This window comes from Streptomyces thermoviolaceus, from assembly GCF_045209695.1.
Classification (GTDB): Bacteria; Actinomycetota; Actinomycetes; order Streptomycetales; family Streptomycetaceae; genus Streptomyces; species Streptomyces thermoviolaceus.
Genome location: NZ_CP109280.1, coordinates 3,585,142 through 4,046,514 on the forward strand (window position 1 = coordinate 3,585,142; position 461,373 = coordinate 4,046,514).

Annotated in this window: 378 protein-coding genes, 8 tRNA genes, 3 rRNA genes, 1 other RNA gene, 4 pseudogenes and 2 riboswitches (2 of these 396 cut by a window edge); of the genes and pseudogenes, 233 read left to right on the forward strand and 161 right to left on the reverse strand. The window is 72.0% G+C overall.

All coding sequences use genetic code 11. The annotated features are described in order from the left end of the window. Together OG899_RS15765 and OG899_RS15770 are read left to right on the forward strand one after the other, a co-directional pair. Positions 1-509 carry the 3' portion of a DMT family transporter gene (locus OG899_RS15765; protein ID WP_189427778.1) on the forward strand. Its footprint begins 337 nt before the window's first position, so 509 of the gene's 846 nt are visible here — the last part of the coding sequence; the start codon falls outside the window, past its left edge; it ends in the stop codon at positions 507-509. 89 nt (positions 510-598) lie between these two features. Beyond that, the gene (locus OG899_RS15770; protein ID WP_125497910.1) at positions 599-874 is read left to right on the forward strand and encodes a DUF1876 domain-containing protein; all 276 of its coding nucleotides are present in this window, start codon (positions 599-601) and stop codon (positions 872-874) included. 73 nt (positions 875-947) lie between these two features. Here OG899_RS15770 and OG899_RS15775 read toward each other — a convergent pair whose 3' ends face one another. From OG899_RS15775 to OG899_RS15790, 4 genes are all read right to left on the reverse strand, one after another. Beyond that, positions 948-2,120: a serine hydrolase gene (locus OG899_RS15775; protein WP_125497911.1), complete on the reverse strand. Its 1,173-nt coding sequence runs from the start codon at positions 2,118-2,120 to the stop codon at positions 948-950. 95 nt (positions 2,121-2,215) lie between these two features. After that, the gene (locus tag OG899_RS15780) at positions 2,216-3,001 is read right to left on the reverse strand and encodes an energy-coupling factor ABC transporter ATP-binding protein (protein ID WP_125497912.1); all 786 of its coding nucleotides are present in this window, start codon (positions 2,999-3,001) and stop codon (positions 2,216-2,218) included. Beyond that, positions 2,989-3,750 (reverse strand): cobalt ECF transporter T component CbiQ, encoded by a 762-nt coding sequence (cbiQ, locus tag OG899_RS15785; RefSeq protein ID WP_125497913.1) that lies wholly within the window; start codon positions 3,748-3,750, stop codon positions 2,989-2,991. The genes OG899_RS15780 and cbiQ overlap by 13 nt, the downstream gene beginning before the upstream one ends. Then, the gene (locus tag OG899_RS15790) at positions 3,750-4,808 is read right to left on the reverse strand and encodes an energy-coupling factor ABC transporter permease (protein ID WP_125497914.1); all 1,059 of its coding nucleotides are present in this window, start codon (positions 4,806-4,808) and stop codon (positions 3,750-3,752) included. Before OG899_RS15790 ends, cbiQ begins: the two co-directional genes overlap by 1 nt. 220 nt (positions 4,809-5,028) lie before the next feature. On the opposite strand from OG899_RS15790, the gene OG899_RS15795 reads away from it, so the two are divergent. After that, positions 5,029-5,388: an SsgA family sporulation/cell division regulator gene (locus OG899_RS15795; protein WP_125497915.1), complete on the forward strand. Its 360-nt coding sequence runs from the start codon at positions 5,029-5,031 to the stop codon at positions 5,386-5,388. Positions 5,389-5,423: 35 nt separating this feature from the next. On the opposite strand, the gene OG899_RS15800 is transcribed toward OG899_RS15795, so the two are convergent. Beyond that, on the reverse strand, positions 5,424-7,082 hold the full coding sequence (locus OG899_RS15800) for a penicillin-binding transpeptidase domain-containing protein (RefSeq protein ID WP_125497916.1): 1,659 nt from the start codon (positions 7,080-7,082) through the stop codon (positions 5,424-5,426). A 183-nt stretch (positions 7,083-7,265) separates the two neighbouring features. After that, complete coding sequence (locus OG899_RS15805) at positions 7,266-8,888, reverse strand: penicillin-binding transpeptidase domain-containing protein (protein ID WP_189427777.1); 1,623 nt, start codon at positions 8,886-8,888, stop codon at positions 7,266-7,268. 223 nt (positions 8,889-9,111) lie between these two features. Between OG899_RS15805 and OG899_RS15810 the strand changes: the two are divergent. Continuing rightward, positions 9,112-9,395 (forward strand): annotated as a pseudogene (locus tag OG899_RS15810) (IS5/IS1182 family transposase); the annotation flags it as partial. A gap of 1 nt (position 9,396) precedes the next feature. Here OG899_RS15810 and OG899_RS15815 read toward each other — a convergent pair. Beyond that, complete coding sequence (locus OG899_RS15815) at positions 9,397-9,765, reverse strand: MerR family transcriptional regulator (RefSeq protein WP_189427776.1); 369 nt, start codon at positions 9,763-9,765, stop codon at positions 9,397-9,399. Between the two features lie 145 nt (positions 9,766-9,910). On the opposite strand from OG899_RS15815, the gene OG899_RS15820 reads away from it, so the two are divergent. Then, on the forward strand, positions 9,911-10,246 hold the full coding sequence (locus OG899_RS15820; protein WP_125497919.1) for an EthD domain-containing protein: 336 nt from the start codon (positions 9,911-9,913) through the stop codon (positions 10,244-10,246). A 353-nt stretch (positions 10,247-10,599) separates the two neighbouring features. Here OG899_RS15820 and OG899_RS15825 read toward each other — a convergent pair whose 3' ends face one another. Continuing rightward, entirely contained in the window at positions 10,600-12,354 is a 1,755-nt protein-coding gene (locus OG899_RS15825; protein ID WP_189427775.1) for a dolichyl-phosphate-mannose--protein mannosyltransferase, read from the reverse strand. 116 nt (positions 12,355-12,470) lie between these two features. Between OG899_RS15825 and rsmI the strand changes: the two genes are divergently transcribed. From rsmI to OG899_RS15870, 9 genes are all read left to right on the forward strand, one after another. After that, complete coding sequence (gene rsmI, locus OG899_RS15830) at positions 12,471-13,316, forward strand: 16S rRNA (cytidine(1402)-2'-O)-methyltransferase (protein ID WP_189427774.1); 846 nt, start codon at positions 12,471-12,473, stop codon at positions 13,314-13,316. A 349-nt stretch (positions 13,317-13,665) separates the two neighbouring features. Next, positions 13,666-14,115, forward strand: coding sequence for a hypothetical protein (locus OG899_RS15835; protein WP_125497922.1), 450 nt, complete (start codon positions 13,666-13,668; stop codon positions 14,113-14,115). A gap of 71 nt (positions 14,116-14,186) precedes the next feature. Then, the gene (locus OG899_RS15840) at positions 14,187-15,074 is read left to right on the forward strand and encodes a TatD family hydrolase (RefSeq protein ID WP_189427773.1); all 888 of its coding nucleotides are present in this window, start codon (positions 14,187-14,189) and stop codon (positions 15,072-15,074) included. A gap of 202 nt (positions 15,075-15,276) precedes the next feature. Beyond that, positions 15,277-16,167, forward strand: coding sequence for a 16S rRNA (adenine(1518)-N(6)/adenine(1519)-N(6))-dimethyltransferase RsmA (rsmA, locus tag OG899_RS15845; RefSeq protein WP_125497924.1), 891 nt, complete (start codon positions 15,277-15,279; stop codon positions 16,165-16,167). Continuing rightward, on the forward strand, positions 16,164-17,057 hold the full coding sequence (locus OG899_RS15850) for a 4-(cytidine 5'-diphospho)-2-C-methyl-D-erythritol kinase (protein WP_125497925.1): 894 nt from the start codon (positions 16,164-16,166) through the stop codon (positions 17,055-17,057). Before rsmA ends, OG899_RS15850 begins: the two co-directional genes overlap by 4 nt. 452 nt (positions 17,058-17,509) lie before the next feature. Further along, the gene (locus OG899_RS15855; protein WP_125497926.1) at positions 17,510-19,336 is read left to right on the forward strand and encodes an ABC-F family ATP-binding cassette domain-containing protein; all 1,827 of its coding nucleotides are present in this window, start codon (positions 17,510-17,512) and stop codon (positions 19,334-19,336) included. A 245-nt stretch (positions 19,337-19,581) separates the two neighbouring features. After that, the gene (locus OG899_RS15860) at positions 19,582-21,555 is read left to right on the forward strand and encodes a PQQ-binding-like beta-propeller repeat protein (protein ID WP_125497927.1); all 1,974 of its coding nucleotides are present in this window, start codon (positions 19,582-19,584) and stop codon (positions 21,553-21,555) included. A 161-nt stretch (positions 21,556-21,716) separates the two neighbouring features. Beyond that, positions 21,717-23,579: a PQQ-binding-like beta-propeller repeat protein gene (locus OG899_RS15865; protein ID WP_189427772.1), complete on the forward strand. Its 1,863-nt coding sequence runs from the start codon at positions 21,717-21,719 to the stop codon at positions 23,577-23,579. 382 nt (positions 23,580-23,961) lie between these two features. After that, positions 23,962-24,639 carry a response regulator transcription factor gene (locus tag OG899_RS15870; RefSeq protein ID WP_125500509.1) on the forward strand — a complete coding sequence of 226 codons (678 nt, stop codon included), beginning with the start codon at positions 23,962-23,964 and terminating at the stop codon, positions 24,637-24,639. 97 nt (positions 24,640-24,736) lie between these two features. Here the strand turns inward: OG899_RS15870 and OG899_RS15875 are convergent, their stop codons facing one another. Together OG899_RS15875 and OG899_RS15880 are read right to left on the reverse strand one after the other, a co-directional pair. Beyond that, the gene (locus OG899_RS15875) at positions 24,737-25,057 is read right to left on the reverse strand and encodes a hypothetical protein (RefSeq protein ID WP_125500510.1); all 321 of its coding nucleotides are present in this window, start codon (positions 25,055-25,057) and stop codon (positions 24,737-24,739) included. Positions 25,058-25,078: 21 nt separating this feature from the next. After that, positions 25,079-26,770 carry a sodium:solute symporter family protein gene (locus OG899_RS15880; protein WP_125500511.1) on the reverse strand — a complete coding sequence of 564 codons (1,692 nt, stop codon included), beginning with the start codon at positions 26,768-26,770 and terminating at the stop codon, positions 25,079-25,081. Between the two features lie 253 nt (positions 26,771-27,023). On the opposite strand from OG899_RS15880, the gene galT reads away from it, so the two are divergent. The 4 genes from galT to OG899_RS15900 all read left to right on the forward strand — a co-directional run bounded on the left by galT (position 27,024) and on the right by OG899_RS15900 (position 31,033). After that, positions 27,024-28,106, forward strand: a complete 1,083-nt coding sequence (gene galT, locus OG899_RS15885; protein ID WP_125500512.1) for a galactose-1-phosphate uridylyltransferase — start codon at positions 27,024-27,026, stop codon at positions 28,104-28,106. Next, positions 28,103-29,071 (forward strand): UDP-glucose 4-epimerase GalE, encoded by a 969-nt coding sequence (gene galE, locus OG899_RS15890; protein WP_189427771.1) that lies wholly within the window; start codon positions 28,103-28,105, stop codon positions 29,069-29,071. The genes galT and galE overlap by 4 nt, the downstream gene beginning before the upstream one ends. Beyond that, positions 29,072-30,235: a galactokinase gene (gene galK / locus OG899_RS15895; protein WP_189427770.1), complete on the forward strand. Its 1,164-nt coding sequence runs from the start codon at positions 29,072-29,074 to the stop codon at positions 30,233-30,235. A gap of 117 nt (positions 30,236-30,352) precedes the next feature. Then, positions 30,353-31,033: an adenosylcobinamide amidohydrolase gene (locus OG899_RS15900; protein WP_189427769.1), complete on the forward strand. Its 681-nt coding sequence runs from the start codon at positions 30,353-30,355 to the stop codon at positions 31,031-31,033. Between the two features lie 24 nt (positions 31,034-31,057). Here the strand turns inward: OG899_RS15900 and OG899_RS15905 are convergent, their stop codons facing one another. Next, positions 31,058-31,951 carry an ALF repeat-containing protein gene (locus OG899_RS15905; protein WP_406311065.1) on the reverse strand — a complete coding sequence of 298 codons (894 nt, stop codon included), beginning with the start codon at positions 31,949-31,951 and terminating at the stop codon, positions 31,058-31,060. A gap of 232 nt (positions 31,952-32,183) precedes the next feature. Then, complete coding sequence (locus OG899_RS15910; RefSeq protein ID WP_125500516.1) at positions 32,184-32,627, reverse strand: N-acetyltransferase; 444 nt, start codon at positions 32,625-32,627, stop codon at positions 32,184-32,186. 285 nt (positions 32,628-32,912) lie between these two features. Here OG899_RS15910 and OG899_RS15915 point away from each other — a divergent pair, with 285 nt between their 5' ends. Continuing rightward, complete coding sequence (locus tag OG899_RS15915; RefSeq protein ID WP_125500517.1) at positions 32,913-33,704, forward strand: response regulator transcription factor; 792 nt, start codon at positions 32,913-32,915, stop codon at positions 33,702-33,704. Here OG899_RS15915 and tamR read toward each other — a convergent pair. Beyond that, on the reverse strand, positions 33,663-34,160 hold the full coding sequence (gene tamR / locus OG899_RS15920; protein WP_125500521.1) for a MarR family transcriptional regulator TamR: 498 nt from the start codon (positions 34,158-34,160) through the stop codon (positions 33,663-33,665). The genes OG899_RS15915 and tamR overlap by 42 nt on opposite strands. Before the next feature lie 106 nt (positions 34,161-34,266). Here tamR and OG899_RS15925 point away from each other — a divergent pair, with 106 nt between their 5' ends. Beyond that, positions 34,267-35,100: a trans-aconitate 2-methyltransferase gene (locus OG899_RS15925; protein WP_125500518.1), complete on the forward strand. Its 834-nt coding sequence runs from the start codon at positions 34,267-34,269 to the stop codon at positions 35,098-35,100. A 56-nt stretch (positions 35,101-35,156) separates the two neighbouring features. Here the strand turns inward: OG899_RS15925 and OG899_RS15930 are convergent, their stop codons facing one another. Continuing rightward, entirely contained in the window at positions 35,157-35,822 is a 666-nt protein-coding gene (locus tag OG899_RS15930; RefSeq protein ID WP_125500519.1) for a TetR/AcrR family transcriptional regulator, read from the reverse strand. Between the two features lie 7 nt (positions 35,823-35,829). Beyond that, positions 35,830-36,837, reverse strand: a complete 1,008-nt coding sequence (locus OG899_RS15935; protein WP_125500520.1) for an acyl-CoA desaturase — start codon at positions 36,835-36,837, stop codon at positions 35,830-35,832. A gap of 346 nt (positions 36,838-37,183) precedes the next feature. On the opposite strand from OG899_RS15935, the gene ppc reads away from it, so the two are divergent. Continuing rightward, entirely contained in the window at positions 37,184-39,913 is a 2,730-nt protein-coding gene (gene ppc, locus OG899_RS15940; RefSeq protein WP_406311066.1) for a phosphoenolpyruvate carboxylase, read from the forward strand. Positions 39,914-40,138: 225 nt separating this feature from the next. Here ppc and OG899_RS15945 read toward each other — a convergent pair whose 3' ends face one another. From OG899_RS15945 to OG899_RS15975, 7 genes are all read right to left on the reverse strand, one after another. Beyond that, entirely contained in the window at positions 40,139-40,582 is a 444-nt protein-coding gene (locus OG899_RS15945) for a hypothetical protein (RefSeq protein WP_125500689.1), read from the reverse strand. Positions 40,583-40,833: 251 nt separating this feature from the next. Next, entirely contained in the window at positions 40,834-41,445 is a 612-nt protein-coding gene (gene pth / locus OG899_RS15950) for an aminoacyl-tRNA hydrolase (RefSeq protein WP_125500685.1), read from the reverse strand. A gap of 81 nt (positions 41,446-41,526) precedes the next feature. Further along, entirely contained in the window at positions 41,527-42,114 is a 588-nt protein-coding gene (locus OG899_RS15955; protein WP_125500686.1) for a 50S ribosomal protein L25/general stress protein Ctc, read from the reverse strand. Positions 42,115-42,349: 235 nt separating this feature from the next. Beyond that, positions 42,350-43,324 carry a ribose-phosphate diphosphokinase gene (locus OG899_RS15960; RefSeq protein WP_125500687.1) on the reverse strand — a complete coding sequence of 325 codons (975 nt, stop codon included), beginning with the start codon at positions 43,322-43,324 and terminating at the stop codon, positions 42,350-42,352. Between the two features lie 150 nt (positions 43,325-43,474). Next, the gene (glmU, locus tag OG899_RS15965; protein ID WP_125500688.1) at positions 43,475-44,923 is read right to left on the reverse strand and encodes a bifunctional UDP-N-acetylglucosamine diphosphorylase/glucosamine-1-phosphate N-acetyltransferase GlmU; all 1,449 of its coding nucleotides are present in this window, start codon (positions 44,921-44,923) and stop codon (positions 43,475-43,477) included. A 122-nt stretch (positions 44,924-45,045) separates the two neighbouring features. Then, a tRNA-Gln gene (locus OG899_RS15970) sits at positions 45,046-45,119 on the reverse strand. Between the two features lie 14 nt (positions 45,120-45,133). Beyond that, complete coding sequence (locus OG899_RS15975) at positions 45,134-45,592, reverse strand: hypothetical protein (protein ID WP_185868003.1); 459 nt, start codon at positions 45,590-45,592, stop codon at positions 45,134-45,136. A gap of 340 nt (positions 45,593-45,932) precedes the next feature. Between OG899_RS15975 and OG899_RS15980 the strand changes: the two genes are divergently transcribed. Continuing rightward, entirely contained in the window at positions 45,933-47,318 is a 1,386-nt protein-coding gene (locus OG899_RS15980; protein WP_189428357.1) for a sensor histidine kinase, read from the forward strand. Between the two features lie 221 nt (positions 47,319-47,539). Here the strand turns inward: OG899_RS15980 and OG899_RS15985 are convergent, their stop codons facing one another. Then, positions 47,540-48,070: an SUKH-3 domain-containing protein gene (locus OG899_RS15985; protein ID WP_168132053.1), complete on the reverse strand. Its 531-nt coding sequence runs from the start codon at positions 48,068-48,070 to the stop codon at positions 47,540-47,542. 78 nt (positions 48,071-48,148) lie between these two features. Next, positions 48,149-48,673 (reverse strand): YwqJ-related putative deaminase, encoded by a 525-nt coding sequence (locus OG899_RS15990; RefSeq protein ID WP_189428359.1) that lies wholly within the window; start codon positions 48,671-48,673, stop codon positions 48,149-48,151. Positions 48,674-48,989: 316 nt separating this feature from the next. Between OG899_RS15990 and OG899_RS15995 the strand changes: the two genes are divergently transcribed. From OG899_RS15995 to OG899_RS16005, 3 genes are all read left to right on the forward strand, one after another. Next, complete coding sequence (locus OG899_RS15995) at positions 48,990-50,003, forward strand: SMI1/KNR4 family protein (RefSeq protein WP_125496853.1); 1,014 nt, start codon at positions 48,990-48,992, stop codon at positions 50,001-50,003. A gap of 7 nt (positions 50,004-50,010) precedes the next feature. Then, positions 50,011-52,839 carry an SUKH-4 family immunity protein gene (locus OG899_RS16000; RefSeq protein WP_189428361.1) on the forward strand — a complete coding sequence of 943 codons (2,829 nt, stop codon included), beginning with the start codon at positions 50,011-50,013 and terminating at the stop codon, positions 52,837-52,839. A 277-nt stretch (positions 52,840-53,116) separates the two neighbouring features. After that, a complete protein-coding gene (locus OG899_RS16005; protein WP_229814336.1) occupies positions 53,117-54,061 on the forward strand; it encodes a cellulose-binding protein in 945 nt (314 codons plus the stop codon). A gap of 96 nt (positions 54,062-54,157) precedes the next feature. Here the strand turns inward: OG899_RS16005 and OG899_RS16010 are convergent, their stop codons facing one another. Then, positions 54,158-55,651 (reverse strand): MFS transporter, encoded by a 1,494-nt coding sequence (locus OG899_RS16010; RefSeq protein WP_229814338.1) that lies wholly within the window; start codon positions 55,649-55,651, stop codon positions 54,158-54,160. 559 nt (positions 55,652-56,210) lie between these two features. Here OG899_RS16010 and OG899_RS16015 point away from each other — a divergent pair. The 5 genes from OG899_RS16015 to OG899_RS16035 all read left to right on the forward strand — a co-directional run bounded on the left by OG899_RS16015 (position 56,211) and on the right by OG899_RS16035 (position 65,365). Then, positions 56,211-56,999, forward strand: a complete 789-nt coding sequence (locus OG899_RS16015; protein ID WP_125496856.1) for an ABC transporter ATP-binding protein — start codon at positions 56,211-56,213, stop codon at positions 56,997-56,999. Beyond that, entirely contained in the window at positions 56,996-59,575 is a 2,580-nt protein-coding gene (locus OG899_RS16020; protein ID WP_125496857.1) for an ABC transporter permease, read from the forward strand. The genes OG899_RS16015 and OG899_RS16020 overlap by 4 nt, the downstream gene beginning before the upstream one ends. A gap of 338 nt (positions 59,576-59,913) precedes the next feature. Continuing rightward, positions 59,914-63,486, forward strand: a complete 3,573-nt coding sequence (mfd, locus tag OG899_RS16025) for a transcription-repair coupling factor (protein WP_168132049.1) — start codon at positions 59,914-59,916, stop codon at positions 63,484-63,486. A 161-nt stretch (positions 63,487-63,647) separates the two neighbouring features. After that, positions 63,648-64,463 carry an HNH endonuclease family protein gene (locus OG899_RS16030; RefSeq protein WP_229814340.1) on the forward strand — a complete coding sequence of 272 codons (816 nt, stop codon included), beginning with the start codon at positions 63,648-63,650 and terminating at the stop codon, positions 64,461-64,463. A 551-nt stretch (positions 64,464-65,014) separates the two neighbouring features. After that, on the forward strand, positions 65,015-65,365 hold the full coding sequence (locus OG899_RS16035) for a hypothetical protein (RefSeq protein WP_189428363.1): 351 nt from the start codon (positions 65,015-65,017) through the stop codon (positions 65,363-65,365). 213 nt (positions 65,366-65,578) lie between these two features. On the opposite strand, the gene OG899_RS16040 is transcribed toward OG899_RS16035, so the two are convergent. Continuing rightward, positions 65,579-65,776 (reverse strand): DUF397 domain-containing protein, encoded by a 198-nt coding sequence (locus OG899_RS16040; RefSeq protein WP_189428364.1) that lies wholly within the window; start codon positions 65,774-65,776, stop codon positions 65,579-65,581. A 6-nt stretch (positions 65,777-65,782) separates the two neighbouring features. Continuing rightward, on the reverse strand, positions 65,783-66,619 hold the full coding sequence (locus OG899_RS16045) for a helix-turn-helix transcriptional regulator (protein WP_189428365.1): 837 nt from the start codon (positions 66,617-66,619) through the stop codon (positions 65,783-65,785). Between the two features lie 231 nt (positions 66,620-66,850). Between OG899_RS16045 and OG899_RS16050 the strand changes: the two genes are divergently transcribed. The 12 genes from OG899_RS16050 (at position 66,851) to OG899_RS16105 (ending at position 80,365) form a co-directional block, all read left to right on the forward strand. Continuing rightward, entirely contained in the window at positions 66,851-67,273 is a 423-nt protein-coding gene (locus tag OG899_RS16050; RefSeq protein WP_125496862.1) for an ATP-binding protein, read from the forward strand. A gap of 229 nt (positions 67,274-67,502) precedes the next feature. Then, positions 67,503-68,144 carry a SurA N-terminal domain-containing protein gene (locus OG899_RS16055; protein WP_125496863.1) on the forward strand — a complete coding sequence of 214 codons (642 nt, stop codon included), beginning with the start codon at positions 67,503-67,505 and terminating at the stop codon, positions 68,142-68,144. A 135-nt stretch (positions 68,145-68,279) separates the two neighbouring features. Then, entirely contained in the window at positions 68,280-69,281 is a 1,002-nt protein-coding gene (locus OG899_RS16060) for a nucleoside triphosphate pyrophosphohydrolase (protein ID WP_125496864.1), read from the forward strand. A gap of 305 nt (positions 69,282-69,586) precedes the next feature. Continuing rightward, on the forward strand, positions 69,587-70,867 hold the full coding sequence (locus OG899_RS16065) for a cytochrome P450 (RefSeq protein ID WP_125496865.1): 1,281 nt from the start codon (positions 69,587-69,589) through the stop codon (positions 70,865-70,867). A 179-nt stretch (positions 70,868-71,046) separates the two neighbouring features. Continuing rightward, positions 71,047-72,162 (forward strand): transglycosylase family protein, encoded by a 1,116-nt coding sequence (locus tag OG899_RS16070; protein ID WP_125496866.1) that lies wholly within the window; start codon positions 71,047-71,049, stop codon positions 72,160-72,162. Positions 72,163-72,338: 176 nt separating this feature from the next. Next, positions 72,339-72,503, forward strand: a riboswitch (cyclic di-AMP (ydaO/yuaA leader). A 4-nt stretch (positions 72,504-72,507) separates the two neighbouring features. Continuing rightward, a complete protein-coding gene (locus OG899_RS16075; RefSeq protein ID WP_168132045.1) occupies positions 72,508-73,215 on the forward strand; it encodes a transglycosylase family protein in 708 nt (235 codons plus the stop codon). A 344-nt stretch (positions 73,216-73,559) separates the two neighbouring features. After that, positions 73,560-74,840, forward strand: a complete 1,281-nt coding sequence (gene eno / locus OG899_RS16080) for a phosphopyruvate hydratase (protein ID WP_125496868.1) — start codon at positions 73,560-73,562, stop codon at positions 74,838-74,840. A gap of 184 nt (positions 74,841-75,024) precedes the next feature. Then, on the forward strand, positions 75,025-75,501 hold the full coding sequence (locus OG899_RS16085; protein WP_125496869.1) for a septum formation initiator family protein: 477 nt from the start codon (positions 75,025-75,027) through the stop codon (positions 75,499-75,501). Between the two features lie 26 nt (positions 75,502-75,527). Continuing rightward, on the forward strand, positions 75,528-76,076 hold the full coding sequence (locus tag OG899_RS16090; RefSeq protein WP_189428366.1) for a DUF501 domain-containing protein: 549 nt from the start codon (positions 75,528-75,530) through the stop codon (positions 76,074-76,076). After that, positions 76,073-77,014: a Ppx/GppA phosphatase family protein gene (locus OG899_RS16095; RefSeq protein WP_125496871.1), complete on the forward strand. Its 942-nt coding sequence runs from the start codon at positions 76,073-76,075 to the stop codon at positions 77,012-77,014. Before OG899_RS16090 ends, OG899_RS16095 begins: the two co-directional genes overlap by 4 nt. 438 nt (positions 77,015-77,452) lie before the next feature. Then, the gene (locus OG899_RS16100) at positions 77,453-78,841 is read left to right on the forward strand and encodes an NAD(P)/FAD-dependent oxidoreductase (RefSeq protein WP_125496872.1); all 1,389 of its coding nucleotides are present in this window, start codon (positions 77,453-77,455) and stop codon (positions 78,839-78,841) included. A gap of 213 nt (positions 78,842-79,054) precedes the next feature. Then, positions 79,055-80,365 carry a cyclopropane-fatty-acyl-phospholipid synthase family protein gene (locus tag OG899_RS16105; protein ID WP_168132043.1) on the forward strand — a complete coding sequence of 437 codons (1,311 nt, stop codon included), beginning with the start codon at positions 79,055-79,057 and terminating at the stop codon, positions 80,363-80,365. 78 nt (positions 80,366-80,443) lie between these two features. On the opposite strand, the gene OG899_RS16110 is transcribed toward OG899_RS16105, so the two are convergent. Both OG899_RS16110 and OG899_RS16115 read right to left on the reverse strand, forming a co-directional pair. Beyond that, positions 80,444-82,972: an ABC transporter permease gene (locus OG899_RS16110; protein WP_189428367.1), complete on the reverse strand. Its 2,529-nt coding sequence runs from the start codon at positions 82,970-82,972 to the stop codon at positions 80,444-80,446. A gap of 60 nt (positions 82,973-83,032) precedes the next feature. Further along, positions 83,033-83,833: an ABC transporter ATP-binding protein gene (locus tag OG899_RS16115; protein WP_125496875.1), complete on the reverse strand. Its 801-nt coding sequence runs from the start codon at positions 83,831-83,833 to the stop codon at positions 83,033-83,035. 479 nt (positions 83,834-84,312) lie between these two features. Between OG899_RS16115 and OG899_RS16120 the strand changes: the two genes are divergently transcribed. After that, positions 84,313-84,395, forward strand: a tRNA-Leu gene (locus OG899_RS16120). A 295-nt stretch (positions 84,396-84,690) separates the two neighbouring features. Here the strand turns inward: OG899_RS16120 and OG899_RS16125 are convergent. The 4 genes from OG899_RS16125 to OG899_RS16140 form a co-directional block, all read right to left on the reverse strand. Next, entirely contained in the window at positions 84,691-85,647 is a 957-nt protein-coding gene (locus tag OG899_RS16125) for an aromatase/cyclase (RefSeq protein ID WP_229814553.1), read from the reverse strand. Between the two features lie 96 nt (positions 85,648-85,743). Continuing rightward, positions 85,744-85,998, reverse strand: coding sequence for an acyl carrier protein (locus OG899_RS16130; protein ID WP_168132041.1), 255 nt, complete (start codon positions 85,996-85,998; stop codon positions 85,744-85,746). 17 nt (positions 85,999-86,015) lie between these two features. Next, complete coding sequence (locus tag OG899_RS16135) at positions 86,016-87,263, reverse strand: ketosynthase chain-length factor (protein WP_168132040.1); 1,248 nt, start codon at positions 87,261-87,263, stop codon at positions 86,016-86,018. Beyond that, a complete protein-coding gene (locus OG899_RS16140) occupies positions 87,260-88,525 on the reverse strand; it encodes a beta-ketoacyl synthase (protein WP_168132039.1) in 1,266 nt (421 codons plus the stop codon). Before OG899_RS16140 ends, OG899_RS16135 begins: the two co-directional genes overlap by 4 nt. Before the next feature lie 214 nt (positions 88,526-88,739). On the opposite strand from OG899_RS16140, the gene fabG reads away from it, so the two are divergent. From fabG to OG899_RS16175, 7 genes are all read left to right on the forward strand, one after another. Then, complete coding sequence (fabG, locus tag OG899_RS16145; protein WP_168132038.1) at positions 88,740-89,531, forward strand: 3-oxoacyl-ACP reductase FabG; 792 nt, start codon at positions 88,740-88,742, stop codon at positions 89,529-89,531. Continuing rightward, positions 89,531-90,271 (forward strand): SDR family NAD(P)-dependent oxidoreductase, encoded by a 741-nt coding sequence (locus OG899_RS16150; RefSeq protein ID WP_168132037.1) that lies wholly within the window; start codon positions 89,531-89,533, stop codon positions 90,269-90,271. The genes fabG and OG899_RS16150 overlap by 1 nt, the downstream gene beginning before the upstream one ends. A 24-nt stretch (positions 90,272-90,295) precedes the next feature. Beyond that, complete coding sequence (locus OG899_RS16155; protein WP_168132036.1) at positions 90,296-91,312, forward strand: LLM class flavin-dependent oxidoreductase; 1,017 nt, start codon at positions 90,296-90,298, stop codon at positions 91,310-91,312. A gap of 145 nt (positions 91,313-91,457) precedes the next feature. Beyond that, on the forward strand, positions 91,458-92,267 hold the full coding sequence (locus tag OG899_RS16160) for a DUF6081 family protein (RefSeq protein WP_168132035.1): 810 nt from the start codon (positions 91,458-91,460) through the stop codon (positions 92,265-92,267). Next, positions 92,261-93,589, forward strand: coding sequence for an NDP-hexose 2,3-dehydratase family protein (locus OG899_RS16165; protein WP_229814552.1), 1,329 nt, complete (start codon positions 92,261-92,263; stop codon positions 93,587-93,589). The genes OG899_RS16160 and OG899_RS16165 overlap by 7 nt, the downstream gene beginning before the upstream one ends. Continuing rightward, on the forward strand, positions 93,586-94,611 hold the full coding sequence (locus OG899_RS16170) for a Gfo/Idh/MocA family protein (RefSeq protein ID WP_168132034.1): 1,026 nt from the start codon (positions 93,586-93,588) through the stop codon (positions 94,609-94,611). The genes OG899_RS16165 and OG899_RS16170 overlap by 4 nt, the downstream gene beginning before the upstream one ends. Positions 94,612-94,736: 125 nt before the next feature. Next, entirely contained in the window at positions 94,737-95,846 is a 1,110-nt protein-coding gene (locus OG899_RS16175; RefSeq protein ID WP_168132033.1) for a hydrolase, read from the forward strand. 31 nt (positions 95,847-95,877) lie between these two features. Here OG899_RS16175 and OG899_RS16180 read toward each other — a convergent pair whose 3' ends face one another. The 3 genes from OG899_RS16180 to OG899_RS16190 form a co-directional block, all read right to left on the reverse strand. Beyond that, positions 95,878-96,501, reverse strand: coding sequence for a DsbA family oxidoreductase (locus tag OG899_RS16180; protein ID WP_168132032.1), 624 nt, complete (start codon positions 96,499-96,501; stop codon positions 95,878-95,880). Positions 96,502-96,616: 115 nt separating this feature from the next. Further along, complete coding sequence (rfbB, locus tag OG899_RS16185) at positions 96,617-97,585, reverse strand: dTDP-glucose 4,6-dehydratase (RefSeq protein ID WP_168132031.1); 969 nt, start codon at positions 97,583-97,585, stop codon at positions 96,617-96,619. Beyond that, entirely contained in the window at positions 97,585-98,646 is a 1,062-nt protein-coding gene (locus OG899_RS16190) for a glucose-1-phosphate thymidylyltransferase (protein WP_168132030.1), read from the reverse strand. Before OG899_RS16190 ends, rfbB begins: the two co-directional genes overlap by 1 nt. A gap of 163 nt (positions 98,647-98,809) precedes the next feature. Here OG899_RS16190 and OG899_RS16195 point away from each other — a divergent pair, with 163 nt between their 5' ends. Further along, entirely contained in the window at positions 98,810-99,958 is a 1,149-nt protein-coding gene (locus OG899_RS16195) for a glycosyltransferase (protein WP_168132029.1), read from the forward strand. Positions 99,959-100,036: 78 nt separating this feature from the next. Here the strand turns inward: OG899_RS16195 and OG899_RS16200 are convergent, their stop codons facing one another. Beyond that, a complete protein-coding gene (locus OG899_RS16200; protein WP_168132028.1) occupies positions 100,037-101,656 on the reverse strand; it encodes an MDR family MFS transporter in 1,620 nt (539 codons plus the stop codon). 201 nt (positions 101,657-101,857) lie between these two features. On the opposite strand from OG899_RS16200, the gene OG899_RS16205 reads away from it, so the two are divergent. Further along, on the forward strand, positions 101,858-102,376 hold the full coding sequence (locus OG899_RS16205; protein WP_168132027.1) for a flavin reductase family protein: 519 nt from the start codon (positions 101,858-101,860) through the stop codon (positions 102,374-102,376). Between the two features lie 13 nt (positions 102,377-102,389). Here the strand turns inward: OG899_RS16205 and OG899_RS16210 are convergent, their stop codons facing one another. The 4 genes from OG899_RS16210 to OG899_RS16225 form a co-directional block, all read right to left on the reverse strand. After that, positions 102,390-103,328: an MBL fold metallo-hydrolase gene (locus OG899_RS16210; protein WP_229814551.1), complete on the reverse strand. Its 939-nt coding sequence runs from the start codon at positions 103,326-103,328 to the stop codon at positions 102,390-102,392. Continuing rightward, positions 103,325-103,756: a nuclear transport factor 2 family protein gene (locus OG899_RS16215; RefSeq protein ID WP_168132026.1), complete on the reverse strand. Its 432-nt coding sequence runs from the start codon at positions 103,754-103,756 to the stop codon at positions 103,325-103,327. Before OG899_RS16215 ends, OG899_RS16210 begins: the two co-directional genes overlap by 4 nt. A gap of 298 nt (positions 103,757-104,054) precedes the next feature. Next, complete coding sequence (locus OG899_RS16220; RefSeq protein WP_168132025.1) at positions 104,055-104,876, reverse strand: AfsR/SARP family transcriptional regulator; 822 nt, start codon at positions 104,874-104,876, stop codon at positions 104,055-104,057. A gap of 198 nt (positions 104,877-105,074) precedes the next feature. Beyond that, positions 105,075-105,695: a hypothetical protein gene (locus tag OG899_RS16225; RefSeq protein ID WP_168132024.1), complete on the reverse strand. Its 621-nt coding sequence runs from the start codon at positions 105,693-105,695 to the stop codon at positions 105,075-105,077. A gap of 378 nt (positions 105,696-106,073) precedes the next feature. Between OG899_RS16225 and OG899_RS16230 the strand changes: the two genes are divergently transcribed. Further along, entirely contained in the window at positions 106,074-107,249 is a 1,176-nt protein-coding gene (locus OG899_RS16230) for a 4-hydroxybenzoate 3-monooxygenase (protein WP_125496876.1), read from the forward strand. 136 nt (positions 107,250-107,385) lie between these two features. Further along, positions 107,386-108,312: a Bax inhibitor-1/YccA family protein gene (locus OG899_RS16235; RefSeq protein ID WP_125496877.1), complete on the forward strand. Its 927-nt coding sequence runs from the start codon at positions 107,386-107,388 to the stop codon at positions 108,310-108,312. A gap of 124 nt (positions 108,313-108,436) precedes the next feature. Here the strand turns inward: OG899_RS16235 and OG899_RS16240 are convergent, their stop codons facing one another. Continuing rightward, positions 108,437-108,664 carry a DUF4287 domain-containing protein gene (locus OG899_RS16240; protein WP_125496878.1) on the reverse strand — a complete coding sequence of 76 codons (228 nt, stop codon included), beginning with the start codon at positions 108,662-108,664 and terminating at the stop codon, positions 108,437-108,439. Positions 108,665-108,765: 101 nt separating this feature from the next. On the opposite strand from OG899_RS16240, the gene OG899_RS16245 reads away from it, so the two are divergent. Continuing rightward, entirely contained in the window at positions 108,766-109,077 is a 312-nt protein-coding gene (locus tag OG899_RS16245) for a hypothetical protein (protein WP_185867802.1), read from the forward strand. Positions 109,078-109,242: 165 nt separating this feature from the next. On the opposite strand, the gene OG899_RS16250 is transcribed toward OG899_RS16245, so the two are convergent. The 3 genes from OG899_RS16250 to OG899_RS16260 all read right to left on the reverse strand — a co-directional run bounded on the left by OG899_RS16250 (position 109,243) and on the right by OG899_RS16260 (position 112,898). Beyond that, positions 109,243-110,070: a hypothetical protein gene (locus OG899_RS16250; protein WP_125496879.1), complete on the reverse strand. Its 828-nt coding sequence runs from the start codon at positions 110,068-110,070 to the stop codon at positions 109,243-109,245. A 310-nt stretch (positions 110,071-110,380) separates the two neighbouring features. Continuing rightward, the gene (locus OG899_RS16255) at positions 110,381-111,601 is read right to left on the reverse strand and encodes an acetyl-CoA C-acetyltransferase (protein WP_125496880.1); all 1,221 of its coding nucleotides are present in this window, start codon (positions 111,599-111,601) and stop codon (positions 110,381-110,383) included. 271 nt (positions 111,602-111,872) lie between these two features. Continuing rightward, positions 111,873-112,898, reverse strand: a complete 1,026-nt coding sequence (locus OG899_RS16260; protein WP_168132022.1) for an SGNH/GDSL hydrolase family protein — start codon at positions 112,896-112,898, stop codon at positions 111,873-111,875. Positions 112,899-113,055: 157 nt separating this feature from the next. Between OG899_RS16260 and OG899_RS16265 the strand changes: the two genes are divergently transcribed. After that, on the forward strand, positions 113,056-114,447 hold the full coding sequence (locus OG899_RS16265) for a cystathionine beta-synthase (RefSeq protein ID WP_168132021.1): 1,392 nt from the start codon (positions 113,056-113,058) through the stop codon (positions 114,445-114,447). Positions 114,448-114,937: 490 nt separating this feature from the next. Here the strand turns inward: OG899_RS16265 and OG899_RS16270 are convergent, their stop codons facing one another. After that, positions 114,938-115,378 carry a hypothetical protein gene (locus OG899_RS16270; RefSeq protein WP_125496883.1) on the reverse strand — a complete coding sequence of 147 codons (441 nt, stop codon included), beginning with the start codon at positions 115,376-115,378 and terminating at the stop codon, positions 114,938-114,940. 193 nt (positions 115,379-115,571) lie between these two features. Here OG899_RS16270 and OG899_RS16275 point away from each other — a divergent pair, with 193 nt between their 5' ends. Next, positions 115,572-116,414: a MurR/RpiR family transcriptional regulator gene (locus tag OG899_RS16275; protein ID WP_125496884.1), complete on the forward strand. Its 843-nt coding sequence runs from the start codon at positions 115,572-115,574 to the stop codon at positions 116,412-116,414. A 133-nt stretch (positions 116,415-116,547) separates the two neighbouring features. Next, complete coding sequence (locus OG899_RS16280; protein WP_125496885.1) at positions 116,548-117,150, forward strand: hypothetical protein; 603 nt, start codon at positions 116,548-116,550, stop codon at positions 117,148-117,150. A gap of 170 nt (positions 117,151-117,320) precedes the next feature. On the opposite strand, the gene OG899_RS16285 is transcribed toward OG899_RS16280, so the two are convergent. Further along, a complete protein-coding gene (locus OG899_RS16285) occupies positions 117,321-118,703 on the reverse strand; it encodes a diaminopimelate decarboxylase (RefSeq protein WP_189343501.1) in 1,383 nt (460 codons plus the stop codon). Positions 118,704-118,884: 181 nt separating this feature from the next. Between OG899_RS16285 and hutU the strand changes: the two genes are divergently transcribed. The 4 genes from hutU to hutI are packed head-to-tail and all read left to right on the forward strand — an operon-like array spanning position 118,885 to position 124,338. After that, positions 118,885-120,549, forward strand: a complete 1,665-nt coding sequence (hutU, locus tag OG899_RS16290) for a urocanate hydratase (protein WP_125496887.1) — start codon at positions 118,885-118,887, stop codon at positions 120,547-120,549. After that, positions 120,546-121,763 carry an allantoate amidohydrolase gene (locus OG899_RS16295; protein WP_125496888.1) on the forward strand — a complete coding sequence of 406 codons (1,218 nt, stop codon included), beginning with the start codon at positions 120,546-120,548 and terminating at the stop codon, positions 121,761-121,763. Before hutU ends, OG899_RS16295 begins: the two co-directional genes overlap by 4 nt. Then, positions 121,754-123,136: a formimidoylglutamate deiminase gene (locus OG899_RS16300; RefSeq protein ID WP_189343503.1), complete on the forward strand. Its 1,383-nt coding sequence runs from the start codon at positions 121,754-121,756 to the stop codon at positions 123,134-123,136. Before OG899_RS16295 ends, OG899_RS16300 begins: the two co-directional genes overlap by 10 nt. A 26-nt stretch (positions 123,137-123,162) precedes the next feature. Next, positions 123,163-124,338, forward strand: coding sequence for an imidazolonepropionase (gene hutI / locus OG899_RS16305; RefSeq protein ID WP_189428368.1), 1,176 nt, complete (start codon positions 123,163-123,165; stop codon positions 124,336-124,338). Between the two features lie 171 nt (positions 124,339-124,509). On the opposite strand, the gene OG899_RS16310 is transcribed toward hutI, so the two are convergent. After that, on the reverse strand, positions 124,510-125,448 hold the full coding sequence (locus tag OG899_RS16310) for an RNA polymerase sigma factor SigF (protein WP_189428369.1): 939 nt from the start codon (positions 125,446-125,448) through the stop codon (positions 124,510-124,512). Positions 125,449-125,686: 238 nt separating this feature from the next. Here OG899_RS16310 and OG899_RS16315 point away from each other — a divergent pair. Then, positions 125,687-126,052: pseudogene (locus OG899_RS16315) on the forward strand (STAS domain-containing protein); the annotation flags it as partial. 410 nt (positions 126,053-126,462) lie between these two features. After that, positions 126,463-127,008, forward strand: a complete 546-nt coding sequence (locus OG899_RS16320; protein ID WP_125496892.1) for an ATP-binding protein — start codon at positions 126,463-126,465, stop codon at positions 127,006-127,008. A 233-nt stretch (positions 127,009-127,241) separates the two neighbouring features. On the opposite strand, the gene OG899_RS16325 is transcribed toward OG899_RS16320, so the two are convergent. Beyond that, complete coding sequence (locus tag OG899_RS16325; protein WP_168132015.1) at positions 127,242-128,738, reverse strand: oligopeptide:H+ symporter; 1,497 nt, start codon at positions 128,736-128,738, stop codon at positions 127,242-127,244. A 562-nt stretch (positions 128,739-129,300) separates the two neighbouring features. Between OG899_RS16325 and OG899_RS16330 the strand changes: the two genes are divergently transcribed. Together OG899_RS16330 and OG899_RS16335 are read left to right on the forward strand one after the other, a co-directional pair. Then, positions 129,301-129,978 carry a response regulator transcription factor gene (locus OG899_RS16330; protein WP_125496894.1) on the forward strand — a complete coding sequence of 226 codons (678 nt, stop codon included), beginning with the start codon at positions 129,301-129,303 and terminating at the stop codon, positions 129,976-129,978. Between the two features lie 104 nt (positions 129,979-130,082). Beyond that, complete coding sequence (locus OG899_RS16335; protein ID WP_406311067.1) at positions 130,083-131,357, forward strand: ATP-binding protein; 1,275 nt, start codon at positions 130,083-130,085, stop codon at positions 131,355-131,357. Positions 131,358-131,373: 16 nt separating this feature from the next. Here the strand turns inward: OG899_RS16335 and OG899_RS16340 are convergent, their stop codons facing one another. After that, positions 131,374-131,979 carry a GtrA family protein gene (locus OG899_RS16340; RefSeq protein WP_229814555.1) on the reverse strand — a complete coding sequence of 202 codons (606 nt, stop codon included), beginning with the start codon at positions 131,977-131,979 and terminating at the stop codon, positions 131,374-131,376. A 285-nt stretch (positions 131,980-132,264) separates the two neighbouring features. On the opposite strand from OG899_RS16340, the gene OG899_RS16345 reads away from it, so the two are divergent. From OG899_RS16345 to OG899_RS16355, 3 genes are read left to right on the forward strand one after another with little or no spacing between them, the layout of a single operon-like run. Continuing rightward, entirely contained in the window at positions 132,265-133,404 is a 1,140-nt protein-coding gene (locus OG899_RS16345; RefSeq protein ID WP_125496896.1) for a 5-(carboxyamino)imidazole ribonucleotide synthase, read from the forward strand. Beyond that, the gene (purE, locus tag OG899_RS16350) at positions 133,401-133,928 is read left to right on the forward strand and encodes a 5-(carboxyamino)imidazole ribonucleotide mutase (RefSeq protein WP_125496897.1); all 528 of its coding nucleotides are present in this window, start codon (positions 133,401-133,403) and stop codon (positions 133,926-133,928) included. The genes OG899_RS16345 and purE overlap by 4 nt, the downstream gene beginning before the upstream one ends. Positions 133,929-133,932: 4 nt before the next feature. Then, a complete protein-coding gene (locus tag OG899_RS16355) occupies positions 133,933-135,114 on the forward strand; it encodes a dipeptidase (RefSeq protein WP_125496898.1) in 1,182 nt (393 codons plus the stop codon). Between the two features lie 137 nt (positions 135,115-135,251). Here OG899_RS16355 and OG899_RS16360 read toward each other — a convergent pair whose 3' ends face one another. Next, on the reverse strand, positions 135,252-136,595 hold the full coding sequence (locus OG899_RS16360) for a UDP-glucose/GDP-mannose dehydrogenase family protein (protein ID WP_125496899.1): 1,344 nt from the start codon (positions 136,593-136,595) through the stop codon (positions 135,252-135,254). A 180-nt stretch (positions 136,596-136,775) separates the two neighbouring features. Here OG899_RS16360 and OG899_RS16365 point away from each other — a divergent pair, with 180 nt between their 5' ends. After that, complete coding sequence (locus tag OG899_RS16365; RefSeq protein WP_125496900.1) at positions 136,776-137,933, forward strand: acyl-CoA dehydrogenase; 1,158 nt, start codon at positions 136,776-136,778, stop codon at positions 137,931-137,933. A 199-nt stretch (positions 137,934-138,132) separates the two neighbouring features. Here OG899_RS16365 and OG899_RS16370 read toward each other — a convergent pair whose 3' ends face one another. Together OG899_RS16370 and OG899_RS16375 are read right to left on the reverse strand one after the other, a co-directional pair. After that, positions 138,133-139,308, reverse strand: coding sequence for a site-specific integrase (locus tag OG899_RS16370; protein ID WP_125496901.1), 1,176 nt, complete (start codon positions 139,306-139,308; stop codon positions 138,133-138,135). Positions 139,309-139,329: 21 nt separating this feature from the next. Beyond that, complete coding sequence (locus OG899_RS16375) at positions 139,330-139,881, reverse strand: hypothetical protein (protein ID WP_125496902.1); 552 nt, start codon at positions 139,879-139,881, stop codon at positions 139,330-139,332. Between the two features lie 130 nt (positions 139,882-140,011). On the opposite strand from OG899_RS16375, the gene OG899_RS16380 reads away from it, so the two are divergent. From OG899_RS16380 to OG899_RS16410, 7 genes are all read left to right on the forward strand, one after another. Then, entirely contained in the window at positions 140,012-140,176 is a 165-nt protein-coding gene (locus tag OG899_RS16380) for a helix-turn-helix domain-containing protein (RefSeq protein WP_229814550.1), read from the forward strand. Between the two features lie 66 nt (positions 140,177-140,242). Beyond that, positions 140,243-140,884, forward strand: a complete 642-nt coding sequence (locus OG899_RS16385) for a hypothetical protein (protein WP_168132013.1) — start codon at positions 140,243-140,245, stop codon at positions 140,882-140,884. A gap of 306 nt (positions 140,885-141,190) precedes the next feature. Further along, positions 141,191-141,535 carry a hypothetical protein gene (locus OG899_RS16390; RefSeq protein WP_168132012.1) on the forward strand — a complete coding sequence of 115 codons (345 nt, stop codon included), beginning with the start codon at positions 141,191-141,193 and terminating at the stop codon, positions 141,533-141,535. 15 nt (positions 141,536-141,550) lie between these two features. Then, positions 141,551-142,459, forward strand: coding sequence for a hypothetical protein (locus OG899_RS16395; RefSeq protein WP_168132011.1), 909 nt, complete (start codon positions 141,551-141,553; stop codon positions 142,457-142,459). 122 nt (positions 142,460-142,581) lie between these two features. Then, on the forward strand, positions 142,582-142,914 hold the full coding sequence (locus OG899_RS16400) for a hypothetical protein (protein ID WP_168132010.1): 333 nt from the start codon (positions 142,582-142,584) through the stop codon (positions 142,912-142,914). A 442-nt stretch (positions 142,915-143,356) separates the two neighbouring features. Further along, on the forward strand, positions 143,357-144,079 hold the full coding sequence (locus tag OG899_RS16405; RefSeq protein ID WP_168132009.1) for a histone-like nucleoid-structuring protein Lsr2: 723 nt from the start codon (positions 143,357-143,359) through the stop codon (positions 144,077-144,079). Between the two features lie 136 nt (positions 144,080-144,215). After that, a complete protein-coding gene (locus tag OG899_RS16410; protein ID WP_406311068.1) occupies positions 144,216-145,574 on the forward strand; it encodes a DUF3987 domain-containing protein in 1,359 nt (452 codons plus the stop codon). A 51-nt stretch (positions 145,575-145,625) separates the two neighbouring features. Here the strand turns inward: OG899_RS16410 and OG899_RS16415 are convergent, their stop codons facing one another. From OG899_RS16415 to OG899_RS16440, 6 genes are all read right to left on the reverse strand, one after another. After that, positions 145,626-146,093: a hypothetical protein gene (locus OG899_RS16415; protein ID WP_125496903.1), complete on the reverse strand. Its 468-nt coding sequence runs from the start codon at positions 146,091-146,093 to the stop codon at positions 145,626-145,628. A gap of 84 nt (positions 146,094-146,177) precedes the next feature. Beyond that, on the reverse strand, positions 146,178-146,402 hold the full coding sequence (locus OG899_RS16420; protein ID WP_019983843.1) for a DUF397 domain-containing protein: 225 nt from the start codon (positions 146,400-146,402) through the stop codon (positions 146,178-146,180). Between the two features lie 530 nt (positions 146,403-146,932). Beyond that, entirely contained in the window at positions 146,933-147,763 is an 831-nt protein-coding gene (locus OG899_RS16425; RefSeq protein WP_125496906.1) for a helix-turn-helix transcriptional regulator, read from the reverse strand. After that, a complete protein-coding gene (locus OG899_RS16430) occupies positions 147,760-148,284 on the reverse strand; it encodes a DUF6879 family protein (protein ID WP_125496907.1) in 525 nt (174 codons plus the stop codon). The genes OG899_RS16425 and OG899_RS16430 overlap by 4 nt, the downstream gene beginning before the upstream one ends. Then, positions 148,268-148,459, reverse strand: coding sequence for a hypothetical protein (locus OG899_RS16435; RefSeq protein WP_019983840.1), 192 nt, complete (start codon positions 148,457-148,459; stop codon positions 148,268-148,270). Before OG899_RS16435 ends, OG899_RS16430 begins: the two co-directional genes overlap by 17 nt. Positions 148,460-149,224: 765 nt before the next feature. Continuing rightward, positions 149,225-149,530 carry a hypothetical protein gene (locus OG899_RS16440; protein ID WP_168132006.1) on the reverse strand — a complete coding sequence of 102 codons (306 nt, stop codon included), beginning with the start codon at positions 149,528-149,530 and terminating at the stop codon, positions 149,225-149,227. Positions 149,531-150,270: 740 nt separating this feature from the next. On the opposite strand from OG899_RS16440, the gene OG899_RS16445 reads away from it, so the two are divergent. Beyond that, on the forward strand, positions 150,271-150,639 hold the full coding sequence (locus OG899_RS16445; protein ID WP_125496909.1) for a four-helix bundle copper-binding protein: 369 nt from the start codon (positions 150,271-150,273) through the stop codon (positions 150,637-150,639). A gap of 113 nt (positions 150,640-150,752) precedes the next feature. Here the strand turns inward: OG899_RS16445 and OG899_RS16450 are convergent, their stop codons facing one another. Then, positions 150,753-152,078 carry an LCP family protein gene (locus OG899_RS16450; protein WP_125496910.1) on the reverse strand — a complete coding sequence of 442 codons (1,326 nt, stop codon included), beginning with the start codon at positions 152,076-152,078 and terminating at the stop codon, positions 150,753-150,755. Positions 152,079-152,197: 119 nt separating this feature from the next. On the opposite strand from OG899_RS16450, the gene OG899_RS16455 reads away from it, so the two are divergent. After that, on the forward strand, positions 152,198-152,755 hold the full coding sequence (locus tag OG899_RS16455) for an acyl-CoA thioesterase (protein WP_229814344.1): 558 nt from the start codon (positions 152,198-152,200) through the stop codon (positions 152,753-152,755). A 73-nt stretch (positions 152,756-152,828) separates the two neighbouring features. On the opposite strand, the gene OG899_RS16460 is transcribed toward OG899_RS16455, so the two are convergent. Then, entirely contained in the window at positions 152,829-154,328 is a 1,500-nt protein-coding gene (locus OG899_RS16460; RefSeq protein ID WP_406311069.1) for an LCP family protein, read from the reverse strand. A gap of 125 nt (positions 154,329-154,453) precedes the next feature. Here OG899_RS16460 and OG899_RS16465 point away from each other — a divergent pair, with 125 nt between their 5' ends. Further along, the gene (locus OG899_RS16465) at positions 154,454-155,485 is read left to right on the forward strand and encodes a glycosyltransferase family 2 protein (protein ID WP_125496913.1); all 1,032 of its coding nucleotides are present in this window, start codon (positions 154,454-154,456) and stop codon (positions 155,483-155,485) included. A gap of 237 nt (positions 155,486-155,722) precedes the next feature. Here OG899_RS16465 and OG899_RS16470 read toward each other — a convergent pair whose 3' ends face one another. From OG899_RS16470 to OG899_RS16480, 3 genes are all read right to left on the reverse strand, one after another. Beyond that, complete coding sequence (locus OG899_RS16470) at positions 155,723-157,399, reverse strand: LCP family protein (RefSeq protein ID WP_406311070.1); 1,677 nt, start codon at positions 157,397-157,399, stop codon at positions 155,723-155,725. 139 nt (positions 157,400-157,538) lie between these two features. Beyond that, the gene (locus tag OG899_RS16475; protein ID WP_125496915.1) at positions 157,539-159,329 is read right to left on the reverse strand and encodes an LCP family protein; all 1,791 of its coding nucleotides are present in this window, start codon (positions 159,327-159,329) and stop codon (positions 157,539-157,541) included. A 556-nt stretch (positions 159,330-159,885) separates the two neighbouring features. Further along, entirely contained in the window at positions 159,886-160,641 is a 756-nt protein-coding gene (locus tag OG899_RS16480) for a TIGR03089 family protein (RefSeq protein ID WP_125496916.1), read from the reverse strand. Positions 160,642-160,792: 151 nt separating this feature from the next. Here OG899_RS16480 and OG899_RS16485 point away from each other — a divergent pair, with 151 nt between their 5' ends. Both OG899_RS16485 and OG899_RS16490 read left to right on the forward strand, forming a co-directional pair. After that, positions 160,793-162,211, forward strand: a complete 1,419-nt coding sequence (locus tag OG899_RS16485; RefSeq protein WP_125496938.1) for a peptidoglycan recognition protein — start codon at positions 160,793-160,795, stop codon at positions 162,209-162,211. Positions 162,212-162,345: 134 nt separating this feature from the next. After that, a complete protein-coding gene (locus OG899_RS16490; RefSeq protein ID WP_125496917.1) occupies positions 162,346-163,428 on the forward strand; it encodes an NDP-sugar synthase in 1,083 nt (360 codons plus the stop codon). 29 nt (positions 163,429-163,457) lie between these two features. Here OG899_RS16490 and OG899_RS16495 read toward each other — a convergent pair whose 3' ends face one another. The 4 genes from OG899_RS16495 to OG899_RS16510 all read right to left on the reverse strand — a co-directional run bounded on the left by OG899_RS16495 (position 163,458) and on the right by OG899_RS16510 (position 167,476). Beyond that, on the reverse strand, positions 163,458-164,459 hold the full coding sequence (locus OG899_RS16495) for a DNA-3-methyladenine glycosylase (RefSeq protein WP_125496918.1): 1,002 nt from the start codon (positions 164,457-164,459) through the stop codon (positions 163,458-163,460). A gap of 126 nt (positions 164,460-164,585) precedes the next feature. Beyond that, on the reverse strand, positions 164,586-165,938 hold the full coding sequence (locus tag OG899_RS16500) for a coenzyme F420-0:L-glutamate ligase (protein WP_125496919.1): 1,353 nt from the start codon (positions 165,936-165,938) through the stop codon (positions 164,586-164,588). Then, positions 165,935-166,894 carry a 2-phospho-L-lactate transferase gene (cofD, locus tag OG899_RS16505; protein ID WP_125496920.1) on the reverse strand — a complete coding sequence of 320 codons (960 nt, stop codon included), beginning with the start codon at positions 166,892-166,894 and terminating at the stop codon, positions 165,935-165,937. The genes OG899_RS16500 and cofD overlap by 4 nt, the downstream gene beginning before the upstream one ends. A gap of 57 nt (positions 166,895-166,951) precedes the next feature. Next, positions 166,952-167,476 (reverse strand): cysteine dioxygenase family protein, encoded by a 525-nt coding sequence (locus OG899_RS16510; protein WP_125496921.1) that lies wholly within the window; start codon positions 167,474-167,476, stop codon positions 166,952-166,954. Positions 167,477-168,160: 684 nt separating this feature from the next. On the opposite strand from OG899_RS16510, the gene OG899_RS16515 reads away from it, so the two are divergent. The 3 genes from OG899_RS16515 to OG899_RS16525 all read left to right on the forward strand — a co-directional run bounded on the left by OG899_RS16515 (position 168,161) and on the right by OG899_RS16525 (position 174,134). Further along, a complete protein-coding gene (locus OG899_RS16515) occupies positions 168,161-168,424 on the forward strand; it encodes a WhiB family transcriptional regulator (protein ID WP_108951581.1) in 264 nt (87 codons plus the stop codon). A gap of 251 nt (positions 168,425-168,675) precedes the next feature. Then, the gene (locus OG899_RS16520) at positions 168,676-172,581 is read left to right on the forward strand and encodes a glycosyltransferase family 2 protein (protein ID WP_168132445.1); all 3,906 of its coding nucleotides are present in this window, start codon (positions 168,676-168,678) and stop codon (positions 172,579-172,581) included. Further along, positions 172,578-174,134 carry a DUF5719 family protein gene (locus OG899_RS16525; protein WP_168132444.1) on the forward strand — a complete coding sequence of 519 codons (1,557 nt, stop codon included), beginning with the start codon at positions 172,578-172,580 and terminating at the stop codon, positions 174,132-174,134. The genes OG899_RS16520 and OG899_RS16525 overlap by 4 nt, the downstream gene beginning before the upstream one ends. Positions 174,135-174,251: 117 nt before the next feature. On the opposite strand, the gene OG899_RS16530 is transcribed toward OG899_RS16525, so the two are convergent. After that, positions 174,252-174,701, reverse strand: a complete 450-nt coding sequence (locus OG899_RS16530) for a metallopeptidase family protein (RefSeq protein WP_125496939.1) — start codon at positions 174,699-174,701, stop codon at positions 174,252-174,254. Between the two features lie 251 nt (positions 174,702-174,952). Between OG899_RS16530 and OG899_RS16535 the strand changes: the two genes are divergently transcribed. From OG899_RS16535 to OG899_RS16570, 8 genes are all read left to right on the forward strand, one after another. After that, the gene (locus OG899_RS16535) at positions 174,953-175,378 is read left to right on the forward strand and encodes a DUF3499 domain-containing protein (RefSeq protein ID WP_125496924.1); all 426 of its coding nucleotides are present in this window, start codon (positions 174,953-174,955) and stop codon (positions 175,376-175,378) included. Positions 175,379-175,589: 211 nt separating this feature from the next. Beyond that, the gene (locus tag OG899_RS16540; protein WP_168132443.1) at positions 175,590-176,957 is read left to right on the forward strand and encodes a phosphomannomutase/phosphoglucomutase; all 1,368 of its coding nucleotides are present in this window, start codon (positions 175,590-175,592) and stop codon (positions 176,955-176,957) included. 88 nt (positions 176,958-177,045) lie between these two features. Continuing rightward, the gene (locus OG899_RS16545) at positions 177,046-177,216 is read left to right on the forward strand and encodes a Trm112 family protein (RefSeq protein WP_125496926.1); all 171 of its coding nucleotides are present in this window, start codon (positions 177,046-177,048) and stop codon (positions 177,214-177,216) included. A 158-nt stretch (positions 177,217-177,374) separates the two neighbouring features. Then, entirely contained in the window at positions 177,375-178,502 is a 1,128-nt protein-coding gene (locus OG899_RS16550) for an SIS domain-containing protein (protein ID WP_251506731.1), read from the forward strand. Positions 178,503-178,590: 88 nt separating this feature from the next. After that, positions 178,591-179,742 (forward strand): mannose-6-phosphate isomerase, class I, encoded by a 1,152-nt coding sequence (gene manA, locus OG899_RS16555; RefSeq protein ID WP_125496928.1) that lies wholly within the window; start codon positions 178,591-178,593, stop codon positions 179,740-179,742. A gap of 219 nt (positions 179,743-179,961) precedes the next feature. Continuing rightward, positions 179,962-180,945 (forward strand): cation diffusion facilitator family transporter, encoded by a 984-nt coding sequence (locus OG899_RS16560; protein ID WP_125496929.1) that lies wholly within the window; start codon positions 179,962-179,964, stop codon positions 180,943-180,945. Positions 180,946-181,239: 294 nt separating this feature from the next. Beyond that, positions 181,240-182,697 carry an adenosylhomocysteinase gene (gene ahcY / locus OG899_RS16565; protein ID WP_125496930.1) on the forward strand — a complete coding sequence of 486 codons (1,458 nt, stop codon included), beginning with the start codon at positions 181,240-181,242 and terminating at the stop codon, positions 182,695-182,697. A 173-nt stretch (positions 182,698-182,870) separates the two neighbouring features. Then, positions 182,871-183,488: a hypothetical protein gene (locus tag OG899_RS16570; protein WP_125496931.1), complete on the forward strand. Its 618-nt coding sequence runs from the start codon at positions 182,871-182,873 to the stop codon at positions 183,486-183,488. A gap of 147 nt (positions 183,489-183,635) precedes the next feature. Here OG899_RS16570 and OG899_RS16575 read toward each other — a convergent pair whose 3' ends face one another. Then, positions 183,636-184,757: an RDD family protein gene (locus tag OG899_RS16575; protein ID WP_168132439.1), complete on the reverse strand. Its 1,122-nt coding sequence runs from the start codon at positions 184,755-184,757 to the stop codon at positions 183,636-183,638. A 168-nt stretch (positions 184,758-184,925) separates the two neighbouring features. On the opposite strand from OG899_RS16575, the gene OG899_RS16580 reads away from it, so the two are divergent. The 4 genes from OG899_RS16580 to rrf all read left to right on the forward strand — a co-directional run bounded on the left by OG899_RS16580 (position 184,926) and on the right by rrf (position 191,653). Continuing rightward, a complete protein-coding gene (locus tag OG899_RS16580) occupies positions 184,926-185,933 on the forward strand; it encodes a stage II sporulation protein M (protein ID WP_406311071.1) in 1,008 nt (335 codons plus the stop codon). 566 nt (positions 185,934-186,499) lie between these two features. Next, positions 186,500-188,027 (forward strand): 16S ribosomal RNA (locus tag OG899_RS16585). Positions 188,028-188,337: 310 nt separating this feature from the next. Then, a 23S ribosomal RNA gene (locus tag OG899_RS16590) occupies positions 188,338-191,461 on the forward strand. Positions 191,462-191,536: 75 nt separating this feature from the next. Next, positions 191,537-191,653: ribosomal RNA gene (gene rrf / locus OG899_RS16595) — 5S ribosomal RNA — on the forward strand. The 16S, 23S and 5S rRNA genes sit together here, the layout of an rRNA operon. 150 nt (positions 191,654-191,803) lie before the next feature. Here rrf and OG899_RS16600 read toward each other — a convergent pair. Genes OG899_RS16600 through OG899_RS16620 form a run of 5 tightly spaced genes read right to left on the reverse strand, consistent with a single transcriptional unit; the run spans position 191,804 to position 197,390 of the window. Continuing rightward, positions 191,804-193,114 carry a DUF58 domain-containing protein gene (locus OG899_RS16600; RefSeq protein WP_125499204.1) on the reverse strand — a complete coding sequence of 437 codons (1,311 nt, stop codon included), beginning with the start codon at positions 193,112-193,114 and terminating at the stop codon, positions 191,804-191,806. Continuing rightward, on the reverse strand, positions 193,114-194,103 hold the full coding sequence (locus OG899_RS16605; RefSeq protein WP_125499205.1) for a MoxR family ATPase: 990 nt from the start codon (positions 194,101-194,103) through the stop codon (positions 193,114-193,116). The genes OG899_RS16600 and OG899_RS16605 overlap by 1 nt, the downstream gene beginning before the upstream one ends. Further along, entirely contained in the window at positions 194,103-195,305 is a 1,203-nt protein-coding gene (locus OG899_RS16610) for a DUF4350 domain-containing protein (protein WP_189427994.1), read from the reverse strand. The genes OG899_RS16605 and OG899_RS16610 overlap by 1 nt, the downstream gene beginning before the upstream one ends. Beyond that, positions 195,302-196,048: a DUF4129 domain-containing protein gene (locus OG899_RS16615; RefSeq protein WP_406311072.1), complete on the reverse strand. Its 747-nt coding sequence runs from the start codon at positions 196,046-196,048 to the stop codon at positions 195,302-195,304. The genes OG899_RS16610 and OG899_RS16615 overlap by 4 nt, the downstream gene beginning before the upstream one ends. A 4-nt stretch (positions 196,049-196,052) precedes the next feature. Continuing rightward, a complete protein-coding gene (locus tag OG899_RS16620) occupies positions 196,053-197,390 on the reverse strand; it encodes a glycerophosphoryl diester phosphodiesterase membrane domain-containing protein (RefSeq protein WP_125499208.1) in 1,338 nt (445 codons plus the stop codon). A 146-nt stretch (positions 197,391-197,536) separates the two neighbouring features. Here OG899_RS16620 and mtnA point away from each other — a divergent pair, with 146 nt between their 5' ends. The 7 genes from mtnA to OG899_RS16655 all read left to right on the forward strand — a co-directional run bounded on the left by mtnA (position 197,537) and on the right by OG899_RS16655 (position 206,579). Then, the gene (mtnA, locus tag OG899_RS16625; RefSeq protein WP_125499209.1) at positions 197,537-198,688 is read left to right on the forward strand and encodes an S-methyl-5-thioribose-1-phosphate isomerase; all 1,152 of its coding nucleotides are present in this window, start codon (positions 197,537-197,539) and stop codon (positions 198,686-198,688) included. A 131-nt stretch (positions 198,689-198,819) separates the two neighbouring features. After that, positions 198,820-199,509 (forward strand): two-component system response regulator MtrA, encoded by a 690-nt coding sequence (gene mtrA, locus OG899_RS16630; protein WP_189343499.1) that lies wholly within the window; start codon positions 198,820-198,822, stop codon positions 199,507-199,509. A 1-nt stretch (position 199,510) separates the two neighbouring features. Further along, on the forward strand, positions 199,511-201,685 hold the full coding sequence (mtrB, locus tag OG899_RS16635; RefSeq protein ID WP_168131963.1) for an MtrAB system histidine kinase MtrB: 2,175 nt from the start codon (positions 199,511-199,513) through the stop codon (positions 201,683-201,685). After that, positions 201,675-203,513 carry an LpqB family beta-propeller domain-containing protein gene (locus tag OG899_RS16640; protein WP_125499212.1) on the forward strand — a complete coding sequence of 613 codons (1,839 nt, stop codon included), beginning with the start codon at positions 201,675-201,677 and terminating at the stop codon, positions 203,511-203,513. Before mtrB ends, OG899_RS16640 begins: the two co-directional genes overlap by 11 nt. 221 nt (positions 203,514-203,734) lie before the next feature. After that, complete coding sequence (locus OG899_RS16645; RefSeq protein WP_125499213.1) at positions 203,735-204,634, forward strand: ComF family protein; 900 nt, start codon at positions 203,735-203,737, stop codon at positions 204,632-204,634. A 289-nt stretch (positions 204,635-204,923) separates the two neighbouring features. After that, positions 204,924-205,616 (forward strand): ribosome hibernation-promoting factor, HPF/YfiA family, encoded by a 693-nt coding sequence (hpf, locus tag OG899_RS16650; RefSeq protein ID WP_406311073.1) that lies wholly within the window; start codon positions 204,924-204,926, stop codon positions 205,614-205,616. A gap of 216 nt (positions 205,617-205,832) precedes the next feature. Further along, complete coding sequence (locus OG899_RS16655) at positions 205,833-206,579, forward strand: response regulator transcription factor (protein ID WP_125499216.1); 747 nt, start codon at positions 205,833-205,835, stop codon at positions 206,577-206,579. Between the two features lie 92 nt (positions 206,580-206,671). On the opposite strand, the gene OG899_RS16660 is transcribed toward OG899_RS16655, so the two are convergent. Together OG899_RS16660 and OG899_RS16665 are read right to left on the reverse strand one after the other, a co-directional pair. Then, positions 206,672-207,874 carry a winged helix-turn-helix domain-containing protein gene (locus OG899_RS16660; protein ID WP_125499217.1) on the reverse strand — a complete coding sequence of 401 codons (1,203 nt, stop codon included), beginning with the start codon at positions 207,872-207,874 and terminating at the stop codon, positions 206,672-206,674. 180 nt (positions 207,875-208,054) lie between these two features. Next, positions 208,055-208,636 carry a GNAT family N-acetyltransferase gene (locus OG899_RS16665; RefSeq protein WP_125499218.1) on the reverse strand — a complete coding sequence of 194 codons (582 nt, stop codon included), beginning with the start codon at positions 208,634-208,636 and terminating at the stop codon, positions 208,055-208,057. A gap of 313 nt (positions 208,637-208,949) precedes the next feature. Between OG899_RS16665 and secA the strand changes: the two genes are divergently transcribed. Further along, positions 208,950-211,766, forward strand: coding sequence for a preprotein translocase subunit SecA (gene secA, locus OG899_RS16670; RefSeq protein WP_125499219.1), 2,817 nt, complete (start codon positions 208,950-208,952; stop codon positions 211,764-211,766). A 91-nt stretch (positions 211,767-211,857) separates the two neighbouring features. Here the strand turns inward: secA and OG899_RS16675 are convergent, their stop codons facing one another. After that, positions 211,858-212,202, reverse strand: a complete 345-nt coding sequence (locus OG899_RS16675) for an Rv3235 family protein (protein WP_308293341.1) — start codon at positions 212,200-212,202, stop codon at positions 211,858-211,860. A gap of 685 nt (positions 212,203-212,887) precedes the next feature. Between OG899_RS16675 and OG899_RS16680 the strand changes: the two genes are divergently transcribed. From OG899_RS16680 to OG899_RS16700, 5 genes are all read left to right on the forward strand, one after another. Then, positions 212,888-213,409: a DUF6912 family protein gene (locus OG899_RS16680; RefSeq protein ID WP_125499221.1), complete on the forward strand. Its 522-nt coding sequence runs from the start codon at positions 212,888-212,890 to the stop codon at positions 213,407-213,409. An 88-nt stretch (positions 213,410-213,497) separates the two neighbouring features. Then, the gene (locus OG899_RS16685; RefSeq protein ID WP_125499222.1) at positions 213,498-214,166 is read left to right on the forward strand and encodes an HAD family hydrolase; all 669 of its coding nucleotides are present in this window, start codon (positions 213,498-213,500) and stop codon (positions 214,164-214,166) included. A gap of 519 nt (positions 214,167-214,685) precedes the next feature. Continuing rightward, complete coding sequence (locus OG899_RS16690) at positions 214,686-219,617, forward strand: NAD-glutamate dehydrogenase (protein ID WP_189427989.1); 4,932 nt, start codon at positions 214,686-214,688, stop codon at positions 219,615-219,617. Between the two features lie 137 nt (positions 219,618-219,754). After that, positions 219,755-219,937: a hypothetical protein gene (locus OG899_RS16695; RefSeq protein WP_125499224.1), complete on the forward strand. Its 183-nt coding sequence runs from the start codon at positions 219,755-219,757 to the stop codon at positions 219,935-219,937. Next, complete coding sequence (locus tag OG899_RS16700; RefSeq protein WP_125499225.1) at positions 219,918-221,435, forward strand: hypothetical protein; 1,518 nt, start codon at positions 219,918-219,920, stop codon at positions 221,433-221,435. Before OG899_RS16695 ends, OG899_RS16700 begins: the two co-directional genes overlap by 20 nt. A 42-nt stretch (positions 221,436-221,477) precedes the next feature. Here OG899_RS16700 and OG899_RS16705 read toward each other — a convergent pair whose 3' ends face one another. Both OG899_RS16705 and OG899_RS16710 read right to left on the reverse strand, forming a co-directional pair. After that, positions 221,478-222,269, reverse strand: a complete 792-nt coding sequence (locus OG899_RS16705) for an ABC transporter ATP-binding protein (protein WP_125499226.1) — start codon at positions 222,267-222,269, stop codon at positions 221,478-221,480. After that, positions 222,262-223,179, reverse strand: a complete 918-nt coding sequence (locus OG899_RS16710) for an ABC transporter permease (protein WP_406311074.1) — start codon at positions 223,177-223,179, stop codon at positions 222,262-222,264. Before OG899_RS16710 ends, OG899_RS16705 begins: the two co-directional genes overlap by 8 nt. Positions 223,180-223,342: 163 nt before the next feature. On the opposite strand from OG899_RS16710, the gene OG899_RS16715 reads away from it, so the two are divergent. Beyond that, positions 223,343-223,978, forward strand: a complete 636-nt coding sequence (locus OG899_RS16715) for a TetR/AcrR family transcriptional regulator (RefSeq protein ID WP_229814039.1) — start codon at positions 223,343-223,345, stop codon at positions 223,976-223,978. Between the two features lie 27 nt (positions 223,979-224,005). On the opposite strand, the gene OG899_RS16720 is transcribed toward OG899_RS16715, so the two are convergent. The 3 genes from OG899_RS16720 to OG899_RS16730 form a co-directional block, all read right to left on the reverse strand. Continuing rightward, positions 224,006-225,694 carry a glycosyltransferase family 2 protein gene (locus OG899_RS16720; RefSeq protein ID WP_356846719.1) on the reverse strand — a complete coding sequence of 563 codons (1,689 nt, stop codon included), beginning with the start codon at positions 225,692-225,694 and terminating at the stop codon, positions 224,006-224,008. Between the two features lie 61 nt (positions 225,695-225,755). Next, the gene (locus OG899_RS16725) at positions 225,756-227,042 is read right to left on the reverse strand and encodes a glycosyltransferase 87 family protein (protein WP_168131958.1); all 1,287 of its coding nucleotides are present in this window, start codon (positions 227,040-227,042) and stop codon (positions 225,756-225,758) included. A gap of 127 nt (positions 227,043-227,169) precedes the next feature. After that, positions 227,170-227,661, reverse strand: coding sequence for a MarR family winged helix-turn-helix transcriptional regulator (locus tag OG899_RS16730; protein WP_125499231.1), 492 nt, complete (start codon positions 227,659-227,661; stop codon positions 227,170-227,172). A 106-nt stretch (positions 227,662-227,767) separates the two neighbouring features. Between OG899_RS16730 and OG899_RS16735 the strand changes: the two genes are divergently transcribed. Beyond that, on the forward strand, positions 227,768-228,181 hold the full coding sequence (locus OG899_RS16735; RefSeq protein WP_125499232.1) for an organic hydroperoxide resistance protein: 414 nt from the start codon (positions 227,768-227,770) through the stop codon (positions 228,179-228,181). 379 nt (positions 228,182-228,560) lie between these two features. Here the strand turns inward: OG899_RS16735 and OG899_RS16740 are convergent, their stop codons facing one another. From OG899_RS16740 to OG899_RS16755, 4 genes are all read right to left on the reverse strand, one after another. After that, positions 228,561-229,469, reverse strand: coding sequence for a carbohydrate ABC transporter permease (locus OG899_RS16740; protein ID WP_125499233.1), 909 nt, complete (start codon positions 229,467-229,469; stop codon positions 228,561-228,563). After that, the gene (locus OG899_RS16745; protein ID WP_406311075.1) at positions 229,466-230,818 is read right to left on the reverse strand and encodes a carbohydrate ABC transporter permease; all 1,353 of its coding nucleotides are present in this window, start codon (positions 230,816-230,818) and stop codon (positions 229,466-229,468) included. The genes OG899_RS16740 and OG899_RS16745 overlap by 4 nt, the downstream gene beginning before the upstream one ends. Before the next feature lie 36 nt (positions 230,819-230,854). Then, the gene (locus OG899_RS16750) at positions 230,855-232,246 is read right to left on the reverse strand and encodes an ABC transporter substrate-binding protein (protein ID WP_125499235.1); all 1,392 of its coding nucleotides are present in this window, start codon (positions 232,244-232,246) and stop codon (positions 230,855-230,857) included. A 169-nt stretch (positions 232,247-232,415) separates the two neighbouring features. Further along, entirely contained in the window at positions 232,416-235,973 is a 3,558-nt protein-coding gene (locus OG899_RS16755) for an FHA domain-containing protein (RefSeq protein WP_406311076.1), read from the reverse strand. 496 nt (positions 235,974-236,469) lie between these two features. Here OG899_RS16755 and OG899_RS16760 point away from each other — a divergent pair, with 496 nt between their 5' ends. From OG899_RS16760 to OG899_RS16775, 4 genes are all read left to right on the forward strand, one after another. Continuing rightward, positions 236,470-238,200 (forward strand): serine/threonine-protein kinase, encoded by a 1,731-nt coding sequence (locus tag OG899_RS16760; protein WP_168131956.1) that lies wholly within the window; start codon positions 236,470-236,472, stop codon positions 238,198-238,200. A 192-nt stretch (positions 238,201-238,392) separates the two neighbouring features. Beyond that, positions 238,393-239,628, forward strand: a complete 1,236-nt coding sequence (locus OG899_RS16765; RefSeq protein WP_125498726.1) for a serine/threonine-protein kinase — start codon at positions 238,393-238,395, stop codon at positions 239,626-239,628. Positions 239,629-239,693: 65 nt separating this feature from the next. After that, positions 239,694-240,809: a peptide chain release factor 2 gene (gene prfB / locus OG899_RS16770; RefSeq protein ID WP_125498727.1), complete on the forward strand. Its 1,116-nt coding sequence runs from the start codon at positions 239,694-239,696 to the stop codon at positions 240,807-240,809. 296 nt (positions 240,810-241,105) lie between these two features. Further along, the gene (locus tag OG899_RS16775) at positions 241,106-241,930 is read left to right on the forward strand and encodes a hypothetical protein (RefSeq protein WP_406311077.1); all 825 of its coding nucleotides are present in this window, start codon (positions 241,106-241,108) and stop codon (positions 241,928-241,930) included. A 178-nt stretch (positions 241,931-242,108) separates the two neighbouring features. On the opposite strand, the gene OG899_RS16780 is transcribed toward OG899_RS16775, so the two are convergent. Then, complete coding sequence (locus tag OG899_RS16780) at positions 242,109-242,300, reverse strand: hypothetical protein (RefSeq protein ID WP_125498730.1); 192 nt, start codon at positions 242,298-242,300, stop codon at positions 242,109-242,111. 296 nt (positions 242,301-242,596) lie between these two features. Here OG899_RS16780 and ftsE point away from each other — a divergent pair, with 296 nt between their 5' ends. From ftsE to OG899_RS16865, 17 genes and pseudogenes are all read left to right on the forward strand, one after another. After that, positions 242,597-243,286: a cell division ATP-binding protein FtsE gene (gene ftsE / locus OG899_RS16785; protein WP_125498732.1), complete on the forward strand. Its 690-nt coding sequence runs from the start codon at positions 242,597-242,599 to the stop codon at positions 243,284-243,286. A 37-nt stretch (positions 243,287-243,323) separates the two neighbouring features. Further along, a complete protein-coding gene (ftsX, locus tag OG899_RS16790; protein ID WP_168131955.1) occupies positions 243,324-244,241 on the forward strand; it encodes a permease-like cell division protein FtsX in 918 nt (305 codons plus the stop codon). A 68-nt stretch (positions 244,242-244,309) separates the two neighbouring features. Then, positions 244,310-245,494, forward strand: coding sequence for a S41 family peptidase (locus tag OG899_RS16795; RefSeq protein WP_125498735.1), 1,185 nt, complete (start codon positions 244,310-244,312; stop codon positions 245,492-245,494). Positions 245,495-245,571: 77 nt separating this feature from the next. Next, the gene (gene smpB, locus OG899_RS16800; RefSeq protein WP_125498737.1) at positions 245,572-246,051 is read left to right on the forward strand and encodes an SsrA-binding protein SmpB; all 480 of its coding nucleotides are present in this window, start codon (positions 245,572-245,574) and stop codon (positions 246,049-246,051) included. Positions 246,052-246,247: 196 nt separating this feature from the next. After that, positions 246,248-246,648, forward strand: a transfer-messenger RNA (tmRNA) gene (gene ssrA, locus OG899_RS16805). 343 nt (positions 246,649-246,991) lie between these two features. Then, a complete protein-coding gene (locus tag OG899_RS16810) occupies positions 246,992-248,047 on the forward strand; it encodes a translation initiation factor IF-2 (RefSeq protein WP_229814037.1) in 1,056 nt (351 codons plus the stop codon). Beyond that, positions 248,047-250,268: pseudogene (locus OG899_RS16815) on the forward strand (glycosyltransferase). Before OG899_RS16810 ends, OG899_RS16815 begins: the two are co-directional and overlap by 1 nt. 14 nt (positions 250,269-250,282) lie before the next feature. Then, positions 250,283-251,449: an acyltransferase family protein gene (locus OG899_RS16820; RefSeq protein ID WP_185867888.1), complete on the forward strand. Its 1,167-nt coding sequence runs from the start codon at positions 250,283-250,285 to the stop codon at positions 251,447-251,449. 249 nt (positions 251,450-251,698) lie between these two features. Beyond that, positions 251,699-253,075, forward strand: a complete 1,377-nt coding sequence (locus OG899_RS16825) for a NarK/NasA family nitrate transporter (protein ID WP_125498740.1) — start codon at positions 251,699-251,701, stop codon at positions 253,073-253,075. Positions 253,076-253,166: 91 nt separating this feature from the next. Then, entirely contained in the window at positions 253,167-254,327 is a 1,161-nt protein-coding gene (locus OG899_RS16830) for a uroporphyrinogen-III synthase (protein WP_125498742.1), read from the forward strand. A 165-nt stretch (positions 254,328-254,492) separates the two neighbouring features. Then, positions 254,493-254,675 carry a DUF397 domain-containing protein gene (locus tag OG899_RS16835; protein WP_125498743.1) on the forward strand — a complete coding sequence of 61 codons (183 nt, stop codon included), beginning with the start codon at positions 254,493-254,495 and terminating at the stop codon, positions 254,673-254,675. 123 nt (positions 254,676-254,798) lie between these two features. Further along, the gene (locus tag OG899_RS16840; RefSeq protein ID WP_125498744.1) at positions 254,799-255,410 is read left to right on the forward strand and encodes an ABATE domain-containing protein; all 612 of its coding nucleotides are present in this window, start codon (positions 254,799-254,801) and stop codon (positions 255,408-255,410) included. A 250-nt stretch (positions 255,411-255,660) separates the two neighbouring features. Further along, positions 255,661-256,242 carry a sigma-70 family RNA polymerase sigma factor gene (locus tag OG899_RS16845; protein ID WP_189427986.1) on the forward strand — a complete coding sequence of 194 codons (582 nt, stop codon included), beginning with the start codon at positions 255,661-255,663 and terminating at the stop codon, positions 256,240-256,242. Next, the gene (locus tag OG899_RS16850) at positions 256,239-257,048 is read left to right on the forward strand and encodes a zf-HC2 domain-containing protein (RefSeq protein WP_125498748.1); all 810 of its coding nucleotides are present in this window, start codon (positions 256,239-256,241) and stop codon (positions 257,046-257,048) included. Before OG899_RS16845 ends, OG899_RS16850 begins: the two co-directional genes overlap by 4 nt. Positions 257,049-257,153: 105 nt before the next feature. Then, positions 257,154-259,553 carry a UvrD-helicase domain-containing protein gene (locus OG899_RS16855; RefSeq protein WP_185867887.1) on the forward strand — a complete coding sequence of 800 codons (2,400 nt, stop codon included), beginning with the start codon at positions 257,154-257,156 and terminating at the stop codon, positions 259,551-259,553. Positions 259,554-259,980: 427 nt separating this feature from the next. Continuing rightward, positions 259,981-261,417 carry an NAD-dependent malic enzyme gene (locus tag OG899_RS16860; RefSeq protein WP_125498752.1) on the forward strand — a complete coding sequence of 479 codons (1,437 nt, stop codon included), beginning with the start codon at positions 259,981-259,983 and terminating at the stop codon, positions 261,415-261,417. A gap of 365 nt (positions 261,418-261,782) precedes the next feature. Then, positions 261,783-262,064: an HU family DNA-binding protein gene (locus OG899_RS16865; protein WP_125498755.1), complete on the forward strand. Its 282-nt coding sequence runs from the start codon at positions 261,783-261,785 to the stop codon at positions 262,062-262,064. Positions 262,065-262,292: 228 nt separating this feature from the next. On the opposite strand, the gene murA is transcribed toward OG899_RS16865, so the two are convergent. Beyond that, entirely contained in the window at positions 262,293-263,633 is a 1,341-nt protein-coding gene (gene murA, locus OG899_RS16870; protein WP_125498756.1) for a UDP-N-acetylglucosamine 1-carboxyvinyltransferase, read from the reverse strand. A 305-nt stretch (positions 263,634-263,938) separates the two neighbouring features. On the opposite strand from murA, the gene OG899_RS16875 reads away from it, so the two are divergent. The 8 genes from OG899_RS16875 (at position 263,939) to OG899_RS16910 (ending at position 274,638) form a co-directional block, all read left to right on the forward strand. Next, positions 263,939-264,508 carry a YqgE/AlgH family protein gene (locus OG899_RS16875; RefSeq protein ID WP_168131953.1) on the forward strand — a complete coding sequence of 190 codons (570 nt, stop codon included), beginning with the start codon at positions 263,939-263,941 and terminating at the stop codon, positions 264,506-264,508. Between the two features lie 88 nt (positions 264,509-264,596). Continuing rightward, positions 264,597-264,872, forward strand: coding sequence for a DUF3039 domain-containing protein (locus tag OG899_RS16880; RefSeq protein WP_067388079.1), 276 nt, complete (start codon positions 264,597-264,599; stop codon positions 264,870-264,872). Between the two features lie 266 nt (positions 264,873-265,138). Next, complete coding sequence (locus OG899_RS16885) at positions 265,139-266,833, forward strand: beta-N-acetylhexosaminidase (protein ID WP_125498761.1); 1,695 nt, start codon at positions 265,139-265,141, stop codon at positions 266,831-266,833. A gap of 352 nt (positions 266,834-267,185) precedes the next feature. Beyond that, positions 267,186-268,076 (forward strand): xanthine dehydrogenase family protein subunit M, encoded by an 891-nt coding sequence (locus tag OG899_RS16890; RefSeq protein WP_168131952.1) that lies wholly within the window; start codon positions 267,186-267,188, stop codon positions 268,074-268,076. Next, positions 268,073-270,898, forward strand: a complete 2,826-nt coding sequence (locus tag OG899_RS16895; RefSeq protein WP_229814035.1) for a 2Fe-2S iron-sulfur cluster-binding protein — start codon at positions 268,073-268,075, stop codon at positions 270,896-270,898. The genes OG899_RS16890 and OG899_RS16895 overlap by 4 nt, the downstream gene beginning before the upstream one ends. Beyond that, a complete protein-coding gene (locus OG899_RS16900; RefSeq protein ID WP_125498763.1) occupies positions 270,895-273,207 on the forward strand; it encodes a xanthine dehydrogenase family protein molybdopterin-binding subunit in 2,313 nt (770 codons plus the stop codon). The genes OG899_RS16895 and OG899_RS16900 overlap by 4 nt, the downstream gene beginning before the upstream one ends. Before the next feature lie 134 nt (positions 273,208-273,341). After that, a complete protein-coding gene (locus OG899_RS16905) occupies positions 273,342-273,881 on the forward strand; it encodes an SUKH-4 family immunity protein (protein WP_189427985.1) in 540 nt (179 codons plus the stop codon). Positions 273,882-274,308: 427 nt separating this feature from the next. Continuing rightward, positions 274,309-274,638 carry a hypothetical protein gene (locus OG899_RS16910; protein WP_189427984.1) on the forward strand — a complete coding sequence of 110 codons (330 nt, stop codon included), beginning with the start codon at positions 274,309-274,311 and terminating at the stop codon, positions 274,636-274,638. A gap of 338 nt (positions 274,639-274,976) precedes the next feature. On the opposite strand, the gene OG899_RS16915 is transcribed toward OG899_RS16910, so the two are convergent. Continuing rightward, positions 274,977-275,048, reverse strand: a tRNA-Cys gene (locus OG899_RS16915). A gap of 322 nt (positions 275,049-275,370) precedes the next feature. On the opposite strand from OG899_RS16915, the gene OG899_RS16920 reads away from it, so the two are divergent. The 4 genes from OG899_RS16920 to OG899_RS16935 all read left to right on the forward strand — a co-directional run bounded on the left by OG899_RS16920 (position 275,371) and on the right by OG899_RS16935 (position 280,679). Beyond that, the gene (locus OG899_RS16920) at positions 275,371-276,831 is read left to right on the forward strand and encodes an MFS transporter (RefSeq protein ID WP_189427983.1); all 1,461 of its coding nucleotides are present in this window, start codon (positions 275,371-275,373) and stop codon (positions 276,829-276,831) included. 166 nt (positions 276,832-276,997) lie between these two features. Next, positions 276,998-278,800 (forward strand): DEAD/DEAH box helicase, encoded by a 1,803-nt coding sequence (locus OG899_RS16925; protein WP_125498771.1) that lies wholly within the window; start codon positions 276,998-277,000, stop codon positions 278,798-278,800. Positions 278,801-279,139: 339 nt separating this feature from the next. Continuing rightward, positions 279,140-279,781 carry an IclR family transcriptional regulator gene (locus OG899_RS16930; RefSeq protein WP_125498773.1) on the forward strand — a complete coding sequence of 214 codons (642 nt, stop codon included), beginning with the start codon at positions 279,140-279,142 and terminating at the stop codon, positions 279,779-279,781. Positions 279,782-279,887: 106 nt separating this feature from the next. Further along, a complete protein-coding gene (locus OG899_RS16935; RefSeq protein ID WP_125498775.1) occupies positions 279,888-280,679 on the forward strand; it encodes a S16 family serine protease in 792 nt (263 codons plus the stop codon). 33 nt (positions 280,680-280,712) lie between these two features. Here OG899_RS16935 and OG899_RS16940 read toward each other — a convergent pair whose 3' ends face one another. Next, positions 280,713-281,180, reverse strand: a complete 468-nt coding sequence (locus OG899_RS16940; protein WP_125498777.1) for an Lrp/AsnC family transcriptional regulator — start codon at positions 281,178-281,180, stop codon at positions 280,713-280,715. A 123-nt stretch (positions 281,181-281,303) separates the two neighbouring features. Here OG899_RS16940 and hppD point away from each other — a divergent pair, with 123 nt between their 5' ends. Continuing rightward, complete coding sequence (gene hppD, locus OG899_RS16945; RefSeq protein WP_125498779.1) at positions 281,304-282,449, forward strand: 4-hydroxyphenylpyruvate dioxygenase; 1,146 nt, start codon at positions 281,304-281,306, stop codon at positions 282,447-282,449. Positions 282,450-282,605: 156 nt separating this feature from the next. Next, complete coding sequence (locus OG899_RS16950; protein WP_373296046.1) at positions 282,606-284,012, forward strand: FAD-binding oxidoreductase; 1,407 nt, start codon at positions 282,606-282,608, stop codon at positions 284,010-284,012. A 21-nt stretch (positions 284,013-284,033) separates the two neighbouring features. Here the strand turns inward: OG899_RS16950 and OG899_RS16955 are convergent, their stop codons facing one another. Further along, positions 284,034-284,471 carry an SsgA family sporulation/cell division regulator gene (locus tag OG899_RS16955; protein ID WP_168131948.1) on the reverse strand — a complete coding sequence of 146 codons (438 nt, stop codon included), beginning with the start codon at positions 284,469-284,471 and terminating at the stop codon, positions 284,034-284,036. Positions 284,472-284,792: 321 nt separating this feature from the next. Between OG899_RS16955 and OG899_RS16960 the strand changes: the two genes are divergently transcribed. Continuing rightward, positions 284,793-286,301 carry an RDD family protein gene (locus tag OG899_RS16960; protein WP_168131947.1) on the forward strand — a complete coding sequence of 503 codons (1,509 nt, stop codon included), beginning with the start codon at positions 284,793-284,795 and terminating at the stop codon, positions 286,299-286,301. Positions 286,302-286,388: 87 nt separating this feature from the next. After that, the gene (locus tag OG899_RS16965) at positions 286,389-287,108 is read left to right on the forward strand and encodes an RDD family protein (RefSeq protein ID WP_189427982.1); all 720 of its coding nucleotides are present in this window, start codon (positions 286,389-286,391) and stop codon (positions 287,106-287,108) included. Between the two features lie 168 nt (positions 287,109-287,276). Here OG899_RS16965 and OG899_RS16970 read toward each other — a convergent pair whose 3' ends face one another. Further along, positions 287,277-287,576 (reverse strand): hypothetical protein, encoded by a 300-nt coding sequence (locus OG899_RS16970; protein ID WP_125499732.1) that lies wholly within the window; start codon positions 287,574-287,576, stop codon positions 287,277-287,279. A 411-nt stretch (positions 287,577-287,987) separates the two neighbouring features. Between OG899_RS16970 and OG899_RS16975 the strand changes: the two genes are divergently transcribed. Together OG899_RS16975 and OG899_RS16980 are read left to right on the forward strand one after the other, a co-directional pair. Continuing rightward, entirely contained in the window at positions 287,988-290,351 is a 2,364-nt protein-coding gene (locus OG899_RS16975) for an immune inhibitor A domain-containing protein (protein WP_189427981.1), read from the forward strand. Between the two features lie 120 nt (positions 290,352-290,471). Continuing rightward, on the forward strand, positions 290,472-290,807 hold the full coding sequence (locus OG899_RS16980; RefSeq protein WP_168131945.1) for a hypothetical protein: 336 nt from the start codon (positions 290,472-290,474) through the stop codon (positions 290,805-290,807). 250 nt (positions 290,808-291,057) lie between these two features. Here OG899_RS16980 and OG899_RS16985 read toward each other — a convergent pair whose 3' ends face one another. Both OG899_RS16985 and OG899_RS16990 read right to left on the reverse strand, forming a co-directional pair. Next, positions 291,058-291,651, reverse strand: coding sequence for an isochorismatase family protein (locus tag OG899_RS16985; RefSeq protein ID WP_125499729.1), 594 nt, complete (start codon positions 291,649-291,651; stop codon positions 291,058-291,060). A gap of 82 nt (positions 291,652-291,733) precedes the next feature. Beyond that, positions 291,734-293,080: a nicotinate phosphoribosyltransferase gene (locus OG899_RS16990; protein ID WP_125499728.1), complete on the reverse strand. Its 1,347-nt coding sequence runs from the start codon at positions 293,078-293,080 to the stop codon at positions 291,734-291,736. 174 nt (positions 293,081-293,254) lie between these two features. Between OG899_RS16990 and clpS the strand changes: the two genes are divergently transcribed. The 7 genes from clpS to OG899_RS17025 all read left to right on the forward strand — a co-directional run bounded on the left by clpS (position 293,255) and on the right by OG899_RS17025 (position 298,306). Next, positions 293,255-293,572, forward strand: a complete 318-nt coding sequence (gene clpS / locus OG899_RS16995; protein WP_125499727.1) for an ATP-dependent Clp protease adapter ClpS — start codon at positions 293,255-293,257, stop codon at positions 293,570-293,572. Between the two features lie 85 nt (positions 293,573-293,657). Further along, a complete protein-coding gene (locus OG899_RS17000) occupies positions 293,658-294,266 on the forward strand; it encodes a DUF2017 domain-containing protein (RefSeq protein WP_125499726.1) in 609 nt (202 codons plus the stop codon). Between the two features lie 440 nt (positions 294,267-294,706). Next, the gene (locus tag OG899_RS17005) at positions 294,707-296,128 is read left to right on the forward strand and encodes an amino acid permease (RefSeq protein ID WP_125499725.1); all 1,422 of its coding nucleotides are present in this window, start codon (positions 294,707-294,709) and stop codon (positions 296,126-296,128) included. A 226-nt stretch (positions 296,129-296,354) separates the two neighbouring features. Further along, positions 296,355-296,777: a Mov34/MPN/PAD-1 family protein gene (locus OG899_RS17010; RefSeq protein ID WP_125499724.1), complete on the forward strand. Its 423-nt coding sequence runs from the start codon at positions 296,355-296,357 to the stop codon at positions 296,775-296,777. 79 nt (positions 296,778-296,856) lie between these two features. Next, on the forward strand, positions 296,857-296,952 hold the full coding sequence (locus OG899_RS17015) for a putative leader peptide (protein ID WP_312845651.1): 96 nt from the start codon (positions 296,857-296,859) through the stop codon (positions 296,950-296,952). A 119-nt stretch (positions 296,953-297,071) separates the two neighbouring features. Further along, on the forward strand, positions 297,072-297,350 hold the full coding sequence (locus OG899_RS17020; protein ID WP_125499723.1) for a MoaD/ThiS family protein: 279 nt from the start codon (positions 297,072-297,074) through the stop codon (positions 297,348-297,350). A gap of 5 nt (positions 297,351-297,355) precedes the next feature. Continuing rightward, on the forward strand, positions 297,356-298,306 hold the full coding sequence (locus OG899_RS17025; RefSeq protein WP_125499722.1) for a PLP-dependent cysteine synthase family protein: 951 nt from the start codon (positions 297,356-297,358) through the stop codon (positions 298,304-298,306). A 408-nt stretch (positions 298,307-298,714) separates the two neighbouring features. On the opposite strand, the gene OG899_RS17030 is transcribed toward OG899_RS17025, so the two are convergent. Further along, the gene (locus OG899_RS17030) at positions 298,715-299,164 is read right to left on the reverse strand and encodes a type II toxin-antitoxin system PemK/MazF family toxin (RefSeq protein WP_125499721.1); all 450 of its coding nucleotides are present in this window, start codon (positions 299,162-299,164) and stop codon (positions 298,715-298,717) included. 212 nt (positions 299,165-299,376) lie between these two features. On the opposite strand from OG899_RS17030, the gene OG899_RS17035 reads away from it, so the two are divergent. Beyond that, the gene (locus tag OG899_RS17035) at positions 299,377-300,129 is read left to right on the forward strand and encodes an MBL fold metallo-hydrolase (RefSeq protein ID WP_125499720.1); all 753 of its coding nucleotides are present in this window, start codon (positions 299,377-299,379) and stop codon (positions 300,127-300,129) included. A gap of 519 nt (positions 300,130-300,648) precedes the next feature. Here OG899_RS17035 and OG899_RS17040 read toward each other — a convergent pair. Continuing rightward, entirely contained in the window at positions 300,649-301,917 is a 1,269-nt protein-coding gene (locus OG899_RS17040) for a PTS transporter subunit EIIC (protein ID WP_125499719.1), read from the reverse strand. A 151-nt stretch (positions 301,918-302,068) separates the two neighbouring features. Next, positions 302,069-303,364, reverse strand: coding sequence for a PTS transporter subunit EIIC (locus OG899_RS17045; protein ID WP_168131943.1), 1,296 nt, complete (start codon positions 303,362-303,364; stop codon positions 302,069-302,071). A 165-nt stretch (positions 303,365-303,529) separates the two neighbouring features. Between OG899_RS17045 and OG899_RS17050 the strand changes: the two genes are divergently transcribed. The 3 genes from OG899_RS17050 (at position 303,530) to rdgB (ending at position 305,307) form a co-directional block, all read left to right on the forward strand. Further along, complete coding sequence (locus OG899_RS17050; RefSeq protein WP_125499717.1) at positions 303,530-303,763, forward strand: glucose PTS transporter subunit EIIB; 234 nt, start codon at positions 303,530-303,532, stop codon at positions 303,761-303,763. A 79-nt stretch (positions 303,764-303,842) separates the two neighbouring features. Next, complete coding sequence (rph, locus tag OG899_RS17055; protein WP_125499716.1) at positions 303,843-304,568, forward strand: ribonuclease PH; 726 nt, start codon at positions 303,843-303,845, stop codon at positions 304,566-304,568. A 136-nt stretch (positions 304,569-304,704) separates the two neighbouring features. After that, on the forward strand, positions 304,705-305,307 hold the full coding sequence (gene rdgB, locus OG899_RS17060; protein WP_125499715.1) for an RdgB/HAM1 family non-canonical purine NTP pyrophosphatase: 603 nt from the start codon (positions 304,705-304,707) through the stop codon (positions 305,305-305,307). 123 nt (positions 305,308-305,430) lie between these two features. On the opposite strand, the gene OG899_RS17065 is transcribed toward rdgB, so the two are convergent. Then, positions 305,431-305,513: transfer RNA gene (locus tag OG899_RS17065), tRNA-Leu, on the reverse strand. 99 nt (positions 305,514-305,612) lie between these two features. Continuing rightward, complete coding sequence (gene bcp, locus OG899_RS17070; RefSeq protein ID WP_125499714.1) at positions 305,613-306,080, reverse strand: thioredoxin-dependent thiol peroxidase; 468 nt, start codon at positions 306,078-306,080, stop codon at positions 305,613-305,615. Between the two features lie 130 nt (positions 306,081-306,210). Here bcp and OG899_RS17075 point away from each other — a divergent pair, with 130 nt between their 5' ends. From OG899_RS17075 to OG899_RS17085, 3 genes are all read left to right on the forward strand, one after another. Further along, positions 306,211-306,540 carry a DUF3618 domain-containing protein gene (locus OG899_RS17075; protein WP_125499713.1) on the forward strand — a complete coding sequence of 110 codons (330 nt, stop codon included), beginning with the start codon at positions 306,211-306,213 and terminating at the stop codon, positions 306,538-306,540. 76 nt (positions 306,541-306,616) lie between these two features. Next, positions 306,617-306,973, forward strand: a complete 357-nt coding sequence (locus tag OG899_RS17080; RefSeq protein ID WP_125499712.1) for a co-chaperone GroES — start codon at positions 306,617-306,619, stop codon at positions 306,971-306,973. Between the two features lie 70 nt (positions 306,974-307,043). Continuing rightward, positions 307,044-307,111, forward strand: a riboswitch (guanidine-III (ykkC-III) riboswitch). 70 nt (positions 307,112-307,181) lie between these two features. After that, positions 307,182-307,502, forward strand: a complete 321-nt coding sequence (locus OG899_RS17085) for a multidrug efflux SMR transporter (RefSeq protein ID WP_125499711.1) — start codon at positions 307,182-307,184, stop codon at positions 307,500-307,502. A gap of 43 nt (positions 307,503-307,545) precedes the next feature. Here OG899_RS17085 and OG899_RS17090 read toward each other — a convergent pair whose 3' ends face one another. Beyond that, positions 307,546-309,990: a transglycosylase domain-containing protein gene (locus OG899_RS17090; RefSeq protein WP_406311193.1), complete on the reverse strand. Its 2,445-nt coding sequence runs from the start codon at positions 309,988-309,990 to the stop codon at positions 307,546-307,548. A gap of 1,599 nt (positions 309,991-311,589) precedes the next feature. On the opposite strand from OG899_RS17090, the pseudogene OG899_RS17095 reads away from it, so the two are divergent. The 4 genes and pseudogenes from OG899_RS17095 to OG899_RS17110 all read left to right on the forward strand — a co-directional run. Next, positions 311,590-311,891, forward strand: a pseudogene (locus OG899_RS17095) (ABC transporter permease); the annotation flags it as partial. Positions 311,892-311,937: 46 nt separating this feature from the next. Continuing rightward, positions 311,938-312,735 (forward strand): DUF1707 domain-containing protein, encoded by a 798-nt coding sequence (locus OG899_RS17100; protein ID WP_125499710.1) that lies wholly within the window; start codon positions 311,938-311,940, stop codon positions 312,733-312,735. A gap of 231 nt (positions 312,736-312,966) precedes the next feature. Next, positions 312,967-314,229, forward strand: coding sequence for a DUF445 domain-containing protein (locus OG899_RS17105; RefSeq protein WP_125499736.1), 1,263 nt, complete (start codon positions 312,967-312,969; stop codon positions 314,227-314,229). 76 nt (positions 314,230-314,305) lie between these two features. Beyond that, complete coding sequence (locus OG899_RS17110; protein ID WP_406311078.1) at positions 314,306-315,904, forward strand: MFS transporter; 1,599 nt, start codon at positions 314,306-314,308, stop codon at positions 315,902-315,904. Between the two features lie 49 nt (positions 315,905-315,953). Here OG899_RS17110 and OG899_RS17115 read toward each other — a convergent pair whose 3' ends face one another. Continuing rightward, positions 315,954-316,259: a hypothetical protein gene (locus OG899_RS17115; protein WP_125499735.1), complete on the reverse strand. Its 306-nt coding sequence runs from the start codon at positions 316,257-316,259 to the stop codon at positions 315,954-315,956. Positions 316,260-316,699: 440 nt separating this feature from the next. Between OG899_RS17115 and OG899_RS17120 the strand changes: the two genes are divergently transcribed. Both OG899_RS17120 and OG899_RS17125 read left to right on the forward strand, forming a co-directional pair. Beyond that, positions 316,700-317,119: an Hsp20/alpha crystallin family protein gene (locus OG899_RS17120; protein ID WP_125499017.1), complete on the forward strand. Its 420-nt coding sequence runs from the start codon at positions 316,700-316,702 to the stop codon at positions 317,117-317,119. Between the two features lie 127 nt (positions 317,120-317,246). Then, positions 317,247-317,804: a DUF2267 domain-containing protein gene (locus OG899_RS17125; RefSeq protein ID WP_125499018.1), complete on the forward strand. Its 558-nt coding sequence runs from the start codon at positions 317,247-317,249 to the stop codon at positions 317,802-317,804. A gap of 615 nt (positions 317,805-318,419) precedes the next feature. Here OG899_RS17125 and OG899_RS17130 read toward each other — a convergent pair. From OG899_RS17130 to OG899_RS17140, 3 genes are all read right to left on the reverse strand, one after another. After that, positions 318,420-321,563: a DUF3427 domain-containing protein gene (locus OG899_RS17130; protein ID WP_251505815.1), complete on the reverse strand. Its 3,144-nt coding sequence runs from the start codon at positions 321,561-321,563 to the stop codon at positions 318,420-318,422. Between the two features lie 327 nt (positions 321,564-321,890). After that, positions 321,891-322,415 (reverse strand): GNAT family N-acetyltransferase, encoded by a 525-nt coding sequence (locus OG899_RS17135; RefSeq protein WP_406311079.1) that lies wholly within the window; start codon positions 322,413-322,415, stop codon positions 321,891-321,893. Beyond that, positions 322,396-323,691 (reverse strand): XRE family transcriptional regulator, encoded by a 1,296-nt coding sequence (locus OG899_RS17140; RefSeq protein WP_206345843.1) that lies wholly within the window; start codon positions 323,689-323,691, stop codon positions 322,396-322,398. Before OG899_RS17140 ends, OG899_RS17135 begins: the two co-directional genes overlap by 20 nt. 201 nt (positions 323,692-323,892) lie before the next feature. Between OG899_RS17140 and OG899_RS17145 the strand changes: the two genes are divergently transcribed. Further along, positions 323,893-324,306, forward strand: coding sequence for a recombinase family protein (locus OG899_RS17145; RefSeq protein WP_168132216.1), 414 nt, complete (start codon positions 323,893-323,895; stop codon positions 324,304-324,306). A 354-nt stretch (positions 324,307-324,660) separates the two neighbouring features. Here the strand turns inward: OG899_RS17145 and OG899_RS17150 are convergent, their stop codons facing one another. Further along, on the reverse strand, positions 324,661-325,689 hold the full coding sequence (locus OG899_RS17150; RefSeq protein ID WP_406311080.1) for an SEC-C domain-containing protein: 1,029 nt from the start codon (positions 325,687-325,689) through the stop codon (positions 324,661-324,663). A gap of 207 nt (positions 325,690-325,896) precedes the next feature. On the opposite strand from OG899_RS17150, the gene OG899_RS17155 reads away from it, so the two are divergent. The 3 genes from OG899_RS17155 to OG899_RS17165 all read left to right on the forward strand — a co-directional run bounded on the left by OG899_RS17155 (position 325,897) and on the right by OG899_RS17165 (position 328,157). Next, the gene (locus OG899_RS17155) at positions 325,897-326,217 is read left to right on the forward strand and encodes a DUF6412 domain-containing protein (RefSeq protein ID WP_125499028.1); all 321 of its coding nucleotides are present in this window, start codon (positions 325,897-325,899) and stop codon (positions 326,215-326,217) included. A 189-nt stretch (positions 326,218-326,406) separates the two neighbouring features. Beyond that, a complete protein-coding gene (locus OG899_RS17160; RefSeq protein ID WP_125499029.1) occupies positions 326,407-327,132 on the forward strand; it encodes a YidC/Oxa1 family membrane protein insertase in 726 nt (241 codons plus the stop codon). Positions 327,133-327,299: 167 nt separating this feature from the next. After that, the gene (locus tag OG899_RS17165; RefSeq protein WP_125499030.1) at positions 327,300-328,157 is read left to right on the forward strand and encodes a fumarylacetoacetate hydrolase family protein; all 858 of its coding nucleotides are present in this window, start codon (positions 327,300-327,302) and stop codon (positions 328,155-328,157) included. A gap of 51 nt (positions 328,158-328,208) precedes the next feature. Here OG899_RS17165 and OG899_RS17170 read toward each other — a convergent pair whose 3' ends face one another. The 3 genes from OG899_RS17170 to OG899_RS17180 all read right to left on the reverse strand — a co-directional run bounded on the left by OG899_RS17170 (position 328,209) and on the right by OG899_RS17180 (position 330,976). After that, on the reverse strand, positions 328,209-329,087 hold the full coding sequence (locus OG899_RS17170) for an LLM class F420-dependent oxidoreductase (RefSeq protein ID WP_125499031.1): 879 nt from the start codon (positions 329,085-329,087) through the stop codon (positions 328,209-328,211). Between the two features lie 318 nt (positions 329,088-329,405). Then, complete coding sequence (locus tag OG899_RS17175) at positions 329,406-329,897, reverse strand: heme-degrading domain-containing protein (protein WP_168132213.1); 492 nt, start codon at positions 329,895-329,897, stop codon at positions 329,406-329,408. Next, entirely contained in the window at positions 329,894-330,976 is a 1,083-nt protein-coding gene (locus OG899_RS17180; RefSeq protein ID WP_125499033.1) for a Gfo/Idh/MocA family oxidoreductase, read from the reverse strand. Before OG899_RS17180 ends, OG899_RS17175 begins: the two co-directional genes overlap by 4 nt. 221 nt (positions 330,977-331,197) lie before the next feature. Between OG899_RS17180 and OG899_RS17185 the strand changes: the two genes are divergently transcribed. The 5 genes from OG899_RS17185 to OG899_RS17205 all read left to right on the forward strand — a co-directional run bounded on the left by OG899_RS17185 (position 331,198) and on the right by OG899_RS17205 (position 335,949). Next, positions 331,198-332,388: an ROK family transcriptional regulator gene (locus OG899_RS17185; RefSeq protein ID WP_125499051.1), complete on the forward strand. Its 1,191-nt coding sequence runs from the start codon at positions 331,198-331,200 to the stop codon at positions 332,386-332,388. A 262-nt stretch (positions 332,389-332,650) separates the two neighbouring features. Next, the gene (locus tag OG899_RS17190) at positions 332,651-333,430 is read left to right on the forward strand and encodes an HAD-IIA family hydrolase (RefSeq protein WP_125499034.1); all 780 of its coding nucleotides are present in this window, start codon (positions 332,651-332,653) and stop codon (positions 333,428-333,430) included. A 279-nt stretch (positions 333,431-333,709) separates the two neighbouring features. After that, the gene (locus OG899_RS17195) at positions 333,710-334,045 is read left to right on the forward strand and encodes a hypothetical protein (protein WP_189427978.1); all 336 of its coding nucleotides are present in this window, start codon (positions 333,710-333,712) and stop codon (positions 334,043-334,045) included. Between the two features lie 15 nt (positions 334,046-334,060). Then, positions 334,061-334,822, forward strand: a complete 762-nt coding sequence (locus tag OG899_RS17200; protein WP_125499036.1) for a class F sortase — start codon at positions 334,061-334,063, stop codon at positions 334,820-334,822. Between the two features lie 83 nt (positions 334,823-334,905). Then, positions 334,906-335,949, forward strand: a complete 1,044-nt coding sequence (locus OG899_RS17205; RefSeq protein ID WP_168132211.1) for a glycoside hydrolase family 6 protein — start codon at positions 334,906-334,908, stop codon at positions 335,947-335,949. Positions 335,950-336,026: 77 nt separating this feature from the next. On the opposite strand, the gene OG899_RS17210 is transcribed toward OG899_RS17205, so the two are convergent. The 3 genes from OG899_RS17210 to OG899_RS17220 all read right to left on the reverse strand — a co-directional run bounded on the left by OG899_RS17210 (position 336,027) and on the right by OG899_RS17220 (position 340,492). Continuing rightward, positions 336,027-337,964, reverse strand: coding sequence for a kelch motif-containing protein (locus OG899_RS17210; protein WP_168132210.1), 1,938 nt, complete (start codon positions 337,962-337,964; stop codon positions 336,027-336,029). Further along, complete coding sequence (locus OG899_RS17215; protein ID WP_125499039.1) at positions 337,961-340,021, reverse strand: glycosyltransferase family 2 protein; 2,061 nt, start codon at positions 340,019-340,021, stop codon at positions 337,961-337,963. Before OG899_RS17215 ends, OG899_RS17210 begins: the two co-directional genes overlap by 4 nt. A 397-nt stretch (positions 340,022-340,418) precedes the next feature. Continuing rightward, positions 340,419-340,492 (reverse strand) — tRNA-Lys (locus OG899_RS17220). A 185-nt stretch (positions 340,493-340,677) separates the two neighbouring features. Between OG899_RS17220 and OG899_RS17225 the strand changes: the two genes are divergently transcribed. Further along, entirely contained in the window at positions 340,678-341,283 is a 606-nt protein-coding gene (locus OG899_RS17225) for a lytic polysaccharide monooxygenase (protein ID WP_125499040.1), read from the forward strand. Between the two features lie 265 nt (positions 341,284-341,548). On the opposite strand, the gene OG899_RS17230 is transcribed toward OG899_RS17225, so the two are convergent. The 5 genes from OG899_RS17230 to ehuB form a co-directional block, all read right to left on the reverse strand. Continuing rightward, a tRNA-Lys gene (locus tag OG899_RS17230) sits at positions 341,549-341,622 on the reverse strand. Positions 341,623-341,884: 262 nt separating this feature from the next. Continuing rightward, positions 341,885-342,667, reverse strand: coding sequence for an ectoine/hydroxyectoine ABC transporter ATP-binding protein EhuA (gene ehuA / locus OG899_RS17235; protein ID WP_125499041.1), 783 nt, complete (start codon positions 342,665-342,667; stop codon positions 341,885-341,887). Further along, entirely contained in the window at positions 342,657-343,307 is a 651-nt protein-coding gene (gene ehuD, locus OG899_RS17240) for an ectoine/hydroxyectoine ABC transporter permease subunit EhuD (RefSeq protein WP_125499042.1), read from the reverse strand. The genes ehuA and ehuD overlap by 11 nt, the downstream gene beginning before the upstream one ends. Further along, entirely contained in the window at positions 343,304-344,032 is a 729-nt protein-coding gene (gene ehuC, locus OG899_RS17245; RefSeq protein ID WP_125499043.1) for an ectoine/hydroxyectoine ABC transporter permease subunit EhuC, read from the reverse strand. The genes ehuD and ehuC overlap by 4 nt, the downstream gene beginning before the upstream one ends. After that, positions 344,029-344,952, reverse strand: coding sequence for an ectoine/hydroxyectoine ABC transporter substrate-binding protein EhuB (gene ehuB, locus OG899_RS17250; protein WP_168132208.1), 924 nt, complete (start codon positions 344,950-344,952; stop codon positions 344,029-344,031). The genes ehuC and ehuB overlap by 4 nt, the downstream gene beginning before the upstream one ends. 106 nt (positions 344,953-345,058) lie before the next feature. On the opposite strand from ehuB, the gene OG899_RS17255 reads away from it, so the two are divergent. From OG899_RS17255 to OG899_RS17265, 3 genes are all read left to right on the forward strand, one after another. After that, positions 345,059-345,769, forward strand: coding sequence for a decarboxylase (locus OG899_RS17255; RefSeq protein WP_125499045.1), 711 nt, complete (start codon positions 345,059-345,061; stop codon positions 345,767-345,769). A 263-nt stretch (positions 345,770-346,032) separates the two neighbouring features. Beyond that, positions 346,033-347,184: a glutathione-independent formaldehyde dehydrogenase gene (locus OG899_RS17260; RefSeq protein WP_125499046.1), complete on the forward strand. Its 1,152-nt coding sequence runs from the start codon at positions 346,033-346,035 to the stop codon at positions 347,182-347,184. A gap of 210 nt (positions 347,185-347,394) precedes the next feature. After that, positions 347,395-348,501: an LLM class flavin-dependent oxidoreductase gene (locus OG899_RS17265; protein ID WP_168132207.1), complete on the forward strand. Its 1,107-nt coding sequence runs from the start codon at positions 347,395-347,397 to the stop codon at positions 348,499-348,501. A 4-nt stretch (positions 348,502-348,505) separates the two neighbouring features. Here OG899_RS17265 and OG899_RS17270 read toward each other — a convergent pair whose 3' ends face one another. Further along, positions 348,506-350,554 (reverse strand): EAL domain-containing protein, encoded by a 2,049-nt coding sequence (locus OG899_RS17270; RefSeq protein WP_189427977.1) that lies wholly within the window; start codon positions 350,552-350,554, stop codon positions 348,506-348,508. Between the two features lie 584 nt (positions 350,555-351,138). Between OG899_RS17270 and OG899_RS17275 the strand changes: the two genes are divergently transcribed. Continuing rightward, positions 351,139-352,443, forward strand: coding sequence for a M6 family metalloprotease domain-containing protein (locus OG899_RS17275; RefSeq protein ID WP_125500462.1), 1,305 nt, complete (start codon positions 351,139-351,141; stop codon positions 352,441-352,443). A gap of 56 nt (positions 352,444-352,499) precedes the next feature. Here the strand turns inward: OG899_RS17275 and OG899_RS17280 are convergent. The 7 genes from OG899_RS17280 to OG899_RS17310 form a co-directional block, all read right to left on the reverse strand. Then, positions 352,500-352,573: transfer RNA gene (locus tag OG899_RS17280), tRNA-Lys, on the reverse strand. Next, positions 352,564-353,232, reverse strand: a complete 669-nt coding sequence (locus tag OG899_RS17285) for a bifunctional DNA primase/polymerase (RefSeq protein ID WP_125500463.1) — start codon at positions 353,230-353,232, stop codon at positions 352,564-352,566. Before OG899_RS17285 ends, OG899_RS17280 begins: the two co-directional genes overlap by 10 nt. 297 nt (positions 353,233-353,529) lie before the next feature. Then, a complete protein-coding gene (locus tag OG899_RS17290; RefSeq protein WP_125500464.1) occupies positions 353,530-353,904 on the reverse strand; it encodes a hypothetical protein in 375 nt (124 codons plus the stop codon). Between the two features lie 236 nt (positions 353,905-354,140). Further along, a complete protein-coding gene (locus OG899_RS17295) occupies positions 354,141-355,532 on the reverse strand; it encodes an AAA domain-containing protein (RefSeq protein ID WP_373296043.1) in 1,392 nt (463 codons plus the stop codon). Continuing rightward, a complete protein-coding gene (locus OG899_RS17300; RefSeq protein ID WP_125500465.1) occupies positions 355,529-357,136 on the reverse strand; it encodes a hypothetical protein in 1,608 nt (535 codons plus the stop codon). The genes OG899_RS17295 and OG899_RS17300 overlap by 4 nt, the downstream gene beginning before the upstream one ends. After that, positions 357,127-358,197, reverse strand: coding sequence for a hypothetical protein (locus tag OG899_RS17305; protein WP_229814033.1), 1,071 nt, complete (start codon positions 358,195-358,197; stop codon positions 357,127-357,129). Before OG899_RS17305 ends, OG899_RS17300 begins: the two co-directional genes overlap by 10 nt. A gap of 16 nt (positions 358,198-358,213) precedes the next feature. Next, positions 358,214-359,206 carry a phosphatase PAP2 family protein gene (locus OG899_RS17310; RefSeq protein WP_125500466.1) on the reverse strand — a complete coding sequence of 331 codons (993 nt, stop codon included), beginning with the start codon at positions 359,204-359,206 and terminating at the stop codon, positions 358,214-358,216. A gap of 247 nt (positions 359,207-359,453) precedes the next feature. On the opposite strand from OG899_RS17310, the gene OG899_RS17315 reads away from it, so the two are divergent. Then, the gene (locus OG899_RS17315; protein ID WP_125500467.1) at positions 359,454-360,050 is read left to right on the forward strand and encodes a histidine phosphatase family protein; all 597 of its coding nucleotides are present in this window, start codon (positions 359,454-359,456) and stop codon (positions 360,048-360,050) included. A gap of 60 nt (positions 360,051-360,110) precedes the next feature. On the opposite strand, the gene OG899_RS17320 is transcribed toward OG899_RS17315, so the two are convergent. Then, positions 360,111-361,541 carry a tetratricopeptide repeat protein gene (locus tag OG899_RS17320; protein WP_168132204.1) on the reverse strand — a complete coding sequence of 477 codons (1,431 nt, stop codon included), beginning with the start codon at positions 361,539-361,541 and terminating at the stop codon, positions 360,111-360,113. Positions 361,542-361,833: 292 nt separating this feature from the next. Between OG899_RS17320 and OG899_RS17325 the strand changes: the two genes are divergently transcribed. Continuing rightward, a complete protein-coding gene (locus OG899_RS17325) occupies positions 361,834-362,235 on the forward strand; it encodes a hypothetical protein (RefSeq protein ID WP_373296045.1) in 402 nt (133 codons plus the stop codon). Positions 362,236-362,352: 117 nt separating this feature from the next. Beyond that, entirely contained in the window at positions 362,353-363,228 is an 876-nt protein-coding gene (locus OG899_RS17330; protein WP_125500469.1) for a spermidine synthase, read from the forward strand. 9 nt (positions 363,229-363,237) lie between these two features. Here OG899_RS17330 and OG899_RS17335 read toward each other — a convergent pair whose 3' ends face one another. Continuing rightward, positions 363,238-363,768: a hypothetical protein gene (locus OG899_RS17335; protein WP_168132203.1), complete on the reverse strand. Its 531-nt coding sequence runs from the start codon at positions 363,766-363,768 to the stop codon at positions 363,238-363,240. 165 nt (positions 363,769-363,933) lie between these two features. On the opposite strand from OG899_RS17335, the gene OG899_RS17340 reads away from it, so the two are divergent. From OG899_RS17340 to OG899_RS17350, 3 genes are all read left to right on the forward strand, one after another. Beyond that, entirely contained in the window at positions 363,934-364,635 is a 702-nt protein-coding gene (locus OG899_RS17340; RefSeq protein ID WP_125500471.1) for a response regulator transcription factor, read from the forward strand. After that, positions 364,632-366,002 carry a HAMP domain-containing sensor histidine kinase gene (locus OG899_RS17345; protein ID WP_189427976.1) on the forward strand — a complete coding sequence of 457 codons (1,371 nt, stop codon included), beginning with the start codon at positions 364,632-364,634 and terminating at the stop codon, positions 366,000-366,002. The genes OG899_RS17340 and OG899_RS17345 overlap by 4 nt, the downstream gene beginning before the upstream one ends. Positions 366,003-366,366: 364 nt before the next feature. Beyond that, complete coding sequence (locus OG899_RS17350; RefSeq protein ID WP_168132201.1) at positions 366,367-367,797, forward strand: cellulose binding domain-containing protein; 1,431 nt, start codon at positions 366,367-366,369, stop codon at positions 367,795-367,797. 264 nt (positions 367,798-368,061) lie between these two features. Here the strand turns inward: OG899_RS17350 and OG899_RS17355 are convergent, their stop codons facing one another. Further along, positions 368,062-369,483, reverse strand: coding sequence for a GH1 family beta-glucosidase (locus tag OG899_RS17355; protein WP_125500738.1), 1,422 nt, complete (start codon positions 369,481-369,483; stop codon positions 368,062-368,064). A 162-nt stretch (positions 369,484-369,645) separates the two neighbouring features. Continuing rightward, positions 369,646-370,689 (reverse strand): LacI family DNA-binding transcriptional regulator, encoded by a 1,044-nt coding sequence (locus OG899_RS17360; RefSeq protein ID WP_125500739.1) that lies wholly within the window; start codon positions 370,687-370,689, stop codon positions 369,646-369,648. Between the two features lie 481 nt (positions 370,690-371,170). Between OG899_RS17360 and OG899_RS17365 the strand changes: the two genes are divergently transcribed. The 5 genes from OG899_RS17365 (at position 371,171) to OG899_RS17385 (ending at position 377,977) form a co-directional block, all read left to right on the forward strand. Further along, positions 371,171-372,493, forward strand: a complete 1,323-nt coding sequence (locus tag OG899_RS17365) for an ABC transporter substrate-binding protein (RefSeq protein ID WP_125500740.1) — start codon at positions 371,171-371,173, stop codon at positions 372,491-372,493. A 566-nt stretch (positions 372,494-373,059) separates the two neighbouring features. Beyond that, complete coding sequence (locus OG899_RS17370; protein WP_125500741.1) at positions 373,060-374,049, forward strand: carbohydrate ABC transporter permease; 990 nt, start codon at positions 373,060-373,062, stop codon at positions 374,047-374,049. 14 nt (positions 374,050-374,063) lie between these two features. After that, positions 374,064-374,984, forward strand: coding sequence for a carbohydrate ABC transporter permease (locus OG899_RS17375; protein WP_125500742.1), 921 nt, complete (start codon positions 374,064-374,066; stop codon positions 374,982-374,984). 193 nt (positions 374,985-375,177) lie between these two features. Continuing rightward, the gene (locus OG899_RS17380; protein WP_125498907.1) at positions 375,178-376,635 is read left to right on the forward strand and encodes a GH1 family beta-glucosidase; all 1,458 of its coding nucleotides are present in this window, start codon (positions 375,178-375,180) and stop codon (positions 376,633-376,635) included. 286 nt (positions 376,636-376,921) lie between these two features. After that, complete coding sequence (locus OG899_RS17385) at positions 376,922-377,977, forward strand: LacI family DNA-binding transcriptional regulator (RefSeq protein WP_125498908.1); 1,056 nt, start codon at positions 376,922-376,924, stop codon at positions 377,975-377,977. 41 nt (positions 377,978-378,018) lie between these two features. Here OG899_RS17385 and OG899_RS17390 read toward each other — a convergent pair whose 3' ends face one another. The 4 genes from OG899_RS17390 to OG899_RS17405 form a co-directional block, all read right to left on the reverse strand. Further along, entirely contained in the window at positions 378,019-378,576 is a 558-nt protein-coding gene (locus OG899_RS17390) for a GNAT family N-acetyltransferase (RefSeq protein WP_189427975.1), read from the reverse strand. A gap of 253 nt (positions 378,577-378,829) precedes the next feature. After that, positions 378,830-378,902 (reverse strand) — tRNA-His (locus tag OG899_RS17395). Between the two features lie 112 nt (positions 378,903-379,014). Beyond that, on the reverse strand, positions 379,015-379,623 hold the full coding sequence (orn, locus tag OG899_RS17400) for an oligoribonuclease (RefSeq protein ID WP_125498910.1): 609 nt from the start codon (positions 379,621-379,623) through the stop codon (positions 379,015-379,017). A 109-nt stretch (positions 379,624-379,732) separates the two neighbouring features. Further along, positions 379,733-380,962, reverse strand: coding sequence for a helix-turn-helix domain-containing protein (locus OG899_RS17405; RefSeq protein ID WP_125498911.1), 1,230 nt, complete (start codon positions 380,960-380,962; stop codon positions 379,733-379,735). Between the two features lie 905 nt (positions 380,963-381,867). Between OG899_RS17405 and OG899_RS17410 the strand changes: the two genes are divergently transcribed. Continuing rightward, positions 381,868-382,398, forward strand: a complete 531-nt coding sequence (locus OG899_RS17410) for a universal stress protein (RefSeq protein ID WP_125498912.1) — start codon at positions 381,868-381,870, stop codon at positions 382,396-382,398. A gap of 664 nt (positions 382,399-383,062) precedes the next feature. Here OG899_RS17410 and glmS read toward each other — a convergent pair. After that, positions 383,063-384,880: a glutamine--fructose-6-phosphate transaminase (isomerizing) gene (gene glmS, locus OG899_RS17415; RefSeq protein ID WP_125498913.1), complete on the reverse strand. Its 1,818-nt coding sequence runs from the start codon at positions 384,878-384,880 to the stop codon at positions 383,063-383,065. A gap of 89 nt (positions 384,881-384,969) precedes the next feature. Next, positions 384,970-385,227 (reverse strand): hypothetical protein, encoded by a 258-nt coding sequence (locus OG899_RS17420; protein ID WP_125498914.1) that lies wholly within the window; start codon positions 385,225-385,227, stop codon positions 384,970-384,972. Positions 385,228-385,392: 165 nt separating this feature from the next. Here OG899_RS17420 and OG899_RS17425 point away from each other — a divergent pair, with 165 nt between their 5' ends. Beyond that, positions 385,393-386,958: a metallophosphoesterase family protein gene (locus OG899_RS17425; protein ID WP_185867898.1), complete on the forward strand. Its 1,566-nt coding sequence runs from the start codon at positions 385,393-385,395 to the stop codon at positions 386,956-386,958. Between the two features lie 315 nt (positions 386,959-387,273). Continuing rightward, positions 387,274-388,899: a beta-N-acetylhexosaminidase gene (locus tag OG899_RS17430; RefSeq protein ID WP_125498916.1), complete on the forward strand. Its 1,626-nt coding sequence runs from the start codon at positions 387,274-387,276 to the stop codon at positions 388,897-388,899. A gap of 66 nt (positions 388,900-388,965) precedes the next feature. Here the strand turns inward: OG899_RS17430 and OG899_RS17435 are convergent, their stop codons facing one another. The 11 genes from OG899_RS17435 to OG899_RS17485 form a co-directional block, all read right to left on the reverse strand. After that, entirely contained in the window at positions 388,966-390,735 is a 1,770-nt protein-coding gene (locus OG899_RS17435) for an IucA/IucC family siderophore biosynthesis protein (RefSeq protein ID WP_125498917.1), read from the reverse strand. Then, entirely contained in the window at positions 390,732-391,262 is a 531-nt protein-coding gene (locus OG899_RS17440; protein WP_125498918.1) for a GNAT family N-acetyltransferase, read from the reverse strand. The genes OG899_RS17435 and OG899_RS17440 overlap by 4 nt, the downstream gene beginning before the upstream one ends. Beyond that, the gene (locus OG899_RS17445; protein WP_189427974.1) at positions 391,259-392,542 is read right to left on the reverse strand and encodes a lysine N(6)-hydroxylase/L-ornithine N(5)-oxygenase family protein; all 1,284 of its coding nucleotides are present in this window, start codon (positions 392,540-392,542) and stop codon (positions 391,259-391,261) included. Before OG899_RS17445 ends, OG899_RS17440 begins: the two co-directional genes overlap by 4 nt. Beyond that, positions 392,526-393,968, reverse strand: a complete 1,443-nt coding sequence (locus OG899_RS17450) for an aspartate aminotransferase family protein (protein ID WP_189427973.1) — start codon at positions 393,966-393,968, stop codon at positions 392,526-392,528. Before OG899_RS17450 ends, OG899_RS17445 begins: the two co-directional genes overlap by 17 nt. Before the next feature lie 150 nt (positions 393,969-394,118). Then, positions 394,119-394,985 carry a siderophore-interacting protein gene (locus OG899_RS17455; protein ID WP_168132371.1) on the reverse strand — a complete coding sequence of 289 codons (867 nt, stop codon included), beginning with the start codon at positions 394,983-394,985 and terminating at the stop codon, positions 394,119-394,121. 45 nt (positions 394,986-395,030) lie between these two features. Then, positions 395,031-396,068, reverse strand: a complete 1,038-nt coding sequence (locus OG899_RS17460; RefSeq protein ID WP_189427972.1) for an ABC transporter substrate-binding protein — start codon at positions 396,066-396,068, stop codon at positions 395,031-395,033. 257 nt (positions 396,069-396,325) lie between these two features. Beyond that, on the reverse strand, positions 396,326-397,465 hold the full coding sequence (locus OG899_RS17465; protein ID WP_125498922.1) for a PLP-dependent lyase/thiolase: 1,140 nt from the start codon (positions 397,463-397,465) through the stop codon (positions 396,326-396,328). A gap of 288 nt (positions 397,466-397,753) precedes the next feature. Then, positions 397,754-398,914, reverse strand: a complete 1,161-nt coding sequence (locus OG899_RS17470; RefSeq protein WP_189427971.1) for an acyl-CoA dehydrogenase family protein — start codon at positions 398,912-398,914, stop codon at positions 397,754-397,756. A gap of 6 nt (positions 398,915-398,920) precedes the next feature. Then, on the reverse strand, positions 398,921-399,886 hold the full coding sequence (locus OG899_RS17475; RefSeq protein ID WP_125498924.1) for a hydroxymethylglutaryl-CoA lyase: 966 nt from the start codon (positions 399,884-399,886) through the stop codon (positions 398,921-398,923). After that, the gene (locus OG899_RS17480) at positions 399,883-401,814 is read right to left on the reverse strand and encodes a biotin carboxylase N-terminal domain-containing protein (RefSeq protein WP_125498925.1); all 1,932 of its coding nucleotides are present in this window, start codon (positions 401,812-401,814) and stop codon (positions 399,883-399,885) included. Before OG899_RS17480 ends, OG899_RS17475 begins: the two co-directional genes overlap by 4 nt. A gap of 14 nt (positions 401,815-401,828) precedes the next feature. Next, positions 401,829-403,481: a carboxyl transferase domain-containing protein gene (locus OG899_RS17485; RefSeq protein WP_229814031.1), complete on the reverse strand. Its 1,653-nt coding sequence runs from the start codon at positions 403,479-403,481 to the stop codon at positions 401,829-401,831. Positions 403,482-403,593: 112 nt separating this feature from the next. On the opposite strand from OG899_RS17485, the gene OG899_RS17490 reads away from it, so the two are divergent. The 3 genes from OG899_RS17490 to tesB all read left to right on the forward strand — a co-directional run bounded on the left by OG899_RS17490 (position 403,594) and on the right by tesB (position 406,486). After that, complete coding sequence (locus tag OG899_RS17490; protein WP_125498926.1) at positions 403,594-404,214, forward strand: TetR/AcrR family transcriptional regulator; 621 nt, start codon at positions 403,594-403,596, stop codon at positions 404,212-404,214. Positions 404,215-404,394: 180 nt separating this feature from the next. Then, complete coding sequence (locus OG899_RS17495; RefSeq protein WP_125498927.1) at positions 404,395-405,552, forward strand: acyl-CoA dehydrogenase family protein; 1,158 nt, start codon at positions 404,395-404,397, stop codon at positions 405,550-405,552. Between the two features lie 61 nt (positions 405,553-405,613). Beyond that, positions 405,614-406,486 (forward strand): acyl-CoA thioesterase II, encoded by an 873-nt coding sequence (gene tesB, locus OG899_RS17500; RefSeq protein ID WP_189427970.1) that lies wholly within the window; start codon positions 405,614-405,616, stop codon positions 406,484-406,486. 81 nt (positions 406,487-406,567) lie between these two features. Here the strand turns inward: tesB and OG899_RS17505 are convergent, their stop codons facing one another. After that, on the reverse strand, positions 406,568-407,356 hold the full coding sequence (locus OG899_RS17505; RefSeq protein ID WP_125498929.1) for a phosphatase: 789 nt from the start codon (positions 407,354-407,356) through the stop codon (positions 406,568-406,570). A 176-nt stretch (positions 407,357-407,532) separates the two neighbouring features. After that, positions 407,533-409,017, reverse strand: coding sequence for a PucR family transcriptional regulator (locus tag OG899_RS17510; protein WP_125498930.1), 1,485 nt, complete (start codon positions 409,015-409,017; stop codon positions 407,533-407,535). 263 nt (positions 409,018-409,280) lie between these two features. On the opposite strand from OG899_RS17510, the gene speB reads away from it, so the two are divergent. The 5 genes from speB to OG899_RS17535 all read left to right on the forward strand — a co-directional run bounded on the left by speB (position 409,281) and on the right by OG899_RS17535 (position 417,872). Further along, the gene (gene speB, locus OG899_RS17515) at positions 409,281-410,243 is read left to right on the forward strand and encodes an agmatinase (protein WP_125498931.1); all 963 of its coding nucleotides are present in this window, start codon (positions 409,281-409,283) and stop codon (positions 410,241-410,243) included. 116 nt (positions 410,244-410,359) lie between these two features. Further along, on the forward strand, positions 410,360-411,421 hold the full coding sequence (locus OG899_RS17520; RefSeq protein ID WP_189427969.1) for an esterase-like activity of phytase family protein: 1,062 nt from the start codon (positions 410,360-410,362) through the stop codon (positions 411,419-411,421). Positions 411,422-411,716: 295 nt separating this feature from the next. Beyond that, positions 411,717-415,445, forward strand: coding sequence for an ABC transporter ATP-binding protein (locus OG899_RS17525; RefSeq protein WP_189427968.1), 3,729 nt, complete (start codon positions 411,717-411,719; stop codon positions 415,443-415,445). A 335-nt stretch (positions 415,446-415,780) separates the two neighbouring features. After that, positions 415,781-416,170, forward strand: coding sequence for a hypothetical protein (locus OG899_RS17530; protein ID WP_168132362.1), 390 nt, complete (start codon positions 415,781-415,783; stop codon positions 416,168-416,170). Between the two features lie 247 nt (positions 416,171-416,417). After that, positions 416,418-417,872: a S28 family serine protease gene (locus OG899_RS17535; protein ID WP_168132361.1), complete on the forward strand. Its 1,455-nt coding sequence runs from the start codon at positions 416,418-416,420 to the stop codon at positions 417,870-417,872. 69 nt (positions 417,873-417,941) lie between these two features. Here OG899_RS17535 and OG899_RS17540 read toward each other — a convergent pair whose 3' ends face one another. The 5 genes from OG899_RS17540 to OG899_RS17560 form a co-directional block, all read right to left on the reverse strand. Continuing rightward, positions 417,942-418,553, reverse strand: a complete 612-nt coding sequence (locus OG899_RS17540) for a hypothetical protein (protein WP_189427967.1) — start codon at positions 418,551-418,553, stop codon at positions 417,942-417,944. Between the two features lie 152 nt (positions 418,554-418,705). Beyond that, positions 418,706-420,604, reverse strand: a complete 1,899-nt coding sequence (locus tag OG899_RS17545; protein WP_189427966.1) for a glycoside hydrolase family 3 protein — start codon at positions 420,602-420,604, stop codon at positions 418,706-418,708. 474 nt (positions 420,605-421,078) lie between these two features. Further along, positions 421,079-421,879 (reverse strand): sugar phosphate isomerase/epimerase, encoded by an 801-nt coding sequence (locus OG899_RS17550; RefSeq protein ID WP_189427965.1) that lies wholly within the window; start codon positions 421,877-421,879, stop codon positions 421,079-421,081. 69 nt (positions 421,880-421,948) lie between these two features. Beyond that, complete coding sequence (locus OG899_RS17555; RefSeq protein ID WP_189427964.1) at positions 421,949-422,878, reverse strand: helix-turn-helix domain-containing GNAT family N-acetyltransferase; 930 nt, start codon at positions 422,876-422,878, stop codon at positions 421,949-421,951. A gap of 400 nt (positions 422,879-423,278) precedes the next feature. Continuing rightward, the gene (locus tag OG899_RS17560) at positions 423,279-424,325 is read right to left on the reverse strand and encodes a LacI family DNA-binding transcriptional regulator (RefSeq protein WP_189427963.1); all 1,047 of its coding nucleotides are present in this window, start codon (positions 424,323-424,325) and stop codon (positions 423,279-423,281) included. 251 nt (positions 424,326-424,576) lie between these two features. Here OG899_RS17560 and OG899_RS17565 point away from each other — a divergent pair, with 251 nt between their 5' ends. The 5 genes from OG899_RS17565 to OG899_RS17585 all read left to right on the forward strand — a co-directional run bounded on the left by OG899_RS17565 (position 424,577) and on the right by OG899_RS17585 (position 428,884). Further along, the gene (locus OG899_RS17565) at positions 424,577-425,728 is read left to right on the forward strand and encodes a Gfo/Idh/MocA family protein (protein ID WP_125500532.1); all 1,152 of its coding nucleotides are present in this window, start codon (positions 424,577-424,579) and stop codon (positions 425,726-425,728) included. After that, positions 425,725-426,876, forward strand: a complete 1,152-nt coding sequence (locus tag OG899_RS17570; protein WP_189427962.1) for a dihydrodipicolinate synthase family protein — start codon at positions 425,725-425,727, stop codon at positions 426,874-426,876. The genes OG899_RS17565 and OG899_RS17570 overlap by 4 nt, the downstream gene beginning before the upstream one ends. Further along, positions 426,873-427,709, forward strand: coding sequence for a sugar phosphate isomerase/epimerase (locus OG899_RS17575; RefSeq protein WP_125500534.1), 837 nt, complete (start codon positions 426,873-426,875; stop codon positions 427,707-427,709). Before OG899_RS17570 ends, OG899_RS17575 begins: the two co-directional genes overlap by 4 nt. A gap of 7 nt (positions 427,710-427,716) precedes the next feature. Next, a complete protein-coding gene (locus OG899_RS17580) occupies positions 427,717-428,247 on the forward strand; it encodes a hypothetical protein (protein WP_189427961.1) in 531 nt (176 codons plus the stop codon). A gap of 94 nt (positions 428,248-428,341) precedes the next feature. After that, a complete protein-coding gene (locus OG899_RS17585) occupies positions 428,342-428,884 on the forward strand; it encodes a hypothetical protein (RefSeq protein ID WP_125500535.1) in 543 nt (180 codons plus the stop codon). A 409-nt stretch (positions 428,885-429,293) separates the two neighbouring features. On the opposite strand, the gene rbsD is transcribed toward OG899_RS17585, so the two are convergent. The 5 genes from rbsD to OG899_RS17610 are packed head-to-tail and all read right to left on the reverse strand — an operon-like array spanning position 429,294 to position 435,133. Then, positions 429,294-429,683 (reverse strand): D-ribose pyranase, encoded by a 390-nt coding sequence (gene rbsD / locus OG899_RS17590; RefSeq protein ID WP_125500536.1) that lies wholly within the window; start codon positions 429,681-429,683, stop codon positions 429,294-429,296. Beyond that, positions 429,680-430,582 (reverse strand): ribokinase, encoded by a 903-nt coding sequence (locus tag OG899_RS17595; RefSeq protein WP_125500537.1) that lies wholly within the window; start codon positions 430,580-430,582, stop codon positions 429,680-429,682. The genes rbsD and OG899_RS17595 overlap by 4 nt, the downstream gene beginning before the upstream one ends. Before the next feature lie 48 nt (positions 430,583-430,630). Beyond that, positions 430,631-432,580 (reverse strand): substrate-binding domain-containing protein, encoded by a 1,950-nt coding sequence (locus tag OG899_RS17600; protein ID WP_406311081.1) that lies wholly within the window; start codon positions 432,578-432,580, stop codon positions 430,631-430,633. After that, positions 432,570-434,111: a sugar ABC transporter ATP-binding protein gene (locus tag OG899_RS17605; RefSeq protein ID WP_125500539.1), complete on the reverse strand. Its 1,542-nt coding sequence runs from the start codon at positions 434,109-434,111 to the stop codon at positions 432,570-432,572. The genes OG899_RS17600 and OG899_RS17605 overlap by 11 nt, the downstream gene beginning before the upstream one ends. Further along, positions 434,108-435,133, reverse strand: a complete 1,026-nt coding sequence (locus tag OG899_RS17610) for a LacI family DNA-binding transcriptional regulator (RefSeq protein WP_168132490.1) — start codon at positions 435,131-435,133, stop codon at positions 434,108-434,110. The genes OG899_RS17605 and OG899_RS17610 overlap by 4 nt, the downstream gene beginning before the upstream one ends. 437 nt (positions 435,134-435,570) lie before the next feature. Between OG899_RS17610 and OG899_RS17615 the strand changes: the two genes are divergently transcribed. From OG899_RS17615 to OG899_RS17650, 8 genes are all read left to right on the forward strand, one after another. Continuing rightward, the gene (locus tag OG899_RS17615) at positions 435,571-435,897 is read left to right on the forward strand and encodes a hypothetical protein (RefSeq protein ID WP_125500541.1); all 327 of its coding nucleotides are present in this window, start codon (positions 435,571-435,573) and stop codon (positions 435,895-435,897) included. Positions 435,898-436,145: 248 nt separating this feature from the next. After that, entirely contained in the window at positions 436,146-436,460 is a 315-nt protein-coding gene (locus OG899_RS17620) for a pore-forming ESAT-6 family protein (protein ID WP_125500542.1), read from the forward strand. Positions 436,461-436,519: 59 nt separating this feature from the next. Then, complete coding sequence (locus tag OG899_RS17625) at positions 436,520-437,230, forward strand: hypothetical protein (protein WP_168132499.1); 711 nt, start codon at positions 436,520-436,522, stop codon at positions 437,228-437,230. Then, a complete protein-coding gene (locus tag OG899_RS17630) occupies positions 437,211-437,387 on the forward strand; it encodes a hypothetical protein (protein ID WP_168132498.1) in 177 nt (58 codons plus the stop codon). Before OG899_RS17625 ends, OG899_RS17630 begins: the two co-directional genes overlap by 20 nt. A gap of 112 nt (positions 437,388-437,499) precedes the next feature. Continuing rightward, positions 437,500-437,898, forward strand: coding sequence for a DUF6507 family protein (locus OG899_RS17635; protein WP_125500861.1), 399 nt, complete (start codon positions 437,500-437,502; stop codon positions 437,896-437,898). Further along, on the forward strand, positions 437,895-440,180 hold the full coding sequence (locus OG899_RS17640; RefSeq protein WP_406311082.1) for a hypothetical protein: 2,286 nt from the start codon (positions 437,895-437,897) through the stop codon (positions 440,178-440,180). Before OG899_RS17635 ends, OG899_RS17640 begins: the two co-directional genes overlap by 4 nt. Before the next feature lie 3 nt (positions 440,181-440,183). Then, the gene (locus tag OG899_RS17645; protein ID WP_125498829.1) at positions 440,184-440,414 is read left to right on the forward strand and encodes a hypothetical protein; all 231 of its coding nucleotides are present in this window, start codon (positions 440,184-440,186) and stop codon (positions 440,412-440,414) included. Between the two features lie 552 nt (positions 440,415-440,966). After that, positions 440,967-441,332, forward strand: coding sequence for a toxin-antitoxin system YwqK family antitoxin (locus OG899_RS17650; protein ID WP_125498830.1), 366 nt, complete (start codon positions 440,967-440,969; stop codon positions 441,330-441,332). 206 nt (positions 441,333-441,538) lie between these two features. On the opposite strand, the gene OG899_RS17655 is transcribed toward OG899_RS17650, so the two are convergent. Then, entirely contained in the window at positions 441,539-441,667 is a 129-nt protein-coding gene (locus OG899_RS17655; RefSeq protein WP_260604137.1) for a hypothetical protein, read from the reverse strand. 496 nt (positions 441,668-442,163) lie between these two features. Between OG899_RS17655 and OG899_RS17660 the strand changes: the two genes are divergently transcribed. Together OG899_RS17660 and OG899_RS17665 are read left to right on the forward strand one after the other, a co-directional pair. Next, a complete protein-coding gene (locus OG899_RS17660; RefSeq protein ID WP_229814277.1) occupies positions 442,164-444,479 on the forward strand; it encodes an ATP-dependent RecD-like DNA helicase in 2,316 nt (771 codons plus the stop codon). Positions 444,480-444,803: 324 nt separating this feature from the next. After that, positions 444,804-446,093: a citrate synthase gene (locus OG899_RS17665; protein WP_125498831.1), complete on the forward strand. Its 1,290-nt coding sequence runs from the start codon at positions 444,804-444,806 to the stop codon at positions 446,091-446,093. 705 nt (positions 446,094-446,798) lie between these two features. Here OG899_RS17665 and OG899_RS17670 read toward each other — a convergent pair. Together OG899_RS17670 and OG899_RS17675 are read right to left on the reverse strand one after the other, a co-directional pair. Next, positions 446,799-449,090 (reverse strand): cation-translocating P-type ATPase, encoded by a 2,292-nt coding sequence (locus OG899_RS17670; protein ID WP_189428283.1) that lies wholly within the window; start codon positions 449,088-449,090, stop codon positions 446,799-446,801. Positions 449,091-449,211: 121 nt separating this feature from the next. Beyond that, the gene (locus OG899_RS17675) at positions 449,212-449,430 is read right to left on the reverse strand and encodes a heavy-metal-associated domain-containing protein (protein WP_125498833.1); all 219 of its coding nucleotides are present in this window, start codon (positions 449,428-449,430) and stop codon (positions 449,212-449,214) included. Between the two features lie 283 nt (positions 449,431-449,713). Here OG899_RS17675 and OG899_RS17680 point away from each other — a divergent pair, with 283 nt between their 5' ends. The 11 genes from OG899_RS17680 to OG899_RS17730 form a co-directional block, all read left to right on the forward strand. Next, positions 449,714-450,757 (forward strand): zinc-dependent alcohol dehydrogenase family protein, encoded by a 1,044-nt coding sequence (locus OG899_RS17680; RefSeq protein ID WP_125498834.1) that lies wholly within the window; start codon positions 449,714-449,716, stop codon positions 450,755-450,757. A 911-nt stretch (positions 450,758-451,668) separates the two neighbouring features. Next, positions 451,669-453,171, forward strand: coding sequence for a CoA-acylating methylmalonate-semialdehyde dehydrogenase (gene mmsA, locus OG899_RS17685; protein ID WP_125498835.1), 1,503 nt, complete (start codon positions 451,669-451,671; stop codon positions 453,169-453,171). A 243-nt stretch (positions 453,172-453,414) separates the two neighbouring features. Then, positions 453,415-456,072, forward strand: a complete 2,658-nt coding sequence (locus tag OG899_RS17690; protein WP_189428282.1) for a CocE/NonD family hydrolase — start codon at positions 453,415-453,417, stop codon at positions 456,070-456,072. Continuing rightward, the gene (locus OG899_RS17695; RefSeq protein WP_189428281.1) at positions 456,069-456,941 is read left to right on the forward strand and encodes an ABC transporter permease; all 873 of its coding nucleotides are present in this window, start codon (positions 456,069-456,071) and stop codon (positions 456,939-456,941) included. The genes OG899_RS17690 and OG899_RS17695 overlap by 4 nt, the downstream gene beginning before the upstream one ends. A gap of 431 nt (positions 456,942-457,372) precedes the next feature. Then, positions 457,373-457,654 carry a hypothetical protein gene (locus tag OG899_RS17700; RefSeq protein WP_125498837.1) on the forward strand — a complete coding sequence of 94 codons (282 nt, stop codon included), beginning with the start codon at positions 457,373-457,375 and terminating at the stop codon, positions 457,652-457,654. Positions 457,655-457,838: 184 nt separating this feature from the next. Then, entirely contained in the window at positions 457,839-458,072 is a 234-nt protein-coding gene (locus OG899_RS17705; protein WP_125498838.1) for a chaplin, read from the forward strand. Positions 458,073-458,207: 135 nt separating this feature from the next. Further along, positions 458,208-458,672, forward strand: coding sequence for a chaplin (locus OG899_RS17710; RefSeq protein WP_125498839.1), 465 nt, complete (start codon positions 458,208-458,210; stop codon positions 458,670-458,672). A gap of 309 nt (positions 458,673-458,981) precedes the next feature. After that, positions 458,982-459,221, forward strand: a complete 240-nt coding sequence (locus OG899_RS17715; protein WP_125498840.1) for a chaplin — start codon at positions 458,982-458,984, stop codon at positions 459,219-459,221. A 266-nt stretch (positions 459,222-459,487) separates the two neighbouring features. Beyond that, positions 459,488-460,417 carry a hypothetical protein gene (locus OG899_RS17720; protein ID WP_189428280.1) on the forward strand — a complete coding sequence of 310 codons (930 nt, stop codon included), beginning with the start codon at positions 459,488-459,490 and terminating at the stop codon, positions 460,415-460,417. A gap of 280 nt (positions 460,418-460,697) precedes the next feature. Beyond that, positions 460,698-460,973, forward strand: coding sequence for a hypothetical protein (locus OG899_RS17725; RefSeq protein WP_125498842.1), 276 nt, complete (start codon positions 460,698-460,700; stop codon positions 460,971-460,973). Between the two features lie 173 nt (positions 460,974-461,146). Further along, on the forward strand, positions 461,147-461,373 hold the 5' portion of the coding sequence (locus OG899_RS17730) for a tyrosinase family oxidase copper chaperone (RefSeq protein ID WP_206345808.1). It continues 370 nt past the right edge of the window; 227 of the gene's 597 nt are visible here — the first part of the coding sequence; its start codon is at positions 461,147-461,149; the stop codon falls past the right edge of the window.

Below are 461,373 nucleotides of genomic sequence, written 5' to 3' on the forward strand. Positions count from 1 at the left end.
ACGGCTGGGCGGCCGCCGGTGTGGCCCTGTCCTGCGCCGGGCTGACCGGGGTCGCCCTGTGGGGGCTGCGAGGACGGCGGCCCGACTGGGCGGCGCTCGCGGCCGCACTGGCGACCGGGCTGACCATCGCCGGATACACGGTGGTCGACGGACTCGGGGTGCGCGCCTCCGGCTCCCCGCTCGGCTACACCGCCTGGCTCATGATCGCCGAGGGCATCGCGATCCCCGCCTGGGCGGCGATGCGTTGGCGCGGCCGCACCCTCGCGATGCTCCGGCCGTCCGCCGCCGTCGGACTGCTCGGCGCCGCCCTGTCCGTCACGGCGTACGGGCTGGTGCTGTGGGCGCAGACCCGGGCCGACCTCGCCCCGATCGCGGCGCTGCGCGAGTCGTCCGTCCTGGTCGGCGCGGCGATCGGCGCCGTGGTCTTCAAGGAGCGCTTCGGCGTGCCGCGCATCGCGGCGGCCGGACTGCTGGTCGTGGGCATCGGCCTGATGCTGCACGGCGGTTGAGCCCCGGCCCGCTCCCGCCGACCCGTCCGGTGCTGCGGGCCCAGAGGGAAAGGCGCACCCTGGAAACAGGTGTTCCGGAGGTGAGGGCCATGATGCACACCGCTGTGGGATGGCACGTCGAGATCGAGTTCCAAGAGGACGACCAGCACACCAGAGCCGCCGCCATGGTGCGCCTGCCCGACGGCACCGAGATCCGGGGGCACGGCCGGGCCAGCCGCTACCGCACCGATCCCAACCAGCCGCGGGTCGGCGAGGAGATCGCCGGCGCCCGGGCGCTGAACGAACTCGCCATGCAGCTGCTGGACAAGGCGCACGAGGAGATCGACCAGGCCTCGGGACGCACGTCCCAGCCGATCCACATCTGAGGACACCATCCGCGTGCGGGCCACGGCCGCCGCGGACGTGTCCTCCGGTCGCCGCCGGCCGGGCGGTTCGGCGTCAGGCGAGCGAGGCGCGCACCGCGCGGACCAGGGCCTGGGCCCGCGGGTCCGCCGTCACACCGGAGCGGAAGCCGTTGGTGACATAGCCGAACGCGATGCCCGAGTCCGGGTCGGCGAAGCCGAGGGCGCCGCCCCGGCCGGGGTGGCCGAAGGAGCCCGGGCCCAGCAGCGGCGCGGCTCCGCCGTGCAGCATGTAGCCCAGGCCGAAACGGGTCGAGGCCACCAGCACCCGGTCCGGGCCCGCCGAGACCTCGGCCCTGGCCCGCGCGGCCGTCTCCGGCGTGAACAGGCGCACCCCGCCGTCCACCTCGCCGATGAGGGAGGCGTAGAAGCGGGCCAGGCCGTCGGCGGTGGCGATGCCGTTGGAGGCGGGCAGCACGGCGGCCCGGTAGGCCGGGTCGTTCTCGTCCGGTCCGGGACTGATCGCGCCGAAGGCCCGGCGGGTCAGGGACGCGGGATCGCCGTAGGCCTCGGCCAGGGAGCGCTTGGGCCGGATGCGCAACCCGCCCGGCTGTGCGGCGGGCGCCTCGACGGGGCCGACCCGGCCCGCCCGGTGTGCCTCGCCGGCCGGCAGCCCCACCCACAGATCCGCGCCGACGGGCCCCGCGATCTCCTGCGCGATCCACGCCCCGATGGACCGGCCCGTGACCCGGCGGACCAGTTCGCCGGTCAGCCAGCTGTAGGTCTGCGCGTGGTAGCCGTGGTCCGTGCCCGGCTCCCACACCGGCGCCTGGGCCGCCACGGCCGCGGCGCCCCGCTCCGGGTCGACGGCCTCGGCGGCGGTCAGCGGCCGGTCCAGCACCGGCACCCCCGCCCGGTGCGCCAACAGATGCCACACCCTGGTGTGCTCCTTGCCCGCCGCCTTGTACTCGGGCCAGTACGACCCGACCGGCGCGTCCAGGTCCAGCTCGCCGCGCTGGTGCAGCAGCAACAGCACCGCGGCGGCCACGCCCTTCGTCGCCGAGCGCACGATCTGCGCGGTGCCCTGCTCCCAGGGGGCGGCGTCGTCCGCCGCGTCCACGTCCCGGGTTCCGGCCCACAGGTCGACGACCTTGTGCCCGTCCCGGTAGACCGCGACCGCCGCACCGCGCTCACCGCGGTCGGTGAAGTTGGCCGCGAACGCCTGCCGGACCGGTTCGAAGCCCTCGGCCACCGCACCGTTCACGTCCACGCCCCTGCTCCCGTCACGTCGTTGTCGTTTCGTTGCCTCGACCGCCGCACTGCCTGCGACGGTGAGTGCAACAGCGCCGTGACGCCTGGGATTCCTCAGTGCGGGGTGCCCGTCGTCACCGAGCGGGGGTCGAAGCCGAACGGCAGCTCCAGACGGTGGGCGCGCATCAGCTCCTCGTCGGAGAGCAGCTCGCCGGTCGGGCCGTCCGCCGCGATCACCCCGTCGCTGAGGATCAGCGACCGCGGGCACAACTCCAGCGCGTACGGCAGGTCGTGGGTGACCATCAGCACCGTCACGTCCAGCGAGCGCAGGATGTCGGCGAGTTCACGGCGGGAGGCCGGGTCGAGGTTGGACGACGGCTCGTCCAGCACGAGGATCTCCGGCTCCATCGCGAGCACGGTGGCCACCGCGACCCGGCGCCGCTGCCCGAAGGACAGATGGTGCGGCGGGCGGTCCGCGAAGTCCTGCATGCCGACCCGCTCCAGGGCCGTGCGCACCCGCTGCTCCAGCTCGGGCCCCTTGATCCCGGCCGCGGCCGGCCCGAACGCGACGTCCTCGCGCACGGTCGGCATGAACAACTGGTCGTCCGGGTCCTGGAAGACGATGCCGACCTTCTGCCGGATGGCGGCCATGTGCTGCTTGCCGACCGGCAGCCCGGCCACGGTCACCGTGCCGGTGCCGCCGCCGAGGATGCCGTTGAGGTGCAGCACGAGGGTGGTCTTGCCGGCGCCGTTCGGGCCGAGCAGCGCCACCCGCTCCCCGCGGTGGATGGTGAAGTCGACCCCGAACAGGGCCTGATGCCCGTCGGGGTAGGCGAAGGCGAGGCCGGAGACCTGAAGGGACGGCACGGGCGCAGCAGAAGACACAGTCACAGCATCCATCCCAGCAGACAGACCACGAGCGCGGCACAGGGGAGGGCCAGGGCCCGCGACCACTGCGCCCCGGAGGCGTTCACCTCGTCGATCACCGGCATGGACCCGGCGTAGCCGCGGCTGACCATGGCCAGGTGGACGCGCTCGCCGCGTTCGTAGGAGCGGATGAACAGCGCGCCCGCGGACTTGGCGAGCACACCCCAGTGCCGGACGCCGCGCGCCTCGAACCCGCGGGACTCGCGGGCGATGCGCATGCGCCGCATCTCGTCGGTGATCACATCGCCGTAGCGGATCATGAAGGAGGCGATCTGCACCAGCAGCGGTGGCAGCTTCAGCCGCTGCAGGCCGAGCAGCAGCTCCCGCAGCTCGGTGGTGCTCGCCAGCAGCACGGAGGCGGCGACCCCGAGGGTGCCCTTGGCGAGCACGTTCCAGGCGCCCCACAGGCCGTTCACGCTCAGCGACAGCCCCAGCACCTCGACCCGGTCGCCCTCGGCCACGAACGGCATGAGCACCGCGAAGGCGACGAACGGGATCTCGATCAGCAGCCGTGTGAGCAGGAAACCGGCCGGCACCCGGGCCAGGGCCGCCACCGCGGCCAGCAGCACGGCGTACACGGCGAACGCCCACATCGCCTCCCGCGGGGTGGACACCACCACCACGACGAAGGCGAAGGCCGCGGCGAGCTTGGTGTGCGGCGGCAGCGCGTGCACCGGCGAGTCGCCCTGCCGGTACAGCCGGTGCGCGTGCCCGGCGCCCATCAGGCGGCGCCGCCGGCGGTGGACGCGGAGTCCTCGGCGGCCGAGCGGCGCCTGCGCACCGCCCAGAACACACCGCTGCCCACGACGACGGTGACGCCGACCCCGATCACGCCCGCGAGGCCGCCGGACAGCCGGTCGTCGGAGATGTCCTTCACGCCGTAGTCGGCCAGCGGCGAGTCGGCCGCCGCGTGCTCCTTCTCCGTCTTGTCGATCCCGTGGTCGTGGGCGACCTTCTCCAGGCCGTCGGGGTCGGCGGAGGCGTAGAAGCTGACGACACCGGCGAGGACCAGGGAGGTGACCAGCCCGGTGATCCACAGCGGGCGGTGCGACCGAGCGGCGGCGGGCGCGGGAGCGGGCGCGGCGTCGGGCGCGTCGACCAGTTCACCGTCGACCCGCAGCTTCAGCCGCTGCTGCAGCCCGCGGGCCCCGTACACCAGGTCGGGGCGGACGGCGATCACGGCGCCGACGGTCAGCGCGGTGATCACGGCCTCGCCGATGCCGATGAGCACATGGACGCCGATCATGGCGGTGGCCACCTTGCCGATCGACACATCGGTGGTGCCGCCGACCGCGTAGAGCAGGGTGAAGGCCACCGCGGCGGCCGGCACCGAGAGCAGCGCGGCCACGAACGAGGCGACCGTCACCGAGCGGCGGCGGCGCGGCAGCACCTTCACCAGGCCGCGGAAGACGGCGTAGGACACCACGGTGGTGACGATCGCCATGTCCGTGATGTTGACGCCGAGCGCGGTCAGCCCGCCGTCGGCGAAGAGGAGGCCCTGCATCAGCAGGACCACGGACACGCACAGGACCCCGGTACAGGGGCCCACGAGTATCGCGGCCAGGGCTCCGCCCAGCAGGTGGCCGCTGGTGCCGGCCGCGACGGGGAAGTTCAGCATCTGCACCGCGAAGATGAAGGCGGCGACGAGGCCGGCCAGCGGTGCGGTGCGCTCGTCGAGTTCCCGGCGCGCGCCGCGCAGACTCACGGCGAGGGCGCCGGCGGCGATCACACCGGTGGCTACGGACGTGGGGGCGTCGATGAATCCGTCAGGCACATGCACCGTTCGATGATAGATGCTTGTTGCGAACCATTTGCAAGAGCGGGTCCCTGTCGGCCGAGCCGCCTCAGGATGCTCGAACGTATCCGCAGCAAGAAAAAAGGAATGAAACCGGAAATCCGGGTCATTGCTCAAAGAGAAGGTGCAGAGGAGGGCATCCAGGAGGGGTCCTCGGAAGCTGGCCTTCTGTCCGGGCAGGGCGCGGAGAGCGAGGGACCGTACGATGCCGGCAGTCGAACAGTTCGCACGGGCCCGCGTGGTCACCGACGACGACTCCCAGGGCGAGCGCGACGCCGTCCCCGTCGTCCTGCACTACGAACCGCACCACGACCCCGAGGCGGTGCGGATCGTGCTGCCCGATGCCCGCGTCCGGGTCTTCCCCCGGTCCCTGCTCGAACAGGGCCTGCGCCGCCCCGCCGGCACCGGCGAGGTCCGGGTGTGGCCGTGCGGCCGGGTGCAGACGGTGCTGGAGTTCCACTCCGCCCGCGGCGTCTCGGTGGTGCAGATCGAGACCAAGACGCTCGTCGACTTCCTGCGCCGCACCTACACGGAGGCCATGGCGACCGCCTTCGCCCACGGCTGACAGCCGCCATGGCCCGATGTCCCCGACGGCCCGGTTCAGCCGCCCGCCTTCAGCAGGGCCGCCACGATCGGGCCCGCCGTGTCGCCGCCGTGCCCGCCCGCCTGCACGACCGCGGCCGCCGCGAGATCGTCCCGGTAGGCGGTGAACCAGCCGTTCGGCTTCTCCTGCCCGTCGACCTCCGCCGAGCCGGTCTTCGCACCGACGTCACCGCCGACCCCGGCCATCGCCTTCGCGGCCGTGCCGTACTGCACGGTGTACCGCATCACGTCCTTCAGCTGCGCCCGGGTCTTCGCGGACATGGTCCGCGCGGCCTGCGCCAGCGAGCGGTGATCCACGTCCGGGGAGACCAGGTACGGCTGGCGGAAGGTGCCCGCCTGGACCGTCGCCGCCACCGACGCCATGTTCAGCGGGTTCATCCGCACCCCGCCCTGGCCGATCAGCGAGGCGCCCATCTGCGCGCCGCTCTGCACCGGGACGGAGCCGTCGAACGACGGCACCCCGATGGCCCAGTCGTTCATGCCCAGCCCGTAGACCTCCTGGGCCTCCTTCGTCAGATCGCTGTTCGACAGCTTCGGCGCGAAGTCGATGAACGCGTTGTTGCAGGACGCCCCGAAGCTCTGCCGGAACGTGCCCTTCTTGATCTCGGAGTTGCCGTCGTTGTGGAACGTCCAGCCCGCCAGGTCGTAGGTCTTGGGACACGGGTGCTGGGCGTCCGGGGTGACGAGCCCCTTCTCGAACAGCATCGTCGCCGTGACGATCTTCATCGTGGAGCCGGGCGCCAGGGACCCCAGGAAGGCCGTGTTGAAGCCGTGTCCGCTGTTGGCCACCGCCAGGATCTCGCCGGTCGAGACCCGCAGCACCACGACCGAGGCCCGCTTGCGCCGGTTCACCTGGTCCTCGGCGGCGGCCTGCAGCGCCGGGTCCAGCGTCGTGCGGACCGTGCCCGGAGTGCCCTGGCTCAGCTCCAGCAGCGTCTTGTCCGACAGCTTGGCCTTCTTGGACTCGGCCCCGCGCACCACCCGCAGTTCCACACCGGCCCGGCCGCCGGCCGTCTTGCCGTACTTGTCCCGCAGCCCGTCCAGGACCGTGCCCAGCGACGGGTACTTCGCGACGGTCAGCTCGTCGCCGTTCCGGTCCAGCGCCTTCACCGGCGGGGTGCCGGCTTCCCCGGTGACCAGGGTGTCGCCGTCCCGCAGTTCCGGGTGGACGACCGAGGCGTGCCAGTCCACCACCGGGGCGCCGTCGGAGGCGCGCCGCACCACGGTCAGCGCGCTGTCGTAGCTCAGCGGCTTGCGCAGCCCCTCGTAGGCCACCGTCGCCTTCACCGAGAAGGGCACCTCGGTGCCGCTGGGGGCGCCCTGGGTCAGGGTGACGTCTGTCAGACGGGCGTCCTCGGCGAACCCGGTCAGCAGGGCCGTGGCGGCGGTGGCGTCGCTCGTCGCGGCGGCCGCCTCGGCGGGCCTGCCCTGCTGCCAGGCGGTCAGGAAGCGCGTGGCGGTGCCGCGCACCTCGTCCGCCGTCAGCGGGCCGGTCTTCACCGTCTTGTGCACGCCCGCGGACCGGCCCTCGGCCGCGCCGCCACCGAACAGCGTGTACGCGCCGAACCCCGCACCACCGGCGACCACCGCGATCACCGCGCCGATCACGGCGGGAGCCGTCCTTCGCCGCTCGGGGACGCGCCTTCTCTTGCCCACTGCCTTCCGTCCTTTGCCCGTTCCGGGCCGCTTGCGGCCCGATGCCGTCGCCGTTCGTGCCCCTCGCACCCGGCGACGGCACACCACCCTAAGGAGTCCGCGTCGCAGGTCAGGGCGGCGGCAGCCGCTTAGTAGCCAACCTGCGACAAACACCGTGCGGCACGGTGCGGGACCTTCGCGGGGTCAGCCGGCGGCGCGCAGCACCGCCGCCACGACCGGGCCCGCGGCGTCCCCGCCGTGGCCTCCGCTCTGCACCATGGCGGCGGCCGTCACGTCGTTGCGGTAGCCGGTGAACCAGCTGTTGGACACCGCCTGCCCGTCGACCTCGGCGGAACCGGTCTTGGCACCGATGTCGCCGCTGAGCCCGGACATCGCGGCGGCCGCGGTGCCGGAGGTGGCGGTGCGGTGCATCATCTGCCGCAGCTGGGCGACCGTGCCCGCCGACAGGCCCTGCGCCTGCGCCAGCTCACGGCCGTCGAGGCTCTGCGGCACGAGCACCGGCTGGCGGAACCGGCCCGTGATCGCGGTCGCCGTCACCGACGCCATGTTCAGCGGGCTCATCTGTACCTGGCCCTGCCCGATCAGGTTGGCGGCGGTGTCCGGGCCGCCGGACGCGGGCACCGACCCGTCGAACGACGGAATGCCGGTCTTCCAGTTGTCCCGGCCCAGCCCGAACCGGTCCTCGGCCTCCCGGGTCAGCAAGTCCACTGTCACCTCGTCCGCGTACTTCACGAACGCCGTGTTGCACGACCGCGCGAAACTGTCGGAGAGCGTGGCGTGCTCGTCCGGTGTCATACCGGTCAGATTGCGGAAGGTCTGGCTCTGCCACACCGCCGTCTCGGGACAGGGCGCCGGTCCGTTCGCCGTCGTGATGCCGTTGTCGATCAGCGTCGCGGCACTGATGATCTTCATGGTGGAACCGGGGGCCAGCCGCCCCAGGAACGCCGCGTTGAACGCGTCCTGCCGATGGTTGGCCACGGCCAGCACCTCACCGGTGGACGCCTGCACGGCCACCACCGACGACTCCGCGAACCGCTGCACCGCCGCTTCGGCCGCCGCCTGCGCACGCGCACTGATCGTGGTGCGCAACGTCCCCGGCCTGCCCTCGGTCAGTGTGACCAGCGGCGTGTCGGCGGCACCGGAGCCGGTGTGCCGGACACGCAGCTCCACGGCCGGTGAACCGCCTGCCTTGTCCCCGTACTTGGCCCGCAGCTCGTCCAGGATCGGCCCGAGCGACGGGTAGTCCTCCTTCGTCAGCACCACCCCGTCACGGTCGACCGCCTCGATCGGCGCGGCGTCCGACGGACCGGTGACCAGCGTGTCGCCCTTCTCCAGCCCCGGATACACCACCGACGGCTGCCAGTCGACCAGCGGCCGGTGCGTGCTGACCCCGCGCACCACGCTCAGCTGCGAGCGGTAGGACAGCGGCTTGCCGGTGCCGTCGTAGGACACGGTGGCCTTCACCGAGAACGGCACGGTGGTCCCCGAGGCCTTCCCCGGCGTGATCGCGACCTGCGAGATGTGCGCATCCGTCCCGTAGGCCGACAGCAACGCCTGCGCCTCGACCGGGTAGTTGGTGTAGGACGCCGCGGTCCGCGCGTCGCCCTTCTCCCAGGCCGCGAAGAACTTCCGGGTGGTCTCCTGCACCTCGTCCGCATCGGGCGGCCCGGTCCGCACGGGAGAGGCTCCGCCGGCGACCACGGATCCGTTCAGCGCCGAGACGACGCTGTACGCCCCGTACCCGGCCCCGCCCAGCAGGACGACGACCACCCCGCCGACGACAGCGGCCTTCACACCCTTGCGCACGACAGCGCTCCCTCCCCGTGCCGGCCCCACCGGCCGATGCGCACACGAGGCGAATACGCGTGCGATGACCGTGTGCGGTTGCACTGTAGGTGCAGGGCGGGGACGCAGGTGCGCAAAGTTCGCTGTTGTTCCCGGAAATTGGCCGAAGAGAGATCAATCGGTTCGGGTCGGATCGGCGCGTCGGACGGTGCGCGAGTCCGCCGGCGCCCTCGCGCCGGGTGTCCCGGGCCGCCCGGCCGGCACGCGATGCTCCGTCCTCGACACGCTGCTGCAACTGCTGCGCTTCGGCTGCTCCTGCCGGGCCATCGCTGACACGACCTGCGCGGCCGCCATGATCCGGAGTCGTCGCGACGAGCGGACACCATTCGGCGTCTTCACGCGGTTCAAGCGGATCGCGTTGGACTTTGGCGACCGGATCGTCGGCCTCGTCCTCGGCCGGACAACCGGCGACGGCTCCATCATCGAACTCCCGGAGGCGGCGAGCCGACAGGGCGTTCTCCGGTCGACCCTAGTCATCCGCCGTGTTCGCCAGATAGGCCCGGTTGACGTCGATCAGGCGGTCAAGTGCTTCTCTGGCGGCGATGAGGCCCTCAATGGTGGATGAAAGGCGGGTTCGCTCCCGATTCATCGCGGCCAGGGCCTGCCTGGCTCTGCTCATGTTTGGCTCCGTCATGCAGGGGACCATTTCCGCGATGGTTCTGCTGGACATGCCTGCGGCCAGGAATGTCTGAATCAGTGCCACCCGCTGGACGTGATCGTCGTCGTAGTACCGCTGGCCACTGGGGGATCTCGTGCTGACCAGCAAGCCCTGCTGCTCGTAGTAGCGCAGTGATCGACGGCTTACTCCGGTCCGGGCGGACAGTTCACCGATCCGCATGCCAACCCATCCGTGTGTATCGGGTCACAGCTACTTGCCCCTGACATCGATGTGAGCATTTAGGTTGACTCTACGGCTCGCGACCCGCAGCCAGGAAATCCGGTCGCCGGCGTCTCGCATCGGCGAGCACGAAAGGCAGAAGTCCGTGATCAAATTCGTTTTCATGATCAACCGTCTCGACGGGATGACCACCGAGGAATTCGTTGAGCATCACCGAAACCGCCACGCCCCGTTGTTCACCTCGATTCCGGAGGCGCGGCGGTACGTGAGGAAGTACACCGTCTCCCACCCGGTGCCCGCTGAAGGGTATCCGAGTCCTGCCTACGACGGCATCACTGAGATCTGGTTCGACAGCTGGGCGGATCACGACGCCTTCTTCACGTCCAAGAACTACACGGAGTTGGTGAACCCGGACGAGAGTACGTTCATCGATATGAAGTCGGTGGCGGTGATGGTCACTGAAGAAAAGGTTGTGATCTAGCCTGTCGTTCGGATCGTCCCGGCGTCGCGAGGGCTGGCACGCCCATCTGCCGCGTGTCGTCACGCGCAGACGCTCCGCGTCGACACCGTCCTCCGCCGTGCAGCCGCACGCACCAGAACCCGCGCGGGCCGTCCGGGAGGCACCGCACTTCGCGGCCGGCTGATCCGAGCGACAGGCCTCAGCCCTTCGGGCTGCGCGCTTTCTGTCGCGGGTGATGCGGCGGGTCATCAACGGGAGGGCAGGCACGGGCCGCCCCGGTGATCACAAGCGTCGCAGCTCCGTGATCACCAGGACCTGTGCTCGTCCGGGGCCGGGTACCACTGCCCTGCCTGCCCGCGGGTTGGCCGGCCCCTCTAGACCCAGGTATCCAGCCACATCCGCGCCCGCCAGTCCTCGATCGGGATCGCGGTGCCGGTGTACAGCGGCCAGAAGTAGATGAAGTTCCAGGCGATCAGCAGCACCAGGACGCCGGCGCCGGTGGCGCCTGCCACGCGGCGGGTGTCGGAGGTGCCGGGCGGGCCGAGGAGGGCGCCGATCAGCATGGCCACGGCCAGGCACAGGAACGGCACGAAGACCACGGCGTAGAAGAAGAAGATCGTGCGCTCCTGGTACAGGAACCAGGGCAGATACCCGGCCGCCACACCGCAGGCGATGGCGCCCGCCCGCCAGTCGCGGCGGAAGAACCAGCGCCACAGCACGTACACCAGCGCCGCGCACGCCGCCCACCACAGCATCGGGGTGCCCAGGGCGAGGACCTCGCGGGCGCACTTGTCGCCGGCGTCGACCGGGCAGCCGTCCGTGCCGGGGGAGGGCGACTCGTAGAAGTACGACACCGGGCGGCCGTCGACGATCCAGCTCCACGGGTTGGACATGTAGGTGTGCGGCGAGGACAGGCCGACGTGGAACGTGTACACCTCGTGCTCGTAGTGCCACAGGCTGCGCAGCCAGTCCGGCAGGAAGGTCCACCTCCCGCCCCGGCCCTCGGTGGCCGCCCAGTCGCGGAAGTAGCCGCCGGTGCCGTCGGCGGGGGAGAGGATCCAGCCCAGCCAGGACAGCAGGTACACGGCGAGCGCGACCGGGACCGTGGCCAGGAACGTGATGCCGGTGTCCCGCTTCAACGCGGCCAGGTACGGCCGGTGGGCCCCCGCCACCCGGCGGGCGCCGGCGTCCCACAGCACGGCCATCACACAGAACGCGGCCAGGATGTACAGGCCGTTCCACTTGGTGCCGATCGCCAGGCCCAGCAGCAGCCCGGCCGCCCACCGCCACGGCCGCCACCCCAGACGGGCGGTCTCCGCGACGTACGCGTCCGGCCGGAGTCTGCCGTCCGCGTCCACGGGCAGGGCGGCGGCCAGCCGCGCCCGGGAGCGGTCGCGGTCGATGAGCAGGCAGCCGAAGGCCGCCACGACGAAGAACATCAGCACCCCGTCGAGCAGCGAGGTGCGGCTCATCACGAAGTGCAGTCCGTCCACCGCCATCAGCGCGCCCGCCACACAGCCGAGGAAGGTGGAGCGGAACAGGCGACGGCCGATCCGGCACAGCATCAGCACCGACAGCGTCCCGAGCAGCGCCGTCATGAAACGCCAGCCGAACGGGTCGAACCCGAACATCAGCTCGCCGAGCCCGATCACGTACTTCCCGACCGGCGGATGCACCACGTACGCCGCGTCGTGCGGCACGGGGACGTGCCCGCCGGTGCTCAGGATCAGGTCGTTGGCGTTCTTGTCCCAGTTGACCTCGAAGCCGCGGTGGACGAGCGCCCACGCGTCCTTGGCGTAGTACGTCTCGTCGAATATGACCGCCTTCGGGCTGCCCAGATGCCAGAACCGCAGCACCCCTGCCAGCAGCGTCACCAGCAGCGGCCCGCCCCAGCCCGACCAGCGGGCCAGCCGGTCGCCGAGCCGCCGCGGCAGACAGAGGGCCGCCCACAGCCGTGGTCCCGGCTGCGTGTACGGCGGCACCAGCCGCTCGGCGAGGTCGGCGTCGCGTGCGGGCCCCGCCGCGACGGGCCGGTGGCCGAAGCGGCGCAGCCGCCCCTGCCACGACGACCGCTGCTCGTGGGGGGCCAGGTCCTTCCGGGTGTCCGTGGAGGACGCGGTACTGGTCACCCGCGCCATGGTAGGGAACCGTGCTGTGCGAGTCCCGTGCTCCGCCGCACCGGCCGGATGCGCGTCCGGCACCGGCCGTGCCGTGACGCCCCGGACGGCTTGAGAGGATGAGGGACGTGACTGGAACCCTTGTCTTGGCGGGCACCCCCATCGGCGACGTCCAGGACGCGCCGCCCCGGCTCGCCGTGGAGCTGGCCGAGGCGGACGTGGTGGCCGCGGAGGACACCCGGCGGCTGAAGCGGCTCGCGCAGGCCCTCGGCGTCACCCCGCGCGGGCGCGTGGTGTCGTACTTCGAGGGCAACGAGTCCGCCCGCACCCCGGAGCTGGTCCAGGAGCTGCTGGGCGGGGCACGGGTGCTGCTGGTGACGGACGCGGGCATGCCGTCGGTGTCCGACCCCGGCTACCGGCTGGTCGCCGCGGCCGTGGCCGAGGACGTCCGGGTCACCGCCGTGCCCGGCCCGTCCGCGGTGCTCACCGCGCTGGCACTGTCCGGGCTGCCGGTCGACCGGTTCTGCTTCGAGGGGTTCCTGCCGCGCAAGGCGGGCGAGCGGATCTCCCGGCTGAAGGAGGTCGCCGAGGAGCGGCGCACGCTCGTCTTCTTCGAGTCCCCGCACCGCATCGAGGACACGCTCGCGGCGATGGCGGAGGTGTTCGGCGCCGACCGGCGCGCCGCGGTGTGCCGCGAGCTGACCAAGACGTACGAGGAGGTACGGCGCGGCGGGCTCGGCGAGCTGGCGGCCTGGGCCGCCGAAGGGGTGCGCGGTGAGATCACCGTGGTGGTCGAGGGCGCGCCCGAGAAGGGGCCCGAGGAGATCGACGCGGCCGAGCTGGTGCGGCGGGTCCGTGCCCGCGAGGAGGCCGGCGAGCGCCGCAAGGAGGCCATCGCGGCGGTCGCGGCCGAGGCGGGACTGCCCAAGCGGGAGGTCTTCGACGCGGTGGTGGCGGCCAAGCACGCGGGGTGAGGACCGGCCGGGTCGCCGGTCGTACCGAGCCGGGCAGGGGCGTGCGCCCGGAGCGCGGCGGTGGTGGCTGAACAGGCGGCGGGGCGCTGTGCGGCGCATGCGTCGTGAGGGGTCTCACATCCGCTGCGAGCAGGGGGTATCTCGCCCGGCGAGCGCCCCATGCGCGGGCAAAGCCCCGTTTCGGGACGGCAAAGCGACACCCGCCGTTGGAGGCCCTTGGGTAAGCAAACGCCCACATCACCGCCAACACTCGACAGGTCGCCTGCGTCCGGCCCGGCGCGGTCGTCCACTGGAGGGCGGGGGAGACGCACCGCCACCCCCGTCTCCAGCGGCGATGTGAGGAGCCGGTATGAGCGAGATCACCGGACGGGCCGGACACCGGAAGGCGGCGGACGCCGTCGTCGAGGAGTCGTACTCCTTCGCCTGCATGCACTGCGGGCACGGCTGGGAGCAGACATTCCAGATAGAGCACCACACCGACGCCCACGGCAGCCCCTTCGTGGTGTGGGTGGCCGACGGCCGGGTCGTGCCGTCGCCGCTGAGCCGGCCCGCCTGCCGCAACTGCGACGGACACCTGGTGCGGATCATGCGGCCCGGCCGGGTGGCCCGCGCGCAGAGCCACCTGCACAGTCACCCGCACGAGGACGGTCACCGGCGGCACCGCCCCGCGGTGTCCGCGGCGGCTCCGGCGTCCCGGTCCGCGCCCGGGGAGGAGGCGACGGCCCGCGAGCCCGGGGAGCACCACCACTGGCACCTGGCGGACCTGCTGCATCCGTTCCACCACCGCAAGGCCGGCTGAGCGGCACGGCCGGCCGGACCGACAACCGTGCGGGAGCGGGCGGCGCCGGTGCCTTCCGTAGGATCGGGGGTATGCCTTCGAACGCCGACAAGGCCGACAAGAACGCGGCGCCCCCGCTCCCCGAGCCCCTGCGGACACCGGTCGCCGACTCCCACACCCACCTCGACATGCAGGCGGGCACCGTGGAGGAGCAGCTGGCCAAGGCGGCGTCGGTGGGCGTGACCACGGTCGTGCAGGTGGGGTGCGACCTGGCCGGCTCGCGCTGGGCCGCCGAGACGGCGAAGGCGCACCCGAACGTCCATGCGGCGGTCGCCCTGCACCCCAACGAGGCACCGCGCATCGTCCACGGCGACCCCGACGGATGGTCCCGCCAGGGCGCCCGGGAACCCGGCGGCACGGCGGCCCTGGACGAGGCGCTCGCCGAGATCGACCGGCTCGCCGCCCTGCCCGAGGTCAAGGGCGTGGGCGAGACCGGCCTCGACCACTTCCGCACCGGCCCGGAGGGCATACAGGCCCAGGAACAGTCCTTCCGCGCCCACATCGAGATCGCCAAACGGCACGGCAAGACCCTGGTCATCCACGACCGCGAGGCCCACGCCGACGTCCTGCGCATCCTGAAGGAGGAGGGCGCCCCCGAGCGCACGGTGTTCCACTGCTACTCCGGCGACGCGGAGATGGCCGAGGTGTGCGCCCGCGCCGGCTACTTCATGTCCTTCGCCGGGAACGTCACCTTCAAGAACGCGCAGAACCTGCGGGACGCCCTCGCCGTGGCCCCGCTGGAGCTGGTGCTGGTGGAGACCGACGCGCCGTTCCTGACCCCGGCGCCGTTCCGCGGGCGGCCCAACGCGCCGTATCTGATCCCGGTCACCCTGCGCGCCATGGCCGAGGTGCGGGGCGTCGACGAGGACACCATGGCCGCGGCCCTGGCCGCCAACTCCGCCCGCGCCTTCGACTACTGACGCGGCGGTCCGCTAGGAGCACGGCGGTCCGCTGCTGACGCGGCGGTCCGCTAGGGGCACGGCGGTCCGCTGCCGACGCGGCGGCGCGCTACCGGCACGCCCGGTCGGCCCCGGTCGGCCCCGTCGGCCCGACCGGCCGGAGCGGCTCCGGCCGAGGGCGGTCCCGGGCGGGCGGCGCCGCCCGCCCCCGTACCCTTGTGCCGTGAGCAGCCCCACCCCCGACGCCCTGCTGGGCCCCGCCGACGTCCGTGAGCTGGCGGCAGCCCTCGGCGTACGCCCCACCAAACAGCGCGGCCAGAACTTCGTCATCGACGCGAACACCGTCCGCCGCATCGTCCGCACCGCCGATGTCCGCCCCGACGACGTGGTCGTCGAGGTCGGCCCGGGGCTCGGCTCCCTCACCCTGGCCCTGCTCGAGGTCGCCGGGCACGTCACCGCCGTGGAGATCGACGACGTGCTGGCCGCCGCGCTGCCCGCGACCGTCGCCGCGCGCATGCCCGGCCGCGCCGACCGGTTCGCGCTGGTCCACTCCGACGCCCTGCACGTCACCGAGCTGCCCGGCCCCGCCCCGACCGCGCTGGTCGCCAACCTGCCCTACAACGTCGCCGTGCCCGTGCTGCTGCACATGCTCGACACCTTCCCGAGCATCGAGCGCACCCTCGTCATGGTGCAGTCGGAGGTCGCCGACCGGCTGTCCGCCGCCCCCGGCTCCAAGGTGTACGGGGTGCCGTCGGTCAAGGCCGCCTGGTACGCCCACGTCAAGCGGGCCGGGGCCATCGGCCGCAACGTCTTCTGGCCCGCGCCGAACGTCGACAGCGGCCTGGTGTCGCTGGTGCGGCGCGCCGAGCCGATCCCGACCACGGCCACCAAGGACGAGGTCTTCGCCGTCGTCGACGCCGCCTTCGCGCAGCGCCGCAAGACCCTGCGGGCCGCGCTGGCCGGCTGGGCCGGGTCGGCGGCGGCCGCCGAGGCGGCGCTCGTGGCCGCCGGTGTCTCGCCGCAGGCGCGGGGCGAGTCGCTGACGGTGGAGGAGTTCGCGCGCATCGCGGAGCACACGCCCGTCGCAGAGCACAAGGAGCCCGGAAACCAGTGAGCGTCACCGTCCGTGTCCCGGCCAAGGTCAACGTCCAGCTCGCGGTGGGCGCCGCCCGCCCCGACGGCTTCCACGACCTGGCGAACGTCTTCCTGGCGGTCGGCCTGTACGACGAGGTCACCGTCACCGAGGCCGACGAGCTGCGCGTGACCTGCGAGGGCCCGGACGCCGGCCAGGTCCCGCTCGACCGGACGAACCTCGCCGCCCGCGCGGCCCTGAAGCTCGCCGAGCGGCACGGCCGCAGCCCCGCCGTGCACATCCACATCGCCAAGGACATCCCCGTGGCCGGCGGCATGGCGGGCGGCAGCGCGGACGGCGCGGGTGCCCTGGTGGCCTGCGACGCCCTGTGGGGTACGGGCGCCTCGCGCGAGGAGCTGCTGGAGATCTGCGCCGAGCTGGGCAGCGACGTGCCGTTCAGCCTGGTCGGCGGGGCCGCGCTGGGCACCGGGCGCGGGGAGCGGCTGGAGCCGCTTCAGGTGGGCGGCACCTTCCACTGGGTGTTCGCCCTCGCCGACGGCGGGCTGTCCACCCCGGCGGTGTACGGCGAGTTCGACCGCCTGACGGCCGGAGGGGACGTCCCCGAGCCCCAGGCCTCGCCCGAGCTGCTGGCCGCGCTGGCCAAGGGCGATGTGGACGCGCTGGCGGCGACGGTCTCCAACGATCTGCAGCCCGCGGCCCTGTCCCTGTTCCCGTCGCTGACCGACACCCTGCGGGCCGGGCGCGAGGCCGGTGCGCTGGCCGCGCTGGTCTCCGGGTCGGGACCGACCACGGCGTTCCTGGTCCGGGACGCCGACGCGGCGGACACGGTGGCCCGGGCACTGCGCGCCTCCGGCACCTGCCGCGCGGTGCGCACGGCAGCAGGTCCGGCGGCGGGCGCGACGGTTCTGTGAGGGCACCGGTCGGGTGAGAACACCGGCCCTGCGAGGACGCCGACTCCCGCGAAGGCTCCGCTCGGAGGTCGTCGACCGCTGCCGGGCCACTGTGGATGCCTCGCCGTACGTCCGGTCCGATCCCGTCCACGCAGCGGCGTCGATCACCGGGATGAACGGGTTCGGGGCCGTTGCGCCGGTCGAGCGGCACCGTCGTCTCGCGGGCGACTGTCACACCGCGCGGCGGCGTCCGGCGCGGGCCGTTCCGTTCACCGGCACGTCGATCGCGGCGACACGGAAGTGGCCGCGGGCCGGCGAGCGCCAGGTTCCCGTCGTGAGCCCGACGCCTGCCCGCCACCGCGGCGGCGCACCACGCGCGCGTCACCACGAAGAGTGACCGAACCCTCGCGCGTCGCCCCCGCCGTGCGAGGCCCTACGCTTGAAGGTTGTCCCACCCCCGGCTCAGGAGCGACATGGCCGTCAACCTCGTCAATGTCGAGAACATCAGCAAGGTCTACGGCACCCGAGCCGTGCTCGACGGTGTGTCACTCGGCGTGTCCGAGGGCGACCGGATCGGCGTCGTCGGCCGCAACGGCGACGGCAAGACCACACTGATCCGGACGCTGGCCAGGCTGGAGGAGCCCGACAGCGGGCGGGTCACCCACCTGGGCGGGCTGCGGCTCGGCGTGCTCACCCAGCACGACTCCCTGGACCCCGAGGCCACCGTGCGGCACGAGGTCCTCGGCGACATGGCCGACCACGAGTGGGCGGGCGACGCGAAGATCCGCGACGTCCTCACCGGACTGTTCGGCGGGCTGGACCTGCCCGGCTTCCCGCAGGGCCTGGACACCGTCGTCGGCCCGCTGTCCGGTGGTGAGCGGCGGCGCATCGCGCTGGCCAAGCTGCTCATCGCGGAACAGGACCTGATCGTCCTCGACGAGCCCACCAACCACCTCGACGTCGAGGGCATCGCCTGGCTGGCCCGGCATCTGCGCGAGCGCCGCTCGGCACTGGTGTGCGTCACCCACGACCGGTGGTTCCTGGACCAGGTGTGCACCCGCATGTGGGACGTGCAGCGCGGCACCGTCTACGAGTACGAGGGCGGCTACTCCGACTACGTCTTCGCCCGGGCCGAACGCGAGCGCATCGCCGCCAGCGAGGAGGCCAAGCGGCAGAACCTGATCCGCAAGGAGCTGGCGTGGCTGCGGCGCGGCGCGCCCGCCCGTACCTCCAAGCCGCGGTTCCGCGTCGAGGCGGCCAACGAGCTGATCAAGGACGTGCCGCCGCCCCGGGACCGCAGCGAGCTGATGAAGTTCGCCTCCTCCCGGCTCGGCAAGACCGTCTTCGACCTGGAGAACGTGACCGTCCAGGCCGGCCCCAAGGTGCTGCTCAAGCACGTCACCTGGCAGCTCGGCCCCGGCGACCGGGTCGGTCTGGTCGGCGTCAACGGCGCGGGCAAGACGTCCCTGCTGCGGGCCCTGGAGCGGGCCGCGCGCACCGAGGGCGAGGAGCAGCCCGCGGGCGGCCGGATCGCCGTCGGCAAGACCGTCAAGCTGGCCTACCTGTCCCAGGAGATCGGCGAACTGGACCCGAACTGGCGGGTGCTGGAGGCCGTGCAGCGGGTCCGCGAGCGCGTCGACCTCGGCAAGGGGCGGGAGATGACCGCCGGGCAGCTGTGCGAGACCTTCGGTTTCGGCAAGGAGAAGCAGTGGACGCCGGTGGGCGACCTGTCCGGCGGCGAGCGACGGCGGCTGCAGCTGCTGCGGCTGCTGATGGACGAGCCCAACGTCCTCTTCCTCGACGAGCCCACCAACGACCTCGACATCGAGACCCTCACCCAGCTCGAGGACCTCCTCGACGGCTGGCCCGGCTCGATGATCGTCATCTCCCACGACCGGTTCTTCATCGAGCGCACCACCGACACCGTCTACGCGCTCCTCGGCGACGGCACGCTGCGGATGCTGCCGCGCGGCATCGACGAATACCTGGAGCGCAGGCAGCGCATGGAGCAGCAGGCCGCGGCCGCCGCCCCGGCGCCCGTCGCGCAGAAGGCCGCGCCGCCGACCGCGCACAAGCCGCAGAAGAGCGCCGCCGAGCAGCGTGCCGCGAAGAAGGAACTGCAGAAGATCGAGCGGCAGCTGGACCGGATCGCGGAGAAGGAGTCCGCGCTGCACGCTCGGATCGCCGAGCACGCCACCGACTTCGCGAAGGTCGCCGAACTGGACGCGGAACTGCGCGCCCTGACGGCCGAGCGGGAGGAACTGGAACTGCGGTGGCTGAATCTCGCCGAGGACGCATAGCCCCGAACGGCGCGTGAGGGGCGGGGCGCGCGCCGCGTGAAGGGGGCGTGAAGGACCGTAACGGCGCCATCACGACCCGGTCCGCGCCTGGGCACAGGCATGGTCACAGCCCGTTGGCTGTCGGTCACGGGTGATATGAAGGACCCGTTGCAGAACTGTCCGATTTCGATGAGCAGTACGACTCTGGGTCCTTCGCGAACCTCAGGGCGTGGCGAAAAATCAGTGAACGAGGGGGAAACGCGCTGATGACTCAGCCGCCCGGCCAGCCGCCGCAGGGCCACTCGGGAGCATCGCAGCCTCAGGACCGGCCCCCGCAGCCGGTCACGCCGCCCGCCGGCGGATTCGGCCCCCCGCGGATACAGCCCGCCCACCAGGACGCGTCCGGCACACCGCCGCAGGCACCCGCCCCTCAGGACGCGGGTCGGACCACGCCCGAGCAGGGCGACCGGACCCCGCCCGCGCAGGGTGGGCAGGCCCCGTCGGCGCAGGGTGCCGGGCCGACCCCGCCCGCTCCGCCGGCCGGCCCGCCGCAGCCGGCGCCCGGCTACGGCTACCCGCAGCAGCCGGCCGGCCCGTACGCTCCGCCGCAGCAGCCGGGCCCGTACCAGCAGCAGCCGCAGAACCCGTACGCGCAGCCGGGCTCCCCCGCGCAGCCGGGCCCCTACGCGCAGCCCGGCCCGTACAGCCAACCGGGCCCGTACGGTCAGCCCGGCTCGTACGGCCAGCAGCCCGGCTACGGCTACCCGCAGCCGCAGGTTCCGGGGGGCCCCGGCACCCCGCCGCCCGCCGGCGGCTCCCGCAACCCCTTCAAGGGACGGCCCGCGGCCGTCGTCAGTGCGGCCGCGGCCGGTCTGCTGGTGGTCGGCGGTGCCGTATGGGCCGTGACCGGCAGCGGTGACGACCAGGAGCAGCAGAAGAAGCCGGTCGCCGAGCACAGCTCCGCGAGCGCACCGGTCGACCCCGGGGACGGCCGCGGCGCCGGCGACGAGGAGCCAGAGGACCTCAACGCGGGCCGCAAGCCCGGAGAGTCCCGCGTCCTGTGGTACAAGTCGGCCCCGGACGCCCCCAAGGGCGGCGCCGAGGCCCCCGGCATGTGGGTCACCGACAAGACGGTGGTCAAGCCCGCCTACAAGCAGCTCTTCGCCTACAACGTCGACGACGGCAGGCCGACCTGGGACCCGATCTCCTTCCCGCAGCAGATCTGCGCCGTGACCCCGGTCAAGTCGTCCGACGACAAGGTCGTCGTGGCCTACGAGAGCCGCAACGGCGGCAGCACCCACTGCGACCAGCTCCAGCAGATCGACCTGAACACCGGGAAGAAGGGCTGGAGCACGAAGCTCACCAGGGGTGACGGCGTCTTCGACAGCACGGTCACCATCAGCCTGACCATCAGCGGCACGACGCTCGTGGCGGGCCGCCAGCTGTCCGCTGTCGCCTACGACATCGACACCGGACAGAAGCTGTACGACAAGAAGAAGTACGGCGCCGGCTGCTTCCCCGCCGGGTTCGCGGGCAGCACCCGGCTGATCCAGGTCGCGTCCTGCGGCGCCGGCGGCAGCAACGAACACGACGAGGTACAGGAACTCGACCCGGCCACCGGCAAGGTGAAGTGGACCCGCGTCCTCCCCAAGGGCTGGAGTGTCCGGCGCGCCTTCTCCGTCGACCCGTTGGTGCTGTACTCCACCCACGAGGGCGACGAGCGCGCCAACATCTCCGTCCTGGACACCAAGGGCGGCATCCGCAGCCAGGTCGACGTCAAGGACAGCATCGAGCCCCAGTGCGGCTGGCCGGGCCTGACCCGCAACCTGCAGGGCTGCTCGGGCGTGGCCGCCGACGCGAACGCCCTGTACCTGCCGACCGCGGTGACCATGGGCGCCAACGAGATCGTCGCGGTCGACCTGGACACCGGCAAGGAGAAGTGGCGGGTGAAATCCCCGACCCAGACCTCCATGCAGCCCATCAAGACGGAGAGCGGGAAGCTCATCGCCTACGTCGAGCCGTCGTACGTCCAGGGCGGCCAGGTGGTGTCCATCGAGTCGGCCGGTTCCTCCCACACCCCGGTCAAGCTGCTGCAGAACCCGGAGGGCACCGCGGAGATCGAGAACGGTTTCTTCCGCAAGAACATCGACTGGGTCGGCGGGCGCTTCTTCATCTCCAGCGCCCAGCTGAACGGCAGCGACGAGGCCGAGGAAAAGCTGATGATGGCCTTCGGCAAGTAGCCTGCCGTACCGCTCGTCCCGGCCGGTGTGCCGCCCGGCCCCGAAGGGCGGACCGCGACTCGTGAACGCGATCCGCCGCCGGGGCCGCACCTCCGCCGCGCCCTGCCCCGCCCTTCGCCGTCCCGTTTCGCCTCCAACCGCTTCCCCGAGGTACACGTGTCATGACCCAGCCACCCCCGCCGCCGGAGAACTCCTCCGACGACCGCCCGTCCCAGCCCCCGAAGCCGCCGTCCGCCCCCCAGACCCCGCCCACGCCTCCGCAGGGCACGGGGCCGACTCCGCCTGCCCCGCCGGCCGGTCCGCCGCAGCCGGCGCCCGGTTACGGCTACCCGCAGGCGCCCCAGCCGCCCGCACCGCCCGCCGGTTACGGCTACCCGCAGGCGCCCCAGCCGCCCGCACCGCCCGCACCGCCCGCCGGTTACGGCTACCCGCAGGCCCCCCAGCCCCCGCAGCCGCCCGCCGGCTACGGCTATCCCGGGCAGCCGGCCGCACCGAACCCGTACGCCCAGCAGCCGGGACCGTACGGCGGTTCCCCGTACTCCGGCTACGGCTACCCGGGGCAGCCGGGCGCACCGTCCGCCGCGCCGACGGCACCGCAGGCCGGGGGGTCCGGCGGCGGATCGCGCGAGAAGAAGAAGCAGCTGACGATCATCGTGGCGGCCGTGGCCGCGATCGCGCTGATCGTCGGCGGTGGCGTCTGGTACGCCGCCTCCTCCGGCGGCGGCACCAAGCACAGCGCCACGGACGGCAAGGGCGGCGAGTCCGCGGGCAGCGCCAAGGAGAAGGCGCCCGCCGATCCTTCCTCCAGGATCCTGTTCCAGCATGAGAACCCCACGGTGTCGGACTCGATCAGCACCCCCGGCTCCTGGCTGACCGACACGGTCTACGCCAAGACCGGTGTCGCCGAGGTCGCCGGCTACGACCCCGACAAGGGCACCAAGCTGTGGACGATCAAACTTCCCGGCCCGGTCTGCGAGGCCAGCACGCACATGACGGCCGACGGCCGCACGGCGATCCTCTACCAGCCCGCGATGCCCACCGAGGACCGCCCCACGCACGGTTGCAGCCAGATAGCGGCGCTCGACCTCAAGGCCGGCAAGAAGCTGTGGACGCAGACCGTGAAGTCCGGTGACAGCGTGGAGACCTTCGACAACATCACGGTCGGCGAGGACGCCGTGGCCGTGGGCAGCTCCTCCGGCGGCGCCGCCTTCGGCATCGCCGACGGCAAGGCCCGGTGGCTGCCCAAGCCGGACGGCGACTGCCACGACGGCGGGTACGCCGGCGGCGCCAAGCTGGTCGCGGTGCGCGAGTGCGGCACGTACGACGCGCCCGTCCTGCACATCCAGACCGTCGACCCGAAGACCGGCAAGGTGCTCTCCGACTACACGATGGCGGAGGGCATCGAGGACGCATCGGTGATATCCACCGACCCGCTCGTCGTCGCCGCCGACGCCGGCGGCACCGCGAAGGGCAGCGCCGTCTCCGACTTCTACGCCATCGACAACGCCACCGGGAAGTTGCGCACACACATCTCGGTGCCGGGCGACATCTACGCCGTCGACTGCGACATCTTCCACGCCGAGAACTGCACCAACGCCGTCGTCGGCAACGACCGGCTGTACGTGTCGACCGAGCAGCACGGCGGCAGCGCCGACTCCGACACCAACGAGATCGTCGCCTTCGACCTGGCCACGGGCAAGCAGACCGGTCAGCGCGCGGACGCCGGCGACGACTGGGAGATCTATCCGCTGCGCATGGACGGGCCGAACATCATCGCCTACAAGTCCCCGCCGTGGGACAAGGGCGGACAGATCGTCAGCATCGACGGCGAGACCTTCCAGGAGACCGTCCTGATGCAGAACCCGGCCACCCGCGAGGTGCGCGACATCGAGACGAGCTTCTCCCCGGACACCGCCGAGTTCCGCTACGGACAGGGCCGCCTGTTCATGGGGGACGACTACGTCACCAAGCCGTCCTCCTACGGCAAGGACTACCTGGTGGTGGCCTTCGGCACCGACGGCTGACCCGTCCGGCCACCGCCTCACGGCCCCGTCCCCGTCCCCCGGGGGCGGGGCCGTTGTGGGTACAAGGGCGGGACCGGACCCCCGTACGCGGCGGAGCCGGTGCGTAGGCCCGGGCGGGACCGGGCGCGCACCGGGCGTCGGTCCAACGGCCCGTGATCCGTCCGGGCACCGTCCGCACGCGGCCGCAGGTCGGCCAAAGTCCGCCGATCCGGGGCACTTTGCGCCGGTAGGGGCAGCGCGATGGGCGGCGAGCGTGTAGCTTCCGGAACATGGAGGGCCGGTGTGCCGGGGGGCCACCGGATGTGGGGGTGCCGGCGACTCCTTCGAGGGATCCGGCGGGCATCCCCGGCTGCGTACGCAGGGGGGACTGGGGGGTTGTTCGATGGGAGTGCGGCTCATGGTGGTCGACGACCACCGACTGCACGCCGAGGCGCTGGCCTCGGCACTGAAGCTGCGCGGGCACCGGGTGCTGGCCGCCGCGGCGCCGGCCGCGGGCGCGGCGGACCTGGTGATCAACCGTGCGCCGGAGGTGTGCCTGCTGGGCACGGCGACCCCCGCCGAGCCGGGCACGTTCGAACCCGTGGTCCGGATCAAGCGGGAGCGTCCGCAGATCGCGGTGGTCGTGCTGGGGCCGGTGCCCTCACCGCGCGGTATCGCCGCCGCGTTCGCCGCGGGAGCCTCCGGCTATGTGCGGCACGACGAGCGCATCGAGGGTGTGGAGCGGGCGATCACGAAAGCGCGGGCAGGGGAGGCGGCGGTGGCCCCGCAGTTGCTGCAGGGGGCCTTCGGCGAGCTGCTGAACCCGCCCGACCAGGCCGACGACGAGGGGCAGCGGCTGCTGGGGATGCTGACCCCGCGGGAGGCGGAGGTGCTGGTCAGGATCGCCGAGGGCGAGGACACCCGGCTGATCGCGGCGGGCATGGGCATCGCGCCGAGCACGGCCCGCACCCATGTGCAGCGGGTGCTGATGAAGCTGGGGGTGGGCTCACGTCTGGAGGCGGCGGCTCTGGCGGCCCGCACGGGGCTGCTGGACCGGGTGAGCAGCCGGCGCGGCGGATGAGCCGAGGCCCTGCCGTGGCCCGCGTCCGCCGCGTGGGCGGAGGGTGCGGGGCCGACGGCAGGGCCTCGGCGTGAAGGTGCTGTGACGGAGCGGGATGTTACTCGGACTCCGGCTCCTCCGGCGTGGTCGTGGGGCGCAGTTTCAGCCACACCAGGAAGAACGCGCCCAGGATCAGCATGCCGATCCCGGTCCACAGGTTGATGTTCACTCCCTGCGCCTTGTCGATGGCCTGCTGGGAGTCGGTGAGACCGGTGATGGTGATGATGACGCCGTACACCACGAACAGTCCGCCGATGATCCGGCGCAGGTCGAAGATGCGTGCGGCGGTCGCGGACTTGCTCTCCAGTTCCTCGACCTCGCGCTGGACGTCGTGCTCGGTGCCCGCGGGGCGGTGTGCGGCGTTCTCGGACTCGGACATGGTCTTCCAATCCTCCCGCGATCAGATCGAGAACGGGATGTAGCAGACGGCGGCGAGGACGACGGCGCCCCAGCCGAGCAGCGCGGGCTTGCGGTACCAGGCCTCGTCACCGGGCGCGGGCGGCTCGGCGACCCCCGGCGACCTGGTGCCGTAGACCAGGCCCTGCAGCTCCTGCTCCGGCTTGGGCTCGGTGAACAGCGACACGGCCACCATCACCACCGCGCCGGCGACGAATCCGGCGATCGCGGAGACGAAGTTGGCGCCCTGGTCGGAGGGGATGTCGACGATGCCGTTCTTGTACAGCACGAAGTAGTTGACCATCGCGGCGGCGGTGCCGGCGAGCAGACCCCAGAAGCCGGACTTCATCGAGGCGCGCTTCCAGAACATGCCGATGATGAACACCACGAACATCGGCACGTTGAAGAAGGAGAACAGCGTCTGCAGGTAGCTCATGATGTTCGAGAACGACGACGCCAGGAACGCCGTCCCGATGGAGGCGAGCACGCCGATCGCGGTGATGAGCCGGCCGAAGCGCACGTAGTAGCCGTCCTCGCGGTCCTTGACCACGTACCGGGCCCAGATGTCGGTGGTGAACACCGTGTTGAACGACGACACGTTGGCCGCCATGCCCGCCATGAAGGCGGCGAGCAGACCGGTGACCGCGATGCCCAGGACGCCGTTGGGCAGCAGTTCCTGCATCAGGTAGGGGATGGCGTCGTTGTACTGCAGCCCGGAGGCGGAGGTGCCGATCTTGGGCACCAGGACCGCGGCGGCCAGGCCGGGGATCATCACCAGGAAGACGATGAAGATCTTCGGGAAGGCGGCGATCAGCGGGGTGCGCTGGGCGGCGGAGAGGTTCTTCGCCGACAGGGCGCGCTGCACCTCGGCGAAGTTGGTCGTCCAGTAGCCGAAGGACAGGACGAAGCCGAGGCCGAGGACGATGGTGAGCCAGTTCGCGCCGAGCGGGTTGGCCTCACCGATGCCGGTGCCGCCCCACGCGGTGACGAAGTCGTGGCCGTGGGTGGCGGTCAGCTTGTCGGTCAGGCCGTCCCAGCCGCCGACCTTCTTCAGGCTCAGCACCACGATCGGGATGAGGGCCGCGAGGATCACGAAGAACTGCAGCACCTCGTTGTAGATCGCGGAGGACAGGCCGCCGAGGGTGATGTAGGCCAGCACGAAGAAGCCGGCGACGACGATCGCCACCCACTGCGGCCAGCCCAGCAGGGCCTCGACGACGATCGCGAGGGCGTAGAGGTTGACGCCCGCGATCAGGATGGCGGCAAAAGCGAACAGGATCGAACTGAGCAGGTGCGCGCCCTTGTCGAACCGCAGCAGCAGGAACTCGGGGACGGAGCGGACCTTGCTGCCGTAGTAGAACGGCATCATCACCAGGCCGAGGAACACCATGGCCGGGATGGCGCCGATCCAGTACCAGTGCACGGTGTAGGCGCCGTACTGCGCGCTGTTGGCCGCCATGCCGAGGATCTCGGTGGCGGCCAGGTTGGCGGAGATGAACGCCAGGCCGGTGATCCAGGCGGGCAGCGACCGTCCGGAGAGGAAGAAGTCCAGGCTGGTCTTCACCGAGCGGCGCGCGGCGAAGCCGATGCCCAGGACGACGGCGAAGTAGATGCCGAGGATCGCGTAGTCCAGCCCGTTGGTGGGGAGGCGTAGCTCCGCCGCCAGGTACGCGGGCGCGTATGTGGGGGTGTGCATGAGTACTCGCTTCGTTGCGCGAACTGATCCAGCCGGGAACCTACGCTCTTGTGTTCAGAAAATGAACACTTGTGTTGGTGGTCTTTGTTTGATTGTGATGTAAGCGTGGCGTAAACGAGTGGTGATCTTGTCCAGGCGTGCCGGAGTCGGGTGGCGACGAGGATCCGGCCTTCGGTGATTGGTTGTGGCGTGTTATGTTTGATTGTGTTGGTTGATGGAGCGTGGAGCTAGGCCTCCAGTGGGGAGTCCACCCGTGAAGAAGACCTCGACCCGGCTCGCCGACGGTCGTGAGCTCATCTACTACGACCTGCGGGACGACACCGTGCGGGACGCGGTCGACCGACGGCCGCTGGAGCGGACCGTCACCACCTCCGAGATCCGCCACGACGTCCTGCTCGGCGACGCGGTCGCCGTGGCCTCCCACCGCCAGGGCCGCACCTACCACCCGCCGGCCGACGAATGCCCGCTGTGCCCCACCCGCGGCGACCACCTCACCGAGATACCCGACTCCGCCTACGACGTGGTGGTCTTCGAGAACCGCTTCCCGTCCCTGGCCGGCGACTCCGGCCGCTGCGAGGTCGTCTGCTTCACCTCCGACCACAACGCCTCCTTCGCCGACCTGACCGACGAGCAGGCCCGCCTCGTCCTCGACGCCTGGACCGACCGCACCGGCGAGCTGTCCCAGCTGCCCTCGGTCAAGCAGGTGTTCTGCTTCGAGAACCGCGGTGAGGAGATCGGCGTCACCCTCGGCCACCCGCACGGCCAGATCTACGCCTATCCCTTCGTCACCCCGCGCACCACGCTGATGCTGCGCTCCCTGGCCGCCCACAAGAAGGCCACCGGTGGCGAGAACCTCTTCGACGCCGTGCTGGAGCGGGAACTCGCCGGCGAGCGGGTCGTGCTCACCACCGACCACTGGGTCGCCTTCGTCCCGTACGCCGCGCACTGGCCCTACGAGGTCCACCTCTACCCGCGCCGCCGCGTCCCCGACCTGAGGGCGCTGGACGAGGGGGCCCGCACGGAGTTCCCCCAGGTCTATCTGGAACTCTTGAGGCGCTTCGACCGGATCTTCGACGGTGAGGACGGGCAGAGCACCGGGAGCACCCGCCCCACGCCCTACATCGCGGCCTGGCACCAGGCCCCGTTCGGCGCGCTGGACGGCTTCGACGGCGTGGTCCGCGAGGACTTCGCCCTGCACCTGGAGCTTTTCACCATCCGCCGTACGTCCGGCAAGCTGAAGTTCCTCGCGGGTTCCGAGTCGGGCATGAGCGTGTTCATCAACGACGTGCCGCCGGAGCGCGCGGCCGAGCGACTGCGAGAGGTGGCCAGCCGATGAGCGGCAAGTATCTGGTGACGGGCGGTGCGGGGTATGTCGGGAGCGTGGTGGCCCAGCATCTGCTCGAGGCGGGGCACGAGGTCGTCGTGCTCGACAACCTGTCCACGGGCTTCCGTGAGGGCGTGCCCGCCGGCGCCGCCTTCATCGAGGGCGACATCCGCGACGCCGGCCGGTGGCTGGACGACTCCTTCGACGCCGTCCTGCACTTCGCGGCCTTCTCCCAGGTCGGCGAGTCGGTGGTGAAGCCGGAGAAATACTGGGACAACAACGTCGGCGGCACCATGGCGCTGCTCGCCGCGATGCGCGAGGCGGGCGTGCGCACCCTGGTGTTCTCCTCCACCGCCGCCACCTACGGCGAACCGGCCGGCGTCCCGATCACCGAGACCGACCCGACCGCCCCCACCTCCCCCTACGGCGCCTCCAAGCTGGCCGTCGACCACATGATCACCGGTGAGGCGGCCGCCCACGGTCTCGGCGCGGTCTCGCTGCGCTACTTCAACGTCGCCGGCGCCTACGGCGCCTACGGCGAGCGCCACGACCCCGAGTCCCACCTCATCCCGCTCGTGCTGCAGGTCGCCCTCGGCCGCCGCGAGACCATCTCCGTCTTCGGCGACGACTACCCCACCCCGGACGGCACCTGCGTCCGCGACTACATCCACGTCGCCGACCTCGCCGAGGCCCACCTGCTGGCCCTGCGCGCCGCCCGTCCCGGCGAGCACCTGATCTGCAACCTCGGCAACGGCAACGGCTTCTCCGTCCGCGAGGTGATCGACACGGCCCGCAAGGTCACCGGCCACCCCATCCCCGAGGTCGTGGCCCCGCGCCGCGGCGGCGACCCGGCGGTCCTGGTCGCCTCGGCCGCCGCCGCCCGCGAGAAGCTCGGCTGGAACCCCTCCCGTGCGGACCTGGCGGACATCATCGCGGACGCCTGGGAGTTCGCACAGCACATCGCGAAGGAGCGGTAAGTGGCGGCAGAGCACGCTCAGCAGGTGCGGGAGGGCTTCACCGCGCTGTACGGCACCGAACCGGACGGCGTATGGGCCGCCCCGGGCCGGGTCAACCTCATCGGCGAGCACACCGACTACAACGACGGCTTCGTCATGCCGTTCGCCCTGCCGCACACCGCCGTCGCCGCCGTCGCCCTGCGCCACGACGGGGTGTTGCGGCTGCACTCGGCGGACATGCCGTCCGACCCGGTCGAGCTGCGGATCGCCGACCTCGCACCCGAGACCGCCGACGGCTGGACCGCCTACCCGGCAGGCGTGGTGTGGGCGCTGCGCCAGGCCGGCCACGAGGTGCCCGGCGCCGACGTGCACCTGGCCTCCACCGTGCCCTCCGGGGCCGGCCTGTCCTCCTCGGCCGCGCTGGAGGTCGTCGTCGCCCTCGCCCTGAACGACCTGTGCGGACTGGGCCTGAAGCGCTGGCAGCTGGCCCGCCTGTGCCAGCGTGCCGAGAACATCTACGTCGGCGCCCCCACCGGCATCATGGACCAGACGGCCGCCGCCTGCTGCCAGGCCGGCCACGCCCTGTTCCTCGACACCCGCGACCTGTCCCAGCGTCAGATCCCCTTCGACCTGGCCGCCCAGGGCCTGCGCCTGCTGGTGGTGGACACCCAGGTCAAGCACGCCCACAGCGAGGGCGAGTACGGCAAGCGCCGCGCCGGCTGCGAGAAGGGCGCGGCCCTGCTGGGCGTGGACGCCCTGCGCGACGTGCCCTGCGACGGCCTGGACGCCGCCCTGGACCGGCTGGGCGACGAGGAGGAGGTCCGCCGCCTGGTGAAGCACGTCGTCACCGAGAACCGGCGCGTGGAACGCGTGGTGTCCCTGCTGGAGTCCGGCGAGACCCGCGCCATCGGCCCGCTGCTGACCGAGGGCCACGCCTCGCTCCGCGACGACTTCCGCATCTCCTGCGCGGAACTCGACCTGGTCGTCGACACCGCACTGGCCTCCGGCGCCCTGGGCGCCCGGATGACCGGCGGCGGCTTCGGCGGCTCGGCGATCGTCCTGGCCGAGGCGGACGACGTGCCCGCCCTCACCAAGGCCTTCGAGGACGCCTTCACGCACGCCGGTTTCACGGCCCCGCGCGTCTTCGAGGCCGTGCCCTCCGCGGGCGCACGACGCCTCGTGTGAGGGCCGCTCACCGAGGCCGACCGCTGCCGGGCCGGCCGGGTGGTGCCCCCGCCCGGCCGGCCGCGCGCCGTGATCGCACTACGATCGAGCGGTCCCCCGCGCAAGGAGCCATCACCGGTGACCGCCGTCCTTCCCGCCTCCACCAAGCCCACCGGGCTCGGTGACGTCGAGCTGCTGCCCCGTGTCGAACAGGGCGAGCAGCTGCACGCACTGCTGTGGCGGGCGGGCCCGGGCATGCGGATGATCAGCACCGCCGTGCTCGGCGGCGGCCTCGGCGAACGGCACTGGGTCCTCAACGCCCAGGTGCCCCACGGCTACCGGCGCACCGACCCCGACCGCCACCTCGCCGAGCTGGCCGCCCGAGCCGGCCTGCACGGTCCGGGCGTCGGCCTGATGACCGCGGCCGACGTCTCCGGCTACGGCCACGCGACGGACGGCGGAACCGAGGCCGTGGTCACCGCGGGCATCTCCGTCCGGGGCTGGGCCGCCTCCCCGGCCGAGGGGACGTCCCTGCCCGCCCGGCCCGGCACCATCAACATCGTCGCGGCCCTCCCCGTGCCGCTGACCGACGCCGCCCTGGTCAACGCGGTCACCACCGCCACCGAAGCCAAGGTGCAGGCACTCGTGGAGGCCGGCCTCGACTGCTCCGGCACCCCCACCGACGCCGTGTGCGTGGCCGCCCCCGCCCCCACCGCCGGCACGACCCCCCACGCCTTCGCCGGCCCCCGCTCCGAGTGGGGCGCCCGCCTCGCCCGCGCCGTCCACCGCGCGGTGCACGCCGCCCTGCCCCAGGGCTGAACAGCGGACGGGCGGCAGGCGGGACTACACCTGATACTGCCCGACCTCCAGGAAGTACCGCAGCGCCTCGGGGGAGCCGTCGTCGAGCGCCCGGTTCGCGGCAGCGCGCAGGGCGTCGCTGGTGTCGGGCTTGCCGAGGATCGTGACGATGGCGACGCGGTCGTCCTCCCACTGGGCGTTGCGGTAGCCGGTTTCGAGGAAAGCGCGTGCGTCCTCGGCCGTGCCGTCGAGGGCCTTCGCAGCCGCCTCGCGGACGGCCACGCCGCTGTCGGGCTTGCCGAGGATCGTGACGATGGCGACGCGGTCGTCCTCCCACTGGGCGTTGCGGTAGCCGGTTTCGAGGAAAGCGCGTGCGTCCTCGGCCGTGCCGTCGAGGGCCTTCGCAGCCGCCTCGCGGACGGCCACGCCGCTGTCGGGCTTGCCGAGGATGGTGGCGATGGCGACGCGGTCGTCCTCCCACTGGGCGTTGCGGTAGCCGGTTTCGAGGAAAGCGCGTGCGTCCTCGGCCGTGCCGTCGAGGGCCTTCGCAGCCGCCTCGCGGACGGCCACGCCGCTGTCGGGCTTGCCGAGGATGGTGGCGATGGCGACGCGGTCGTCCTCCCACTGCGCGCCGCGATACCCGTTCTTGAGGAAGGCACGCATGTCGTCGGCCGTGCCCTCCAGGGCCTTGGTGCCCTCGCGGTGGACCGCCTTGCCGCTCTCCGGCCTGTCGAGGATGCGCTCGATCTCGGCGCGCAGCTCCTCCTCCGACATCCGGTCGTAGGGCGACTGGTCGTCCGAGGACTGCGGAGCAGCGGTCGCCGTCGCCGTGGTGACCGCGGGGGCCGCCGTGTCGGCGGCGAAGGACGGAGTCGCCATGAGCAGGGCCGGGGCCAGGGCGCTCGCGGCCAGGACCAGGGCGGTGCGGGTCGGTCTCATGTCGTGGATCCCCCTTCGTCGGGCAGGGACAGGACAGGCCGGACCGCCGGCGGTCGCGCCTGCGGACGCCGTACGACGTCCGCAGACGGCCCCGGTGGTGCGTGTCCTGCCGCGGTGATCACATCGTGCCCGCGCGCCCCTGCCCGGTTCATTGCCCGAACCGGGCAGCGATGACCGGCAGTTCGTTGCCGACCGGCGGTAAGCAGCCCCCCTGTTCGCCGTCCCGTGCCGCCTACGCCAAAGACTTGATCATGGTGTACTCGGTGACGCCCGGCGGATAGTCGGGGATCGCGCACGCCACCGTGTAGCCGTGCCGGCGGTAGAAGTCAGGGGCCTGGAAGTCCCAGGTCTCCAGGCGGACACCGATGCACGAGCGCTCCTCGCGGGCGATGCGCTCGGCGTGCCGGAGCAGCCGCGAACCGAGGCCCGCGCCCCGGTGCGGGGCGTCCACCCAGAGGTAGGTCACGTGCAGCCAGCGTGCCCAGGTGCGGCTCACCAGGCCGCCGGCCAGGGCGCCGGAGTCGTCCGTCGCCCACACGTGCAACGGCTCCTCGTGGCCGTCGGGGGACGTCCGCAGCGCGGCCAGCACCGGGGAGGCGGCGGTGTTCGTGTCGCGGAGGCGGGAACGCAGCAGTTCGCGGCGCTCGGCGTCCACTTGGGCTTCGATACGGAACATGCGGCACACCCTAGGCCGCACCGTGTGGTCACTTCCGGCGAATTGCCTTTTCCTCCCGGCGCCCGGCCGTACTCTGAAGAGCGGTACCGGTGGGGGCCGGTACCGATCAGGGGGCGAGACAGCCGGGTACGGCGCCTCGAGTGGGGGTAGCCATTCCGCATGGCGGCGGCCGTGCGGTCGCGGCGACCACCGGACGCCGTACCCGGGCCCTGGCCGGCCGTGCGTCCGCCCGTCCTGATGGCCGCGGTCCCCTGCTCCGCCGGGAGCTCGGGGAAGGGGGGTTCAGTGCGTCGCATCCGAGTCCTGGTCGTGGACGACCACCGCATCTTCGCCGAGTCGCTCGCCGCCGCCCTGGCCGCCGAGCCGGACGTCGACGTGTCCGCGGCCGGTTCGGGACCGGCGGCGCTGCGCTGCCTGGAGCGGGCGGTCGCCGACAACCGCCGTTTCGACGTGCTGCTCATCGACGCCGACCTCGGGCAGAGCGCCACCGGCCAGCGGGGCACCGCGCCGGTGCAGCCGGTGCCGGACGGCGACGCCGGACGGCTGGTGGACGGCATCTCCCTGGTCGCCGGGGTGCGCGAGACCCACCCGGGGGTGCGGACGGTGGTGCTCGCCGAGAAGGACGACCCGCGCCGGGCCGCGCTCGCCCTGCAGGCCGGTGCCTCGGGCTGGGTGGCCAAGGACAGCTCGCTGTCCCGGCTGCTCACCGTCATCCGCGGGGTGCTGCGCGACGAGACGCATCTGCCGCCGGCCCTGCTCACCGGCGTGCTGCGCGAACTGACCACCGCCCGCAAGCACCGCACCGAGAGCGAGCGTCTGGTGGAGTCGCTGACCCCGCGCGAGCGGGAGGTGCTGCGGTGCATGGTGGCGGGACTGGGGCGCAAGGCCGTCGCCGAGCGCCTGTATCTGTCCCCGCACACCGTCCGCACCCATATGCAGAACGTGCTGGGCAAGCTCGGGGTGCACTCCACGCTCGCCGCGGTGGCCCTGGCCCGCCGGGCCGGCGTGGGCCCGGCCGACCTGAACGGCAGCGGATCAGCCGGGGATGTTGTCGAACGGGGCGGTCAGCCGGCGTAGCAGCCCGGCCAGCTCCGTGCGCTGGGCGGGGGACAGCTCGCTCAGGATCGCCCGCTCCTGCGCCAGCAGCCCCGCCAGCGACCGGTCCGCGCGGTCGCGGCCCTCGTCCGTGAGCCGGACGAGCACCCCACGCCGGTCACTGGGGTCGGGCAGCCGCTCCACCAGGCCCTTCTGCGCCAGCCGGTCGATACGGTTGGTCATCGTGCCCGAGGTGACCAGCGTCTGGGTCAGCAGCTGCCCCGGCGAGAGCTGATACGGCGCGCCCGCCCGCCGGAGCGCGGTCAGCACGTCGAACTCCCACGGCTCCAGGCTGTGCTCGGAGAAGGCCAGACGACGTGCACGGTCCAGGTGCCGGGCCAGTCTGCTGACCCGGCTGAGCACCTCGAGCGGTTCCACGTCGAGGTCCGGGCGCTCCCGGCGCCACGCTGCGACCAGCCGATCGACCTCGTCCTCCATGCCGGTCAGTGTAGTGGTTGTGTCGACATGAAGTCTCTTGATGTCGTCCTTCTTGACGTCGAGATAACTGCGCGGCAGGGTGGACCGCAGACCGCAAGGAGCCGTCATGACCGAGCACAGCCCCGCCTGGGACCCCGCCCAGTACCTGCGTCACGCCGACCACCGCGCCCGCCCCTTCACCGACCTGCTGGCCCGCATCCCCGACCTGCCCGCGCAGAGGCAGGGCCGGCCGCCCCGCATCGCCGACCTCGGCTGCGGCCCCGGCAACGTCACCGCGCTGCTCGCCGCCCGCTGGCCCACCGCCCGCATCACCGGCTACGACACCTCCCGCGAGATGCTCGACCGGGCGGAAGCGGAACACGCCGGCCCCACCCCGGGCGGCGGACGCCTCGACTTCGCCACCGCCGACGCCCGCACCTGGACCCCGGCCGAACCCTGCGACCTGATCGTCAGCAACGCCACCCTGCAATGGGTGCCGGGCCACCTGGACCGTTTCGCGGACTGGGTGGCGGCCCTGCGGCCCGGCGGCACCTTCGCCTTCCAGGTCCCCGGCAACTTCACCGCACCCAGCCACAGCCTCATGCGCGAGCTGGCCGACTCCCCGCGCTACCGGCACCGCCTGGCCGGCGTGCTGCGCCACGCCGACGCCGTGCACACCCCCGGGACGTATCTGCAGCACCTGACCTCGCTGGGCTGCACCGCGGACGTGTGGGAGACCACCTACCTGCATCTGCTGCCCGGCGAGGACCCGGTCCTGGACTGGGTGAAGGGCACCGGGCTGCGGCCCGTGCTGACCGCGCTGGCCGACGAGCCGGAGCTGCGGGAGGCGTTCCTCGCCGAGTACACCGACGCCCTCCGCGCGGCCTACCCGCCCGGCCCGCACGGCACGGTGTTCCCCTTCCGCCGCATCTTCGCCGTGGCCCGCCGCACGGACGGGTGAGCGCCGGGGGCGGGGACGTGCGCCGGGAATGCCGGGGCCGAGCGTCCCCTCGGCCGTCAGCTCTTCCGGTGCCCTATCAGCCGCGGCTTCGGCTCCAGCCCGTCCAGGCCGTGCCAGGCCAGGTTCACCAGATGGGCCGCCACCTCCGCCTTCTTCGGGCGGCGCACGTCCAGCCACCACTGCCCGGTCAGCGCCACCATCCCCACCAGGGCCTGCGCGTACAGCGGGGCCAGCTTGGGGTCGAAGCCGCGGGACTTGAACTCGCGGCCCAGGATGTCCTCCACCTGGGTGGCGATGTCCGAGATGAGGGAGGCGAAGGAACCCGTGGACTGGGGGATGGGGGAGTCACGGACCAGGATGCGGAACCCGTCCGTGTACTCCTCGATGTAGTCCAGCAGGGCGAACGCCGCCTGCTCGCACAGCTCACGCGGGTGGCCGGCGGTCAGCGAGCCGGTCACCATGTCCAGCAGCCGCCGCATCTCCCGGTCCACCACGACCGCGTACAGCCCCTCCTTGCCGCCGAAGTGCTCGTACACCACCGGCTTGGACACCCCGGCCTTCGCCGCGATCTCCTCCACCGAGGTGCCCTCGAAACCCTTCGCCGCGAAGAGGGTGCGCCCGATCTCCAGAAGCTGCTGACGGCGCTGGGCGCCCGTCATCCGGGTGCGGCGCACCCGCCGCGGCTTGTCGTTGCTGGGAATGCTGCTGGAGTCGGTCGCCACGGCTCCATCATGCCGCTTCGGCCGGAGTCCTCCGCCGCCGGGAGCCGCCACCGTCGGTGTTGCGGCGCGCATCGATACGCGAGCGTGACGGCCAGCGCACGTCATAGGCCCAGCCGAGCTGCTCGAACCAGCGGATGATCCGCGCCGAGGAGTCCAGCTGCCAGCGCTCCACTCCGTGCCGGGCGGAGGTCGGGTCGGCGTGGTGCAGGTTGTGCCAGGACTCGCCGCAGGACAGGATCGCCAGCCACCACACGTTGCCCGAGCGGTCCCGCGACTTGAACGGCTGCTTGCCCACCGCATGGCAGATCGAGTTGATCGACCACGTCACGTGGTGCAGCAACGCCACCCGGACGAGCGACCCCCAGAAGAACGCGGTGAACGCACCCCACCACGACCAGGTGACCAGTCCGCCGATCAGCGGAGGCGTCAGCAGCGACACCGTCGTCCACAGCACGAACTGCCGGGAGATCCGCCGCATCGTCGGATCCTTCAGCAGATCGGGCGCGTACTTGTCCTGCGGGGTCTGCTCCTCGTCGAACATCCAGCCCACATGCGCCCAGAACAGGCCCTTCAGCAGCGCCGGGATCGTCTCCCCGTACCGCCACGGCGAGTGCGGGTCCCCCTCGTGGTCGGAGAACTTGTGGTGCCGGCGGTGGTCCGCCACCCAGCGCACCAGCGGCCCCTCCACCGCCATCGACCCCGCGATCGCCAGCGCGATCCTCAGCGGCCGCCGGGCCTTGAAGGACCCGTGCGTGAAGTGCCGGTGGAAGCCGATCGTGATGCCGTGACAGCCCAGGAAGTAGAAGAAGACGAGCAGGCCCAGATCCAGCCAGCTCACCCCCCAGCCCCAGGCCAGCGGCACCGCCGCCAGCAGGGCCAGGAACGGCACGACGATGAACAGCAACAGCGTGATCTGCTCGATCGACCGCTTCTGCTCACCGCCCAGCGTCCCGGAGGGCAGCGGCTCGGCCGCCGCTCCTGCTTGGTCGATCACGTCGGAGGAGCTTGTGGTCATGGGCGTCCCCTGGGGAGTCGAGGGTCGAGACAGGTGCCGGAGGATCGCAACCCACCAGCTCCCTACGGTTCCGTAACCTACGGCATCGTAAGTATGGCAGTGCGTCGCCTCCCGGCAAGAGCCCCTGGCCTGCGCGTCCCACCCGACACCTAGACTTGGGGTCGGTCGGACAGCGCGGTCCGCTCTGAAGATTTGTTCCCGGATGCCCGGCCCGTATGCGGTTGCCGCTTTGCGGCACCCGTCCGGGTCCCCCCTCCCAGACGACCCCGCCCGTCGCCCCTCACCGCCTCCTCACCGAGGAGCCGCCGGTGCGACGGACCTTCTGAGACTGCAAGGAGCCGCACCTGTGAGCAGTGCCGACGACCGGACCACCGCCAGTAGCGAGCTGCGCGCCGACATCCGCCGACTGGGGGACCTCCTCGGGGAGACCCTGGTCCGGCAGGAAGGTCCCGAACTCCTCGACCTGGTGGAGAAGGTCCGCCGACTCACCCGGGAGGACGGCGAAGCCGCCGCCGAACTGCTGCGCGGCACCGAACTGGAGACCGCGGCCAAGCTGGTGCGCGCCTTCTCCACCTACTTCCACCTGGCCAACGTCACCGAACAGGTCCACCGCGGCCGCGAGCTGCGCGCCCGCCGCGCCGCCGAGGGCGGCCAGCTCGCCCGCACCGTGGACCGGCTGAAGGACGCCGACCCCGAGCACCTCCGCCAGACCGTGCGGAACCTGAACGTCCGCCCGGTGTTCACCGCCCACCCCACCGAGGCCGCCCGCCGCTCGGTGCTGAACAAGCTGCGCCGGATCGCGGCGCTGCTGGAGACCCCGGTCGTCGCCTCCGACCGGCGTCGCCTGGACCGTCGCCTGGCGGAGAACATCGACCTGGTCTGGCAGACCGACGAGCTGCGCGTGGTCCGTCCCGAACCCACCGACGAGGCCCGCAACGCCGTCTACTACCTGGACGAACTCCACGCCGAGGCGGTCGGCGACGTCCTGGAGGACCTCACCGCCGAACTCGAACGCATCGGCATCACCCTCCCGGACGACACCCGCCCGCTCACCTTCGGCACCTGGATCGGCGGCGACCGCGACGGCAACCCCAACGTGACCCCCGAGGTCACCTGGGACGTGCTGATCCTCCAGCACGAACACGGCATCAACGACGCGCTCGACATGATCGACGAGCTGCGCGGATTCCTGTCCAACTCCATCCGCTACACCGGCGCCACCGAGGAACTCCTAGCCTCCCTCCAGGCCGACCTGGACAACCTCCCCGAGATCAGCCCCCGCTACAAGCGGCTCAACGCCGAGGAGCCCTACCGGCTCAAGGTCACCTGCGTCCGCCAGAAGCTCGTCAACACCAAGCAGCGCCTGGCCAAGGGCACCCCGCACGAAGCAGGCCGCGACTACCTCGGCACCGCGGAACTCCTCGCCGACCTGCGCCTGATCCAGGAGTCGCTGCGCGTCCACCGCGGTGGCCTGTTCGCCGACGGCCGGCTGGCCCGCACCATCCGCACCCTGGCCGCCTTCGGCCTGCAGCTGGCCACCATGGACGTCCGCGAACACGCCGACGCCCACCACCACGCCCTCGGCCAGCTCTTCGACCGGCTCGGCGAGGAATCCTGGCGCTACGCCGACATGCCCCGCGAGTACCGCACCAAGCTGCTCGCCAAGGAACTCCGCTCCCGCCGCCCCCTCGCCCCCACCCCCGCACCCGTCGACGCCGCCGGGCAGAAGACCCTCGGCGTGTTCCGGACGATCAAGCGGGCGCTGGAGGTGTTCGGGCCCGAGGTCGTCGAGTCCTACGTCATCTCGATGTGCCAGGGCGCCGACGACGTGTTCGCGGCCGCGGTCCTCGCCCGCGAGGCCGGACTGATCGACCTGCACGCCGGCTGGGCGAAGATCGGGATCGTGCCGCTGCTGGAGACCACCGAGGAACTCCGCGCCGCCGACACCATCCTCGAGGACATGCTCTCCGACCCCTCCTACCGGCGCCTGGTCGCCCTCCGGGGGGATGTGCAGGAGGTCATGCTCGGCTACTCGGACTCCTCGAAGTTCGGCGGCATCACCACCTCCCAGTGGGAGATCCACCGCGCCCAGCGCCGCCTGCGCGACGTCGCCCACCGCTACGGGGTGCGCCTGCGCCTCTTCCACGGCCGGGGCGGCACCGTCGGCCGGGGCGGCGGCCCCACCCACGACGCGATCCTCGCCCAGCCCTGGGGCACCCTGGAGGGCGAGATCAAGGTCACCGAGCAGGGCGAGGTCATCTCCGACAAGTACCTCATCCCGTCCCTGGCCCGGGAGAACCTGGAACTGACCGTGGCGGCCACCTTGCAGGCCTCCGCCCTGCACACCGCGCCCCGCCAGTCCACCGAGGCCCTGGCCCGCTGGGACGCCGCGATGGACGTCGTCTCCGACGCCGCCCACGCCGCCTACCGGCGCCTGGTGGAGGACCCGGACCTGCCGGCCTACTTCTTCGCCTCCACCCCCGTCGACCAGCTCGCCGACCTGCACCTGGGTTCCCGGCCCTCGCGCCGGCCCGACTCCGGGGCCGGGCTGGACGGGCTGCGGGCCATCCCGTGGGTGTTCGGCTGGACCCAGTCGAGGCAGATCGTCCCCGGCTGGTACGGCGTCGGCTCCGGGCTGAAGGCACTGCGCGAGGCCGGCCTGGACACCGTGCTGGAGGAGATGCACCGCGAGTGGCACTTCTTCCGCAACTTCATCTCCAACGTCGAGATGACCCTCGCCAAGACCGACCTGCGCATCGCCCGGCACTACGTCGACACCCTCGTGCCCGACGAACTCAAGCACATCTTCGACACCATCCAGGCCGAGCACGAGCTGACCGTCGCCGAGGTGCTCAAGGTCACCGGCGAACGCGAACTCCTCGACCACCAGCCGGTGCTGAAGCAGACCTTCGCCATCCGCGACGCCTACCTGGACCCGATCTCCTACCTCCAGGTCGCCCTGCTCAAGCGACAGCGCGACGCCGCAGCCGCCGGCCAGGACCCCGACCCGCTGCTCTCCCGCGCCCTGCTGCTCACCGTCAACGGCGTCGCCGCCGGCCTCCGCAACACCGGCTGACCACCACCCCCCTGCACACCCGCGCCCCCGGGGCCACCCGCCCCGGGGGCGCCTGTCCATGCCGTGAGGGCTGCGCGCCGTACGGGCTGCGTGTCGTACGTGGTCGTGCCGTACGGGCTACGGGGCGTAGGCGGTTGTGCCGTACGGGCTACGGGGCGTAGGCGGTTGTGCCGTACGGCTACGGGCCGTAGGCGTTCGTGCCGTACGGGCTCGGTGCCCCGCCGCTCACAGCGCGGCGAACGCCGCCGTCAGCAGGGCCACCCCCGCCCCGGCGAGCACCCACGCCGTGCGGATCAGCCGCAGCCCGCCCGCGACCACCACCGAGGCCAGCAGCAGCGCACCGCCCAGCGGAGCCCACGCGTACAGGATCCCCGCCGGACCCGATCGCAGCACCCGGTCGGTGCCCGGCTTCACCACCACGCTGTACGTCTCGCCCTTGCGCACCGCCACCGCGGAGACCTGCACCCGGTCACGTGCCTGGGACCCGGGCGAGACGGGGGTGTACGGGCCGGTGCACGTGTCGCCCGCGCAGTGCGTCACCTCCACCGAGCCCTGCTCGCGGCCCTTGGGCAGCATCACGTACGGCACACTGCTCCACGACGCCCACACCCCGGCGATCAGCAGCAGCACCGCCACCGTGCCCATGGCCGTCACCCGGCCGATGCGCAGCGCGGCGAACGACGCCCGGCGGGCGCCCGAACGCCTCTGCCGCGCGGACCGCGACGACCGGGACGACCGCGACGGCCGGGCAGGACGCGAGGACCGGACAGGGCGCGAGGACCCGGCGGACCGCGACGACCGGGCGGCACGCGCGGACCGGGCGGAACGACGGGCGGCTGCGGGGGCGGCGGACATGGCCGGGATCATTGGCCAAACCCCGTCGCGCGGTCAACACCCCGGGCGGTCCGCCGCCCGCAACGTCACGAGTTGTACGTGCTCTGCGCCCGCTCCAGACCCTCCGTCAGCAGACACTCCACCGCGTCCGCCGCCCGGTCCACGAAGTAGTCCAGCTCCTTGCGTTCCGCCGCGGAGAAATCCTTCAGCACGAAGTCCGCCACCGGCATCCGCCCCGGCGGTCGCCCGATCCCGAACCGCACCCGGTGATAGTCCCGGCCCACCGCCTTCGTCAGCGACTTCAGCCCGTTGTGCCCGTTGTCCCCGCCGCCCAGCTTCAGCCGCAGCGTGCCGTAGTCGATGTCCAGCTCGTCGTGCACCGCCACGATGTTCACCGGCGGCACCTTGTAGAAGTCCCGCAGCGCGCCCACCGGCCCGCCCGACAGATTCATGTACGACATCGGCTTGGCCAGCACCACCCGGCGGCTGCCCGGACCCGGCGGACCGATCCGCCCCTCCACCACCTGGGCCTGCGCCTTCGCCGCCCGCTTGAACCGGCCCCCCATGCGCTCGGCCAGCAGATCCACCACCATGAACCCCACGTTGTGCCGGTTCCTGGCGTACTCCGGACCCGGATTGCCCAGGCCGACGATCAGCCACGGCGCCTGCGCGGAACTCGCCGGAGTGCTCACGTGCATCTCTCCTTGATACGCGCCGGCCGCCACCCCCGCACACATGTACGGGAGCGGCGGCCGGCGGAACGACGGCGAAAGAGAGGATCAGGCCTCGGTCGCCTCGGCCTCACCCTCGCCCTCGGCGGGCGCGGCCTCCGCCTGCAGCACCTGCAGCACGACCGCGTCCTCCTCGATGGCCAGCGACACACCCTGCGGCAGCGGGATGTCCTTGGCCAGAACCGAGGCACCGGCGTCCAGGCCCTCGATCGACACGGTCACGTGCTCCGGGATGTGCGTGGCCTCGGCCTCGACCGGCAGACCGTCCAGGACGTGCTCCAGCAGGTTGCCACCCGGGGCCAGGTCGCCCTCGGTGTGCACCGGAACCTCGACGGTGACCTTCTCGCCCCGCTTGACCAGCAGCAGGTCCACGTGCTCCAGGAAACCCTTGATCGGGTCACGCTGCACGGACTTCGGGATCGCCAGCTCGTTGGTCTTGCCGTCGATGTCCAGGGAGATCAGAACGTTCGGCGTACGCAGCGCCAGCAGCAGGTCGTGACCCGGGAACGTCAGGTGCACCGGCTCCGAGCCGTGCCCGTACAGCACACCCGGAACCTTGTCGGCGCGACGGATACGGCGAGCAGCACCCTTGCCGAACTCCGTACGGGTCTCGGCGGACAGCTTCACCTCAGACATGTTTCCCACTCCTCGTAGAAGGAAGTACGTGGACAAAAGGTCGGGGTCACCCGGCCAACGAACGGCCTGCTACGAAGAGCGCGTCGATAACGGACCGCCGCACCCGTCCAGCCTGAACGGCCACGGCCTCCCTCGCCGAGCAACTGCAGCAGTTTACCCAGCAAGGGAGACCGGACCCAAAAACGGTCGTCGGGAGACCCCAAAGACCAGAAGAGTGATCGTTACTGCGCGGCGATCACTGCTCGTCGAACAGGCTCGTCACCGAACCGTCCTCGAACACCTCACGCACCGCACTCGCGATCGTCGGCGCGATCGACAGCACCGTGATCTTGTCCAGCTGCAGCTCGCTCGGCGTCGGCAGCGTGTTCGTGAACACGAACTCGCTCACCTTCGAATTCTTCAGCCGGTCCGCTGCCGGACCCGACAGCACACCGTGCGTCGCCGTCACGATGACGTCCTCCGCACCGTGCGCGAACAGCGCGTCCGCCGCCGCACAGATCGTCCCGCCGGTGTCCACCATGTCGTCCACCAGCACACAGATCCGGCCCTTCACATCACCGACGACCTCGTGCACCGTGACCTGGTTCGCCACATCCTTGTCCCGGCGCTTGTGCACGATCGCCAGCGGCGCGCCCAGCCGGTCGCACCAGCGGTCCGCCACCCGCACCCGGCCGGCGTCCGGAGACACCACCGTCAGCTTCGAGCGGTCCACCTTGCTGCCCACATAGTCCGCCAGCAGCGGCAGCGCGAACAGGTGATCGACCGGGCCGTCGAAGAAGCCCTGGATCTGGTCCGTGTGCAGATCCACCGCCAGAATGCGGTCCGCACCGGCCGTCTTCATCAGATCCGCCACCAGACGCGCCGAGATCGGCTCACGCCCACGGTGCTTCTTGTCCTGCCGCGCGTACCCGTAGAACGGCACGATCACGGTGATCGACCGCGCCGACGCACGCTTCAGCGCGTCGATCATGATCAGCTGCTCCATGATCCATTTGTTGATCGGAGCAGTGTGGCTCTGGATCAGAAAGCAGTCCGCGCCACGGGCCGACTCCTGGTAGCGCACATAGATCTCGCCGTTGGCGAAGTCGAACGCCTTCGTCGGGACGACCCCGACACCCAGCTCGTGGGCGATTTCCTCGGCAAGCTCGGGGTGGGCGCGGCCGGAGAAGAACATCATCTTCTTCACGCCGGTCGTCTTGATCCCGGTCACAGCAGTGTCTCCTCGAAGGGGGTGTTCGCAGCTGGATGTCGAGATGACCTCGTCAACCGTGTCAAACCGTGCGCCAGAGGTCGTCTCAGCTGGTAGGGGTGCGGGTGTGCACTTATCACCGTACGCCGAGTTCGGCGCACCTGTGTCCGATCACTCCTCCGCCGACACCTGCCCGGACGCCGCCTCGGCCGCCTTCGCCGCCGCGCTCCCCGGACGCTTCCGCGCCACCCAACCCTCGATATTCCGCTGCTGACCACGGGCCACGGCCAGCGAACCGGGCGGCACGTCCCGCGTGATCACCGACCCCGCCGCCGTGTACGCGCCGTCCCCGATCGTGACAGGTGCCACAAACATGTTGTCCGAACCGGTACGGCAATGAGAGCCGACCGTGGTGTGGTGCTTCTCCTGCCCGTCGTAGTTCACGAACACGGTCGCCGCACCGATGTTCGTGTACTCGCCGATCGTCGCGTCCCCGACGTACGACAGGTGCGGAACCTTCGTCCCCTCCCCGATCCGGGCGTTCTTCGTCTCGACGTACGTGCCCACCTTGGACTTCAGCCCCAGCCGCGTCCCCGGCCGCAGATACGCGTACGGCCCCACCGACGCCTGCGGACCCACCACGGCCTCGACACAGACCGCGTTGTCCACCCGCGCACCCGCACCGACCTTCGTATCGGTCAGCCGGCTGTTCGGGCCGACCACACAGCCCTCCGCCAGATGCGTCGACCCGTGCAGCTGGGTCCCCGGCAGCACGGTCACGTCCTGCTCGAACGTCACCGTCACATCCACCCAGGTGGTCGCCGGATCCACGACCGTCACCCCGGACAGCATCGCCGCCGTCAGCAGCCGGTCGTTCAGGATCCGCCGGGCCTCCGCCAGCTGCACCCGGTTGTTGATGCCCGCGATCTCCCGGTGATCGTCGGCCACACAGGCCCCCACCCGGTGACCGGCCTCACGCAGGATCCCCAGCACATCGGTGAGGTATTCCTCACCCTGACTGTTGTCCGTCCGCACCTGACCCAGCGCGTCGGCCAGCAGCCGCCCGTCGAACGCGAACACACCGGAGTTGATCTCCCGGACGGCGCGCTGCTCCTCGGTGGCGTCCTTGTGCTCCACGATCGCGGTGACCGCGCCGCTGTCCGGGTCGCGCACGATCCGGCCGTACCCGGTCGCGTCCGGTACCTCGGCGGTCAGCACGGTCACGGCGTTGCCGTCCTCGGCGTGCGTGGCGGCGAGCCGGCGCAGGGTCTCGCCGGTGAGCAGCGGGGTGTCGCCGCAGACGACGACCACGGTGCCGTCGACGGCGCCGCCCAGCTCCTCCAGGCCCATCCGGACGGCGTGTCCGGTGCCCTTCTGCTTCTCCTGGACGGCGGTGCGGACCTGCGGGTCTATGCCGTTCAGATGCGCGGTCACCTGTTCGCGTGCGTGTCCGACGACGACGACCAGGTTCTCCGGCTCCAGTTCACGCGCAGCGGCGAGCACATGCCCGACCAGGGATCGGCCGCAGATCTCGTGCAGGACCTTGGGTGTGGCCGACTTCATACGGGTGCCCTCACCCGCTGCGAGAACGACGACGGCTGCCGGGCGGATGACGCTCACGGGATGCCCTTCGGCTGTGGGGTGGGGTGGACATCCGCAGGATAGCGGGGCGTGCGACGGGTGATACGAGACCGGGTCCCGGCCGTGCGGCCAGGACCCGGGAAAGGCCGTGCGGACCTGGGCTCCCCCGCAAGGATTCGAACCTTGACCTGCCAAAACCAAAATTTGGTGTGCTGCCGGATTACACCACGGGGGACAGTGCCTCAGACCTTACCGGAGTCGGCCGTCGGCGCCACCAACCATCCCGCGCCACCAGCACTCGATACGACGGTGCAGTTCGGCGCTCCGCAGCACGGCGACGCGCAGACAGCCGTGGTAGCCCGCGCCGGTGTTGGTCCTCCTGGTCCTGGGGTTGTGTCTCTTGAGGCTCGTCTTCAGCAGGTCGCCGACGCCGATCCCCACCTGGGCCGCCCAGAACGCCTCGGCCGCGGGGACGTCCGCCGACTCGTGGATGTTCACCGAGAAACGGCGGCGGTGCGGTTCCACACCGAGCAGGTCGAGCCACCGCAGGAAGAGTCTGATCATGTCCGGATCGCTGTTGACGAAGATGACACGCCGGTGCGAGCCGGGCTTGGCCTTCGCCCCCTCCGACCAGTAGAGCCCGACGCCCACGAGGAACAGCTCCCGCGGGCTGAGCGTGCCGATGCCGGTGCACGCGACGTCCGGCACGTCCTGCACGGCCGGGGTGCGCGGCTGCGGAACGGTGCGGGAGCAAATGGGAAACGGGTCGCCGGACCCCATGGCGCACGGAATGCGGGACGGACCCTCGGGCGGAAGGGCGGATGGAACGCCGGCCGGACCATCGGGCGGAATACCGGGTGAATATGCCATGACCGTACCGTCCGTCAGGAATAAGGGATTCCGGCATCGAACGGTGCATGTTCACCAGTTCGAGGGAAAGGGGGTGCTTTCGGCCGTGCCGCTCACCGGCTGTGTTCGCGGTGAGTGATCGCGGCCGGTGCGGAAACGTGCCGGATGAGGCCGCTCGGCCGCCCGTACGCTGGAGGGCATGACCAGGACGGGGGATGACCGCCAGGCGGCCGGGACCGGGCCGTGGTGGTGGGCGCGGTGGCGCAGTGCGGTGCTCGACGTGGGCCTGGCGCTGGTCTCCGCGGCGGAGTGCGCTGCCGAGGGGGTGCCGTTCGCCCGGGAGGCCGGGGTGCCGGTGGCCGTCGGTGTGGTGCTCGGGCTGCTGGCCGGTTCCGTGCTGCTGGTGCGGCGGCGGTGGCCGATCGCCGTGGTGCTGGTGGCCATCGCGGTCACGCCGGCCCGGATGGGGTTCCTGCTGGGCGTGGTCGGGCTGTACACGCTCGCCGCGTGCGAGCTGCCGCGGCGGGTGATCGGCGCGCTGGCCGGAATGTCGTTCCTGGGCACCATGATCGTGACCTTTGTCCGGGTCGGACAGGACATGGCCCGGGGGGACTTCACCATCGGCAACTGGTTCGTGCCGTTCGCCGCGGTGACGACCTCGATCGGGCTGACCGCTCCTCCGCTGCTGCTGGGGCTGTACGTCGGTGCGCGGCGGCGGCTGATGGAGTCGTTGCGGGAGCGGGCGGACAGCCTGGAGCGGGAGTTGCAGCTGCTCGCCGAGCGGGCGGAGGAGCGGGCCGAGTGGGCGCGCAGCGAGGAGCGGACCCGGATCGCGCGGGAGATGCACGATGTCGTGGCGCACCGGGTGAGTCTGATGGTGGTGCACGCGGCGGCGTTGCAGGCGGTGGCCCGGAAGGATCCCGAGAAGGCGGCGCGCAATGCCGCGCTGGTGGCGGACATGGGTCGGCAGGCGCTGACGGAGCTGCGGGAGATGCTGGGGGTGTTGCGCAGCTCGGACGGCGGGCGGTCGGTGCGCCGGGAGCGGGCTGTGGTGCCGGCCCCGGCTCCCGCTCCGGCGCGGGAGTCGGTGGGGCCGGCGGCGGTGGGGGAGGCCGTGGCGGCGGGTGTGTCGTCCGGGTCCGTCGGGTCCGGTGAGGCGAGTGCCGGTGTTGTGCGGTCCGGTGAGGGGCCGTCGCTGGCGGAGCTGGAGGAGCTGGTCGGGCAGTCGGCGGCGGCGGGGATGGCCGTGGATCTGTCGGTGGAGGGGGAGGTGCGTTCCTACGGCCGGGAGATCGAGCAGACCGCCTACCGGGTCGTGCAGGAGGCGCTGACCAATGTGCACAAGCACGCGGCGGGGGCGAAGACCCATGTGCGGTTGGCGCACCGGGGGTCGGAGATCGCGATGCAGGTGGAGAACGAGCCGCCGCCGGAGCCGGCGTCGGCGGAGTCGGCGGGGCTGCCGTCGGGCGGCAACGGCCTGGTGGGGATGCGGGAGCGGGTCGTGGCGCTGGGCGGGGTGTTCGTGTCGGGGCCGACGGAGGCGGGGGGTTTCAAGGTGTCGGCGGTGATTCCGGCGTCGTCGTGATGCCGCCTGCTTACGGCGACGGTGATGCCGTCTGCTTACGGCGACGGTGATGCCGTCTGCTCACGGCGACGGTGATGCCGTCTGCTCACGGCGACGTCGGGAGTGGGACGCCCCGGGGCGCCGGGCGCCGGTGCGGGGCTTGGCGGTGGGGGGCGGGCGGGCTGCTGTGGCGGTGTGGTCGTGCCGGCCGGGTGTGCCGGTGGGGTCGGCCCGGGTGGGGGTCAGGACGCGGTGAGGCGTACGGGGGTGATGCCGCAGACGAGGTCGGTCAGGGCGTGGTCGATGTCGGGGCCGAGGTACCAGTCGCCGGTGTGGTCGAGGGCGTAGACGCGGCCTTCGGCGTCGATGGCGAGGAGGGACTGGTTGTCGGTCTCCAGTCCGAGGGGGGCGACCTCGGTGTCCAGGGCGCGGCCGAGGTCGCCGAGGGTGCGGGCCATGTGGAGTCCGTGCAGCGGGTCGAGGTCGACGGTGGCGGGGGCGATCTGGCGGCCGGGGCCGGTGGGGGTGACGGTGAGGCCGCCGAATTCCGCCCAGGCTTCGACGGCGGCGGGGAAGACGGCGTGGCGGTGGCCGCCCGGTGAGGTGTGGGCGCGCAGGGTGTCGGCCCAGATCTCGGCCTGTTCGATGTTGCGGCGTCCGGGTTCCCAGCCGGCGGCGCGCAGTGCGGTGTCGACGGGTTCGGTGAAGCGTGGGGTGGGTCCGCCGGGCACGCGGGGGTCCGGGTGCCGGGGGGTGGTGCGGTCGGCGTGCATCGGGCCCTTCGTTCTGTCCGGGGTGTCCGGGGTGTCCGGGGTGTCGGTGAGGGTCGGGTGGTGGTGAGGGCCGGGGTGTCAGCGGCTGTCGTCGGTGGTGTCGACGATGCGGATGCCGAAGTGGGCGCTGAGCGCGGTGCAGGCGCGGCAGGGGTTGGCGAAGGTGCCGTGCAGGGGGTCGCCGTCCTCGCGGATGCGGCGTGCGGTGAGTTTGGCGTGTTTGAGTGCTTTGCGTGCTTCGCCGTTGGTCATGGGGCGGCGGGAGGCGCGTTTGCTGCGGCCGGCGTCGGCTGCGGTGATGTGCCGGGAGATGAGGAGGGTCTCGGCGCAGCGGCCGGTGAAGCGGTCGCGTTCGGCGCTGGTGAGGGTGTCGAGGAAGTCCTGGACGAGGGGGTGCAGGGTGGGGGGTTTCTCGCCGCGGGCGGCGGTGCCGGTGAGGGTGTGGCCGCGTACGGACAGGGCGGCGGCGATGGTGGGGAGGATGCCGTCGCGCCGGTGGCGGAGGGTGGGGGGTGGTGGGGTGTCGGTGCCGCTCCAGCCGATCCGCGGGTCGCCGAGGGGGCCGGCCTGCGGTTCCGTCCGTGTCGCTTCCATGATCATCATTCCCCTCCCGAGCATCCCCCCGAAGCACTCAGAGTGCCAAATCGTCGGGTGGCAGTGGTAGCTGGGGCGGTGTGGAACGCCCGTGCGGGGCACAGCGTCCCTAAGGGGGTGACGGCTGGTCATGGTGGTGTGGTCGGTCGGCGGCCGTGGGCGGGGCCGAGGCCCGGTGACCGGTGTGGGCGTACCGCATAGGCTGTCGGGCATGCCGCGATGTGCGGCCGACGCGTGAGAGAAGTAGTCGATACGGGTCTGGGTGGGGTGGCGCGGGATGCCGTCCTGCCGTGGGGCCCATGGAGCGCCGCAGGGGGCAACCGCCATGACATCAGGTCGGCTCGGGCAGCAAGCCGCGCCGCCGAACGCTGCCTATGCCGGGCAGGTCGTGCACTTCCCCGACCCGGTCCGGGCCGCCCGTCATCCCGGAGGGGTACGGGTGGACGAGCGCGGTTATCCCGACTTCTCGCCCTATGCGCGGGCGGCGGCCCAGATCGCGGAGCCTCCGGCGGGTTTCGGGGTGGACGAGCTGCGGCTGACGGACTATGTGTCGGCGAATGCGGCGTTGGCGGCGTCCGGGCACGAGCTGTGGGACACGGTGCCCGCGGTGGCGACGCCGCACGGCTGGACGTGGCATCACGTGGCCGGGACGCGGCGTCTTGAGCTGATCCCGGTCGAGGTGAAGGCGCTGCTGCGCCATCACGGCGGGATCGCGACGGCCGACGTCGACCACGCCAAGCGCGGGACGCGTCCGCTGCAACAGCCTCGTCCGGCGCACTTCCAGCTGCCGAAGTCGGGTCCTGCGGTGACGGAGCTGCAGGTGCAGGGCGTGGAGGAGGATCTGGGCTTCCGTCTGCCGGGTGCGTACCGCTCGTTCCTCAAGGCGGCGGGTGGCTGTGCTCCGGTGGGCACGGCGATGGACGCGCAGTTGGGCCTGCTGATCGACCAGCCGTTCTTCACGGTGCGTGAGGAGGCGGCGGTCAACGATCTTGTGTACATCAACAAGTGTCTGCGCGATCACCTGACCAAGGACTATCTGGGGGTCGCGTTCGTGCAGGGTGGTCTGCTCGCGGTGAAGGTGAAGGGCGAGCGGACCGGTTCGGTGTGGTTCTGCCCCTACGACGACGTGCGGGACGTGGATCCGTCGTGGTCGCAGGCCGAGCGGGTGGAGCGGCTGCTGCTGCCGTGCGGGGACGACTTCGACGCGTTCCTGTCCCGGCTGGCGGGGTCCGCGCCGGAGCTGGAGACGGTGGCGAATCTGATGGTGGACGGCGGTTTCGCGCGGGCCGTCCCGGTGTCTTCCGGGCCGTCGTCGTCCGGGTCGTCGGTGGGGGAGTGAGCGTGCCATGGTGACGTTCGCACAGGCGCAGGAGCGCGCGGAAGAGTGGATCAACGGGGACGTCCCGGCCTACCAGCACCGTGAGGTGCGGGTGCGGGAGTTCGACCTGGGGTTCGTGGTGTGGGCGGAGGACCGCGCCGACGGCCCGCGGGTGGACGGGGGCGCGCAGCGACTGGTGATCGCCCGGGACAGCGGGGAGGCCACGCTGTGGCCGGCGCTGCCGGTGGGTGAGGTGATCCGCCGGTACGAGGAGGAGTACGGCCGTGCGGAGGCGTCCGCCGTGGCCGCGCCGGCGCCGCCGCCGGCCCGGGTGGACCTGAACCAGACGTCGTTCCTGCTGACGCCGCCCGAGTGGCTGCAGGAGGCGGCGGACAAGCAGGGTGTGCCGGACCGCCGGGAGGGTGCGCGGCCCCCAGCCGCTGCCCCGTTCGGCGGGACGGGGGCCGGGGCTGCTGCGTCCGCTCCCGGTGACGGTGCGGGCGCGGCGGCTGCCGCCGTCGGCCCGGGCGGTGCGGCTGCGGGCGCGGACGCCGGTGGTGTGCCGGGCCGGCGGGCCGGGGCGCCCTCGGGTACGTCCGCGGCGACGGACGGGAGTGCCGCTGCTGCGCCGAGTGCTCCTGCCGGGCCGGGTGCTCCTGCTGCGCCGGGTGCTCCTGCCGGGCCGGGGGCGCCGTCTGCGGACCGGACGCCGCCTGCGGGAACAGCCGCCGCGCCCGGTTCTCCGGCCACTCCTGCCGCCGGTGCGCCCGCGGTGCCTGGTTCCTCGTCCACTCCTGCTTCCGGTGTGCCTGCCGCGCCCGGTTCTCCGGCCACTCCTGCTTCCGGTGTGCCCGCCGCGCCCGTGGGGGCGACGCCGTGGGCCGGGACGGACACGACCGACGCCGGGGACGAGGACGACCGTTCGGTGCCGCTGCCCAAGACGGTGTTCGCGCCGCCGCTGAGCGGTGTCGACGAGGGCGACACTCCGCCGCCCGCCGCCCCGGACGCCAAGACGACGCTGATGGGGACCGGCAGCCGGCCGGCCCTGGAGCCGCAGGACGCCGGCGCGTCCGCGGCGCGGGGCACGTCGTCCGGGCGGGGTGACGCGCCGGGTGGATCCGGCGCGCCCGCGGGGGAGCAGGGAAGCACCCCGCCCCCGGCTCCGTCGGACGGCTCCGGGCAGCCGCTGCCGCCGCCCGCCGGTGACGGCACCGGTGCCGCGCCGCAGAAGGCCGCGGGCACGGACACGCCCGGGCCGGACCGGGGGCAGGGCGGTGCCGCCGCGTCTGCGCCGACCCCGCCGGCTGCCGCCGCGTCCGCGCCGACCCCGCCGGCTGCCGCCGCGGGCGGATATGTGCCGACGCAGCTGGTGCCGTCCGCGGGGCCGGACGCCCCCGGCGCGCCGCGGGACACCGCGGGCGGGGCCGCGCCGCGGCCCCCGGCCGCTCCGGGCGCTCCGAAGCCGCCGGGCACTTCGGGCTCCACGCCTCCGGGCGGGGTTCATCACGCGGCCACGATGGTGGCCGGTGCCGCGCCGGGCGGCCCCGGTGTCCCGCCTCCGCCCGCCCCTCCGGGCGCCCCGGGGGCGCCCAAGCCGCCAGGCGCTCCGGGCGTTCCGGGTGCCACGCCTCCGGGCGGCGTCCACCAGGCGGCGACGGTGCTGGCCGCGCCGCCGCCCGGTGGTCCGGCCACCCCGCCTGCGGGCGTGCCCGGCCCGCCTCCGCCGCCTCCGGGGGCTGTGCCGCCTCCGCCGCCTGGTGCGGTGCCCCCTCCGGGTGCCGTGCCTCCGCCGGGGGCTGAGCCGCCGCCCGGTGCGGTGCACACGCCTCCGGGGCCGATGCCCGCCGTCGGCCGGCCGGCCTACGGCTACCCCCAGCAGGGCCTGCCGACCGTGGGCCCCGGCTATCAGGCCGTGCTGCGCTACCGCGCCCAGGACGGTTCCGAGCAGCAGCTGATCCGGCGTTCCGCGCCGGGCCTGCCGCACCCGGAGTGGCAGATCTTCCACGAGCTGCGCGCCCTGAACGTGCCGCCGGACCAGGTGCTGGAGCTGCACACGGAGCTGGAGTCGTGCATGCTGCCGGGCGCCTACTGCGCGCGGATGATCCGTGAGCAGTGGCCGCAGGCGCGGATCACGTCGATCGCGCCCTACGGCACGGATCACGCCGGCCGTCGGCAGGGCATGCAGCAGCTCCTGGCGCACCAGGGCGAGCTGCACCAGGTCGCGGACGGTCCCGCGCGTCCGGCTCCGGTGCGGGCGCCGCTGCCGCCGGTGCAGGCCGCGCCGCCCGTCCCGCCGGAGGGGATCGCGCAGGAGCTGAACGCGGCGTTCGGTCCGGGGGTGTTCCGGTTCGAGCAGGCGGCCGTCCAGCGGCAGGGTGTGCCGCCGGTGGTGGCGCAGACGCTGGTCGTGGCGGGTCTGCCGGTGGACATGGGGCCGTTCTTCTGGGCGCAGGCCCAGCCGGGGCGCCCGGTGCCGACGCTGGCGGAGCTGGCGGCCGAGCGCGGGGTGCAGCCGGCGTCGGACGCGGGCTCGTACCTGGTCGTGGGCAGCGACTTCGGCAAGGCGATCTGCGTGCAGTACGGCACCGCGAACATCGTGGCCGTGCCGGTGGAGGCGGGTCCGGGCGGGGCGCCGGTGCCGCCGCAGTTCGTGAACACCGGGCTGCCGGAGTTCGCGCGCTGCCTGGCGCTGCTGGGCCGGATGTGGCGGCTGCGGTACGGGCTGAACCAGGAGCAGGCGGGTCGCTGGACCGTCGACTTCCAGGCCCAGCTGGCCAGTCTGGATCCGGCGGCGCTGAACTCGCCGGAGAGCTGGTGGTCGGTGCTGCTGGAGCAGATGTGGGACGGGCTGTTGTGAGCCGCGGGGCGGCGGGCCCCGCTCGGATCCGGGGATCCGGGCGTCCGAGCGCCTGAGCGGCCGACGCGTCGGACAGGGCCGGGCCCCGGTCGGAGTACCGGGGCCCGGCCCTGTCGCGTCCGTGCCGTCCCTGTGCCGCACTCCCCTCCGCATACGCCCGGAGTGTCGCGTTATGAGCATTTAGGAGCAATAGCTCAAGATATGCGCGATGTCTTGGTATCGCTCCGTTCCGCTGCTGCGGGCGGCCATCGGCGGTGTTCGACGGAGAGGGGCTCGGATGGGCAGCGCCTCCAGATTCCTGGTGCCCGTAAGAATCTCGGCCGCTCGGGCCGCGCGTTCGGCGTCGGCCGCACGGCACGGCTTCGTGGTCGTCCGTGGCCGCGGCTACCGGCCCGACCAGGTGAACGCCTGCGCCGACGCCCTGTTCGAGGAACGGGACGCCGCCTGGGAGCGCGCCGCCCGGCTGACCGTCCTCGCCAAGAACATGGAGAAGGAACTCGCCTCCCTGCGCGAGACCGTCGCCCGCCTGGGCGAGCAGACCTACGAGTCGCTGGGCGACGGCGCGCGGCGGCTGTACGAGCTGGGGCGGCGCGAGGCGCACGGCATCCTGGAGCGGGCGCGCAAGGAGGCGCAGGAGGTGACGGAGTCGGCGCGGGCGTACGCCGACGAGGTGTACCGGGCCGCGCAGGCGCAGGCCGAAGCCGTCCGTGCCGAGGCCGACGAACGCGCCCGGTGCCGGCTGCTGGCCGCCCGGGCGGAGGCCGAGGAGATCCGGGTCTCGGTCCGCCGGGAGGTCAAGGCCGGCCGTGCCGAGGCGATGGCCGCGCTGCGGGAGATGCGGCAGCGCACCGCCGGGATGCTCGCCGACCAGTCGCGGGAGCACGCCGCCCGGCTGGCCGAGGCGGAGCGGGAGGAGACCCGGCGCCGGGCCCGGTTGCAGGCGCAGTACGTGCGGCGCAAGGCCCTGGCCGAGGCGTCGCTGGCCGAGGCGGAACGGTCCCTCGCCGACGCCCGGGAGACGGCGCGGCGCGCACCGGAGGCGGCCCGCGCGCAGGCCGCCGAGATCCTGGCCGAGGCCCGGCTGCGGGCCGACCGGATCGCCCGGGAGACCGAGCGGGTGCTGCGCGAGCACGGTGAACTGTGGGACGACATGAGGGCGCAGATGGACTCGGTGCAGAGCCGTATCACCGCCCTGAGGAGCAGCGCCCGCGGCCGGGTGTGACGTGACGGGACCCGCGCCGGCCACCGGTGTGCGGCGGTGCCCTCGGCCCGCCGGCCGTGACGCCTCGGCTCACGACCGGTCATGTGCCGGGGCGGTTCACCTCTCCGCCACGGGGAAGTGCCGTGGCGCCAGCACCAGCAGGACGGCGCACGCCGCAGCCGCCGCGCAGCCCGCGCCGGTGTAGACGGCGTGGACGGCATCGGCGACGGCGTGTCGGGTGCTCTCCGGCACGGTGCCGGTGCCCAGGGAGCGGGTGAGCGAGTCCAGGTCGTGTGTGCCGCCGAGGCGGCGGGCGAGGACACCGTTGGCGACCGCGCCGAACAGGGAGGCGCCGAGGGTCTGGCCGATCTGACGGCAGAACAGCACGGAGGCGGTGGCGGTGCCCCGTTCGGCCCAGCCCACCGTGGACTGCACGCCCACGATGAGGGGCAGCTGGAACAGGCCGAGGGCGGCGCCGAGCGCCAGCATCAGCACGGTGGGCTGCCAGGCGGCGCCCGGGTACGGCAGGAACGGGAACGCCAGCAGCAGCACGGCGGCGGCGCCGATGCCGAGCACGGCGGTGTCGCGGAAGCCGATGCGGCGGTAGACGTGCTGGCTCAGCGCGGCGGACAGCGGCCAGGTCAGCGTCCACACCGACAGCACGAACCCGGCGGCCACCGGGGCCAGGCCCAGCACGGCCTGGGCGTAGGTCGGCAGGAAGACGGACGGGGCGACCATGAGCAGGCCCAGCGCGCCCAGGGCGAGGTTGACCGCGGCGATGGTGCGGCGGCGCCACACCCAGCCGGGGACGATCGGCTCGGCCGCCCGGCGTTCGACGGCCACGGTCAGCACGAGCAGGGCCAGGCCGGTGCCGAACAGGGCGAGCGACGGCGCGGACAGCCACGGCCAGGCCACGCCGCCCTGCACGACGGCGGTCAGCAGGGTGCCGGCGCAGGCGAACACCGCGAGCGCACCGGCCCAGTCGATGCGCGGCCGGGCGACGCGCGCCCGGTAGGGCTCGTGCAGGTGACGGACGATCAGCCACAGGGCGGCCGCGCCGACGGGCACGTTGATCAGGAAGATCCACCGCCAGTCGGCGTAGGCGGCGAGCAGTCCGCCGAGCGCGGGCCCGGCGATCGCGGACACGGCCCACACCGTGGACAGCCGGGCCTGGATCTTGGGGCGTTCCTCCAGCGGGTACAGGTCGGCGGCGAGGGTCTGCACCGTGCCCTGCAGTGCGCCTCCGCCCAGGCCCTGGACGATGCGGAACACGATCAGCGCGGTCATGTTCCAGGCGGTCGCGCACAGCAGGGAGCCGATGAGGAAGAGGGCGGCGCCCGTGACGAGGACGGGTTTGCGGCCGACGGTGTCGGACAGCTTGCCGTACACCGGCAGGGTCACCGTGACGGCCAGCAGATAGCCGGAGAACAGCCAGGAGAAGACGGAGAAGCCGCCGAGGTCGCCGACGATCTGCGGGACCGCGGTGGACACGACGGTGGAGTCGAGCGCGGCCAGGGCCATGGCCAGCATCAGCGCGGCGACGACCGTGCCGCGCCGGGAGGCCGCGGTGTGCTCGGTGACCTGGTGTATCGCGGGTTCGGTGTGGCCCACCGGCTGGTCCTTTCCCCGTGCACGCGTCTGCCGGCGACAGCTTGGCACGCCGGGCGCGTCGTGCGGGAGGGCGGACACGGGGCGCGCGCCGGGGCGCGGCGCCCCCGGGACGCCCCCCGGTTCGCGCGGGCGGTGCCCTGAGGGCGCGTCCTTCCGATCTCGGCGCGGGAAGGACGGCCCCCTAGGGGATGTGCCGTAGCCGGTGTCGGGGCGGCCTCCACCCGGCGGACGACGCGAAACCGGTCGAATCCTCCCTACCCTGGCTGCACGCCGCTGGGGGCGGCGTACCGCACCGCGGGGGGTGGGGTTTTCCCCCGGGCAGGACGGGGCCCGGCACCAGCGCGCGGGACGGTTCCGCAGACCAGACTCGTCCACCGGGCACCGCATCGTGCCGCGCGGCCGGCAGGGCCGCACCCGGCCGCGGTGCCGCACCGCACACGTCCGCGCCGGGAGCCGGCGCATCACCCGCACGTCGCGCCGCCCGGACCACGGGATGCCTGCGCACGCACCGCCGCGGGTGACCGGGCATCCGGCCATCGACCGACCGAGGAGACATACCGTGACATCGGCTGTGACCGTTCCCAGGCACGGGGGTACTGGAAGGCCCACGGCCGTCGCCGCGCGGGCGCGGCAGGTCGTGAAGGCGTACGGGGCGGGGGAGACCCGGGTCGTCGCTCTCGACCATGTCGACGTGGACATCCACCGCGGGCAGTTCACCGCCATCATGGGGCCGTCCGGGTCCGGCAAGTCGACCCTGATGCACTGCCTGGCCGGGCTGGACACCGTGACCAGCGGTCAGATCTTCCTGGACGACACCGAGATCACCGGCCTGAAGGACAAGAAGCTCACCCGGCTGCGCCGGGACCGGATCGGCTTCGTCTTCCAGGCGTTCAATCTGCTGCCGACGCTGAACGCGCTGGAGAACATCACCCTGCCCCTGGACATCGCCGGCCGGAAACCGGATCCGGCCTGGCTGGAGCGGGTGGTGGAGACCGTGGGGCTCGGCGGACGGCTCAAGCACCGGCCCAGCCAGCTCTCCGGCGGCCAGCAGCAGCGGGTCGCCGTGGCCCGGGCCCTCGCCGCCCGGCCGGACATCGTCTTCGGGGACGAGCCGACCGGCAACCTGGACTCGCGGGCCGGCGCCGAGGTGCTGGGCTTCCTGCGCCGCTCGGTGGACGAGCTGGGGCAGACCGTCGTGATGGTCACCCACGACCCGGTGGCCGCCTCCTACGCGGACCGGGTGCTGTATCTGGCCGACGGCCGGATCGTGGACGAGATGCAGCAGCCGACGGCCGACCAGGTCCTGGACCGCATGAAGGACTTCGACGCACGGGGGCGCACGTCATGACCGTGCTGAAGACCTCGCTGCGCAACTTCCTCGCCCACACCGGCCGCATGGCGCTGTCCGGGGTCGCGGTGCTGCTGTCGGTGGCGTTCGTGTGCGGCACGCTGGTGTTCACGGACACCATGAACACGACGTTCGACAAGCTGTTCCAGGCGACGGCGGCGGACGTCACGGTCGGCCCGGAGGGCGCCTCCGGCGGCGACGAGGCGGCCTCCCGCACCGGCCGGCCCCCGGTGCTGCCGGCCTCGGTGCTCACCCGGGTGCGCGGCACCGAGGGCGTCGCGTCGGCCGAGGGCACGGTGTCCTCCTCCGCGGTGACCGTCGTCGACGCCGACAAGGAGAAGCTGTCGCCGTCCAACGGGGCGCCGACCATCGTCGGCAGCTGGAGCGCCAACGCCGCCCGCACCATGAAGATCACCTCCGGTGCGGTGCCGAAGGGGCCGGACCAGATCGTGGTCGACGCCGACACCGCCGCCAAGCACCATCTGCGGCTGGGCGACGAGATCGGTGTGATCACGGCGGTCGGCACCCACCGGGCGCACGTCTCCGGCGTGGCCTCCTTCACCGTCACCAACCCGGGCGCGGCCCTGTTCTACGTGGACACCGCCACCGCCCAGCGGATCCTGGTGGGCAGGACCGGCGTCTACACGGCCGTCGACGTCACCGCCGCCCGGGGCGTCTCCGACGAGGCGCTGAAGCAGAAGGTGACCGCCGCGCTCGGTCCCGGCTACTCGGTGCGGACCGCCGCGGAGGCCGCCGACGCCAATCAGAAGGACGTCGAGGGCTTCCTGGACGTGCTGAAGTACGCGATGCTCGGGTTCGCCGGGATCGCGTTCCTCGTCGGCATCTTCCTGATCATCAACACGTTCTCCATGCTGGTCGCCCAGCGCACCCGGGAGATCGGGCTGATGCGGGCCGTCGGCGCCTCCCGCCGGCAGGTCAACCGGTCGGTGCTGGTGGAGGCGCTGCTGCTGGGTGTCGTCGGGTCCGTGCTCGGTGTCGGCGCCGGTGTCGGTCTCGCGGTGGGCCTGATGAAGCTGATGGGCGGCATCGGCATGAAGCTGTCCACCGACGACCTGACCGTCGCCTGGACCACCCCGGTCACCGGTTGCGTCCTCGGCGTGCTCGTCACCGTTCTGGCCGCCTGGCTGCCGGCGCGCCGGGCCGGGAGGATCTCCCCGATGGCGGCGCTGCGCGACGCGGGCGCCCCGGCCGACGCCCGGGCCGGCACGGTGCGTGCCGTGACCGGTGCGGTGCTCACCGCCGCGGGCGCCGTGAGCCTGTACCTGGCCGCGGGCGCGGACAAGGCGTCGGCCGGGTCGGGCTGGCTGGGCATCGGTGTGGTGCTCACCCTGATCGGGTTCGTCGTCGTCGGCCCGGTGCTGGCCGGCGGCCTGGTCCGGGTCCTCGGCGCGCTGCTGCTGCGCGTCTTCGGCCCGGTCGGGCGGCTGGCCGAGCGCAACGCACTGCGCAACCCGCGCCGCACCGGCGCCACCGGAGCCGCCCTGATGATCGGCCTGGCCCTGGTGGCCTGCCTGGCGGTGGTCGGCTCGTCCATGGTGGCCTCCGCCACCGACCAGCTGGACAAGTCCGTCGGCGCCGACTTCATCGTGCAGAGCGACACCGGTGCGGTCATCACCCCGCAGGCGGTCGAGGCGGTGAAGGCCGCTCCGGGCCTGAGCAGGGTCACCGAGCTGAAGGTGCTCGACGTGGACCTGACCACCCCGGACGGTGTCACCACGAAGAACGAGACGATCAGCGCGGCCGACGCGACGTACGCGCAGGACCTGCGCACCGAGACGGTGGCCGGCTCGCTCGCCGACGCCTACCGGCCCGGGTCGATGTCCGTGCCCGAGGGCTTCGCGGACAAGCACGGTGTGCGGGTCGGCTCGACGGTGACGGTCGACTTCCGCGACGGCGGCACGGCACGGCTGACCGTGCGCGCCGTCACCAGCGAGGACGTCGTGCTCGACCAGGGCGCGATGTACGCCTCCATCGACACGGTGGCCCGCTACGTGCCCGCCGAGAAGATGCCGCTGGACGTGCTGCTTCTCGCGGCCGCGCAGGACGGGCAGGAGGCGAGCGCCTACCAGGCACTGAAGTCGGCGCTGCACGACTACCCGCAGTACACCGTGCGCGACCAGACCGACTACAAGAAGGCGCTCAAGGATCAGATCGGCCAGCTGCTGAACATGATCTACGGCCTGCTGGCGCTCGCGATCGTCGTGGCGGTCCTGGGTGTGGTGAACACGCTGGCGCTGTCGGTGGTCGAGCGCACCCGGGAGATCGGGCTGCTGCGGGCGATCGGGATGTCCCGCCGCCAGCTGCGCCGCATGATCCGGCTCGAGTCCGTGGTGATCGCCGTCTTCGGTGCGCTGCTGGGCCTCGGGCTGGGCATGGGCTGGGGCGTGACCGCGCAGAAGCTGCTGGCGCTTCAGGGCCTGACCGTCCTCGACGTCCCGTGGCCGACGATCGGCGCGGTCTTCGTCGGCTCCGCCGTCGTGGGTCTGGTCGCCGCCCTGGCCCCGGCGTTCCGGGCGGGCCGGATGAACGTGCTGAACGCGATCGCCACGGAGTGATCGTCACCGAGCAGCCGGCAAGCGGCCGGCGGACGGGCCGTACCGGACGACCGGACTCGGCCGGACCGGTACCGCGGCTCCCGCCGGGGCGGGCTCGCGACGCGCGGGCCCGCCCCGGTGCGGGTACGAGGACCGGCGACGCGCCGGGGGCGGTGCGGGCACGGTGACCGGCCCCCGCCCGTCGTCGTACGCGCGTTCGACACGGGGGCTGTCCACAGCCCCGCCGTCCCCGCCCGCCGGCGTCGTACGCTGGGAAGGACCCCGGCCCGCCACGCGCGTCGGGCCTTTCGTGGTGCCCGGCACCGCCCCCGTTGCCCAGCTGGACGGAAAAAGCCCCCATGAGCCTGCACGGTCTGCTCGACGCCGTCGTCAAGGACCCCGCCCTCGCGGAAGCGGTCACCGCCGCCGCCGACGCGCGCCGTATGCACCTCGACCTGGTCGGCCCGCCGGCCGCCCGTCCCTTCGCGATCGCGGCCCTGGCCCGCGAGGCGGGCCGGCCCGTGCTCGCGGTCACCGCGACGGGGCGCGAGGCCGAGGGCCTGGCGGCCGCGCTGCGCTCCCTGCTGCCGCCGGAGGGCGTCGTGGAGTACCCCTCCTGGGAGACGCTCCCGCACGAGCGGCTCAGCCCGCGCAGCGACACCGTCGGCCGCCGGCTCGCCGTGCTGCGCCGCCTCGCGCACCCCAGCACCGACGACCCGGAGACCGGCCCGGTCTCCGTCGTCGTCGCCCCCGTCCGCTCGGTGCTCCAGCCGCAGGTCAAGGGGCTGGGCGACCTGGAGCCGGTGTCGCTGCGGGCCGGGCAGAGCGCAGATCTGGAGGACGTCGTCGACGCCCTCGCGGCCGCCGCCTACGCGCGTGTGGAGCTGGTGGAGAAGCGCGGCGAGTTCGCGGTGCGCGGCGGCATCCTCGACGTCTTCCCGCCCACCGAGGAACACCCGCTGCGCATCGAGTTCTGGGGCGACGAGGTCGAGGAGATCCGCTACTTCAAGGTCGCCGACCAGCGCTCCCTGGAGGTCGCCGAGCACGGCCTGTGGGCCCCGCCCTGCCGTGAGCTGCTGCTCACCGACGACGTCCGCGCCCGGGCGCGGGAGCTGGCCGAGGAGCACCCGGAGCTGGGCGAACTGCTCGGCAAGATCGCCGAGGGCATCGCGGTGGAGGGCATGGAGTCCCTCGCCCCGGTCCTCGTCGACGAGATGGAGCTGCTGCTGGACGTGCTGCCGCAGGGCGCCATGGCCGTGGTCTGCGACCCGGAGCGGGTGCGCACCCGGGCCGCCGACCTGGTGGCCACCAGCCAGGAGTTCCTGCAGGCCAGCTGGGTCGCCGCGGCCGGATCCGGACGCAGCGGCGAGTCGGACGCGGGCGAGGCGCCCATCGACGTGGGCGCGGCCTCCCTGTGGTCCATCGCCGACGTCCGCGACCGGGCCCGCGAGCTGGGCATGATGTGGTGGTCCATCTCCCCGTTCGCCGCCGACCGGTCGGCGTACGACGGCGAGAGCGACGGCGACACGCTCACCCTGGGCATGCACGCCCCGGAGACCTACCGCGGCGACACCGCCCGCGCCCTCGCCGACACCAAGGGCTGGCTCGCCGACGGCTGGCGGGCCGTCTACGTCACCGAGGGCCACGGCCCGGCCGCCCGCACCGTGGAGGTGCTCGGCGGTGAGGGCATCGCCGCCCGCCTCGACGCCGACCTGGGCGAGCTGTCCCCGTCGGTGGTGCACGTCTCCTGCGGCTGCCTCGACCGCGGTTTCGTCGCCCCGGCGCTGAAGCTGGCGGTGCTCACCGAGACCGACCTGACCGGACAGCGCACCACCGGCCGGGACGGCGCCCGGATGCCGGTCCGCCGCCGCAAGAGCATCGACCCGCTCACCCTGGAGCCGGGCGACTACATCGTCCACGAACAGCACGGCGTGGGCCGCTACATCGAGATGGTGCAGCGCACCGTGCAGGGCGCCACCCGCGAGTACCTGGTCGTGGAGTACGCCCCCGCCAAGCGCGGCCAGCCCGGCGACCGGCTGTACATCCCCACCGACCAGCTGGAGCAGATCACCAAGTACGTCGGCGGGGAGGCGCCCACCCTGCACCGGCTGGGCGGCGCCGACTGGACCAAGACCAAGGCACGGGCGAAGAAGGCGGTCAAGGAGATCGCCGCGGACCTGATCAAGCTGTACTCGGCGCGCATGGCGGCACCCGGCCACGCCTTCGGCCCGGACACGCCCTGGCAGCGCGAGCTGGAGGACGCCTTCCCCTACGCCGAGACCCCCGACCAGCTGACCACCATCGCCGAGGTGAAGGCGGACATGGAGAAGCCGGTCCCGATGGACCGGCTGATCTGCGGCGACGTCGGTTACGGCAAGACCGAGATCGCCGTGCGCGCCGCGTTCAAGGCCGTCCAGGACGGCAAGCAGGTCGCGGTGCTCGTCCCGACGACCCTGCTGGTCCAGCAGCACTACAGCACCTTCTCCGAGCGGTACGCCCAGTTCCCGGTGACCGTCAAGGCGCTGTCCCGGTTCCAGACCGACGCCGAGGCCAAGGCGGTCCTGGACGGGCTGCGCGACGGCTCGGTGGACGTGGTCATCGGCACCCACCGGCTGTTCTCCTCCGAGACGAAGTTCAAGGACCTCGGCCTGGTCATCGTGGACGAGGAACAGCGTTTCGGTGTGGAGCACAAGGAGCAGCTGAAGAAGCTCCGCGCCAACGTCGACGTGCTCACCATGTCCGCCACGCCCATCCCGCGCACCCTGGAGATGGCGGTCACCGGCATCCGCGAGATGTCCACGATCACCACCCCGCCGGAGGAGCGGCACCCCGTGCTCACCTTCGTCGGACCGTACGAGGAGAAGCAGATCGGCGCGGCGATCCGCCGCGAGCTGCTGCGCGAGGGCCAGGTCTTCTACATCCACAACCGGGTGGAGTCCATCGACCGGGCCGCCGCGAAGCTCCGCGAGATCGTCCCCGAGGCCCGGATCGCCACCGCGCACGGCCAGATGTCGGAGGCCGCGCTGGAACAGGTCGTGGTCGACTTCTGGGAGAAGAAGTTCGACGTGCTGGTCTCCACCACCATCGTCGAGTCCGGCATCGACATCTCCAACGCCAACACCCTGATCGTCGAACGCGGCGACACCTTCGGCCTGTCCCAGCTGCACCAGCTGCGCGGCCGGGTCGGCCGCGGCCGCGAACGCGGCTACGCCTACTTCCTCTACCCGCCGGAGAAGCCGCTGACCGAGACGGCCCACGAACGCCTGGCCACCATCGCCCAGCACACCGAGATGGGCGCCGGCATGTACGTGGCGATGAAGGACCTGGAGATCCGCGGCGCCGGCAACCTGCTGGGCGGCGAGCAGTCCGGGCACATCGCCGGCGTCGGCTTCGACCTGTACGTCCGCATGGTCGGCGAGGCGGTCGCCGACTACCGTCGCCAGCTGGAGACCGGCGAGATCGAGGAAGAGGCCCCGCTGGAGGTCAAGATCGAGCTGCCGGTCGACGCGCACGTCCCCCACGACTACGCGCCCGGCGAGCGCCTGCGTCTGCAGGCCTACCGCTCCATCGCCTCCGTCAACAGCGAGGAGGACATCCAGGCCGTCCGCGAGGAACTCACCGACCGCTACGGCAAGCTGCCCGAACCGGTGGAGAACCTGCTGCTGGTGGCCGGCCTGCGGATGCTGGCCCGGTCCTGCGGCGTCGGCGAGATCGTCCTCCAGGGCGCCAACATCCGCTTCGCCCCGGTGGAGTTGCGCGAGTCCCAGGAGCTGCGCCTCAAGCGCCTGTACCCGGGCGCGATCCTCAAGCCGGCGACCCGTCAGGTCCTCGTCCCCCGGCCCAAGACGGCGAAGATCGGCGGAAAGCCGCTGACCGGCCGTGAACTTCTGGCCTGGGTCGGCGAGTTCCTGACCTCGGTGCTCGACTCGTAGTCCGACCGGCTGGCCGAAACCAGCCGGTGGATACGCCCTTGCTTGCTCCCTTTGCCTCTTCGCGCCCCAAGAGCCTTGTCGCTTTGTCGACTACGGTGGGCACGTTGTGATCGACAGGCCGCGCGTGTCAGGGCGGGGCCGGAAAGGCAGGGAGGACACTGATGGGCGTGCAGGCGGGCCGTGGCGGACCGAAGGAGCGACGCCGCGGCAAGGCGGGGAGCCTGGTGCGCGCAGGAGTCGCGGTGTGCGCCGCGATGGCGCTGGTCGCCGGATGCAAGGGGGGCTCGGACGACAAGGCCGGTGCCTCCAGCAGCAGCAAGACGCCCACCCCGTCCGCCTACGGTCGCGCGGTCAGCCCGCTCGACAACCCGGACGGCACCAAGCCGGGCCTGGCGCCGGTGACGAGCGAGGAGGACCAGGCCGCCGCGCGCAAGCTCATCTCCCGGGTGGCGGTCAAGGGCCGCGGCCCGAAGACCGGTTACGATCGCGACAAGTTCGGTTACGCCTGGATGGACTCCGCCGACGGTGTCCCGTGGGCCCGCAACGGCTGCGACACCCGCAACGACCTGCTCAAGCGGGACGGCGAGGACATCGAGTACCGCGACGGCTCCGACTGCGTGGTCGTCTCCATGACGCTGCACGACCCGTACACGAACAAGACGATCCACTGGACCAAGTCCCAGGCCACGGCGGTCCAGATCGACCACGTCATGCCGCTGTCCTACGACTGGCAGATGGGCGCCGCGCACTGGACGAAGGAAAAGCGTCAGCAGATCGCCAACGACCCGCTCAACCTGATCCCGGTCGACGGCTCCGCCAACTCCGCCAAGGGCGACTCCGGCCCGGCGTCCTGGCTGCCGCCGAACAAGGAGATCCGCTGCGCCTACAGCGTGCGCTTCGCCCAGGTCTCCCTGAAGTACGACCTGCCGGTGACCGAGGCGGACAAGGAGATGATGCTCCACCAGTGCGGTGGCTGACGGCATTCTTAAGGCACTGACCGGCGGTGGTGGTTCTCACCGCCGCCGGTGCTGTCCGCTGTCTCACCGGCACGCCGATCGGCGCCGGCGGCGGCACGGGCGTCTGTTTCCCGAAGGCCCGGCAGGGCGGGGAGTTCGTGTGCGACCCCGCCCTGCCGGTTTACTGTCTCACGGCGTTCTGCCGATGAACGGCCGACGGTCGGGGTGGTGACGAAGGCGGACAACCGGTCACGCGTCTCGGCCCCCGACCGCCGGACGAGCAGGAACCACCAGGGCTCGCACCCTGGCGTGGTGTGTCCTGTTTCATGTGCCCCCGGCGCTGCGCGCGTTATGGTCATCGTGTCGCTTTCACGAGTTGACCACGAGGCCTTCACGGATGGGTCGTGACCGCGCCTCGCTGTCACCGGTCAGTTCGGCTTCTTCTGGAAGCCACGGGGGGTGTGGCGCCGGGGCCTTGCCGGCCGGGCCGACGACGGCTCGCCGTCCGCCCTGGGCGCCCACGGGAAGGTTGCGGTGTGCTCGCGCGACTGCCACTTCCATGGCTACTGCTCATGGCTGCGTTCGCTACTTCCCTGATCGCCTGGGAGACGCATGCGGTATACCGGATACGCAAGTTGACAGCGGCGATCATCGCGATCTCGGTGCTGGCCTGCCTTGGCATGATCGCCGAAGGCAGGGCTCAGGATCCCCCGCACAACGCCCGGCAGATGCTCGTCATCTACTCCTTCACCTGGGCCGGTGCGGCCATCGGCCTCTTCTGGACTCGACGCTTCTGGTTCGAATGGCGCGATGACAGGCGCAAGGGAGTCCGAAGGGACTATGTGTTGCCCCGGCGATACAAGGTGGCCATGAACTCCACGTTCGTCGTCATGTTGATTCTGGGGGTCCTGCTCGCCGGCTGAACAAGGCCGCGTCGGGCATGCCCGGATGTCACCACCGCCCGGCTTTGCGTCTCGTCGGCCTGCGCAGTGCTGCCGAGGGACGGTCCGGACCCGGCCGGCGTCCGCGCCTGGTCGGGCTCCGAGGTGAGGGCACCTCGGTCCGGCGGCGACCAGAGCCGTCTCGTCCACCGGCTCTGGGCGCGCGGCCGGGACATGTCACCGGGCGGCGGGTCGTCAGCGAGCGTGTGCCCTGCCGTCCTCGTGCTTGAGCGCTTCGAGGAAGGCAGCGAATGCCGCAGCCGGGAAAGTGAGGGTGGCGCGGTGCGGGGCCTTGGAGTCGCGGACGGCTGTGTGCGTGGGAAGCTGCGCGATCTCCACGCACTCATTGCCGTCACCGGGGCCCGAGTAGGACGACTTCCGCCATGTGCTCACGGGTCCTCACAGTTCCTTCGTCAGTCTGTGAATGAATGCACGTGACCGGTCCGGGTCGAGTGACGCACCCTTCACTCTACGGAAGCCTTCCCGATACGTGGCGAGTTGAGCCTCGCTGTCGATGAAGACCGAGCCGTGCAACTGGTCGCGCACCACAGTGTCGAGCCTGGGCAGGGGGCCTCCCACGTAGGTCATGGTGCTGGCGGCGCCAGCGAAATTGTCGATGTCGAACGGGACGACGCGGATAGTGATGTGGGCGGCCTCTGACAGTTCGAGGAGCCGGGCGAGCTGGTCCCTCGATGTGGATCGATCACCGACCCTGATGCGCAGCGCCGCCTCGTGGATCACCGCCTCGTACGGCACGGTGAACTGCTGGCGGGCTTTGCGGTGCCGGATGCGCAGCTCGATCTCCTCGTCCGTCAGTGCCGGGATCCTGGACGAGAAGACGGCTCGCGCGTAGTTCTCTGTCTGCAGAAGGCCCGGCACGTACAGGATCGCCACGTGGCGAAGAAACGTGGCGTGATGCTCCAGTTCGGACAGATCGAGGAAGGGCGTGGGCAGGAGGCCTCGGTACTCCTCCCACCAGCCACGCGTTCGATCGGTGGCCATGGCGACGAGGGCGTCGACGAAGTCACTGTCGGCACAGCCGTAGTGGGACGCCATCCGTCGAACCCGCTGCTCACTCACCCCGGCGAGTGCTGACTCGATGTGCGTGATCTGAGCCGGGGCCACACCGAGCAGCGCAGCCGCCTGGCGGGCGTTCAGGCCGGCTGCTTCGCGGAGCCTGCGCAGTTCGGTGCCCAGCCGCATCTGGCGTGCCGTTGGATCGCGCCTTTTCACCATCGACTTCCCCCTTCAACTTCTGTCAGCGCGTGCCCCATTCGGGGACAGACTACGCGTTCCGCTTGCTGCGTCCCTAGATTTAGATCTACGTTCGGTGACGCGACGCACACGCTGCGGATATCCGGGATGCCGGAAGTGCACCGCTCCGTCCTGCCATGACGGCTGCGGCAGGCCACCGCCCGGACGCCGCCGCGCATCTCACGACCCGATCACTGCGAACGGAGCTGCACCATGCTCACCGACAGCCATGCCTCCACCGAGTCCTGGGAGTACTGCCTCTACATCCCCAACGATCTCCGCGCGGTCACCGTCAGCCGCCGCACCCTCCGCTTGATCCTCACCCTGCACGGGCTGATCCGGCTGGTGGATGTGGCGGAGCTGCTGGCGGCCGAGCTGATCTCCAATGCCGTGCAGCACACCAAGGGGCCCGCCGCTTTGCGGGTGCGTTGGGCGGCGGGGAAGCTGAGGATCGGGGCGTGGGACGCGGATCCCGCGCCGCCGGAGTCGCCCGCGCCGTTGGAACAGGTGGCCGAGTGGGAGGACGGGCGCGGATTGGCGCTGGTCGAAGCGTGCGCGGACGTCTGGGGGTGGCAGCCGTTGTCCCGGGAGGGCAACCGGGGCAAGGTCGTCTGGTGTGAACTCGCCGCCGCCTGAGCATGTCGGCGTGTCACCGGACGCGGGTCCGCGCAGGGCGGTCGGTCCGAGCGGACCGTGGAAGAAAAGGGGCGGCCGGTGGCGGTGCGGCGGACGTGACGCGCAGGCAGTAGCTCGAGCGCCCGGGGAATCGTTGGTCGGATGGGTTGGCCGCGCATCCCCCGCTGCCTACCATCGATCACCGCAAGACTGTGTGCCCCGATGCACGATCTCCCCCCAGGAGGTTTCCTTGCACCGCCGCCGTCGCACCGCGCTCGTCCTCTCCGCCGCGATCGCCGCGGCGGCCCCCCTCCTCACCGCCTGCGGAAACGACGCGCATCCCGGCGCGGCGGCCGTCGTGGGCGGCCAGCGGATCACCGTCGCCCAGCTGCAGAACCGGGTGGACGAGGTGCGCCGGGCGCAGCGAGCGGCGGTGACCGACGAGTCGCAGTACCAGCAGGCCGTCGCCGCCACCGGCACCCTCACCCGGGACACCCTGCACCAGATGATCCTCGACCGGGTGCTGGACCGGGCCGCCCGGGACGCGGGCGTCACGGTGACCGCCCGCGAGGTGCAGGCGATGCGGGAGAACCTGGAGAAGCAGGCGGGCGGTGCCGAGATGCTGCGCACGGTGTGGCTGCAGCAGTACGGGGTGCCGCCGCAGCGCCTTGACGAGAGTCTGCGCCTGCAGATCGAGGCGGAGAAGCTGGCGGCGAAGCTGCACACCGACACCAGCCGACCGGCCTTCTGGAAGGCGCTGTCCGACGCCTCCGACCGGCTGCACATCGACCTCAACCCCCGCTACGGGTCCTGGGACGTGCAGAAGAGGGACGCGGACGCGAAGACGCCGTGGCTGCGGGAGACCGTGGGGGCGGGACAGCAGACCGCCTGACGCGGGGCACGTGACGGGCGCCGGCTCCGTGGTCCACCGGCCCGGCCCACTGCCTGTGGACAACTCCGGGGCGGGGCGGTCCGCCGCCTGTGGACAACTCGGGGATGCGTCGGCGCGGTGCGTTACGTTCGAAACGTGAACACCAACGCCGCCGCCCCCACCTCCGACACCGCGTCCCCCGGCCGTATCGTCCTGCTCACCACCAGCCATCGGGTCGCCCCGGGGCTGCTGTCCTGGCCCGCCTGGCAGGCGCTGCGCGCCGCCGACCGCGTGTTGTGCGCGGACGGCGCGCATCCGCAGCTGCCGTATCTGCGCGAGGCCGGTATAGCGGTCGACGAGGCGGCGCCGACCGCCGAGGAGCTGGTCGCCGACTGCGCGGGCGGCCGCACCGTCGTGGTCGTCGCCACCGGCGAGGGCGAACCGGCGCTGACCGACGGCCTGGCCCGGCTGGCCGGCTCCGGGCGGGTGGCCATGCCGGAGCTGGAGCTGCTGCCCGCCTCCTACGACCTGCCCGGCGCCCGGCTGCTGGACCTGGTGCAGGTCATGGACCGCATCCGCGCCGAGTGCCCCTGGTCGTCCCAGCAGACCCACAAGGGTCTGGCGAAGTACGCCATCGAGGAGGCGTACGAGCTGGTGGAGTCCATCGAGGACGGCGACCGGGAGGAGCTGCGCGAGGAACTGGGCGACGTGTTGCTCCAGGTCGTCTTCCACGCCCGGATCGCCGAGGAGGACAGCGAGGAGCCGTTCTCCATCGACGACGTGGCCGGCGGCATCGTGGCCAAACTGATCAGGCGCCACCCCCACGTCTTCGGCGACGCGGCCGCCGAGACGCCGGAGGAGGTGCGGGAGCAGTGGCTGCGCACCAAGGCCGAGGAGAAGCAGCGCAGCTCGGTGACGGAGGGCGTTCCGCTGCACCAGCCCGCTCTGGCCCTCGCCGCCAAGCTCGCCTTCCGCGCCCGCAAGGCCGGTCTGGACGTGCCGCTGCCCGCGACGTCCGGCATCGGCTACGACCTGCTCGCCCTGGCCGTGCGGGCCGAGACGGAGGGCGTGGACCCGGAGGCAGCGCTGAGGACGGCGGCCCGCGCCTACCGGGACGCGATACGGGCGGCGGAGTCCGGGGCCGCCGCGCACGGGTAGCGCGGCGGGGTCCCGGGCAGCCACAGGTGGCGCGACGGGGTCCCGGGCAGCCACGGGTGGCGCGACGGGGTCCCGGGCAGCCACGGGTGGCGCGGCGGAGCCCGGGCAGCCACGGGCGGCGCGGCGGAGCCCGGGCCGTCGAGCACGGGCACAACCGTGGTTTCCGTGGAGCGGCGGGAGCGGGACCCCCAGGCCCCGGCGGGGCGGCGGGAGCGGGACCCCCAGGCTCCGGTGGGGCGGCGGGAGCGGGACCAGCGGGACCCCGGGGTTCCGCTGGGTCCGGCACCGGCGGTTACTGTCGCCCCATGCACGACCAGCCCCCTGCCGAGACCCCCGACGACACCGCGCCCGCCCTGTTCACCTGGGAATTCGCCAGCAATCCGTACCCGGCGTACGCCTGGCTGCGCGAGCACGCCCCGGTGCGCCGCACCCGGCTGCCCAGCGGTGTCGATGCCTGGCTGGTCACCCGCTACGCCGACGCCCGCCAGGCCCTGGCCGATGCACGCCTGAGCAAGAACCCGGAGCATCACGACGAGCCCGCGCACGCCAAGGGCAAGACCGGCATCCCCGGCGAGCGCAAGGCCGAGCTGATGACCCACCTGCTCAACATCGACCCGCCGGACCACACCCGGCTGCGCCGCCTGGTCAGCAAGGCGTTCACGCCCCGCCGGGTCGCCGAGTTCGCGCCGCGCGTGCAGGAACTCGCCGACGGCCTCATCGACGCCTTCGCCGGGCGCGGCACCGCCGACCTCATCCACGAGTTCGCCTTCCCGCTGCCCATCTACGCCATCTGCGACATGCTGGGCGTGCCCCGCGAGGACCAGGACGACTTCCGGGACTGGGCGGGCATGATGATCCGGCACGGCAAGGGCCCGCGCGGCGGCGTCGCCCGGTCGGTGAAGATGATGCGCGCCTACCTCGCCGAACTGATCCACAAGAAGCGCCAGGCGCTGCCCGCCGAGCCCGCCCCGGGCGAGGACCTGATCTCCGGCCTGATCCGCGCCTCCGACCACGGCGAGCACCTCACCGAGAACGAGGCCGCCGCGATGGCGTTCATCCTGCTGTTCGCCGGTTTCGAGACCACCGTCAACCTCATCGGCAACGGCACGTTCGCCCTGCTCACCCACCCCGGACAGCGTGCGCGCCTGCAGCGGTCGCTGGCCGCGGGGGAGCGGGAGCTGCTGCAGACCGGCGTGGAGGAGCTGCTGCGCTTCGACGGCCCCGTCGAGATGGCGACCTGGCGTTTCGCCACCGAGCCGCTGACCATCGGCGGGCAGGAGATCGCCCCCGGCGATCCGGTGCTCGTCGTCCTCGCCGCCGCCGACCGGGACCCGGAGCGGTTCGCCGACCCGGACACCCTGGACCTGGCCCGGCGCGACAATCAGCACCTGGGGTACGGGCACGGCATCCACTACTGCCTGGGTGCCCCGCTGGCCCGTCTGGAGGGGCAGACGGCGCTCGCCACCCTGCTGACCCGGCTGCCGGACCTGGAGCTGGACGCGGACCCGGCCGAGCTGCGCTGGCGCGGCGGCCTCATCATGCGTGGCCTGCGGACTCTTCCCGTCCGCTTCACCGCCCGTGCATGAGGCCGGGCCGCGGGCGGGCTGACACTGCGGAATGTGACGGAGCCTCAACTATGTGATGTTCATGTGATCTCTGCGGCATGAACTTGTGATGAGCGTTCGGATGGCTTACGTTCACGCATCGGCGTGGCGCCGAGCACATCCCGCCGCGCGTTCCCTGTTGTCGGGTGAAAGGTTGCTGCATGCTCTCCGGGAACGGTCGTCACCGACGCCCCCGGCAGGCTCCCGCCCTGCTCGTCACCGCCGGCGTCACCGGATCCGCCATCGCGCTCCCGCTGATCGGGGCCTCCGCCGCGAACGCCGCCGACGGCACCACCTGGGACAGGGTGGCGGAGTGCGAGAGCGGCGGCTCCTGGAGCGCCGACACCGGCAACGGCTACTTCGGCGGCCTCCAGCTGTCCCAGGACGACTGGGAGCAGTACGGCGGACTCGCCTACGCCCCCAGCCCCGACCAGGCCAGCCGGTCCCAGCAGATCGCCGTGGCCGAGAAGATCCTCGCCCACCGCGGTCCCGGCGCCTGGCGCACCTGTGCGCTGCTGGCCGGGCTGACCCGGGGCTCGGGTGCGGCGAAGGTGGACACCGGTGTGGGCGGCAGCACCTCCGGTGACACGGACCTTGCCGCCGGATCCCGCTCCTCGCACTCCGGCGACCGCGACGGAGAGTCCTCTTCCGCCGACTCCTCCGACGCGGCGACGCCGTCCGCCGGGACGGACGACCCGGGCGTGAGCGACCCCGGCCCGTCGAACTCCTCGACTCAGGACCCGGACTCCCCGTCCGCTCCGCCCGCTTCCTCCCCTTCGGAGCACACCTCCACCGATACGTCCCCGGGGCGCGCCGGTTCGGACTCCGCCACGCCCTCCCCCGGCGAGACGGGCAACCCGGCCACACCCGGCACATCGGCAGGAAACGGAGCAACCGTGCCCGGTGCTCCCTCTGCGACACCTACCGCTCCCGACCGGGACGAGTGGGACGGCTCCGGTCAAGTCGTCGGCGCCTCCGCCCTGGTGGACACCGGCGCACTGGGCTCCGGCCGACACCGCGGCCCGAGCGCGGACGAGAGCGACGCCCGCGCCCGGGAAGCCGCGACGGGGCGGCATGCCTCCCGCGGTGTCACCGGCGGCACGTACACGGTCCGTTCTGGCGACTCCCTGTCGTCCATCGCCGACTCCTTCGACGTCCACGGCGGGTGGCAGGCGCTGTACGCCGCGAACAAGAGCACCGTCGGCGCCGACCCGGACTACATCGTCGCCGGTCAGCAGCTGGATGTACCGGGTCAGAACGCTCACGTCGGGCACTAGTTGATGGGGTGTTTCGCACCGATTGCCGCGTTCGGCGAAAGTGTGGGATGAGTCTCAAAGGCCTGGATCGTCTTTGAAATTCCGCCCACCGGCTGTCTACGGTCATGTCCGCTCGCCACCGCGGGCTCCCGGCTGCCGCACGCCGAATCCTGCCGGCGGCCGCCCGGGAACAGTCGTCGCATCGCGCGCCGCAGGCAGGAGCGGGGGACCCAAGGTAAGTGCCGCACCGTGTCGTCGACGGAGCGGCTGGGGGTGAAGCCGTGCCTTCTTCCGGGCACGGCCGGGCAACTCGACCGGCCCGAACCCGACAGCTCACCTCGCAGGCGTCGGTGAGGGGATCCTTCCATGCTGTTTTCCGGCAAGGGCAAGCACCGTCGTCCGTCCAAGGCCACCCGTGCCGTCGCGCTCGCCGGCGTCGCCGGCGCGGCCGTCGCCGGCCCGCTGCTGGCGGCGGGCAACGCCTCCGCCGCCACCGCCTCCGAGTGGGACGCCGTCGCCCAGTGCGAGTCCGGCGGCAACTGGTCCATCAACACCGGCAACGGCTACTACGGCGGCCTGCAGTTCGCCCAGTCCACCTGGGCCGCCTACGGCGGCACGGCCTACGCCCCGCGCGCCGACCTGGCCACCAAGGCCCAGCAGATAGCCGTCGCCGAAAAGGTCCTCGCGGGTCAGGGCAAGGGTGCCTGGCCGGTGTGCGGCAAGGGCCTGTCGAACGCCGCCTACACCGGCTCCACCGCGCCGTCCTCCCCGGCCGGCGGCACCAGCGGCTCCGGCAGCTCCCAGAAGAGCACCACCACGACCCGGTCCACCGAGCAGCAGCACGCCGACCGTTCGGCCACCCGCACCGCTCCGGAGAAGACCGTCACCACCCCGAGCGGCCGGCATGTGGCCAAGGGCGACGGCGAGTACACGGTGGTCCCCGGCGACACTCTCAGCTCCATCGCCGTCGCCCACCACGTCAGCGGCGGCTGGCAGAAGCTGTTCGAGCTGAACCGTGACATCGTCGAGGACGCCGACCTCATCTACCCGGGGCAGCAGCTGCACCTGAAGTAGGCAGCGGCCCCGCCCCCGTCCCCGCGGCTCCCCGCCCCGGCGCGTGTTCCCCCGTACGCGCCGGGGCGGGGTCGTGCGGGGCGAGGAAGGACGGGAGGAAGGCCGGGAGGGAGGCGAGCGCCGGCGCACAGGGCCGGCGATCCCCGGGATCGGTGCTCTCCCGGACCCGGCGATCCTTCGTACCCGTCGACGCCCGACCCTTTGTTCCGAAGCGGAACAATGTGTACTGTCACTCTGTCCGAGGGACGGTCGGTCGGCCGACCCGCACCCCTGGACGGTTAGGCTCTAGTCGCAAGGCTCACCAGCCCCGCACTTCCAGCGTCACATCCACGAAGGAGATGCTCGTGCCGTCCATCGACGTCGTCGTAGCCCGGGAAATCCTGGACTCCCGAGGCAACCCCACGGTCGAGGTCGAGGTCGGCCTCGACGACGGCAGCACGGGGCGTGCCGCCGTTCCGTCCGGCGCCTCCACCGGCGCCTTCGAGGCCATCGAGCTGCGCGACGGTGACCCGGGCCGCTACCAGGGCAAGGGCGTGGAGAAGGCCGTCCTCGCCGTGATCGAGCAGATCGGCCCCGAGCTGGTCGGCTACGACGCCACCGAGCAGCGCCTGATCGACCAGGCCATGTTCGACCTGGACGCCACCGACAACAAGGGCTCGCTGGGCGCCAACGCCATCCTCGGTGTCTCCCTGGCCGTCGCCCACGCCGCCGCCGAGGCCTCCGACCTGCCGCTCTTCCGCTACCTGGGCGGCCCGAACGCGCACCTGCTGCCGGTGCCGATGATGAACATCCTCAACGGCGGCGCGCACGCGGACTCCAACGTGGACATCCAGGAGTTCATGATCGCGCCGATCGGTGCCGAGTCCTTCTCCGAGGCCCTGCGCTGGGGCGCCGAGGTCTACCACACGCTGAAGAAGGTGCTGAAGTCCAAGGGCCTGTCCACCGGCCTGGGCGACGAGGGCGGCTTCGCCCCGAACCTGGAGTCCAACCGGGCCGCCCTGGACCTCATCCTGGAGGCCATCAAGGAGGCCGGCTACACCCCCGGCGAGCAGATCGCCCTGGCCCTGGACGTGGCCGCCACCGAGTTCTACAAGGACGGCCGCTACGTCTTCGAGGGCAAGGAGCGCACCGCCGAGGAGATGACGGCGTACTACGCCGAGCTGGTCGAGGCCTACCCGCTGGTCTCCATCGAGGACCCGCTGAGCGAGGAGGACTGGGAGGGCTGGAAGGCCATCACCGCCCAGCTCGGCGACAAGGTCCAGCTCGTCGGTGACGACCTGTTCGTCACCAACCCCGAGCGCCTGCAGAAGGGCATCGAGGAGGGCGCCGGCAACGCCCTGCTGGTCAAGGTCAACCAGATCGGTTCGCTGACCGAGACCCTCGACGCCGTCGAGCTGGCCCAGCGCAACGGCTACAAGTGCATGATGTCCCACCGCTCCGGCGAGACCGAGGACGTCACCATCGCCGACCTGGCCGTCGCCACCAACTGCGGTCAGATCAAGACCGGCGCCCCGGCCCGCTCCGAGCGCGTCGCCAAGTACAACCAGCTGCTGCGCATCGAGGAGATCCTCGACGACGCCGCGGTGTACGCGGGCCGCAGCGCCTTCCCGCGCTTCAAGGGCTGAACCGCACCCCGCACCGCACCGCGAGCACGGCCTGACGCCGCCCGGCCGGCGCCGCCCGGCCGGCGCCGCGCGGGCCGTGCTTCGCCCGTCGTGCGTACGTCCCCGTACCCGGTCCCGTACCGTGTCCGGGGACGTACGCGTGTATGAAGGACGCCGGCAGCAGGCAAGGGGAGGCGGAAGCCAGATGGCCGTCAAGGACCGGGACCGGTTCTCCACCGCGACCAGGCTCAGGCTGCTCGGGGAGCAGACCGCGGCGCGGGTCTACCGCTCCCAGAGCCGCCGGCAGGCCCGCCGCTCCCGCCTGACCGGGCGCGCCGCACTGCTCGCGCTGGTGGTGTGCTCCCTGGTGGTCGCCCTGGCCTACCCGATGCGGCAGTACGTCTCCCAGCGCGAGGAGATCGCCGACCTCAAGCGGCGCAAGCAGCAGGCCCAGGAGCGGGTCGAGCAGCTGCGCGACCTCAAGGCGCGCTGGCAGGACGACGCCTACGCCGAGCAGCAGATCCGGCAGCGGCTGCACTACGTCAAGCCCGGCGAGACCGGATACACCATGATCGACCCGGGCGAGGCCAAGCAGTCGAGAGCCGAGCAGAAGACGGCTCCCCGCCCCTGGTACATCAACCTCTGGCACGCCGTGGACACCTCCGACGCGGCCCGCCACTGAACCCACAGGAAGACCCACCCACAGGCATGGACACCCCTCCGCCGCCCACCCCGCGCACCGAACCCACCGCCGAGGACACCGAGGCCGTCCGGCTCCAGCTCGGCCGGCCCCCGCGCGGGCTGCGGGCGATCGCGCACCGCTGCCCCTGCGGCCGGCCCGACGTCGTGGAGACGGCGCCGCGGCTGCCCGACGGCACGCCCTTCCCGACGCTGTACTACCTCACCTGCCCGCGCGCCGCCTCGGCGATCGGCACGCTGGAGGCCGAGGGCGTGATGAAGGAGATGACCGAGCGGCTGCGGCAGGACGAGGACCTGGCCGCCGCCTACCGGGCCGCGCACGAGGACTACATCCGGCGCCGGGACGAGATCGAGGAGCTGACCGGCTTCCCCAGCGCGGGCGGCATGCCCGACCGGGTCAAGTGCCTGCACGTCCTCGTGGCCCACTCCCTGGCCGCGGGCCCCGGCGTGAACCCGCTGGGCGACGAGGCCATCGCGATGCTGCCCGAGTGGTGGCGCAAGGGAGCCTGCGTGCAGGTGCCGCAGCAGCACACGACGAGCGAGGAGAACGACGCGTGACCCGGGTGGCAGCCATCGACTGCGGGACGAACTCCATCCGTCTGCTGGTCGCGGACGTGAACCCGGACACGGGCGAACTGACCGACCTGGACCGGCGGATGACGATCGTGCGGCTCGGCCAGGGCGTGGACCGCACCGGCCGGCTCGCCCCCGAGGCCCTGGAGCGCACCTTCACGGCCTGCCGCGAGTACGCCGAGGTGATCAAGGAGCACGGCGCGGAGCGGGTGCGGTTCGTGGCCACCTCCGCCTCCCGGGACGCCGAGAACCGGGACGAGTTCGTGCGCGGCGTGGTGGACATCCTCGGCGTCGAGCCCGAGGTCATCACCGGCGACCAGGAGGCCGAGTTCTCCTTCACCGGCGCGACCAGGGAACTGGCCGGCCGCGCCGACCTGGACACGCCGTTCCTGGTGGTGGACATCGGCGGCGGCTCCACGGAGTTCGTCGTCGGCGAGGACCACGTGCGCGCCGCCCGCTCGGTCGACGTGGGCTGCGTGCGCATGACGGAACGGCACCTGGTGCACGGCGGCGTGGTGAGCGACCCGCCCACCGAGGAGCAGATCGCCGCCATACGGGCGGACGTGGAGGCCGCGCTCGACCTGGCCGAGCAGACCGTCCCGCTGCGCGAGGCCCGCACCCTGGTGGGCCTGGCGGGATCCGTGACCAGCGTGTCGGCCATCGCCCAGGACCTGCCGGAGTACGACTCGGCGCGCATCCACCACTCCCGCGTCTCCTACGACCGCGTCCGGGAGATCACCGACCGGTTGCTGCACTCCACCCACGCCGAGCGCGCGGCCGTCCCGTCGCTGCACCCCGGCCGCGTGGACGTCATCGGGGCGGGCGCCCTGGTCCTGCTGGCGATCATGGAGCGTATCGGCGCCCAGGAGGTCGTGGTCAGCGAGCACGACATCCTGGACGGAATCGCCTGGTCCCTGGCCTGAGCAAGACCGGCGAGGCGGCGTCGCGACGGGTGTCCCGCCCGCCGGTCGAGGCAGGGGAGATCACCTGCCGGAGGCATGAGCGGGCACGCCGGTGACGCCGCGTCGGACGACGTTCGTGAAGTTCTTCACAAGGATTTCCGTCGTGTCGGCGCATCGGAGAGGCTTCACCGGCCCTCCAGGGGGCTCAACAGGGACGTGAGGGTGCTCGACGGAGCGCTCCGGCATGCCGTCCGAGGAGGCGTGCGCACCCTCCGCGCGGGGCCCTCCGGAACCCGGAGCGGCAGCTCACGCGGTCTTGACAACGGTCGCAACCGGACACCGGTTCCCGCGAGAGGCATGATCTCCGTCACGTGAGCGGCGGAGTGTAGCACAGGGGTTTGCGAAGCTTGTGAAGGGGCGCACGAGGGGTCCCCTCGGGGCGGGTGGATACTCGATGCCATGAGCACCACGGAGCGTCCCAGGATCCTCGTAGTAGGCGGTGGGTACGTAGGCCTGTACGCAGCTCGGCGCATCCTGAAGAAGATGCGCTACGGCGAGGCGACCGTCACGGTCGTCGACCCCCGGTCGTACATGACCTACCAGCCCTTCCTCCCGGAAGCCGCCGCCGGCAGCATCTCCCCGCGTCACGTCGTCGTCCCGCTGCGGCGCGTGCTCCCCAAGGCGGCGGAGGTCCTCACCGGCCGGGTCACCAGCATCGACCAGGACCGCAAGGTCGCCACGATCGCCCCGCTGGTGGGCGAGTCGTACGAGCTGCCCTTCGACTACCTGGTCATCGCCATGGGTGCGGTCTCCCGCACCTTCCCGATCCCCGGCCTCGCCGAGCAGGGCATCGGCATGAAGGGCATCGAGGAGTCCATCGGCCTGCGCAACCATGTGCTGGAGCAGATGGACAAGGCCGACTCCACCACCGACGAGGAGATCCGCCGCAAGGCGCTCACCTTCGTCTTCATCGGCGGCGGTTTCGCCGGCGCCGAGACCATCGGCGAAGTCGAGGACATGGCCCGGGACGCGGCCAAGTACTACCGCAACGTCTCCCGCGACGACATGCGGTTCATCCTCGTCGACGCCGCCGACCGCATCCTCCCCGAGGTCGGCCCGAAGCTCGGCGCGTACGGCAAGGCCCACCTGGAGAGCCGTGGTGTGGAGGTCTACCTCTCCACCTCCATGGAGTCCTGCGTCGACGGCCACGTGGTGCTCAAGAACGGCCTCGAGGTCGACGCCAACACGATCGTCTGGACGGCCGGCGTCAAGCCGAACCCGGCCCTGGCCCGCTTCGGCCTGCCGCTCGGCCCGCGCGGTCACGTCGACTGCGAGCCCACCCTGCAGGTCAAGGGCACCGACTACATCTGGGCCGCCGGCGACAACGCCCAGGTCCCCGACCTGGTCGGCCGTGAGGCGGGCAACGAGAACGCCTGGTGCCCGCCCAACGCCCAGCACGCGCTGCGCCAGGCCAAGGTCCTCGGCGACAACGTGGTGTCCCGCATGCGCGGCTTCCCGCAGAAGGAGTACCGCCACGCCAACAAGGGCGCGGTCGCGGGTCTCGGCCTGCACAAGGGCGTCGCGATGATCGTCATGGGCAAGATGAAGATCAAGCTCAAGGGACGGCTCGCCTGGTACATGCACCGCGGCTACCACGGCCTGGCGATGCCGACCTGGAACCGCAAGATCCGCGTCTTCGCCGACTGGACGCTCGGCATGTTCCTCAAGCGCGAGGTCGTCTCCCTCGGCGCCATGGAGAACCCGCGCGAGGAGTTCTACCAGGCCGCCAACCCCGCTCCGGTCCCCGCCGCCGCGGGCAAGCCGGAGGAGAAGGCCAAGGCCTCCTGACCGACGGTCACGTCCGACCCCCCGAAGGGGCCGCCTGCCATCCGTGGTGCGGGCGGCCCCTTCGGCGTGTCCGGCACCGCCCCGGGCCCCGGCCGCATGCATGCTGCACCTGCTGTGCCCCGGTCGTAACTCCCTTGCGGGGGTGCGCGATGGTCGAACCGGTGTTTACGTGGGGGATGACATCCGGCGTTCTCCGTCACGGAGGTGTGCACCATGCCCGACGCCGCGCTGCGGCTTGCGACACTGCTCGAACAGCTGATGGGAAGCCCGCTCCCGGTGCGCCTCCGCGCCTGGGACGGCTCCGAGTCCGGGCCGCCCGCCACGCCGGTGCTGGTCGTGCGCAACCGGCGCGCCCTGCGCCGGCTGCTGTTCAAGCCCGGTGAACTCGGCCTGGCCCGCGCCTGGGTGTCCGGCGACCTGACCGTCGAGGGTGACCTGTACACCGCCCTGGACCTGCTCGCCGGACTGGTGTGGGAACGCGAGGACGACGCCCGCGGGATCGCGCGGCGCCTGCGCACCCCGAAGGCCCGTGCCGCCGTCCGGGACCTGGTGAAGCTGGCCGGGCTGCCCCTGCCGCCCAAACCGCCCGCCGAGGAGGTCCGCCGCCGCCCCTCCCACCTGCACACGCGCCGCACCGACCGGCGTGCCATCAGCCACCACTACGACGTCGGCAACGACTTCTACGAACTCGTCCTCGGCCCGTCGATGGTGTACTCCTGCGCCTACTGGCCGAGCGACGGCCCCGAGGCCACCCTGGAGCAGGCCCAGCGGGACAAGCTCGACCTCATCTGCCGCAAACTCGACCTGAAACCCGGTCAGCGACTGCTCGACGTGGGCTGCGGCTGGGGCTCCATGGCGATCCACGCCGCCCGCGAGTACGGCGCCCGGGTGGTCGGCGTGACCCTCTCCCAGGAGCAGGCCGCCTACGCCCGCAAACGGGTGGCCGACGAGGGCCTGACCGACCAGGTGGAGATCCGCGTCCAGGACTACCGGGACGTCACGGACGGCCCGTACGACGCCGTCTCCTCCATCGGCATGGCCGAACACGTCGGCGCCGCCCGCTACCTGGAGTACGCCCGCGACCTGTACGCCCTGCTGCGGCCCGGCGGACGGCTGCTCAACCACCAGATCGCCCGCCGCCCGCAGGCCGACGAGTCGGCGTACCGGGTGGACGCATTCATCGACGCCTACGTCTTCCCGGACGGCGAGCTGGCCCCGATCGGCACCACCGTCACCCAGCTGGAACGGGCCGGGTTCGAGGTGCGCGACGTGGAGTCGCTGCGCGAGCACTACGCCCTCACCCTGCGCCGCTGGGTCGCCAACCTGGAGGCGAACTGGGAGGAGGCGCAACGGCTCACCAGCCCCGGCCGCGCCCGGGTGTGGCGGCTGTACATGGCGGCCTCCGCGCTGTCCTTCGAACGCAACCGCATCGGCGTCAACCAGGTGCTCGCGGTGAAGACCCCCGGCTGCGGGGACGCGGGGATGCCGCTGCGCTCCCGCACCTGGGGCGCACCGGCCGCGTAGGTGTACGCGAGGGCCCCGTCCCGGTCACCGCGCTCCCCGCGGTCACCGGAACGGGGCCCTCGCCCGCCGGCCGGGCCGTCACTCGGAGGTGATGGCCTGCAGCATGTCCATCCGGGCCGCGCGCCGCGCCGGCCACAGTGCCGCCAGGACGCCGACCACGCCCGCCAGCAGCAGGAAGACCGCCATCCGGCCCCACGGCAGCACCAGCTCGTACGTCTCCAGCTGGTTCCCGACCAGCGCCCCGGCCGCCCAGCCGAAGAACATGCCGAGGACGATGCCGAGCACGCCGCCGAACAGCGAGATCACCAGGGACTCCAGGCGCACCATGCGCTTCACGCCCGCCCGGTCCACCCCGATCGCGCGGAGCATGCCGATCTCCCGGGCCCGCTCGACCACCGACATCGCCAGGGTGTTGACGACGCCGAGGACCGCCACGATCACCGCCATCGCCAGCAGGCCGTAGAGCATGTTCAGCACCAGCGTGACGCTGCGCGCGATGCCGTCGGAGATGTCCTGCCGGTCCTGGATCAGGATCGCCGGGTTGGACCCGGTCGCCTGCACCAGCCGCGCCTTGACGGCGTCCCCGGGGCCGTCGGCGGTCTTCACCAGGATCTGCATGTCCGCCGGATCGGACTGGTGCGGGGCCAGGGTGTCCTTGTCCACGAGGATGCCGCGCATCATCTCGTTGGGCCGGTAGACGCCGGCGACGGTCAGCTGCTGCTTGCGGCCGTCCTCGTAGGAGACGGTGAAGCGGGAACCGGCCGTCCAGTGGTGGTCCTCGGCGGTGTCGCGGTCGACGACCACCTTCGTGCCGTCGATCGTGAAGGTGCCGTCGGCCACCGGCAGGTCGGTCAGCTCGCCGAACGAGGCACCGTCGACGCCGGTCAGGAACTCCGTCTCGTCGTCGATGCGGGAGATCGCGTTGCGCATCGGGCTGACGGCGGTGACGCCCTCGGCGGACTCCAGCTTCCGCTCCACGTCCGGGGAGAGGAAGTTGCCGTTGGCCATGGACACCACGTAGTCGGCGCGGATCGCGGCGGCGGCCAGTTTCTCGACCGCGAGCTGCATGCTGTTCGCGACCACCGTCATGCCCGTGATCAGGGTGAGCCCGATCATCAGCGCCGAGGCGGTGGCCGCCGTGCGGCGCGGGTTGCGGACCGCGTTCTGCCGGGCCAGCTTGCCCGCCACCCCGAAGGCGCGCAGCACGGGCGCGGCGGCCGCGATCACCGGCCGGGACAGCAGCGGCGTCAGCACGAACACACCCGTGATCAGCAGCACGGCGCCCAGCCCCATGGGGGCCTGACCGGAGTCCCCGCTCATCGTGGTGGCCACCAGCACCAGCCCCGCACCGGCCGCCGCCAGCAGCGCACCCAGGGTGTTGCGCAGCACCAGCGACTTGGTGGTGGCCGTGGCGTGGATGCTGCTCATCGCCGCCACCGGCGGGATCTTCGCCGCCCGCCGGGCGGGCAGCCACGCCGCCAGCATGGTCACCAGGATGCCGACCGCGAGCGCGGCGGCCACCGTGCTGGGCGTCACCACCAGCGGTCCGTCGGGCAGCGTGGTGCCGAAGGATCCGAGCAGGGCACGCATCCCCGCCCCGATGCCGATGCCGGCGGCCAGCCCGACGAGGGCGGCGACCGCACCCACCACGAACGCCTCGATCAGCACCGACCGGGTCACCTGCCGGCGCGACGCCCCGATCGCCCGCAGCAGCGCCAGCTCCTTGGTGCGCTGGGCGACCAGCATGGTGAAGGTGTTGGCGATGATGAACGTGCCGACGAACAGCGCGATCCCGGCGAACACCAGCAGGCCGTTCTTCATACTGCTCATCGAGTCGGCGATGACCCGTGCCTGGTCCGAGGCCAGCTGGTCCGCGGTGGTGGTCTTGGTCAGTCCCTTCGGCAGCGCCGCGTCCAGCTGCTGCTTCAGCACGCTCTGAGCGGTGCCCGGCTTCGCCTTCACGTCGATCTCGTCGTACGTGCCCGGCTTGCCGAACAGCTGCTGGGCGGTGGCGGTGTCGAACAGGGCGAGGCTGCCGCCGGCGGTGACATTGCCGTCGTCGGTGGTGAACACGCCGCTGATCGTCGGGGTGAGGACCGGGCCGTCGACGGAGATGCGCACGGTGTCACCGACCCGGTAGCCGGCCCGCTGGGCGGTCCTGGAGTCGATGAGCACCTGGTCCTTGCCGTGCGGGGCGGTGCCGGCGACGAGCGGGTAGCGGGGATCGTCGTCCCCCCAGTAGTTGCCGCCCTCGGAGCGGAACCCGCCTCCGATCAGCTCCCCGTGCCGGTCGGCGATCGCGGTGAAGCCCTTGACGACACCGATGGCGGAGGCGGCCCCCGGCACATGGAGGGCGGTGTCCAGCGTGGCGTCGGTCAGCTCCGGCAGCTTGCCGACCCGGTCGCCCTCGCCCTCCTGGTACACGGGCCGGACGGCCACGTCGACGTGGTCGAAGCCTTTGGCCGAGCTGTTCTCCAGGGCGCCGGAGACGGTGTTGGTGAAGACCAGGGTCCCCGACACGAAGGCGACGCCGAGCATCACGGCGAGCACGGTCATGAGGAGCCGGGCCTTGTGCGCGAGCACGGTGCGCAAGGCGGTGCGGAACATGGGTGTGTCTCAGTCCATCGGGTACGAGGGGGCAGTGGGCGGAGGTCCGGGTGCGCGGGGTCAGCCGACGCGGCCCTCGGCGCCGGCCGAGGGGATGCGCGGGCCGCCGCCGGGAAGGCTGCGCATGCGGTCCAGCACCGCGTCCGGGGTCGGCCCGTACACCTCGTCCACGATCCGGCCGTCGGCGAGGAACACCACCCGGTCCGCGTACGACGCCGCCACCGGGTCGTGGGTGACCATCACCACCGTCTGGCCCAGTTCCCGCACCGAGTTGCGCAGGAAGCCCAGCACCTCGGCACCGGCCCGCGAGTCGAGGTTGCCGGTGGGCTCGTCACCGAAGACGATCTCCGGCTTCGAGGCCAGCGCCCGGGCGACCGCCACGCGCTGCTGCTGACCGCCGGACAGCTGCGAGGGCCGGTGCCCCAGCCGCCCGGACAGACCGACCATCTCGATCACCGACTCCAGCCACTGCCGGTCGGGCTTCCGCCCCGCGATGTCCATGGGCAGGGTGATGTTCTCCAGGGCCGTCAGCGTGGGCAGCAGATTGAACGCCTGGAAGATGAAACCGATCTTGTCCCGCCGCAGCCGGGTGAGCTGCTTGTCCTTCAGCGACCCCAGCTCGGTGTCGCCGATGCGCACCGAGCCGGAGGTGAAGGAGTCCAGCCCGGCCACGCAGTGCATCAGCGTGGACTTGCCGGACCCGGACGGCCCCATGATCGCGGTGAACTGCCCCTGGGCGAAGTCCACCGAGACCCGGTCCAGGGCGACCACCTGGGTCTCGCCCTGTCCGTAGATCTTCGACAGCTCCGTGGCACGTGCGGCCACGGCGGTGGTCCGCCCGGCGAAGGAAGAGGTGGTCACGGGTGGGATCTCCTGAGAGAACGACGACGGTGCTCGAACGTGGGATGTGCTCCCATCGTCGCCGCCGCCCGGCCCCGCACCGTCAGACGCTGTTCCCGTTTCCAGGGCCGACTCGGGTCTGACCGAGGCCCGCCGTGTCATACCTGGGGATGATCCCCGCACCGGAGAACGCCCCGCGCCGCCCGGCCGTCAGGCCCAGGCCGGCAGGGGATCGCGGGTGTCCGACGGCCTCGGGTCCGCCGCCGGAACCTGCCCGGTGCACGGCCGCCGGTGCCGGTCGTGTCCGGACGGTGAAATTCCGTCATTTCGCGTGCACGCCCCCTTGCCGCACGCAACGCTACTGACAGGTGCGTCCGATGGTCGCTCTCCGGCCTGATGCACCCTCAGATGTCAATAAAATAAGACAACATCGGTCCGTCCGTCCGCTGTTCAGGGGACACCTCCCGATAGGCTCGGAACCTGTGCGGAGCCCACGGCCTGCCCGGATGGTGGAATGCAGACACGGCGAGCTTAAACCTCGCTGCCCCTTGCGGGCGTACCGGTTCGAGTCCGGTTCCGGGCACTTCTTCTCGCCTCCGCATGACCTGCGAGAACGGCCCTCCGGGGCCGTTTTCCTTGTCCGCAGCGGGCAGGCGGCGGGAGCACGCCGGACGGACACGGCACACGGGATGCCGGACGGCGTCCGGCCGCGGGCGCGGAGTCGGGTGAGGGCACCTTCGGTCCCCGGCGCACGATCCGGCCGAGGCCCGGGCGTCACGGCATGGCCACGGTGCCCCTCCGGCCGTCCCGGTCGGGGCGCGGCAGCCGCACCAGGCCGCGACGGCCGAGCCCAGGATCCCTCGCCGTGCGACCGGAGGTCAGCCGCGAAGAGCGTGTTCCAGGGCGTGACGCAAGGTGGCCGCACTGTTGCGGCGCAGCAGTTCCCTGACGTGGGCCCGCGCGTCCCGCAGCGTGGCGTGAGTCCCCAGCTCGGCTCCGATGCACGCGGGGTCGAGCACCACCGTGTGCCGGGCGGTGGCTGCGGTGCCATCCGGAGTGCGGGCGAACGTCCACAGACCGGCGTGCCCGGCGAGCAGCCGGGGGGTGCGCTGCTGTTTGTAGGCGATCCATTCCGGTGCCCGGCAGATGCGGACGGAGCGGGTGGTGTGCGCGGAGCCGTCCGCCGTCACCGTGTCCATCTCCAGGTGCTGGACTCCCTCGGCCGGCTCGTCCAGACGGACCCGGGCCACATGGGGAAGCAGCTCGGGCCAGCGGTCGGCACGCTCGATGAAGGCATAGGCCTCCTCGGGCGCGCAGGGCGACGTGACGGTATCGGTGAAGGAGAACACCAGTTCATCGGCGGGGTGGCCGGTCCGGGTGAGGGCGGCCAGCGCGCCCAGTTCCCGTTCGCTGTTGCGGTCCAATGCCTCCTGGAGCGCGTCGACCGCTGCGGGGTCGTCGTCCTGGACCGTGAAGCGGTGCCGCAGGACGACCTCGGAGTGTCCGTTCGGCAGGGGACGCACCAACCAGCCGCCGGACATGGACGTCACCGGCGGTCGGCTGTGCTCCTGACGGAAGTACACGTAGCGGCGCTGCGGGTCCAGGATCCGCGAGGAACGCCAATGGGCCACCTCCTCGCCGACCATGGCCCAGATCTCGAAGCGTTCGTTTCGTGCCGAGCGGCTGAGGTGGTGGACGTGGACTGTGGGGGCGAAGACGGCGGGCCACCTGTCTGCGTCCGCGACCAGGGCGTACAGCGTGTCCGCCGGCGCAGCGACGGTCAGGGTGTGCTCGGTGCGGTGGACGACGGGAGGGGCGGCGGCGCGAGGCATCATCGACTCTCTTTCCGGGAGGGGCGGATTGCATCGGTGGTGCGGCGACGACGTCGTCGGGCGGCCGCGGGCGCGGCGCCGTTGCGGTCGGGGAGCGGATCAGCCGACCGCCAGGGCCTCGTTGACCAGCGCCAGCAGGATGCGCGGTGTGAGGCCGTCGGTCACCTGCTCGTCGGACAGGGTGACCCCGTAGTCCCGCTCGATGCGGGCAGCGGTCTCCATCAGAGCCAGAGAGTCGTACCCGAGGTCCTCGAAGGGGGTGTCGAGGATGTCGCCGGAGAGATCGCTTCCCTCGTCGGCGCCGGCGCAGGCGATGAGCAGGGTGCGCAGATCGTCGAGAGTCATCCGGGCCATACCAGGTCTCCTTGTCGTCAGGGCCGGGGAAGGGTGATCACGAGGGCAGAGTTGAAGCCGTGGCGTCCACGCGCCAGGACGAGAGCCGTGCTGAGGGCGGCCTCCCGGGGTTCACCGGTGACCAGGTCGAGGGCGTACTCCTCGGGCACGTTCACCGTGCGGCCGGTGGCGGGGACGACCTGGTCGCGCAGGGCCAGGACCGCGGCCGCGAGATCGGCGGGACCACCGCCCGCGCACAGTCGGCCGGTCAGCGCCTTCGGCGCGGTCACAGGCACACCGCGGGGCCCGAAGAGTGCGGTGAGGGCTGCCGCCTCGGCCCTGTCCAGGCGGGGTACGCCTGCGCCGTCGGCGAACACCACCGAGACGTCGTCGGGCGCCAGACCGGCGTCGGCCAGGGCGAGTTCGGCAGCGCGGGCCAGACCCGGCGGCCGTCCCGTTCCGGGCGCCGGATCGAAGGTGGCCGCATATCCGGCCACCTCCCCCCAGATCCGCTCCGCGCCGCGGCGCAGAGCGGCGTCCAGGTCCTCCAGGACGAACATCGCCCCGCCCTCCCCGGGCACATATCCCGATGCGTCGTCGTCGAACGGCAGGTACGCGCGCTCCGGATCGTCCACCGTGCTGACCAGGCCGCCGGCCAGCTGTGACGACCATCCCCAGGGGTCGAACGCCGAGTCGATGCCTCCGGTCAGCATCAAAGGGGTCCCGCGGCGCACGGTCCTGCGGGCATGGCCGATCGCGTCCAGGCCGCCCGCCTGCTCCGCCACCAGGGCGGCACTCGGCCCGCGCAGCGTGTGCCGGATGGACAGCTGGCCGGTGTTCACGGCGTAGAACCAGGCGAAGGACTCGTAGACACTGACGTACTCAGGCCCCTGGTGCCACAGCTTGCGGAACTCGCGGTGCGTGAAATCGAAACCGCCCTGCGCGGTCGAGGTGACGACGCCCATGGCGTAGTCGGGTGCCGCCTCGGGCCCGGACGCCACACCGGCGTCGGACAGGGCGTGGTGCCCCGCGACGAGCGCGTAGCGAGTGGAGATGTCCGTCTGGGGAAGCAACCTGGCGGGCACGAGGCCTGCGGTGTCGAAGTCGTCGTCGATCTGGCCGGCCAGGCGGCACGGGTAGCGTGAGGCGTCGAACCGGGTGAGCTCCCGGATGCTCGACACTCCGGACAGCAGCGACTGCCAGTAGGCCTCCGTACCGGTGCCGCCGGGGGCGATCACACCCACACCGGTGATCGCGACACGGGGTGCGGTGCTCCGCGCGCTCACCGGACCACCTCCGGGCGGTGCAGGACCATCGCGCTCTGGAAGCCTCCGAAGCCGCTGCCCACGGTCAGCACCGTGTCGATGCGCTGCTCCCGTGCGGACAGTGGCACGTAGTCCAGGTCGCACTCGGGGTCGGGGTCGTGCAGGTTGGCGGTCGGCGGTACGACTCCGTGCTCCATCGCGAGGAGCGAGGCAGCGATCTCGACGGATCCGATCGCGCCGAGGGAGTGCCCCACCATCGACTTGATCGAGCTGACGGGGACGCGGTAGGCGTGGTCCCCGAGGCTCCGTTTGAACGCGGCGGTCTCGTGGCGGTCGTTCTGCTTGGTGCCCGACCCATGGGCGTTGACGTAGTCCACGGCGGTGCGGTCCAGGCGCGCCTCGTCCAGTGCGGCACGGATGGCCTCCGCCATCTCCCGACCGTCCCGTTTCAGGCCCGTCATGTGGTAGGCGTTGCAGCGCGTCGCGTAGCCGCCGACCTCGGCGTAGACGTGCGCGCCGCGACGCCGTGCGGCGTGAAGGTCCTCCAGGACGAACATGGCGGCGCCCTCGGCGAGAACGAAACCGTTGCGGCTGCGGTCGAAGGGCCGGGAGGCGTGCGCGGGGTCGTCGTTGCGTGGCGTCGTCGCCTTGATCGCGTCGAAGCAGGCCACGACGATCGGCGATATGGGGGTGTCGGTCGCGCCGGCCACCACGACGTCGGCGGTTCCCTCCCGGATGAGCTGCACGGCGTAGCCGACGGAGTCGAGTCCGGAGGTGCAGCCGTCGGAGACCATGGTGACCGGTCCTTCTGCGCCGACCGTCCAGGCCACTTCGGCGACCATCACGCCCGGGCTGAGGTAGTCGAACATGTAGGGCGACAGATGGGCGGGGTCCACCAGCCACTCCCGCCCGGAGTCCGACATCACCAGGTACTCGTTCTCCAGGCTGGTCGCGGAGGCCACAGCGGTGCCGAGCACCACGGACACCCGGCAGGGGTCGAGGTCCGCGGTCTCCAGCCCGCTGTCGGCCAGTGCGTCCCGAGTGCAGGCGACGGCGAACTGAGTGGCCCGGTCCATGCGCCGGATCTCCCGCGGCGAGAAACCCTCCTTCTGCGCGTCGAAGTCGACCTCGCCCGCGACGCGGGAACGGAACGCGGAGGCATCGAAGAGACTGATCGGCCGGGTGGCCGTACGGCCCGAGGCGAGCAGGTCCCAGAACTCCTTCGTGCTGGACCCGCCGGGGGCGCGGACACCCATACCGGTGATGACCACTCGCCGCGTCATCCTCGTCCTCCTGTGCTGATGGGCATCGCTGGGGCTCCTTTCGCCCACCGGACCTGTGAACACCGGCACCCTGACCCGTGCGCCTCGAATGCCGCTCGTGCCCAGGTGGGGCCGGGACCGTTCCACCCGGGCTCCAGCGCCTCTCCAGAGGCCCTGGTCACAGTGGCTCCGGGCCGCGGGACCGGCTGCGGCCCGCCCCACGGAAGGAGCGAGCATGACGACGGCGACGGCGTCCCCGCCGGTGGCCCTGGTGACCGGTGCGACGAGCGGTATCGGCCTGGCCATCACCCGGCGGCTGGCCGGCCGAGGGGCCCGGGTGTTCCTCTGCGCCCGGGACGACAAGCGCGTGGCCCGGACGGTCGAGGAACTGCGCTTCGAGGACCACGAGGCCGACGGCGTGGTCTGTGACGTCACCGATCCGGCAGCCGTCCGCGCGTTGGTGGCGTCGGTCACAGACCGCTACGGCTCGATCGACATCCTGGTGAACAACGCCGGCCGCAGCGGCGGAGGCGCCACCGCCGAGCTGCCCGACGAACTCTGGTACGACGTCATCAACACCAATCTGAACAGCGTCTTCCTGGTGACCAAGGAGGTGCTCGGGCCCGGCGGCATGCTGGCCAGGAAGCGAGGACGGATCATCAACATCGCCTCCACAGGCGGCAAGCAGGGCGTCGTGCACGCGGCGCCGTACTCGGCCTCCAAACACGGCGTGGTGGGCCTGACCAAGGCGCTGGGCCTCGAACTGGCCCGTACCGGTATCACGGTGAACGCGGTCTGCCCCGGTTTCGTGGAGACACCGATGGCGGAGCGAGTGCGGAAGCACTACGCCGGCATCTGGGGCGTGTCCGAGGACGAGGCCTACGAGCGCATCACCGAGCGGGTGCCGCTCGGTCGGTACGTGGAGCCCGACGAGGTGGCCGCGATGGTGGAGTACCTGGTGAGCGACGCCGCCGCCGCGGTGACCGCTCAGGCTCTGAACGTCTGCGGCGGATTGGGCAACTACTGATGGCCGCCGACGCACCCGTCGCCCTGGTCACCGGTTCCTCCTCGGGCATCGGGCGGGCGCTCGCCGAGCGGCTGGCCACCGAGGGATACCGCGTCGTGGTCAACTCGGCGCGCTCGACCGCCGCCGGCAAGGAGACCGCGGCCGCCCTTCCGGACGGGCTCTACGTCCAGGCGGACGTCTCCGTGCCCGACGAGGCGCAGCGGCTGGTGGACACGGCGGTCGGACACTACGGCCGGCTGGACGTCCTGGTGAACAACGCCGGCCGCACACGGAAAATCCCGCACGCCGATCTGGCCGCCGCGACACCGCAGGTATGGCGGGAGATCTTCGACCTCAACGTCTTCGGCACCTGGCAGACCACCGTGGCCGCCATGCCGCACCTCAGCGCCGGCGGTTCCGGCGTGGTCGTGAACGTCTCGTCCGTGGCCGGCAGCCGGCCGGCCGGGAGCTCCATCCCGTACGCGGTGAGCAAAGCCGCGCTGGAACACATGACCCGGCTGCTGGCCCACGCGGTCGGCCCGGCCGTGCGGGTCAACGCGGTCGCCCCCGGACTCGTCGAGACCCCCTGGACGCAGGCCGACGAGTTCTTCGCCCCCATCGCCGAACACGTGCGGCGATCCACGCCGCTGCGTCGTACGGGCCGGCCCGAGGACGTGGCCGATGCCGTCCTGGGACTCGTGCGTTCCACCTACACCACCGGGCAGGTCCTGCTGGTCGACGGCGGCGCCCACCTCATGTGAACCGATCCGTGCCCGAGGAGGGACATGCAGCTCGCCGTCAACCTCGTCCCGTGGGAAGCCGGACAACTGGCGCGCGCGGCCGAGCAGGCCGGATACGCCGCCGTGCTGGCCCCGGAGGGACTCCGCTCGGAGGCAGCCGCCGTCCTCGGTCTGGTCGCCGGCATGACCGAACGCGTCGAGCTGATCTCCGGGGTCATGCAGATTCCCGGCCGGCCTCCCGGTATGGCGGCGTTGACGGCGGCCACCCTGAACGCCGTCAGCGGCGGACGCTTCCGGCTCGGCCTGGGCGTGTCCAACCCGGACGTGTCCCTCGGCTGGTACGGCGTGCCGTTCGACCGCCCGCTCGGCCGCATCCGGGAGTACGTGGACATCGTGCGCCAGGCCCTGTCCGGCGCACCGGTGATGTACCAGGGCGAACACTTCGAGGTCGGCACGTCCGGCCCGCTGCGCCTGCTCACCGAACCGTCCGGTGGTCGCGTGCCGGTGCTGCTGGCGGCCGTCGGGCCGCGCAGCCTGCGGCTGGCCGGCGAGATCGCGGACGGATGGCTGGGCGTCTTCACCTCCCCGGAGGCCGTCACCGAGGCCGTCGGGCACATCCGGAAGGGACGCGGCAGCCGCGGACTGGACGGTTTCGAGGTGTTGCCCAGCCTGCCCACCGCCGTGGCGGACACCGTGCAGGAGGCCGCCGATCTGGTGCGCGGCCATTACGTCCACCTGATGGGCATCGGGGATCCCGCCCGCAACGTCTACTGCGCCCTGGCCAGATCCATGGGGTACGAGGCCGAGGTGGACCGCTTCGCGGAACGCATCGAGGCAGGTGACAGGCGTGGTGCCGGGGCCGTCCTCCCGCTCGGACTGTTGGACCGTACGGCGCTGCTCGGCCCGGTCGGCCGGATCGCCGACCGCATGCGCGCCTACGCGGAGGCCGGGGTGACCCGCCTGGGGATCATGGTCTCCGCAGCGGCCACCGGTCCGGAGGGCCGGCTGGCCATCGTCCGTGCCGCGGCCCACGCTCTGGAGAGCTCGGGCGCCGCGGACTGAGTCCGGGGTACGGCCCGTCCGGTGCGCGCGGCCGCCACCCCCTCGACAAGCCCCGCCCTTCCTTCTCCGCCCGGTTTCGGAGCCTTGCAGGACGACCCCGCCGCACAGCGATGCCCGAGACCGTTCCCACCAGGAGACCGTCGATATGACCGCTTCCCTCACCTGTCTGTTCCACGACGACTTCGCCCAGGGCCTGCGCACCCGGGACCCGCGGCAGCGGCCCGACGCGCCCTGGAGCCTGCGCCCCACCCCGTCACTGCCGGACGGCGACGGCACGGTCCGCACCACCGACGGTGCGCTGATCGTGGAGTCGTCGGACCGTGATCCCGTCGACGGCGACCCGATGTTCATGCTGCCGCCCGTCGGCGAACCGGTGCACCACGTGCGTTGGGCGGCCTTCACCCAGCCCTTCGACCCCGACGGCGGTGTGCTCGTCACCGAGGCGACCCTGTCCGCCGAGGTCTTCCGGCCCCACCGGCACCCTCGCGCGGCGCAGGCCGGCGACGGTGGTCCCGGCCCTCACCCCCTGTGCGGTTCCGCGGCCCTGGTGGTCATCGCCCGGGACGCCGGGCTCGCTCTGAACATTGCGCTCACCAACGAGCAGGTGTGGGCCATGTACGGGGTGATACCCGTCGGCGACGGGCGCGCGGAGTTCCTGTACGCGGTACCGCTCGCGTCCCGCACCCCCCACGACGTCCACCGCTGCGCGCTGTCCGTGGACGCCGCCGGCACCGCCCGCTGGCTGCTGGACGGCTCCGAGGTCTTCACCGTCGAGGAACTGGGACAGCCACTGGACGACCGGTACCGGCCCGAGCTGTGGACCCCCGGGCCTGCCACCACGGCACGGCCCGCGGCACTCGCTGCCGGCCTGGTGCTGATCGCTGAACCACCCTGCGGGCAGGGCGTCCGGCTGATCGCCCACGACGTGACCGTCACGCGAGGCACCCCGTGCTGATCCGGGACACCGCCGATTTCGAGCGCTGGTTCGCCGAGCGGTGCGCGGCCCACTCCTTCCGGGTCGAGCAGGTGCCACTTGACGAACTCGACGGCTGGCGCACCGATCCCGAGACGGGCAACCTGCACCACCGCACCGGCCGCTTCTTCTCCGTCGAAGGACTGCGCATCACGGCCACGGGGCCCGTCGCGCGCAGCTGGGCACAACCCGTCATCCGGCAGACGGAGCACGGTGTGCTCGGCATTCTCCTGCAGCGCCACGAGGGCGTACCGCACGTGCTCCTCCAGGCCAAGACGGAGCCGGGGAACATCAACGCCGTACAGCTCTCGCCCACGGTCCAGGCGACGGTCAGCAACTACACCAGGGTTCATCGCGGTTCGGCCGTGCGCTACCTGGAGCACTTCCTGCGTCCGCGGCCGGGAACCGTGCGGTACGACGCGCTGCAGAGCGAACAGGGGTCGTGGTTCCTCGCCAAACGCAACCGCAACATGATCGTCGAGCTCCCGCCGGAGCAAGCGGTCGACGTGCACGACGACTACTGCTGGGTCCCGCTGCCCGTGCTGCCGGACCTGTTGCGGGTGCCGCACCTGGTGAACATGGACACCCGGACCGTCCTGGCCGGCCTGCCGCGGCCGGGTCCGCCTCCCCGGAAAGGCGCGCCCGGCAAGCCCCTGCACACCTGGACGGACCTGCAGCACCACCTCACTCGGAGCAAGCTGCGACACCGCGTCGAGCGGTGTGTCGTCCCGCTGCGGGAGGCCGACGGCTGGCACCGGGAGGACGGGGAGATCCGCAGGGACGACGGACGCTTCTTCCGCATCATCGGCGTCGAGGTGAGCGCCTCCTCCCGGGAGGTCACCTCCTGGGCGCAGCCCATGCTCGCCCCCGCCTCTCAGGGCGTGGTGGCGTTCCTCAGCAAGGAGATCGGTGGTGTGCGCCACCTGCTGGTCCAGGTCCGCTACGAGGCCGGCACGGCCGACGTCTGCGAACTGGCGCCCACGGTGCAGTGCGCGCCCGGCAACCTGCCCGTCTCCGGACCGCGGCCGCCTTTCCTGGACACGGTGCTGCAGGCGCCGACCGAGCGGGTGCTGTTCGACACGGTCCACTCCGAGGAGGGCGGCCGGTTCCACCACGCGGCCAACCGGTATGTGGTGGTGGAAGCCGCCGGCTTGCCGCTCGACGTGCCGGAGACACACATGTGGGTCAGTGTGGACCAGCTCACCCGTGCCGCACAGCTGGGCGGCATGGTCAACGTGGAGGCCCGTTGCCTGCTCACCTGCGTCCACACGCTCCCCGGACACGGTCAGGAGGCCATGACATGAGCGACGTCGCACGGGCCGAGACCGGCCGGACGGACGGCACCCGGCCGGTGCGTGTGGGGGTCGTCGGCTGCGCGGACATCGCCGTGCGCCGCATGCTGCCTGCCCTGGCCGCGTGCCCGGACACCGAGCCGACGGCGGTGGCCAGCCGGGACGCGTCCCGTGCACGGACGACGGCACGGCCCTACGGATGTGCCGCGGTGACGGGTTACCACGCCCTGCTGGAGCGCGACGACATCGACGCCGTGTACGTTCCGCTGCCGCTGTCTCTGCACGCCGAGTGGGCCCGGCGGGCGCTGCTCGCCGGCAAACACGTCCTGGTGGAGAAGCCGCTGACGAGCCGGTACGACCGCACCGAGCGGCTGCTGGCCCTCGCCGGGGAACGGTCCCTGGTGCTGGCCGAGAACATCATGTTCCCCCACCACCCGGCGTACACGGCGGTCGAAGAGCTGCTGGCCGACGGGGTGATCGGTGCACCGCGTGCACTCACCGCGGTCTTCACCGTCCCGCCGCGGCCCGTCGGTGACATCCGCTACCGCGCCGACCTGGAGGGCGGCGCGCTGTTCGACATGGGTGTCTACCCGCTGCGCCTGGCCATGGAGCTTCTCGGCCCCGACCTCCACGTCAGCAGCGCCGTGCTGCGACACGACCGGTCGTCGGGCGTCGATGTGGGGGGAGCGGCGCTGATGGTGCGGGCGAGCGACGGCGTGGCCGCGCAGGTCACGTTCGGCATGGAGCACGAGTACACCGCCCGCTGGGAGCTGCTCGGAAGCCGGGGACGGCTGAGCCTGGACCGAGCATACTCACCCCCGCCCGGCCATCGTCCGCTGCTCCGGCTGGAGCGTGCGGGCGAGGTGGAAGAACGGATCCTGCCTGCCCACGACCAGGCCGTGGCCGCCCTCGCGGCGTTCGCACGGGCGGTGCGGAGCCCGCAGTCCGGCGAGCAGGACCGCGCCGCACGGTCACTGCGCCAGGCCCTGCTGATCGACGCCGTCCGCGAGGCGGCCGAGGTGGTGCACGTCTGACGCGGCCCGAGGCCGGTCACGTGCCGGGCCCACCGTCCGCATGCCGGCGCACGGACACCGGTCTGCGGCACTTCCCTCCCGTCCTTCGTCATGTCTTTCCCGGGTCTCACGAGGAGATGAGCACGATGCCTCATTCGGGTTCCACCGCTCCGGCCACCGTGCTGACGGCCGCCGAGGAGGTCGCACGGATCGCCGCCGGCCATGCGCAGCAGTCCGAGCGGCAACGGCGTCTCGGCACCGAGGTCGTGCGTGCGCTGATCTCGGCGGGCTTCGCACGGCACTTCGTGCCCGCGCGGCACGGCGGTGACGCAGGCACCTTCCAGGACGTCGTCGAGGCGGTGACCGTGATCGGTGCGGCTTGCCCGTCCTCGGCCTGGGGTGCCTCGCTGACGGCATCGCTGGGGCGCATGGCCTCCTATCTGCCGGAAACCGGCCAGAAGCGCCTGTGGGCGACGGGGCCGGACACGCTGATCGTGGGCGGGCTGATGCCGCTCGGCCGTATCCGGCGGGACGGAGACGCCTGGCTGCTCAGCGGCGCATGGCCGTATGTGAGCCTGGTCGACCATTCGGACTGGGCCCTGGTGTGCGCGGTGCCCACGGACGAACGGTCCGGTGCGCGCTTCCTCGCCATTCCGCGCGACGCCTATCGCGTCGAGGACACCTGGGCACCGGTGGGGATGCGGGGCACCGGCAGCAACACCCTCGTGGCGGAGGACGTCCGGGTTCCGGACGACCTGACGTTCCCACGCGACGCAGTCACCGAGGGTGTGGCTCCCGGTGCCGAGGCGCCCTGCCACCGAGTGCCGCTGAAAGGCGTCAACGGCCTGTGCTTCGCCGCCCCGGTGGTCGGTGCCGCCTGCGGTGCTCTGGCAGCCTGGCGGGACGAGGCCGCAGCACGGCGTACCGGGCCGGACGGCCGCGCCGCGGTGGCACTGGGGGAGGCATCGGCCCACGCGGACACCGCTCGCCTGCTGCTGCTCCAGGCGGCCCGCACCGCCGACTCCGGATCCATGACCGATCTCGACGTGGCCCGCAACGGGCGGGACTGCGCCTACGCCGCCCGGCTGGCCGTGGCGGCGGTGGACCGCTTGTTCACCGCCGCGGGCACCCGAGCCCACCAGGACTCGGCCGTACTCCAACGGTACTGGCGCGATGCCCACTCGGCGGTCAGCCATGTGGTGCTCGACCAGGAGGCCACCGCGGACGCCTACGGCCGGCACCTGCTGAAGGACTGACCCGGCGCGCTGCGCGCCGCCGACGCACTCGTCAGCCGGCTTTCAGCGCGTCGGTCAGTTCGGCGACCGTGGGCACACCCTCACCGACCGGGACCTCCTCCACGAAGACGGCCGGCACGGAGGTGACGCCACGTTCCCCGGCCTGCCGCTCGTCGCGGCGGACGTCGGCGGCGTGCGCGTCGCTTCCCAGCACCTTGCGCACGGTCGCCGGATCGAGGCCGGCGTCCGTCGCCAGCCGGAGCAGCACGGCGTGGTCGGCCACGTTCAGATGCTCGGTGAAGTAGCCACGGAACAGCCGGTCCGCGAGCCTGCCTGCCAGGCCCGACCCGGCAGCACGGTGGATCAGCCGCTGAGCGTCGAAGGAGTTGACCGGTCGCAGGCCGTCCAGCCTGATGTCGAGCCCTTCCTCGGCACCCAGGGCGCGGATGCGCTCGAACAGGTCGCTGGTCCGGTCCGTGCTCAGGGAGAAGCGGCGGCGCATCATCTCACCGAGCGTGGCACCGGGTACGCGCGGCTGCTGGGGGCGCAGCTCGAAGCTCCGCCAGACCGTCTCGACCTCGTGCCCCCGGTCGACGGCGGCCAGCGCACGGTCCAACCGTGCCTTGCCGATGTAACACCAGGGGCACATGATGTCCGCCCACATCTCGACCTTCACCGGTCCTCCTTCCGCTGTGCATCGAGTGCATCGTGCAACCTCGACTCGTGTCGAGGTCAACGGTGTCGGTCACCGCGCCGAGGCCGGCGGAGGTGCGCCCGGGGTGCCCGGGCGGTCAGAGCACACCGGCGGGCCACATCCGGGCGTGCTCGCGGTACCAGGCGACGACCTGCGGCAGTCCCCGGTCCAGCGACCAGCGCGGGGCGTACCCCAGCTCTTCGCGGATCTTCGTGTCGTCGATCGCGTAGCGCAGGTCATGGCCTTTGCGGTCTTCGACGTGTCGGACCACGTCCCATCGGGCGTCCAGCAGATTGAGCAGACGCGCGGTCATGTCCCGGTTGCTCAGGGCCTCGCCGCCACCGACGTTGTAGACCTCACCGGCCCGGCCCCGGGTCAGGACCAGCTGCAGTGCACGGCAATGGTCCTCCACGTGCAGCCATTCGCGCACGTTGCGTCCGTCCCCGTACAGCGGGACGGGCTGTCCGGCCAGGATGCGGGTGACGAAGCGCGGTATGAGCTTTTCCGGATGCTGATGGGTGCCGTAATTGTTGGAGCAGCGGGTGATGCGTACGTCCAGACCGTACGTGCGGTGATAGGCGCGGGCCAGCAGGTCGCCGGCCGCCTTCGACGCGGCGTAGGGCGAGTTCGGCAGCAGGGGACTGTCCTCCGTCCACCGGCCGGTACGGATCGAGCCGTACACCTCGTCGGTGGACACGTACAGAAACCTCTCCGTACCGTGGCGCACTGCTGCGTCCAGCAGCCGCTGAGTGCCGACCACATTGGTGTGGACGAAGGCGCCCGGACCGGTGAGCGACCGGTCCACGTGAGACTCGGCCGCGAAGTGGACCACCGCGTCGTGACCGGGCACGATCCGGTCCAGCAGCTCCTGGTCGCACACGTCGCCGTGCACGAAACGAAGCCGGGGGTGCGCGGCCGGCAGATTCTCCCGACGTCCGGCGTAGGTGAGCAGATCCAGCACCGTCACCTGCAGGTCTGCCGAATCCGGCAGTGCCCCGCTCAACACACCCCGCACGTAGTGGGAGCCGATGAAACCGGCTCCGCCTGTGACGAGCAGGCGCCGCATCACGCAGCCACCTCCGCCCGGCAGTGATCGCCGATGATCAGCCGCCGATGGGCGGGCCCGGCCGTGCGCACCGTGGCCGAACGTCCGATGAGTGAACCGGACAGGCCGCGCACCCCCTGGATCGACACCCCGTCGAGGACGATCGAGTCGCTGATCCCGGCGTCCTGCAGCAGGCACTCACGGCCGAGGGTGACATGCGGACCGACCGTGCTGCCGTTCACCCGGCTGCCGGCGCCGATCACCACCGGGCCCGTCAGCTGTGAGCGGGTCACCACGGCGCCCTCCTCGATGACGACGGGGCCGTGCAGTGCCGTGGCCCGGTCCACCGTGCCGCGGACCTCGGCGCGGACCGCGGCGAGCAGGACGCGATTGGACTCCAGGAGGTCGTCGGGGGAGCCGGCGTCCTTCCAGTAGCCCGCGTACTCCGCTCCGACGACACGCTGGCCGGTGTGCAACAGCCGGCCGATCGCGTCGGTGATCTCCAGCTCACCACGGTCGCTGGGGGTGGTGGCGCGGACTGCGGCGTGCACCGCCGGCGTGAAGAAATAGACGCCGATGACCGCCAGGTCGCTGCGTGGCTGCCGGGGTTTCTCCACCAGGGCCCTTATCCGGCCGTCGGACTCCAGTTCGGCCACCCCGTAGGCGCGCGGGTCCGCCACCTTGGCCAGCATCAGCTGGGCCGCCGGCCGTCGCCGTCGGAAATCCGCGGCCGCCTCGGCGATGCCCGGGACCAGCACGTTGTCCCCCAGGTACAGCACGAAGTCGTCCGCGCCCAGGAAGTCCCTGGCGAGCAGGACGCAGTGCGCCAGACCCAGCGGGGCCTCCTGGCGCAGGTAGGTGATGTCCAGACCGAGCGCGGAGCCGTCGCCGACGGCGGCCTCGATGGCCTCCGCGTGCTCGCCGACGACGATGCCGACCTCGGTGATACCGATGGCACGGATGTTGTCCAGGCAGTGCAGCAGGATGGGCCTGCCGGCCACGGGCATCAGCTGCTTCGGCATGGAGTGCGTGAGGGGACGCAGCCTGGTCCCCGTCCCGCCGGACAGAACTAGTGCCTTCATCGGAGCCTCTCACTCACGCCTGTGTCCCGGGTTCGCTACGGGGACGATCCTGGGCAGCGACGCTTGAGGGACGGTCCACTACGGCTGGACCTGACCGAAGTCCCGGCCGCCGCTCGAGTTCTGCTCCAGAACGCCTTGACCTGGTCGCCCTACCGTCCCGGTCATGAGATTCCTGTTTGTCTCCGGAGGAAGCGCGGGCGCGGTGTTCCCCATCACGCCCTTGGCACAGGCCGCCCGCAACGCGGGCCACGAGGTGATCGTCGGAGCGACGGAGAACGTGATGCCGCTCGTCGCAGCGACGAGCCTTCCGGGTGCCCCCATCACGTCGCGCACGATGTTCGACTTCATGCAGCGGGACCGCCATGGCCGGCAGATGAGCATCCCCGCCGACCCCCACGAACGGAACCTGTTCAACGGCCGTGGCATGGCCCGGCTCGCCCTCGGCAGCATGGAAGGGCTGGTCCCGCTGGTCGAGAGCTGGAGGCCGGACGTCATCGTGGGCGGTTCACTGTCGTATGCCGCACCACTGCTGGCGCACCGGTACGGGCTGCCCTGGGTGCGGCATGCCCTCAACATGGGGGAACCGGTCATCATCGATCTGGCCGCGGCGGCCGAACTGGCCCCCGAGATGGAGGAGATGGGGCTGTCCGCCCTTCCCGCACCGGACATGGACATCGAGCTGTGTCCGCCGTCGGTGCGCCGCCCCGACGCCGGTCCCGCACAGTTCATGCGGTATGTGCCGTTCAACACCCAGCGGGCCTTGGAACCGTGGATGTACACGCGTGGTGACCTTCCGCGTGTCCTGGTGTCCGCGGGCAGCCGCATCTCCGCGGACTACGAGCCCGAGGCGCTGTCGGCGCTGGTGGAAAAGGTGGCCGGACTCGACGTCGAGCTGCTCATCGCCGCTCCGCAGGAGATGGCCGATGCGTTGGGGAAGCTGCCGGACAACGTCCGGGCGGGCTGGCTGCCGCTCGACGTGGTCCTGCGGACCTGCGACCTGCTGGTGCACCGGGCGGGGGGCAACACCATGCTGCACGCCATCGTGTGCGGGGTGCCGCAGCTGGTGATTCCGGGCATGCCCAAACAGGTCGGCATGTCGGCCCGGCTCGCCGACTACGGTGCCGCCATCATGCTCACTGCCGGCAAGGACGACGCACCGGACAACGTCGCCAAGGCCTGCCGTGAGCTGCTGGAGGACCCTGCCTACGCGGCCCGGACCCGGGAACTGGCCGCGGAGATCGCCTCCCTGCCCACCCCGCACGAGGTGACCCAAGCCATCGTGGACATGGTGCGCGGCCGGACGGCGGCGTGACCGCACCTGCGTCCGGCCGCGCACGACAGCGAGGGCCGAGGCGTACCGCGACGCCGATGCCTCGGCCCCGCTCGCGCCTTACGCGGTCTGATGCGGACGCTGCTGCGGGACGAACAGCGACAGCAGGACGCCCAGGACGAGGAAGCAGCCACTGACCAGGTACACCTCGTCGATGGCCTGGGTCATGGCCTGAAGCAGGGGGCGTGCGATCCGGTCGTCGGCGTGTGCGAGGAACGAGGTGTCGTCCAGATCCAGACTGCCGTCGGCGCCCCGGAGCAGGATGCGGTTGGCCGGCTGAGAGGCGACGGACGGGTCATGGGCAGCAGCCGCGAACGCGCTGTCCGAGGCGGCGTCCGCATAGGAGCGTGCCACGTGCCCGCTGACGGTGCCGAAGAACACCGCGAGGAACACCGACGCGCCGGCCGTCGACCCGATCTGCCGGAAGAAGGTGTACGACGCCATCGCGGCGCCCATGTTCTGCGGTGCGGCGTTGCGCTGGATCGCCACCAGCATCACCTGCCAGGAGAAGCCCACCCCGACGCCCATCACCAGGGTCGCGCCCCCGGTCTGCCACAGTCCGGTGTCCATCTTCGTCGTGCTCAGCCACCACGAGGCGACCGCCATCAGCACGACACCCGTCGCGATCACGATCTTGTAGTTGCCCGTCCTGGCCACGTACGGTCCGGCGACCCGGCCCGAGAGGACGATGCCGACGGTCTGCGGCAGCAGCATCAGGCCGGCCTGCGTCGGTGTCAGTCCCCGGACGATCTGCAGGTACATCGGCAGTACGGTCAGGACGCCGAACACGCCCATCCCGACGATCACATTGGCGCCGTTGACCAGGGTGAAGACCCGGTTGCGGAACAGGCTCAGCGGCAGTATCGCCGCCTCGCCCGCCCGCCGCTGCGCCAGCAGGAACAGCACCAGACCCACCACACCGACGGCGAACAGTGCCAGTGTGCTGCCGGAGCCCCATCCCCAGGCGCGGCCCTGCTCGGCGGCGATCAGCAGCGGCACCAGGCAGACCACCAGGGTCGCAAGGCCGAGCACGTCGGTCTGCCGACCGGCCGCCTGGGGCTTGGGCAGCCGCAGCAGCCGGCCGATGATCGCCATTGCGGCCACGGCGATCGGGACGTTGATGAAGAACGCCCAGCGCCAGCCGGTGGCGCCGAGGAAGGTGTCCATGCCGGCGAACCAGCCGCCGACCACGGGCCCGACGACGGCCGAGACGCCGAAAACGGCACCGAACCACGCCTGGTACCGGGTGCGCTGCGGCATCGGCACCACATCGGCCAGGATGGTGAACGCCAGACTCATCAGACCGCCGGCGCCGATGCCCTGGACGGCACGGGAGGCGATCAGCTGCCACATCTCCTGGCTCAGGCCGGCCAGCACGGAACCGGCCAGAAAGATGCCCACGGCCAGCAGGTAGACCGGTCGGCGGCCGTGGTCGTCGGACAGTTTGCCGTACAGAGCGGTGGAGACGACCGAGGTGATCAGGTAGACGGTGGTCACCCATGCTTGCTGGGTCAGCCCGTGCAGGTCGTCGGTGATGGTGCGCATCGCGGTGGCCACCACGGTCTGGTCCAGCGAGGACAGGAACATCCCGAGCATGAGCCCTATAAGGATGATCTTGGCGTGTGGTTTCGGCCCGCCGGTCGTTTCCGACTGGGCCGGCGGCCTCGCGGTGTCGGTCATGGGTAGTACTCCTTGGCTGAAACGCGGTGTCGGCTGGGGTGTTGAGGACCACCACACCCTGCAACCTCGATCGCAGTTGAGGTCAAGCCGCCGCGGGCCGTTCGACCGGGAGTCCAGGTGGTCTCCAGCAGGTGCGGCGAGCGTGGTCAGCGCGGCCGGAAGGGCCGCCGCGCAAGCCCTGACAGAACGGTGGTGAGAGGCGTGGCAGTGGGACCCGAGACATTCCGCGACTTCTTCGGTTCGGTGCCGACGGCCACGGCGGTGGTGACCACGATGGGCCCGGACGGGGAACCCACGGGATTCACCTGCAGTGCCTTCTGCGCGGTCTCCCTGGATCCGGCCCTGTTGCTGGTCAGTGCCGGCCGGCAGTCGCGGACCCTGCCCGCGATGATCCGCTCGGGGACCTTCGCGCTCCATCTGCTGTCCGCCGAGGCGGGTGAGGATCTGGCGCGCTCCTTCGCCCGCCGGTCGTCGCGGAAGTTCAAGGACGTGGGCTGGCGTCCGGGTGACGTCGTCACTGCCTGTCCCGTCCTGCTCGAGGGGGTGCTCGGACACGTCGAGTGCTCGCTGGAGCGCAGCGTGCCGGCCGGCGACCACACGCTGCTCATCGGTCGCATGGAGCACGCCGTCCTGCGGAAGACGGCCTCGCCGTTGCTGTACCAGCAGGGTGTCTTCACCCCGTGGCACCGCATGCGCCGGCGCAGCGCGATCGGCATGTGAGGGCCGGCGCGGCTCAGGCGTGGCACGCGGGCAGGCCACCGTGGAATTCCACCATCTGTGCGAAGAGCTCGTTCATGTTCACGGCGGATCCGCCGGCTGCCCCCTGCGCCTCCGCGTAGGCCCGGTGCAGGTTGGGGACGATCCGCTCGGCGTCGATCCAGTCGGCGTAGGGCCCCAGGTCGGCGTCCCGGGCCAGGTCGAGGGGGGACAGCCCGGCGGCCGGTCCGCGTTCCCCCAGCTCCCGGAGCAGCCGAAGATAGCCCTCGACCTCGTCGAACACCGACGCGTCGGTGACGGGGCCATGTCCGGGCACGACCACCGCCGGATTCAGGCCGCGCAGTGTGTCCAGTGCCGCCAGAGATCCGGCGATCGAACCCATCGGGACGAACGGGGTCACCCCGTTCATCACCACGTCACCGGTGAACACGACGCGCTCCGTCGGTAGCCACACCACCGTGTCCCCCGTGGTGTGGGCGGGGCCCACGTGCAGGAGTTCGATGTCCCGTTGCCCGAGGTGGAGCACCAGCCGGTGGTCGAAGGTCACCGAGGGCTCGACCAGTTCCACTGGGCCCCAGTCCACGTCCGGCCACAGGTGCGTCAGATGCAGGCCCGTCTCCCGCATCTCGGTGCGGGCCCGCTCCTGCGCGACGACCACCGCCTCCGGGAAGCGGAAGTTGCCGAACGTGTGGTCACCGTGTGCATGGGTGTTGACCAGCAGTTCCGGCGCGGTGCCCAGGACTGGGAGGACGGCGGCACGCAGCGCCTCGGCCCGGCCGCTGGTGGCGGCCGTGTCCACGAGCAGGCCCCGCCCCTGGCCGGTCACCAGGCCGGCATTGTTGAGGCACCATCCCCCGTCCGGCTGGACGTAGGCGAACACTCCGTCGGCGACCTGAAGCAGCCGCGGCGTGGATCCGGGGGACTGCGTGTCCGGAGCGCTCACTGGTGCGGTCACGCCGCCTCCTGGTCGTGGGTGACCAGACGAGACCGGGTGAGGACGCCCTCCTCGGTGATCTCCAGGACGTCGTGGACCACGCAGCTCGGCCCGATCTTCGGCGTGCCGCCGGGGCGTACGGTGACGATCAGCGCGTACACCGTGGACGACAGCGATCCGTCGGGCAGCGGCTCCAGCGCGACATGGTTGAACCAGTGACGCCGTTGTACCGGGTCGTCGGCGAACCGCTCGTGGAACCGTTCGAGTTCGGCGACGATGCCGGCGCGTCCGACCGCCGGCTGCGCGCCGGGCGAGTGCTGGAACGTGCCGTCCTCGGTGAACGTGTTCGCGTAGTCGGCGAACCGGCCTGCGTCGAGTGCCTGCATCTGACGGGCGTAGAAGTGCTGGACCTGTGCATAGACGTCCGGGCGGACGGTCGAGACGGACACTGGTGCTCCTTCGGGGCCGTGGACGAGTCGATGCCGTCAGCCTGGTCGCAGGCGGTCGAGGCGACCTGTAGTCCGGCTCGAGCGCCCCGTGCCGGTGGAGACCCGTGCGCACACACTGTTGACCTCAAGTCGACTCGAGGTTGAAGGATGGGATGTGCGGGGGCGGACCGGCGGAAGGACGGTGCTGCGTGACGGCTGATTCATCTGGGCCAAGTGAAACCGGGTGGTGGGAGGTGGTGAGCGCGGACCGCGCTGTCGCCGTTCGGGGCGCACGCGGTTGGTGTGCTGTTGTGCCGGCCTAGGAGGGGAAGGGAGCAAGGGTGTGCCAGGACCCGGACAGGCTGTTGTCGGACAGCGTCGGCTCCCCGGACAGCATGGCCTGGTGCAGTCGCTGGATACGGGACGACGGCTCCACTCCGAGCTCGTCGATCAGGGTCTTGCGCAGGGTCTGGAACGCGTTGAGAGCGCGCCAGAGAGCCCCCGACCGGTAGAAAGCCGTCATCAGCTGGGCGGTCAGATTCTCGTTCATCGGGTACTTGGCGACCAGCATGCGCAGCTCGGCCAGCAGGGCGGCGTGCCGACCGAGCATGAGGTCGGCCTCGATGCGCTGCTCCAGCACCCGGATGCGTTGTTCCTCGAGACCGAGCAGGTCGACGCTCAGGACGCGACCCGTCGGTACGTCCACCAAGGCCTGCCCGCGCCACAGGTCCAGTGCCTTGCGGAGCAGCGCCGAGGCGGTGTGGGGGTCGTTGGCCTCCAGGGCCTTCAGACCACGGGTCGACAGTGTCTGGAACTCACGTACGTCGCTGGAACAGGGGCGTACGGCGAGCCGGTAACCACCCAGCGAGGTGGCGATGACGTCCTTGGCGTCGATCCCTTCTTCGGCCCTGAGCGCGGCACGCACCTGGCGCCTGAGGTGGAGGATGTACGTCTGGAGCGTGGTGGCCGCGCTTCGGGGGATCTGGTCGCCCCAGATCTCCTCCATCAGCGTGGGCACGGTGACGACCTGTTCCGCTCTGAGCACCAGAAGGGCGAGGATCTGGCGCGGTTTCGCCGCGCTGGGAACGATGGACTTGCCGTCTAACCGCACGGTGAACGGTCCCAGTATGCGAACGTCCACTGAGCTACCCCCTGTTCGCTCGGTAGTCGATGAGGACCTGTGGTGGACCAGGTTGCCGCGTTTGTCGCTGGCATGCCACTGATTGCGGGATTCCGGAAAGGTGTCGGCGGGTGGTCGGGAACCGGACCGGTCCCATGAGGGCGCACGCGGGTATCCGGGTCGCGAGTGTCCGCGTGCGCCCTCCGCAGTGGTGGCCGGTTACTTGACGGTGGTCGACGTCAGTGTCTGGGCAGGGTTGGGGTAGCACCGCAGGGTGCTGGGGGTCGGAACGTGCGGGGCCTCGTTCGCCGAGGGGATGAAGTCCCAGCCGAATCCGTAGGCGTCGTAACCGGAGCCTCCCGGCTCGGTGGTGACCGAGCCCCGGGTGGTCGCCTTGAGGGTGAGTCTCACGGTGGGCAGCTGGAAGGCCACGGCGGCCGGGAAGGGGCCGGGGGCCCGCAGGACCAGCTCGTCCCCGTCGACAGTCGCGGTTGCCGGGGTGTCACCTCCGGTCAGCTGGTACTGGCGCAGCTCCGCGTTGTCGGGGAGCCGCAGACGCAGCACCAGGTCGTACGAGTAGTCGTTGTGCGAGGGGTTCGGCGTGATGGGCGCCGGGGTGATCTCGGCGGTGAAAGTGGCCCCTCGCTTCACCTTGTCCGGGGCCGACGCCGTGAACCCCAGCGCGTAGGGCAGACCCTGGGTCGTGTTGACCTGGCAGGCGTAGGGATTGGACAGGGCCGTGTCGGCAGCGGCGGCCTGAGGCCCGCCGGCCGCCAGGGCTGCGGCGGCCACCGCGGTGACCGTGGCGAGGGCCCTGCGGACGAGCCGTGCTTGTGCCATGAATGCACCCTCCTGAGAGTAGAGGCCGGGGCTCCCCGGATCAGCCACAACGTCATCCCCGCGCATCGAGCAGCGCTGGAGCCCGACTAGAGCCACGGGACAGGGCAGGTCGCATCCGGGGAGTGCGCCTTCGTGCGCGGCGGTGGGTGCTGGGGCATCCGGAGGCTCGGCTGCGCCTCGGGGCCGGAGCTGTGGGCGTTCGAGCACGGACCATTGACATCACCTGAGACCCGTCGGAGACTCATGGGCGACTCAAGTGAAGGAAACTTCACTAGGCGAACGAGATGGCACACGCAGTGCCCGCCGCGCCCCTGCGCGTACGCGGCCGCGCGCTCCCGTCCGTCACGGCAACGACGCCCACCGAAGGGATCACGACCGATGCGCACCACCGTCGGCATCATCGGGGCCGGGCCCGCCGGCCTGCTGCTGGCCCGGCTGCTCCACAACGCCGGGATCGACTCGGTCGTGCTGGAGAGCCGCGACCGTGCCTACGTCGAGCAGCGGCAGCGGGCCGGGATCCTGGAGCAGGGCACGGTGGACGTGCTGCGGGCGGCCGGGGCCGGGGAGCGGATGGACCGGGAGGGGCTGCGGCACGACGGCATCGAGCTGCGGTTCGGCCGGCGGCGGCACCGGGTGGACTTCCCGGCGCTGACCGGGGGCCGGTCCGTGATGGTCTACGCCCAGACGGAGGTCTGCAAGGATCTGATCGCCCTCCAGCTCAAGGAGGGCGGGCCGCTGCTGTTCGAGGCGGAGGCGCTGGCCGTGGAGGGGGCCGACAGCGACCGGCCGGCGGTGCGGTTCCGGCACGGGGGACGCGAAGACGTCCTGGAGTGCGACTACGTCGTGGGGTGCGACGGTTTCTGGGGAGTGTCCCGCAGGGCGATCCCCGCCGAGTCGGCCCGGGTGTACGAGCGGGCTTACCCGTTCGGGTGGCTCGGCATCCTCGCGGACGTGGCGCCCTCCCACGACGAACTGGTCTACGCCCGGCACGAACGGGGCTTCGCTCTGCTGTCCATGCGCTCGCCCTCCGTCTCCCGGCTCTACCTCCAGGTCCCGGCCGACACCGACGCGCAGACCTGGTCCGACGAGCACATCTGGGACGAGCTGGAGCGGCGGCTGGAGACGGACGACGACTGGACGCTCGAGCGCGGGCCGATCACGCAGAAGTCGGTGACCCCGATGCGGTCCTTCGTGCACGAGCCGATGCGTCACGGGCGGCTGTTCCTCGCGGGTGACGCCGCCCACATCGTGCCGCCGACCGGTGCCAAGGGCCTCAACCTCGCCGTCGGCGACGTCGCCACCCTCGCCAAGGCGCTGGTGCACCGTCTGCGCACCGGGTCCGAGGAGCTGCTGGACGCCTACTCGGACAGGTGCCTGCGGCGGGTGTGGCAGGCGGAGCGGTTCAGCTACGACATGACGACGATGCTGCACCGCGCCCCGGGCGCCACCGCGTTCGAGGAGCGTCTGCAGCTGGCACGGCTGGAGCGGATCGCCACCTGCCGGGCGGCCGAGGCCGACCTCGCCGAGGGCTACACGGGCTTCCCGCTCGACTGACCCTTGTCTTCACCGCTCTGCCGTAGCGTGTCGTGTCGAAAGGTCAGGGAAAGATCCTCCACAGGTATCAGGTCGATCCTTTGCCTGTCCATTACTCTTGACCCAAGGTCGCGCCGTGCGGCCATGGAGGAGTGAGATGAGGAGCAGAAACCCGGTCTTCTCGCGACGGGGGTTCAGCCGCGACCACGGCTACGCGGGCTTCAACACCGCGCCGCAGGCCGGGGGCCCCGCTGTCGGCACACAGGGCAATCCGTACGCGCAGGGCAACCCGTACGCCCAGCCGAGCGGGAACCCCTACGCTCAGAACCCTTACGCTCAGAATCCGTACGCCCAGCAGGACCTGTACTACGGCGCACCACCGCAGGCCCCGGCCTCCACCGGCCGGATGACGATGGACGACGTCGTCGTGCGCACCGCCTCCACGCTCGGTGTGCTCGTGGTCGCCGCCGCCCTCTCCTGGGCGCTGCTGCCGGTGGACGACGCCAACATCGGCCGGTCCTACGGCCTCGGCATCGGTGCCGCGCTCATCGCGATGGTGCTGGGCTTCGTCCAGTCGTTCAAGCGCAAGGCCTCGGCTCCGCTGATCCTGGCCTACGCGGCGTTCGAGGGCGTCTTCCTCGGTGTCGTCTCCAGCGTCATCGACAACCGCATCGCCAGCGGTGCGGCCATGCAGGCGGTGCTCGGCACGATGGCGGTCTTCGCGGCCGTGCTGATCGCCTACAAGGCGCGCTGGATCCGCGTCAACCGGCGCTTCTACGGCTTCGTGATGGCGGCCTCGCTCGGCTTCGTCCTGCTGATGATGGTGAACATGCTGTTCGCCGTGTTCGGCGGCGGTGACGGGCTCGGCTTCCGCAGTGGTGCTCTCGGCGTCTTCTTCGGCATCGTCGGTGTCGTCCTCGGTGCCTGCTTCCTCGCCCTGGACTTCAAGCAGGTCGAGGACGGGGTGGCCTACGGTGCCCCGCGCCAGGAGGCCTGGCTCGCCGCGTTCGGCCTGACGCTGACGCTGGTGTGGATCTACCTGGAGTTCCTGCGGCTCATCGCCATCCTCAACCAGAACGACTAGCTCGGCCTGAACGGCCGGCGCGCCGCAGCCGGCCGGGTGCACGGGAAGGGCCCCGGGAGCGATCCCGGGGCCCTTCGCCATGTCCGCTCGTCTGGGGCTTCGTCGCGCGGTCCGCGCCGATGTCCTAGACCAGCTTGCGCGCCGCCCTCCTCAGCTCGAACTCGTGGATGAGCGCCTTGGCGTGGCCGTAGGAGAGGTTGTGCTCGTGGCGGAGCCAGCTGAGCTTCTCCTCGAAGCCGAGCGCGGGGCCTTCCTCGACGGTGCGCAGCCAGTCGGCCACTTCACGGCCGGTGCATGCGGGGATGCGGGCAAGCAGGTTGCGATGGGTCTCCTCGGAGTACACGTGGGACATCGGCGCCTCCGGACGCTTTCGATGAAGCCGGTCCTTCACGCCACCGTGCCTGAGTGCCGCCGCGTTGGCAACAGTCCGGGTGCGGCGCGTACGCTCGCGGCGTGGTGGACACGACATCTCTGACCCGGGCGGTGGATCACTTCGCGGACCGGCTGCGGGCGGCGCCGCAGAGCCGGCTGCAGCGTGGCGCGGCGACCGAGGCGCTGGAGCTGGCGAGGGAACTGGCGCGCCGGGCCCAGCTCGTGGAGTTTCCCGGACGCGAGCCGCGGCAGATGCCCGACGCCGGGATGTTCGCGGCCGCGGACCAGCTCACCGTCGCCGGGCACGACCTGGCGCTCGTCCTGACCTGTGAGGAGGAGGTCGAGGAGGCGGTGCGGCTGGTGACCGAGGCGCAGAAGCGCGCGGGGGTGTGAGGCGCGGCGCCCGGCCGGCCGAGGGGAGAACAGCAGGGGCGGAGGTCTCTCGCGTGCGGTGCGGCGGCGCCCGGGCGCGAGAACGAGGGCGGCCGCGGTCCGTGCGGGAGCGGCCGCGTCACCCGGCAGGCGGCCGGGGCCGTCCGGAACGGGCGCCGAGGGCCGTCACACGGAGGTGACGATCCGGTCCGCGAGGACGTAGACGTTCTCCTCGCCGCAGGAGAAGGTCAGGGTGTAGGCGCCGGAGACGCCGGAGCCGCCCAGCAGCACCGGGGAGCGGCCCGTGCGGACGGCGTCGGCCAGGCGCTCCGCGGTCTCGCGGTGTCCGGGCGTCATGCACAGGGTCGTGCCGTCGGCGAAGACATAGACGTCGAGGGTGCCCAGCGGTCCGGGGCGGACGTCGGTCAGCTCCGTGCCGCAGGAGGCCAGCTGTTCCAGCGTGGCCACGGTCCGCTCGTGGTCGCCGGTCACCGGCGAGGGGCGCGGGGTGAAGTCGGGGTGCGAGGGGTGGCGGCGGCGGGCGGCGGCCAGTTCCGCGGACTCGCCGGCGGCCGCTCCGCTCTCGCGGGCCGCGGGGTCGTCGCCCTCCGGCCCGGTCTCGGTGACCGGCTCGAGCCGATCGAACGCGGAGAAGTCGGCCTGGCGGGGCAGGAAGATCTCCTCGTCGGCCGACGACAGGTCGGACAGCCCGGTGACCGGAGGCGTCTCGGACGTGTCGCGTGCCTCCTGCGCGGCCCAGAAGGCGCGGGCCTCGGCGAGTTCGCGCTCCCGCTCCTCCGCGAGCGCCTCGACCACGGCGGCGCGTATCTGCTCGGCGTCCGCGGGCCTGCGGGCGGCGGGCAGCAGAGCACGGGTGGCGGCGTGGTTCTCGGCGAGCTGGACGTGCAGGGCGTTGACCTGACGGCGCAGCTTGACCAGGGTGCACAGGACGGCGACGCCCACGGCGCCGGTGGCGGCTGTGGTGACCAGCAGGGCGATCGGCATGGCGCTCACTGACGTTCTCCCGGGTTCAAGGTCGACCCCCGACTTCCTACCTCAGCTTGAAGGGAGGACCGTCCAGCTGTCAGTGCGTAACGTCACGAAACGGGCAAAATTCCGGTATGGATGCTGTTTGCCTGACCTGGTGGCGCATTGCTGACCTGCGATGATCCCCTTCCGAGGGACATGGGTCACATCATGGGGGAGATCGGATCACGAAACGGCCCGGAATCCCGGTCTTTCGCGGATTCCGAGCCGTTTCTTCACGTCGGGTCCTATACGGGGCACGGATCGTGGTGCGAGCGTGCCCGGTGCGTCGTGCGGGTCAGCTGAGACGCTCGATGATCATCGCCATGCCCTGGCCGCCGCCGACGCACATGGTCTCCAGGCCGAACTGCTTGTCGTGCCACTGCAGGGAGTTGATCAGCGTGGTGGTGATGCGCGCACCGGTCATGCCGAAGGGGTGGCCGACGGCGATGGCGCCGCCGTTGACGTTCAGCTTCTCCAGCGGGATGTCCAGCTCGCGGTAGGAGGGGATCACCTGGGCGGCGAACGCCTCGTTGATCTCCACCAGGTCGATGTCGTCCATGGTCATCCCGGCGCGCCGCAGCGCCTGCCGGCTGGCCTCCACCGGGCCGAGGCCCATGATCTCCGGGGACAGGGCGGAGACACCGGTGGCGACGATCCGCGCCAGCGGGGTCAGGCCCAGCTCGCGGGCCTTGGTGTCGGACATGATGACGAGGGCGGCCGCGCCGTCGTTGAGCGGGCAGCAGTTGCCCGCGGTGACCAGGCCGTCGGGGCGGAAGACCGGCTTGAGGGCGGCCACGCCCTCCATGGTCACGCCCGGGCGCGGACCGTCGTCCTTGGAGATCACCGTGCCGTCCGGGAGGGTCACCGGGGTGATCTCCCGCTCCCAGAAGCCGGCCTTGATGGCCTCCTCGGCCAGGTTCTGCGAGCGGACGCCGAACTCGTCCATCTCCTGCCGGGTGATGCCCTTGAAGCGGGCGAGGTTTTCCGCGGTCTGGCCCATCGCGATGTAGGGGTCGGGCAGCAGGCCGTCCTCGCGCGGGTCGTGCCAGTCGGTGCCCTCGGACTCGGCGACCGCGGCGGTGCGGGCCTCGGCCTCGGCGAACAGCGGGTTGTGCGTGTCGGGCAGGCTGTCGGAGTTGCCCTTGCCGTAGCGGGAGACGGTCTCGACGCCGGCGGAGATGAACACGTCGCCCTCGCCGGCCTTGATGGCGTGCAGGGCCATCCGGGAGGTCTGCAGCGAGGAGGAGCAGTACCGGGTGATGGTGCAGCCGGGCAGGTGGTCCATGCCCATCTGCACGGCGACGATCCGGGCGAGGTTGTTGCCCTGCTCCCCGCCGGGCAGACCGCAGCCCAGCATCAGGTCGTCGATGTCCCTCGGGTCCAGCTCGGGGATCTTCGCGAGGGCCGCCTGGATGATCGCGGCGGTCAGGTCGTCCGGACGCATGTCCTTCAGGGAGCCCTTGAAGGCGCGGCCGATGGGGGAGCGGGCGGTCGAGACGATGACGGCTTCGGGCATCACGGCTCCAGTGGCGTTGGGACGAAGGGCGGCGGACGGCGCCCGCGGGACGGCACAGTGAGGCTGCTTGGAAGTTACCCGCCCGTAAGGGCAGGGTCACGGCCGTGGCGGTGTGATCCTCACCGCAGCTTTCCAAGCGCTTGCTTGTTTCTTCCTCCGTCCTGCGGACGCCTGTCCTTGACGCCTGTCCTCGGGTGCCCGTCCTGCGGGCGTCTGCCCCTCGAGTGTGGGCCGTGCCGACGGGCGCGGTGCGGGCCGGTCGCCGGGTCGGTCAGGCCGAGGGTGCGGCGGGCGCCGGCTCCTCCTCGGGTACCCGGCGGCGCCGGCGTCGTTTGAGCAGCGCCCACGGGCCGCGCGGTGCGGCCGGTGCCGCGGGGGTGACCTCCGTGCCGGCCTCGGACGCGGCCTCGACCGCCGCCCGGGCCACCGGCAGGATGTCCTCCCGCCGGGAGATGTCCGGGCGCTCCTCCTCCGCCGGCCACAACCCGAGCGCCGCGCACACCGTCGGCAGTACGGCCATGGCCGCCGTGGCGTACCCCTCGGCGGACGGGTGGTAGTTGTCCGGGCCGAACAGTTCCCTCGGCCGCGCCGCGAACTCCGGGCCCAGCAGGTCGCCCAGCGACACCGTGCGGCCGCCCTGTTCCACCACCCCGATGGTCTGCGCCGCCGCCAGCTGCCGCGAGGCGCGGCGGGCCAGCCAGCGCAACGGCTGCTGCACCGGCTCGATGGTGCCCAGATCCGGGCAGGTGCCCACCACCACCTCCGCGCCGGCCGTGCGCAGCCGCCGCACCGCCGCCGACAGATGGCGCACCGAGAGGGTCGGGGGCATCCGGTGGGTCACGTCGTTGGCACCGATCATGATCACGCAGACGTCGGGCACCTGGTCCGCGTCCTGTAGGACCAGGCCCGCCTGCCGGTCCAGGTCGTCGGAGCGGGCGCCGGGCACGGCGACGTTGCGCAGCCGCACCGGGCGTTCGGCCACCGCGGCCAGGCCCGAGGCCAGCAGCGCGCCCGGGGTCTGCCCGGCCCGGTGCACGCCCTGGCCGGCGGCGGTGGAGTCGCCCAGCATGGCCAGCATCAGCGCGGGCCCGGCAGCGGTGTCGCAGGCGAGGCCGTACACGCCGTCCGCGTAGGGGACGTAGGGGTCCGTGCCGCCCAGCACATGGCGCCGGGCCAGCTGCACCTCGGCCAGCAGCAGTCCCACGGCGGCCACGCCGACCAGGCCGATCCCGCCGCCGCCGTACGCGGCGCCGGCCGCGATCCGCCGGGCCACTCTCGCCCTCGACATCTGCGTCATGCCTCGCCGCCTTCCGTTCCGCCCTTCACTGTCTGCTTGCCCCGTACCCTCGGTCGTCCAACCGTGACGAGGCGTGAACGGGCGTCCGGCGTGCCGTGCAGGCCTTACGCTGGCGGGACCTCCACGACCACTTTTTGTGCAGCAACCGGAGACAACGGTGCAATTCCACGACTCGATGATCAGCCTCGTCGGCAACACCCCGCTGGTGCGGCTCAACAACGTCACCAAGGGCATCAAGGCGACCGTCCTGGCCAAGGTCGAGTACTTCAACCCGGGCGGTTCGGTGAAGGACCGCATCGCCCTGCGCATGATCGAGGCGGCCGAGCAGAGCGGCGAACTGAAGCCGGGCGGCACGATCATCGAGCCCACCAGCGGCAACACCGGCGTGGGGCTCGCCATCGTGGCCCAGCAGAAGGGCTACAAGTGCATCTTCGTCTGCCCCGACAAGGTGTCCACCGACAAGATCAACGTGCTGCGCGCGTACGGCGCCGAGGTGGTGGTGTGCCCGACGGCCGTGGCACCGGAGCACCCGGACTCCTACTACAACGTCTCCGACCGGCTGGTGCGTGAGACGCCGGGCGCCTGGAAGCCCGACCAGTACTCCAACCCGAACAACCCGCTGTCGCACTACCACTCCACCGGCCCCGAGCTGTGGGAGCAGACCGAGGGGAAGATCACCCACTTCGTGGCCGGCGTCGGCACCGGCGGCACCATCTCCGGCACCGGCCGCTACCTGAAGGACGTCAGCGACGGCCGGGTCAAGGTCATCGGCGCCGACCCGGAGGGCTCGGTGTACTCCGGCGGCTCCGGCCGCCCGTACCTGGTGGAGGGCGTCGGCGAGGACTTCTGGCCCGAGGCCTACGACCGGACCGTCGCCGACGAGATCGTCGCCGTCTCCGACAAGGACTCCTTCCAGATGACCCGCCGCCTGGCCCGCGAGGAGGGCCTGCTGGTCGGCGGCTCCTGCGGCATGGCGGTCGTGGCGGCGCTGCGGGTGGCCGAGCGGCTCGACGAGGACGACGTCGTGGTGGTCCTGCTGCCGGACGGCGGCCGCGGCTACCTGTCCAAGATCTTCAACGACGAGTGGATGGCCAACTATGGCTTCCTGGAGGACGAGGGCCCCAGCGCCCGCGTCGGCGACGTGCTGCGCGACAAGGACGGCGGCATCCCCTCCCTGGTGCACATGCATCCGGACGAGACCGTCGGCCAGGCCATCGAGGTGCTGCGCGAGTACGGCGTCTCCCAGATGCCGATCGTCAAGCCGGGCGCCGGACACCCCGACGTCATGGCGGCCGAGGTGGTCGGCTCCGTCGTCGAACGCGAGCTGCTGGACGCGCTGTTCACCAAGCGGGCCGCATTGGACGACCCGCTGGAGAAGCACATGTCGGCGCCGCTGCCGCAGGTCGGCTCCGGTGAGCCCGTCGGCGACCTGATGACGGTGCTCGGTGCCGCGGACGCGGCGATCGTGCTGGTGGAGGGCAAGCCGACCGGTGTGGTGAGCCGCCAGGACCTGCTGGCCTTCCTGGCCAAGGGCGGCGGCCGGCAGTAACGGACCCCGCGCGGAGGCCGGCGGCCGGCCGCCACGGCACCCTCGTGGTGGGCCTGCGGCGACGGCACCCTCGGCGAAGGCCGGCAGCGGGTGCGGCCCGCACGCGTCCGGAGGGGCGGCCTGCGCGGGACGACCGCGCATGTCGCGGAAGTGGAACGCGCGTGTCACGTGGGCGCAGCACTCGCTTAACACGCGCCGGGCACAGTGGTGTTCGCCGGCGGGAGGGAGCGGCTCCCCTCCAGGCCGGCGGCCGATAGGCGTCAGGGACCTCCGGAGCGGCTCCCGGACCTCCATGGACGCCACGGACGCGCAGGACCGGCCCCGACCCGGGCCCGCGTCCTCTCGCGGGGACCGCCGTCGTCCCGCCCCCCAGTCCATGGGGGTGCGGCGGTCCCCGCGCGCAGGCCGCAGGCGCCGTCCCCGGCAATCCCCCCGTCCTCGCCGCTTCTCGCACGTCGACCCGGCCCGGGGCGTGCGTCGTCGGGACGGCTCAGTCCTCCTGCCAGGCGTCGTCCCGGCCGGTGCGCTGCCGACGGCCGGCGAACAGCCCCGGGGTGGTGCGGGCGGCGTGGGCGACGTTGACGCCGACGATGCCCGCCCAGGTCACGATCAGCCCCGGCAGGTCGGCCACATGGCCGCCGATCGCGGACAGCGGGACGGCCAGCACCAGCGAGACGATGCCGAACCCGAAACGCTCGCCGAAGGAGTCGGACGTCCTCGGGCCGCGGGCGTCCCGGGCCCGCTGCGTCCGCTGCTCGGCGAGCTGCCGGCGCACCCGGCGCTCCACGGCGTCGTCGATGCGCCGGTCCACCTTCTCCAGGAAGGACTCCACCAGCGCCGCGTCGTACTCCTCGCCCAGTTCCTTGCGGGCCTGCAGGGTGGCGTCGAGTTCCTTCCTCAGATCGCTGCCCCGCTCGTCCAATCCGCTCATGCGCCTCAGGCTAGGGACGCCGGACCGGCTCCACACTGGGGCAAACCCCCGGTCGCGGGGGTGGCGAGCAGGTGTCCTGTCCGTGCCTTGCCCCTCCTGCATGACCTCATGCAGAGTTGAGGGTGACTGAATAAAAGGTGGTCGGGGAGTACTCTCCGGGACGTCCGACGACTTTCGCCAGGGGGAGCACGTCATGAGCGGGACCGACAGCCCTGCGGCACGGCTGCAGGCGCTCTTCGAAGGACACCGGCTCACGCCGACCCAGCGGCGCATCGCGCACTGCATGGTGCGGCGCGCCGCCGACGTGCCGTTCCTGTCCAGCGTCGAACTCGCCGAACTGGCCGGGGTCAGCCAGCCGTCGGTGACCCGCTTCGCCGTCGCCCTGGGCTTCGACGGCTACCCGGCGCTGCGCCGGCACCTGCGCGAGGTCACCCCCGCGGAACCCGTGGACCGCCCGGCCACCCGCAACGAGTACCAGCAGGCCGTCGAGGAGGAGATCGAGAACCTCCGGCACCTCGCTCAGGCGCTGGCCGACCCCGGCCCGGTGCGGCAGGCGGCCCGGATCCTCGCCGGCTCGCGCCCGCTGCCGGTCCTCGGGCTGCGAGCCGCCGCCGCGCAGGCGTACGGCTTCGCGTACTTCGCCGCCAAGGTCCACCCGGACGTACGGCTGCTCGACGAGGGCGGCACGATGCTCCAGGACCGCATCGACACCGCCGTCCGGGCGGGGGCGACGGCCCTGCTGTGCTTCGCGCTGCCCCGGCATCCGCGTGAGGTGGTGGACACCCTCGCCCATGCCAAGGACGTCGGACTGACCGTCGTCACCGTCGCGGACTCGGCGTTCGCCCCGGTCGCCAAGCACTCCGACGTGCTGCTGCCCGCGGCCGTGGGCACCGGCCTGTCCTTCGACACCGCCTGCGCGCCGATGCTGCTGGGCCGGGTGCTGCTGGAGGCCATGTGCGACGACCTGCCGGACGCCCAGGCGCGATTGGAGGAGTTCGACGCCACGGCGGCGGCACGCGGACTGTTCGTCGAGTGACCCGCCGAGCGACCCGTCGCCGCCCTGCGCCCCGTTCCACGGCAGCGCCCTGGCCCTCTCTCAGATTCGTCTCAGGAACCCCCGCTAGCCTGCCCGCCCGAACGGGACTGTGCCGGTAGGGAAGGAGGCGGCAGTGGCACGCGGAGGTCGCGGAGCGCGCGGAGGCCGGGGACTGGCCCGGGTGGCCGTCGTCGTACGGGCCGGGGCGGCGCCGCTGTGGTGGCTCGGGGTGTGCGCGGCGGCCGTCGGGCTGGCGGTGCCGGGGCTGACGGGACGCCGGATCGGCCTCTACGCGGGGGCCGCACTGTTCCTGGTGACCGCGGCCGTGGTGGCGTGCACCCGACGCGGGCGGTACAAGAGCCTCGCCGACAAGGCCGTGCGCGCCGGACGGCACGACGTGCTGCAGGACCGGGCCGTCAGCGTCCGCGTCTGGCGGCGCGGGCACCGCTGGTGGCTGCTGCTGGCGTTCCTGGCGGCCCTGGCGAGTGCGGCGGCCCTGCCCGCCGCGGGCGGTCTGCTGCTGGCCGGGGCCGGGGCCGGGCTGCGCCTGAAGGCGGCCTGGCTGGGGCGGCTGGAGCGCGCCGGGGACGTGCTGCTGTGGGTGCGGGTCGACTGGCTCGGCAAGCGCGGCGGACGCCCGGTGGGCCCGGCGGTCAAGGGCTTCCGCAGCACCGGCATCGCCGCGGGCGACGCGGCCCCGGGCGGGGCACGCCGCCGCAGCGCGGCACTGGTCTGATCCGGCGGCCGGACCGCGGCGGTCGAGCGTCCCGGTCCCCCGGTCGAGAGCGTCCGGGTCCCCGGTCCAGGCAGCCTGGTTCAGGGGCCCGGTTCAGGGGTCCGGTGTCGAGGGCCGGCGCCCGGCCACGGCCGGGGCCCGGCCCCCCCGGGCACAGATCAGGGCAGGCGTCAGGGCAGTTTCAGCGAGGTCAGGGCCGTGGCGTGCGCGGCGCCCGCCTCCGTCACGATCTCCTCCACCGTCTGCGCCTCCCGCACCGTCGCGAACGCGATGCCGCCGCGGCCGTCCGGCAGGTAGCCGTACACCGCGGGCCGGGGCAGGGAGTTGTAGGCGTAGTGGTGCGCGAAGTAGTAGGCGCCGGTGTCCAGCGCGGCCACCACGTCGCCCGGTTCCAGCAGGGCGAGCGAGCGTGCCTCGGCCAGCAGGTCGCCCGCGAAGCAGGCGGGCCCGGCGATGTCCTGCACCGCCTCGGGGCCCGGCTTGGGCCGGCCCTCGGCGTCGTACGCGGCCAGCCGCAGCGGCCACGACTGCGGGGCGTACACCGTGCGGGTGGCGACCTGCACCCCGGCGTGCGTCACCGCGACCGGGCGGCCGCCCGCGGTCTTGGTGTACTCCACCCGCGTCAGCAGCGTGCCCTGCTTGGCCAGCAGGGACCGGCCGAACTCGGTCACCAGCCCGTACCGCCCGTCGAACAGCCCCGGCACCGTCTCGGCCAGCAGCCGGGCGTACGCGGCGTACGTCGGCACGGTCTCCTCGCCGGCGAAGTTCACCGGCAGTCCGCCGCCGATGTCGAGGGTGTCGATCTGCCGGCGCCCGGCCCGCTCGTTGATCTCCTCGGCGAGGCGGTAGGTCTCGGCGATGCCCTGGGCCAGCCGCGGCAGCGGGATGCCCTGGGAGCCGGTGTGGGCGTGCAGCCGGGTCAGCCACGGCCGGTCGAGGAACGCCTTGACCACCCACTCGCGCGCCCCCTCGTCGCGCAGGGCCACCCCGAACTTCGAGGTCGCCGTCGCCGTGGACAGCGCCTCGATGGAACCGCCGCCGACCTGCGGGTTCACCCGGATCCCGAGCGGTGAGCGGGGGACGGAGGAGCCCACGAGGGCATCGAGGCGGGCCAGCTCCTGCGGATTGTCCGCGTTGACGGCGATGCCCAGCGCCAGCGCCTCGCGCAGCTCCGCGGTGGTCTTCGCGGGGGAGTCGAGCACGGTGGCCTCGGCGGGCACGCCCGCCGCCCGGGCCAGCGCCAGCTCGCCCGGGCTCGCCACCTCCGCGCCGATGCCCTCCTCGGCCAGCAGTCGCAGCACCGGCACGAGCGGGGTCGCCTTCACCGCGAAGGCGTGCAGGACGGGTGTCCCGGGGGCCGTGACGTCCGCGAACGCCTGCCGGAGCCGTGCGGCCGCCTGCCGGATGCCGGTGACGTCGAGCAGGCCCACGAGGGGCGAGCCCGGGCCGAGCAGGCCCTGCTCCACCGCGGCCCGCACCGCCGCGTCCCGCCGGGCCGCCCGTTCCTCGTCCGCGTTCCGCTGCTGCCGGTAAACCGGATGCCCGTCGCTCATGCCCTCTCCCTCGTCGCGTCGCCGCCTGCGGCGGTGTGTGCCCGTGCCCTGCTTCCAGCCAAACATCCGGACGGCGGCCGCGGGGACTCCCCGATGTGTTGACTAGCTCTATTCACGAGGTGAGGATGTGAATAACACGGGCCACAGCGGGCCCCGGGAGCGATCCGTCAGGAGGCAGACCATGTCAGGACCCCGCCCCGTCCGAGCGCCGCGCGGCACGGAACTGAGCGCCCTGGGATGGCAGCAGGAGGCCGCCCTGCGGATGCTCCAGAACAACCTCGACCCCGAGGTCGCCGAACACCCCGACCAGCTCGTCGTCTACGGCGGCACCGGCAAGGCCGCCCGCGACTGGCGTTCCTTCGACGCCATGGTGCGCACCCTGCGGACGCTCAAGGCCGACGAGACCATGCTCGTCCAGTCCGGCCGCCCCGTCGGCGTCCTGCGGACCCACGAGTGGGCGCCGCGCGTCCTCATCGCCAACTCCAACCTCGTCGGTGACTGGGCCACCTGGGAGGAGTTCCGCCGCCTGGAGGCCCTCGGGCTGACCATGTACGGGCAGATGACCGCCGGTTCCTGGATCTACATCGGCACCCAGGGCATCCTGCAGGGCACCTACGAGACCTTCGCGGCCGTGGCCGCGAAGAGGTTCGGCGGCTCGCTGGCCGGCACCATCACCCTCACCGCCGGCCTCGGCGGCATGGGCGGCGCCCAGCCGCTGGCCGTGACGATGAACGGCGGCGTGGCCCTGTGCATCGACTGCGACCCGCGCGCCATCGACCGCCGCATCGAGCACCGCTACCTGGACGTGAAGGCCGACACCCTCGACCACGCCCTGCGGCTCGCCGTCGAGGCCCGCGACCGGCGCGAGCCCCTGTCCATCGGGGTCCTGGGCAACGCCGCCGAGCTGGTCCCGCAGCTGCTCGCCTCCGGCGCGCCCATCGACGTCGTCACCGACCAGACCTCCGCCCACGACCCGCTGACCTATCTGCCGCTCGGCATCGCCTTCGAGGACATGGCCGAGGCCGCCGCGAAGGACCCGGCCGGCTTCACCGCCCGCGCCCGCGAGTCCATGGCCCGGCACGTGGAGGCGATGGTCGGCTTCCAGGACGCCGGCGCCGAGGTCTTCGACTACGGCAACTCCATCCGCGGCGAGGCCCAGCTCGCCGGCTACGAGCGGGCGTTCGCCTTCCCCGGCTTCGTGCCCGCCTACATCCGGCCGCTGTTCTGCGAGGGCAAGGGCCCCTTCCGCTGGGCCGCGCTGTCCGGCGACCCCGCCGACATCGCCACGACCGACCAGGCGATCCTGGACCTCTTCCCGGAGAACGAGTCCCTGGCCCGCTGGATCCGGATGGCCGGTGAACGCGTCCACTTCCAGGGCCTGCCCGCCCGTATCTGCTGGCTCGGCTACGGCGAACGCGACAAGGCCGGCGAACGGTTCAACGACATGGTGGCGCGAGGCGAGCTGAAGGCGCCCGTCGTCATCGGCCGCGACCACCTCGACTGCGGCTCCGTCGCCTCCCCGTACCGGGAGACCGAGGCGATGCTCGACGGCTCCGACGCCATCGCCGACTGGCCGCTGCTCAACGCCATGGTGAACGTCGCCTCGGGCGCCTCCTGGGTGTCCATCCACCACGGCGGCGGCGTCGGCATGGGCCGCTCCCTGCACGCCGGGCAGGTCACGGTGGCCGACGGCACCGCGCTGGCCGGGGAGAAGATCCGGCGGGTGCTCACCAACGACCCCGGCATGGGCGTCATCCGGCACGTCGACGCGGGCTACGACATCGCCGAGTCCGTGGCCGCCGAGCGCGGTGTCCGGGTGCCCATGCGGGAGGGGGAGCGGGCGTGAGCTTCCACAGCATGTGGACCGAGCTGCTCCCCGTGGGCCGCAGCTCGGCCTCCGGCGGCTACCGGCGCTTCGCCTGGACGGCCGCCGACGCCGAGTGCCGGGCCTGGTTCGAGGAACAGGCCCGCGCCCGGGGCCTGACCCACGAGGTCGACCGCAACGGCAACCAGTGGGCCTGGCTGGGCGATCCGGCCGCCGGCGACGCCGTCGTCACCGGCTCCCACCTGGACTCCGTGCCCGACGGCGGCGCCTTCGACGGCCCTCTCGGGGTGGTGTCCGCCTTCGCCGCCCTGGACGAACTGCGCGGCCGGGGCGTGCGGTTCACCAGGCCGGTGGGCATCGTCAACTTCGGCGACGAGGAGGGCGCCCGGTTCGGGCTGGCCTGCGTCGGCTCCCGGCTGACCGCCGGGCAGCTCACCGCCGAGCAGGCGCACCGGCTCACCGACGGCGACGGCATCAGCCTGCCCCGCGCCATGGAGGCCGCCGGACACGACCCCGAGGCCATCGGCCCGGACCCGGAGCGGCTGGCCCGGATCGGGGCCTTCGTCGAACTCCACGTCGAGCAGGGGCGCGCCCTGGACGAGCTGGGGCACGCCGTCGGTGTGGCCTCCGCGGTCTGGCCGCACGGGCGGTGGAGGTTCGACTTCCGCGGCGAGGCCAACCACGCCGGCACCACCCGGCTGACGGACCGCCACGACCCGATGCTGCCCTACGCCGAGACGGTGCTGGCCGCCCGGCGCGAGGCCGAGCGGGCCGGAGCCGTCGCCACCTTCGGCAAGGTCGCCGTCGAGCCGAACGGCGTCAACGCCATCCCCTCCCTGGTGCGCGGCTGGCTCGACGCGCGCGCCACGGACCAGGACGTGCTCGACACGGTCGTCGGCGGCATCGAGCAGGCGGCCCGCAAGGGCGCGGACGGGCACGGCGTCGCCCTGGACGTGGTCCGGGAGTCCTGCACGCCCGTCGCCGAGTTCGACCACGCCCTGCGCGACGACCTCGTCCGCATCCTGGCCCGCGGCGACGGCCCGGACGTGCCCGTGCTCGGCACCGGCGCGGGACACGACGCCGGGATCCTGTCCGCGCGCATCCCGACCGCCATGCTGTTCGTGCGCAACCCCACCGGTGTCTCCCACTCCCCGGCCGAGTCCGCCGACGAGGACGACTGCCTGGCCGGGGTGCGCGCCCTCGCCGACGTACTGGAAGGACTGGCCTGCAGGTGACCGGCACCCCGAAGCGGACCTACTGGCTCGAGCACGCCTGGCTCGGCGACGGAGTCGACCAGGGCGTCGAGCGGGGCGTCGCCCTGGACGTGCACGACGGCCGGATCACGGCGGTCCGCACGGGCGTGACCGTGCCGCCGCCGGGAGCCGTGTCCCTGCGCGGCCTGACCCTGCCGGGGCTGGCGAACGCCCACAGCCACGCCTTCCACCGGGCGCTGCGCGGCACCGCGCAGACCGGCACGGGCGGCGCCGGGACACCGGAGTCGTTCTGGGCCTGGCGGGACGTCATGTACGCCGTCGCCGACCGGCTCACCCCCGAGCGGTACCTGGCGCTCGCCCGCGCGGTGTACGCCGAGATGGCGCTCGCCGGGATCACCGCGGTCGGCGAGTTCCACTACGTCCACCACGCTCCCGGCGGCACCCCCTATGCCGACCCCAACGCCATGGGGGAGGCGCTGATCGAGGCCGCCGCCGAGGCCGGCATCCGCATCACCCTGCTCGACACCTGCTATCTGTCCGCCGGTTTCGGGCAGCCGCCCGACGCCCGTCAGGCCCGTTTCTCCGACGGCACGGCCGAGGCCTGGGCCGAACGCTGTGCACTTCTCAAGGAACGGGATCACGCACGGATCGGTGCCGCCGTCCACTCGGTGCGGGCCGTGCCCGCCGACCAGCTGGTGACGGTGGCGCGGTGGGCCGAGGAGCGGCGGGCCCCGCTCCATGTGCACCTGTCCGAACAGCCCGCCGAGAACGACGCGTGCCTCAGGGCCCACGGCCGCACGCCCGCCCGGCTGCTGGCCGACCACGGCGTCCTCGGCCCGCGCACCACCGGCGTGCACAACACCCATCTGACCGAGGAGGACATCGCCCTGCTCGGCGGCTCGGGCACCGGCACCTGCATGTGCCCCACCACCGAACGGGACCTGGCCGACGGCATCGGGCCCGCCGCCGCCCTGCAACGCGCCGGCTCCCCGCTGTCGCTCGGCTCCGACAGCCACGCGGTCATCGACCTGTTCGAAGAGGCCCGCGCGATGGAGCTGAACGAGCGGTTGCGCACCCGCGTACGCGGCCACTGGACGGCCGCCGCGCTGCTGCGCGCCGCCACCGCCGACGGACACGCCGCCCTCGGCTGGGACGACGCGGGCACCCTCGCCCCCGGCGCCCGCGCCGACTTCACCACCGTCGCACTGGACTCGGTCAGGACCGCGGGAGCGCCGCCGCGGCTCGGCGCCGAGACGGCCGTATTCGCCGCGACCGCGGCGGACGTGCGGCACACGGTCGTCGGCGGGCGGCACATCGTGCGGGACGGGCAGCACCAGCTGGTCCCCGATGTGCCGCAGGCCCTGGCACGGGCCGTGGAAGCCCTCCGCGGCTGACCCCCCTCGTCACCGGAGAGGACAGCATGAGCAGCAGCACGGTCATCACCAACATCGCCACGCTGGTCACCAACGACCCCTCCCTCGGTGACGGATCCCCCCTGGGTCTGGTCCGGGACGCGGCCGTCGTCGTCGAGGGCGACCGCGTCGTGTGGACCGGTGCCTCCAGGAAAGCACCCGCCACTGACAATCGGGTCGACGCCGGCGGCCGGGCCGTGCTCCCGGGCTTCGTCGACTCCCACTCCCACCTGGTGTTCGCGGGCGACCGCACCGAGGAGTTCAACGCCCGCATGTCCGGCCGCCCCTACAGCGCCGGCGGCATCCGCACCACCGTCGCCGCCACCCGAGCCGCCGACGACGCCGAGCTGGAGGCCACCCTCACCCGTCACCTCGCCGAAGCCCTGCGCCAGGGCACCACCACCCTGGAGACCAAGTCCGGCTACGGGCTCACCGTCGAGGACGAGGCCCGCGCCCTGCGCCTGGCCGCCCGCCACACCGAGGAGGTCACCTACCTCGGCGCGCACATCGTCGCCCCCGAGTACGCCGACGACCCGGCCGGCTATGTCGCCCTGGTCACCGGCGAGATGCTCGACGCCTGCGCCCCGCACGCCCGCTGGATCGACGTGTTCTGCGAGAAGGGAGCCTTCGACGGCGAGCAGGCCCGCGCGATCCTCACCGCGGGCAAGGCGCGGGGCCTGCACCCGCGCGTCCACGCCAACCAGCTGTCCTTCGGCCCCGGTGTGCGGCTCGCGGTGGAGCTGGACGCGGCCAGCGCCGACCACTGCACCCATCTGACGGACGAGGACGTGGCCGCCCTGGCCGGCAGCCGCACGGTCGCCACGCTGCTGCCCGGCGCCGAGTTCTCCACCCGCGGCCCCTGGCCGGACGCCCGCCGGCTGCTGGACGCCGGCGCCACGGTCGCCCTGTCCACCGACTGCAACCCCGGCTCGTCCTACACGTCGTCGATGCCGTTCTGCATCGCCCTGGCGGTACGCGAGATGCACATGACGCCCGACGAGGCGGTGTGGTCGGCGACCGCCGGCGGGGCGGCCGCGCTCCGGCGCGACGACATCGGCCGGCTGACCCCCGGCGCCCGGGCCGACCTGGTCGTCCTCGACGCGCCCAGCCATGTGCACCTGGCCTACCGTCCCGGCGTCCCGCTGGTGCGGCAGGTGTGGCGGCGCGGCGTGCGCGAGGTCTGACACGACGCCGGGCGCACGGCCGTTGGACACGAGGTCCGTCACGACGCCGGGCGCACGGTCCAACGACGAGAGGACCGTCACGGCGCCGGGCGCACGACCGTACGACGAGGGCGTCCGCCGTCCCTCGGACAGCGGACGCCCTCGTCATGGCACGGCAGGCCCCGCAGGCCGTCACTCCTCCAGGGTCAGCCCCTTGCGCAGCCTCAGCAGTGTCCGCGACAGCAGCCGCGAGACATGCATCTGCGAGATGCCCAGCTCCTCGCCGATCTCCGACTGCGTCATGTTGGCGACGAACCGCAGCGACAGGATCCTGCGGTCGCGCGAGGGCAGTTCGGCGATCAGCGGCTTCAACGACTCGACGTACTCGATCCCTTCGAGCCCGTGGTCCTCGTAGCCGATCCGGTCCGCGAGCGCACCCTCGGAGTCGTCCTCCTCGGGCTGGGCGTCCAGCGACGACGCAGTGTAGGCGTTCGACGCCGCCATGCCCTCGACCACCTCGTCCTCGCTGAGGCCCAGGTGGCGGGCGAGTTCCGCCACGGTCGGGGCGCGGTCCAGGCGCTGCGCCAGCTCGTCGCCGGCCTTGGCCAGGTCCAGACGGAGTTCCTGCAGCCGGCGCGGGACGCGCACGGACCACGACGTGTCACGGAAGAAACGCTTGATCTCCCCGATGATGGTCGGCATGGCGAAGGTGGGGAATTCCACGCCACGGGAGAGTTCGAAGCGGTCGATCGCCTTGATGAGGCCGATGGTGCCGACCTGGATGATGTCTTCCAGCGGCTCGCTGCGGGAGCGGAAACGGGCGGCGGCGAACTTGACCAGAGCGAGGTTGAGTTCGACGAGAGTGTTGCGTACGTACGAGTACTCGTGGGTGCCTTCCTCGAGGCTTTCCAGCCGCTCGAAGAGGGTCTTGGACAGCGCCCGGGCGTCGTCCGGGGCCACTTCGTCGCACGGGGGGATGTCCGGGAGTCCGGTCAGTGCGGGGGGCGGGGCGGCTCGCCCGGCGGGTACGTCGTCGCGGAACTCGGGGGGATCCAGATGGTCCGGAGGGATTGTCGACGTCGCCGTCCGGGTATGCGAGGCGTCGAGCCGGGGTGACATGATGTCCTCCATCGTTCTCGGCATATGGCTGCCGAAGCCAGTTCGTGCACTGCGGTGTGCGGCGCCTCCAAAGCCGGCGGTGTCGGGTACGTGTCCTTACTAGCCCTACCCGCTTCCCCGACAAGACCGCAAGTGCCTTCTGTGGGCATATGTCCGTTTCTGTGCGGTTGTTCAGCTGTCCGGCCGGGGAGGGAAGGCGTAGTGTTCGAGGGCGTCAGTCAGCAGCCACAACACCCGGGAGAGAGACGGCATGGACCGCGGGACGGTCGGCAGCGCACAGTCGGGCCGGCTTCTGGTGGAGGTGCGGCAAGAGGGCTCCAGCGCTGTTGTGACACCGGCGGGCGAGCTGGACCATCACACGGCGGACCTGCTGCGCGTGCCGCTCGAGGAGTGTCTCGCCAAGGGACGCTCGCGCCTGGTGGTCGACTGCTCGCGCCTGGAGTTCTGCGACTCCACCGGGCTGAACGTGCTGTTGGGGGCGCGGCTGAAGGCGGAGGCCGCCGGAGGGGGTGTGCATCTGGCCGCCATGCGGCCGGTGGTCGCCCGCGTCTTCGAGATCACCGGGGCGGAGGCGGTCTTCGGGGTCTACGACACCCTCGAGGCCGCACTGACCGGCGGTGACGCCGGTGACACCTCGGACGCCGCGCAGGCCGCGGACACCGACGGGAGGACGGCCGACGACGACCGGTCCGGCGAGGGCGGCACGGCCCCCGGTCCCGGGGCGTCCGGGTGACCGGCCCGTGCGGTCGCGGCCGGTGACCGCCCGCCCTCGGACGCGGGCGCGGAAAACGGGGGTGTTCCACCGGGGCAGTCGGGCAGGAGTCATCCTGTGCGGAACGGCTCGCGACCCCTGGACGGACGACGCATCCCCGCGACCGCGGCCGCGGACCCGGGTGAATCGGCGCACAGCCGCCGCCCGGCGGGAGCCGCCAGGCCCCCGAACGGCGTGTGTACGGGCGTACCGACGCTGTACGTGTGTAGTGACGTGTGAATCGTGAACTGGTGAATCGGTGAGGTGAAGCGCTGATGAGCACCACCCGGCCCTACTCGCCGGGCGACCGCGGCCCGGAGCCCAGCGGCGCTTCCGGGGTGCCCGCGTCCCCGTCGGCGTTCGTGGCGTCCGCGCAGGACGCGACGGCCGCGCCGGGCATCTCGCCGGGCAGTCGCCAGGTCCGCAGGCTGAGCTTCGACGGCGAGAGCGGTGTCGTGCCGCTCGCCCGCGACTTCACCCGTCAGGCGCTGTACGCCTGGGGCTGGCTGCCCGCGTCGACCGCCGACCGGCGGGCCGCCGCCGAGGACGTGCTCCTGGTCGTCTCCGAACTGGTCACCAACGCCTGCCTGCACGCCGAGGGGCCGGACGAGCTGGAGATCTCCTGCGACGACAAGGCGATCCGCATCGAGGTCTCCGACCGCGGCGCCGGACAGCCGACGCCCCGCACCCCGCACCGCGCCGGCCGCCCCGGCGGCCACGGCATGTTCATCGTCCAGCGGCTGTGCCTGGACTGGGGCGTCGTCCGCGTTCCCGGTGTCGCCGGCAAGAGGGTCTGGGCGACGCTCGGCGCCCCCGCGTAGCAGCCGCACAAGCCTTCTCGCGCAGCAGTCGCACAAGCCCTCCCGGGCAGCACCCGCACAAGTTCCGGCCACAGCCCCCGCACGAGCTTCCCGCGCCGCCCGTCCCGCTCCGGCAGGGACGGGCGGCGCGCTGGTGCGGCGGCCGGCGTTCCACGGCCCGCGGCCGGGATGCGACGAGGCCCCCGCGTCCTCGGACGGACGCGGGGGCCTCGCGGGTACGGAAGGGACGGGCGTCAGCGCACGTCGCCCATGAGGGTCTTGACCTTGTTGCGGTACATCCACACGGCCAGACCCGCGACGGCCGCCAGGCAGGCCTCCAGGGCCACGATGCCCTTGGTGTTGAGGTCGACCCCGGCGGTGGAGAGCAGACCGGTCGTGGCGTCACCGGCGGTGACGGCGAGGAACCAGACACCCATCATCTGCGAGGCGTACTTCGCGGGCGCCATCTTCGTGGTGACCGACAGGCCGACCGGCGACAGGGTCAGCTCGCCGACGGTCTGCACGAAGTAGATGCCCACCAGCCACAGGGCGGCGGCCTTGTGACCGCCGTCGGCGATCGCCAGCGGGGCCAGGAAGAGGAAGAAGGACGCGCCGACGAGCACGAGGCCCATGCCGAACTTCACCGCGGTGCTCGGCTCCTTGCCGCGCCGGGCCAGCGCGACCCACAGCCAGGCGAAGACCGGCGCCAGCGCCATGATCATGATCGGGTTGACCGACTGGTACCAGGAGACCGGGAACTCCCAGCCGAAGATGCTGTTGTCGGCCGACTTCTCGGCGAACAGCGACACCGTCGAGCCGCCCTGGTCGTAGATCATCCAGAACACCGCCGCGGCCACGAAGAACCAGATGTAGGCGGTCATCTTCGACTGCTCGGTGCGGTCCAGCTCCTTGTCCCGCTTGATCCGCACCAGGACCATGACCGGGATGAGCAGGCCGGCGATGGTGATCGGGACCAGCACCCAGTTCAGGGTGTAGACGCCGGAGAAGCCCACGATCGCGTAGAAGACCACGGCGACGGCCGCCCACAGCGCGGACTTGCGCAGCGTGGCCCTCTTCTCCTCGGCGGACAGCGGGGTCGGGACGACGTCCGAGCGCGGGTCCAGGTGGCGGGAGCCGAGCAGGAACTGGGTCAGACCCACACCCATGCCGACCGCGGCCAGGGCGAAGCCGATGTGCCAGTTCACGTTCTCGCCGATGGTGCCGATGATCAGCGGCGCGGCGAAGGCACCCAGGTTGATGCCGATGTAGAAGATCGTGAAGCCGCCGTCCCGGCGCGGGTCGTCGGTGCCCTTGTACAGGTGGCCGACCATCGTGGAGATGTTGGCCTTCAGCAGGCCGGAGCCGATCGCGACCAGACCCAGGCCGGCGAAGAAGGTGCCGGCCCACGGCAGGGCCAGCGTCAGGTGGCCGAGCATGATCACTGCGCCGGCGACCGCCACGGTCTTGCGGGGTCCCAGGACCCGGTCGGCGAACCAGCCGCCCGGCATGGCCAGCAGGTACACGAGCGACAGGTAGACCGAGTAGATCGCGGTCGCGCTGGCCGCACTCATGTGCAGGCCGCCCGGCGCCACCAGGTACAGCGGGAGGAGGGCCCTCATGCCGTAGTAGGAGAAGCGCTCCCACATCTCGGTCATGAAGAGGGTGGCCAGGCCGCGGGGGTGGCCGAAGAAGGTCTTCTCGGAACCGGGGGTACCCGGCAGGACCGAGTCCTTCGTCAGGCTGGACGCCATGGTCGTTCCTTGCTGCTCGGGACGCGCCGCGAGCCGGTACGCGCCCGGTGGGGGGACAGCCGGCACCGGCTGGACCGTCGCCCACCCCACGCCCGAGGGGAGCCCGTCCCGGGTCGCGGGACGGAGGACGCCGGCCACCGGGATCCACACCTGCCCCGGCGCGTCGCACCCGGTCAGGCCCGGCCCTAGGTCATTGCTTGCTGGGCCGGACGGACCGGCCCCGCACACAAAAGGGACCCTCGGCGTCATCGGCGAGCGCCAAAGGTCCGCTGCGTGCTACGGGCGTTCACGTCACCATACGGCAGGACACAGCCGGAAATGGAGGGCTTGAGATGCGGATCACACTGATCGCTGGAACCGCGGACGCTCGTCCAGAGGTGGTCATCAGAATGGCACCGCAGCGCCGCGCCGCGCCAACCGGACGAGGACGCCCGGCTCGGGCGCGGACGAAACGGCCGGAAACCGACGGCCGCGGACCGCCCGAAAAAGCGCCGGAAAGCTAAGAGCCCGGGGGCGCCTCTCACACCCCCGGCGGACCGCACGAGCGGACTACCATCGCCTCATGACCCGTGTACTGCTCGCCGAGGACGACGCGTCCATCTCGGAGCCGCTGGCCCGCGCCTTGCGCCGGGAAGGTTACGAGGTCGAGGTACGTGAGGACGGACCCACCGCGCTCGAGACAGGAATGCAGGGCGGTGTGGACCTGGTTGTGCTGGACCTCGGTCTGCCCGGTATGGACGGACTGGAGGTCGCCCGCCGGCTGCGAGCCGACGGTCACACCGTGCCCATCCTGATCCTGACCGCGCGCGCCGACGAGGTGGACACCGTCGTCGGTCTGGACGCGGGCGCCGACGACTACGTCACCAAGCCGTTCCGGCTGGCCGAGCTGCTGGCGCGGGTGAGGGCCCTGCTCCGGCGCGGGGCCACGGAGCCGCAGCAGCCGCCCGCCACCCACGGTGTGCGCATCGACGTCGAGTCCCACCGGGCCTGGATGGGCGACGAGGAGCTGCAGCTCACCGCGAAGGAGTTCGACCTGCTGCGGGTCCTGGTGCGGGACGCCGGCCGGGTCGTCACCCGCGAGCAGCTGATGCGCGAGGTCTGGGACACCACCTGGTGGTCGTCGACCAAGACCCTCGACATGCACATCTCCTGGCTGCGCAAGAAGCTCGGCGACGACGCCGCGAATCCCCGCTACATCGCGACCGTGCGCGGCGTGGGCTTCCGTTTCGAGAAGAGCTGATCGTCCGCAGGACGACCCGCGCCCGTCAGGCGGGCCCCGGCAGCATCGCCCCGGGGCCCCACCCCCACCCCGGGCCGCCCGGGATCCGAGCCAGGTAAGAAGTCATGCGCCGCCGACTGATCCAGTCCACGCTCGCCGTGGTGCTCGTGGTGATCGCCGTCTTCGGCGGCTCCCTGGTGCTCGTGGAGACCCGCACGATCAGCAACAGCGCCCAGGAACGGGTCGACTCCGAGGCGCTGCGGCTGGCCAGCATCGTCGACAGCCGGCTGCTGGGCGACCAGACCGTCGACGCGGACGCCCTGAGCGGCCAGGTCGCCCCGGGCCAGTACGCGGTGATCGGCATCGCCGGGCAGAAACCGATCACGGTCGGCACCGAGCCGTCCGGGGACGTCATCCACGCCACCGCCACGGGCGAGCAGGGCGAGACCGTCCGGGTCGAGGAGCCGCGGTCCGCGATCACCCGTGAGGTCGGCCGGACCCTGCTGATCATCGGTCTGGTGGCGCTGCTGGCGGTGGTGGCCGCGGTGCTGCTCGCCGTCCGCCAGGCCAACCGGCTGGCCTCCCCGCTGACCGACCTCGCCGAGACCGCCGAGCGCCTCGGCTCGGGCGACCCGCGGCCCCGCTACAAGCGGTACGGCGTCCCCGAGCTGGACCGGGTCGCCGATGTGCTGGACCGTTCCGCCGAGCGCATCGCCCGCATGCTGACCGCGGAACGACGGCTGGCCGCCGACGCCTCCCACCAGCTGCGCACCCCGCTGACCGCCCTGTCGATGCGGCTGGAGGAGATCACCCTCACCGACGACCTGGACACGGTGAAGGAGGAGGCGAACGTCGCCCTCACCCAGGTCGAGCGGCTGACGGACGTGGTGCAGCGCCTGCTGACGAACTCCCGCGACCCCCGGACCGGCTCCGCCGTCACCTTCGACCTGGACGAGGTCATCCAGCAGCAGATCGCCGAGTGGCGCCCCGCCTACCGCAGTGCCGGGCGTGCCATCGTCACCTCCGGCAAGCGGCATCTGCAGGCCGTGGGCACGCCGGGCGCGGTGGCCCAGGTGCTGGCGGCCCTGATCGAGAACTCGCTCATGCACGGCGGCGGCACGGTGGCGCTGCGCACCCGCGTGACCGGCAACCAGGCGGTCGTCGAGGTCACCGACGAGGGCCCCGGCGTCCCCGCCGACCTGGGCGCCCGCATCTTCGAGCGCACGATCAGCGGCCGCAACTCCACCGGCATCGGGCTGGCCGTCGCCCGGGACCTGGCCGAGGCCGACGGAGGCCGGCTGGAGCTGCTCCAGTCCAAGCCGCCGGTGTTCGGGCTGTTCCTGTCCCGGACCCAGCCGCCGAAGAAACCCGGCGAGCAGGGCGGCACGACGGTGCGCTGAGGCCGCCCGGCCCCGCTCAGCGCCCGGCCCGCGCCCCGGCCCGCTTCGGCTCCGTGCGCAACGACGTCCCGCCGCAGGCGGCCTGGCCGTGCGGCAGGGTGCGGAAGACCCACGTGCGGTAGGACCAGAACCGGAACAGGGTCGCGATGCCGATGCCGAGGAACTTGAAGACGTTGCTCTGCAGCGGGCTGTCCCAGCCGAAACCGTACGTCGCCAGGTACAGCACCCCGTTCTCGATCACCAGACCGGCCGCGCTGAACAGCAGGAACAGGGTCATCTCCCGGGTCCGGCCGCTCTTGTCCCGGTCCCGGTAGGTGAAGTGGCGCAGCCCGAGGTAGTTGAAGCAGATCGACACCACCGTCGCGATGACGCTGGCCCGCACCACCTGCAGGTCGGTCACGTGCCGCACGAGGTTGAACACGAGGAGGTTCACCAGCAGCCCGGCACCGCCGACCGCCCCGAACTTCACCGCCTCCTGCCACAGGCGGCCCACGCGGTGCCACACCGCGCCGCCGGGCGCCCGGCCCTGCCGGGTGTCACCGGCCGTGCGCGGGCTGCGAGCCGTGCGGGGCTGCTGGGGCGCCGGGGGCGACGATCGGTGCCCCGAGGAACCACGTCCCATGGTCGTCCAGGCCCCCGTCCGGGTCGGTTGCGTCAACTCCGCCATGCTAACCAGCGGCCCGTCTCCTCGCCCGTGGACGGACGGTGCCCGGGGGACCCGGCCGGAAAGCGCCCGAGGGACCGGAAAAGGCCGGGCAGGACACCGGTGGGCATCCGGAAAGAAGACGGCAAGAACCAGGACGGCGGCCGGGCGGAGCACGGTCGGATCACCGCCGCCGCCTGGACCGGCACACGCCCGCGAAGGTGCGTGATCCGGCCGTCCCGGCGCGGCCGATACTCTGGGGGCGTGACGTTCCCGGTAGTCGGCATGGTCGGCGGTGGCCAGCTCGCTCGTATGACCCACGAGGCGGGCATCCCGCTGGGCATCAGGTTCAAACTTCTCAGCGACTCTCCCCAGGACTCCGCGGCGCAGGTCGTCAACGACGTCGTCGTCGGCGATCATCGCGACCTGGACACCCTGCGTGCCTTCGCGCGCGGCTGCGACGTGATCACCTTCGATCACGAGCACGTCCCCGCCGAGCATCTGCGGGCCCTGGAGGCGGACGGCGTCCAGGTGCGCCCCGGCGCGGACGCGCTGGTGCACGCCCAGGACAAGGGAGTGATGCGCGCCCGGCTCGACGCGCTCGGCATCCCCTGCCCGCGGCACCGGATCGTGAGCGACCCCGCGGACGTGGCCGCGTTCGCCGCCGAGGGGGACGGCTTCCCCGTGGTCCTCAAGACCGTCCGCGGCGGCTACGACGGCAAGGGCGTGTGGGTGGTCCGCTCCGTGGAGGAGGCCGCCGAACCGTTCAAGGCGGGCGTGCCGGTCCTCGCCGAGGAGAAGGTCGACTTCGTCAGGGAGCTGGCGGCCAACGTCGTCCGCTCCCCGCACGGCCAGGCCGTGGCCTACCCGGTCGTGGAGTCCCGGCAGGTGGACGGCGTGTGCGACACGGTGATCGCCCCCGCCCCGGACCTGGACGAGGAGCTGGCCCTGCAGGCCGAGCGGATGGCCCTGACCATAGCCAAGGAGCTGGGCGTCGTCGGCCACCTGGCCGTGGAGCTGTTCCAGACCCGCGACGGCCGCATCCTCGTCAACGAGCTCGCGATGCGCCCGCACAACTCCGGTCACTGGACCATGGACGGCGCGATCACCTCGCAGTTCGCCAACCACGTCCGCGCGGTCCTGGACCTGCCCCTGGGCGACCCGCGCCCGCGCGCCAAGTGGACCGTGATGGTCAATGTGCTCGGCGGCGACTACCCCGACATGTACTCGGCGTACCTGCACTGCATGGCCCGCGACCCCCAGCTGAAGATCCACATGTACGGCAAGGACGTGAAGCCCGGCCGCAAGGTCGGACACGTCAACACCTACGGCGACGACCTGGACGACGTGCTGGAGCGCGCCCGTCACGCAGCCGGCTACCTGAGAGGCACCATCACCGAATGAGCCCCGTTGTTGGCATTGTCATGGGGTCGGACTCCGACTGGCCCGTCATGGAGGCCGCCGCCAAGGCCCTCGACGAGTTCGAGATCGCCTACGAGGTCGACGTCGTCTCCGCGCACCGCATGCCGCGCGAGATGATCGCGTACGGCGAGCAGGCCGCCGACCGCGGACTGAAGGTGATCATCGCCGGTGCGGGCGGCGCCGCCCACCTGCCCGGCATGCTCGCCTCCGTCACCCCGCTGCCGGTCATCGGCGTGCCCGTGCCGCTGAAGCACCTGGACGGCATGGACTCGCTGCTGTCGATCGTGCAGATGCCGGCCGGGGTGCCCGTGGCCACCGTCTCCGTCGGCGGCGCCCGCAACGCCGGTCTGCTGGCCGCCCGCATTCTCGCCGCCCACGACGAGGACCTGCTCGGCCGGATGCGGGAGTTCCAGCAGGACCTCAACGACCAGGCCACGGAGAAGGGCAAGCGGCTGCGGGCCAAGGTCGAGGGCACCGCCGGTTTCGGCTTCAACTCGGGGAAGTGACGCCATGACCTCGCTGGACAAGGCCCGGGAGCTGCTGCGCGAGTTCCCCGTCGTCGACGGCCACAACGACCTGCCGTGGGCGCTGCGCGAACAGGTCCGCTACGACCTCGCCGCCCGCGACATCGCCCAGCGTCAGGACGCCTGCCTGCACACCGACATCCCCCGGCTGCGCGAGGGCGGCGTCGGCGCGCAGTTCTGGTCGGTGTACGTCCCCGCCGACCAGCCTGACCCGGTGCCCGCGACACTGGAGCAGATCGACTGCGTCCGGCAGCTGATCGCCCGCCACCCCCGCGACCTCGCCCCGGCGCTGACCGCCGCCGACATGGAGACGGCCCGCCGCGAGGGACGCATCGCCTCCCTGATGGGCGCCGAGGGCGGGCACTCCATCGCCTGCTCCCTCGGCACCCTGCGCGGCCTGTACGCACTGGGCGTGCGCTACCTGACCCTGACCCACAACGACAACGTGCCGTGGGCGGACTCCGCCACCGACGAACCGGGCGTGGGCGGCCTGTCGGCGTTCGGCCGTGAGGTGGTGCGGGAGATGAACCGCCTCGGCATGCTGGTCGACCTCTCCCACGTGGCCGCGACCACCATGCGGGACGCGCTGGACACCTCCGAAGCGCCGGTGATCTTCTCCCACTCCTCCGCCCGGGCCGTGTGCGACCACCCGCGGAACATCCCCGACGACGTCCTGGAGCGCCTGCCCGCCAACGGCGGCATCGCCATGGTGACGTTCGTGCCGAAGTTCGTCCTGCAGGCCGCCGTCGACTGGACGGCCGCCGCCGACGAGAACATGCGGGCCCACGGCTTCCACCACCTCGACACCACCCCCGAGGCGATGAAGGTGCACCGCGCCTTCGAGGAGTCCCACCCCCGCCCGGTCGCCACCGTCGCCACGGTCGCCGACCACCTCGACCACATGCGCGAGGTCGCCGGCATCGACCACCTCGGCATCGGCGGCGACTACGACGGCACCGCCTTCACCCCCGACGGGCTGAACGACGTCTCCGGCTACCCCAACCTGCTCGCCGAGCTGCTCGACCGCGGCTGGTCCACGGCCGACCTGGCCAAGCTGACCTGGCAGAACGCGGTCCGCGTGCTGGGCGCCGCCGAGGACGTCGCCCGCGACCTGCAGGCGGCCGGCCGCGCCCCGTCGAACGCGACGATCGAGGAACTGGACGGCTGACCGGCGCACGACGCGCACGGCGATCCGGCACAGGCAGCACACCTGCCCTGCCGGATCGCCGTTCTTACGGAACGGGACTGCGGATCGCTGTTCTCCCGGACCCGGGTCAGGCCGTGGGGCGTTCTCCCGGACCCGGGTCAGGCCGTGGGGCGGCCCATCGCCCGGTACGTCCAGCCGGCGCGGCGCCACAGCTCGGGGTCCAGCGCGTTGCGGCCGTCCAGGATCACCCGGGACCCCACGACCTCGCCCAGCTCGACCGGGTCCAGCTCACGGAACTCCTGCCACTCGGTCAGGTGCAGCACCACGTCGGCGCCGCGGACCGCCTCCAGCGCGGAGTCGGCGTACCCCAGTGTGGGGAAGACCCGCCGGGCGTTGTCCATGCCCTTCGGGTCGAACACCGTCACCTGGCCGCCCTGGAGGTGGATCTGCCCGGCGACGTTGAGCGCCGGCGAGTCCCGCACGTCGTCCGAGTCGGGCTTGAAGGTGGCGCCCAGCACCGCCACCCGCTTGCCGAGGAACGGCCCGCCGCCCAGCGCCTGCCGGGCCAGCTCCACCATCTGCCCGCGCTGGCGCATGTTGATCGAGTCGATCTCGCGCAGAAACGTCAGCGCCTGGTCCGCGCCCAGCTCACCGGCGCGCGCCATGAAGGCACGGATGTCCTTGGGCAGGCAGCCGCCGCCGAACCCGATGCCGGCGCGCAGGAATTTCCGGCCGATGCGGTCGTCGTACCCGATCGCCTCCGCGAGTTTCGCCACGTCGCCGCCCGCGGCCTCGCACACCTCCGCCATCGCGTTGATGAAGGAGATCTTCGTGGCCAGGAAGGAATTCGCGGCGGTCTTCACCAGCTCCGCGGTCGGGAAGTCGGTGACGAGGAACGGCGAACCCTCGGAGATCGGTGTGGCGTACACCTCGCGCAGCAGCTTCTCGGCGCGCTCGCTGCGCACCCCGACCACGATCCGGTCCGGGTGCAGCGTGTCCTGCACGGCGAAGCCCTCGCGCAGGAACTCCGGGTTCCAGGCCAGCTCGGCGTCCTCGCCGGCCGGTGCCAGCTCGGCGAGCGTCCGGGCCAGCCGGTCGGCCGACCCCACCGGCACCGTCGACTTGCCGACCACCAGCGCCGGAGCGGTCAGATGCGGGGCGAGCGAGGCGACCGCGGCGTCCACGTAGGACATGTCACAGGCGTACTCGCCGTGCTTCTGCGGGGTGTTGACGCAGATGAAGTGGACGTCGCCGAAGGCACCCGCCTCGGCGTAGTCCTGGGTGAAGCGCAGCCGCCCGGTGGACCCCTCGATGCCGGCCACGTGCTTGCGCAGCAGCTCCTCCAGGCCCGGCTCGTACATCGGGACCTCGCCGCGCCGCAGCATCTCGATCTTCTCCGGCGCCACGTCCAGGCCCAGCACCTCGAACCCCAGCTCGGCCATGGCGGCGGCGTGCGTCGCGCCGAGATAGCCGGTGCCGATCACGGTGATCTTGAGGCTCATGGATGCTCCAGAAAAGGGACGGCGATGCGCTGGTCGAGCATATCGGGGGCATGTGCCCGGGCCTCACCGGGCAAAGTGACTGCTGTCGTCAAACTCACGTATCCCGTGCGTGAGCCAGCCCCTAGAATCCGGGTTACTTAACGGTAATTAGCAACGAGCCGTCTTGGAGCGTGAGAGACCTTGGCCGGATCGGCTGACTTCGACCTGTACCGCCCGTCCGAGGAGCACGACATGCTCCGCGACGCCGTCCGCTCGCTGGCCGAGGCGAAGATCGCGCCGTACGCCGCAGCGGTCGACGAGGAGGGGCGCTTCCCGCAGGAGGCGCTGGACGCGCTGGTCGCCAACGACCTGCACGCCGTGCACGTGCCCGAGGAGTACGGCGGCGCGGGCGCCGACGCCCTGGCCACCGTCATCGTGATCGAGGAGGTGGCCCGCGTCTGCGCGTCCTCCTCCCTGATCCCCGCGGTGAACAAGCTGGGCTCGCTGCCGGTGATCCTCTCCGGCTCCGAGGAGCTGAAGAAGAAGTACCTGGGCCCGCTCGCCAAGGGCCAGGCGATGTTCTCCTACTGCCTGTCCGAGCCGGAGGCCGGCTCGGACGCCGCGGGCATGAAGACCAGGGCGGTCCGCGACGGCGACCACTGGGTCCTCAACGGCGTCAAGCGCTGGATCACCAACGCCGGCGTCTCCGAGTTCTACACGGTCATGGCCGTCACCGACCCCAGCAAGCGCTCCAAGGGCATCTCCGCGTTCGTCGTGGAGAAGTCCGACCCGGGCGTCTCCTTCGGCGCCCCGGAGAAGAAGCTGGGCATCAAGGGCTCCCCGACCCGCGAGGTCTACCTCGACAACGTGCGCATCCCCGCCGACCGCATGATCGGCGAGGAGGGCACCGGCTTCGCCACCGCGATGCGGACCCTGGACCACACCCGCATCACCATCGCCGCCCAGGCCCTCGGCATCGCCCAGGGCGCCCTGGACTACGCCAAGAACTACGTCCGGGAGCGCAAGCAGTTCGGCAAGCCGATCGCCGACTTCCAGGGCATCCAGTTCATGCTCGCCGACATGTCCATGAAGATCTCGGCCGCCCGCGCCCTGACCTACCAGGCCGCCGCCGCCTCCGAGCGCGGCGACGCCGACCTCACCTACCAGGGCGCCGCCGCCAAGTGCTTCGCCTCCGACGTCGCCATGGAGGTCACCACCGACGCCGTCCAGCTCCTCGGCGGCTACGGCTACACCCGCGACTACCCGGTGGAGCGCATGATGCGCGACGCCAAGATCACGCAGATTTATGAGGGTACGAACCAAGTCCAGCGGATCGTGATGGCGAGGAACCTTCCCTAGCAGGGTTTTCGCAGGTCAGACGCTGTTTCGAGGTTCCGGAGGAACACCCTCGGCGTTCTGCCCGTTGCGGCCCGATCAAGGCCGTTCTTGGGCGTCATGCTGGGGGAATCCTGGGCAGGTTCCGGGCTGGAAACGGCCACTGACCTGCACAAACAACACAGCCCCCGGCGTGATGCCGGGGGCTGTTGTCGTTCGCGGATCAGGCGACCTCTGACGCCTCCGTTGGGTCGTCGGCACCGGGCGTCAACATCGTTGCGATGGCGGCCCGGCCGCGCTGCTCGGCCCCTTCGAAGATGTAGTGGTAGTGCTCCCTGAGCACATCCGTACTGCTGTGGCCCATCCAGTCGGCCACATCGTTCTCGGGGACTCCGGCGTACAGCAGCCGCGACCCGTAGTAGTGCCGGAGTGAGTGAGCCTTGCAGTACTTCACCTGTCCCTTGCTCAGGGCCTCCATCCAGATCTTCGGGTAGAAGTACGACGCGTAGAGGTAGCCAGTCCGCGTCACGTTGGGGAAGAGAAGCCGCTCAGGCCCCCATACGCCGTGGTTCTTGATGTGCCGCCGAAGCTCGAAGGCGACGTTCGGCGGGAGGGGGACGGTACGCCCTGGCTCGCCTTCGTCACGAGCCTTGATGTGTCGACGCTGGATCGCGCTGTTCTTCCCCGACTCGGTGTCTCCGTCCTCCGCGATCTGGAAGTCGACGCGTAGCGTCTCGGCCTTGAAGTCGATCTGATCGCGGGACACCGCCATGGCCTCACCCAGCCGTAGGCCGCACCCGGCCATGAGCCAGAGCATCGCGCGGTATCGCGGAGGAGCAGCATCGAGCATCGCCAGAACTTCCCGCGTCGTGAGTCGCCGCGCGGTGCTCTTTTGCTCCCGGATCTCTTTGGCGCGGCTCCCTGCACCCTTGACCCGCTTGCAGGGGTTCCGGCCGATGATCTCGTTGACAACGGCCCAGTCCATCATCCCGGAGAAGAACGAGAACCGCTGACGCCGTGTGCGGGCGGAGAGCTTCCGGTCCTGCTCCATCCACAAGAGCCACTGCTCAACGTCAGCCACCTTCAAAGACGCGATGGAGCGGGACTTGAAGAACGGCTCAATCGTCGTGTTGAGGATCGAGCGGTACTGCTTCTTGGTGCTGTTCTCCAGCTTCCTTTGATTGGTCCACTGCTCCCACACGGCCGTCACGGGCTGCTTGCCCAAGCGGTCGTCCAGGTACGTCCCGGCGTCGAGTTCTTGTTCCTTGCGCTTGCGCTGGTCGTCGGCTCGCTTCTTGGTCTCGAACGTCTTCTGCCGCTGCTTGCCGTCCGGGTCGTACCAGTACGTCGTCCACTTCTTCGGGTCGTCCTTCGACCGCGCGACCCATGCCCTTGCCACTTGCCCTCCCCTTGGCTGCTTTTACTGTTCGCCCATCAAGTGAGCAGTCACTCTGTCCAGGTACTCACCGTTGGTGATCTCTCTTGCCTTGACGGTGAGTTGACCTCCGGCCTTGCCGGGCACGGTGGTGAGTAGGTCCCGTTTCCGAGCTTCTTTTAGGTGGCCGCGGATCGTCTCGGGGCGCTTGTGGGTTAGTTCGGCCAGGTGCGCCGTGACGTTGGGCACGGCCCGCGCAACGGCCCGGACGTAGGACTCAGCCAGGAACGCCAGGTAGGCATCCGAGATGCCTTCAGTGCCGAGCAGCCACCGCAGCGCCTCCGCCTCTGTGTCCTGCATGACCTGCTGCTCAGGCTCGGCCGGCCGGGCGGCGCGGAACTGGTCGCCAGCCTTCTTGAAGTCGATCTGCCGCAGCACCGTGGACGACACGCCACCCTGCGTGGAAGCCGGATCGGCGTCCGGGTGCGGGGTGATCAGCACACGCGTAGGGCCGCTGGCCGGGTCAGCGTCGGCCGCCCAGCGCATGAGCACACGCCACGGCCCTACGTCCTGCGTGATCTCGATGTATTCACTCACACCCTCACCATACCACCCCGGGTGGACAAACCTAGGTTTGACAGGGCGGGTGGACCGGCGTACACCTGGGAGTAGGGCCGGACAGCAACGGACGGAAGCGGCCGTCCACCGGCCAGCAGAGGAGACGCATTTGACCAAGCTGATGACCGTGGATGATGTCGCCGACTACCTGAACAAGCCCCGTTCTTGGGTGTATGGAAACTGGAAGGACGAAAAGATCCCGTTCCGCAAGGTGGGTCAGTCTCTCCGCTGCCGACCCGCTGACCTGGAAAAGTGGCTGGACAACCAGAACTGAAGAACTGCGGTAGGTGAACGCCCCCGAGGCAGATCGGGGGCTACTTGTTTGTTGAGAGAGGACCGTGTGACGAAGACGATCCCGCCCACTCGCGAGAAGGCCAGGAGGCAACTGGAGAAGCGAGCGGACGAAATCCTGGCAACGGCAGGAGAGCCAACCTCAGAGGGCTGGCCTCAGACCTGGCACCCAGACCGCGAGGAGACCGAGCACGACCGAATAGCCGTAGCTCACAAGGGCGTGCACTCGCTGCGTGAGGCGGCCTTGTTCTGCATGTTTCCGTCCTACGGCCCGCAGGAGGAGCGAGGAAAGATTTCAGAACTCATGACACAAAAGCCCGGAGCCGACACTGAGGACGTGGAAACGGTTCTGGCGACCGAGGGTGGTTTTCACAAGTCGGGCAAGGAGCAGCCGAAACGGGAGGTGTGGGAACGCTGCCGCTGGCTCGGCTGTGGTAAGTCGCTGTACAGCCCTGAGAAGCCCCGGAAGCGCGGGAACCCCCGGAAGTATTGCGACAGGCACAAGAGAGCCGCTAGGACGCGCACAGAGCGTCTGCGTTACAAAGGGATTTGGGTGGGGAAGCACCGGAACCTCTCCTACATCGAGGATCATCCGTCTCCGATTCACGAGTGGTTTCGCCCTCTACTGGAGGACTGCTACCAGGCCAACAGGGACTGCTGGCTCCCTCTCAACGTTCCCGGCGGGATGTGAACCTGGCATTTATTCCCCAAGAGTGGAGGGTCATACCTCTGGGGCCATGCACACTCGGCGGTGTGCCTCTGGCACGGCCAAGAGGCCGGGCAGTTCCTAAGTCGTTATGAGGCTCTGCGGACACCTCCCTGTGAGAGGGGCAACGTAGAGAAACACTTCTCCCCTTGCTTCCTACTTGCATCGTTCACAGTGGGGGGTAAGGGGGGCAGTGTCTTCTCTTACGTTGTCCTCTTGTGAGGTATAGGGCCGCTCTTGAGCGGCCCTTCTATCTACTCCTTTCATTGACTAGCTCTCTAGGAGGTCGCTATGAGCGACGCAGAACAAATTCCCAAGGCCATGCCGGCTGATCCTACCCATTCGGTTCGAGCCGAGGTTGAACGGGAGTATTCCGAGAAGCTGGCACGGGCTGAACTCAAGGGCTATGCGGCCCAGGCTGGGATCAATCTCCCGGATGGGTTCACCGATTATCTGGATGGTTCCAAGCTGCTTGGTGAAGATGGCAAGCCTTCGGCCGAGGCTATGGACAAGGCCCTGGCACCTTTCAAGCCGAAGGAACCGACTTTCCCTCATCTGGTCGGCGCAGGCCCTAACCGAAGTGGCGGTCCTCTTCCTGAGCGCCGCCGGATTTCTCTCGATGTTCGCAAGCGATAACTAGGAGCTGTCCATATGACTCTTACCTACCAGCAGCCTGGCACTACCACATTCATCCCTGAGATTTGGGATGCGGAACTTCTCGTAGCTTTTGATCCGCTCCTGGTCTGGGCCTCCCCGATCGTCTCCAATAACAAGTATGAGGGGGATATCAGGCAGAAGGGGGATGTGGTCCACATCAACAGCCTTCTTCGGCCCACCGTGGGCGATTACACGATCGCTGACGGGATGACGGCCCAGCGGCCGGAAACCGTGGATCAGAAGCTCACCATTACCGAGGCGAAGTACCTTCAGGTTCTCGTGGAGGACGCGGAACGGGTTCAGCTTGCCGGGGGCCTTGACTCGCCCATCAATCAGCAGATGATTCGGGCCCTGGCCCGTGAGGCTGACCTGTTCATGGGCAACATCATCGCCACCGGGGCAACGGCCCTCCCGGCAATCACGCCCACGGCCGAGAACATCCCCCAGAGCCTCTACAGCGCGATCCTGGACATGATGCTGGCCCTGGATGACAACGACATCCCGGCAGGCCGTTACGTGGTCGTCTCGCCGCGTGTGAAGCGATACCTCATCGAGCACCCTGCCGTGGCTAACGCTGCCGCGTACGGCGAAGGTGGCGTTACTGCCAATGGCGTGGTCGCGCGGCTCGCTGGATTCACCATCCTGACGACTACAGCCATGCCCACGGGGGTGGACATCGTGGCGGGTCACTCGGAATTCGCCACCTACGCCAGTCAGTTCACGGGCTTCCGTGAGGGACAGTCGGAGAAGTACCGGGCTGACTACATCGACACCCTGCACCTGTACGGCGGCAAGATCGTGCGGTACCCGGAGCTGGACACCAAGAAGGCCGACAACACCTTTGACGAGAGTAAGCCGACCAAGGGGATCGTGAAGGCCGCTGTCACCTGGCCCACTGCCTAACCCTTGATTAGTTCGGGCCCCCGCATGTCAGCGGGGGCCCGTTCTTCGTCACAGCGCGTCGATCAAGTGCCGCGCCGGCATCGAGACGCCCCGTAACCGAAACTGGAGGAACCGTGCCCAGGATGCGTAACCCGAACTCGCCACACTCCCGATACAAGGGTCTGGATGTGCTGCCGAACGACCACGGCCTTCCGGTGCCTGATCTGCCTTCTGTAAGAGAGTGGTCGGCCCCGGAACGTGAGCAGTGGCAGCAATGGTGGAACAGTCCGCAGGCTGCACGATGGGATGAGTCATACGTTCCGACTGTGGCGGTAATGCTGACCTATTACGGCAAGATTCTTGATGGCACTGCCACCCGTGACCATCTGACGGAATACAGACAACTCGCTACCGCTCTCGGCCTGACCGCCGACGGCATGAAGCGGCTGGGATGGGCCTTTGAGGGGGACGAATGAGCAGACGAGCAGCCAAGGCAGGAGCAGCAGGAGCCCACGACGGGATACACCGGCCCGGTTATGAGTGTCCATGGTCTGAGCCGCACTGTTCGGCCTGCACGGAGGAGTTTGCCACTCACATTGGTTGGCAACTGACCGGAAAAGTAAGGCCCTGGGGTGACGAATTGGAGCATCAGCCGAAGAAGTGTTATGTGTGCCATTCTGAGGGTTCGGGGATTTGATTGGCGAACGCGATCAAAGGGAGGCACCCCCGGTGGGTCCTTTCTTTATCTAAATAGGCATTACCCCCGGTATTCATAAACATTTGAGTAATGGTTCAGATATTCGTTAGTTATCGTTCCGTGATAGGGGTGCGGAAGAATGGGAGTCAAGCGGGGAAGCCGTAGAGCAACGCTCCGGCCCCTCACGCAGACTTCCGCATTAACGAAGGAATCGAAGCGCCATGCGTAAGACCGTTCTCATGCCTGTAGAAAAGGTCCTGTGCGACGCTCACATTGCGCGTGACGGCAGCGAGGAAGAAGCGACAACGACTCTCACCCTGGGCTCTCACACGTGGGATCTCTGCCTTGAACACGACATCCTGTTCGGCAGGTACCTGATGGACGCCCTTGGCGTGCCGGAAACCGCCAAGGACGCAACGGCTGAGCCTGAGCCCGTGACGATTGTTGAGCCGGAGCCGGAGCCGGACGCGGTTCCCGTCATAGAGCCCGACCCGGAGCCTGTCCGGTCCGTGATGATCGCGGGTGAGGTACCGGGATACGACTGGGAGGACGCGCGGGAAGCGGTCCGCAACCTGGGCTATGAAGTGGTCGGCCGTGCCGATGACAGCACGGTTCTGCTGATCCTGGGTGAGGGTGGCGACCGGAACGCCACCAAACTGCGGGACGCTTCCGAGCGTGGCATTCCTGTGATGGACGTGCGGGTACCGGGACGCTTCAAGTCGGCTGTTAGGGCTGGTGAGTTGGTTGGCGGTGACCCGCTTCCGGAGCCTGCCAAGGTCGGCCGTTCCGGGATGAGCGAGCGTGAACGCAACCGTGCCATCCGGGCATGGGCGCGAGAGAACGGCTACGCCGTACCCACCAAGGGACGCATCCCCATGCACGTCCGTCACGCCTACGAGCTGGCCCACAGGGACGCATCCGAGGGAAAAGCGGCAGCGGCGTAACTGCCGCCCCCGCCATGCCGGGCGCCGTGTGCGCCCGGCCTCCCCGGCCAGAGATCACCCAACCAACCTTGTTCGAGATTGAGGCAGCATGACAACGCCTGTTCTGTACGGTCCCGTCGGTCGCGCGGTCCGCAGGATGGCACCCTTCGTTGAGGCGGACCCCTTGGGGGTGTACGTGGCCGCCCTCTCGATGTGGTCGGCTGCTATCGGTGGCTCGGTCAAGGTGTCTTCCCGTGGCCCCCGGCCCGTGCTGCTGTGGTCGGCACTGGTGGCCGGTACCGGGCGCGGCAAGGGAACCGCGCTGCGGGCTGCTCATCACGTCCTGGACAAGGCTCTGGGCCGCTTCCTGGCCACGCACACCACGTCCGGAATCACGTCCGGGGCGAGCATGGTCAACCACCTGTGGGAGCAGCAGGAAGCGACGGCCGAGACCGAACACGGGCGCGACGTGAGGGCCTACGTATGCGAGGAAGAATGGTCGGAAGTGCTCCGCCGGGTGAAGCGCGATGCGTCGTTCACGACCAAGCTGCGGACCGCATGGGACGGTGCGACGCTGCGGAACACCACCAAGGACGAAGCGCAGGAAGTCCGGGACCCCGCCATGGTCCTGCACTGCCACGTCACGCCCTCTGACTGGGCCAAGTACGTAGGCGAGTCCGAAGCTGCGGGCGGCTCCTACAACCGCATCCTTCCCTTCCTGCTCGGCTCCGTGCCCCTCCTGGACGACGACCGAGTGACCCTGCCCGAGGTGGACGGGCGGGAACTGGCGGACGCTTACGGGTGGGCCACTGCCCGGCCACGTGTGATCACCCTTGCAGAAGACGCCCGGCCGCTGTGGCGCGTGGTTCGTCGGTACGCCCGCATCCTGAGTGAGATCCTGTCCGAGGGACAGGCCGTGTTCATCGAGCGGACGGCGGAACAGACGCTCAGGGCTGCGGCCTGCCTGGCAGCATCCGAGTGCTCGGAGACGATCACGGAAGAGATGCTGTCTGCCGCCTTCAGCTTGGTTCGTCGCTCCGTCCAGGACGCCGTGCGCATCACCAAGGGTGCTACCTCTCCGAAGGTGAGGCGGCAGCCGCTCAGCCTTGAAGAGAAGGTACGGGCCCGGATCGAGATGCACGGCGGTCGGGCCACGTCCTCCCAGGTGCTCCCGTACGTCGGAGCGACCGCAGCAGAGGTCAAGAACCTCCCCGGAATCCTCGTGACCGTGGAACGGGCGGGGAAGACCGGCCGACCGGCCACCGTTTTCACACTCCGCGGTGACAGTTCTGGTGACGCTACGCCGCAGCCGACCAACACGGACCGCGACAGGAAGCGGGACAGTTCCCGTCACCCAGAGGCGCAGCCGGCCAGAGCGGAGCGTGAGCAGAACCGTGCAAAGGTTGTGAGACTGGACGCTTACCGCGCGGAGCCCAAGCAGGTCCCGAAGCCCGTGCCCCAGCCGAAGCGGTCGGAACCTCTCGCAGGCTTCAATCCCTTCCGCGCACTGCTCTAACCAACCGAATGAGCCCCGGCCACAATGGCCGGGGCTTCTTTGTTGCTTCGACTAGGCGACTGGGCAGGCCAGTTCAGCATCCGCACGATTCGGGCAACAGGTCACCACTGCCAGGGACAGATATGTGGGGCGTTCGAGGTAGAAGCCGTACGACACATCAGCACCCGAGTGCAGTTGTTCGGCAGCAGTGTTCACCAGCCGAGCCAGGCGCGAAGGGTCTCGGTCCCACTCTGACGCGAACCGGGGCGCGTACTCGGCCAGCCGCTCACCGAGCCATGACGCGGCTTCCTTCGCCTCCTCCCACGTGCCACGAACTAAGGAACTGGGCTTGATCAGCCAGTACGCCGTTTCCAAGGGCGGCAGATCGGAAGTGGGGAACTCTGCGGCCACCTCGCGGTACCGCTGAATCAGTTCCGGCCTGCTTCCGGCTGGGGGTGGCTCAGGGTACGGGGGCCGTCGTAGTGCTTCCTGGTCGAAGCGATCTTTCGGACCGGTCCATAGGTAGCCGTGGTGGTGCACGAGTCGTTCCCGTTCGAGAGGTGCCAGCCGGGCCGGACCCAGGGACGGGGAATGGACCCGGCCCGGCTGACGGGAGGGGGAGGATCAGACGTTCAGGCCGAATCGCGCCGGGTCGATCCCGGCCGCGTCCAGCTCCTCCGTGGTGAACCGCAGCGGCTGCGCGTCCGGCCGCTTGCTGTCACCAAGCGCCCAGAGGCCGTCACCGATCCGGGCCAGGGTCACGCAACCCTCCGTGCAGGGGCCGCCGCACGCCTTCACGAACGAGGCCCCGCTGATGTCGAGCGCGTACAGGTCGGTTCTGTTCTGCATCACTGCACCTTCCTGCTCAACTAATCGCGGTCATGGCTGACCGCCGCCGCCCGAACGGGCGGGAGTTCGAAGGGGGGAGAGCCGAGCTTCAGCGGTTGGGATGCTTGCCGGACTTCGTGCATCGTGCGCACTCGCACGGCGGCCAGGCGGAAGTCATGAGGGGTTCCAGATCATCACTCGCGGACACTGCCTGCTCGGGCTCCCACGTTCGCCCGGAGTCACGGGAAATGCGCATCGTCATCAGCGGCCGGTCAGCGAAGAGCCGCTGCGCCGCTCCCTTGCGCGTCACGCGTGTACCTCAGATTGGTGACGACGCAGCCTCACGTTCCCGTCCGAAACCCCGCTGTAGTCCCCTGCGGATCGCGCGTTCTCACGAGCGACCGACAGCGAGAGGCACGTACGGCATCCAGGCTTCGGGGACGGCTCCCTTGCCCCCTCCATGAGGCTGAGTGCCGGTGTGGTCGATTTTGGCTCGGAAGTTCTCTCTTCGCTCCCCATGACGCCATCTTCGGCTGGCCGGGGATTCGATTCTAGGCTGTTTCCTGTTCCCGCAAAAAGTCGTTGCGTATGTCTTCGAGTAGGTTGCGCATTCTTTCACCCGACAGAGCTACGGAAGCGAACCCATCGAACTTTTCTACGTATAGTCCAACGTCTCTGGGGTCCGTAACGACTACCTCGGCGTGCACGGTCTCTATCGTCACCAAATGGTCATCGCGGATGACGAACGCGTGATTGGCAATGTCGTTCTGTGGAATCGAAAGTGGCACCACGCGGATGTCCACATGAGGTAGACGCGATATGGAAACGATGCGGTCGAGCTGCGCCGCCATCATCTGTGGGGGGACGATTCGCCACCTCAGCACGGGTTCCGTAATGACGAACCGTAGTGACTTCCGGCTGTCGTAGAGAACCGCTTGCCGTTCAAGTCTCCCGTTGATCGTGCGCGTGAGGACGTCTTCACTCAGGCTGTGCCGTTTCAGGATCGCGCGAATGTACTCCGGCGTTTGAAGCAGGCCAGGGACCAATGCCGGTTGAAAGAGTCGCAGTGTCGACATCTGCGCTTCCAGGGCCTTGGCGGCTTGCTGTCCCTTGTGGACGCCGATGCGCTTCAGTAGTCGCCACGCCGTTGCTTCGGTCGCTGAGGCTCGGGCGGCCTCTGTGTACTCGGCCTTGACTTCGTCTGAGACGCCGATCGCGGTCAGGATGCGTTCAACGTCAGTGGCGCTCGGCGCGAGTTTCGCATTCTCGATCTTCGACAGCTTGGACGGAGACATGAGGGCGCTGCGGGCCACTGCCTTGGCTTCCTTTCCGGATGCCATGCGCAGTGCCCGCAGCGCGGCCCCAAGCTGTGCTCTGTTCACGTCCCGTACTTGGCCCACCATTCGGTGAAGGGTTCCGCTTGGGCGAGCGCCGTGTCACGGTACCTCATGAACTCTGCCGCCTGTTCTGGCCCCAGTACTTCCGAACCGAGGTACTTCCCGGCCTCGTCGTAGTTCATTACGGCCACGGACTCGGAATCGAAGCACCAGAAGTCCGGGACGCCGGCCAGGGGGTTGGGCTTTTCGGTGATGTCGAGGATGAAGAACTCTTCGCCCCCGGTCATGTTCTTCCGGTACCCCCACCCCAGTTCGAAGCAAAGATAGTCCGAGAGCGGGCGCGACAAGATGTGCACCCGATAGATTCGCTTGCCCTTTTCCGTGTGTGAGCGGAGTTCTTCCACCCAGCCTGCGTTGTAATCGTCCGGCTGCGGTTCTCCGGCCAGGTAGACCTGATAGGCGTCGACGTTGCCTGATTTGCTGTAGTCGGCCAGGGTCTCCAGGCGGAACGCCTCGTGCCTGAACGAGTCGAAGAGGTCGCCGAGGGTCTTAGATGAGGTTGTCACGGATCGCCTTCTGGAGCAGCTCCATGGGGATCTCGACCAGGGTTTCGTGGGCAGGAATCTGAAGCCCGTGGTCGCTCGGTGTCTCGCCCTGCACCAGGAAGGTTCCACGGTCCGTGGCGTAGATCGTCGGGCAGTCCTTGATGTCGCACGTGCTGACCAGCTTGGTGACCTTCATGGTCTGGGTTCCCCTCTCCCGGCCGCTGTCAGTACCACACATCCGTGGAAGATGCTCCCGAGGCCGGGGCGGGCGGGTCAAGCGATCACGGTTGACGGAACGGGAAACCGCGTAACGTGCCCTCAGCTCGCCACCCCCGGCTCCATGAGGGAGGCTGTCTCTGGCGCATCGCCTACCTGGGCAGATCGCAGACGATCATGGGGAAATGCTGGGGAGACCCCCTCAGGAGGGGGTGTTCTTGCAGGTCAGAGCTGTGTGACCTGTAAAGCACGCAGATCTACGAGGGCACGAACCAGGTCCAGCGGATCGTGATGGCGCGGAACCTGCCGTAACGGAGTCTCCGCAGCCCGGACGTGGTTTCCGGCCGAACACAGCCCCCGGCGAGCCGCCGGGGGCTGTTGCTTGGGGAATCCTGCCGAGGGGGAGGGGCGTGCTTGCCGTCCCCCGACGTCATCGGTGCCCCGAGCCCCAGTGGGCAGGTCGGTTCGGGGTGACGGATGGCGGGGCGGCACACGACCGGGACGGACAGGCTGCTGCCCGAGCGCGTGCGGTGGACCCGGGTGACGGTCACGCTCCTGGTGATACCGCTCCGAGGGGACCGACCTACGGGCCGAAGCCGTGCAGGTGACCGGACCAGCTGCTCATGGGCGTCCTCCACGAGACCGGGTGCCGCTCCCGGCAACGGCGGGAGCGGCACGCCAGGTGTGTACCAGGGGCAGGCCGTCGAACCTGATCCGACGCGAGTTCATGCGCCTGTTGGCTGTGTCAGGTACGGTTGCCGCCCTGCCCGCGGCCGAGAAGGGCTTGGGTGGGGCGGCCGATGCCGAGGGCTTCCAGCGCATGAACGAGCACCTGTGGCAGGTGTATCGGCTCTCCACGACCGAACACGCGGTGTACCCCGTTGTGCGGTCTCAGCTCGCCGCGCTGAACGATGCACTGCGCGACGGCGAGCAACCCGAATCGATCTGTGTCGCTGCCGGAGACTTGTTCCAGCTCGCCGGCGAGCTGGCCTTCGACGCCAACCGGTATGAGGCTGCTGCCTCGTACGCTCTCGCGGCCAGTGTCAAGCAAGGAGGCGGGTGCCTTCGACCTGTGGGCGTGCGCCCTGATCCGCAGTGCGTACGTGGAACTGAACGAGCACCGCTGTCAGCGTGCAGCCGATGTTCTGGCGGCAGCGCGACGCCTCGCTTCACGGGGGGATCCTGGTCTGGCGACCAGGTATTGGGCCGCTGCCGTGCAGGCTGAGGCATTCGCAGGGCTTGGTGACTTCGACGCCTGTGAGGAAGCACTCGACGAGGCGGACAAGGTGGTCGGCCTTTTGAGGCTGTTGCGGAAAGTTTCAATCAGGCAAGCAGTGGTCGGCGGCCCCGGAAAACCTTGGAGGGTGCCCTTCGCGAAACCTGCTCCGCCCCGGTCCTCGCAGACCGAGGGCAGTGCGAGCCCCTGGCCACGGTCCCCGGCGTCATGTGCCGGGGGCCGTCCGTCTGCGGCCGTCGGCCCGTTGCTCCTCCAAGCCCTGCACGGGTCTCCCGCGCAGGCACGTGGGCGCGTCGTCACCGGCGAGCCGCGCATGACGCTCGACGTCGCGCACGATCGCGCATGCCGGACAGTCTCGCGGCGCAAGGGGCCTGGGCCAACGGTTTCTGCTGATCGTCGGCCCGGCGGCCGGACAGGGCGGCGGTCGTGGGCCGTCACCCGGACGGCCCCCATGCCGCCCCGGGCCTTCCCGGATGGCGGAACGCGGCGACCGGGCGTACGACGGAGGTGAACGGGGTCCGGCCCCGGGCCCCTCTCGTCCCCCAGGAGGAGCCATGACTCACACCCAGCCGGGTACCGCGCCCGCCCTCAGCAAGGAGATGCAGGACTGCGTCGAGGCCTGCATGAACTGCCACACCGTCTGCGAGGAGGCCATGAGCTCCTGCCTGCAGAGGGGCGGGCAGGCCCAGATGCAGATCATGCGCGCCCTCATGGACTGCTCCGAGACCACGCGCCTGTGCGCCGACATGATGATGCGGCGCTCGCCGATGGCGTCCGAGATGTGCCAGGTCTGTGCCAAGGCCTGCGACATGTGCGCCGAGGCGTGTCGGTCCATGCCGGACGACGCGATGATGGCGCGCTGTGCGGAGGCGTGTCGTCGATGTGCCGAGATGTGTCGGCAGATGGCGGGCACCCGTATGTGAGGACGGGCGTCGTCCGTCACCGAGCGGAAAGCCCCGTGGTGCGCCTGGCACCCGGGGCTCTTCCCGTGGCACGGGCCGGGGCCGGTGGCGGTCCCCGGGGGCACGGGCCGGGGTCAGTCCCCGGTCACCGTGACCTTCTCGTCGTTCTTCAGCTCGTTCACCAGAGTCTTCAGCTTCGCCTTGTCCCAGACGAGGTTGCCGCCCACGGAGCCGGAGATCGGCATGTTCATGGAGGTGCCGTCGCCGCCGCTGACGCCCTTCATCGCCCAGAACATCGACGCCAGATCCCACAGGCTCATGTCCTTGTCGACGATCAGCGAGTCCAGGCCCGCGCCCAGCGTCGGGTACAGCTTGAACGGGTTCAGCACCGTGCCCGGGGTGGCGACCTGGTGGGCCAGCGCGGACAGGAACTTCTGCTGGTTCTTGGTGCGCTGCAGGTCCGAGGCGGCGAAGGCGTGCCGGGTGCGGACGAAGGCCAGGGCCTCCTCGCCGTTCAGGGTCTGCTTGCCCGCCTGGAAGTCGGCGCCGGACCACTTGTCCTTGAACGGCTTGTCGATGGTGATCTCCACGCCGCCGACCGCGTCGACGATGTTCGCGAAGCCCGCGAAGCCGATCTCCACGTAGTGGTCGATGCGCAGGCCGGTGTTGTACTCGATGGTGCGCACCAGCAGCGCCGGGCCGTCCTCCGCGTAGGCCGCGTTCAGCTTGGTGTGCCGGCCGGTGGCCGGGTAGAGCTTGCCCGACTCGGCCCCGCGGAAGGAGGGGATCTCCACGTCGGAGTCGCGCGGCAGCGAGATCAGCGTGTCGCCGTTGTCGCCGACGTGCAGGATCATCATCGAGTCGGTGCGCTTGCCCTCGGCGGAGCCGGTGTGCAGCTTCTTCTTGTCCTCGGCGGACATGCCCTCGCGGCTGTCGGAGCCGACGATCAGGTAGTTCGTGCCCTTGCCCGGCTCGGGCCGCTCGATGACCGTGGACAGGTCGACCTCGCGGCGCAGTTTGGAATCGGCCCAGAAGTAGGTCGCCACCGAGGTGACCGCCACCACCGCGACCACGGTGATCGCGGTCCACTTGATGCGGCGGCCCCAGTTCGGCGCGGGGCGCGGGCCGCGGCTGCCGCCCGCACCGGGGCCGCCGTGGTCGCCGGCCGGGCGTCCGTAGACCTGGCCGGTGTTGTACCCGCTGTCGTACCCCTGGCCGTCACCGGCGTACGCGGGACCCTGGCCGCCGTCGACGTACGACGGCTGCCGCGGCACGCCGTGCGGCGGTGCCGCGGGCCCCTGCCCGCCCGGCCTGCCGTAGGGGCCCTGCCCGCGCCGCGGGGACGGGCCGCGCCGTACCTGGCGCATCACTCGAGCGCCCTCCGGCTCCGCGCCGGTGCTGCCGCGTCCGTAGCGAGGGCCTCGGTCGTCGCCGGTCCACCCTTCGGGCCAATCATTCATGCGCCCCAGTGTGCCGGTCCGGGCCACGGGCCGTACAAGGGCTGTCGAAGAACAGGGCCACGGCTGTTGCGAAGCCGACACAAATCATGCCGATGCCGCCTCGGCATAAGGTGGAGGGCATGACAGAACAGGCCCCCGTCGCCGAGTCCGGAACCACGGACATACCCGGCAAGCCGACCTCGGCGTCCCGGACCACGCTCAGCCACATCATGACCCACCACGACACCAACCTGCTGGGGACGGTGCACGGCGGGGTGATCATGAAACTGGTCGACGACGCGGCGGGCGCGGTGGCCGGCCGGCACAGCGGCGGCCCCGCCGTCACCGCGTCCATGGACGAGATGGCATTCCTCGAACCCGTGCGGGTCGGTGATCTCGTCCACGTCAAGGCCCAGGTCAACTGGACCGGCCGGACCTCCATGGAGGTCGGGGTGAAGGTGCTCGCCGAACGCTGGAACGAGTCCGCGCCGCCCACCCATGTCGGCTCCGCCTACCTGGTGTTCGCCGCGGTGGACGCCGACGGCAAGCCCCGCCCCGTTCCGCCGGTGCTGCCCGAGACCGAGCAGGACAAGCGCCGCTACCAGGAGGCGCAGATCCGCCGCACCCACCGCCTGGCCCGCCGCCGCGCGATCATGGAGCTGCGCGAGCGCCGGGCCGCGGAGGGGTTCGAGGACTGAGTCCGGCGGCGCACCGGCCGCAGCCCGCTCCGCCCGGTGCGCCGTGCCGTCCTCACGGTGTGATCCGCGCGGTTCAGCCGCACGTCACCTCGTCGCCGCGCACCACGCGCGCGGCGCTGCGGGCCGGGTCCTCCACCTTCACCTTCCGCACCGCGTGGTGGTCCGTGCCGACGATCACCCGCATCGTCGCACCCTGCCCGGCCACCGCGCGCAGCTCGCTGCCCGGCAGGGCGGCCGCCAGCGACCTGGCCGAACGGTCCCAGCGGGGGTCGTAGAGGACCTGGGTCCGCCGCACCCCGCGCTGCTGGGAGTCCACGGGTGCTCCGGTGGTGGCGAACCCGGCCGTGCGCAGCGCGGTGTCCACCCGTCGGCCCAGCCCCACCGTGCTGGTGCCGTTCTCCACCTGCACCCGGATCCGGGACGGGGCCACCGCCACGGCCACCGTGTCGTCCGGGCGGCGCGCGGGCCGGGCCGTGGCCAGCGGCCGGTCCTCACGCAGCTTGCGGAAGAGCTGCTGTGCCTTGTCCTCGTCCCACTGCACGGTGGAGCCGAGGCCCGGGACCGGATAGGAGGCCCGGGCGATCGGCACGGTGGTGAACTCCGAGGACGCCGGCGAGAAGTTCCGCATCGCCCGCCCGAGGTCGAGCAGCTCGTCGGTGTGGAAGTTCCGGTCGGCCCGGACCGAGCCGAGCACCGCCCGGGTCACGTCCCGGAACTTGATCGGGTTCAGCAGCACCCGCGAGGAGGTCGCACGGTCGATCAGGGCGGCCAGGAACCGCTGCTGGCGCTGCATGCGGCCCAGGTCGCCGACCGCGTCGAGGTGCCGGGAGCGGACGTACTGCAGGGCCTGGCCGCCGCCCAGGGTGTGGGTGCCGGCGGGCAGGTCCAGGCCGGTGTAGCTGTCCTTCAGCGGCTCGGTGGTGCACAGCCTGACCCCGCCGAGGACGTCGACGGTGCGCATGAAGGTGGTGAAGTCGACCTCCAGATAGTGGTCGATCTTCAGGTGGGTCAGGCTCTCCACGGTGCGCACGGTCAGGGCCGGTCCGCCCTCGGCGTAGGCCGCGTTCAGCTTCACGGCGTGCGGCGGGCGCAGTCGGCCGGTCCTGGGGTCGGTGGAGGCGGGCAGCTGGACGTAGGTGTCACGGGGCAGGCTGACCACGCTGGCCCGCTCCCGGTCGGCCGACAGGTGCACGATCATCATCGTGTCGGTGCAGTGGCAGGGCTCGCCGCCCAGCCGGTAGCGGCGCCGCTCCTGCGCGGTGAGCCCGTCCCGCCCGTCGGTGCCGACCAGCAGCACGTTCATGCCGTGCCCGGTCGGCGGCCGGTTCTTCATGTCCCGGAACGGATCGACCCGCATGATGCCGGCGTCCAGGCTGGAGACCACCGCGTGCCCGATGCCGGCCGAGGCGAGCACCACCACCGACAGCGTCGTCGCCGCCCGCATGGCCCAGCGCGGTCTGCGGCGCGGCACGGGCGCGCCGGGCACACGGCCCGCCGACGGTGCGGCGGCCGGCCGCCTCCGGCGCCGCTGCGGCGCTGCGTGCGACGAGGGCCGGGGCGGCGTGGTGGACATGGGGGACACCTCCGCATATGCATGGGCGGGCACCGTGAGCACCGTAGGCACATACGATCTGCGCACCGGTGCAGCACCCCGGCGGCGCGCATGGGCGTCCCCCGTTCGCGGTAACGTGAGCGGCGATGAACACCAATCCCGACGTGCGGCTCCCCGCCGTTTCTGTGATCATGCCGGTCCTCAACGAGGAGCGGCATCTGCGCGGAGCCGTCGAAGCGATCCTCGCGCAGGAGTACGACGGCGAGCTGGAGGTCGTGATCGCCCTGGGTCCGTCGACGGACCGCACGGACGAGATCGCGGCCGAGCTCGTACGGGAAGACCCCCGCGTGCACACGGTCCCGAACCCCAGCGGCCGCACCCCGGCCGCGCTGAACGCCGCGATCAAGGCGTCCCGGCACCCGATCGTCGTGCGTGTCGACGGCCACGGGATGCTGTCGCCGAACTACATCGCCACGGCGGTACGGCTGCTGGAGGAGACCGGCGCGCAGAACGTCGGCGGGATCATGCACGCCGAGGGCGAGAACGACTGGGAGCGCGCGGTCGCGGCCGCGATGACGTCGAAGATCGGTGTGGGCAACGCCGCGTTCCACACCGGCGGGCAGGCCGGTCCCGCCGAGACGGTCTACCTGGGTGTCTTCCGCCGTGAGGCGCTGGAGCAACAGGGCGGGTACAACGAGGAGTTCATCCGTGCCCAGGACTGGGAGCTGAACTTCCGCATCCGTGAGGCGGGCGGCCTGATCTGGTTCTCGCCCGAGCTGCGGGTCTCCTACCGCCCCCGGCCCACGGTGCGGGCGCTGGCCAAGCAGTACAAGGACTACGGCCGCTGGCGGCATGTCGTCGCCCGGTACCACAAGGGCTCCATCAACCTGCGTTACCTCGCCCCGCCGACCGCGGTGTGCGCGATCGTGGCCGGGATCGTGGTGGGCTCGGCCCTGACCCCGTGGGCGTACGTGATCCCGGGAGGCTATCTGGCGGCGATCATCGCGGGGTCGGTGCCAGCGGGCAAGGGGCTGCCGCTGGGTGCCCGGCTGCGCATCCCGCTCGCCCTGGCCACGATGCACATGTCGTGGGGCTGGGGCTATCTGACCAGTCCGCGGTCGCTGGCGAAGAAGGTCATCGCCTCCCGGCGGCCCGCGGTCACCGCGGCCGCCGACTGAGCCGGCCGGCCGCGCGTGCGGCACGGCCAAGGGGCTCCTCCCGCCACGGGGAGGGGCCCCTTCGCCGTCACCGGCGTCGGCGGAGGCCGGGGGACGGGGGACGGGGAGCCAGGCGTCTGGGCACGCCGGGTGCGCGGGCGAACGGGGTCCACGGGTGCACCGGCTGGCCCTGCCGTGCCGGACGGCGCCCGCAGAGGGCCGGCGCCCCGCCGTCGGCGGTGCTGCCGGCGAGCCGTGCTACCAGCGGTAGGGGGCGTAGACGTCCATGCACTGGCTGGTGTCGGCGCCGTTGATGGCGTCGGAGTTCTCCGGGATGTCGCCGGCCTTCGGCGGGTCCTGGTGGGGGTAGGAGGTGCCGGTACGCCAGTCCGCGCCCACGATGACGGTGACGCCGCTGACGTCCGTCGACTTCTGCACCGCACCGGAGGGGATGCCCAGCGCCGCGGCCACGCGCTCCGCGTCGCCCTTCAGGTCGGCGCTCGGGTAGCGCACGACCGTCTCGTCCATCGACAGCGTCACCGATGCGTCCGCCTTCGCCCGGGTGAAGCCCTTGCCCACCAGGACCTGGCTGATCTCGCTCGCGCGGTGGCCGACCGCGGCGAGGCCGGTGGTGCGGGTGCCGTTCTGCACCAGGACACCGATGTCACCGTCCGCGTGCGCGGGGGGTGCGCTGGTCCGGGCGGCCGCGGTCGGTTCGCCCTGCTGCCCGTCCGCGGTGCCCTTCGCCCGGCCGGAGGCGTCGTCGGCGGAGTCGCCGTGAGCATCGCCGTGGGAGTCGAAGGGCACGTCGTCGCGGAGCATCTGCCAGATCCGTGCGGCGTTGGCGCCGTCCGGGACCACGTGATTCTTGTTCCGCGGGTCCGGGACGTTGGGCATGGTCGTCATGGTGATGCGGTCCACCGGGACCGTCTTGAGCTGCATCGCCAGGTCGTACAGCTTCTTCACCGTGCCGATCTCCTCCGACACCTGCAGGGACTCCGTGGCGGCCTCCGCCAGGTCCATCAGGCGGCCGGTGTCGGTGAAGACGTTCTGGCCGGTGAGTGTGCGGATCATCGAGTTCAGGTACATGTGCTGGGCGCGGGCCCGCAGCAGGTCGCTGCCCCAGGCGTGCCGGGTGCGCAGCCACTGCAGGGCCTGCTTGCCCTTGACCGTGTGGGTGCCGGCGGTCAGTTTGAGTCCGGATCCGCCGGGCACGCCGGGCAGGGGGCGGTCCCAGACGTTCTGTTTCACGCACACGTCGACGCCGCCGATGGCGTCGGCCATCTTCACCACGCCCGCGAAGTCGATCGTCATCCAGTGGTCGATGTAGACGCCGGTGAGGTTCTGCCAGGTGGCCAGGGTGCAGCCGGGGCCGCCGCGGGCCAGGGACTCGTTGATGATCGTGTTGACCGGTGGGTAGTGCTTGCCGGTCGCGGGGTCGGTGCACGCGGGGATGTCGACGCGGGTGTCGCGCGGGATGCTGACCACCGCGGCGCTCTTGCGGTCCGCGGAGAGGTGGATGAGCATCTGCACGTCGCCCAGCGGCGGGTTGCCGCGGTTCTCCCGGCTGCCGCCGAGTGCGACGTTCTCGTCGGAGTTACGGCTGTCGGAGCCGATCAGCAGGATGTTCACCGGCGTCTGGCCGGCCGCGTTGGGCGTGGGTTTGTGGGCCTTCAGGTCGCTGCCGCCGATGTCGCGCTGCCCGGTGCGTATGTTGCCGTTCAGGTGGGCGTAGTACAGGTAGCCGGCACCGGCGGTGCCGAGTATCACCAGGCCCAGGATCGTCGCCGACCAGCGCAGCACCCGCCTGCGGGGGCCTCTTGTCCCGCCGCTCCGCTCCGCCGCGCCGCCCGGGCCCCGTCCGCCGTCTCCCGCCCGGCCACGGGGCTCCGGGCCGTCCCCCCGCGTGCCTTCGTCCGCGTGCGTGACGGGCACTGCTTCCTCGGCCGCAGGCCCCTGCGCACGCACCTCACTTCGCGTCAACTCCCCATCCTCCCCGCCCTGCTGTGCCGTCCGCACAGACCGGCTGCGTCTTGTTAGACGTTCGAGAAGGCCGAAGGGTGGCGTCCGGGGCTCAACCCGCGCACTTGACCTCGTCCGCCGTGGACTGCCCGTCCACCTTGGGGGCCTTCGTCGGGGTGGTGAGCGGCACGCCGGCCCCCTTGAAGTCCCGGCCCAGGGTGAGCGTCATCTCCGGCAGGCCCTGCGCGTTGGTCACGCTCTCGCCCGGCTTGAGCGCGGACCCCGGCAGCCCCATGATCGCGGCGAGCTTGCGGGCCTGCGGGGCCTGGTCGGGGGCGTACTCCAGCGTCGTCTTGTCGATCTTCTCGGGCGCGTTGCCGCCGTTCTCCGACTTCAGCACGCCCTGGGTGTTCTGCAGCCAGGTGAGCGTCTGCTGCGCGGCCCCGTCGGGTCCGCCGCCGTTGAGCACGCGCACCCGCACCTCGGAGGCCGCGGACTGGGTGCCCTTCAGCCGGTCGGCGGCGTCGTCCTTCTCCTTCTTCTGCTTCTTCCTCACCTCGGTGAAGGAGACGTCGTTGCGGATGGAGTCGAAGACCGAGGGCGCCTGCTCGGGGTTGACGATGACCGTCTTGCGCACGGCGCCGTCCGCCGGGTTGTCGAGCACCGGGACGGTCAGGAAGGTGATGTTCTTCGTCGGCACCTTCTTCAGCTCCAGGGCGATGTCCTTGAGCGTGCTGACCTTGTCGATGCCCTTGTCGACGGTGAGCGCCTTGGTCGCCGCGTCGGCCAGGTCGTACAGCTTGGTCGGGTTGGTGAGGGTGTCGCTGGAGGACATCTTGCGCATCAGCGAACTCAGGAACTGCTGCTGCACCTTGATGCGGTCCAGGTCGCCCTGGTTGCCGAAGCTGTGCCGGGTGCGGACGAACGCCAGCGCCTGCTCGCCCTCGACGGTGTGCTCACCGGCGGACAGCTTCAGATGCGAGTCGGGGTCGTCCACGTCGTGCTTGAGACAGATGTCGACGCCGCCCACCGCCGTGGTCAGCGTCTTGACCGCGTTGAAGTCGGCCATCATGAAGTGGTCGGGCTGGATGCCGGTGACCTCCTTCACCGTGCGCATGGTGCAGCCCGCGTCCCGGCCGCTCTGGCCGAGGCTGGTGTTGAACCGGACGTTCTCCTCACCGGGGATGACCTTCGTCGAGCCGTCGGGCTGCTTGGTCGGGCAGTCCGGGATGTCCACGATCAGGTCACGGGGGATGCTCAGCGCCGTGGCGTTGGTGCGGTCCTTGGAGACGTGCAGCAGGATGTTGGTGTCCGCGTGGCCGACGCTGCCCTTGTCGCCGTAGCCTTCGTTGCCCTTGCCGGTGCGCTTGTCGGTACCGATGATCAGGATGTTGAAGGCCTCGTCCTTGCTGAAGCCGTCCTTGGCCGCGTCGCCGACGTCGGTGCTGGCGATGTTGCCCTCGAGGTGCTTGAGCACCAGATAGCCGGCACAGCCCGCGCCCACCAGCACGAACGCCATCGTCCCGCCGGTCCACGCCAGGACCTTCTTCGTCCGCGACTTCTTCTGCTTCTTCTGCGGCCGGCGTCCGCGGCGCCCGGGAGCGGGCTGCTCGGCGGGCGTGCCGCGGCGGCGCTGTCCGGGGACCGTGCGGGCGGGCGTGGCCTCGGGCTCCGGCCGGCGGCCGGACCGGCCGTCCGGGGTGTCGGGGGCGTCGGGGCGAGCGGAGGGAGTGGCGTCATCTCCGGGATCTGCTGGCCGTGGTGCGGGTTTGCGCGGTCCGGGCACCGACGGCTGCGCAGAGGGAGGGGACAGTCGCAGTTCGTATTCGCCGGTGTTCGGATTGAGTACCCACTGGTCTGCGGGGTCGATGTTCTCTTCCCGCCCACGGCCTTGCGCGTCCACGGTCGTCCGAACCCTCCGTCGGGGCCACGCGGCGCCTTCCCCTCGAGGCGCTCAGGTCTGGTCCTCCCAGTGCACGACCCCAGGGTCACCTCGCGGCCGGATGCACCGGATCGCTCACACTATCGGGCCTGTTGAGGATTGAGCGACGCCGGTGACGCATTCCACGTCCTCACACCTGGGCAATCCGCCCATTTCTTCGAAGAATCGCGGAGACGGAGTCGCTTCCGGCCAATCTTTTGTGCAGTGACCGACTCCCCGACGGGCCCCGCAGGGGGTGTGCGCATCCGTGGGGAGCGGCCTCCGGGTGGCTGCGGGGGCCAGGGTGCGCAGGAGAGGAAAACGTCCGGTGAATGCCCGCTGCGGGAATGGATGGTGCGTCACCGGTCGGTGAAATCCTGTGAAGTCTCTGAGAAATGAGCGGCGTGGCGGACGAAGTACCGCGCGTCGGTGCGGTGTCGGGGCGGGACCGGGTCGTGGGACGGCCCGGGCGCGTCGTCGGGCGACGGGGCGCGCCCGGGCCGGCAGGCAGCCCGCGGGGGCGGGCTCGCGGCGGGGTTCACCTCGCCGTCGTCGTGACCCGCTCGCTCTCGACGCGCTGGGCCAGCGCCTCCTCGTCCAACCGGTCCAGATTCCGGCACAGCACGACCGACCCACCGGTCGCGAGGGGCGCGTACAGGCCCGCGCTCAGTCCCCTCCAGGTGTCGTACGGCAGCCCCGACAGCAACCGCGAACCGGGGCCGGTCAGGCCGAGGTCGGGAGCGTCGCCGAGGGCCCGGTCCACGACCTCGGCCGCGGTGTACTCCGCGCCGGCCACGATCAGCGCGGGCTCCTCCGGGTCCACGGGCGCGAACGGCACGAACCGGTCGCCCTGCCCCGGCACTTCGACGGCGTAGTCGGCGAAACCCGCGGGCGGCTGCGGGAACCGGGCGCCGAGCGGGCGCAGGGACAGCGCGATGCGCTCCCCGGAACAGGCCCGCGCCTCCTCCAGCCGGTCCGGGCCGCTGACGACCACGTCGGCCGCCGCGGCGTTCCCGTCGACGTCCGCGCAGACCCCCACCGAGGCGCACGCCAGCAGCCACACGGCCGTCTGCCAGTGCGCCGGCAGCAGCAGGGCCACCCGGTCCCCGGGGCCGGCGGCGAGGTCCGACTGCAGCAGATTCGCGGTCTTGGCCACCCAGTTGGCGAAGGTGGCCACGGACAGCTCGACGCGTTCGCCCGTGGCGTCGTCGTAGAAGGTGATCAGGGGGCGTCCGGGATCCGCGGCCAGCGCGGAAGCCAGCAGGTCCGCGGGGGTTCGTTCGGTGGCGTTCATCCGCGTCAGCGTACGCGCCGCCGCGTCGGAGCCGTGCCCGCGGGCGCCGCCGGGGCCGGTGGCCGGTCACCGGTTCGGCCGAGGGACCGCCGGAGAAATCATAGGAAAAAACGACGCACCGTCAGCTCTTCGTGGACAGATATGTATGACCATGTACAAGATCGAGGACATGCGTCGAAACGGCATCCTCGTGTCCTCGATCGGTGTCACCAGCCTGTTCTGTCTCGCCCTCACCTCCGCCCTGCCCGCCACCGCGGTCCCGGCGGCCCCCGAAGCGGCGGCAGCGGCGGCGCACGGTGCGGCGGCGCGGGGCACGGCCCGGAGCGCCGTCCCCGGCACCACCCAGTCCCTGCCGCTGGTCCCGCTGGACGACACGCGGCTGCGCGGCCGCGGCGCCGGAGCGGTCCGCGAGCTGGGCCTGCGCCGAACCCGGGTGAGGCCCTTCTCGCTGCTCGGCGTCGTCTGGGACGATCCCCGCGCCCAACTCCACGGCAGCGCACAGGTCCGCACCCGGTCCGCCGCCACCGGCGCCTGGTCCGACTGGCAGGACCTGGAGACGCACCACGCCGGCCACGGACCCGATCCGTCCGGAGCCGCTCGCGCCGACGGCCCCGTGCACGGCGGCACCGCACCGCTGTGGGTCGGCGACAGCGACGCCGTGGAGGTGCGCGTGCGCGCCGCATCCGCGCCGGCGCGGGGCGCGGCGAAGCCGGGGCGGGACACCGGCCTGCCGCTGCCCGCGGGGCTGCGTCTGGAGCTGGTCGACCCCGGCGCTCCGGTCCTCACCGCAGGCGCCGCCCCCGCGGACGACGGGGCGTCCGCCAGCGATCCGGCCGAGGCCGCCAACGCGGCCCTCGCCCCGCCGGGCACGACCGTGATCCCGCCCGCCGACCGGGAACAGACCGAACGCGAACTGAGCGCGCTGCGCGCCACGGACCCGCAGCTGGACCGCAGCGCCGAGCCGCGGATCGGCCCGCGCCCGGGCATCGTCACCCGTCGCGGCTGGGGAGCGGACGAGTCCCTGCGGGAGAGCGGATTCGGCTACACGAAGAGGATCGAGGCGGTGTTCGTCCACCACACCGCCACGGGCAACGCCTACACCTGCGCGCAGGCACCCTCGGTCGTCCGCAGTATCTACCGCTACCACGCCAAGAGCATGGGCTGGCGCGACATCGGCTACAACTTCCTCATCGACCCGTGCGGAACCATCTACGAGGGCCGGGCCGGAGGGGTGGCCAGACCCGTCCTCGGCGCCCACACCTTGGGCTTCAACAGTGACACCGTGGGCGTCGCCGTCATCGGCACCTACACCACGGCCCGGCCCTCCTCCGCCGCCGTCGACGCGGTGGCACGGCTGGCGGCCTGGAAGCTCGGGCTCTACGGGGCGGATCCCCGCGGACACACATATCTGACGTCCGGCGGTGGCAACCTCCATCAAAAAGGGAAGAAGGTACGCCTGCACGTGATCTCCGGCCATCGGGACGGATTCGCCACCGAATGCCCCGGCGGGCGGCTCTACGGCGAGCTGGGCACGATCCGCACGGCCGCCGCGCGCCACCAGGGCCGCTGAGGAGCACGACCGGCACCGCACCGAGGGCGTCGGAGAGCTGAGACAACTGGTTCGAACGCTGTGGCAACGGTCTGCATACACTGGCCGGCCGAAAGGACCCATCGGCCGGTCCCGGCAGGAAGCAGAGACGACAGGTGACAGAAGCGATTCTCCTGGTCGGCGGCAAGGGCACCCGGCTGCGCCCGCTCACCGTGCACACCCCCAAGCCCATGGTGCGGGCGGCGGGCGTGCCGTTTCTCACGCACCAGCTGGCGCGGGCCCGGGCGGCGGGCGTGGAGCACATCGTGCTGGCCACGTCCTACCTGGCCGAGGTCTTCGAACCGTACTTCGGCGACGGCTCCTCGCTCGGACTCCACCTGGAGTACGTGACGGAGGAGGAGCCGCTGGGCACCGGCGGCGCGATCCGCAACGCCGCCGCACGCCTGCACTCCGGCCCCGACGAGCCGGTGCTGGTCTTCAACGGGGACATCCTCACCGGGCTCGACATCCAGGCCCTGGTGCGCACCCACCAGGACACCGGCGCGGACGTCTCCCTGCACCTGACGAAGGTGACGGACCCCCGGGCGTACGGGCTGGTGCCCACCGACGCCACCGGCCGGGTGCTGGCCTTCCTGGAGAAGCCGCAGACCCCCGAGGAGATCGTCACCGACCAGATCAACGCCGGGGCGTACGTCTTCCGGCGCTCGGTCGTCGACACCATCCCGCAGGGCCGCCCGGTGTCGGTGGAGCGGGAGACCTTCCCCGAGCTGCTGGCCGCCGGCGCCCATCTGCAGGGCATGGTGGACTCCACCTACTGGCTGGACCTCGGTACTCCGGCCGCGTTCGTGCGCGGCTCGGCGGACCTGGTCCTCGGCCGCGCCCCCTCCCCGGCCGTGCCCGGCCGCTGCGGCGACCGGCTGATCCTGCCCACGGCCGTCGTCGCCCCCGACGCCAAGCTGACGGGCGGCACGGTGGTGGGCGAGGGCGCGTTCGTCGCCGAGGGGGCGCGGGTGACGGGCAGTGCGATCCTGCCCGGTGCGGTCATCGAGCCGGGCGCCGTCATCACCGACTCCCTCATCGGCACCCGCGCCCGCATCGGCACCCGGTCCGTGCTGACCGGCACGGTCATCGGCGACGGCGCGGTGGTGGGCGCCGACAACGAGCTGAGGGAGGGCGTCCGGGTCTGGTGCGACGCCCGCATCCCGGCGGGCGCGGTGCGCTTCTCCTCGGACCAGTAGCGCCGCACGCCGACCGGGCGGCCACGGCCTCACAGGCGCCCGACGTGCCCTCGGGGCATGCGCGGTGCCCTGCGCGGCGGCACCTGTCCGCTCAGCAGGATCAGCCGGGCCGCCCGGTGCCGCTGCCCGGCGTACGGCTCGAGCAGGCGCAGCATCTCGGCGTCGTCCGCGTGCCGGTTCCCGGCCAGCGCGTACCCGACGATCCCCGGCAGATGCAGGTCCCCGGTCGTCACCTCGTCCGGCGCGCCGTGACTGCGCTGCACGGTCTCCGCCGACGTCCACGGCCCGATCCCGGCCACCGCCTCCAGCCGCTGCCGTGCCGCCGCCGGGGACATCGCCGCCGCCTCCTCCAGCCGTGCCGCGACCCGCACCGCCCGCAGCACCGTGGAGGCCCGCTTGTCGTCGACCCCGGCGCGGCGCCACTCCCAGGACGGGATCAGCGCCCAGGTGCGCGGCTCCGGCATCACATACATCCGCGCGGGCGCCGGACCGGGCGCCGGCTCGCCGAACCTCCGCACCAGCGTGCGCCACGCCGCGTACGCCTCGACCGTGGTCACCTTCTGCTCCAGCACGGTCGGGATCAGCGACTCCAGCACCAGCCCGGTCCGCGTCAGCCGCAGCCCGGGACGCCGGTGCCGGGTCAGCGCCAGCAGCCGGTGCCGGGGGCGGAACGCCGACGGGTCGTCGGCGGCGCCGAGCAGGTCGGGCAGCCGCTCCAGCAGCCACTCGGCTCCCGGCCCCCACGCCTGGCCCCGCACCGAGCCGCCCTGCGCGGTGACCCGGAGGGTGGCCGGGCCCAGCGGGGTACGGCTGGCCCGCCACACGGATCCGTCGGGCAGGGCACGGAACGTCGGGTCGCCCGGGCCGCGCCGCAGCGGGCCGAGCACCAGGCGCAGATCCAGCGGGCCCTCGGGCGTCCAGGTGCGCTCCCGGCCCGGGGCGGCCGCCTGCCGCGGCACACCCGCGGGCACGGCGGCCCGGCCCGCGCGCACCGTGGTGCCGGCGGGCCGCGGAGCGAAACGTCCTGCCACGGACGACGAGCCTAGGCGGTCCGGCGTCCGGGCGGGCCGCCGGACGCTGCCCGGCCGGGTGGCGTGCCTCACCGAGGGACCGGCCGGGTGGCGTGCCTCACCGCGCGCCCGGACGGGCGGCCGCCCTCAGCGCACCTCGATGAACGCGGACGCCTGCCGCTCCGGCCGCGGCCGGGGCTCCTCGGCCGGGTGCCCGACGGCGACGGCACCCATCGGATCCCACTCCTGGGGCAGGTCCAGCACCTCGCGCACCACGTCCCGGCAGAACATCGTCGACGACACCCACGCCGAGCCGAGCCGCTCCCCGGCGAGCGCCACCAGGAAGTTCTGCACCCCGGCCCCGGCGGCCACCACGAACATCTCCCGCTCGGCGGCATCGCGCCGGGCGTCGCCGTAGGTGTGCGCACCGTCCATGACCAGGCAGGGCACCACCAGGTACGGGGCGTTGCGCAGCACGTCGCCGCGGCGGATGCGCTTGGCGATGGACTCCTCGCTCTTGCCGTCGCGCCTGAGGTCCGCGATCCAGGCCTCGCGCATGGCGTCCAGCAGCCGGGTCCGTGTCGCGGCGGACTCCAGCAGCACGAACCGCCACGGCGTGGTGTGGTGCGGGGCGGGCGCCGTGACCGCCGCCGCCACCGCGCGCCGCACGGCGCCGGGGTCGACGGGCTCGTCGGTGAAGGTCCGCACGGTGCGCCGCTGGGTGACCGCCTCCCGGACGGCCTCGGAGGTGCCGAGCCGGAACATGTCGTCGCGTGCGCCGCGCACCAGGGCCCGGGCGCCCGGTCCGTCCTCGGCGCTCACCAGATGCCCCAGCCCGCGCACCACGGCCACCGGCAGCCCGGCCGCCTTGCCCTTGACCAGGTCGCCGGCGGCGGCGAGTTCGTCGGCGGTGGCGACCACGGTGGCCCGCAGCGGGTTGCCGTGCGCGTCCGTGCCGCCGCGCAGGTCGTCCAGGACGCGGAGGCCGGCGGCGCCGATCGCGACGTCGGTGAGCCCGACCCGCCACGGGCGGCCGAAGGTGTCGGTGACGACGACCGCGACGTCGACGCCGAGGGTCTCGCGCAGGCCGTCCCGGATGGCGCGTGCGGAGGCGTCCGGGTCCTCGGGCAGCAGCAGCACGGTGCCGGGAGCGGTGTTGGAGGCGTCGACGCCGGCGGCGGCCATGACCAGCCCCTGCCGGTTCTCCACGATGCGCAGCGACCCGCGCCGGGCCACCACCCGGACCGTCTCGGCGTCGATGGCGGCCTCCCGGTCGGCCGCCCGCTGCACCCGTCCCTCCGCCTTGGAGACGATCTTCGAGGTGACCAGCAGCACGTCACCGTCCGCGAGGCCCGGTTCCGCCTCGGCGATCAGCTTGGCCAGGTTCGCTCCCGGGGCGACCTCCGGTATCCCGGACACCGCCCACACCCGGTAGGCGGGCGCACCGCCCGCTCCCGGCGCGGTGGCGTCCGGCCCCGGTGCCGACGACGTGCCGCTCATGCGCCGCGCACCTCCTCGGCCAGGGCCAGCGCCTCGCGTGCCATCTGCGCGGCGGCGTCGACGTCCGTCATCATCAGCGGCACCGCCCGGCACCGGATGCCGGCCGCCTCGACGCGCTCCACCGAGGCGGCGTCCACCGTGTCGACGAGCCAGCCGTCGAGCAGACCCGAGCCGTAGTGCTCGGCCACCGCGGCGGCCGTGGCCTCCACCCCGACCGCCGCGAGCACCTTGTCGGCCATGCCGCGCACCGGGGCGTCCCCGACGATGGGGGACAGGCCGATCACCGGCACCCCGGCGTCCGCGATCGCCTCCCGGATGCCGGGCACCGAGAGGATGGTGCCGATGGAGACCACCGGGTTGGACGGCGGGAAGAGGATCACCTCGGCCTCGGAGATCGCCTCCAGCACCCCCGGCGCGGGCTTGGCCTGCTCGGCACCGACCGGCACGACGGCCTCGGCGGGCACCGATGCGCGCAGCCGCACCCAGTACTCCTGGAAATGGATCGCCTTGCGCTGCCCGTCGATCTCCACGGCGACATGGGTCTCCACCCGGTCGTCGGACATCGGGATCAGCCGGACGCCGGGCTTCCACCGGTCGCACAGCGCCTCGGTCACCGCGCTGAGCGGATAGCCGGCGCTCAGCATCTGGGTGCGCACGATGTGCGTGGCGAAGTCGCGGTCGCCGAGCCCGAACCACTGCGGTCCGACGCCGTAGGCCGCCAGCTCCTCCTTGACGTGGAAGGTCTCCTCGGCCCGGCCCCAGCCCTGCTCCTCGTTGATGCCGCCGCCGAGGGTGTACATCACCGTGTCCAGGTCCGGGCAGACCTTCAGCCCGAAGAGGTGGATGTCGTCGCCGGTGTTGCCGATGACCGTGACGTCCGCGTCCGGCACGGCATGCTTCAGACCGCGCAGGAACCGGGCACCACCGATGCCGCCTGCCAGAACCACAATCCGCATGGGACCAGTGTGTCAGCCGGGTACGACAACCCCGCGCCGCCCGCCCGCCGGTGACGCTCACCCGCCGACGGCGCCCGCCTCCTGGTGCACGGGCTCGGCGCGGGCCGCGCTGCAGGTGGCGGAGGGGTGCATGGGCATCTCGGTCAGTCCGGGGAAGTAGATGTGCAGGCTGACGGCCGGGTGCAGCGTGTCGTTGACGACCTCGTGCGTGTACCCGGGCGCGAACACACGCTGCGCGCCCGCGGCCAGGGCGCGTGCGCCCCGGTGCGTGTGCTCGGTGAGCGTGCCCTCCAGGACGGTCAGCACACCGGAGGACGGGCCGTGGTCGTGCCGGCCGGTGCCCTGCCCGGGCAGCCAGGACAGCAGCCACACCTCGTAGCCGGGGCCGGTGCGCAGCCGGTGGTACCAGCGGGTGGTGGCGTCGTACCGGACGAGGTGCTCCCACTGCGCCCGGTCGGCCGCGACGGTGCGGGCCAGCCCGGCGAACTCGGCCACCGTGGCCGGATGCTCGCGCGGGGGCTGCAGCAGGTGGGGAACTTCGAGGATGTCGCCGGCGATCTGCAGGTCGCTGTCGCTTCTCATGGGTGCGGTGATTCCTGGGAGCGGAAGGAAGAGCGGCAAGGAACGGGACGCCGGGCCGTGCACAGCGGAGGGCGACGGGCCCGGACGGCGGCTGGAGCGCGCGTGCGCGCGTGGCTCAACAGCCGCAGCAGCGACAGCTACAGCAGGCGCGGGCAGCACCGTGGGACCCGGCGGTGCGGGTCGGGACGGATGCCGAGTGCGCGAGCATGCCCCCCAGGAGACCGGCTCACACCCCCTGTGTCAACTCGGCGCCCGGTATGCGGACACCTTTCACCTCTTCCGGTTCATCTGCGGAACGAAAGGTTTGCGCCGGGAGAAGGTGGGACACATGGCGCACAAGCCGGGCGCGCAAGCCCCGTTGCGATCCTGTGATGCGACTGTGATCCGGCTCGCTTCGGGGAAGCGTGTCGGAACGGGATCGGCGACTGCGGCGTCCTTCCTTGCGTCGGGCCCGGAGCGACTCCGGGACGAGGGTGGAGGCCTGTGAACCCCGACTCTGTGTCAAGGTTTATGCCGATTTGCACACTTTCTGCGCGGCCTTGGTTCCGCAGAGTGAATAAGGGGCTCAATAGCAGATCTCGGCTTGACTCGCCCGGAGCAGCACACTTGTAATTTCACTCGTGTCGTTCAGCCGGGATCGGTAACGGCTACATCACGGGGACGCGAAACAGACGAGGGGCGCACATGACCGAGCTGGTGCAGCAACTGCTGGTCGACGACGCGAACGAAGAACTCGGCTGGCAGGAGCGCGCGCTGTGCGCCCAGACCGACCCCGAGTCCTTCTTCCCGGAGAAGGGCGGCTCCACCCGCGAGGCCAAGAAGGTCTGCCTGGCCTGCGAAGTCCGCTCCGAGTGCCTCGAGTACGCATTGGCCAACGACGAGCGGTTCGGCATCTGGGGCGGTCTGTCGGAGCGCGAGCGCCGCCGCCTGAAGAAGGCAGCCGTCTGAGCGGCCGCCGGGACGGACACCGGCCGCCGCTTCTCACGTCCGAGCGAGTTCCCCGGTCGGCATCTGACGCAGCGCCACATCACCTGCAAGCTCTGGAAACGTCACCGACGGCCCGCCGCCCGTGGTTGTCCACAGGCCGCGGGCCGACGTTCTGCCCAGCCAGTAGTGTGGTCGCTCGTCCGAGACGCCCCGTGCCCTGACGGAGCACCGGCGTCCACCGCAGTCCATTCGAACCGGGGCCGTGTATCTCGATGTCCGTGCACAGCCATACGGCAGCCCACCCCGACGCCGCAGCAGCGCCGTCCCGTCCCCCGAGCGCGACACAGGTCGCTCCGGCCGACCCGAACCGTCCGCCGGAGTACCCGCGGCACGTCGTCACCGCCGTCCTCGTCTCCCACGACGGCACCCGCTGGCTGCCCGACGCGCTGGCCGGACTCCTCGGCCAGGAACGGCCCGTGCAGTACGCCGTGGCCGCCGACACCGGCAGCGCCGACGACTCCGCGCAGCTCGTCGCCGACGCCCTCGGCCCCGACCAGGTGGTCCACCTGGCCCGCCGGACCGGATTCGGGCAGGCAGTCGAGGAAGCGCTGCGCATCGCACCCGTGCTCACCCCCGACGACCTGCCGTACCTCAAGCGCCCCAGTGGCTGGGACCCCGTCACGCGCACCTGGCGCGACGACGCCTACGACATGCCCGAGCTGCCGTACGGCGAGCCCGTGCAGTGGCTGTGGCTGCTGCACGACGACTGTTCTCCCGAACCCGACGCGCTCGCACAGCTGTTGAGGGTCGTCGACAACGAGTACGAACTCGGCCGCGAGGACGTGGCCGTCGTCGGCCCCAAGCTGCGCGGCTGGTACGACCGACGGCAGCTGCTCGAAGTCGGCGTCAGCATCGCCAACTCCGGCCGCCGTTGGACCGGCCTGGAACGCCGCGAACAGGACCAGGGACAGCACGACCACGTCCGCTCCGTGCTGTCGGTGTCCACCGCCGGGATGCTGATCCGCCGTGACGTCTTCGAACAGCTCGGCGGATTCGACCGCCGGCTGCCCCTGATGCGCGACGACGTCGACCTGTGCTGGCGCGCCAACGCCGCCGGATACCGCGTCCTGGTCGCACCCGACGCCGTGATGCGGCATGCCGAGGCCGCCTCCCGCGAACGCCGCACCGTCGACTGCGTGGGCCGCACCGCCGCCTCGCCCCACAAGGTCGACAAGGCCGGTGCCGTCTACACCCTTCTCGTCAACACCCGTACTGCGGCGCTGCCCTGGGTGTTCCTGCGCGTCGTGCTGGGCACCCTGCTGCGCACCCTCGCCTACCTCGTCGGCAAGGTCCCCGGCCAGGCCCTGGACGAGGTCCGCGGCCTGGCCGGAACTCTGCTGCGTCCCGAACGCATCATCGCCGGCCGGCGCAGCCGCGGGGCACCGCAGATCGACAAGGGCGAGCTGCGCGCCCTGTTCCCGCCGCCCGGCGCGACCGTCCGGATCACCGTCGAACAGGTCGCGAGCAACCTCGTCGGCCGCTCCGACCCCGAGCTGTCCTCGGCCGGCCGGCACGGCGGCGCCCTGGAGTCCGGGCCCGGCGGCGACGACGCCGACTTCCTGGAGATCGAGCAGTTCGCCCGGCTCAAGCGCATCGCCCGCAAACCCGGCCCGGTGCTCTTCCTGCTGCTCCTGCTGGTCTCCCTCGTCGCCTGCCGCAATCTGCTCGGCGGCGGCTCCCTCGCCGGCGGCGCCCTGCTCCCCGCCCCCGACGGAGCCTCTGACCTGTGGGCGCGCTACCTGGACTCCTGGCATCCGGTGGGCGCGGGCGGCACCGCCTCCGCACCGCCCTATCTCGCGATCGTCGCGCTGCTGTCCTCGCTGCTGCTCGGCTCGACCGGCCTGGCGATCACCGTCCTGCTGGTCGCCTCCGTGCCGCTGGCCGGGTTCTCCGCCTACTTCGCTTCCCGCCCGCTGGTGCCCTCGCGGCTGCTGCGCGCCTGGGCGGCCGTCGTCTACGCCTTCCTGCCCGCCGCCACCGGCGCCCTGGCCACGGGCCGGGTCGGCACCGCGGTGCTGGCCGTGCTGCTGCCGCTGATCGCCCGTGCCGCCGTCGCCGCGAGCGGCCTGGCCGGCCCCGCCGGCACCCGCGGCAGCTGGCGCGCCACCTGGGCCTACGCCCTGCTGCTGACCGTCACCACGGCCTTCACGCCGATCGTGTGGCCGCTCGCGCTCGTCCTCGGCCTGGCCGTGCTCGTCGTGCGCCGCGGCGACTGGGCGGCCCGCGGACTGCGCCTGCTGGCCCAGATCGGCACCCCGCTGCTGGTGCTGGCGCCCTGGTCGCTGACGCTGCTGCCGTTCGGCTTCTTCCACGAGGCCGGACTGGACTACGGCCCGTCGGCCGCGTCCGCCCTGGACCTGCTCGGCGCCTCCCCGGGCGGCCCCGGCACCGTGCACGGCCTGATGCTCATCGGCGTCGTCCTGGCCGCCCTGGCCGCCCTGCTGCGTTCGGAGCGCCGGCGCGCCATCCTCGCCGCCTGGACCACCGCCCTGGTGGCCCTCGTCTTCGCCGTCCTGGCCAACGACTCGGCCTGGGCCGGGCCCGCCACCCTCGTCTACGGGCTCGCACTGCTGTGCGCCGCCCTGCTCGGCGCCGACGGCGCCCGGGCCCGCGTGGCCGAGCTGAGCTTCGGCTGGCGCCAGCCGGTCGCCGCCCTGATCGCCTTCGCCTGCGCGGCCGGCCCGCTGCTGGCCGCCGTCGGCTGGATGATCCGCGGCGCCGACGACCCGCTGCGGCGCCGCGACCCGGTGCAGGTGCCCGCGTTCGTGGCGGAGGAGAGCCGCGGCAGCGACCAGGCCCGCACCCTGGTCGTGGACAGCACGTCCCCCGACCGCGTCCACTACATGCTGGTGCGCGGCTCCGGTGCCCGCATGGGCGACGGCGAGCTGCTGTCCGCCACCGGCGGCAACAGCCGCCTGGACCAGGTCGTCGCCCGCCTGGTCGCCGGCTCGGGCGCGGACCAGACCGACCAGCTCGGCGGCTTCGCCGTGCGCTACGTCCTCGTGCACAAGGGCGCACCGCGCGCCATCGGCCGCGTCCTCGACGCCACCCCCGGCCTGACCCGGCTCAGCCAGCAGAACGGCAGCGCGCTGTGGCGAGTGGACCACGAGGTCGCCCGCGCCACCGTCCTGCCCAGCTCCGGCGCCGCGTCCTCCGCCGGACAGCCCGTCGCCGCCGGTCCCGTGGAGATCCACACCAAGATCCCCGCAGGAGCCGAGGGACGGGTGCTGCGCCTGGCCGACTCCGCCGCCCCGGGCTGGACGGCCACCCTGGACGGCAAGCCGCTCAGCCCCGTCACGGTCGACGGCTGGGCCCAGGGCTTCCGCCTGCCCGCCTCCGGCGGCCGCCTCGACGTCACCTACGACGACCCCTTCGGCCACACCGCCTGGCTGTGGGCGCAGGGCGTCCTCGCGCTCGTCCTCGTCGTCCTCGCCCTGCCCGGCCGGCGCAGCGACGTCGACGACGACCTCCCCGAGGAGCAGCCGCCGGCCGCGCAGACGGCCGGTGAGGGACGCCGTGCCCGCAGGCTGCGCGCCCAGGCGGAGGCCGAGCAGACCGGACAGACGGACACGTCGGCCCCGGCTCAGGCCGAGCCGGCTCCGGCGGACGCCACCGCGGCCGTACCGCACCAGCAGCCGTACGACGACCACCGGTCCTCCGACGAGCACGGCCGGTCCCACGACGGGCAGCAGTCCTACGCCGCGGGACAGTCCTACGACGGCTGGGACGGCACCGCCCCCGGCGCCTCGCCCGAGTACGGAGCGCCCGGGTACGGGACGTACGCCGGCCAGGACCAGCAGGCCGCGCCCGCCGGATCCGCACCGTACGCGCAGGACGCCTACGACCCGACGTACCAGGACGCCTACGACCCGACGTACCAGGACGGCACCGCCCACGGCTACCCGGCCGGCACCGCCGACCCCTACCAGACCGGCACCGCGGACCCGTACCAGAGCGGCCAGTACGACCCGTACGCCTACGGCGGCCCGGCGTCCACGGCGCCCTACGACCCGGCCCACCATCAGGGCTACGAGCAGGGCTACCAGCAGCCCTACGATCCGGCCCAGCAGTCCGCGCACGGCACCGCCGGCGAGCACCCCCACGGGAGCCAGCAGTGAACCGCACGACCCTGTCCCTGATCGCCTGCACCGCCGCGCTCGCCGCCGTCACCGGGTTCGCCGCGTTCGACCCCCCGGACGCGGCCGGCACCGGCTCCACCGGGTCCAGCGCCCGGCTGCCCGTCGAGCGCACCACCTTGGTCTGCCCGTCGCCCAGCAACTCCGACATCGCCGACACCACGTACAGCTCGTTCACCCCCGTCACCCAGGGCACCCCCGGTGACGGGACGACCGAGCTGAAGCCGGCCACCGGGCAGCAGGCCGGCGGCACGGGCGACAGCGGGGAGGACGAGAGCGAGGACGGCGACGGCAAGGGGGAGGACGGCGACGGGAAGAAGGACGACGGCGGCAGGGCCGCCGGCACGCCCGACCTGAAGCCCGAGCAGCCCGGCACCCCCGTCACCAGCGACGTCTCCGGCTCGGACACGCCCGCGCTGGTCGGCACCGCCGACGGCAAGTTCGCGCCGGGCTGGACCGTGCAGGAGACCACCGAGATCGCCGCCGGCACCGGCCGCGGACTGCTGGGTCTGGACTGCGCCGCCCCGGACACCGACTTCTGGTTCCCCGGCGCGAGCACCTCCGCCGACCGCACCGACTACGTCCACCTCACCAACCCCGACGACTCCGCCGCGGTCGTCGACATCGACCTGTACGGCAAGGACGGCGCCGTGAAGTCGACGCTGGGCGAGGGCATCACCGTCCCGCCGCACTCCACCGAGCCGGTGCTGCTGTCCACGCTCTCCGACACCGCGCAGGACGATCTGACGGTGCATGTGAGCGTGCGCAGCGGCAGGGTCGGCGCGGCCGTGCAGGCGCTGGACGACAAGCTCGGCGGGGACTGGCTGGCCGCCGCCGCGGACGCGGCGGACACCGTGGTGCTGCCGGGCATCCCCAAGGACGCCACCTCCGTGCGGCTGATCGCCTTCTCGTCCGCCGACGCCGACACCGACCTGAAGGTGCAGCTCGCCTCGCCCTCCGGCCTGATCACGCCCGCGGGCCACGACACCGTGCACATCAAGGGCGGCACGACCACCGCCGTCGACCTCGGCGACCTCACCCGAGGCCAGGCCGGTTCCCTGGTGCTGACCCAGGACGACCCGGCCGTGCCGGTGGTCGCGGCGCTGCGGGTGATACGGGGCAAGGGCGACCAGCAGGAGAGCGCGTTCATCCCGTCGACCGCCCCCTTCACCACGCGGGCCACGGCGGCCGGCAACAGCGCCGAGGGCACCACGCTGTCCCTCACGGCCCCCACCGCGACCGCCCAGGTCAAGGTCACCGCGTCGGCGGGCAGCGACGGTGGCACGGAGGTCTCCAAGACGTTCACCATCCAGCGGGGCACCACCCAGGACATCACCCCGCCGGTGCCGGACGGCCTCAAGGGCACCTACGCCCTGACCGTGCAGCGTCTGTCGGGCGGCCCGGTGTACGGGGCGCGCACCCTGACCTCGACCGGCGACGGCGTCGCGGGTGTCACGACACAGACCCTCCCCGACGACGGAGGCACCGTCGCGGTACCGCAGGCCGACCAGGACGTCTCCGTCCTGCAGCAGTGAGGCGGCAGTGGTGACGGGGCGCGGCGACCGCACACCGGCCCCGTCACCGCGACGCCCGCACCCGGCGGCACAGCACGCGGCACCGCGGTGTCGGCGGCCCGGCGGGCCGCCCGCCGCTCAGTCCTCCCCGTACCGGGGGTCGACCGTCTCCGGGGTCAGCCCGAGCAGGTCGGCCACCTGCTCGACCACCACCTCGTGCACCAGCGCGGCCCGCTCGTCGCGCCCCTTGCTGCGGATCTCCACCGGCCGCCGGTAGACGACGACCCGGGCGCGCTGCCCGTCACGGGCCGGCATCGTGCTGCCGAGCGGCACCGGGTCGTCGCTCCAGGCCTGCCCCGGCCCGTCCAGCCGTGGCACGTCCAGCACCAGGAAGTCGATGTCGGCCAGCTGCGGCCACCGCCGCTCCAGACGGTCCACGGAATCCTGCACCAGATCCGCGAACACCTCGGCGCGGCTGGCCGCGAGCGGCACCTGCGGCGGCGCGATCGGGCCGCGCATGCCCCGGCCGTGGCGATCACGCCGTCGGGGCCCGGAGCCGGCGGCACGGGGAGGTACACGGTTGTCCATCACCGGTGAAGCGTAGTCCTCGGCGCAGGCCCGTGCCCGGCTCCGACTTGATACCGATTCCGGCCAAGCTCGGACTCGATTGCGTATCGCTCCACGAACGAGGAGCTCCACGTGATCGGCGGATTTTGTACCCATTCGTGACCGGGACACAAGGGGTCGCAGATCTCATCGCGTGGCGTCTGTGCAGGTCAGAGCGGTGCCCGGAGAGGCCGATGTGGGGTGTTTCACATGGCGACACGGCGGGTGACCTGGTGGAGAGTCGTCGCGGCCCGCTCAAGAGTGCGGTACCGTCCAACATCGTGAGCCCTGTACGTCGCTGTTCGCGAACCGCTTGCGGCCGTCCCGCCGTAGCGACGCTGACGTACGTCTACGCCGACTCGACCGCGGTTCTCGGCCCCCTGGCCACCTATGCCGAACCCCACTGCTACGACCTGTGCGCCGAGCACTCCGAGCGCCTGACCGCGCCCCGCGGCTGGGAGGTCGTCCGGCTCCTGGACGGCTCCGCCCCCGCCCGGCCCAGCGGTGACGACCTGGAGGCGCTCGCCAACGCGGTGCGCGAGGCGGCCCGCCCGCAGCAGCGCGCGGCGCAGGCCGGTGGCGGACCGGCGCGCGGTGCCGACCCGATGGAGGTCGCCCGCCGCGGCCATCTGCGGGTGCTGCGCTCCCCGGACAGCTGAGACGAGCTTCCCGGACACCCCACAGAACCGTTCGTCCGTGCCGTCGGCATCCCGCCCGCCGGCACCTCACGGCGACCGGCCCGCCGCCGACCGGCCGCACCACCCCCGGCGTCACCGCCTCTTGACGTCGCGCACGCCTCGCGGCAGCGTCGTCGAGCCCGTCCGGGACGGGTAGTTTGTGGTGACCTACAGGGACTTCGGAAGGGTGGCCGTGGCTGCTGCTGATCTGTCGCAGATCGTGAAGGCGTACGACGTGCGCGGGGTGGTCCCGGACCAGTGGGACGAGTCGCTGGCGGAGCTGTTCGGGGCGGCCTTCGCCCAGGTGACCGGGGCCGACGCCGTCGTCGTCGGACACGACATGAGGCCCTCCTCGCCGGGACTCGCCCGCGCCTTCGCCCGCGGTGCGGCACGCCGCGGCGCGGACGTCACCGAGATCGGGCTGTGCTCCACGGACCAGCTGTACTACGCCTCGGGCGCACTCAACCTGCCGGGCGCCATGTTCACCGCCTCGCACAACCCGGCGCAGTACAACGGCATCAAGATGTGCCGTGCCGGGGCGGCCCCCATCGGTCAGGACACCGGCCTCGCCGAGATCCGCGCCCTCGTCGAGCAGTGGCAGCAGACCGGGGGCCCCGCACCGGCCGACCGGGAGGGCACCGTCACACGCCGTGAGACGCTGCCGGACTACGCCGCCCACCTGCGCTCCCTGGTCGACGTCACCGGCATCCGCCCGCTGAAGGTCGTCGTCGACGCCGGCAACGGCATGGGCGGCCACACCGTGCCCACCGTGCTGTCCGGGCTGCCCGTCGACCTGGTTCCGATGTACTTCGAACTGGACGGCACCTTCCCCAACCACGAGGCCAACCCGCTGGACCCGGCCAACCTCGTCGACCTGCAGCAGCGCGTCCGCGCCGAGGGCGCCGACCTCGGCCTCGCCTTCGACGGCGACGCCGACCGCTGCTTCGTCGTCGACGAACGCGGAGAGCCCGTCTCCCCGTCGGCGATCACCGCTCTGGTCGCCGCCCGGGAACTGGCCCGCCACGGCGGCCAGGGCGTGATCATCCACAACCTCATCACCTCCTGGTCGGTCCCGGAGGTGGTGCGCGAGCACGGCGGCACCCCCGTGCGCACCCGCGTGGGCCACTCCTTCATCAAGGCGGAGATGGCCCGCACCGGCGCCATCTTCGGCGGCGAGCACTCCGCGCACTACTACTTCAAGGACTTCTGGAACGCCGACACGGGCATGCTGGCCGCCCTGCACGTCCTGGCCGCGCTCGGCAGCCAGGACGCACCGCTGTCCGCCTTGGTCGCCCAGTACGACCGCTACGTCGCCTCCGGCGAGATCAACTCCACGGTCGCCGACCAGCAGGCCCGCCTGGCCGCGCTCCGCGCCGCCTGGACCGGCCGCGACGACGTACGCCTCGACGACCTGGACGGGCTCACCGTCACCGCCGCCGACTGGTGGTTCAACGTCCGCCCGTCGAACACCGAGCCGCTGCTCCGCCTGAACGCCGAGGCCCGCGACGAGGCCACCATGACCAAGATCCGCGACGAGGTGCTGGCCCTTCTGCGGGCCTGACCGCCCCCCGCGCACCGCCCCCACCGGCGGTAACCTGACCAGGCACGTCTGTTCCCGCTGAACCCCCGACGCTCCGAAGGGACCCCTCATGCCGCTGGAAGCCGGCCTTCTGGAGATCCTCGCCTGCCCCGCCTGCCACGCCCCGCTCAAGGAGCAGGACGACGAGCTGATCTGCACCGGCCAGAGCTGCGGCCTGGCCTACCCCGTCCGCGACGGCATCCCCGTCCTGCTCGTCGACGAGGCCCGCCGCCCCGCATGATTCCGGGAACCCGGAACACGGGTGACCGGTGCAGGCAGGACAGCGGCGGACCCGCGCACGCGGCGCCCGCCGACGCGCCGTGCGCCCGGTGACCTGACGCGCCGACGACCCGACGTCCCCGGCCCCGGCGCCCGGAGCCCGATCGGAGGTTGCCGCCCATGCTCGACGAAACGCTGCTCGACGCCCCGGAGGCACTCGCCGAGGCCGACCGCCGGGGACTGCTCCGCGGCGCCGCCGAGGCCGGTGCCCGGGTCCGCACCGCCGTCCGGCACGCCGCCGAGGCCGGCATCGGCGAGCTGAAACCCGACGGCCGCCCCCGCGCCGTCCTCATCGCCGGACCCGGCGCCGCCGCCACCCACACGGCCGACCTGCTCGGCACCCTGGCCGGCGCCGGCAGCCCGGTCACCCGGCTGGCGCCCAGCGGCGTCGCCCCCGCCGCCGGCGCACTGCGCTGGGACCTGCCCGGCTGGGCCGGCTCCGTCGACCTGCTGCTCATCGCCACCCCCGACGGAACCGAACCGAGCCTGACCCTGCTCACCGACCAGGCGTACCGGCGCGGCCTCACCGTCGTCGCGGTCGCCCCCGCCCGCACCCCGCTCGCCGACGCCGTCGAGGCCGCGCACGGCCTGTTCGTGCCCATGGCGACCGCCCCCTACGACCAGGACGAACCGCTCGCCGGCTCGGCTCCCGGCGTGCTGTGGGCGCTGCTCACCCCGCTGCTCGCGCTGCTGGACCGGGTCGGACTGCTCACCGCCCCGTCGGACACCCTGCAGGCCGTCGCCGACCGGCTGGACCAGGTCGCCGAACGCTGCGGTCCCGCCATCGCCACCTACAGCAACCCGGCCAAGACCCTCGCCGCCGAACTCGCCGACGCCCTGCCGCTCATCTGGACCGAAGGCACCTCCGCCGGCCCCGCCGGCCGCCGGTTCGCCGCCGGGCTCGCCGAACTCTCCGGCATCCCCGCGGTCGTCGCCGAACTGCCCGAGGCCCTGGCCGCGCACAGCGCCCTGCTCGCCGGGCCGCTGGCCGCCAACGCCGACCCGGACGACTTCTTCCGCGACCGCGTCGAACAGCCGCCCGCGTTGCACGCCCGCGTGGTGCTGCTCCGCGACCGTCCCCTCGGCGGCCTCACCGCCGCCCCCGCCGCCCGCGACCTGGCCCTCAGCCACGACACACCGGTCAGCGAGCTGGAACCGGAACCCGGCGGGGAGATCGAGACGCTCGCGGAACTCATCTCCATCACCGATTTCGCCGCCGTCTACCTGGCGCTCGCCACCACCCGATGACCCGGACCCGCCCGTGACCCGTGCGGGTCGGCGTACTCGGCCCGCACCGCCGCGACGGACGATCCGCCACGTTCGCAGAAAGAAGCGCATGGACCGCCTCGACAACACCGTCCGCCCCTACGCCTGGGGCTCCACCACCGCCATCCCGCAGCTGCTCGGTGTCGAACCGAGCGGCGAACCGCAGGCGGAGATGTGGATGGGCGCCCACCCCGCGGCCCCCTCGCGCACCGCGCGCGGCACCCTCCTTCAGGTCGTCGAGGCCGACCCGGAGGGCGAACTCGGCGCCGACACGGTCGCCAAGTTCGGCCCCCGGCTGCCCTTCCTGCTGAAGATCCTCGCCGCCGGCGCCCCCCTGTCCCTCCAGGTCCACCCCGACCGCCGGCAGGCCGAGGAGGGCTGGGCCGACGAGGAGCGCCGCGGCATCCCCGTCGACGCCCCGCACCGCAACTACAAGGACACCAACCACAAGCCCGAGCTGATCTGCGCGCTCACCGAGTTCGACGGGCTGTGCGGCTTCCGCGCCCCCGCCGAGGCCGCGAACCTGCTCGCCGCCCTCGGCGTCGACTCCCTCGAGCCCTACGTCGACCTGCTGCGCGCCCGCCCCGAGGAAGCGGCCCTGCGCGAGGTCCTCACCGCGGTCCTCACCGCCGACCGCGAGGAGATCGCCCGCACCGTCGCCGAGGCCGCGGACGCCTGCGCCCGCCTCGGCGGCGCCCACGCCCCCTACGCCGACATCGCCCGCCACTACCCCGGCGACCCCGGCGTCCTCGCCGCGATGCTCCTCAACCACGTCCGGCTGCGGCCCGGCGAGGCCCTCTTCCTCGGCGCCGGCGTCCCGCACGCCTACCTCAGCGGCCTCGGCGTGGAGATCATGGCCAACTCGGACAACGTGCTGCGCTGCGGACTGACCCCCAAGCACGTCGACGTGCCCGAACTGCTGCGCATCGTCCGCTTCGAGGCGGGCGACCCCGCGGTGCTGCGCCCCGAGGCCGGCGCGGACGGCGAGGAGGTCTACGACACCCCCATCGACGAGTTCCGCCTCTCGCGCTTCGTGCTGTCCGAGGGGGCCGCAGCACGCGACCTCACCCTGCCCACCCCGCAGATCCTGCTCTGCACCGCCGGTGTCGTGCAGGCGGGTGAGCACCGTCTCACCCCCGGGCAGTCGGTGTTCGTGCCGGCTCAGGAGAAGGCCGAGATCTCCGGCGCGGGCACGGTCCACCGGGCCACCGTCGTCGTCTGATCGGCCCGTCCGGCGCATAGGGGGCGATACCGGGCAGGGTCGGTGCCGCCCCTGGCGGATACGGCCTGCCGCCGCCCGCCGGGCCTGTCACAATGTCCCACCGGCAGCGCGGGAAAGGACCGCGACGGCACAGGGCTTCGCCACCCGCCCGCACGGGCTCCGTCACCGGCGAGCCCGTGCCGGTGACAGGGACGCAGGCGAAGGGACAACGGGGACACCATGAGTGCGTCAGGCGGCACCAAGGCGATCGTGGCGGCGCTCGGCGCCAATCTGGCGATCGCGGCATCGAAGTTCGTTGCCTTCGCCTTCAGCGGCTCGTCCTCGATGCTCGCCGAGGGCGTCCACTCGATCGCGGACTCCGGCAACCAGTTCCTGCTGCTGATCGGCGGCAAGAAGGCCCAGCGCCAGGCCACCCCCCAGCATCCCTTCGGCTACGGCCGCGAGCGGTACATCTACGCCTTCCTGGTCTCCATCGTCCTGTTCTCCATCGGCGGCATGTTCGCCGTCTACGAGGGCTACGAGAAGATCCGCCACCCGCACGAGCTGGAGCACTGGTACTGGCCGGTGGCCGTCCTCGTCTTCGCGATCTGCGCCGAGGGCTTCTCCTTCCGCACGGCCATCAAGGAGTCCGACGAGCTGCGCGGAAAGCTCTCCTGGAAGGAGTTCATCCGCCGCGCCAAGGCGCCCGAGCTGCCCGTCGTCCTGCTGGAGGACTTCGGCGCCCTGGTCGGTCTCGTCCTCGCCCTCCTCGGCGTGGGCCTGGCGCTGCTGACCGGCAACGGCGTCTGGGACGGCATCGGCACCGTCTGCATCGGTGTCCTGCTCGTCCTGATCGCCCTCGTCCTGGCCGCCGAGACCAAGTCGCTGCTGCTGGGCGAGGCCGCCGGCGCCGACGTGCTCCGGCAGATCGAGGCCGCCATGGTGGACGGCACCACCGTGCCCCGCATCATCCACATGCGCACCCTGCACCTCGGTCCCGAGGAACTGCTGATCGCCGCCAAGATCGCCGTGCGGCACGACGACAGCGCCGCCGAGGTCGCGTCCGCCATCGACGCCGCCGAGGCCCGCGTCCGCGCCGCCGTCCCCATCGCCCGCGTCATCTACCTGGAGCCGGACATCTACCGCGAGTCCGAGGCCGCCAAGGGACCGGACCCGGAGGCGACCCCCGGCGGCCGCGGGCCGCAGTCCGCGTCCGGTCACTGAGCCGGTCACCCGAGCGGGCCGCCGGCCGCCGTGCCGGCGGCCGCGCAATGTCTCGATCCGAGCGGACGCGGACTGGGGACGACGGGGCGCCTCGGTGTAGTTTGGGTCGGAGCCAGACGTCGCTGCTGATGGCGGTCGGGCGGCCCGGGGACGGGCCGACCGAGGGAGAGAGGGCCTCCGACGGACTGCGCTGCGCGTACGTGGGCATGATGGTGTCCGTTTCGGGCGCCCTGTGTCCGCCGGCGCGCAGGTCAGCCGTACCCACCTCGACCCGACACCGAGGAGCAGCTCGTCATGACGACTGTCGAGAACCGACAGGACTTCAAGGTCGCCGACCTGTCCCTGGCCGAGTTCGGCCGCAAGGAGATCACCCTCGCCGAGCACGAGATGCCCGGCCTCATGGCGATCCGCAAGGAGTACGCCGACCAGCAGCCGCTGAAGGGCGCCCGGATCACCGGCTCCCTGCACATGACCGTCCAGACGGCCGTGCTGATCGAGACGCTGGTCGCGCTCGGCGCCCAGGTGCGCTGGGCCTCCTGCAACATCTTCTCCACCCAGGACCACGCGGCCGCCGCCATCGCCGTCGGCCCGAACGGCACCCCGGACAACCCCCAGGGCGTTCCGGTCTTCGCATGGAAGGGCGAGACCCTCGAGGAGTACTGGTGGTGCACGGAGCAGGCCCTGACCTGGCCCGACAGCCCCACCGGCGGCCCGAACATGATCCTGGACGACGGCGGTGACGCCACCCTGCTGGTCCACAAGGGCGTCGAGTACGAGAAGGACGGCAAGGTCCCCTCGCCCGACACCGCCGAGTCCGACGAGCACCGCGTCATCCTCGAGCTGCTGACCCGCACCCTGGCCGAGAACCCGCAGAAGTGGACCCGGCTCGCCTCGGAGATCCGCGGTGTCACCGAGGAGACCACCACCGGCGTGCACCGGCTGTACGAGATGCAGCGCGAGGGCACCCTCCTCTTCCCGGCGATCAACGTCAACGACTCCGTCACCAAGTCGAAGTTCGACAACAAGTACGGCTGCCGGCACTCCCTGGTCGACGGCATCAACCGCGCCACCGACGTCCTCATCGGCGGCAAGACCGCCGTGGTCTGCGGCTACGGCGACGTCGGCAAGGGCTGCGCGGAATCCCTGCGCGGTCAGGGCGCCCGCGTGATCGTCACCGAGATCGACCCGATCTGCGCCCTGCAGGCGGCCATGGACGGCTACGAGGTCACCACGCTCGACGAGGTGATCGACAAGGCCGACATCTTCGTCACCGCCACCGGCAACCGGGACATCATCATGGCCTCGGACATGGCCAAGATGAAGCACCAGGCCATCGTCGGCAACATCGGCCACTTCGACAACGAGATCGACATGGCCGGCCTCGCCAAGATCCCGGGCATCGTCAAGGAAGAGATCAAGCCGCAGGTCCACACCTGGACCTTCCCGGACGGCAAGAAGATCATCGTGCTGTCCGAGGGCCGCCTGCTCAACCTCGGCAACGCCACGGGCCACCCGTCGTTCGTGATGTCCAACTCCTTCGCGAACCAGACGATCGCCCAGATCGAGCTGTTCACCAAGCCGGACGCCTACCCGACCGGCGTGTACACGCTGCCGAAGCACCTGGACGAGAAGGTCGCCCGCCTCCACCTGGACGCGCTCGGCGTGAAGCTCACCAAGCTCCGCCCGGAGCAGGCCGCCTACATCGGCGTCGACGTCGACGGCCCGTACAAGCCGGACCACTACCGCTACTGACCGTCGGCCGCTGTCGCACCGCGCGACGCTCCCGGTCCTCGGAGGCAGGCCCCCGCACCCCCGTGGCGGGGGCCTGCCCCTTTCCGGCCGGCACCGGCCCGGTCACGACGACCCAGGTCAGGACCGGCCAGGACCGGCTCGGCCAGGACGACCCGTCAAGCCCCAGGAACCCCATGCCCCGCGGCCGTTATTCGCTCCACGATCCGCACGATCACACCCCCCTCGGCGAAGAACACTTCCAGTGCGCCCCCGGACCGTCCGGCTGGCGCTATGTCTCCCAGGTGACCACCCCCACGGGCGAGCACCGCGGATCGGTCGACCTCACCCTCGACCAGCTGGGCCGCCCCGTCCGTCTCGAACTGCACGCGGGAAGCTGGCAGGTGCGCGGCGCCGCCCTCGACGGACTCACCTGGGTCCGCAGCGACCCCAGCGGCACCCATGCCACGGAAGGCAATGCGCGCGCCCACGCCTTCACCGGCACGTCCCCCGCATTCCTCGTCGCCACCGCGCTGCTGCTGCGCCTCACCCCCTCGGCCTCTGCCACTCGCGTCCGTCTCGTCGACTTCACGGAACCGGTCCTCGCCCCCCGCACCGTGGACCAGTCCTGGGCCCTGGTGAACAGAGAAGCACACCCCACTGACAACGGCCCCCTGATCGTGGACGCGTACCAGGTCACCGCCCTGGACACCGGCGAACGGCACACCGTCCACCTCGCCGGCGACATCGTCCTGGCCGCCCCCGGCATCGAGCTGGAGGACCTGGAGTCACCGCCCTCCGACCTCACCTCGTGACCGCGTCCGTCCGGCGCGTCGTCCACCGGGCTGCGGTACGAGCGGCGCGGGGCGACGAAGCGTGGACCACAACCTCCTGCGAGCCCCGGCGGCAGGTCCCGGCGCCGGGGCAGCGATGCGCAAGCCCCTCAGACAGGCGGTACGAACTCAGACAGGCGGTACGAACCCGGTCGCAGGCCGCGCGGACCCCGGCGCCCCTTCCGCCGAAGCCGACGAGGAAGAGACCGGGGTCGTGGAGCCCGAGGAGTCCGAGGTGCCCGAGGAATCCGCGGAGGGAGAGCCGGAGACCGAGGAGGCAGGCGAGTCCGGCGAGTCAGAAGCCTCGGACGCCGGGGACACGGGGGCCGGGGACATCGGAGCCGGGGCCACGGGAGCGGGGGAGACAAATGCCGAGGGCGCCGTGGCCGCGGGCCGGGCAGGGAGGGCGGCCCCCGGGCCCGGAACCGGCGGCTGCGCCGGCACCCCGCCCGGCACCGGCACCGCACCACTCCACTGTGCGCCGGGCACGCCACCCGGTGCCCCCTGAACGAACGCACGCCGGGCCTCGCGCACCTGCCGCTCCTGCAGCATCGCCGCCAGATACGCGGCCGGCGGCACGCCCGGAGGCACCCCGGTACCGGTGCGGGCCGCGAGATCGTCCGCCAGCCGCTGCGCCATGTCCCACCCGATCTGCGGGTCGAGCTGCCCCATCCGCACCAGGTACTGCCGGACCGCCAGCCACAGCTCGTCGGGCACGCCCGACAGGTCCACCGCGGAGAACCGGCCGGCCAGCCAGGGCGGCGGCGCCGGCAGCAAGGTGCCCTGCCCGGCAGCCGTCCGTTCCCTTACGACGAGGGTCCCCGCGAAGACGTCGCCCAGCCGCCGCCCCCGCGCCGAGACGAGGGAGGCGACGCACGCGACGACCCCGAAGCTCACCAGGATCTCCACGACACCGACCGCACCGCGCACCAGCGCATGCCGGAACCGGATCGAGCCCCCGTCGTCCCTGACCACACGCAGCCCGAACACCAGCTTCCCCAGCGACCGGCCGTGGCTGAGCGTCTCCACCGCGATCGGGCCGCCCACCAGCACCAGCAGGAAGGACGCGATCGACACCGCCACGCGGGCCGCCTCGTCCAGGGAGGCCGTCGCCACGGTCAGCGCGAGCGTCACGACGACGTAGACCAACAGCGCCACGGCGAGGTCCAGCACCACCGCCAGCGCCCGGCTGGGCAGCCGCGCGGGCCGAAGTTCCAGCGCTACCGCCTCACCCGTCACCAGTTCGCTCACGCCTGCCGTCCTTCCCCCTGCACTGCCCCGACCATCCCGACCTTCCTCCCCGCACTGCTCTCAGAACCGCCAGTCTGCCAAGCTGAGAGCAGTCCCGCCGCAGTACGACAACCTGACTGACACATTCGCCGGGGAGCCGAGCGACCAGCCGAGGAGCAGGCAGACACGATGGACCTGGACGTCTTCGTCTCCGCCCACCGGGCCGAGTGGGACCGCCTCGACGACCTGCTGCGCCGCAAGCGCCGTCTCACCGGCGCGGAAGCCGACGAACTGGTCACTCTGTACCAGCGGACCGCCACGCACCTGTCCATGATCCGGTCCAGCGCCCCGGATCCCGGGCTCATCGGCCGGCTCACCACGCTGGTGGCCCGGGCCCGCAGCACCGTCACCGGAACCCGCCGTGCCTCCTGGCGGGATGTCTCCGGTTTCCTGCTGGAAGGCTTCCCGGCGGCGGTCTACCGGGCCCGTCACTGGTGGGTACCCACGGCACTCGTCTCCACCGCACTCGCCGCCGTCCTGGGGTGGTGGATCGGCACGCACCCCGAGGTCCAGGCCGCGATCGCCGCGCCCGAGGAACTGCGGCGGCTCACCCGCCCCGGCGGCGAGTACGAGACGTACTACTCGAGCCATCCCGCCGCCGCCTTCGCCGCCCAGGTGTGGACGAACAATGCGCAGGCCGCCGCGATGTGCCTGGTCCTCGGCGTCTTCCTGGGCCTGCCGGTGCTGTGGATCCTCTTCCAGAACATGCTCAACCTGGGCGTCGGCATCGGACTGATGTCCTCCGCCGGCCGGCTCGACACGTTCCTGGGCCTCGTCCTGCCGCACGGCCTGCTCGAACTGACGGCGGTCTTCGTGGCCGCCGGTACCGGGATGCGCCTCGGCTGGACCGTCATCGACCCCGGCCCGCGGTCCCGCGGCACGGCACTGGCCGACGAGGGCCGGGCCGCTGTGGGCATGGCCCTCGGTCTGGCCCTGGTCCTCTTGGTCTCCGGCGCCATCGAAGGCTTCGTCACTCCGTCGTCCCTGCCCACCTGGGCCCGCATCGGCATCGGGGTCGTCGCGGAACTGGCCTTCCTGACCTACGTCCATGTCCTCGGCGGACGCGCCGTCCGTGCCGGAGCCACGGGCGACGTAGCCACCGAAGGGCGGAGTGCCACCGTGCCGACGGCGGCCTGATGTGCATCCGGACGTGATCAGCTGCTAGTCTCCTACTCGCCCCACAAGCTCCGTTGACACGGGACTAGTGGGGAGGTAGATTTAGGTAGTTGCCTGGAGGTGGGGCTGGTACCCCGCCCGAGGACGCAGCACACATCTACTCGCTTCTTGAGAACTCTGATTCTCGACAAGAAGCACCCCGACGCATCGGAATGGAAAGCCGGTCGGACCGGCTCGAAAGTTCTGATAAAGTCGGAACCGCCGGAAAGGGAAACGCGAGAGCGCGAACCTGGAAAGCGGAAACCGCCGAGGACATCGGATCGGAAAGATCTGATAGAGTCGGAGACACCGAAGGGAAAACGCCCGGAGGAAAGCCCGAGAGGGTGAGTACGAAGGAAGCGTTCGTTCCTTGAGAACTCAACAGCGTGCCAAAAGTCAACGCCAGATATGTTGATGCCCCGTCTGCCGAAGCTTCGGTTTCGGTGACTGGGTTCCTTTGAAAACACAGCGAGGACGCTGTGAACCGGAGGGATTATTCCTTCCTCTGGTTCCGCTCCCGTGTGTGTGAACCGGATCACCGGTAGGCATTCACGGAGAGTTTGATCCTGGCTCAGGACGAACGCTGGCGGCGTGCTTAACACATGCAAGTCGAACGATGAAGCCCCTTCGGGGGTGGATTAGTGGCGAACGGGTGAGTAACACGTGGGCAATCTGCCCTGCACTCTGGGACAAGCCCTGGAAACGGGGTCTAATACCGGATACGACACAGGGAGGCATCTCCTCTGTGTGGAAAGCTCCGGCGGTGCAGGATGAGCCCGCGGCCTATCAGCTTGTTGGTGAGGTAACGGCTCACCAAGGCGACGACGGGTAGCCGGCCTGAGAGGGCGACCGGCCACACTGGGACTGAGACACGGCCCAGACTCCTACGGGAGGCAGCAGTGGGGAATATTGCACAATGGGCGCAAGCCTGATGCAGCGACGCCGCGTGAGGGATGACGGCCTTCGGGTTGTAAACCTCTTTCAGCAGGGAAGAAGCGCAAGTGACGGTACCTGCAGAAGAAGCGCCGGCTAACTACGTGCCAGCAGCCGCGGTAATACGTAGGGCGCAAGCGTTGTCCGGAATTATTGGGCGTAAAGAGCTCGTAGGCGGCTTGTCGCGTCGGTTGTGAAAGCCCGGGGCTTAACTCCGGGTCTGCAGTCGATACGGGCAGGCTAGAGTTCGGTAGGGGAGATCGGAATTCCTGGTGTAGCGGTGAAATGCGCAGATATCAGGAGGAACACCGGTGGCGAAGGCGGATCTCTGGGCCGATACTGACGCTGAGGAGCGAAAGCGTGGGGAGCGAACAGGATTAGATACCCTGGTAGTCCACGCCGTAAACGGTGGGCACTAGGTGTGGGCAGCATTCCACGTTGTCCGTGCCGTAGCTAACGCATTAAGTGCCCCGCCTGGGGAGTACGGCCGCAAGGCTAAAACTCAAAGGAATTGACGGGGGCCCGCACAAGCGGCGGAGCATGTGGCTTAATTCGACGCAACGCGAAGAACCTTACCAAGGCTTGACATACACCGGAAACATCCAGAGATGGGTGCCCCCTTGTGGTCGGTGTACAGGTGGTGCATGGCTGTCGTCAGCTCGTGTCGTGAGATGTTGGGTTAAGTCCCGCAACGAGCGCAACCCTTGTCCCGTGTTGCCAGCAGGCCCTTGTGGTGCTGGGGACTCACGGGAGACCGCCGGGGTCAACTCGGAGGAAGGTGGGGACGACGTCAAGTCATCATGCCCCTTATGTCTTGGGCTGCACACGTGCTACAATGGCCGGTACAAAGAGCTGCGATACCGTGAGGTGGAGCGAATCTCAAAAAGCCGGTCTCAGTTCGGATTGGGGTCTGCAACTCGACCCCATGAAGTCGGAGTCGCTAGTAATCGCAGATCAGCATTGCTGCGGTGAATACGTTCCCGGGCCTTGTACACACCGCCCGTCACGTCACGAAAGTCGGTAACACCCGAAGCCGGTGGCCCAACCCCTTGTGGGAGGGAGCTGTCGAAGGTGGGACTGGCGATTGGGACGAAGTCGTAACAAGGTAGCCGTACCGGAAGGTGCGGCTGGATCACCTCCTTTCTAAGGAGCACTTCTACCGTGTCTCTTTCGGGGGATGCGGTCAGAGGCCAGTATGTGAGCGAGTGTCTCGCACTGGTTGCTCATGGGTGGAACGTTGACTATTCGGTCGGAGTCTCGGCTTGGAGGCTGCTAGTACTGCTCTTGGAGCGTGGAACGTGGTCGTCCGGGGGGATTCCGGTCCGGGCACGCTGTTGGGTCCTGAGGGAACGAGGTTTTCCTCAGTGCCGGCCCCGGTGTAGGTCTGCGGAAGTGGGCTGTGACGGGTGGCTGGTCGTTGTTTGAGAACTGCACAGTGGACGCGAGCATCTGTGGCCAAGTTTTTAAGGGCGCACGGTGGATGCCTTGGCACCAGGAACCGATGAAGGACGTGGGAGGCCGCGATAGGCCCCGGGGAGTCGTCAACCAGGCTTTGATCCGGGGGTGTCCGAATGGGGAAACCCGGCAGTCGTCATGGGCTGTCACCCGCTGCTGAACACATAGGCAGTGTGGAGGGAACGCGGGGAAGTGAAACATCTCAGTACCCGCAGGAAGAGAAAACAACCGTGATTCCGGGAGTAGTGGCGAGCGAAACTGGATGAGGCCAAACCGTATGCGTGTGAGACCCGGCAGGGGTTGCGTATGCGGGGTTGTGGGGTTGCTCTTCCACGGTCTGCCGGCCGTGGGGCGAGTGAGAAACCGTATGGATAGGCGAAGGGCATGCGAAAGGCCTGGCGTAGAGGGTAAGACCCCCGTAGTCGAAATCTGTGCGGCTCGCTTGAGTGATTCCCAAGTAGCACGGGGCCCGAGAAATCCCGTGTGAATCTGGCGGGACCACCCGCTAAGCCTAAATATTCCCTGGTGACCGATAGCGGATAGTACCGTGAGGGAATGGTGAAAAGTACCCCGGGAGGGGAGTGAAATAGTACCTGAAACCGTGTGCCTACAAGCCGTGGGAGCGTCGCTGGCGGGTTTTCCCGTCAGTCGTGACTGCGTGCCTTTTGAAGAATGAGCCTGCGAGTTTGCGGTGTGTTGCGAGGTTAACCCGGGTGGGGTAGCCGTAGCGAAAGCGAGTCCGAAGAGGGCGTTTGAGTAGCACGCTCAAGACCCGAAGCGGGGTGATCTAGCCATGGGCAGGTTGAAGCGGAGGTAAGACTTCGTGGAGGACCGAACCCACCAGGGTTGAAAACCTGGGGGATGACCTGTGGTTAGGGGTGAAAGGCCAATCAAACTCCGTGATAGCTGGTTCTCCCCGAAATGCATTTAGGTGCAGCGTCGTGTGTTTCTTGCCGGAGGTAGAGCACTGGATAGGCGATGGGCCTTACCGGGTTACTGACCTTAGCCAAACTCCGAATGCCGGTAAGTGAGAGCGCGGCAGTGAGACTGTGGGGGATAAGCTCCATGGTCGAGAGGGAAACAGCCCAGAGCATCGACTAAGGCCCCTAAGCGTGCGCTAAGTGGGAAAGGATGTGGAGTCGCAGAGACAACCAGGAGGTTGGCTTAGAAGCAGCCATCCTTGAAAGAGTGCGTAATAGCTCACTGGTCTAGTGATTCCGCGCCGACAATGTAGCGGGGCTCAAGCGTACCGCCGAAGTCGTGTCAATCCAGCATGTGGGTTAACGCCCGCTGGGTTGGGTAGGGGAGCGTCGTCTGCCGGGTGAAGCAGCCGTGGAAGCGAGTTGTGGACGGTTGACGAGTGAGAATGCAGGCATGAGTAGCGATTCACACGTGAGAAACGTGTGCGCCGATTGACCAAGGGTTCCTGGGTCAAGCTGATCTGCCCAGGGTAAGTCGGGACCTAAGGCGAGGCCGACAGGCGTAGTCGATGGATAACCGGTTGATATTCCGGTACCCGCTGTGAAGCGCCCGACATCGAATCCAGTGATGCTAAGCCCGTGAAGCCGCCCGTTGTCGTCTTTGACGTCAGTGGGAGTGGTGGAGCCGGTGGCCCGAGCTGGTAGTAGGTGAGTGATGGGGTGACGCAGGAAGGTAGTCCATCCCGGGCGGTGGTTGTCCCGGGGTAAGGGTGTAGGACGGTGTGTAGGTAAATCCGCATGCCATTGAGTCTGAGACCTGATGCCGAGCCGATTGTGGTGAAGTGGATGATCCTATGCTGTCGAGAAAAGCCTCTAGCGAGTTTCATGGCGGCCCGTACCCTAAACCGACTCAGGTGGTCAGGTAGAGAATACCGAGGCGTTCGGGTGAACTATGGTTAAGGAACTCGGCAAAATGCCCCCGTAACTTCGGGAGAAGGGGGGCCAGTCCTGGTGATGGGCCTTGCGCTCGGAGCTGGGGTTGGCCGCAGAGACCAGCGAGAAGCGACTGTTTACTAAAAACACAGGTCCGTGCGAAGCCGTAAGGCGATGTATACGGACTGACGCCTGCCCGGTGCTGGAACGTTAAGGGGACCGGTTAGCTGGCTTTCGGGCCGGCGAAGCTGAGAACTTAAGCGCCAGTAAACGGCGGTGGTAACTATAACCATCCTAAGGTAGCGAAATTCCTTGTCGGGTAAGTTCCGACCTGCACGAATGGCGTAACGACTTCTCGACTGTCTCAACCATAGGCCCGGTGAAATTGCACTACGAGTAAAGATGCTCGTTTCGCGCAGCAGGACGGAAAGACCCCGGGACCTTTACTACAGTTTGATATTGGTGTTCGGTTCGGCTTGTGTAGGATAGCTGGGAGACTGTGAAGCCTGGACGCCAGTTCGGGTGGAGTCGTCGTTGAAATACCAGTCTGGTCGTGCTGGATGTCTAACCTGGGTCCGTGATCCGGATCAGGGACAGTGTCTGATGGGTAGTTTAACTGGGGCGGTTGCCTCCTAAAGGGTAACGGAGGCGCCCAAAGGTTCCCTCAGCCTGGTTGGCAATCAGGTGTTGAGTGTAAGTGCACAAGGGAGCTTGACTGTGAGACCGACGGGTCGAGCAGGGACGAAAGTCGGGACTAGTGATCCGGCGGTGGCTTGTGGAAGCGCCGTCGCTCAACGGATAAAAGGTACCCCGGGGATAACAGGCTGATCTTCCCCAAGAGTCCATATCGACGGGATGGTTTGGCACCTCGATGTCGGCTCGTCGCATCCTGGGGCTGGAGTCGGTCCCAAGGGTTGGGCTGTTCGCCCATTAAAGCGGTACGCGAGCTGGGTTTAGAACGTCGTGAGACAGTTCGGTCCCTATCCGCTGTGCGCGTAGGAGTCTTGAGAAGGGCTGTCCCTAGTACGAGAGGACCGGGACGGACGAACCTCTGGTGTGCCAGTTGTTCTGCCAAGGGCATGGCTGGTTGGCTACGTTCGGGAGGGATAACCGCTGAAAGCATCTAAGCGGGAAGCCTGCTTCGAGATGAGGGCTCCCACCCACTTGATGGGGTAAGGCTCCCAGTAGATGACTGGGTTGATAGGCCGGATCTGGAAGCCAGGTGACTGGTGGAGGTGACCGGTACTAATAGGCCGAGGGCTTGTCCTCAGGTGCTCGCGTTCACTGTGTTGGTTCTGAAGCAATGAACAGCCGATGGCTGGTTGGTTGATTGTTTCATAGTGTTTCGGTGGTCATAGCGTAGGGGAAACGCCCGGTTACATTCCGAACCCGGAAGCTAAGCCTTACAGCGCCGATGGTACTGCAGGGGGGACCCTGTGGGAGAGTAGGACGCCGCCGGACTATTTTTGGGAAAGGCCCACACCGTACGGTGTGGGCCTTTCTGCATTTCTAGTTGCGGAAACACCGCTGTTTGTGGTCGCGGCAGCCGGAGACGACCCGGACAGGACTGGGCCAGGACAGGGCACATCGAGGTCAGGGCCGGCACCCGCGTCAGAGTCGGCCAGCTGCCTTCAACGCCAGATAGGCGTCCGCCACAGCACCGGCCAGAGTGTCCGGTACTTCGTCGACCACGGTGACCCCCTGGCGCCGCAGGTGTTCCGCGACCCGGTGACGTTCGGTCAGGGCCTGCGCTGCCGCCGCGGCCTCGTACACCGCATTTACAGTTCCCCGAGCCGCGGCCATACGTGCGACCTGCGGATCCGCCACTGAGGCGAGGAGAACCGTGTGCCGCTTGAGGAGTTGAGGCAGCACCGGCATCAGCCCCTCCTCGACAGGCGCCGCGTCCAGTGTCGTCAGCAGCACGATCAGAGACTGCCGTGGTGCCGAACGCAGTGCCGTGGCCGCCAGCCCGTGCGTGTCCGTTTCGACGAGTTCCGGCTCCAGCGTGGCCATGGCGCCCACCAGAGCGGGAAGCAGCTGCCCCGCGTTCTGTCCCTTGACATGGGCACGGACTCGGCGGTCGTAGGCCAGCAGGTCGACACGGTCGCCGGCGCGGGAGGCGAGGGCGGCGAGGAGCAGCGCCGCGTCCATGGCGGCGTCCAGGCGCACAGCGTCGTCCACCCGTCCCGCGGCGGTGCGTCCCGTGTCGAGGACGATCAGGATGTGCCGGTCCCGTTCCGGGCGCCAGGTGCGGACCGCGACCGAGGACTGGCGGGCCGTGGCGCGCCAGTCGATGGAACGGGTGTCGTCGCCCGGCACGTACTCGCGGAGGCTGTCGAACTCCGTGCCCTGTCCACGGACCAGCACACTGGTGCGGCCGTCGAGTTCCCTCAACCGGGCGAGTTTGGCGGGCAGCTGCTTGCGGCTGGGGAAGGCGGGCAGGACTCGTACCGTCCAGGGCACCCGGTGGCTGCCCTGGCGCGCGAACAGGCCGAGAGGACCGTAGGAGCGGATGGTGACCCGATCCGCCTCACGGTCCCCGCGGCGGGTGGGGGTGAGGCGGGTGGTGACACGGCGGCGTTCGCCGGGCGGCACCGTCAGGCGGTGGCGGGAGGCCCGGATCTCCGTACCCGGCTGCCAGCTGCTCGGCGGCCAGGCGTCGCGCAGACGGGCGCGCAGCGGGCGGCGCGAGGGGTTGCTGACCGTGAGGGTCACCTCGGCGCTCTCCCCCAGGCGCACGGAGGTGTCGCCGGTGCGCGACAGACGCAGGCGGCGTACGGGTGCGGCGAGGGCGTAGTCGCAGGCGCAGGCGACGGCCAGAGGTGCGTTGACGGCGAGCAGGCCGGTCCAGCCGGCGTCCCAGATGCCGACGGGTACGGAGCCGAGGGCCGCGAGCAGTGCGGCGCGTCCGGTGAAGCCCATCAGCGCGGCACCGGGACCTGGGCGAGGACCGCGTTGATCACCGAGTCTGTGGTCACGCCTTCCATCTCGGCCTCCGGGCGCAGCTGCACACGGTGGCGCAGCGTGGGCAGGGCCAGGGCCTTGACGTCGTCGGGAATGACGTAGTCGCGGCCGGTCAGCCACGCCCAGGCCCGGGAGGTGGACAGCAGGGCGGTCGCGCCGCGCGGGGAGACGCCGAGAGTCAGGGAGGGCGACTCGCGGGTGGCGCGGCAGATGTCCACGACGTAGGCGGCGATCTCGGGGGAGACGGTGGTCCGGGCGATCGCGGCGCGTGCCGCCCGGAGGTCCGCCGCGCCGGCGACGGGGCGCACGCCGGCGGCGCGCAGGTCGCGTGGGTCGAAACCGGCGGCATGGCGGGTGAGGACGTCGATCTCGTCCTGGCGGGAGGGCAACGGGACGGTCAGTTTCAGCAGGAAGCGGTCGAGCTGCGCCTCGGGGAGCGGATAGGTGCCTTCGTACTCGACCGGGTTCTGGGTGGCGACGACCAGGAACGGCTCGGGGAGGGGACGCGGGGTGCCGTCGACGGTGACCTGGCGTTCCTCCATGGCCTCCAGCAGGGAGGACTGGGTCTTCGGCGGGGTGCGGTTGATCTCGTCGGCGAGCAGGAGATGGGTGAAGACCGGGCCGGGCTGGAAGGAGAACTCGGCGGTGCGGGCGTCGTAGACCAGGGAGCCGGTGACGTCGCTGGGCATCAGGTCCGGGGTGAACTGGACGCGCTTGGTGCCGAGGTCGAGGGCGGCGGCCAGGGCGCGGACGAGGAGGGTCTTGGCGACCCCGGGGACGCCTTCCAGCAGGACGTGGCCGCGGCAGAGCAGCGCGACGACCAGGCCGGTCACGGCGGGATCCTGGCCGACCACGGCCTTGGCGATCTCGGCGCGCAGGGCCTCCAGCGCGGACCGCGCGGTGTCCGCGTCCCCGGGTCGCCCGGCGTTGTCAGTGGTCGGGTCCATCATGGACGGCGTACCTCTCTTTCGACGGCGTCGAGTCGGTCGGCGAGAAGGACAAGGGCCGCGTCGTCGCCGGGCGGCGGGCCGAAGAGCAGGTCGTTCAGGGCCGCCCGTCGCTCGGCGGCAAGCCGGGCGGACAGGGCGGGGAGCAGGGTTTCGGGTGTGTGCGCCTGGGCGGCGGGCACACCCACGAGGGGGGCGAGACGGATGCGGGTGGCGGAGCGGAGAGCGGCGGCCGCGCGGTCGCGGGTGTGGAACGTGCGGTAGAGGCGGGCGCGGCCTTCGGTCGTCTCGGAGGCGCGGATCGCGACGGGAAGCCGTTCGGGCACGAGGGGGCCGAGCCGGCGTGCCCGCCACAGGGCGGCGACGGCGGCGGCGAGGAACAGCTGCAGGGCGGCCCAGAGCCAGCCGGAGGGCAGCAGGTCGAAGAAGCTGCGCTGCCCGGTGCGGGGGGCGGTGTCGTCGGCGAGCGAGGGGAGGTACCAGACCAGATGGGGGCGGGAGCCGAGGAGCTGCAGGGCGAGCGAGGCGTTGCCGTGGTCGCCGAGGTGCTTGTTGAGGAGGATGTCGGGGGAGCCGAGGACGACGGTGTCACCGCCGCGCGGCCGGGCGAGGCGCAGCAGGGTGGGCAGGCCGTCGTCGGGGTAGCAGGAGTCGGTGGCCGGGGCGGTGGTGGAGTAGCGGATGCCGCCGGTGTCGGCGTCGCCCGCACGCCGGGCGGCGGGGAACGCGCACGCGGGGTCGAGGGTGGTGCGGGTGCTGCGGGTCCGGGCGGCGGTGACGCCCGGGACGAGGCCGCCGGCGGAAGGGGCGCCCGGGGCGACGAGGACGGTGCGTCCGCCGGCGGAGTCGATCGCGGTGCGCAGCAGGTTCTGCTGGTCGCGGGTGAGCAGGTCGGGGGTGGCGACCAGCAGGGTGGTGTCGGGGTCGGCCGCGGCGCGGGCCTCGTCGAGGGTGGTGACCACGCGGGTGGTCACGCCGTGCTCGTCGAGCAGGGCGGCGACGGCACGGCTGCCGTAGGGGTCGGCGGAGCGGGGGTCGAGCATGCCGTGCCGGCCGTCGGAGCGCAGGGCGGCGATGACAGCCGCGGCGGCGAGGAGGACGACGAGCGCGAGCACGATGCCGCGCGTGCGGGTCCACACCTGGCGGGCGGTGGGCGACACCGAGGTGGGCGGGGGCGTGTGCATGGTGGCGTCGGCCGTCATCCGGTGGCTCCGCGGTGGGTGACGTGGCCGGTGCCGGCCGGTTCGGGTCTGGTGCGCCGCAGGTCCCGGTCCAGGTCGGCGATGCGGCGGTACATCTGCTCGGTGGCGGTGCGTCCGCCGTACGTGACGTCGTCGAAGTCCCGGGCGGCGGCGCGCAGCCGGTCCGCGTGCGCGGGCAGCACGCGGCCCGCCTCCCCGGCGGCCTCGTCGGCGGTGCGGCCGGGGCGGACGTCCAGCAGAGCGCGTTCCTCCAAGGAGCGGACGAGGGCCCGCATGCCGTCCTGGACGGCCTGGTTCCAGTGGCCCTGGGCCGCGTGGGCCTCTGCTGCCGCGCGGTGTTCGGCGGCGCTGCGGGGGCGGTCTGCGAACAGGGCGGGGGAGGAGACGGACGTGCGGCGGGGAGTGCCCAGGCGCCACCACAGGGCGCCCGCCGCGGCCAGGACGGCGACGATCACGACGACGAGGCCGGTGGCGCCGCCCGGGGTCGCGGCCGAGGCATGGTCGAACAGGCTGCCGATCCAGTCCCAGAGGCGGTCGAGGGCGCGTTGCAGCAGCCCGGGGTCGTTCTCGTGGTACATCCGCTTGGACAGCTCGTGCCGGGCGGCCTCCCGCGCGGGGTCGCGCGGAAGGGTCACCGGCGGCTCGTCCGAGCCGTCCTGCCGTGCGGACGCAACGGCGCCCAGCAGTCCGTGCGCGGTCGGCGGCGCCCACAGCACGGTGAGCACTCCCCCCTCGAGGCTCACCGCATCAGCTCCCCGTGCCGGACGGGCCGGAACCGTAGTCCTGTATGCCGGCGGCGCGGGCCAGTTCCAGGTCGAGGGCCTCGCGGCGGATGCGCTGGTCGATGTAGAGCAGCACGGTGACCCCGGCGGTGATCGGCAGCACGATCGTGGAGCCGATCACCGCCCCGATGCCGTTGATGACGAGGTACGCCCAGCCCAGGCTGCCGCCGGTGCCGTCGAGCAGCCCGGTGACGCCGTCGCCGGCGAAGGCCATGGCGAAGAGGCTGAAGGGGACGCCGATGACGGCCGAGACGAGGTAGGCGATGGCGGAGGCCAGCAGCTGGATGCCGAAGATGCGCCACCAGGAGCCGCGGACCAGCTTCACCGAGCGGCCCAGCGCCTTCTTGATGCCCTGCTTCTCCAGCATGAGCGCGGGAGAGGCCAGGGACAGCCGGACCGCCACCCACACGGCGACGATCGCCGCGGCGAAGCCGCCCAGCGCGGCGAGCGCGATGCCGGCCTCCGTCTGTCCGGCGACGGCGATCAGTACACCGGGCAGCGCGCCCACGGCGACGATGCCGAGACCGATGAGCGTCACCACGATGATCAGGCCGAACAGCCGGAGCACCTGAGGACGGGACTCGTGCCAGGCCTCGCCGACGGTCACCGGCCGGCCGAGCACCGCCCGACTGGTGACGGCGGTGAGCAGGGCCGTGGCCAGCACGGTGCCGATCATGGACACCAGGGCGACGACACCGGAGCCGAGCAGGGTGTTCCGCACAGCGCGCAGGATCTCGTCCGCGGCGGCGTCCGGGTCGGTGAGGACGCCGCCGCCGGTGAGGCCGTCGAGGGCCAGGCCCTGCACCAGGACGACGACGATCTCGGTGACGACGGCGACGACCAGGGAGATGCCGAGCACGGTGCGCCAGTGGGTGCGCAGCATCGTCACCGCGCCGTCGAGGATCTCGCCGACACCGAGCGGGCGCAGCGGGATGATGCCCGGCTTGGCCGCGGGCGGCGGCCCGCCCCAGCCGGCTCCCCAGCCCGTGCCCCAGCCGCCGGAGCCGCCCGGACCGCCGTACCCGCCGCCCGGCGGCGGCCCGCCCCAGCCGCCGGGGCCGGGAGGCGGTGGCGGCACCTGGCCGGGGGGCGGGGTCCCGCCGGGGGCGGTCCACTGGCCGGGCGGCGGCTGCTGCGCGGACCACTTCGCGCCCGTGCCCTGCGCCGGTGCCTCCGGCTCGTTCGCGGGCTGTGCGGGGCGTGCGGCGTCCTGCTCCGGGCGGCCGGTGTCGCCGGCGTGGCCGGACGGCTGCTCTTCGGGCCGGGGGGATCCGGGCGAGGCCCAGCCCGGAGTGTCGTTCATCGTCGCTCCTTCACGGTGCCCGTCCGCGGTCGCGGCGGCGGCAGGTCGGCTGCCATCGTGCCATGGGGTGGTCTTCGGCGGACCGGCCGCGGTGGGGGCGGTGCCACTTCTTCAATTGTCCGCGCGCCGAAGGGAAGACTGGCGGCATGGCTGATCAGTTCGCGCAGACCCGTCGAGAGGGCCGTCCGGCGGGCACGCCGGTCATCCGCTGGCAGGAGCCGCCGGAGGGCCCCGTCGTGGTCCTGCTCGACCAGACCCGGCTGCCCGCCGAGGAGGTCGAGCTGGTGTGCACCGACGCACCGGCCCTGGTCGAGGCGATCCGGTCGCTGGCCGTGCGGGGCGCACCGCTGCTCGGCATCGCCGGGGCGTACGGCGTCGCGCTCGCCGCCGCCCGCGGCTTCGACGTGGAGGACGCCGCGCGGGCCCTGGAGAACGCCCGGCCGACCGCGGTGAACCTCTCGGTCGGGGTGCGCCGGGCGCTCGCCGCCTACCGGGCCGCGCTCGCCGCAACCGGCGATCCCCGCCGGGCGGCGCCGGCGGCGCTGGCCGCGGCGCGGCAGCTGCACCAGGAGGACGCCCGGGCCAGTGCCCGGATGGCCGAGCACGGGCTGGCGCTGCTGGACGAACTGCTCCCCGGCGGCTCGCACCAGATCCTCACCCATTGCAACACCGGGTCCCTGGTGTCGGGCGGGGAGGGCACCGCGTTCGCCGTGGCCCTCGCCGCGCACCGCGCGGGCCGGCTGCGTCGGCTGTGGGTGGACGAGACACGGCCGCTGCTGCAGGGCGCCCGGCTGACGGCGTACGAGGCGGCCCGCAACGGGATGGCGTACACCCTGCTCACCGACAACGCCGCCGGGTCGCTGTTCGCGGCGGGCGAGGTGGACGCGGTGCTGGTGGGCGCGGACCGCATCGCGGCCGACGGTTCGGTGGCGAACAAGGTGGGCAGTTATCCGCTGGCGGTGCTGGCGCGCTACCACCATGTGCCGTTCGTCGTGGTGGCCCCGGTGACGACGGTGGACCCGGACACCCCGGACGGAGCGTCCGTCGAGATCGAGCAGCGTCCCGGCCACGAGGTCACCGAGCTCATGGCTCCGCAGGCGCCGGTGACGGTGGCGGGCGGGGGCCTGCCGGTGGCGCCGCTCGGCACGCAGGCCTACAACCCGGCCTTCGACGTGACCCCGCCGGAACTGGTCACCGCGATCGTCACCGAGGACGGCGTGGTCTCCCCGGTGACCGCGGCCGGCCTCGCCGAACTGTGCGCGCGTTCGCGGGCGTCGACGGCCGGTCAGCGGCCGTGACCGCTGCGTGACGTCCGGACGGCGGCGGCCGCCGGTTCTCGGGCCGAAGCAGACAGTGGCGACCCCTGCGGCTATCGTCACAGGCCAGTGACCTGCCTCACCAGCGCCCCTGAGACCGTTACGAGAATGGGATGATGTCGTTTATGAAGGGACGAGTCCTTGTCGTCGACGACGACACCGCACTGGCCGAGATGCTCGGGATCGTACTGCGTGGTGAGGGTTTCGAGCCGTCGTTCGTGGCCGACGGCGACAAGGCGCTGGCCGCTTTCCGCGAGACCAAGCCCGACCTGGTGCTGCTGGACCTGATGCTGCCCGGCCGGGACGGCATAGAGGTGTGCCGGCTGATCCGCGCGGAGTCCGGGGTGCCGATCGTGATGCTGACGGCCAAGAGCGACACCGTGGACGTCGTCGTGGGCCTGGAGTCCGGTGCCGACGACTACATCGTCAAGCCGTTCAAGCCCAAGGAGCTGGTGGCCCGCATCCGGGCGCGGCTGCGCAGGTCGGAGGAGCCGGCGCCGGAGCAGCTCACCATCGGCGACCTCGTCATCGACGTGGCCGGGCACTCCGTGAAGCGGGACGGCAAGTCCATCGCGCTGACCCCGCTGGAGTTCGACCTGCTGGTGGCGCTGGCCCGCAAGCCGTGGCAGGTGTTCACGCGCGAGGTGCTGCTGGAGCAGGTGTGGGGTTACCGGCACGCGGCCGACACGCGTCTGGTGAACGTGCACGTCCAGCGGCTTCGGTCGAAGGTGGAGAAGGACCCGGAGAAGCCCGAGATCGTGGTGACCGTCCGTGGTGTCGGCTACAAGGCCGGGCCGAGCTGACGTGACCGGGGACGGTGCCGCTTCGGTGTCCGGGCGCACCGGAGCCCACGCCGGACGGTCCGCGGGCCGGGACGGCGCGGGCTCCTTCTGGGCGGGTCTGCTGGAGGGCGGGCTGCTGCACGGCGGTGTGCAGGGCAGCCCGATCCTGCGGCTGCTGCTGCGCTGGGTGCGCCGTCCGCTGCTGCCGGTCATACGGCTGTGGCGGCGCAACATCCAGCTGAAGGTGGTCGTCACCACGCTGCTGATGTCGCTGGGCGTGGTGCTGCTGCTCGGCTTCGTGGTCATCGGGCAGGTGCGCAACGGCCTGCTCGAGGCCAAGGTGAAGGCGTCGCAGAGCCAGGCCACCGGCGGATTCGCGGTGGCCAAGCAGAAGGCCGACGAGGCGGCGGCGGGCACGTCCGACGACGGCACCGGCCGGGACGGCCACTCCTCGCAGAACGTCATCTCCTGGATGAGCGAGCTGGTGCTGTCGCTGTCCAGCGGCGGCCAGGGCGCCTTCGACGTGGTCACGCTGCCCACCGGGGACGAGAGCGGCGGCGGACGCGGCCCGCGCGCCTCCGGGCAGGTGGACCCGACCGCCAGCGTCCCCGCCGACCTGCGGGCCCGGATCAACGCCAGCACCACCGCCGCACAGAGCTACACCCGGATCGTCTACAAGGACACCGACAAGAAGCCGGAGCCCGCGCTCGTCATCGGCAAGCGGGTCGACGACCCCAACGGCGACCCGTACGAGCTGTACTACCTCTTCCCGCTGACGCAGGAGGAGAAGTCGCTCAGCCTGGTCAAGGGCACCCTGGCCACGGCGGGTCTGTTCGTCGTCGTGCTGCTCGGGGCGATCGCGTGGCTGGTGGTGCGGCAGGTGGTCACACCGGTGCGGATGGCCGCCGGGATCGCCGAGCGGCTGTCGGCCGGACGTCTGCAGGAGCGGATGAAGGTCACCGGCGAGGACGACATCGCGCGCCTGGGCGAGGCGTTCAACAAGATGGCCCAGAACCTCCAGCTGAAGATCAACCAGCTGGAGGACCTGTCGCGGATGCAGCGCCGGTTCGTCTCCGACGTCTCGCACGAGCTGCGCACCCCGCTGACGACCGTGCGGATGGCGGCCGACGTCATCCACGAGGCGCGGGACACCTTCGACCCGGTCACGGCGCGTTCGGCGGAGCTGCTCGCCGACCAGCTCGACCGGTTCGAGTCGCTGCTGGCCGACCTGCTGGAGATCAGTCGCTTCGACGCCGGCGCGGCGGCGCTGGAGGCCGAGCCGGTCGACCTGCGCGACGTCGTGCGGCGCGTGGTCAGCGGCGCGGAACCGCTCGCCGAGCGCAAGGGCACGGTGATCCGGGTCGTCGGCGACCAGCAGCCCGTGGTGGCCGAGGCCGACGCCCGCCGGGTGGAGCGCATCCTGCGCAATCTCGTCGTCAACGCCGTCGAGCACGGCGAGGGCCGGGACGTCGTCGTCCGGCTCGCCGCCGCCGGCGGTGCGGTCGCGGTCGCGGTCCGCGACTACGGCGTCGGGCTCAAACCGGGCGAGGCCGCACGCGTCTTCAACCGTTTCTGGCGGGCCGACCCGGCCCGCGCGCGGACCACCGGCGGCACCGGGCTGGGGCTGTCGATCGCTCTGGAGGACGCCCGGCTGCACGGCGGCTGGTTGCAGGCGTGGGGCGAGCCGGGCGGCGGCTCGCAGTTCCGGCTGACGCTGCCGCGCACCGCCGACGAGCCGCTGCGGGGCTCGCCCATACCGCTGGAGCCGCTGGACTCGCGGCGCAACCGGGCGCTGCGCGGCGCCGGCCTGCCCGGCGACGGCAAGCGGGCCACCGTCCCCGCGCAGGCGACCGGCGAGCGGGCGCTGCCGCCGGGCCGGGAGACGACGGCCGACCGGAAGACCGGGACCGACCGGGAGGCCGGGACCGGCCGCGAGGCGCAGGGCGAACGGGAACCGGGGGACGAACGGGCACCGAAGGGCGACCGGGCTCCCGCGACCGTTCCGTCGGCCGGAGCGGCGGCGCCGGACCGCGGCGCACCGGTGGTGCCCCGGCCCGCCTCGGGCGCCCGGCCGCAGTCGGCCGCACCCGCGTCCGCGAGCCGGCCGGCGACGGAGCAGACCACGCGCACCGCAGAACCCGGGGCGGCAGGAGCACGGGACACGGCGCGGGAAGGGGAGGCATTCGGTGGGCGCTGACCGCGAGGGGGGCGCATGGCGGCGGTCGATGCGCGCGCTGGCCTGCACCGGTGCCGGGGTGATGCTGCTGTCGGCGTGTGCCTCGATGCCCGACAGCGGAGACCTGCGTGATGTGGAGTCCACACCGCGCCAGGACGCCGAGGTCCGCGTCTTCGCACTGCCGCCGCGGGAGGACGCACCGCCCTCGGAGATCGTGCAGGGCTTCCTGGAGGCGCTGACCAGCGACGACCCGCAGTACACGACGGCACGCCAGTATCTGACCGGCACCGCCGCGCGGCGATGGACCCCGGAGGAGTCCACGACCGTGCTCTCCGACGGGCCGGACATCCGGGTCGACCGCACCACGGCACGGGAGGACGGCGACGCCTACGCCTTCACCCTGACCGGCACCGCGGTGGCACGGCTGGACCAGCAGCAGGCGTACACGCCGCTGCACGGCCACTACAGCCAGCCGGTGCACCTGATCCGGGACGCGAAGACCGGGCAGTGGCGTATCGACCGGCTCCCGCAGGGCGTCGTCATGGGGCGGTCGGACTTCCAGCGCAACTACGTCTCCGTCGACAAGTACTACTTCGCCTCCGGCAGCCAGGACGGGACGACGGCGACGGGACCGGTGACGGCCGTCGCCGACCCGGTGTACGTGCGGCGGCGGGTGGACGCGATGACACAGATGGTGCGGTCCCTGCTGGCCGGGCCCACCCGCTGGCTCTCACCGGTGGTCGTGTCGAGTTTCCCGCAAGGATCGGCGCTGCGCGCGGGCGTCACCACGCTGACCCCCGACGACCAGAACCGGCTCACGGTGCCGCTCAACGACAGGGCCTCCCGGGCCGGGCAGCGGCAGTGCCGGCAGATGGCGACGCAGCTGCTGTTCACCCTGCAGAACCTCACGCCCACCGTGGACACCGTCACGCTGGAGCGGACCGACGGGACCACGCTGTGCACGCTCGGCGAGGACCGCGCCGAGACCGTGGCCACCCGCGGTTCGCTGCGCAAGCCGGAGTACTTGTACTTCCTGGACGACGAGCAGCGGCTCGTCCGGCTCGCCGCGGGCACCACCGGCACCGTCCCGGACCCGGTGCCCGGCCCGCTGGGTGAGGGCCTGCAGCGACTGACCTCGGCGGCCGTGTCCTGGGACGAGCGCACCGCGGCCGGGGTGAGCGCCGACAAGTCGGCGCTGTTCGTCGCGCGGCTGGCACCCGGCGGCACCCTCGGCGAGCCGGTGGTGCGCAGCCAGGGCGCGTCGGAGAACGACCGGCTCACCCCGCCCAGCTGGGACGAGCACGGCGACCTGTGGGTGGCCGACCGCGACCCGCGACGGCCGCGGCTGCTGATGCTGGAGCACGGTGCGGGCCGGCCGAACGAGGTGCGGGTGCCCGGCCTGGACGGGCGCATCGACGCGGTACGGGTGGCGGCCGACGGCGTGCGGATCGCGCTCGTCGTGGAACACGCGGACACCACCCGATCCCTGCTGATCGGGCGGATCGAGCGGGCGGCCGGGAGCACTCCGGTGGTGTCGGTGCTGGACCTCAGGCCCGCGGCGCCCGAGCTGGAGGACGTCACCGCCATGTCGTGGGCGGGCGACAGCCGGCTCGTGGTGGTCGGACGCGAGCAGGGCGGGGTGCAGACGATGCGGTACGTCCAGGTCGACGGCTCCACACCGCAGGGCCCCTCGCCCGCCGCGCTGACCGGTGTGCAGTCGGTCGCCGCGACCGCCGACGGGCGGCTGCCGCTCGTGGCGTACTCGGAGGACGGCATCGTCCGGCTGCCGTCCGGGGCGCAGTGGCAGAAGGTGGTCAAGGACGGCTCGGCCCCGGTGTATCCCGGCTGAGCCCTGCTCCGCGCAGGTGCCCGCGCCCCGGGGACCGGCCCTCTCACTGACGCCGGCACCCGGAGTCCGGCTCTCCACACCGACGTCCGCACCCGGGCCCCGGCCCGGCGGTCACCCGTGCGGGTGATGCAGATGCGGACGCGCGCGGCGTTGTCCACAGGCCTTCACGCCCGTTGTCCACAGCGGTGGCCGGGGTGCCGTGGCGTTGGCAGAGTGGAGCCATGCGCGGGTGGTGGCAGGACCTGACCGACCTGGTGCTGCCGGCCGAGTGTGCGGGCTGCGGCACGCCGCGTACGGTGCTGTGTCCCCGGTGCCGTGCCGCCCTGGCGGGCGGGGTGCCGCGGCGGGTGCGGCCGGTGCCCGAGCCGCCGGGTCTCCCGGCCGTGTACGCGGCGGCCGCGTATGCGGACGAAGTACGGGCGGCCGTGCTCGCCCACAAGGAACGCGGCCTGATCTCCCTCGCCGCTCCGCTGGGAGCCGCCCTGGCCGGCGCGGTGCGGGCCGGGCTGCGCGGGACGGCGGCCGGACCGCCCGGCACGACGGGCGCGCCGGGTGGGCACGGCGCCGGGCCGGCAGGGGGAGGCCGCGCGCCGGTGCTGCTCGTGCCGGTGCCCTCGGCGCGGCAGGCCGTACGGGCCCGCGGCCACGATCCGACACGGCGGATCGCACTCGCCGCTGCGGCCGGGCTGCGCCGCGGCGGTGTCGCGGCCCGCGTACTGGCCGTGCTGCGGCAGCGGCGCGGGGTGTCCGACCAGTCGGGGCTGGGCTCCCGGCAGCGTCGGGAGAACCTCACCGGGGCGCTCACCACGGCCCCGCACGGCGCCGCCCTGCTGCGGGCCGGACCGGTCGTGCTGGTCGACGACCTGATGACCACGGGCACGTCACTGGCGGAAGCGGCACGCGCGGTGACGTCGGCCGTGTACGCCGCGCGGGTCAGGGAAGAGATGGAGGCATACAGAACGGGACGGTCGCGGAAGGAGGGGAACCCGGTGTATCGCGCATCGGAAATGCGGAGAGCGTACGGCGCCGGTCATGTGATCTGCGCGGCCGTCGTCGCGGCCTCGCCGGATTCCGTCGTCGAAAATCAGGAACTGACAAAAAACGTGCATCGTTGCAGGTAAGAGAGCGTCATTTCACCTGAACGGAGGTACCTCAGGGTAGAGGGTGACGCCGTCCGCCCGTGCGAGATATGTTCAGTCGTGAGGGAAAGGCAACGGCCGTTCCCCTCATATCGGAATGCCGTGCCGCGGGTTTGCGATATTTCGCGCACGACCGCGGGCAGTGCGTTTCTCGCCCCACGGGCAAGGAGGTGGACGTCACCGAGTCCGAGGTTCCGGAGGTGACCGGAACCAGGTGCACAAGGGAGATGCTCCGCCGCCCGGGCGGAGCGCTCCGGGAACGGAGTTCTGCGTGGACATCGTCGTCAAGGGCCGCAAGACAGAGGTGCCCGAGCGGTTCCGCAAGCACGTGGTCGAGAAGCTGAACCTGGAGAAGATCCAGAGGCTCGATGCCAAGGTGATCAGCCTCGACGTCGAGGTGTCCAAGGAGCCCAACCCCCGGCAGGCCGACCGCTGCGACCGAGTGGAGATCACGCTTCGCTCCCGCGGTCCGGTGATCCGGGCGGAGGCGGCCGCCAGCGATCCGTACGCGGCGCTCGATCTGGCAGCGGAGAAGCTGGGCGCCCGGCTGCGCAAGCAGCACGACAAGCGCTTCTCCCGCCGAGGCGCACGGCGGGTCCCCGCGTCCGAGGTACCCGACCACGTCCCGGGCGTGGCCACCTTGAACGGCACCGGCGCGACCGGCGGTGAGGAGAAGAAGGAACAGGTCCCCACCAAGAAGGTCGGATCGCTCGAGGTGCAGGGCGAGGGGCCGCTCGTCGTCCGCGAGAAGACCCACGTCGCCGCTCCGATGACCCTCGACCAGGCGCTGTACGAGATGGAGCTGGTCGGACACGACTTCTATCTGTTCGTCGACTCCGAGACCAAGGAACCGAGCGTCGTCTACCGGAGGCACGCCTACGACTACGGCGTGATCCACCTCAGGACGGACACGATGGTCACCCAGCAACACTCTCCCGAGGCGGGCGGCACGCTCGGCGGCTGACCCGCCCGGCCGACCCCGGAGCCGGTGCCCCTGGTGCGCGCGTGCGCCCCCAGGGGCACCGGTGCGACTCCCGCGCGCTTCTGCGCGCACCGCTTGTTCACCGCATCGTCCGCCCGACATGAAATCATGGCCGCAACGGCTCAACAGGCAGGCCGTTGCCTTGGGTTGGCCACGGCACCGCACACCAGGCCACAGCCTCAGGGGGAGGAAGCAACGATGACGGACACCTTCGGACCGATGCGGGACGAGGAGGCCGACGGCGGTGCCGCCGGCGCGGGCCCGGACACGGGCACGTCCCGCAAGGAGCCGATCAGAGTCCTTGTCGTGGACGACCACGCCCTCTTCCGGCGCGGCCTGGAGATCGTGCTCGCCGCCGAGGAGGACATCCAGGTCGTCGGGGAGGCGGGCGACGGTGCCGAGGCCGTGGAGAAGGCGGCCGACCTGCTCCCGGACATCGTGCTGATGGACGTGCGGATGCCGAAACGGGGCGGCATCGAGGCATGCACCTCCATCAAGGAGGTCGCCCCCAGCGCGAAGATCATCATGCTGACGATCAGCGACGAGGAAGCCGACCTCTACGACGCGATCAAGGCCGGGGCGACCGGATACCTGCTCAAGGAGATCTCCACCGACGAGGTGGCCACCGCCATCCGGGCGGTGGCCGACGGCCAGTCGCAGATCAGTCCCTCCATGGCGTCGAAGCTGCTCACCGAGTTCAAATCGATGATCCAGCGCACCGACGAGCGCCGCCTGGTCCCCGCCCCCCGGCTGACCGACCGGGAGCTGGAGGTCCTCAAGCTGGTGGCCACCGGGAAGAACAACCGGGACATCGCCAAGGAGCTGTTCATCTCCGAGAACACCGTGAAGAACCACGTCCGCAACATCCTGGAGAAGCTCCAGCTGCACTCCCGGATGGAAGCGGTGGTCTACGCGATGCGGGAGAAGATCCTCGAGATCCGGTAGCCGCGACCACCTCCCCGCGGACGGTCACCGGCCGACTGCGCGGAACAGGCAACCGCACCTGACGCAGCGGGCCGCCCGGCGACGCCGTTGCGTCAGGCCGACAGGCGGGCCAGTTCGCGCTCCAGCGGCGCCCGCAGCTCGGGGGCATCCACCCGTTCGACGCGGACATCGGTGCAGTCCACCCAGCTCGCCGCCTCCACCAGAGCCCGCGCCACCGCCGGCACGGCCTTGATGCCGTCCACGGTGACCTGCCTGGCCACCAGGGTCCGGCCCGCGCGAGCCGGGTCCACCCGCCCGACCAGCCGGCCCCCGGCCAGCACGGGCATCGCGTAGTAGCCGTGGACCCGCTTGTGCCGGGGCACATACGCCTCCAGCCGGTGGGTGAACCCGAAGATCCGCTCGGTGCGCGCCCGCTCCCAGATCAGTGAGTCGAACGGGGACAGCAAGGTGGTGCGGTGCCGGCCGCGCGGCGGCGTCGCGAGCGCCTCCGGGTGCGCCCAGGCCGGCCTGCCCCAGCCCTCGACCCGGACCGGCACCAGCCCCGAGTCCGCGATCACCGCGTCGACCTGCTCGCCCTTGAGCCGGTAGTAATCGGCGATGTCCGCCCTGGTTCCCACGCCCAGCGCCCGGCCGGCCAGCCCGACCAGGCGGCGCAGGCACTCGGCGTCGTCCAGATCGTCGTGCAGCAGCTCCCGCGGGACGGCACGCTCGGCCAGGTCGTAGACCCGCTTCCAGCCGCGCCGCTGGACGCACACCACCTCGCCGTACATCAGCGCCCGCTCGACGGCGACCTTCGCGCCGGACCAGTCCCACCACTCGCTGGTCCGCTTGGCCCCGCCCAGCTCCGTCGCGGTCAGCGGTCCCTCGGCCCGCACCTGCTTGACGACCTGCTCGTACACCTCGTCGGGCAGCTCGTGGTTCCAGTGCGGGCGGTTGCGGTAGGCGCGGCGGCGGAAGGCGAAGTGCGGCCACTCCTCGATGGGCAGGATGCACGCGGCGTGCGCCCAGTACTCGAAGGCGTGCGGACCGGCCGGGGCGGCGCCGTCACCGGCGGCGGTCCAGTAGGCGTCGTGCACCGTCCTGCGGCCGACCGCGCCCAGCCGGGCGTAGGGGATCAGCTCATGGGAGCGGGCGAGCACGGAGATGGTGTCGAGCTGGATCGCACCGAGGCCGCGCAGTATGCCGCGCACGCCGGCACGCCGGTCCGGTGCGCCGAGGAAGCCCTGGGCCCGCAGGACGATGCGGCGGGCCTCGTCCGCCGAGAGGTCGATGGTGGGGCGTGGGAGCGTCGTCATGCGTGCACGATAGGAGCGCCCACTGACAAGGGCGTCCGACCTGCGACGTTCCCCGGCCGGCGCCCGGCCCACGGACTTCCGGCCCCCGGACTCCCGACCCCCGGAGTCCCGGACTCCCGGACTCCCGGGACCTCGGGACGGTCGGACTCCAGGACGCCGGTCCGGCCGGTCAGGCCGGGATCAGTGCCGGTCGGGAGCCGGCAGATACGGCGACGTCGACGGCAGGCCCAGATCCGAGGGCAGCAGCGACCCCACCCAGCAGTCCCGGCGCACCCCGTGGTGGTCGTGCGCGCAGCGCAGGACGCCCTCGACGGTGAACCCGACCCGTTCGGCCACCCGACGGGAGGCCGTGTTGCCGACCTCGGCGCGCCACTCCAGACGGTCGACGGAGAGCCGGGTGAAGGCCCAGCGGGCCACGGCACGCGCCGCCTCGGTCATGTAGCCGTTGCCCCGGTGCGCCCTCGCACACCAATACCCGATCGACGCCGTGCCCTCGGAGCCCCGGTGCAGGGACATCGCACCCACCAGGTCCCCGTCGGGGCTGCCGAGGAAGAGGCCGAAGGTGCACGCCGAGCCGTCGGCCCAGGCCCTCGGGACGACCTGCTCGGTGAAGATCCGTGCATGCTCGGGCAGGTAGGGGGAGGGGAGCGTGACCCAGCGCTGGATCTCCGGGTCCCGGGCCGCGACGTACACCGCGTCGGTGTCCTGCGGCCGGAAGGTGCGCAGCACGAGGCGGTCGGTGGTGAGCGTCACGGGGTCCACCCGGCCGATTGTGCGACCGCGGAGTGTCGCCGCGCCATGCTTCCGTCCGCACGGGCCGCAGGACGGGCGACTTCCGCGCGCCGACCGGAAGGAGAAGCGGCGATCACGATTCGCGCACATCACGGGCGGTCCGCGGCACCATCGGCCCTCCCGGGACGTTGTCCTCTGTGAAGGCGACGTGCCACAGCCCGACGAGTGCCCTTCCGGCAGGCCCTCCCGGCGCGGCCGTGTCCTCGCATACGATGGCCGTTGCTCAGCAGCGCCACATGGAAACAGACCGTCCCAGGCCCGACCGGCAAGGAGACCCACTCCCGTGTCCGTCCTCTCGAAGATCATGCGTGCAGGCGAAGGCAAGATCCTGCGCAAGCTGCACCGCATCGCGGACCAGGTCAACTCCATCGAAGAGGACTTCATCGACCTCTCCGACGCCGAGCTGCGGGCCCTCACCGACGAGTACAAGCAGCGCTACGCCGACGGCGAGAGCCTGGACGACCTGCTGCCCGAGGCTTTCGCCACGGTGCGCGAGGCGGCCAAGCGCGTCCTCGGCCAGCGGCACTACGACGTGCAGCTGATGGGCGGCGCCGCCCTGCACATGGGCTATGTGGCCGAGATGAAGACCGGTGAGGGCAAGACCCTCGTGGGCACCCTGCCCGCGTATCTGAACGCCATCTCGGGCGACGGCGTGCACATCGTGACGGTCAACGACTACCTGGCCGAGCGCGACTCCGAGCTGATGGGCCGCGTGCACCGGTTCCTCGGCCTGACCGTCGGCTGCATCCTCGCCAACATGACGCCGGCCCAGCGCCGCGAGCAGTACGCCTGCGACATCACCTACGGCACGAACAACGAGTTCGGCTTCGACTACCTGCGCGACAACATGGCCTGGTCCAAGGACGAGCTGGTCCAGCGCGGGCACAACTTCGCCATCGTCGACGAGGTCGACTCCATCCTCATCGACGAGGCCCGTACGCCGCTGATCATCTCCGGCCCGGCCGACCAGGCCACCAAGTGGTACAGCGACTTCGCCAAGCTGGTCACCCGGCTCAAGCGCGGCGAGGCCGGCAACCCGCTCAAGGGCATCGAGGAGACCGGCGACTACGACGTCGACGAGAAGAAGCGCACCGTCGCCATCCACGAGTCCGGCGTCACCAAGGTCGAGGACTGGCTGGGCATCGACAACCTCTACGAGTCGGTGAACACCCCGCTGGTCGGCTACCTCAACAACGCCATCAAGGCCAAGGAGCTGTTCAAGCGCGACAAGGACTACGTCGTCATCAACGGCGAAGTCATGATCGTCGACGAGCACACCGGCCGTATCCTCGCCGGCCGCCGCTACAACGAGGGCATGCACCAGGCGATCGAGGCGAAGGAAGGGGTGGAGATCAAGGACGAGAACCAGACGCTCGCCACGATCACCCTGCAGAACTTCTTCCGCCTCTACAAGAAGCTGTCCGGCATGACCGGTACGGCGATGACCGAGGCCGCCGAGTTCCACCAGATCTACAAGCTCGGCGTGGTCCCGATCCCGACCAACCGGCCGATGATCCGCAAGGACAACCCGGACCTGATCTACCGCACCGAGGCGGCCAAGTTCGCGGCGGTCGTCGACGACATCGCCGAGAAGCACGCCAAGGGCCAGCCGGTCCTGGTCGGCACCACCTCCGTCGAGAAGTCGGAGTACCTGTCGCAGCAGCTCACCAAGCGCGGCATCCCGCACGAGGTGCTCAACGCCAAGCACCACGAGCGCGAGGCGCAGATCGTCGCCCAGGCGGGCCGCAAGGGCGCCGTGACCGTGGCGACGAACATGGCGGGCCGCGGTACGGACATCAAGCTCGGCGGCAACCCCGAGGACCTCGCCGAGGCGGAGCTGCGGCAGCGCGGCCTCGACCCGGAGGAGCACATCGAGGAGTGGGCCGCGGCCCTGCCCGAGGCGCTCGAGCGGGCCGAGGCGGCCGTCAAGGCCGAGAAGGAGGAGGTCGAGAAGCTCGGCGGCCTCTACGTGCTCGGCACCGAGCGGCACGAGTCCCGCCGGATCGACAACCAGCTGCGCGGCCGGTCCGGCCGTCAGGGCGACCCGGGCGAGTCCCGCTTCTACCTCTCCCTCGGCGACGACCTGATGCGCCTGTTCAAGGCGCAGATGGTCGAGCGCGTGATGTCGATGGCCAACGTCCCCGACGACGTGCCGATCGAGAACAAGATGGTCACCCGCGCCATCGCGTCCGCGCAGTCGCAGGTCGAGCAGCAGAACTTCGAGACCCGCAAGAACGTCCTGAAGTACGACGAGGTCCTCAACCGGCAGCGTGAGGTCATCTACGCCGAGCGGCGCCGCGTCCTGGAGGGCGAGGACCTGCACGAGCAGATCCGCCACTTCATGGACGACACCATCGACGCCTATGTGCAGGCGGAGACCTCCGAGGGCTTCCCGGAGGACTGGGACCTCGACCGGCTGTGGGGCGCCTTCAAGCAGCTGTACCCGGTCCGGGTGACCGTGGAGGAGCTGGAGGAGGCGGCCGGCGACCGGGCCGGCCTGACCGCCGAGTTCATCGCCGAGTCCATCAAGGACGACATCCACGAGCAGTACGAGGCCCGCGAGGCGCAGCTCGGCTCGGAGATCATGCGTGAGCTGGAGCGCCGGGTCGTGCTGTCGGTGCTGGACCGCAAGTGGCGCGAGCACCTGTACGAGATGGACTACCTCCAGGAGGGCATCGGCCTGCGCGCCATGGCGCAGAAGGACCCGCTGGTGGAGTACCAGCGCGAGGGCTTCGACATGTTCCAGGCCATGATGGAGGGCATCAAGGAGGAGTCCGTCGGCTACCTGTTCAACCTGGAGGTCCAGGTCGAGCAGCAGGTCGAGGAGGTCCCGGTCGAGCAGGCCGCGCCGTCCCTGGAGAAGGCGCCGCAGGACGCGGTGCCCGCGCAGGCGGGTGCCCGGCCGGAGATCCGGGCCAAGGGCCTGGACGCCCCGCAGCGCCGCGACCTGCACTTCACCGCCCCGACCGTGGACGGCGAGGGCGGCGTGATCGAGGGCGAGTTCCCCACCGACGGCCAGCCCGTCCGGTCCGAGGCCGACGGTCTCACCCGGGCCGAGCGGCGCAAGCAGGCCAAGGGCGGACGGCGCCGCAAGAAGTGAGCCGACGCGGCCGCGCGCCGCGACCGTGAGCAGGGCCGGGTCCTTGACGTCAGGGCCCGGCCTTCCGCGTGCCCGGCGGGCCCCGGGCCGCTCACGCCTCATGGCTCCGCTGCGTGCGGGGTCCGCCCAGCTCCACCGCCGTGCACCGCCAGCGCAGATCACGGTCCCGTTCCAGCCGGAAGGCCAGCGCGCGCAGCTGGTCACCGGCGGCGATGCGGGCGAAGACCTCCAGAGCGCCCGGCCGGGGTTCACAGTGGCCGATGTCGCGCACCACGGGCCGGGTGCCGCGGGCCCGCAACGGTAAGCGGGCGGCCAGCCGGGCCAGCTCGTCGTAGGCCTGGCCGACGGTGTGCCGCAGCATCCAGTGCACCGGTCGCTGCCCGCTGAGCACCGCGAGCAGTTTCTCGGCGAAGACGTCGGTGGTGACGGGATCCACCGAGGGACGCGACGCGGCCGCGGCCGCCGCGGAGGCATCCCGGCCGCCGCGCGTCCGGACGGAGGTGAGACACGGGCCGCCGGCCGGGCGCGGGGCCGTCTCCGGCCGGGACGGCAGTGGTGCGGTCGCAACGGCCGCAGGGGCCGCGTGTCCGGGCGCGTCTGCCGTACGCGCCGCAGGCACCCGCGCGGCCGGCACCCGTGCAGCGGCCGGTACCCGTGCGACGGGTACGCGGGCGGCCGGGGCGCCGCCGACGTTCGCCGGGCGGCTCGCACGGACGCCCGGACCTCCCCCCGGCCTGCGGGTGTCGTGGCGGCCCGGCGGGCGAGTGCCCGGGCGGCGCTGTGCCCTGGTCATGACCTTGTACATGAGTCCCCGTTCCGATGGTGACGGCAGAAGCTGTACCGCGCGGTAACTTTCCGCAGGGGATCTTGTACGGGACGTGACCGGACCGGGCAAGGAAGCCGCGGCGCACCGTCGGTGTCCCCCACATTCACTCATCCGGGTGGTCGTGCCACCGGGGAGCCTTGGGCGGCCGCGGCACGGCCGGGTGAGGCACGGGGCGTCCGGTGGACGCGCGCCGGGGGCGTCCAAGGACACGAAAGGGGACGTCGCACGTATCCTGAAGGCCGTCTCCGGTACGCCCCGGAGCCCGACCCACGAGACGACCAGGAAAGCAGCCGGCATGCGCGTCTACGTCCCCCTGACCCTCCCCGGTCTCGCCGAGGTGTACAAGACGGGAGAGCTGGGCGCGGACGGCTTCGTGGCCTACGCCGTCACGCCCGGCCTGCGCGAGTGGTACCTCTCCGACGACGTGGAGGAGCTGGAGTACGCCGCGCTCAGCCGGGCCGCGCTGGCCTCGCTGCGCCTGCTGGCGGCGGATCCGGGCGCGCCGCGCCGCCGGGTCGTGGTGGCCGTCGACGTCCCCGACCGCGCGGCGAGCGTCGACCCCGACCGCAGCCTCGACCCCGCGGCACTGGGCGAGGTGCGGGTGACAGGTACCGTCCGGCTGGCCAAGGCGGCCGCGGTCCATGTGGACGCCGACGACGCGGAGGCGGACGTGGCCGCCGCGGCGCAGGCCCTTCAGGCGGCGGACCAGGGCGACGACGACGCGCAGTTCGTGGTGGACGGCGCCGAGGACCACGAACTGCTGTGGTACGCCACCCAGGAGATCCCCAACCTTCTCGGGGTGGACGGCGCGGCCTGAACCGCGACCGTCGAGCCCAAGAGCCCAAGAGCCCACCGGACGACCGGCCGGCTGTCACTGTCGGTGGCAGGGAGTACCGTCTCTCGGCATGGGCAAGCAGTCAGGGGCACACATCGTCTGGGACTGGAACGGCACGCTGTTCCACGACAACGAGGCCGTGGTCGGTGCGACCAACGCCGCCTTCGCGGTCATGGGCCTGGAGCCGATCACCCTGGAGCAGTACCGCGCGCTGTACTGCGTGCCGGTGCCGAAGTTCTACGAGCGCCTGATGGGACGGCTGCCCACCCAGGACGAGTGGGAGCTGATGGACGACGTCTTCCACCGGCACTACGCCGAGCAGCGGGCCCGCTGCGGGCTGGCCGAGGGTGCGCTGGAGCTGCTCGAGGGGTGGACGTCGGCCGGGCACAGCCAGTCGATCCTGAGCATGTACGGGCACCAGGAGCTGGTCCCGCTGGTGCGGCGCCTGGGCATCGAGACCCACTTCATACGCGTCGAGGGGCGCACCGGGCCGTCCGGCGGGAGCAAGGCCGAGCACATGGTGCGGCACCTGGACGCCCTCGCCCACACGGTGCACCCGGCGCGCACCGTGGTGATCGGGGACGCCGCCGACGACGCGCTGGCCGCCCGGCACGCCGGAGCGCAGGCGGTGCTGTACACCGGTGGTTCGCACAGCCGCGCGAGCCTGGAGACGGTCGGCGTCCCGGTGGTGGACACCCTGCAGGAAGCCGTGCAGGAGGCGCACCGCCTCGCGGCCTGAACGGCGCACCACGGCCCCTGCGCGGCACCACGCGCCGAGCGCAGCCCCACGGCCCGGCCGTCCGCCGCGCATACGTCGGAGGACAGGACGTCACCGCTGTGCAGAACGTCAAAAACCGGCCCTGTGTTTTGTACACATACGGCTCATGACGGGTGCCCCGTAAAGAGCGATAGCCTTGTCAGGTGATCAGCGCGATAGTCCGCGGGGGCGTCGTCGTTCCCGCTCTGCGCCCGGGCTGCACGGACCGCCGTGACCGGGCGACGGTCGCTGGTCCTTGCGGGCGGCACGGAGTCGCGACGGCCTCCACCGGGCCGCGCCGGACCCGGGCGGCAGCGCTGCCGAGAGCAGCGTCACATCCGTCGGGCGTGTCGAAATTGGCTGATATTCCCCCGATCATCGCACCTTGCGGCATAGCGTCTGTAGAGACCGGACATCCCGGTCCGCGACGTCATGCCCGAGGGGAAGAAACCGTACTCCCTTCAACGTCACGCAACGGCGCGCGACAGGAGCCAAAGGACAATGCAGACCAAGCTGGACGAAGCCAAGGCCGAGCTGCTCGAACGGGCCGCCCGGGTAGCTGAGAACGGTCCGGCCGGGGGACGCCTCCCGACCGGGACGACCGACAAGGGCACCCCGGACCGGGACGCCGTGCTCGCGTTCCTCCAGCGCTACTACCTGCACACCGCCCCCGAGGACCTCGCCGACCGCGACCCGGTCGACGTCTTCGGAGCCGCGTTCTCCCACTACCGGCTGGCCGAGCACCGCCCGCAGGGAACCGCCAGTGTCCGCGTGCACACCCCGACGGTCGAGGAGAACGGCTGGACGTGCAGCCACTCCGTCGTGGAGGTGGTCACGGACGACATGCCGTTCCTGGTCGACTCGGTCACCAACGAGCTGACCCGCCAGGGGCGCGGCATCCACGTCGTCGTCCACCCGCAGATCGTCGTGCGCCGGGACGTGACCGGCAAGCTGCTCGAGGTCCTCACCGAGGCGTCGGCGGGCGACGAGCTGCCGCACGACGCCCATGTGGAGTCCTGGATCCACGTCGAGATCGACCGGGAGACCGACCGCGCCGATCTGCAGCAGATCACCGCCGACCTGCAGCGCGTGCTCTCCGACGTGCGCGAGGCCGTCGAGGACTGGGAGAAGATGCGCGGCGCGGCCGTCCGCCTCGCCGACGGCCTGTCCGACGAGCCGCTCCCCGCCGATCTGCCCGGACCGCAGGTGGAGGAGGCCCGCGAGCTGCTGCGCTGGCTGGCGGACGATCACTTCACGTTCCTCGGGTACCGCGAGTACCGGCTGCGCGACGACGACTCCCTGGCCGCGGTGCCCGGCACCGGGCTCGGCATACTGCGCGCGGACCCCCACCACGCCGGCGGCGACGACCACCCGGTCAGCGAGTCCTTCGAGCGGCTGCCCGCGGACGCGCGCGCCAAGGCCCGCGAGCACAAGCTGCTCGTGCTGACCAAGGCCAACAGCCGGGCCACCGTGCACCGGCCGTCCTACCTGGACTACATCGGCGTCAAGAAGTTCGACGCGCAGGGCAACGTCGTCGGCGAGCGGCGGTTCCTCGGCCTGTTCTCCTCCGCCGCCTACACCGAGTCGGTGCGCCGGGTCCCGGTGATCCGCCGCAAGGTCGAGGAAGTCCTGGAGCGGTCCGGCTTCTCGCCCAACAGCCACGACGGGCGCGACCTGCTGCAGATCCTGGAGACCTACCCGCGCGACGAGCTGTTCCAGACCCCGGTCGACGAGCTGCAGTCGATCGTCACGTCCGTGCTCTACCTGCAGGAGCGCCGCCGGCTGCGGCTGTACCTGCGGCAGGACGAGTACGGCCGCTACTACTCGGCGCTGGTCTACCTGCCGCGCGACCGCTACACCACCGGGGTGCGCCTGCGGATCATCGACATCCTCAAGGAGGAACTGGGCGGCACCAGCGTCGACTTCACCGCCTGGAACACGGAGTCGGTGCTCTCCCGGCTGCACTTCGTGGTCCGTGTCCCGCAGGGCAGCGAACTGCCGGAGCTGTCCGACGCCGACAAGGAGCGCATCGAGGCCCGCCTGGCGGAGGCCGCACGCTCCTGGGCGGACGCCTTCTCCGAGGCGCTGACCGCCGAGCTGGGCGAGGAACGCGCCGCCGAGCTGCTGCGCCGCTACGCCCACGCCTTCCCCGAGGGCTACAAGGCCGACCACACGCCGCGCGCCGCGGTCGCCGACCTCGTCCGCCTGGAGCAGCTCGACGACGACAAAACGTTCGCGCTGAGCCTGTACGAGCCGGTGGGCGCCGGGCCCGAGGAGCGGCGGTTCAAGATCTACCAGAGGGGCGGCTCGGTCTCCCTCTCGCAGGTGCTGCCGGTGCTCAGCCGGCTCGGCGTGGAGGTCACCGACGAGCGGCCGTACGAGCTGCGCCGCGCCGACCGCTCCACGGTGTGGATCTACGACTTCGGTCTGCGCATCCCGCCCGCCGCCACCGGCGGCGACCACCTCGCCGACGACGCCCGTGAGCGGTTCCAGGACGCCTTCGCCGCCGTGTGGACCGGCAAGGCGGAGAACGACGGGTTCAACGCCCTGGTGCTCGGCGCCGGGCTGACCTGGCGGCAGGCGATGGTGCTCCGCGCCTACGCCAAGTACCTGCGTCAGGCCGGGTCGACGTTCAGCCAGGACTACATGGAGGACACCCTCCGCAACAACGTCCACACCACCCGGCTGCTCGTCTCCCTGTTCGAGGCACGGCTGTCGCCGGAGCGGCAGCGGGCCGGACGGGAGCTGGTGGACGCGCTGCTGGAGGAGGCCGACGCGGCCCTGGACCAGGTGGCCTCGCTGGACGAGGACCGCATCCTGCGGTCGTTCCTGACGGTCATCAAGGCGACCCTGCGCACCAACTTCTTCCAGAAGGACGCCGCGGGCGAGCCGCACGACTACGTCTCGATGAAGTTCGACCCGCAGGCCATCCCGGACCTGCCGGCGCCGCGCCCGGCGTTCGAGATCTGGGTGTACTCGCCGCGCGTGGAGGGCGTGCACCTGCGCTTCGGCAAGGTCGCCCGCGGTGGTCTGCGCTGGTCCGACCGGCGCGAGGACTTCCGCACCGAGATCCTGGGCCTGGTCAAGGCGCAGATGGTGAAGAACACCGTCATCGTGCCGGTGGGCGCCAAGGGCGGCTTCGTCGCCAAGCAGCTGCCCGACCCGGCCGTGGACCGGGACGCCTGGCTGGCGGAGGGCGTCGCCAGCTACCGGACGTTCATCTCGGCGCTGCTCGACATCACCGACAACATGGTCGCCGGCGAGGTCGTGCCGCCCAAGGACGTGGTCCGGCACGACGGCGACGACACCTACCTGGTCGTCGCCGCCGACAAGGGCACCGCGACCTTCTCCGACATCGCCAACGAGGTCGCCGCGCAGTACGACTTCTGGCTGGGCGACGCCTTCGCCTCGGGCGGCAGCGCCGGCTACGACCACAAGGGCATGGGCATCACCGCCCGCGGCGCCTGGGAGTCGGTCAAGCGGCACTTCCGCGAGCTGGGCGTGGACACCCAGAGCGAGGACTTCACGGTCGTCGGCATCGGCGACATGTCCGGTGACGTGTTCGGCAACGGCATGCTGCTCAGCGAGCACATCCGTCTGGTCGCCGCCTTCGACCACCGGCACATCTTCATCGACCCGAACCCGGACGCGGCCACCTCGTACGCCGAGCGGCGCCGCCTGTTCGAGCTGCCGCGCTCCAGCTGGGCCGACTACAACACCGAGCTGCTGTCGCCGGGCGGCGGCGTCTTCCCGCGCAGCCTGAAGTCCATCCCGGTCAACGCGCACATCCGCGAGGCGCTGGGCATCGAGGACAACGTCACCAAGATGACCCCGGCCGACCTGATGCGGGCGATCCTCAAGGCCCCGGTGGACCTGCTGTGGAACGGCGGCATCGGCACCTACGTCAAGGCCTCCACCGAGTCCCACGCCGACGTCGGCGACAAGGCCAACGACGCCATCCGGGTCGACGGCCGCGACCTGCGGGTGAAGGTCATCGGCGAGGGCGGCAACCTGGGCTGCACCCAGCTCGGCCGGATCGAGTTCGCGCAGGCCGGCGGCAAGGTCAACACCGACGCCATCGACAACAGCGCGGGTGTGGACACCTCCGACCACGAGGTGAACATCAAGATCCTGCTCAACGGTCTGGTCGCGGACGGCGACATGACCGTCAAGCAGCGCAACAAGCTGCTCGCCCAGATGACCGACGAGGTCGGCGCCCTGGTGCTGCGCAACAACTACGCGCAGAACACGGCGATCGCCAACGCGCTCGCCCAGTCCAAGGACATGCTCCACGCCCAGCAGCGCTTCATGAAGCACCTGGTGCGCGAGGGCCACCTGAACCGGGCACTGGAGTTCCTGCCCACCGACCGGCAGATCCGCGAGCGGCTGGCCGCGGGCCAGGGCCTGACCGGCCCCGAGACGGCCGTGCTGCTGGCCTACACCAAGATCACGGTCGCCGAGGAGCTGCTGCGCACCTCCCTGCCGGACGACCCCTACCTGCGCAGCCTGCTGCACGCCTACTTCCCCACGCCGCTGCGCAAGAAGTTCGCCGAGCAGATCGACAACCACCCGCTGCGCCGGGAGATCACCACGACGGTGCTGGTCAACGACACCGTCAACACCGGCGGTACGACCTATCTGCACCGGCTGCGGGAGGAGACCGGCGCCTCGCTGGAGGAGATCGTCCGGGCGCAGACCGCGGCCCGCGCGATCTTCCGCTCGGCCCCGGTGTGGGACGCCGTGGAGGAGCTGGACAACAAGGTCCCGGCCGACGTCCAGACCCGGATCCGGCTGCACTCGCGCCGCCTGGTCGAGCGCGGCACCCGCTGGCTGCTGAACAACCGGCCGCAGCCGCTGCAGCTGAGCGAGACGGTCGAGTTCTTCGCCGACCGGGTCGAGCAGGTGTGGCAGCAGCTGCCCAAGCTGCTCAAGGGCGCGGACCTGGAGTGGTACGAGCAGGTCTACGACGAGCTGTCCGCCGCCGGCGTCCCGGACGAGCTGGCCGTCCGGGTGGCCGGGTTCTCCTCCGTCTTCCCGGCGCTCGACATCGTCTCGGTGGCCGACCGCATGGGCAAGGATCCGCTGGAGGTCGCCGAGGTGTACTACGACCTCGCCGACCGGCTGGACATCACCGTGCTGATGGACCGGATCCTCGAGCTGCCGCGCGCCGACCGCTGGCAGTCCATGGCCCGTGCCGCGATCCGCGAGGACCTCTACGCGGCCCACGCGGCACTGACCGCGGACGTGCTGGCCGTCGGCGACGACACCGCGACGCCCGAGCAGCGGTACAAGGTGTGGGAGCAGAAGAACGCGGCGATCCTGGCGCGGGCCCGCACCACGCTGGAGGAGATCCGCAGCTCGGACTCGTTCGATCTGGCCAACCTGTCGGTCGCGATGCGCACCATGCGCACCCTGCTGCGCACGCACTCGTAAGCCGGTACAGGTCTGTGTGACGGCGCCCCGGACCGTGCGGTCCGGGGCGCCGTCGTCGTCCCAACGCTGCTCCGAGAAACGCCCTCACAAAGGTCACTTTTCATTCTTATCCGGATAATTCGGATACAGTGACGCGCGTGACTGCGAACCTTCCCGAGAGCCCGGCCGCGCCCGCCTCCGCCTCCGCGCGGGGCACGGCGCGCCGCCCCGCCCGGCACCGTCCGGTCACGCCGGCCGTCGTCCCCACGGCCGTCCGCACGGCGCACCACGCCGCCCACCGCACCCGGGTCCTTCCGGACGATGCGCGCCGCGCCGCCTGAGGCGCGCCTGCCCGGCCGGGCCGCGCCGCGCGCACCGGGCGCGAGCCGCGGCACGGCCGCGTCCCGTGCCGCCGCCGCACTGCTGCTCGTGCTGCTGTTCGTGGTGGTCCTGCGGCTTCCCTGGGCCGGCGACCTGGGCATGCACGCGGCCACCGTGGAACGTCTGCGGCACAGCCTGCGCCACCCCGGCAACCCGCTCGTCGACGCGGACACCCCCAGCCCCTACTACTCGCCGTGGATGGTGCTGCTCGGCTGCCTGGCCAGGGTGAGCCGCCTCGACGTCTTCGTCGTGCTGCGGCTGGCCGCACTGGCCGGCCTCGCGCTGCTGGCGACCGGCGTGTGGCGGTACGTGCGCACGCTGAGCCCGCACCGGGCCGCGCCGGCGCTGGCCGCGTTCGGCCTGGTGCTGCTGTGGGGCACCGACATCATCAACTGGAGCGGGTTCGTCTCCCTGAACTCCCTGGCGCTGACGGTGTCCTACCCGAGCGTGTTCGCCCTGGGCCTGGCCTTCCACCACTGGGCCTGGCTGACCCGGGCGCTGCGCGAGCCCAGCGGCTGGGGGACCTGGCTGGGGCTGGGGGTGCTGTGGGCGGTGATCCTGCTGTGCCACCAGTTCACCGGGATCGTCGCCACGCTCGGCGACCTGGCCGTGGTGGTCGCCGCCCGCCCGCCGCGCACCCGATGGCCGCGCCTCGCCGCCGCCGCGGCGGCCGGTGCGCTGGTGCTGTGGCTGTGGCCGTACTACGACTTCTTCGCCCTGTTCTGGGAGGGCGGCGACCTGGACGGGGTGCACCGCGCCCTGTTCACCGACTTCGCGGGCCGCTACTGGCTGGCGCTGCTCGGCGTGGCCGCGCTGGTGCTGCGGCTGCGCCGCGACCGGCGCGATGTGCTGGCGGTCTTCTTCGCGCTCGGCGCGGTGGTGTGCGCGGCGGCGTATGTCACCGGCCACTACGAGTGGGGCCGGGCCCTGCCGGCGGCGCTGATCCCGGCGCAGCTGGCCGCCGCGCTGGAGGTGCTGCATCCGGGCCACCGCCGCGCGGTGCGCACCGGCTGGGCCTGGACGCTGGCCGCCGCGCTGACGGCCGGCGCCTGGGCCCAGGCCGGGGTGCTCGGCTACGTCCTGGGGCGGGCCGCACTGCCCGAGATGCTCGCGGTGCACTACACCCCGCCCTGGACGGACTACGCCTGGATCACCCCGTACGTGCGGTCCGGTGACGTGGTGATGGCCCGGGACTTCCCCAACCGGCTGCTCCCGGCCTACGGCGTCTACACCGTCGCCCCCGGCTACCCGGACTTCTTCCTCAAGGACGCGGTACGGCGCGAGTGGGACGTGCGGTACTACTACACCCGCCGCACCCCGCCCGAGGTGCGGCGGCAGATCCTCGACCGGTACCACGTGCGCTGGGTCGTCGACAGTGCACGGCGCCCCATGCAGCCGGGGCTGCGCCCGGTGACCCGCGGGCCCGGCGGCCAGATGCTGTACGCGGCCACGCCCTGACCGCCGCCCGCGCAGGCGGCACCGAAGGAGGCCCCGTGCGCGTCACCGCCGGCCCGAGGTGAACGCCTCGTACTCCTTCAGCACGTCCTCGGTGGGGCCGTCCATGCGCAGCTCCCCGCGCTCCAGCCACAGCACCCGTTCGCAGGTGTCGCGGATCGACTTGTTGCTGTGGCTGACCAGGAACACGGTGCCGGCCTGCTCGCGCAGCTCGCGGATGCGGGCCTCGGAGCGCTTCTGGAAGGCGCGGTCGCCGGTGGCCAGCGCCTCGTCGATGAGCAGCACGTCGTGGTCCTTGGCGGCGGCGATGGAGAACCGCAGCCGGGCGGCCATGCCGGAGGAGTAGGTCCGCATCGGCAGGGAGATGAAGTCGCCCTTGTCGTTGATGCCGGAGAAGTCGACGATCTCCTGGTAGCGGGCCTTGATCTGGTCGCGGGACATGCCCATGGCCAGACCGCCGAGGTAGACGTTGCGCTCGCCGGTCAGGTCGTTCATCAGCGCGGCGTTCACCCCGAGCAGGGAGGGCTGCCCGTCGGTGTAGATCGCGCCGCTCTCCACCGGCAGCAGACCGGCGATCGCCTTCAGCAGCGTGGACTTGCCCGAGCCGTTGGTGCCGATCAGGCCGATGGCCTCGCCCCTGCGGGCGACGAACGACACCTTCTTCACGGCGTGCACCCGGCGCACGCCCGCGGCCTTCGCCGCCTTCCCGGGGCGCAGGATGCGGTGCAGCGCGGCGGTGGCCGAGCCGCGCCCGGCGCCGGTGCCGTGCACCCGGTAGACGATGTCCACCCGGTCGGCGATGACGGTGGGGATGCTCTCCTCGGTCCGCTCAGCCACGGCCGTACCTCTCCTCGGCTTTCCAGAACCAGACGAAACCGCCGACGCCGACGAGCAGCGCCCAGCCCAGCGCGTAGGCCCCCACATGGTGCGGGAGCTGCGAGGCGTGGAAGCTGTCGATGAGCGCGAAGCGCATCAGGTCGATGTAGACGGCGGCCGGGTTGGCCTCCAGCAGCACCTGCACGGCGTGCGGCAGGTGGGTCTCGCGCAGCGTCTTGTCGAGGCTGAACATCACGCCGGAGACGTACATCCAGGTGCGCAGCACGAACGGCATCAGCTGGGCGATGTCCGGGGTCTTGGCGCCCATCCGCGCCATGATCATCGCGAGCCCGGCGTTGAAGGCGAACTGCAGCACCAGCACCGGAACCGTCAGCAGCCAGGACGGGCCGGCGGGGATGCCGAAGCAGAACAGGATGATCAGCAGCGCGGCTATCGAGAACAGCAGCTGCTGCAGCTGCTGCAGGGCGAAGGAGATGGGCAGCGCGGCGCGCGGGAAGTGCAGGGCCCGCACCAGGCCGAGGTTGCCGGAGATGGCCCGGGTGCCCGCCATGACCGAGCTCTGGGTGAACGTCCACACGAACACGCCGGTCACCAGGAACGGGATGTAGTCGTCGACGCCGTGCTTGGTGCCGAGCAGCACGCCGAAGATGACGTAGTACACCGCCGCGTTGAGCAGCGGCGTGGCCACCTGCCAGACCTGGCCCAGCCTGGCCTGGCTGTACTGGGCGGTCAGCTTGGCGGTGGCGAAGGCGGTGATGAAGTGGCGGCGCGCCCACAGCTGCCGCACGTACTCGGGCAGGCCGGGGCGGGCGCCGCTGACGGACAGGCCGTGCCGGGCGGCGAGCGCCGCGAGGTCGTCCTCGCCGCTGTGTGCCGCGCCGGGGGGCGGTGTGTGGAGGACCTGGCTCACATCCGCTGCTTTCGTTGCTGGGGTGCGGCCCGGCGCGCCGGGCTTCTCACCGGTCTCTTCGTGGTCGCTTACGTCGGAACGGAACCGTATCGTCGCAACGAGAGCGTACGGCGACCGGACGTCGCGACGCAACCGTTCCGTCGTCACCTCTATGCTGGGGACCATGACCACTGACGCCGGCGCATCACCGTCCTCGGCCCGGCCGCCGCGCCGCCGTGCGCCCGCGGGCGCGGCGGTGCTGCGCGAGGACGTCACGGAGGCGATCCGGGCCGCCGTCTTCGCGGAACTGGCGGCCGTCGGCTATGCGCGCATGTCCATCGAGGGCATCGCGCGGCGCGCCGGCGTCGGCAAGACGGCCGTGTACCGCCGGTGGCGCTCCAAACTGCACCTGGTGCTCGACATCGTCTCGGCGCTGGCCGTCCAGGGGCTGCCCGCCCCGGACACCGGGGCCCTGGAGAGCGATCTGCGCCTGCTGTACGAGGTGACCTCCCGCGCGCTGCGCCACCCCGTGGTCTCGCAGATCCTGCCCGATCTGCAGGCCGAGGCCGCACGCAACCCGGACCTCGCCGAAGCGGTGCAGCGGGCTCTGCGGGACGGCCAGGAGAGCGTGGCCAGCAGCATCCTCGCGGCGGCCGAGGACCGCGGGGAGATCCGCTCCGGCCTGGACCGCGACCTCGCCCTCGACCTGATCTCCGGCCCGCTGTACTGGCGCGCGGTCGTCGTCCGGTCGCCGGAGCTGCCTCGGGGCTACCTCGACGCCCTGGCCCGGGGGACGGCCGCGGCGCTCAGGGCGCTGTAGGGGGTACCGCGGGCGCGGGCGCCGGTCTCAGGCGAACCGGCGGCCGCGCCTGCCGGGCAGCAGCCGGTCCGGCCTGCCGCGCAGCAGCCGGTCGAGTGTGCCGCGCATCAGCCGGTCCAGCCTGCCGCGCAGCACCGTGGCGACACCGGACGGGCCGGTCGCCAGGCGCAGCGCGAGCGCGCCGGAGTGCGTGGCGTAGGGCTGGGCCAGCAGAACGCCGTGGCGCAGGCTCGGCAGGACGCGGCGGGACAGCAGCCCGCGGTGCGCCAGGGCGTGCGCCGACATCTCGGTGCTGGTGCCGTCGGCGAAGTGGACCCGCAGCCTGAGGTCCCAGGTGCCCGAGCCGAGCGCCGCCAGGTCGACGAGGGTCCGGGCCGACCACCCGTCCGTGCCCACCGGGGTCAGCGGAATCGTGGTGCGCCGGGCCGTCCGGCCGGCGTCCCGGTGCCGCCACTCGACGTCCAGCGTCCGCGGCCCGGCGGCCGCGACCTGGCCGTACATCTCGTGCAGGCGCAGCCGCAGCTCGCTCCGGGACGCGCGGGTGAGCAGCGCGGCGTCCACGGCGAGCGGCGACCGGTGCGCGGGCAGGTTCGGCATGGGCTCCAGGGTGACCTGGGGCAGATCGGGCGCCCACACGGGAGTGCCCTGGTCGTCGCGTGCGTAGGGCGGGCACAGCCGGGCCGGGCGGGCGGCCAGCTCCCGCAGCCGGGGCAGGTCGCGCGGCTCGGGCGAGGCCAGGATCACCCGGGCGAGCAGACGGCCGGGCGCGACCGGGGAGGCGGTGAGGTCGGCCGCGTCGTACTCGCCGAGGTACGCCCGGGTCAGCGCCCACCAGGCGCGCCGGTACTCGGCGTCGCGCAGGCCCAGCTCGCGGACGTACATGCGCAGGTCGTGGTCGAGGAACTTGGCGCGCGTCGCCCGCGCGAGGTCCTTGTGGCCGGCGCCCAGGAGGATCTCGTACGCCTGCCGGCCGGCCGTGATGCGGGCCTGCCAGTTGTCGATGTGCCCGCGGTCCAGCGAGATGGACAGCTGCCGCGCCGAGCGGCGCACGTGCCACACATAGACCCGGTCCGGGACGAGGGCCACCCGGGGCGCGGCGGCCAGCACCCGCGCGGTGAAGACGATGTCCTCGTACGGGAAGCGGCCCTCGGGGAAGCGGATGGCGTGCTCGCGCAGGAAGTCCGTGCGGTACAGCTTGTTGACGCACAGCGTGTCGGGCATCAGGCGGGTCAGCCGCCTGGTGCCGGTGAGGACGGTGCGCTGCGTGTACAGCCCTCGCTGCCAGGGCACCTCGCGTCCCGAGGGCAGCTCGCGGCGCACGCACAGCCCCGCCGCCACCTCGGTGTCCTCCCGCTCGGCGGCGTCCAGCAGCGCCCGCGCCGCGCCGGGCGGCAGCACGTCGTCGCTGTCGAGGAACATCACGTACGGCGAGGTCACCGCGTCGATGCCGGTGTTGCGGGGGCTGCCGCAGCCGCCGCTGTTGGCCGGGCGGCGCACCACCCGCAGGCGCGGTTCGCTCTCGGCCAGGCGGGCGAGCAGCTCGGGGCTGCCGTCGGTCGAGCAGTCGTCGACGGCGATCACCTCGCGGACCACGGGCCCCTGGTCGAGGGCGGAGCGCACCGCCTCGGTGATGTGCGAGGCGTCGTTGTAGCCGATGACGACGACGGCGACGCGGGACGGGCTCTGGTCGGCGTTCTGGCTCGGATGTGTGTGCATCAAATCCACGGCAGGGGTCGCGGGTGCGGGCATGGCATGGGGCGGAGCCGGGCGGGTCTCGTCACGAGGGACTCATCGTCCCGTGCGGAAGACGGTGCCCGGCCGGTGCGGGTTGTGCGTCGGACACCTCCAGGTGCGTGGCGCGTCGCAGCCGGGCGAACGAGATCACCGCCGCGGCGGCGAGCAGGCCGTTGCGGGCCAGCATCAGCGCACAGCCCACCCAGGTGCAGCCCGCCACCTGGCCGTACAGGCCAGGGTAGGCGATGGCGCTCACCAGGCTCGCCAGGGCGACGAGCACGGCCACCGGGCGCTGGCTGGTGTGCCGTGAGGCGAGGCACACCGCGGCCAGCCCGAGCAGCCAGATCATGTACTGGGGGCTGATCACCCGGCTGGTCACGGTGAACAGCAGCACGGCGGTCAGCGCCGCGTCGCACGGGGTCGCAGGCGTCCAGCGGCGGGCCCGCAGCCGCCACCACACGAGGAGCGCGAAGGCGGCCGCCGACAGCGCCAGCGCCAGGTGCGCGACCGTCTGCACATGCGGGCCGGTGAACTCCAGCGATCCGTACCGGTAGTGCACCGAGCCGGGCCAGCCGGCGTGCGTGGCCAGGGCCAGCACGGTGCCGCCGAAGGACTCGATCTGCACGCCCCGGCCGCCCTGTTGGCGCGCGAAGGACAGCGGGTTGCGGAACAGCAGGGCGAGCATGCCTCCGCCGGCCGCCGCGGTGAGCGCCGCCGCCGTCCAGGCGCTCCGGGTGGCGCGGCCCCGGGCGGTGCCCAGCAGCACCAGCACCGGCCAGACCTTCGCCAGGGCGCCCAGCGCCGCGAGGGAGCCGCCCGTGCGGGGCCGACGGGGCAGGGCCAGCAGGGCGAGCACGGCGCACGCGGTGACCTGCACGTCGTAGCGGGCCAGCGGGATGTGCTGCAGCAGCGGCAGGCCCAGCACCCAGTACGCGGCTCCGCGCAGGCTGCGGCCGTCACGGGTGCCGGCCCGGGCCAGCGCCAGGGCGATCACCGCGTCGGCGGCGAGGGCGAGCGCCACGAACGCCTGGAAATAGGTCAGCCCCGGCACGAGGACCGGGGAGAGCAGCACCAGGGCGGCGCCCGGCGGGTACTGCCAGAGCGTGTCGTGCGCCGGGAACGCGCCGTGGGCGAGCACCTGGGACCAGTCCTGGTACAGCAGCCACACCTCGCGCGCCACCGCGCCGCGGCCCAGCGGGCGCAGCGTGTTGTGCGCGAGCAGCCACAGCATCACGGCACGGGTCAGCACCCAGGCGGCCGCCAGGGCGAGCAGCCGGGATCCGGCCGACGTGCGTGCGAGGGCGCGCGGTGCGCGGGGGACAGGGCTCATCACGGCGGATCGTAGACCTGCCGCGCGGCACACGGGTGACGCTACGCCGACCGCACGGTGAGGGTTCTCGGAAGCTTCACCGCATCGCCGTCCGCCGCCGACCGGCGGAACCCGAGGATCCGTGCCTTCAGCGGGGATCCGGCGCGCCCTGGCGGGCGGCTGCGTCGAGCGAGGCGGTCAGCCGGGCGAGACGGGCGTGGAGGTCGCGCAGTTCGTCGACGGTGCAGCCGCTGGCGGCCATGATCCGGGGCGGGATCAGGGCGGCCCGCTCCCGCAGTGCCGCCCCTTCGGCGGTCGGGCGCACCACGACCGAGCGCTCGTCGCGGCTGCTGCGCTCCCGGACGACGAAGCCGGCCGCCTCCAGGCGCTTGAGCAGCGGAGAGAGGGTGCCGGAGTCCAGGCGCAGCCGGGCGCCCAGCTCCTTCACGGGCGTCTCGCCGTGTTCCCACAGCACCAGCATCACCAGGTACTGCGGGTAGGTCAGGCCCAGGTCCTTCAGCAGCACCCGGTAGACGCTGTTGAAGGCGCGGGAGGCGGCGTGCAGGGAGAAGCAGATCTGCGTGTCCAGCCGCAGCAGGTCCTCCTCCGGCACGGCGGTGGGCTCAACCTCGGTCGTCATGCCCACAGGGTAGCTCGCGGGACATTTGGTTGCACACAATTGAATTGGGTGCTTCACTTATGGCCGGGGCGCACGCCCCCACCGATCCACGAGAGGGATGGTCACCATGGAAGCGCTGTACACCGCCGTCGCCACTGCCACCCACGGCCGTGAGGGCCGCGCCTACACCTCCGACGGCAAGCTGGACGTGCAGCTCGCCCCGCCGGTCGAGCTGGGCGGCAACGGGCAGGGCACCAACCCCGAGCAGCTGTTCGCCGCCGGTTACGCCGCCTGCTTCGCCAGTGCTCTCGCCCTCGTCGGCCGCCAGGCCAAGGTGGACCTCGCGGACGCCGCGGTCACCGGTGAGGTCGGCATCGGCAAGCAGGGCGCGGGCTTCGGTCTGGCCGTCACCCTGCGCGTGGAGCTGCCCGACTCGGTGGACGAGGCCACCGGCCGCAAGCTGGTCGAGCAGGCGCACCAGGTCTGCCCGTACTCCAACGCGACCCGCGGCAACATCCCGGTCGAGCTCGTCGTCGAGTGACCGCCTCGGCCCGGCCCTCACGGCGCGGCGGGCCGACGGCCCAGGCGCTGCGGCGGCCCATGATCACTCGATCGAGTGAGTCGGGCCGCCTGCGCGGCGTTGACGGCCGGCAGGAGGGGTCCGGCACGGCGTCCCACCGGACGGTGCACGGCGACAGGGGCCGCCGGGGACGGCCCGCCGGACAAGGGAGGGACACGCCCGCCGCGCGGAACGGCTGAGGCCGCACAAGCAGCGGAACGGCTGAGGCCGCACAAGAACGGCTGAGGCCGCACAAGAACGGCTGAGGCCGCACAAGAACGGCTGAGGCCGCACGGACGGAGAACGGATCGAGGGGGCGGGCCGTGGTGGCCCGCCCCCTCGATCGTCGTTGCGGCGCGCGCTACTTGACCGCGCCCGCCATCACACCGGAGACGAACTGCCGCTGGAAGGCGAAGAAGACCACCAGCGGGATCACCATCGAGATGAACGCGCCGGGCGCCAGCACGTCGATGTTGTTGCCGAACTGCCGCACCTGGGTCTGCAGCGCCACCGTGATCGGCTGGGTGCCGGACTTGGTGAACACCAGCGCCACCAGCATGTCGTTCCACACCCACAGGAACTGGAAGATGCCCAGGCTCGCGATCGCCGGCCCGCCCAGCGGCATCACCACACGGGTGAACAGCCGCAGTTCACCGGCGCCGTCCAGCCGGGCGGCCTCCAGCAGCTCGCGGGGGATCTCGGCGAAGAAGTTGCGCAGCAGGAACACCGCGAACGGCAGACCGAACCCGGTGTGGAACAGCACCACACCGAAGATCGAGCCGAACAGACCGATCTTGCCGAAGAGTTCGGCGATCGGGATCAGCGCCACCTGCACCGGCACCACCAGCAGCCCGACCACGCCGAGGAACCACCAGTCGCGCCCGGGGAACTCCATCCACGCGAACGCGTACCCGGCCAGCGCACCGATCACGATCACCAGCACCGTCGCCGGCACGGTGATCAGGATGGTGTTCAGCAGGGAGTTGGTGATGTCGCCGTTCTCCAGCAGCTTGCTGTAGCTGTCGAAGGTCAGCTGCGAGGGCTTGGTGAACACCGTCCACCAGCCGCTGGAACTCATGTCCTGCGGGGAGCGCAGCGACGACAGCAGCAGCCCGATCGTGGGGACCAGCCAGAACAGGCCCACCACGATCAAGAAGACCCGCACCAGGCCGCCGCTGACCGCCTCCGCCAGCCGGGCGCCCAGCGACCGCCGCGCCTTGACCGGCTCGGCCGCCGGCGCCGTGGGAAGAACTTCCGCTTCCGCGGTCATCGACGCACCTCCCGACGCAAGCGCCGCATGTTGAACAGCATCACCGGGATCACCAGCACCAGCAGGAACACCGCGATGGCGCTGGCCACGCCCGGCCGGCCCTCCGAGAAGCCCTTGCGGTACAGCTCCAGCGCCAGCACGTTGGCGTCGTCCTGGGAGGAGCCCGGCGCGATGATGAACACCAGGTCGAAGATCTTCAGAACGTTGATCATCAGGGTGACCACGACCACCCCGAGCACCGGGGCCAGCACCGGCACGGTGATCCGGCGGAACACCTGCCACTCGTTGCAGCCGTCCACCCGGGCCGCCTCCAGCAGCTCCCGCGGCACACTCGCGAGCCCCGCCGCGATCAGCACCATCGCGAACCCGGCCCACATCCACACGTACGCCCCGACGATCGCGGGCGTCACCAGCGCCGGACCGAGCCAGTCCACACCGTTGTACGGCTCCGTGAAGTTGCTCGCCGGCAGCCGCAGCACGGCGCCGTCGGCCTCGGCGGGCAGCGTGAAGGTGCCGTCCGCGGCGGCCTTCGTCGTCGCCACCACCTTGCCGTCCTTGACGGCCTCGATCCGCATCCCGGCATAGCCCAGCTCGGTGGAGTCCACCGCGCCGAGCTTGCCGACGCCCTTGCCGCGGGTGAAGTCCTGCCAGGTGGTGCCGGTGATCTTCCCCGGCTCCGCGGGGGCCTGCACGGCCGTCTTCGCGTCGTCGGGCATCTGCTCCGGCGCCACACCGACGAGCGGCAGGGCCACCGACTGCCCGACGTGCACCGGGCTGGTGGTGACGAACCCGCCGTCCTCGGGCTCGAGCGGCGAGTTGCGGCCCGGGTGCGCCTTCGGGAACGCCGACGACGGCGCGAACGTGTCGTGGATGCCCACCCACACCGCGTTCGCCACGCCCTTGTCGGGGTCCTGGTCGTACACCAGCCGGAAGATGATCCCGGCCGCCAGCATCGAGATCGCCATCGGCATGAAGACGACCAGCTTGAACGCCGTGCCCCAGCGCACCCGCTCGGTGAGCACCGCGAAGATCAGGCCGAGCGCGGTGGCGACGGCCGGCGCGAACACCACCCAGATGATGTTGTTCTTCAGCGCCGTGCGGATGCCGTCGTCGGTGAACAGCGCCGTGTAGTTGTCGAACCCGGCGAAGTGGTCGCCGGAGTTGTCGTAGAAGCTGCGGACGATCGAGTACCCGATCGGGTAGACCACGAGGGCACCCAGCAGCACCAGGGCGGGCAGCAGGAACAGCGCCGCCACCCAGCGCCGGGTGCCGGTCACGCTCCTGCCGGTGCGAGAGGCGCGGGGCGCCGCCGGTGTCTCGGCGACGCCCGGTGCCGTTGCCGACGTCATCGCCGGCCTCCTGAGCGAAGTCGGGTCATCGTCGGCTCAGCTCCCGTTGCCGTAGGCCGCCGCCGCGTCCTTCTCCAGCCTCGCCTGGGTCCCCGCGACATCCGTCGGGTTCTGCAGGAAGTCCTGCAGGTCCTTCCACTCGCCCTTGCCGGGCGTGCCGCCGAAGGCCTGCGGAGCCTGGTCGGACATGTCGAAGCGGAAGTCGTCGCCCGAGGCGATCAGCGCCTTGGCGATCTTGCGCTGCACCTCGTTCGGGTACGCCGACTCGGGCACGTTCTTGTTCGGCGACAGGTAGCCGCCGAGCTTCGCCTGGATGGTCGCCGCGTCCGGCGAGGCCAGGAACGTCACCAGCGCCTGCGCCGCCTTGGAGTCCTTCAGGATCACCGCCGCGTCGCCGCCGGAGACCACCGGCGCGGTGTCACCCACGGCCGGGAAGGGGAACACCTTCGCGTCCGTGCCCACCTTCGCCTTCGTCTCGCCGATGTTGACCTGCGCGAAGTCGCCCTCGAAGACCATGCCGGCCTTCGGCTGGTCACCGCCGGTGAAGGTCTGCGTGACGGACGCCGGGAACTCGGTCTGCAGCGCGCCGTCCGGGCCGCCCGCGATGTAGTCCTTCTTGGAGAAGATCTCGGCCAGCGTGGTCAGTGCCTGCTTGACCGACGGATCCGTCCACTTGATCTTGTGCTGGGCCAGCTGGTCGTACTTCTCCGGGCCCGCCTGGGAGAGGTAGATGTTCTCGAACCAGTCGGTGAGCGTCCAGCCGTCCGCGCCGCCCACGGAGAACGGCGTGACCCCGGAGTCGTAGATCGTCTGCGCGGTGTTCAGCAGGTCCTTCCACGTCTTGGGCTCGCTGACGCCCGCGTTCTCGAAGACCTTGGCGTTGTACCAGATCAGCGACTTGTTGGCGGCCTTGTAGTAGACGCCGTACGGCTTGCCGTCGACCTTGCCGATGTCCTGCCAGCCCTGCGAGTAGTTCTTCTCCAGCTCGGCCTGCGCCTCGGGGCCGAGCGGCTTGGCCCAGCCCTTGTCCACGGCCTGCTTGATGGCACCCGGCTGCGGCAGCAGGGCCACGTCCGGCGGCTGCCCGCCCGCGATCTTGGACCCGAGGAAGTTGATGATGGGGTCCTGGGCGGGGACGAAGGTGACCTTCGCACCGGTGCGCTTCTCGAACTCCGCCAGCACCTGCTTGAAGTTCTTCTGCTCGGCGCCGGTCCACACGGCGGCGATCTCCAGGTGCGCGCCGTCCAGCTTGGGCAGCGCAACGGTGTTCGTGGTGGGACTGCCGCTGCTGTCCCCTCCGCCCTTGCCGTCGTCGTCCGAACCGCTGCATGCGGTGAGCGAGAGAGCCAGTGCTCCGGCGGCGACGGCCGCCGCGGCCCGGGCGGCTCTCCTCGTCCGGTGGGTCCGGAAGGTGGTCCTGCTGTGCATCACTGCCCCGTTCTTCGTCCCTCGACGAATGTTTCGAGCGGGTGTCCCGACGCGTCAGGTGTACGCCGGGGCCCGGACGCGGGCAAGAGCGTCTCCGGCTCCCGCCGCAAGATCGTGACCACGTCGTGATGCCAGGTCAGTGACGCAACAGCCGTACGCGACAAGGTGGTTACAGCAACGAAGGGACCCGTGCCGCCGCCACCTGGTCGGCCGCTCGGTCCAACGCGCTGGCCAGCAGCGCCAGATCGGTCGGTCCGTTGCCCAACTCCCGCACCGTGCGCCGGGTCGGCGGATCGCCCATGCGCTCCCACTGCACCGGCACCACCGTGGGCCGCTGCGTCGCCGTCCGCGGGATCCGCCCGGTGATCCGGCCGCCCTGGAACGGCGTCACCGTGCCGTCCGGCCCGGTCAGCCGGCCCCGGCCCGGCCCCGGCTGCTGCGGGCCGGAGCCCGGCGCGTCCAGCGTGATGCGCAGCGCGGCCCGCCGCGCCGGTTCGCTCCGCGCCGTACGGTCCTCGGGCAGGGCCGCCGCCACCAGGTGCACGCCCAGCCGCCCGCCGTCGCGGGCCACCGCCTCCAGCGCCCGCACCACCGACCCGGCCGCGGGCCGCCCCGGTGCCCCCAGCGCGGGCGTCACCAGGGCGTCCAGGTCGTCGACGACCACCACCAGCCGCGGCAGCGGCGGCGCCTGCTCGGTCCGCTGCCCGGCCGCCGGGCGCAGCCGCAGCGTGGCACCGGCGGCGGCGCCGGCCTCCGTGGTGCCGGAGCCGTCCGGTACCACAACGGCCGACCCGCGGCCGGACGCGGTGCGCTGGGCGACGATCCGGCCGGGCAGCCGCCGCCGGGTGTGCCAGGCGGCGAAGTCCTCCCGCCCCAGCAGCTCGGCCCGCCGTTTCAGCTCCGCGGTCAGCGACTGCGCGAAGTCCCGCATGCGCAGCGGGTCGTTGGCGCACAGGTGGGTGGTGACGTGCGGCAGGTCCGTGCACACCCGCAGACCGTCGGCGGGTTCACCGGCCGCACCGGTGCCGTCCCGGCCGTCCACCAGGACCACGCCGAGCCGGTCGGGGCGTTCGGCGGCGGCCAGCGAGGCCACCACCGACCGCAGCAGTTCCGTACGGCCGCTGCCCGCCGGCCCCTCGATCAGCAGATGCGGGCCGTCGGCGACCAGATCCGCGGCGAGAGGGCCGTGCGGGCCGGCCCCGAGTATCGCCCGGGCCCGCCCGCCGGGTGCCGCCGTGTCCTCGGCCGCGTTCGCCCAGCGGGCCTGGAGCGACGCCGGGGTGGCCCGTGCCAGCCCCAGCTCGTCCAGCAGCCGTGCCGTCGGCGGCAGCGGCGCGCACACCCGCGCGGGCCGGCCGCCCGTCGCCGGGCGCAGCGGCGCCAGCGCCCGCGCGAACCGCTCGGCCCACGCCGCCGACACCGCGTCCACCGTGGCGACCGCACCGGGTGTCAGCGGCATCCGCTCCCCGGGACCCGCGGGCGCCACCCGCATCAGCCGCAGCGCCGTGGCCACGTCGCCGCTGAGCAGCGCCACCGCCCCGCACTCCCGGAACACCACGCTCGCCGCGCAGGCCGCCCGGTACGACTCGGTCAGCGGCGAGGCCGGCGAGGCGGGTGCCGCCTCGGCCAGACACACCACATGGATCCCGGCCCGCGGACCGTGCAGCGTCAGCCGGACCAGCTCCTGCCGCACCGCGTCGTCGCCCGGGTCGCCGTCCACGACCACCACGGTGAACGAAGCGGGCCGCCGGTCCCTGCCCCCGGCGCCGTCCCGTGCCCACGACGGGCGGTGGCCGCCGACGCCGTGCTCCCGCGCCCCGCCGGGGTGGTCGTCCAGGCGGCGCAGCAGCTCCTCGATGCGGGCGGCGGCCTGGGCGGCGTCGAAGGCCAGCAGCAGCCGGCAGTCCTGCCCGTGCCGCGGCCGGACATGGGGCAGCCAGCCGAGCCAGGACCACTCCTCGGTGCGCTCCCGCAGCGGACGGTCCTCGTCGGCGCTCAGCAGGACGATCTCCAGCAGCTCCGGCGAGTGCAGCGCGGCGAGCTGGGCCAGCACGGCGCGGGCCAGCCCGGCCAGGCGGGCCCGCGGACCGGCCAGGCCCAGCGCGCCCACCTCGCGCAGCGCGGCGGTCACCGCGACCGCGGGCACCAGCCGGCCCGAGCCGTCGGGGGCCGGACGGTCGGCGGTGCCCAGCCGCACCGTCAGCACCTCCGGGTGGTCCGGCCCGCGCTCCCACAGCCGGGGTCCCGGGCCCAGGGCGGCCAGCAGCAGCGCCGCCGGGTCCGGCCAGGTCTCCGGCAGCCCGGTCGCCGGCACCCGGCCGAAGGGGTGCGGCGCCGCGCCGTCCCCGGCGGCGCCGTCGCCCGCCGCGCCCCGCGCCTGCGTGCCGCGCCCGCCGGCCAGCCGGCGCGCCCAGGCGCCGAACCCGCCGCGCCGGCGCAGGCCCTGGGGAGCGTCGGTGCCCCGCAGCGGGGTCGCCTTGCGCCCGCCGGTGTCCGGGCCGCCGTCGTCCGCCTCCGGGTGGCGGCCGGCCTCGTCGTACGGGGCGGCGGCCGCGGTTGCCCGGGGGTCGTGCGCGGGCGGGCGGTCCTCCGGGGCCCCGCGGCTCTCGGCGCCCGGAGCCGCGCCCTGGGCCGGCACCAGCGGGCCGGCGCCGCCGCGGGCCTGACCCGTGCCGGGTGCGGTGCCCGTGCCGGAGGAGGTCGGGTGCGCGCCGAAGGCCGTGCTGGTGCCGGTGGCGTAGGACGTGCCGGGGGCGGGGGAGCGGCCTGGCGCGGGGGAGTGGCCGGGGGCGACCGGAGCGCCGCCGGTGCCGGGGGCGGCGACGCCGGTGGTGAACGCGGTGTGGGCGCCGGGGTGTGCGCCCGCGTCCCCGGCGGTGCCGGACGGCGCAGGCGCCCCGGCGTCCGGCACGCGGTGGTGCTCCGGCGCGGGTGCCGCGCCCGGAGCGCCCGGAGCGCCCGGAGCACCCGGAGCGCCCGGAGCGCCCGGAGCGTCCTCCTCCGTCGCCGGTCCGGTCAGCTGGAGGTGGCCCTGGCCGTCCGGTGCCGTCGCCACCCGGGCCGCCGGCCCGGCGGACGGCGTCAGCCGCAGGGCCGACTCGCCGATGCGCAGCAGCGCGCCCGCCACGAAGCGGACCGGCTGCTCCCCCACGGGCTCCCCGTCCAGCACGGTGCCGTTGGTGGAGCCGAGGTCGGCGACCGTGACCCGGCCGTCGGGCAGCACCGTGATCGCGCAGTGCATCCGGGAGACGTCGGGGTCGTCGAGCGGGACGTCGGCGTCGGCGGAGCGGCCGACGACGATCTGCCCGCCGTGCAGCAGATGCACCCCGCCCGCGTCCGGCCCCGCGACCACGTGCAGCTGGGTGGGGGCCTCGTCCAGCTCGGGATGCGGCTCGGGCTCGGCCGGTGCACCCAGCGACAGCACCGCGCCGTCCAGCAGCGGCGGCTCGCCGAGGGTGCGGCGCCCGGGGTCGAGCCGTTCGGCGCCCGCGTAGAACACCGGGCCCGGGCCGCCGTCGCGGCCGGCCCGTCCGTCGGCGCGCTCCCGGCCGGCCCGCTCGGGCGGCGCCGTACCGGTGTCCCCGGCGACCGCGGCGGCGAGCGCCGACGCCACCGTGTCCAGCGCCGTACCCGCGGGTGCCGTGACGAGGACGTCGCGGCCCGCAGGGCGGCCGGTGGCGGAGGAGAGCGGGCCCTGGGGGTCTACGACGGTCAGCCGGATCTGCATCGCCGTCAGCGGTCCCTTCTGTTCTCACCGCGAGCAGTCAGGGACGGAACCGTCCCGCGGTCCCCCCACCACGGACATCCCCCACCGCCGCACGAGCACGTCGGCCAGTAACGATTGGCATCCTCGCACCTGCCGTCGGCACGGTGCCCGCCGCCCACCGCTGAGTGATCTTGATTGGTCGGCTCTGCCCCTAAAAGTGACTGATCAGAGGGCTGGGAACGACCGTTTCCGGACCCGTCGAGAACGTCACGGGACCGCTCGCGCCCGTCTGTGTGCAACCGCGTGCTGCGGGGCAACGTCTTCCCGTCGTACCCGCGCACCCGGGGTCGTGCACCCGTACCCGTGGTGGTGCGGTGTCGCAGCAGCCCTCGGGCCCACGGGATCGGGACGCGGGGCGGGCGGGACCCTCGGGCCACGCCCTACAGTGGGTCGGAACACCGCGTTGGCACCGCAGGGCGGCGCGGGACCAGGCAAGCAAGCACAGGGAGTGCATGACGTGCGGCCGGTAGGCAGCAAGTACCTCCTGGAGGAGCCGCTCGGGCGCGGTGCCACCGGGACCGTCTGGCGAGGACGCCAGCGGGAGACCGCGGGCGACGAGGCGGCCGTGCCCGGCCGGCCCGGCGAGACCGTGGCGATCAAGGTCCTCAAGGAGGAGCTGGCGAGCGACCCCGACATCGTCACGCGGTTCCTGCGGGAGCGGTCCGCGCTGCTCCGGCTCACCCACCCGAACATCGTGCGGGTGCGGGACCTGGTGGTCGAGGGCGATCTGCTGGCGCTGGTCATGGACCTCGTCGACGGCCCCGATCTGCACCGCCATCTGCGCGAGAACGGCCCGTTCACGCCCGTGGGCGCCGCGCTGCTCACCGCCCAGATCGCCGACGCGCTCGCCGCGAGCCATGCCGACGGGGTGGTCCACCGCGACCTGAAACCCGCCAACGTGCTGCTGCGGCGGACCGGCGGCGAGCTGCACCCGATGCTCACCGACTTCGGCATCGCCCGCCTGGCCGACTCCCCGGGCCTGACCCGCACCCACGAGTTCGTCGGCACCCCCGCGTACGTGGCGCCCGAGTCCGCCGAGGGCCGCCCGCAGACCTCGGCCGTGGACGTCTACGGCGCCGGCATCCTGCTGTACGAGCTGGTCACCGGCCGTCCGCCGTTCGCCGGCAGCACCGCGCTCGAGGTGCTGCACCAGCACCTGAGCGCCGAGCCGCGCCGCCCCTCCACGGTTCCGGAACCGCTGTGGACGGTGATCGAGCGCTGCCTGCGCAAGAACCCCGAGGAACGGCCCAGCGCGGAGAACCTCGCCCGGGCCCTGCGGGTCGTCGCCGAGGGCGTGGGCGCGCACGCCACCGCCGCGCAGATCGCCGCCGCGGAGGGCGTCGCCGCGCTGCTCGGGCCCGACCCGGCGCCCGCGTCCGTGCCCGGCGCCGCCGACCCCACCCAGGTGCTGCCGCGCGACGCGGCGGCGTCCCCGGCCGGCGCCTACGACCCGAACGCCCCCACCAGCGTCCTGCCGCAGTCCGCCAACCCCGGCGACGGCGCGGGCGGGCCGGCCGGCGCGGCCGACCCGACCGCGGTCCTGCCCCAGCACGGCGCGCCCGACCCCACCCGGGTGATGCCGCCGATGCCGCCCGGCGGCGCCCCGGAGCAGCCCGACCAGGCGGCCGGTCAGCAGCAGCCCGAGGAGCCGCACCCCTGGCAGACCCAGCTGCGCGCGGCCCGCGACCGCAACGAGCAGACCGAGATCCAGTACCTCGACCCGAGCGAGGACCCGCTGCGCCGCCGCCCCCAGCGGCAGGTCGTCCGGCCCCAGCAGCAGCCGCGCCCGCAGCCTCAGCCCGGACCTCCGCAGCCCCAGCCGCAGCCCGGACCCGCCCGTCCGCAGCCCCAGCCGCAGCAGTACGCCCCGCCGCGCCGCGCGACGCCGCAGCCCGACCAGTACGCGCCGCCGCCCGCGCCCGAGCCCAGGCGGCCGGCCCGCGAACCGAGGCCGCCGCGCGAGCCGCGGCCGCCGCGGCAGCGCAGCGCCAACCCGATGAAGATCCCCGGGCTGGGATGCCTCAAGGGCTGCCTGTTCACCATCGTCCTCCTGGTCGTCGCGGGCTGGCTCGTGTGGGAGCTGAGCCCGCTGCAGAGCTGGATCGGCACCGGCAGGGGCTACTGGGACCAGCTGACCACCTGGGTCCGCGACGCGGTCGACTGGGTCAAGAGCCTGAGCGGCACCTGAGGCGCACCCGGCAGCACCGGCTCCGGCCGCCGGCGCCGGACCGGGCGCCGGACCGGGGTGCCGGGCCGTGGTGGTGGCCGGGCACCCGTCGGGGATGTGCCGACACCCGACGGGTGAGTTCCGCCCGCGCGGGGAATGCCACGCTCGCCGCACGCGTAGCTTTGTCGGCAACACGCCTGTACAGGAGCAGACTTGGCACGGAAGATCGGCAGCCGGTACACCGCCCACCAGATCCTGGGACGGGGCAGCGCCGGCACGGTGTGGCTCGGCGAGGGACCGGACGGCCCCGTCGCCATCAAGCTGCTGCGCGAGGACCTGGCCTCGGACCAGGAACTCGTGGGCCGCTTCGTGCAGGAGCGCACCGCCCTGCTGGGGCTGGAGCACCCCCACGTCGTCTCCGTGCGCGACCTCGTGGTCGACGGCGACGACGTCGCCCTGGTGATGGACCTGGTCCGCGGCACCGACCTGCGCACCCGCCTGGAGCGGGAGCGCCGGCTCGCCCCCGAGGCGGCCGTGGCGATCGTGGCGGACGTGGCGGACGGGCTGGCCGCGGCCCACGCCGCCGGGGTGGTGCACCGGGACGTCAAACCGGAGAACGTGCTGCTGGACATGCAGGGCCCGCTCGGCCCCGGCGGCGCGCATCCGGCGCTGCTGACCGACTTCGGTGTGGCCAAGCTCATCGACGCCCCGAAGCGCACCCGCGCGACGAAGATCATCGGCACCCCCGACTATCTGGCCCCGGAGATCGTGGAGGGCCTGCCGGCGCGCGCCGCGGTGGACATCTACGCCCTGGCCACGGTGCTGTACGAGCTGCTGGCCGGCTTCACACCGTTCGGCGGCGGGCACCCCGGCGCGGTGCTGCGCCGGCATGTCACCGAGACGGTGGTGCCGCTGCCCGGCATCCCCGACGAGCTGTGGCAGCTGATCGTGCAGTGCCTGGCGAAGGCCCCGGCGTCCCGGCTGCGCGCCTCGGAGCTGGCGACGCGGCTGCGGGAGCTGCTGCCCGCCCTCGCCGGGCTGCCCGCGCTGGAGGTGGACGAGCCGGACGACGACCCGGTGGAGGAGCCCCCGGAGGAACCGCCGGCGCAGGCGGCTCCGGCCGCCGGGGCCCCGGCACGGCGCCGGGGAGCGGTGTCCCTGGTGCCGGGCACCAAGCCGGACTCCAACCGGGACACCCACACCTCGATGCGGGTGCCCGCGCCCGACGAGCTGGCCGGCGGCGCCCGCGGCACGGCCCGCGCCCCGCGCACCCCGGGCACACCCCGCCCCGGCTCGGCCCGCCACCGCACCGCGGCCCGGCGCCGCCGGATCACCCTGTCCGTGGCCGGGCTCGCCCTGGTCGCCGCGGTGGGCGCGGGCGCCTGGTGGGCGACCTCCGCGGACGACACACCCCCGGACGCCCCCCACTCGGCTCCTGCGGTGCCGTAGCGCCCGCCCGGGGCGGTCCGCCGCGCCCGGCGCTCCCCGGTTGGCGGAGCCGTTACGCTGGAGGCGTGGCAGTCGTCGACGTATCCGAAGAGCTGAAGTCCCTCTCCTCGACCATGGAGTCGATCGAGGCCGTTCTCGACCTCGACAAGATGAGGGCAGACATCGCCGTGCTCGAGGAGCAGGCGGCCGCGCCGTCCCTGTGGGACAACCCGGACGAGGCGCAGAAGATCACCAGCCGGCTCTCCCATCTCCAGGCCGAGGTCAGGAAGGCGGAGGCGCTGCGCGGGCGGATCGACGATCTCGCGGTCCTCTTCGAGATGGCCGAGGAGGAGGACGACCCGGAGACCCGCGCCGAGGCCGAGGCCGAACTCGCCGCCGTGCGCCAGGCGCTGGACGAGATGGAGGTCCGGACGCTGCTGAGCGGCGAGTACGACGCCCGTGAGGCGCTCGTCAACATCCGCGCCGAGGCCGGTGGTGTCGACGCCGCCGACTTCGCCGAGCGGCTGCAGCGCATGTACCTGCGGTGGGCCGAGCAGCACGGCTACAAGACCGAGGTGTACGAGACCTCGTACGCCGAGGAGGCCGGCATCAAGTCGACCACCTTCGCCGTGCAGGCGCCGTACGCGTACGGCACCCTCTCCGTCGAGCAGGGCACCCACCGGCTCGTGCGCATCTCGCCCTTCGACAACCAGGGCCGTCGGCAGACCTCCTTCGCCGGTGTCGAGGTGCTGCCCGTCGTCGAGCAGTCCGACCACGTCGACATCGACGAGTCCGACCTGCGCATCGACGTCTACCGGTCCTCCGGCCCCGGCGGCCAGGGCGTGAACACCACCGACTCCGCGGTGCGCATCACCCACCTGCCCACCGGCATCGTCGTCTCCTGCCAGAACGAGCGTTCGCAGATCCAGAACCGGGCCACCGCCATGGCCGTGCTCCAGGCCAAGCTGCTGGAGCGGCGCCGCCAGGAGGAGCAGGCCAAGATGGACGCCCTCAAGGGCGACGGCGGCAACTCCTGGGGCAACCAGATGCGTTCCTACGTCCTGCACCCGTACCAGATGGTGAAGGACCTGCGCACCGAGTACGAGGTCGGCAACCCGGAGGCCGTGTTCAACGGTGAGATCGACGGGTTCCTGCAGGCCGGAATTCGCTGGCGCAAGCAGCAGGAGCAGCAAGCAAAGTAACTTTGTCGACAAGGCAACCGCCGCCTTCGGGGCGGCGGTTGCCTTTTTCGTCCCCGCTTGCCGGGGCTTCGCAGCATGCTCACATCGCTCTTCGCGCCGCAAAGAGCACGTACCAGGACATCGCGCTCGCAACGGCCTTGACGTTGCTTTGATTTACCGGGAGGGTAAAGCGCGGCATGCGTGTCTCTGGGGCGCATGTGAACCGGGGGGCTTGCGTCATTGTTCAGCTACCTCCGTCGATCACGGCCCCCGCGCGCGGCCTCACAGACCATCCAGCTACTGGGGGTAGCAACTACATGACGAAGAAGACGCGGATCCGGGTCGCGAGGATAGCCGCCGGCGCCGTGATCGCCGCCGGTGCCTCGCTGACCGCCGCGGGTGCGGCGTCGGCCGCGGGCCTGGAGATCGGTGTGGGCCTGGGCACCGACGGTGTCTCCGCCAAGGTCGCCGTCACCGGCGACGACCCCACGTGCGACATCGGCACCAACCCTGAGTGCGAGGACGACGAGCCCGGCACCCCGGGCGGCGACGAGCCGGGCAACCCGGGTGGTGGCGACGACGAGCCGGGCAACCCGGGCGGTGGCGACGACCAGCCGGGCAACCCGGGCGGTGGCGACGACCAGCCGGGCAACCCGGGTGGCGGTGACGACCAGCCGGGCAACCCGGGCGGTGGCGACGACCAGCCGGGCAACCCGGGTGGCGGTGACGACCAGCCGGGCAACCCGGGCGGTGGCGACGACCAGCCGGGCAACCCCGGTGGTGGCGACGACACCCCCGGCACCCCGGGTGACGACGACACCCAGGCCCCGGGCATCCCGGGCGGTGACAACGGCGCCGGCAACGGCGGTGGCAGCGACACCTCCGGCGGCGGTTCGAACACCAGCCCTGACGGCAACAGCACCGTCCCCCAGGAGCAGGGCTCCTCGGCCCTGACCGACACGGGCTCGGTCACCCCGGTCAGCAACACCACCCCGCAGGGTGAGGGCAGCGGCAAGCAGCTCGCCGAGACCGGTGCCGGTCAGACCGCGTTCCTGCTGGTCGGCGCCGCCACGATGATCGCGGGTGGCATCGGCTTCCGCGTGCTGCCGCGCATGATGGCCGGCCGCGGCGCCGCCGCCTGAGCGCACCCCGTCACAGCCGTCCGTGACGGACGGCATCCGTAGGCCTACGGAAAGCGCCCGGCGCATGACGCCCGAGGGGCCCGGAGCACACGCTCCGGGCCCCTCGTCGCACGTTCGGTGGAGACAGGCGGGCCGCTGTCCGCCGAACGGGCGTCCCGCCCTGCCGGCGGAACGCGCCTCACACGGTCTGGTGCGCCAGCAGCGCCACTGCGGCGATCAGCACCACCAGCAGCGCGATCAGCGCCATCGGGTTCCAGCCCGCGAATCCGTACTCCTGCTGCAGCCGCTCGCGGTTCGCGCGGCACACAGGACACCGGCCCTCGCTCACGGGCGCCGCGCAGTTCGCGCACACCAGCCGGTCGTACGTCATGCGCTCGCCCTCCTTGCACCGGTTCCACCTGTTCAACGCTCGCGCGCACGCGAACGTTCCCTCCTCCACCATGCCAGGTTCCCCGGAAATCAGCGCGTGATCCCCCGAGGAGCCCGCCGAGCGGGGGCCGTCCGGACGGCCGGGGGCGGCCCGGGCCGGCCCGCGGGGCGGCCGGAGGTCCGGCAGGGTGCGGACATAACGCCCAACTGTCCCGCAACCCCCACCAGCGCCTGCGCCCGCACAGCCGACTCGCGTAATGTCACGCTCATCTACCCCCGGCGACACGTGGTGCATCCGTGATCCGATTCGACAACGTCACCAAGGTCTACCCCAAGCAGTCCCGCCCCGCTCTCAGGGACGTCTCCCTGGAGGTCGAGAAGGGCGAGTTCGTGTTCCTCGTGGGCTCCTCCGGTTCCGGAAAGTCCACCTTCCTGCGGCTGATCCTGCGCGAGGAGCGGGCCACCCACGGCCAGGTGCACGTCCTGGGCAAGGACCTCGCGCGGCTGTCCAACTGGAAGGTGCCGCAGATGCGCCGCCAGTTGGGAACGGTGTTCCAGGACTTCCGCCTCCTGCCGAACAAGACGGTGGCCGAGAACGTCGCCTTCGCCCAGGAGGTCATCGGCAAGTCCCGGGGAGAGATCCGCAAGTCCGTGCCGCAGGTGCTCGACCTCGTCGGGCTCGGCGGCAAGGAGGACCGGATGCCGGGCGAGCTGTCCGGCGGTGAGCAGCAGCGCGTCGCCATCGCACGGGCCTTCGTCAACCGCCCCAAGCTGCTCATCGCCGACGAGCCCACCGGCAACCTCGACCCGCAGACCTCCGTCGGCATCATGAAGCTGCTCGACCGCATCAACCGGACCGGTACGACCGTCGTGATGGCGACCCACGACCAGAACATCGTGGACCAGATGCGCAAGCGCGTCATCGAGCTGGAGAAGGGCCGCCTCGTCCGCGACCAGGCGCGTGGCGTCTACGGCTACCAGCACTGACGGAAGAGTCCACGTCGGAAAGGCTTGACCCAAGGCCATGCGCGCCCAGTTCGTCCTGTCGGAGATCGGTGTCGGTCTCCGCCGCAATCTGACGATGACCTTCGCGGTGATCGTCTCCGTAGCCCTGTCCCTCGCGCTGTTCGGCGGGTCGCTGCTCATGAGCGACCAGGTCGGCAAGATGAAGGGCTACTGGTACGACAAGATCAACGTCTCGATCTTCCTCTGCAACAAGAACAACGCCGAGAGCGACCCCCAGTGCTCCAAGGGCGCGGTCACGGAGGACCAGAAGAAGGCCATCCTGGCGGACCTGAAGAAGATGCCGGTGGTCGAGAAGGTCACCTACGAGTCGCAGGACGAGGCCTACAAGCACTACAAGGAACAGTTCGGCGACTCCCCGCTGGCCTCCGCCATCACCCCGGACCAGATGCAGGAGTCGTACCGCATCAAGCTGAAGGACCCGCAGCAGTACCAGGTCATCGCCAGCGCCTTCAACGGACGCGACGGCGTGTACTCCGTGCAGGACCAGAAGGACATCCTGGACAACCTCTTCAACCTGCTCAACGGCATGAACTGGGCCGCCCGCATGGTGATGGCGCTGATGCTCGTCGTGGCGCTGATGCTGATCGTCAACACGGTGCGCGTCTCGGCGTTCAGCCGGCGCCGCGAGACCGGCATCATGCGCCTGGTGGGCGCCTCCGGCTTCTACATCCAGGCGCCGTTCATCGCCGAGGCCGCCGTGGCCGGGCTCATCGGCGGCGTACTCGCCTGCGCGTTCCTCGCCATCGGGCGGTACTTCATCATCGACCACGGCCTCGACCTGGCCCACAAGCTCACCCTGGTGAACTTCATCGGCTGGGACGCCGTCCTCACCAAGCTGCCGCTCATCCTGGCCACGAGCGTGCTGATGCCCGCGTTGGCCGCGTTCATCGCGCTGCGCAAGTATCTGAAGGTATGACACTCGCCTCGACGGGCCGTACGGTCAACACGCCGTGCGGCCCGTCGCCGTTGTCTAGACTCACCGCCATGCCAGGCCGTGACCTGTTGTTCTGTCAGCCCCGCCGCCCGCGCGCCGGGGCCGCTCTGACGCTGGTCTTCGCCGGTGTGCTGCTGACCGGGGCGGCGACCGGCTCCCTGCCCGGCTCCCGGCCGCAGGCGACCCGCCCCCAGACCTCCGGCGCCACCGGTCCGGCCGCGTCCACCGTGGCGCAGCAGGACGTCGCCAGGGCCGCGGCCGAGGCCATGGCCGAGGGCAAGTCCCCCCTGGAGGCCGCCGAACGGGCCGTCAGCCGCAGCGGCGACCGGTGGGCCGCGGTCTACTCCCGCGACGACTACGAGGAGTTCCAGGAGGCCCTGGACGGCCGGTACACCGGGGTCGGTCTGTCGGCCCGGCGCGAGCGGGACGGCCGGATCGACATCACCCGGGTGCGGCCGGACTCGCCCGCCGCCCGGGCGGGCATCCGCAAGGGCGACCGGCTGCGCAGCGTCGACGGCCGGACGGTGGACGGGCTGCCCGTCACCGAGGTGGTCTCCCTGCTGCGCGGCGACGCCGAGGACGCACCCGCGGGCACCGCCGTCACCCTGGGGCTGGAACGCGACCGGCGCACCTGGACGACGACCGTGCGCAGAGCCCGGCTGTCGACCGACCCGGTCGCGGTGAGCCGGCTCTCCGGCCATGCGACCCTCGTGCAGATCTCCGCCTTCACCAAGGGGGTCGGCGACAGCGTCCGCACCGCCGTGCGCACGGCGCCGCCCGGCGACGGCGTCATCCTGGACCTGCGCGGCAACTCCGGCGGCCTGGTCACCGAGGCCGTCGCCACGGCCTCCGCCTTCCTCGACGGCGGCCTGGTCGCCACCTACGACGCCGACGGCCGGGAGCACATGCTGCGGGCCCGGCGCGGCGGCGACACCGCCCGGCCCCTGGTCGCGCTCGTCGACGGGGGCACCATGAGCGCGGCCGAGCTGGTCACCGGGGCCCTGCAGGACCGCGGCCGCGCGGTCGTCGTGGGCGCGCCGACCTTCGGCAAGGGCTCGGTGCAGATGCCGCGCCGACTGCCCGGGGGCTCGGTCGCCGAGCTGACCGTCGGGCACTACCGCACCCCCAACGGCCACACCGTCGACGGCCACGGCATCACCCCCGACGTGCCCGCGGACGGCGATGCGCTGCGCCGGGCCCGCACCGTCCTGGCCGGCCTCGGCCAGTCCCGCTGAAGCGGGCCGCCGACCCGCGCCCACGAGGCCGTGTTCGCTCCCGCATGCCCGCTGCGAGGTGCGAAAATGACGGCACTATGGCAAAGGAAAAAGGGCGCAAGCTGATCGCGCAGAACAAGAAGGCGCGGCACGACTACCACATCCTCGACACCTACGAGGCCGGGCTGGTCCTCACCGGCACGGAGGTGAAGTCGCTGCGCCAGGGCCGTGCCTCGCTGGCCGACGGCTTCGTGCAGCTGGACGGACACGAGGCGTGGCTGCACAACGTGCACGTGCCCGAGTACAGCCAGGGCACGTGGACCAACCACAGCGCCCGCCGCAAGCGCAAGCTGCTGCTGCACCGGGTGGAGATCGACAAGCTGGAGGCGAAGTCCCAGCAGACCGGGCACACGATCGTGCCGCTGTCCCTGTACTTCAAGGACGGCCGCGCCAAGATCGAGATCGCGCTGGCCAAGGGCAAGAAGGAGTACGACAAGCGGCAGACGCTGCGCGAGAAGCAGGACCGCCGCGAGGCGGCCCGTGCGATGGCCGCGGCCCGGCGCCGGCAGCGGGTCTGAACAGGGCGGCGCGACCGGGCACCGTCCGCGGACCGGCCGGACGGCGACGCCGGGACGTCCCGGCGCGGGAGGGGACGGAATATGCTGGCATCAGCGGGCGTTGGTCACGTACGATGTCCCGTGCACCGCGAGCCGGTGCGATGCCCTTCTCGCAAGGGTGTGCGCCCCCTCGTCGGAGGGTTTGAAAAATCAACATGGGGATGATCGGTTTCGACAGCGGCTGTTGAAGCAGGGGAAGCGTGCCGAGGAAGCGGCCATGATCTCGTAAACCACAGGCCGAAAAAAATAATCGCCAACACCAAGCGCGATTCCTCCCAGCAGGCCTTCGCCCTCGCTGCCTGATCTCAGGTAGCGACCGCGAGCCTCCTATCACGGGAGTGTCAGCCCGGGGCTGTTCCCGACCCGGATCCTGGCATCAGCTAGGGAACTCCACCTCGATCCCGGTCACGGGGTGAAGAGGGAAACCACACAGTGACTGAGCCCGTCGGAGACTTGTCCGCGTGATCTCCGGGGCCGAGAAAAGCGAAGCGGACTGCGCACGGAGAAGCCCTGGTTCTGCACCGTTGGACGCGGGTTCGATTCCCGCCATCTCCACTCACACCCCATGTGGGCAAGGCCCTGTCGCCCGGCGCGACGGGGCCTTTGTCATGTCCGGCGGCCTTGTGGCAGTGCCCGGCGCCCCCCTGCCCATGCCCGGCAGCCCGCGCCCAGGCCCGCCGCAGGTGTCGTCCCTGAAGGGAGGCATTCGGGGGCGCATCGATCATTTCCGTTCAGCATCGGGCTTCTCGGCGTGCGCCGGCGTGCGCGGGCGTACGTTCATCTGCACCGAGCAGGGTGGGAACACGGGGGCGCTCGGGCAGGTGGGGGCCTGTCCCGGCGGCGTGGGCTCGGCAGCCGCAGGCGCACCCCGGAACACTCCCGTGGGGGGAGCTACGTGCACGTGACGAAGGGGCCGGAGCCGGCCCGACCCGAATGGCCCGAGGCCGGTGCGGCGGGGGGAGCCGATGTCGAGGCCCAGACGTTCCCGGAGACGGGCGCCCTGACGGCGGCCCGCGTCGAGGACCCCTGGGACACCCGGCACTGCCGGGATCCCCGGACCGAGGAGCCGGGCACGCCGAACAAGGCGAACAAGACGGACAAGGCGAACAAGCACGCGGCGAACAGGGCGAGCAGGCCGGACATCGGATCCGTCGCCGAGAAGTCCTCCGCATGGACCGTCCGGCCGGAGGGGTCGCAGCGAGAGAAGCGGTTCGGCGCCGGTGCGCACCGCCCGGTGTTCGTCGACGTCTCCGGCCGCCGCAGCCGCCGTGTCCGCCGTCTCGGCATCGCGGTCGGGGTGGCCTGTGCGGGCTACGCCGTCGTCATCGTCGCCACCCTCGTCTCGGGCAACTCCACCGCCCCGTGGCTTCCGGTGCCGGGCCAGGGCGGCGACCGGCCCGCGAGCACGGCGGACACCACCCCGGAGCCCTCGCGCTCCGCCGGCCCGTCGGGCACCGGCGGCGGCGTGCCCGGTGCGCCCGCCCCGGCCGGCGCACCGCGGACGTCCGCCCCCGCGGCGGCCGGAGCCCGGCCCGAGCCCGGCACCACCCCGACCGGGGCGTCCGCCGGTCCCAGTCACCCGGGCACCTCGGCCGACCCCGGATCCGCCGCCACCGCCACCGGCGGCCCGCACCGGCCCTCGGCCGGCGTGCGCACCCCGGCGACCCGGCCGACCAGGCCACCGGTCGGCACCTGGCCCGCTCCGACGGCGCCCGACGGCGGCGGTACGCCCACCGACGGCACCCCCGTACCACCGGACCCCAGCGGCACCGGACCCGGCGGGGACGGCCCCGGCAGCGTCGCGACCGGCCCGGGCAGTCCGGTGCCCGTCACCACGGCACCGCACCCGACCACGACCCCCGGTGCGACGACCGGCCCCGGCCCCACCGCAGGGCCCGGCCCGTCCGGCACCCGGACGCCGTCCCCGCCCCCGTCCGCGTCGGGAGTCGTCGCCTGATGGCCCGCCTCCGTCCGAGGCCCGCCGCCCACGACGCCCGTGCCGCCGCCCGCACCCGCCGCCCACCGCGGCGCCTGCCGCTGCGGCTGCTGGTGCCCGCACTGCTGCTGGCCGCGCTGATGGCGATGCTGATGCTGCGCGGCTATGTGCACAGCGAGATCCTCGCCGACCACCGGATCCGCCCCGAGGCCGCCACCGACCGGGTGCCGCAGCGGATCCTGGACGGCGGCCCGGTCATCGACACCCGGCACGGACAGGCCACCAGCCTGCGCATCCCCGACCGCCGACTGGTCCTCACCTTCGACGACGGCCCCGACCCGACGTGGACGCCGAACGTGCTGGACGTGCTCAAGAGGCACCACGCGCACGCGGTGTTCTTCGTCACCGGCACCATGACCTCGCGCCACCCGGACCTGGTGCGGCGCATGGTCGCGGAGGGGCACGAGGTCGGCCTGCACACCTTCAACCACCCCGACCTGTCGTACCAGTCCGAGCGGCGCATCGACTGGGAGCTGTCGCAGAACCAGCTCGCCCTCACCGGTGCGGCCGGGGTGCGCACCTCGCTGTTCCGGCCGCCGTACTCCTCCTTCGCCGACGCCATGGACGACCGGTCCTGGCCGGTGACCCGGTCCGTCGGCCGGCGCGGCTACCTCACCGTCGTCAACACCCTCGACAGCGAGGACTGGCGCAGGCCGGGCGTGGCGGAGATCGTCCGCCGGGCCACCCCGAAGGGCCACGAGGGCGCCGTCGTCCTCATGCACGACTCCGGCGGCGACCGGCAGCAGACCGTGCAGGCCCTCGACCGCTATCTGCCCGCACTCCAGGCCCGCGGCTACCGGTTCGACAACCTCACCGAGGCCCTGGGAGCCCCCAGCGCGCTCACCCCGGTCACCGGCGCCGAGCTGTGGCAGGGCAAGCGTGGATCCTCCTGGTGCAGGCCGCCGAGCGGATCACCGACGCCCTGGTGGTCTGCCTGGCGGTGGTCGGCGCCCTGGTCCTCGCCCGGTTCGCCCTGATGGTGCTGCTCTCCGCCGTGCACGCCCGGCGCCGCCGCCGGGGTCCGGGATGGGGACCGCCGGTCACGGATCCGGTGTCGGTCGTCGTCCCGGCGTACAACGAGGCCACGTGCATCGAGAACACCGTGCGTTCGCTGATGGCCGGCGAGCACCCCGTGGAGGTCGTCGTCGTGGACGACGGCTCCACCGACGGCACCGCCGACCTCGTCGAGGCCCTGGACCTGCCCGGCGTCCGCGTCGTCCGGCAGCGCAACGCCGGCAAGGCGGCCGCCCTCGACAGGGGCGTCGCCGAGGCGTCCCACGACCTGATCGTGATGATGGACGGCGACACGGTCTTCGAACCGTCCACCGTCCGCGAGCTGGTGCAGCCCTTCGCCGACCCGCGGGTCGGTGCCGTCGCCGGCAACGCCAAGGTGGGCAACCGGAACTCGCTCATCGGGTCCTGGCAGCACATCGAGTACGTGATGGGCTTCAATCTCGACCGCCGCCTGTACGACGTGCTGCGCTGCATGCCGACCGTCCCCGGCGCGGTCGGCGCCTTCCGCCGCTCCGCCCTGGAGCAGGCCGGCGGCCTGAGCGACGACACCCTCGCCGAGGACACCGACCTCACCATGGCCCTGCACCGCGCCGGCTGGCGGGTCGTCTACGCGGAGAACGCCCGCGCCTGGACCGAGGCGCCGCAGACGGTCCGTCAGCTGTGGTCCCAGCGCTACCGGTGGTCCTACGGCACCATGCAGGCCCTCTGGAAACACCGTGGCGCGTTGCTGGACCGCGGACCCTCCGGCCGGTTCGGCCGCGTCGGCCTGCCGCTCGTCGCCCTGTTCATGGTCGTCGCCCCGCTGCTGGCCCCGCTGATCGACCTGTTCCTCGTGTACGGGCTGGTCTTCGGGCCCACGCAGAAGACGATCGCCGCCTGGCTCGGCATGCTCGCCGTCCAGGCCCTGTGCGCCGCCTACGCCTTCCGCCTGGACCGCGAGCCCATGATCCACCTGGTCTCGCTGCCGCTGCAGCAGATCCTGTACCGGCAGCTGATGTACGTGGTGCTGCTCCAGTCCTGGATCACCGCGCTGACCGGCGGCCGGCTGCGCTGGCAGAAGCTGCGCCGCACCGGCGTGCTGCGCGCGCCCGGACCGGCGCGGCCGGCACGGCCACGACAACCGGCGGACGCGACGAGCACCACCGCACCCGGGAGCGGCGTGGCATGACCGAGACCCGTGGCATGACCGAGACCCTGGCGGCACGGACCGCCCCCGACCACTCCCCGGCCCCCGGCCGCGACCGGTACCTGGACCTGCTGCGCGCCCTGGCCCTGCTCCGGGTGGTGCTCTACCACCTGTTCGGCTGGGCCTGGCTGACGGTGCTGTTCCCCTCCATGGGCGTGATGTTCGCGCTGGCCGGCTCCCTGATGGCCCGCTCCCTGGAGCGCCGCCCGGCGCCCGGCGTGCTCCGGGGGCGGCTGCGCCGCCTGCTGCCACCGCTGTGGGCGTTCGCCGCCGTCCTGCTCCCGCTGCTCCTGCTCGCCGGCTGGAACCCGATGCACGGCCCCGACTCCGGTGGCATCACGGCCCTGGCCGGGCTCCTGACCTACCTCGTCCCCCTCGGCGCCCCGCCCTACCCGGAGCACCTCGGCTCCGCCTCCGGCCCGCTGGGCACGACCTGGGCGGCAGACGCGGCCGGCCCGCTGTGGTACCTGCGGGCCTACCTGTGGTTCGTGCTGGCCTCGCCCCTGCTGTTGCGGGCCTGGCGCCGCGCCCCGTGGCCCACCCTGCTCGCCCCGCTCGCCCTGGCCGCGGTGCTCGGCACCGGCCTGGTGACCCTCCCCGGCGAGGCGGGCGACGCGGTGACGGACTTCGCGGTCTACGGCGCCTGCTGGATCCTGGGCTTCGCCCACCACCAGGGAGCACTGCGGCGCGTCCCCCGCTCCCTGGCGGTGTCCGGCGCGACGTTCCTCATGGCGGCCGGCCTGGCGTGGGCCGCCGGACACCGGGGGGACAGCGGCTGGGACCTCAACGACATCCCCCTCGCCCAGGCCCTGTGGTCCTTCGGCGCCGTGGTGGTCCTGCTGCACTGCGCCCCGTCCTGGCGGCGGCTGCCGGACCGGCTGCGCCGCTTCGACGGCCTGATCACCCTGGCCAACAACCGCGCGGTGACCGTCTACCTGTGGCACAACCTGCTCATCACCGCCACCGTCCCGCTGCTCGACCAGGTCTACCGGCTGCCGCTCCTGCGCGGCGAGGAGGCGGCCGCCGTCCTCGACGCCGGCAGCGGCCTGTGGATGTGCGTCCTGGTGTGGCCGCTGCTCGGCGTCGCGATCCTCGCCTTCGGCTGGGTCGAGGACCTCGCGGCACGCCGCCGACCACGTCCGTGGCCGGCAGGCAAGCGCTGAGACCGGCCGGGGCAGACACTCGCACCGGCCGGGGCAGACGCTGCGACCGGTCGCAGGCACGCACTCGCTGCGACAAGCCGCCGGGCGCCGGGCCCGGCCCTCTCACCGCCCCGCCCGGGACGGTGAGAGCAACGTTCCCTCGCGGTCACCCGCCGCCACAGCAAGGAAACGCGCCCTTTCTAGCGTCGGTTCGAGTCAGTCGACGGCAGGTCGACACCGGACCGAGCAGCCGGAGCCCGTGGAGGCGCGATGACAGCCCGAGCCCCGATCCCCCCTCGCCGCACAGGACGCTGGATCGAACACTGGGACGCGGAGGACGAGGAGTTCTGGAGGACGACGGGACGCCGGATCGCCCGCCGGAACCTGTGGTTCTCCGTGCTGTCCGAGCACATCGGCTTCTCGGTGTGGACCCTGTGGTCCGTGCTGGTGCTCTTCATGGGCCCGGAGTACGGCCTCACCGCCGCCGACAAGTTCCTGCTGACCTCCCTGGTCACCCTCGTCGGCTCCGTCGTCCGCGTCCCCTACACCTTCGCCGTGGCCGTCTTCGGCGGCCGCAACTGGACGGTGATCTCGGCCGCCCTGCTGCTGGTGCCGACGGTCGCCGCCTTCGCCGTCATGCACCCCGGCACCTCCTTCACCACCTTTGTGTGGGTGGGGCTGCTCGCCGGCATCGGCGGCGGCAACTTCGCCTCCTCCATGACCAACATCAACGCCTACTTCCCGCTGCGGGAGAAGGGCTGGGCGCTCGGCCTCAACGCCGGCGGCGGCAACGTCGGCGTGGCCGCGATCCAGCTGGTGGCGCTCGCCGTGATCGCCGCGAACGGCGGGCCGCGCGTCCTGCTGGGGATCTACATCCCGCTGATCGTGGTGGCCGCCGTGTGCGCCGCCCGCTGCATGGACAACCTGGCGACGGTGCGCAACGACACCGGCGCCGCCGCGGACGCCGCCCGCGACCCGCACACCTGGATCATGTCGGTGCTCTACATCGGCACCTTCGGCTCCTTCATCGGCTACAGCTTCGCCTTCGGGCAGGTGCTCACCGGCCAGTTCGGCCGGACCCCGCTGCAGGCCGCCTACCTCACCTTCGTCGGCCCGCTGCTCGGCTCGCTGATCCGGCCGCTCGGCGGCCGGCTCGCCGACCGCTACGGCGGCGCGCGCATCACCCTGTGGTGTTACGTCGCCATGGCCGCCGCGACCGCCGGACTGATCGTGGCGAGCATGCGCGCCTCGCTGCCGCTGTTCGTGACCGTCTTCGTCGCCCTGTTCGCCCTCAGCGGGCTCGGCAACGGCTCCTCCTACACCATGATCCCCGGCATCTTCCACGCCAAGGCGCTGTCCCGGGGACTTCAGGGAGAGGCCGCCACGGCGTACGGCCGCCGCCTGTCCGGTGCCGCCATGGGACTGATCGGCGCGGTCGGGGCGCTCGGCGGGGTCGGCATCAACCTCGCCTTCCGCCAGTCCTTCCTCTCCTCCGGCTCCGGCACGGGCGCGTTCGTCGCCTTCCTCGTCTACTACGCCGTGTGTTTCGCGCTGACCTGGGCCGTATACCTGCGTCGACCGGCCGGGCGGACCGTGACTACCGTGACGACAGGAGCGGAACCGCGCCTGGAACACGCCGAGGCGTGACGTAACACCGGCGCAATGCGGCGGAACCGAGCCTGTCACACGCTGTTGACAGGCTCGGATGCCGGCGGATGCCGGTCAGCTAGGAGAGTGCATGCACGACGAACAGCAGGCAGCCGGGCGGCTCGAGCCGGGGCCGCTGGCCGGGTTCACCGTGGGCGTGACAGCCGCTCGCCGGGCCGACGAACTGATCGCGCTGCTGCAGCGACGCGGCGCCGACGTCGTCCATGCGCCCGCCCTGCGGATCGTGCCGCTCGCCGACGACAGCGAACTCCTCGCCGCCACGAAGGAGATCATCGACCGGGCACCCGACGTCGTGGTCGCCACCACCGCGATCGGCTTCCGCGGCTGGGTGGAGGCCGCCGAGGGCTGGGGACTGGGCGACGGACTGCTGGACCGGCTCCGCCGGGCGGAGCTGCTGGCCCGCGGCCCCAAGGTCAAGGGCGCGATCCGCGCGGCCGGGCTGACCGAGGAGTGGTCGCCGTCGTCGGAGTCCATGGCGGAGGTCCTGGACCGGATGCTCGTCCAGGGCGTGGACGGCCGCCGGGTCGCGGTCCAGCTGCACGGCGAACCGCTGCCGGGCTTCGTGGAGTCCCTGCGGGCGGCGGGCGCCGAGGTCGTCCCGGTGCCGGTCTACCGCTGGATGCCCCCGCAGGACCTCGGCCCCCTCGACCGCCTGCTGGACGCCGCCGCCTCCCGCGGCCTGGACGCGGTCACCTTCACCAGCGCACCGGCCGCCGCGTCCCTGCTGGCCCGGGCCGAGGAGCGCGGCATGCTGCCCCGGCTGCTCCAGTCCTTCGCCCATGGGGTGGTGGCCGCGTGCGTCGGCCCGGTCACCGCGGTGCCCTTGCAGGCACGCGGCGTGGACACGGTGCAGCCCGAACGCTTCCGTCTCGGCCCGCTGGTGCAGCTGCTCTGCCGCGAACTGCCGTCCCGCACCCCGTCGTTGCCCGTGGCCGGGCACCGCCTGGAGATCCGCGGCCACGCGGTCCTCCTCGACGGCGAGCTGCGCCCGGTCCCCCCGGCCGGCATGGCCCTGCTGCGCGCCCTGGCCCGGCGCCCGGGCTGGGTCGTCTCCCGCGCCGAGCTGCTGCGCGCCCTGCCGGGCGCGGGCACCGACGAACACGCGGTGGAAACGGCCATGGCCCGCCTGCGCACGGCCCTGGGCACCCCCAAACTCATCCAGACGGTCGTCAAGCGCGGCTACCGACTCGCCCTGGACCCGGAGACGGAGGGGAAGTACGGGGAGGAGTAGGGGCGACCGAAGCTGCGTCCCACAGATACGTGACCTGCTGGAATCCGCCGGGCACGTGCGCGGCGTCGCCCTTCGGCCTTCCCCGCGCGGCCCGCGTGCGCGCGCCGGCGTCCGCCCCGATCCGTGTCATCCCCTCGCCCGAGACCTCTGAGGAGCACCCCCGCCATGCAGGACCTCGGCCGGCAGACGTCCACCCACAGCGGTGACGGCACGAACGGTGTCGAGGTCGCCACCACCCCCACCACCGTCCACGTCCGGGACTCCAAGACGCCCACCGCTCCTCGTCTCACCGCCGCACCCGCCACCTGGGCGGAGTTCCTCCCCTACGTCGCGAGGGCCGGGGCGTGACGGACGTCGGTGCGGCGGTCAGGTGGCCGTGAGGACCGACCGGTTCAAGGGGTTCCGGCCGCCGGGGCGGGCAGGCACTGTGGGAGAGGGAATGCGCACCCTGTCCTAGGTGGTGACAGGAACATGGCTGCGGTGACGGCTGTCACGGCCCCGTACGGACTGCGGTTCGACGCCGGACGGATCTGCCTGGACCTGCTGGCCACCGCGCATCCCGGCGAACATCTCGGTTCCCTGCCCGCGTTGCGCGCCTGGATCACGGGCGCGCACCTGGTGCCGCCGGGCACCTCGTTGACGCACGCCGACGCCTCCTGGCCGCCCCGGTTCCGTGAACTGCGGTACGCCATCGACCGGTTGGTGCGGACGCAGCTCGCCGCGGGCACCGTGGACACCCGGCCGTGCGACCTCGCGCTCGCCCGCGTCAACGCGCTGGCCCGACCGGCGCCGCCGGCACCCCGCGCGGTGCGCGGCGGGGACGGCACCCTGGTGCGGGTGCTGGACGGCCCGCCCGGGTGCACGGCGCTGCTCGCGGCCGTGGCACGGGACGCGGTGGACCTGCTCACCGACCCGGTCACCCGGTCCGCGCTGCGCCAGTGCGCGGGCGACAACTGCCCGATCGTCTACCTGGACACCTCGCGGGGCCGGCGCAGGCGCTGGTGCTCCAGCGAGGTGTGCGGCAACCGGGAGCGGGTCGCCCGTCACCGCCGCCGCGTGGCCCGCGCCCGCGCGGGCCGCTGAACCACCGGGGCACACATGTGTGCCGCACATCACGGTGGCGGCGCACGTCTCGTCGCTCACATGCGGGTGGACGGCCGAGGAGAGCCGGGCGACGGTGTCCCGGTACTTCCTCTTGTCGCCCGGTTCGCGGCGCACACTCCGGCCGTCCCCCGGACCGTCGGGACCGTCCACCGATCCCGTTGAACATCCCGGCCCGTGCGTCCGTACCCGTCCCTGAGCGAGCGACCGAGGGAGCCGCCGGACACCGGAGGTGGGCGTGGGCAAGGATGCGGCCGTGGCGAGGGAGCGTGGGCCCGGGGCCCGGCGACGCGTGCCCGTGTCCTCCTCGGAGCCCGACGAGGAGCTGATGCGTGCCCTGTACCGGGAGCACGCGGGCCCGCTGCTCGCCTTCGTGCTCAGGCTGGTCGCGGGGGACCGGCAGCGTGCCGAGGACGTGGTGCAGGAGACGTTGATCCGGGCCTGGAAGAACGCCGAGCGGCTCGACCGGGCCGGCTCGGTGCGGCCCTGGCTGGTGACGGTCGCGCGCCGCATCGTCATCGACGGGCACCGCAGCCGGCAGGCCCGGCCGCACGAGGTCGACCCGTCACCGCTGGAGGCGCTCCCCGCGGAGGACGAGACCGACAAGGCGCTGTGGCTGATGACGCTGTCGGACGCGCTGGAGGACCTGACCCCGGCGCACCGTGAGGTCCTGGTCGAGACGTACTTCAAGGGGCGTACCGTCAACGAGGCGGCCGAGATCCTGGGCATCCCCAGCGGCACCGTGCGGTCCCGGGTGTTCTACGCCCTGCGGTCGATGAAACTGGCACTTCAGGAGCGGGGGGTGACGGCATGACGAGGTCCGGTGCGGACGGTCGGGGCGAGCCCGGTTCCAGGCGGGTGAGCCCGGCCGCGGACGTGCACGAGACGGTCGGTGCCTACGCCCTCGGCATCCTCGACGACGCCGAGGCGACCGCCTTCGAGGAACACCTGGCCGGGTGCGAGTGGTGCGCGCGGCAGCTGGAGGAGCTGGCCGGGATGGAGCCGGTGCTGGCCGCGCTCGCCCAGCGGCCCGGCCCCGGCGGCACACCCTCCGCCGGTGCGTCCCTGTCCGCCGGACCCGGCCCGCGGCCGGTGGAGCAGTTGCTCGACGAGGTCGCCGCCCGCCGGGCCCGCCGGCGTCGGCGCGCCCGGTACCTGGTCGCGGCCGCGGTGGCGCTGATCGTGGGCGGCCCGCTGACGGTGTACGCGGTGCAGGCGACGGACCGCGGCGACTCGTCCACGGTGGCCGCCGAGACCTCCGCACAGGCCGCGTTCCGGCAGATGCCCGACAAGGTGTCCGCCACCGACCCGGCCACGCACGTCACCGCCACCGTGGCGCTGGCGCCCAGGGCGTGGGGGACCGATGCCGTGCTGCGGCTGGAGAACGTCACCGGCCCCGAGCGGTGCACCCTCGTCGCCGTCGGCCGCAACGGCGAGCGGGAGACGCTCACCACCTGGTCCGTGCCGGACGGCGGCTACGGCGTGCCGGCGGGCGGCTCGGCCGGCAAGACCGAGGAGCCGTTGTACGTGCACGGCGGGGCGGCCCTCGGCCCGCAGCAGATCGAGCGCTTCGAGGTGATCACTGCGGACGGCAGGACACTCGTGCAGGTCCGCGCCTGACCGCCGCCCCGCCGCCAGGTGCGGGCACCGGTGGGGTCCGGCTTTCGCCGGTGGGTCCCCTTCGCGTACGGTTGACGGCTGCCCAGCACGTCAGAAGGGGGCCCGGTGGCCGCTCAGGCTCAACAGGAAACCGCGGTCGGATCGGTTCACGGCACAGCGCACGAGGCGGCGGACGACTCGGTGCGCGACCGGGAGATCCGCGGGGAACAGCGACACCTGGACCGGGTGTACCGGCGGCTCGAGGAGAAGATCCAGGAAGCCGAGTTCCTCATGGAGGACGCGGCCCGCCGCGGCCAGATCGGCACACCCGGCGCCCTGGCCGAACGCGACGCGCAGGTCTTCCAGGCGGGCGTCCACCTCAACCGGCTCAACAACGAGTTCGAGGACTTCCTCTTCGGCCGGATCGACCTGCTGCGCGGCAAGGACGGCAAGAAGGGGCCCGACGGGGCGTACACGGCGGTGGAGCCCGCCGAGGGCGCGGTGCGCGCCGACAACACCGCCGACATTGCCGAAACGTTGCACATCGGCCGGATCGGCGTCCTCGACGAGAACTACTCTCCGCTGGTCATCGACTGGCGCGCGCCGGCCGCGGCCCCGTTCTACCGGGCCACGCCCGTCGAGCCGGGCCGGGTCGTGCGGCGGCGCGTGATCCGGTCCAAGGGGCGGCGCGTCCTCGGGGTCGAGGACGACCTGATGCGCCCGGAACTGACCGCCTACCTGGACGGCGAGGAGCTGCCCGCGGTCGGCGACGGCGCGCTGATGGCCGCGCTGGGCCGCTCCCGCGGCCACAGCATGCGGGACATCGTCGCCTCCATCCAGGCCGAGCAGGACCGCGTGATCCGCGCGCCCGCCGCCTCCGTGACGTACGTCGAGGGCGGGCCGGGCACCGGGAAGACGGCGGTCGCCCTGCACCGGGCCGCCTACCTGCTCTACCAGGACCGCCGCCGGTACGCGGGCGGCATCCTGATCGTCTCGCCGACCCCGCTGCTGGTCGCGTACACCGAGGGCGTGCTGCCGTCCCTCGGGGAGGAGGGGCAGGTCGCCATCCGGGCGCTGGGCTCGCTGGTCGACGGCGTGGAGGCCACGCTGTACGACACGCCGGCCGTGGCCCGGATCAAGGGCTCCCTGCGGATGCTGAAGGTGCTGCGCAAGGCGGCGCGGGGCGCGCTGGAACTCGGACCGGGCGCGGGCGCACCGGCAGGACAGCTCGCCTTCGACGACACCGCCGCGGACGACGCGGACACCGCGGCCCCCGCCGGGCCGCCGACGCGGCTGCGGGTGGTGGCCTTCGGCCGCCGACTGGAGCTGGACAGCGGCGCACTGGACCGCATCCGGCGCACCGCCCTGGGCGGCACCGCACCGGTGAACCTGCTGCGCCCGCGCGCCCGCCGGCTGCTGCTGGACGCCCTGTGGGAGCGATCCGGGGCGGCGGCCCGCACCACCGACCCGGAGCTGGCGGCCGAGCTGCGTGCCTCCTTCGACGAGGAGGTCACCGCCGAGGACGACTTCCAGACCTTCCTCGACGCCTGGTGGCCGGAGCTGACCCCGCGGGCTGTGCTCGCCGCGATGGCCGACGAACGGCGGCTGAGCCGCTGGGCGCGCCGCGTCCTCGATCCGGGCGAGGCGCGCGAGGTCGCCCGCTCCCTGAAGCGGGACGGCTGGTCGGTGCACGACGTGGCGCTGCTCGACGAGCTGCAGGCGATCCTCGGCACCCCGGCCCGCCCGCGCAGGAAGCGGGAGATCGATCCGCTGGACCAGCTCACCGGCCTGGAGGAGCTGATGCCGGTGCGCGAGGAGACGCAGCGGGAGCGGGCCGAGCGGCTGGCGCAGGAGCGCACCGAGTACGCGCACGTCATCGTGGACGAGGCGCAGGACCTCACCCCGATGCAGTGGCGCATGGTGGGCCGCCGCGGCCGGCACGCCACCTGGACCGTGGTGGGCGATCCGGCCCAGTCCTCCTGGTCGGACCCGGACGAGGCCGCCGCCGCCCGCGACGAGGCCCTGGGCACCCGGCCGCGCCGCCGCTTCGAGCTGACCGTGAACTATCGCAACCCGTCCGAGATCGCCGAGCTGGCCGGCAAGGTGCTCGCGCTGGCCATGCCGGGCTCCCGGCCGCCGTCGGCGGTGCGCTCCACGGGCCTTCGGCCGCGGTTCGCGGTCGCCGGCCGGAAACTGGGCGACACGGTGCGGGCGGAGGCCGCGCGGCTGCTGCGGCGGGTGGACGGCACCGTCGGCGTGGTCGTCGCCATGGACCGCCGCGAGGAGGCCCGCCGCTGGCTGGCGGGGCTCGGGGACCGTGTGGTGGCGCTGGGCAGCCTGGAGGCCAAGGGACTGGAGTACGACGCCACGCTCGTCGTCTCCCCGGCGGAGATCGCCGACGAGTCGCCGGCCGGTCTGCGGGTGCTCTACGTCGCCCTGACCCGGGCCACCCGGGAGCTGACCGTGATCGCGGGGGAGCGGGACGACCCGGACGAGCTCGGCGTGCCGGACCTGCTGCGGGACTGAGCGCGGCCACCACGGCGCCCGGTGCGGGCCGGACACCGCCGGACGCGGCGCGTCCGGGCGGGCCGCGTCGGCGGGAATGGTGCGGGGGATCCGTTTGTTAGCCTGGGTGTGGCACCGGCTCGATCCAAGCCCCCGGGCCCAACCTTTGTCGCTTCGAGCGACCACTTGCCGCGAGGCGAGCATGGCGGGCCGGTGTCATGAGCGTGCGAGAGGCCCACGTCACCGTGTGACGTGGGCCTCTTTCGCTGCCCCCGGACACCCGCCGTCGCCGCCCCGGGTCTCTCGTATCGTGGAATCCGCTTTCCGGGACCGGGCCCGCTCTGTGAACACTAAGGCCGCAACCCAGGGCGGTTACCACGTACTCGCAGGTAGGTGCGACGATCGGACGGCAGTACTTCGTGAACGGTGAAAGCAGAGGAAGTCGGCCATGGCAACGGCGCCCAGCGTCTCCTACTCGATGACCATCCGGCTGGAGGTGCCCGCGAGCGGAACCGCCGTCTCGCAGCTCACCACCGCGGTGGAGTCCTCCGGAGGCTCGGTGACCGGCCTCGACGTCACTGCTTCCGGTCACGAGAAGCTGCGGATCGACGTCACGATCGCGGCCACCTCCACCGCGCACGCGGAGGAGATCGTCGAGAAGCTGCGGGGCATCGAGGGCGTCACCCTCGGCAAGGTCTCCGACCGGACCTTCCTGATGCACCTCGGCGGCAAGATCGAGATGGCGTCCAAGCATCCCATCCGCAACCGTGACGACCTGTCCATGGTCTACACCCCGGGTGTGGCGCGGGTGTGCATGGCCATCGCCGAGAACCCCGACGACGCGCGCCGCCTGACCATCAAGCGGAACTCCGTCGCGGTCGTGACCGACGGCTCCGCCGTGCTCGGCCTGGGCAACATCGGCCCCAAGGCCGCGCTGCCGGTGATGGAGGGCAAGGCGGCCCTGTTCAAGCGGTTCGCCGGCATCGACGCCTGGCCGATCTGCCTGGACACCCAGGACACCGATGCCATCGTCGAGATCGTCAAGGCGATCGCGCCCGGCTTCGCCGGCATCAACCTGGAGGACATCTCCGCGCCGCGCTGCTTCGAGATCGAGGCCCGGCTGCGCGAGGCCCTGGACATCCCCGTCTTCCACGACGACCAGCACGGAACCGCCATCGTCGTGCTCGCCGCGCTGACCAACGCCCTGCGCGTGGTGGGCAAGTCGATCGACACCGTGCGCGTGGTGATGTCCGGCGCCGGTGCCGCGGGCACGGCCATCCTCAAGCTGCTGCTCGCCGCCGGAGTGAAGAACGCCGTGGTCGCCGACATCCACGGGGTGGTGCACGCCGACCGCGCGGACCTGGTCGACGCCGCCCCCGACTCGGCGCTGCGCTGGATCGCCGACAACACCAACCCCGAGAACCTCACCGGCACGCTGAAGGAGGCCGTGCGCGGCGCGGACGTCTTCATCGGCGTCTCCGCCCCGAACGTGCTCGACGGCGACGACGTGGCCGCCATGGCCGACGACGCGGTCGTGTTCGCGCTGGCGAACCCCGACCCGGAGGTCGACCCGGCGGTCGCCCGCCAGACCGCGGCCGTTGTCGCCACCGGCCGCTCGGACTTCCCCAACCAGATCAACAACGTGCTGGTCTTCCCGGGTGTCTTCCGCGGCCTGCTGGACGCGCAGTCCCGCACCGTGAACACCGAGATGATGCTCGCCGCCGCGCAGGCCCTGGCCGACGTGGTCAGCGAGGACGAGCTGAACCCGAACTACATCATCCCGTCGGTCTTCAACGACCGGGTCGCCGGTGCCGTCGCCGGCGCGGTCCGCGAAGCCGCCAAGGCGGCCGGTGCGGGCGCCGTCAGCAGCGCGTCGGGCCTCTGACCCGGCCCGCGCACGCCGGCCGCTCACAGGGGCGGCCAGGGGCCGTACCGGGCGTGATGATCGCCACGGTACGGCCCGGAACCGACGCGTCCGCATACGCGTTGTCAGGGACGCACCCTGCCGTGGCGCAGGCGGCAAGCCCTCTCTTCGTGTGACTCCCACGGGTGTTCTCACGACTCCAACGGGTGCCGGATTGGCTTTCCCGCCGCAGGTGGAGGCAGGATGCCTCCCTGGGCGCGAGGGTCTGACGAGGGACCCGGTCCGGGGACCGACCGAGGACCCTGGCAGCATCGGCTTCGCTGGCCCAACATGCGGCTTCGCCGCGTGGCACGCCGCAATGGCAAGAAGAACTTGGGAGTAACAACATGAACCGCAGTGAGCTGGTGGCCGCGCTGGCCGAACGCGCCGAGGTGACCCGCAAGGACGCCGACGCCGTGCTGGCCGCGTTCGCCGACATCGTCGGCGACATCGTCTCCAAGGGGGACGAGAAGGTCACCATCCCTGGCTTCCTCACCTTCGAGCGCACCCACCGTGCCGCTCGCACCGCCCGCAACCCGCAGACGGGCGAGCCGATCCAGATCCCGGCCGGCTACAGCGTGAAGGTGTCCGCGGGCAGCAAGCTCAAGGAAGCCGCCAAGGGCAAGTGACCGTGCCGCCGGTGCGCCACGGGACGGCAGACGCGGCCCGCTAGGGCCGATCACAACGTCAGCGGGGCGGCCCCCCTCCTGTGGGGGGCCGCCCCGTCGTCGTCGGTGTCTCAGGCGCCTGCCCGTGCCCCGTGCCGTGCCGGGGCCGTCGGGGCCGGGCCTCGGGCTGCGCGCACGGCCACCGGACCGCGGGCACCGCCCGGGCCCGGACCGGACCGGCGGTGCCCGTCAGCCCAGCGACTTGCCGGGCAGCTCCACCTTGGCGCCCAGGTCGACGAGCTTCTCCATGAAGTTCTCGTAGCCGCGGTTGATCAGGTCGATGCCGTGGACGCGGGAGGTGCCCTGCGCGGCCAGCGCCGCGATCAGGTAGGAGAAACCGCCGCGCAGGTCCGGGATGACCAGGTCGGCGCCCTGCAGCCGGGTCGGGCCCGACACCACCGCGGAGTGCAGGAAGTTGCGCTGGCCGAACCGGCAGTCGGAGCCGCCCAGGCACTCGCGGTACAGCTGGATGTGCGCGCCCATCTGGTTGAGCGCGGAGGTGAAGCCGAGACGGGACTCGTACACCGTCTCGTGGATGATCGACAGGCCGGTCGCCTGGGTGAGGGCCACCACCAGCGGCTGCTGCCAGTCGGTCTGGAAACCGGGGTGCACGTCCGTCTCCAGCGCGATGGACTGCAACTGCCCGCCGGGGTGCCAGAACCGGATGCCCTCGTCGTCGATCTCGAAGGCACCGCCCACCTTCCGGTAGGTGTTCAGGAACGTCATCATCGACCGCTGCTGGGCGCCGCGCACATAGATGTCGCCCTCGGTCGCCAGCGCCGCCGACGCCCAGGACGCCGCCTCCAGCCGGTCCGGGATGGCCCGGTGGGTGAAGCCGCGCAGCTTGTCGACACCGGTGATGCGGATGGTGCGGTCGGTGTCCATCGCGATGATCGCGCCCATCTTCTGCAGCACGCAGATCAGGTCCTCGATCTCCGGCTCGACGGCCGCGTTGGACAACTCCGTGACGCCCTCGGCCAGTACGGCCGTCAGCAGCACCTGCTCGGTGGCGCCGACGGACGGGTACGGCAGCCGTATCTTGGTGCCGCGCAGCCCCTTCGGGGCCTCCAGGTACTGTCCGTCGGCCCGCTTCTCGATGACCGCGCCGAACTTGCGCAGCACGTCGAAGTGGAAGTCGATCGGCCGGCCGCCGATGTCGCAGCCGCCCAGACCCGGTATGAACGCATGGCCCAGCCGGTGCAGCAGCGGGCCGCAGAACAGGATCGGGATGCGGCTGGAGCCGGCGTGGGCATCGATGTCGGCCACGTTGGCACGCTCTACGCGCGTCGGGTCGAGCACCAGTTCGCCCGGCTCCTCGCCCGGGCGGACCGTCACGCCGTGCAGCTGGAGCAGGCCGCGCACGACCCGCACGTCACGGATGTCCGGAACATTGCGCAGGCGACTTGGCTCACTGCCGAGCAGAGCGGCGACCATCGCCTTCGGCACGAGGTTCTTCGCACCGCGGACCCGGATCTCGCCCTGCAGCGGGGTTCCGCCATGGACCAGCAGGACATCGTCGTTGACGCTCATGTATCTCGCGTTCCGATGAGGTGGGCAGGATTACGGCCGATCTCTCGATTTCCGCGCCGGAATGTCGGGCAGGGGCCGGAGGGACAGAGTAATCTCCGCACACCCGCCGGACGTACGCCCGAGCACGGTGTGAACGTCATGGCTGTGTCACAACACGAACCGTCGGGCGACGGGCACAGCGGGTCACCGCCTGGCGGCCGCCGGGCGGCCGTGCGCCGGGGACGCTTCCGTGCGTCGGCGAGGGCCTCACTCCGGCAGCCCGGTCGGCTCCCCACAGCGGGGGAAGATGCGGGATCATGTCTGGCATGACCGAGGTGTCCTCGCTCACAGGGCGGCTGCTCGTGGCCACTCCCGCCCTGGCGGACCCGAACTTCGACCGCGCGGTGGTGCTCCTCCTCGACCACGACGAGGAGGGCTCCCTCGGTGTCGTCCTCAACCGCCCCACCCCCGTGGGCGTCGGCGACATCCTGGAGGGCTGGGCCGACCTCGCCGGAGAACCCGGCGTCGTCTTCCAGGGCGGCCCGGTCTCGCTGGACTCCGCGCTCGGCGTGGCCGTGGTCCCGGGCGGCGCGTCCGGGGAGGCGCCGCTCGGCTGGCGCCGGGTGCACGGCGCCATCGGCCTGGTCGACCTGGAGGCCCCGCCGGAGCTGCTCGCCTCGGCGCTGGGCTCGCTGCGCATCTTCGCCGGATACGCCGGCTGGGGCCCCGGCCAGCTGGAGGACGAGCTGGTGGAGGGCGCGTGGTACGTCGTGGAGTCCGAACCCGGCGACGTCTCCTCGCCCGCCCCGGAGAAACTCTGGCGCTCCGTACTGCGTCGCCAGCGCAACGAACTGGCGATGGTCGCCACGTATCCCGACGACCCGTCGCTCAACTGAGGGCCTGCCCGGACGGTGCGTCCACCGGCCGGCGGGCGCACGCACCGGGACCGGGCCCGAAGCCCGCACGCTTCAGTACCCTTGCCGTATGAGCACTCTCGAGCCCGAGCGCGGGACTGGTACGGGGACACTCGTAGAGCCGACACCGCAGGTGTCCCACGGCGACGGCGACCACGAGCGTTTCGCCCACTACGTCCAGAAGGACAAGATCATGGCGAGCGCCCTGGACGGCACCCCCGTCGTGGCGCTGTGCGGCAAGGTGTGGGTGCCCGGCCGCGACCCGAAGAAGTACCCGGTGTGCCCGCTGTGCAAGGAGATCTACGACTCCATGGGCAGCGGCGGCGAGGGCGACGACAAGAAGTGACCCGCCGCGGACGGTGACCCGCCGGATCCGCGCCCTGCCGGCCCCGGCGGCGGCCCCCTCGCCGGACGGCCCGCTCACCGCCCGGCAGCGGCGGCGCAACAGCCCGCCTCAGGCCCCCGAGGACGCCTCCCGCGTCCCCCGGGGGCCTGGGTCGTCCCCGGGCATGCGCAGCATGTGCAACGCCGATTGCACCGCGTCCACCGTGACGCTACCCATGGCCCTGCGGCCCCCGCCCGGGAGCCGCTGCCGCCACGGGAAGGGCTGCCATGACCGATGTGATCCCGGCACCGCGCACCGCCCGGAGCGCCGCCGCACCGGATATGTTCCGCTTCGACGCGGACACCACCGTGTGGGCCGCCCCCGGCACGGACACCACCGCCCGCTGGCTGCGCGCCGTGCTCGGCCCCGCCCTCGGCCTGCCGTTGCCGCCGGCCGCCCACGAGGACGCGCCCGGCGTGCTGCGGCTGCGCCTGGACGACACCCTCGCCCCCGAGGGCTACCGGCTCACGGTCACCGGCCGGGACGCGGAGATCCGCGGCGGCGACGCGGCCGGGGTCTTCTGGGGCGCCCAGACCCTGCGCCAGCTGCTCGGCCCGGACGCCTTCCGCCGCGCCCCCGTCCGCCCCGGCGCCGTCCGCGCCGTCCCGGCCCAGATCGTCGAGGACGTCCCCCGCTTCCGCTGGCGCGGCCTGCTGCTGGACGTCGCCCGGCACTTCCTGCCCAAGGACGGCGTGCTGCGCTACCTCGACCTGATGGCCGCCCACAAACTCAACGTCCTGCATCTGCACCTGACGGACGACCAGGGCTGGCGTATCGAGATCCTGCGGTACCCGCGCCTGACCGAGGTCGCCTCCTGGCGCGCCCGCAGCCGGTTCGGCCACCGCGCCTCCCCGCTGTGGGAGGAGAAACCGCACGGCGGCTACTACACCCAGGACGACATCCGGGAGATCGTCGCCTACGCCGCCGAGCGGCACATCACCGTCGTCCCCGAGATCGACGTCCCCGGCCACTCCCAGGCCGCCATCGCCGCCCACCCGGAACTCGGCAACAGCGACGTCGTCGACACCGCCGCCCTGACCGTGTGGGACGACTGGGGCATCAGCAGGAACGTCCTCGCGCCCACGGACACCACCCTGCGCTTCTACGAGCACGTCCTCGAGGAGGTGCTCGACCTCTTCCCCGCGCACGCCGGGCGGTTCTCGGCCTTCGTGCACCTCGGCGGCGACGAGTGCCCCAAGGAACAGTGGCGTGCCTCGCCCGCCGCGCAGGCCCGGATCGCCGAACTCGGCCTGGCGGACGAGAACGAGCTCCAGGCCTGGTTCATCGGTCACTTCGACACCTGGCTCGCCGCCCGGGGACGCCGGCTCATCGGCTGGGACGAGATCCTGGAGGGCGCCCGGACGGCCGACGGCACCGGACCGGACGGCGGCCCGCGCACGGCCACCGGTCTGACCCCCGGGGCGGCGGTGTCCTCCTGGCGCGGCTACGCCGGCGGGATCGCCGCCGCACGGGCCGGCCACGACGTGGTCATGTGTCCCGAGCAGCACGTGTACTTGGACCACCGGCAGGACGCGGGCCCCGACGAGCCGGTGCCGATCGGATACGTCCGCACCCTGGAGGACGTCTACCGCTTCGAGCCGGTCCCGGACGGACTCGACGCCGACCAGGCCCGCCATGTGCTGGGCACCCAGGCCAACCTGTGGACCGAGGTGACGGAGGACGCCGCCCGCCTCGACTACCAGGCCTTCCCGCGGCTGGCCGCTTTCGCCGAGGTCGCCTGGAGCGCCCTGCCGGCCCCCGCGCGGCGGGACTTCGCCGGTTTCGAACGGCGGATGGAGACCCACTACCGGCGCCTGGACGCGCTCGGCGTCGCCTACCGGCCGCCTGCCGGACCACTGCCCTGGCAGCGGCGCCCCGGCGTCCCCGGCCGTCCCGTCGACGGGCCACCGCCGGCGCGGTGAGCAGGCCGGGGCGGCGCGGTGGAACGGGCCGTCGGTGACGCGGCCGAGCGGGTCGGTGACGGCGCAGCTCCGGCCACGCGGTGACCGGCCGACCGCGGAAGACACCGTTCCTGCTGGTGTCTCGAACTGACTGCTGGAAAAACCCGCAAGAAGCAGCGAACCGCCGTAATTCGCCCGCATCGGTGATGGTGTGCCAAAACCGCAGACTCCCCGATGAGGTGGGCCGCCCCCACCCGGCGGCCCCGTGTCCCGGACCCCTGCGAAGATGTGCCAGAGTTGCCACGTCCGCCCTGTCAGGCCGTACCGTACGGCACGGGTGGGACCAGTGGGGCAGCGGGAAGGGGCAGCCGGGTTGACCACGCACGCACCGCAGGCGGGGCAGGCCGTCACGCTGCCCACGACGCTGGACGAGGCCGTCGCGGCACTGACCGCCGTGCCGGCCGCCGTACCGGTCGCGGGCGGCACCGACCTCATGACCGCGGTCAACTCCGGTCAGCTCAGGCCGACCGCGCTGGTCGGCCTCGGCCGCATCAGCGAGATCCGCAGCTGGCAGTACCAGGACGGGCACGCGCTGCTCGGCGCGGGACTGACCCACGCCCGCATGGGCCGCCCCGACTTCGCCGCCCTGATCCCGGCGCTGGCCGCGGCCGCGCGCGCCGCGGGCCCCCCGCACATCCGCAACGCGGGCACCCTCGGTGGCAACATCGCCTCGGCCGCGCCCACCGGGGACGCGCTGCCGGTCCTCGCCGCCCTGGAGGCCACGCTGATCGTCGCGGGCCCGGACGGCCGCCGGGAGATCCCCGTCTCGCACCTGCTGGCCGGCGTGGAGATGCTGCGCGCCGGTGAACTGATCGGCTATGTGCGCGTGCCGCTGCTGCACGCCCCGCAGGTCTTTCTGAAGGCCACCGGCCGCACCGGACCGGGCCGCGCGGTCGCCTCCGTGGCGCTGGTCCTCGACCCGGCCCGGCGCAGCGTGCGCTGCGCGGTGGGCGCCATAGCGCCGATGCCGCTGCGGCCCCTGGACGCCGAGCAGTGGGTGGCCCAGCTCATCGACTGGGACAACGACCGCGCGATCGTCCCGGAGGCGTTGCACGCCTTCGGCGAGTACGTCGCCGCGGCCTGCATCCCCGATCCGGCCCCGGCGGAGGACGGCTCCGTGCAGCAGCTTTCGCCCGCCGTACTGCACCTGCGGCGCACCGTCGCCGCGCTGGCCCGACGAGCACTGGGGAGGGCGCTGTCGTGACGGACGATCAGTACGCGGAAGGGACACCGGACAGCGGCGGGCGCTGGAACCCGCTGCCGCAGGGCGACTACGACGACGGCGCCACCGCCTTCGTGACCCTGCCCGAGGGAGGCGTCGACGCCCTCCTGAACGGGCAGAGTCCGCTGGCCGCACCGGGCCACGGCTATGTGCCCCCGCAGATAGCGGTCACGTCCGCGCCCGAGGCGGCCACCGACCCGGCCGCCGCCTGGAACGTCCAGGCCACGCCCGCCGAGGGGACGCAGTGGTCCGACCCGGGCGCGCTGCCGCAGGACGCCGCCGCCTACCCGGGCACGCAGCCCGGCGCGGGCATGGACGACCGGTTCACCTACGAGCCCGAGGCCACCCAGCAGTGGTCCTACCCGACGGCCCAGACCCCGCAGGACCCCCAGGCGGGGCACGGCGTCGCCGGTCACGAGGGAACCGTCCCCGCCGCCACCGGTCATGACGTCACCGGGCAGTGGTCGGTTCCGGTCGCCGTCGGTCGACTTCCCGACGACTCGGGAGAGTTCGCGACGCCGCCCCTGATGCAGCAGTGGGGCGGCACCGCTCCGGACACCCTGCCCGGCGGCGCCCCCGCACCCTGGGCCACCCAGGCCGCGGGCGAGCCGTGGGGACAGCAGGCACAGGCCCCCGCACAGCAGCAGGAGCCGCACGCCTATCCGCAGCACGCCCAGCCCGCCGGTGCCGGATACCAGGAGCACGCCGAGTCCGCCGGTGCCGGGTACCCGGAGCACGCCGAGTCCGCCGGTGCCGGGTACCCGGAGCAGGCCGAGTCCGCCGGGTATGCGGAGCACCAGGAAGTCGCCGGGTACCCGGAGCAGGCAGAGTCCGCCGGGTATGCCGAGCACCAGGACACCGCCGCCTACCCGGAGCAGGGCGCCCCCACCGGCTACCCCGAGCCCTCCGGTTACCCGCAGCCCGCCGCGTCCGTGATGCCCGAGCAGGCCGGTGACCCGGGAGCCGTCCCCGGCGCAGCCGACGCCGGCGCCGGTGCCCCGGCCGCCGGGACGGACGCAGCCGCCCCGTCGATGCCGCACGCGCCCGGGGACCACGCGGCACCGGGACAGCACTCCGGCGCGTACGACGTGCCCGGTGCGCCGGAGGCCGCCGGACCCGCACCCGCCGGGGTCGTGCCCGGCACCCCCGAACAGGGCGGCGCCGTGCCTTCTGGGCCCGAGTCCACCGGTGCCGTGGCCGACGCCCCCGTGCCCGACGCGGCCCTGGCCGACGGGCCGGCCCCCGCCGAACCGGCCGCCCCGGCAGCCGTGCCCGCGGAGGTGCCCGCGGAAGGACCCGCGCCCGCCGAGCAGGGAGCCCCGGCACCCCAGGTGCCGCAGGAGCCGGCCGGCGCGCCCGCGGAAGTCGCCGGTCCCGCGCAGCCCGCGCCCGCCGGACAGGGCCAGCAGCCCACGGCCGCGCACCCGGTGGCCGCCGGCGACACCGGCGCCGCCGAGCAGCCGGCGGAGCCCCTGGCGGCCGAGGCTGCCGCCGCACCCGCAGCCGCCGGGACCCCTGCCCCTGCCCCTGCCCCGGTGCCCGAGCAGCCGGTCACGGAGCCCGCCGCCGCGGACGCCCAGGCCCCCGGTCGATCGGCCGGCCCGGACCACGCGGCTGCGGACCAGCCGTCCCCGAACCAGCCGTCCCCGCAGCAGCAGGAACCGGAGCAGCAGGCCCCCGAGCAGACCCAACAGACCCAGGCCTCCCCGGGCCCGGACCAGGCCCCGCAGCCCGCCGGGCAGGAGCAGCCGTCCCCGGAGCAGGCCCCGCGGTCCGCGCCGGCCGCCGGGCAGGACCAGCCCTCCGCGCAGGCCCCCGAGCAGGCCCCCGCGCAGCAGGAAGCGGCGACGGCTGCGGCTCCGCAGGAGACCGAGGAGGCCCCGCAGGAGGCCGCCACGGCTCCCCAGGAACAGCCGGCCGCACCCCCGCAGGACGAGCACCCTCTCGCCTCCTACACGCTGCGCGTCAACGGCGTCGACCGGCCGGTCACGGACGCCTGGATCGGCGAGTCGCTGCTGTACGTGCTGCGTGAGCGCCTCGGGCTCGCCGGGGCCAAGGACGGCTGCTCGCAGGGCGAGTGCGGTGCCTGCAACGTGCAGGTCGACGGCCGTCTCGTCGCCTCCTGCCTGGTGCCGGCGGTGACCGCGGCCGGCAGTGAGGTCCGCACCGTGGAGGGACTCGCCGTCGACGGGCGGCCCTCGGACGTGCAGCGGGCGCTCGCCCGCTGCGGCGCGGTGCAGTGCGGCTTCTGCGTGCCCGGCATGGCGATGACCGTGCACGACCTGCTGGAGGGCAACCCGGCCCCCACCGAGCTGGAGACCCGTCAGGCGCTGTGCGGCAACCTGTGCCGCTGCTCGGGCTACCGGGGCGTCCTGCAGGCCGTGCGGGAGGTCGTCGCGGAGCGCGAGGCCCAGGCCGCGGCCGAGGAGACCGACGCGGAGCAGACCGAGACCGAGGAGCCGGACGACACGGCGGGGCTCACCGAACCCCCCGCACCGGACCAGGCGCAGGGATTCGGGCATGCGGACCACCCGGATCCGGCGAGTGATTTCGGCCACCCCGGCTCCCCCGACCAGGCGAACGATTTCGGCCACGCGGAGCAGCCGGGCCTGCCGGGACAGACGGAGTACCCGGCGCAGTACCCGGTGGCTGCCGGGCACACCGCGCCCGGCACCGGTGACCCGGCCGCCGGCGAGCCGCTCATCCCGCACCAGGCGGGCCCCGGAGCCGGCGGGGTCCACCCCTCGGCGTTCGACTCCCCGCACCCGCACGACCCTTACGGCCAGGACGGAGGCCAGGTGTGAGCAACCAAGCCGCCACCGCTGCCGCCCCCACGACCGCGCAGGCACCCGCACCGGAGCCGGCGCCGCACGGTATCGGCGCCTCGGTGCCGGCCGCCGACGCCCGCGCCAAGACGGAGGGCACCTTCCCCTACGCCGCCGACCTGTGGGCCGAGGGCCTGCTGTGGGGCGCGGTCCTGCGCTCCCCGCACCCGCATGCGCGCATCGTCTCCATCGACACCAGCCACGCGCGGACGATGCCCGGCGTCCGGGCCGTCATCACCCACGAGGACGTGCCCGGCACACCGCTGTACGGGCGCGGCAGGGCCGACCGCCCGGTGTTCGCCTCCGAGGTCGTACGCCACCACGGCGAGCCCATCGCGGCCGTCGCCGCCGACCACCCGGACACCGCGCGGATGGCCGCCGCCGCGGTCATCGTCGAGTACGAGGTGCTCGACCCGGTCACCGACCCCGAGCAGGCCTTCGAGGCCGAGCCGCTGCACCCGGACGGCAACCTGATCCGGCACATCCCGCTGCGCCACGGCGACCCGAACGCGGTCGGCGAGGTCGTCGTCGAGGGCCTGTACCGCATCGGCCGGCAGGACCCGGCCCCGATCGGCGCCGAGGCCGGTCTCGCGGTGCCCCGCCCGGACGGCGGCGTGGAGCTGTACACCGCCTCCACCGACCCGCACACCGACCGCGACGTGCTCGCCGCCTGCTACGGCCTGCCGCCGGAGCGCGTGAAGATCGTCGTCACCGGTGTCCCCGGTGCCACCGCGGACCGCGAGGACCGTGGCTTCCAGCTCCCGCTCGGCCTGCTGGCGCTGAAGACCGGCTGCCCGGTGAAGCTGACGGCGACCCGCGAGGAGTCCTTCCTCGGGCACGCCCACCGCCATCCGACGCTGCTGCGCTACCGCCACCACGCCGACGCCGAGGGCAAACTCGTCAAGGTCGAGGCACAGATCCTGCTGGACGCGGGCGCCTACGCGGACACCTCCTCCGACGCGCTCGCCGCCGCCGTCGCCTTCGCCTGCGGTCCCTACGTCGTCCCCAACGCCTTCATCGAGGGCTGGGCGGTACGCACCAACAACCCTCCCTCCGGCCATGTGCGCGGCGAGGGCGCGATGCAGGTGTGCGCGGCCTACGAGGCGCAGATGGACAAGCTGGCCCGCAAGCTCGGACTCGACCCGGCCGAGCTGCGGATGCGCAATGTGATGGCCACCGGCGACGTCCTGCCCACCGGGCAGACGGTGACCTGCCCGGCCCCGGTCGCCGAACTCCTCCAGGCGGTCCGCGAGCACCCGCTTCCCCCGCTGCCCAAGGACATCCCCGAGGAGGAGTGGCTGCTGCCCGGCGGACCGGAGGGCGCCGGCGAGCCCGGCGCGGTGCGCCGCGGCGTGGGCTACGGCCTGGGCATGGTGCACATGCTGGGTGCGGAGGGCGCCGACGAGGTGTCCACGGCCACCGTGCGGGTGGAGAACGGCGTCGGCACCGTGCTGTGCGCGGCCGTCGAGACCGGCCAGGGCTTCGCCACCCTCGCCCGGCAGATCGTCCAGGAGACCCTCGGCATCGACGAGGTCCACGTCGCCCCCGTGGACACCGACCAGCCCCCCGCGGGCGCGGGCTGCCGGGGTCGGCACACCTGGGTGTCGGGCGGCGCCGTGGAACGCGCGGCCAAGATGGTCCGCACCCAGCTGCTCCAGCCGCTGGCGCAGAAGTTCGGCATGTCCACCGAGCTGCTCCAGATCAGCGACGGCAGGATCACCTCCTACGACGGTGTGCTGTCCACCCCGGTAGCCGAGGCACTCCAGGGCAAGGAACTGTGGGCGACCGCCCAGTGCCGCCCCCACCCCACCGAGCCGCTGGACGGCTCCGGTCAGGGCGACGCCTTCGTGGGCCTGGCCTTCTGCGCGATCCGCGCGGTGGTGGACGTGGACATCGAGCTGGGCTCGGTCCGTGTCGTCGAACTGGCGGTGGCCCAGGACGTGGGCCGCGTGCTCAACCCCGCGCAGCTGGCCGCGCGCATCGAGGCCGGGGTCACCCAGGGCGTGGGCATCGCCCTCACGGAGAATCTGCGCACCCCGCGCGGCCAGGTCCGCCACCCCGACCTGACCGGCTACGCCCTGCCCACCGCGCTGGACGCCCCCGACATCCAGATCGTGAAACTCGTCGAGGAACGGGACGTCGTGGCGCCCTTCGGTGCCAAGGCGGTCAGCGCGGTCCCCGTGGTGGCCTCCCCGGCGGCCATCGCCTCCGCGGTCCGCGCCGCCACCGGCCGCCCGGTCAACCGCCTGCCCATCCGCCCCCAGGCCGCGGTGGTCACCGGCCAGTGACGCCTCCCACCGAACAGTGACGAGTCTCACCGGCCGCTACACCGGTGACCCGCGTGCGGCCTGACGAGGTGTCAGTGGTACACCGTAGTGTTGTTCTCAGTCGGCACAAGGGCCTCGGACAGCACGGGGGGACGATGAGCACCATCTGCACGGGCACCGTGACCGCGGCGCGCACCGCCGCCCGGGGATGCGGGCAGCCGGGCCTCGCCCTGCGCATCCCGGCCCGCCTGATGGACCAGGAGTTCGGCCGGGGCCGCGTCGTCCGCTTCGAGGAGATCGACTTCCCGCTCGCGCTCACCCACGAACCGACCCGCCGCTTCCTGCGCGACACCGGCCTGCCGGAGGACGGCCTGCTCTTCGAGCTGGACGTCGACGCCCCGCTGCGCCCCCTCACCGAGTACTACGCCGACGAACACCCCGACACCGGCTGCGCCCACCTCCCCGCCCACGCCGACCGCCTGATACGTCTCGGCCAGTTCGCCGAGGACGGCAGCCTGGTGGTCGACGGCATCACCGGTGAGGTCGGCAACTGGAGCGCCTCCGAGGCCACGCTCCACCCCTTCGAGGAGGACATCTCCACCTTCGCCCACGGCCTGTGGCTCTTCCACCGCAGCCTGTCCGGGCGGGGCGGGCAGCGGGGGCAGGCGTTCGCCGAGGGCGCGACGGGACTCTGATCCGCGCACCGCGCAGACCTTCGCCGACTCCGGTGACCGGGGCTGGAGGCGCGCTGCGCACACGATGGCGAGTCGGTCCCCGTGTTCATTTCCTGCCTCAACCGTGCCGACCGCCTCGTGACGTCATGTGATTCCTCTCTTCGCACGCGGGGCGATCCACGAGATCGTTTTCATCTCCTGCCTCAAGCGATTTCACCGACAACCGTTACGGGCGATCGCCGAGGCTGTGGCAGTTGAACGGGAAATTCCTGAAGGTGTAACGAGCGCGTCGTCGGCTTTGCTCCCATTTCGAGGGGGCGTAGCGTGGAAATTGGAGACGACCTGTGCGTCCTCGGTATCTGCTCGCCCGTCCGGGCGCGGCGGCCGAGACGAAGCAACTCGTTGCGTTCTTGAATCCTCAGCGAATTCCTTAGGGAGTTGAACGGTCATGGCGCTGCAAGTGCATTTCGCCATCCTGCACTGCTACGAAACAGAAGACAGCGGCACGGATGAATGCGTTCTCCGGTGGAACGGCCACGATTTCTGGCGTGGCGACATGAAGGGCGGACGGGACAGGAACACGGACACGTTCGTGCTCTTCCCTCATGACAGTGATGTGGGAGTCGTCTCGCTGATCGAACTGGACTCGCCGGACGACGACGATCACCTCGGGGTGCATGCCATCAGAAAGGATGAGCTCGGTCAAGGATGGCACCGGGCCTTCTTCCAGTCCGACGAGGCGAATTACCACCTGGATTACGAAGTTTTCCAGGCGTGATGTCCCCGTCTGCGCTGCGAGCCTCGGCGTCAGCGGCTCGGATGATCACAACATCTGAAACGGCTGAAGGAGCGGCACTCTCCCCGAGGTGCCGCTCTTCAGTGCCGCCTTGTTGACCCGCCCCTGCTCGAGGCCGTACCGCGCGCGGCGTGTGGCCGTCCCGGTGCGCCCGGAACGTCCGCGCCGCCACGACCCGGGCCGACGCGTCCCCGGCACGCACAGCTGCGGTCAGCGCCGCCTCGGCTCCGGCGCAGACGGTGCACCCCGCGACGGACGATCAAGGAGGGGCGGCACCCCTGCCGGGATGCCGCCCCCTTCGTTCTGCCTGTCGATACAAGAGGCCGTGGCGGGAATCGAACCCGCGTAACTCGCTTTGCAGGCGAGTCCCTGAACCACTCGGGCACACGGCCACGCGCCGGCGGACCGGACCACCGAAGCGGTCCGTGCCCTCCTCGGTTGTTCGACCGTAGGCCGTGTGACAGCGGTGACTCAAGGGTGCCGTCGGCCGTGCAACACGACTGCCACACTGCATTCACGCCACGGCGGGGAGGCGGCCGCGCGGACGGACGGCCGGCCTCGCGTGAAGGCACCGGGGCAGCGGAGCGGACGGACCGCCGGCCGTCCTGGAGGCACCGGGGCAGGGAGCAGACCCGGGTCCTACGACCAAGGTCCGGGCAGGTGACCGACCGGGGACAGGGCCAAAAGCCGTCGGTGGCCCTTACGCTGGCGAGCATGTCAGCCCTCGAACCCCGCGACACCGCCGTCGCGGACACCTCCGGCACCGCAGCCGGACGCGACGCCTCTGCGGACACGGTCCTCGGCCGGGCCTACCGGTCGCTGAGCATCGGCATCGTCTCCGTGGTCCTGCTCATCGCCTTCGAGGCGACCGCGGTCGGCACGGCGATGCCGGTCGCGGCGCGGGAGCTGCACGGGCTGCCGCTGTACGCGTTCGCGTTCTCCGGCTACTTCACCACCAGCCTGTTCGGGATGGTGCTGGCCGGGCAGTGGTCGGACCGGCGGGGGCCGCTGGGACCGCTGACCGGCGGTATCGGGGCGTTCGCGGCCGGGCTGCTGCTGGCCGGCACGGCGGCCTCGATGTGGGTGTTCGTCCTGGGCCGGGCCGTGCAGGGCCTGGGCGGGGGACTGGTGATCGTCGCCCTGTACGTGGTCGTCGGACGGGCCTACCCCGAGCGGCTGCGTCCGGCCATCATGGCGGCGTTCGCGGCGAGCTGGGTGGTTCCATCGATCGTGGGACCGCTCGCCTCCGGTGCGGTCACCGAACACCTCGGCTGGCGCTGGGTGTTCCTCGGCATACCGGTGCTGGTGGTCCTGCCGCTCGCCATGGCCCTGCCACAGATCCGTCGGCGGGCGGCCGGCCCGGTGGACGAGGACGGCGCGGGGCAGCCGTCCGGCTCCGGCCGGCGGCGCATCCGGCTCGCGTTCGGCATCTCGCTGGGCGCCGGGCTGCTGCAGTACGCGGTGCAGGACCTGCGGTGGATCTCGCTGCTTCCGGGCGCGGCGGGGGCCGCGCTGCTCGTCCCGGCGGTGCGGGGCCTGCTGCCGCGCGGCACCTACCGGGCGGCGCGCGGGCTGCCGTCGGTGGTGCTGCTGCGCGGCCTGGCCGCCGGCTCCTTCGTCGCCGCCGAGTCGTTCGTGCCGCTGATGCTGGTCACCCAGCGCGGCCTGTCCCCGACGCTCGCCGGGTTCTCCCTGGCGGCGGGCGGGGCCACCTGGGCGATGGGCTCGTGGGTGCAGTCCCGGCCGCGGATGGCACCGCACCGCGAGCGGCTGATGACGCTCGGGATGGTGCTGGTGGCCGCGGCGATCGCCACCGCGCCGAGCGTGCTGATCGACTCCGTGCCGGTGTGGACGGTCGCCTTGGCCTGGGGGTTCGGCTGCTTCGGCATGGGTCTGGTCATCGCCTCCACCAGCGTGCTGATGCTGCAGCTGTCCGCCCCGCACGAGGCCGGCGCCAACTCCGCCGCCCTGCAGATCTCCGACGCCCTGTCCAACATCCTGCTGCTCGCCGCGGGCGGCGCCGCCTTCGCGGCCCTGGGCGGCGGCTCGACGGCCGTCTCCGCCACGGCCACCGCCACCGAGGCGCACCCGGCGGCGTTCGCCGCGGTGTTCCTGCCGATGGCGGGCGTGGCCCTGGTGGGGGCGTGGGTCACGACGCGGCTGCGGGCGACGTAGGGGGACCGGCGACCGCCGGCCCTCGCGCACGGCGGTGCGGCAGGCGCCCGTGTGAGCTGGCTCCCATGTCCCGTGGCCGGGTGCGGTCCGCTCGGTGGCATACCGGGGCCGCCGGTAGGGTGGCTCGTCGTTTCCCGTAGCCGAGTCCAGCAGCGAACCGGAGACCGTGACTACCACCTCGCGACCGTCGCCCGCTTCCTCCCATCACCTGTCGCCCGCCTTCCCCGGCCGCGCCCCCTGGGGCACCGCCAACAAGCTGCGTGCCTGGCAGCAGGCCGCGATGGACAAGTACATCCAGGAGCAGCCGCGCGACTTCCTCGCGGTCGCCACCCCCGGCGCCGGCAAGACGACCTTCGCGCTGACGCTCGCCTCCTGGCTGCTGCACCACCACATCGTCCAGCAGGTGACGGTGGTCGCCCCGACCGAGCACCTGAAGAAGCAGTGGGCGGAGGCGGCCGCGCGTGTGGGCATCCGGCTGGACCCGGAGTACAGCGCGGGCCCGCTGGGCCGGGAGTACCACGGCGTCGCCGTGACCTACGCGGGCGTCGGTGTGCGCCCCATGCTGCACCGCAACCGTGTCGAACAGCGCAAGACCCTCGTCATCCTCGACGAGATCCACCACGCCGGCGACACCAAGTCCTGGGGCGAGGCCTGTCTGGAGGCGTTCGAGCCGGCGACCCGACGGCTGGCGCTCACCGGTACGCCGTTCCGTTCCGACACCAACCCGATCCCGTTCGTCCGCTACGAGGAGGGCGCCGACGGCATCCGCCGCTCGGCCGCCGACTACACCTACGGGTACGGCTCCGCCCTCGCCGACGGCGTGGTCCGCCCGGTGATCTTCCTCTCCTACAGCGGCAACATGCGCTGGCGCACCAAGTCCGGCGACGAGGTCTCGGCCAAGCTGGGCGAGCCGATGACCAAGGACGCGATCAGCCAGGCCTGGCGGACCGCGCTGGATCCGCGCGGCGAGTGGATGCCGGCCGTGCTGCGCGCCGCCGACCAGCGGCTGACCGAGGTCCGCAAGGGCATCCCGGACGCCGGTGCCCTGGTCATCGCCTCCGACCAGGACTCCGCGCGGGCCTACGCCAAGCTGCTGCGCGAGATCACCGGCAGCAGCCCGACCGTCGTGCTCTCCGACGACACCGGGGCGTCGAAGAAGATCGAGGAGTTCAGCAGGAACGACGACCGCTGGATGGTCGCGGTCCGCATGGTGTCCGAGGGCGTCGACGTGCCCCGGCTGGCGGTCGGGGTGTACGCCACGACCATCTCCACACCGCTGTTCTTCGCCCAGGCCGTCGGCCGTTTCGTGCGCTCCCGCAAGCGCGGGGAGACCGCGTCGGTGTTCCTGCCGACCATCCCCGACCTGCTCTCCTTCGCCAACGAGATGGAGGCCGAGCGCGACCACGCCCTGGACAAGCCGCAGAAGGAGGGCGAGGAGGACCCGTACGCCGAATCCGAGAAGGAGATGGAGGAGGCGAACAAGCAGCAGGACGAGAACACCGGCGAGCAGGACATGCTGCCCTTCGAGGCGCTGGAGTCCGACGCCGTCTTCGACCGGGTCCTCTACGACGGCGCCGAGTTCGGCATGCAGGCCCACCCCGGCAGCGAGGAGGAGCTGGACTACCTCGGCATCCCGGGCCTGCTGGAGCCCGAGCAGGTCCAGCTGCTGCTGCAGAAGCGCCAGGCCCGGCAGATCGCGCACAGCCGCAGGAAGCCCGCCGACCAGGCCGACCTGCTCGAACTGCCCGCCGACAGACGGCCGGTGGTGACCCACAAGGAACTGATGGAGCTGCGCCGGCAGCTCAACAGCCTGGTCGGCGCCTACGTCCACCAGAGCGGCAAGCCGCACGGCGTCGTCCACAACGAGCTGCGCCGGGTGTGCGGTGGCCCGCCGACCGCCGAGGCGACGGCCGGTCAGCTGCGCCAGCGCATCGCCAAGGTGCAGGAGTGGGCGACGAGGATGCGGTGACCGGGCGACCTGGTGACCGGATGGCCGGGTGACCGGATACCGGCGTGCGGTGCCTCACCGGGCGCCGTACGTACCGGGACGAACACGTCCATGCGGTACCGGCCGGTGACCGGATTCTGGACGACGTCTTCCGCTCAGCGAACCGGCTTCGCTAAGGTCCGGCTACGCACACGCCCCGTGGCGACGCCGCCTCGGAGCGCAGCCGTGAAGCGACCTTGCGTCCGGGGCGGCCCGGACGGCCGGCCGATCGGTGGCCTTCGTCGCGTGTCACCGACGGGGACTCGGTGACGTACCCGCCGCGAAGAGCGCCGCCGACCTCACACCGAAGGAGTGGGCGTCGTGACCGCGGAGACCTCTCAGACGCTCGACCGGGGACTGAAGGTTCTCAAACTCCTGGCCGACACGGACCACGGGCTGACCGTCACCGAACTGTCCCAGCGGCTCGGCGTGAACCGGACCGTGGTCTACCGACTCCTCGCCACCCTGGAACAGCACGCCCTGGTCCGCCGCGATCTGGGCGGGCGGGCCCGGGTCGGGCTCGGCGTGCTGCGGCTGGGACGCCAGGTGCATCCGCTGGTGCGCGAGGCGGCCCTGCCCGCGCTGCGGTCCCTCGCCGAGGACGTCGGGGCCACGGCGCATCTGACCCTGGTGGACGGGGCGGAGGCCCTCGCGGTCGCCGTGGCCGAACCCACCTGGACCGACTTCCACGTCGCCTACCGCCCCGGCTTCCGGCAGCCCCTGGACCGGGGCGCCGCGGGCCAGGCCATCCTCGCGGCCCGCCGTCACCCGACGGGCGACCCCGGCTGCATCGTCACCGACGGCGAGCCGGACACGGGCGCCTGCGGGGCGGCCGCGCCGCTGCTGGGGGTGACCGGGATCGAGGGCAGCGTGGGCGTGGTGATGCTGGCGGACTGCGTGCCCGAACGGGTCGGGCCGCGGGTGGTGGAGGCCGCCCGCGAGGTGGCGGAGGCACTGCGCTGACACCGGCGCAGGGTGCGAGGACGGCGGGCCCGCACCGGGCGCGCACCGGGTTCGCCGGGCCCCGGCCCGAGCCCGGCCGCAACGGGTCGTCGCGTACATTGACCCTGTGTTCTCTCGCCTCACACGTCTGCAAACCCTCGGTGTCTGCGCGCTGCCCGTGGTGGGCCTGATCGGCGCGGCGGTGTTCGCGCCGCTGCCGTTCTCGGTGGCGCAGCCGGGGACGACGGCGGACGTGCTCGGCACCTTCCGGGGCAGCCAGGTGATCACCATCAGCGGCGCGCCCGTGCGCCGGACCACCGGACAGCTGCGGATGACCACGATCGAGGCCACCAGCCCGGACACCCGGGTGTCGCTGGGACATGTGATCGACGGCTGGTTCGCCTCGGACCGCGCGGTCATGCCGCGCGACGCGGTCTACCCGAGCGGCGACGACGTCAAGGAGATCGAGCAGCACAACGCCGAGCAGATGCGGCAGTCCCAGGACGCGGCCACCCAGGCCGCCCTCGGCTACCTGGGCCTCGACAAGGACAAGGACATCAAGGTCTCGCTCAAGCTCGCCGACGTCGGCGGGCCCAGCGCGGGCCTGCTGTTCTCGCTGGGGATCATCGACAAGCTGCGCGGCGACGGCAACGGCGGCGACCTCTCCGGTGGCCGTACCGTCGCCGGCACGGGCACCATCAGCCCCGACGGCACCGTCGGCCCGGTCGGCGGGGTCTCCCTGAAGACCCAGGCCGCCCGCCGCGACGGCGCCACGGTCTTCCTGGTCCCGCGGGCCGAGTGCGCCGAGGCGCGCGCCGAACTGCCCGAGGGGCTGCGCCTGATCCCGGTCACCACGCTCAAGGGCGCGGTCGGCGCGCTGACCGCCCTGAACAAGGGCGGCCGGGTCCCCAGCTGCTGACCGGTCGCCGGGCCCGCCCGCCGCACCGCCGCGTCACTCCTGGGCGGCCTGCTCCACCAGGGGGATGACGCGCAGGGGCACCGGGTTCTCCATCACGATCGCCGTGGAGGCGCGGACGATGCCGTCGATGGCGACCACCCGGTCGATCACCCGCTGCAGATCGGCGTTGGAGCGGGCGACCAGACGGCAGAGCATGTCGCCGGTGCCCGTGGTCGTGTGCAGCTCCAGCACCTCCGGCACCCCGGCCAGATGGGCCCGCACCTCGGCGCCCTGGCCCTGCCGGATCTGCAGGGTCGCGAACGCCGTCACCGGGTAGCCGAGGGCCGCCGGGTCCACCTCGGGGCCGAAACCGCGGATGACCCCGCGGGCGAGCAGCCGGTCCAGACGGGCCTGCACCGTCCCCCGGGCCACCCCCAGCCGCCGCGACATCTCCAGCACCCCGATGCGCGGCTCGCGCGCCAGCAGCACGATGATCCGGCCGTCCAGATGATCGATCGCCATGGCCCGCCTCCCCGATGGTCATCCTGTACAGAAAGCCCGCCGAAACCCGGGTTTCACCGGACAGATTGCCCAGTGGATGCGCGAACTATTGCGCAGCTTGCAGACCCGGGTGACCCTGCGAATATGACGCAGACCACACAGCACACTCCCGACGTGACCGCTCGGCAGGCCGATCCCTTCCCGGTCAAGGGGATGGATGCGGTCGTGTTCGCCGTGGGCAACGCCAAGCAGGCGGCGCACTACTACTCCACCGCCTTCGGCATGCAGCTGGTGGCCTACTCCGGACCGGAGAACGGCAGCCGCGAGACCGCCTCGTACGTGCTGGAGAGCGGCTCCGCCCGCTTCGTGTTCACCTCGGTGATCAAGCCCACCACCGACTGGGGCCGCTTCCTCGCCGAGCATGTGGCCGAACACGGCGACGGCGTGATCGACCTCGCCATCGAGGTGCCGGACGCGCGCGCCGCCCACGCCTACGCCACCGCGCACGGCGCCCGCTCGGTGGCCGAGCCGTACGAGATGAAGGACGAGCACGGCACCGTGGTCCTCGCCGCGATCGCCACCTACGGCAAGACCCGGCACACCCTCGTCGAACGCTCCGGCTACGACGGCCCCTACCTGCCCGGCTTCGTCGCCGCGCAGCCCCTCGTCGAGCCCGGCGAGCGTTTCTTCCAGGCCATCGACCACTGCGTCGGCAACGTGGAACTCGGCCGGATGAACGAGTGGGTGGACTTCTACCACAAGGTCATGGGCTTCACGAACATGAAGGAGTTCGTGGGCGACGACATCGCCACCGAGTACAGCGCGCTGATGTCGAAGGTCGTGGCCGACGGCACCCGCAAGGTCAAGTTCCCGATCAACGAGCCCGCCCAGGGCAAGAAGAAGTCCCAGATCGACGAGTACCTGGAGTTCTACCGCGGTGCCGGTGTCCAGCACATCGCGCTGAACACCAACGACATCGTCACCACCGTCCGGCAGATGCGCGCCGCCGGTGTCGAGTTCCTCGACACCCCCGACGCCTACTACGACACCCTCGGCGACTGGGTCGGCGACACCCGGGTGCCCGTCGACACCCTGCGCGAGCTGAAGATCCTCGCCGACCGCGACGAGGACGGCTATCTGCTGCAGATCTTCACCAAGCCGGTCCAGGACCGCCCGACCGTGTTCTTCGAGCTGATCGAGCGGCATGGCTCCATGGGCTTCGGCAAGGGCAACTTCAAGGCCCTGTTCGAGGCCATCGAGCGCGAACAGGCCCGCCGCGGCAACCTGTGACCGCTCCCGCACCGCGTGACAGCCCCCGCCCCGCATGACCGCTCCCGCACCGCGTGACAGCCCCCGCCCCGCACGAGCGCGCCGCCCGGCCCGCCCGTGCGGGGCGGAAGGCGCATGCCCCGGGGGCTTCACACCGGCGCCCCCGAGTGCGACGCTGTGATCATGAGCCGAAGCCAAGCCGCACCCGACGCGGTGGACAGCCCCCTCACCGACCGGCTCCTGGCGGGCCTGCCGGCCGACGCGGTCGTGACCGATCCCGACATCACGGCCTCCTACGCCCACGACATGGCGAGCTTCTGCCCGTCCGGCTCCCCGGCCGTCGTGGTCCTGCCCCGCACCGTGGAAGAGGTGCAGCATGTCATGCGCACCGCCACCGAGCTGCGGGTCCCGGTCGTCCCGCAGGGCGCCCGCACCGGTCTGTCCGGCGCGGCCAACGCCTCCGACGGCTGCATCGTGCTCTCCCTGACCAGGATGAACCGCATCCTGGAGATCAACCCCGTGGACCGCATCGCGGTGGTCGAACCCGGAGTGATCAACGCCGACCTGTCCCGCGCGGTCACCGAGCACGGCCTGTACTACCCGCCGGACCCCTCCAGCTGGGAGATGTGCACCATCGGCGGCAACATCGGCACCGCCTCCGGCGGCCTGTGCTGCGTGAAGTACGGCGTCACCGCCGAGTACGTGCTCGGCCTGGACGTGGTGCTCGCCGACGGGCGCCTGCTGTCCACCGGCCGCCGCACCGCCAAGGGCGTCGCCGGCTACGACCTCACCCGTCTCTTCGTCGGCTCCGAGGGCTCGCTCGGCATCGTCGTGCGGGCCGTCCTCGCCCTGAAACCGCAGCCGCCGCAGCAGCTGGTGCTCGCCGCCGAGTTCCCCTCCGCGGCCGCCGCCTGCGACGCCGTCTGCCGGATCATGGCCGGCGGGCATGTGCCGTCGCTGCTGGAGCTGATGGACCGCGCCACGGTCAAGGCCGTCAACGACCTCGCCCACATGGGGCTGCCGGAGACCACCGAGGCGCTGCTGCTCGCCGCCTTCGACACCCCCGATCCCGCCGCCGACCTCGCCGCCGTCGGCGCGCTGTGCGAGGAGGCCGGCGCCACCGAGGTCGTCCCCGCCGAGGACGCCGCCGAGTCCGAGATGCTGCTGCAGGCCCGGCGGCTGTCGCTGCCCGCCCTGGAGAAGGTCCGCGGCACCACGATGATCGACGATGTGTGCGTGCCGCGCTCCCGCCTCGGCGATCTGCTCGACGGCATCGAACAGATCGCCGAGAAACACCGGCTCACCATCGGTGTCTGCGCCCACGCCGGCGACGGCAACACCCACCCCACGGTGTGCTTCGACGCCCAGGACCCCGACGAATCCCGCCGGGCCCGCGCGTCCTTCGACGAGATCATGGCGCTCGGGCTGCGGCTCGGCGGCACCATCACCGGCGAGCACGGCGTGGGTGTCCTGAAGAAGGAGTGGCTGGCCCGCGAACTCGGGCCGGTCGGGATGGAGATGCAGCGGGCGATCAAGCAGACCTTCGACCCGCTGAACATCCTCAACCCCGGCAAGCTGTTCTAGGCGCTCCGCTCGCCCCGCGCCTCACGGGGCGAGCAGCCCCGCCAGCTCCTCGTCGATGCCGAGCCGGTCGCCCTCGCTGCCCGGCGGCACCACCCGCAGGGTCTCCTCCAGCCACCGGGCCACCGGGGCGGCCGGCGCCTCCAACAGGGCCTCACCGGCGGGGGAGTCGAGCTCGATCACCACCACGTCGTGATGCTCGGCCTGCGCCGGCCACACCCGCACATCCCCCTGCCCGCAGGGCCGGCCCATCCCCTCCAGCAGCAGATCCCGCGCGAACGCCCAGTGCACGGGGCACGCCGAGTCGACATGGAAGTCGACGTGCACGGCGTACGGATCGGCGGTGCGGTACGCGAGGCGGGCCCGCACGGGAACCACCCGGCCGGACGACACGATCAGCCGCAGCTGCAGTTCCCGCTCCACCACGGTGTGCTTCACGCTTCCTCGTTCCTCTCCGCTCATGACGCGTCCGTGCGTCCTCGGGCGCTGACGGCACGCCCGGCGCGGCAGGTCACCGGTGTGCCGTACGGGTCCCGTGCGGACCCGCACGAGCAGAGAGGCGCACGGGGCGGCGGCATTACGCGGGTTGACGGAACTTTTTTCCGCACCGCCGGTCCGCGGCGGCGTCCGGCAGCGGTGCCGCCTGCGCCGACGTGCGGTGAAGCACCCGAAGGAGGATGCCCGGAAAGGAGTGGGTCGGGTGGGACGGGCGGTGGCGCGCGCGCCGGTCTGATAGATGTGGATCCCCCGATACCACCCCCGAGCAGATACGGGACGACGGACATGAGCGCCCCAACCCCGGCACCCGGTGACGAACGGCCCCGCGAGGGGTACTACCCGGACCCGTCCATCCCTGGCTACGTCCGGTACTGGAACGGTGCCGCCTGGGTACCGGGCACCAGCCGGCCCGCCCCTGCCGACGGCGAGCCGCTCAGCCCGCCGCCCGGGGTGCGCCCCGCGACGGCGCCCGAGCCCTCGAGCGAGGAGACCGGACCGCACTACCTCGACGAGGAACCGGTGACCGACTCCGGCGCCGCACCGGAGGTCCCGGCGGCGTCCGACCCCCGGGTGGCCGGCACCGACGCCCCGGCGTCCGGCACGGCCCCGGCGTCCACATCCGGTGCGCCAGACGGCGCCGGCGACGGACAGGGACAGCCGGCTCCGGCCCCGCAGCAGGAGCAGGCCCAGCAGCCCGCCTCGCCGCAGAAGGCCCCGGCCGACCCGGCCCACACCTTCGTGCTGCGCCGCCCGGTGACCGACGGCACCTCCGAGGCACCCCAGGACGCGGACCGGTCCGCGCCCGCCCGGCCCGGACCCGGCGGCGCCCAGGCCGACGAGGGCACCATGACCTTCCGTCAGGTGCCCCGCCCGGCCCGCCCGCAGGACGCGGCGCAGGGACAGCCGTCGGTGCCCGCCCAGGCATCGCCGGCGGCGACCGGCACCCCGGACGGCGCGGCCGGCCCGCCTGCGCAGGCGCCCGCCGCCGGCCCGTTCCCCGGCGTGCCCGCGCAGAACGCCGGACCGGGACAGGGCGGTGTGCCCGGGCAGACCGGGCCCGCCCCCGTCCCGCACGCCTCCGCCTCGCCCGCCCCCTCGCTGCCCCAGCAGGCGGGCGCGCCGCACCCGGCCGCTCCCGCCCCGGGCCCCCTGCCCACCTCGGTGACCGGCGGGCCCGGCGGGGGACAGGCCGCCTGGGCGCAGCAGGTGCAGCAGCTCGCCGGGACCAGGACGGCGGCCGAGGACCAGCCCGTCGTGCCGTGGAAGCCCCCGGTCGAGGACCCGTTCCAGGCGGCCGCACGGCAGCAGGCGGCGGCCCGGCCGGCCGGTCTCGGCAAGCGGCTGCTGGCCCGCCTCGTCGACTCGGCCGTCGTCGGGGCCGTCACCGCGGCGGCGGCTGTGCCGCTCGGCATCCAGGCCGCCGACCACATCGACGACAAGATCGAGGCGGCCCGGCAGTCCGGCCGGACGGTCACCGTCTGGCTGCTGGACGGCACCACCGGGACGTACCTCGGCATCGTCCTCGCCGTGCTGCTGGTCTTCGGTGCCCTCTACGAGGCGCTGCCCACGGCCAAGTGGGGCCGCACCCTGGGCAAGAAGCTGTGCGGTCTCGAGGTGCGCGACATCGAGGCCCACGAGGCGCCGTCCCTGGGCCAGGCGCTGCGCCGCTGGCTCGTCTACAGCGTCCCCGGGATCCTCGTCGTCGGGGTGGTGGGCGTGGTGTGGTGCCTGTTCGACCGGCCCTGGCGCCAGTGCTGGCACGACAAGGCGGCGCACACCTTCGTCGCGGGGTGACCGGGACGGCGTAGGCGGCGGGCGGGGCGTCATCCGTCCGGCCGCTCGCCGGATGCGACCGGGCCGGCTTCGCGGTCGACTCGGCCCATGAGCACCGAACCGCCCGCCGGCTCCGCACCACCCCCCGGCTCCGGACCTCCGCCCGGCGGCCCGCCGCCCTCCGGTGGCGGGCCGTACGACGGCGGCCGCGGCGAGCCCCCGCCCGGGGGCCCCTACGGCACGGGCGGGCCGTACGGAGGCGGCGGCCCGTACGGCGGTGGTGGTCCGTACGGGGGCGGGGGTGCCCACGGCGGTGGTCCCTACGGCGGCGGGCCTCCCCACGGCGGCGGCCCGTACGGCCCGGACCCGCTCGCCGGCATGCCTCCGCTCGCCGACAGCGCCCGACGCACCCTGGCCCGGATCGTCGACCTGGTCCTGGTGGGCATCGTCGCCTGGCTGATCACCTGGGCGCTGCACGTCAACGAGTACATGATGAACGCCGACCAGGTGCAGGTCGGCAGGTCACTGACCCAGTCCGCGGTCGGCGCCGTGCTCTACCTCGCCTACGACACGGTCCTGACGGCCCGGTCGGGCCAGACCCTCGGCAAGCGGCTGCTGGGCATGCGGGTGGCGAACCTGAGCGACGGCTCCACCCCGTCGGTCGCCGTGTCGCTGGCGCGTGCGGCGGTGCTGTGGATCCCGTTCTGGTTCTGCTGCGCCTGTGTGTGGCTGGTCGTGTGCGGCGGCTGGTCGTTCTTCGACCGGCCCTACAAGCAGGGCCTGCACGACAAGGCGGCCCGGACGGTGGTGGTCAGCACCTCGCGCTGACCCGGCGACGACGATCCGGCCGGCTGCGGCACACGGCAGAGGGGGTCCGGCCGGATGCACGCCCGACGGAGCAGCCCCGACCGTGGACGCCCACAAGGGACGTCCCGTGCCGATCGAAGCTGACTGGAAATGATGCAACCGGTCGAGAGAACTGAGCGAGCGTGACTGTCAGGCGGTCGGCCTCGGGCGCTGCCCCGGCACCTGTGCTCCCGCGGCGACGGTCTCCCGCTGCTCCGGCACCCGCGCCGGTCCGCCGGGGCCGGCGTTCCCGTGCGTCCCGGCGCCCGTCGCGCCCGCCTTCGGCTGGGGTGCCGTCAGGGCCACCAGCAGGCCCAGACCCAGTGCGACCAGGGCGACGACCGTGATCCCGAGGCCCGAGCGGGTCGGTGACAGCAGCAACAGGGCGAGTGTTGAGACGATCACGGTGCAGGAGCCGTAGGCGAGCTGTGCGGCGGTCGGACGCGGCATGGCGATCGTGTCCTCGGACGATTCGGGGGGTGAGAAGGGGGGACGGCCTGGCTTTCCGCCGACTTCCGAGCGTTCCGGCAATCGACTCTAAACCTCTGCGTGCCCGGGCGGAACCGCCGGTACGCCTCACCTGACCTCCCGTGCCGGTGCACGGGGGGCGCACGGAGTCACACCGTGCCACCGGCGTGGCTCCACCTTCCCCTCACGCGGCGCACGCACCTCCCTCACACCTGACGTCGAGCCACGGTCCACCGCTCGTAGCGCACTTGTACTGTCCAAGTCAAGATCTGTCTTTTCTCTTAAACCTCTAGTCAAATGTCGTCACTTGACTACACGCGTTGATCGCGCGCGGACCACATCGTTTCCACTGACGTCTCTTCCGTGCGCGGGCGCGTCAGGGGAGGACAGCAAGTGACGAGTAGACCCTGGACGTTCAGAGCGACGGCGATCGGTGTCGCGCTCGCCGCGGCCACCGCCACGTTCTCGACGTTCGCCGTCGCCGAGGCGGCCACGGACGGCGGCTCCGCCACCGCGCCCGCTGTCGTCGACCGGCAGGACCCCGCACCGGTCGAACAGCACCCGCACGACCTGGACGGTCCGCTGAGCAAGACTCAGAAGGCCCAGCGTCAGGAGGCGTTGCACCAGCTCATCACCGGCAAGACCAAGGTGCAGGAGCGGCACGGCTCCAAGGTCGTCGGCCTGAAGGGCAAGAAGAAGGGCGACACCAAGTACGTCGAGCTGAGCCGGGAGAAGACCGACAAGATCTTCACCATCCTGGTCGAGTTCGGCGACCAGACGGACCCCAAGTACGGCGGCACTCCCGGCCCGCTGCACAACCAGATCGCCGAGCCGGACCGGTCGAAGGACAACTCCACCGACTGGAAGGCCGACTACGACCGCAAGCACTACGAGGACCTGTACTTCGGCACCGGCAAGGACACCGAGTCGCTGAAGAAGTACTACGAGAAGCAGTCCTCGGGCCGCTACTCGGTCGACGGTCAGGTCACCGACTGGGTCAAGGTGCCGTACAACGAGGCCCGTTACGGCAACAACGCCTGCGGCTCCACCACCTGCGCCACGGTCTGGGACCTGGTCCGCGACGGCCTGAACGCCTGGGTCGCCGACCAGAAGGCGGCGGGCCGCACCGACGCCGACATCAAGGCGGACCTGGCCCAGTACGACCAGTGGGACCGCTACGACTACGACGGCGACGGCGACTTCAACGAGCCCGACGGCTACATCGACCACTTCCAGATCGTGCACGCCGGCGAGGACGAGTCCGCGGGCGGCGGCGCGCAGGGCACCGACGCCATCTGGGCGCACCGCTGGTACGCCTACGGCACCGACGCCGGCGCCACCGGCCCCGACTTCAACAAGCTCGGCGGCACGCAGATCGGCGACACCGGCATCTGGGTCGGCGACTACACCATGCAGCCGGAGAACGGCGGCCTCGGTGTCTTCGCCCACGAGTACGGCCACGACCTCGGCCTGCCCGACGAGTACGACACCGCCGGCGGCGAGAACTCCACCGCGTTCTGGACGCTGATGTCCTCCGGCTCCTGGCTGGGCCGCGGCAAGGAGGCCATCGGCGACCTGCCCGGCGACATGAACGCCTGGGACAAGCTGCAGCTGGGCTGGCTGAACTACGACACCGCCAAGGCCGGTGTGAACTCCTGGCACAAGCTGGGCCTGGCCGAGTACAACACCAAGCACAAGCAGGCGCTGGTGGTCTCGCTGCCCGACAAGACGGTCACCACCGAGGTCGTCACCCCGGCGCAGGGCGAGATGCAGTGGTGGAGCGGCAGCGGTGACGACCTGAAGAACACGCTGACCCGGACCGTGGACCTCACCGGCAAGACGTCGGCCACCCTCACCCTCGACGGCTGGTACGACATCGAGGCCAACTACGACTTCCTCTACACCGAGGTGTCCACCGACGGCGGCGCCAACTGGACCGCCCTGGACGGCACGGTCGACGGCCAGCCGATCCCGCGTGACGGCAGCGACAAGCCGGCCCTGACCGGTTCCATCGACAGCTACGCGAAGCTGTCGTACCCGCTGGACGCCTACGCCGGCCAGAAGATCCAGCTCCGCTTCCGCTACCAGACCGACGGCGGCGTGGCCCAGAAGGGCTTCGCGGCCGACGAGATCACCGTGACCGCGGACGGCGAGACCCTCTTCTCCGACGACGCGGAGAGCGCGGACGACGCCTGGACGGCCAACGGCTTCAGCCGGATCGGCGCGTCCTTCACCAAGGACTACGCGCAGTACTACATCGCCGAGAACCGGCAGTACGTGTCGTACGACACCACGCTGAAGACCGGCCCGTACAACTTCGGCTCGGCCGTGCGCCCGGACTGGGTGGAGCACTACCCGTACCAGAACGGCCTGCTGATCTGGAAGTGGGACACCTCCCAGCTGGACAACAACACCAGCGTCCACCCGGGCACGGGCCTGATCCTTCCCGTCGACGCCCACCCGAAGGCGATGAAGTGGTCCGACGGCACCCTGATGCGCAACCGCATCCAGGCCTTCGACGCCACCTTCACCCACGCCCGCACCGACGGCTTCACCCTGCACAAGGACGACGTCGCCACCAAGATCAAGCCGTCGAAGGGGGTGCCGGTGTTCAACGACCACACCAGCACCTACTACGACCCGGAGAACCCGACCGGCAGTGTCAAGATCACTGACACCAACACCCGGATCGAGATCACCAAGGAGGCCTCCGACGGCTCCACCATCGAGCTGGAAGTCGGCCCCGCGACCAAGTAACGGGTAGAACCGCAGGTCAGACGCGCTTCGGCGGCAACCCTCTGGCGGGTTGCCGCCGATCGTGTTTAAGTGCCTGCGTGATGCCGTGATGGACACCGAGCGGGACAGGGAAGTGAGTGCATGGCCGCAGGAGGGTTCTGCAAGCTTCCGAACGGCACCGTCGTGGTGGCCCTGAACCTGCCCGGCACCGCCGCCGACGGCATCGGCCAGGTCCGGGTCCTGGTGCACGCCCGCAACCGCGCACGGGCCCTGACGAGGCTGCGCAACCTGGGGCTGCGCTCGGTCTACCTGCGCGGCAATGCCGCGCCGCCCACTCCCGACGAGGTCACCGCCGTCCTGCACCACCCCGACGGCCTGGTCTGGCGCACCGCGCCCGCCGGCGGCGTCGAGCAGGTCACGGAACCGTGGCACCCCATCCGCGCCCTCCTCGGCCGCCCGGTGGCCGTCCGGCGGTAGACACCGCGGCCGGCGGTGGACGCCCCGGCCACGCCGCCGGCGTCTCGTGCCCCCGTCCGGCCCGTGCCGGTCCGCACGCCGCCCCTCGCCGGCCTGGGGAGCGTCCCCGGTCAGCCGGGTCGGCCACGCGCGCGGCGGATGCTGCTCGGCGTCGCTGGGCAGGGCCCGCGCGGCACGGCCCCGCCCGCCCGGCACGGACGGGAACGGGAGAGCACGGCGGGCGATCCCGGACGCCCGCCGACGGGAGCGCTCAGCCTCCGGCGACGACCGGCTTCCCGCTCAGCTCCACTCCGGCCTCCCGCATCTCCTCGAGCGCCTTCTCGGTGGTCTCCGGGGCCACCCCGGCGGTCAGGTCCAGCAGCACCCGGGTGCGGAAGCCTTCCCGGACCGCGTCCAGGGCGGTGGCCCGCACACAGTGGTCCGTGGCGATCCCGACCACGTCCACCTCGTCGACGTCCCGCGCCCGCAGCCAGTCGGCCAGCGGTACGCCGTTCTCGTCGCGGCCCTCGAAACCGCTGTAGGCGGCCTCGTAGGCGCCCTTGTCGAACACGGCGTCGATCGCGCCGGAGGCGACGGCCGGGGCGAAGTTCGGGTGGAAGCCCACGCCCTCGGTGCCCGCGACGCAGTGCGCCGGCCAGCTGTGGACGTAGTCGGGGTCCTCGGCGAAGTGCCCGCCCGGTGCGATGTGGCGGTCCCGGGTGGCCACCACGTGCCGATAGCCGGCCGGGGCCTGGCCGATCAGCTCGGTGATCCCGGCGGCCACGTCGGCACCGCCGGCCACCGCGAGGCTGCCTCCTTCGCAGAAGTCGTTCTGCACGTCGACGACGATGAGGGCGCGGCGCATGCTGGGTCATCCTTCGGCTGTCGGTCGGTGGGCGGATGCGGGCGGCGGGCGACGGGCGACGCGGGCACGGAGGGCACGCGCTTCAGTTACCCGGGCGCCCCTGCACGTACTCGGTCGGAATGACGGGTTCCCCGCGGGAGAGCTGGGTCGCCGACAGCGGCAGATTGGCGCGGGCCGCCTGATGCCGGGCACGGGCCACGTCCAGCGGCTCACGGCCCACCACCTCGCCGGCCTTGACCAGCTGCACCAGCAGCCGGCGGTCGACCAGCTCCGGCGGCACCTCGCCGGTGCCCACCACCTCGGCCTCGGCGATCCCGTCCTGGTCCAGCCGGCGCGCCGCCCACTTGCGGCCGCCCAGGGAGAACTTGCCGCCGGTGGACCGCTTCGCCACCGGCTTCAGCGGCGCCTGCGGGTCGGCGGACTCGGCGCGGGCCACCAGCTTGTAGACCATGGAACAGGTCGGGTGGCCGGAGCCGGTGACCAGCTGGGTGCCCACGCCGTAGGCGTCCACCGGGGCCGCCGCCAGCGAGGCGATGGCGTACTCGTCCAGGTCCGAGGTCACCACGATCTTGGTGTCCCGGGCGCCCAGCTCGTCCAGCTGCTGGCGCACCCGGTGGGCCACCAGCAGCAGGTCGCCGGAGTCGATGCGCACCGCGCCCAGTTCCGGACCGGCGACCTCCACGGCGGCGCGCACCGCCTCGGCGACGTCGTAGGTGTCCACCAGCAAGGTGGTGTCCCGGCCGAGGGAGGCCACCTGGGCCCGGAAGGCGTCCCGCTCGCTGTCGTGCAGCAGGGTGAAGGCGTGGGCGGAGGTGCCGACGGTGGGGATGTTGTAGCGGAAGCCGGCGGCCAGGTCGGAGGTGCTGGCGAAACCGCCGACGTAGGCGGCGCGGGAGGCGGCGACCGCGGCCAGCTCGTGGGTGCGGCGGGCACCCATCTCGATCAGCGGACGGTCACCGGCGGCCGAGGACATCCGGGAGGCGGCGGCCGCGATCGCCGAGTCGTGGTTGAGGATCGACAGGATCACGGTCTCCAGCAGCACGCACTCGCCGAAGGAGCCCTCCACCCGCATGATCGGCGAGCCCGGGAAGTACACCTCGCCCTCGGGGTAGCCCCAGATGTCCCCGGTGAAGCGGTAGTCGGCGAGCCACCGCAGCGTCGGCTCGTCCACGATCCGGCGTTCGCGCAGGAAGTCGAGGACGTCCGCGTCGAAGCGGAAGTTCTCCACCGCGTCCAGCACCCGCCCGGTGCCGGCCACGACGCCGTAGCGGCGTCCGTTCGGCAGCCGCCGGGTGAAGACCTCGAAGACGCTGCGCCGCTCGGCCGTCCCCGCCTTCAGGGCGGCCTGCAGCATCGTCAGCTCGTAGTGGTCGGTGAAGAGCGCCGTCGAGGGAACGTCCACCGGCAGCCGAAGGTCCGCTGTGTTCATGATGCCCGATGCTACCCCCATTTCGTCATTCTGACGATTGTGGGTCTCTTCACGTCCCGTGGGCGGTTCCGCCTGATGAGCGGGGGCGTCTCCGGCCGCTTCGGCGGATTTGTCCCGCCGCGTCACCCGGCCACCGCCCGCCCGTTTGTGCTCCTGCCCCCCTGTGGTGGCAGCATGGGCCATGTGACGGCAGCCGCACCCATCGAGATCGAGAAGACCGAGTCGGCGCACGAGGTCGACGCCGTACCCGAGCCGGACGTCCCCTGGGTGACGATCGTGCACAACGACCCGGTCAACCTCATGAGCTACGTCACGTACGTCTTCCAGACGTACTTCGGCTACTCCAAGGACAAGGCCACCAAGCTCATGCTCGACGTCCACCACAAGGGCCGGGCGGTCGTCTCCAGCGGTACCCGCGAGGAGATGGAGCGGGACGTGCAGGCCATGCACGGCTACGGTCTGTGGGCCACCCTGCAGCAGGACCGCAGGTGAGGGCACCCCGCGCCTGAGGGCGCCCCTGACCGCACCCAGCCGAGCAGCCCACCTTCGGACGGACCGGAAGCAGCGAACCCTTTTCATGCCTGGATACTTCGAACCGCTCCCCGACGGCGGCGCGGCCGTCGCCCTGGACACCGTCGAGATCTCCATCATCCGCTCCCTGGCGGTGCAGCTGCTGGAGCTGATCGGCCCCGGCCCCGCCGAGGACGGCGACGCCGACCCGCTCGCCGAACTGTTCGCCGAAGGCCCCAGCGAACCGCCCTCCGACCCGGTGCTCAGACGCCTCTTCCCGGACGCCTACGGCGACCCCGCGGGCACGCCGGCCAGTGCGCAGGAGGCCGCCGAGCAGCGGGCCCGCTCCGCCGAGTTCCGCCGGTACACCGAGAACGACCTGCGCGCCGGGAAGCGGGACAACGCGCTGACGGTGGTCCGCACGCTGGACGAGCTGGCGTCCGCCGCGGGCAGGGGCCCGGCCGCGCTCAAGCTGTCCCCCGAGCAGTCCCGCTGCTGGCTGGGCGCGCTCAACGATCTGCGCCTGGCGCTCGGCGCCCGCCTGGAGATCACCGACGAGGACGAGGCCGACGAGCTGTACCGGCTCCCGGACGACGACCCGCGCAAGCCGATGGTGATGGCCTACCTGTGGCTGGGCGGCCTGCAGGAGTCCCTGGTCGCCACCCTGATGCCCTGACCTGCCCCGACCGGGGCCTTGGACCCCGACCGAGGCCTAGCGTCTCGACCGAGGCCTTGCGTCCCGACCGAGCGGATGATCCGTTTCCTCCGTATTCGCCTGCATGGAGCGCTCTCGGTGTGCCTGTCTGTCAGGTGTTCGCTCAGAGGACCCTCAACTCCGCATAACGATCCTATTACCGAGCTGCCCCCAAATGCCGCAGTCCGGTGGCATAAGGGACGGTATGCCTGTGTGATCGATCACAGGCCACGGGTGTGATCTCTGTTGCGGCCGTGATACATGTTCACGACCGCCCGGCGGACACCACCCATGCTCCGCCGGGTGCGCCACCAGGTCGACGACCGTCGGCAGGCACAGCTCCATCAGTTCCGGGGGGATCGAGACCCGATCCGCGGCCGACGTCGAAGGTCCGGATCGGCATGGAGAAAGGCGCACCACATATGACCTCCGTGCAGGTCGAACAGCACAGCGACGGCAGCGACGCCGTACAGGACGGCGAGGGGTATCAGCGCGGGCTCGGCGCCCGGCAGATCCAGATGATCGCCATCGGCGGTGCCATCGGCACCGGCCTGTTCCTCGGCGCGGGCAAGGGCATATCGAAAGCCGGCCCCAGTCTGATCCTGGCCTATGCCATCGCCGGCTTCGTCATCTTCCTGATCATGCGGGCGCTCGGCGAACTGCTGATGTACCGCCCGGTCTCCGGTTCCTTCTCGGAGTACGCCCGCGAGTTCATCGGTCCCTTCGCCGGCTTCGTGACCGGATGGACCTACTGGCTGTTCTGGGTGGTCACCGGCATCACCGAGGTCACCGCCGCCGCCTCCTACATGACGTACTGGTGGGACATCCCCCAGTGGCTGTCGGCCCTGGTGTTCACCGTCCTGCTCTACGGCGCCAACCTGATCTCCGTGAAGCTCTTCGGCGAGCTGGAGTTCTGGTTCTCCATGGTCAAGGTCACCGCGATCATCGGCATGATCCTGATCTGTGCCGGCATCCTCACGATCGGCTTCTCCGACGCCGGTGACACCGCCTCCGTGACGCACCTGTGGGACCAGGGCGGCTTCTTCCCGCACGGCGTCGGCGACTCGCTGATGACCCTGCAGATGGTGATGTTCGCCTTCCTCGCCGTCGAGCTGGTCGGTGTGACCGCCGGCGAGTCGAAGGACCCCAAGACCGTGCTGCCCCGCGCGATCAACACCGTTCCGTGGCGCATCGCCGTCTTCTACGTCGGCGCCCTGATCATGATCCTGTCGGTCGTGCCGTGGACGGTCTTCCAGCCCGGCGTGAGCCCCTTCGTCGCCGCCTTCGAGAAGATGGGCCTGGCCGCCGGCGCGGGCATCGTCAACTTCGTCGTCCTGACCGCCGCGCTGTCCTCCTGCAACTCCGGCATGTACTCCACCGGCCGCATGCTGCGCGACCTGGCGCTGAACAGCCAGGGCCCGAAGCTCTTCACCCGGCTGACCCCCAGCGGCACCCCGCTGATCGGCACCACGTTCTCCGCCGCGCTGATGCTGGTCGGCGTGTGGATCAACTACCAGTGGCCGGGCAAGGCGTTCGACTACGTCGTGTCCTTCGCCACCATCTCCGGCATGTGGGCCTGGATCGTGATCCTCATCAGCCACATGCGCTACCGTGCCAAGTCCGACCGCGGTGAGCTGCCCCGCTCGGACTTCCGCGCCCCGGGCGGCGTGCTCGCCAGCGCCTTCGCGCTCGCCTTCATCGCCCTGGTGATCGTGCTGATGGGCATCGACAAGGACGCCCGGATCTCGCTGTACTGCGCGCCCGTGTGGGCCGTGATCCTGGGCGTCGGCTACGCGGTGCTGCGCGCCCGCAACCCGGAGGCGGCGGCCTTCCGCAAGCGCTGAGCCGCCATCGCCGAGCCACCCCGTAGGACGTCCGCGGGAGGCGGGGCCCCGGTTCCGCCCCCGCTGCCGCTCAGGACGTCCGGCATCCGGGCCGTTCCGTACCACGCACCGGTACGGAACGGCCCGTTCTTTCGTCCCCCGGCGCACGGACCGGCGCTCCACCGAGCCGCAGGCGCGTGAAACCCGTCACCTGCCCCGCCCGGCCGCCCTGCTTATCCTGGCCGACATGCTGACCATCACCCAGGCGCTCTACGACCAGATCGTGGCCCACGCCCGCAAGGACCACCCCGACGAGGCGTGCGGTGTGATCGCCGGTCCCGTCGGATCCGGCCGCCCCGAGCGGTTCATCCCCATGCTGAACGCGGCCCGCTCGCCCACCTTCTACGAGTTCGACTCGCAGGACCTGCTCAAGCTGTACCGCGAGATGGACGACCGCGACGAGGAGCCCGTGGTCATCTACCACTCGCACACCGCGACCGAGGCCTACCCCTCGCGCACCGACATCTCCTACGCCAACGAGCCGGGCGCACACTACGTGCTGGTCTCCACCGCGGACACCGACGGCGCCGGCGAGTTCCAGTTCCGCTCGTTCCGCATCGTGGACGGCGAGGTCACGGAGGAAGAGGTCAGGGTCGTCGAGACCTACTGATCCCACCTGGCGAACGAGCGCCGCTCACAGGACGAGACCACATCCCGGGCCCTCGATCGGGAATCGTTACGATGTGAACATGGTTCTTCTCGACGTGAGCGACACGGCGCCGGGCACGCTGCTCGTGGCGCGGCTGCACGTCGACCTGTGCAGGCTGGACAGCGCCTTGTGTTGACACTGGGTGCTGCCGCCGTGCGGCCGCCGGCCGCGGCGCTCCCGCGGCGCCGAAGGCCCGGGTGGCCCCGGGCACGCGCCTGACCGAACCGACGACACCTTTGACAGGAGCCCTGAGCCATGGCCATCGAGGTCCGCATCCCGACCATCCTCCGCCAGTACACCGACGGTCAGAAGGCGGTGGAGGGCAACGGGCAGACCCTCGCCGAGCTGTTCGACGACCTCGAGACCCGGCACCCGGGCATCAAGGAGCGCATCGTCGACGGTGAGCAGCTGCGGCGCTTCGTGAACGTCTACCTGAACGACGAGGACGTCCGCTTCCTCGACGGCATCGGCACCAAGCTGTCCGACGGCGACAACGTCACGATCCTGCCCGCCGTTGCCGGCGGGATGGTCTGATCGGCATGCGGTACGACAACCCGCTGGCCGCGGTCGGCAACACCCCGCTGGTGCGCCTGCCGCGGCTGTCGCCGTCCCCCGAGGTGCGGATCTGGGCGAAGCTGGAGGACCGCAACCCCACCGGTTCGGTCAAGGACCGCCCCGCCCTGCACATGATCGAGCAGGCGGAGAAGGAGGGCCGGCTCACCCCGGGCTGCACCATCCTCGAGCCCACCAGCGGCAACACCGGCATCTCGCTGGCCATGGCGGCCAAGCTCAAGGGCTACCGCATGGTGTGCGTGATGCCCGAGAACACCTCCCAGGAACGCCGGGACCTGCTCGCCATGTGGGGCGCGGAGATCATCTCCTCCCCGGCCGCGGGCGGCTCCAACACCGCCGTCCGCGTCGCCAAGGAGCTGGCCGCCGAGCACCCGGACTGGGTGATGCTCTACCAGTACGGCAACCCCGACAACGCCGGCGCGCACTACGCCACGACCGGCCCGGAGATCCTCGCCGACCTGCCCTCGATCACGCACTTCGTGGCGGGCCTGGGCACCACCGGCACCCTGATGGGCGTGGGCCGCTACCTGCGCGAGCACAAGCCGGACGTGCAGATCGTCGCCGCCGAGCCGCGCTACGACGACCTCGTCTACGGGCTGCGCAACCTCGACGAGGGCTTCGTCCCCGAGCTGTACGACGCCTCGGTGCTCACCACCCGGTTCTCCGTCGGCTCCGCGGACGCGGTCACCCGCACCCGTGAGCTGCTGCAGCAGGAGGGCATCTTCGCGGGCGTCTCCACGGGCGCGGCGCTGCACGCGGCGCTCGGCGTGGGCAAGAAGGCGGTCAAGGCGGGCCAGAGCGCCGACATCGTCTTCATCGTGGCCGACGGCGGCTGGAAGTACCTGTCCACCGGCGTCTACACCGCGGCCACCACCGAGGAGGCCATCGAGACTCTGCAGGGCCAGCTCTGGGCGTAGCGCACGCCCCGCGGCCTCGTGCACTCGGGCCCCGGCCGGTCGGACCGGCCGGGGCCTCGGCGTGCGCGGGGGAGGGGTTCCTGCTGTGCTGGAAGGACAGTGCTCAGGCATCCGGCACGCCGGGAAACCCATGTCTGGCGCACCGCAGACGTTTCCGACTTGCGTCCACACCGGCATCGCGCACACCGCCCGGTCCGGCACCGGGGCCCACCGGTCATGGAAGGCGGCCGTCCCATGCGTCCACCGGCGCTCGCGCCCCCGCGTCGCGTGCCCTCGCCGCGGCGACGGCACCGCCGCGCTCCGGCCGCGGTGCACGGGCCGGTGCGGCGCGCCCGGCGAGCCCGGACGTTCGGGGCGGGACGGGCCGCACGCGCCCGGACGTCCCGGGTGCACCCGCCCCCGGGCGGCTCACCCGGCCAGATAGCGCACCTGGTCCCACAGCACCGGGTCCACCACCCCCACCCGGCGCTGGAAGTTCCCCACCGGCACCTCGCGCACCTCGTCGGTCTGCAGAAAACTGGTCCGCCCCTGCGCTTCCCCCACCGAGCCCGGCGGCAGCGGGATCACCCCGGCCCGCTCGTCGTGGTACTTGCTGGTGATCCCGGCGACCCTGGCCCGCTTGCCGTGCACCGACAGCACCAGGCAGGGCCGGTCCACGACCGCCTGGCCCTCCCCGAGGGGGACGGCGACCCACCAGATCTCCGCCGGCTGCGGGCGGGCGCCCGGAGCGGCCGGCCGTCCCGGTGCCCGCAGTCCGCGTCTCGCGGGCCGGCGGCTGCGCCCCCAGCCGTCGACGAGCGTGGCGACGAGCGCGAGCAGGACGACCGCCGCGAGCGCCAGCCACCAGGACGTGTCCATACGAACGACGTTACCGGCGTGCGACACGCCGTGCGCGCCCTTGCTCCTGCCTCGTGCGCCGCACGTCCAGCCAAACCGGTGACAGCGCAGGTGAGTTCCCCCACAACGACCCCGGGAGAAGGGGCTACCGGCCGTTTCGCGCCTTACGCTCGACGGACCGCACGACCCCCGTCACCTTCTGTATGTTCCCCGTCAGCGGAGGTTTCTGTTCCATGAAGCTCACCGTCGTCGGCTGCTCGGGGTCGTTCCCGTCCGCGGAGTCGGCCTGCTCCAGTTATCTGGTCGAGGCCGACGGCTACCGGCTGCTGCTCGACATGGGCAACGGCGCCCTGGGCGCGCTGCAGCGTTACTGCGGTCTCTACGACCTTGACGCGATCTACCTGAGCCATCTGCATGCCGATCACTGCATCGACATGCTCGCCTACTTCGTGGCGCGCTACTACCGCTACGACGGCGGGCGCTGTGCGCCGCTGCCGGTCTACGGACCGGAGGGCACCGAGCACCGGCTGGCCACCGCCTACGCCGACACGCCCACCGCCTCGTCCATGAGCGAGGTCTTCGACTTCCGCACGGTCAAGCCGGGCACGTTCGACATCGGTCCCTTCACCGCGCACACCGAGCGGGTGGCCCACCCCGTGGAGACCTACGCGGTCCGTCTCGAGCACGGCGGCCGGTCGCTGACGTACTCCGGTGACACGGGCGTCAGCTCCGCCCTGGAGGACCTGGCGCGCGACACCGATCTGTTCCTGTGCGAGGCGGCCTTCACGGACGGCAAGGAGAACATCCCCGATCTGCACCTCAACGGGCGCCAGGCCGGCGAGGCCGCCGTCCGCGCCCGCGCCCGGCGCCTGGTCCTCACCCACATTCCGCCGTGGACCGACCCGCAGACCAATCTGGCCCACGCCCGCGCGGTCTTCCCCGGCCCGGTGGAACTGGCGGTGCCGGGCGCGACGTACGAGATCTGACGTTGTCCGTGCCGGTGGTGTCTCGTGAGGCACCCTGAACAGCGAGCATCAGATGTCCGCGGCCTGCTCGGCCTCCCGGACTCGATCGTTCCGAGGATCCGAGCGGGCCGCTGACCCCGGGACGTCGGCCAGCAGCCGGGCGAGCCGCGTCAGATTCTCACCCACGCCTTGCCCAGCCCCCGGGCGGTCGCCTCACGATAAATCGACGATCCGTTCGGTGCGGTATCCGGGAGGTCCCGCCGGAACGGTGGTGCCTGCTGCTTCGGCCAGCTGGGCGAATGCTGCTCGTACCTTCGCTGCGGAAGCCGGCGTGAGGTCCAGGCCGGAGATGCTCCAGGCGGCCGAGCCGAGTTGCTGCGGTGATCCTGCGATCCAGTGCCCGGCTCATCCGGGAGAGAGTGAAGTCTCGCCTTTCGTACCCTGTGAAATCGGCGTCACCGTGCAGAATATTGAGTGTATCGGAATTGATGACAAAGCCCGGACCTCTGGCTGGTCAGAGGTCCGGGGCGCGGTACGTGGCTAGACTGTGTCGGCTTTGGTGGTTTGTTCCAGCTCTTCGTCGGGTTCTCGGCCCGGAGTCGGCAGGTTGAACTTCGTGATGGCGACGCGGAAGACCGTGTAATAAACGGCCGCGAAGCACAATCCGACCAGGGCCAGGCTCCATGGTTTGGTTGCGATGCCCAGATTCAGGAAGAAGTCCACCGCTCCGGCGGAGAAGCCGAATCCGTCCTTCATTCCCAGTGCCCAGGTCAGCGCCATGGAAACGCCGGTCAGGACTGCGTGGATGCCGTAGAGGACGGGCGCGATGAACATGAACGTGAACTCGATGGGCTCGGTCACGCCGGTGACGAAGCTGGTGAGCGCCAGGGAGAGCATCATGCCGCTGACGGCCTTGCGTCGTTCCGGGCGGGCGCAATGTGCCATGGCGAGGCATGCGGCCGGCAGGCCGAACATCATGACGGGGAAGAATCCCGTCATGAACTGGCCCGCGGTCGGGTCCCCGGCCAGGAAGCGCGCGATGTCGCCGCTCTTGCCGTGGTAGTCGCCGGCCTGCAGCCAGGGGAACGAGTTCAGCAAGTGATGCATGCCGATCGGAATCAGTGCACGGTTGGCGACTCCGAAGATTCCCGCCCCGACGGCCCCGGAACCGACCAGCCACTCGCTGAATCGGTGGAGACCGGTGCCGAGCACTGGCCAGATGTAGCCGAAGACGATGCCGATGATCAAGCCTGCGAGGGCCGACAGGATGGGTACAAGACGGCGGCCGCCGAAGAATCCCGCCCAATCCGGCAGTTTTGTGCGATGGAAGCGCTGATAGAGCAGTGCGACGGCGATTCCCATCACGACGCCGCCGAGAACCTTGGCATCCGCAGGGGCGGCCTGGTAGACGATCTTGTCGTCGACGACTGTCGCCACTTTCGGCAGATTGTCGTCCGTGAACGTGCCGAGCACGCTCTTGAACACCAGGTAACCGACGACTGCCGCGAGCGCTGTAGATCCATCCGACTTCTTGGCGAAGCCGATAGCGATGCCCACGGCGAAAAGCAGCGGCATGTTGTCGAGGATGGCGTTGCCACCGGCCGTCATGAAGGACGCGATCCTCGTGAGGAAGTCCGGGAACGACGGGCGGCCCAGCATGTCCGTGTTGCCGATGCGAACCAGAAGGGCGGCGGCGGGAAGGACCGCGACCGGCAGCATCAGACTGCGACCGATCCGCTGAAGCACGGCCATCGTACTGGCGCGGTTCCCTTTTTTCTTGGCCGCAGGAGCGGTGCTGGCCGTGGTCACTAGATCCTCCAGTCGGGCATGGCTGTGGTCTACACCACTCCCGGTGGTGTAGACCTGTTGTAGCACGACAGGGACGGGGAAGGAACCCGCGATTCAGCGACGGATCAGCCACTGTGCGTGCGCTCGAAGGGCCCGGTGCACCGCCGACCTTTCAGGCCCTGGTGACGTCCTCCGCCCCGCTCTCGGGCTCCCGCCCGGGCGTGTGCAGGTCGAACCGCGCGATCGCGAAGCGGAACACCGCGTAATAGACGACGGCGAAGCACAGCCCGATCGGCACGATCGCCCACGGCCGCCTCGCCAGGTGCCAGTTGATGACGTAGTCGATCAGGCCCGCGGAGAAGCTGAAGCCGTCGTGCACCCCCAGCGCCCACGTCACCGCCATTGACACCCCGGTGAGCACCGCGTGCACCGCGTACAGCGCGGGGGCGACGAAGAGGAACGAGTACTCCAGCGGCTCGGTGATCCCCGTGACGAACGAGGTCAGCGCCACCGACAGCATCAGCCCGCCGACCTCCTTGCGGCGTGCGGGCCGTGCGCTGTGTGTGATCGCCAGCGCCGCCGCCGGCAGCGCGAACATCATGATCGGGAAGAACCCCGAGGTGAACTGGCCCGCGTGCGGGTCACCGGCGAGGAACATGTTGATGTCCCCGTGCACCACCGTGCCGTCCGGCCGGGTCCAGCTGCCGAACTGGAACCAGACCGGCACGTTCAAGAACTGGTGCAGGCCGATCACCAGCAGCGCCCGGTTGGCCAGCCCGAAGACACCGGCGCCCCACGCCCCGGCCGTGTTCAGCCACCCGCTGAACGACTCCAGCGCCCGGCCGACCGGCGGCCACACCCACAGGCACAGTGCCGCGAACAGGATCGCCACGAAGGCCATGACGATCGGCACCAGACGCCGGCCGTTGAAGAAGCCCAGCCAGTCCACCAGCCGTGTGCGGTGCAGCCGCTGCCAGAAGAAGGCGGACAGCAGTCCCAGCACGATGCCGCCGAAGATTCCCGGGTTCTGGTGGACGAACGCCGTCACCGTCCCGTCCGCCCCCTGGCATCCCGTGGCGACCGTCCTCGTTCCCGGCGGGCAGTCGATCGGGAACTGGCGGAGCACGTTGGAGTAGACGAGGAAGCCGACCACGGCGGCCAGGGCGGTGGAGCCGTCCGCCTTCTTCGCCATGCCGATCGCCACACCGACGCAGAACAGCAGCGGCAGCCCCAGCTGACCGTCCAGCAGCGCCCCGCCCGCGCCCGCCATCACCTTCGACACGGCGCCCCAGCCGAGCCCGTCCGCACCGAAGACGTCCGGCTGGCCGAGACGGTTGAGGATGCCCGCGGCCGGCAGCACCGCGATCGGCAGTTGCAGGCTCCGGCCCATCTTCTGCAGTCCCTGGAAGGCCGTGTTCCATCGCTCGCGGACGGGGGAGACCCTGGCATCGGCGCTGTCGGCGGTCATCGGCGTCCTCCGCGTTTGGCCGGGGCGCGGGCCGTGGTGTAGACCAGTTGACGGACGGTTCCGCGTCGTGAAGGCCAGCATGGGGCACCCACGGCACGACCGCTCGCGAAGATGGGCCACCTGTGGGTCACTGCGACACAGCGGTTCGGATCTAGGAGAAGAGACATGGCCAGCAAGGCTGAGAAGATCGTTGCCGGGCTCGGCGGCATCGACAACATCGAAGAGGTCGAGGGCTGCATCACCCGGCTCCGCACCGAGGTCCACGACCCCTCGCTGGTCGACGAGGCCGCGCTCAAGGCCGCCGGCGCCCACGGCGTGGTGAAGATGGGCACCGCCATCCAGGTCGTCATCGGCACCGACGCCGACCCGATCGCCGCGGAGATCGAAGACATGATGTGAACCGGCCCGGTTCACCGTCCCGGGGGCTCCTTCCGATGCGGAGGGAGCCTCCTCCGCTCGGGGGACTAGGCTCGGCGCCATGTCTCGCATCGACGGCCGCACCCCCGAACAGCTCCGCCCCGTCACCATCGAACGTGGCTGGAGCAAGCACGCCGAGGGCTCCGTCCTCGTCTCCTTCGGCCACACCAAGGTCCTGTGCACCGCCTCCTTCACCGAGGGCGTGCCCCGCTGGCGCAAGGGCAGCGGCGAGGGCTGGGTCACCGCCGAGTACGCCATGCTGCCCCGCGCCACCAACACCCGCGGCGACCGCGAGTCCGTCAAGGGCAAGATCGGCGGCCGGACCCACGAGATCAGCCGCCTCATCGGCCGTTCCCTGCGCGCCGTCGTCGACTACAAGGCGCTCGGCGAGAACACCGTCGTGCTCGACTGCGACGTCCTGCAGGCCGACGGCGGCACCCGCACCGCCGCCATCACCGGCGCCTATGTCGCCCTCGCCGACGCGATCACCTGGGCCCAGGACAAGAAGCTGATCAAGCCCGGCCGCAAGCCGCTGACCGGCAGCGTCAGCGCCGTCTCCGTCGGCATCGTGGCCGGCGTGCCCCTGCTCGACCTCTGCTACGAGGAGGACGTGCGCGCCGACACCGACATGAACGTGGTGTGCACCGGCGACGGACGCTTCGTCGAGGTCCAGGGCACCGCCGAGGCCGAGCCGTTCGCCCGCGAGGAACTCGACGCCCTGCTCGGCCTCGCGGTCACCGGCTGCACCGAGCTGGCACGCGTCCAGCGCACCGCCCTGGAGCAGTAGACAGCCGCCGCGACGGCACCGCGGCCGTCCGGCCGGCCCGGGCGTGCGGTGCTCCTGCCGTGCGCCCGGCACCGGACCGGGTGACCGGCAGGCCCGCGGACCGCACCGGGCCGGCCGCCCCCGGATACTGGTGGGCATGACCCGCTTGATCCTCGCCACCCGCAACCCCGGGAAGATCACCGAACTCAGGGCGATCCTCGCCGAGGCCGGGCTGCCCCACGAACTGGTCGGCACCGACGCCTACCCGGACGTCCCCGACGTGAAGGAGACCGGTGTCACCTTCGCCGAGAACGCGCTGCTGAAGGCGCACGCCCTCGCCCGGGCCACCGGCCTGCCCGCCGTCGCCGACGACTCCGGGCTCTGCGTCGACGTCCTCGGTGGCGCCCCCGGCATCTTCTCGGCCCGCTGGGCCGGCCGCCATGGCGACGACGAGGCCAACCTGCGCCTGCTGCTCGCCCAGCTCGCCGACATCGCCGACGAGCACCGCGCCGCCCACTTCGCCTGCGCGGCCGCCCTCGCCCTGCCCGACGGCACCGAGCGGGTCGTGGAAGGCCGGCTCCAGGGAGTGCTCCGCCGCGAGCCCGCCGGCACCAACGGCTTCGGCTACGACCCGATCCTCCAGCCGGAGGGTGAGAGCCGCACCTGCGCCGAGCTGACGCCCGAGGAGAAGAACGCGATCAGCCACCGCGGCAAGGCGTTCCGGGCCCTGGTGCCGGTGATACGGGAGCTGCTGGGCTGACCCGGTCCGCAGGAGACCGCGGGAGGGACCGGAAGAACCGGTGGCACCGTAAAGCCGGTGGCACCGTCGGCACCGACCGGAAGAACGCGGCAGGGGCCGTCCGGCGGGCGGCCCCTGCGGGGGTGCGGCCGGTGGGAGTCGAACCCACATGGGCTAACGCCCCGAGGCACCTAAAACCTCTGCTTATACCGTTCAGCAACGGCCGCGTGCGTGCCCATGCTACCGGGGGCACCGTCGCGGTCCACGCCCGATGCCGCACCTCGCTCCCGTCAACTCCCGGGCCCGCAGCGGCCGCCCGGCACGCGTCAGATGCCCAGATCCTTGATGATCTTGGCCACATGCCCGGTGGCCTTGACGTTGTACAGGGCGCGCTCGACCGTGCCGTTCTCGTCCACGATCACCGTGGAGCGGATCACCCCGGTCACGGTCTTGCCGTACAGCTTCTTCTCCCCGTAGGCGCCGTAGGCCTCCAGCACCTTCTTGTCCGGGTCGGACAGCAGGGTGACCTTCAGCGACTCCTTCTCCCGGAACTTCGCCAGCTTCTCCGGCTTGTCGGGAGAGATGCCGATCACGTCGTATCCGGCACCGGCCAGCAGGTCGAGATTGTCGGTGAAATCGCAGGCCTGCTTGGTGCATCCGGGGGTCAAGGCCGCAGGATAGAAGTAGACGATGACCTTGCGGCCCTGGTAGTCGGCCAGCGACACCTCGGTGCCGTCGGCGTCGGGGAGGGTGAAGGCGGGGGCCACGTCCCCGGGCTGGAGTCGCTCGGTCATCGAAGGTCTTCTCCTCGCGCATGCCTGTACCGTCGCTGTCGAGGGTAACCGGGGGGTGCCGACCGTACGGTCGCGGCGCGAACTGACAGACTGTGCTCGACAGGCATCAGTGGACTTCGGAGGCGGTACGGTGGCGGACACGGCGGACACCAGAACACCGGCTGAGATCGAGGCGGACATCAGGCGCCGCCGTGAGGTACTGGCCGAGACGCTCGACGAGATCGGGATGCGGGTGCACCCCAAGACCATCGTCGGGGACGCGAAGGCCAAGGTCGTCTCCCACGTCGATCACACCCTGGGCCGGGCCTACGTCCAGGTCAACCGGGTGGTGAGCGAGGTGCGGTCGCAGTTCGTGGACGCGGACGGCGCGCTGCGCGTCGAGCGGATCGTGCCCGTCGCGATGCTCGCCGTCGGAGTGGTCGGGCTGCTCACCCTGAGCGCCCGCCGGCGCCGGGACTAGCCATGGTCCGCCGGCATGCTCCCGCGGCCGCCACCCAGCCGCGTCAGGACACGGTGAAGGCAGGTAGGTTCGAGGCGTGAGCGCCAACAGAAACGAGCAGAGCACCCACCACGACAAGCTGCCCATTCGCATGCTGCACGACCGGGTGCTCGTCCGGCAGGAGACGACCGAGGGCGAGCGGCGCACGGGCGGCGGCATCCTCATCCCCGCCACGGCCGCCGTGGGACGCCGTCTGGCCTGGGCCGAGGTCGTCGCCGTCGGGCAGAACGTGCGGACCGTCGAGCCCGGCGACCGGGTGCTGTTCGACCCGGAGGACCGGGCCCAGGTCGAGGTGCGCGGCACCGCGTACGTGCTCATGCGCGAGCGTGACCTGCACGCCGTGGCCGCGGACCGGTTCGAGGGGTCGGAGGACTCCACCGGCCTGTATCTGTGACCTGTGTGACCTGTCGCCCCAGCGCACGCCGAAGGGGCCGGTGACCGTCCGCGGCACCGGCCCCTTCGCCGTGTTGCTACCCTCGGGGCGCACCCGACGAGACGCGCCGTACCGGGTCGAAGGCAAAGACGACGCATTCCTCTGTGCCAACCGTCCGGTTGCGCGACGACGTCCGCCGTCGTCGCCCGTCGCCTCGGAGGTGCCCGTCGTGGCCTGGGTTCTGCTGATCATCGCCGGCCTGCTTGAAGTGGCCTGGTCGATCGCCCTGAAGTACAGCGAGGGCTTCACCCGGCCCGTGCCGAGCGTGCTCACCGTCGCCGGGATCGTCGCCAGCATGCTGCTGCTGGCCCGGGCCACCCGCTCCCTGCCGATCGGCACCGCCTACGGGGTGTGGGTGGGAATCGGCGCGGCCGGTGCGGCGGTGCTCGGCATGCTGGTCCTCGGCGAACCGGCGACCGCCGCCCGCATCTTCTTCGTCTGCCTGCTGCTGACAGCAGTGGTGGGGCTCAAGGTGACCTCCGGTCACTGAGCCCCACCCGGCGGGTGGCCCCGGTGTCCCCGGGGCCGGTTCGTCACGGCCGGCCGACGAGGCCGGCGCCTCCGCCCGGACCGCCCGGTCCCGCCGCACCGCCGGCGTCGGTGCCGCCGGTGGTCGGCATGCCGCCGCCCGCGCCCGGACCACCGCCGGTGTCCCCGCCGCCGGTGGTCGATGTGGAGCCGCCGGTGCCCGGACCGCCGCCGGTGTCCGCGCCACCGGTGGGCGGCGTGCCGGCGCCGGCGGTGTCACCCGCGGTCCCGGCCGTGCCGCCGCCCGGGATGTCGCCGGTCTGGCCCGTGTCGCCCTGACCCTGCACCTGGCCCTCCTGACCCGGGGTGGTGGATTCGCCGGGGGTCTCCGCGCCCGGCGTGTCCGTGCCCGGCTCGTCGCCGTCCGGGGTCTGCGAAGAGCTGTCACCGGGGATCGGCTGCAGCCGGTCGGCGCCCGCCTGCAGCTGCAGATCGAAGTCGTGCGCCGGGGTGTCCTTCAGCGCCTCCCGCGTGAACTGCGCCCAGATCTCCGCCGGCGCACCACCGCCGTTGATGCGGGGCAGTCCCATCGCGCCGTACAGCGACTTGTGGGCGGCGGTGTCCGGGTCCTGACCCATCACCGACACCACGGTGGCCAGGTCGGGGGTGTACCCCGCGAACCAGGCCGCGGTGTCCTCCTCGGCGGTGCCGGTCTTGCCGGCGGCGGGCCGGCCGGCCGCCTGGGCCGCGGTCGCGGTGCCGTTCTGCACCACGGACTGCAGCACGGCGGTGGTGGTGTCGGCGGCCTCACGGCTGATGGCCTGGGTGGTGGCCTGCTTCGGCAGGGTCACCGCGTCGCCGTCCTTGGTGATCTTCTTGACGATGGTGTACGTGCCGTGCCGGCCGTGGTTGGCGAGCGTGGCGTACGCCTGCGCCATGTCCAGCACACTGGCCCGGGCCACACCGAGCGCGATGGACGGGTAACCGCTCAGCTCCGGCGTGTCCTTCGGCAGACCCAGCGCGATCGCGGTGTCCTTCACCTTGGACGCACCCACGTCGACGGCCATCTGCGCATACACCGCGTTGACGGACTTGTCGGTGGCCTCGCGGACGGTGATGTTGCCGTAGGAGTGCTGGTCCTCGTTCTCCGGGGCGTAGTAGCCGCTCCAGCCGCGCACCGGCCGCTTGTTGGTGCCGTCGTAGGCGGTGTTCGGCGTGATCGGACGGCCGTCCTGGGTCCGGGAGCCGTTCTCGATGGCCGAGGCCAGGACGAACGGCTTGAAGGTGGAGCCGACCTGGAAGTCCCGGCGGGTGGCGTTGTTCGTGTACTGCTGCACGTAGTCGATGCCGCCGTACATGGCCACCACCTCGCCCGTCTTCGGGTCGATGGCGGCACCGCCGGCCCGCACATAGCGGTCGACCTTGTTGTTCTCCTTGTCGAGCTTGTCCATCAGCCGGTCGTCGACCGCCTTGACGAAGGCGTCCTGCTTGTTCTTCTGCAGAGTGGTGGTGATGCGGTAACCGCCGGCGGCCAGCTGCTGCTCGCTGAGGATGTGGTTCCGGTCCAGGTAGTCCTTCACCGCGCGGACGATGTAGCCGCGCTGGCCGGCCAGGCCGACCGGAACGGTGGCCTGCTTGGGCATCGGGAACGTCATCCCGGCCCGCTCGGAGGCGCTCAGCCAGCCCTTCTTGACCATGCCGTCCAGGACGTAGTTCCAGCGGGCGACGGCGGCGTTCTTGTTCTCCGGGTGGGCGACGACGTCGTACTCGCTGGGCGCGTTGACCAGCGCGGCCAGGTAGGCGGCGCGCGCCGGGTCCAGGTCCTTGGCGTCCATGCCGTAGTAGGCGCGGGCGGCGGCCTGGATGCCGTAGGCGTTGCGGCCGAAGAAGCTGGTGTTCAGGTAGCCCTCGAGGATCTCGTCCTTGGACTTGCTGCGGTCCAGCTTGATCGCGATGAAGAACTCCTTCACCTTGCGGGTGACGGTCTGCTCCTGGCCCAGGTAGTAGTTCTTCACGTACTGCTGGGTGATCGTCGAGCCGGACTGCTTGCCCTTGCCGGTGACGGTGTTCCAGCCGGCGCGGGCCATCGCCACCGGGTCGACGGCCGACTCGGTGTAGAAGTCGCGGTCCTCCGCGGCCAGCACCGCGTGCTGGGCGTCCTTGGAGACCTGGGCGAGGGTGACGTTCTCCCGGTTGATCTCGCCCTCGCGGGCGATCTCGCTGCCGTCGGCGTACAGGTAGACGTTGGCCTGCTTCTTCGCCAGGGCGTTGGCCTCCGGGATCTTCACCAGGGAGTACCCGAGGAAGAACGCGCCGATCAGCAGCACGGCGAGGGTGATGACACCGCCCAGCACCATGCGCCAGGTGGGCAGCAGCCGCCGCAGCCCGCGCCGCTTGGGACGCTTGCCCTTGCCCTTGCCCTTGCCCTTGCCCTTGCCCTCGCCGGCCGAGGCGTCGGCGCCGGGACCGGCGGCCGGTGACGCCGCGGCCGCCGCCGACGCGGTGGCGATGGTCGCGGTGGTGCCCGGGGCACCGGCCGCGGGGCCGGAGGCGTTCGCCGCCGCGCCCGGGGCACCGGCAGCAGGTCCGGAGGCGTTCGCCGCCGCGCCCGGGACCGTGCCGCGGGAGGCGGCACCGGCCCCCGCGGGTACCCCCGGGGTCTTGCCCGCCCGGCCGGCCTTCCCGGCGGCGGACACGGCGGTGATCTTCGTGGTGGGTGTGTCGACGGCACCGGCAGCCCCGCCGGGCTCGCCCGGCCGAGTGTCCCGGCGCGCCCCCGCGGCGTCACCGGCGTCGGCACCACTGCCCGCCGCACGGGCTGCCGCGGCACCCGCCGCGGCACCCGCCGCCGCGCCGGTGCCGTGCGTCGTACGGCCGGCCGGCGCTCCCGCACCGTCGCGCCGTGCGTCAGCGTCCTTGTGCTGGGCGTCCACACGCTCGCGCCGTGCGTCAGCCTCCTTGTGCCGGGCGTCCACACGCTCGCGCCGTGCGTCAGCGTCCTTGTGCTGGGCGTCCACACGCTCGCGCCGTGCGTCCGCACCGTCGTGCCGTGGGTCAGCGTCCTTGTGCTGGGCGTCCGCGTCCACGCGCTGTGCCCCCGCACCGTCGCGCCGTGCGTCCGCGCCGGAGCCGCCGCGCGCTGCTGCGCCCGTCGCTCCGAGAGAGGCTCCCTCGTCGGCTCCCCTGCTCTCCTCGCCGTCCTCGGCTCCCTCGGCGCGCGCCGGTCCGGTGGCAGGCTTCGTCCCCTCGGCGGCCTTCGGCGCGCCCGGGCGGTCGCCCGCCGGCCGCCGCGTGGGCGGGGTGTCCTCCTGCTGCTCGCCCGCCGCGGTCTTCGCCTGCCGTCCGCCGCGGTCCCGGTCCCGGGCCTGATCCGGTTCGGACGGGCGCCCGGAACCCGTGGACGCGGGCCCGGACGCACCCTCGGCCGGCGGCACGGACCGCTCCTCGCCACGCCGCTCCTTGCCGTCCCGGCCGTTCCCCGAGGCTCCGTCCCGGCCGTTTACCGAGGCTCCGTCCTGGACGTCCTCCGAGGCCCGGACGTCGTCCCCCGTCGGGGCCCCGCCCCGGCGCTCGCCCGGCCGGCCGTCCCCGGTGCCGGGCCGGCCCACCGCGGCCTGCTCCTCACGGGTGGGCCCGGCCACCCCGCTGTCCTCCGCCTCGGCGGAGGAACGGGCCGGGGTGCCGGCCGGGCGCGGTGCGGGCCCCTGGCCCTTCTCCCGCGGCTGCCCGGACGGTGGCTCGCTCGGCTGCTGGGCCTCGCCCCGCGTGTCGCCCTGCGCCTCGCTCTGCGTCCCGGCCTGCGGCCCGGTCGGTGGCTCGGTCGGCGGCTGCGCCTCGGCCCGAGGCTGCGGCTCGTCGCTCATGTCGTGCACGGACTCCTGTTTCGCGTCGTACGTCTCCGTACGCTCTCAAGCGCCTTCTGCGCCCCCGGATGAAGACTGCCGCACCATGCTCCCCGGTTCCGGCCCCGGGCCCCCGGATCCACCGGCACAGGGCCGGTGAAATCGGGACAGGACCGGTGAAACATGTGGCAGGCCGCGCGGTGACCGCACTACGCTTCCGCGCTCGGGTCAACGGTCCTGGGAGGGCGTGACGTGAGCGCCTTGCGGTTGTACGCGGCCGTCGCGGCGGGGGCTTCAGACGGTACGCGACGTATCGGGTCGCGACGGCGGCCGGGGTGTTCACCAACACGGTGTTCGGAGTGATCCTCGTCCACACCTACCTCGCCCTGTGGGACGCCCGGCCGCATCTCGGCGGATACGACCAGGCACAAGCGGTCACCGGCGTCTGGGTGGGGCAGGCCCTGCTCGCCACGCTCGCCATCGGCGGCGGCGGTGCCGGACGCGACCTGCTGGAACGCATCCGGACGGGGGACGTCGCCGTCGGCCGCAAGAGGAATGCCGTTCTCCGGCCGAACGCTCTCGTCTTGCGCACCCCCGGCTCGTACGCTGCTGCCCATGACCGACGAAGCCCCGGACCTGCGTGCGTCCGACGCCGACCGCGAACGAGTCGCCGAGGTCCTGCGGGACGCCCTGGCCGAAGGGCGCCTTGACATGCAGGAGTTCGACGAACGCCTGGAGGCCGCCTACAAGGCGCGCACCTACGGGGAGCTGGCGCCCCTCACCCGTGACCTGCCCGCCGGGGCCGCCACCCCCGCGGTGTCCCTGCGCAAGGACGTGGCGCCGGACAGCGGTTGGCGCGGCCGGATCGTCGGCGGCGACGGCTCCTCCTCGTGGGCCGTCGCCATCCTGTCCGGTTTCCAGCGCAAGGGCACCTGGACCATGCCCAAGCGGTTCAACTGCTTCGCCTTCTGGGGCGGCGGTGAGATCGACCTGCGCGAGGCGGACTTCGCCGACGGCGAGGTCGAGATCAACTGCGTCGCGATCATGGGCGGCGTGCAGGTGATCGTGCCGCCGGGGGTCGAGGTGGTGGTGCGCGGCATCGGCATCATGGGCGGCTTCGACCACCGCGAGGACGGCGTGGCGGGGGAGCCGGGCGCCCCCCGCGTGATCGTGACCGGCCTCGCCTTCTGGGGCGGCGTCGGCGTCGAACGCAAGCCCACCAGGGCCCAGCTGGCCCGCCTGAAGGAGCAGCGTCGCCAGGAGAGGCTGCAACGCCGGGCCGAGCGCCGTGAACTGCGCGCCTCGCGGCGCGACGAGCGCCGTGAACGGCACGCCTCCCGGCGCGACGAACGTCGCGAGGACCGGGAGCACCGCCGCGAGGACCGGGAGCACCGCCGCGAGGGATGGGCCTAGCACGCCGTCGGCCGCCCACCCCTCCCCGCGCACCCGCTGCCTGCCGTGCCGAACCCTGTCATCCGGCACCCGACCCGTCCCCCGATCCGGCCAGGAAGGGACAATTGGGGGCGGGACGTGGGTGCGATCACCGACGGCGCGATCACCGAGCGGGTGGAGTGGATGGAACGAACGACGACGACGGGTCCGCAGACCGGCTCGGACACGGCGGCAGCCGCATCGCACCGCACCATGACCGTCTTCGGCCCGGCCGACGAAGAACGCCGCCGCGGTGTGCGCCGGATGAAACTGACCGCGACCGCGCTGCTGCTGTTCGTCGCGGTGGTCTACGTCCTGGCCAAGGCCGCCCAGCACGCCGGCGCCGGGGCCTGGGCGGGCTATGTCGCCGCCGCCATGGAGGCCGGCATGGTCGGCGCTCTCGCCGACTGGTTCGCGGTCACCGCGCTGTTCCGGCATCCGCTCGGCCTGCCCATCCCGCACACCGCGATCATCCCCACCAAGAAGGACCAGCTGGGCATCTCCCTGGGCGAGTTCGTCGGGGAGAACTTCCTCTCCGAGGATGTCGTACGCCAGCGGCTGCGCGCCGTCGGCATCGGCAGCCGCCTGGGCGCCTGGCTGGCCCGGCCGGAGCACGCCGACCGGGTGACCGAGGAACTCGCCACGGCGCTGCGCGGCGCCCTGACCGTGCTGCGCGACGCCGACGTGCAGGCGGTGGTCGGGGAGGCGATCACCCGCCGGGCGGCCGCGCAGGAGATCGCGCCCGGCCTCGGCACCCTGCTGGAGAAGATCGTCGCGGACGGCGGTCACCGCCGGGCCGTCGACCTGGTGATCTCCCGCGCGCACGACTGGCTGGTGCTGCACGGCGACTCGGTGATGGACGCCGTCCAGGGCGGAGCGCCCGGCTGGACCCCGAAGTTCGTCGACCGCAAGGTCGGCGAGCGCGTCTACAAGGAGCTGCTGCGCTTCGTCACCGAGATGCGGGACATGCCGAGCCACCCGGCGCGCGGCGCCCTGGACCGCTTCCTCACCGACTTCGCCGCCGACCTGCAGACCGACGGTGACACCCGGGCCCGGGTCGAGCGCCTCAAGAGCGAGGTGCTGGGCCGCGGCGAGGTGCAGGACCTCATCGCCTCCGCCTGGTCCGCCGTCCGCTCCATGATCGTCGCGGCGGCGGAGGACGAACGCAGCCAGCTGCGCATGCGGGTCCGCGCCTCCCTGCTGTCCCTGGGCAACCGGCTGGCCGGCGACGCCCGGACGCAGGACAAGGTGGACCGCTGGGTGGAGGGCGCCGCGGTGTACGTGGTGACGACGTACCGCAAGGAGATCACCTCCCTGATCACGGACACCGTGGCGAGCTGGGACGCGGAGCACACCACCCGCAAGATCGAGGCACACATCGGCCGTGACCTGCAGTTCATCCGTATCAACGGCACAGTGGTCGGCTCCCTGGCCGGACTGCTCATCTACACGGTGACCCGCCTGCTCGGCGCGTAGCCGGGCCGTGCGCCCCGTGCGCGGACCGTGTCCGGGGCCCCCACCCCCGCGTTCTGCTCGGTGAGGAGGGTGCCCCATGACCACCGCAGACGCCGCGACCGGCCGCACCGTGACCACCGACATCCCCGCCCGGCTGGACCGCCTCCCCTGGTCCCGCTGGCACTGGTCGGTGGTCGTCGGCCTGGGCACGGTGTGGATCCTGGACGGCCTGGAGGTCACGGTCGTCGGCAACATCGCCGCCCGCCTGTCGGAGCCCGGCAGCGGACTGCCGATCACCTCCGCCGAGGTCACCGGTGTCGCGGCGGCCCTCTATGTCGCGGGCGCGTGCAGCGGTGCCCTGTTCTGGGGCCGGCTGACCGACCGGTTCGGCCGCAGAAAACTGTTCATGATCACCCTGGGGGTGTATCTGGCGGCCACGGCCCTGACCGCCGTCTCCTTCCACGCGTGGTGGTTCTTCCTCTTCCGGTTCCTGACCGGCTTCGGCATCGGGGGCGAGTACGCGGCCATCAACTCCGCCATCGACGAACTGATCCCCGCCACCTACCGCGGCCGCGTCGACCTGATCATCAATGGCAGTTTCTGGCTCGGCGCGGTCGGCGGCTCGCTGCTGTCGATCGTCGCCCTGAACACCGGCATCCTCCCGGCCGACGTCGGCTGGCGGGCGACCTTCGCGCTCGGCGCCGTCCTCGCCGTGATGATCCTGCTGGTCCGCCGGCACGTCCCGGAAAGCCCGCGCTGGTTGCTCATCCACGGCCGGGACCGCGAGGCGGAGGAGGTCGTGTCCGGCATCGAGAAGGCGATCGAGTCCACCCGGAGCGGGCCGCTGCCCCCGCCGCACGGCGAGATCACCATCCACCAGCGCCGCACCATCTCCTTCACGGAGATCGGCCGCACCGTCTTCGCCCGCTACCCCAAGCGGGCCGTGCTCGGCTTCTCCCTCTTCATCGGCCAGGCCTTCCTCTACAACGCCATCACCTTCGGCTTCGGCGCCATCCTGACCAGGTTCTTCGCCATCGAAGCCGACCACACCGGCTACTACTTCGCCGTCATCGCGGCCGGCAACTTCCTCGGCCCGCTGCTGCTGGGCAAGCTCTTCGACACGGTCGGCCGCCGCGTGATGATCTCCTCGACCTACCTGCTGTCCGGCGTGCTGCTGTTCGGCACGGCCTGGCTGTTCGGCCGCGGCTCGCTCACCGCCACCACCCTGACCGTCTGCTGGTGCGTGGTGCTGTTCTTCGCCTCCGCCGGCGCCTCCAGCGCCTACCTGACCGTCTCCGAGATCTTTCCGATGGAGACCAGGGCGATGGCCATCGCCTTCTTCTACGCCCTGGGCACCGCGGCCGGCGGCATCAGCGGCCCGCTGCTGTTCGCCGGCCTGACCGGCACCGGCAGGACCGGTGACACCGTGCTCGCCTTCTCGATCGGCGCCGCCCTGATGTGCGCGGCGGGCCTGGTCGCCGTCTTCCTCGCGGTCAAGGCCGAACGCCGCTCCCTGGAGGACATCGCCACCCCGCTGACGGCGGTGACGCCCGGGGAGCAACCTGCGGCCAGGGACACCGACGGCAACGGCAGCGCCGGCGGCCCTTCGGACACCCGGCCACCGTCCCCGCCGTCACCCTCGCCGTCGCAGTCCCCGCCGTCCCCGCCGTCGCCGCCGTCCTCGGACCCGGCCTGACGGCCGACTCGGGATCGGCCGGTCCCGCCGGGGGCTCCTCATGCGTCCGTCAGGCACCACGCCGGTCGGCGACGACGTACGAGGCCAGGGCCATCGCCCCGGCGACACCGAACACCGAGGGCCAGGCACCCACCTTCTTGGCCAGCGGGTGCGAACCGGCGAACGCCGCGACATACGCGGCGGTGAGCGCCCCCGCCGCCTTGCCGCCCGCACGCTTGGTCCACTGGTGAGCGGCAGCCGCACCGGCGACGGCCAGGACGGCGCCGCCCAGCTGCCGCTTCTTCGTCCAGCGCGCCACGCTGTAGCCGCCGACGAGCCCGCTCGCGGCGACCGCCGCCGTGGGAACCTTCGCCAGAATCTGCGCCATCACTGCCTCCCGGCTTGCGAGATCGAAACAAACCGAGGCTAACGCTCACGTTCCGACGGCCGAGCGCGCACCCCACCCGGAGACGAACCGTTCCGCATCGTTCCGCCGGGACGTCCACCGCAACCCCGGAGGCGCCCCGCGACGCCCGCGACGCCCGTGACGCCTCGCAACGTCCGACGACGTCCCGCGGCGCACCGTGCCACGCCGTCACACCCGCACACAGTCCCCGCCGCACTCCCCACACAACCCCCGCCGCACCCCCACCACGCCCATCACCGCCCCGTCCCCACCTCCCGGCATCCCACCCCACCTGCCCCTTCCCGCCACCCCAGGCAAACCTGAGTCCACTCTTGTCAAGTTTCATCCTCCGAGTTATATAAGCAGCAGAGGGCATCGCAAGAAGCGCCTCACGAAAGGAGTGACCTGTGATGCTCATGCGCTCCGACCCGTTCCGAGAGCTCGACCGCCTCACGCGCGAGGTCTTCGGCCCGGACCGCCCCGGAGCGATGCCGATGGACGCCTACCGGTCGGGTGACGACTTCATCGTCCACTTCGACCTCCCCGGCGTGGACCCGGAGACGATCGACCTCGACGTCGAGCGCAACGTCCTCAACCTCCGCGCCGAGCGGAAGTCCCCCGCCCCCGAGGGCGTGGAGATGATCGCCGCGGAACGTCCCACGGGCACCTTCACCCGCCAGCTGTTCCTCGGCGAAACGCTCGACACCGAGCGCATCGACGCCTCCTACGACGCCGGCGTCCTCACGCTGCGCATCCCGGTGGCCGAGCAGGCGAAGCCGCGCAAGATCCCGATCTCGGGCGGCAGCGAACGGAAGCAGATCGGGAACTGATCCCGCCGCTCCGACACCGACCACTCCAGGACAACCGACCACTCCAGGAAGGGCGTCCCGCGGACCCGGTACCCCGCCGCGGGACGCGGTCATGCCCGTACCCGATCCAGGAGGAGGACTCGCCCAGATGACCGCGACGACGGTCCACAGCGTCACGGTGCCGCGTGTGACCCTGCCCGGCGTCACGACGACCAAGGTCCCGTCGACACCGACGTCCGCCGCAGCGCTCCCGCACCGTGACCCGGCCTTCGACCTGCCCGCACAGCGCAGGACGCGCAGCGACGCACCGGACTGGACCGACCTGACCGAGCGGGTGAAGGACGCCGGCCAGTACCCGACGCGGGCGGAGGCCGAACGCGTCACCCGGATCGTCCTGTCGGCCCTCGGGGGCCACGTCACCGCCGACGAGCGGGTGGAACTGGCCCGAGCCCTCCCCGACGAAGCCGCCCGCGTGATCGCCTCCCAGATCCCGGTCACCCGCCCCCTGACCGCCGCGGAGTTCGTCGAATCGGTGGCCGCCCGCATCGACGGCTCCACCCCGGCCACGGCCCGCTGGGACGTCAGCTCGGTCCTGAGCGTGGTGGCCGACCTGATCGACACCGACCTGCTGACCCGCATCCTCGCCCAACTCCCCGCGGGCTACGCTCTGTTGTTCGGCCGTGCGGAACTGAGCCCGGCCCAGTAGCAGGCACCTCGCCCCCTGGCCTGGCCGGCGACACCCGCGGGCCGGGCCAGGGGACGCGGCGCCGCGCCGCCGGCCGAGCACATCACCGCACGCACGCGTGACACGTGAAGGCAGACCGTGCTCCGTGCTCACCTAATGGTGGATGTGCAGAGGTACTCCGACGCGTGGCTGACCATGGACACCCGGGACCGTGAGCAGCCCGACACCTGTGCGGCGAACGCACCCCGTCTCACCGCTGCTCTGAAGGAGATCTCCGCGTTGCTCGGGAGTGCTCCACTCCGGGGAGGATGACATCCTCGTAGCCGAGAGCAACACCTTCAATGATGTGGTGTGTCAGGTGGTGTCCGACTTTCTCTAGGGTGGCCTACAACTCCACGAGTGTCGACCTCGTCGATGGGGGAGGTGTTGTGACCATCAGCTCCCTGCACGGAATGTTCGAAGACGTGCGGATCCCTGAACGCGAATTCAGTGCGGAATGGGTGAGCCAATGCCCGAGCGGACCTGCGGAGGAGTGTGCATCGGCCGGCGAGTGAGGAAGGGTGCTCCGCATAGCCTTCCTCACTGCCGTATAGCGGCTAGGTTGAGTGACTGTGGGGTAGAGAAGAGGCACCGCTTTTAATGTGCGGGAGCCGCGTATGTCCATACGTCGGCCGGGAGCTCATGCTCCAGGCGCCAGGTGATAGCCATTGGCTTGCTGCCCCTGTGCTCAACGTATGTTGCTGGGCCAAGAAGCATCCAGGGCTGAGAGGTCCCTATGTCCGAGTCCTTGTAACGCCGGAGGAAGAGCAGGACGTGACTTCCCCGCTGTTCGTGCTGCTGGTACCGCAAGCCAGTGGGGGAGGTTTCAGAGGTGCTGTTCTGTGACTCCCAGTGGAAGAGCGTTCGAGTGCGTGCGTAATCCTTATACCGCACGGTGGGAGAGAAGTTCTTCTCATCCTTCTCTGAGGTAATGAAAAGAGCATCTGTCTGATACTTCTCTGACCATTGGACACCTTGCGCCCAAGTTCGCGGCAACTGGCCACCGATTCGTGCGACATCGAGTGCTGCAAGGATCTCCGAGCGGTTGTATGAACTGTGCACCTTCAGGGGGAGCTTGCTGAGGTTGCCCGTCAGCGCGATGGGGTTGTGGTCAGCTCGGTCAATGACGTAGGACAGCACCTGCGTCAGTTCATCGCGGAACCGCCGCTGATGGCGAAGTGACGCGAGCCCCTCCTGGTAGCTGGTGAATCCTCCCGCGTTATCCCAGATGTTGAAGAACAGCATGCGAGCGTAGGATTGATCAAGCTCGTTGAGGTCTTCATACCGCGGTGCATCCTCCTCGAGGAGACGCAGATACGCTTTAGCTCGGTCCGGGTCGTCTACATGGAGGAAGGCATGAACCCTTTTGAAGAGTGCGCTCTCCTGTGTGGTTAGTGGTTTATCGGTAAGGCCGGCTCGATGTAGAATAGCTGTCCACGAGTTATTACTTCTGTAGAGCTCCTTAATGTCTCGCTGGCTTTCTCGGAGATAGTCGACGAGGCGTGAGGTTCCGACAGCCTTGACCTCATTCGATATAGTCTGCACAGTAACTCTGAGTTGCCTTCTGATGTTGTTGAGGACAAGATCTTTGGACTTGCCCACCAGGACAATCTGGCAGCCAGATGGAAGCTGGGGGAAGTCTTGCTCGATATGTTCGACGAGACGGTTCCGTGACAGATTAGTCAAGGCGCAGAACTGGTTCTCGTAGCGAAACTCAGCCCGGTGCTGCCCGATGAAATCGAGCACAGTGAGGACAGGCTTGTCTGGTGTGCGGCGCAGTCCTCGGCCCAGTTGTTGCAAGAAAATTGTGGCGCTGTTGGTGGGGCGGAGTAGCAGCAGGGTGTCGACGTTGGGAATATCGAGACCTTCGTTGAAAAGGTCGACTGTGAAAATTATTTGCAGCTTGCCATCGCGCAAGTCGCGTAGTGCTTCTTCGCGAAGGTCACTCGGCGAGTCACTGTCCAAGGCTATGGCATGAAGGTTGGTTTCTCGACGAAAATATTCCGCCATATAGTGCGCGTGTGCCTTACTTACGCAGAAGCCTAGGGCGCGCATGACGCTGGGATCGAGAACCTTATCCTGCACCTGCTGAACGACGATTTGAGCACGCTCATCATTGCCGATGTATAGATTTTCAAGGTCTTGTTGGGCGTACGCACCCCGCTTCCAAGTCAGCTGCGTCAGGTCAGTCTCGTCCGGGATGCCGAAGTAGTGGAAGGGGCAGAGCAGGTCGTTCTCCAGCGCCTCCCACAGGCGCATCTCGGCAGCGATCCGTCCGTCGAAGAATTCGTCCTGGACGTTGATACCGTCCATCCGCTCGGGAGTTGCGGTCAGCCCGAGTAGTTCCTTGGGGCGGAAGTGGTCGATCACTCGACGGTACGTTGACGCCGTGGCGTGGTGGAACTCATCGATGACGATGATGTCGAAGTGATCCGGAGCCAGTTGCTCTAGTCGCTGAAGGTTGAGCGACTGCACACTGGCGAAGACGTGGTTCCACTTGAGGGGTTCCTTACCGGAGTGCAGCAGTTCGCCGAATGAAGCGTCGTTGAGAACCTTGCGGTACGTGCGCAGGGACTGGTTGAGAATCTCTTTGCGGTGGGCAACGAACAGCAGTCGTGGGCGTCCACCAGCCCACGTCTTGCAGAGGTTGCGGTAGTCGAGAGCAGCAGTGACCGTCTTACCTGTTCCGGTGGCTGCAACGAGCAAGTTGCGGTGGCGTCCACGTATGTTCCGCTCTGCTTCAAGGCGCTCCAGCATGTCTTGCTGGTGCGGGAACGGACGTACGGTGAGGACCGAGGGGTCGTTCGCTGTCTTGCCGGTCGAGCGTGTGCCACCAGCCTGTGCGAGTGCATCGTCGAGGCGTTCATAGTCGCGGTCCGGGTCGTAGGTCTCAAAAGCCGCGTCGTTCCAGTACGCATCGAACGTTGCTGCGATCTTCTCCACCACCGCTGGCGAAGTGACCGACGACAGTCGCACGTTCCACTCCAGTCCGTCGAGCAGCGCGGCGCGCGACAGGTTGCTGCTGCCGACGTAGGCGGTGTGGAATCCTGTGTCGCGATGGAAGAGCCAAGCCTTGGCGTGCAGGCGCGTGGATCGTGTCTCGTAGTTAACCTTCACCGCAGCGCCGAAGTCTCGCACGAGGCGGTCGAGTGCTTTGCGCTCAGTGACACCCATGTATGTGGTCGTGATGATCCGTATGGGTACGCCCTGTTTGGCTGCGGCGCGAAGGGCCTCCTCAAGGACCCGGATGCCATGCCATTTCACGAAGGCGCAGATCAGGTCGACCCGGTCGGCTGTAACGAGCTCGGCCCTCAGCTCCGTTCCGATGCTGAGGTCGTCCGGCGCGTTCGTCAGCAGCGAGGTCTCAGATAACGGGGTGAGGGGACGGATGGCGAAGACACCCGGCGCCTCACGCTCAGCCAAGGCGAGGAGTTGCCGGGGACCTTCCACGAGGGTGCTGTGCGGCTCAGGATCGTGGTCAGCAGTGTCCGCGGCTATGGACTCCAAGAGTTGGTTGGCAAAGGACACCCGCTCGCCTGCTGGTAGCTGCTGGAGCTTGCGGGTCAGTATCTCGCCGATGTGACGAGCCAGCACCTGGGGCGACGAGTCCTTACTAACTCGAGCGTCGATGGCCTTCCAGCCCTCGGCCTTGAGCTGCCCCAGCTCGTCGTGCATCCGCTGCGTGATGAGCCTCTCGTACACCCCGGCAACGGGCTTGCCCAGTTCCCCAGCCTGTGTCATCTAAGACCCCCTCCGACACGTGTAACCGTGCCACTGTTGTAACAGCCGGCACTGACAACGTAGGTCCACGGGCCGTGAACAGGTCTTGCGTCTTGGCGTGATCACAGTCGGACCGCACGTGAAGGGACGGGCAGGGTCGCAACATGTACATGTTGTGCCGCCAGGTGGTCCCGCCGACGTAGCTCATCCACGCGCAGGGGCGGCGTGCTCGGCGTACCTGTGACCGCGTTGCGCGACGGCAACCAACCCGGCCGGAGCTGCGCCCGATGGTGGGAGCCGCTTCTGCGCGTTTGCTGGAGGGCCTTCGGATGGGCCCGCAGCCGCTCCTTACCTGTGCAGGTCGCGGAGCATGACGGCGAAGTTCGGAGAGTCGGGGAACGGCTGCCGGTGGCCCACTTTGCGGTATCCCCATGTCTCGTAAAGCGCCTGCACCTTGGGGTGGTCCGGGTCGACCAGGAGTACGGCCAGCGCCTCGGACCGGTGTGCCAGCAGGGCCGTGTGCAGCCGTGCGGAGATGCCGGTCTTACGCCACGCGGGGCGCACCATCAGCTCGGATACGGCGAACGTTGACGGGTCGGCCGGCGGCTCGGGCAGATGCTCGCGCCACCATTCGCGGCCAGGGACGGCTGGGGCGCCATAGGCGAAGCCCACCGGTTCACCGTTGTCGTAGCCGATGACGCATGCGAATCCGGGGCGGGATCCCCAGTGGTCGACGAACCAGGGGAACCGCTGAGTGAACTCGTCGTCCATCGCGTCTGCGTAGGCGTCCGCATGCACGTCCAGCAGTGTCTGTCGGATCGCCGGTAGGTCGTCGTGGCCGAAGTGGCGCAGCTCAACGGCAACCGTGCTCATGGGGACTCCATTCAGTTCGATAGCGGTCGGTCCACTCGTGCGCGATGCGCGCGGTGGGTGCGCGTGTGATCAGGTCACGCTGGAAGTCGCCGAGGAGCCGGCGCATCCGGCCGGGGAGCGGGTGCCCGGCCATGATGGCGAAGACGTCACCACTAGTGGCGCATGCCTGTTCCACGTCCCCTTGGTGGAGCTGGGAGAGCGCGAGGCACGCGGTGGTGTAGGCGCGGTTGCGGCGGTATGTCGTGGGCAGCGCGGTGAGCGCTTGGTGGTACGCGGCCTCTGCCTCGGCAGGATCACCGGTCTGATCACGCACGATGGCGCTCAGGCAGTGCAGCTCGGCCGGGCCGTAGAAGGCGATCCATGGCGCCCGCGGCTGTGCAAGGTCAGCCTTTTCCAACAGGGTTTCGGCGCGGCCGAGGCAGCGCAAGGCCTCGTGCCGGTCCCCGCGGTAGGCGAAGCCAACGGCGGTCCGGGCGTACGCCAGGGAGGCGTGTAGCGGACTGCGGCGGGCACCAGCTGTCGTCAGCATGGCCTGAGAGGCTGCCACCGCCTCGCCGTACTCCTTGCGCTGCCGGGCGAGCATGGCCCGAAGATTCCATACCTGCATGGTCATGTCGGAGTCCTGGGCGAGGCCCGCGAGGGTCAGGGCACGATCGAGGTGTCTGCTGGCAACGTCAAGCTGTCCAGCGTCGATCGAAGACCATGCGGCGGTGGCAGTGAAGTCTGACGCGAGGGCAAGCAAGCGCTGCCGTACGCGCTGAGTAGTGGACTGCCGCTGAAGGGTGAGCGCCTCAGCAGCGCCGGCCAGGGCTGCCTGAGCGAGGGTGCCATGCCCGCCGCGGTCCGCGTCGAGGGCGACGAGCCGTTCACCATGCTCCCGCAGCCGGATGATGTCTGCCGTTCCCACGCGGGATGGTGCGGCGAGGAAGGGCACGGCGACTGCGGCAGCGGCATGAGTGGCCGCGCCGCAAAACTCGCGACGAAGCACCTTGGACTCCTCTGCTGGGGAAGCTGAGACGGACGTGCGTTTCCCTCGAGGCACGAACCCGAGGGCCGTGATGGAGCGGCCTGTCACAGCCTCCAGGGCTCGGCGCTGGCGTTCCTGGGGCCACCGGCTCTCTCCAGACAGCCACCGGAACACGGTGCGCTCCGACGTGGCGCCCTGGCGTCCGGTTAAGTCGCTGATGGCGTGGTTGACCGCGTCGGCTAGTTCACTGGCTGTCATCTGGTGCTCAGTCAAAAACGCGGCCAAAGCGGCGTTTCTGGTTGTCGCCATGAACCCACGGTAGGCAATGGCTGCGATCTCAAAAAGTAAAGGGCAGGTCAATTCGTCAGTATGAGGTGCGATAGCCCGGGCCTCTTCGTCATACCGTGCGCCTGGTGATGTGAGGTTAGGTGACGTGTAACGGCCTTGTCGCGCCCCTGGCTCGAACGGGGCGCGACAGGGGCTTCAGCTCATTCACCTGTTGAGGCAGTGATGACCACAGCGAGCACGACACAGGACCAGGACACCGCTCCTGCCAACCTGGCTCCTACCCCGGCCGTGCTGTACGTGTGTGCGGAACGCGGCCATCGGATGCCCAGCCTGGCCGTGCAGCGCGCTGAGCAAGAAGGCCGCGCCTTCGCGTTGAAACACGGACTGAAGATCACAGCGGTGATCACGGACCTACACGGCACGGCAGACCCCTGTCAGCGCGAGGGGTGGCTGCGGGTACGAGACATGGCCACGGCTGGTTCGGTCGGTGTCGTGATCGTCCGGTGGCCTGCGGTGATTGCGCCCGACCCGTGGCACGAATTGCGGTACCGCGAGATTCGCTGGCTAAGAGACCGGGGCGTAAGGGTGTGCTACTCGTGGGCACCGCTGGCAGCAGGAACTGGTGAGATCAAGTGAGCACCGCTCGCCGCCTGCTCCATCGCGGCCACCCGCGGCTGGGCCGCACTGTGGAGGACACCACGACCGGACGCCGCGGGATCCTGAGGGCCATCGCCCCCGGTGGTGACCGGCCCCAGCCGGTCACCTGGCTGATACCGGTAGGCGGAGGCACAGAGGGGACCACCGACCCGGACACGCTCGCCAACCCAGCGCCCAATACACCGGTCACGCACCCCAAGCAGACACGGTAAGCGGCCCGCCCTCACCGGGCGGCGCCGCGCTGGCGTGGGAGACCGCTGAGGCGGATTTCAGCAGTCTCCTGTTCGTCCTACTCCCAGGCCTCGGTCTCTCCCAGGCCTCGGTCTGGCAGATCTACGAGACCGGTTCGGGAGGTGTGCCATGACACTCCCCATACGTCTTCCCCGTCCCGCACCAGCATTCCGCTCCCTGTTCCGGGGGCCAGGGCACCGCGCGGCCGCGGGCGGCCAGGGTGGTGGCGTACTGGGGCAGCAGGGTCGCGTCGGTCGGGGAGGTGCCCTCCGCGGCGGCGAAGGCCTCGTAGGAGGGGACCGTGCCGCTGACGATGCCCAGGTTGGAGGTGCCGGAGGCGGACAGTTCGCGCAGGGCGGCCTCTATGGCGTCCAGGTGGGCGGCGTGGGAGGGGTACTCCGAGGCCAGGGACGGGTACGAGGCCAGCAGTTCGTCGAGTTCGGTGGCCGACCAGTGGAGGACCGCGACCGGGAACGGGCGGGACAGGGCCTGACGGTAGGCGCCCAGCTCGGCGCGCAGGCGGGTGATCTCGGCGCGCAGCTCGGCGGGGTTCTCCGAGCCGAGGGACCACACGCGGGTGGGGTCGTGGAGTTCGTCCAGGGACACCGGCAGGGTGTTGACGGAGTCGGCGAGGGTGTCCCAGGTGTCGTGGTGGGCGCCGAGCTTGCGGCGGACCCGATGGCGGCCGAAGAGCAGCGGGTGGGTGGCCTGCGGGGGGTGCTCGGTGTCCGCGATCAGCAGCTCCGCCGCCTCGGTGAAGGTCGAGTGCGCGGCGTCCAGCTCGTCGTGGGCCTCCAGGGCCTCGGCGACGATCACCCAGGGGGCGGGGTCGCGCGGGGCGGTGGTGCGGATGCCGTCGATGATGGCCCGCGCCTCGGCGGCGTGGCCGTACTCCCACAGGTTGGCGGCCTTCAGGGCGCGCACCAGGTGGGGGTTGTCCAGGTCGTCGGGGGAGGCAAGCAGGCGGTCGTAGAGGGTGGTGGCGGCGGTGCGGTCGCCGGAGACCTCCAGGTGGGCCGCGGCCCGGAGCAGCAGGGCCTCGGCGTCCTCGGGGTAGAGCGCGGCGGTTCGTTGCAGGCGGGCCGCTTCCGCGGCGTGGTCGACGTCGGCGGCGGGGGTGTCGGGGCGCATGGGGGACACCGTACTGCGGGTCGGTGACGAACGTCATGGAGCTGCACCATCGGGGGAGGGGAGGTCTCCGTGGTCGGCTTCTCCGGCCGGTGCTGTGTGTGGGCAGGGGCAGCCCCTCCCGGTGGATGCCGCCGATCAGGTATAACCGTCGCAAGACGTGAAGCGAGAGCGACATCGAGCACGAGACGGAGAGAGGGGGGAGCCGGTGTGATCCGTGACCGGGTCGTCGCGCGGCTCGCCCCCGTGCTGCTGAGCCTGTTCCTGCTGGTGCAGCTCGCGCTGCTCGGCTCGGGCAGCCTCGCCGCGAGTGTCGCGCTCGCCGCGACCGCGGCCGCCGAGGCCGCGCTCGTCACCTGTGCGCTGTTCGCCGCGTGCCACGCCCCCGCCGTGCCGCCCACCCGGGTGCGCACCGCCATCCGGGACCGGGCCCGGCGTACGGCCTTCCTGCCGCAGCGCGATCCCGACGCCCCGGGCCGGCGCCGGCCCCGGGCACCCGGACGTGTCCTTCCGACGGCCGTCGCCGCGTAGGGGCACGCACCCTTCCCTTTCACCTTCACCGCTTTGTGTCGCGTGACCCACGCGGGTCGGCTCGTCATGCCGCTTGTGTCCTCACCTCGGTGACGCATGCCCCCGGCCTGCCGGCCGATGGCCCCCTCGGGGCCCTGCGGGGGCGTGTGCGCGCCGTGCCGCACGACGAGACCCCTCGGAGGGCTCTTCATGTCCGCGTTCTTCTCGTTCATCGCCCACCTGGTCGCGCACCTCGCCGCCCTGCTCCAGCCGGTCTTCCACGCCTCCGCGGCCGCCGCAGCGATCGTCCTGTTCACCGCCCTGGTCCGCCTGCTCGTCCATCCGCTCGCCCGGGCCGCCGCCCGCGGGCAGAAGGCGCGGGCCGCTCTGCAGCCGCGGATCGCCGAGCTGCGCAAGAAGTACCGCACCGATCCGAACCGGCTGCAGCAGGAGGTGCTCGCCCTGCACGCCGAGGAGAAGGTCTCCCCGCTGTCGGGCTGTCTGCCCGGCCTGCTGCAGCTGCCGGCGTTCTTCCTGCTGTACCACCTGTTCTCCAGCACCACGATCGGCGGTGAGACCAACGAGCTGCTCGGGCACCGGCTGGGGGCGGCGCCGCTGGGTGGGCGCTGGGCCGACGCGCTGGCGGACGGCGGGCTGTTCGGTGCGCCCGGGCTGGTCTACCTCGGGCTCTTCGTGATCGTGGCGGTCGTCGCCACATTCACCTTCGTCCACACCAGGCGGAGCACGGCCGAGTCCCTGGCCGCGGCGGCGGGCTCGGGCGAGCAGGTTCCCGGGCTCGGCGCCGTCGGCAGGGTGGTGCCGCTGCTGTCCTTCACCACGCTGGTCACCGTGGCCGTGGTGCCGTTGGCCGCCGCGCTGTACGTGGTGACCAGCACGACGTGGACCGCGGTGGAGCGGGTGCTGCTCCAGCGGTGAGCAGGGGCGTCGGACGCCGACGTGGGCGGCCGGGGTGCCGGTGGGCCGGGATGGCCGTGTGGGCCGGGACGGTACCGGCCGGGCATGTGGTCCGGCAGGCGAACGGGGGTTGCGGCTCGGGCGCCGGGTGTGGACGATCGACCGGTCGATCGAGGGAGATGAGGATCATGAAGCTGCTGCGCGTCGGTGAGGCGGGTGCCGAGCGGCCGGCGCTGCTGGACGACGAGGGCATCCTGCGCGACCTGTCCGGCATCGTCCCGGAGATCGACGGCGGTCTGCTCGCCGACGAAGCGGCCCTCGGCCGGATCCGGGCCGCCGCCGGGTCCGGGGAGCTGCCCGCGCTGGACGCGGACGGGCTGCGGATCGGGCCGCCGCTCGCCCGGATCGGCAAGATCGTGTGCATCGGGCTGAACTACCACGACCACGCCCGGGAGACCGGGGCCGAGCCGCCCGCCGAGCCGGTGATCTTCTTCAAGGCGCCGGACACCGTGGTCGGGCCGAACGACACCGTGCTCGTGCCGCGCGGCTCCACCAAGACCGACTGGGAGGTGGAGCTGGCGGTCGTCATCGGGCGTACGGCCCGCTATCTGGAGTCCGCCGAGGAGGCGCTCGCGCACGTCGCCGGGTACACCGTGTCGAACGACGTCTCCGAGCGGGAGTTCCAGATGGAGCGCGGCGGCACCTGGGACAAGGGCAAGAACTGCGAGACGTTCAACCCGCTGGGGCCCTGGCTGGTGACGGCCGACGAGGTGCCCGATCCGCAGAACCTGCCGCTGAGGCTGTGGGTCAACGGGGAGCTGAAGCAGAACGGCACCACCGCCGAGCAGATCTTCCCCGTGGCCGAGGTCGTCCGCTACGTCAGCCGGTTCATGACCCTGTATCCCGGTGACGTCATCAACACCGGCACCCCGGCGGGGGTGGCCATGGGGCGGCCCGAGCCCAAGCCGTATCTGCGCGCCGGTGACGTGGTCGAGCTGGAGGTCGGCGGGCTGGGGCGGCAGCGGCAGCGGGTCGAGAACGCCTAGCCGGAGCCGGCCGCCGGCGTCGTCCTGGCGCGTGTGCCGCCCCGTGCCGGGTCAGGCCAGCAGCGCGGCCAGGCGGCGCCACTCCTGCACCGGCAGCGCGTCCTGGTCCTCGGCGTCGGTCACCACCTGCACCACCACATGGTCCGCGCCGGCCGCACGGAACTCCTCGATGCGCTCGCGGATGCGGGACTCCGAGCCCCAGGCGAACACGGCGTCGATCAGCCGGTCGCTGCCGCCGCCTCGGACGTCGTCCTCGGTGAAGCCCAGACGCAGGAAGTTGCTGGTGTAGTTCGGCAGCTGCAGGTACATCGCGAGGTAGCCCCGGGCGACGGTACGGGCCCGCTCGGCGTCCTCCTCCAGGACCACCTTGAACTCCGGCGCCAGCAGCGGGCCGGAGCCCAGGATCTCCCGGGCCCGCGCCGTGTGCTCCGGGGTGACCAGGTAGGGGATCGTGCCGGCCGCCCGGTCGCGGGACAGCTGGAGCATCTTCGGGCCCAGCGCGGCCAGCACCCGGCGCTCGACGGGCACCCCGGCCGCGTCGAGGGCGTCCAGGTAGGCGACCATCGCCGAGTACGGGCGGCGGTACTGCTCGGCGAGCTTGGCGTGGCTCACGCCCAGGCCCAGCACGAACCGTCCCGGATGGGCCGCCTCCACCTCGGCGTAGCCGGCCGCGCTGTCCTCGGCGGTGTAGTCCCAGATGCTCTGGATGCTGGTGCCCACCACCAGCCGCTTCGTCGCCTGGAGCAGCGGGGTGGCGTGACGGGTGGCGCTGTTGCCGCCGAGCCAGACCGCGCCGAACCCGAGTTCCTCCAGTTCGGCGGCCGCCTCGGCGATGGCACCGCGCCGGGCCGGGTCCTCCGAGCGCAGACCGACGTTCCAGATGCCGTACCGCCCGACCTGTTCCTTCACCGAAGCTGGCGTGTCGCTCATCGTTCCGATCCCTCCGGGTGGGGTGGTGACGTGATCACTTGCGGGTACAGCCAACCCCAACCGGGGGCCCGGCGCCGGTAATTCCCCGGCGGGTCCGGGGGTCTTTCGTCCGGATCGTGTCCGGGCAGTGCCGGGGCCGACCGGGCTGCCGTCCTCGACCGTGCCGGGTCCGCCGGGACCTGCCGTCCGGACGGGGACGGCCGGGACGGTGCCGTGGTCCGGACGGCAGGGCTCGTACGGACGGGATCCGACACGGACGGGATGCGACACGGACGGTTCCGGCACCGACGGCCATCCGACACGGACGGGCCGAACGGGTCAACGGTTCAGGAACCTCTCCAGGGCCTCCACCACCAGGCGGTGGTCCTCCACCTGCGGCAGGCCCGACACCGTGACCGCGCCGATCACGCCGACGTCCCGCACGGTGAGGGGGAAGGAGCCGCCGTGCGCCGCGTAGCGGTCCGGGTCCAGCCGGGACGACTCCTCGAAGGTCGTGCCCTTGGCGCGGAACCGGGCGCCCACCAGGTAGGAGGCGCAGCCGTAGCGTTCCACCACCCGGCGTTTGCGGGCGATCCAGGCGTCGTTGTCCGGGGTGGAGCCGGGCAGCGCGGCATGGAAGAGCTGCTGGCCTGCCCGGTGGATGTCGATGGCGACCGGTGCCTGCCGTTCCCGGGCCAGCTCCACCAGCAGACAGCCCAGCGCCCAGGCGTCGTCGTGGGTGAACCGGTCGAAGACCAGGCGGCTCTCCTGCTCCTGCAGCTCCTCGATGCCGGGAGCGTCCTGTTGCTGGTGCGGGGCGGGAGGGGTCACAGCGCCACCACCACACCGTCGCGGGCCGAGCGGCGGGCCGCCTCCAGCACGTCCAGGGCGGCGGCCGCCTCCAGCGCGGTCACCGGGTTCGGGGCGCCCTCCCGCAGGGCGGCGGCCACGGCCGCGTAGTAGGCGGGGTAGTCGCCCGGCAGGGTGGGCACGGGGGTGCCGCCGCCGGTCACCGGGGACTCACCGGCACCGAGCCGGCCCCACAGTGCCTGCTCCTCCTCGCCCCAGCCGTCCGGGCCCGGGCGCCGGCCCTCCCGCAGCGCGGCCTCCTGCGGATCCAGGCCGTACTTGACGTAGCCGGCCTGCGAGCCCAGCACCCGGAAGCGCGGGCCGAGCTGGGCGGCGGTGGCGGAGACGTACAGGTGGGAGCGGACGCCGCTCGCGTGCGTGAGCGCGATGAAGGTGTCGTCGTCGGTCTCGGCGCCCTCCCGGCGGATCAGCGCCTCGGCGTACACATGGGTGACCGGGCCGAACAGGACGAGGGCCTGGTCGACGACGTGACTGCCGAGGTCGTAGAGCAGACCGCCCAGCTCGGCGGGGTCACCGGACTCCCGCCAGCCGCCCTTCGGCCGCGGCCGCCACCGCTCGAAGCGGGACTCGAACCGCCACACCTCGCCCAGCTCGCCGTCCGCGAGCAGCTTGCGCAGGGTGAGGAAGTCGTTGTCCCAGCGACGGTTCTGGAAGACCGACAGCAGCAGCCCGCGCTCCTCGGCGAGGGCGGCCAGGTCGCGCGCCTCGGCGGCCGTGCCCGCGACGGGCTTGTCCACGACCACCGGCAGGCCGGCCTTCAGTGCGGCCGTGGCGAGGGGGACGTGGGTCTTGTTCGGGGAGGCGACGACGATCAGGTCCAGTTCGTCGGCGCGGGCGAACAGCTCCTCGGGGGCGGAGGCCAGGCGGACGTCCGGGAACTCGGCGCGGGCCTGCAACTGCCGTTCCTCGTTCGAGGTGACGACCGTGTCGAGGGTCATCCCCTCGGTCGCGGCGATCAGGGGAGCGTGGAAGACCGAGCCGGCGAGGCCGTAGCCGATCAGGCCGACGCGGAGGGGAGTGCCAGTGAGAGGGCCAGTCATGCCTCCCACTTTCGCAACGCTGTTGCAGAAGTGCAAGCGCGGGGGACAATGGGGGCGTGAGCAGCGGGAAGCAGACGGTGGGCGTGGCAGATACGGCCGGCCCCGCGGACAGCGGGCGGGGTGTGGTCGGCCCTGCGGACACGCGGGAGGCGGCCGGCCCCGCGGACGGGCCGGACGCGGCCGGGGCCGTCGTGCGCGGTGCGGTCGGCACGCCGGGCGGCATGCGGGCGGAGGGAACGCCGGGCGGTGTGCGGGTGGCGGGCACGGCGGGCGGCCGGAGCGCCGGGGCGAACCTGCTCGCCCTGCGCAGCCACAACACCGCGTTGGTGCTGGACCTGCTGCGGCGGGCCGGTACCGAGGGCATCAGCCGGCAGGAACTCGCCGAGGGCACCGGCCTGACCCCGCAGGCGGTGAGCAAGATCACCGCGCGGCTGCGGGAGCGGGGCCTGGCGGCCGAGGCGGGACGCCGGGCTTCCACCGGGGGCAAGCCGCCGACCGTGCTGCGGCTGGTACCGGAGGCCGGGCACGCCGTGGGGGTGCACGCCGACCGGGACGAGCTGCGGGCCGTGCTGGTCGACCTGAACGGGACCGTGGCCGCGGAACGGCGCGCGCCGCTGGACTTCGCGGCCGGGGCGGAGGCGGTCGTGGAGCGGGTGGCCGCGGAGGCCGAGGCGCTGGCGGCCGAGGTGTTCCCGGCCGCGGCAGCGCACGGGGACGCGGACGGGCCGGCTCCGCTCGCGCGGGTGGACTCCCTCGTGGGGGTGGGTGTGGCACTGCCCGGACCGCTCGACCACACACGGGGCGTGCTGCACCGGGTCACCGGCTTCCCCGAGTGGGACGGCTTCGCGCTGCGGGACGCCCTCGTGCGGCGGCTCGGGGTGCCCGTCGCCGTCGACAAGGACACCAATGCCGCCGCGCTCGGTCTGGCGGTCGCCGGCGCGGGCGACTCCTTCGTCTATCTGCACCTGGGCACCGGTCTGGGCGCCGGGCTGGTGATCGGCGGGAGCGTGCACCGGGGGGCGCGCACCGGTGCGGGCGAGTTCGGGCACCAGGTGATCCAGCTCGACGGGCCGCCGTGCGGGTGTGGGGACCGCGGCTGCCTGGAGGCGCTGTGCCTGGCGGCCGTGGCCCACGGCCGGACGGCGGAGGCGGCGCGCGTGCTGGGCACGGGGGCCGCCAACCTCGTCGCGCTGCTGGACATCGACCTCGTGCTGCTGGGCGGCCGTACGGTCGCGGCGGCCCCCGAGGAGTTCGTCGCCGGCGTGAGCGCGGTGCTCGCCGCGAGGGCCCGGCGTGAGGGGCTGCGCCAGGAGGCGGTGCCGGTGCGGACGGCGCCGGGCGGAGGGCGCGCGGTGGCCGAGGGCGCGGCACAGCTGCTGCTGGGGCCGGTGTTCGGGCGCGGCGACGGCTGAGCCGTACCCCGACGATCCGCACCGCGACGAACCACACCACGACGAACCGCACCGCCCACACCACGACGAACCACACCACGACGAACCGCACCGCCCACACCACGACGAACCGCACCGCGGTGAACCGCACGGTGATCCGCACAGCGACGAACCGCACCGCGAGCGGGTCCCGCCGCGGGTGCGCCACTAGGCTGAGCCTGCCGGTACGCCGTGGTTCCGGCGTCCTCGGCCGACGACCGCACGCATGCCAGGAGACCCACGCATGGCAGACCGCAAGCCCATCGACTCGTGGCTCACCGACATGGACGGTGTCCTGATCCACGAGGGGGTGCCGATCCCCGGTGCCGACGCCTTCCTGAAGAAGCTGCGGGACTCCGGCCGGCCGTTCCTGGTGCTGACCAACAACTCCATCTACACCCGGCGCGACCTGCATGCCCGGCTGCGCCGGATGGGCCTGGACGTACCGGAGGAGAACATCTGGACCTCCGCGCTGGCCACCGCCCAGTTCCTCGCCGACCAACGGCCCGGCGGCAGCGCCTACGTCATCGGCGAGGCAGGGCTGACCACCGCGCTGCACGACGTCGGCTACGTCCTCACCGACCACGACCCGGACTTCGTGGTCCTCGGCGAGACGCGCACCTACTCCTTCGAGGCCCTGACCAAGGCGGTGCGGCTGGTCAATGCCGGTGCCCGGTTCATCGCCACCAACCCCGACAACGTCGGCCCGTCCACCGAGGGCGACCTGCCCGCCACCGGCTCCGTCGCCGCGCTGATCACCGCGGCCACCGGCCGCAAGCCCTATTTCGTCGGCAAGCCCAACCCGCTGATGATGAGGGCCGGGCTGAACGCGATCGGCGCCCACTCGGAGACCTCCGCCATGATCGGCGACCGCATGGACACCGATGTGCTGGCCGGTCTGGAGGCGGGGATGCGCACCTTCCTGGTGCTCACCGGGGTGACGCAGCCGAAGGACATCGACAGCTTCCCGTTCCGGCCCTCCCAGGTCGTCGACTCGATCGCCGACCTGGTCGACCTGATCTGACCCGGTCCGGGCCCGCCGACCCGTTCCTGCCCGACCCGTTCCCGCCCGATCCTTTTCTGCCCGATCGGTTCCTGCTCGGCCCGTCCGATCCGGCCCGGTCCGCCCCCTCGTGATCGGGTCGGGCGATCAGGCCGTCGCGTGGGGCGCCGCTCCGTTGCGCCCTGCGTCCACGCGCGATCCGTCCCGTCGCGCCGCCGTCACCCGGACGGCTCAGCGGCCGCCCGGCCGCGGATGCGCTCCCGCGTCCCGGCGGGTGTGCTGGGACCCGGAGGTCTCACCATGGGTTCAGCGCGCCTGACTCTCTGTGCCGGTCTGCTGCTGGCCGGCGCCGTGGCCGTCGCGCTCGGCCCGGCCGACGGTGTCCGCGCGGCCGGCCGGGCCGGACGGGACACCGTGGCGCTCCCGTCCGTCGGTGCCGCCGGCCTGCCCGCCCCCGCCGGACCGCGCACCGCCGCGTCCGCTTCCCCGTCCGCCCGGCCGGCCGCGGACGGGCCGGGTGTCGTCGAGGCGGTGACCGGGCTGCTCCTGGCCGGTGCCGCCACGGCGGCCGTCCTCCTCCTGCCGCACCGGCGCGGCGGCGCCACCGGGCGCGACCGGGACCGCACCGAGGACTGAGGAGGGGGCGGGACGATGACCGACACCGCACACGGGGCCACGACCGACACCGTGCACCGCGCCACGACTGACACAGCTCACCGCTCGGCGCCCGGCACCGCACACCGCGGCACCGCGCACCCGCACCGCGCCGGCGGCCGGCTCCTGGCCGGGCTGGCTTGGACGGTGCTGCTGCTCGGGGTGTGGACCTGGGGCGGCGACCTGGCCGACGGCGTGGGGCACGCGCTCGTCGGTCCCGCCACCGGGGACATGGCCGCGGTCGGCCGGCCCGCGCAGGACCGGCTGCCCCCAGCTGCTCCGCCGCAGCCGGACGCCCCGGCGCCCCGGCGCGTGGAGGTCCCCGGCCTCGGCATGAGCGCCCCCGTCACCGCGCTCGCCTCCGACGCACCGAGTCGGCTCGCCCCGCCGCCCGACGGCCGGGCCGCCACCACCGTGGGCTGGGACGCCACCGGGGTGCGCCCCGGCGCACAGGGAGCCGCGCTGCTGATGGGACGTTCCGACACCGGCGGCCGGCCTGCCGCGCTGCACGCGCTGCCCTCGGTGCGGCCCGGCCAGACGGTCCGGGTGGTCCAGGACGGCGGCCGCACCGCCGACTTCACCGTCGACGCCGTCACCACCGTGCCCGCCGCACGCCTGGCCGGGCGGCTCGCCGAGGGGGCGCGGCCGGGCCGGGCCGAACTGCGACTGATCGCATGCGCCGGCACCTTCGACCCGGTGCACGGTGGTTGCGCCACGAACGTCCTCGTATCGGCGTACCTCACCGGAACCGGCGCGTAAGTCCGTCCCGCCTGGCAGCATGGAACCCGGCCAGGTGGGCCGACCGGATCACGCCGAGCACACCGGGGGACAGGGGGAGTCGTATGGACGTCAGCAGGGGGACCCGCGCACGCTTCCTCGCCGCAGGGGCACGAGCCTGTGCGACCGCACTGGGAGCGGCACTGCTGGCCGCCGGGTGTTCCGCGGGGGAGGGCCGGGGACCCGACGACGACAAGAGCCGTGCCGCCGCGATCACCCAACAACCCGAGGGGACCGACCCGTTCTGGGTCAATCCGGACAGCCAGGCGGCCCGTCAGGTCGCCGCCTATCTCAAGGAGGGCCGGACGGCCGACGCCGAGCAGATCCGCAAGATCGCCGAGCAGCCGACCGCGGAGTGGATCGGCCCGGAGCATCCCGAGCAGGAGGCACGCGGCTTCACCGAGGCCGCCGACAAGGCGGGCCGGATCGCGCTGCTCGTGCTCTACAACATCCCGCACCGCGACTGCGGCCAGTACTCGCAGGGCGGCGCGTCCGACGGCGACGCCTACCGCGCCTGGGTCGACGCCGTGGCCCGCGGTATCGGCGACCGCCCGGCCATGGTGATCCTGGAGCCGGACGCGGTACTGCACCTGGTGGACGGCTGCACCCCGGAGGAGTTCGAGGAGGAGCGCTACGACCTGCTGCGGGGCGCGGTGGACACGCTCACGGCGCTGAAGAACACCACCGTCTACCTCGACGCGGGCAACGCCGGCTGGGGGCATCCGGACGAGATCTACGAGCCGCTGCTGCGGGCCGGCGCCGACCGGGCCGACGGCTTCGCGGTGAACGTCGCCAACTTCTACTCCACCGAGGACTCCCTGGCCTACGGCAAACAGCTGTCGGAGCGGCTGGGCGGCAAGCACTTCGTCATCGACACCAGCCGCAACGGCAACGGCCCCTACACCGGCGGCGACCCGGACGAACGCTGGTGCAACCCGCCCGGCCGGGCGCTGGGCGAGGCCCCCACCACGCGGACCGCCGACCCGCTGGTCGACGCCTACCTGTGGGTCAAGCGGCCCGGCGAGTCCGACGGCACCTGCAAGGGCGGCCCGAAGGCGGGGGACTGGTGGCCGCAGTACGCGATGGAGCTGGCCCGGGCCGGCAAGTGACCGCCTGACGGCACGACAGGCGGGCGCCCTCCGCGCGCTGCGGAGGGCGCCCTCGCACGTCGTCTCCTACGCGGCCGTTACGGCACCTTCACCCACTGCGCCTTGCTGGGCGTGCCCTGGTCGTCGACGACGAACAGCATGTACCAGCCGGACTGCACCAGGTTCCGGTTCTTCGGCATCGTCACCGTGATCTTGTCGCCGGAGGTGCGGAAGTCCAGGGCGATGGACCGCTGGTCCACGTCGGTGACGTGGGTGGTGGAGCTCGGCCGGATCAGCCGCACCTTCTCGATGGTGGCGGCGTGCTGCGAGGTGAAGGTGCCCGACGTGCCGCGGGCGATGGTCTGCGGGCCGCCCGACAGCGACGGCCGGGAGTCCCGGTACAGATACGGCGGGGTGTAGATCTCGATGCGCTGCTCGAAGGTGCCGGGCTTGGTGTTGGCCTTGTCACCGAAGAGCGAGTCGGACCCGAAGAACATCACCCGGCCGTCCGGCAGCAGGATCGACCCCGCGTGGTAGTTGCGGCCCACCAGCGGGTCGGCGACCCGACGGAAGGTGTTGGTGGCCGGGTCGTACAGCCGGGCCTGCAGGATGTTGGAGTCGCTGCGGCCCCGGTAGTCCTCCGAGCCGCCGGAGACCAGCACCGTGTCGTCCGGCAGGATCGAGGCCTGCGGATAACGGGTGCCCTTCTCCAGCGACGGGCCGTCGGTGAAGCGCGGGTTCTTCTCCTTCAGATCCACCAGCCGGGTCTTCTTGCTGGACAGCTTGGACTCGCCGACGCCGCCCCCGCCGATGACCAGGAACCGCTCGTCCTGCGCCGGCGGCAGCATCACCGTGGCCGAGGTCTCCATCATGGTGGCGTCGCTCAGGCCGGGGATCTTGGTGAAGGCGTTGGTCTCCACGTCCCAGATGCCCGGGTCGCGGCCCACGTCGGCCGGGCCGTAGCCGGCGTTCGACCCGGAGTAGAAGATCTTGCCGTTCTGCAGCAGGAACAGCGCCGGGTAGGTGGGGAACTGCCGGGTCTTCTCCGTGTAGGTCCACTTCTTGGTCTTCGGATCGAAGATCTCGTTCTTCCCCGGGACCAGCTGGCCGATGTCGTCCAGGCCCGAGACGCTCAGGATCCGCCCGTCGCTCAGCGTGGTGAGCGTCGGGTACCAGCGCGCCTCGTGCATCGGATCGACCTTGATGTACTTCTCGGCCACCGGATCGAACTCGTAGGCGTCCCGGATGCCCTGGAAGTCCTTCTTGTCCAGGGCGAGTTTCTGCGCGATGCCGTAGGTGTTGCGGGCGTCGACGCCGGTCAGCCCCTCGACCCGGTAGTTGTCCTCGGTGCCCGTCGCGTACTTCGGGCCGCTGCGCTCCGCCTCGACGTAGATCCGGCCCAGGCCCGGGGTGTTGCCGAGGAACTTGCCCGTCTTCTTGTCGAAGTTCTTCTTCGCCCGCGGCACCAGCACCGGGTCCTTGGAGACGAACGTCTTGCCGTTGGCCTTCCCCGTGAACCGGGTCCCGGCGGGCAGGGTGATCGGCTTGTCCGGGTTCTCGTTGTGGACGATCATCAGGCCGCCGGCCTTGGTGACGTCGCCCTTCAGCTTCTCGTACCGCTTGGTGCCGCCCGCGATGAGGATCTTGCCGTCGGACAGCTGGGTGTGACCGGTGCAGAACAGGTCGTTGGGCGTGGGCACCTTCTTGATCGTGCCCTTGACCGGGTCCCAGATGCGCGAGTCGAACTTCTTGGCGTCGAAGTTCTTCTGGTTGTTGCCCGAACCGGCCACCAGCAGCACCTTGCCGGTGTGCAGCAGCACGGCGTGGATGGTGTTCTGCCGGTACTCCTCGGGGAACTCGACGATCTCCCAGTGGCCGTTGGCGGCCTTGTACCCGGGCTCGTTGATCCTGTACTGGTGATAGCGCTCGGTGGCGAACCGGTACAGCCACGGGCCGTTCATCCCGGCCAGGGCGAGCACCACCACGGCGCCGATCCCCACCCGGCGGGCACGACGCAGACCTGCCTTGTCCCTCACTTGTGACCACCTCCCGCCGGACCCAGACCGCCGAGCGCGATCTGCATGGTGTGCTCACCGGTTCCTTCCGCGCTGCGGCGTCCCTCGCCGGGACCGGCCCAGCTGGGCCGGCGCACCCGCGCGGGCTCCGCGAGCGCCGGCGGTTCCGCCTCCCGCGGCTCTGCGATGCCGGCGGAGGCTGCCGCGGGTGCGGGGGCGGGGGATGCGGGAGCAGCGGCAGGCCCGTCGGATGCCGGGACGGCGGCGGGCTCGGCCGCCGGAGCACGCCGTTCCTGCCGCAGCGTCCAGGCCCAGGTGACGATCGGCGCGGCGGTGATCAGCAGCGCCAGGGACGCCCACGTGATCATCGCGGGATGGGAGTGTCCGAACACGAATCCGGCGATGGCGGAGCCGCCGAAGACGAGGATGAAGAACCAGTGGACGCGGAAGGTGCCGAAGAGCGTGTCCGGGCTGGCCGATTCGCCCTTCGGCGTCACCACGAACGTGCTCTTGCGGCGCAGCACGGCGTCCATCAGCGAGCGGGCGTAGATGGGCGCGGACAGGGCCGACATCACCATGCCGGCCACCCCGCCCGACCCCTCCGGCTCGTGCGGGGAGACGTTGTGCCGGCGGTTCCACACGTACAGGCCGATCTGCAGCGCGGAGGCGTTGCCGTACAGCATCAGCCACACCGTGGGGTCGATGTTCACGCCCGAGGCGCCCAGGCCCAGGAACAGCGCGCAGCTCAGCGCGGCCAGGACCCAGTTCAGGGCGGACATCGGATAGAAGGTGATCATCATCGTGTAGTTGAAGAGACGGCCCGGCGGCAGCGTGAAGATCCCCTTCCAGTACTGCTTGAGGATCGTCTCGTAGGTGCCCCGCGACCAGCGCAGCTGCTGGGTGAAGAAGTCCGTCCAGGCGTTCGGGCCCTCGCCGACGGCGAGCACGTCCGGGGTGTAGACCGACTTCCACCGGCGGCCCGTGGCGGGGTTCTTGGCGCGGTGCATCTCGAAGCCGGTGGCCATGTCCTCGGTGATCGAGTCGTACAGGCCGCCGATCTGCTTGATGGCGCTGATCCGTACGGCGTTGGAGGTGCCGACGAACATCGGGGCGCCGTAGCGGTTCCCGGCGCGCTGGATCAGGGCGTGGAAGAGGAACTGCTGCGACTCGGCGGCCTTGGTGACGAAGGCGTCGTAGTTGCCGTAGACCTGCGGGCCGATGACGAAGCCGACGTCCGGGTCGCGGAAGTAACCGAGCATCCGCTCCAGGTAGTTGGGGAGCGGTACGTGGTCGGTGTCGACGGAGGCGAAGAAGTCGTACTCGTCGCCGTGCGCCTCCAGCCAGGCGTTGTAGTTGCCGTGCTTGGTCTTGGCGCGGTGCGGGCCGCTGGGCTGGTTCCAGCGGGCGACGCCCTTGCGGCTGAAGTGGTGCACGCCCAGGCGTGCGCAGACCTTCTTGACCTCCTCGTCGTCGCCCTCGTCCAGCAGCCAGACGTGCATCACACCCCGGTGCCGCAGCCGTACGGCCGCCTGCAGGGTCTTCGTCACCATCTCCAGCGGTTCCTTGCCGGGGACGTACGTGGTGAGGAAGGCCACCCGGGTGCCGGCCTCGGGCACCACCGGCACGGGGTCGCGGGCGACGAGCGTGGCGTGCGCGTTGGACAGCACGTTCACGCAGCGGAAGAACTCGATCAGTCCGATCGAGACCAGCATCACGATGTCGAGCGCGGGCAGAAACCCGTACTGCGGGTACCGGCGCTCGGTCCAGTGGTCCGGCTGCAGCAGCCAGCCCAGCAGCACCAGGGACAGCAGCGGTGCCGCGCACAGCATCAGCGTGACCCGCACCCGGTGCGGTTCCTGCGCGAGCAGGGAGCGGTAGCGCACCCGGTAGGGCCGGTCCGGGTCCGGCTGGGTGAGCGGGCCGGCCAGCCGGCTGTAGTGCTCGTAGTCGTATCTCGGCAGGCTCTGCCTCAGTCTGCGGAGACTTCCGGTGTCCCCGGACCGGTGCGGCGGCACCCGCAGCCGGGCCGTGGCGGACGGACCGGGCTGCTGCCGGGCGCCCGTCGGCGTCGACGTCATGAGTCATCCCCCCACACGCGAGTCAGCGCGCGTGTCATCGGTGTCGTGCCGGTTGCATGGCTGCCCCCCTCGGCAGCCGTCGACGCGTGGCAGCCCCTTCTGCTCACACATCGGACCATCGGCTCAAACGGCCTTTCGAACCCCCCAACAGCCCCCGGCATCCCCCAACTGCCGCGCACCGGCGGCATCGTGGCATCCAGGGTTCTACGGTGTTCGTCTTGATCGCAAGATGCGAAAAACGGAGTTAACCGCTTATCGGTGCGTAGGGCGTATGTGGGTACAAACGTGCGAGAGGTGTCGGGGTGGCGGCCGTCGGGCGGGGTGGGGGGTGCCCGGGGCGGGGTGGCCGGACAGAGCGAGAGGCCCTCCGTGTGGACGGAGGGCCTCTCGGTGTCGGTGCGCCGCCAGGGACTCGAACCCCGGACCCGCTGATTAAGAGTCAGCTGCTCTAACCAACTGAGCTAGCGGCGCTCGCTGACGTCCTCAACTCTACAGGACGCCGGAGGGTGCTCCCGACCGGTGTCCGGGGGCGTGCGGTGTGACGGTCGTCATGGCGGTCGCCATTGGTATGGACATGACTAAGAGAAGCCAATACTGTGGTCTTGGTCTAGACCAGAACTCCCAGGAACTTCCCCACAACGTCCAGGAGCGGTCACATGCGCACCAAGGCCAAGCTGTCCGCGGCCGTGCTGGGTCTCGCCACCGCCGGGGCCCTCGTCCTGTCCACCGGGACCGCCAGCAGCCACGGGTACACCGACCTTCCCCCCAGCAGGCAGTACCTGTGTGCCAACGGCACCGTGGCGAACTGCGGTGACATCCAGTGGGAGCCGCAGAGCGTCGAGGGCCCCAAGGGCTTCCCGACGGCCGGTCCGGCGGACGGGCAGCTGTGCTCGGGCGGCAACAGCCGGTTCTCGCAGCTCGACGCCCCGCGCACCCCCTCGGGCGGGGCCTGGCCCACGACCAAGGTCACCGGCGGCCAGCAGTACACCTTCCAGTGGCAGTTCACGGCCCGGCACGCCACCACGGACTTCCGGTACTACATCACCAAGCAGGGCTGGAATCAGGACCACGCGCTGACCCGCGCCGACCTGAACACCACCCCGTTCCTGACCGTGCCCTACAACGGCCAGCAGCCGCCCGCCACCCTCAGCCACACCGGCACCCTGCCGACCGGGCTGAGCGGGCACCACGTCATCCTCGGCGTCTGGACGATCGCCGACACGGGCAACGCGTTCTACACCTGCTCGGACGTGGAGTTCTGATCGCGGCGCGGGCCGTGGAAGCGGCCCGCGCGCCGAAAGGGCCCTCGGCGTACGAGGGGCCTTTCCTCCGTCCAGGCGGCCTTCGTCGTCCTCGTCCCGCCCGGATGTGCCGCGTCTCACAGCAGCCCGGTGCGGCGGCCGTGAGCGGGTGGGGCGGGCGGCGCCGGCGTGAGCGGCCCGCGATGCGGCGTGCCCTCGGGTGCACACGGGCAAGGCCCGGATCCCGTCCCGTGACCGGGACAAGAGCCGGGCCTTGCCTCTCAGGTGCGCCGCCAGGGACTCGAACCCCGGACCCGCTGATTAAGAGTCAGCTGCTCTAACCAACTGAGCTAGCGGCGCGTGACCTGTGCCGTCCGCTTCCCGCGGCCAGCGACGAAGAAAATACTACCTGGTCTTCGGGGGTGCTCCTGACCACCGCCCGCCCACCGGGTCCGGGATCCCGGCCGGACGCTATCCCGTTTCGGAGCGGCACCCCGGGCCGCGGCACGGCGCGGCCGATGCCGCCCGCCGCACCGAGGCCCCGCGCCGGTGCCCGCACCGGCCCTGCGCCGGTGCCCGCACCGGCCCTGCGCCGGTGCCGCCGTCCGTCACAGCACCGTGTTCACAGCACCGCGCTGAGGAACTGCCGGGTGCGCTCCTGCTCCGGCTCGCCGAAGATCTTCTCCGGCGGCCCGGACTCCACCACCCGGCCGGCGTCGAACATCAGCACCTGGTCCGAGATGTCCCGGGCGAAACCCATCTCGTGGGTGACGCAGAGCATCGTGATGTCCGTGCTGCGGGCGATGTCCCGCAGCACGTCCAGGACCCCGGCGACCAGCTCGGGGTCGAGCGCACTGGTCACCTCGTCCAGCAGCAGCACCTGCGGGCGCATCGCCAGGGCCCGGGCGATCGCGACCCGCTGCTGCTGGCCGCCGGAGAGCTGGGAGGGCCGGGCGCCGGCCTTGTCGGCCAGACCCACCAGGTCCAGCAGTTCCCGGGCACGGGCCTCCGCCTCGTCCTTGGACAGCCCGAGCACGGTGACCGGCGCCTCGGTGATGTTGCGCAGCACGGTCATGTTCGGGAACAGGTTGAAGTGCTGGAAGACCATGCCGATCTTCTTGCGGATCTCCCGCACCTTCTTCTCCGGCGCCGGGAAGAGCTGGTCGCCGTCCACGGTGATGATGCCCTCGTCCGGCTTGGTCAGGGTCATCAGCAGCCGCAGGATCGTGGTCTTGCCGGAGCCGGACGGGCCGATCAGGGTGACGTGCTTGCCGGCGGCCACGGAGAAGTCCAGCCCGTCGAGGACCGTGTGGCCCCCGAACCGCTTGGTGACGTTCTCGAGCCGGATCAGCTCCGGCGTCGCGGTCGGCGTGGGGTCGGGATGCTTGACGGTGTCAACGGACAAGACGACGCTCCAGTGCTCGAAGGAGGAGGGAGGCCAGGTAGGAGACGAGGATGAAGGCCACACCGATCACGGTCAGCGGCTCGGTGAACTGGAAGTGCTGCTGGGAGAACAGCCGTGCCTGCCCGAGCATCTCCAGCACGGTGATCGCCATGAGCATCGGCGTGTCCTTCAGCATGGAGATCACGTAGTTGCCGAGCGCCGGGACGACCCGGCGGATCGCCTGCGGGAGGATCACCGCCGTCCAGGTCCGTCGGCGCGGCAGGTTCAGCGCCACGGCGGCCTCCCACTGGCCGGTCGGCACCGCCTCGATACCGGCGCGATAGACCTGCATGGTGTACGTCGAGTAGTGCAGGCCGATGGCGAAGACGCCGGTGGTCAGCGCCGAGAAGGTCAGCCCCCACTCGGGCAGCACGTAGAAGAGGAAGAACAGCTGCACCAGCAGCGGCGTGTTCCGCACGAACTCGGTCACCGCGCCGACCGGCCACCGCACCCACCGGGTCGGCGCCCGCATCAGCAGCGTCCACACCAGGCCGAGGACGAAGGAGATCACCGAGCCCAGCGCCAGCGCCTCCAAGGTGACCAGCAGCCCGTCCCAGAAGTGCGGCAGAAATGCGCGTACCGCGCCCCAGTCCCAGGTCATGCCGCACCGCCTTCCGCGACCCCGACCCCGGTCGTCCGCGTCTTCTTCACCGTGCGGGTACCCGAGGCGGCGCCGGGCGCCTTGCCCACGCCGCGCTTGAGCCGCCTCTCAAGACCACGCATCACACGGGTCAGCAGGAAGGCGATCACGAAGTAGATCAGCAGGATGTACGTGTAGATCTCGGCGCTCTGCTGCAGGGCCAGGCGGACCAGGTTGCCGCTGAACGCCAGGTCGCCCATGCCCATGATCGACACCAGCGAGGTGCCCTTGAGCAGCTCGACCAGCAGGTTGGAGAAGGGCGGGATCATCTCCGGCACCGCCTGCGGCAGCAGGATCAGCCGCATCCGCTGCCAGGGCGTGAAGCTCAGCGCGATGCCGCCCTCACGCTGCGCGGGGTCCACCGCGTTCAACGCACCGCGCACGATCTCCGAGCCGTACGCCCCGTACGTCAGCCCGAGCGCCAGGGTGCCGGCCCACATCGGGACCAGCTGCCAGCCGAAGGCGGGCGGCAGCACGAAGAACACCCAGAAGATCATCACCAGCGCGGAGGTGCCGCGGAACACCTCGGTGTAGAAGCCCGCCACGAAGCGGACGATCCACAGCCGGTGGGTGCGGGCCATGCCGACCGCGAACGAGACGACGGTGGCCAGCAGCGCGCTGTAGACCAGCAGCTGGATCGTGGTCCACACGCCGTGCAGGACGAGTTCCCAGAGTCCTGTGGTCATCCGCCGCACAGCTCCTTCGCGGTCAGGTCCGTCATCTCGTCCTTCGTGAAACCGAAGGGCTGGAGGATGCGGAGCAGCTCGCCGCTCTGCTTCAGCTTGCGCAGTTCGGCGTTGAACGCGTCCCGCAGCCGGGTCTCGGTCGGCCGGAAGGCGAACGCGCCTCCGTCGACGTGCGGCTTGCCGTCGACGAGCGGTGCGAACGACTCGGTGACCTCGGCCTTCGTGGACTTCTTGACCACTTCGCGGGTGGTCAGCGCGGTCCCCGCGAACACATCCACCCGTCCGGCCTCCACGGCGTTCAGGCCGGCCACCTGGTCGGGGACGATCAGGATGTCGCTCTCCTTGTAACCGGCCTCGACCGCGTACTGGATCTCGGCGTAGCCGGTGCCGGTGGCGAACCGGGCCTTCTTGCGCACCACGTCCTGGTAGTTGTGCAGGCCCAGCGGATTGCCCTTGCGCACCACGAAGGAGTCCAGCATCTGGTAGTCCGGGTCGGCGAAGAGCACCTGCGCGCAGCGCTCCGGGTTGACGTACATCCCGGCCGCCACCACGTCGAACTGCTGCGAGTTCAGCCCCGGGATCAGCGAGCCGAACTCGGTCGGCACCGGCTGCACCTCCGCCACGCCGAGCCGCCGGAAGATCACCCGGGCCAGCTCGGGGGCCTCCCCGGTCAGCCGTCCGTCCTTGTCGATGTACCCGAAGGGGATCTCGCCCGCGATACCGAGCCGCACCACGCCCTGGGCGCGCAGCCGGTCGAGCAGATCGCCGCCGCTGCCCGCGGCCGCCGTGGGCACGCGGGAGCAGCCCGCCGCGCCCAGCGCGCCGAGCGCCGCGACCCCCGCGAGCAGCGATCGGCGGCTGGGCCGGGGTACCCGTCTGTGTGCGGTGTGTCCTGATTCTGCAGCCAGTGGTGGAGCCATGGGCGCGCCGCTACCCAGGTGTACGCGATCTATTCCGGCCGGAATCAGTCATGCCGCCGGGCACCCGGCCGGACACCCACCGGACACAGCGACGAAAGGGCTGGTCATGACGGCACTCGGATTCCTCCGTCCGGGCCACTGCGCCGAGGACGACTACCACCGCATCGAACAGCTCCTGGCCGGCGACATCCGGGTCGAGCTGGTCCCGGACCGCGACGGCCCACCCGCCGGCCGGGAGGACGCCGGGTGGCCGGCGCGGAGCGTGGAGGAGCTGCGGCTGGCCGGTGCGGAGGCGGTGGTGTGGGCCAGCACCTCCGGCAGCTTCCGGCGCGGCCGGGACGCGGCCCGTGCGCAGGTGCGCGCGCTGGCCCGCGCCGCGGGCATGCCCGCCTCGGCCACCTCCTTCGGTTTCGTCAACGCCGCGCGGGAGCTCGGTGTGCGCAGCGTCGCGGTGGCGGCGCCCTACCCCGAGGACGTGACCGCCGCGTTCACGGAGTTCCTGCGGCAGGCGGGGCTGCGGGTGGCCGCCGCGCACAGCGCCGGGGCCGCGGGCCCCGCCGAGGTGGCCGCCTGGGGCGAGAAGGAGCTGATCGCCCTGGTCCGGGCCGCGGACGCACCCGAGGCCGGGGCGCTGCTGGTGCCGGACACAGCGCTGCACACCGTCTCCCGTCTCGCGGCCCTGGAGCGGTTGCTGGGCAAGCCCGTGCTCACCGCGAACCAGGTGAGCGTGTGGGAGGCGCTCCGGCTCGCCGACCGCCGGGTCAACGCCTCCGGCCTGGGGGAGCTGTTCACCCGGGAACCCCTCGTCCAGGTGTGACCGGTTCCCAGGGCTCGGCGAGGCGGGAAACGGTGCGGGTTGCGGCTGTGCAGCGTGGGGCGTTACCTGGAGATGTCCGGCGGTGCAGCGAGAACGCGCCGGGGCCACGGCACTGTCCTGCGGTCCCGGACCGCCTGCGTCCCGCCCCGGTAGCGGCCCCGTCGTCGCCGTCGCACAGCGTCCGACACCTCCGAGCAGCAGCGCGGCTGCGCCACGGTCGGTCGTGTCCGGCGCGTTCGACTTGTTCGACGGAGGTGACCCAGGTGAAAGCCGTCGTCTATGAAAAGCCCTTCAACGTGGTGGTGCGGGACGTCGACGACCCGCGGATCCAGCACCCCAACGATGTGATCGTCCGGGTCACGTCCTCCGCGATCTGCGGGTCCGACCTGCACATGTACGAGGGCCGCACGGCCGCGGAGCCGGGGATCGTCTTCGGACACGAGAACCTCGGCATCGTCGAGGAGGTCGGCAGCGGCGTGACCTCCCTGTCCGAGGGCGACCGGGTCGTCATGCCGTTCAACGTGGCGTGCGGGTTCTGCAAGAACTGCCTCGCGGAGAAGACCGGGTTCTGCCTGACGGTCAACCCGGGCTTCGCCGGCGGGGCCTACGGATACGTGGCGATGGGCCCCTACCTCGGCGGTCAGGCGGAGCGGGTGCGGGTGCCGTACGCCGACTTCAACTGCCTGAAGCTGCCGCCGGGCCAGGAGCACGAGACCGACTTCGTGCTGCTCGCCGACATCTTCCCCACCGGCTACCACGGCTGCGAGCTGGCGCAGGTCTCGCCCGGCGAGTCCGTGGCGGTGTACGGGGCCGGCCCGGTGGGCCTGATGGCCGCGTACTCGGCGCTGCTGCGCGGGGCGGCGAAGGTGTTCGTGGTGGACCGGGTGCCCGAGCGGCTGGCCAAGGCCGAGGAGATCGGGGCCGTCCCGATCGACTTCACGAAGGGCGACCCGGCCGAGCAGATCAAGGAGCAGACGAACGGCGAGGGCACCGACAAGGGCGTGGACGCCGTCGGCTACCAGGCCCAGAGCCACGACGCCAGCCACGAGGAGCCCGCCGTCGTCCTCAACGCACTGGTCGAGACGGTGCGCCCCACCGGCATGCTCGGCGTCCCGGGCCTGTACGTGCCCTCCGACCCGGGCGGACCCGACGAGCACGCCAAGCACGGCCAGCTGCTGGTCTCCATCGGCAAGATGTTCGAAAAGGGGCAGCAGATGGGCACCGGCCAGTGCAACGTCAAGCGGTACAACCGGCAGCTGCGGGACCTGATCATCGCCGGGCGGGCCAAGCCCAGCTTCGTGGTCTCCCACGAGCTGCCGCTGGAGCAGGCCCCGGAGGCGTACCAGAAGTTCGACAAGCGCATCGAGGGCTACACCAAGGTGGTGCTCCACCCGGGCCACGCGCTGGCGGCATGAGGCCGGCCGAGCGTCGCCGAAGCGGGAACCGTGAGGGAAGCCGCCGCCCCGGGGCGCATCCGCTCCGGGGCGGCGGCGTGTGCCGAGGGGACGGACCGGGTCCCGCGCCGCCCGGCAGGCCCGACCGGACGGGCGGCGCGGAACAAACGGAGACTGTCTCCTGTTGACGTCCGCCAGAGCACGCACGCCGATCAGCAGGAGGCACCCCCCGTGGTGGCAGACCCGCACGACGAGATCCGAGGCACCGTCCACGGCTCCGCGCCCGTACCCCTGTCCGTCCTGGACCTCGTGACCGTGGGCGCGGGGTACACCGCCTCCGACGCCCTGCGCACCACGGTGGACCTGGCCCGCCTCGCCGAGCGTCGCGGCTACCACCGCTACTGGGTCGCCGAGCACCACTCCATGCCGGGCGTGGCCTCCTCCTCGCCGGCCGTGATCCTCGCCCACCTCGCCGCGCACACCGAGCGCATCCGCCTGGGCTCGGGCGGGGTGATGCTGCCCAACCACGCCCCGCTGGTCGTCGCCGAACAGTTCGGCACCCTGGAGGCCATGGCGCCCGGCCGGGTGGACCTCGGCCTGGGCCGCGCCCCGGGCACCGACGGCGCCACCGCCGCCGCGCTGCGCCGCGCCGACCGGCTCGACGAGGGCGCCGACGAGTTCCCGCAGCAGCTCGGCGAGCTGATCCGCTTCCTCGACGACGACTTCCCCGACGGCCACCCCTACCGCCGCATCCACGCCGTGCCCGGCCCCGTGCAGGGCACCTCGCCCGGCGGTGTGCAGTCCCCGCACCGCCCGCCGATCTGGCTGCTCGGCTCCTCCGGGTTCAGCGCGCAGCTGGCCGGCATGCTGGGGCTGCCGTTCGCCTTCGCCCACCACTTCTCCGCGCAGAACACCCTCCCGGCGCTCGAGCTGTACCGGGAGTCCTTCCGTCCGAGCGCGGTCCTGGACGAGCCGTACGCCCTGATCGGGGTGTCCGCCCTGGCCGCCGACGAGGAGCGCGAGGCCCGCCGCCAGGTGATGGCCGCCGCGCTGAACATGATCCGGCTGCGCACCGGCCGCCCGGGTCTGGTGCCCACGCCCGAGGAGGCGGAGGCCTACTCCTTCAGCCCGATGGAGCAGGACTTCATCGCGTCCTGGAACGCCAACGTCATCCACGGCACCGCCGACGAGGTCCGCGCCGGGCTCGACGACCTGCAGAAGCGCACCGGCGCCGACGAGCTGATGATCACCGCCAACGCCCACAGTGGCGAGGTGCGGGTGCGCTCCTACGAGCTGATCGCCGACGCCTACGGCCTGCCCGGCGGAACGGGCGAGTGAGCCGTCACCGGCGTCCGCAGGCGTGACCGCCGAGCAGCTCGGAGATGCGGTCCGGTGACACCGGCCGGGAGTACAGCCACCCCTGTCCGGTGTCACAGCCGATCCGGCGCAGCCGGCTCGCCTGGTCGTCGGTCTCCACGCACTCGGCGGTGACGGTCAGCCCCAGCCGGTGGGCGAGCTGGATCATCGCCTCCACGATCACCTCGTCCGCGGGGCTGGGCGGCTGGGCGGCACCGGCCAGCCGCTGGAACCCGCGGACGAAGCTGCCGTCCAGTTTCAGCGCGGACACCGGGAGGCGGCTGAGGTAGGCGAGGTTGGAGTAGCCGGTGCCGAAGTCGTCGATGGCGATGCGCACCCCCATGTCGCTCAGCGCCCGCAACGCCTCCAGCGGCCGTCCCGCCGACCCCATCACCGCCGACTCGGTCAGCTCCAGCTGCAGCAGCCCGGGCGGCAGCTGGGTCCGCGTCAGCACCTCGGCCACGTCGGCCACCAGGTCGGAGTCCCACACCTGACGGACCGCCACATTCACGCTCACGAAGATCGGCGGCTCGTCGGGGTGGGCCAGCTGCCAGTCGCGTGCCTGCCGGCAGGCGGTGGCCAGCACCCAGCGGCCCAGCGGCACGATCGAACCGTCCTCCTCCGCCAGTGCGATGAACCGATTCGGCGCCAGGACGCCGAACTGCGGGTGCCGCCAGCGCACCAGCGCCTCCACCCCGCGCAGCCGCCCGTCCGCCAGGCCGACCAGCGGTTGGTACTCCAGGGTGAACTCGCCCCGCTCGACCGCCGGGCGCAGCGTGGAGACCAGCGCCTGACGGGCCATGAGGTGAGCGTTGCGCTCCGGGTCGAACAGGGTCCAGCGGGCGCGGCCGTCCGCCTTCGCCCAGTACAGCGTGGTGTCGGCGGCCTGCATCAGCGCGGTCGCCGTGGTGCCGGCGGCCTGTCGTTCCACCACGCCGATCGACGCCGACACCGACAGCTTCCGCCCGTCGATCTCGAACGGTTCCTGCAGGGCCGTCAGCACCGACTCGGCCAGGTCGGCGAGCTGTTCGGTGCCGGTGGAGCCCTCCACGAGCAGCGCGAACTCGTCACCGCCGAGCCGGGCCACCAGCGGGGCGCCGCCCCGTCCGCAGGCGGCCCGGTCGGCGCAGCCGGTCAGCCGCCGCGCCACGGCCGCGAGCAGCCGGTCTCCGGTGCGGTGGCCCAAGGTGTCGTTGACGGCCTTGAAGCCGTCGAGGTCCAGATGGCACAGACCGATCCGGCCACTGGTGCCGGACGCCGCGGACTCCGCCTCCAGCGCCTGCGCGAGGCGTTCGAGGAACATCGTGCGATTGGGCAGCCGGGTCACCGGGTCGTGCAGGCGCGCATGGCGCAGCCGGGCCTGCAGTTCCCGCCGGGCGCTGACGTCGGCGACGGACAGCAGCACGCCCGGGAAACGACGCGCACCCCCGTCCGGGGAAGCGGTGCCCGTTCCGTGCGGCTGGGCGCGGCGCCGGTGCGCGGCCGGCCGCTCGGGCGGCAGCGGGGCCAGGGTGACCTGGACCCACAGCGAGCGGCCGTCGGCGTGCTTGAGCCGGCGGGTGCAGCGCAGCCGGGACTGACGGCCGCGCAGCACCTCGCCGTAGGCGCGCCGGGTGCGGCCGTCGGAGGTCAGGTCCACCAGCTCGGTGGCGGGCCGGCCGGTGAGGTCGCCGGCGGGGGTGCCGAGCAGGGCACCGAAGGTGTCGTTGGCGCTGACGACCACGCCCCGGTCGTCGAGGACGGCCATCGCCAGGGGAGCGGCGTCGAAGGCGGAGCGGAACGGGGGGTCCACGGCACCGGGGAGCGGGGCGGGGGCGGTCTCGGGACCCTCTCCGGCGGGTGGGGTCCGTGGGGCGGAGCCGGGGTCGAGGGCGGCGCCGGACGTGCAGGAAGCCGGGGTTCCGGATGCGGGGCGGACGGCCGGAGGGGTGAATCCCGCACAGGGGGCGGCGGATTGCGCCGTCGGAGTGAGGCCGGATGCGGGAGCCGACGCGGAACCGGAGGCCGGCGAGGGTGCGGAGGAGCCGCCGGTCATGGGCAGGCTTCCGGCGCCGGGGGCGGCAGGAGCGGTGGGTCTGTCCCCGGTGGGGGGCCCGGCCGGATCCGCACCTGGAGGGTGCGTTCCGTCACTGTGCGTGATGGTCGGCCCGATCGGGTCAGTCGCGGGCGTCGGCCCTTCGGACGTTCCGCTCACCGCTCGCTCCCGCAGTGCACTCGGTCTTCGTATCGGTCTCGTGGGGTGGCCGGCCGGGTGGTGCGCGGCCGGCGGGCCCGTGTCCGCCCAGGAAAGTGCAGGGAAAGTGTGCCGATCATAGAGGCCGACGGCTGACCGCTTCCAGCCGCTTGCCGGTCGAAGAGGATCACCGGCCCTCCTGTCGGATCGCTTCGGTCCACACCTGTGCGAGTTCTTCAGATGTCCGATCGCAAGTGACGCTCCGTGAACGGTTCGCGGTGCTCGCGGTCCCGCGGATCCGTCAGGGTCCGGTACGGCGCGACGGGTCGCGCACGGCAGTTCGTCACCTCGGTGCTCACCCTTCCGGTGCAGACAAACAGGGCGTACCTCTCCAAACTCCCACAGGCTGGGTGCGGTGTCCCCGTGAACCGCACCCGGAGGTCTCCGTGCCGTCTCTGCTGCCCCGGAAGGCGTCGCACCGTGACGCACTCCGGTGGGCGGCCCGGCGGCAGGCGCTGCCCCGACTGCGCAGTGTCGCGGCCGTGTTCAGCGTGCTCTCGGCGCTCGTGGCGACCTCCGTGCTGAACGGGCCGTCGTCCGCGGAGCCGTTCTCGCCCGCGCCCTGCGCCCTGCGCCGCACGGACGCGCACCACTCCGAGGGCGTCGACGCCTGGAACGCCGCCTACCCCCGTCCCACCCGGCCGCTCGACGCGGTGATGATCTTCCTGTCGTTCCCGGACTCCGCCCCGGCGATCAGCCCCGGCGAACTCGCCGCCGACCACTTCCCGGCCACCACCCGGTTCTTCAGTCAGGCCTCCTACGGCCGGTTCGCGCTGCGCCCGCATCCGCTGGAGCACTGGCTGCGCATGCCGCGCCCGTCGACGGCGTACGCCATACACCGCGAGTGGCATCCCGAGGACCGGGCCGCCTATCTCCACGACGCGCTCGCCGTCGCCGACCCGCAGGTCGACTTCTCCCGCTACGACATCGTCTACCTGGTGGCCGACCCCGACGCGCCCGGCGTCGACTCGGACGCCACGAAGGTCGTGAACCTCAGCACCCCGCTGCGCGCCGACGGCACCGACATCCGCCGGGTGGTGACCGTCTTCGAGCGGCACCCGCCGGACCGGCTGGTCCTCGCGCACGAGACGGGGCACGTCCTCGACCTGCCGGACCTCTACCACCGGCCCGCGGACGACAAGGGGGACTGGGACACCTATGTCGGCGACTGGGACCTGATGGGCAGCCAGTTCGCGCTCTCTCCGGACCTGCTGGGCTGGCACAAGTGGCGGCTGGGGTGGCTCGGTCCGCGCCAGGTGGCGTGCGTCCGCGGCGCCGGGACGACCCGGCTGACGCTGGAGCCGGTGGAGGCGGGGCCGGGCGGCACGACCGCGGGATCGCCGCCCTTCGGGCTGGGCGGCGGCACCAAACTGGCGGTGGTGCGCACCGGGAGCACCGATGTGCTGGCCCTGGAGGTGCGGGCCCGGCTCGGCAACGACGTCGGCGGATGCCGGGAGGGGGTGCTGGTGTACCGGGTGCGCAGCGAGGCCGCGTCGGGCAACGGCCCGGTACAGGTCGTCGACGCGCATCCGCACAGCCGGGCGTGCGTGGCGACCTCCGTCTACCCGCCGCTCGCGGACGCGCCCATCGGGGTGGGGGAGAGTTTCAGCGTGCCCGGCACCGAGGTGCGCGTCTCCGTCCCGGACCGCACGCCGTCCGGGGCGTACATCGTGGAGATCACGGTCGGCTGACCGGGCCGACACAGCCGAGAGGCCCTCCGCCGGAGCGGAGGGCCTCTCGATGTCGGTGCGCCGCCAGGGACTCGAACCCCGGACCCGCTGATTAAGAGTCAGCTGCTCTAACCAACTGAGCTAGCGGCGCCGGCTGACGTCGTAGACCTTAGCACCCTGGTCGGCACGAGGAGAAATCGCCGGTCCGGCGGCCGACCGGGCGGCCCGCACCGCCGCCCACAGCAGCACCTCCGGACCGGGCAGCCAGGGGCAGCGGGTGTCCGGGGCGACCAGCCAGCGCGAGGCGGACCGGCCGCCGTCCGCGCCGTCCCGCGCCGGGGTGCCAGGCGGCGGCACCAGCGCCGGGACGGTCACCGCGTCGCCCTTGCCGTGGCACAGCAGCGGTGGGATGCCGCCGGTGCGTCCGCCTCCGTCCTGGCGGCCCCGTGCGCTCCACTCCTCCCACTCCAGCAGGGCGGGCAACCGGTGCGCGGTACCGGGCGCGCAGAACAGCAGCACCCGGCCCCGGTGCACGGCCACCGGACCGGAACCGGGGCCCTCCTCCCACAGCCGGTCCAGCATCCGTCGGCCGAAGATGGCCGGCGTGTTGACCACGTCGAAGGCGGTGCCGCAGGGCAGGACGACCGGGGCGTGGGGCCGCTCCCGCCACAGGGCCAGCGTGCTGCGGGGGTACGGTCCCGCCGAGGCGAGCCAGGCGGCGCCGTCCGCGGTGACGCCGGAGGCGTCGCAGCCGTGACCGGCGGGGATGTCGAGTCGGTCGAGGAGCGTGGAATTCCCGGTGCGGCTCATACCAGATATATCTACAGAACGTGAGTGGGTGCTTCCACAGGGTTGCGGAAAAGCGGGACGCACCGCTAGGGAAAGGGGTATCGTGCCCGTCCGGCATATGCCGCGGTGGTGGGACGGGGCCCTGCGCGGAAGCGGCCGGGGGCGACGGCGTCGCCGGCCGGACGTCCGTCCATGCCGGTCAGCGGGCTCGGCCGGGCCTGCGCAGCCGGCCGCCGGGGACGGCCAGGCCCGCCGTGCGGGGCAGCGGGAGGTGCAGCGCCGGGGAGGGGGGCGGTCCGCCGGTTCGCACGGGTCGGCTCACACCGGGTCGGCCGGGTTCGCGTGCACGCTCCCCTCGGCACCGCGCAGCAGATCGCGCCCGAACTCGACCATCTTCTTGGCGTAGTCCTCGGTCCACTCGGCCCGCTCGGCGATGTCCGCCGTGCTCAGCCGGTCGAACCGGCGCGGGTCGGCGAGCTGGGCCGCCGCGATCGCCTGGAACTCCATCGCGCGGTCGGTGGCCGCGCGGAACGCGAGCGCCAGCTCGGTCGCCCGCGCCAGCAGCTGCCGCGGGTCCTCGATCGACTCCAGGTCGAAGAAGTGCTCGGGGTCGGCCGACGCGGCGGTGGGCTCGAAGAGCAGGGGCGCGGGGCGTAGCCGCGGTTGGTTGCGACGCGGCGTGGGCTCCGCCATGTCATGTCCTCCTCGTACGGTGCGAAGGGCCCGGCAACAGGGCCACCCCCCATTGTCGCGCGGCCGCGCAAGGGGGCCTCGGACCGATCGCCGCGCCGGTGTCCGGCGTCCGTGCGCCCCGCGCGCACGTACACCGTTGGCCCCGCGCGCACCGCACACCGCGCGCCGCCGTGCCCGGGCGACGCGCCGCCGTCTCCGCCGTCGCGCCCCGCGCCCCGGTGCGTGCACCGCCGGGATCACGGCCGCCAGGGCACCCGGTGCTCCGACCACTGCGCCCAGGTGGACATCATCGCCTCCCAGCCGTCGGGGAACTTCACCGTGACACCGAGCTGGACCGGTTCCGTGGACGGATGCTCGTCCAGCAGCTCGCTCACCCCCGCCCGGCACACCACGATGCAGGCGTGGCGGTGCCGCGAGGCGAGCACGCACAGGCGGCCGGTCTCCAGGTGGAAGGCGGTCGCGTCGGGCCGGCCGGAGAGCGGATGCAGCATCACGGTGACGTCGAACTCGCGGCCCTGGAGCCGGTTGGCCGTGTCCACTGTGACGTCGCTCACCCCCAGCTCGGCCAGCGCCGACCTGACCGCCGCCGCCTGGTCGCGGTGGGCCGTGCCGACCGCGATCCGGTCCGCGGTCAGCGGCGCCGGCTCCTCGGACCGCTCCGAGACCGTCGTGCCGCCGCGCGCCAGCATCCGGGCCACGACCGCCGCGACCGCGCGCACCGCCTCCGGGTCCGTGCGCGGGGTGTGCCGCGCGGGCAGCTCCAGCAGCCCCCAGCCGGTCAGCGCGGCCTCGTCGATCACCCGGTCGGGGCCGGAGCCGTCCGAGGGGACCGCGAAGCGCAGCCGCCTGTCCTCGTGACCGGTGCCGCTGCGGAACGGCGTGTACGGGTAGAACGCGTCCGACACCAGCGGCGCCGCCGACGCCGGGAGCCGCCAGGACACCGGCAGCCGGTGCTGGGGCAGCCCGGGGTTGTGCGCCAGCAGCGTGCTCACCGCCGACGCCGACGGGTCGTACGACAGGCCCGCCCACTGCTCGGCGCCCACGACGGAGAACGGGTCGAGCTGCCCGGGGTCGCCGACGAACAGCGCCCGCTCGAACAGCCCGGCCACGGCCAGCAGCGCGTCCGAGCGCATCTGGTACGCCTCGTCGACGATGGCGTGCCGCCACGGCTCGTCCACCCTCACATGCGCCCACTTCGCGGCGGTGGACAGCACGACGTCCAGCCCGGCGAGATCGCCGACCCGGGCGGAGGTCCGCACGTTCGGCAGCGCGTCCAGGGCCTTGTCGTAGGCGTCGGTGTCGCTGCTGTGCAGCCGGCCCACCGGCAGATCCGGGTTCCGCTCGGCGAGCCGCACCACCAGGTCGTCGACCTGTGCGTTGGTCTGCGCCACCACCATCAGCGGCCGTCCGGCCGCCGCCAGCTCCAGCGCGGCGCGCACCACGAGCGTGGACTTGCCGGCTCCCGGCGGGGAGTCGACGACGACACCGCGGTGCGGGCCGTGCAGCGTGTCGGCCAGGATCGCCTCGGTGGCACGGGCGGCCGCCGCGGCCGGGTCGGGGACGGACCGTGCGGCACCGGGGCCGGACAGGAGGCCGGCGGGAGCGGTGTCGTCGACGGGGGCGGTCACAGCAGATCCTCCTCGGTCACCGGATCGGGGGCCTCCGGGGCGTCCGCCTCGCCAGGCGGGCCGCCGTGCGTCCACGGGGTGTCCTCCGGGTCGGGCAGCTTCGGCCCGCCCCGCTGCTCGTGCTCGAACAGGGTGAAGCACACCCGGTCGCCCTTCTCCGGCACGGAACCGGCCTCGGGCTCCTTGCCGCGCCCCATCTTGTCCAGCAGGCGCAGCACGATCAGCGTCCCGCCGGCCTCGCCGCCGTCCTCGTGGGCGACGCACTCGGCCGACTGCGGCCTGCCGTCCAGCGAGCGGTACACCCGGGTCTGCCCGGCCAGGTGCGGCCGGTCGTCGGTACGGACCGTGACCAGCGGGCGCGGGGCGGGCCGTTTTCCCTCGCTGTACGCCATGGCCACGTCGACGACCTCTCCGGCGAACGCCTCCCCGGCCAGCCGCCGCCCCGCCATCACCAGCGGGTCGTCCAGGGCCTCCTGGGCGTCCAGCCGGGCCTGCTCCCTCTCGCGCGCGGCCAGCTTGGCGGCGGCGGTCACCGCGTCGTCGTGGCGCGGCTGCGGCGGCTCGCCGGCCAGGACGCGGTCGCGGTGGGCGGTGAACGACCAGCGGTCGCGGGTCCACCGGTCCGGCACATGCGCGGCCTCGGGCAGGGACCGCAGCAGGTCGAGGCCGTCCCAGACCCGGTCCCAGGTGGGCCGGGCACACCGCTCGACCAGGGCGCGGATCTCCTCCTCGGCCGCGGTCAGCGCGCCGAGCCGGCCATCGGCCCGGACACCGTCCTCGGCGGCGGCGAGGGCGCCGCGCGCCCGGTCGTAGCGCGCGATGGCCGGTGCGAGCAGCTGGTTGTCGAACGCCGGGTCGGTGGCCGGACCGGCCGGCGGGCACAGCAGCTGGCCGGCGGCGTCCCGGGTACGCTCCGCGTGCAGCGCGGCCTCGGCGCCCGAGACCCCCTCCGGCGGGCTGATCCACGCCAGCAGCGCCCCCAGGTGCTGGTCCTCCAGCGCGGACTGGCCGGTGGTCCAGTGCCGGGCCAGCACGTCGGTCAGCGCGAGCAGCATCGAGGAGCCGGGCACCCGGGCGCGTTCGGCGAAGTGGGTCAGCCACCGCCCGAGCAGCGGCACCCGCGGCGGGGCCGGGTGCGGGTCGTCGGGATCCTGCTCGGCGGTGCGCCTGAACCGCATGGAGCGGCCCAGCAGACGGACGTGGTCGATGCCCGCGCGGCTCGGCACGATCAGCTGGGGTGCGTCGGTGCACAGCTCGACCTCGACCTTGACCCGCTTGCCGGTCGACGGATCGGTCTCGGTGCGCTGTGCCGGTTCGACGTCCGCGGTGAAGGACTCGATGTAGGGCAGGACGACGTCGGCCAGCTCGGCGAGGAACGCGAACCGCAGATCGCGGTCGCGGGGCTGCGGCACGGCCAGCAGTCGTGGCGCGTCCCGGTCGGTGCCGACCAGCGCGCCGAGCGGGGCGCCCACCTCACCGGCGGTGGTCAGCGGCACGAACACCAGGGGCCGCGCCGACAGGTGCCGGTGCCGTACCGTCGCCGCGGGCCGGGCACGCCCCGCGTGCACCGCCTCCAGCCGGGCCAGCGTCGTGATCAGGGACACGGCACCTCCTGGGCTGCGGCGGCCGTGAGGGCCTCGGCGCGCAGCGCGGCCGCCCGGCGCAGGGCGGCCACCGCCGGATCGTCCTCCGCGCCCGTGACGCCGTGCGCCGCCGCCAGCACCTCCGCCACGGTCCGCATTCCGCCCAGTTCGGCACGGACCGCACGGCCCAGGGCGGTCACCTCGCCCGCTGCGCGGGCCCGCGCCCGGCAGTGAAAGGCCAGCTCGCAGGTGGCCAGGCACTCCGGCGCGTACGTCGCCGGCACCGTGTCCACGGCGGCCGTCAGCTCCTCGGCGGGCAGCTCGGGGGAGAAGCACACCCCCTCGGGCAGCGCGTCGGCGATCTCCTCCAGGCGGGTCAGGCGGGCCAGCTGCCGGGCGGTGACCGCGCGCTGCTTGCGCACGTCCACGGCGGAGGCCGTCGGCAGGTTGGAGAAGTCCTTCGGGCACACCAGCAGCACCCGGTCGTGCACCCGCGGCGGCGGGTCGAGCCGCGCCGCCACCTCCTCCAGCGCCAGCACGTACACCGCGGCCTGCCGGGCGGCGGCGCCGACCTTCGCCGGGTCCGCCGCGCCGTCCAGCACCGGGAACGACTTGATCTCCACCACGGTCCAGGTGCCGTCCGGGTGCACCACGACCGCGTCCGGTTCCAGGAAGGCGGGCGAGCCGGCCACCGGCAGCGCCAGCATCGGATGGTCCAGCAGCGTCCAGGTGCCCGCCCCGGTCGCCTCCCGCAGTGCCAGCGCGGTACGGGCGGTGCGTCCCTCGGTGTCCGTCGCGGTCAGGTCCGCGACCGAAGCCTGCCGAGGCGGTTCGGCGGTGGGGTCGAGCCGCTCGTGCACCAGGCGCAGCAGCTCCGCGCCGCCGTCCGCCTTCACCCGGGTCTCGAAGGCATGGCCGCGCGCGAAGGCGAACTGCGACTGCCCGAAGGCCGCCGGGGCGCCCAACGCGTCGGCCAGCGCGGCCTTGTCCACCCCCGCGCCGTCCAGCAGGGCGCGCCGCCGGCAGCCCGGGTTCGCGGCCAGGGCCGCCAGCGCACGGGCGTCCAGCGGCCGGGCCGGCACGCCCGGTCCGCGCAGCTCAGCGAGCCTTGCCCAGGCTCTCGGCCTGACTGGGAAGGCCCCATCCCGGTGCCCCGTCCGCGGCGTCCTGGGGTGGGGCGCCCGGTTCGCCCGAGGGGTCGAGCCGGGTTTCGCGCTGCCGTGGAATCCGTTCACCCGCCGAAGTCTGACACCGGCCACTGACATTCGGGGAACCCGCACCGCTCGCGCCGCCCGCGAGCGCCGGGACCCGGGCGGCGAGGGCCGCGCGGATCCGCTGCGTCATGGCCCCGACGTACGGCGCCAGCAGCCATCCCACGCCCATCACGGTCGCGCCCGCGACCGCGTCCAGCAGATAGTGGTTGGCGGTGCCCATCACCACGAGCGCCGTCACCAGCGGGTAGACGACGGCGGCCACCTTCGTCCAGCGTGTGCTGCCGAACCGCCACAGAATCAGCCCGCACCACAGCGCCCAGCCCACGTGCAAACTCGGCATGGCGGCGTACTGGTTCGTCATGCCGCCCAGGCCGCGCGGCGCGCTCGCCTGGTCGCCCCACCAGCCGTAGGAGCTGAAGTGGGCCATCGTGTCGACGAAGCCGTGTTCCGGGGCGAGCAGCCGGGGCGGGCAGGTGGGCAGCAGGGTGAAACCGATCAGGCCGATGAAGGTGGACGTCATCAGCCAGGTGCGGGCGGCGCGGTAGTGCGCGGTGTGCGAGCGGAACAGCCACACCAGGATCGCGGGCGTGACCAGGTAGTGCAGGGAGGCGTACCAGAAGTCGGCGGGGATGCCGAGCCAGGCCTCGCGGGTGAACAGCCGGTTGAGCGGGTGCTCCGCGTTGAGGTGCAGCAGCTTCTCCAGACGCAGGATCGCCAGCCCGTGCTCGACGGCGTCGGCGACGTCACCGCGGACGATCAGCCGGCCGGCCGAGTAGCAGCCGTAGACCACCAGGATCAGCGGCAACTCGGTCCACCAGCGCAGCCGGAAGGGAGGGGCCGTCTCGGTGCGCGGTGCCGGTGCCTCGGTCTGCGGCATCCGATGCCCCTCCCCGTCCTGTGTGTCGCACTATGTGATCGTCGCGGTGCTGTCGGTGCGGCAACCCGGTGGCCGTCCGGACCGTCCGGCGCCGGGCGTGCCACTTTACGGCGCATGCGCCCGCGTTTGCGGGGCGCCCCCGGCCCTGATAGACGCAACCCCCGACCCCCGGGTTGCTTCTGCACACGGTGCGCGATGATGGACAACGTTCCATCGGAAGATCTCACTTTTTCCCGAAAGGCTCCCCATGGCACCGCGCGTCCTGCTGGCCCGGCACGGACAAACACAGTGGTCGCTGTCCGGCAAGCACACCGGCAGGACCGACATCCCCCTGCTGGAGGAGGGCCGGCGCGGCGCCGAGCTGCTCGGGGAGCGGCTGCACCGGGCCCCGTTCGACGGCCTGCCCGGAGTGCAGGTGCGCACGAGCCCGCTCTCCCGTGCGCGGGAGACCTGCGAACTGGCCGGCTTCGGCGACCGCGCGACGTGCTGGGACACGCTCATGGAGTGGGACTACGGCGCCTACGAGGGCCTGACCCCGGCCGAGATCAAGGCCGAGCGGCCCGACTGGCTCATCTGGCGCGACGGAGTGCCCGGCGGGGAGACGGTCGCCGAGATGACCGCCCGGGCCGACGAGGTCGTGACATGGGCGCGCGCCCAGGAGGGCGACGTGCTGCTCTTCGCCCACGGTCACATGCTGCGCTCCATCGCCGCCCGCTGGCTCGGCTACCCGCTTCACTTCGCGGCGCGCATCCGCCTCAGCCCCACCTCGTTGTCGATCCTGGGCTGGGCCTACGGCGAACCCGCGATCGAGAGCTGGAACGACGTGGGGCACCTGGCGGCCTGACGGCACGCCCGGGAACGCCGGTTCGTCCGGACCGGCCCGGCGGGCGTGGCCGCGGGTGGGTCAGACGGTGCGCGGGGTGTTCGCGTGGCGTTCCAGGAACGCCGACACACCGGCCGCCCTGCGATGCGGCAGCAGCACCCGCGCGGTGCCCGCGAGCATCGTGTGGACACGGGACGACTGGACCTGGTCGAGCAGATCCAGCACGCGCATGCCGGCCGCGGCCGCCTCGTCGGGACGACCGTCGCGGGCGAGGTCGTCGGCCAGTTCGGCGGTGTACAGGGCGGTGTTGCGGGCGAAGTGCGGCTTCTGCAGCTGTGCGGCCCGCCGCGCGTGCCGGGCCGCGCGTGTCCAGTCACCCAGGGCGGACCAGCACTGGGCCTCCAGGCCCTCCAGTTCCGCCCGGCCGTAGAAGCTCATCCACTCCGGATCGGCGTCCTCGGAGCCTCGCTCGTACAGGGCCTGCGCGCGGGCCAGGGCCTGGGCGCAGCCGGTGCGGTCGGACAGACCCGCCCAGCCGCCCGCCTCGCGCAGCGCGATGAGCGACAGCAGCCGGTGCGAGCCCAGGCCGCGCGCGGCCCGGTGGGCGGCCTGCGCCGCCCGGATCGCCTCCCGGGGCCGTCCGGCGTCCCGGGCGAGGAACGCCATGTTGCAGAACGCGTGCGCCTCCAGCGCCGCGTCGCCGGACATGCGGGCGGTGGCCAGCGCCTCGGCGTAGTGCGAGCGGGCGTCGTCGAAGCGGCCCGAGTCATGGGCCAACCAGCCCACGGAGATGGCCAGTTCGCCGGCGCCGGAATGGAGCCGGCTGTCGAGGGACCGCCGGGAGGCCCCGGCGTCCAGCAGCGCGTACGCGGCCCGCAGCGGAGCCGCCGCGCGGCGGTAGAGACCGTCGGCGCCGTGCTGGTCGTCGAGCACACGGATCTGGCGCACGGCCTCCTCCAGAGCGTTCACCTCGCTGGTGCCGGCGCGGCGGACGGGGCGGTCCGCGGCCCGGGCGTCGAAGGCGAACCCCAGCGGGCCCAGCGAGGCGGCGGCAACGGTGGCGCCGCCGCGGGTCATGAATGCGCGACGCAGCACGTCGCTCTCCTCGTGGTCTTCGGACGGGTGGAACGGGCGGTCGAACGGCTCGCCGGAAGCGGTCCGCGGTGCGGCCGGGCCGGCGGTGCGCGACGGGAACGTGCCGTCGGCGGCCGCGCGGGCGGCGCGCCCCCGGACCTGGGAACGCGGCACGAACCCGAGGTCGGTGAGGGTGCGGCCGGGGAACATGTGCAGAAACACACGCTCGTAGGCGTAGTTGGGACAGCGGATCTCGCCCGCCTCGACCCGGCCGATGTAGCGCGCGTCGCAGCTGACCCGTTCGCCGATCTCACGGGCGGCGCGCCGCACCTCCGCGGCGAACTCGGCAGGCGAGCGCTGTCCGCGCAGCCGCCGGAAGGCGAGATTCGGCCGCGGTGGCCGGGGGGACTGAGACGAGGTCACCGTCGACGACGTCATGGCCGGGCCCTCTCGTGCGAACCGTCGAACCGCGCCGGATGCGGGGCGAGCGGCGTATGTACCTGATGTCTCCAGGGATGCCCCGTATCCGACGCGCTAGAACGTACCCGCTGTACCCGGTCCGCCACTCTCCGTTTGGCTACAAACCGGATATCTCATCCGTGATCTGCCATGAACTGCCATCCTCAGTGGCTCACTTCGGCCGTAGCCGTTGACGCCCTGCCGCGTTGTACCCCACAGACCGGGAGCCGGCGGCTCCCGACCCGCTCGCTCACGAGGAGGGGTATCCGTGGTGGACGCCGGAAGGCGGTTCGACGGGAACGTCCGGGCGAAGGCGCCGGCGGTGACGGCAGGCGGATGCGACCTGGTGACGGTGCCCGCACGGCAGGGCCTCGAGGCGGTCGACATCCTGCGCCGGGGCGCGGCCGACGCGGTCGGCCCGGTCCTGCACGACGACGGCGGCGGCACCCTCGGGTTCGTGGTGCCGCCGGGCACCGCCGCGGCCTGGGACCTGCCCGGCAGCACCTGCACCAGGGCCGAGGGCCAGGGGCCGGCGGCGCCCGAACCGCCGGTGGAGGGCTCGGCCTGGCTGGTGCCGCCCGAGGAGGCCGACCCGGCCACCGATCCCGTCGTGCTGCGGCGTGCCCTGGGGGAGGCCGCCCGGCTGATCGAGGCGGCGGACAACTGCAGGTGACGTGGGCCACCGCGGTGCCGGACGCCGTCCGGTGCCGCGGCCGTGTCGTCCGAGGGCCGACGCCGGTGCCGAGACCGCGGCGACAAGGTTCCGGGCGCCCCTTGCGACAATGGCGCCATGGGAAAGTCCAGGTCCAAGGGCGCGCGTCGGCCACGGGCGGCCGTCGAAGCCGTCACGGAACAGGTCGACGGCGGACTCGCCGAACTGCTGCCCGACCGCGACCGGCCGCGGGGCTGGACCCTGCTCGTCGACGGCGCCCCGCAGTCCTACGTCGACCTCGACGACCCGGCGTATCTGTCCTTCGACTACCAGCGGCGGCTCGGGCACGTCATCGACCTCGCCGCTCCTCCCGGCGCGCCGGTCCACGCCGTGCACCTCGGCGGTGGTGCGTTCACCCTCGCCCGCTATGTCGCCGCGACCCGGCCCCGCTCCACCCAGCAGGTCGTCGAGCGGGACGCCGCCCTGGTGCGGCTGGTCCGCAGCCATCTGCCGCTGGACGCCCGGGCCCGGATCCGGGTGCGGTCGCTGGACGCCCGCGAGGGACTCGCCAAGATCCCGGACGGCTGGGCCGATCTGATCGTCACCGATGTCTTCGACGGTGCCCGGACCCCCGCCCACCTCACCTCCACCGAGTTCCTGGACGAGGCCCGCCGGGCCCTGAAGCCGTCCGGTGTCTTCGCGGCCAACCTCACCGACGGCCCGCCGCTCACCCACCTGCGCGGCCAGATCGCCACCGCCGCCGCCCGGTTCGGGGAACTCGCCCTGATCGCCGACGCCGCGGTGCTGCGCGGCCGACGCTTCGGCAACGCCGTCCTCGTCGCCTCCGACGCCCCGCTGCCGCTCGCCGAGCTGGGCCGCCGTGTCGCCGCCGACCCGCAGCCCGCCCGGCTCGAACACGGCCGTGCCCTCACCGACTTCACCGGAGGCGCCGCCCCGGTCACCGACGCCGTGGCCGTCGCCTCGCCGGCACCGCCGCCCTCCGTGTTCCGCTGACCCGGCGGCTCAGTACGTTTCCACCTGAACCCGCGGCGGCCCGTCGTGCCAGATGCAGAAGACCGACACCCGGTCCGCACCCGAGCCGAACTCCACCCGGATCCAGGACGGCGTCTTCCACACCTGCATCGACCAGCCGGCCTTCGGAGCCGCCGACACCAGGGACGCGGAGGACGCCCCCAGGTCGAACACCACCCGGCCGCCGGCGGTGTCGTAGCTCCGGATGCGCCCGGAGGGCGTGGCCGACGGACGGGCCGGGCTGGTGGCGGGCCCCGGGGCGGCCGGGGCGGAACGTCCGGGCGAGGCGCCGGGCGTGTGCGCCGGGGAGGGCACGGGGCTGGACGACGGCGCCGGCCGGAAGGTGGAGGAGGCCGACGACCGCGAGGCACGTGCGCTCGGCTCGGTCGCGGTGACGGGCAGGGCCCGCGGCGGATCGTGGGCGGTGCCCGCCAGCACCGCGTGCACGCCCCACCACGACAGCGTGGTCGCCGCACCCGTGGCCAGCGACCAGGCCGCGACGTGTAGGAGTCCTCTGCGCATCGCGGCCATACTGCCCCACCGGTCGTGTCGGTCGCGTCCGGCGGCGGCCGAGCACGATGCCGTACACGGCAGTTGTCCACAGGCGGGGACGGACGCGGCGGCTGTGCGCGGGAGTCGTCCACAGGCCCGCACCCGGTCAGGCCCGTATGACGTACGGTGCGGCGCATGGCAAGTGTGCTCGTGGTGGAGGACGACCAGTTCGTACGCTCCGCGCTCATCCGGCATCTCACCGACGCCGCGCACACCGTGCGCAGCGCCGGCACGGCGCTCCAGGCGCTGCGCGAGGTCGCCCACCACCGGTTCGACGTGGTCGTCCTGGACCTCGGACTGCCCGATCTGGACGGCTCCGAGGCGCTGAAGATGCTGCGCGGCGTCACCGACGTCCCCGTCGTCGTCGCCACCGCCCGGGACGACGAGGCGGAGATCATCCGCCTGCTCAACGCGGGCGCGGACGACTACCTCACCAAGCCGTTCTCCGTCGAGCACCTGTCCGCCAGGATCGCGGCCGTGCTCCGCCGGGCCCGCCCCGGCGGTGCGCCAACCCCGCCGTCCTCCGTCCTGCGCGTCGGCGGCCTGACCGTCGACCCGCTGCGCCGCCGGGCCGAACTCGACGGTGCGCACCTCGACCTGACCCGCCGTGAGTTCGACCTGCTCGCCTACCTGGCCGCGCGGCCCGGTGTCGTCGTGCCCCGGCGCGAGCTGCTGGCCGAGGTGTGGCGGCAGTCCTACGGCGACGACCAGACCATCGACGTCCATCTGTCGTGGCTGCGGCGGAAACTGGGCGAGACGGCCGCCCGCCCCCGGTATCTGCACACTCTGCGCGGGGTCGGGGTGAAACTGGAGCCGCCCGCGGAGCCGGTGCCATGAGATGGGCCCTGGTCAAGGTGTGCCTGGCGGTCACCACGATGGTCGTGGTCGCCTTCGCCGTGCCGCTCGGCCTGGTCGTCAAGGAGATGGCCCGCGACCGCGCCTTCGCCGGCGCCGAACGGCAGGCCGCGGCCGTCGCGCCCGCGCTGTCCATCACCACCGACCGGGACCAGCTGGAACGCGTCGTCGCCTCGGCCGGTTCCGCAAGCCGCATCGCCGTGCACCTGCCGGAGACCGACGGCCGTCCCGCGTCCCGCATCGGCCGGATGCGGGCCGCCGACGCGGACATCGCGGCCGTGCGCCGCGTGGGCCGTGCCTCCACCGCCGAGGTGCCCGGCGGCTACGCGTTCCTGCAGCCGGTCGCGCTCGGTTCCGGCGCCATCGCGGTCGTCGAGGTCCACATCCCCGAGGACGAGACCACGAACGGCGTCGGCACGGCCTGGGCGGTGCTCGCCGGGGTCGGCGCCGCCCTCGTCGTCGGCTCGGTGGCCGTCGCCGACCGGCTCGGTGTGCGGATGGTGCAGCCCGCCCGGCGGCTCGCCCAGGGTGCGCAGGAACTGGGGGAGGGGAAGCTGGGCGTGCGGGTGGCCGAGGAAGGCCCGCCCGAACTGCGCCGGGCCTCGGTCGCGTTCAACTCCATGGCCGACCGGGTCGTCCAACTCCTCGCCGCCGAGCGGGAACTGGCAGCCGATCTGTCGCACCGGCTGCGCACCCCGCTGACCGTGCTGCGGCTCAACGCCGCCAGTCTCGGCGACGGGGCCGCCGCCGAGCAGACCCGGGCCGCGGTCGCCCAGCTGGAACGCGAGGTCGACACCGTCATCCGCACTGCCCGGGAGGCCGGACCGCGCACCGCCGAGGTGCCGCGGGCGGGCTGCGACGCGGCCGAGGTCGTGCGGGAACGGATGACCTTCTGGTCCGCGCTCGCCGAGGACGAGGGCCGCACCTGGCGGGTGGCCGGTGTCGACCGGCCGGCCCGCATCCCCGTGGCCCGCGCCGACCTCGGCGCCGCCCTGGACGCCCTGCTCGGCAACGTCTTCCGGCACACCCCTTTGGGCACGGCGTTCGCGGTCGACGTGCACCACGGCGAGGACGCGGTGATCGTGCTCGTCTCCGACGCCGGCCCCGGCATACCCGACCCCGAGGCCGCGATGGCCCGCGGCCGCGGCTCGGGCACCGACGGCTCCACCGGGCTCGGCCTGGACATCGTGCGGCGCCTGGCCGAGTCCACCGGCGGCGACCTGGCGATCGGCCGGTCCGTGCTCGGCGGCACCGAGATACGCGTCCGCTTCCAGCGGGAGGGCCGCCGCCCGGCCCGCCGCGGCGAGCGGAGCACCGTACGGCGGCGCCGACGCGTGGGCGCGCGCTGAGCACCCCCGACGGTCCCCGGGGCGCACGGTCCCGGCCGGCTCGCGTACTCGGCTGCGAGCGTACCCACCTGCGCACGTACCCACCTGCGCACGTACCCACCTGCGCACGGACCCACCTGCGCATGGCCCCGGTCCCGTGAGCGCTGTCCTGCCGCCGGTCTTAACCGCCCCCGATCCCTTCCTTAAGCGCGCCCTAAGAACCGTGCCCCGGGCCCGGGAACAGGCGGTTTGCCCGGTTCCGCATCGCTAGCGTGCTGCCGCGATCCCCCCCCACGGGAATCCCCCACCACCCCTCACAGGACGTCCCGCGATCCCCCCCCACGGGCAGTCCCCCACCTCCGTAGTGGACAACGAAGGCAGACACATGAGCACCCATCGACGCAGGATCAGCGGCAGGCACAAGGCGATAGGCGGCCTCGTGGCCGTGACCCTCGCCGGAGGCGGCGCGCTCGCCCTCACCGCCACCGCACAGGCGGCCGGTGTCGGTGCCGCGTACACCAGGACCAGCACCTGGTCCACCGGCTACAGCGCGCAGTACGTCGTCACCAACGGCGGGGGCGACGCCACGAGGGACTGGACGCTGGAGTTCGACCTGCCCGAGGGCGCACAGCTCTCCTCCCTGTGGAACGGGGAGTTCGAGGTCAGCGGGCAGCACGTCACCGTCACCCCGGCCCACTGGGACACCGAGGGACTCGCCCCCGGCGCCTCGGTGACCGTCGGGTTCGTCGTGCAGGGCACCGGCGACCCCGCCGACTGCCGCATCGACGGCGCGCAGTGCTCCGCCGGCACCGGCGCCACCCCCGAACCCAGCGGCCGCCCGACCGTCGCGCCCACCCCGACGCCGACCCCCACCGCGTCCGCCACGCCCACCTCCCCCCAGCCCCCGGGCACCGGCACCACCGCCGCCGCCGGCTTCTCGCCCTACGTCGACACCTCCCTCTACCCGGCCTTCGACCTGCCGGCGAGCGCCGACGCCACCGGGGTGAAGAACTACAACCTCGCCTTCGTCACCGACGGCGGCGGCTGCACCCCGAAGTGGGGCGGCGTCAGCGACCTCGGCGACAACGCCGTGGCCGCCCGGATCGGCGAACTGCGCGCCCGGGGCGGCGACGTCAGGGTCTCCTTCGGCGGCGCCACCGGCTCCGAGCTGGCCACCACCTGCTCCTCCGCCGACGCACTGGCCGCCGCCTACGGCACGGTCGTCGACCGGTTCCAGCTCACCAAGGTCGACTTCGACATCGAGGGCGGCGCACTGCCCGATGCGGCCGCCAACACCCGCCGCGCCCAGGCCATCGCCGAGCTCCAGCGTCAGCACCCGGACCTGGACGTCTCCTTCACCCTGCCCGTCATGCCCGAGGGCCTGACCCAGGACGGGGTGAACCTGCTGTCCGATGCCGCGTCCCACGGCGTGAGGATCTCCGCCGTCAACATCATGGCGATGGACTACGGCGCCTCCTACAGCGGCGACATGGGCACCTACGCCGAGCAGGCCGCCACCGCCACCCAGGCCCAGATCAAGGGCGTCCTCGGCCTGTCCGACAGCGACGCCTGGAAGACGGTCGCCGTCACCCCGATGATCGGCGTCAACGACGTCCCCTCCGAGGTCTTCACGGTCGACGACGCCGCCCAGCTGGTGTCCTTCGCGCAGTCCAAGGGCCTGGGCTGGCTGTCGATGTGGTCGGCCACCCGGGACAAGCAGTGCCCGGGCGGCCCCAAGAACACCGCCGACCCGACGTGCAGCTCCCTCACCCAGGACCCGTACGCGTTCACCAAGGCGTTCGCCGCCTACCAGTGACGCGGTCCGAGGCCCCGCCCTCGCACGACTGACGCGGTCCGAGGCCCCGTGGGGCGCGGCACTCCCCGGAACGAACCCCGCGTGCCGCGCCCCGCACATCCCCCGCCGAGAGAGGCTGACGGGCTCCGCGTCCCGCCCGGCCGGTCGGACCCGCGCTCGGCGGGTCGGACCCGCGCCGGACCGGTCACCTCCGCCCGGCCGGGCGGGTCCTCGGCCCTGTCACGGGCCTTCCCGCCCGGCCGTACGGGCGTGACGTGGGGCGGCTCAGGACTCCACCGACGGCAGCCGGCCGGTGCGGGCCGCCTCGCCGTACCAGTGGGCGCTGCTCTTCGGGATGCGGTCGAGCGTGGCGTAGTCGACGTAGACCGCGCCGAAGCGCTTGCCGTACCCGTACGCCCACTCGAAGTTGTCCATCAGGGACCACAGGTAGTAGCCGCGCACATCGGCCCCGTCGGTGACCGCCCGGTGCACCGCCGCGAGATGGCTGTGCAGATAGGTGATGCGTTCGGGGTCGTGGACGCGGCCGTCGCCGTCCACCTTGTCCGGGTAGGCCGCGCCGTTCTCGGTGATGTACAGCGCGACCCCGGGAGCCTCGCGGCTGTACCGCATGATCAGCTCGTACAGCCCGTTCGGGTCGACGGTCCAGCCCATGTCCGTCTGCTCGCCCGGTGTCTGATGGAACACCACGTCCTCCGAGCCCGGCCACGGCGAGTACGGGCTGTCACCGTGGCCGTCGGCGCGCGGTCCCTCGGGCTGGGTGGCGGCGGAGGACACCAGCTCCGGCGTGTAGTAGTTCAGGCCGATCAGGTCCAGCGGCTGTGCGATGGCCGCCAGGTCGCTGCCGCGGACGTGGCTCCAGTCGGTGACCGACCGGGTCGCCTCCAGCAGGGTCTCCGGGTAGGCGCCGTGCAGCATGGGGCCGTGGAAGATGCCGCAGGCCAGGTCGTCGATCCGGCGGGCCGCGTCCAGGTCGGCCGGGTCCTGTGTCAGGGGGCGCACCACCTGTGAGTTGAGGCTGACCCCGACACGGGCGCCGGCCGGCAGCACCGAGCGCAGGGCCTGCGCGCCCAGTCCGTGCGCGAGGTTGAGGTGGTGCGCGGCGCGCAGGGCGGCGCGCGGGTCGGTACGGCCGGGGGCGTGCACGCCGGAGGCGTAGCCGAGGAATGCGCTGCACCACGGCTCGTTGAGCGTGATCCACTGCTGCACGCGGTCGCCGAGCGCCTCGCCGACGAGCTGCGCGTACTCCGCGAACCGCAGCGCGGTCTCCCGCTCCGGCCAGCCGCCCGCGTCCTCCAGTTCCTGGGGCAGGTCCCAGTGGTAGAGGGTGAGGGCGGGCGCGATCCCGTGGGCGAGCAGCTCGTCCACCAGCCTGCGGTAGAAGTCCAGGCCCGCCTGCGAGGCCGGGCCCCGGCCGCCGGGCTGCACCCGAGGCCAGGAGACGGAGAAGCGGTAGGCCGTCAGGCCCAGTTCTGCCATCAGGGCCACGTCGTCGCGGTAGCGGTGGTAGTGGTCGACAGCGATGTCACCGGTGTCGCCGCCGGCGATCTTGCCCGGCGTGTGACTGAAGGTGTCCCAGATGGAGGGGGTTCGGCCGCCCTCCGCCACGGCGCCCTCGATCTGGTACGCGGAGGTCGCCGCGCCCCAGAGAAAGTCACGGGGGAAGGCCACGGTCTTCGATTCGGGCATGGAATCGCTCCCACGGGTCGAGTGGAGGCCATTATGCATGGGAGCGCTCCCATAGCCCAACGGGGCCACGCGATCGGCACGACACGGGACGGAGCCGACGGCCCCAGGGTGCACCGGCGGGGCGGCACCGGGCCGAGCGGCGCACGGACCGGGGGCCCGCCCTCAGGCGGACGCTCGGACGATCAGTTCCGTGGGCAGGACGACCTCGTGCCGCCCGCTGTCCGGTCCGGCGATCTCGTCGAGCAGCAGGCGCGCCATGGCGCGGCCCATCTCCTGCAGCGGCTGGCGGACGCTGGTCAGCGGGGGGTCGATGTGCCGGGCCACGATCGAGTCGTCGAAGCCGATCACGGCGACGTCCTCCGGCACCCGCCGCCCCGCGGCGCGCAGTTCGAGCACGGCGCCCGAGGCCATCACGTCCGAGGCGGCGAAGACGGCGTCCAGGGCGGGGTGACGGCGCAGCAGTTCCCGCATCGCCGCCCGGCCTCCGGCCTCCGTGAAGTCGCCCTGCGCGACGAGTTCCTCCCCGGCGTCGGCGCCGGCCTCGCGCAGGGCCTCCCGGTAGCCGTCGAGCCGGTCCCGGGCCGCGTCCATGTGCAGCGGTCCCGTGATGGTACCGACGGTGGCGCGGCCGCGTGCGAGCAGATGCCGCACCGCGTCCCGGGCGCCGCCCCGGTTGTCGCAGCGCACGTGCCGCAGCGGCTCCTCGCGGCTGCGCCGGCCGGCCAGCACGGTCGGCACCGCCAGCTCCCGCAGCCGGTCGGGCAGGGTGTCCTCGCTGCGCACCGACATCAGGAGCACGCCGTCCACGCGCTGCGCCGACAGGTAGTCGGCCAGGCGTGTGTACTCCTTCTCGTCCCGCGGCAGGACCAGCAGCATCTGCAACCCGGAGTCCGCGAGTCCGGCGGACACGCCCGGGATGATGCCCGAGAAGTACGGCTCGGTGAACAGCCGGGTCTCCGCCTCGGGCACGACCAGGGCCACCGAGTCGGTGCGGCGGGTCGCCAGGGAGCGCGCGGCGCGGTTGGGGACGTACCCGAGTTCCGCGATGGCCCGTTCCACCGCCGCCCGGGAGCGGGCGCTGACCTTCGGGGAGCCGTTGATCACCCGGGAGACCGTGCCCCGGCCGACCCCGGCGCGGGCCGCCACGGCGTTCAGCGTCGGGCGCCGGGTGCCCGCGGTGCTGGGGTGGGATTCGGCAGGGCTCATCGTTCACCTTCCGGCGTTCGGTGCGGGCGGCTTCATTCTGGCCCGGAAAATTCCGAGGGCGGCCGGGCTGCCCGCCCCGTTGCCGGCTCCCGGTCGTGATCACCTTTGTGACCTGCGTAAATCCTGAATGATACGGGCGCGTTCCGGCGTCCCGGCACGACACGTTCCCGTGACGTGAGGAACACGCTTGGGCAACAACGCCGTTTTCAAGTCTTGACACCTGGCCCGGCAGGAAGGAGTCTTCCGGCATGCCGCGTGGGAGCGGTCCCACGGGTGATCCCGGGGGGTCGGGCCTGTGCGGCCCAGCACCCCATGGCCCTTCCCTCTACCTCGCATGGCACACCGTTGACCAGCACTTTTTCACCGCACGCCGCGTGCTGTGGCTGGCCGCTGCTCGAACCGAGAGGGCAGGTCCGAGCCGTCGGACGCCGGCGGTCTGATTCCTGAGGTCCCGTTCCCCACTGGAACAAGGAGTAGTGGAATGCGCATCACCCGAACCGGCGGCGGTCGCGGCCGCAGGGCCGTGGCCGTGACCACGACGGTCCTGACGGCCTCGGCGCTGCTGCTGACAGGCTGCAGCAGCGACGACGGCGACTCGGACGCCTCGGACTCCAACGGGAACATCACTCTCACCGTGGCCGACTACGGACAGTTCGGCTACAAGGAGGCCGGGCTGTTCGAGAAGTACCACAAGCTCCACCCGAACATCACGGTGAAGGAGCAGACGACCGCCAACGAGGAGGACTACTACCCGAAGCTCCTTCAGCAGCTGAACTCGAACAGCGGTCTGGCGGACGTCCACGGCATCGAGGTCTCCCGCATCAAGGAGGTCGTCGACACGCAGGCGTCCAAGTTCGCCGACCTGAGCAAGACCATCGACGTCAACGACTGGGTGTCCTGGAAGGCCAAGCAGGCCACCGCCAAGGACGGCTCGGTCATCGGCGCCGGCACCGACATCGGCCCGATGTCGCTGTGCTACCGCCGGGACCTGTTCGAGAAGGCCGGCCTGCCCACCGACCGCGAGGAGGTCGCCAAGGCGGTCGAAGGCGGCTGGGAGGACTACATCAAGCTCGGTGAGCAGTACAAGAAGAACGCGCCCAAGGGCACGTACTTCATGGACTCCGCGAGCGCGATGTTCAACGCGGTCGTCAGCTCCAGCAGCGAGCAGTACTACGACCCGGACGGCAAGCCGATCTACAAGGACAGTGCCGCCGTCAAGAAGGGCTGGGACCTGGCCGCCGAGGTGGCGCAGAAGAAGCTGAGCCAGGGCGGCCACCAGTTCGACCCGCCGTGGCAGCAGGAGCTGCGCAAGGGCACCATCGCCACCGTGGTGTGCCCGGCCTGGATGGCGGCGCAGATCCAGATCTACTCCGGCGACGCGTACAAGGGGAAGTGGGACATCACCCGTGCGCCGGGCACCACGGCGGCCAACTGGGGTGGCTCCTTCCTGGCCGTCCCCAAGAGCGGCAAGCACGTCAAGGAGGCCATGGAGCTGGTCAAGTGGCTGACCGCCCCCGAGCAGCAGGCCGAGGTCTTCAAGGCGATCGGTGTCTTCCCGTCCAACCAGGGCGCCTATGAGCTGGACAGCGTGAAGAACGCCAAGCTGCCGTACTTCAACGACGCGCCGATCGGCCAGATCTACGCCGAGGAGGCCAAGTCCATCCCCGAGGCGGTGCTCGGCCCGAAGGACGGCATCATCAAGGACACGATCGGCAAGCAGATCAACAACATGGAGCAGCGCGGCACCAAGCCCGACGACGCGTGGAAGGCGGCGACCGAGACGATCGACAAGGCGATCGGCTGACCCCGGCCGCGGGCGGCCCGTCGGCCGCCCGGACCGGGACGCGCCGCCCGCCGGTGACACAACGGCAGTCGCTCCTCGCCGCCGACGGTGCGACAGCCGGTCGTCGCCGGTGACGGAAGCGCAGCCGGTTCTCGCCGGCGACGGCCCGCCCCGGGTGGGTCCGATGCCCGCCCCGGGCCCGACGCCCGCCCGCGGCGGGCCCGGTCGCCCCGGCCCCGCGGTGCCGGCCGTCGCCGCACACGCGTGGTGCGGTGCGGCGCACCAAGACAGCCCCGCTCGCTGCGCCGCGCCGCACCGCCACCGGCCGCACCAGGCCCGTGGGCGCCGGGCGTCCGCCGTCGCGGCGACCCACCGGCGGGTCCCGGCCCTCCGCCGGGACCCGCCCCCACGCACGTCAGGCCGTGGCCACGTCAGGCCGTGGCACGGCCGCCGGACCCCACCGGCCGGCTCGGGCCGCACGACACCGCACCGATCCGCGCACCCCGGCGGGCCGGGCGCCGGCCCGCCGGCGCGCCTCACGCCCTCTGCCCGCCCCGGCCGAAACCTTGCAGGGAAGGACTCCCTCCGTGGCAACGACAACCCCCGCACGGGGCGCCCACACCCCGCCGTCCGGCGCGGTGGGCGCACCCACCGGACGCAGCACCTGGCGCACCCGTCTGTGGCGCCTGGACGACAAAGCATCCCCGTACGCCTACATCGCGCCCTTCTTCCTCGTCTTCGGCGCCTTCGGGCTCTACCCGTTGCTCTACACGGGCTGGATCGCCCTGCACCGGGTGGAGATGACGAGCCTGGACCAGTCCGAGTGGGTCGGCTGGGACAACTTCGCCAAGATCCTGCAGGACAGCGAGTTCTGGACGGCGGTCGCCAACACCTTCATCATCGGCGTCATCTCCGCCACCCCGCAGCTGCTCATGGCGCTGGGCCTGGCCCACCTGCTCAACTACAAGCTGCGCGCCACGACTTTCTGGCGGACCGTCGTCCTCACCCCGTACGCCACCTCGGTGGCCACCGCCGCCCTGGTCTTCTCCCTGGTGTTCCGCGTCGACGGCGGCCTGCTCAACTGGCTGCTGCACTTCGTCGGCTTCGACGACATCAACTGGGCCAACGGGCACTGGACGTCGAAGATCGCCATCTCGATCATCGTGATCTGGCGGTGGACCGGCTACAACGCCCTGATCTACCTCGCGGCCATGCAGGCGGTCCCCAAGGATCTGTACGAGGCCGCCGCCATCGACGGAGCCAACCGGTGGCAGCAGTTCCGCAAGGTGACCATTCCCTCGCTGCGGCCGACGATCCTGTTCACCATCGTCATCTCCACCATCGGCTCCATGCAGCTGTTCGGTGAGCCGCTGCTGCTGGAGGGCGGCTCGAACGGCTCCACCGGCGGCAACCAGAACCAGTACGAGACGCTCAGCATCTACCTGTACCAGTACGGCTGGAAGCTGGGGCATCTGGGACCGGCCGCCGCCGTGGCCTGGGCCATGCTCGTACTGCTGCTGCTCATCGCCCTGATCAACTGGATCGTCAGCCGGTACGTGCGCAAGAGCGCGGCCTGACGGGAGCGACTTCCATGACCACGACCAGTTTCCCGGACACCGCGGCCGCCCCCGGCGGTGCGCCGCTCACGCCCGAAGCACCCAAGCGCCGCGGCCGGTTCACCATGGGCGCGGGCGAGCAGCTCAAGGCCGGCCCGTTCACCTACCTCATCCTCGCCGTCGTCGGCATCGGCTCCGTCTTCCCGCTGTACTGGACGCTGGTGGCCGCCTCCCACGACCAGCAGCGGGTCCTGGACTCGCCGCCGCCGTTCGTCCCGGGCGGCAAGCTGTGGGCCAACCTCCAGTCCGCCTGGGACCAGGCCCACCTGGGCAAGGCGATCGTGAACAGCGTCATCGTGTCCGGCAGCATCACCGTGGCCACGCTGTTCTTCTGCACGCTGGCCGGTTACGCCTTCGCCAAGATGCGCTTCCGCGGCCGGAACGTGCTGATGACCGCGGTCGTCGCCACCCTGACCATCCCGCCGCAGCTCAGCGTCGTGCCGCTGTTCATGATGATGTCGGACATCGGCTGGGGCGGTCAGCTGGAGTCGGTGATCTTCCCGACCCTGGTCGGCGCCTTCGGCGTGTTCTTCATGCGCCAGTACCTGATCGAGGCGCTGCCCTACGAGCTGATCGAGGCGGCCAAGGTGGACGGTGCGAACAACCTCCGTATCGTCTGGAGCGTCGTCCTGCCCGTGGCCCGGCCCGCGATGATGGTGCTCGGCATGCTCACCTTCGTCCAGGCCTGGAACGACTTCTTCTGGCCGTTCCTGGCCCTGACCCCGGACAACCCGACCCTGCAGGTGGCCCTCGGCCAGCTCCAGGCCTCCTACACGCCCGACCAGAGCATCGTGATGGCGGGTGCGCTCATCAGCACCCTGCCGCTGCTGCTCGTCTTCGTGATCTTCGGCAAGCAGATCGTCGGAGGCATCATGGCGGGCGCCGTCAAAGGCTGACACACCGAGCGGGCGGGGGCGGGTCCGACGGGGGTACCTCCACCGGACCCGCCCGTCGCCTGCACGGGGGCCGCCCGCGCGGCCGCCCCCGCCCCTCTCCCTTCCCCCCCCATTCGCCGGACCGCCTTCCGGCCGGGCCGCCCGCCGGCCCGACCCGACCGAACCCGTCTCACCACCATGGGAGCGCTCTCATATGACCGCCGTACGACCCGAGACCACCGCCCGGACGGCAGCCGACGGCTCCTTCCCGCCGGACTTCGTCTGGGGTGCCGCCACCGCCGCGTACCAGGTGGAGGGCGCCGCCGGCGAGGACGGCCGCACCCCCTCCATCTGGGACACCTTCAGCCACACCCCCGGCAAGACCCTCAACGGCGACACCGGTGACGTGGCCGCGGACCACTACCACCTGTACCGCGAGGACGTGGCGCGGATGAAGGAGCTGGGCCTGAAGGCCTACCGCTTCTCCGTCTCCTGGTCCCGGGTGCAGCCCACCGGCCGTGGGCCCGGCGTCGAGCGCGGCCTGGACTTCTACCGCCGGCTCACCGACGAACTGCTGGACGCGGGCATCACGCCCGTCGTCACCCTCTACCACTGGGACCTGCCGCAGGAGCTGGAGGACGCCGGCGGCTGGCCGCACCGCGACACCGCCGACCGCTTCGCCGACTACGCCGAGATCGTGGCCCGCGGCCTGGGCGACCGGATCGGCATGTGGACCACCCTCAACGAGCCCTGGTGCTCGGCGTTCCTCGGCTACGGCTCCGGCGTGCACGCTCCGGGGCGCACCGACCCGGCCGCCACCCTGCGCGCCGCGCACCACCTGAACCTGGCGCACGGCAAGGCGATCGCGGCCCTGCGCGCCAACCTGCCCTCCTCGGCGAAGTGCTCCATCACGCTCAACCTGCACCAGGTCCGCCCGCTGACCGACAGCCCCGAGGACGTCGACGCCGCCCGACGCATCGACGCCGTGGGCAACCGGATCTTCACCGGCCCGATCCTGGACGGCGCCTACCCGGAGCGGCTGCTCACCGACACCGCGCACCTGGTCGACTGGGGCCGGCTGGTGCACGACGGGGACCTGGAGGAGATCTCCCGCCCGATCGACGTGCTCGGCGTCAACTACTACTCCCCGACCGTGGTCTCCCACGCCCCCGACGGCGTCGGCTCGACGAGCAACGACGGGCACGGCGCGAGCGACCACACCCCGTGGACCGGCTGCGAGGACGTCGCCTTCCACCTCGCCAACGACGACCTCACCGCGATGAACTGGGCGATCGACCCCGAGGGGATGCACACACTGCTGACGCAGCTGGCCGCCGAGCACCCCGGGCTGCCGCTGATGGTCACCGAGAACGGCGCCGCCTTCCAGGACGAGGTCACCGAGGACGGCCGGGTCGACGACCCGCGCCGCATCGCCTACCTGCACGCCCACCTCGACGCGGTGCGCCGGGCCATCGCCGACGGTGCCGATGTGCGCGGCTACTTCCTGTGGTCGCTGCTGGACAACTTCGAGTGGGGCTACGGCTACTCCAAGCGCTTCGGCCTGTACTACGTCGACTACGCCACCCAGCGCCGCATCCCCAAGGCGAGCGCTCACTGGTACGCGGGCGTGATCCGCGCCAACGCCCTGCCCGAGGCCCCCGGCACCGAGTGAGGGCGGTCGCGGATCGGCTCTGATCCCGACGACCGGACCGGTCCTCAGGGGCCGGGCGCAGCCGCCGGCGCCCGGCCCCGGTCAGGCGTGCCCGGAGGTGGCCGGCCGTGCCCGGGCGCCGAAGGACGTGCCCGGACCGGGACGGGGTGCGCCCGCCCGGGCCCGTCCGGCCGGGCGCTGCCGGAGCCGCCCGCCGCGAGGGACGATGGAACGGGAGCACATCGGCCCGGCTGTTACATTCCTGGCTGACTGACGGCGTGACGGCTGAAAACGGAAGGCGGCGACTATGGCGGTCAACACGGGCCGGGGCAGGGGCGGTCGACGGCCGACCCTGGAGGAGGTCGCCGCCCGGGCCGGTGTGGGCCGCGGCACGGTCTCACGGGTGATCAACGGCTCGCCCCGGGTCAGCGCCGCCACCCGCGCCGCCGTCGAGGCCGCGGTCGCGGAACTGGGGTACGTCCCCAACACCGCGGCTCGCGCCCTGGCCGCCAACCGCACCGACGCGATCGCGCTGGTCGTCCCGGAACCGGAGACCCGCTTCTTCGCGGAACCGTACTTCTCCGACATGCTGCGCGGTGTCGGCGCCGAACTCGCCGACACCGAGATGCAGTTGCTGCTGATCTTCGCGGGCAGCGACCGCGAGCGCCGCCGCCTGGCGCAGTACCTGGCCGCGCACCAGGTGGACGGGGTGCTGCTGGTGTCGGTGCACGCCGACGACCCGCTGCCCGATCTGGTGGCCCAGCTGGAGATCCCGGCGGTGATCAGCGGGCCTCGTTCGGCACAGGAGACGCTGCCCTCGGTGGACGCCGACAACTACGGCGGCGCCCGCTCGGCCGTGCAGCACCTGCTGGACCGGGGCCGCCGCCGGATCGCGCACATCACCGGCCACCTGGACGTCTACGGTGCCCAGCGCCGCGTCGACGGCTACCGCGACGCCCTGCGGGAGGCGGGCTGCGAGGTGGACGAACTCCTCGTCGAACCGGGCGACTTCACCGAGGAGGGCGGCCGGCGCGCCATGGGCCGGCTGCTGGAGCGGGTGCCCGACCTGGACGCCGTCTTCGCCGGGTCGGACGTCACCGCGGCCGGCGCCCGCCAGGTGCTGCGGGAGACGGGCCACCGGATCCCCGAGGACGTGGCCCTGGTCGGCTACGACGACTCGGCCATCGCCCGCCACATGGATCCGCCGCTGACCAGTGTCCGCCAGCCCATCGAGGAGATGGGCCGCGCGATGATCGACCTGCTGCTGACCGAGATCGCCGATCACCGCTCCGCCCCCGCCGCCTCCCCGCAGCCGCACCGGGCGGTCCTGCCGACGGAGCTGGTGGTGCGCGCCTCGTCGTAGCGCGGGGGAGAGGGGCCCGGCCGCACGGAGCCCGCGGTGCCTCACCCGGCAAGGTCCAGCCGCCAGGTGATCTCCCCGTCGTGCAGTTCGCCGGTCGGGGCGAGACCGGCGGCACGGGCGACGGCGGCGGAGGCGTGGTGGGCCGGACGGATGCGGGCGAGGACCGTGCGCACCCTGTGCCCGCGCAGCGCACCGACCAGCGCGCGGGCCGCCTCCGTGGCCAGACCGCGGCCCTGCCGGCCGGTGCCCACGACCCAGGCGACCCCGGCGACCGTGGCCTGGGGGCGCTCGGCGACCGTGGCCTGGGGGCGCTCGGCGACCGTGGCCTGGGGGCGCTCGGCGACCGTGGCCTGCACGGTCCCGGTCAGCCGCCCCTCGGCCCGCAGCCGCAGCACCCAGGTGCACCAGGACACGTGCGGGTCGGGGGAGCCGGCGACGAGCCGGGCGTAACGCTCCCTCAGCTCGGCCGCGCTCCAGGGCGTGCCCCCGATGAAGGTGTACAGCGCCGGATCGGACAGCACCCCGGCCATCTCCGTGGCGTGCTCGACCCGCAGAGGCACCGGATCCAGACGGTCGGTGCGGACGGGTTCGGCGAGCACGGGGACCTCCGCAGGGTGCCGGCCGACGGCCCGGGCCGGCCGCACCCGGGCACCGTAGGCCCTGGCCGGGGCGAGGGCGATCCGTACGGGGCAGGGGCGGTGCTCGTGTGCGTCACCGGGTTCGTGTGCGCGGTGCCGCGGGCAGCGGAGGAACCGGCGGTGTGCAGCCGCGACACGGCCACGTTTCGGCCACACGGAGGAACGAGAAAGCCCCCGACCCGCATCCGAGCGGATCAGGGGCTCCCTGACTCAGGGTGAGTGACGGGACTCGAACCCGCGACATCCTGGACCACAACCAGGTGCTCTACCAGCTGAGCTACACCCACCACGACCGGCGGTTGACTGCTTCGTGGTTTCCCCGACCGGCCGAGAAAAAGTGTACAGGGTCCGAAGGGGTGCTCGCGCACATATCCAGCGGCACCCCTCCGGCGCGCCTTGTCAGCCCTGCTGAGCAGGCAGGACGTGCTTCGCTGCGATCGCCTTGGCGGTGTCGGAGTCCGGACCGGGCTGCGGGACGAAGATGGCCTCCCGGTAGTAGCGCAGTTCCGCGATGGACTCGCGGATGTCGGCCAGGGCCCGGTGGTTGCCGTTCTTCTCGGGACTGTTGAAGTACGCCCGCGGGTACCAGCGCCGGGCCAGTTCCTTGATGGAGGACACGTCCACGATGCGGTAGTGGAGGTAGCTCTCCAGCGTCGGCATGTCGCGCAGCAGGAAGCCGCGGTCGGTGCCGACCGAGTTGCCGCACAGCGGGGCCTTGCCGGGCTCCTTGACGTACTCCCGTACGTAGGCGAGGACCCGCTCCTCGGCCTCCTGCAGGGTCGTTCCGCCGGCCAGTTCGTCGAGCAGGCCGGACGCGGTGTGCATCTGACGCACCACCTCCGGCATCGTCTCCAGCGCCGCGTCCGGCGGGCGGATGACGATGTCGACCCCCTCGCCGAGCACGTTCAGCTCGGAGTCGGTCACGAGGGCGGCCACCTCGATGAGCGCGTCGTCGGACAGCGAGAGGCCGGTCATCTCGCAGTCGATCCACACCATGCGATCGTTCATATGTCTCACCTTACGGCGAGCCGCCGCACCCGGGTCCCGCGGTGCGGGGACGGGGCGGGGGCGGCGGGACCGCCGCCCGCCGCCCCCGCCCCCGGAGCGTCCGTCCGGGTCAGCTGCCGCGCTGGCCCGGCAGGCTGCCGGACAGCGCCGCCGGGGTACGGCGGCCCTGGTGCGGCAGGGGGCCGTCCCCGTGCAGGGACGACGCCGGGCCGGACGGCTGCGGCACACCGGGCAGGTGCCCGGTCGGAACCGGCACCGCGGACGGCGCGCCGCCGGACGCCGGGTGCGCCGCCGCCTCGTTCTCGCCGGACCGCTCGCCCTGCGGCCTGCGCGCCCGGTAGGCCGCCCGGTAGGCGGCCGGCGAGGAGCCCAGCTGCCGCCGGAAGTGGCCGCGCAGCGCCACCGGGGAGCGGAAGCCGCACCGGCTGGCGACCTCGTCCACCGAGTAGTCGGACGTCTCCAGCAGCCGCTGCGCCTGCAGCACCCGCTGGGTGATCAGCCACTGCAGCGGCGCGCTGCCGGTGAGCGAACGGAAGCGGCGGTCGAACGTACGGCGGCTCATGTAGGCGCGTGCCGCCAGGGTCTCCACGTCGAACTGCTCGTGGAGGTGTTCCAGCGCCCAGGCGACGACCTCGGCGAGCGGGTCGGCGCCGATCTCCTCCGGTAAAGACCTGTCCAGGTAGCGCTCCTGCCCGCCGGAGCGGCGCGGCGGGACCACCAGGCGGCGGGCCAGCGCGTTGGCCGCCTCGTTGCCGTGGTCCGTGCGCACGATGTGCAGACACAGGTCGATCCCGGCCGCCGTACCCGCGCTGGTCAGCACGTCGCCGTCGTCGACGAACAGCTCACGCGGATCGACGTGCACCGACGGATAGCGCTTGGCCAGCGTCGGTGCGTACATCCAGTGGGTGGTGGCCGGACGGCCGTCCAGCAGACCCGCGGCGGCCAGCACGAACGCGCCGGTGCACAGCCCGACGATGCGGGCGCCCTCCTCGTGCGCCCGGCGCAGCGCCTCCAGCGCCTCCTCGGGCGGCGGCGCGGTGATCGAGCGCCAGGCCGGCACGACGACCGTGCCCGCCCGCGCGATCGCCTCCAATCCGTACGGCGCGGTGAGTTCCAGGCCGCCGGTGGTCCGCAGCGGGCCCTCCTCGCCGGCCGCCACCAGCAGGCGGTAGCGCGGCACGCCGGCGTCCTGGCGGTCGATGCCGAACACCGACAGAGGTATGGAACTCTCGAAGATGGGGCCGCCGCTGAACAGCAGCACCGCGACGATCTCCTTGCGCCGTCGCCCGGACAGCTTCCGGGCCGCGGCGTCCGGCGCGGCAGTGGAGTCGTGGCTCATCCTGCTAAGCCCCCCTCGGTGGTCGCGGCTCCTCGGTTGTGTCGCTCCTGCACGTTTCCCCTCGGTCCTGCACGAGTCCCCCGCCGTAAGACAGTCAAGATCGAATCTACTGCCTTCCGCCGTGCCACGGTGGCCGGTTCGGCACCCGCCACATTGTCGACATGGCAACTTGGCGTGAAGCAGTCGATCACGAAGCGTGGCACTCCACGGCCGCGCAGGGAAGTGCGCCTTGTCGCAGTGGCCAATCCCCGTAGGGTGCGCACGCCGTCCGCGACCCTTTCCGTGCAGGTCGATCGGGGGGTGAGGGGTACTTCGGCCGGATGATGCACACCTTCAAGAAGTTGGCCGAAAAGTTACGGGCGTGTGTGCGGAAACCGGTCAGCCGGCCGACAGGATTCTCGCGATCCGGCGTCCGGTGCGGTGCCTGGCGGGCCCCGGTGAGTGCCGCCGGTCGCCGTCGGTCCGAGGGTGCGACGGGCAGGATGCGCCTCGCCGGGGGCGTTCGGGGGTGCGGACGCGGTCGTGCTCCTGCGGCCCCACGGTCACCGGCGCACCCGGAGCAGCGGCCGCATCGTGACCACCGGCGACCGCACGGTGACCGCCGGCACCGCCCCTGCTGCCACCCGGTCACGGTGCGCAGTCGACCGCCTCACCCGGAAGCGGTACGTGACGGACCCGCGACGACACGTGATTCCCCCGCAAACCACCTGTACGAGGCAGCAACCATTGCGTTCCGGGCGCCGGTCGTGCATGCTCCGGGAAACCGCCACGGAGAGTGCGCGGGATCTGGGCTTCACAGGAGTGCCGCCGTACTCTTCAGGGTATGGGGACGGGAAGACCATTCCCGGACACAGCTCCGCCGCAGACTGTCGTCCCCAACGAAGGATCACAACGCCGAGACAGCCATGGCCGGTCACGAATTCCCCGAACCCGCGGACCGCAAGCGGCCGGTCGCCGATCCCACGGCGGCCGACCCCCTGGCGGGTCACGAAGAGCCACGCCACTCCTGCGATCCGGCGTTCAAGCACGGCGTCGTCGTCGGTTTCGACGGATCCCTGTCCAGCGAACGGGCCCTCGCCTACGCCGTCGGCATGGCCCACCGGTCCCGGTCGGGACTGATCATCGTGCACGTGGCCAACCGGTTGCCCACCACGGTGTGGGCCGGCTGCGAGCCTCCGGTCTTCGTGGACGTGCCGGACCATCGCACCGAGGTGCTCGGCCTGGAGCTGGCCTGTGCGGACCATCTCGCCGAGGTGCCGTGGATCCTCGTCGAGCGCGGTGGTGACATCTGCCACGAACTCGAAGAGGTCGGCAAGGAGTACGAGGCGGACGCGATCGTCGTGGGGTCGACGCACGGCATCGTGGGCCGCCTCTTCGGTTCTGTGGCCGGCCGGCTCGCCAAGCGGGCGCGGCGGCCGGTCGTGGTGATCCCCTGAACCGGCCCTGACGGACCCGACGCACGGCCCTGCCGGCCCTGACGGACCCGATGCGCGGCGCTGCCGGGCCCACGCCCCGGTTGTGACGGTCCGGCACCGGATCTTCCGCCAGGGCGAGCCCGACGCCTCTACCGTTCCGCACGCATCGTGCGCCGGGGTGATGCGTGCCGCGGTGCCCCTCCGGTGCGCCTCTTCGCTCGCCCCTGAGCGCCTCGTGCGCCCCCGGTGCGGGGCCGTGCGCGGGCGGGGGCGACCGCACTCCTCAACCCCCCTTCACGCCCCGAGACTTACCGGCCCGTAGAGGTGTTCGCGCCCATGTGCCGGGCATATACCGGTCACCGCACCACCGCACGGCACGAAGGGAGCCCGCCGTGGCCCACGATGCCCCGCTGCGAGACACCGCCGTCGCCGGCCGCCGGCTCGCCCTGCTCGTCCCTCCGCCGGCCGTCGGCCCGGCGTGCCCCCGCCGTGCCACGGCTCCTCGGGCCCGCCCGGGACCGACGTCCACGGGCCCGCTGCTCGTCCGCGGCGCGCTGCCGGCCGGGGGGTGACGGCCGCCGGCTGAGGCAGCGCGGGCCGGGGGATGGGCGGCCCCGGCCCACCAGAGGAAGCGGCCCTCCGCGCCCGTGGTGCGCGGAGGGCCGCTCGCGAAGCGAGGGTGCCGTTACTCCACCGTCACCGACTTCGCCAGGTTCCGCGGCTTGTCGATGTCCCGGCCGAGCGCCAGCGCCGTGTGGTAGGCGAGCAGCTGCAGCGGAATGCCCATCAGGATCGGGTCCAGCTCGTCCTCGTTCTTCGGCACGACGATGGTGCGGTCGGCCTTCTCCTGCTCCTGGTGGGCGACGGCCAGGATCTTGCCGTTGCGGGCCTTGATCTCCTCCATGGCCGCGCGGTTCTTCTCCAGCAGGTCGTCGTCCGGCACGATCGCCACCGTCGGCAGGGCGGGCTCGATCAGGGCCAGCGGACCGTGCTTCAGCTCGGAGGCCGGGTAGGCCTCGGCGTGGATGTAGGAGACCTCCTTCAGCTTCAGGGAGGCCTCGCGGGCCACCGGGTAGCCCCGGACGCGGCCGATGAAGAGCATGGAGCGGGCGTCGGCGTAGCTCTTGGCCAGCTCCTCGATCTCCGCCTCCAGCTTCATGATCTCGGAGATCTGCTCGGGCAGCTTGCGCAGACCCTCGATGATCCGCCTGCCGTCGCTCACCGACAGGTCGCGGATGCGGCCCAGGTGCAGCGCGAGCAGCGCGAAGGCGACGCAGGTGTTGGTGAAGCACTTGGTGGAGACCACGCACACCTCGGGGCCGGCGTGCACATAGATGCCGCCGTCGGCCTCGCGGGCGATGGCGGAGCCGACCACGTTGACCACGCCGAGCACCCGCGCGCCCTTGCGCTTCAGCTCCTGCACGGCGGCCAGCACGTCGTAGGTCTCACCGGACTGCGAGACGGCGATGTACAGGGTGTCGGGGTCCACGACCGCGTTGCGGTAGCGGAACTCGGAGGCCGGCTCGGCGTCGGCGGGGATGCGGGCCAGCTCCTCGATCATCTGGGCGCCGATCATGCCCGCGTGGTAGGAGGTGCCGCAGCCGAGGATCTTCACCCGGCGCACCGCGCGCGCCTCACGGGCGTCGAGGTTGATGCCGCCCAGGTGGACGGTGGCGAACCGGTCGTCGATCCGGCCGCGCAGCACCCGGTCCACGGCCTCGGCCTGCTCGTGGATCTCCTTGTGCATGTAGGTGTCGTGGCCGCCCATGTCGTAGCTGGCGGCCTCCCACTCCACGGTGGTGGGCTCGGCGGTGGTGCGGGTGCCCTCGGTGGTGTAGGTGCGGAAGTCGTCCGCGGTGAGGGTCGCCATCTCGCCGTCGTCGAGGGTGACGACCTGACGGGTGTGGGTGACCAGCGCCGCGATGTCGGAAGCGACGAACATCTCCTTCTCACCGATGCCGAGCACCACCGGGGAGCCGTTGCGGGCCACCACGATCCGGTCCGGGAAGTCGGCGTGCATCACGGCGATGCCGTAGGTGCCCTCGATCAGGCGCACGGCGCTGCGGACCTTCTCCTCCAGCGAGGTGGCCTCGGAGCGCGCGATCAGGTGGGTGAGGACCTCGGTGTCGGTCTCCGAGAGGAACTCCACACCGTCCGCCTCCAGCTTGCGGCGCAGCTCGGCGGCGTTGTCGATGATGCCGTTGTGCACCACGGCGACCTTCTGGTCGGCCGACAAGTGCGGGTGGGCGTTCACGTCGGAGGGGGCGCCGTGGGTGGCCCAGCGGGTGTGGGCGATGCCGACGGTGCCCTTGAAGCGCGCCGGGACCTTCGCCTGCAGGTCGCGTACCCGGCCCTTGGCCTTGACCATCTTCAGGCCGGGCGTCTTCGGCGAGCTGACGACGATGCCCGCCGAGTCGTAGCCGCGGTACTCCAGTCGCTGCAGGCCCTCCAGAAGCAGCGGAGCGACATCACGCTTGCCGATGTATCCGACGATTCCGCACATACAGGTGTATTCCTCCGCTGGTCCTCGATGGTGGCGCGGCCGCGGATCGGACCGCGGCCGCGGGTGGTGCTCCGGCCGGTGACGGCGCCCTAGCCGTAGACGATGCGGCGCAGCTGGCGCAGCGACAGCTGAGGCGGAGCCACCGCCCGGTACTGCAGATCCGCCCTGATCTGTTCGAAGATCTCCGCGTTCACCAGCCCCTGGGCCTGCAGCTCGCGGTGGCGGCGACGGACGAACTCCTCGGTCGTCTCGTCGAAGTAGGCGAGCACGTCCTGGATGACGCGCAGCGCCTCGCCCCGGCTCAGGGGCGTGGACCGCGCCAGGTGATCAACCAGTTCCTCGTGCACCCGGTAGATCCTGAAGGAACGGGGTCGCTTTCGCAAGAATCTTGCCCGATTTCGGGCAGGCGGCCGTTCGGAGTCTTGTGCACTCCCGTTCGTGTGCCGTCCATGTGCCGTCCCGTGTCCCGTCGCGGACATGGGCCATTTTCAGACGCCATGGACGTTCCACGCATGGGAGTTCCCGAGAAGCTCGCCGCGCGCATGAGCATGGCCGAGCAGCACGAGTACCTGCGCGCCAGATTCTCGCGGCGCGCGATGATCTCAGGCGGCGCGGTCACCCTGGGGGCCGTCGTCGGCGGTGCGTATGTGACGGGTGCCACCGCACAGGCCGCGCCCGCCCGGAGCGCCGCTCCGGCCGCACCGAAGGCCGACGGCGCCCTCGTCGCCCCCTTCGGCCGCCACCTCGCCTACGGCAACGACCCCCGCACCGAGATGACGGTCTCCTGGCAGGTGCCGACCGCCGTCGACGAGCCCTTCATCCGCATCGGCGCGAGCCCCTGGGAGCTGTCCCGGAAGATCCCGGCCGAGGTCCGCACCCTGCACACCCCGGCCGGTGTCGGCGCGAGCGGCGATCACACCCAGTACTACCTGCACGCCAGACTGACCCACCTGCGCCCCGGCCGCACGTACTACTACGGCGTCGGCCACCGGGGCTTCGACCCGGCCGAACGCCATCTGCTGGGCACGCTGGGCACCTTCACCACCGCCCCCGCCCACAAGGCGCCCTTCACCTTCACCGCCTTCGGCGACCAGGGCGTCGGCTACCACGGCCTGGCCAACGACGCCCTGATCCTCGGCCAGAACCCGGCCTTCCATCTGCACGCCGGCGACATCGCCTACGCCGACCCGGCCGGCGCGGGCAAGACCTCCGACGGCGGCTTCGACTCCCGGGTGTGGGACCAGTTCCTGTACCAGACCGAGTCCGTCGCCAAGCAGGTCCCGTGGATGGTCTCCTACGGCAACCACGACATGGAGGCCTGGTACTCGCCGAACGGCTACGGCGGCGAGCAGGCCCGCTGGACGCTGCCCGACAACGGCCCCGACCGGACGAACCTGCCGGGCGTCTACTCCTTCGTCCACGGCAACACCGCCGTCATCTCCCTCGACGCCAACGACGTCTCCTTCGAGATCCCGGCGAACCTGGGCATCTCCGGCGGAACGCAGACGAAATGGCTCGAAGCGCAACTGAAGAAGTACCGCGCGTCGAAGGACATCGACTTCGTCGTCGTCTTCTTCCATCACTGCGCCTACTGCACCTCCACCTCGCACGCCTCCGAGGGCGGCGTGCGCAAGGAGTGGGTGCCGCTGTTCGAGAAGTACACCGTGGACCTGGTCATCAACGGCCACAACCACGTCTACGAGCGCACCGACGTGATCAAGGGCAACCGGGTCGCGAAGACGCTGCCGATCGGCGGCACCGCCTACCCGGAGACCGACGGCGTGGTCTACGTCACCGCGGGCGCGGCCGGCAAGAGCCTGTACGGGTTCAGCGCCGAGCAGTCCTACGAGGGCCACGAGAAGGACATCGAGTCCGTGCCCTCCTTCGTCTGCCTCGCCGACGGGGCGCAGCAGAAGGAGACGGTCGCCTGGTCGCGCGTGCGCTACCTCGACTACTCCTTCCTCCGCGTGGACGTCACCCCCGCCCCCAAGGGCCGCTGGGCCACGCTGACCGTGCGCGGCATCGCCGAGACCGGCGAGCAGGTCGACCACTTCACGGTGGCCCGTCGGGCCAAGTGAGCCGCCACGGCGTGCGGTGCCGCACCCGCGCCGCGGCACCGCACGCCCGGCCACGGGCACAGCCGGCCCGGGCCGGCCGCCGTGCCGTCCTGCCCGGCCGCCGTCACCGGGTCACCGGCGCCACGGTGCCGGGCGGCCTCTGCCCCCTCACCCGGTCGCGTGCACGCCCCCGCCGGGTGCGTCACCGCGGCACGACCCCGCGCCCTCTTCACGGCGTATTTCCGTCAGGAAGGGGTCGTGCCACGGCCGGAGCGGGAAAGTGGTCTGCACCCGTCGGGGCCCTCAGGCCCCGGTCTCCGCGTGAAGGGAGCGCATGTGAGACGGCACCACAGAACGACTCCCCGCCATTCCCGTACCGGCCGGCTGGCCCGCGTCCTCGGTGCGCTGCTGCTGGTGGCCGCGGCCGGGGCCGTCACCGCCGGGGCCGCACCCGGCAAGGCGAGCGGCACGGCGGCCGCGACCCCGCTGGACCAGGTGATCCCGGCACCGGCAGCGGTCCGCCCGGGCGGCAGCCCGTACCGCATCACGGCCGCCACCCGCATCCGCGTCGACGGCGGTGAGGAGGCCCGCCGCGTCGGCACCTACCTCGCGGACATCCTGCGGCCCTCCACCGGCTACCCGCTGCCGCTGGTCACCTCCGGACCGGCCGGCATCCGGCTGAAGCTGGCCGAGGGCCCCTACGGCACCGAGGGCTACCGGCTCGACAGCCGCCCCGCCGGGGTGACCATCACCGCCGCCGCACCGGCCGGGCTCTTCCACGGCGTGCAGACCCTGCGCCAGCTGCTGCCGCCCGCCGTGGAGAAGAGGACTCCGCAGCCCGGCCCCTGGCTGGTCGCGGGCGGCACTGTCGAGGACCGTCCGCGCTACGCCTACCGCGGAGCCATGCTGGACGTCGCCCGTCACTTCCTCACCGTCGAGCAGGTCGAGCGGTACATCGACGAGATCGCCCTGTACAAGTTCAACACGCTGCGCCTGCACCTCAGCGACGACCAGGGCTGGCGCATCGCCATCGACTCCTGGCCGCGCCTGGCCACCTACGGCGGCTCCACCCAGGTCGGCGGCGGCCCGGGCGGCTACTACACCAAGGACGACTACCGGGAGATCGTCCGGTACGCCGCCTCCCGGTATCTGGAGGTCGTCCCCGAGATCGACATGCCCGGCCACACCAACGCCGCCCTCGCCTCCTACGCCGAACTCAACTGCGACGGCGTGGCGCCCCCGCTGTACACCGGCACCAGCGTCGGCTTCAGCTCGCTGTGCGTGGACAAGGACATCACCTACACCTTCCTGGACGACGTCATCCGGGAGGTGGCCGCCCTCACCCCCGGCCGCTATCTGCACATCGGCGGTGACGAGGCCCACTCCACCAGCCACGAGGACTATGTGACGTTCATGGACCGGGTGCAGCCCATCGTCGCCACGTACGGCAAGACGGTCATCGGCTGGCACCAGCTCACCGCCACCACCCCGGCCGAGGGCGCCCTGGTGCAGTACTGGGGCACGGACTCCACCAGCGACTCAGAGAAGGAACAGGTGGCCAGGGCCGCCCGCAACGGCACCGGGGTGATCCTGTCCCCGGCCGACCGTATCTATGTGGACATGAAGTACACACCGGACACCCCGCTGGGCAAGTCCTGGGCCGGCTACGTCGAGGTGCAGCGCTCCTACGACTGGGACCCGGGCAGCTACCTGCCCGGTGTGCCCGCGTCCGCGGTGAAGGGCGTCGAGGCCGCCCTGTGGACGGAGACGCTGTCCACCTCCGACGAGCTCGACTACATGGCCTTCCCGCGGCTGCCCGGCGCCGCCGAGCTGGGCTGGTCCCCGGCGGCCACGCACGACTGGGACACCTACAAGGTCCGGCTGGCCGCACAGGCGCCCCGCTGGGACGCCCTGGGCATCGGCTACTACCGCTCCCCGCAGGTGCCCTGGCCGTCCGCCTGACCCGGAGGCACGACGACGGGCGCCCCGCGGGACCGTACCGCGGGGCGCCCGTGTGTCCGTGGGTTCCTACAGACCCGCGATGGGGTTGCGGAGGGTGCCCACCAGCTGCAGCGCGCCGGCGGGGTCCGCCAGGTCCACCATCTGCCGGTTGTTGCGCAGCTGCAGCCGGTTCAGGCAGGACAGCGCGAACTTCGGGGTGAACATGTCGTACCGGCGGAAGCGGTCGGCGAGCCGCGGGTTGGCCTCCTGGTACTCCCGGGTGACCTCGGCGACCGTGCGCCAGAAGTCCTCCTCGGCCAGCACGCCCTCGGCGGCGAGCTGCGCGGCGAGGAAGCGGAAGAAGCAGTCGAAGACGTCGGTGAAGAGCGACAGCAGCCGCATGTCCTCCGGGACCTCGGCCTTGATCCGCGCCACCTCGGGCGGCAGCTCGGTGTCCGGATCCATCACCACGATCTCCTCGGCGATGTCCTTGTACACCGCCCGGCGTACCACCCCGTCCCGCAGCACCAGGATGGTGTTCTCGCCGTGCGGCATGAACACCAGCCCGTAGGCGTAGAAGCTGTGCAGCAGCGGCGTGTAGTAGGCCCGCAGATAGTGGCGCAGCCACTCGGCGGGGGCCAGGCCGGAGCGGGCGATCAGCGCGGCCGCGAAGCCGTGGCCCTCGTGGTCCACGTGCAGCAGCGAGGCCATCGTCGCCGGCTGCTCGCCCTCTTCGAGGGACGGCACCGGGCTCTCCCGCCACAGCGCGGCGAGCATCTTGCGGTACGGGGAGTACCGGTCGGTGGCCCGCTCGTACTCCAGGTGCCGGTAGCCCACGGCCGCCCGCTCCCGCAGGATGGTCAGTCCCGTGGACTTCAGCACCGGGTCGCTCTCGATCAGCCCGGCGAGCCAGTCGTTGATGGCGGGGGTGGCCTCCATGTACGCGGCCGACAGACCGCGCATGAAACCCATGTTGAGCACCGACAGGGCCGTCTTGACGTAGTGCTTCTCAGGGTGCGAGGTGTTGAAGAAGGTCCGGATGGACTGCTGCGCCTGGTAGTCGTCCTCGCTCTCGCCCACGACGACGAGGTTCCTGCGGGCCACCTCCGCGGCGAAGGTGACGGTCAGCTTGTTGCGCCACTGCCAGGGGTGGACCGGGAGGAACAGGTAGTCGTCCGGGTCCAGGCCCTGCCCGCGCAGCACGCCCCGGAAGCGGGCGACGGTCTCCTCGCCCAGCTCCTGCCGCAGGAAGGAGTCGTGGTCGAGGCCGGCACCGGCCGTGAACGCGGCCCGCGAGCGGTGTGCCGCCAGCCACACCAGTTTGACGGTGTGCGCGGTCTCCGGGGCGTACGCCAGGTAGTCCTCGATGCCGAAGCCCAGCCGGCCGTTGTTCGCGACGAAGCAGGGGTGCCCCTCCGTCATCCCGGTCTCGATGGCCTGGAAGCCGCGCTCGGCCAGCTCGGCGGAGGTCACCTGCGGCTTGGTCAGCTTGTAGCAGGTGCTGGAAAGGGTGGAGGAGATCTCCTCCAGGTACACCGGCAGGACGTCCTGGCTCAGGCCGAGGCTGTCCTGGAACTCCAGGAAGAACTCCAGCGCGTCCAGCGGCAGCTCGGCGCCGTCGCGCAGGCGGGTGACGGAGGCGGCGTCCACCTGCCAGTGGTCCAGGGCGCGGAGGGTGGCGGTGAACCGGTAGCGGGTCCGGCCGTCGTCGCTGCGGACGGCCCAGCCGTCGCCGTCCGGCTCGGGGGTGAGCAGACGCTCGTGCGAGAACTCGGCGAGCGCCTTGCGGATCAGCAGCCGGTTGGCCCGCTCCCAGTGCTCGGGGTGCAGGTGGGCCACGGTGTCGGCGAGGCTCATGCGGCCACCCCCGTCGCGGCGGTGAACTGCTCGCGGGTGCAGAAACTCAGCAAGGCTTTCTTCTCCGGCTTCTGGATCTCCCGGTCGGGGACGAATCCGACGGCGGCGTTGAGGGCGTGCACGGCGGTGTTGCGCACGTCCGGTTCGACGACGACCCGGCGCACCTGGGGGTCCTCGAAGAGGCGGGTCATGACGGCGGTGATCACGGCCCGGGTGAAACCGTGCTCCGGCCGGTCGGTGGGCGGGGTGAGGAAGTGCATGCCGATGTCGCCCGGCTGCGCCTCGTACAGCCCGGCCAGCTCGCGGTGGGCCGGGTCGTAGTGCTCCATCAGGAAGGCCGGTTCGCCCTCGCGCAGTCCCAGCTCGGCGTGGTGGTGCTCGTCCGCGGCGATCTGCGCGTAGGCGCGTTCGACGTCCTCCCGCGTGGCGTCCTGCATCATCCAGAAGACCGCCTTGGGATGGGTGACCCAGGAGTGCAGCAGCGCGGCGTCCCCCGCCGGATCGACGGGGCGGAAGGTGAAGGTCATACGGAGAACTCCTGGAAGGCGATGGTCTTCTCGACGGGGTAGTACTCCCTGCCGAGCAGTTCGCGGATGATGCAGCTGTTGCGGTAGGGGCCCATGCCCAGGTCGGGGCTGGTGATGCTGTGGGCGTGGACGCCGCCGTTCTGCAGGAACACCCCCCGGCCGGTGATGTCGACGGCGTAGTTGCGGCCGATGTCGAAGTTGCCGCGGGAGTCGTACCGCAGCCGGTGCCGCACCGGCGCCAGGAACTCCGGCTCGTTGTACCGGTAGCCGGTGGCCAGGATCAGGCCCTCCGAGCGCAGCTGGAAGTCGGTGCCCTGTTCCTCCTGGCGGAAGGTGAGGGTGTAGACGCCGTCCTCGTGGACGGCCCCGGTCAGGGCGGAGTTGGTCAGCAGCCGGGTGGGGACCGGGCCGGCGAGGTTCTTCTGGTACAGCAGGTCGAAGATCTCGTCGATCAGCGCGCTGTCGATGCCCTTGAACAGGCCCTTCTGCTGCTCGGTGAGGCGGTAGCGGGTGTCCTCCGGCAGGGCGTGGAAGTAGTCGATGTAGTCCGGGGAGGTCATCTCCAGCGTCAGCTTGGTGTACTCCAGCGGGAAGAACCGCGGGGAGCGGGTCACCCAGTTCAGCCGGTAGCCGTGGACGTCGATCTCGCCGAGCAGGTCCCGGTAGATCTCGGCGGCGGACTGACCGCTGCCCACCAGGGTGATCGACTTCTTGCGCTGCAGGGCCTCGCGGTGCTCCAGATACCGGGAGTTGTGCAGCACGTCGCCGCCCAGGTCCCGGCAGGCCTCGGGGATGTGGGGCCGGGTGCCGGTGCCGAGCACCAGATGGCGGGCGCGGTAGGTGTCCCCGGTGTCCGTCCGCACCAGGTACAGCTCGTCGGACTCGTCGTACGTCACCTCGGTGACGGTGGTGCCGAAGCGGATGCTGCCGAGCTTGTGCGCGGCCCAGCGGCAGTAGTCGTCGTACTCCACGCGCAGCGGGTAGAAGTTCTCCCGTATGTAGAAGGAGTACAGGCGGCCCTTCTCCTTCAGATAGTTGAGGAAGGAGTACGGCGAGGTCGGGTCGGCGAGGGTGACCAGGTCCGACATGAACGGAGTCTGCAGATGGGCGCCGTCGAGGAACATGCCGGGGTGCCACGAGAAGTCGGGCTTGGACTCCAGGAAGACGCCGCTCAGTTCGGCGATCGGCTCGGTGAGGCAGGCCAGGCCGAGGTTGAAGGGGCCGAGCCCGATCCCCACGAAGTCGTACGGAGCGGTCGGGTCCTCAGGACGCGCGGTCAAGTGAATCTCCCAGGTACTGCTCGGCGTGGCCGGCGATCAGGTCGAGCACGGCGGTGATGTCGTCCACCGTGGTCTCGGGGTTGAGCAGGGTGAACTTCAGGTAGTGGCGGCCCGCGACCTTGGTCCCGGCGACGATCGCGTCACCGGAGGCGAACAGGGCCTTGCGGGCGTACAGGTTGGCGTGGTCGATGCGGGACGGGTCGGTGACCGTGCGCGGGATGTAACGGAAGACCAGCGTCGACAGCGCCGGTTCGACGACGACGTCGAAGCGGGGGTCGGTGGCGAGCAGCCGGAAGCCCTCCCGGGCGAGGTCGCACACCTCGTCGAAGAGGCGTCCGACGCCCTCGGCGCCCATCACGCGCAGCGTCATCCACAGTTTCAGGGCGTCGAACCGGCGCGTGGTCTGCAGGGACTTGTCGACCTGGTTGGGAATGCGCTCGGCGGCGGCCCGGCGGGGGTTGAGGTAGTCGGCGTGGTAGGTGGCGTGCCGCAGCGTCGCCGCGTCCCGGACCAGCACGGCGGAGGAACTGACCGGCTGAAAGAAGGACTTGTGGTAGTCGACGGTGACCGAGTCGGCGTGCTCGATGCCGTCCAGCAGACGACGGCGGGTGGGGGAGACCAGCAGTCCGCAGCCGTAGGCGGCGTCCACGTGCATCCAGGTGCCGTGCTCGGCGCACAGCTCGGCGATCTCGGACAGCGGGTCGATGGAGCCGAAGTCGGTGGTGCCGGCGGTGGCGACGACGGCCATGGGGATCAGCCCGTCCTCGCGGCAGGCGCGCAGCTCCTGCGCCAGGGCGACGGTCTGCATCCGCTGGTCCCGGTCGACCGGGAGCGCCACCACCGCCTCGGGCGGCAGCCCGAGCAGCCGGGCCGACTTCTGCACGCTGAAATGGCTGGCCTGCGAGGTGAAGACGCGCAGTTTCGCCGCGTGGTCGCTCTTGGCCTCCTCCCGGGCCAGCAGCAGCGCCTGGAGGTTGGACTGGGTGCCGCCCGAGGTGAACACGCCGTCGGCGGCGGGGCCGAGCCCGACGCGGTCGGCGGTCCAGTCGATCAGTTTGCGTTCGATGAGGGTGCCGCCGGCGGACTGGTCCCAGGTGTCGAGGGAGGAGTTGACGGCCGACAGCACGGCCTCGCCGAGCACCGCCGGTATCACCACGGGGCAGTTGAGGTGGGCCAGGTAGCGGGGGTGGTGGAAGTAGACGGCGTCGCGCAGGTAGACGTCGTGCAGCTCGTCGAGGGCCGCCGTGGTGTCGTGCAGCGGGCGGTCCAGGTCGATCCGGTCGATGAGGGGGGCGAGGTCGTCGACCGTGACGCCGGTGAACGGCTTCTCCGTCCGGGCGAGTTGGGCGGCCACCCGCTCCACTCCCTCGGTCACCGCGCGGCGGTACCGCTCCGCGGTGAGGTCATTGAGCAGGTGAGAGCGCATGGGGGTCCTCCGGGCTGTGGGGACGGTCCGTGACGGGGCGAACGGGCGGAGTTCGCGGACATCGACTTAGGTTAGCCTAACCTAACTACCCGTGACGACAGGGGTCTCCCCTCCGTGAAAGGTGTCACGCCGCAGGTGGTCGCGGGTCCCTCACGCCTGGGTGCGCAGCTGTTCCTCGGTCAGCCCGTGCCGCCAATAGCCGACGAAGGTGATGCGCCGCTTGTCGATCCCGCGCTCGCCGACGAGATGACGGCGCAGCCGCTTGACCCGGCCGGACTCACCCGCGAGCCAGACATAGGGGCGGGCGGAGGGCGGAAGGGCGGTCTCGCTCAGCGGGCCGAGGGCCATGGGGGCGTCCGGGGCGAGGGACGTGTCCCGGACCAGCCAGGTGATCTCGGCGTCGGCGAGGGTGGCGACGTCCTGGATGTCACCGCGGTGCGGCACCTCCAGCCAGGCGCGCACCCGGGTGCCGGCGGGCAGGGACTCCAGGATCGCGGTCGCCGCCGGCACGGCGGTCTCGTCCCCCCACAGCACCACCGGGCCGGTGTCCTCGGGCGGTCGGAAGCGGATCGCCCGGTTGTCCGCGACCGCCGGGCCGAGCAGCAGCACGCGGTCCCCGGCCGCGGCACGGGCGGCCCAGCGGGAGGCCGGGCCGGCCGGACCGGTGGCGCCCGGGCCGATGCCGTGCAGGACGAAGTCGATGTCGATCTCGACGGTGTCGCCGAGCGCGTCGCGGCGCAGCGCGCGCAGGGTGTAGGAACGCATCACCGCCCGCACGTCGTCGGGCAGTTCCCGCCATGCGTGCCACCAGCCGTCACCGTGTTCCAGGGGGACGACGGGCTCGCTCTGGCCGGGGTGCGGCAGGAACAGCGACAGGGACTGGTCGCGCCCGTGGGAGCGCAGGGCGTGCAGATCGGGCCCGGTGAAGGTGATGCGGACCAGAGACGGGCCGAGCCGCCTCGTTCGTCGGACCTGGAGGGAGAAGAAACGGAACGGGGCGGCTACGGCCGTCGTCATGGCTGCTCCTGAGGATGTGTCAGGGGGCGGGATGGCACGCGGGGATCAGGAGACCTTCTTCGCGGTCTCGATGGCCTTGGCGAGGTTCTCCAGCAGCGGGGCGCACTTGTCGTAGGAGAGGATCGGCTCGGTGGTGCGCGGGATGACCTGACCGGCCTTGACCGCGGGCAGGTTCTTCCAGGTCGCCTGGGTGATGTCGGCCGGCTGGATGGCCGAGGAACGGTCGTCCATCATGATGATGTCCGCCGGGTACTTGTCGGCGTTCTCCCAGCTCAGGGACTCGTACCAGCCGCCGCCCTGCTTCTTGGCGCTCTCCGGCGGTTCGACGAGGTTCACGCCGAGGGCCTTGAAGTACTCCAGGTCGATGGAGAGGTTGCTGCCGGAGACATAGAACAGGTCCTGGCTGGCGGAGGCGGCCATCACCTTGATGTCGGGCTTGGCCTTGGCGGCGGCGCGCAGCCGGGCGGCCGCGTCCTCGAACCGCTTCTTGGCCTGCTTGACCTTGTCGGTGGTCACGTCCGCACCGAGCGACTCGGCCAGCGCCTGCATCCGCTGCAGCGGCTCGGGCAGCTGCCGGTCGTAGACGGAGATGCCGACGGTGGGGGCGCCCACCTGCAGGATCTTCTTCACCGACTCCTGCGGGACGTACCACAGGGTGCCGGCGTCGTCGAACATGGTGGAGACGAGCAGGTCGGGCCCCAGGGCCGCGTACTTCTCGATGCTGAACTGGCCGTAGTCGTTGCCGATGACGGTCACCTTGTCGACGGGCAGGTCACCGGCCTGCACATCGGGCTTGCCGCCCTTGGTGATCGTCGGCCCGAAGACGCCCTTGACCTGGATACCGTAGTCGTACAGCGCGGCGGCCACCCCGACGAACGCGACGATGTTCGACGGAACCTTGTCGGCCTTCACGGTCTGGCCGCGGTCGTCCTTGAACGACCAGGCCCCGGACGTGGCCGCCGTCGTGCCGCCGTTTTTCGCGTCGCCGTCACCACAGGCCGCGAGCGCGGCGCCGAGGCCGAGGGCGCCGCCCGCGGTGAGCAGGCCGCGGCGGGTGAGAACAGTGGCACGGGCATTGGACATGGGTATGACTGCTTTCGAACGGGGCGGCATGCCCGCCCGCCGGACAGGTCGAAAGGTAGGTTAGCCTAACCTCATCGCTTGTCCAGAGGGTGGATCGCGCATCGTCCGGATCTTCTGCCCCGAGGGGAGCGGGAAGAGAGCAAGCTCACGCCGACGCCGACGCCGACGCCGACGCCGACGCCGACGCCGGCACGATCGGTCCGCCGGTCGGGGTCACGGATGTCGGACGCCCTGAAGGCAGGTCACAGCCCTCCGACTCACAGCCCCTTGAAGAAGTGGGACGTCGCCACCAGCACGGTGACCGAGTCGTCGCGGACGACGCCCTTCTCCCGCAGCGACGCCAGGGCGGCGAACACGGTGACGCTGCTCCGCTCCCAGACGTGTCCCCGGCGGCACAGCAGGCGGTAGTACGTATCGGCGGTGTCGTCCGGCACCACGGTGGCGGTCCCGCCGGTCAGGGTCACCGCCCGGTGCGCCTGGACGGTGGTGCTGGAGCCCGCGATGGAGGACAGCCGCCCGTGATCGCCGGGGAACCGGTCGGTGACGGCTGCACCGTCCAGCACGGCGGACAGCCGGGGGAACGGCTCCACGAGATGCAGTTTCGGCACGGGCCGACCGGTCACCTGGTGCAGGTCCCAAAAGCCCAGGCAGATACCCCACGCCAGATCCCCTCGGCTCGACGGGACGACGACGTGGTCGACGTCCTCCGGCACCTGGTCGGCGATCTCCCAGGCGATGTGCTTGTAGCCCTCGATGCCCAGGGGGTGGCTGCCGACGACGGGGTCGGTGATGTTCGACACCGTCAGTGTCTCCGGGTCGTCCGCGAGGTCGCGGATGCACCGTAGGCGGTCACGGTCGTCGTCGAAGGTTCTCAGGTCGGCGCCGAGATCGGTGAAGAACCGGCGTGTCGTCTCCGGCAACCACTCGAACGCCGCGACGGTGCAGCGCAGGCCGGCCTCCGCCGCGTAGGCGGCCATGGCCAGACCCGCGTTCCCCGACGAGCCGAGAGCGACCGCCCGGTAGCCCGCGGCCTGCGCGTGCGCTGCCACCACGGCCGCGAAGCGGTCCTTGTGCGACCCTGTCCGCAGCACCGCCTCGTTCTTGACGTACACGTTCGGCTCCCAGGGCAGGAGCGGCGTGGGGCCCTGGTCGGGATCCGGGATGCCGGGGTAGGGGACGCGCTCCGCGAGGGGGGCCTCGTCCGCGTAGCGGCAGAACATGTTGGAGTTGCGTCCCGCCGCGTCGCAGGCGGGACAGCCACGGGGCAGGTCGGCCACCGGGTGGCGGGCCCCGCACTGGATGCACTCCAGGTCGAGCAGGGCCGGGGAGCGTTCCGCCTTCGGCCGGCCGGCGTTCCTGTCAGGGGCCTGGCCCGGGTGTGCGGTCGTGGGGGCCACGCGTTGCCTCCTTCGTCCTCGCTGGAAGGGGAACAGACGTCTCGCTGGCAGCGGACGAACGCAGTGGCGCGGCACGGGGACCGGCTGCCACCACCGGCCGAGGGGCAGGCGAGGCCGCCGCGACGCGCTCCCGCCCGAGACGGGGGCGGCGCACCCGAGCGGAAGCCGGTCCGACGAGCGGGACACCGGTGCCGACGAACGGGGGCCCGCCCGAGGAGGGTCGGCCGGGGCGACGGGCGCAAGCCGGTCCGGGGCGACGCCGTGCGCCCCGGAGCCCTTCGCCGTCCCTCAGCTCGTCAGCCCCAACTCCCGCGCGATCAGCATGCGCTGGACCTCGCTCGTGCCCTCCCCGATCTCCAGGATCTTGGCGTCGCGCCACATCCGGGCCACCGGGTACTCGTTCATGAAACCGTAGCCGCCGTGGACCTGCGTGGCGTCGCGCGCGTTGTCCACCGCGACCGTGGAGGAGTGCAGCTTGGCCAGCGCCGCTTCCTTCTTGAACGGCTCGCCCGCCAGCATCCGGTAGGCCGCGTCCCGCCAGGCCAGCCGGGCGGTGTGGGCCCGCAGCTCCATGTCGGCGATCTTGAACTGGATGGCTTGGTTGGCACCGATCGGCCGGCCGAAGGCGTGCCGCTCCTTGGCGTACTTCACCGACTCGTCCACACAGCCCTGCGCCAGGCCCGTCGCCAGCGCCGCGATCGCGATACGGCCCTCGTCCAGGATGCGCAGGAACTGCGCGTAGCCGCGGCCCTCCTCGCCCAGCAGGTTCTCCGCCGGCACCCGCACGTCCTGGAAGGACAGTTCACGGGTGTCCGAGGCGCACCAGCCGACCTTGGAGTAGGCGGGCGCCACCGTGAAGCCGGGTGTGCCGGACGGGACGATGATCGCCGAGATGAGCGGCTTGCCGTCGGGCTTGCGGCCGGTCACCGCGGTCACCGTCACCAGGCCGGTGATGTCCGTGCCGGAGTTGGTGATGAAGCACTTGGTGCCGTTGATCACCCATTCCCCGGTCTTGTCGTCCCGGCGGGCGGTGGTACGGGTGGCGCCCGCGTCCGAGCCGCCGTCCGGCTCGGTCAGGCCGAACGCGCCCAGGATCTCGCCCGAGCACAGCTTGGGCAGCCACTGCCGCTTCTGCTCCTCGGTGCCGAACAGATGGATGGGCATGGCGCCCAGCGACACCCCGGCCTCCAGGGTGATGGCCACCGAGGAGTCCACCCGCGCCAGCTCCTCCAGCGCGATGCCCAGCGCCAGGTAGTCGCCGCCCATCCCGCCGTACTCCTCCGGGAACGGCAGACCGAACAGCCCCATACGGCCCATCTCGCGGACGATCTCGTACGGGAACTCGTGCCGCTCGTAGAAGTCACCGATCTTGGGCGCCACGACGTCGTGCGCGAACTCCTCCACCGTGCGGCGGAGTTCTTCCAGCTCGGGGGTGAGACGGTGGTTCATGCTCGATCACTGCTCCTTGTGGGAGAGGGCACGCAGGGTGCGCGAGGGACTGGGACGGCCCAGCTGCCCGGCCATCCACGCGCTGGTGGCGACGAGACGGTCCAGGTCGACCCCGGTGTCGATGCCGAGGCCGCGCAGCATCCACACGAGGTCCTCGGTGGCGAGGTTGCCGGTGGCGGATTTCGCGTACGGGCAGCCGCCGAGGCCGCCCGCGGAGGCGTCCACGGTGGTGACGCCGTGCTGGAGCGCGGCCAGGGTGTTGGCGAGGGCCTGGCCGTAGGTGTCGTGGAAGTGCACGCCGAGGGCGCCGGTGGGCACCCCGGCCTCGTTCAGCGCGGTCAGCAGAGCGCGCACCTGGCCGGGGGTGGCGACGCCGATGGTGTCGCCGAGGCTCAGCTCGTCGCAGCCCATGTCCCGCAGCGCCCGGCACACCCGGACCACCTGCTCGACGGGGACCTGACCCTCCCACGGGTCCCCGAAGCACATGGACAGATAGCCGCGCACATGGGCGCCCGCGTCCTTGGCCTGCCGCACCACCGGCTCGAACATGGCCAGGGATTCGTCCACCGTCCGGTTCAGATTGGCCTTCGCGAAGGACTCGGTGGCGCTGGCGAACACGGCGACGCGGGTGGCCTCCAGTGCCAGCGCCCGCTCGAGCCCGCGCGTGTTCGGCACCAGCACGGGCAGTTCCACCGGCAGATCGCGCACCTGCGGGAACAGCTCCTCGGCGTCGGCCAGTTGAGGGACCCAGCGCGGGTGGACGAAGCTGGTCGCCTCGATCGTGGTCAGGCCCGCGTCGGCCAGGCGGCGGATGAACTCCGCCTTCACCTCGGTCGGCACGGTCGCCTTCTCGTTCTGCAGGCCGTCGCGCGGGCCGACCTCGTGGATCCTGACCCGGGAGGGCAGGCCGGGGGCCGGGACGGCCATGGGAAGGCCGAGCGCGAGGGTGCCGCTGTCGCCGGACGTGCTCATGCCGTCTCCTCCTCGGGCTCGATGACCGCCAGCACCTGATCCATGGCGACCGTGGTGCCGGGGGCGACGTCCAGGCGGGTGACCGTGCCGGCGTGCGGGGCGGAGATGACGTGCTCCATCTTCATCGCCTCCACCACCAGCAGGCTCTGCCCGGCGGCCACCCGGTCGCCGACGGCCGCCTTCACCACCGTCACCGTGCCCGGCATGGGCGCGGTCAGCGAGTCGGCGCCACAGTGGGCCGCCCGTTGCAGCGACGCGGCCACCGGGTCGTGGTCCTGCACGTGCCAGGAGTCGCCGTCGCGGCCCAGCCAGTCGCCGGCGCGGTGGAAGGTGTGGCGGACGCCGTCGAGGGTGACGGACACCGTCTCGTCGGTGACGGTGTGGGTGCCGCGCGGGGTGTACTCCACCGGGTCGGTGACCCGCAGATGGAAGGAGACCGGCTCGCTCTCGCCGCCCAGACGCCAGCCGGAGGGCACGGAGAACGGGTCGATCCAGCCGCCGTCGGCCCGGGGTCGCAGTGCGTCGAGCCGTACGGCCGCGGCGGCCTCCCAGACCTCCTCGGGCACCTCGCCGGGGACCAGCTCGTCCACGACGCGCTCCACCAGCCCGGTGTCCAGCTCGCCCGCCACCACGGCCGGGTGGGCCAGCAGCCGGCGCAGGAAACCGGCGTTGGTCTGCACGCCGAGCGTGACCGTCCCCGCCAGGGCGGCGCGCAGTTTCCGCAGCGCGGTCGCCCGGTCGGGGCCGTGGGCGACGACCTTCGACAGCATCGGGTCGTACACGCTGCCGACCTCGGTGCCCTCGCTCAGCCCCGAGTCGGTGCGCACCCCGTCGCCCTGCACCTCGCGCAGCCGCAGCACCGTGCCGCCGGTGGGCAGGAAGCCGCGCGCCGGATCCTCCGCGCACAGCCGGGCCTCGACCGCGTGCCCGGTGAGGACGATGTCCTCCTGGGCGAACGGCAGCCGTTCCCCGGCCGCCACCCGCAGCTGCCATTCCACCAGGTCCAGGCCGGTGACCAGTTCGGTGACCGGGTGCTCCACCTGCAGGCGGGTGTTCATCTCCATGAAGCAGTACGCGGACGGATCGCCGCCGGGGACGATGAACTCCACCGTGCCCGCGCCCCGGTAGCCGCAGGAGCGGGCCGCCTGCACCGCGGCCTCGCCCATCGCGGCCCGCGTCTCCTCGTCCAGGAGCACGCTGGGCGCCTCCTCGACGATCTTCTGGTGGCGGCGCTGCAGGGAGCACTCGCGCTCACCGAGGTGGACGACATTGCCGTGGCCGTCGGCGAGGATCTGGATCTCGATGTGCCGGGGCGTGTCGATCCAGCGCTCGACCAGGAGGGTGTCGTCGCCGAAGGAGGCGCGGGCCTCGCGGCGTGCGGCGGCGATCTCCTCCGCGAGCCGGTGCTCCTCGCGCACCAGCCGCATGCCCTTGCCGCCGCCGCCCGCGGACGGCTTGAGCAGGACCGGCATCCCGATGGCGCGGGCGGCCTCGGCGAGCTGCTCGTCGCTCAGCCCGGTGCCGCTGGAGCCGGGCACCACCGGCACCCCGGCGGCCCGCACCGTCTCCTTGGCGCGGATCTTGTCGCCCATCAGCTCGATCGCGTCCGCCGGCGGTCCGATGAACACCAGCCCGGCCGCCTCGCAGGCACGTGCGAAGCTCGCGTTCTCCGCGAGGAAGCCGTAGCCGGGGTGGACGGCCTGGGCGCCGGTGCGGGCGGCCGCCCGCAGGATGCGCTCGGTGGACAGATAGCTCTCGGCCGCGGCCGCCGGACCGATCCGCACCGCCGTGTCGGCCTCGTGGACATGCCGGGCGTCCGCGTCGGCGTCGGAGTACACGGCCACCGACCGCACGCCCAGGGCGCGCAGGGTGCGGATGACCCGGACGGCGATCTCGCCGCGGTTGGCCACCAGAACTGTCTCGAACATCGACGAGGTCCCCCTCACATCCGGAAGACGCCGAACCGGGGTTCACCCAGCGGGGCGTTGGCGCACACGGTCAGGGCCAGACCCAGCACCTGGCGGGTGTCCAGCGGGTCGATGACCCCGTCGTCCCAGAGCCGGGCGGTGGCGTAGTAGGCGTTCCCCTGCCGCTCGTACTGCGCGCGGATGGGGGCCTTGAAGGACTCCTCCTCCTCGGCGGACCACTCCTCGCCGCGCGCCTGGAGCTGGTCGCGCTTGACGGTGGCGAGCACGGAGGCGGCCTGCTCGCCGCCCATCACGGAGATCTTGGCGTTCGGCCACATCCACAGGAAGCGGGGGGAGTAGGCGCGGCCGCACATCGAGTAGTTGCCCGCGCCGTACGAGCCGCCGACGACGACCGTCAGTTTCGGCACCCGGGTGCAGGCCACCGCCGTGACCATCTTGGCGCCGTGCTTGGCGATGCCGCCCGCCTCGTAGTCGCGGCCCACCATGAAGCCGGAGATGTTCTGCAGGAACACCAGCGGGATCCCGCGCTGGTCGCACAGCTCGACGAAGTGGGCGCCCTTGAGCGCGGACTCGGAGAACAGGATGCCGTTGTTGGCGACGATCCCGACCGGGTGCCCGTGGATCCGGGCGAACCCGGTGACCAGGGTCTGCCCGAACTCGGACTTGAACTCGGCGAACCGCGAGCCGTCCACCACCCGCGCGATGATCTCCCGCACGTCGTAGGGGATGCGCGGATCGACGGGCACCGCGGCGTACAGGCCGCGGGGGTCCGCCTTCGGCTCGACCGGCGCGGTGACCTCCCACGGCGGGGACGAGCCCGCCGGCAGGGTGGAGACGATGGTGCGCACGATCCGCAGGGCGTGGGCGTCGTCCTCGGCGAGGTGGTCGGTGACGCCGGAGACCCGCGAGTGCACCTCGCCGCCGCCCAGCTCCTCCGCGGTGACCACCTCCCCGGTGGCCGCCTTCACCAGCGGCGGGCCGCCCAGGAAGATCGTGCCCTGGTTGCGCACGATCACGGCCTCGTCGCTCATCGCCGGGACGTACGCCCCGCCGGCCGTGCACGATCCCATCACGGCCGCGATCTGCGGGATGCCGGCGGCCGACATCCGGGCCTGGTTGTAGAAGATCCGCCCGAAGTGCTCGCGGTCGGGGAAGACCTCGTCCTGCATCGGCAGGAAGGCACCGCCGGAGTCGACGAGGTAGACGCACGGCAGCCGGTTCTCCAGGGCCACCTCCTGTGCGCGCAGGTGCTTCTTCACCGTCATCGGGTAGTAGGTGCCGCCCTTGACGGTGGCGTCGTTGGCGACGATCACGCACAGGCGGCCGCTGACCCGGCCGATCCCGGTGATGATCCCGGCGGACGGGGCCTGCCCGTCGTACATGCCGTCGGCGGCCAGCGCAGACAGCTCCAGGAACGGCGAACCGGGATCGAGCAGCAGGTTCACGCGGTCGCGCGGGAGCAGCTTGCCGCGCGCGGTGTGCCGTGCCCGCGCCTTCTCGCCCCCGCCGAGCCGGGCGGTGGCGAGCTTGGCGCGCAGCTCCTCCACCAGCGCCAGGTGCGCCTCCTCGTTGGCCTGCCCGGCCTGGGACGCGGGATCGTCCCCGCCGCCCGGACGAACGCGCGCGGGGGCTCCCCCCTCGCTCGTCAGCTCCGGTGCCTCGTGCATCGTTGCGGTCCCCTCACCCGTGGCCGGCGGCCGCCGGCCGGACGTGTTAATGAGCGTTAACGCGCTTCCTTCAGGTTAACGACCGCTAACCCGGCTGTCTAGAATCGTTCTCATGGCCACCCGAACCGACGCCCCCACCCGCCGCGAGCAGATCCTCAAGGAGGCTGCGCGGCTGTTCGCCGAACGCGGCTTCCACGGCGTCGGGGTCGACGAGATAGGCGCCGCCGTGGGCATCAGCGGGCCCGGCCTGTACCGGCACTTCGCGGGCAAGGACGCGATGCTCGCCGAGCTGCTGGTGGGCATCAGCGGCCGGCTGCTGACCGGGGCGAAGCGGCGCGTGGCGGAGGCCGGCGGCACGGCGCGCCCGGAGGCGGTGCTCGACTCGCTCATCGAGGGCCACATCGACTTCGCGCTCGACGACCGCCCTCTGATCACCCTCCACGACCGCGAGCTGGACCGCCTGCGCGACAGCGACCGCAAGCTGGTGCGGCAGCTGCAGCGGCAGTACGTGGAGCTGTGGGTGGAGGTCGTCCGCCAGGTCCACCCCGCCCTGCCCGAGCCCGCCGCCCGGTCGGCCGTCCACTCGGTGTTCGGGCTGCTGAACTCCACGCCGCACCTGGGCCGCCGCGGCTCGCTGCCGGGCCGGGGCGCCACCGCCGAGCTGCTGCACCGGATGGCCAAGGGCGCGTTCGCCGCGGCGGGGGAGGCGGCGGAGTCGCTGGCGGCCGGCTGAGCGGTAGGACGCCTGCGCGGCCCGGGCCGGGGCAGCGGGGCTTCCCCGGCCCGGCCGTCGATCGTGACGAGGGTTACTGCCGCACCCCTTTACCCGTCCACCTACCCGCCGGTACGTTGCTGTGAGCAAGCGCTTAGACAGCCAGCCGGCGGTCCGGACGAGGTACGTGGAGGTGGCGGCGTGCGCCGTACGGTGTTCAACGAGGATCACGAGGCGTTCCGGGAGACCCTGCGCGCCTTCATCGAGGCCGAGGTCGTGCCGGTGTACGACGAGTGGTTCGCCGAGGGCATCGTGCCCCGCGAGTTCTACTACAAGCTTGCCGAGCTGGGCCTGTTCGGCATCACCGTGCCCGAGGAGTACGGCGGGGCCGGCCTGGAGACGCACAAGTTCGAGGCCGTCCAGTACGAGGAGACGGCCCGCGCGGGCGTGACCTTCGGCGGCTCCGGCGTGCACGTGCTGCTCGCGCTGCCCTACATCAAGATGCTCGCCACCGAGGAGCAGAAGCAGCGCTACCTGCCCAAGTTCGTCTCCGGCGAGGAGATGTGGGCCATCGCCATGACCGAGCCGGGCACGGGTTCGGACCTGGCCGGCATGAAGACCACCGCCAAGCTCTCCGAGGACGGCACCCACTACGTCCTCAACGGCGCCAAGACCTTCATCACCGGCGGTGTGCACGCCGACCGGGTCATCGTCTGCGCCCGGACCTCCCCGCCCACCGCCGAGGACCGCCGCTACGGCATCTCCCTGTTCGCCGTGGACACCAAGTCCGAGGGCTACGCCGTGGGCCGCAAGCTGGACAAGCTGGGCCTGCGCACCTCGGACACCGCCGAGCTGTCGTTCACCGACGTCAAGGTGCCCGTCGAGGACCTGCTCGGTGAGGAGAACCAGGGCTTCTACTACCTCGGCAAGAACCTGCCCTCCGAGCGCTGGGGCATCGCCTACGGCGCCTACGCGCAGGCCAAGGCCGCCATCCGGTTCACCAAGCAGTACGTGCAGGAGCGCACCGTCTTCGGCAAGCCGGTCGCCCACTTCCAGAACACCAAGTTCGAGCTGGCCGCCTGCCAGGCCGAGGTGGACGCGGCCGAGGCCGTCGCCGACCGCGCGCTGGAGGCCCTGGACGCCGGCGAGCTGACGCCCGCCGAGGCCGCCTCCGCCAAGCTGTTCTGCACCGAGGTCGCGCACCGCGTGATCGACCGGTGCCTGCAGCTGCACGGCGGCTACGGCTACATGAACGAGTACCCGATCGCCCGCCTGTACGCGGACAACCGCGTGAACCGCATCTACGGCGGCACCAGCGAGATCATGAAGACGATCATCGCCAAGGACATGGGTCTGTAGGACCGGGCCAGGGCCCCGCGCCCGGGATCCGGACGACGTCGGTGCAGGAAACGGCCGGTACATGAGTCAGGCACTTCGGTCCCTGCTCGATCTGCTCGACCTGGAGCGGATCGAGCAGGACATCTTCCGCGGCAGCTCCCGCCCCGCGGTCGTGCCGCGGGTGTTCGGCGGGCAGGTCGCCGCGCAGGCCATGGTCGCCGCGGGGCGCACGGTCCCCGCCGACCGGTTCGCGCACTCGTTGCACGCCTATTTCCTGCGCCCCGGAGACCCGGGCGCGCCCATCGTCTACACCGTCGACCGCATCCGTGACGGCCGCTCCTTCACCACCCGCCGGGTGGTCGCGGTCCAGCACGGGCAGCCGATCTTCCATCTGTCGGCGTCGTTCCAGGTGTACGAGGAGGGCCTGGACCACCAGGCCCCGATGCCGACCGCCCCGGACCCGGAGACCCTGCCGACCTCCCCGGAACGCCTGCGCGGCTACGACCATCTCGCACCCGAGGTGGTGGAACGCTTCCTCCAGGCACGGGAGGCCGTCGACCTGCGGTACGTCGACGAGCCGCCGTACGGGCGGTTCGGCGAGCCGCGCGAGCCGCACTCGCAGGTGTGGTTCCGCACCAACGGCAAGCTCGACGACGACCCGCTGCTCCACGTGGTCCTCGCCACCTACGTCTCCGACATGACCCTGCTGGACTCCGTGCTGCTCGCGCACGGGCGCGGCGGCTGGGCGGTCGGCGACGTGGTCGGGGCCTCGCTGGACCACGCGATGTGGTTCCACCGTCCGTTCCGCGCCGACGAGTGGCTGCTGTACGACCAGCAGTCGCCCTCCGCGTCCGGCGGGCGGGGCCTGGGCCAGGCCCGGATCTACACCCAGGACGGGCGGCTGGCGATCTCGGTGATCCAGGAGGGCGTGGTCCGCGTCCCCCGGCAGCGCTGAGCCGCAGCCGGCCCTGGACGGCCCATCCGGACCGGCCCCCGGACCAGCCCCGCCCGGCCCCCGGACCAGCCCCGCCCGGTTCTAGGCCAGCCCCGCCTGGTGCAGCAGATACGCCGTCATCGGGTCGTAGTAGCGGGGGCTGGCCACATGGTCGTCGAGCGGCACCGTCACCTGCACGGTTCCCTCGGCCTCCGCGAGGAACAGCGCCGGGTCGTTGCAGTCGGCGTAGCCGACGCTGTCCACGCCGAGCTGCCCGGCGCAGCCCGCCCAGCCGTGGTCGGCGACCACCAGGTCCGGCAGCGGGCGGCCCGCGCGCTGCAGCCCGGTGAGGATCGCGCGCATCGGCTCACCGGAGTGGGTGTGCCACAGCGAGGCACCGTGCTCCAGGACCGCCACGTCGGCGAACTGCACCACATAGCCCTCGTCGGTCTGCAGATGGTCGGGGATGACGACGATCTCGCAGCCGGCGGCGCGCAGCGCGGCGGCCGTGGCGCGGTGCACGTCGAGCAGGCCGCCGGGGTGCCCGGTGGCCAGCAGCACCCGCTGTCCGCCCTCGGCGGCCTTGCGCAGCCGGGCGGCCATCCGCTCCAGGGCGGCCACGGTCAGCTCCGGGTCGATGGTGTCCTGGCCGTGCCGGTGCTCCGGGTCGTCGCTGACCCCCACCCGCTCGGCCATCACCGCGAGCACGTCCTGCTCGTCGCTCCACCGGTCGCCGAGTTCCAGGCCCAGCCAGTAGTTGCGGTCCCCGTTGGCCAGCGCGCGGTAGTGGGCGAGGTTGTTCTCGCGCGGCGTGGCGACCTGCCCGGCGATGCGGGTCCGCACGAGGTGGTCGATGAGCGCGTCACGGCTGGGTGTCCCGGATATCGGCATGGTCCCCATTGTGAGGCAGCACCCCGCGCTCGTCCCGGCCGTCCCGGCCGCTGGGACGTGTCTCACGCCGTCCGGACGGACGACCTCGTACCGGACGCCGTCGGACGTGCCGAGGACCGTCGGACGTGCGGAGGGCCGTCGGACGTGCGGAGGGCCGTCGGACGTGCCGGACGCCGTCAGAGGTGGCGCAGGGCGAACCACAGCTCCATGCGGACGTCCGGGTCGTCCAGGTCCGCCTTCAGCAGGGCGGCGCAGCGGGCGATGCGCTGCCGGACGGTGTTGCGGTGCAGGCCGAGCGCGGCGGCGGTGCGGTCCCACCCGCCGTGCAGGGACAGCCAGGTGCGCAAGGTCTCGGTCAGCGCGGGCGTGAGAGGGGACAGCAGCGCACGGGCGTGGGCCGCCGCCCGGTCGGCCGGCACCAGCCCGGTCAGGCCGTGGCCGAGGCCGCCGTGGGTCACCAGCGCGGTGCGGGTGGCGAGAGCGCGGGCCAGGGCGGCGGACGCCTGGGTGTCGGCGGTCGGCCAGTCCCGCGGCCCGACCGGGGAGCTGACCCCCAGCGTCCAGCCCGGCACCGCGCTCACCTCGCGTCCGGCGGGCACCAGGACCCGGACCACGCCGTCGGCGAGGTCGGTCAGCGGGGAGCCGAGCGCGGCGCCCAGCGCCGAGGCGGCCACCTCGTCGGCGGCCCGCACGGCCGGGCGTGCGTGCACCACCACCCACCGGTCGGCCCCCAGCAGCGGTGCCACCTCCTCGGGCCCGGCCCCCAGCAGCAGCCGGACCAGCGCGGACGTCGGGGCCGGCCCGGTGCCGCCGTGGTGCCCGCCGGTCAGCAGGGACAGCAGCACCACGGCCACCGAGGCGACGGTGTGGTCGCCCGCGGCGCGGTGCGCGGAGGCGACGGCGAGCACGAAGCCCTCCCCGGCGCCGAGGGCGTAGGCGGACAGGTGCAGCCCGGCCACCGTGTCCGTCGCCGAGGACCGGGCCCGGCCGGTGACCGTGCGGGCCAGCGCGTCCAGTGCCTCCCGCACCGCCGGCGGATGCGGCGCGCGGCCCTGCTCGGTGAGGCGGGTGCCGTCCGGTCCGTAGAGCACGGCGCGGCCGTCCACGTGCCGGGCCAGCCGACGCAGCACCGAGGGCACCGGGCCGGGGCGGGAGGCGGCGGCCGCCAGCGACTGCACGGCCTCGGTGACCCGGCGCAGCTCGGCCAGCCGGGCCTGCGCCATCAGCTGCCACACCGCGCGGGCCACCGCCGCGAACGTGGTGTGCGGCGGCACCTCGACCAGCGGCAGCCGGTGCCGGGCGCAGGCCGCCACCAGCGCCTCGGGCACCGTGTCGTGCACCGGGGTGACACCGAAGCCGAGGGCCGCCCCGCCGGCCGCGGTGATCCGGGAGACATAGGTGTCGAAGTACGGTGACCGGTCGTCGGCGGTCGCCTCCGGCGGGATGTGCAGGCCCGCGGTCAGCAGCAGCTCGCCGCCGAGGAGATAGGGGTACGGGTCGGTCATCTCCGAGGCGTGCGCGCTGTACAGGACGGCCTCCTCCGGGCCGGCGAGCGGCCGCAGCGCCAGATCCGTGCGGGCGAGCAGCGCCGACAGCTCGACCGGCGGGGTCGGCGGGAGCGAGGGACGGGACGAGTCGGAGGGGGACCGCGGGTCCGGCATCTGTGCACATCCTCCTTTCCGGCGCCGGGGGAATGGAGGATACGTACACTTCGCAGCCGCCGTCCGGTCACCTAGTGTCGATCGGGACCGGCAGTTCCCGGCCCGGCACCCACGTCCCCGTCCGGCCCCACCGGACCGGAGCACGCACACGCCGGGTCCCCGGCCGTCGGCTGCGCGGCACCGTCCGGGCACCGGCAGACGCATCCGCACCGCCGGCAGACCGACACACCACGCGCGACCGAGCGCGGGAAGGAAGGCATGGCATGAGCAGCACCGACACGCCCCGCGGTCCCGTCGACTCCTCCCGCGTCCCGCGGTACGCCGGCCCGGCGACCTTCGCCCGGCTGCCCCGCCTCGACGAGGTCGGCCGCGCCGACGTCGCCGTGGTGGGCGTGCCGTTCGACTCGGGCGTCTCCTACCGGCCGGGCGCCCGCTTCGGCGGCAACGCCATCCGCGAGGCCTCCCGGCTGCTGCGCCCCTACAACCCCGCCCAGGACGCCTCGCCCTTCGCCCTCGCCCAGGTCGCCGACGGCGGGGACATCGCCGTCAACCCCTTCAACATCGACGAGGCCGTCGAGACCATCGAGGCCGCCGCCGACGAGCTGCTCGCCACCGGCGCCCGGCTGATGACCCTCGGCGGCGACCACACCATCGCGCTGCCGCTGCTCAGGGCGGTCGCGAAGAAGCACGGTCCGGTGGCGTTGCTGCACTTCGACGCCCACCTGGACACCTGGGACACCTACTTCGGCGCGGCGTACACGCACGGCACCCCGTTCCGCCGGGCCGTGGAGGAGGGCATCCTGGACACCTCCGCCCTCAGCCATGTCGGCACCCGCGGTCCGCTGTACGGCAAGCAGGACCTCACCGACGACGAGAAGATGGGCTTCGGCATCGTCACCTCCGCGGACGTCTACCGCCGGGGCGCCGACGAGGTGGCCGACCAGCTCCGGCAGCGCATCGGCGACCGCCCGCTGTACATCTCCGTCGACATCGACTGCCTCGACCCGGCCCACGCCCCGGGCACCGGCACCCCCGAGGCGGGCGGCATGACCTCCCGTGAGCTGCTGGAGATCCTGCGCGGCCTGGCGTCCTGCAACCTGGTCTCGGCGGACGTCGTCGAGGTGGCGCCGGCCTACGACCACGCCGAGATCACGTCGGTCGCGGCCTCGCACACCGCGTACGAACTGACCACGATCATGACCCGCCGGATCGCGGAGGCCGGCTGAGGCACGGCCGGTGCCGCAAGCGCCGCGGTGAACGCCGACGGCAGGCATCGCACGGCTGGACGACCTCTTGTGAGAAGTTCCCCCGCTCGTCACCGGCCTGCCCTACGGTGGCGGCCATGCGCCTGACAACCGTGATCGCGGCCGCCGCCGCCCTGGTGGTGGCCGGCTCCCTGACCGCCGCGGGGCCCGCCGCGGCCGGCACCGATGCCGCCGCCACGTCCCACCTGAGGCAGTCCGCCGGCCGGCCCGCCCACGCCTGCTCGCCCTCCGTCTCCCTCGACCGTTTCTCCGACGCGCTCGACAAGACGACGTACCAGGGCACCTACGTCGGCAACCTCTCCGCGCTCGCCGTGGACCGGGACGGCTCGCTGCTCGCCCTGGACGACCGCTCCTCGCTGTTCTCCCTGGACGCGAGAACCCTGCGGCCGCAGCGCGTGGTGCGGCTCGCCGACGAGCAGGGCGCGGAGCTGGACAGCGAGGGCCTGGCCGTCGACCGGGACGGCACCCGACTGATCACCTCCGAGACCGAGCCGTCGGTGCGGCGTTACACGCCCGACGGGAAACTCCTCGACCGGCTCCCGGTCCCCGACGCGCTCCGGGTCGCCCCGGCGGGGCGGGCCACGGCCAACCAGACCTTCGAGGGCCTGACCCTGCTGCCCGGCGGGCACACCCTCCTCGCGTCCATGGAGAACGCCCTCTCCGGCGACTCGCCCGACCTCGTCCGCTTCCAGACCTGGACCCGGACCGCGGGCGGCCACTGGCGGCTCGGCGCCCAGTACGCGTACCGCGTCGACGCCGGCCTCGGCGTCCCGGAGGTGCAGGCCACCCCCGACGGCCGGCTGCTGGTCCTGGAACGCGGCTTCACCGAGGGGGTCGGCAACACCGTCCGCCTCTACCTCGCCGACCCGCGCCACGCGAGCGACACCCGCCACGTCGAGAACCTGACGGGGCAGCCCGGTGTGCGCCTGATCCGCAAGACCCTGCTGGCCGACATCGCCGACTGCCCCTCCCTGGGCGCCACCGCCAAGCAGCCGCAGCCCAATCCGCTGCTCGACAACATCGAGGGCATGGCGGTCACCGGCCGTGACGGGAACCGGCTGAAGGTGCTCCTGGTCAGCGACGACAACCAGAACGACGCGCAGACCACCCGCTTCTACCACCTGCGGGTCCGCGTCTGACGAGCCCGTCCCCGGGAGTCCCGCTCCGATCCGTCTCCGGAAGTCCTGCTCCGACGAGACCGTCTCCGACAGGACCGCGGGGCGCGTGACGCCCGGCACCACGGGGCGCGTGACGCCCGGCGTGTGCCCCGCGCTCGCGCCCCTCTCGCCCTGGGCACGCCCGCGTGCGCGCCCAGGGCCCACGCATGCGCCGCCGCCCCGCCCCCACCCGTTTGTTGCAGAGGGATGAAATCCCCCTCCCCCCGCGTTGGTGCCTTGCGGCAGATCAGGACTTCCGGCCGACGGAGGGGAAGGCGTGGCAGCGCAACCGGGATGGGCACGGCGACTGGCCGGGTACGCGTGGCGGTATCCGAAGGACGTCGTGCTGGCCCTGGGGGCCTCGCTCGCCGGCATGGCCGTCACGGCCGTCGTCCCCCTCATCACCAAGGTGATCATCGACGACGTGATCGGCGCGCACAGCCGTCCCATGGCCCCCTGGGCGGGTGCCCTGATCGGCGCCGCGCTGCTGGTCTACGTCTTCACCTACCTCCGCCGCTTCTACGGCGGCCGGCTGGCCCTGGACGTCCAGCACGATCTGCGCACCGAGATGTACGCCACGATCACCCGGCTCGACGGCCGCCGCCAGGACGAGCTGTCCACCGGGCAGGTCGTCGGCCGCGCCACCAGCGACCTGCAGCTGATCCAGGGCCTGCTGTTCATGCTGCCGATGACCATCGGCAACGTCCTGCTGTTCCTGGTCTCCCTGGTCGTCATGGCGTGGCTGTCGCTGCCGCTGACCCTGGTGGCGCTCGCCGTGGCCCCGGCGCTCGGCTGGATCGCCCGGCGCAGCCGCACCCGGCTGCACCCCGCCACCTGGTACGCGCAGGCACAGGCCGCCGCCGTCGCGGGCGTGGTGGACGGTGCGGTCAGCGGCGTCCGCGTGGTCAAGGGCTTCGGACAGGAGGAGCAGGAGACCGCCAAGCTGAGCGTGGTGGGCCGACGGCTGTTCGCCGGACGGCTGCGCACCATACGGCTCAACGCCAAGTACACCCCCGCCCTGCAGGCCGTGCCCGCGCTCGGCCAGGTCGCGATGCTGGCGCTCGGCGGCTGGCTGGCGGTGCGCGGGCACATCACGCTCGGCACCTTCGTGGCGTTCTCCAGCTACCTCGCCCAGCTCGTCGGCCCGGTCCGGATGCTCGCCATGGTGCTCACCGTCGGCCAGCAGGCCCGCGCCGGCACCGAGCGCGTCCTGGAGCTGATCGACACCGAGCCGTCCCTGGCCGACGGCACCGTCGACCTGCCCGCCGACGCGCCCGCGACCGTCGAGTTCGACGACGTCGGCTTCGGCTACGACCCCGAGCGGCCCGTCCTGCAGCACCTGAGCTTCACCATCGAGCCGGGCGAGACACTGGCGGTCGTCGGCTCCTCCGGCTCCGGCAAGTCCACCCTGTCCCTGCTGCTGCCGCGCTTCTACGACGTCACGCACGGCGCCGTCCTCGTCGGCGGCCACGACGTGCGCGAGCTGACCCTGGACTCGCTGCGGGCCGCGATCGGACTGGTGCCGGAGGACTCCTTCCTGTTCTCCGACACGGTGCGCAACAACATCGCCTACGGCCGCCCCGACGCCACCGACGAGGAGATCAGGGCCGCCGCCCGCGCCGCCCAGGCCGACCGTTTCATCTCCGAGCTGCCCGACGGCTACGACACCGCCGTCGGTGAGCACGGCCTGACCCTCTCCGGTGGCCAGCGCCAGCGCATAGCCCTGGCCCGCGCCCTCCTCAGCGATCCCCGGCTGCTCATCCTCGACGACGCCACCTCCGCGGTGGACGCCCGCGTCGAGCACGAGATCCACGCGGCGCTGGAGCAGGTCATGCGGGGCCGCACCACGTTGCTGATCGCCCACCGCCGCTCCACCCTGGGCCTGGCCGACCGCATCGCCGTCCTCGACCACGGCCGCCTGGTCGACCTCGGCACCCACGACGAGCTGCAGGAACGCTGCCCCCTGTACCGCAGGCTGCTCACCGACCCCGGCGAGCTGGGCGACGTCTCGCCCGGCCACGAGCAGCCGGCCGGCCCCGGCGCGGACACCTCGGTGCGCGCCGAGCCGGACGCCGAGTTCGACGCCGAACGCGGGGTGACGCCCCGGCTGTGGACCGGCGACCGGGAGCCGCAGGACACCGCCCTGTCCGGCACCCCGGCCACCCCGGAGCTTCTCGCCCAGGTGGAGGCGCTGCCGCCGGCCACCGACACCCCCGGCATCGACGAGGAGCGGGCCGTCCGCCCCGAGAAGTCCTACAACCTGCGCCGCCTGCTCGACGGCTTCGGGCTGCCGCTGCTGGCCAGCCTGGCGCTGGTCGCCGTGGACGCCGGGATGGGCCTGCTGCTGCCGGTGCTGATCCGGCACGGCATCGACCAGGGTGTGACGAGACTGGCCCTGGGCGCCGTCTGGTCGGCCGCTGCGCTGGCCCTGCTGGCCGTGCTCGTGCAGTGGGCGGCGCAGACCGGTGAGATCCGGATGACCGGCCGTACCGGCGAGCGGGTGCTGTACACGCTGCGGCTGAAGATCTTCGCCCACCTGCAACGGCTGGGCCTGGACTACTACGAGCGCGAGCTGACCGGCCGGATCATGACGCGGATGACCACGGACGTCGACGCCCTGTCGACGTTCCTGCAGACCGGTCTGGTCACCGCGTTCGTCTCGGTGGTCACCTTCTTCGGCATCATGATCGCCCTGCTCGCCATCGACGTGCAGCTGGCGCTGGTGGTGTTCGCCACCCTGCCGCCGCTGCTCGTGGCCACCTTCTTCTTCCGCCGGGCCAGCGTGAAGGCGTACCGGCTGGCCCGCGAGCGGGTGTCGCAGGTCAACGCCGACCTGCAGGAGTCCGTGGCCGGGCTGCGGATCGTGCAGGCCTTCCGGCGGGAGGACGACGGCCGCAGCCGGTTCACCGAACGCAGCCGCAGCTACCGCCAGGCCCGCATGCGCGGTCAGCGGCTGATCGCCGTCTACTTCCCGTTCGTGCAGTTGCTGTCCTCGGTGGCGGCCGCCTCGGTGCTGATCGTGGGCGCCGGCCGGGTGCAGCACGCCACCCTCACCACCGGCGCCCTGGTGGCGTATCTGCTGTACATCGACCTGTTCTTCGCCCCTGTGCAGCAGCTCTCCCAGGTCTTCGACGGCTACCAGCAGGCGACCGTCTCCCTCGGCCGCATCCAGGAACTCCTGCGGGAGCCGACGTCCACCGAGCCCGCCGATCAGCCGCGCGCGGTGGAGAAGCTGCGCGGCGAGATCGTCTTCGAGGACGTGCACTTCGCCTACGGCGCCGGCGACTCGGGCGAGGCCGCCCTGACCGGCATCGACCTGCACATCCCCGCCGGGCAGACGGTCGCCTTCGTCGGCGAGACCGGCGCCGGCAAGTCCACCCTGGTCAAGCTGGTCGCGCGGTTCTACGACCCGACCCGTGGCCGGATCACCGTGGACGGCACCGACCTGCGCACCCTGGACCTGACCGCCTACCGGCGCCGGCTCGGCGTGGTGCCGCAGGAGGCCTACCTCTTCCCGGGCACCGTCCGCGACGCCATCGCCTACGGCCGCCCCGACGCCACCGACGCCGAGGTGGAGGCGGCCGCCCGGGCGGTCGGCGCGCACGAGATGATCGCCACCCTGGAGGGCGGCTATCTGCACCAGGTCGCCGAACGCGGCCGCAACCTGTCCGCCGGCCAGCGCCAGCTCATCGCGCTCGCCCGCGCCGAACTGGTCGACCCCGACATCCTGCTGCTGGACGAGGCCACAGCGGCGCTCGACCTGGCCACCGAGGCCCAGGTCAACCAGGCCACCGACCGGGTCGCCGGCCGCCGCACCACCCTGGTGGTCGCCCACCGGCTCACCACCGCCGCCCGCGCCGACCGGGTGATCGTCATGGACCACGGCCGTGTCGCCGAGGACGGCACCCACGAGGAACTGCTGGCCCGCGACGGCCGGTACGCCGAGCTGTGGCGGACCTTCCTGGGCGCGTCCCGCACCGAGGAGCCGGCCGGCGCGGCACGCTGAGGCCGGCCCCGCGAGCGCACGGTACGCAGAGGTCCCGCACGCGCGGCCGCCGAGGTCTCTGGGCGCGCGGCCCGTAGAGGCCCGGGGCCCGCGCACCGCGCACCCACCGGACCGGCCCCGCCCACCGCAACGACCGGACCGGCCCCACCCATCGCAACGACCGGACCGGCCCCGCCCACCGCAACGACCGGAGCGGCCGCACCCACCGCACCGGCCGGACCGGTCGCACCCCGCGGACGGCCGCGACGAGGGACACGGGGCGGGCGGCAACCGTGCGGCCCGCCCCTGCGTCCGTACCTGCGTACGCCGCTGCGCCTGACGTCCGGGGGTGACTCGTGAAGCGTGGGCTGACGCGCCGGCTGCGGGCAGTCGGCCTGGCCGTGCTCGCCGGCTCCTGGCTGCTCGCTCTCGCCCCGGCCGACGGCGCACAGGCGGCACCCACGCGGTGCCCCGGCCATCAGGTGCGGATCCTGCCGTTCTCCGCCGGCGCCGTGCATGTGTTCCGGCGCCACGGCTATGTGTGCGCGCTCACCGTCGCCGCGCGACCGGGCACCGCCCGCCCGGTGTCGGTGTCCGTACAGGCCCGCGGCAGCCTCCCGGTCTCCGCCGTCGGGCGCCGTTCCCACCGTGCCGGCCCCGTCACCGTGCACACCGGCCACCGCTGCGTCCGCGTCGCCGGGTCGGTGGGCACCCGGTCGGTGCGCAGCGGCTGGATCCTGTGCTGACGGCCGACCGGTACGGCGGCTCGTTCCCTCTGCTGACGGCCCATTAGAACGACGGCCCGTTTCCTCTGCTGACGGCAGACCAGTACTGCGGCTTGTGCCTGTGCTGACGTCCCGAAACCGTGACGTACTCCGCCGTCTCCGCACCGCATGCCCGCGCGACACGCCGGGACCCGGGCCCCACACCCCCTGGTGCGCCGACGAGTCGGGCGCTAGCTTCCGGCGCACGTCTGTCTCACAGGGAGGGTGCATGCGCACGGCGCTCAGATGGCTGCTCGCGCTCACCGTGCTCATCGGCACACTGAGCACGGCGGGGACGGCCACCGCGGCCCCGCCGGGAACCACCGGCTCCACGGCACACGACACCGGCACCGACGACATCGAGGACCGGCTCCAGGCCATCCCGGGCATGAGCCTGGTGGAGGAGAAGCCCTACGAGGGCTACCGCTTCTTCGTCCTGACCTACACTCAGCCGGTCGACCACCACGACCCGGCCAGGGGCACCTTCCAGCAGCGGATCACCGTGCTGCACAAGGGAGTCGACCGCCCGACGGTCTTCTACACCAGCGGCTACAACGTCTCCACCACCCCCAGCCGCAGCGAGCCGACCCGCATCGTGGACGGCAACCAGGTCTCCCTGGAATACCGCTTCTTCACCCCGTCACGGCCCGAGCCGGCCGACTGGTCCACGCTCGACATCTGGCAGGCCGCCAGCGACCAGCACCGCGTCTTCCAGGCACTCAAGCGGATCTACCCCCGCAACTGGCTGGCCACCGGCGGCTCCAAGGGCGGCATGACCGCCACCTACTACGAGCGCTTCTACCCGCACGACATGGACGGCGTGGTCGCCTACGTGGCGCCGAACGACGTGGTGGACGACGAGGACTCCGCCTACGACCGCTTCTTCGCCACCGTCGGCACCCGGCAGTGCCGGGACCGGCTGAACGCCGTGCAGCGCGAGGCCCTGGTGCGCCGCACCTCGCTGGAGCAGAAGTACGCCCGGTACGCCGCCGAGAACGGCTACACCTTCTCCACGATCGGCAGCCTGGACCGGGCCTATGAGGCCGTCGTCCTCGACTATGTGTGGGGCTTCTGGCAGTACAGCACGCTCGACGACTGCGACACCGTCCCCGCCGACGCCCGGCACGCCACCGACCAGGAGATCTGGGACTCCGTCGACACCATCTCCGGCTTCTCCGCCTACACCGACCAGGGCCTGGAGACCTACACGCCGTACTACTACCAGGCGGGCACCCAGCTGGGCGCGCCGACGATCCACTTCCCGCACATCGAGAAGAAGCTCATCCGCTACGGCTACCAGCCGCCGCGCAACTTCGTGCCGCGCTCCATCCCGATGCGGTTCCAGCCCTGGGCGATGCGGGACGTGGACACCTGGGTGCGCCACCACGCCGAGCACATGCTCTTCGTGTACGGGCAGAACGACCCGTGGGGCTCGGAACGGTTCCGTCTCGGCCGCGGCGCCCGCGACTCCTACGTCTTCACCGCACCGGGCATGAACCACGGCGCCAACGTCGCCGGGCTCGTGCCCGAGGAGAAGGCCCTGGCGACCGCGCGGATCCTGCACTGGGCCGGGGTCGCGCCCGCCGCGGTGGAGCAGGACCCGTCCCAGGCGCGGCCGCTGGCCTCCTACGACGCGACGCTGGACGCCCGCGACGCCGAGCGGGAGCCGGCCCTGCGGCCCTGACCCGCGCCCTGCCCCGGGCGGGGCGCCCGGCCTCACGGCCGTGACCCCGCCCGTGGGCTGCGCCCGGCCTCACAGCCGCCGGGCGCAGCCCACCAGGAGGCTGCCGCCGATCTCGACGTACAGCGCGGTCGAGGGCGGGCACTCGGCGCGATCGCGCACCGCACGGGTCACCCGGTACTCCGGCTCGCTGCGCCCCGAGCCGTCGCAGGCGGTCTCCCGGACCTGGCCACGGCCCGCGCGGTAGACGCAGTCGCCGGGGACGGTGCGCGGTCCGCCCCCGCCGCCCGGATCGCCCGGGTGCGGCGGTTCCAGCTTGCGCATGCAGGCGTAGCCCCGCGGGATCGCCACGTCACCGGCCTCGCCGCCGCCGGCCCGCTGGGGGCTGATGTGGAGCACGAAATCGGTGGTCGGCGGGCACAGCGGGCCGTCCTCGGGCCGGCCGTCGTACCGGGCGATCACCCGGGCCGCCGCCCGCTCCCCGGTGCACGGCACCTCGGTGACCCGGGTGGTGCCGAACGAGCTGCACTCGTCCACACCGAGGAACACCGCCCCGTACCCGGCGAGCTGAGGTTCGCTCGCCGGTGCGGCGGAGCCGGGCACGCCCGGCCGGCAGCCCGTCAGCAGGGCGACGAGCAGCACCGGCAGCACGCACCCCGCTCCCACCGCCCCGCTCCTGCGCATCGCCCTCCCCCTGCCCGCACCTGCGTCCAGCGTGGCCCGCGGCGACGGGCCACGCCAGGTATGAGCGGCGCTTTCGGCTCGTTGGGGGTGGTGGGGCGGGTGCGCGGCGTAGGGGTGGTACGTCCGTCGCGCGAGCCCGGCCCGCGGTCCGGCTAGTGCCGGCGGTACGACAGCCCGTACCCGATCGGGTACAGCGTCTGCTCCGGATCGTCCGCCCGCTGCACCGGCACCGGCAGCGTGCCGCGCGGCGAGACCCGGCCGGCGACGACCCGGGCGGCGGCCCGCACCTCGACGTCGGTCCACGAGTAGGCGGCCAGCACCGCGGTGGCCGCCGGGAGCTGGGCGACGTCGTACGGGTTGCGCACCGCGACCGCGATCACCGGCCGGCCCGTCGCCGCCAGCCGCTCCACCAGCGTCTGCTGGGCGCTGCCGGCCGTGACGTTGTAGGTGGCCACCACCACCGCGTCCGCGTCCCGCGCCGCCGCGACCGCCTGGTCGGTCACCGCCGCGGACGGCGCCGTGCCGGTCGGCAGGGCGGTGGCGGTGAAGCCCAGCTCGTTCAGGGCGGCGGCGAGCACACCCGTGGTCGGGCCCGTGGTGCCCGACGGGGAGTCCGGGTCGGCGCCGACGACCAGGATCCGCTGGTGGGAGCGCCGGGACAGCGGCAGCAGGTTGCCCTTGTTGACCAGCAGGGTCGTCGTCCGTTCGGCGAGGGCGTCGGCCGTCCGCAGATGCGCCTCCGTGCCGACCGTGCGGGTGACGTCCGCGCGCGTGGTGTACGGATCGTCGAACAGGCCCAGACGGGCTTTCAGCCGCAGGATGCGCAGGATCGATTCGTCCAGCCGGGCCTCGGTCAGCTCGCCGGAGCGCACCGCGTCCAGCACCGCGTGGAAGGCCACGTCCAGGGACGGCGGGTTGAGCAGCTGGTCCACCCCCGCCTTCAGCGCCAGCACCGGCACCCGGTCGTCGCCGTACTTGGTGCGCACGCCCTCCATGCCCAGCGAGTCCGTGATCACCACACCGTCGTAGCCCAGTTCCTCGCGCAGAATGCCGGTGAGGATGGGCCGCGACAGGGTGGCCGGATCGCCGGAGGGGTCCAGCGCCGGGAACTGGAGGTGCGCGGTCATGATCGAGTCGATGCCGGCCTTGATCGCGGCACGGAAGGGCACGGCGTCCAGCGTCTCCCACTGCTCCCGCGTGTGGGTGATGACCGGGAAGCCGGTGTGGCTGTCGACGGCGGTGTCGCCGTGCCCCGGGAAGTGCTTGGCGGTCGCCGCGACCCCGGAGCCCTGATACCCCTTCACCTGCGCGGCCACCATGCGGGCCACGGCGTCCGGGTCGGCGCCGAAGGACCGCACGCCGATGACCGGGTTGGCCGGGTTGACGTTCACATCGGCGTCGGGAGAGTAGTCCTGGTTGACGCCCATGGCGCGCAGTTCGGCACCGGAGATCCGACCGAGCGTGCGGGCGTCGGCGGTCGAACCCCCGGCGCCGATGGCCATGGCGCCCGGGAACAGGGTCGCGGGCTTGCCGATGCGGCAGACGATGCCGTGCTCCTGGTCGGTGGCGATGAGCAGCGGCAGTCCGCGCGGCTGGGCGAGGGCGGCCTTCTGGATGCCGTTGGACAGGTCGGCGATCTGCTGCGGGTCGCGGGTGTTGTGCGCCCAGGCGAAGTAGATGATGCCGCCGACGTGGTACTTCTCGATCAGTTCGGCGGCGGTGCGGACGCCGATCTCCTCCAGGTTGGCGTCGATGTCGGCCTGGTCGGGGTCGGTGGCCGAGTGACCGTAGACCCGCATGACGAACAGCTGGCCGACCTTCTCCTGAAGCGTCATGCGGGAGATCAGGGCGCGCAGGCTCCGGTCGTCGTGGCGGGAGGCGGCCTGGGCGGTGCCGGCGCCCTGGACGGCCAGGGCGGCGGTGAGGCCGGCCGTGGCGGCGAGGACGGTGCGCCGGGTGGGGCGGGCGGCGCCCGTCGCGGGGACGTCGGCCGCCGGGTGCGGGGGCTGTCCTGGTCTTCCAGTGCCTTCCGCGCTGCTGGTGTCGTGCACGTGCGCTCCTTCCGGAGGACTTGCGCCGGAACGTAGGGGGATGTGTGCCGGACAGCTCTGAAGGAAACTTCCGGGGTGACACCAATATCCGGGAAGTTTCTTCCGGTCAAGGGTGGCAGCGGCGTGGGCAGTTGCTCGCCGTACGCAGACAGCACAAGGCCGTCACCGGCGCCCGGGAGGTGGAAGCGCCGGTGACGGCAGGCCGCCGGCCGAGGTGCGGCAAGGAGGGCTGTCGGCGCTCGCGGCCAGCGGCGAGGCCGGCACCGCACCGTGCGGTTCCTGTGGCAGCGTGCCCATGGGACGTGGGGCGAGCGCCCCGGGTTCCCTTCCGCCCGGGTTGCTCTTCCGGGCTTTCGGTTTCTCTTCCGGGCTTCCGGCGGTGTCTCTTCCGGGTGGATCCGGGCGCAGCAGCACCGGGCCGCGCTCCGGCTCTCACGGGTCCCCTGACGGGGGACCGGGGCGGGACGCCGCGCCCTACGCCGACGCGTTGAGCAGCCGGTCCAGATGCTCCCGGCCCGCGCCCAGCAGGCCCGGCAGCGGGGCCGCCGCCTCGTACCAGCGCTTCTCGTACTCCCAGCACAGCCAGCCGTCCCAGTCGTGCCGCGAGAGCACCTCGACGCACTCGGCGAGCGGCAGCACCCCCGCACCGAGCGGCAGCGGGGTGGTGTCCTCCGCCGAGGCGATGTCCTTGACCTGCACGTATCCCAGGTGCGGGGCGAGGGCGGCATACGTCTGCTCGGGCTGCTCCCCGCCCAGCCAGGTGTGCATCACGTCCCACAGCGCGCCCGCGTTCCGGTGCCCGACCGGGCCCAGGACACGGATCGCGTCGGCACCGGTGCGGTGCGAGTCGTGCGTCTCCAGCAGGATCCGCACCCCCAGCGCGGCCGCGTCCTCGGCGGCGACGCCCAGCCGCCGGGCGGCCGTCTCGTCGCCCTCCGCGCGGGGCCGGGCCGCGTCCGCCCCGGGAAACACCCGAACATACGGAGCCTCGAGGTCGTGGGCCAGTCGCAGCAGCGCGCGGATCTCCTCCAGCACGGGCGTGTCGTCCCCGGGTGCGGCGACCCGCGCGTACCCGGCGACGCCCAGCACCTCGACACCGGCCGCCCGGAACAGCGCGGCCGCCTCGGCCCGTTCGGCCGGGGTGGCCCCGGGGTTCAGCGGTTCCTCCGGGTGGGCGCGCAGTTCGACGCCGTGATAGCCGTGGGCCGTGGCGAGCGCGACGACCTCAGCGAGAGGCAGGCCGGGGACACCGAGGGTGGAGAACGCCAGCTTCATGGGCCGACCCTAGCGCCTGTCGTCCCTCATGCCGCCGCCCTCGCAGGCCCGGACACCGGCAGTGCCGGATCACGACAGCTCCAGCCGCCAGTCCTGGCCCACCAGGTCCTTGCCGAAGGAGTGATGCGGCCGTTCGGCCACCAGAGTGAAACCGTGCCGCTCGTACAGGCGCCGGGCGGCGGCCAGGACGTCGTTCGTCCACAGCACCAGCTCCCGGTACCCGGCCTGCCGCGCGAAGTCGATCACCGCCCGCACCAGCCGGTCGCCCACCCCGCGCCCGCGCGCCTCGGGCTCGACGAGCAGCAGCCGCAGCCGGGCCGTGCTCGCGCCCTTCCCGTCCTGTACGCACATCACGCAGCCCACCGGCCGCCCCCGCGACTCCGCGATCCACACCCGCTCCCGCCGCGGGTCGTGCCGCTCGGCGAACTCGGCGACGATCCGAGCCACCAGGCCCTCGTACTCGGCGTTCCAGCCGTACTCCGCCGCGTACACCGCCCCGTTGCGCTGGACGATCCAGCCCAGGTCACCGGGGAGCGGATCGCGCAGCACCACCTCCGTGGGCGCCTGGGGCTCGGTGTGCCCGCCGTCGAGGATGCCGCGGATGGTGTGCATGGCCTCGGTCAGCCGACGCCGGTCGCGGGGCGGCACGGTGTCCAGCAGTGCCGCGACCCGCTCCCGGGCCCGCTCGTCGAGCAGCGCGGCGACCTCGCGCCCCCGCTCGGTGAGCGCGAGCCGGCGCCTTCGCTGATCCGCCGCGGACGGCTCGCGCTCGACCAGCTCGGCGTCGACGAACCTGGTCAGGATGCGGCTGAGGTACCCGGCGTCCAGATCGAGCCGCGCCCGCAGATCCGCCGCGTCCATGAGCCCGTCGTGCGCCAGCTCGTACAGCACCCGGGACTCGGTGAGGCTGTACGGGGCGTACAGGTGGCGGCCGTAGTCGAGGGCGCCGATCAGCCGGGTGTAGAAGCGGTTGAAGGCCCGGACGTCCTGGACGGTCATCGTCGCCCCCGGAGGTCTGACTCCGTCAGAGGTCGGTCTGCTTCGTCGAGCGTAGGACCGACCGGGACGCGGGGCGAGGGAAACGCCCCGGGTTCGCCCGTCAGGGGACCCAGCACCGAGCCACTGTTCGGCACCGAACTCCTCGAACCGCTCCACCTCGGTGACACCCGGCGTCGCCGCGCGGCGCAGCGAGCGGTCGTCGGCGGTCCGCGTGCGCAGCCCGCTGCACCGCCGTGCCGCACCCGTGGCCGAGCGGTCCTGCGGCGGACCGGTGTCCGACGACCAGGAGATGCGAACTCACCGCCGTCAACTCCGGACAGGGCTCGGCCATGCGGGCCGCGGCCAGGGCCGGACACCACGGGCAGCGCGGCCTTGCGCCGCCCGCGCCCCCTTCGCCCCCTCACCCCCGCGGCACCGCCGTCGACCCCCGCACCATCAGCTCCCCCCGCACCGTGGCGATCCCCCCGGGCGGCGGTTCCTCCCGGCCGGTGGCGATGCGGCCCGCGCGGGCGCCGGCCTCGGACAGCGGCAGGCGGACGGTCGTCAGGGCGGGCACCGCGTCGACACTGAAGGGCAGATCGTCGAAGCCGGCCACCGAGACGTCCTCGGGGATGCGCAGTCCCGCCTCGCGCAGGGCCGCGCAGGCGCCGAGGGCCACCGAGTCGTTGGCGGCGACGACGGCCGTCAGGTCGGGGGCGCGGCGCAGCAGGTCCCAGGTGGCCTCGTAGCCGGAACGGCGGTCGTAGCGGCCGTGGACCGTCAGGGTCGGGTCGTCCTCGAGGCCGGCTGCCGCGAGCGCCTGCCGGTGTCCCTCCAGGCGGTGGCGGGTGGTGGTGCGCTCTTCGGGGCCGGCGATGTAGCCGAGCCGGCGGTGGCCCAGGCCGATCAGATGAGCGGTCAGCTGCCGGGCGCCGCCCCGGTTGTCGAAGGTCAGGGCGACCGCGCCGGTGTCCTCGGCCGGCGGGCGTCCGCACAGCACCACGCGCGTCCCGGCGGCGGTCAGCTTGCGCAGCTTGGCGGCGATCGCCGAGGCGTGCGGCCCGTCCTCCACGGCGCCGCCGGTGACCACCACGGCCGCGGCCCGCTGCCGTTGCAGCAGGGTGAGGTAATTCAGCTCGCGTTCCGGTGAGCCGCCGGTGTTGCAGACCACCGCGAGCCGTTCCCCGCCCGCCCGGCCTGCGGAGCCGCCGATCTCGGACTGGACCGCGCTCGCCATGATCCCGAAGAACGGGTCGGCGATGTCGTTGACGAGGATGCCGACCAGGTCGGAGGTGGCGGCGGCGAGCGCGCTCGCCGGGCCGTTGAGGACGTAGTCCAGCTCGGCGACGGCCTTGAGCACCCGTTCCCGGGTGGCGGCGGCCACCGGATAGTTGCCGTTCAGCACGCGCGACACCGTCGCGGGCGAGACCTGGGCGCGGGCCGCCACGTCCGCCAGGGTCACGGTCATCTCGTCGTCCTCCGGTCGCGCAGGTCGTCTCCGGGCGGGTGCGGCCGTGGGGCGCCGGGCCTCACCGGCGACCCGACCACGGGTGACCGGGCCGCCGGTCCGACGGCCGAACGGCACGGTCCGCGCGGACTCTTGTCCCCGCCACTGCGGAGAGGTTAGCTATGGCCTCGATAGAAAGCGCTTGCTGCCCCGTGGCTCCCCGTCCGGAGGCCGGGCCCGTGCGGCGCGCGACGGCGTACGGAGGGACTGACGTGACACGCAAGACGGTGCGGATCGCCATGAACGGCGTGACCGGGCGCATGGGTCACCGCCAGCACCTGGTCCGCTCGATCCTCGCCCTGCGCGAGCAGGGCGGACTCGATCTCGGCGACGGCACCGTGCTGTGGCCGGAGCCCGTTCTGGTCGGCCGGCGCGCCCACGCGCTGCGGGCCCTCGCCGAGCGGTACGGCCTGACGGAGTGGTCCACCGACCTGGACGCGGTCCTCGCCGACGACACCGTCGACATCTACTTCGACGCGCAGGTCACCGCGGCCCGCGAGGACGCCCTGAAGAAAGCGATCGCTGCCGGCAAGCACGTCTACACCGAGAAGCCCACCGCCACCGGACTCGACGGCGCCCTTCAGCTGGCCCGGCTCGCCGAGGCCGCCGGGGTCAGGCACGGCGTGGTGCAGGACAAGATCTTCCTGCCGGGGCTGCTGAAGCTGAAGCGGCTGGTCGACGGCGGCTTCTTCGGCCGCATCCTGTCCGTGCGCGGCGAGTTCGGCTACTGGGTGTTCGAGGGCGACTGGCAGAGCGCCCAGCGCCCCTCGTGGAACTACCGCGCCGAGGACGGCGGCGGCATCGTCGTCGACATGTTCCCGCACTGGGAGTACGTGCTGCACGAGCTGTTCGGCCGGGTCACCTCCGTGCAGGCGCTGGCCACCACCCACATCCCGCGGCGGTGGGACGAGGACGGCAGGCCCTACGCCGCGACGGCGGACGACGCCGCGTACGGCATCTTCGAGATCGAGGGCGGCATCGTCGCCCAGATCAACTCCTCCTGGGCGGTGCGCGTCCACCGCGACGAACTGGTGGAGTTCCAGGTCGACGGCACCGAGGGCTCCGCGGTCGCCGGGCTGCGCCGCTGCCGCGTCCAGCACCGCTCGGCCACGCCCAGACCGGTGTGGAACCCCGACGTCCCCGCCACCGAGGTCTTCCGCGACCAGTGGCAGGAGGTCCCGGACAACACCGAGTTCGACAACGGCTTCAAGGCCCAGTGGGAGCTGTTCCTCAAGCACGTCCACACCGGCGCCCCCTACCACTGGGACCTGCTCGCCGGCGCCCGCGGCGTGCAGCTGGCCGAGCTGGGCCTGAAGTCCTCGGCCGAGGGCCGCCGCCTCGAGGTACCGGAGATCACGCTGTGACCATCCACCTGCCGGACGCGCACGGAACCCTGCGGCCCTACGAGCCGCGCACCGAACCGCTCGCCTTCTCGCCGGGCGTCCCGTTCACCTCCCGCACCGTCTTCGCCGCCGCGCACGTCGTCGCCGACCCGTACGCCGACGTCACCCCCGACTCCCCGGCGGCCGTCGACTGGGACGCCACCCTCGCCTTCCGCCGCCACCTGTGGAGCCACGGCCTGGGCGTCGCCGAGGCCATGGACACCGCGCAGCGCGGCATGGGGCTTCACTGGGCGGGCGCCGCCGAACTGATCCGCCGGTCCGCGGCCGAGGCCCGCGCGGTCGGCGGACGGATCGCCTGCGGCGTGGGGACCGACCAGATCACCGCCGGTACGCTCGACGACATCCGCGCCGCCTACGAGGAACAGCTCGCCGTGGTCGAGGAGGCGGGCGCCCAGGCGATCCTGATGGCCTCCCGGGCCCTGGCGGCCACCGCTCGCGGCCCCGAGGACTACCTGGAGATCTACGGCCATCTGCTGCGCCAGGCCGCCGACCCGGTGATCCTGCACTGGCTCGGCCCCATGTTCGACCCTGCGCTGGAGGGCTACTGGGGGTCGTCCGACCCGGATGCGGCCACCGAGGTGTTCCTGGACGTCATCGCCGCCCACCCCGGCAAGGTCGACGGCGTGAAGATCTCCCTGCTGGACGCCGGACGTGAGATCGAGCTGCGGCGCCGCCTGCCGAAGGGCGTGCGCTGCTACACCGGCGACGACTTCCACTACCCCGAGCTGATCGCCGGCGACGAGCAGGGCTTCAGCCACGCCCTGCTCGGCGTCTTCGACCCGCTCGGTCCGCTGGCCGCCGAGGCGGTACGCGTCCTGGACACCGGGGACACCGCCGGCTTCCGCGCCCTGCTCGACTCGACCGTCGACCTGGCCCGCCACCTGTTCCAGGCGCCCACCCGCTACTACAAGACGGGCGTGGTCTTCCTGGCCTGGCTGGCCGGGCACCAGTCCCACTTCACCATGGTCGGCGGCCTGCAGTCCGCGCGGTCGCTGCCGCACCTGGCCCGCGCCTACGAACTCGCCGACCGGCTCGGCCTGTTCCCGGACCCCCGACGCGCCGAGGACCGCATGAGGAACCTGCTGACGCTGTACGGGGTGGACGGATGACGACCGACGAACTGGCCCGCTTCTCGATCAACCAGATGACGGTCAAGCAGCTGTCGCTGCCCGAACTCGCCGACGCCTGCACCGAGCTGGGCGTCCGCAACGTCGGCCTGTGGCGCGAACCGGTGCAGGGACACGGCGTCGAGGCCGCAGCCCGGCTGATGCGGGACGCCGGGCTGCACGTCACCACCCTGTGCCGGGGCGGCTTCCTCACCGCGACCGACCCCGCCCGCCGTGCCGCGGCCCTCGACGACAACCGCGCCGCCGTCGACGAGGCCGCCGCCCTCGGCACCGACACCCTGGTCCTGGTCTGCGGCGGCCTGCCCGACGGCAGCAAGGACCTGCACGGCGCCCGCGAACGCATCGCCGACGCCCTCGCGGTCCTCGGCCCCTACGCCGCCGACCGCGGCGTGCGCCTGGCCGTGGAGCCGCTGCACCCGATGTTCGCCGCCGACCGCTGCGTGGTCTCCACCCTCGCCCAGGCCCTCGACCTCGCCGAACGCTTCCCCGCCGAGCAGGTCGGCGTCACCGTGGACACCTACCACATCTGGTGGGACGACCAGGCACCCGAGCAGATCGCCCGGGCGGGCGCGGGCGGCCGCATCGCCGCCTTCCAGCTCGCCGACTGGATCACCCCGCTGCCCGCCGGCGTCCTGAGCGGCCGCGGCCAGATCGGCGACGGCGCCGTCGACCTGCGGCAGTGGACGAAGCGGGTGGAGGCCGCCGGCTACACCGGCCCCATCGAAGTCGAGGTGTTCAACAAGGAGTTGTGGGCACGCGACGGCAAGGAGGTACTGGAGGAAACAGCGCGACGATTCCTCCGGCACGTGATGTGATGACCGTATGACGGAGCAGAGCGTGTCCCTGGGGCCGCTGGCGCCGGCCGGCGACCGCTGGGGGATCGGGGACGCCGTACGACCGGACCGTCACTGGGTGGAGTTGCACCCGGACGGGTTCTGCCGGCACCGGCCCGACGCCGAGGACCAGCTGATCCCGTGGTCCCGGGTCATGACCGGCATCTGGATCACCTGGGGCCGGTTCCCGTGGAACGCGGGCAGCAGGGGCAAGTACACGCTGCGCGGCACGGTCGCCGGACGGACCGCGGGCTGGCTGCACATGCTGCTGCGCCTCCCCTACGAGGAGGCCGCGCTGCGCTTCGACCGGCACGCGGGGACGTACCGGGCCATGGACGCCGTACGGCTGGAGGAGCTGTTGCGGCAGCTCGTCGCCACCGACCGGCTCCCTCTCCTCGGGGACCCGGACTGGGTCGGCCGCGCCGTGGCCCACCTGTCCGGCGGCGCGCCCACCCGCACACCCGGCGCGCTGCGGCGGGCCGTCACCGAGGCGATCGAGGCGGCCGGCGCCGCGCGCTAGCGGATCCGGTGAACACGGCAGCCGTACAACCCTTGTCGCGCCCGGAGTGTCGTACCGGTCGGCACGACGGGGATGCACGGGGGGACCACGGCACATGACGGACGAGGGCACCCACCTGGGGCCGCTGGCACCGGTCGGCAGCGGCTGGGGCTTCGGGAACGCCACGCGGCCGGGCAGCCACTGGGTGGAACTCCGCCCGGACGGGCTCTGCCACCACCAGCCGGACGACGAGGATCTGCTGATCCCGTGGCACCGGATCATGACGTACATGACTGGGATCGGCATCGACTGGAACGGGTTCGGAAGGTGGTCGAGCCACCAGACACTACCGGTCACACTGCGTCCCAAGGCCGTCCATCGGCCCGGAGGCTGGTTGGTCATGACGGTGCGCCATCCCTACGAGGACGTCCGGCTGCGGTTCGACCGGCACCCGCGGCAGTACGGGCTCGTCGACGCCGCACGGCTGGAGGAGCTGCTGGGGCAGCTCTCCGAGAGGGACCGGCTCAGTCTCCTCGGGGACCCGGACTGGCTGGGCCGTGTCGTGACACGTCTGACCGCCGGCGATCCCCGGCCGTCGTATCGCGTGCTGTGCAAGGAAGTGACCGAGGCGATCGAGGCCGCCGACGCCGCGCGCTAGGGCCTGTCGTGCGGATCGTCCCGGCGTCGCGGGGTGCGGCACGCGCATCTGCCGCGTTGTCGTCGCTCGCGCGACGATCGGCGTACGACCTCCTCCTCCGCCGTGCGGCTGCACACACCAGATCCCGTTCGGGTCGTCCGAGAGGCCCCGCACCTCGCGGCCGGGCCGATCCGAACGAAAGGTCCTGGCGCAGCCACCGAAGAAGCATGGCCGACCGTGCAACCCTTCCCGGGCGTGGCGTGTCGTACCTGTCACCGGGGCTCCTGGGGGGGGATCCGTGGGGGGATCACGAGGAGTTCCGGCACCCGGGGGAGGGAGAGAAGGGGGGGAAGACGAGGGGGCCCTGGTCGGCGGACCAGGGCCCCCTCGTCATGCCCGGCGAGGCGACGCACCGGACAAGAACAACGGTTCAGAAGAACACTCCGCACCGCAGCAGGACGTTCGCGTACGGCCGGGCCTCGCCGGTGCGCACCACCAGACGAGCGCCGCGGGACAGCTCCTTCAGCCGCTCGTGGGAAACCAGGGTCAGGCCGGGGAAGCGGTCGGCCAGCAGCGCGGCCGTCTCGGGGTTGGCCGTGCGGACCTCGCTCGCCGCGGTCGCGCCCTCGACGACCAGCTCGTCCAGCAGACCGTCCAGCACCTGAGCGAACGACGGCACTCCGGCACGAAACGCCAGGTCGACCACGCGCGGCCCGGACGGTATCGGCATGCCCGCGTCGCACACCAGCACCTCGTCGGTGTGCCCCAACTCGGCCAGCGCAGCGCTGAGATGCCGGTTGAGGATGCCTGCCTTCTTCACAGCGCCTCGACCTCCGCGGCCGTCGGGTACGACTCCTGCGCGCCCGGTTTCGTCACGGCCGCCGCACCCACCCGGGCCGCGTAGGCGGCCGCTTCGGCCAGCGGTACGCCCGTGCCGAGCCGCCAGGCCAGGGCCGCGGCGAACGCGTCGCCCGCGCCCGTGGTGTCCACGGCGTCCACCGCCACCGACGGCACCCGGGTCAGGCCCTCGGCGGACGCCACCAGGGCGCCCTCGGCGCCCAGGGTGACCACCACCGAGCGCGGGCCGCGCGCGAGCAGCGCCCGCGCCCAGTCCTCCGGAGTGGACCCCGCCTGCCCGGCGCCGAGGATGACCCGCGCCTCGTGCTCGTTGACGATCAGCGGGTCGCAGGCGTCCAGCAGTTCCTGCGGCAGCGGGCGCGGCGGGGAGGGGTTCAGCACGAACCGGCTGCCGGGCGCCAGCTGCCGCACCGCCTCCACCACCGTCTCCAGCGGCACCTCCAGCTGCGCCGACACCACCCGGGCCCGGGTGAGGAGACCGGCCGCCGCCCGCACGTCCTCGGGGGTGAGCCGGGCGTTGGCACCGGGCGAGACCACGATGCTGTTGTCGCCGGACGGGTCCACCGTGATCAGCGCCACCCCGGTCGGCGCACCGCCGGTCAGCACACCGGTGGTGTCCACGCCGGCCGTCCGCTGGGAGTCGAGCAGCAGCCGGCCGTGCGCGTCGTCCCCGACCCGGGCCAGCAGGGCCGTCCGGGCACCCAGACGAGCCGCGGCCACCGCCTGGTTGGCGCCCTTGCCGCCCGGGTGGACGGCGAGGTCGGAGCCGAGCACCGTCTCACCGGCCGCGGGCCGTCGCTCGACGCCGATCACCAGGTCGGCGTTGGCCGACCCCACGACCAGCAGGTCGTAGTCGTACATGTGTCTCCTCACAGCGGGCGGTCGTTCAACGGCGGCGCGGGGTGCCGGTCAGCCGCTGAACCCGGCCACGTTCTCCTTCGTTACCACCTTCACCGGCACCTTCACGGTCTGCTCGATCTTCTTGCCCTGGACCGCCTCGAGCGCGTTGTCCACGGCGATCCGGCCCAGCTGGGTCGGCTGCTGCGCCACCGAGGCGTACAGCGTGCCGTTCTTCACGGCGGTCAGACCGTCCGGGGTGCCGTCGAAGCCGACGACCTGCACGGACGTGCCGGCCTTGGAGCCGAGCGCCTTGACCGCGCCGAGCGCCATCTCGTCGTTGGCGGCCAGCACGCCCTGCACGTCCGGGTGGGCCTGCAGCAGGTTCGACATCACGTCCAGGCCCTTGGTGCGGTCGAAGTCCGCGGGCTGCTGGGCCAGCACCTTGATGCCCGGGTACGCCTTCAGGCCCTGCGCGAAGCCGGCGGCGCGCTCCCGGGCGGCGGAGGTGCCCGCCTGCCCCTGCAGGATCACGATGCGGCCCGTGCCGCCGAGCTTCTCGGCGAGGGTCTTCGCGGCCAGCTCGCCGCCCGCCACGTTGTCGGAGGCGACCAGCGCGTCGATCTCCGCCTTGTTGACCCCGCGGTCCACCGCGATCACCGGGATGTCCGCCTTGCCGGCGGCCTTCACCGCGTTGCTCGCCGCGTCGGAGTCGACCGGGTTGACGATGATCGCGCCCAGGCCGGCGCTGGTGAAGTTCTGCAGCTGGTTGGCCTGCTGGGAGGCGTCGTTCTGGGCGTCGGTGACGGTCAGCTCGATGCCCAGCTTCTTCGCCTCGGCCTGCGCACCCGACTTGATCTGCACGAAGAACGGGTTGTTCAGCGTGGACAGCGACAGGCCCATCTTCGGCGTGGTCGAGCCGGAGGAGGTGTGCAGCAGGGACGTCGCCGCCACCAGCGCCACCGCCACCACGGCCGCCAGGCAGTACGTCACGGCCTGCTTGCCCTTGCCGCCGCCCGGGCCGGTGCCCACGCCCGGAGCCGCACCCGCCTTGCGGCGCACCGTGTCCAGCAGCACCGCCAGCGCGATGACGACACCGATGACGACCTGCTGCCAGAAGGCCGACACCGACAGCAGGTTGAGGCCGTTGCGGAGCACCGCGAGGATCAGCGCGCCGATCAGCGTGCCCGACGCCTTGCCGGTGCCGCCGGCCAGCGAGGCACCGCCGATGACGACCGCGGCGATCGCGTCCAGCTCGTAGCCGTTGGCGGCCTGGGGCTGTGCCGAGGACAGCCGGGCGGCGAGCACGATGCCCGCGACCGCGGCGAACAGACCCGACAGGGCGTAGATGGCGAGCTTCTGCTTGCGCACCTTCAGCCCCGACAGCCGGGCGGCCTCCTCGTTGCCGCCGATGGCGTACATCGACCGGCCGATGTAGGTGCGGGCCAGCACGAACGCCGTGATCAGCCCCATCACGACCATCACCAGCACGGGCACCGGCAGCCAGCCGCCGAGCGTGTCGCCCAGATGCGAGACGGAGTCCGGGAACGCGATCGGGGAACCCTGCGAGATCACCAGGGACAGACCGCGGCCCACCGACAGCATCGCCAGCGTCGCGATGAACGGCGGCAGCTTGCCGTAGGAGATGAGGAACCCGTTGACCAGGCCGGCCGCGACACCGGTGGCGACCGCGAGGATCACCGCGAGCACCACCGGCACCCCGTGCGAGGTGGCGCTCCACGCCAGCACGGTCGCCGACAGCGCGGCCACCGATCCGACCGACAGGTCGATGCCCGCCGCGACGATGACGAAGGTGACACCGAAGGCGAGGACGGCGGTCACCGCCGCCTGCACGCCGATGTTGAGCAGGTTGTCCGTCGTCAGGAAGTCCCCGGACAGCGCCGACAGGGCGATGACCAGGACGATCAGCGCGGTCAGCGCGCCGTTGTCGAGCAGCAGCCGGCGCAGGCCGCCCGAGGCGGCACCGGCGCCCGCCCGGCTCTTGAGCGTGTCAGTGGCCACGGGAGGCCTCCTTCTCGGTGGTGGTCGTGGTGGTCGGGGTACTGACGGCGAGGGACATCACCGCGTCCTGGGTGGCCTCGTCGGCGGACAGTTCGCCCGCGATCCGGCCCTGGGCCATCACCAGCACCCGGTCGCTCATGCCGAGCACCTCGGGCAGATCGCTGGAGATCATCAGGACGGCGGCGCCGGCGGCCGTCAGTTCGTTGATGAGCTGGTAGATCTCGACCTTCGCGCCGACGTCGATGCCCCGGGTCGGCTCGTCGAGGATGAGGACCTTGGTGTTCGCCAGCAGCCACTTGCCGATGACGACCTTCTGCTGGTTGCCGCCGGACAGCGTGCGCACATGCTGGCCCAGTCCCGCCATCCGCACGCCCAGCTGACCGGCGATCCGCTCGGCGGCCCGGCGCTGCCCCTTGAGGTCCACGAGCCCGCCCCGGGAGGCGGACCGCAGCGTCACCAGGCCGAGGTTCTCCGCCACGGAGGCGTCCAGGACCAGGCCCTGCCCCTTGCGGTCCTCCGGCACGAGCCCGATCCCGGCGGCCATCGCGGCACCCACGTCGTGCCGCCGCACCGGCTCGCCCGCGACCTCGACCGTCCCCCGGTCGTAGGGGTCGGCGCCGAACACGGCCCGCACGACCTCCGTGCGACCGGCACCCACCAGCCCCGCGATGCCGACGACCTCACCGGCCCGCACCTGGAAACTGACGTCGTGGAACACCCCGTCGCGGGTGAGTCCCTCCACGCTCAGCAGCACCGGCGCCTCCTGCGCCGCCTCGGGCCGCTGACGCGGGTACTGCTGCTCGATGGAGCGCCCCACCATCAGCCGGACCAGTTCCTCCTCGGGCGTGGAGGCGGGCACCTGGCCGACGCTGCGGCCGTCCCGGATGACCGTGACCCGGTCGCCGAGCGCGGCGATCTCCTCCAGGTGGTGGGTGATGAAGACGATCCCGACCCCGTCCTCGCGCAGCGCCCGCACGATGGCGAACAGCTTCTCGACCTCCTCGGAGGTCAGCACCGCGGTCGGCTCGTCCATGATCAGCACCCGGGCGTCCAGGCTGAGCGCCTTGGCGATCTCCACCATCTGCAGCCGCGCGATGCCGAGATCACGGACCTTCGCCCGAGGAGAAACGTTCACTCCGACGCGGGCGAGGAGGTCGGCGGCCTCCGCCTCCATCTTCTTGCGGTCGATCATCCCGAAGCGGCGCGGCTGCCGCCCCAGGAAGATGTTCTCGGCGACCGTCAGATCGGGCACCAGGTTGAACTCCTGGTAGATGGTGGCGATGCCGAGCCGCTCGGAGTCCTGGGCGCCCTGGATGCGCACCTCCTCGCCGCCGACCAGGATCCGCCCGGCGTCCGGGGTGTAGGCACCGGAGAGCATCTTGATCAGCGTGCTCTTGCCCGCTCCGTTCTCGCCGAGCAGGACGTGCACCTCGCCGCGGCGCAGGTCGAAGTCCACGCTGTCCAGCGCGACGACGCCCGGGAAGGTCTTCCGGATCCCTTCGATGCGCAGCAACTCGTCCGGGTCGCTCACGGCTCGCTCCTTCGGGTGGGGGACGGCAGGGAGGGCTCGCCGCACGAACGGCGCACGACGAGCCGGGCGGGGAGAGTGACGGAGGCCGGGGTCCGTCCCTCGATGCGGTCGACCAGGGCCCGCACCGCGGCGCGCCCCAGCGCGCCCGTGGGCTGGGCGATCGCGGTGATCGGCGGATCGGTGTGCACGAACCAGGGGATGTCGTCGAACGCGGCCAGCGCGACGTCGTCGGGCACCCGCAGCCCGCGCGCCCGGATCGCGTCCAGCGCGCCGAGGGCCATCAGGTTGTCCGCCGCGAAGATCACCTCGGGCGGCTCGGACAGGTCGAGGAAGCCCTCGGTCACCCGCCGCCCGCTGTCCGCCTGGAAGTCGCCCTGCCCGGTGTACGCGTCCGGAAGGGCCAGCCCGTACTCGGCCAGCGCCGCGCGGAAGGCCGCGACACGCTCGCTGCCGGTGGTGGTGGCCGCCGGCCCCGCGATGATCGCCAGCCGCCGGTGCCCGAGCCGGTGCAGATGCGCCACCAGCTCCCGCACGGCCCGATGCCCGTCCGCACGGACCACCGGGACGTCCACGCCCGGGATCCAGCGGTCCACGAACACCATCGGCGTCCCCGCCCGCACGGCGTCCAGCATCAGCGGGGTGCCGCCGTCGGTGGGGGAGACCAGCAGACCGTCGATCCGGCGGTCCAGCAGGGTGCGGATGTGGTGGTCCTGCAGCTCGGGCCGCTCGTCGGCGTTGCCGATGATCACGCTGTACCCGAGGGCGCGGGCCTCCTCCTCGACGGAGCGGGCCAGCTCGGTGAAGTACGGGTTGAGCACGTCGCTGATGACCAGGCCCAGGGTGCGGGTCTGGTCGGTGCGCAGGGAACGGGCGACGGCGTTCGGCCGGTAGCCGAGCTCCGCGACGGCGGCCATGACGCGTGTGCGGGACTCCGCGCTGACCGACGGATGGTCGTTCAGGACGCGCGAGACCGTGGCGACGGAGACCCCTGCCGCGGCGGCGACGTCCTTGATGCTCGCCATCGCCGTTCCACCTCCTTGTGGAATCGTTTACACCGACGTGTCACGAGGGATTGGAATCGATTACACACAGCGGGCACAAGAGGTCGTTACCGGATTGTGATGGGGTGCCTGGTGTGGCGGCTTGTGCCGGATGTGGCGCCCTGTGCCGCTGCTGTCCTGGTGCAGGGGGGCGCGGGTGTCCCGTCTCCGTGCGCCGCTCGTGCGCCCGCGCTTGTGGCAGGCCTGTGACGCGAAACTGTTGCGACCGTGATGACCGTCAGTGAACATGGATATGCGAAACACTCGAGCAGGACGTTCGAGAAGAACGTTCGACAAGAGTGGTCAAGGGGAACGCTTGACGGCAGCGTCCGCAGAGGACGCCCGAAGCCGGCGCACCACGACAAGTGCGTCGTTGTTCAGAACGCCGTCACATTGCTGAAGGGGGAGGCGAGTTCGGCGTGAAGTTCGACATGGGCGCGCAGACGCTGTCGACGCTGATGAAGGATTCGCGGGGGTCGAGCGACGATCTGGGCGGGTTGATCCGTCAGCTGGTGCAGGCCGCGCAGCCGTTGGAGGGGAAGTTCAACGGTGCGGGCCGGCAGGCGTTCGACCAGTTCAAGGCGCATGCGGATCAGATCACGCAGGAGCTGAATTCGTCGCTGGCGGCGATCCTGGGTGGTCAGTCGGGCATGGAGACGGCGTTCTCGTCGGGTGACCAGGAGCAGGGCGAGAACGCGCGGCAGCAGATGAGTGCGGCGAACTTCGACGCCGCGCGGTTCCGCTGAGCCGCCGCGCAGGCCGCTGGGGGTTCGACCTGCCGGGAGGGCGGGGTCGGCCCTGACGAGCGGGGCACCCCGGGCCGTGGTGTCGTGCCGGCCGGGGTCCGTCGCTCCGATGCGCCTGTGTGCAGGCGGACGGGGTCTGTGCCATGGGCTCCCATCCCAGGGGCTTTTCGTCCATCGACCTTCAGATCGTTCAACAGCTGTGCTCCGGCGGTGTGTTGCCGTCGGAGGTCTCACGGGGAGTGTGTGTGATGGCGGGTGCCGGCAAGGATCGTCGGTCGTACGACACGACGGCTTCGGCGGATGTGCAGGGTGCGCTGCAGTCGGTGATCGGCCGGCTGGAGCAGGTGATCGGTGAGCGCGACCGTCAGGTGAAGGCGGCCATGGCCGACTTCATGGCGGACGGCGTGGCGGACGAGTACCACGGCAAGGAGCAGCGGTGGAACCGTGCCTCGCAGGAGGTGCGGAACATCATCCAGCTGGTGAAGACGACGCTGGAGAAGAACGACGCCACCGCGCAGTCGACGCTGGCGAGGGCGAAGGCCGCGGTCGACAACATCGGCTGACACCGTGATGCACCGGATGGTGTTCGGGGCGTACAGCTCTGCGGCACAGGAGGAGGGATGTGCCCGACAACGTGGGTTCCTGGAAGCCCGGTCCCAGGGTCACCGAGTTGCTGTTCGTCGACTTCGACGGCTTGACCGCTGACCCCGACGATGTCATCAGTGACGGGCTCGACGGGGGCTACCGCGAGCGTACGAAGGCGTTGCGAGAGGTGCTGCGGGATCCGGGCGAGGATCCCGCGGGACGTTTTCTGGCCTGCGTCGCGCTCACGCGCTGGGGGGATCCGGTCGGGTACGAGACGGTCGTCCAAGGCGCCGGCTCTCCGGAGTCGGTGCCATGGCGAGGTGCTGCGTACGACAGGCTGTACGGCCATGACGACACCTTCGGTGTTCTGGCCGACGCCGTGGGAGACAGCTCCGACATGGTGGAGGAACGTGGCACGGCCGATCAACGGCTGGAGGCCGCGGCGTCATTGCTGAACGTCGCGGACCGTGTCCCGTTCGACAGACATATCAGCTCTCTGCTCCACCAGGATGTGGTGGCTGCCTGCCCGGACGTCATCAAGGCGACCGTGGCGCGCGGTGTGGTTCGACTGACTGAGGAGTCTCCGCGCCATGACCTCGGCCTCCAACTGGCGTTGCTGATCGAGGCCGTGGGGCGTGTCGATCGGAGCTGGTCCGAGGAAGCCGCGTGCCACCTCGCAGCCGCGCATCCGGGAGAACGCGCGCTCAAGGAACTGTCAGCGAACCGCGATGGCCTACCTCTCGGCTGACGGGAAGTCGGACGAGTGCGGCGGCAAGCAGCAGCGGTGGAACCGTGCGTCGCAGGAGGTGCGGAACATCATCCAGATGGTGAAGACGACGCTGGAGAAGAACGACGCGATGATGCAGTCGACGCCGACGAGGGCGAAGGCTGCGGTCGCACCATAGGCTGAGACATCGGCCGAACGGCTGAGCGTTGAACGCCCGCTGGCCGGGTGGACGGCCGGCGGGTTCGCCGGGACAAGACGCGCGACGTCGCACGGATTTCGGGGGTTTGTGGGTGTCTGGCTGGGATCTGCAGCCGCAGGGTATTTCGCAGGTGTTGAAGACGACGGGTGAGGCGGCGTCGCATCTGGAGAAGTATGCGAAGTCGTACGGGGAGCATTTGACGTCGGCGGCGACGCATGCGGGGACGATCTCGGCGGATGCTCCTGCCAAGGGGGGTGAGCAGGCGCAGGGGGGTCTGGTGGCGCTTGCGTTGTCGCAGTATGCGGAGCGTGCGGCGAAGGATCTGCAGTGGATCGCGGCGCGTGCGGGCAAGTCGTTGCAGGGTGTGGTGGATGCGACGACGGCGTATCTGCGGGGGGATGAGCAGATGGCGGCGGAGGCGCAGCACAAGGCGTTGGGTGCGCCGAAGGTGGACATGCCCGGTGGTGGCGGGAAGGCGGCGAAGGCGTGATCAAGCCGGAGGAGATCCCGCAGTTCACGGGGGATCTGGATGCGCTGGAGCGGGATTGTGCGGCGCTGACGAAGGATGCGGGTCATATCCGGGGGACGGGGTCGGACGTCCACAGCCGGTTCCAGGGGTCGTCGGCGTATTACAAGGCGCCTGAGGCGGAGCAGTTGTTCGCGACGACGGTGCCGGTGAAGGACCGGGCGGGGGCGTTCGCGGACGATCTGCAGAAGGTGTCGGGCGCGCTGTCGGGGTATGCGACCGAGGTGCGTCCTTTGGTGAAGAAGCTGGAGGACCTCAAGCGGGAGGCGGTCGCGTTCGTCGATTCGGTCAAGGACGACGACGAGTGGGAGTACGACGGGGACAAGGTCGACGAGCACAACCGGATCCGGGACGAGATCACGCAGACGGTGGCGGCGTTCTGGGCGGCGGAGCGCACCTGCCACAACAAGATCACCGCGCTGTGGCACGGCACCCAGATGGTCGCGGGCGATGGTTCGGAGAAGAAGAACCAGTACGGGTTCAACGCCGAGGACCTGAAGAACGCGAAGGTTCCCTGGGGTGAGCCGGTCGAGGAGAAGCATCACGCGTGGGAGATCGGTCACTGGGTCAAGTCGTTCGTGTGGGACGGTCTGATCGTCGACGGTGTGTGGGGGACGATCAAGGGTCTGGGCACGCTGGTCGGGTTCGGTGGCTGGGAGGCGATGGGGCAGGCGTGGAAGGGTCTGGCCCAGCTCGCCACCGGTATCGCCCTGACCGCGATCCCCGGAGTGGGCGCGGCGTTCTGGACCCTGCCGGACGACAAGCTGCCCTCGTGGATCCGTGACTCGCGCACCGCGATGAAGGAGACCGGCAAGGCGCTGGTCGCCTGGGACGAGTGGGGCAAGAACCCCGCCCGTGCCGCCGGAGCGGTCACCTTCAACGTGCTGACCACCGTGTTCACCGGTGGCGCGGGTGGTGCGGCCGCGGGTGCGGGCAAGGCCGGCGCGGCCGCCCGGGCGATCTCGCTCGCGGGCAAGGCGGGCCACTTCATCGACCCGATGACCTACATCGCCAAGGGCGCGGGCGCGGGACTGTCGAAGATCGGCGACATCACCAAGGGGCTCAGGGGCGTCGGCAACATCGACATCCCCACCCTCCCGGACAACGCCATCACCCTGCCCGAAGGCACCGTCCACCTGCCCGACGGCACCGTCCACCTGCCCGAGGGCTCCCCGATCCCGCAGGGCGCGACGAAGCTGCCCAACGGCACCGTCGAGCTGCCCCACGACGTCCCCGTGCTGCCCGAAGGCACCACCAAACTGCCCAGCGTCGACGGCTCCCCGGCCCAGTACATGGACCCGCACGGCAACCTGCTCGACCACCAGGGCAAGATCGTCCAGCACGCCGACCAGACACCCGTGGACGTCGTGGACCGGGCGACGGCGAGCTCGGACGCACCGCACACCTCGTCTCCGGTCAAGGAACCGGCGATGGCCACCGCGGGCACCCACACTGCCAGTGTTACGGACACGACGGCCCACACCGGCAGCAGCACGCATGGCCACGTCAGCGATGGCACCACCACGCCCCACGGCCAGGCGGAACCACACGGCGGGTCACATTCCGAGGACGGCCGGCACAGTACGACCGGGCATGATGACAGTCCAGCGGACTCCCATGGTTCCGGCCATGACACCGACGGCACCGGGCATGACGTCAATGCCGACGATCATCATGCGCACGGTGATCACGATCAGACCGAGCTGCACCACACAGAAGCCTCTTCACCGCACCACGAGCCTGGTGCCGAGGTGCTGCCCGGACAGACGGGCGGTGCCATTCGGCCTGTGAGTGACGGCAGCGTCAACAGTTACTTGAAGAATGAGGAGTGGGCGGCAGAGGCGTACGACGCGATTCGTGAGGCGGACGATATCGATGCCATGGCGTCTCACCTCAGCGGTGTGTCGCGGTTGGACGGAAGCGTAGGATTCACCCGGGACGAGATCGAGGCCATCAAGAAGCACGTCTTCTTCGAAGAGCACCCACTGTCATCCGTGGACGGTGGAATCGTGTACGCACGCTATGATCCGAACCCGGACATGGCAGAGGCCTGGATTCGGCTGAGGTCGGGCAGGCATACGGATGCCGACCTGCTCCTGCTTGAGCATGAGCTCGCAGAGCATCGCTATTATCAGGCCAACCCGGGCTCGACATACGCTGAAGCGCACGCTGCGGCGACGAAGATTGCGGACTGGGCGAGCAACATGGAAGCGCCTCGGCGTGAGAACTACACGTGGGAGAACTGAACGATGGCCCTGTATGCGCGCGTCGAAAAGATCGAGGAAGACGACCGGAAAGCGCGCTACAAGTACACAGACATCGCGGGCAATGAACGGATGATGCTGCTGAACAAAGAAGCCGAGACGACTTCCGCCGAAGACGGGGTGGAGGACATGTTGTACCGGGCCGTGGCCAGGAAGATCGCCGTGGAGTGGGCTCGCAGCGGTGCGGCACCTGACAAGCTCATGGTGCAGTCCTGAAGGTCGTTGTTCGGGTGACCAGGCCTGCGGCGCTCGCGTTGGGCATGCGTGTGAGCCTGGAGTGCTGAGCACTGAGCATGGTGGAGGTGCGGGCTGTGCTCGAACGGCCGCGTGAGGGCCAGCCGGACGACTGGGACGTGGCCGCGGCCCGCAACCTCCGCTGAAAGCCGACGGAGTATCTGCGCCGCTACGCGCTGGGGCACACCGAGGTCGACCACGTGGAGATCACCGGACGGGAAGCCGCCGTCTTCGTCGAAGTGGTGATCACCCGACTCGGTGGTGGCCGCTTACCCCCTCTCTCGCGGTCTGTGAGTCGGTGGCCCGTGACTCGGCAGTGCGGCGGTCCCCTCTGACCCCTCATCTCACATGCGCGCCGCACGAATGACGGGTGCGGAAGGGAATCGCGCACGGCACACGCGTATCCCTCTCGAGAGATACTCGACTGGCTCACTGGGAACGGCTGGTACCGAGGCCGGGAGCTGCCGGGACCTCGGAGAGGAAGCGGAACGCCTCATCGCACTGCGGGGTGAGGATGCACAGAGCGAAAGGGACATGAAACGTATCGACATCGATGATCCAGAGGTCGACATTGATCACGATCATCGACTGACGTACGCAGAAGAGCCCTTCACCGGCGAAGTGGAAGAACACGTCGGTGAGCAGCGTGTGAGTCTGGCAACGTACGTGGACGGGTATTGCAACGGCCTCTACCGCGAGTGGTACCCGGACGGCACTCTCCGAGCGGAAGGAATCATGCGTATGGGTTCCCCTTCAGGGGAATTCAGGCGCTGGCACGCCAATGGGGTTCTCGCCAGACGAGTGATCAACAGCGCGGACGGCAGGACTCCGCTGGCGGAATACGAGTGGGACGAGGAGGGGCGTCCGACGCGTTCCTGGGAGAGGACAACATCTCGCTGAGCGACGAACCGAACCAGCGGCAGCGTCCGATTCCCCGGTCGGCGTGCTCACCCGGCACAGGGAGTACTGGACAGTGCGCCGGCGCATCGTCGGCCGGGGCAGGACCACCTACGGCGAGGCCATGTGCCCAGGCTGTCGGGCCCTGAGCGAGCTGAAGCCTAACGGCCCGACGCGCGCTGCGCGTCGACAGTTCGTCGACTCCTCGCTCACTCCCCGGATCGCAGCGTCATCGTCACCAGTTCCCCGCCCTGGCTGATCAGGAGTTCGGGACCACAGTCTTCGTACCACCTCACCTGGCCGATGACGCCCGGCACCCGGGCGTGGCGGGCCAGCATTTCCGCCGGCACCGTCCAGCTCGGGGCGGAGTTCGGCGTGGATCTCCTGCCGCGCCGTGAGGGACCAGCGGTCCTCGCCCTGCACCAGTTCGGCTGTCAGGACGCCGCCGATCCGCCGGGCCGGTCCGCGCTCTGCCAGCAAGGAGGTGAACCCGGGCGCCCAGATCTCGCAGTCGTCGTCGGGCTCCTCCACGCTTCCGGCGTCGAGGTGCCGGCGAAGGGTTTCGATGACGGAGGAGGGGGCGGACGGGCCAAGGTCGAGGGCGAGATGCACCGCGAACAGGTCGGCCATGGACCGCACTGTACGTGTGGTCCGTGGGGCAGCCCGGTCCGGTGGCCTGCCCCCGGACCGACGGCCCGAGCCCGGTGCCGTGGAAGGAGGCAGCCTCGTGCGACGCACCGGGCGGGCGGAGCCCGCCACCCCGGACACCCCCGTGACGGTCACGGCTTCCCCACCGGCCCGTCCGATGTCACCGCCCACAGGTACCGTCGCCTCATGACCACGGATGCACATCGGGCAGGACGATCCGCATCCTCCGCCCCGGGCCGCGCCTCCCGGAATGCGCCCGGTACCGCCCCCGGCGAGCGGCGTCTCGCCGTGCTCGAAGGCGTGCTGGAGCGGATCACCTACGCCAACGAGGAGAACGGCTACACCGTCGCCCGGGTCGACACCGGCAGGGGTTCCGGTGATCTGCTCACGGTCGTCGGGGCGCTGCTCGGGGCGCAGGTGGGCGAGTCGCTGCGGATGGAGGGCCGTTGGGGGTCGCATCCGCAGTACGGCAAGCAGTTCCAGGTGGAGAACTACACCACCGTGCTGCCGGCCACCGTGCAGGGCATCCGCCGGTATCTCGGATCGGGGCTGGTCAAGGGGATCGGGCCGGTCTTCGCCGACCGGATCACGCAGCACTTCGGGCTGGACACGCTCAGGATCATCGAGGAGGAGCCGCAACGGCTCATCGAGGTCCCCGGGCTCGGGCCCAAACGGACCAAGAGGATCGCCGAGGCCTGGGAGGAACAGAAGGCGATCAAGGAGGTGATGCTGTTCCTGCAGACCGTGGACGTGTCCACCTCCATCGCGGTGCGCATCTACAAGAAGTACGGGGACGCCTCGATCTCCGTGGTGAAGAACCATCCCTACCGGCTCGCCGCCGATGTGTGGGGCATCGGCTTCCTCACCGCGGACAAGATCGCCCGGTCGGTCGGGATTCCGCACGACAGCCCGGAGCGGGTCAAGGCGGGGCTGCAGTACGCGTTGTCGCAGTCCGCGGACCAGGGGCACTGCTATCTGCCGGAGGAGCGGCTGATCGCGGACGCCGTCAAGCTGCTCCAGGTGGACACCGGGCTGGTCATCGAGTGCCTGGCCGAGCTGGCCGAGGTGCCGGAGGACGGCGGCGACCCCGGTGTCGTACGGGAGAAGGTGCCCGGGCCGGAGGGCGACGGGGGCGAGCCGGTCACCGCGGTGTATCTGGTGCCGTTCCACCGGGCCGAGATCTCCCTGTCCTCCCAGCTGCTGCGGCTGCTGCGCACGGACGAGGACCGGATGCCGTCCTTCCGGTCCGTCGCCTGGGACAAGGCGCTCGGCTGGCTCAGGCAGCGCACGGGAGCCGACCTCGCGCCCGAGCAGGAGGCGGCCGTGAAGCTGGCGCTGACGGAGAAGGTGGCCGTGCTGACCGGCGGTCCGGGCTGCGGCAAGTCCTTCACGGTCCGTTCGATCGTGGAGCTGGCGCGGGCCAAGAAGGCGAAGGTCGTGCTCGCCGCGCCGACCGGGCGGGCCGCCAAGCGGCTGTCCGAGCTGACCGGCGCGGAGGCCTCCACCGTGCACCGGCTGCTGGAGCTCAAGCCCGGCGGGGACGCCGCCTTTGACCGGGACCGGCCGCTGGACGCCGACCTGGTGGTCGTGGACGAGGCGTCCATGCTGGACCTGCTGCTGGCCAACAAGCTGGTCAAGGCCGTGCCGCCGGGCGCCCATCTGCTGTTCGTGGGGGACGTGGACCAGTTGCCGAGCGTGGGCGCCGGAGAGGTGCTCAGGGACCTGCTGGCCGAGGAGAGCCCGGTCCCCGCGGTCCGGCTCACGCGGGTGTTCCGGCAGGCCCAGCAGTCCGGTGTGGTGACCAACGCGCACCGGATCAATGCCGGCCGTCACCCCGTCACCGAGGGCATGAAGGACTTCTTCCTCTTCGTCGAGGACGACACCGAGGCGGCGGGCCGGCTCACCGTGGACGTGGCGGCGCGCCGGATCCCGGCACGCTTCGGGCTGGACCCGCGGCGGGACGTGCAGGTGCTGGCGCCGATGCACCGGGGACCGGCCGGCGCGGGCGTCCTCAACGGGCTGCTGCAGCAGGCGATCACACCGGGCCGCCCGGACGTGCCGGAGAAGCGGTTCGGCGGCCGGGTCTTCCGGGTCGGCGACAAGGTCACCCAGATCCGCAACAATTACGAGAAAGGGACGAACGGGGTCTTCAACGGCACTGTCGGGGTGGTCACCTCGCTCGACCCGGTCGAGCAGCGGCTGACGGTGCTGACGGACGAGGACGAGGAGGTGCCGTACGAGTTCGACGAGCTGGACGAGCTGGCGCACGCCTACGCGGTCACCATCCACCGTTCGCAGGGCAGCGAATACCCGGCCGTGGTCATCCCGGTGACCACCGGCGCCTGGATGATGCTCCAGCGCAATCTGCTCTACACGGCGGTGACCCGGGCCAAGAAGCTGGTCGTGCTGGTCGGCTCCCGCAAGGCCATCGGCCAGGCGGTGCGCACGGTGTCGGCGGGACGGCGGTGCACCGCGCTGGACTTCCGGCTGGCGGGCGGCTGACGACGAGGCGCGGCGGCTGACGATCCGTGTCCTGAAGCGGGCGAAGCGTGCACAGTGCCTCGCGTGAGACCCCATCTGGTGTCAATCCTCCGGATCGCCCTGAGAGGTCCGGTCGCACGGCACAATGATCGATCATTCGAGTCGCAAAGGTCACACAGCCCTTCCCGTGGCCGGGGGAAGGGGGCAGGATGAGCAGGTTGGCGGCACTCAGTGCCGTCGATTTCCCAGTGGTCGACCCCGAGTGCACTCTCCTGAGCCAAATGGGGGATGGTAGAGACAGTCAGGGCACCTCGAAGATGAGGCACTACGTCGGTGAGGGAAGACGTGAGCGACAACTCTGTAGTACTGCGGTACGACGGCAGCGAGTACACCTACCCGGTGGTCGACAGCACCGTCGGCGACAAGGGCTTCGACATCGGGAAGCTCCGCGCCCAGACCGGTCTGGTGACCCTGGACAGCGGGTACGGGAACACGGCCGCGTACAAATCCGCCATCACCTACCTCGACGGCGAGCAGGGCATCCTCCGGTACCGCGGCTACCCGATCGAGCAGCTGGCCGAGCGCTCCACCTTCCTGGAGGTGGCGTACCTGCTGATCAACGGTGAGCTGCCGACCGTCGACCAGCTCTCCGCCTTCAAGGACGAGATCACGCGGCACACCCTGCTGCACGAGGACGTCAAGAACTTCTACAAGGGCTTCCCGCGCGACGCCCACCCGATGGCCATGCTGTCGTCGGTCGTCTCGGCGCTGTCCACCTTCTACCAGGACAGCCACAACCCGTTCGACGAGCAGCAGCGCAACCTCTCGACCATCCGCCTGCTCGCCAAGCTCCCGACGATCGCGGCCTACGCCTACAAGAAGTCGGTCGGCCACCCGTTCGTCTACCCGCGCAACGACCTCGGCTACGTCGAGAACTTCCTGCGCATGACCTTCTCGGTCCCGGCCCAGGAGTACGAGCTGGACCCGGTGGTCGTCTCCGCGCTGGACAAGCTGCTGATCCTGCACGCCGACCACGAGCAGAACTGCTCGACCTCCACGGTCCGCCTGGTCGGCTCCTCGCAGGCCAACATGTTCGCGTCCATCTCCGCCGGCATCAACGCGCTGTGGGGTCCGCTGCACGGCGGCGCCAACCAGTCGGTGCTGGAGATGCTGGAGGGCATCCGCGACTCCGGCGGCGACGTCGACGCCTTCATCCGCAAGGTGAAGAACAAGGAGGACGGCGTCCGCCTGATGGGCTTCGGCCACCGGGTCTACAAGAACTTCGACCCGCGCGCCAAGATCATCAAGGCTGCCGCGCACGACGTGCTCTCGGCGCTGGGCAAGGAGGACGAGCTTCTCGAGATCGCCCTCAAGCTGGAGGAGCACGCGCTGTCCGACGACTACTTCGTCGAGCGCAAGCTGTACCCGAACGTCGACTTCTACACCGGTCTGATCTACCGGGCCATGGGCTTCCCGACCGAGATGTTCACGGTCCTGTTCGCCCTGGGCCGTCTGCCGGGCTGGATCGCCCAGTGGACCGAGATGATCAAGGAGCCGGGTTCCCGGATCGGTCGTCCGCGCCAGATCTACACCGGCGTGGTCGAGCGGGACTTCGTCCCGGTCGAGGAGCGCTGAGGTCCGGCATCGTCGTGGGGCCCCGCACCCGCCGTACCGGCGGGTGCGGGGCCCCGGCGTTTTCGCGGCCGTCGTCGTCCGTCGTGGTGACCGGCCTCGTCCGTCGTCGAGCCGCGCGCGGACAGCGGCCGGGCGGAGCGGACAGCGCGGGCAGAGCGGAAGGCGCCCCGGGCGCGCCGGTCCCCCCACGGGCCGACGGCCAGGGCGCCTTCCCATGTCCCGGTGCGGATTCCCCCCACGGGATCCGGGCCGGGCGTCTGTGTGGACCAGCGCCTGAATCGCTGTACTGCATGTCCTGCATGCCGTGCACATGCGTGCGATCTGCCGGGACAGCGCACGCCCGGGAGGGCCGCTCAAAGCTTCCCTGCGTACGTGCCCCGGCACCGCAGCTTCGGGGAAGTCCCCCAAGACATCCCCGACTGTCAGTACGCGCCCCCCAAGACGCTTCCTGACATCGCCAACTTAGACCTTTGAACCCCTTCGATGGTTACGTTCATTCCACTGTGATCTGTGTCTCTTGCGCATGCCGGCGATGCGCAACAGAAGTGCGATGGCGATCGAGGCCCAAGCGTAGGAAAGATGCGCGGGGTTTGTGAAGAGGTCATGTGAGGTCAGGACCGATTCTTGAGAATATGCGCCCCCGGTTCCCCGAGGGCGCATCGTTCTGCCCGCGCACCCGTCGCGGCCGGCTTCGGGTGCGCGGGCTCAGCGGAAGCGGCGCAGCCGCAGGCTGTTGCTCACCACGAACACCGAGGAGAACGCCATCGCGGCCCCCGCGATCATCGGGTTGAGCAGGCCGGCGGCGGCCAGCGGCACAGCGGCCACGTTGTAGCCGAAGGCCCAGACCAGGTTGCCCTTGATCGTGCCCAGGGTCCGCCGGGAGAGCCGGATGGCGTCCGCGGCCACCCGCAGATCGCCGCGCACCAGCGTCAGATCGCCGGCCTCGATCGCGGCGTCCGTGCCCGTGCCCATCGCCAGGCCCAGGTCGGCGGTGGCGAGCGCGGCGGCGTCGTTCACGCCGTCACCGACCATGGCCACCGTCCGTCCCTCGGCCTGCAGCCGCCGGACGGCCTCCACCTTCTCCTCGGGCAGCACCTCGGCGACGACGTCGGCGGGGTCGATGCCGACGGTGCGCGCCACCGACTCGGCCACCGCCCGGTTGTCCCCGGTCAGCAGGACCGGCCGCAGGCCCAGCTCCCGCAGCTGCCGTACGGCCTCGGCGCTGGTGTCCTTCACCGCGTCCGCCACGGCGACGACGCCCCGCGCGGCCCCGTCCCAGCCGACCACGACGGCCGTCCGGCCGGCTTCCTCGGCCTCCCGGCGGGCGCGGGCCACGTCCTCGGGCAGCTCGTCGAACAGCCGCCCCACGGCCACCTCGTGCCCCTCCACGCGCCCGCGCACGCCCCGTCCGGGGACGTTCTCGAAGTGCTCCACCGTGGGCAGCGGGCCGACCGCCTGCTCGGCGCCGGCAGCGATCGCGCGGGCCACGGGATGCTCGGAGGCGTGCTCCAGGGCGCCCGCCAGCCGCAGCAGTTCCTTGTCGTCGGTGCCTTCGGCGGCGTGGACCTCCTGCAGGGTCATACGGCCGGTGGTGACCGTTCCGGTCTTGTCCAGGACGATGGTGTCCACGCGCCGGGTGGACTCCAGCACTTCCGGGCCCTTGATGAGGATGCCGAGCTGGGCGCCCCGGCCGGTGCCGGCCATCAGCGCGGTCGGCGTGGCCAGTCCCAGCGCGCACGGGCAGGCGATGATCAGCACCGCGACGGCCGCGGTGAACGAGGCGGTCACGTCACCGCTGACGAACAGCCAGCCCACCAGGGTGCCCAGGGCGATGAGCAGCACCACCGGCACGAAGACCGCGGAGATCCGGTCGGCGAGCCGCTGCACCTGCGCCTTGCCGTTCTGCGCGTCCTCCACCAGCTTCGCCATCCGCGCCAGCTGGGTGTCGGCGCCGACCCGGGTGGCCTCGACCACCAGCCGGCCGCCCGCGTTGACCGTGGCGCCGGTGACCGCGTCGCCCACGCCCACGTCCACCGGCACCGACTCGCCGGTCAGCATGGAGGCGTCGACGGCCGACGCGCCCTCGACGACCGTGCCGTCGGTGGCGATCTTCTCGCCGGGGCGGACGACGAACCGGTCCCCGACGGCCAGCGCCGACACCGGGATCCGCACCTCCCGGCCTCCGCGCAGCACGGCGACGTCCTTGGCGCCCAGCTCCAGCAGCGCCCGCAGCGCTGCACCCGCACGCCGCTTGGAGCGGGCCTCCAGATACCGGCCGAGCAGGATGAACGCCACCACGCCGGCGGCGACCTCCAGATAGATCGTGGAGGCGGCGTCCATCCGGGAGACGGTGATCCGGAACTCGTCGTGCATGCCGGGCCGGCCCGCGTCGCCGAGGAACAGCGCCCACAGCGACCAGCCGAACGCGGCCAGCGTGCCGATCGAGACCAGCGTGTCCATGGTGGCCGCGCCGTGCCGGGCGTTGGTGAACGCCGCCCGGTGGAAGGGCAGGCCGCCCCAGATCACGACCGGTGCGGCCAGGGTCAGGGCGAGCCACTGCCAGTTGTCGAACTGCAGGGCCGGGACCATGGACAGCAGCACCACCGGAGCGGCCAGCACCGCGGAGACGACCAGCCGCTGCCGAGCCGCGGCCTGCTCCGCCTCCGCCGCCGACGGCGCCGTCAAGGCTCCGGCCGGCGTCTGCTCGGGCTGCGGTTCGGGCTCGGGCGGCGGGGGCTCCTCGGCGGTGTAGCCGGTCCGCACCACGGTGTCGATCAGATCGGCGACCTCTACCCCCGGGGGGTAGCTGACCTTGGCTTTCTCTGTCGCGAAGTTCACCGTGGCGGTGACGCCGTCCATCCGGTTGAGCTTCTTCTCCACGCGGGCCGCGCACGACGCGCAGGTCATCCCGCCGATGAGCAGCTCGACCTCACGGGTCCCGGCGTCCGGGGACGCCGCGGTGGGGGTGCTGCTGGTGCTGCTGGTGCTGCTGGTCATGTCCGCTACTCCAGACGAACGGACCGGACCGTCCACAACCAGTATCGGCTGCTCACCACGGTCCGGTGCCGGCGGATGATACGACGCGCGCACGGTTCGGCGCGGGCGCGTCGCGCGGGGGTCAGGCGCGGCCGACGAGCTCGAAGCCCGCCTCGTCCACGGCGGCGCGCACCGCCTCCTCCTCGAGCGGCGCCGCCGAGACGACGGTGACCTCACCGGTCGAGGCCACCGCCTTGACGGAGCTGACGCCGGGCAGCGCGGAGATCTCGGTGGAGACGGCGCCCTCGCAGTGGCCGCAGCTCATCCCGCTCACCTTGTAGACGGTGGTCACGGTGGTCATGTCGCTCTCCTCGAAGGTCACGTGTGGGACCGGCGGGACTGGGGCTGCGCGCCCGTCCGGACACGCCCCGGGTACCCGCACACGCCCGACTATACCCCTAGGGGGTATGGGTTTCCAAAAGTGGCGCGTGCACATGCTCCGGGCATGCCCCGATGCCCCGATGCGCTCCGAGACGCAGTCAGCCGCGGGCGCGGGCGCCCCCAGGGGCGCCGCCGACGTGCGCACCGCGCCCAGTGGTTAGCGTGGCGTCCGCACACGGTGACCGGGGAAAGCGAGGCGGCGGATGCGCGCGGTGGTGTTCGAGCGGTACGGGGAGCCCGCACAGGTGCGCGAGGTGCCCGACCCCGTGCCCGCGGAGCACGGAGTCGTGGTGCGGGTCGAGGCCAGCGGGCTGTGCCGCAGCGACTGGCACGGCTGGCAGGGCCACGACCCGGACATCACCCTGCCCCATGTGCCCGGCCACGAGCTGGCCGGGGTGGTGGAGGCCACCGGTGCCGGGGTGACCCGTTGGCGGCCCGGCGACCGTGTGACCGTGCCGTTCGTCTGCGCTTGCGGATCCTGCGCCGCCTGTGCGGCCGGCGACCAGCAGGTGTGCGAACGGCAGACCCAGCCCGGCTTCACCCACTGGGGTTCCTTCGCCCAGTACGTCGCGCTCGACCACGCCGACATCAACCTCGTCGCCGTGCCCGAGCGGCTCTCCTTCGCCACGGCCGCCGCGCTCGGCTGCCGGTTCGCCACCGCCTATCGTGCGGTCGTCCAGCAGGGGCGGGTGGCCGCCGGGCAGTGGGTGGCCGTGCACGGCTGCGGGGGAGTGGGGCTGTCCGCGGTGATGATCGCGGCCGCGTCCGGGGCGCGGGTGGTCGCCGTCGACGTCTCGCCGCGCGCCCTGGAGCTGGCCCGTGACTTCGGCGCCGCCGCCTGTGTGGACGCCTCGGCGGCGCCGGATGCGGCTGAGGCGGTCCGCGAGATCACCGGTGGCGGCGCCCATGTCTCCCTGGACGCGCTCGGCTCGCCCGTCACCTGTGCCGCCTCGGTGAACGGCCTGCGCCGCCGCGGCCGCCATGTGCAGGTCGGCCTGCTGCCCTCGGCCGACGGCACCACCCCGGTCCCCATGGCCCGCGCGATCGCTCTGGAACTGGAGATCCTCGGCAGCCACGGCATGGCCGCGCACGCCTACCCGGAGATGCTGCGCCTGGTCGCGGAGGGCGTCCTGCGGCCCGATCTGCTGGTGACCTCGGTCATCGGGCTGGACGCCGCACCGGAGGCGCTCGCGGCGATGGGCACGGCCGCGGGTGCGGGGGTCACGGTCGTCGAGCCGTGGCGTTGAACCGGTACCGCCGCCGACGCCATCCGGGTGCGGACGCCCCGCCGACGTCGCCCGCCCGGCACGGCCGAGGCCGCGCCGCTCCCCGTCTCCGGTTCGCCGCCCGCACATCGAAACCCCTCGTTACTCGTCCGTATGTCCGGACAATCCGTTGACAGGTGTTCTGATCCGGCATTAGAACCGTGGGAGTCGAAACCCGGCGGTGTCACCGGGCAGTCGACGCGAGGGGAGACCGATGCCCGACGACCCGGCCGCCGCGCGCGGTCACGACGCGTCCCCTGCCGTGGGGCGCACGGACGGACGCACGCCCCTCGCGCGCGACGGCGCTCGGCGCGCCGCCCCGGCACCCGGCGGTTGTACCGTGCAGGTACACCGCGGCACGGCGGACGACGACCCCAGGACACCGGGCGGTGGACGGAATCCGGGTGCGGGTACCCGGTCGTCCCGAGGCGCCCGGCCCCTGATCGCCTCCGGCGCGGCAGGCCGCTTCGCCCTGGCAGGAGCGAAGGCGAGCGCAGACTCCCCGCCCGTCACGGCCCCGCGCCGGAGGTGCCCGCCGACCCCGTGCTCGTCCCGGACCGTCCGCGCGCACACGACCGTCCGCCCGCGTGCGGCCGGGCGCAGACGCGCAGCCGCGTGCCTGCGGGCAGCCGCGCGCCCGTGCGCAGCCGTGTGTGCGCGGACGGGCCGCAGGAGCAGCCGCCCGCACGGCGCGCCGGTGCCCCTGTGCCCACCCATGTGTCTACGCGGCGGCCGAAACCGCAGACACAGTGTCGGGCGCGTTCCGGGGCCGCGGACTGCTGGGATGTAAGGGTGGCCGAGACCGGGACCGGACGGTCGCCGGCCGAGGCCCACGAGCGTTGTGAACGGCACCTGCCGGCCCGAGGCCGCCATCTGCGAAGGAGTGACCCGGCATGACGAAGATCGTCAACCACTGGATCGGCGGGAAGACCGTCGAAGGCGCCTCGGGGACCTATGGGCCGGTCACGAATCCGGCCACCGGCGAGGTCACCACCAAGGTCGCCTTCGCCACCGTGGACGAGGTGGACGCGGCGGTGGCCGCCGCCAAGGAGGCGTTCACGACCTGGCGGCACTCCTCGCTCGCCCAGCGGACCAGCATTCTCTTCCGGTTCCGTGCCCTGCTGGACGCTCACCGCGAGGAACTGGCCGAGCTGATCACCGCCGAACACGGCAAGGTGCACTCCGACGCGCTCGGCGAGGTCGCGCGCGGCCTGGAGATCGTCGACCTGGCCTGCGGCATCCCGGTGCAGCTCAAGGGCGAGCTGTCCACCCAGGTCGCCACCCGGGTCGACGTCGCCGCGATCCGGCAGCCGCTCGGTGTCGTCGCCGGCATCACGCCGTTCAACTTCCCGGCGATGGTGCCGATGTGGATGTTCCCCATCGCCATCGCCTGCGGCAACGCCTTCGTGCTCAAGCCCAGCGAGAAGGACCCGTCGGCCTCCCTGAAGCTCGCCGAGCTGCTGGCCGAGGCCGGGCTGCCCGACGGCGTGTTCAACGTCGTCCAGGGCGACAAGGTGGCCGTCGACCGCCTGCTGGAGCACCCGGACGTCGCTGCGGTGTCCTTCGTGGGCTCCACCCCGATCGCCCGCCACATCCACGCCACCGCCTCCGCGCACGGCAAGCGGGTGCAGGCCCTCGGCGGTGCCAAGAACCACATGCTGGTCCTGCCGGACGCCGACCTGGACGCCGCCGCCGACGCCGCCGTCTCCGCCGCCTACGGCTCGGCGGGAGAGCGTTGCATGGCCATCTCGGCGGTCGTCGCGGTCGGCTCGATCGGCGACGAGCTGGTGGCGAAGATCCGTGAGCGCGCGGAGAAGGTCAAGATCGGCCCGGGCGACGACCCGTCCTCCGAGATGGGCCCGCTCATCACCGCCGAACACCGCGACAAGGTGGCGTCCTACGTCAAGGGCGCCGCGGACGAGGGCTGCGAGGTGGTCCTCGACGGCACCGGCTTCACCGTGGAGGGCTACGAGAACGGTCACTGGATCGGGCTGTCGCTGCTGGACCGGGTGCCGACCACCGCCAAGGCCTACCGGGACGAGATCTTCGGCCCGGTGCTGTGCGTGCTGCGGGCGGAGACCTACGAGGAGGGCGTGGCCCTCATCAACGCCTCCCCGTTCGGCAACGGCACCGCGATCTTCACCCGGGACGGCGGCGCGGCCCGCCGCTTCCAGCTGGAGGTCGAGGCCGGCATGGTCGGGGTCAACGTGCCGATCCCGGTGCCGGTGGGCTACCACTCCTTCGGCGGCTGGAAGGACTCCCTCTTCGGCGACCACCACATCTACGGCAACGACGGAACCCACTTCTACACCCGCGGCAAGGTGATCACCTCCCGCTGGCCCGACCCGTCCGAGACCCCGGCCGGTGTCGACCTCGGATTCCCGCGCAACCACTGACCGGTTCACCGCTCGCCGTCGCGGCCGTCCGGACTCCGGACGGCCGCGCACGTTCGTCCGGACGCCCGCCTGTGGCGACCGTGCCCGCGCCGTGCCGCCTGCGGACGACGCGACGGCGTCGTGCACAGGCCGACACGGTGGAGTCGTCCACAGGCCGGGGGCGGCTGAGTCGTCCACAGGGCGACGCAGCGGAGTTGTCCACAGGCGGCCGCCGATGTCCGCGGCGGACCGTACCGTTGACCCATGGATCTTCGTTGGCCCGGTTCGCGCGGGCTGCTGCGCGCTCCCCGGCGGCTGCTCGCCGCCGGGGCCGCCGCCCTGCTGCTCGCCGGGGCGGGGACGTGGACGGCCGCCTCGCTCGACGACCCGCCCGCGGTGCACCGCACCGACCGGACGCTGAGCACGGCCGCCGGAGTCCGCCTGGACACCTCGTACTTCACCCCGGCCGGCACCGGCCGCCACCCCGCCGTCCTCCTGGCCCACGGCTTCGGCGGCAGCAAGGACGACATGCGGCGACAGGCCGAGGACCTGGCGCGCGACGGATACGCCGTGCTGACCTGGTCCGCGCGCGGCTTCGGCCGGTCCACGGGAAAGATCGGGCTGAACGACCCGTCCGGCGAGGTCGCCGACGTCACCGAGCTGATCGACTGGCTGGCCCGGCAGCCGCAGGTCCGGCTGGACCGGCCCGGCGACCCGCGCGTGGGCGTGGCCGGCGCCTCCTACGGCGGCGCCGTCGCCCTGCTCGCCGCGGGCCACGACCGCCGGGTGGACGCCATCGTCCCGCAGATCACCTACTGGAACCTCGCCGACGCCCTGTTCCCGAACGGCGTCTTCAAGAAGCTCTGGGCGGGAGTCTTCGTCAACTCCGGCGGCGGCTGCACGGCGTTCGAACCCGAACTGTGCCGCATGTACCAGCGCGTCGCCCGGTCCGGGCAGCCGGACGCGGACGCCCGCCGGCTGCTGCAGGAGCGCTCCCCGTCGGCCGTGGCCGGCCGGATTAGGGTGCCCACCCTGCTCGTGCAGGGCCAGGAGGACTCGCTGTTCCCGCTCGCACAGGCCGACGCCGCCGCCCGGGCCGTCCGGGCCAACGGCGCCCCCGTCGACGTCGACTGGATCGCCGGTGGCCACGACGGCAGGGACCTGGAGACCGACCGCGTCCAGGCCCGGACGAAGACCTGGTTCGACCGGTACCTCAAGGGCGACACGTCCGCCGGCACCGGCCCCGCCTTCCGCGTCACCCGCACCTCGGGCGTCGACTCCACCGACGGCGCGGCCGTGCTGCGCGGCGCGACCGCGCCCGCCTACCCAGGACTGGCGAGCGGCCCGCGCTCCATCCCGCTGACCGGCCCGGCCCAGCACGTCGCCAACCCCGCCGGAGGCTCCCCACCCGCCGTCTCCGCCCTGCCCGGCCTCGGCGACACGGGCGGCTCGCTCGCCCGGCTGTCCGCCCTCGGCGTCGGCGCGGCACTGGACTTCCCCGGCCAGTACGCCCGCTTCGACACCGCACCTCTGCGCAGCGACCTGCGGATCACCGGATCGCCCACGGTGACCGTCCACATCGGCGCCACCAGCGACGACGCGGTGCTCTTCGCCAAGCTCTACGACGTCGCACCGGGCGGCGGCCGGCCCGTGCTGCCCGCCCAGCTGGTGACACCCGTGCGTGTGACGGGCGCGAAGACCGGCAAGGACGTCACCCTCACCCTCCCCGCGATCGACCACGAGGTGCTCAAGGGCCACCGCCTGCGCCTGGTCCTCGCCTCCACCGACCTCGGCTACGCCTCCCCGGCCGCCCCGGCCACCTACACCGTCTCCCTGAAGAGCGACCTGACGGTACCCACGGCACCCTCGGTGACCACGGCACCCGCCCCGCTGCCCGCGTGGGTGTGGTGGCTGCCCGCCGCCGGTGCCGTGCTCGCCCTCGCCCTGGTCCTGACCGCCCGGCGCCGCGCCGATGTCACCCCGGCCCCCGACCCCGCACTCGCCGACGTCCCCCTGCAGATCACCGGCCTGACCAAGCGCTACGCCCGATCGGCCGACCGGTACGCCGTCCGCGACCTGTCCTTCCGGGTGGAACGCGGCCAGGTCCTCGGCCTGCTCGGCCCCAACGGCGCCGGCAAGACCACCACACTCCGCATGCTCATGGGCCTGATCCGGCCGGACGGTGGCGAGATCCGCGTCTTCGGGCACGCTGTGCGGCCCGGCGCACCCGTGCTGTCCCGGGTCGGTGCCTTCGTCGAGGGAGCCGGGTTCCTGCCCCACCTGTCCGGCCGGGACAACCTCCGCCTGTACTGGCAGGCCACCGGACGGCCCGCCGAGGACGCCCACCTGGACGAGGCCCTGCGGATCGCCGGCCTCGGCGAGGCTCTCGAACGCCCGGTGCGCACCTACTCCCAGGGCATGCGCCAGCGCCTGGCCATCGCCCAGGCCATGCTGGGCCTGCCCGACCTGCTGATCCTCGACGAGCCCACCAACGGCCTCGACCCGCCCCAGATCCGCGAGATGCGCGAGGTGATGATCCGGTACGCGGCCGGCGGACGGACGGTGATCGTCTCCAGCCATCTGCTGGCCGAGGTCGAACAGACCTGCACCCACCTGGTCGTCATGGACCGCGGACGGCTGGTCCAGGCCGGCCCGACCGGCGAGATCACCGGCAACGGCGACACCCTGCTCGTGGGCACCGCCGCGCCCGTGGAGCAGCCGGTGCTGGACAAGATCGCGGCGCTGCCGCAGGTGGCCTCCGCGGTCCGCACCGAGGACGGCCTGCTGGTCCGCCTGGAGTCCGGCGGCACCGCCGACGGTCTGGTCGTGGAGCTGGTCCGGCTGGAGGTGCCGGTGACGTCCCTCGGTCCGCACCGCCGCCTGGAGGACGCCTTCCTCAGCCTGATCGGAGGATCCGCGTGAGCACACCCACCGAGGGCACCGAGCCCGTCGAGGCGGCCCCGGGCTACCGTCCGGGCCGTACCCTGCCGCTGCGGGTCGAGCTGGTGCGGCAGCTCGGGCGCCGCCGCACCGCGGTCGTGTTCGGCCTGCTCGCCGTGCTGCCGTTCGTGCTCGTGGCCGCCTTCGCGATCGGCGGCGAACCCGGCGGGCGCGGCAGCCGGGTGACCCTCATGGACACCGCCACCGCCTCCGGCCCCAACTTCGCCGCGGTCGGCCTGTTCGTGTCGGCGGGCTTCCTGCTGGTGATCCCGGTCGCGCTGTTCTTCGGCGACACGGTCGCCGCGGAGGCCGGCTGGTCCTCCCTGCGCTACCTGCTCGCCGCGCCCGTGCCCCGCGCCCGGCTGCTGTGGTCCAAGCTGGTCGTCGCCCTGGTCCTGAGCCTGGCCGCGATGGTGCTGCTGCCGCTGGTCGCGCTCGCCGTCGGCACGGCCGCCTACGGCTGGGGCCCGCTGCACGTGCCCACCGGAGGCACGCTCGACGCGGGCACGGCCGCCGCACGGCTGGCCGTGGCCGTGGCCTACCTGTTCGTCTCCCAGCTGGTCACCGCGGGACTGGCGTTCTGGCTGTCGACCCGGACCGACGCGCCGTTGGGCGCGGTGGGCGGCGCGGTCGGACTGACCATCGTCGGCAACGTCCTGGACGCGGTCACCGCCCTCGGACACTGGCGGGATTTTCTGCCCGCGCACTGGCAGTTCGCCTGGGTGGACGTGGTGCAGCCGCGCCCGGAATGGTCCGGCATGATCCAGGGAACGGCCGTCTCCGTCACCTGCGCCCTCGTCTTCTTCGCCCTGGCCTTACGCGGCTTCGCCCGCAAGGACGTCGTGTCGTAGACGTCGTACGGTCGTGTCGTAGACGTCGTACGGAGGAACAGCCGGTCCCGGTGGCGGGGAAGCCACCGGTGCGGGCCGGGGCCGGCCGGAGCGGCGGCCCGCCATCGACGCAGCGTCGTTCCAGTCCTTCCCTGAACCCCGTCCTTCCCTGAACCCCCGATCCCGTGGACCCGATCCCGTGGACAGATCGGCACCACCGCACTTCCGCATGCGTGGAACTGCGCGGAACCGAATTCCCTTACGTTCTCCTCCGCGATGCCGCAGCAGGCATGTCATGTGTTTTCCGGACTCGGTGACGGAATGACATTCGCCTGCTGTTGCGGGCCAACCGGGTGAACCCCCGCAACCAAACATCCCGCGTCGTGTTGATGAATCCGTAGGACCTGTGCGAGTCGGCAGGGCCTGCACCACCACGAGGAAGGGAACGCGCAGTGCTCAAGACGGCATCGGCCGCCGCGTCTGCCGCCGGGACGCCGACGGTGGTCGCTCCCGTGGCGCTCGCCGGCAGCAAGGACGGCGGCCCGGCCCTCGAGAACGAGCGCGCCGTCGCGCCCGGCGACGCGGCGACGAACGGGGACGGCAACCCTCGGCTGTCGTCGGTCCCCGGCCCGTACGACGCGTCGTACGCCGACCTCGGCCTCACCGGCGCCGGCATGCGGCGGCTCGTCGGTGTCCGGGACACGCCGGTCCTGAGGTCCGGTCGATGTGCCTGATCCGCCCGGGCCGTCGCAGCGGTGTCCGCGCGGCGGGGACATTCGGGTGAATCGCCGGGCGATTCGCGTTCCCCGGTATTCCGGCCGGTCTCATTCTCGTCTCTGGCGCGGCCGGACAGGCCGCGCTCCCCGGTTTCCGACCGTCATCGGGGATCCACGGGATCCACCAAGAAGGGAAACATCCATGAAGAAGAGCGTTGCTGCCGTGGGCGGTGCCGTCCTGGCCCTCGGACTGGCGGCTCCCGCTTTCGCCGACGCCGAGGCCACGGGCTCCGCCGAGCGTTCCCCGGGCGCCGTTTCCGGCAACGTCATCCAGGCGCCGGTGCACGTTCCGGTCAACGTGTGCGGCAACACCGTCGACGTTCTCATCGCCGCGCTGAACCCCACGTTCGGCAACGCGTGCGTCAACGACGACTGACGTCACCGCCTCCCCGGCCGTCCCGGTCGGGGCAGGGGCCGTCTCGGACGGGCATAGGCACCGTCCGGGACCGGCTCAGGCAGGTTCCCACCCTTCAAGCGGCTTCGTGCAGCTTCGAGCAGGAAGACAACTAGATTGCGACAGACCCTGAGCAGGGGCGTGTTCGCGGCGGCCGCCGCGACGAGTGTCCTGTCCCTGTACGGCAGCCAGGCCTTCGCCGATTCCCAGGCGGACGGCGAGGCCACCAACTCGGCCGGTCTTCTGTCCGGCAACACCATCCAGGCGCCGATCGAGGTTCCGGTGAACGTCTGCGGCAACACCGTGGACGTGGCGGGGGCGCTGAACCCGGCGTTCGGCAACAAGTGCGCCAACGTCGCGGACAAGCCCACGCCGACCCCGACGACGCCTCAGCCGAAGACTCCGCCGTCCGAGCCGAGCGAGACTCCTCGGGAAGAGACGCCGCAGGAGCCTCCGCAGCTGGCCCAGACGGGTAGCGACGACACCGCGGCCCTGCTGGCGACCTCGGCTGCCGGCGCGGCACTGGTTGCCGGCGGGACGATCCTGTACCGCCGTGGCCGGGCCGCGGGCGCGCACCGCTAGGGCCTGTCCGGCGGGCCGAACACCGGCTCCGACCGATGTGAGCCGCCGTTCCCTTTCCTTTTCCGAAGGGCGGGAACGGCGGCTTCCGCATGCCTGTCGCCGGTTACCTCCGCAGCGCCCCCGGCTGGGGAGACTCGTCGGCCGAGGGGCGCAGGCGTACGACGAGACGTCCAGATGCTTGTCCGACCTGGACAGGCCGCACAGCAATCACTCCATCGGCGGCAGAACTCCAACGGAGCACACGCGTTGACCGGAGCGCCGGGCATTTCCGCCCGGGTGTGTTGCATCGACCCCAAGGAGTATTTCTCCATGTCGCGTATCGCCAAGGGCCTGGTCCTCAGCTCGGTCGCCGTCACCGCTGTCGCCGGAGGGGCCGGCGTCGCCGCCGCCGACAGCACCGCCAAGGGCGACAGCAGCCACTCGCCGGGCGTGATCTCGGGGAACACCATCCAGGTCCCCGTCAACGTGCCGGTCAACATCTGCGGCAACACCGTGGACATCGTCGGCGTGCTGAACCCGGCGTTCGGCAACGCCTGCGCCAACCGCTGACGCCGACGCCCACGTCGTCCGGTCGCTCTCCCCGCAGCCCGTTCCTCCGTTGCGCCGATCCGGTCGGGGAGAGCGACCGGCGTTGTTTTTCCCGGTGCTGACGTCCGGTCACCTCGGTCGCCGACCGACCGACGGAACCATGTCGTTCCCGAACGGACCAGCACTGTCACGCTGGTGACGCTCCGTCGGACCCTCCCGAGTTGCGGGGCAGGTGCGGCGCTTCCACGGTGAGCACAAGATCACAGGCTCATCGAAAGGAATCCCTCATGCGAGGTCTGCCCGCCCGGCACATCGCGTCCACCGCACTCTGTGCGGCCGTCCTCACCGGGATCGGTGCCCCGGCCGCCCTGGCGGCCGACCCGGCACCCGAGCCCCTCGGCGCCACGGCCCCCAGGACGCCTCTGCCCGCCGCGGACGCCCTGCTCGACCGGATCGAAGGCCTGGGTGACCTCGGGGGCCGCCTCGCTCCGGTCCACGACCTGCTCGCCGCCGTACTCACGGCCGACAACGGCACCCTGACCGTCGTCGACGCCCAAAGGCTCGGCGATGCCGCACGGGACGCCCTCGCCCAGCTGACCGTCGCCCCCGTCGCACCGCCGACCGGTGCACAGCTGCTCGCACCGCCCCAGGCCGCCTCGCCCCTCAGCGGGCAGCAGGACACCGACCCGGTGGACGACCTGCTCGCCACCACGCAGAAGGACCTCGACGGCCTGCTGAACGCGACCACGTCCCAGGACGTCACCCAGATCCTCCCGGCGGTCACCGTCCTGGTCGACGACCTGGGCACGCTGGTCACCGGTGTCCTGCAGGACCTCGCCCAGCCCGCGACGCCCTCCACCGCCCCCGCGCCCGCGCTGCAGGACCCCACGGCCACCACTCCCACGACCACCACTCCCACGACCACCACCCTCACGACCGCCCCTCCCGCAGCCACCACTCCGACGACGACGGCACCTGCCCTGGCCACCCCGGTGACGGTCCTGCCGGCCGTCACCGTCCCCGGCATCACCGTGGCCGGGGCCACCGTCCCCGGCGTCACGTTGCCCGAACTGGTGCTCCCCGACGTGGCCGTGCCCGAGCCGGCCGTGCCCGAGCCGGCCGTTGCGGAGACGACCGTGCCGCAGACCGGGAGCACCGCCGACACGCTGCCCTCGGCCGTCGTCCCCGCCTCGCCGACCGCTCCTCAGGCCTTCTGACGGCCCCTCCTGATCGCACCGAAGGCTCGTACGGACCGGACACATCACCCCGACCGGCAACGGCACAGGCCGCGCCCGAAGCCCGAGCCCGATCAGCCGCCGCATCGTCCTCGGCCGGTGCGGCGGCCTCTCCACGGACAGCCCCGGATCCACGGAGATCTCATATGACGACTCGGCCATCTCCCGCTCCCGGGGTTTCCGGCCCGGCCGCGGCTCGTTAGGCACGGCGGCCCCCTCCGGCGACGCAGACCGCGGAGGGGCGACGGAGAAAGGAAGCACGATGAAGACCCTGAAGGCCGCCGCAGTCCTCGCCGGATCCCTGGTCGCCGCCGGTGCTGCCGCGCCCGCGTTCGCCCACGCCCCCGCGGCGCCCACCAGCGTCAACGGCGCGGTCACGTCGCTCACCGAGGGCCCCCTCGACGTGATGCCGGTGCATCACCAGACGCACGCGCTGGACAGCGAGAAGCAGGGCTCGCTGCTCAACAGGGTGAAAGGCACCACCGAGCGCATCAACGACGAGACCGCCCCGCTGCTCGGCGGCCTGCCGGTGCAGTGAGCCCCGGGCGGCTTCGCTCGCTGCCCGTCCGTCGACTGGATCCGCCCGTTGCTCCGTCCGGCGCACCCCACGGTGACCCTGCGGCGACCGCTGCGGTTACGGCTTCGGTGACACGGTCACCGGCACAGTCCCGGGACCGGAGCCGGGCATGGAACCGCAGCGAGGAGCACACCATGGTCGCAGGCAAGGACGGCGACGGCAGAGTCCGCGGGCGGGCAGCCCCGGCAGCAGCCGAGACAGGCGGCGGGACACCGGCGGCGTCCTCCCCCACCCTCCACCCCTCCCGCCGCCCGACACGGCGCGAGGTGACCGCCGCGCTGGCCGCCTGCGGTGTCGCCCTCGTGGCGGCGCCGCCGGTCGCCGCCGGAGCCCCGCGGGCCGTCGCCGGTCCGCCGGGGGC

Coding starts and splice junctions, on each gene's coding strand:
- OG899_RS16660 (WP_125499217.1), bottom strand. CDS start 207,874: ATGACGACGCTCCCACGCCCCACCATCGACCTCTCGGCGGACGAGGCC.
- OG899_RS16485 (WP_125496938.1), top strand. CDS start 160,793: ATGTACAAGATCGAGGACATGCGTCGAAACGGCATCCTCGTGTCCTCG.
- OG899_RS16910 (WP_189427984.1), top strand. CDS start 274,309: ATGGCGCTGCAAGTGCATTTCGCCATCCTGCACTGCTACGAAACAGAA.
- OG899_RS16750 (WP_125499235.1), bottom strand. CDS start 232,246: ATGCACAGCAGGACCACCTTCCGGACCCACCGGACGAGGAGAGCCGCC.
- OG899_RS17125 (WP_125499018.1), top strand. CDS start 317,247: ATGACCGCGACGACGGTCCACAGCGTCACGGTGCCGCGTGTGACCCTG.
- OG899_RS17020 (WP_125499723.1), top strand. CDS start 297,072: ATGGCCATCGAGGTCCGCATCCCGACCATCCTCCGCCAGTACACCGAC.
- OG899_RS15780 (WP_125497912.1), bottom strand. CDS start 3,001: ATGGATGCTGTGACTGTGTCTTCTGCTGCGCCCGTGCCGTCCCTTCAG.
- OG899_RS17585 (WP_125500535.1), top strand. CDS start 428,342: ATGACGGACGAGGGCACCCACCTGGGGCCGCTGGCACCGGTCGGCAGC.
- OG899_RS17620 (WP_125500542.1), top strand. CDS start 436,146: ATGGCGGGTGCCGGCAAGGATCGTCGGTCGTACGACACGACGGCTTCG.
- OG899_RS17410 (WP_125498912.1), top strand. CDS start 381,868: ATGGCCGGTCACGAATTCCCCGAACCCGCGGACCGCAAGCGGCCGGTC.
- bcp (WP_125499714.1), bottom strand. CDS start 306,080: ATGACCGAGCGACTCCAGCCCGGGGACGTGGCCCCCGCCTTCACCCTC.
- OG899_RS16545 (WP_125496926.1), top strand. CDS start 177,046: ATGCCGCTGGAAGCCGGCCTTCTGGAGATCCTCGCCTGCCCCGCCTGC.
- OG899_RS16885 (WP_125498761.1), top strand. CDS start 265,139: ATGACCGATGTGATCCCGGCACCGCGCACCGCCCGGAGCGCCGCCGCA.
- OG899_RS16110 (WP_189428367.1), bottom strand. CDS start 82,972: ATGTTCCGCACCGCCTTGCGCACCGTGCTCGCGCACAAGGCCCGGCTC.
- OG899_RS17200 (WP_125499036.1), top strand. CDS start 334,061: ATGACCGACACCGCACACGGGGCCACGACCGACACCGTGCACCGCGCC.
- OG899_RS16510 (WP_125496921.1), bottom strand. CDS start 167,476: ATGAGAAGCGACAGCGACCTGCAGATCGCCGGCGACATCCTCGAAGTT.
- OG899_RS16920 (WP_189427983.1), top strand. CDS start 275,371: ATGTCAGCCCTCGAACCCCGCGACACCGCCGTCGCGGACACCTCCGGC.
- OG899_RS17255 (WP_125499045.1), top strand. CDS start 345,059: ATGACGGCACTCGGATTCCTCCGTCCGGGCCACTGCGCCGAGGACGAC.
- OG899_RS17385 (WP_125498908.1), top strand. CDS start 376,922: ATGGCGGTCAACACGGGCCGGGGCAGGGGCGGTCGACGGCCGACCCTG.
- OG899_RS16240 (WP_125496878.1), bottom strand. CDS start 108,664: ATGTCCCACGTGTACTCCGAGGAGACCCATCGCAACCTGCTTGCCCGC.
- OG899_RS15865 (WP_189427772.1), top strand. CDS start 21,717: ATGACCCAGCCACCCCCGCCGCCGGAGAACTCCTCCGACGACCGCCCG.
- OG899_RS16285 (WP_189343501.1), bottom strand. CDS start 118,703: ATGAGCGACGGGCATCCGGTTTACCGGCAGCAGCGGAACGCGGACGAG.
- OG899_RS17725 (WP_125498842.1), top strand. CDS start 460,698: ATGAAGACCCTGAAGGCCGCCGCAGTCCTCGCCGGATCCCTGGTCGCC.
- OG899_RS17045 (WP_168131943.1), bottom strand. CDS start 303,364: ATGACCGCCGACAGCGCCGATGCCAGGGTCTCCCCCGTCCGCGAGCGA.
- OG899_RS16990 (WP_125499728.1), bottom strand. CDS start 293,080: ATGAACACAGCGGACCTTCGGCTGCCGGTGGACGTTCCCTCGACGGCG.
- OG899_RS16515 (WP_108951581.1), top strand. CDS start 168,161: ATGACCGAGCTGGTGCAGCAACTGCTGGTCGACGACGCGAACGAAGAA.
- OG899_RS17350 (WP_168132201.1), top strand. CDS start 366,367: ATGAGCACCCATCGACGCAGGATCAGCGGCAGGCACAAGGCGATAGGC.
- OG899_RS15860 (WP_125497927.1), top strand. CDS start 19,582: ATGACTCAGCCGCCCGGCCAGCCGCCGCAGGGCCACTCGGGAGCATCG.
- OG899_RS16235 (WP_125496877.1), top strand. CDS start 107,386: ATGAGGAGCAGAAACCCGGTCTTCTCGCGACGGGGGTTCAGCCGCGAC.
- OG899_RS16405 (WP_168132009.1), top strand. CDS start 143,357: ATGCGTAAGACCGTTCTCATGCCTGTAGAAAAGGTCCTGTGCGACGCT.
- OG899_RS16875 (WP_168131953.1), top strand. CDS start 263,939: ATGACCGAGGTGTCCTCGCTCACAGGGCGGCTGCTCGTGGCCACTCCC.
- OG899_RS16835 (WP_125498743.1), top strand. CDS start 254,493: ATGCAGGACCTCGGCCGGCAGACGTCCACCCACAGCGGTGACGGCACG.
- OG899_RS17310 (WP_125500466.1), bottom strand. CDS start 359,206: ATGCCGCAGACCGAGGCACCGGCACCGCGCACCGAGACGGCCCCTCCC.
- tamR (WP_125500521.1), bottom strand. CDS start 34,160: ATGGAGGACGAGGTCGATCGGCTGGTCGCAGCGTGGCGCCGGGAGCGC.
- OG899_RS16980 (WP_168131945.1), top strand. CDS start 290,472: ATGGCCGCAGGAGGGTTCTGCAAGCTTCCGAACGGCACCGTCGTGGTG.
- OG899_RS17105 (WP_125499736.1), top strand. CDS start 312,967: ATGACCGTCTTCGGCCCGGCCGACGAAGAACGCCGCCGCGGTGTGCGC.
- OG899_RS17610 (WP_168132490.1), bottom strand. CDS start 435,133: ATGGCGAGCATCAAGGACGTCGCCGCCGCGGCAGGGGTCTCCGTCGCC.
- OG899_RS16520 (WP_168132445.1), top strand. CDS start 168,676: ATGTCCGTGCACAGCCATACGGCAGCCCACCCCGACGCCGCAGCAGCG.
- OG899_RS16755 (WP_406311076.1), bottom strand. CDS start 235,973: ATGCAGATCCGGCTGACCGTCGTAGACCCCCAGGGCCCGCTCTCCTCC.
- OG899_RS17290 (WP_125500464.1), bottom strand. CDS start 353,904: ATGGCGGAGCCCACGCCGCGTCGCAACCAACCGCGGCTACGCCCCGCG.
- OG899_RS16155 (WP_168132036.1), top strand. CDS start 90,296: ATGCAGCTCGCCGTCAACCTCGTCCCGTGGGAAGCCGGACAACTGGCG.
- OG899_RS17575 (WP_125500534.1), top strand. CDS start 426,873: ATGACGACCGACGAACTGGCCCGCTTCTCGATCAACCAGATGACGGTC.
- OG899_RS17205 (WP_168132211.1), top strand. CDS start 334,906: ATGGACGTCAGCAGGGGGACCCGCGCACGCTTCCTCGCCGCAGGGGCA.
- OG899_RS17225 (WP_125499040.1), top strand. CDS start 340,678: ATGCGCACCAAGGCCAAGCTGTCCGCGGCCGTGCTGGGTCTCGCCACC.
- OG899_RS17010 (WP_125499724.1), top strand. CDS start 296,355: ATGCTGACCATCACCCAGGCGCTCTACGACCAGATCGTGGCCCACGCC.
- OG899_RS17140 (WP_206345843.1), bottom strand. CDS start 323,691: ATGGCGACAACCAGAAACGCCGCTTTGGCCGCGTTTTTGACTGAGCAC.
- OG899_RS16840 (WP_125498744.1), top strand. CDS start 254,799: ATGGCTGCGGTGACGGCTGTCACGGCCCCGTACGGACTGCGGTTCGAC.
- OG899_RS16270 (WP_125496883.1), bottom strand. CDS start 115,378: ATGAGCGGATTGGACGAGCGGGGCAGCGATCTGAGGAAGGAACTCGAC.
- OG899_RS15955 (WP_125500686.1), bottom strand. CDS start 42,114: ATGTCTGAGGTGAAGCTGTCCGCCGAGACCCGTACGGAGTTCGGCAAG.
- OG899_RS17110 (WP_406311078.1), top strand. CDS start 314,306: ATGACCACCGCAGACGCCGCGACCGGCCGCACCGTGACCACCGACATC.
- OG899_RS16940 (WP_125498777.1), bottom strand. CDS start 281,180: ATGGCGATCGATCATCTGGACGGCCGGATCATCGTGCTGCTGGCGCGC.
- OG899_RS17475 (WP_125498924.1), bottom strand. CDS start 399,886: ATGAGCACGTCCGGCGACAGCGGCACCCTCGCGCTCGGCCTTCCCATG.
- OG899_RS17425 (WP_185867898.1), top strand. CDS start 385,393: ATGGGAGTTCCCGAGAAGCTCGCCGCGCGCATGAGCATGGCCGAGCAG.
- OG899_RS16655 (WP_125499216.1), top strand. CDS start 205,833: ATGACGGACACCTTCGGACCGATGCGGGACGAGGAGGCCGACGGCGGT.
- OG899_RS15840 (WP_189427773.1), top strand. CDS start 14,187: ATGCCTTCGAACGCCGACAAGGCCGACAAGAACGCGGCGCCCCCGCTC.
- OG899_RS17690 (WP_189428282.1), top strand. CDS start 453,415: ATGGATCTTCGTTGGCCCGGTTCGCGCGGGCTGCTGCGCGCTCCCCGG.
- OG899_RS16860 (WP_125498752.1), top strand. CDS start 259,981: ATGGCAACGGCGCCCAGCGTCTCCTACTCGATGACCATCCGGCTGGAG.
- OG899_RS16335 (WP_406311067.1), top strand. CDS start 130,083: ATGCGCCGCCGACTGATCCAGTCCACGCTCGCCGTGGTGCTCGTGGTG.
- OG899_RS17715 (WP_125498840.1), top strand. CDS start 458,982: ATGTCGCGTATCGCCAAGGGCCTGGTCCTCAGCTCGGTCGCCGTCACC.
- OG899_RS17485 (WP_229814031.1), bottom strand. CDS start 403,481: ATGCACGAGGCACCGGAGCTGACGAGCGAGGGGGGAGCCCCCGCGCGC.
- OG899_RS16720 (WP_356846719.1), bottom strand. CDS start 225,694: ATGCACACACATCCGAGCCAGAACGCCGACCAGAGCCCGTCCCGCGTC.
- OG899_RS16420 (WP_019983843.1), bottom strand. CDS start 146,402: ATGCAGAACAGAACCGACCTGTACGCGCTCGACATCAGCGGGGCCTCG.
- OG899_RS16130 (WP_168132041.1), bottom strand. CDS start 85,998: ATGGCCCGGATGACTCTCGACGATCTGCGCACCCTGCTCATCGCCTGC.
- OG899_RS17580 (WP_189427961.1), top strand. CDS start 427,717: ATGACGGAGCAGAGCGTGTCCCTGGGGCCGCTGGCGCCGGCCGGCGAC.
- OG899_RS16310 (WP_189428369.1), bottom strand. CDS start 125,448: ATGGAGGACATCATGTCACCCCGGCTCGACGCCTCGCATACCCGGACG.
- OG899_RS16330 (WP_125496894.1), top strand. CDS start 129,301: ATGACCCGTGTACTGCTCGCCGAGGACGACGCGTCCATCTCGGAGCCG.
- OG899_RS16820 (WP_185867888.1), top strand. CDS start 250,283: ATGACCGAGACCCTGGCGGCACGGACCGCCCCCGACCACTCCCCGGCC.
- OG899_RS16450 (WP_125496910.1), bottom strand. CDS start 152,078: ATGAATGATTGGCCCGAAGGGTGGACCGGCGACGACCGAGGCCCTCGC.
- OG899_RS16105 (WP_168132043.1), top strand. CDS start 79,055: ATGCCCGACGCCGCGCTGCGGCTTGCGACACTGCTCGAACAGCTGATG.
- OG899_RS15855 (WP_125497926.1), top strand. CDS start 17,510: ATGGCCGTCAACCTCGTCAATGTCGAGAACATCAGCAAGGTCTACGGC.
- OG899_RS16325 (WP_168132015.1), bottom strand. CDS start 128,738: ATGGCGTCCAGCCTGACGAAGGACTCGGTCCTGCCGGGTACCCCCGGT.
- OG899_RS17355 (WP_125500738.1), bottom strand. CDS start 369,483: ATGCCCGAATCGAAGACCGTGGCCTTCCCCCGTGACTTTCTCTGGGGC.
- OG899_RS16410 (WP_406311068.1), top strand. CDS start 144,216: ATGGCACCCTTCGTTGAGGCGGACCCCTTGGGGGTGTACGTGGCCGCC.
- OG899_RS17440 (WP_125498918.1), bottom strand. CDS start 391,262: ATGACCTTCACCTTCCGCCCCGTCGATCCGGCGGGGGACGCCGCGCTG.
- ahcY (WP_125496930.1), top strand. CDS start 181,240: ATGACGACTGTCGAGAACCGACAGGACTTCAAGGTCGCCGACCTGTCC.
- OG899_RS16020 (WP_125496857.1), top strand. CDS start 56,996: ATGACCGTGCTGAAGACCTCGCTGCGCAACTTCCTCGCCCACACCGGC.
- glmS (WP_125498913.1), bottom strand. CDS start 384,880: ATGTGCGGAATCGTCGGATACATCGGCAAGCGTGATGTCGCTCCGCTG.
- murA (WP_125498756.1), bottom strand. CDS start 263,633: ATGAGCGTCAACGACGATGTCCTGCTGGTCCATGGCGGAACCCCGCTG.
- orn (WP_125498910.1), bottom strand. CDS start 379,623: ATGAACGATCGCATGGTGTGGATCGACTGCGAGATGACCGGCCTCTCG.
- OG899_RS16960 (WP_168131947.1), top strand. CDS start 284,793: ATGAGCGCCCCAACCCCGGCACCCGGTGACGAACGGCCCCGCGAGGGG.
- OG899_RS17035 (WP_125499720.1), top strand. CDS start 299,377: ATGAAGCTCACCGTCGTCGGCTGCTCGGGGTCGTTCCCGTCCGCGGAG.
- OG899_RS17660 (WP_229814277.1), top strand. CDS start 442,164: ATGACCACGGATGCACATCGGGCAGGACGATCCGCATCCTCCGCCCCG.
- OG899_RS17320 (WP_168132204.1), bottom strand. CDS start 361,541: ATGACGTCGTCGACGGTGACCTCGTCTCAGTCCCCCCGGCCACCGCGG.
- OG899_RS17560 (WP_189427963.1), bottom strand. CDS start 424,325: ATGACCGTGACCCTGGCGGACGTGGCGGCCCGCGCCCAGGTCTCGCCC.
- OG899_RS16500 (WP_125496919.1), bottom strand. CDS start 165,938: ATGAGCGGCACGTCGTCGGCACCGGGGCCGGACGCCACCGCGCCGGGA.
- OG899_RS16645 (WP_125499213.1), top strand. CDS start 203,735: ATGCGCGGGTGGTGGCAGGACCTGACCGACCTGGTGCTGCCGGCCGAG.
- OG899_RS17505 (WP_125498929.1), bottom strand. CDS start 407,356: ATGCCGATATCCGGGACACCCAGCCGTGACGCGCTCATCGACCACCTC.
- hppD (WP_125498779.1), top strand. CDS start 281,304: ATGACGCAGACCACACAGCACACTCCCGACGTGACCGCTCGGCAGGCC.
- OG899_RS16070 (WP_125496866.1), top strand. CDS start 71,047: ATGCTCTCCGGGAACGGTCGTCACCGACGCCCCCGGCAGGCTCCCGCC.
- pth (WP_125500685.1), bottom strand. CDS start 41,445: ATGCACGTGAGCACTCCGGCGAGTTCCGCGCAGGCGCCGTGGCTGATC.
- OG899_RS15925 (WP_125500518.1), top strand. CDS start 34,267: ATGACCGAGCACAGCCCCGCCTGGGACCCCGCCCAGTACCTGCGTCAC.
- OG899_RS16610 (WP_189427994.1), bottom strand. CDS start 195,305: ATGACGGCCGACGCCACCATGCACACGCCCCCGCCCACCTCGGTGTCG.
- mfd (WP_168132049.1), top strand. CDS start 59,914: ATGAGCCTGCACGGTCTGCTCGACGCCGTCGTCAAGGACCCCGCCCTC.
- ftsX (WP_168131955.1), top strand. CDS start 243,324: ATGCGCGCCCAGTTCGTCCTGTCGGAGATCGGTGTCGGTCTCCGCCGC.
- OG899_RS17670 (WP_189428283.1), bottom strand. CDS start 449,090: ATGACCAGCAGCACCAGCAGCACCAGCAGCACCCCCACCGCGGCGTCC.
- OG899_RS17120 (WP_125499017.1), top strand. CDS start 316,700: ATGCTCATGCGCTCCGACCCGTTCCGAGAGCTCGACCGCCTCACGCGC.
- OG899_RS16965 (WP_189427982.1), top strand. CDS start 286,389: ATGAGCACCGAACCGCCCGCCGGCTCCGCACCACCCCCCGGCTCCGGA.
- OG899_RS17555 (WP_189427964.1), bottom strand. CDS start 422,878: ATGACCGTCCAGGACGTCCGGGCCTTCAACCGCTTCTACACCCGGCTG.
- OG899_RS16735 (WP_125499232.1), top strand. CDS start 227,768: ATGGAAGCGCTGTACACCGCCGTCGCCACTGCCACCCACGGCCGTGAG.
- OG899_RS17135 (WP_406311079.1), bottom strand. CDS start 322,415: ATGAGCACGGTTGCCGTTGAGCTGCGCCACTTCGGCCACGACGACCTA.
- cbiQ (WP_125497913.1), bottom strand. CDS start 3,750: ATGGGCGCCGGGCACGCGCACCGGCTGTACCGGCAGGGCGACTCGCCG.
- OG899_RS17675 (WP_125498833.1), bottom strand. CDS start 449,430: ATGACCACCGTGACCACCGTCTACAAGGTGAGCGGGATGAGCTGCGGC.
- OG899_RS16480 (WP_125496916.1), bottom strand. CDS start 160,641: ATGAACGCCACCGAACGAACCCCCGCGGACCTGCTGGCTTCCGCGCTG.
- OG899_RS17375 (WP_125500742.1), top strand. CDS start 374,064: ATGACCACGACCAGTTTCCCGGACACCGCGGCCGCCCCCGGCGGTGCG.
- OG899_RS16175 (WP_168132033.1), top strand. CDS start 94,737: ATGCCTCATTCGGGTTCCACCGCTCCGGCCACCGTGCTGACGGCCGCC.
- OG899_RS17360 (WP_125500739.1), bottom strand. CDS start 370,689: ATGAGCCCTGCCGAATCCCACCCCAGCACCGCGGGCACCCGGCGCCCG.
- OG899_RS17050 (WP_125499717.1), top strand. CDS start 303,530: ATGGCCAGCAAGGCTGAGAAGATCGTTGCCGGGCTCGGCGGCATCGAC.
- hutI (WP_189428368.1), top strand. CDS start 123,163: ATGAGCAGCAGCACGGTCATCACCAACATCGCCACGCTGGTCACCAAC.
- OG899_RS17470 (WP_189427971.1), bottom strand. CDS start 398,914: ATGAACCACCGTCTCACCCCCGAGCTGGAAGAACTCCGCCGCACGGTG.
- OG899_RS17160 (WP_125499029.1), top strand. CDS start 326,407: ATGTCCGCGTTCTTCTCGTTCATCGCCCACCTGGTCGCGCACCTCGCC.
- OG899_RS16140 (WP_168132039.1), bottom strand. CDS start 88,525: ATGACGCGGCGAGTGGTCATCACCGGTATGGGTGTCCGCGCCCCCGGC.
- OG899_RS16225 (WP_168132024.1), bottom strand. CDS start 105,695: ATGGCACAAGCACGGCTCGTCCGCAGGGCCCTCGCCACGGTCACCGCG.
- OG899_RS17015 (WP_312845651.1), top strand. CDS start 296,857: ATGGTTCTTCTCGACGTGAGCGACACGGCGCCGGGCACGCTGCTCGTG.
- OG899_RS16830 (WP_125498742.1), top strand. CDS start 253,167: ATGCACGACGAACAGCAGGCAGCCGGGCGGCTCGAGCCGGGGCCGCTG.
- OG899_RS17150 (WP_406311080.1), bottom strand. CDS start 325,689: ATGCGCCCCGACACCCCCGCCGCCGACGTCGACCACGCCGCGGAAGCG.
- OG899_RS17450 (WP_189427973.1), bottom strand. CDS start 393,968: ATGCGCTCTCACCTGCTCAATGACCTCACCGCGGAGCGGTACCGCCGC.
- OG899_RS16580 (WP_406311071.1), top strand. CDS start 184,926: ATGGACCTGGACGTCTTCGTCTCCGCCCACCGGGCCGAGTGGGACCGC.
- OG899_RS16360 (WP_125496899.1), bottom strand. CDS start 136,595: ATGAGCCTCAAGATCACCGTGATCGGCACCGGCTATCTCGGCGCGACG.
- OG899_RS16985 (WP_125499729.1), bottom strand. CDS start 291,651: ATGCGCCGCGCCCTCATCGTCGTCGACGTGCAGAACGACTTCTGCGAA.
- ehuD (WP_125499042.1), bottom strand. CDS start 343,307: ATGACCTGGGACTGGGGCGCGGTACGCGCATTTCTGCCGCACTTCTGG.
- smpB (WP_125498737.1), top strand. CDS start 245,572: ATGGCAAAGGAAAAAGGGCGCAAGCTGATCGCGCAGAACAAGAAGGCG.
- OG899_RS17335 (WP_168132203.1), bottom strand. CDS start 363,768: ATGCGCAGAGGACTCCTACACGTCGCGGCCTGGTCGCTGGCCACGGGT.
- speB (WP_125498931.1), top strand. CDS start 409,281: ATGAGCAGCACCGACACGCCCCGCGGTCCCGTCGACTCCTCCCGCGTC.
- OG899_RS16780 (WP_125498730.1), bottom strand. CDS start 242,300: ATGACGTACGACCGGCTGGTGTGCGCGAACTGCGCGGCGCCCGTGAGC.
- OG899_RS17595 (WP_125500537.1), bottom strand. CDS start 430,582: ATGTACGACTACGACCTGCTGGTCGTGGGGTCGGCCAACGCCGACCTG.
- OG899_RS17435 (WP_125498917.1), bottom strand. CDS start 390,735: ATGAGCCTCGCCGACACCGTGGCCCACCTGCACCCCGAGCACTGGGAG.
- OG899_RS16690 (WP_189427989.1), top strand. CDS start 214,686: ATGCAGACCAAGCTGGACGAAGCCAAGGCCGAGCTGCTCGAACGGGCC.
- OG899_RS17005 (WP_125499725.1), top strand. CDS start 294,707: ATGACCTCCGTGCAGGTCGAACAGCACAGCGACGGCAGCGACGCCGTA.
- OG899_RS17340 (WP_125500471.1), top strand. CDS start 363,934: ATGGCAAGTGTGCTCGTGGTGGAGGACGACCAGTTCGTACGCTCCGCG.
- OG899_RS17180 (WP_125499033.1), bottom strand. CDS start 330,976: ATGACTGGCCCTCTCACTGGCACTCCCCTCCGCGTCGGCCTGATCGGC.
- OG899_RS16745 (WP_406311075.1), bottom strand. CDS start 230,818: ATGACGTCGGCAACGGCACCGGGCGTCGCCGAGACACCGGCGGCGCCC.
- OG899_RS15835 (WP_125497922.1), top strand. CDS start 13,666: ATGAGCGAGATCACCGGACGGGCCGGACACCGGAAGGCGGCGGACGCC.
- ehuC (WP_125499043.1), bottom strand. CDS start 344,032: ATGACCACAGGACTCTGGGAACTCGTCCTGCACGGCGTGTGGACCACG.
- OG899_RS17170 (WP_125499031.1), bottom strand. CDS start 329,087: ATGAGCGACACGCCAGCTTCGGTGAAGGAACAGGTCGGGCGGTACGGC.
- OG899_RS17490 (WP_125498926.1), top strand. CDS start 403,594: ATGGCCACCCGAACCGACGCCCCCACCCGCCGCGAGCAGATCCTCAAG.
- OG899_RS17100 (WP_125499710.1), top strand. CDS start 311,938: ATGACCGACGAAGCCCCGGACCTGCGTGCGTCCGACGCCGACCGCGAA.
- OG899_RS15870 (WP_125500509.1), top strand. CDS start 23,962: ATGGGAGTGCGGCTCATGGTGGTCGACGACCACCGACTGCACGCCGAG.
- OG899_RS15995 (WP_125496853.1), top strand. CDS start 48,990: ATGACATCAGGTCGGCTCGGGCAGCAAGCCGCGCCGCCGAACGCTGCC.
- OG899_RS16880 (WP_067388079.1), top strand. CDS start 264,597: ATGAGCACTCTCGAGCCCGAGCGCGGGACTGGTACGGGGACACTCGTA.
- OG899_RS17000 (WP_125499726.1), top strand. CDS start 293,658: ATGCCTGGATACTTCGAACCGCTCCCCGACGGCGGCGCGGCCGTCGCC.
- OG899_RS16460 (WP_406311069.1), bottom strand. CDS start 154,328: ATGTCCACCACGCCGCCCCGGCCCTCGTCGCACGCAGCGCCGCAGCGG.
- OG899_RS16725 (WP_168131958.1), bottom strand. CDS start 227,042: ATGAGCCCTGTCCCCCGCGCACCGCGCGCCCTCGCACGCACGTCGGCC.
- OG899_RS16075 (WP_168132045.1), top strand. CDS start 72,508: ATGCTGTTTTCCGGCAAGGGCAAGCACCGTCGTCCGTCCAAGGCCACC.
- galE (WP_189427771.1), top strand. CDS start 28,103: ATGAGCGGCAAGTATCTGGTGACGGGCGGTGCGGGGTATGTCGGGAGC.
- OG899_RS16230 (WP_125496876.1), top strand. CDS start 106,074: ATGCGCACCACCGTCGGCATCATCGGGGCCGGGCCCGCCGGCCTGCTG.
- OG899_RS16320 (WP_125496892.1), top strand. CDS start 126,463: ATGAGCACCACCCGGCCCTACTCGCCGGGCGACCGCGGCCCGGAGCCC.
- OG899_RS16570 (WP_125496931.1), top strand. CDS start 182,871: ATGCCCCGCGGCCGTTATTCGCTCCACGATCCGCACGATCACACCCCC.
- OG899_RS17315 (WP_125500467.1), top strand. CDS start 359,454: ATGGCACCGCGCGTCCTGCTGGCCCGGCACGGACAAACACAGTGGTCG.
- OG899_RS16850 (WP_125498748.1), top strand. CDS start 256,239: ATGACGAGGTCCGGTGCGGACGGTCGGGGCGAGCCCGGTTCCAGGCGG.
- OG899_RS17145 (WP_168132216.1), top strand. CDS start 323,893: ATGACCACAGCGAGCACGACACAGGACCAGGACACCGCTCCTGCCAAC.
- mtrA (WP_189343499.1), top strand. CDS start 198,820: ATGATGTCGTTTATGAAGGGACGAGTCCTTGTCGTCGACGACGACACC.
- OG899_RS15880 (WP_125500511.1), bottom strand. CDS start 26,770: ATGCACACCCCCACATACGCGCCCGCGTACCTGGCGGCGGAGCTACGC.
- hutU (WP_125496887.1), top strand. CDS start 118,885: ATGTCAGGACCCCGCCCCGTCCGAGCGCCGCGCGGCACGGAACTGAGC.
- OG899_RS17405 (WP_125498911.1), bottom strand. CDS start 380,962: ATGAGCCACGACTCCACTGCCGCGCCGGACGCCGCGGCCCGGAAGCTG.
- OG899_RS17630 (WP_168132498.1), top strand. CDS start 437,211: ATGGCCTACCTCTCGGCTGACGGGAAGTCGGACGAGTGCGGCGGCAAG.
- OG899_RS17025 (WP_125499722.1), top strand. CDS start 297,356: ATGCGGTACGACAACCCGCTGGCCGCGGTCGGCAACACCCCGCTGGTG.
- OG899_RS16065 (WP_125496865.1), top strand. CDS start 69,587: ATGCACGACCAGCCCCCTGCCGAGACCCCCGACGACACCGCGCCCGCC.
- rfbB (WP_168132031.1), bottom strand. CDS start 97,585: ATGCGGCGCCTGCTCGTCACAGGCGGAGCCGGTTTCATCGGCTCCCAC.
- OG899_RS16005 (WP_229814336.1), top strand. CDS start 53,117: ATGGGCAGCGCCTCCAGATTCCTGGTGCCCGTAAGAATCTCGGCCGCT.
- OG899_RS15875 (WP_125500510.1), bottom strand. CDS start 25,057: ATGTCCGAGTCCGAGAACGCCGCACACCGCCCCGCGGGCACCGAGCAC.
- OG899_RS16035 (WP_189428363.1), top strand. CDS start 65,015: ATGGCTGCGTTCGCTACTTCCCTGATCGCCTGGGAGACGCATGCGGTA.
- OG899_RS16255 (WP_125496880.1), bottom strand. CDS start 111,601: ATGCCCGAAGCCGTCATCGTCTCGACCGCCCGCTCCCCCATCGGCCGC.
- OG899_RS17270 (WP_189427977.1), bottom strand. CDS start 350,554: ATGACCGGCGGCTCCTCCGCACCCTCGCCGGCCTCCGGTTCCGCGTCG.
- OG899_RS16195 (WP_168132029.1), top strand. CDS start 98,810: ATGAGATTCCTGTTTGTCTCCGGAGGAAGCGCGGGCGCGGTGTTCCCC.
- fabG (WP_168132038.1), top strand. CDS start 88,740: ATGACGACGGCGACGGCGTCCCCGCCGGTGGCCCTGGTGACCGGTGCG.
- OG899_RS16795 (WP_125498735.1), top strand. CDS start 244,310: ATGCCAGGCCGTGACCTGTTGTTCTGTCAGCCCCGCCGCCCGCGCGCC.
- OG899_RS16030 (WP_229814340.1), top strand. CDS start 63,648: ATGGGCGTGCAGGCGGGCCGTGGCGGACCGAAGGAGCGACGCCGCGGC.
- OG899_RS16260 (WP_168132022.1), bottom strand. CDS start 112,898: ATGACGCAGATGTCGAGGGCGAGAGTGGCCCGGCGGATCGCGGCCGGC.
- OG899_RS15905 (WP_406311065.1), bottom strand. CDS start 31,951: ATGAGACCGACCCGCACCGCCCTGGTCCTGGCCGCGAGCGCCCTGGCC.
- OG899_RS16455 (WP_229814344.1), top strand. CDS start 152,198: ATGACAGAACAGGCCCCCGTCGCCGAGTCCGGAACCACGGACATACCC.
- OG899_RS17520 (WP_189427969.1), top strand. CDS start 410,360: ATGCGCCTGACAACCGTGATCGCGGCCGCCGCCGCCCTGGTGGTGGCC.
- OG899_RS17345 (WP_189427976.1), top strand. CDS start 364,632: ATGAGATGGGCCCTGGTCAAGGTGTGCCTGGCGGTCACCACGATGGTC.
- OG899_RS16955 (WP_168131948.1), bottom strand. CDS start 284,471: ATGAGCGGAGAGGAACGAGGAAGCGTGAAGCACACCGTGGTGGAGCGG.
- OG899_RS17460 (WP_189427972.1), bottom strand. CDS start 396,068: ATGTCCAATGCCCGTGCCACTGTTCTCACCCGCCGCGGCCTGCTCACC.
- OG899_RS16160 (WP_168132035.1), top strand. CDS start 91,458: ATGACCGCTTCCCTCACCTGTCTGTTCCACGACGACTTCGCCCAGGGC.
- ehuB (WP_168132208.1), bottom strand. CDS start 344,952: ATGGCTCCACCACTGGCTGCAGAATCAGGACACACCGCACACAGACGG.
- OG899_RS17480 (WP_125498925.1), bottom strand. CDS start 401,814: ATGTTCGAGACAGTTCTGGTGGCCAACCGCGGCGAGATCGCCGTCCGG.
- purE (WP_125496897.1), top strand. CDS start 133,401: ATGAGCCCCGTTGTTGGCATTGTCATGGGGTCGGACTCCGACTGGCCC.
- OG899_RS17650 (WP_125498830.1), top strand. CDS start 440,967: ATGAAACGTATCGACATCGATGATCCAGAGGTCGACATTGATCACGAT.
- OG899_RS17365 (WP_125500740.1), top strand. CDS start 371,171: ATGCGCATCACCCGAACCGGCGGCGGTCGCGGCCGCAGGGCCGTGGCC.
- OG899_RS15795 (WP_125497915.1), top strand. CDS start 5,029: ATGCCGGCAGTCGAACAGTTCGCACGGGCCCGCGTGGTCACCGACGAC.
- OG899_RS17535 (WP_168132361.1), top strand. CDS start 416,418: ATGCGCACGGCGCTCAGATGGCTGCTCGCGCTCACCGTGCTCATCGGC.
- OG899_RS16395 (WP_168132011.1), top strand. CDS start 141,551: ATGACTCTTACCTACCAGCAGCCTGGCACTACCACATTCATCCCTGAG.
- OG899_RS16100 (WP_125496872.1), top strand. CDS start 77,453: ATGAGCACCACGGAGCGTCCCAGGATCCTCGTAGTAGGCGGTGGGTAC.
- OG899_RS17165 (WP_125499030.1), top strand. CDS start 327,300: ATGAAGCTGCTGCGCGTCGGTGAGGCGGGTGCCGAGCGGCCGGCGCTG.
- OG899_RS17195 (WP_189427978.1), top strand. CDS start 333,710: ATGGGTTCAGCGCGCCTGACTCTCTGTGCCGGTCTGCTGCTGGCCGGC.
- OG899_RS16685 (WP_125499222.1), top strand. CDS start 213,498: ATGGGCAAGCAGTCAGGGGCACACATCGTCTGGGACTGGAACGGCACG.
- OG899_RS16560 (WP_125496929.1), top strand. CDS start 179,962: ATGAGTGCGTCAGGCGGCACCAAGGCGATCGTGGCGGCGCTCGGCGCC.
- OG899_RS16190 (WP_168132030.1), bottom strand. CDS start 98,646: ATGAAGGCACTAGTTCTGTCCGGCGGGACGGGGACCAGGCTGCGTCCC.
- OG899_RS16680 (WP_125499221.1), top strand. CDS start 212,888: ATGCGCGTCTACGTCCCCCTGACCCTCCCCGGTCTCGCCGAGGTGTAC.
- manA (WP_125496928.1), top strand. CDS start 178,591: ATGGACCGCCTCGACAACACCGTCCGCCCCTACGCCTGGGGCTCCACC.
- OG899_RS16390 (WP_168132012.1), top strand. CDS start 141,191: ATGAGCGACGCAGAACAAATTCCCAAGGCCATGCCGGCTGATCCTACC.
- OG899_RS16825 (WP_125498740.1), top strand. CDS start 251,699: ATGACAGCCCGAGCCCCGATCCCCCCTCGCCGCACAGGACGCTGGATC.
- tesB (WP_189427970.1), top strand. CDS start 405,614: ATGAGTCAGGCACTTCGGTCCCTGCTCGATCTGCTCGACCTGGAGCGG.
- rph (WP_125499716.1), top strand. CDS start 303,843: ATGTCTCGCATCGACGGCCGCACCCCCGAACAGCTCCGCCCCGTCACC.
- OG899_RS16050 (WP_125496862.1), top strand. CDS start 66,851: ATGCTCACCGACAGCCATGCCTCCACCGAGTCCTGGGAGTACTGCCTC.
- OG899_RS16530 (WP_125496939.1), bottom strand. CDS start 174,701: ATGGACAACCGTGTACCTCCCCGTGCCGCCGGCTCCGGGCCCCGACGG.
- OG899_RS16200 (WP_168132028.1), bottom strand. CDS start 101,656: ATGACCGACACCGCGAGGCCGCCGGCCCAGTCGGAAACGACCGGCGGG.
- mtnA (WP_125499209.1), top strand. CDS start 197,537: ATGGCTGATCAGTTCGCGCAGACCCGTCGAGAGGGCCGTCCGGCGGGC.
- OG899_RS17550 (WP_189427965.1), bottom strand. CDS start 421,879: ATGAAGCTGGCGTTCTCCACCCTCGGTGTCCCCGGCCTGCCTCTCGCT.
- OG899_RS15910 (WP_125500516.1), bottom strand. CDS start 32,627: ATGTTCCGTATCGAAGCCCAAGTGGACGCCGAGCGCCGCGAACTGCTG.
- OG899_RS17680 (WP_125498834.1), top strand. CDS start 449,714: ATGCGCGCGGTGGTGTTCGAGCGGTACGGGGAGCCCGCACAGGTGCGC.
- rdgB (WP_125499715.1), top strand. CDS start 304,705: ATGACCCGCTTGATCCTCGCCACCCGCAACCCCGGGAAGATCACCGAA.
- OG899_RS17330 (WP_125500469.1), top strand. CDS start 362,353: ATGGGAAAGTCCAGGTCCAAGGGCGCGCGTCGGCCACGGGCGGCCGTC.
- OG899_RS17380 (WP_125498907.1), top strand. CDS start 375,178: ATGACCGCCGTACGACCCGAGACCACCGCCCGGACGGCAGCCGACGGC.
- OG899_RS16715 (WP_229814039.1), top strand. CDS start 223,343: ATGACCACTGACGCCGGCGCATCACCGTCCTCGGCCCGGCCGCCGCGC.
- OG899_RS17510 (WP_125498930.1), bottom strand. CDS start 409,017: ATGCCGGACCCGCGGTCCCCCTCCGACTCGTCCCGTCCCTCGCTCCCG.
- OG899_RS17285 (WP_125500463.1), bottom strand. CDS start 353,232: ATGAGCCGCACCGGGAATTCCACGCTCCTCGACCGACTCGACATCCCC.
- OG899_RS16000 (WP_189428361.1), top strand. CDS start 50,011: ATGGTGACGTTCGCACAGGCGCAGGAGCGCGCGGAAGAGTGGATCAAC.
- OG899_RS16340 (WP_229814555.1), bottom strand. CDS start 131,979: ATGGGACGTGGTTCCTCGGGGCACCGATCGTCGCCCCCGGCGCCCCAG.
- OG899_RS17455 (WP_168132371.1), bottom strand. CDS start 394,985: ATGACGACGGCCGTAGCCGCCCCGTTCCGTTTCTTCTCCCTCCAGGTC.
- OG899_RS17130 (WP_251505815.1), bottom strand. CDS start 321,563: ATGACACAGGCTGGGGAACTGGGCAAGCCCGTTGCCGGGGTGTACGAG.
- OG899_RS17030 (WP_125499721.1), bottom strand. CDS start 299,164: ATGGACACGTCCTGGTGGCTGGCGCTCGCGGCGGTCGTCCTGCTCGCG.
- OG899_RS15815 (WP_189427776.1), bottom strand. CDS start 9,765: ATGCGGATCGGTGAACTGTCCGCCCGGACCGGAGTAAGCCGTCGATCA.
- OG899_RS16275 (WP_125496884.1), top strand. CDS start 115,572: ATGAGCGGGACCGACAGCCCTGCGGCACGGCTGCAGGCGCTCTTCGAA.
- OG899_RS16045 (WP_189428365.1), bottom strand. CDS start 66,619: ATGGTGAAAAGGCGCGATCCAACGGCACGCCAGATGCGGCTGGGCACC.
- OG899_RS16445 (WP_125496909.1), top strand. CDS start 150,271: ATGACTCACACCCAGCCGGGTACCGCGCCCGCCCTCAGCAAGGAGATG.
- OG899_RS17645 (WP_125498829.1), top strand. CDS start 440,184: ATGGCCCTGTATGCGCGCGTCGAAAAGATCGAGGAAGACGACCGGAAA.
- OG899_RS17720 (WP_189428280.1), top strand. CDS start 459,488: ATGCGAGGTCTGCCCGCCCGGCACATCGCGTCCACCGCACTCTGTGCG.
- OG899_RS16400 (WP_168132010.1), top strand. CDS start 142,582: ATGCGTAACCCGAACTCGCCACACTCCCGATACAAGGGTCTGGATGTG.
- OG899_RS16865 (WP_125498755.1), top strand. CDS start 261,783: ATGAACCGCAGTGAGCTGGTGGCCGCGCTGGCCGAACGCGCCGAGGTG.
- OG899_RS17540 (WP_189427967.1), bottom strand. CDS start 418,553: ATGCGCAGGAGCGGGGCGGTGGGAGCGGGGTGCGTGCTGCCGGTGCTG.
- OG899_RS16970 (WP_125499732.1), bottom strand. CDS start 287,576: ATGCCGCGTCCGACCGCCGCACAGCTCGCCTACGGCTCCTGCACCGTG.
- OG899_RS16435 (WP_019983840.1), bottom strand. CDS start 148,459: ATGAAGGTCACCAAGCTGGTCAGCACGTGCGACATCAAGGACTGCCCG.
- OG899_RS17705 (WP_125498838.1), top strand. CDS start 457,839: ATGAAGAAGAGCGTTGCTGCCGTGGGCGGTGCCGTCCTGGCCCTCGGA.
- OG899_RS16150 (WP_168132037.1), top strand. CDS start 89,531: ATGGCCGCCGACGCACCCGTCGCCCTGGTCACCGGTTCCTCCTCGGGC.
- OG899_RS15935 (WP_125500520.1), bottom strand. CDS start 36,837: ATGACCACAAGCTCCTCCGACGTGATCGACCAAGCAGGAGCGGCGGCC.
- OG899_RS16700 (WP_125499225.1), top strand. CDS start 219,918: ATGCGCGCCGCGCCGCCTGAGGCGCGCCTGCCCGGCCGGGCCGCGCCG.
- OG899_RS16905 (WP_189427985.1), top strand. CDS start 273,342: ATGAGCACCATCTGCACGGGCACCGTGACCGCGGCGCGCACCGCCGCC.
- OG899_RS16550 (WP_251506731.1), top strand. CDS start 177,375: ATGCTCGACGAAACGCTGCTCGACGCCCCGGAGGCACTCGCCGAGGCC.
- OG899_RS16730 (WP_125499231.1), bottom strand. CDS start 227,661: ATGACGACCGAGGTTGAGCCCACCGCCGTGCCGGAGGAGGACCTGCTG.
- OG899_RS16605 (WP_125499205.1), bottom strand. CDS start 194,103: ATGGACCCGACCACTGACAACGCCGGGCGACCCGGGGACGCGGACACC.
- OG899_RS17185 (WP_125499051.1), top strand. CDS start 331,198: ATGCGGGCGGAGGGAACGCCGGGCGGTGTGCGGGTGGCGGGCACGGCG.
- clpS (WP_125499727.1), top strand. CDS start 293,255: ATGGGCCATGTGACGGCAGCCGCACCCATCGAGATCGAGAAGACCGAG.
- OG899_RS16775 (WP_406311077.1), top strand. CDS start 241,106: ATGACGAAGAAGACGCGGATCCGGGTCGCGAGGATAGCCGCCGGCGCC.
- OG899_RS16170 (WP_168132034.1), top strand. CDS start 93,586: ATGAGCGACGTCGCACGGGCCGAGACCGGCCGGACGGACGGCACCCGG.
- cofD (WP_125496920.1), bottom strand. CDS start 166,894: ATGCGGATTGTGGTTCTGGCAGGCGGCATCGGTGGTGCCCGGTTCCTG.
- OG899_RS17215 (WP_125499039.1), bottom strand. CDS start 340,021: ATGACGTCGACGCCGACGGGCGCCCGGCAGCAGCCCGGTCCGTCCGCC.
- OG899_RS17655 (WP_260604137.1), bottom strand. CDS start 441,667: ATGCTGGCCCGCCACGCCCGGGTGCCGGGCGTCATCGGCCAGGTGAGG.
- OG899_RS16085 (WP_125496869.1), top strand. CDS start 75,025: ATGGCCGTCAAGGACCGGGACCGGTTCTCCACCGCGACCAGGCTCAGG.
- OG899_RS16620 (WP_125499208.1), bottom strand. CDS start 197,390: ATGAACGACACTCCGGGCTGGGCCTCGCCCGGATCCCCCCGGCCCGAA.
- OG899_RS16600 (WP_125499204.1), bottom strand. CDS start 193,114: ATGGGCTTCACCGGACGCGCCGCACTGCTCGCGGCCCTCGGCTCCGTA.
- OG899_RS17190 (WP_125499034.1), top strand. CDS start 332,651: ATGGCAGACCGCAAGCCCATCGACTCGTGGCTCACCGACATGGACGGT.
- OG899_RS15990 (WP_189428359.1), bottom strand. CDS start 48,673: ATGATGATCATGGAAGCGACACGGACGGAACCGCAGGCCGGCCCCCTC.
- OG899_RS15985 (WP_168132053.1), bottom strand. CDS start 48,070: ATGCACGCCGACCGCACCACCCCCCGGCACCCGGACCCCCGCGTGCCC.
- OG899_RS15770 (WP_125497910.1), top strand. CDS start 599: ATGATGCACACCGCTGTGGGATGGCACGTCGAGATCGAGTTCCAAGAG.
- OG899_RS16090 (WP_189428366.1), top strand. CDS start 75,528: ATGGACACCCCTCCGCCGCCCACCCCGCGCACCGAACCCACCGCCGAG.
- OG899_RS16740 (WP_125499233.1), bottom strand. CDS start 229,469: ATGACCGCGGAAGCGGAAGTTCTTCCCACGGCGCCGGCGGCCGAGCCG.
- OG899_RS16465 (WP_125496913.1), top strand. CDS start 154,454: ATGAACACCAATCCCGACGTGCGGCTCCCCGCCGTTTCTGTGATCATG.
- mmsA (WP_125498835.1), top strand. CDS start 451,669: ATGACGAAGATCGTCAACCACTGGATCGGCGGGAAGACCGTCGAAGGC.
- OG899_RS16355 (WP_125496898.1), top strand. CDS start 133,933: ATGACCTCGCTGGACAAGGCCCGGGAGCTGCTGCGCGAGTTCCCCGTC.
- OG899_RS16125 (WP_229814553.1), bottom strand. CDS start 85,647: ATGATGCCTCGCGCCGCCGCCCCTCCCGTCGTCCACCGCACCGAGCAC.
- OG899_RS15980 (WP_189428357.1), top strand. CDS start 45,933: ATGACCAGGACGGGGGATGACCGCCAGGCGGCCGGGACCGGGCCGTGG.